The 461373-nt window shown below is 72.0% G+C and carries 383 protein-coding genes, 3 tRNA genes, 2 pseudogenes and 1 riboswitch (1 of these 389 running past the window's edge); of the genes and pseudogenes, 157 read left to right on the forward strand and 231 right to left on the reverse strand.

The window, feature by feature from the left end; genetic code table 11:
* Positions 1–25: 25 nt before the first annotated feature.
* The gene (locus tag R2B67_RS02305; protein ID WP_398869570.1) at positions 26–3295 is read right to left on the reverse strand and encodes a non-ribosomal peptide synthetase; all 3270 of its coding nucleotides are present in this window, start codon (positions 3293–3295) and stop codon (positions 26–28) included.
* 354 nt (positions 3296–3649) lie between these two features.
* Here R2B67_RS02305 and uvrA point away from each other — a divergent pair, with 354 nt between their 5' ends.
* Positions 3650–6073 (forward strand): excinuclease ABC subunit UvrA, encoded by a 2424-nt coding sequence (uvrA, locus tag R2B67_RS02310; protein ID WP_317816136.1) that lies wholly within the window; start codon positions 3650–3652, stop codon positions 6071–6073.
* Between the two features lie 46 nt (positions 6074–6119).
* On the opposite strand, the gene R2B67_RS02315 is transcribed toward uvrA, so the two are convergent.
* The 3 genes from R2B67_RS02315 to R2B67_RS02325 are packed head-to-tail and all read right to left on the reverse strand — an operon-like array spanning position 6120 to position 9518.
* Positions 6120–6866 (reverse strand): succinate dehydrogenase/fumarate reductase iron-sulfur subunit, encoded by a 747-nt coding sequence (locus R2B67_RS02315; RefSeq protein ID WP_018513070.1) that lies wholly within the window; start codon positions 6864–6866, stop codon positions 6120–6122.
* On the reverse strand, positions 6863–8812 hold the full coding sequence (locus R2B67_RS02320) for a fumarate reductase/succinate dehydrogenase flavoprotein subunit (protein ID WP_317816138.1): 1950 nt from the start codon (positions 8810–8812) through the stop codon (positions 6863–6865). Before R2B67_RS02320 ends, R2B67_RS02315 begins: the two co-directional genes overlap by 4 nt.
* Position 8813: 1 nt before the next feature.
* Complete coding sequence (locus R2B67_RS02325; protein ID WP_317816139.1) at positions 8814–9518, reverse strand: succinate dehydrogenase cytochrome b subunit; 705 nt, start codon at positions 9516–9518, stop codon at positions 8814–8816.
* Between the two features lie 95 nt (positions 9519–9613).
* Between R2B67_RS02325 and R2B67_RS02330 the strand changes: the two genes are divergently transcribed.
* Positions 9614–10507 (forward strand): LysR family transcriptional regulator, encoded by an 894-nt coding sequence (locus R2B67_RS02330; protein ID WP_317816140.1) that lies wholly within the window; start codon positions 9614–9616, stop codon positions 10505–10507.
* A gap of 15 nt (positions 10508–10522) precedes the next feature.
* Here R2B67_RS02330 and R2B67_RS02335 read toward each other — a convergent pair whose 3' ends face one another.
* The 4 genes from R2B67_RS02335 to R2B67_RS02350 form a co-directional block, all read right to left on the reverse strand.
* A complete protein-coding gene (locus tag R2B67_RS02335; RefSeq protein WP_317816141.1) occupies positions 10523–12697 on the reverse strand; it encodes a putative bifunctional diguanylate cyclase/phosphodiesterase in 2175 nt (724 codons plus the stop codon).
* Complete coding sequence (locus tag R2B67_RS02340; protein WP_317816143.1) at positions 12694–13512, reverse strand: SAM-dependent methyltransferase; 819 nt, start codon at positions 13510–13512, stop codon at positions 12694–12696. Before R2B67_RS02340 ends, R2B67_RS02335 begins: the two co-directional genes overlap by 4 nt.
* A gap of 237 nt (positions 13513–13749) precedes the next feature.
* A complete protein-coding gene (locus R2B67_RS02345; RefSeq protein WP_109980551.1) occupies positions 13750–14724 on the reverse strand; it encodes an SCO0930 family lipoprotein in 975 nt (324 codons plus the stop codon).
* A 425-nt stretch (positions 14725–15149) separates the two neighbouring features.
* Positions 15150–15416: a hypothetical protein gene (locus R2B67_RS02350; protein WP_317816145.1), complete on the reverse strand. Its 267-nt coding sequence runs from the start codon at positions 15414–15416 to the stop codon at positions 15150–15152.
* A 41-nt stretch (positions 15417–15457) separates the two neighbouring features.
* On the opposite strand from R2B67_RS02350, the gene R2B67_RS02355 reads away from it, so the two are divergent.
* The 3 genes from R2B67_RS02355 to R2B67_RS02365 all read left to right on the forward strand — a co-directional run bounded on the left by R2B67_RS02355 (position 15458) and on the right by R2B67_RS02365 (position 17118).
* The gene (locus tag R2B67_RS02355) at positions 15458–15592 is read left to right on the forward strand and encodes a hypothetical protein (RefSeq protein WP_018487417.1); all 135 of its coding nucleotides are present in this window, start codon (positions 15458–15460) and stop codon (positions 15590–15592) included.
* A gap of 13 nt (positions 15593–15605) precedes the next feature.
* Complete coding sequence (locus R2B67_RS02360) at positions 15606–16370, forward strand: bestrophin-like domain (protein ID WP_018513079.1); 765 nt, start codon at positions 15606–15608, stop codon at positions 16368–16370.
* 184 nt (positions 16371–16554) lie between these two features.
* Positions 16555–17118 (forward strand): hypothetical protein, encoded by a 564-nt coding sequence (locus tag R2B67_RS02365; RefSeq protein ID WP_018513080.1) that lies wholly within the window; start codon positions 16555–16557, stop codon positions 17116–17118.
* Positions 17119–17218: 100 nt separating this feature from the next.
* Here the strand turns inward: R2B67_RS02365 and R2B67_RS02370 are convergent, their stop codons facing one another.
* Complete coding sequence (locus R2B67_RS02370) at positions 17219–17701, reverse strand: hypothetical protein (RefSeq protein WP_317816146.1); 483 nt, start codon at positions 17699–17701, stop codon at positions 17219–17221.
* Positions 17702–18072: 371 nt separating this feature from the next.
* Between R2B67_RS02370 and R2B67_RS02375 the strand changes: the two genes are divergently transcribed.
* Entirely contained in the window at positions 18073–18738 is a 666-nt protein-coding gene (locus tag R2B67_RS02375; protein ID WP_317816147.1) for a class F sortase, read from the forward strand.
* Between the two features lie 57 nt (positions 18739–18795).
* Here R2B67_RS02375 and R2B67_RS02380 read toward each other — a convergent pair whose 3' ends face one another.
* Both R2B67_RS02380 and R2B67_RS02385 read right to left on the reverse strand, forming a co-directional pair.
* On the reverse strand, positions 18796–20178 hold the full coding sequence (locus R2B67_RS02380) for a hypothetical protein (protein ID WP_317816151.1): 1383 nt from the start codon (positions 20176–20178) through the stop codon (positions 18796–18798).
* A 102-nt stretch (positions 20179–20280) separates the two neighbouring features.
* Positions 20281–21132: a polysaccharide deacetylase family protein gene (locus R2B67_RS02385; protein ID WP_317816153.1), complete on the reverse strand. Its 852-nt coding sequence runs from the start codon at positions 21130–21132 to the stop codon at positions 20281–20283.
* 141 nt (positions 21133–21273) lie between these two features.
* Here R2B67_RS02385 and R2B67_RS02390 point away from each other — a divergent pair, with 141 nt between their 5' ends.
* Positions 21274–21735 carry a universal stress protein gene (locus R2B67_RS02390; RefSeq protein ID WP_018513085.1) on the forward strand — a complete coding sequence of 154 codons (462 nt, stop codon included), beginning with the start codon at positions 21274–21276 and terminating at the stop codon, positions 21733–21735.
* A gap of 18 nt (positions 21736–21753) precedes the next feature.
* On the opposite strand, the gene R2B67_RS02395 is transcribed toward R2B67_RS02390, so the two are convergent.
* Positions 21754–22953 carry a CapA family protein gene (locus R2B67_RS02395; RefSeq protein ID WP_317816154.1) on the reverse strand — a complete coding sequence of 400 codons (1200 nt, stop codon included), beginning with the start codon at positions 22951–22953 and terminating at the stop codon, positions 21754–21756.
* A gap of 269 nt (positions 22954–23222) precedes the next feature.
* On the opposite strand from R2B67_RS02395, the gene R2B67_RS02400 reads away from it, so the two are divergent.
* A complete protein-coding gene (locus tag R2B67_RS02400) occupies positions 23223–23795 on the forward strand; it encodes a sigma-70 family RNA polymerase sigma factor (RefSeq protein ID WP_317816155.1) in 573 nt (190 codons plus the stop codon).
* Here R2B67_RS02400 and R2B67_RS02405 read toward each other — a convergent pair.
* Positions 23729–23926: a zf-HC2 domain-containing protein gene (locus R2B67_RS02405; protein WP_317816156.1), complete on the reverse strand. Its 198-nt coding sequence runs from the start codon at positions 23924–23926 to the stop codon at positions 23729–23731. The genes R2B67_RS02400 and R2B67_RS02405 overlap by 67 nt on opposite strands.
* Before the next feature lie 112 nt (positions 23927–24038).
* Between R2B67_RS02405 and R2B67_RS02410 the strand changes: the two genes are divergently transcribed.
* Positions 24039–24560 carry a hypothetical protein gene (locus R2B67_RS02410; RefSeq protein WP_317816157.1) on the forward strand — a complete coding sequence of 174 codons (522 nt, stop codon included), beginning with the start codon at positions 24039–24041 and terminating at the stop codon, positions 24558–24560.
* A gap of 35 nt (positions 24561–24595) precedes the next feature.
* On the opposite strand, the gene R2B67_RS02415 is transcribed toward R2B67_RS02410, so the two are convergent.
* From R2B67_RS02415 to R2B67_RS02430, 4 genes are all read right to left on the reverse strand, one after another.
* Positions 24596–25813, reverse strand: coding sequence for a sensor histidine kinase (locus R2B67_RS02415; protein WP_317816159.1), 1218 nt, complete (start codon positions 25811–25813; stop codon positions 24596–24598).
* Positions 25810–27312 (reverse strand): sodium/solute symporter, encoded by a 1503-nt coding sequence (locus R2B67_RS02420; protein ID WP_317816160.1) that lies wholly within the window; start codon positions 27310–27312, stop codon positions 25810–25812. The genes R2B67_RS02415 and R2B67_RS02420 overlap by 4 nt, the downstream gene beginning before the upstream one ends.
* Positions 27309–27671 (reverse strand): hypothetical protein, encoded by a 363-nt coding sequence (locus R2B67_RS02425; protein WP_051884166.1) that lies wholly within the window; start codon positions 27669–27671, stop codon positions 27309–27311. Before R2B67_RS02425 ends, R2B67_RS02420 begins: the two co-directional genes overlap by 4 nt.
* A gap of 76 nt (positions 27672–27747) precedes the next feature.
* Positions 27748–28500 carry a LytR/AlgR family response regulator transcription factor gene (locus tag R2B67_RS02430; protein ID WP_018513093.1) on the reverse strand — a complete coding sequence of 251 codons (753 nt, stop codon included), beginning with the start codon at positions 28498–28500 and terminating at the stop codon, positions 27748–27750.
* A gap of 71 nt (positions 28501–28571) precedes the next feature.
* On the opposite strand from R2B67_RS02430, the gene R2B67_RS02435 reads away from it, so the two are divergent.
* A complete protein-coding gene (locus tag R2B67_RS02435; protein WP_381074930.1) occupies positions 28572–29216 on the forward strand; it encodes a zf-HC2 domain-containing protein in 645 nt (214 codons plus the stop codon).
* Positions 29217–29228: 12 nt separating this feature from the next.
* On the opposite strand, the gene R2B67_RS02440 is transcribed toward R2B67_RS02435, so the two are convergent.
* From R2B67_RS02440 to R2B67_RS02455, 4 genes are all read right to left on the reverse strand, one after another.
* Complete coding sequence (locus R2B67_RS02440) at positions 29229–30089, reverse strand: Fpg/Nei family DNA glycosylase (protein ID WP_317816168.1); 861 nt, start codon at positions 30087–30089, stop codon at positions 29229–29231.
* A 36-nt stretch (positions 30090–30125) separates the two neighbouring features.
* Positions 30126–31490, reverse strand: a complete 1365-nt coding sequence (locus R2B67_RS02445; RefSeq protein ID WP_317816170.1) for a wax ester/triacylglycerol synthase family O-acyltransferase — start codon at positions 31488–31490, stop codon at positions 30126–30128.
* A gap of 117 nt (positions 31491–31607) precedes the next feature.
* Positions 31608–33674: a SpoIIE family protein phosphatase gene (locus R2B67_RS02450; protein WP_317816174.1), complete on the reverse strand. Its 2067-nt coding sequence runs from the start codon at positions 33672–33674 to the stop codon at positions 31608–31610.
* Between the two features lie 98 nt (positions 33675–33772).
* Positions 33773–35011 carry a DUF6777 domain-containing protein gene (locus R2B67_RS02455; RefSeq protein ID WP_317816176.1) on the reverse strand — a complete coding sequence of 413 codons (1239 nt, stop codon included), beginning with the start codon at positions 35009–35011 and terminating at the stop codon, positions 33773–33775.
* 171 nt (positions 35012–35182) lie between these two features.
* Here R2B67_RS02455 and R2B67_RS02460 point away from each other — a divergent pair, with 171 nt between their 5' ends.
* The 3 genes from R2B67_RS02460 to R2B67_RS02470 are packed head-to-tail and all read left to right on the forward strand — an operon-like array spanning position 35183 to position 38012.
* A complete protein-coding gene (locus tag R2B67_RS02460) occupies positions 35183–36019 on the forward strand; it encodes a YndJ family protein (RefSeq protein ID WP_317816178.1) in 837 nt (278 codons plus the stop codon).
* Complete coding sequence (locus R2B67_RS02465) at positions 36016–36528, forward strand: DUF1990 domain-containing protein (protein ID WP_317816180.1); 513 nt, start codon at positions 36016–36018, stop codon at positions 36526–36528. Before R2B67_RS02460 ends, R2B67_RS02465 begins: the two co-directional genes overlap by 4 nt.
* 29 nt (positions 36529–36557) lie before the next feature.
* Positions 36558–38012, forward strand: coding sequence for a lipase maturation factor family protein (locus tag R2B67_RS02470; RefSeq protein ID WP_317816182.1), 1455 nt, complete (start codon positions 36558–36560; stop codon positions 38010–38012).
* 29 nt (positions 38013–38041) lie between these two features.
* On the opposite strand, the gene R2B67_RS02475 is transcribed toward R2B67_RS02470, so the two are convergent.
* Together R2B67_RS02475 and R2B67_RS02480 are read right to left on the reverse strand one after the other, a co-directional pair.
* A complete protein-coding gene (locus R2B67_RS02475) occupies positions 38042–38218 on the reverse strand; it encodes a hypothetical protein (protein ID WP_015612873.1) in 177 nt (58 codons plus the stop codon).
* Positions 38219–38616: 398 nt separating this feature from the next.
* On the reverse strand, positions 38617–40101 hold the full coding sequence (locus R2B67_RS02480) for an SDR family NAD(P)-dependent oxidoreductase (protein ID WP_317816184.1): 1485 nt from the start codon (positions 40099–40101) through the stop codon (positions 38617–38619).
* Positions 40102–40336: 235 nt separating this feature from the next.
* On the opposite strand from R2B67_RS02480, the gene R2B67_RS02485 reads away from it, so the two are divergent.
* The 5 genes from R2B67_RS02485 (at position 40337) to R2B67_RS02505 (ending at position 45329) form a co-directional block, all read left to right on the forward strand.
* Positions 40337–41233 (forward strand): RNA polymerase sigma factor SigF, encoded by an 897-nt coding sequence (locus R2B67_RS02485; RefSeq protein ID WP_317816185.1) that lies wholly within the window; start codon positions 40337–40339, stop codon positions 41231–41233.
* Between the two features lie 204 nt (positions 41234–41437).
* The gene (locus R2B67_RS02490) at positions 41438–42691 is read left to right on the forward strand and encodes a PP2C family protein-serine/threonine phosphatase (RefSeq protein ID WP_381074922.1); all 1254 of its coding nucleotides are present in this window, start codon (positions 41438–41440) and stop codon (positions 42689–42691) included.
* The gene (locus R2B67_RS02495) at positions 42688–44337 is read left to right on the forward strand and encodes a sensor histidine kinase (protein WP_317816187.1); all 1650 of its coding nucleotides are present in this window, start codon (positions 42688–42690) and stop codon (positions 44335–44337) included. The genes R2B67_RS02490 and R2B67_RS02495 overlap by 4 nt, the downstream gene beginning before the upstream one ends.
* Positions 44334–44777 (forward strand): response regulator, encoded by a 444-nt coding sequence (locus tag R2B67_RS02500; RefSeq protein WP_018513106.1) that lies wholly within the window; start codon positions 44334–44336, stop codon positions 44775–44777. Before R2B67_RS02495 ends, R2B67_RS02500 begins: the two co-directional genes overlap by 4 nt.
* A 96-nt stretch (positions 44778–44873) precedes the next feature.
* Positions 44874–45329, forward strand: coding sequence for an ATP-binding protein (locus R2B67_RS02505; RefSeq protein WP_109980532.1), 456 nt, complete (start codon positions 44874–44876; stop codon positions 45327–45329).
* Positions 45330–45406: 77 nt separating this feature from the next.
* On the opposite strand, the gene R2B67_RS02510 is transcribed toward R2B67_RS02505, so the two are convergent.
* Positions 45407–46579, reverse strand: coding sequence for a PP2C family protein-serine/threonine phosphatase (locus tag R2B67_RS02510; RefSeq protein WP_317816190.1), 1173 nt, complete (start codon positions 46577–46579; stop codon positions 45407–45409).
* Positions 46580–46665: 86 nt separating this feature from the next.
* Between R2B67_RS02510 and R2B67_RS02515 the strand changes: the two genes are divergently transcribed.
* Complete coding sequence (locus R2B67_RS02515) at positions 46666–47181, forward strand: MarR family winged helix-turn-helix transcriptional regulator (RefSeq protein ID WP_317816192.1); 516 nt, start codon at positions 46666–46668, stop codon at positions 47179–47181.
* Positions 47182–47402: 221 nt separating this feature from the next.
* Positions 47403–47765 carry an STAS domain-containing protein gene (locus tag R2B67_RS02520; protein ID WP_317816193.1) on the forward strand — a complete coding sequence of 121 codons (363 nt, stop codon included), beginning with the start codon at positions 47403–47405 and terminating at the stop codon, positions 47763–47765.
* A 59-nt stretch (positions 47766–47824) separates the two neighbouring features.
* Here R2B67_RS02520 and R2B67_RS02525 read toward each other — a convergent pair whose 3' ends face one another.
* Positions 47825–48529 (reverse strand): (2Fe-2S)-binding protein, encoded by a 705-nt coding sequence (locus R2B67_RS02525; protein WP_317816195.1) that lies wholly within the window; start codon positions 48527–48529, stop codon positions 47825–47827.
* A 243-nt stretch (positions 48530–48772) separates the two neighbouring features.
* Between R2B67_RS02525 and R2B67_RS02530 the strand changes: the two genes are divergently transcribed.
* On the forward strand, positions 48773–49873 hold the full coding sequence (locus R2B67_RS02530) for a DMT family transporter (protein WP_317816197.1): 1101 nt from the start codon (positions 48773–48775) through the stop codon (positions 49871–49873).
* On the opposite strand, the gene R2B67_RS02535 is transcribed toward R2B67_RS02530, so the two are convergent.
* The gene (locus R2B67_RS02535) at positions 49843–51228 is read right to left on the reverse strand and encodes a transglycosylase family protein (protein WP_317816199.1); all 1386 of its coding nucleotides are present in this window, start codon (positions 51226–51228) and stop codon (positions 49843–49845) included. The two genes, R2B67_RS02530 and R2B67_RS02535, sit on opposite strands and share 31 nt — an antisense overlap.
* Positions 51229–51457: 229 nt before the next feature.
* Here R2B67_RS02535 and R2B67_RS02540 point away from each other — a divergent pair, with 229 nt between their 5' ends.
* Positions 51458–52546 (forward strand): LacI family DNA-binding transcriptional regulator, encoded by a 1089-nt coding sequence (locus tag R2B67_RS02540; protein WP_317816201.1) that lies wholly within the window; start codon positions 51458–51460, stop codon positions 52544–52546.
* Positions 52547–52568: 22 nt separating this feature from the next.
* Here R2B67_RS02540 and R2B67_RS02545 read toward each other — a convergent pair whose 3' ends face one another.
* The gene (locus R2B67_RS02545; RefSeq protein WP_317816203.1) at positions 52569–53915 is read right to left on the reverse strand and encodes an ROK family transcriptional regulator; all 1347 of its coding nucleotides are present in this window, start codon (positions 53913–53915) and stop codon (positions 52569–52571) included.
* 142 nt (positions 53916–54057) lie between these two features.
* Here R2B67_RS02545 and R2B67_RS02550 point away from each other — a divergent pair, with 142 nt between their 5' ends.
* Genes R2B67_RS02550 through R2B67_RS02565 form a run of 4 tightly spaced genes read left to right on the forward strand, consistent with a single transcriptional unit; the run spans position 54058 to position 58679 of the window.
* Positions 54058–55371 carry an ABC transporter substrate-binding protein gene (locus R2B67_RS02550; protein WP_317816205.1) on the forward strand — a complete coding sequence of 438 codons (1314 nt, stop codon included), beginning with the start codon at positions 54058–54060 and terminating at the stop codon, positions 55369–55371.
* Between the two features lie 11 nt (positions 55372–55382).
* Positions 55383–56393: a carbohydrate ABC transporter permease gene (locus R2B67_RS02555; RefSeq protein ID WP_317816207.1), complete on the forward strand. Its 1011-nt coding sequence runs from the start codon at positions 55383–55385 to the stop codon at positions 56391–56393.
* 46 nt (positions 56394–56439) lie between these two features.
* Complete coding sequence (locus R2B67_RS02560) at positions 56440–57279, forward strand: carbohydrate ABC transporter permease (RefSeq protein WP_317824765.1); 840 nt, start codon at positions 56440–56442, stop codon at positions 57277–57279.
* A gap of 41 nt (positions 57280–57320) precedes the next feature.
* The gene (locus tag R2B67_RS02565; protein ID WP_317816209.1) at positions 57321–58679 is read left to right on the forward strand and encodes a GH1 family beta-glucosidase; all 1359 of its coding nucleotides are present in this window, start codon (positions 57321–57323) and stop codon (positions 58677–58679) included.
* Between the two features lie 64 nt (positions 58680–58743).
* On the opposite strand, the gene R2B67_RS02570 is transcribed toward R2B67_RS02565, so the two are convergent.
* The 4 genes from R2B67_RS02570 to R2B67_RS02585 form a co-directional block, all read right to left on the reverse strand.
* Positions 58744–59661: an alpha/beta fold hydrolase gene (locus R2B67_RS02570; RefSeq protein ID WP_317816211.1), complete on the reverse strand. Its 918-nt coding sequence runs from the start codon at positions 59659–59661 to the stop codon at positions 58744–58746.
* 168 nt (positions 59662–59829) lie between these two features.
* Entirely contained in the window at positions 59830–61596 is a 1767-nt protein-coding gene (locus tag R2B67_RS02575; protein WP_317816213.1) for a galactose-binding domain-containing protein, read from the reverse strand.
* A 145-nt stretch (positions 61597–61741) separates the two neighbouring features.
* Complete coding sequence (locus R2B67_RS02580) at positions 61742–62857, reverse strand: DUF1996 domain-containing protein (protein WP_317816215.1); 1116 nt, start codon at positions 62855–62857, stop codon at positions 61742–61744.
* Positions 62858–63237: 380 nt separating this feature from the next.
* Positions 63238–64383 (reverse strand): S1 family peptidase, encoded by a 1146-nt coding sequence (locus tag R2B67_RS02585; RefSeq protein WP_317816217.1) that lies wholly within the window; start codon positions 64381–64383, stop codon positions 63238–63240.
* Between the two features lie 250 nt (positions 64384–64633).
* On the opposite strand from R2B67_RS02585, the gene R2B67_RS02590 reads away from it, so the two are divergent.
* The gene (locus tag R2B67_RS02590; RefSeq protein ID WP_317816219.1) at positions 64634–65665 is read left to right on the forward strand and encodes an SCO7460 family lipoprotein; all 1032 of its coding nucleotides are present in this window, start codon (positions 64634–64636) and stop codon (positions 65663–65665) included.
* 26 nt (positions 65666–65691) lie between these two features.
* Here R2B67_RS02590 and R2B67_RS02595 read toward each other — a convergent pair whose 3' ends face one another.
* From R2B67_RS02595 to R2B67_RS02605, 3 genes are all read right to left on the reverse strand, one after another.
* The gene (locus R2B67_RS02595) at positions 65692–67272 is read right to left on the reverse strand and encodes a carboxylesterase/lipase family protein (RefSeq protein ID WP_317816222.1); all 1581 of its coding nucleotides are present in this window, start codon (positions 67270–67272) and stop codon (positions 65692–65694) included.
* Positions 67273–67409: 137 nt separating this feature from the next.
* On the reverse strand, positions 67410–68885 hold the full coding sequence (locus R2B67_RS02600) for a UDP-N-acetylmuramoyl-L-alanyl-D-glutamate--2,6-diaminopimelate ligase (RefSeq protein ID WP_317816225.1): 1476 nt from the start codon (positions 68883–68885) through the stop codon (positions 67410–67412).
* 306 nt (positions 68886–69191) lie between these two features.
* Positions 69192–69332 (reverse strand): hypothetical protein, encoded by a 141-nt coding sequence (locus R2B67_RS02605; RefSeq protein WP_157851185.1) that lies wholly within the window; start codon positions 69330–69332, stop codon positions 69192–69194.
* 151 nt (positions 69333–69483) lie between these two features.
* Here R2B67_RS02605 and R2B67_RS02610 point away from each other — a divergent pair, with 151 nt between their 5' ends.
* From R2B67_RS02610 to R2B67_RS02630, 5 genes are all read left to right on the forward strand, one after another.
* A complete protein-coding gene (locus R2B67_RS02610) occupies positions 69484–70062 on the forward strand; it encodes a DUF5709 domain-containing protein (protein WP_317816230.1) in 579 nt (192 codons plus the stop codon).
* A 65-nt stretch (positions 70063–70127) separates the two neighbouring features.
* Positions 70128–71570, forward strand: a complete 1443-nt coding sequence (gene gndA / locus R2B67_RS02615; RefSeq protein WP_317816232.1) for an NADP-dependent phosphogluconate dehydrogenase — start codon at positions 70128–70130, stop codon at positions 71568–71570.
* Between the two features lie 139 nt (positions 71571–71709).
* On the forward strand, positions 71710–72807 hold the full coding sequence (locus R2B67_RS02620; RefSeq protein ID WP_317816234.1) for a Dyp-type peroxidase: 1098 nt from the start codon (positions 71710–71712) through the stop codon (positions 72805–72807).
* Positions 72807–73604: a family 1 encapsulin nanocompartment shell protein gene (locus R2B67_RS02625; protein WP_018513129.1), complete on the forward strand. Its 798-nt coding sequence runs from the start codon at positions 72807–72809 to the stop codon at positions 73602–73604. The genes R2B67_RS02620 and R2B67_RS02625 overlap by 1 nt, the downstream gene beginning before the upstream one ends.
* 26 nt (positions 73605–73630) lie before the next feature.
* A complete protein-coding gene (locus R2B67_RS02630; protein WP_317816240.1) occupies positions 73631–75016 on the forward strand; it encodes a type III PLP-dependent enzyme domain-containing protein in 1386 nt (461 codons plus the stop codon).
* 39 nt (positions 75017–75055) lie between these two features.
* On the opposite strand, the gene R2B67_RS02635 is transcribed toward R2B67_RS02630, so the two are convergent.
* From R2B67_RS02635 to panD, 3 genes are all read right to left on the reverse strand, one after another.
* Positions 75056–75262, reverse strand: coding sequence for a hypothetical protein (locus R2B67_RS02635; RefSeq protein WP_317816242.1), 207 nt, complete (start codon positions 75260–75262; stop codon positions 75056–75058).
* Between the two features lie 166 nt (positions 75263–75428).
* Complete coding sequence (locus tag R2B67_RS02640) at positions 75429–75782, reverse strand: GNAT family N-acetyltransferase (protein WP_317816244.1); 354 nt, start codon at positions 75780–75782, stop codon at positions 75429–75431.
* A gap of 41 nt (positions 75783–75823) precedes the next feature.
* Positions 75824–76249, reverse strand: a complete 426-nt coding sequence (gene panD, locus R2B67_RS02645) for an aspartate 1-decarboxylase (RefSeq protein WP_018513132.1) — start codon at positions 76247–76249, stop codon at positions 75824–75826.
* Positions 76250–76438: 189 nt separating this feature from the next.
* Here panD and R2B67_RS02650 point away from each other — a divergent pair, with 189 nt between their 5' ends.
* Both R2B67_RS02650 and R2B67_RS02655 read left to right on the forward strand, forming a co-directional pair.
* The gene (locus R2B67_RS02650) at positions 76439–77272 is read left to right on the forward strand and encodes a hypothetical protein (protein WP_317816247.1); all 834 of its coding nucleotides are present in this window, start codon (positions 76439–76441) and stop codon (positions 77270–77272) included.
* Between the two features lie 26 nt (positions 77273–77298).
* Entirely contained in the window at positions 77299–77841 is a 543-nt protein-coding gene (locus R2B67_RS02655; protein ID WP_317816249.1) for a hypothetical protein, read from the forward strand.
* 44 nt (positions 77842–77885) lie between these two features.
* Here R2B67_RS02655 and R2B67_RS02660 read toward each other — a convergent pair whose 3' ends face one another.
* Positions 77886–78590, reverse strand: a complete 705-nt coding sequence (locus R2B67_RS02660) for a PE-PGRS family protein (RefSeq protein WP_317816251.1) — start codon at positions 78588–78590, stop codon at positions 77886–77888.
* A 643-nt stretch (positions 78591–79233) separates the two neighbouring features.
* Here R2B67_RS02660 and R2B67_RS02665 point away from each other — a divergent pair.
* Positions 79234–80127: a bile acid:sodium symporter family protein gene (locus R2B67_RS02665; protein WP_317816253.1), complete on the forward strand. Its 894-nt coding sequence runs from the start codon at positions 79234–79236 to the stop codon at positions 80125–80127.
* A 117-nt stretch (positions 80128–80244) separates the two neighbouring features.
* Here the strand turns inward: R2B67_RS02665 and R2B67_RS02670 are convergent, their stop codons facing one another.
* Positions 80245–81219: an alpha/beta hydrolase gene (locus R2B67_RS02670; RefSeq protein WP_317816254.1), complete on the reverse strand. Its 975-nt coding sequence runs from the start codon at positions 81217–81219 to the stop codon at positions 80245–80247.
* Positions 81220–81772: 553 nt separating this feature from the next.
* Here R2B67_RS02670 and R2B67_RS02675 point away from each other — a divergent pair.
* From R2B67_RS02675 to R2B67_RS02690, 4 genes are all read left to right on the forward strand, one after another.
* Positions 81773–83017 (forward strand): NADH:flavin oxidoreductase/NADH oxidase family protein, encoded by a 1245-nt coding sequence (locus R2B67_RS02675; RefSeq protein ID WP_317816255.1) that lies wholly within the window; start codon positions 81773–81775, stop codon positions 83015–83017.
* Positions 83018–83157: 140 nt separating this feature from the next.
* The gene (locus R2B67_RS02680) at positions 83158–84084 is read left to right on the forward strand and encodes an acetoacetate decarboxylase family protein (protein WP_317816256.1); all 927 of its coding nucleotides are present in this window, start codon (positions 83158–83160) and stop codon (positions 84082–84084) included.
* 15 nt (positions 84085–84099) lie between these two features.
* Positions 84100–85698 carry a succinic semialdehyde dehydrogenase gene (locus tag R2B67_RS02685; protein WP_317816257.1) on the forward strand — a complete coding sequence of 533 codons (1599 nt, stop codon included), beginning with the start codon at positions 84100–84102 and terminating at the stop codon, positions 85696–85698.
* Between the two features lie 239 nt (positions 85699–85937).
* On the forward strand, positions 85938–86555 hold the full coding sequence (locus tag R2B67_RS02690) for a TetR/AcrR family transcriptional regulator (RefSeq protein WP_317816258.1): 618 nt from the start codon (positions 85938–85940) through the stop codon (positions 86553–86555).
* Between the two features lie 129 nt (positions 86556–86684).
* Here R2B67_RS02690 and R2B67_RS02695 read toward each other — a convergent pair whose 3' ends face one another.
* Positions 86685–87698 (reverse strand): EcsC family protein, encoded by a 1014-nt coding sequence (locus tag R2B67_RS02695; RefSeq protein ID WP_317816259.1) that lies wholly within the window; start codon positions 87696–87698, stop codon positions 86685–86687.
* Between the two features lie 324 nt (positions 87699–88022).
* On the opposite strand from R2B67_RS02695, the gene R2B67_RS02700 reads away from it, so the two are divergent.
* From R2B67_RS02700 to R2B67_RS02715, 4 genes are all read left to right on the forward strand, one after another.
* Positions 88023–89843, forward strand: coding sequence for a GmrSD restriction endonuclease domain-containing protein (locus R2B67_RS02700; protein WP_317816260.1), 1821 nt, complete (start codon positions 88023–88025; stop codon positions 89841–89843).
* The gene (locus R2B67_RS02705; protein ID WP_317816261.1) at positions 89840–90883 is read left to right on the forward strand and encodes a CBS domain-containing protein; all 1044 of its coding nucleotides are present in this window, start codon (positions 89840–89842) and stop codon (positions 90881–90883) included. The genes R2B67_RS02700 and R2B67_RS02705 overlap by 4 nt, the downstream gene beginning before the upstream one ends.
* A gap of 94 nt (positions 90884–90977) precedes the next feature.
* On the forward strand, positions 90978–91382 hold the full coding sequence (locus R2B67_RS02710) for an SRPBCC family protein (protein ID WP_317816262.1): 405 nt from the start codon (positions 90978–90980) through the stop codon (positions 91380–91382).
* A 68-nt stretch (positions 91383–91450) separates the two neighbouring features.
* On the forward strand, positions 91451–91723 hold the full coding sequence (locus R2B67_RS02715; protein WP_317816263.1) for a DUF3253 domain-containing protein: 273 nt from the start codon (positions 91451–91453) through the stop codon (positions 91721–91723).
* Between the two features lie 32 nt (positions 91724–91755).
* Here R2B67_RS02715 and R2B67_RS02720 read toward each other — a convergent pair whose 3' ends face one another.
* From R2B67_RS02720 to R2B67_RS02735, 4 genes are read right to left on the reverse strand one after another with little or no spacing between them, the layout of a single operon-like run.
* Positions 91756–92886: an XdhC family protein gene (locus R2B67_RS02720; RefSeq protein WP_317816264.1), complete on the reverse strand. Its 1131-nt coding sequence runs from the start codon at positions 92884–92886 to the stop codon at positions 91756–91758.
* Complete coding sequence (locus R2B67_RS02725) at positions 92879–95032, reverse strand: xanthine dehydrogenase family protein molybdopterin-binding subunit (protein ID WP_317816265.1); 2154 nt, start codon at positions 95030–95032, stop codon at positions 92879–92881. The genes R2B67_RS02720 and R2B67_RS02725 overlap by 8 nt, the downstream gene beginning before the upstream one ends.
* The gene (locus tag R2B67_RS02730; protein ID WP_317816266.1) at positions 95029–96021 is read right to left on the reverse strand and encodes an FAD binding domain-containing protein; all 993 of its coding nucleotides are present in this window, start codon (positions 96019–96021) and stop codon (positions 95029–95031) included. Before R2B67_RS02730 ends, R2B67_RS02725 begins: the two co-directional genes overlap by 4 nt.
* Positions 96018–96596 (reverse strand): (2Fe-2S)-binding protein, encoded by a 579-nt coding sequence (locus tag R2B67_RS02735; RefSeq protein WP_317816267.1) that lies wholly within the window; start codon positions 96594–96596, stop codon positions 96018–96020. Before R2B67_RS02735 ends, R2B67_RS02730 begins: the two co-directional genes overlap by 4 nt.
* Positions 96597–96890: 294 nt before the next feature.
* On the opposite strand from R2B67_RS02735, the gene R2B67_RS02740 reads away from it, so the two are divergent.
* Positions 96891–97430 carry a TetR/AcrR family transcriptional regulator gene (locus tag R2B67_RS02740; RefSeq protein ID WP_317824766.1) on the forward strand — a complete coding sequence of 180 codons (540 nt, stop codon included), beginning with the start codon at positions 96891–96893 and terminating at the stop codon, positions 97428–97430.
* A 56-nt stretch (positions 97431–97486) separates the two neighbouring features.
* Here the strand turns inward: R2B67_RS02740 and R2B67_RS02745 are convergent, their stop codons facing one another.
* From R2B67_RS02745 to R2B67_RS02755, 3 genes are read right to left on the reverse strand one after another with little or no spacing between them, the layout of a single operon-like run.
* Positions 97487–98281 carry a phosphatase PAP2 family protein gene (locus R2B67_RS02745; RefSeq protein ID WP_317816268.1) on the reverse strand — a complete coding sequence of 265 codons (795 nt, stop codon included), beginning with the start codon at positions 98279–98281 and terminating at the stop codon, positions 97487–97489.
* 1 nt (position 98282) lies between these two features.
* Entirely contained in the window at positions 98283–99236 is a 954-nt protein-coding gene (locus tag R2B67_RS02750; protein WP_317816269.1) for a YihY/virulence factor BrkB family protein, read from the reverse strand.
* Positions 99236–100963, reverse strand: a complete 1728-nt coding sequence (locus R2B67_RS02755; protein WP_317816270.1) for a bifunctional phosphatase PAP2/diacylglycerol kinase family protein — start codon at positions 100961–100963, stop codon at positions 99236–99238. The genes R2B67_RS02750 and R2B67_RS02755 overlap by 1 nt, the downstream gene beginning before the upstream one ends.
* Positions 100964–101148: 185 nt before the next feature.
* Here R2B67_RS02755 and R2B67_RS02760 point away from each other — a divergent pair, with 185 nt between their 5' ends.
* Together R2B67_RS02760 and R2B67_RS02765 are read left to right on the forward strand one after the other, a co-directional pair.
* Entirely contained in the window at positions 101149–102288 is a 1140-nt protein-coding gene (locus R2B67_RS02760) for a hypothetical protein (RefSeq protein WP_317816271.1), read from the forward strand.
* Positions 102289–102352: 64 nt separating this feature from the next.
* On the forward strand, positions 102353–102754 hold the full coding sequence (locus R2B67_RS02765; RefSeq protein ID WP_317816272.1) for a hypothetical protein: 402 nt from the start codon (positions 102353–102355) through the stop codon (positions 102752–102754).
* Here the strand turns inward: R2B67_RS02765 and R2B67_RS02770 are convergent.
* The 10 genes from R2B67_RS02770 to R2B67_RS02815 form a co-directional block, all read right to left on the reverse strand.
* A complete protein-coding gene (locus R2B67_RS02770) occupies positions 102748–107202 on the reverse strand; it encodes a tetratricopeptide repeat protein (protein ID WP_317816273.1) in 4455 nt (1484 codons plus the stop codon). The genes R2B67_RS02765 and R2B67_RS02770 overlap by 7 nt on opposite strands.
* Complete coding sequence (locus R2B67_RS02775; RefSeq protein WP_317816274.1) at positions 107199–108227, reverse strand: hypothetical protein; 1029 nt, start codon at positions 108225–108227, stop codon at positions 107199–107201. The genes R2B67_RS02770 and R2B67_RS02775 overlap by 4 nt, the downstream gene beginning before the upstream one ends.
* A gap of 5 nt (positions 108228–108232) precedes the next feature.
* Complete coding sequence (locus tag R2B67_RS02780) at positions 108233–109240, reverse strand: AAA family ATPase (RefSeq protein WP_317816275.1); 1008 nt, start codon at positions 109238–109240, stop codon at positions 108233–108235.
* Entirely contained in the window at positions 109240–110562 is a 1323-nt protein-coding gene (locus R2B67_RS02785) for a toll/interleukin-1 receptor domain-containing protein (RefSeq protein ID WP_317816276.1), read from the reverse strand. Before R2B67_RS02785 ends, R2B67_RS02780 begins: the two co-directional genes overlap by 1 nt.
* A gap of 139 nt (positions 110563–110701) precedes the next feature.
* Positions 110702–111886 (reverse strand): cytochrome P450, encoded by a 1185-nt coding sequence (locus tag R2B67_RS02790; protein ID WP_317816277.1) that lies wholly within the window; start codon positions 111884–111886, stop codon positions 110702–110704.
* Positions 111887–111930: 44 nt separating this feature from the next.
* Positions 111931–112986, reverse strand: coding sequence for an MDR family NADP-dependent oxidoreductase (locus R2B67_RS02795; RefSeq protein WP_317816278.1), 1056 nt, complete (start codon positions 112984–112986; stop codon positions 111931–111933).
* A complete protein-coding gene (locus tag R2B67_RS02800; protein ID WP_317816279.1) occupies positions 112983–114680 on the reverse strand; it encodes a phytoene desaturase family protein in 1698 nt (565 codons plus the stop codon). Before R2B67_RS02800 ends, R2B67_RS02795 begins: the two co-directional genes overlap by 4 nt.
* Positions 114677–116377 carry a phytoene desaturase family protein gene (locus R2B67_RS02805; protein WP_317816280.1) on the reverse strand — a complete coding sequence of 567 codons (1701 nt, stop codon included), beginning with the start codon at positions 116375–116377 and terminating at the stop codon, positions 114677–114679. The genes R2B67_RS02800 and R2B67_RS02805 overlap by 4 nt, the downstream gene beginning before the upstream one ends.
* On the reverse strand, positions 116367–125747 hold the full coding sequence (locus tag R2B67_RS02810) for a non-ribosomal peptide synthetase/type I polyketide synthase (RefSeq protein WP_317816281.1): 9381 nt from the start codon (positions 125745–125747) through the stop codon (positions 116367–116369). Before R2B67_RS02810 ends, R2B67_RS02805 begins: the two co-directional genes overlap by 11 nt.
* 69 nt (positions 125748–125816) lie before the next feature.
* A complete protein-coding gene (locus R2B67_RS02815; RefSeq protein ID WP_317816282.1) occupies positions 125817–126779 on the reverse strand; it encodes a sterol desaturase family protein in 963 nt (320 codons plus the stop codon).
* Between the two features lie 610 nt (positions 126780–127389).
* Here R2B67_RS02815 and R2B67_RS02820 point away from each other — a divergent pair.
* Positions 127390–128613 (forward strand): cysteine desulfurase-like protein, encoded by a 1224-nt coding sequence (locus R2B67_RS02820; RefSeq protein WP_317816283.1) that lies wholly within the window; start codon positions 127390–127392, stop codon positions 128611–128613.
* Here the strand turns inward: R2B67_RS02820 and R2B67_RS02825 are convergent.
* Positions 128606–129706, reverse strand: a complete 1101-nt coding sequence (locus tag R2B67_RS02825; RefSeq protein WP_317816284.1) for a saccharopine dehydrogenase family protein — start codon at positions 129704–129706, stop codon at positions 128606–128608. The genes R2B67_RS02820 and R2B67_RS02825 overlap by 8 nt on opposite strands.
* Before the next feature lie 139 nt (positions 129707–129845).
* Here R2B67_RS02825 and R2B67_RS02830 point away from each other — a divergent pair, with 139 nt between their 5' ends.
* Positions 129846–130838 carry a helix-turn-helix domain-containing protein gene (locus R2B67_RS02830; RefSeq protein WP_317816285.1) on the forward strand — a complete coding sequence of 331 codons (993 nt, stop codon included), beginning with the start codon at positions 129846–129848 and terminating at the stop codon, positions 130836–130838.
* Here the strand turns inward: R2B67_RS02830 and R2B67_RS02835 are convergent.
* A complete protein-coding gene (locus tag R2B67_RS02835) occupies positions 130825–131814 on the reverse strand; it encodes a MerR family transcriptional regulator (protein WP_317816286.1) in 990 nt (329 codons plus the stop codon). The two genes, R2B67_RS02830 and R2B67_RS02835, sit on opposite strands and share 14 nt — an antisense overlap.
* A 156-nt stretch (positions 131815–131970) precedes the next feature.
* Here R2B67_RS02835 and R2B67_RS02840 point away from each other — a divergent pair, with 156 nt between their 5' ends.
* Together R2B67_RS02840 and R2B67_RS02845 are read left to right on the forward strand one after the other, a co-directional pair.
* A complete protein-coding gene (locus R2B67_RS02840; protein ID WP_317816287.1) occupies positions 131971–132699 on the forward strand; it encodes an RNA polymerase sigma factor in 729 nt (242 codons plus the stop codon).
* Positions 132700–132809: 110 nt separating this feature from the next.
* Positions 132810–133358 carry a DUF4383 domain-containing protein gene (locus R2B67_RS02845; RefSeq protein ID WP_317816288.1) on the forward strand — a complete coding sequence of 183 codons (549 nt, stop codon included), beginning with the start codon at positions 132810–132812 and terminating at the stop codon, positions 133356–133358.
* 43 nt (positions 133359–133401) lie between these two features.
* Here R2B67_RS02845 and R2B67_RS02850 read toward each other — a convergent pair whose 3' ends face one another.
* Complete coding sequence (locus tag R2B67_RS02850; protein WP_317816289.1) at positions 133402–134244, reverse strand: DUF1206 domain-containing protein; 843 nt, start codon at positions 134242–134244, stop codon at positions 133402–133404.
* 529 nt (positions 134245–134773) lie between these two features.
* On the opposite strand from R2B67_RS02850, the gene R2B67_RS02855 reads away from it, so the two are divergent.
* The 3 genes from R2B67_RS02855 to R2B67_RS02865 all read left to right on the forward strand — a co-directional run bounded on the left by R2B67_RS02855 (position 134774) and on the right by R2B67_RS02865 (position 138327).
* The gene (locus R2B67_RS02855; RefSeq protein ID WP_018513169.1) at positions 134774–135352 is read left to right on the forward strand and encodes a fasciclin domain-containing protein; all 579 of its coding nucleotides are present in this window, start codon (positions 134774–134776) and stop codon (positions 135350–135352) included.
* A gap of 107 nt (positions 135353–135459) precedes the next feature.
* Entirely contained in the window at positions 135460–135975 is a 516-nt protein-coding gene (locus R2B67_RS02860) for a MarR family winged helix-turn-helix transcriptional regulator (RefSeq protein ID WP_317816290.1), read from the forward strand.
* A 246-nt stretch (positions 135976–136221) separates the two neighbouring features.
* Complete coding sequence (locus R2B67_RS02865; protein WP_317816291.1) at positions 136222–138327, forward strand: MMPL family transporter; 2106 nt, start codon at positions 136222–136224, stop codon at positions 138325–138327.
* Between the two features lie 37 nt (positions 138328–138364).
* Here the strand turns inward: R2B67_RS02865 and R2B67_RS02870 are convergent, their stop codons facing one another.
* Both R2B67_RS02870 and R2B67_RS02875 read right to left on the reverse strand, forming a co-directional pair.
* Positions 138365–138817 (reverse strand): DUF7144 family membrane protein, encoded by a 453-nt coding sequence (locus tag R2B67_RS02870; RefSeq protein ID WP_018513172.1) that lies wholly within the window; start codon positions 138815–138817, stop codon positions 138365–138367.
* A complete protein-coding gene (locus tag R2B67_RS02875) occupies positions 138814–139344 on the reverse strand; it encodes a DoxX family protein (RefSeq protein WP_317816292.1) in 531 nt (176 codons plus the stop codon). The genes R2B67_RS02870 and R2B67_RS02875 overlap by 4 nt, the downstream gene beginning before the upstream one ends.
* Positions 139345–139601: 257 nt before the next feature.
* Between R2B67_RS02875 and R2B67_RS02880 the strand changes: the two genes are divergently transcribed.
* Complete coding sequence (locus R2B67_RS02880; protein WP_317816293.1) at positions 139602–141617, forward strand: oxidoreductase; 2016 nt, start codon at positions 139602–139604, stop codon at positions 141615–141617.
* Positions 141618–141686: 69 nt separating this feature from the next.
* Positions 141687–142220 carry a PadR family transcriptional regulator gene (locus R2B67_RS02885; protein WP_018513175.1) on the forward strand — a complete coding sequence of 178 codons (534 nt, stop codon included), beginning with the start codon at positions 141687–141689 and terminating at the stop codon, positions 142218–142220.
* 12 nt (positions 142221–142232) lie between these two features.
* Here the strand turns inward: R2B67_RS02885 and R2B67_RS02890 are convergent, their stop codons facing one another.
* Complete coding sequence (locus tag R2B67_RS02890; protein ID WP_317816294.1) at positions 142233–143198, reverse strand: DMT family protein; 966 nt, start codon at positions 143196–143198, stop codon at positions 142233–142235.
* Positions 143195–144124 carry a phosphatase PAP2 family protein gene (locus R2B67_RS02895; RefSeq protein WP_317816295.1) on the reverse strand — a complete coding sequence of 310 codons (930 nt, stop codon included), beginning with the start codon at positions 144122–144124 and terminating at the stop codon, positions 143195–143197. The genes R2B67_RS02890 and R2B67_RS02895 overlap by 4 nt, the downstream gene beginning before the upstream one ends.
* A gap of 159 nt (positions 144125–144283) precedes the next feature.
* Here R2B67_RS02895 and R2B67_RS02900 point away from each other — a divergent pair, with 159 nt between their 5' ends.
* The 11 genes from R2B67_RS02900 (at position 144284) to R2B67_RS02950 (ending at position 153806) form a co-directional block, all read left to right on the forward strand.
* Positions 144284–144913 carry a TetR/AcrR family transcriptional regulator gene (locus R2B67_RS02900; RefSeq protein ID WP_018513178.1) on the forward strand — a complete coding sequence of 210 codons (630 nt, stop codon included), beginning with the start codon at positions 144284–144286 and terminating at the stop codon, positions 144911–144913.
* Positions 144914–145196: 283 nt separating this feature from the next.
* Positions 145197–145994: an SDR family oxidoreductase gene (locus R2B67_RS02905; protein ID WP_317816296.1), complete on the forward strand. Its 798-nt coding sequence runs from the start codon at positions 145197–145199 to the stop codon at positions 145992–145994.
* 58 nt (positions 145995–146052) lie between these two features.
* Positions 146053–147066, forward strand: a complete 1014-nt coding sequence (locus R2B67_RS02910; RefSeq protein WP_317816297.1) for an SPFH domain-containing protein — start codon at positions 146053–146055, stop codon at positions 147064–147066.
* Positions 147063–147962, forward strand: coding sequence for a hypothetical protein (locus R2B67_RS02915; protein WP_317816298.1), 900 nt, complete (start codon positions 147063–147065; stop codon positions 147960–147962). The genes R2B67_RS02910 and R2B67_RS02915 overlap by 4 nt, the downstream gene beginning before the upstream one ends.
* Positions 147963–148045: 83 nt before the next feature.
* Positions 148046–148561 (forward strand): nucleotide triphosphate diphosphatase NUDT15, encoded by a 516-nt coding sequence (locus R2B67_RS02920; RefSeq protein ID WP_317816299.1) that lies wholly within the window; start codon positions 148046–148048, stop codon positions 148559–148561.
* A gap of 89 nt (positions 148562–148650) precedes the next feature.
* Positions 148651–149055 carry an SHOCT domain-containing protein gene (locus tag R2B67_RS02925; RefSeq protein ID WP_317816300.1) on the forward strand — a complete coding sequence of 135 codons (405 nt, stop codon included), beginning with the start codon at positions 148651–148653 and terminating at the stop codon, positions 149053–149055.
* A 53-nt stretch (positions 149056–149108) separates the two neighbouring features.
* Positions 149109–150464, forward strand: coding sequence for a PP2C family protein-serine/threonine phosphatase (locus R2B67_RS02930; protein WP_317816301.1), 1356 nt, complete (start codon positions 149109–149111; stop codon positions 150462–150464).
* A 183-nt stretch (positions 150465–150647) separates the two neighbouring features.
* Positions 150648–151709, forward strand: a complete 1062-nt coding sequence (locus R2B67_RS02935) for an acyl-CoA dehydrogenase family protein (RefSeq protein ID WP_317816302.1) — start codon at positions 150648–150650, stop codon at positions 151707–151709.
* Complete coding sequence (locus R2B67_RS02940; RefSeq protein ID WP_317816303.1) at positions 151706–152479, forward strand: PIG-L deacetylase family protein; 774 nt, start codon at positions 151706–151708, stop codon at positions 152477–152479. Before R2B67_RS02935 ends, R2B67_RS02940 begins: the two co-directional genes overlap by 4 nt.
* Positions 152476–153102 (forward strand): class I SAM-dependent methyltransferase, encoded by a 627-nt coding sequence (locus R2B67_RS02945; RefSeq protein ID WP_317816304.1) that lies wholly within the window; start codon positions 152476–152478, stop codon positions 153100–153102. The genes R2B67_RS02940 and R2B67_RS02945 overlap by 4 nt, the downstream gene beginning before the upstream one ends.
* Positions 153099–153806 carry a glycosyltransferase family 2 protein gene (locus R2B67_RS02950; RefSeq protein WP_317816305.1) on the forward strand — a complete coding sequence of 236 codons (708 nt, stop codon included), beginning with the start codon at positions 153099–153101 and terminating at the stop codon, positions 153804–153806. Before R2B67_RS02945 ends, R2B67_RS02950 begins: the two co-directional genes overlap by 4 nt.
* A gap of 43 nt (positions 153807–153849) precedes the next feature.
* Here the strand turns inward: R2B67_RS02950 and R2B67_RS02955 are convergent, their stop codons facing one another.
* The 4 genes from R2B67_RS02955 to R2B67_RS02970 are packed head-to-tail and all read right to left on the reverse strand — an operon-like array spanning position 153850 to position 157198.
* Positions 153850–154782, reverse strand: coding sequence for an ABC transporter substrate-binding protein (locus tag R2B67_RS02955; RefSeq protein WP_317816306.1), 933 nt, complete (start codon positions 154780–154782; stop codon positions 153850–153852).
* Between the two features lie 49 nt (positions 154783–154831).
* Positions 154832–155503, reverse strand: coding sequence for an ABC transporter permease (locus R2B67_RS02960; RefSeq protein WP_317816307.1), 672 nt, complete (start codon positions 155501–155503; stop codon positions 154832–154834).
* 4 nt (positions 155504–155507) lie between these two features.
* Positions 155508–156158, reverse strand: coding sequence for an ABC transporter permease (locus R2B67_RS02965; RefSeq protein ID WP_030572982.1), 651 nt, complete (start codon positions 156156–156158; stop codon positions 155508–155510).
* Entirely contained in the window at positions 156155–157198 is a 1044-nt protein-coding gene (locus tag R2B67_RS02970) for an ABC transporter ATP-binding protein (RefSeq protein ID WP_317816308.1), read from the reverse strand. Before R2B67_RS02970 ends, R2B67_RS02965 begins: the two co-directional genes overlap by 4 nt.
* 151 nt (positions 157199–157349) lie before the next feature.
* Between R2B67_RS02970 and R2B67_RS02975 the strand changes: the two genes are divergently transcribed.
* The gene (locus R2B67_RS02975; RefSeq protein ID WP_317816309.1) at positions 157350–158855 is read left to right on the forward strand and encodes an aromatic amino acid ammonia-lyase; all 1506 of its coding nucleotides are present in this window, start codon (positions 157350–157352) and stop codon (positions 158853–158855) included.
* Between the two features lie 56 nt (positions 158856–158911).
* On the opposite strand, the gene R2B67_RS02980 is transcribed toward R2B67_RS02975, so the two are convergent.
* Positions 158912–158985, reverse strand: a tRNA-Pro gene (locus R2B67_RS02980).
* 50 nt (positions 158986–159035) lie between these two features.
* On the reverse strand, positions 159036–161690 hold the full coding sequence (locus R2B67_RS02985; RefSeq protein WP_237328971.1) for an ATP-binding protein: 2655 nt from the start codon (positions 161688–161690) through the stop codon (positions 159036–159038).
* A gap of 111 nt (positions 161691–161801) precedes the next feature.
* Between R2B67_RS02985 and R2B67_RS02990 the strand changes: the two genes are divergently transcribed.
* The 3 genes from R2B67_RS02990 to R2B67_RS03000 all read left to right on the forward strand — a co-directional run bounded on the left by R2B67_RS02990 (position 161802) and on the right by R2B67_RS03000 (position 165006).
* Positions 161802–162281 (forward strand): DUF309 domain-containing protein, encoded by a 480-nt coding sequence (locus tag R2B67_RS02990; RefSeq protein ID WP_317816310.1) that lies wholly within the window; start codon positions 161802–161804, stop codon positions 162279–162281.
* Between the two features lie 130 nt (positions 162282–162411).
* The gene (locus R2B67_RS02995; RefSeq protein WP_317816311.1) at positions 162412–162909 is read left to right on the forward strand and encodes a hypothetical protein; all 498 of its coding nucleotides are present in this window, start codon (positions 162412–162414) and stop codon (positions 162907–162909) included.
* A gap of 150 nt (positions 162910–163059) precedes the next feature.
* Positions 163060–165006, forward strand: a complete 1947-nt coding sequence (locus R2B67_RS03000) for a DUF2264 domain-containing protein (RefSeq protein ID WP_317816312.1) — start codon at positions 163060–163062, stop codon at positions 165004–165006.
* 65 nt (positions 165007–165071) lie between these two features.
* Here the strand turns inward: R2B67_RS03000 and R2B67_RS03005 are convergent, their stop codons facing one another.
* From R2B67_RS03005 to R2B67_RS03025, 5 genes are all read right to left on the reverse strand, one after another.
* Positions 165072–165704 carry a LutC/YkgG family protein gene (locus R2B67_RS03005; protein ID WP_317816313.1) on the reverse strand — a complete coding sequence of 211 codons (633 nt, stop codon included), beginning with the start codon at positions 165702–165704 and terminating at the stop codon, positions 165072–165074.
* Positions 165701–167281 (reverse strand): lactate utilization protein B, encoded by a 1581-nt coding sequence (locus R2B67_RS03010; protein WP_317816314.1) that lies wholly within the window; start codon positions 167279–167281, stop codon positions 165701–165703. Before R2B67_RS03010 ends, R2B67_RS03005 begins: the two co-directional genes overlap by 4 nt.
* Positions 167278–168048, reverse strand: coding sequence for a (Fe-S)-binding protein (locus tag R2B67_RS03015; RefSeq protein ID WP_109980465.1), 771 nt, complete (start codon positions 168046–168048; stop codon positions 167278–167280). Before R2B67_RS03015 ends, R2B67_RS03010 begins: the two co-directional genes overlap by 4 nt.
* A gap of 129 nt (positions 168049–168177) precedes the next feature.
* A complete protein-coding gene (locus R2B67_RS03020) occupies positions 168178–168909 on the reverse strand; it encodes a FadR/GntR family transcriptional regulator (protein WP_317816315.1) in 732 nt (243 codons plus the stop codon).
* A gap of 230 nt (positions 168910–169139) precedes the next feature.
* A complete protein-coding gene (locus tag R2B67_RS03025) occupies positions 169140–169463 on the reverse strand; it encodes a DUF3040 domain-containing protein (protein WP_317816316.1) in 324 nt (107 codons plus the stop codon).
* 359 nt (positions 169464–169822) lie between these two features.
* Between R2B67_RS03025 and R2B67_RS03030 the strand changes: the two genes are divergently transcribed.
* From R2B67_RS03030 to R2B67_RS03040, 3 genes are all read left to right on the forward strand, one after another.
* Positions 169823–170797, forward strand: a complete 975-nt coding sequence (locus tag R2B67_RS03030) for a HAMP domain-containing sensor histidine kinase (protein WP_317816317.1) — start codon at positions 169823–169825, stop codon at positions 170795–170797.
* Between the two features lie 2 nt (positions 170798–170799).
* Positions 170800–171486 carry a response regulator gene (locus R2B67_RS03035; protein ID WP_317816318.1) on the forward strand — a complete coding sequence of 229 codons (687 nt, stop codon included), beginning with the start codon at positions 170800–170802 and terminating at the stop codon, positions 171484–171486.
* 83 nt (positions 171487–171569) lie between these two features.
* Complete coding sequence (locus R2B67_RS03040; RefSeq protein WP_317824767.1) at positions 171570–172478, forward strand: DUF2510 domain-containing protein; 909 nt, start codon at positions 171570–171572, stop codon at positions 172476–172478.
* A 99-nt stretch (positions 172479–172577) separates the two neighbouring features.
* Here R2B67_RS03040 and R2B67_RS03045 read toward each other — a convergent pair whose 3' ends face one another.
* From R2B67_RS03045 to R2B67_RS03085, 9 genes are all read right to left on the reverse strand, one after another.
* Positions 172578–174638 (reverse strand): phosphocholine-specific phospholipase C, encoded by a 2061-nt coding sequence (locus R2B67_RS03045; RefSeq protein WP_317816319.1) that lies wholly within the window; start codon positions 174636–174638, stop codon positions 172578–172580.
* 238 nt (positions 174639–174876) lie between these two features.
* Entirely contained in the window at positions 174877–176001 is a 1125-nt protein-coding gene (locus R2B67_RS03050; protein ID WP_317816320.1) for a serine hydrolase domain-containing protein, read from the reverse strand.
* Positions 176002–176272: 271 nt separating this feature from the next.
* Positions 176273–177391 carry an NADH:flavin oxidoreductase gene (locus tag R2B67_RS03055; protein ID WP_317816321.1) on the reverse strand — a complete coding sequence of 373 codons (1119 nt, stop codon included), beginning with the start codon at positions 177389–177391 and terminating at the stop codon, positions 176273–176275.
* A 109-nt stretch (positions 177392–177500) separates the two neighbouring features.
* On the reverse strand, positions 177501–178478 hold the full coding sequence (locus R2B67_RS03060) for a hypothetical protein (RefSeq protein WP_317816322.1): 978 nt from the start codon (positions 178476–178478) through the stop codon (positions 177501–177503).
* Entirely contained in the window at positions 178475–180415 is a 1941-nt protein-coding gene (locus R2B67_RS03065) for a hypothetical protein (RefSeq protein WP_317816323.1), read from the reverse strand. The genes R2B67_RS03060 and R2B67_RS03065 overlap by 4 nt, the downstream gene beginning before the upstream one ends.
* On the reverse strand, positions 180412–184431 hold the full coding sequence (locus tag R2B67_RS03070; RefSeq protein WP_317816324.1) for a DUF5682 family protein: 4020 nt from the start codon (positions 184429–184431) through the stop codon (positions 180412–180414). The genes R2B67_RS03065 and R2B67_RS03070 overlap by 4 nt, the downstream gene beginning before the upstream one ends.
* 3 nt (positions 184432–184434) lie before the next feature.
* A complete protein-coding gene (locus R2B67_RS03075) occupies positions 184435–185658 on the reverse strand; it encodes an ATP-binding protein (RefSeq protein WP_317816325.1) in 1224 nt (407 codons plus the stop codon).
* Positions 185655–190973 carry a hypothetical protein gene (locus tag R2B67_RS03080; RefSeq protein ID WP_317816326.1) on the reverse strand — a complete coding sequence of 1773 codons (5319 nt, stop codon included), beginning with the start codon at positions 190971–190973 and terminating at the stop codon, positions 185655–185657. The genes R2B67_RS03075 and R2B67_RS03080 overlap by 4 nt, the downstream gene beginning before the upstream one ends.
* Positions 190970–191830: a DUF4132 domain-containing protein gene (locus R2B67_RS03085; RefSeq protein ID WP_317816327.1), complete on the reverse strand. Its 861-nt coding sequence runs from the start codon at positions 191828–191830 to the stop codon at positions 190970–190972. Before R2B67_RS03085 ends, R2B67_RS03080 begins: the two co-directional genes overlap by 4 nt.
* Before the next feature lie 321 nt (positions 191831–192151).
* Here R2B67_RS03085 and R2B67_RS03090 point away from each other — a divergent pair, with 321 nt between their 5' ends.
* Positions 192152–194740 carry a SpoIIE family protein phosphatase gene (locus R2B67_RS03090; RefSeq protein WP_317816328.1) on the forward strand — a complete coding sequence of 863 codons (2589 nt, stop codon included), beginning with the start codon at positions 192152–192154 and terminating at the stop codon, positions 194738–194740.
* A gap of 95 nt (positions 194741–194835) precedes the next feature.
* Here the strand turns inward: R2B67_RS03090 and R2B67_RS03095 are convergent.
* Positions 194836–194909: transfer RNA gene (locus R2B67_RS03095), tRNA-Pro, on the reverse strand.
* A 126-nt stretch (positions 194910–195035) separates the two neighbouring features.
* Between R2B67_RS03095 and R2B67_RS03100 the strand changes: the two genes are divergently transcribed.
* Both R2B67_RS03100 and R2B67_RS03105 read left to right on the forward strand, forming a co-directional pair.
* Complete coding sequence (locus tag R2B67_RS03100) at positions 195036–195800, forward strand: thiamine pyrophosphate-binding protein (RefSeq protein ID WP_317816329.1); 765 nt, start codon at positions 195036–195038, stop codon at positions 195798–195800.
* Positions 195801–195870: 70 nt separating this feature from the next.
* Positions 195871–196800: a transketolase family protein gene (locus R2B67_RS03105; RefSeq protein ID WP_317816330.1), complete on the forward strand. Its 930-nt coding sequence runs from the start codon at positions 195871–195873 to the stop codon at positions 196798–196800.
* A gap of 40 nt (positions 196801–196840) precedes the next feature.
* Here R2B67_RS03105 and R2B67_RS03110 read toward each other — a convergent pair whose 3' ends face one another.
* Complete coding sequence (locus R2B67_RS03110) at positions 196841–197260, reverse strand: MmcQ/YjbR family DNA-binding protein (RefSeq protein ID WP_317816331.1); 420 nt, start codon at positions 197258–197260, stop codon at positions 196841–196843.
* A gap of 221 nt (positions 197261–197481) precedes the next feature.
* On the opposite strand from R2B67_RS03110, the gene R2B67_RS03115 reads away from it, so the two are divergent.
* On the forward strand, positions 197482–200982 hold the full coding sequence (locus tag R2B67_RS03115; RefSeq protein WP_317816332.1) for a ThuA domain-containing protein: 3501 nt from the start codon (positions 197482–197484) through the stop codon (positions 200980–200982).
* Positions 200983–201158: 176 nt separating this feature from the next.
* Complete coding sequence (locus tag R2B67_RS03120; RefSeq protein WP_381075102.1) at positions 201159–201887, forward strand: sugar phosphate isomerase/epimerase family protein; 729 nt, start codon at positions 201159–201161, stop codon at positions 201885–201887.
* A 150-nt stretch (positions 201888–202037) separates the two neighbouring features.
* Here R2B67_RS03120 and R2B67_RS03125 read toward each other — a convergent pair whose 3' ends face one another.
* On the reverse strand, positions 202038–202991 hold the full coding sequence (locus tag R2B67_RS03125; protein ID WP_317816334.1) for an NAD-dependent epimerase/dehydratase family protein: 954 nt from the start codon (positions 202989–202991) through the stop codon (positions 202038–202040).
* A gap of 139 nt (positions 202992–203130) precedes the next feature.
* Between R2B67_RS03125 and R2B67_RS03130 the strand changes: the two genes are divergently transcribed.
* Entirely contained in the window at positions 203131–203886 is a 756-nt protein-coding gene (locus R2B67_RS03130; protein ID WP_317816335.1) for a TetR/AcrR family transcriptional regulator, read from the forward strand.
* 34 nt (positions 203887–203920) lie between these two features.
* On the opposite strand, the gene R2B67_RS03135 is transcribed toward R2B67_RS03130, so the two are convergent.
* The 3 genes from R2B67_RS03135 to R2B67_RS03145 are packed head-to-tail and all read right to left on the reverse strand — an operon-like array spanning position 203921 to position 206672.
* Positions 203921–204742 carry an ABC transporter ATP-binding protein gene (locus R2B67_RS03135; protein ID WP_317816336.1) on the reverse strand — a complete coding sequence of 274 codons (822 nt, stop codon included), beginning with the start codon at positions 204740–204742 and terminating at the stop codon, positions 203921–203923.
* Between the two features lie 5 nt (positions 204743–204747).
* A complete protein-coding gene (locus tag R2B67_RS03140; RefSeq protein WP_317816337.1) occupies positions 204748–205767 on the reverse strand; it encodes an ABC transporter substrate-binding protein in 1020 nt (339 codons plus the stop codon).
* Between the two features lie 41 nt (positions 205768–205808).
* Complete coding sequence (locus R2B67_RS03145; protein ID WP_317816338.1) at positions 205809–206672, reverse strand: ABC transporter permease; 864 nt, start codon at positions 206670–206672, stop codon at positions 205809–205811.
* Between the two features lie 255 nt (positions 206673–206927).
* Here R2B67_RS03145 and R2B67_RS03150 point away from each other — a divergent pair, with 255 nt between their 5' ends.
* Entirely contained in the window at positions 206928–207953 is a 1026-nt protein-coding gene (locus tag R2B67_RS03150; protein ID WP_317824768.1) for a LacI family DNA-binding transcriptional regulator, read from the forward strand.
* Positions 207954–207973: 20 nt separating this feature from the next.
* Here the strand turns inward: R2B67_RS03150 and R2B67_RS03155 are convergent, their stop codons facing one another.
* Genes R2B67_RS03155 through R2B67_RS03175 form a run of 5 tightly spaced genes read right to left on the reverse strand, consistent with a single transcriptional unit; the run spans position 207974 to position 212045 of the window.
* A complete protein-coding gene (locus R2B67_RS03155; RefSeq protein ID WP_317816339.1) occupies positions 207974–208558 on the reverse strand; it encodes a GAF domain-containing protein in 585 nt (194 codons plus the stop codon).
* The gene (locus R2B67_RS03160) at positions 208555–209178 is read right to left on the reverse strand and encodes a GTP-binding protein (protein ID WP_018513232.1); all 624 of its coding nucleotides are present in this window, start codon (positions 209176–209178) and stop codon (positions 208555–208557) included. Before R2B67_RS03160 ends, R2B67_RS03155 begins: the two co-directional genes overlap by 4 nt.
* Positions 209156–209527 (reverse strand): DUF742 domain-containing protein, encoded by a 372-nt coding sequence (locus R2B67_RS03165; RefSeq protein ID WP_317816341.1) that lies wholly within the window; start codon positions 209525–209527, stop codon positions 209156–209158. Before R2B67_RS03165 ends, R2B67_RS03160 begins: the two co-directional genes overlap by 23 nt.
* 2 nt (positions 209528–209529) lie before the next feature.
* Complete coding sequence (locus R2B67_RS03170) at positions 209530–209964, reverse strand: roadblock/LC7 domain-containing protein (RefSeq protein ID WP_018513234.1); 435 nt, start codon at positions 209962–209964, stop codon at positions 209530–209532.
* Between the two features lie 5 nt (positions 209965–209969).
* Positions 209970–212045 (reverse strand): ATP-binding protein, encoded by a 2076-nt coding sequence (locus R2B67_RS03175; protein ID WP_317816342.1) that lies wholly within the window; start codon positions 212043–212045, stop codon positions 209970–209972.
* A 362-nt stretch (positions 212046–212407) separates the two neighbouring features.
* Between R2B67_RS03175 and R2B67_RS03180 the strand changes: the two genes are divergently transcribed.
* Positions 212408–213853, forward strand: a complete 1446-nt coding sequence (locus R2B67_RS03180) for a glyceraldehyde-3-phosphate dehydrogenase (protein WP_018513236.1) — start codon at positions 212408–212410, stop codon at positions 213851–213853.
* 142 nt (positions 213854–213995) lie between these two features.
* Here the strand turns inward: R2B67_RS03180 and R2B67_RS03185 are convergent, their stop codons facing one another.
* Positions 213996–218942, reverse strand: a complete 4947-nt coding sequence (locus R2B67_RS03185; protein ID WP_317816343.1) for a hypothetical protein — start codon at positions 218940–218942, stop codon at positions 213996–213998.
* A gap of 131 nt (positions 218943–219073) precedes the next feature.
* Here R2B67_RS03185 and R2B67_RS03190 point away from each other — a divergent pair, with 131 nt between their 5' ends.
* Positions 219074–219520, forward strand: coding sequence for a hypothetical protein (locus R2B67_RS03190; RefSeq protein ID WP_317816344.1), 447 nt, complete (start codon positions 219074–219076; stop codon positions 219518–219520).
* 209 nt (positions 219521–219729) lie between these two features.
* Positions 219730–222882, forward strand: coding sequence for a CHAT domain-containing protein (locus R2B67_RS03195; RefSeq protein ID WP_317816345.1), 3153 nt, complete (start codon positions 219730–219732; stop codon positions 222880–222882).
* 16 nt (positions 222883–222898) lie between these two features.
* Here the strand turns inward: R2B67_RS03195 and R2B67_RS03200 are convergent, their stop codons facing one another.
* A complete protein-coding gene (locus R2B67_RS03200) occupies positions 222899–223660 on the reverse strand; it encodes an SMODS-associated NUDIX domain-containing protein (protein ID WP_317816346.1) in 762 nt (253 codons plus the stop codon).
* Between the two features lie 189 nt (positions 223661–223849).
* On the opposite strand from R2B67_RS03200, the gene R2B67_RS03205 reads away from it, so the two are divergent.
* Positions 223850–227620, forward strand: coding sequence for a CHAT domain-containing protein (locus R2B67_RS03205; RefSeq protein ID WP_317816347.1), 3771 nt, complete (start codon positions 223850–223852; stop codon positions 227618–227620).
* Positions 227621–227740: 120 nt separating this feature from the next.
* On the opposite strand, the gene R2B67_RS03210 is transcribed toward R2B67_RS03205, so the two are convergent.
* Both R2B67_RS03210 and R2B67_RS03215 read right to left on the reverse strand, forming a co-directional pair.
* A complete protein-coding gene (locus tag R2B67_RS03210) occupies positions 227741–228940 on the reverse strand; it encodes an MBL fold metallo-hydrolase (RefSeq protein ID WP_317816348.1) in 1200 nt (399 codons plus the stop codon).
* Between the two features lie 96 nt (positions 228941–229036).
* The gene (locus R2B67_RS03215) at positions 229037–229480 is read right to left on the reverse strand and encodes a PPOX class F420-dependent oxidoreductase (RefSeq protein ID WP_317816349.1); all 444 of its coding nucleotides are present in this window, start codon (positions 229478–229480) and stop codon (positions 229037–229039) included.
* Positions 229481–229797: 317 nt separating this feature from the next.
* On the opposite strand from R2B67_RS03215, the gene R2B67_RS03220 reads away from it, so the two are divergent.
* The 3 genes from R2B67_RS03220 to R2B67_RS03230 are packed head-to-tail and all read left to right on the forward strand — an operon-like array spanning position 229798 to position 232465.
* A complete protein-coding gene (locus tag R2B67_RS03220) occupies positions 229798–230454 on the forward strand; it encodes a hypothetical protein (protein ID WP_317816350.1) in 657 nt (218 codons plus the stop codon).
* 5 nt (positions 230455–230459) lie between these two features.
* Positions 230460–231800 (forward strand): hypothetical protein, encoded by a 1341-nt coding sequence (locus tag R2B67_RS03225; RefSeq protein ID WP_317816351.1) that lies wholly within the window; start codon positions 230460–230462, stop codon positions 231798–231800.
* A gap of 53 nt (positions 231801–231853) precedes the next feature.
* Positions 231854–232465, forward strand: a complete 612-nt coding sequence (locus R2B67_RS03230; RefSeq protein WP_078533171.1) for a TetR/AcrR family transcriptional regulator — start codon at positions 231854–231856, stop codon at positions 232463–232465.
* An 80-nt stretch (positions 232466–232545) separates the two neighbouring features.
* Here R2B67_RS03230 and R2B67_RS03235 read toward each other — a convergent pair whose 3' ends face one another.
* Complete coding sequence (locus R2B67_RS03235; protein ID WP_317816352.1) at positions 232546–233547, reverse strand: DUF6745 domain-containing protein; 1002 nt, start codon at positions 233545–233547, stop codon at positions 232546–232548.
* 138 nt (positions 233548–233685) lie between these two features.
* On the reverse strand, positions 233686–234012 hold the full coding sequence (locus tag R2B67_RS03240; RefSeq protein WP_018513243.1) for a DUF8820 family protein: 327 nt from the start codon (positions 234010–234012) through the stop codon (positions 233686–233688).
* 198 nt (positions 234013–234210) lie between these two features.
* Between R2B67_RS03240 and R2B67_RS03245 the strand changes: the two genes are divergently transcribed.
* Genes R2B67_RS03245 through R2B67_RS03270 form a run of 6 tightly spaced genes read left to right on the forward strand, consistent with a single transcriptional unit; the run spans position 234211 to position 240421 of the window.
* Positions 234211–235170 carry an STM4015 family protein gene (locus R2B67_RS03245; RefSeq protein WP_109980442.1) on the forward strand — a complete coding sequence of 320 codons (960 nt, stop codon included), beginning with the start codon at positions 234211–234213 and terminating at the stop codon, positions 235168–235170.
* A gap of 5 nt (positions 235171–235175) precedes the next feature.
* Positions 235176–236126 carry an STM4015 family protein gene (locus R2B67_RS03250; RefSeq protein WP_317816354.1) on the forward strand — a complete coding sequence of 317 codons (951 nt, stop codon included), beginning with the start codon at positions 235176–235178 and terminating at the stop codon, positions 236124–236126.
* Positions 236107–237264 (forward strand): STM4014 family protein, encoded by a 1158-nt coding sequence (locus tag R2B67_RS03255; RefSeq protein WP_317816355.1) that lies wholly within the window; start codon positions 236107–236109, stop codon positions 237262–237264. The genes R2B67_RS03250 and R2B67_RS03255 overlap by 20 nt, the downstream gene beginning before the upstream one ends.
* A gap of 16 nt (positions 237265–237280) precedes the next feature.
* Positions 237281–238090, forward strand: coding sequence for an STM4013/SEN3800 family hydrolase (locus tag R2B67_RS03260; protein ID WP_317824769.1), 810 nt, complete (start codon positions 237281–237283; stop codon positions 238088–238090).
* A complete protein-coding gene (locus tag R2B67_RS03265) occupies positions 238090–239484 on the forward strand; it encodes an STM4012 family radical SAM protein (RefSeq protein WP_317816356.1) in 1395 nt (464 codons plus the stop codon). The genes R2B67_RS03260 and R2B67_RS03265 overlap by 1 nt, the downstream gene beginning before the upstream one ends.
* 7 nt (positions 239485–239491) lie before the next feature.
* The gene (locus R2B67_RS03270; RefSeq protein WP_317816357.1) at positions 239492–240421 is read left to right on the forward strand and encodes an STM4011 family radical SAM protein; all 930 of its coding nucleotides are present in this window, start codon (positions 239492–239494) and stop codon (positions 240419–240421) included.
* Between the two features lie 3 nt (positions 240422–240424).
* Here the strand turns inward: R2B67_RS03270 and R2B67_RS03275 are convergent, their stop codons facing one another.
* Together R2B67_RS03275 and R2B67_RS03280 are read right to left on the reverse strand one after the other, a co-directional pair.
* Positions 240425–241252, reverse strand: a complete 828-nt coding sequence (locus R2B67_RS03275) for an SGNH/GDSL hydrolase family protein (RefSeq protein ID WP_018513250.1) — start codon at positions 241250–241252, stop codon at positions 240425–240427.
* A gap of 162 nt (positions 241253–241414) precedes the next feature.
* Positions 241415–242392, reverse strand: a complete 978-nt coding sequence (locus R2B67_RS03280; protein WP_317816358.1) for a LysM peptidoglycan-binding domain-containing M23 family metallopeptidase — start codon at positions 242390–242392, stop codon at positions 241415–241417.
* 3 nt (positions 242393–242395) lie between these two features.
* Positions 242396–242556, reverse strand: a riboswitch (cyclic di-AMP (ydaO/yuaA leader).
* A 411-nt stretch (positions 242557–242967) separates the two neighbouring features.
* Here R2B67_RS03280 and R2B67_RS03285 point away from each other — a divergent pair.
* Entirely contained in the window at positions 242968–243780 is an 813-nt protein-coding gene (locus tag R2B67_RS03285; protein WP_317816359.1) for a tyrosine-protein phosphatase, read from the forward strand.
* Positions 243781–243784: 4 nt separating this feature from the next.
* Here the strand turns inward: R2B67_RS03285 and R2B67_RS03290 are convergent, their stop codons facing one another.
* From R2B67_RS03290 to R2B67_RS03370, 17 genes are all read right to left on the reverse strand, one after another.
* A complete protein-coding gene (locus R2B67_RS03290; protein ID WP_317816360.1) occupies positions 243785–243961 on the reverse strand; it encodes a DUF6126 family protein in 177 nt (58 codons plus the stop codon).
* A 43-nt stretch (positions 243962–244004) separates the two neighbouring features.
* Complete coding sequence (locus R2B67_RS03295; RefSeq protein WP_128852192.1) at positions 244005–244613, reverse strand: helix-turn-helix domain-containing protein; 609 nt, start codon at positions 244611–244613, stop codon at positions 244005–244007.
* 59 nt (positions 244614–244672) lie between these two features.
* A complete protein-coding gene (locus R2B67_RS03300) occupies positions 244673–246070 on the reverse strand; it encodes an aspartate aminotransferase family protein (protein ID WP_317816361.1) in 1398 nt (465 codons plus the stop codon).
* Positions 246071–246138: 68 nt separating this feature from the next.
* Positions 246139–247158: an adenosyl-hopene transferase HpnH gene (gene hpnH / locus R2B67_RS03305; RefSeq protein ID WP_018513256.1), complete on the reverse strand. Its 1020-nt coding sequence runs from the start codon at positions 247156–247158 to the stop codon at positions 246139–246141.
* A 5-nt stretch (positions 247159–247163) separates the two neighbouring features.
* Positions 247164–247811, reverse strand: coding sequence for a phosphorylase family protein (locus tag R2B67_RS03310; protein WP_317816362.1), 648 nt, complete (start codon positions 247809–247811; stop codon positions 247164–247166).
* A complete protein-coding gene (shc, locus tag R2B67_RS03315; RefSeq protein ID WP_317816363.1) occupies positions 247811–249811 on the reverse strand; it encodes a squalene--hopene cyclase in 2001 nt (666 codons plus the stop codon). Before shc ends, R2B67_RS03310 begins: the two co-directional genes overlap by 1 nt.
* A gap of 109 nt (positions 249812–249920) precedes the next feature.
* A complete protein-coding gene (locus tag R2B67_RS03320; protein ID WP_051104658.1) occupies positions 249921–251024 on the reverse strand; it encodes a polyprenyl synthetase family protein in 1104 nt (367 codons plus the stop codon).
* Positions 251021–252406, reverse strand: coding sequence for a hydroxysqualene dehydroxylase HpnE (gene hpnE, locus R2B67_RS03325; RefSeq protein WP_317816364.1), 1386 nt, complete (start codon positions 252404–252406; stop codon positions 251021–251023). Before hpnE ends, R2B67_RS03320 begins: the two co-directional genes overlap by 4 nt.
* Positions 252407–252560: 154 nt before the next feature.
* Positions 252561–253481: a presqualene diphosphate synthase HpnD gene (gene hpnD / locus R2B67_RS03330; protein ID WP_381075104.1), complete on the reverse strand. Its 921-nt coding sequence runs from the start codon at positions 253479–253481 to the stop codon at positions 252561–252563.
* Between the two features lie 29 nt (positions 253482–253510).
* Positions 253511–254422 (reverse strand): squalene synthase HpnC, encoded by a 912-nt coding sequence (gene hpnC, locus R2B67_RS03335; protein ID WP_317816366.1) that lies wholly within the window; start codon positions 254420–254422, stop codon positions 253511–253513.
* 416 nt (positions 254423–254838) lie between these two features.
* On the reverse strand, positions 254839–255624 hold the full coding sequence (locus R2B67_RS03340; RefSeq protein WP_018513263.1) for an ABC transporter ATP-binding protein: 786 nt from the start codon (positions 255622–255624) through the stop codon (positions 254839–254841).
* Complete coding sequence (locus tag R2B67_RS03345) at positions 255617–256546, reverse strand: ABC transporter permease (protein ID WP_018513264.1); 930 nt, start codon at positions 256544–256546, stop codon at positions 255617–255619. Before R2B67_RS03345 ends, R2B67_RS03340 begins: the two co-directional genes overlap by 8 nt.
* Positions 256547–256647: 101 nt before the next feature.
* Positions 256648–257520, reverse strand: a complete 873-nt coding sequence (locus R2B67_RS03350; RefSeq protein ID WP_317824770.1) for a glycosyltransferase family 2 protein — start codon at positions 257518–257520, stop codon at positions 256648–256650.
* Between the two features lie 8 nt (positions 257521–257528).
* Complete coding sequence (locus tag R2B67_RS03355) at positions 257529–258308, reverse strand: CDP-alcohol phosphatidyltransferase family protein (protein WP_317816367.1); 780 nt, start codon at positions 258306–258308, stop codon at positions 257529–257531.
* The gene (locus R2B67_RS03360; protein WP_018513267.1) at positions 258286–259347 is read right to left on the reverse strand and encodes an iron-containing alcohol dehydrogenase family protein; all 1062 of its coding nucleotides are present in this window, start codon (positions 259345–259347) and stop codon (positions 258286–258288) included. Before R2B67_RS03360 ends, R2B67_RS03355 begins: the two co-directional genes overlap by 23 nt.
* Entirely contained in the window at positions 259335–260072 is a 738-nt protein-coding gene (locus tag R2B67_RS03365) for a phosphocholine cytidylyltransferase family protein (protein ID WP_317816368.1), read from the reverse strand. The genes R2B67_RS03360 and R2B67_RS03365 overlap by 13 nt, the downstream gene beginning before the upstream one ends.
* Complete coding sequence (locus R2B67_RS03370; protein ID WP_317816369.1) at positions 260069–261823, reverse strand: DUF5941 domain-containing protein; 1755 nt, start codon at positions 261821–261823, stop codon at positions 260069–260071. The genes R2B67_RS03365 and R2B67_RS03370 overlap by 4 nt, the downstream gene beginning before the upstream one ends.
* Positions 261824–262140: 317 nt before the next feature.
* On the opposite strand from R2B67_RS03370, the gene galE reads away from it, so the two are divergent.
* The 4 genes from galE to idi all read left to right on the forward strand — a co-directional run bounded on the left by galE (position 262141) and on the right by idi (position 266562).
* Positions 262141–263193, forward strand: a complete 1053-nt coding sequence (galE, locus tag R2B67_RS03375; RefSeq protein ID WP_317816370.1) for a UDP-glucose 4-epimerase GalE — start codon at positions 262141–262143, stop codon at positions 263191–263193.
* A gap of 161 nt (positions 263194–263354) precedes the next feature.
* A complete protein-coding gene (locus R2B67_RS03380) occupies positions 263355–264296 on the forward strand; it encodes a cation diffusion facilitator family transporter (protein ID WP_317816371.1) in 942 nt (313 codons plus the stop codon).
* Between the two features lie 243 nt (positions 264297–264539).
* A complete protein-coding gene (locus R2B67_RS03385; protein ID WP_317816372.1) occupies positions 264540–265820 on the forward strand; it encodes a GNAT family N-acetyltransferase in 1281 nt (426 codons plus the stop codon).
* A gap of 148 nt (positions 265821–265968) precedes the next feature.
* On the forward strand, positions 265969–266562 hold the full coding sequence (idi, locus tag R2B67_RS03390) for an isopentenyl-diphosphate Delta-isomerase (RefSeq protein WP_026241701.1): 594 nt from the start codon (positions 265969–265971) through the stop codon (positions 266560–266562).
* A 27-nt stretch (positions 266563–266589) separates the two neighbouring features.
* On the opposite strand, the gene R2B67_RS03395 is transcribed toward idi, so the two are convergent.
* The gene (locus tag R2B67_RS03395) at positions 266590–267045 is read right to left on the reverse strand and encodes an ATP-binding protein (RefSeq protein WP_026241702.1); all 456 of its coding nucleotides are present in this window, start codon (positions 267043–267045) and stop codon (positions 266590–266592) included.
* A 146-nt stretch (positions 267046–267191) separates the two neighbouring features.
* Positions 267192–267881, reverse strand: a complete 690-nt coding sequence (locus tag R2B67_RS03400) for an HdeD family acid-resistance protein (RefSeq protein ID WP_317816373.1) — start codon at positions 267879–267881, stop codon at positions 267192–267194.
* An 80-nt stretch (positions 267882–267961) separates the two neighbouring features.
* Between R2B67_RS03400 and R2B67_RS03405 the strand changes: the two genes are divergently transcribed.
* A complete protein-coding gene (locus tag R2B67_RS03405) occupies positions 267962–268726 on the forward strand; it encodes an enoyl-CoA hydratase/isomerase family protein (protein ID WP_317816374.1) in 765 nt (254 codons plus the stop codon).
* Here R2B67_RS03405 and R2B67_RS03410 read toward each other — a convergent pair.
* Both R2B67_RS03410 and R2B67_RS03415 read right to left on the reverse strand, forming a co-directional pair.
* The gene (locus R2B67_RS03410) at positions 268716–269351 is read right to left on the reverse strand and encodes a DJ-1/PfpI family protein (protein WP_317816376.1); all 636 of its coding nucleotides are present in this window, start codon (positions 269349–269351) and stop codon (positions 268716–268718) included. The two genes, R2B67_RS03405 and R2B67_RS03410, sit on opposite strands and share 11 nt — an antisense overlap.
* Before the next feature lie 81 nt (positions 269352–269432).
* Positions 269433–270395 carry a GlxA family transcriptional regulator gene (locus tag R2B67_RS03415; protein WP_455679971.1) on the reverse strand — a complete coding sequence of 321 codons (963 nt, stop codon included), beginning with the start codon at positions 270393–270395 and terminating at the stop codon, positions 269433–269435.
* Between the two features lie 133 nt (positions 270396–270528).
* On the opposite strand from R2B67_RS03415, the gene R2B67_RS03420 reads away from it, so the two are divergent.
* Together R2B67_RS03420 and R2B67_RS03425 are read left to right on the forward strand one after the other, a co-directional pair.
* On the forward strand, positions 270529–271395 hold the full coding sequence (locus R2B67_RS03420; RefSeq protein ID WP_317816378.1) for an SCO6745 family protein: 867 nt from the start codon (positions 270529–270531) through the stop codon (positions 271393–271395).
* Positions 271396–271570: 175 nt separating this feature from the next.
* On the forward strand, positions 271571–274027 hold the full coding sequence (locus R2B67_RS03425) for a Tex family protein (protein ID WP_317816379.1): 2457 nt from the start codon (positions 271571–271573) through the stop codon (positions 274025–274027).
* Between the two features lie 61 nt (positions 274028–274088).
* Here the strand turns inward: R2B67_RS03425 and R2B67_RS03430 are convergent, their stop codons facing one another.
* On the reverse strand, positions 274089–275726 hold the full coding sequence (locus R2B67_RS03430) for an ABC-F family ATP-binding cassette domain-containing protein (protein ID WP_317816380.1): 1638 nt from the start codon (positions 275724–275726) through the stop codon (positions 274089–274091).
* A 118-nt stretch (positions 275727–275844) separates the two neighbouring features.
* Here R2B67_RS03430 and R2B67_RS03435 point away from each other — a divergent pair, with 118 nt between their 5' ends.
* A complete protein-coding gene (locus tag R2B67_RS03435; RefSeq protein WP_381075106.1) occupies positions 275845–276795 on the forward strand; it encodes an NAD(P)/FAD-dependent oxidoreductase in 951 nt (316 codons plus the stop codon).
* A gap of 75 nt (positions 276796–276870) precedes the next feature.
* On the opposite strand, the gene R2B67_RS03440 is transcribed toward R2B67_RS03435, so the two are convergent.
* A complete protein-coding gene (locus R2B67_RS03440; protein ID WP_317816381.1) occupies positions 276871–278631 on the reverse strand; it encodes a BCCT family transporter in 1761 nt (586 codons plus the stop codon).
* Positions 278632–278704: 73 nt separating this feature from the next.
* A complete protein-coding gene (locus R2B67_RS03445) occupies positions 278705–280093 on the reverse strand; it encodes a M14 family metallopeptidase (protein WP_317816382.1) in 1389 nt (462 codons plus the stop codon).
* A gap of 358 nt (positions 280094–280451) precedes the next feature.
* Between R2B67_RS03445 and R2B67_RS03450 the strand changes: the two genes are divergently transcribed.
* On the forward strand, positions 280452–281996 hold the full coding sequence (locus tag R2B67_RS03450) for a M1 family metallopeptidase (protein ID WP_317816383.1): 1545 nt from the start codon (positions 280452–280454) through the stop codon (positions 281994–281996).
* A 44-nt stretch (positions 281997–282040) separates the two neighbouring features.
* Here the strand turns inward: R2B67_RS03450 and R2B67_RS03455 are convergent, their stop codons facing one another.
* A complete protein-coding gene (locus R2B67_RS03455) occupies positions 282041–282916 on the reverse strand; it encodes an oxygenase MpaB family protein (RefSeq protein ID WP_317816384.1) in 876 nt (291 codons plus the stop codon).
* A gap of 190 nt (positions 282917–283106) precedes the next feature.
* Here R2B67_RS03455 and R2B67_RS03460 point away from each other — a divergent pair, with 190 nt between their 5' ends.
* Entirely contained in the window at positions 283107–283838 is a 732-nt protein-coding gene (locus R2B67_RS03460) for a MerR family transcriptional regulator (RefSeq protein ID WP_317816385.1), read from the forward strand.
* 30 nt (positions 283839–283868) lie between these two features.
* Here R2B67_RS03460 and R2B67_RS03465 read toward each other — a convergent pair whose 3' ends face one another.
* From R2B67_RS03465 to R2B67_RS03480, 4 genes are read right to left on the reverse strand one after another with little or no spacing between them, the layout of a single operon-like run.
* Positions 283869–286046: a 3-hydroxyacyl-CoA dehydrogenase NAD-binding domain-containing protein gene (locus tag R2B67_RS03465; protein WP_317816386.1), complete on the reverse strand. Its 2178-nt coding sequence runs from the start codon at positions 286044–286046 to the stop codon at positions 283869–283871.
* 46 nt (positions 286047–286092) lie between these two features.
* Positions 286093–287307, reverse strand: coding sequence for an acetyl-CoA C-acetyltransferase (locus R2B67_RS03470; RefSeq protein ID WP_317816387.1), 1215 nt, complete (start codon positions 287305–287307; stop codon positions 286093–286095).
* A gap of 44 nt (positions 287308–287351) precedes the next feature.
* Positions 287352–288494 (reverse strand): acyl-CoA dehydrogenase family protein, encoded by a 1143-nt coding sequence (locus tag R2B67_RS03475; RefSeq protein ID WP_317816388.1) that lies wholly within the window; start codon positions 288492–288494, stop codon positions 287352–287354.
* A gap of 8 nt (positions 288495–288502) precedes the next feature.
* Entirely contained in the window at positions 288503–289636 is a 1134-nt protein-coding gene (locus tag R2B67_RS03480; RefSeq protein ID WP_317816389.1) for a CaiB/BaiF CoA transferase family protein, read from the reverse strand.
* A gap of 231 nt (positions 289637–289867) precedes the next feature.
* Here R2B67_RS03480 and R2B67_RS03485 point away from each other — a divergent pair, with 231 nt between their 5' ends.
* The gene (locus tag R2B67_RS03485; RefSeq protein WP_317816390.1) at positions 289868–291058 is read left to right on the forward strand and encodes a saccharopine dehydrogenase family protein; all 1191 of its coding nucleotides are present in this window, start codon (positions 289868–289870) and stop codon (positions 291056–291058) included.
* A gap of 10 nt (positions 291059–291068) precedes the next feature.
* On the opposite strand, the gene mmpA is transcribed toward R2B67_RS03485, so the two are convergent.
* Both mmpA and R2B67_RS03495 read right to left on the reverse strand, forming a co-directional pair.
* Positions 291069–291224 carry a morphogenic membrane protein MmpA gene (gene mmpA / locus R2B67_RS03490; RefSeq protein WP_317816391.1) on the reverse strand — a complete coding sequence of 52 codons (156 nt, stop codon included), beginning with the start codon at positions 291222–291224 and terminating at the stop codon, positions 291069–291071.
* Positions 291225–291308: 84 nt separating this feature from the next.
* Entirely contained in the window at positions 291309–292001 is a 693-nt protein-coding gene (locus R2B67_RS03495) for an endonuclease V (RefSeq protein WP_237328894.1), read from the reverse strand.
* A gap of 53 nt (positions 292002–292054) precedes the next feature.
* Here R2B67_RS03495 and R2B67_RS03500 point away from each other — a divergent pair, with 53 nt between their 5' ends.
* From R2B67_RS03500 to R2B67_RS03530, 7 genes are all read left to right on the forward strand, one after another.
* Complete coding sequence (locus tag R2B67_RS03500) at positions 292055–292357, forward strand: YciI family protein (RefSeq protein WP_018513297.1); 303 nt, start codon at positions 292055–292057, stop codon at positions 292355–292357.
* A gap of 227 nt (positions 292358–292584) precedes the next feature.
* Positions 292585–293001, forward strand: coding sequence for a spore wall synthesis regulator SsgD (gene ssgD, locus R2B67_RS03505; protein WP_026241704.1), 417 nt, complete (start codon positions 292585–292587; stop codon positions 292999–293001).
* Between the two features lie 256 nt (positions 293002–293257).
* Complete coding sequence (locus R2B67_RS03510) at positions 293258–294889, forward strand: ABC-F family ATP-binding cassette domain-containing protein (protein ID WP_317816392.1); 1632 nt, start codon at positions 293258–293260, stop codon at positions 294887–294889.
* Positions 294890–294956: 67 nt separating this feature from the next.
* Positions 294957–297242 (forward strand): ATP-binding cassette domain-containing protein, encoded by a 2286-nt coding sequence (locus R2B67_RS03515; RefSeq protein ID WP_317816393.1) that lies wholly within the window; start codon positions 294957–294959, stop codon positions 297240–297242.
* 181 nt (positions 297243–297423) lie between these two features.
* Complete coding sequence (locus tag R2B67_RS03520; RefSeq protein WP_237328891.1) at positions 297424–298398, forward strand: acyl-ACP desaturase; 975 nt, start codon at positions 297424–297426, stop codon at positions 298396–298398.
* Between the two features lie 640 nt (positions 298399–299038).
* A complete protein-coding gene (locus tag R2B67_RS03525; protein ID WP_317816394.1) occupies positions 299039–299932 on the forward strand; it encodes a S1 family peptidase in 894 nt (297 codons plus the stop codon).
* A 209-nt stretch (positions 299933–300141) separates the two neighbouring features.
* The gene (locus tag R2B67_RS03530) at positions 300142–301368 is read left to right on the forward strand and encodes a phospholipase D-like domain-containing protein (protein ID WP_317816395.1); all 1227 of its coding nucleotides are present in this window, start codon (positions 300142–300144) and stop codon (positions 301366–301368) included.
* A gap of 59 nt (positions 301369–301427) precedes the next feature.
* Here R2B67_RS03530 and R2B67_RS03535 read toward each other — a convergent pair whose 3' ends face one another.
* The 10 genes from R2B67_RS03535 to R2B67_RS03580 all read right to left on the reverse strand — a co-directional run bounded on the left by R2B67_RS03535 (position 301428) and on the right by R2B67_RS03580 (position 309454).
* A complete protein-coding gene (locus R2B67_RS03535; RefSeq protein WP_317816396.1) occupies positions 301428–301913 on the reverse strand; it encodes a hypothetical protein in 486 nt (161 codons plus the stop codon).
* Positions 301914–302136: 223 nt separating this feature from the next.
* Positions 302137–302391 (reverse strand): WhiB family transcriptional regulator, encoded by a 255-nt coding sequence (locus R2B67_RS03540; protein WP_026241705.1) that lies wholly within the window; start codon positions 302389–302391, stop codon positions 302137–302139.
* 105 nt (positions 302392–302496) lie between these two features.
* Entirely contained in the window at positions 302497–303291 is a 795-nt protein-coding gene (locus tag R2B67_RS03545) for a VOC family protein (RefSeq protein WP_018513306.1), read from the reverse strand.
* 144 nt (positions 303292–303435) lie between these two features.
* Positions 303436–304509, reverse strand: coding sequence for an LLM class flavin-dependent oxidoreductase (locus R2B67_RS03550; RefSeq protein WP_076966521.1), 1074 nt, complete (start codon positions 304507–304509; stop codon positions 303436–303438).
* 6 nt (positions 304510–304515) lie between these two features.
* Positions 304516–305421, reverse strand: coding sequence for an ABC transporter substrate-binding protein (locus R2B67_RS03555; protein WP_317816398.1), 906 nt, complete (start codon positions 305419–305421; stop codon positions 304516–304518).
* Positions 305422–306180 (reverse strand): ABC transporter ATP-binding protein, encoded by a 759-nt coding sequence (locus tag R2B67_RS03560; RefSeq protein ID WP_317816399.1) that lies wholly within the window; start codon positions 306178–306180, stop codon positions 305422–305424.
* Entirely contained in the window at positions 306177–307031 is an 855-nt protein-coding gene (locus R2B67_RS03565) for an ABC transporter permease (protein WP_317816400.1), read from the reverse strand. Before R2B67_RS03565 ends, R2B67_RS03560 begins: the two co-directional genes overlap by 4 nt.
* Positions 307028–308056 (reverse strand): NrtA/SsuA/CpmA family ABC transporter substrate-binding protein, encoded by a 1029-nt coding sequence (locus R2B67_RS03570; RefSeq protein WP_317816401.1) that lies wholly within the window; start codon positions 308054–308056, stop codon positions 307028–307030. The genes R2B67_RS03565 and R2B67_RS03570 overlap by 4 nt, the downstream gene beginning before the upstream one ends.
* Positions 308057–308073: 17 nt before the next feature.
* Positions 308074–309099, reverse strand: coding sequence for an ABC transporter substrate-binding protein (locus R2B67_RS03575; RefSeq protein WP_317816402.1), 1026 nt, complete (start codon positions 309097–309099; stop codon positions 308074–308076).
* A gap of 238 nt (positions 309100–309337) precedes the next feature.
* Positions 309338–309454, reverse strand: a complete 117-nt coding sequence (locus R2B67_RS03580; RefSeq protein ID WP_309544405.1) for a putative leader peptide — start codon at positions 309452–309454, stop codon at positions 309338–309340.
* Between the two features lie 203 nt (positions 309455–309657).
* On the opposite strand from R2B67_RS03580, the gene R2B67_RS03585 reads away from it, so the two are divergent.
* A complete protein-coding gene (locus R2B67_RS03585; RefSeq protein WP_317816403.1) occupies positions 309658–310440 on the forward strand; it encodes an IclR family transcriptional regulator in 783 nt (260 codons plus the stop codon).
* Between the two features lie 166 nt (positions 310441–310606).
* Positions 310607–312787 carry a DEAD/DEAH box helicase gene (locus tag R2B67_RS03590; RefSeq protein WP_317816404.1) on the forward strand — a complete coding sequence of 727 codons (2181 nt, stop codon included), beginning with the start codon at positions 310607–310609 and terminating at the stop codon, positions 312785–312787.
* A gap of 7 nt (positions 312788–312794) precedes the next feature.
* Here the strand turns inward: R2B67_RS03590 and R2B67_RS03595 are convergent, their stop codons facing one another.
* The gene (locus R2B67_RS03595; protein WP_317816405.1) at positions 312795–313826 is read right to left on the reverse strand and encodes a multicopper oxidase domain-containing protein; all 1032 of its coding nucleotides are present in this window, start codon (positions 313824–313826) and stop codon (positions 312795–312797) included.
* 218 nt (positions 313827–314044) lie between these two features.
* Here R2B67_RS03595 and R2B67_RS03600 point away from each other — a divergent pair, with 218 nt between their 5' ends.
* A complete protein-coding gene (locus tag R2B67_RS03600; protein WP_317816406.1) occupies positions 314045–316555 on the forward strand; it encodes a ThuA domain-containing protein in 2511 nt (836 codons plus the stop codon).
* The gene (locus R2B67_RS03605) at positions 316552–318792 is read left to right on the forward strand and encodes an OmpL47-type beta-barrel domain-containing protein (protein ID WP_317816407.1); all 2241 of its coding nucleotides are present in this window, start codon (positions 316552–316554) and stop codon (positions 318790–318792) included. Before R2B67_RS03600 ends, R2B67_RS03605 begins: the two co-directional genes overlap by 4 nt.
* 34 nt (positions 318793–318826) lie before the next feature.
* On the opposite strand, the gene R2B67_RS03610 is transcribed toward R2B67_RS03605, so the two are convergent.
* Together R2B67_RS03610 and ligD are read right to left on the reverse strand one after the other, a co-directional pair.
* A complete protein-coding gene (locus R2B67_RS03610; RefSeq protein WP_317816408.1) occupies positions 318827–319894 on the reverse strand; it encodes an ABC-2 transporter permease in 1068 nt (355 codons plus the stop codon).
* Positions 319891–320913 (reverse strand): non-homologous end-joining DNA ligase, encoded by a 1023-nt coding sequence (gene ligD, locus R2B67_RS03615; RefSeq protein ID WP_317816409.1) that lies wholly within the window; start codon positions 320911–320913, stop codon positions 319891–319893. The genes R2B67_RS03610 and ligD overlap by 4 nt, the downstream gene beginning before the upstream one ends.
* 76 nt (positions 320914–320989) lie before the next feature.
* Here ligD and R2B67_RS03620 point away from each other — a divergent pair, with 76 nt between their 5' ends.
* The 3 genes from R2B67_RS03620 to R2B67_RS03630 all read left to right on the forward strand — a co-directional run bounded on the left by R2B67_RS03620 (position 320990) and on the right by R2B67_RS03630 (position 323657).
* Positions 320990–322051, forward strand: coding sequence for an ATP-dependent DNA ligase (locus R2B67_RS03620; RefSeq protein ID WP_317816410.1), 1062 nt, complete (start codon positions 320990–320992; stop codon positions 322049–322051).
* A gap of 89 nt (positions 322052–322140) precedes the next feature.
* The gene (ppk2, locus tag R2B67_RS03625; protein ID WP_317816411.1) at positions 322141–323106 is read left to right on the forward strand and encodes a polyphosphate kinase 2; all 966 of its coding nucleotides are present in this window, start codon (positions 322141–322143) and stop codon (positions 323104–323106) included.
* 128 nt (positions 323107–323234) lie between these two features.
* Positions 323235–323657: an ATP-binding protein gene (locus R2B67_RS03630; protein WP_237328873.1), complete on the forward strand. Its 423-nt coding sequence runs from the start codon at positions 323235–323237 to the stop codon at positions 323655–323657.
* Between the two features lie 59 nt (positions 323658–323716).
* On the opposite strand, the gene R2B67_RS03635 is transcribed toward R2B67_RS03630, so the two are convergent.
* From R2B67_RS03635 to R2B67_RS03730, 20 genes are all read right to left on the reverse strand, one after another.
* Entirely contained in the window at positions 323717–324124 is a 408-nt protein-coding gene (locus R2B67_RS03635; protein ID WP_018513323.1) for an STAS domain-containing protein, read from the reverse strand.
* Complete coding sequence (locus tag R2B67_RS03640; RefSeq protein ID WP_317816412.1) at positions 324121–325212, reverse strand: cobalamin B12-binding domain-containing protein; 1092 nt, start codon at positions 325210–325212, stop codon at positions 324121–324123. Before R2B67_RS03640 ends, R2B67_RS03635 begins: the two co-directional genes overlap by 4 nt.
* The gene (locus R2B67_RS03645) at positions 325209–326870 is read right to left on the reverse strand and encodes a PP2C family protein-serine/threonine phosphatase (protein WP_317816413.1); all 1662 of its coding nucleotides are present in this window, start codon (positions 326868–326870) and stop codon (positions 325209–325211) included. Before R2B67_RS03645 ends, R2B67_RS03640 begins: the two co-directional genes overlap by 4 nt.
* A gap of 181 nt (positions 326871–327051) precedes the next feature.
* The gene (locus R2B67_RS03650) at positions 327052–328386 is read right to left on the reverse strand and encodes a lytic transglycosylase domain-containing protein (protein ID WP_317816414.1); all 1335 of its coding nucleotides are present in this window, start codon (positions 328384–328386) and stop codon (positions 327052–327054) included.
* A 38-nt stretch (positions 328387–328424) separates the two neighbouring features.
* On the reverse strand, positions 328425–329147 hold the full coding sequence (locus tag R2B67_RS03655; RefSeq protein ID WP_317816415.1) for a hypothetical protein: 723 nt from the start codon (positions 329145–329147) through the stop codon (positions 328425–328427).
* 66 nt (positions 329148–329213) lie between these two features.
* Positions 329214–329711, reverse strand: coding sequence for an Rv1363c family protein (locus tag R2B67_RS03660; protein WP_317816416.1), 498 nt, complete (start codon positions 329709–329711; stop codon positions 329214–329216).
* 50 nt (positions 329712–329761) lie between these two features.
* Entirely contained in the window at positions 329762–330355 is a 594-nt protein-coding gene (locus R2B67_RS03665) for a hypothetical protein (protein WP_317816417.1), read from the reverse strand.
* Entirely contained in the window at positions 330352–330873 is a 522-nt protein-coding gene (locus tag R2B67_RS03670) for a hypothetical protein (RefSeq protein WP_317816418.1), read from the reverse strand. Before R2B67_RS03670 ends, R2B67_RS03665 begins: the two co-directional genes overlap by 4 nt.
* Positions 330870–332150, reverse strand: a complete 1281-nt coding sequence (locus tag R2B67_RS03675) for an MCE family protein (RefSeq protein WP_317816419.1) — start codon at positions 332148–332150, stop codon at positions 330870–330872. Before R2B67_RS03675 ends, R2B67_RS03670 begins: the two co-directional genes overlap by 4 nt.
* On the reverse strand, positions 332147–333364 hold the full coding sequence (locus R2B67_RS03680) for an MCE family protein (RefSeq protein ID WP_317816420.1): 1218 nt from the start codon (positions 333362–333364) through the stop codon (positions 332147–332149). The genes R2B67_RS03675 and R2B67_RS03680 overlap by 4 nt, the downstream gene beginning before the upstream one ends.
* Entirely contained in the window at positions 333361–334500 is a 1140-nt protein-coding gene (locus R2B67_RS03685) for an MCE family protein (RefSeq protein ID WP_317816421.1), read from the reverse strand. Before R2B67_RS03685 ends, R2B67_RS03680 begins: the two co-directional genes overlap by 4 nt.
* Before the next feature lies 1 nt (position 334501).
* Positions 334502–335518, reverse strand: coding sequence for an MCE family protein (locus R2B67_RS03690; RefSeq protein WP_317816422.1), 1017 nt, complete (start codon positions 335516–335518; stop codon positions 334502–334504).
* Entirely contained in the window at positions 335515–336546 is a 1032-nt protein-coding gene (locus tag R2B67_RS03695) for an MCE family protein (protein ID WP_317816423.1), read from the reverse strand. Before R2B67_RS03695 ends, R2B67_RS03690 begins: the two co-directional genes overlap by 4 nt.
* Positions 336543–337826 carry an MCE family protein gene (locus R2B67_RS03700; protein ID WP_317816424.1) on the reverse strand — a complete coding sequence of 428 codons (1284 nt, stop codon included), beginning with the start codon at positions 337824–337826 and terminating at the stop codon, positions 336543–336545. The genes R2B67_RS03695 and R2B67_RS03700 overlap by 4 nt, the downstream gene beginning before the upstream one ends.
* Positions 337826–338629 (reverse strand): MlaE family ABC transporter permease, encoded by an 804-nt coding sequence (locus tag R2B67_RS03705; RefSeq protein WP_026241708.1) that lies wholly within the window; start codon positions 338627–338629, stop codon positions 337826–337828. Before R2B67_RS03705 ends, R2B67_RS03700 begins: the two co-directional genes overlap by 1 nt.
* A 5-nt stretch (positions 338630–338634) precedes the next feature.
* Positions 338635–339501, reverse strand: a complete 867-nt coding sequence (locus R2B67_RS03710) for an MlaE family ABC transporter permease (RefSeq protein WP_317816425.1) — start codon at positions 339499–339501, stop codon at positions 338635–338637.
* Positions 339498–340496, reverse strand: coding sequence for an ABC transporter ATP-binding protein (locus tag R2B67_RS03715; protein ID WP_161265968.1), 999 nt, complete (start codon positions 340494–340496; stop codon positions 339498–339500). The genes R2B67_RS03710 and R2B67_RS03715 overlap by 4 nt, the downstream gene beginning before the upstream one ends.
* A gap of 164 nt (positions 340497–340660) precedes the next feature.
* Positions 340661–342190: a DUF6801 domain-containing protein gene (locus R2B67_RS03720; RefSeq protein ID WP_317816426.1), complete on the reverse strand. Its 1530-nt coding sequence runs from the start codon at positions 342188–342190 to the stop codon at positions 340661–340663.
* A 311-nt stretch (positions 342191–342501) separates the two neighbouring features.
* On the reverse strand, positions 342502–343158 hold the full coding sequence (locus tag R2B67_RS03725; protein WP_018513341.1) for a hypothetical protein: 657 nt from the start codon (positions 343156–343158) through the stop codon (positions 342502–342504).
* 199 nt (positions 343159–343357) lie between these two features.
* Entirely contained in the window at positions 343358–344290 is a 933-nt protein-coding gene (locus R2B67_RS03730; protein WP_317816427.1) for a hypothetical protein, read from the reverse strand.
* A 642-nt stretch (positions 344291–344932) separates the two neighbouring features.
* Between R2B67_RS03730 and R2B67_RS03735 the strand changes: the two genes are divergently transcribed.
* From R2B67_RS03735 to R2B67_RS03750, 4 genes are all read left to right on the forward strand, one after another.
* Positions 344933–346147, forward strand: coding sequence for a PucR family transcriptional regulator (locus tag R2B67_RS03735; protein WP_317816428.1), 1215 nt, complete (start codon positions 344933–344935; stop codon positions 346145–346147).
* Between the two features lie 201 nt (positions 346148–346348).
* Positions 346349–346612, forward strand: coding sequence for a hypothetical protein (locus tag R2B67_RS03740; protein WP_030574021.1), 264 nt, complete (start codon positions 346349–346351; stop codon positions 346610–346612).
* 71 nt (positions 346613–346683) lie between these two features.
* The gene (locus tag R2B67_RS03745; protein ID WP_317816429.1) at positions 346684–347529 is read left to right on the forward strand and encodes an ATP-grasp domain-containing protein; all 846 of its coding nucleotides are present in this window, start codon (positions 346684–346686) and stop codon (positions 347527–347529) included.
* Between the two features lie 57 nt (positions 347530–347586).
* Positions 347587–349680, forward strand: coding sequence for an MDR family MFS transporter (locus R2B67_RS03750; protein ID WP_317816430.1), 2094 nt, complete (start codon positions 347587–347589; stop codon positions 349678–349680).
* A gap of 214 nt (positions 349681–349894) precedes the next feature.
* On the opposite strand, the pseudogene R2B67_RS03755 reads toward R2B67_RS03750, so the two are convergent.
* The 3 genes and pseudogenes from R2B67_RS03755 to R2B67_RS03765 form a co-directional block, all read right to left on the reverse strand.
* Positions 349895–350269 (reverse strand): annotated as a pseudogene (locus R2B67_RS03755) (GNAT family N-acetyltransferase); the annotation flags it as partial.
* A 68-nt stretch (positions 350270–350337) separates the two neighbouring features.
* The gene (locus tag R2B67_RS03760) at positions 350338–350781 is read right to left on the reverse strand and encodes a YchJ family protein (protein ID WP_317816431.1); all 444 of its coding nucleotides are present in this window, start codon (positions 350779–350781) and stop codon (positions 350338–350340) included.
* A 68-nt stretch (positions 350782–350849) separates the two neighbouring features.
* The gene (locus R2B67_RS03765) at positions 350850–351815 is read right to left on the reverse strand and encodes a helix-turn-helix domain-containing protein (protein ID WP_317816432.1); all 966 of its coding nucleotides are present in this window, start codon (positions 351813–351815) and stop codon (positions 350850–350852) included.
* A gap of 52 nt (positions 351816–351867) precedes the next feature.
* On the opposite strand from R2B67_RS03765, the gene R2B67_RS03770 reads away from it, so the two are divergent.
* Entirely contained in the window at positions 351868–352323 is a 456-nt protein-coding gene (locus R2B67_RS03770; RefSeq protein WP_151511120.1) for a cupin domain-containing protein, read from the forward strand.
* Here the strand turns inward: R2B67_RS03770 and R2B67_RS03775 are convergent.
* The 3 genes from R2B67_RS03775 to R2B67_RS03785 are packed head-to-tail and all read right to left on the reverse strand — an operon-like array spanning position 352296 to position 354247.
* Entirely contained in the window at positions 352296–353105 is an 810-nt protein-coding gene (locus R2B67_RS03775; RefSeq protein WP_317816433.1) for an SAM-dependent methyltransferase, read from the reverse strand. The two genes, R2B67_RS03770 and R2B67_RS03775, sit on opposite strands and share 28 nt — an antisense overlap.
* A gap of 45 nt (positions 353106–353150) precedes the next feature.
* Positions 353151–353387 carry a DUF397 domain-containing protein gene (locus tag R2B67_RS03780; protein WP_018513352.1) on the reverse strand — a complete coding sequence of 79 codons (237 nt, stop codon included), beginning with the start codon at positions 353385–353387 and terminating at the stop codon, positions 353151–353153.
* Complete coding sequence (locus R2B67_RS03785; protein ID WP_317816434.1) at positions 353387–354247, reverse strand: Sco1979 family transcriptional regulator; 861 nt, start codon at positions 354245–354247, stop codon at positions 353387–353389. Before R2B67_RS03785 ends, R2B67_RS03780 begins: the two co-directional genes overlap by 1 nt.
* 207 nt (positions 354248–354454) lie before the next feature.
* Between R2B67_RS03785 and R2B67_RS03790 the strand changes: the two genes are divergently transcribed.
* The 5 genes from R2B67_RS03790 (at position 354455) to R2B67_RS03810 (ending at position 360449) form a co-directional block, all read left to right on the forward strand.
* Positions 354455–354913: an ATP-binding protein gene (locus tag R2B67_RS03790; RefSeq protein ID WP_018513354.1), complete on the forward strand. Its 459-nt coding sequence runs from the start codon at positions 354455–354457 to the stop codon at positions 354911–354913.
* The gene (locus R2B67_RS03795) at positions 354907–355344 is read left to right on the forward strand and encodes a hypothetical protein (RefSeq protein ID WP_109980361.1); all 438 of its coding nucleotides are present in this window, start codon (positions 354907–354909) and stop codon (positions 355342–355344) included. Before R2B67_RS03790 ends, R2B67_RS03795 begins: the two co-directional genes overlap by 7 nt.
* Positions 355345–355707: 363 nt before the next feature.
* Positions 355708–355863 carry an SCO0268 family class II lanthipeptide gene (gene lanA / locus R2B67_RS03800; protein ID WP_018513356.1) on the forward strand — a complete coding sequence of 52 codons (156 nt, stop codon included), beginning with the start codon at positions 355708–355710 and terminating at the stop codon, positions 355861–355863.
* Positions 355864–356031: 168 nt separating this feature from the next.
* The gene (locus R2B67_RS03805) at positions 356032–359124 is read left to right on the forward strand and encodes a lantibiotic dehydratase (RefSeq protein WP_317824772.1); all 3093 of its coding nucleotides are present in this window, start codon (positions 356032–356034) and stop codon (positions 359122–359124) included.
* A complete protein-coding gene (locus R2B67_RS03810; protein WP_317816435.1) occupies positions 359121–360449 on the forward strand; it encodes a lanthionine synthetase C family protein in 1329 nt (442 codons plus the stop codon). The genes R2B67_RS03805 and R2B67_RS03810 overlap by 4 nt, the downstream gene beginning before the upstream one ends.
* An 83-nt stretch (positions 360450–360532) precedes the next feature.
* Here R2B67_RS03810 and R2B67_RS03815 read toward each other — a convergent pair whose 3' ends face one another.
* The 6 genes from R2B67_RS03815 to R2B67_RS03840 all read right to left on the reverse strand — a co-directional run bounded on the left by R2B67_RS03815 (position 360533) and on the right by R2B67_RS03840 (position 366779).
* Positions 360533–361879, reverse strand: a complete 1347-nt coding sequence (locus tag R2B67_RS03815) for a 6-phospho-beta-glucosidase (protein ID WP_317816436.1) — start codon at positions 361877–361879, stop codon at positions 360533–360535.
* Positions 361880–361962: 83 nt separating this feature from the next.
* Positions 361963–363522: a cytochrome P450 gene (locus R2B67_RS03820; protein WP_317816437.1), complete on the reverse strand. Its 1560-nt coding sequence runs from the start codon at positions 363520–363522 to the stop codon at positions 361963–361965.
* Positions 363523–363732: 210 nt separating this feature from the next.
* Complete coding sequence (locus tag R2B67_RS03825; protein WP_010058144.1) at positions 363733–364347, reverse strand: GTP-binding protein; 615 nt, start codon at positions 364345–364347, stop codon at positions 363733–363735.
* On the reverse strand, positions 364328–364699 hold the full coding sequence (locus R2B67_RS03830) for a DUF742 domain-containing protein (RefSeq protein ID WP_026241710.1): 372 nt from the start codon (positions 364697–364699) through the stop codon (positions 364328–364330). Before R2B67_RS03830 ends, R2B67_RS03825 begins: the two co-directional genes overlap by 20 nt.
* The gene (locus tag R2B67_RS03835; protein WP_006128841.1) at positions 364696–365103 is read right to left on the reverse strand and encodes a roadblock/LC7 domain-containing protein; all 408 of its coding nucleotides are present in this window, start codon (positions 365101–365103) and stop codon (positions 364696–364698) included. The genes R2B67_RS03830 and R2B67_RS03835 overlap by 4 nt, the downstream gene beginning before the upstream one ends.
* Positions 365100–366779 carry a sensor histidine kinase gene (locus tag R2B67_RS03840; RefSeq protein ID WP_317816438.1) on the reverse strand — a complete coding sequence of 560 codons (1680 nt, stop codon included), beginning with the start codon at positions 366777–366779 and terminating at the stop codon, positions 365100–365102. The genes R2B67_RS03835 and R2B67_RS03840 overlap by 4 nt, the downstream gene beginning before the upstream one ends.
* Positions 366780–367348: 569 nt before the next feature.
* Here R2B67_RS03840 and R2B67_RS03845 point away from each other — a divergent pair.
* The gene (locus R2B67_RS03845; RefSeq protein WP_317816439.1) at positions 367349–368113 is read left to right on the forward strand and encodes an IclR family transcriptional regulator; all 765 of its coding nucleotides are present in this window, start codon (positions 367349–367351) and stop codon (positions 368111–368113) included.
* Between the two features lie 29 nt (positions 368114–368142).
* Here R2B67_RS03845 and R2B67_RS03850 read toward each other — a convergent pair whose 3' ends face one another.
* Both R2B67_RS03850 and R2B67_RS03855 read right to left on the reverse strand, forming a co-directional pair.
* Positions 368143–368649 (reverse strand): MarR family winged helix-turn-helix transcriptional regulator, encoded by a 507-nt coding sequence (locus tag R2B67_RS03850; protein WP_317816441.1) that lies wholly within the window; start codon positions 368647–368649, stop codon positions 368143–368145.
* Entirely contained in the window at positions 368646–370382 is a 1737-nt protein-coding gene (locus tag R2B67_RS03855; RefSeq protein WP_317816442.1) for an FUSC family protein, read from the reverse strand. Before R2B67_RS03855 ends, R2B67_RS03850 begins: the two co-directional genes overlap by 4 nt.
* Positions 370383–370517: 135 nt before the next feature.
* Here R2B67_RS03855 and R2B67_RS03860 point away from each other — a divergent pair, with 135 nt between their 5' ends.
* The 4 genes from R2B67_RS03860 to R2B67_RS03875 all read left to right on the forward strand — a co-directional run bounded on the left by R2B67_RS03860 (position 370518) and on the right by R2B67_RS03875 (position 373715).
* A complete protein-coding gene (locus R2B67_RS03860; protein ID WP_317816443.1) occupies positions 370518–370952 on the forward strand; it encodes a hypothetical protein in 435 nt (144 codons plus the stop codon).
* A 112-nt stretch (positions 370953–371064) separates the two neighbouring features.
* The gene (locus R2B67_RS03865) at positions 371065–371715 is read left to right on the forward strand and encodes a thioredoxin-like domain-containing protein (RefSeq protein WP_317816444.1); all 651 of its coding nucleotides are present in this window, start codon (positions 371065–371067) and stop codon (positions 371713–371715) included.
* Between the two features lie 35 nt (positions 371716–371750).
* A complete protein-coding gene (locus tag R2B67_RS03870) occupies positions 371751–372368 on the forward strand; it encodes a DUF305 domain-containing protein (RefSeq protein WP_109981178.1) in 618 nt (205 codons plus the stop codon).
* A gap of 93 nt (positions 372369–372461) precedes the next feature.
* The gene (locus tag R2B67_RS03875) at positions 372462–373715 is read left to right on the forward strand and encodes an ROK family protein (RefSeq protein ID WP_317816445.1); all 1254 of its coding nucleotides are present in this window, start codon (positions 372462–372464) and stop codon (positions 373713–373715) included.
* Between the two features lie 27 nt (positions 373716–373742).
* Here R2B67_RS03875 and xylA read toward each other — a convergent pair whose 3' ends face one another.
* Positions 373743–374933, reverse strand: coding sequence for a xylose isomerase (gene xylA / locus R2B67_RS03880; RefSeq protein WP_317816446.1), 1191 nt, complete (start codon positions 374931–374933; stop codon positions 373743–373745).
* A 218-nt stretch (positions 374934–375151) separates the two neighbouring features.
* Between xylA and xylB the strand changes: the two genes are divergently transcribed.
* The 4 genes from xylB (at position 375152) to R2B67_RS03900 (ending at position 380481) form a co-directional block, all read left to right on the forward strand.
* Complete coding sequence (gene xylB / locus R2B67_RS03885) at positions 375152–376633, forward strand: xylulokinase (RefSeq protein WP_317816447.1); 1482 nt, start codon at positions 375152–375154, stop codon at positions 376631–376633.
* A 70-nt stretch (positions 376634–376703) separates the two neighbouring features.
* Positions 376704–377984 (forward strand): VWA domain-containing protein, encoded by a 1281-nt coding sequence (locus tag R2B67_RS03890; protein WP_317816448.1) that lies wholly within the window; start codon positions 376704–376706, stop codon positions 377982–377984.
* Positions 377984–378820, forward strand: coding sequence for a hypothetical protein (locus tag R2B67_RS03895; RefSeq protein ID WP_317816449.1), 837 nt, complete (start codon positions 377984–377986; stop codon positions 378818–378820). Before R2B67_RS03890 ends, R2B67_RS03895 begins: the two co-directional genes overlap by 1 nt.
* 80 nt (positions 378821–378900) lie before the next feature.
* Complete coding sequence (locus R2B67_RS03900) at positions 378901–380481, forward strand: aspartate:alanine exchanger family transporter (protein ID WP_317816450.1); 1581 nt, start codon at positions 378901–378903, stop codon at positions 380479–380481.
* Positions 380482–380508: 27 nt separating this feature from the next.
* Here R2B67_RS03900 and R2B67_RS03905 read toward each other — a convergent pair whose 3' ends face one another.
* Positions 380509–380724 carry a DUF6243 family protein gene (locus R2B67_RS03905; RefSeq protein ID WP_317816451.1) on the reverse strand — a complete coding sequence of 72 codons (216 nt, stop codon included), beginning with the start codon at positions 380722–380724 and terminating at the stop codon, positions 380509–380511.
* Positions 380725–380873: 149 nt separating this feature from the next.
* Positions 380874–381376 (reverse strand): annotated as a pseudogene (locus R2B67_RS03910) (GNAT family N-acetyltransferase).
* A 221-nt stretch (positions 381377–381597) separates the two neighbouring features.
* Here R2B67_RS03910 and R2B67_RS03915 point away from each other — a divergent pair.
* Positions 381598–382965 carry a cytochrome P450 gene (locus R2B67_RS03915; protein ID WP_317816452.1) on the forward strand — a complete coding sequence of 456 codons (1368 nt, stop codon included), beginning with the start codon at positions 381598–381600 and terminating at the stop codon, positions 382963–382965.
* A gap of 48 nt (positions 382966–383013) precedes the next feature.
* Here R2B67_RS03915 and R2B67_RS03920 read toward each other — a convergent pair whose 3' ends face one another.
* The 9 genes from R2B67_RS03920 to R2B67_RS03960 form a co-directional block, all read right to left on the reverse strand.
* Positions 383014–383988 (reverse strand): ABC transporter substrate-binding protein, encoded by a 975-nt coding sequence (locus R2B67_RS03920; RefSeq protein ID WP_317816453.1) that lies wholly within the window; start codon positions 383986–383988, stop codon positions 383014–383016.
* 1 nt (position 383989) lies between these two features.
* On the reverse strand, positions 383990–385975 hold the full coding sequence (locus R2B67_RS03925; protein ID WP_317816454.1) for an ABC transporter permease: 1986 nt from the start codon (positions 385973–385975) through the stop codon (positions 383990–383992).
* Positions 385975–387117: a quaternary amine ABC transporter ATP-binding protein gene (locus R2B67_RS03930; protein WP_317816455.1), complete on the reverse strand. Its 1143-nt coding sequence runs from the start codon at positions 387115–387117 to the stop codon at positions 385975–385977. The genes R2B67_RS03925 and R2B67_RS03930 overlap by 1 nt, the downstream gene beginning before the upstream one ends.
* On the reverse strand, positions 387114–388727 hold the full coding sequence (locus tag R2B67_RS03935) for a GMC family oxidoreductase (RefSeq protein ID WP_317816456.1): 1614 nt from the start codon (positions 388725–388727) through the stop codon (positions 387114–387116). Before R2B67_RS03935 ends, R2B67_RS03930 begins: the two co-directional genes overlap by 4 nt.
* Positions 388728–388828: 101 nt before the next feature.
* On the reverse strand, positions 388829–390331 hold the full coding sequence (locus R2B67_RS03940; RefSeq protein ID WP_317816457.1) for an aldehyde dehydrogenase family protein: 1503 nt from the start codon (positions 390329–390331) through the stop codon (positions 388829–388831).
* A gap of 225 nt (positions 390332–390556) precedes the next feature.
* Positions 390557–391810, reverse strand: coding sequence for a cytochrome P450 family protein (locus tag R2B67_RS03945; RefSeq protein ID WP_381074457.1), 1254 nt, complete (start codon positions 391808–391810; stop codon positions 390557–390559).
* A complete protein-coding gene (locus R2B67_RS03950; RefSeq protein WP_317816459.1) occupies positions 391807–393108 on the reverse strand; it encodes a cytochrome P450 in 1302 nt (433 codons plus the stop codon). Before R2B67_RS03950 ends, R2B67_RS03945 begins: the two co-directional genes overlap by 4 nt.
* Positions 393109–393323: 215 nt before the next feature.
* A complete protein-coding gene (locus R2B67_RS03955; RefSeq protein ID WP_317816460.1) occupies positions 393324–395072 on the reverse strand; it encodes a hypothetical protein in 1749 nt (582 codons plus the stop codon).
* Positions 395073–395123: 51 nt separating this feature from the next.
* Positions 395124–397316: a regulator gene (locus tag R2B67_RS03960; protein ID WP_317816461.1), complete on the reverse strand. Its 2193-nt coding sequence runs from the start codon at positions 397314–397316 to the stop codon at positions 395124–395126.
* Between the two features lie 120 nt (positions 397317–397436).
* Between R2B67_RS03960 and R2B67_RS03965 the strand changes: the two genes are divergently transcribed.
* The 6 genes from R2B67_RS03965 (at position 397437) to R2B67_RS03990 (ending at position 403377) form a co-directional block, all read left to right on the forward strand.
* Complete coding sequence (locus R2B67_RS03965; RefSeq protein ID WP_317816462.1) at positions 397437–398150, forward strand: response regulator transcription factor; 714 nt, start codon at positions 397437–397439, stop codon at positions 398148–398150.
* Positions 398143–400098, forward strand: coding sequence for a sensor histidine kinase (locus R2B67_RS03970; protein ID WP_317816463.1), 1956 nt, complete (start codon positions 398143–398145; stop codon positions 400096–400098). Before R2B67_RS03965 ends, R2B67_RS03970 begins: the two co-directional genes overlap by 8 nt.
* Before the next feature lie 103 nt (positions 400099–400201).
* The gene (locus tag R2B67_RS03975; RefSeq protein WP_317816464.1) at positions 400202–400633 is read left to right on the forward strand and encodes a hypothetical protein; all 432 of its coding nucleotides are present in this window, start codon (positions 400202–400204) and stop codon (positions 400631–400633) included.
* Between the two features lie 90 nt (positions 400634–400723).
* Positions 400724–401374 carry a class F sortase gene (locus tag R2B67_RS03980; protein WP_317816465.1) on the forward strand — a complete coding sequence of 217 codons (651 nt, stop codon included), beginning with the start codon at positions 400724–400726 and terminating at the stop codon, positions 401372–401374.
* A gap of 152 nt (positions 401375–401526) precedes the next feature.
* Positions 401527–402516 (forward strand): sphingomyelin phosphodiesterase, encoded by a 990-nt coding sequence (gene sph / locus R2B67_RS03985; RefSeq protein WP_018513388.1) that lies wholly within the window; start codon positions 401527–401529, stop codon positions 402514–402516.
* 66 nt (positions 402517–402582) lie between these two features.
* Positions 402583–403377 (forward strand): N-formylglutamate amidohydrolase, encoded by a 795-nt coding sequence (locus tag R2B67_RS03990; protein ID WP_317816466.1) that lies wholly within the window; start codon positions 402583–402585, stop codon positions 403375–403377.
* Between the two features lie 28 nt (positions 403378–403405).
* On the opposite strand, the gene R2B67_RS03995 is transcribed toward R2B67_RS03990, so the two are convergent.
* From R2B67_RS03995 to R2B67_RS04050, 12 genes are all read right to left on the reverse strand, one after another.
* A complete protein-coding gene (locus tag R2B67_RS03995; protein ID WP_317816467.1) occupies positions 403406–404650 on the reverse strand; it encodes a vWA domain-containing protein in 1245 nt (414 codons plus the stop codon).
* Positions 404647–405891: an AAA family ATPase gene (locus R2B67_RS04000; RefSeq protein ID WP_317816468.1), complete on the reverse strand. Its 1245-nt coding sequence runs from the start codon at positions 405889–405891 to the stop codon at positions 404647–404649. The genes R2B67_RS03995 and R2B67_RS04000 overlap by 4 nt, the downstream gene beginning before the upstream one ends.
* A 61-nt stretch (positions 405892–405952) precedes the next feature.
* Positions 405953–407455, reverse strand: coding sequence for a hypothetical protein (locus tag R2B67_RS04005; protein WP_317816469.1), 1503 nt, complete (start codon positions 407453–407455; stop codon positions 405953–405955).
* 159 nt (positions 407456–407614) lie between these two features.
* Positions 407615–408004: a D-ribose pyranase gene (gene rbsD / locus R2B67_RS04010; RefSeq protein ID WP_317816470.1), complete on the reverse strand. Its 390-nt coding sequence runs from the start codon at positions 408002–408004 to the stop codon at positions 407615–407617.
* Entirely contained in the window at positions 408001–408951 is a 951-nt protein-coding gene (locus R2B67_RS04015; RefSeq protein ID WP_317816471.1) for a ribokinase, read from the reverse strand. The genes rbsD and R2B67_RS04015 overlap by 4 nt, the downstream gene beginning before the upstream one ends.
* A gap of 46 nt (positions 408952–408997) precedes the next feature.
* Entirely contained in the window at positions 408998–410953 is a 1956-nt protein-coding gene (locus R2B67_RS04020) for an ABC transporter permease/substrate-binding protein (protein ID WP_317816472.1), read from the reverse strand.
* Positions 410943–412547, reverse strand: a complete 1605-nt coding sequence (locus R2B67_RS04025; protein ID WP_317816473.1) for a sugar ABC transporter ATP-binding protein — start codon at positions 412545–412547, stop codon at positions 410943–410945. Before R2B67_RS04025 ends, R2B67_RS04020 begins: the two co-directional genes overlap by 11 nt.
* Positions 412544–413560: a LacI family DNA-binding transcriptional regulator gene (locus R2B67_RS04030; RefSeq protein ID WP_317816474.1), complete on the reverse strand. Its 1017-nt coding sequence runs from the start codon at positions 413558–413560 to the stop codon at positions 412544–412546. The genes R2B67_RS04025 and R2B67_RS04030 overlap by 4 nt, the downstream gene beginning before the upstream one ends.
* A gap of 210 nt (positions 413561–413770) precedes the next feature.
* The gene (locus R2B67_RS04035) at positions 413771–414490 is read right to left on the reverse strand and encodes an SGNH/GDSL hydrolase family protein (protein WP_317816475.1); all 720 of its coding nucleotides are present in this window, start codon (positions 414488–414490) and stop codon (positions 413771–413773) included.
* Positions 414487–414954: a cupin domain-containing protein gene (locus R2B67_RS04040; protein ID WP_317816476.1), complete on the reverse strand. Its 468-nt coding sequence runs from the start codon at positions 414952–414954 to the stop codon at positions 414487–414489. Before R2B67_RS04040 ends, R2B67_RS04035 begins: the two co-directional genes overlap by 4 nt.
* Before the next feature lie 108 nt (positions 414955–415062).
* Positions 415063–415920, reverse strand: coding sequence for an AraC family transcriptional regulator (locus R2B67_RS04045; RefSeq protein WP_317816477.1), 858 nt, complete (start codon positions 415918–415920; stop codon positions 415063–415065).
* A gap of 118 nt (positions 415921–416038) precedes the next feature.
* A tRNA-Leu gene (locus R2B67_RS04050) sits at positions 416039–416126 on the reverse strand.
* Between the two features lie 163 nt (positions 416127–416289).
* On the opposite strand from R2B67_RS04050, the gene R2B67_RS04055 reads away from it, so the two are divergent.
* On the forward strand, positions 416290–417597 hold the full coding sequence (locus tag R2B67_RS04055) for a DUF2254 domain-containing protein (protein WP_317816478.1): 1308 nt from the start codon (positions 416290–416292) through the stop codon (positions 417595–417597).
* A 29-nt stretch (positions 417598–417626) separates the two neighbouring features.
* Here the strand turns inward: R2B67_RS04055 and R2B67_RS04060 are convergent, their stop codons facing one another.
* The 16 genes from R2B67_RS04060 to R2B67_RS04135 form a co-directional block, all read right to left on the reverse strand.
* Positions 417627–418721 carry a sugar phosphate isomerase/epimerase family protein gene (locus tag R2B67_RS04060; protein ID WP_317816479.1) on the reverse strand — a complete coding sequence of 365 codons (1095 nt, stop codon included), beginning with the start codon at positions 418719–418721 and terminating at the stop codon, positions 417627–417629.
* A gap of 89 nt (positions 418722–418810) precedes the next feature.
* Positions 418811–420235 carry an alkaline phosphatase family protein gene (locus R2B67_RS04065; RefSeq protein ID WP_317816480.1) on the reverse strand — a complete coding sequence of 475 codons (1425 nt, stop codon included), beginning with the start codon at positions 420233–420235 and terminating at the stop codon, positions 418811–418813.
* Positions 420232–421407: a metabolite traffic protein EboE gene (gene eboE / locus R2B67_RS04070; protein ID WP_317816481.1), complete on the reverse strand. Its 1176-nt coding sequence runs from the start codon at positions 421405–421407 to the stop codon at positions 420232–420234. Before eboE ends, R2B67_RS04065 begins: the two co-directional genes overlap by 4 nt.
* 4 nt (positions 421408–421411) lie before the next feature.
* Entirely contained in the window at positions 421412–422260 is an 849-nt protein-coding gene (locus R2B67_RS04075; protein WP_161268795.1) for a TatD family hydrolase, read from the reverse strand.
* Positions 422260–422898: an EboA domain-containing protein gene (locus R2B67_RS04080; RefSeq protein WP_317816482.1), complete on the reverse strand. Its 639-nt coding sequence runs from the start codon at positions 422896–422898 to the stop codon at positions 422260–422262. Before R2B67_RS04080 ends, R2B67_RS04075 begins: the two co-directional genes overlap by 1 nt.
* Entirely contained in the window at positions 422892–423767 is an 876-nt protein-coding gene (locus R2B67_RS04085; protein ID WP_317816483.1) for a sugar phosphate isomerase/epimerase family protein, read from the reverse strand. The genes R2B67_RS04080 and R2B67_RS04085 overlap by 7 nt, the downstream gene beginning before the upstream one ends.
* Positions 423764–424960: an SCO3242 family prenyltransferase gene (locus R2B67_RS04090; RefSeq protein WP_317816484.1), complete on the reverse strand. Its 1197-nt coding sequence runs from the start codon at positions 424958–424960 to the stop codon at positions 423764–423766. Before R2B67_RS04090 ends, R2B67_RS04085 begins: the two co-directional genes overlap by 4 nt.
* Positions 424957–426129, reverse strand: coding sequence for an inositol-3-phosphate synthase (locus tag R2B67_RS04095; RefSeq protein ID WP_317816485.1), 1173 nt, complete (start codon positions 426127–426129; stop codon positions 424957–424959). The genes R2B67_RS04090 and R2B67_RS04095 overlap by 4 nt, the downstream gene beginning before the upstream one ends.
* A gap of 93 nt (positions 426130–426222) precedes the next feature.
* Positions 426223–429951 (reverse strand): ThuA domain-containing protein, encoded by a 3729-nt coding sequence (locus R2B67_RS04100; protein ID WP_317816486.1) that lies wholly within the window; start codon positions 429949–429951, stop codon positions 426223–426225.
* A 278-nt stretch (positions 429952–430229) separates the two neighbouring features.
* A complete protein-coding gene (locus R2B67_RS04105; protein WP_317816487.1) occupies positions 430230–431234 on the reverse strand; it encodes a sugar phosphate isomerase/epimerase family protein in 1005 nt (334 codons plus the stop codon).
* Between the two features lie 15 nt (positions 431235–431249).
* Positions 431250–432500 (reverse strand): Gfo/Idh/MocA family protein, encoded by a 1251-nt coding sequence (locus R2B67_RS04110; protein WP_381074470.1) that lies wholly within the window; start codon positions 432498–432500, stop codon positions 431250–431252.
* A 71-nt stretch (positions 432501–432571) separates the two neighbouring features.
* Positions 432572–433609: a substrate-binding domain-containing protein gene (locus tag R2B67_RS04115; protein ID WP_026241719.1), complete on the reverse strand. Its 1038-nt coding sequence runs from the start codon at positions 433607–433609 to the stop codon at positions 432572–432574.
* A gap of 70 nt (positions 433610–433679) precedes the next feature.
* Entirely contained in the window at positions 433680–434732 is a 1053-nt protein-coding gene (locus R2B67_RS04120; RefSeq protein ID WP_109980315.1) for an ABC transporter permease, read from the reverse strand.
* Positions 434729–436252: a sugar ABC transporter ATP-binding protein gene (locus R2B67_RS04125; protein ID WP_317816488.1), complete on the reverse strand. Its 1524-nt coding sequence runs from the start codon at positions 436250–436252 to the stop codon at positions 434729–434731. The genes R2B67_RS04120 and R2B67_RS04125 overlap by 4 nt, the downstream gene beginning before the upstream one ends.
* Positions 436253–436496: 244 nt before the next feature.
* The gene (locus R2B67_RS04130) at positions 436497–437678 is read right to left on the reverse strand and encodes an ROK family transcriptional regulator (protein WP_317816489.1); all 1182 of its coding nucleotides are present in this window, start codon (positions 437676–437678) and stop codon (positions 436497–436499) included.
* A 187-nt stretch (positions 437679–437865) separates the two neighbouring features.
* Positions 437866–438843 carry a beta-ketoacyl-ACP synthase III gene (locus R2B67_RS04135; protein ID WP_109980313.1) on the reverse strand — a complete coding sequence of 326 codons (978 nt, stop codon included), beginning with the start codon at positions 438841–438843 and terminating at the stop codon, positions 437866–437868.
* A 267-nt stretch (positions 438844–439110) separates the two neighbouring features.
* On the opposite strand from R2B67_RS04135, the gene fdhD reads away from it, so the two are divergent.
* A complete protein-coding gene (gene fdhD, locus R2B67_RS04140; RefSeq protein ID WP_317816490.1) occupies positions 439111–439953 on the forward strand; it encodes a formate dehydrogenase accessory sulfurtransferase FdhD in 843 nt (280 codons plus the stop codon).
* Positions 439954–439996: 43 nt separating this feature from the next.
* On the opposite strand, the gene R2B67_RS04145 is transcribed toward fdhD, so the two are convergent.
* The 3 genes from R2B67_RS04145 to R2B67_RS04155 form a co-directional block, all read right to left on the reverse strand.
* Positions 439997–440212, reverse strand: coding sequence for a helix-hairpin-helix domain-containing protein (locus R2B67_RS04145; RefSeq protein WP_317816491.1), 216 nt, complete (start codon positions 440210–440212; stop codon positions 439997–439999).
* A 31-nt stretch (positions 440213–440243) separates the two neighbouring features.
* Positions 440244–441293, reverse strand: coding sequence for a bile acid:sodium symporter family protein (locus R2B67_RS04150; RefSeq protein WP_317816492.1), 1050 nt, complete (start codon positions 441291–441293; stop codon positions 440244–440246).
* 134 nt (positions 441294–441427) lie between these two features.
* Positions 441428–442519, reverse strand: a complete 1092-nt coding sequence (locus R2B67_RS04155; protein ID WP_317816493.1) for a hypothetical protein — start codon at positions 442517–442519, stop codon at positions 441428–441430.
* Between the two features lie 276 nt (positions 442520–442795).
* On the opposite strand from R2B67_RS04155, the gene R2B67_RS04160 reads away from it, so the two are divergent.
* The 4 genes from R2B67_RS04160 to R2B67_RS04175 all read left to right on the forward strand — a co-directional run bounded on the left by R2B67_RS04160 (position 442796) and on the right by R2B67_RS04175 (position 447358).
* Positions 442796–443677, forward strand: coding sequence for a LysR substrate-binding domain-containing protein (locus R2B67_RS04160; RefSeq protein ID WP_317816494.1), 882 nt, complete (start codon positions 442796–442798; stop codon positions 443675–443677).
* A gap of 355 nt (positions 443678–444032) precedes the next feature.
* Complete coding sequence (locus R2B67_RS04165; RefSeq protein ID WP_317816495.1) at positions 444033–445832, forward strand: AMP-dependent synthetase/ligase; 1800 nt, start codon at positions 444033–444035, stop codon at positions 445830–445832.
* 122 nt (positions 445833–445954) lie between these two features.
* Entirely contained in the window at positions 445955–446791 is an 837-nt protein-coding gene (locus R2B67_RS04170) for an aldo/keto reductase (protein WP_317816496.1), read from the forward strand.
* A 96-nt stretch (positions 446792–446887) separates the two neighbouring features.
* Positions 446888–447358, forward strand: coding sequence for an RICIN domain-containing protein (locus R2B67_RS04175; RefSeq protein ID WP_317816497.1), 471 nt, complete (start codon positions 446888–446890; stop codon positions 447356–447358).
* A gap of 15 nt (positions 447359–447373) precedes the next feature.
* Here the strand turns inward: R2B67_RS04175 and R2B67_RS04180 are convergent, their stop codons facing one another.
* Together R2B67_RS04180 and R2B67_RS04185 are read right to left on the reverse strand one after the other, a co-directional pair.
* On the reverse strand, positions 447374–448309 hold the full coding sequence (locus R2B67_RS04180; RefSeq protein ID WP_317816498.1) for a class I SAM-dependent methyltransferase: 936 nt from the start codon (positions 448307–448309) through the stop codon (positions 447374–447376).
* A 20-nt stretch (positions 448310–448329) separates the two neighbouring features.
* Positions 448330–449295 (reverse strand): AraC family transcriptional regulator, encoded by a 966-nt coding sequence (locus tag R2B67_RS04185; RefSeq protein WP_317816499.1) that lies wholly within the window; start codon positions 449293–449295, stop codon positions 448330–448332.
* 81 nt (positions 449296–449376) lie between these two features.
* Between R2B67_RS04185 and R2B67_RS04190 the strand changes: the two genes are divergently transcribed.
* Positions 449377–450303: a Rossmann-fold NAD(P)-binding domain-containing protein gene (locus R2B67_RS04190; protein ID WP_317816500.1), complete on the forward strand. Its 927-nt coding sequence runs from the start codon at positions 449377–449379 to the stop codon at positions 450301–450303.
* Between the two features lie 137 nt (positions 450304–450440).
* Complete coding sequence (locus R2B67_RS04195) at positions 450441–451403, forward strand: LysR family transcriptional regulator (protein WP_026241721.1); 963 nt, start codon at positions 450441–450443, stop codon at positions 451401–451403.
* A gap of 20 nt (positions 451404–451423) precedes the next feature.
* Here R2B67_RS04195 and R2B67_RS04200 read toward each other — a convergent pair whose 3' ends face one another.
* Complete coding sequence (locus tag R2B67_RS04200) at positions 451424–451729, reverse strand: 4a-hydroxytetrahydrobiopterin dehydratase (RefSeq protein ID WP_317816501.1); 306 nt, start codon at positions 451727–451729, stop codon at positions 451424–451426.
* 64 nt (positions 451730–451793) lie between these two features.
* Here R2B67_RS04200 and R2B67_RS04205 point away from each other — a divergent pair, with 64 nt between their 5' ends.
* Positions 451794–452624: a helix-turn-helix domain-containing protein gene (locus R2B67_RS04205; RefSeq protein WP_317816502.1), complete on the forward strand. Its 831-nt coding sequence runs from the start codon at positions 451794–451796 to the stop codon at positions 452622–452624.
* A gap of 88 nt (positions 452625–452712) precedes the next feature.
* On the opposite strand, the gene secD is transcribed toward R2B67_RS04205, so the two are convergent.
* The 4 genes from secD to ligA all read right to left on the reverse strand — a co-directional run bounded on the left by secD (position 452713) and on the right by ligA (position 459229).
* A complete protein-coding gene (gene secD, locus R2B67_RS04210) occupies positions 452713–455019 on the reverse strand; it encodes a protein translocase subunit SecD (RefSeq protein ID WP_317816503.1) in 2307 nt (768 codons plus the stop codon).
* A 35-nt stretch (positions 455020–455054) separates the two neighbouring features.
* Positions 455055–455780 (reverse strand): hypothetical protein, encoded by a 726-nt coding sequence (locus R2B67_RS04215; protein ID WP_317816504.1) that lies wholly within the window; start codon positions 455778–455780, stop codon positions 455055–455057.
* Positions 455781–455818: 38 nt separating this feature from the next.
* On the reverse strand, positions 455819–456526 hold the full coding sequence (locus R2B67_RS04220; protein ID WP_317824773.1) for a rod shape-determining protein: 708 nt from the start codon (positions 456524–456526) through the stop codon (positions 455819–455821).
* Positions 456527–456955: 429 nt separating this feature from the next.
* Positions 456956–459229: an NAD-dependent DNA ligase LigA gene (ligA, locus tag R2B67_RS04225; protein WP_317816505.1), complete on the reverse strand. Its 2274-nt coding sequence runs from the start codon at positions 459227–459229 to the stop codon at positions 456956–456958.
* A gap of 256 nt (positions 459230–459485) precedes the next feature.
* Between ligA and R2B67_RS04230 the strand changes: the two genes are divergently transcribed.
* The 3 genes from R2B67_RS04230 to R2B67_RS04240 all read left to right on the forward strand — a co-directional run.
* Complete coding sequence (locus tag R2B67_RS04230) at positions 459486–460424, forward strand: DUF1996 domain-containing protein (RefSeq protein ID WP_317816506.1); 939 nt, start codon at positions 459486–459488, stop codon at positions 460422–460424.
* Between the two features lie 84 nt (positions 460425–460508).
* Entirely contained in the window at positions 460509–461135 is a 627-nt protein-coding gene (locus R2B67_RS04235) for a DUF305 domain-containing protein (RefSeq protein WP_317816507.1), read from the forward strand.
* 33 nt (positions 461136–461168) lie between these two features.
* Positions 461169–461373, forward strand: the start of a protein-coding gene (locus R2B67_RS04240; RefSeq protein ID WP_109980294.1) for a LacI family DNA-binding transcriptional regulator. Its footprint extends 845 nt past the window's final position; the window shows 205 of its 1050 coding nt (coding positions 1–205); its start codon is at positions 461169–461171; the stop codon falls past the right edge of the window.

Raw genomic sequence — 461373 nt, forward strand, 5'->3', positions numbered from 1 at the left:
CCGGAGGGCGGTCGGGCGGGAGCCCTCAGGGGCGGGCGTCCGCCACCGGGCGGCGTGTGCGCCGCCGGGCTCCCAGCACCGGCGCGGACGCCGCGGTGGCGACGGTGGGATAGCCGGGCAGAGCCGCGGCCAGCGCGGCCACGGTGGGATGCTCGAAGAGTGCCCGGACCGGTACGTCGATCCCGAGCGCGGACCTGAGCCGCACCGAGACACGGGTGGCGAGCAGGGAGTGCCCGCCGAGCTGGAAGAAGTCGTGGTCGATACCGATCTCCCGGATGCCGAGCACGTCCTCCCAGACCGCGGCCACCGCGCGTTCGCGGTCGGTGCGGGGTGGCGCGCCCATGGGGCCGCCCACGGCGCCCCAGTCGGCCACCGGCGGCAGTGCCCGGCGGTCGACCTTGCCGTTCGGGGTCCGGGGCAGCTCCTCCAGGGTCACGAAGGCCTCGGGCACCATGTAGTCGGGCAGGGTGGCCAGCAGGGCCGTCCTCAGCTCGTCATGGGCGGCTGCCGCGGCCGGCTCCTTCAGCACGAGATAGGCGGCCAGCCGCTGATCACCGTCCGGGTGCGGCACCGCACGGACCACCACGGCCCGGATGTGGCCGAGGGCCAGGAGCGCGGACTCGATCTCCCCCGGCTCGATCCGGTGCCCCCGGATCTTCACCTGGTGGTCGGCCCGGCCCAGGATCTCCAAGGACCCGTCGGAACGCCGGCGCGCGAGATCGCCCGTGCGGTACAGCCGGGCGCCGGGACGGTCGGCGAAGGGGTCGGGGACGAAGGCCGCGGCGCTCTGGGCCGGCCTTCCGTGGTAACCCCAGCCCAGGCCGCTGCCGCCGATGCAGATCTCCCCGACGGCCCCTTCGGCAACGGGTTCCCCACGGGCGTCGAGCAGCACGAGGCGTGTGTTGCCCCGTAGGTGCCAGTCCTCGGGGCGCCCCCGGGGGTCGAGGCGGGAGGTGGTGGACCAGACGGTGGTCTCGGTCGGGCCGTAGAGGTCCCACACCCGCGCACCGCCGTCCGCCAGCCGTACCGCGAGTTCGGTGTGCAGCTTCTCGCCACCGCTGAGGATGTCGAGTCCGGCGCCCGGCCGCCATCCGCAGTCCAGCAGCATCCGCAAGGTCACCGGGGTGGCCTGGACCAGGGCGGTGCCGGCGCTGTCGATCAGGGCCGCCATCCGCTGCGGGTCGCGGGCCTGTTCGCGGTCGGCCAGCAGCAGCCGCGCCCCGGTGGTCAGCGGGAGGCACAGTTCCATGAGGGACGGGTCGAACGAGACCGTGGTGATGCCCAGGAACGTGGCACCGGGGCCGATCGGCAGCCGGTCGGCCATGGAGGCCAGGAAGTGCGTGAGCGACCGGTGCTCGACGAGCACGCCCTTCGGCTGCCCGGTGGAGCCGGAGGTGTAGAAGATGTAGGCGAGTTCGTCCGGGCGCGGACGGTGCGGTGGCCTCGGGCCCGAGGCCCCGGTCGCCCGTGAGCCCTCGTCGGAGTCGTCGGCATCGGCATCGGCGTCGGCGTCGGCGTCGGCGGCGTCGTCGAGGAGCAGGGTGCGCGGCTCGGGCTGACGGCCGCCGCCGCCCGTGTCCGCCAGCCGGCGGGTGAGGGACCCTTCGCTGACGATGATCGCGGCGCCGGAGTCCTGGAGGAGATGGCCGATCCGGGCGGGCGGGTAGTCCGGGTCGAGCGGAAGGTAGACGGCACCGGCCCGGTGGACCGCCAGCAGGGCTGTCACCAGATCAGGGCTCCGCTCCAGGAAGACCCCGACCGGAACGCCAGGACCGGCACCGAGGGCGGCGAGACGGTGTGCCAGCCGGTCGGCCCGGGCGTCCAGTTCGCCGTACGTGAGGGAGCTGCCGGAGCCGCTGACCGCCACCGCGCCGGGGGTGCGGGACACCTGCCGGGCGAACAGCTCCGTCCAGGGCACGTCGGGCACGTCCAGCGCCGTGTCGTTGCCCTGGGCCAGCAGTCTGCGCCGCTCGCGACCGGGCAGTCCCTCGATCTGCCCGGTGAGCCGGGCGAGCGGGGCGTCCGGTTCGGCCACGGCGGCCGTCAGCAGGGTGACGAAGGCGGCGCCGATCCGCTCGGCGGTGTCGGGGTCGAAGAGCGCGGTGGCGTACTGCATCCGGCCGGAGATCCGGCCGTCGGGCTGGGAGAGGAGGTCGAGTGCCAGGTCGAAGGCGGTGCCCGACGCCGGGGTGGAGACCATCCTGGTGTCCAGGCCGGGCAGATGGTCGGGCTCCTCAGGGAGGGGAAGCAGCTGGAAGGAGACCTGGAAGAGGGGGTTGCGGGACAGGTCACGCTGCTGGGCGAGCTCGGTGACGACCCGCTCGAAGGGCAGCTCGGCATGGCTGAGCGCGGCCAGGGTGTCCGTGCGTACCCGGCCGAGCAGTCCGGCGAAGGACGGGGAACCGGCCAGGCTGGTGCGCAGCACCACCGAGTTGACGAACAGCCCGATCAGCTCACCGAGAGGGCGCCGCCCCCGGCCACTGACCGGGGTGCCGACGGCCACGTCGTCGCGGTCGGCCAGGCGCCCCAGTGTGGCCTGGAAGGCGGCGAGCAGCACCATGAAGCGCGTGGCCCGGTGTGCTCTGGCCAGCCGGTCCACCTCGGCGGCGAGTCCGGCCGGAACGGTGAAGCGGGCGATGTCGGCGGCGCCGTCCCAGATGGCTGGCCGCGGCCGGTCGGCGGGCAGTCCCAGGGGTTCGAGTCCGGCCAGCCGCTCACGCCAGTAGGCGAGTTGACGCTCGCCCCGGGGGCCGGCGAGGCGCACGGCCTGCTCAACGGCGGTGTCGGCGTACTGGAGGGGCAGCGGCTCGGGCTCCGCTCCCGCACCTCCCGTACGGGCCTGGTACCCGGCCGCCAGTTCCCGGGTGAGGACGGGCCAGGAGAAGAAGTCGAAGGCGATGTGGTGGACCACGATCAGGAGCAGGTGCTCCTGATCGCCGAGCCGCACCAGCGTCAGCCGCAGCGGCGGCGCGGTGTCCAGCGGCAGCGGCCTGACCAGTTCGGCGGCGATCAGCTCGGTGAGCCGTGACTCGCGCTCCTGGGAAGGCAGGCTCCGCAGGTCCCGGTGGTCCCACGGCACCTCCACGACAGGCTCCACCACCGCGACCGGCTCGCCGTCCACGGACGGGTACCGGGTCCGGAGCACGTCGTGCCGGGCGAGTACGGCCTCGAATGCCCCGGTGAGGGCCTTCTCGTCGAGGTCCCCTCGAACGCGCAGTGCCAGCGGCAGCAGATCACCCGGCGTCCCGGGACGCAGGCTGTCCAGAAACCACAGCCGTCGCTGTGCGAACGACATCGGCCGTCCGGAATCCGCCGTCCGGGCATCTGCGCTGTCCACCGGTCGCCTCCATGGATGCGGTCACGTCCGGGCCTGGGACCGGCTCCGGCACCTGCGAGTCTCCGCGTCCGCCCGGTTCGCGCCCAGAGAACTTCCGGCAGCCGCGTCGGCGGCCCACTCCTGCCCGGCACTCCCTTGCTGCTCCCGGCGGCCGTCACGCCTTCGCCCTGCCGTGCTGCTCACCGCACAGGAGACAGGGGGTGGACCGGACGGCCGACCGGGCCGCCGCCTCGCCCCGGCCCTCCCCGCCCCCCGGCCCCGTCCGCGCCTAGAATCGAACCGTTTGTCCCCTCACGTACGGAGCCCCGCCCCATGCACTCCCCCCACGATCCGTACGTCCGGGTGCGCGGCGCGCGCGAGCACAACCTCCAGGACGTGAACGTCGACATCCCGCGCGACACCCTCACGGTCTTCACCGGGGTCTCCGGCTCCGGCAAGTCCTCGCTGGCGTTCGGCACGATCTACGCCGAGGCCCAGCGCCGCTACTTCGAGTCGGTCGCCCCGTACGCGCGCCGGCTCATCCACCAGGTGGGCGCACCCGCCGTCGGGGAGATCACCGGGCTGCCGCCCGCCGTCTCCCTGGAGCAGCGCCGCTCGGCGCCCGGGGCCCGGTCGTCTGTGGGGACGGTGACCACGCTCTCCAACTCACTCCGGATGCTGTTCTCCCGGGCCGGGGAGTACCCGGCGGGCGCCGATCGGCTGGACTCCGACGCCTTCTCCCCCAACACGGCGGCCGGGGCCTGCCCCGAGTGCCATGGTCTCGGGCGGATCCACCGGACGGACGAGGAACTGCTCGTCCCCGACCCCTCACTCTCCATCCGGGAGGGGGCGATCGCCGCGTGGCCGGGGGCCTGGCAGGGGAAGAACCTGCGGGATGTGCTGGACACCCTGGGGTACGACGTCGACCGGCCGTGGCGTGAGCTGGCGGCGAAGGACCGGGAGTGGATCCTGTTCACCGACGAGCAGCCGGTGGTCACGGTGCATCCGGTGCGGGACGCGGGCCGGATCCAACGCCCGTACCAGGGAACGTACATGAGCGCCCGGCGCTATGTGCTGCACACCTTCGCCGACACCAAGAGCCGCACGCTGCGGGCGAAGGCCGAGCGCTTCCTGACGAGTGTGCCGTGTCCGGTGTGCGGCGGGAGCAGGCTGCGGCCGGAGGCGATGGCGGTGACCTTCGCCGGGCGGACCGTCGCGGAGCTGGCCGCGCTGCCCCTCTCCGCGCTGGCCGAGGTGCTCACGGGGGCCGGGGCGGGCGGTGAGGAGACGGCCCGGGTGCTGACCGGTGACCTGCTGGCCCGGATCGGGACGGTCACGGAGCTGGGGCTCGGCTATCTGAGCCTGGACCGGACGGCCCCCACCCTCTCCTCCGGCGAGTTGCAGCGGCTGCGGCTGGCAACGCAGTTGCGCTCCGGGCTCTTCGGCGTCGTCTACGTACTGGACGAGCCGTCGGCCGGGCTGCACCCCGCCGATACGGAGTCCCTGCTCGGGGTGCTCGGCCGGCTCAAGGAGGCCGGGAACTCGGTCTTCGTGGTGGAGCACCAGATGGATGTGGTGCGGCGGGCGGACTGGCTGGTGGATGTGGGCCCGCTGGCCGGGGAGCACGGTGGGCGGGTGCTGCACAGCGGGCCGCCGGAGGGACTGGCCGAGGTGCCGGAGTCGGCGACGCGGCGGTTCCTGTTCCCGTCGGAGGACGAGCCGGAGCCGGTACGGGAGACGCGCACCCCTTCCGGGTGGATCCGGCTCTCCGGGGTGGAGCGGCACAATGTGCGCGGCGTCGACGCGGCGTTCCCGCTCGGGGTGTTCACGGCGGTGACCGGCGTGTCCGGGTCGGGCAAGTCGACCCTGGTGGGGCAGGTGCTCGCCGGGGTGCTGGCGGACCGGGAGGCGGGCGAGGAGGCTGTTGGGGCGGGCGAGCAGTTCTGCGCTTCGGCGAGCGGTCTTGAGGCGGTGGACCGGCTCGTCCAGGTGGACCAGAAGCCGATCGGGCGGACGCCCCGGTCCAACCTGGCCACGTACACCGGGCTCTTCGACACCGTACGGAAGCTGTTCGCGCGGACGGAGACGGCGCGGGAGCGGGGCTACACGGCGGGGCGGTTCTCGTTCAACGTGAGCGGCGGGCGGTGCGAGACGTGCCAGGGCGAGGGGTTCGTCTCGGTGGAGCTGCTCTTCCTGCCCAGCACCTACGCGCCCTGCCCGGACTGCCACGGCGCGCGTTACAACCCGGAGACGCTGGAGGTCACGCTGGGCGGGTTGACGGTCGCTCAGGTCCTCGATCTCACCGTGGAGTCGGCGGCGGACTTCTTCTCCGGGACCCCGGCGGCCGAGCGAGCGCTGACCACTCTGCTGGACGTGGGGCTCGGCTATCTGCGGCTCGGGCAGCCTGCCACCGAGCTGTCCGGCGGCGAGGCCCAGCGGATCAAGCTCGCCTCGGAGCTCCAGCGCACCCGGCGCGGCCACACCCTGTATCTGCTGGACGAGCCGACGACCGGCCTGCATCCGGCCGATGTCGAGGTGCTGATGCGGCAGTTGCACGGTCTGGTGGACGCGCACAACACGGTGGTGGTCGTGGAGCACGACATGACCGTGGTGGCGGGCGCGGACCATGTCATCGACCTGGGGCCGGGCGGCGGCGACCGGGGCGGGCGGATCGTGGCGACCGGCACCCCGCAGGAGGTGGCGCGGTCGGCGGAGAGCCGTACGGCGCCGTATCTGGCTAAGACGCTGGGGAGTTGACCCCGCACGGTCCTCAAGAAGGCACCGTACGGGATCAACTCGCCTCTCAGCGGCGGACTTTGCGCGTCGCCCGCAGCCACTCCTTGTTCATCGCCGCGATCGACGGCAGCGGAATGCCCTTCGGACAGGCGGTCGCGCACTCGCCGGTCAGGGTGCAGCCGCCGAACCCCTCCTCGTCCATCTGGGCCACCATGTCCAGGACCCGGGTCTCACGCTCCGGGGCGCCCTGCGGCAGGACGTTGAGGTGGTTGACCTTGGCGGCCGTGAAGAGCATCGCCGAGCCGTTCGGGCAGGCCGCGACGCAGGCGCCGCAGCCGATGCATTCGGCGTTCTCGAAGGCGAGTTCGGCGTCCGGCTTGGGCACCGGGGTGGCGTGGGCGTCGGGCGCGGTGCCGGTGGGGGCGGAGATGTAGCCGCCGGACTGGATGATGCGGTCGAAGGAGGAGCGGTCCACGACCAGGTCCTTGACGACCGGGAAGGCGGAGGCCCGCCACGGCTCGATGTCGATCGTGTCGCCGTCGTCGAAGGACCGCATGTGGAGCTGGCAGGTGGTGGTGCGCTCCGGGCCGTGGGCGTCGCCGTTGATGACGAGGCTGCACGCGCCGCAGATGCCCTCGCGGCAGTCGTGGTCGAAGGCGACGGGCTCGTCCCCGGCGAGGATGAGCTCCTCGTTGAGGGTGTCGAGCATCTCCAGGAACGACATGTCCTGGGAGATCCCGTCGACTTCGTAGGTGGCCATGGCGCCGGGCGTCTCGGCATTCTGCTGGCGCCAGACGCGCAGGGTGAGCTTCATGCGTAGCTCCGCTGAGTGGGGTGGACGTACTCGAAGACGAGGTCTTCCTTGTGCAGGACGGGGGCCCCGCCGGTGACGGTGAACTCCCAGGCGGCGGCGTACGAGAACTCCTCGTCGCGCCGCTCGGCCTCGCCCTCGGGGGTCTGGGACTCCTCGCGGAAGTGGCCGCCGCAGGACTCGGCGCGGTGCAGCGCGTCGAGGCACATCAGCTCGGCCAGCTCCAGGTAGTCGACGATGCGATTCGCCTTCTCCAGCGACTGGTTGAACTGTCCGCCGGTGCCGGGCACCTTGATGCGGCGCCAGAACTCCCCCCGGATCTCCGGGATCTTGGCGAGCGCTTTGCGCAGTCCGTCCTCGGTGCGGGCCATCCCGCAGTACTCCCACATGAGTTCACCGATCTCGCGGTGGAAGGAGTCGGGGGTGCGGTCGCCGTCGACGGAGAGCAGCAGGTTGATCCGGTCCTCGGTCTCCGCCACCACCTCGGCCACGGCCGGGTGTTCGGCGTCGACCTTCTCGGTGTGCGGGTTGCGGGCGAGGTAGTCGTTGATGGTGGAGGGCAGGACGAAATAGCCGTCGGCGAGGCCCTGCATCAGCGCGGAGGCGCCGAGCCGGTTGGCCCCGTGGTCGGAGAAGTTCGCCTCGCCGATGGCGAAGAGGCCGGGGATGGTGGTCGAGAGATCGTAGTCGACCCAGAGGCCGCCCATCGTGTAGTGCACGGCGGGGTAGATCCGCATCGGGACCGTGTAGGGGTCCTCGTCGGTGATCCGCTGGTACATGTCGAAGAGGTTGCCGTACTTCGCCTCGACCGCCTTGCGGCCCATCCGGCCGATGGCCTCGGCGAAGTCCAGGTAGACCCCCTGCCCGCCGGGGCCGACGCCGCGCCCCTCGTCGCAGACGTTCTTGGCGGCGCGGGAGGCGATGTCGCGGGGCACCAGGTTGCCGAAGGCCGGGTAGATGCGCTCCAGGTAGTAGTCGCGCTCGTCCTCGGGGATCTGGTCGGCCGGTCGGTCGTCGCCCTTGGCCTTGGGGACCCAGATGCGGCCGTCGTTGCGGAGCGACTCGCTCATCAGGGTGAGCTTGGACTGGTGGTCACCGGTGCGCGGGATGCAGGTGGGGTGGATCTGGGTGAAGCAGGGGTTGGCCATGTAGGCGCCGCGCCGGTGGGCCCGCCAGATGGCGGTGGCGTTGGAGTTCATGGCGTTGGTCGACAGGTAGAAGACGTTGCCGTAGCCGCCGGTGGCCAGAACGACCGCGTCGGCGAAGTAGGTGTCGATCTTCCCGGTGACGAGGTCGCGGGCGACGATGCCACGCGCCTTCCCGTCGACCACGATCAGGTCCAGCATCTCGGTACGGGCGTGGAGTTCGACGCCGCCCGTGGCGATCTGCCGGGAGAGCGCCTGGTAGGCGCCGAGGAGGAGCTGCTGCCCGGTCTGGCCGCGCGCGTAGAACGTACGGGAGACCTGTACGCCGCCGAAGGAGCGGTTGTCGAGGAGGCCGCCGTACTCGCGGGCGAAGGGGACGCCCTGGGCGACGCACTGGTCGATGATCTCCACCGAGATCTGCGCCAGCCGGTGGACGTTGGACTCCCGGGCGCGGAAGTCGCCGCCCTTGACGGTGTCGTAGAAGAGCCGGTGGATGGAGTCGCCGTCGTTGCGGTAGTTCTTCGCCGCGTTGATACCGCCCTGCGCGGCGACCGAGTGGGCGCGCCGGGGCGAGTCCTGGAAGCAGAACTGGACGACGTGGTACCCCTGTTCGGCCAGCGTGGCACCGGCCGATCCGCCGGCCAGTCCGGTGCCGACGACGATGACCGTATGTTTACGCCGGTTGGCCGGGTTCACGAGCTTGGCTTGGAAGCGGCGGGTGTCCCAGCGCTCGGCGACCGGTCCCTCGGGGGCCTTGGTGTCGACGACGGGCTCGCCCGTGGCGTAGTGCGTGTAGTCGGGCATGTCAGCTCACCACTCCGGTCATGACGGCGACGGGTACGGAGATGAAGCCCAGCGTCAGCACCGCCGCGAGGATGTTGGCGAGGGTCTTCAGGACGCGGTCGCGGGTCGCGTTGCCGACGCCGAGGGTCTGCGCGGCGCTCCAGAATCCATGCTGGACATGGAGGCCCATGGCGAGCACGGCGACGATGTAGATGACGTTTCCGTACCAGGTGGAGAAGGTGTCGATGACGTTCTGGTACGGGTGTCCGGCCTCGAAGCTGGTGTGGACGGTGCCGGTCGTCAGGTCGAGGATGTGCCAGACGATGAAGAGCGCGAGGATGATCCCGCCCCAGCGCATGGTCCGGGTGGCGTAGCTGGCGCGGGGCCTCTTGTGGACGTACTTCGCCGGGCGCGCTCTGATGTCGCGGCGGCTCAGCTGGTACGCGGAGATGCCGTGCAGCACGACGGCGGCGACCAGCCCCACGCGGACGATCCACAGCGCCCACTCGTAGTGCAGGATCGGTTCGCCCATGGTGCGCAGCCAGTGGGCGTAGCCGTCGAACTCACCGGGTCCGAAGAAGATCTTCAGGTTTCCGACCATGTGGGCGACGAGGTACCCGAGCATGATCAGACCGGAGACGGCCATGATGGTTTTCTTGCCGACGGTCGAGTCCCAGAGCGTACGCGTCATCGACGGCCGTCGGTCCGTCCGCGTTGCCAATGCCATGGACCTGACGGTAGGGGCCCCGGGCCGATCAGTCCAAGACATGGCGTGGCTGATCTTCATAGGTGTTGCCTATCGAACGACGGTAGCCTCGGTGTATGCACTTCCAGCAGCTCACCTATTTCGTGGCCGTCGCCGAGACCCTGCACTTCACCCGGGCCGCCGAGGCCGTGCATGTCTCGCAGCCCTCGCTCTCCCAGCAGATCCGGGCCCTGGAGAGCGAGCTGGGGGCCGAGCTGTTCAGCCGGGCCCGGGGCAACATCGCCCTGACCGACGCGGGCGAGGCGCTGCTGCCACTGGCCCGGCGGATCCTCGCGGACGCGGAGACCGCACGCCACGAGGTGCAGGAGCTGGTGCAGCTGCGGAGCGGCCGGGTGCGGCTCGGGGCGACGCCGAGCCTCTGTACGGGGCTGCTGCCCGATGTGCTGCGCGCCTTCCACGACCGGCATCCGGGGGTGCGGCTGCTGCTGGAGGAGGGCGGCTCGCACGACCTCGTACGGCAGCTGGCGCGCGGGGCGCTCGACCTGGCGCTGGTGGTGCTGCCGCTGCCGGCCGCCTCCCCCGCGCTGACCACGGTGGAGCTGCTGCGGGAGGACCTGGTGGTGGTGTCGTCCGCCGCGGAGCCGGCCCCGGGGCGCGGCGGCCGGGTCCGGATCGCGGATCTCGAAGGGGCGCCGCTGGTGATGTTCCGGCACGGCTACAACCTGCGGGAACTGACGCTCGCCGCCTGCCGCGCGGAGGGGTTCGAGCCATCGTTCACGGTGGAGGGCGGCGAGATGGACGCGGTGCTCGGTTTCGTACGGGCGGGGCTCGGGATCGCGGTGGTGCCGAGCATGGCCGCGGGGCGGGCGGGCCACGACCTGCGGAAGACCCCGCTGGCCGGGCCCGGGCTGCGGCGCACGATCGCTCTCGCGCACCGCAGCGACGTGGCCCCGCCCCGCGCGGCCCGGGAGCTCCAGCGGATGCTGCTGGAGCACGGGCAGGTCGACTGAAGGCCCTCGTACAGCTCAGACCGCGTCGGCCAGCAGCAGCGAGTGGATGCGGTCCGGGGCGCCGGGACGGGCGTAATACCAGCCCTGCGCGGTGTCGCAGCCGATCTTGCGCAGCTGCTCGGCCTGCGCCCCCGTCTCCACGCCCTCCACCGTGACGGCCAGCTCCAGGCTGTGGGCCAGCGAGACGATCCCCTCGACGATCTTCAGGTCGACCGGGTCGGCCGGGTGCTGCTGCATGCCCCGGGTGAAGGAGCGGTCCAGCTTGAGGACGCTCACCGGCAGCCGCCGCAGGTTCGCGAGGTTGGAGTAGCCGGTGCCGAAGTCGTCGAGCGCGATGTCGACGCCCATCTCCGCGAGCTGCCGCAGCGGCTTGAGGAGATCGTCGTCGGCGCCGATCAGGGCGGACTCGGTGACCTCCAGGCAGAGCGCGCCCGGCTCCAGGCCGGAGCGTTCCAGTACGTCGACGGTCTCGGCGACCAGCCGGGGGTGGTGCAACTGGGTCGGCGAGAGGTTGACGTTGATCCGCAGAGGGCCGCCGTCGCTGTGCCGCTCCTTCCAGAAGTTGGCCTGCCGGACGGACTCCTCCAGCACCCAGCGCCCCAGCGGCACGATCAGCCCGGTGTGCTCGGCGAGCGGGATGAACCGGTCGGGGCCGAGGACCCCGTGCTGCGGGTGGCACCACCGTACGAGCGCCTCGGCGCCGTGCACGGTGCCGTCGCCGAGGTGGACGAGCGGCTGGTACTCGATGAAGAACTCGCCCCGGTCCAGCGCGGCGGGCAGCGCGGTGGTCAGCCCGTGGCGCGTGATGGCGCGGGCGTCGGCCTCGGCGTCGGCGAGCTCGAAGCGGTTGCCGCCCGCCGCCTTGGCGCGGTACATGGTGATGTCCGCGCTGCGCAGCACCTCGGCGGCGCTGCGCTCCCCGGCCGGGCCCTCGACGACGCCGATGGAGCCGCGGACGCTCAGCTCGCGGCCGTCCAGCCGGATCGGGGTGGCCAGCACGTTGAGGATGCGTCCGGCCAGCTCGTCCACCGCGTCGGCGGTGGACGAGCCGGTGGTCAGGGCCACGAACTCGTCGCCGCCTAGCCGGGCCACCATCTCGCCGGGTGCGGTGGCGCAGCTCTGGAGCCGGTCGGCGACCTCCACCAGGAGCCGGTCGCCGGCCGCATGGCCGAGGCTGTCGTTGATGGCCTTGAAGCCGTCGAGGTCCAGGTAGCAGAGGCCGAAACGGGCCCCGTCCTTGGCCGCGAGCACCTTCTCCAGACGCTCGAAGAACAGCGTCCGGTTGGGCAGTCCGGTGAGCGCGTCATGGGTGGCCTCGTACCGCAGCCGCAGGTTGAGCAGGCGCCGCTCGGTGGTGTCCTCCATCAACGCCAGCTGGTACTGCGGGCGGCCCTCGGGGTCGCGCAGCAGCGAGACGGTGAGGTTGGTCCACAGGACGGTGCCGTCGTTGCGGTAGTACGCCTTCTCGACCCGGTAGTGGTCGCGCTCCCCCCGTACGAGCTCGTTGTAGAACTTCCACACCTGCGGCGAGTCCTCGGGGTGGACCCACTCGTTCACCTTGTGGCTGCGGACGTGGTGCTCCAGGCCGCCGAACATCTTGGTGAGGGTGTCGTTGATCTCCAGGATGTTGCCGTCGAGGTCGGCGATGCCGATGCCGACGGCGGCGTCCTTGAAGACCGCGCGGAAGCGGGCCTCGGTGGCGTGGAGGGCCTGCTCGGCGTTGGAGCGGGCGGTGAGCGCGGAGCGGGCGATGGCCTCCTGCTCGGCCAGGGTCCGCTCGCGCAGGGCCTGGGAGAAGCCGGAGGCGAGGGTGTGCTGGATCCGGGCGCAGCGGGCGCGGGCGTCCTCGGTGGACAGCTCACCCGGACCGTTGCCGCCGCAGTACAGCACGAGGTAGGAGTCGACGACCCCGAGCGTGGAGCTCAGGGCGTCCGGGTCGGTGCAGTGCGCGTCGACCAGCGCCGCGCCGATCCGGGCGGCGGGCGAGGCGTCGAACGGGTGAGCGTGCAGGGTCAGGCTCAACTCCCGTGCCAGCGGCAGGAGATGCCGCTCGAACTCCGGGCGGGTCAGGGAGGTGGCCGTCAGCGGGAAGATGGCCCGGCTCCAGATCGTGGCGAATCTCCGGAGCCGGCCTTCCGGTCCGTCCGGTTCCGCGTCCTGCTCACCGGAGGCCTGGGCGGGAATACTCACGCCTTACGCCCGACCCCGCCGAAGCCCGAGAAGGCGTACGGGTCTTCCTGCTCCGGGGACTGCGGGGTGTCCGGCCGCCACTCGGGCATCGACACGAGACCGGGCTCCACCATCTCGTACCCCTCGAAGAACGCGCCGATCTCCTCGTGCGTCCGCATGATGAGCGGGTTGCGGATGTTCCGGTAGACGCCGACCGTGCCGTCCGCCTCCTCCTTGGAGAGCGGGATGCCCTCGTACGAGGCGTGGGTCAGGATGACGAGGCTGCCGGGGGCCAGTGCCTCACGCAGTTCGGCGACCGCCGCGCGCGGGTCGTCGGCGTCCTCGATGAAGTGGAGCACCGCGACGAGCAGCAGGGCCACCGGGCGGTCCAGGTCGAGGAGTCCGGTGATCGCCGGGTCGGCCAGGACCTCCTTGGGCCGGCGCAGGTCGGCGGCGGCGATGACGGCCAGGTCGTTGCCCTCCAGCACCGCCTGGCTGTGCGCGACGGCGACCGGGTCGTGGTCGACGTACGCCACCCTGGCCCGCGGGTCGGCGGCCTGGGCCACCTCGTGGACGTTGCCGAAGGTCGGGATGCCGGAGCCGATGTCGAGGAACTGATCGATCCCCTCGGCAACCGCGTACCGCACGGCCCGGCGCATAAAGGCCCGATTCGCCTGCATGATCTTGGGAAGGCCCGGGAGGAACTCCATGGCCTTCCGCGCGGCTTCCCGGTCCACCTCGAAATTGTGCGATCCGCCCAGATAGAAGTCGTACATGCGGGACACGCTCGGCACCGAGATATCTATGCCTTGCGGTGCCCAGGCGGGACGCTCCATCGATGTCTCCAACAAGTTCGCCACGGCGATCCGGCCATGTTCATGGTCAGTGTTGACCAGAGGCTACTGATCGACCGCCAAGAGAGCGAGTGGAAACGGAAATTAGGGATCCGTTATTGGTCACACTCCGGTGGCAACAACGGCCGGTCCGTCGCTGCGCGTACACATGCAGCGACGGACCGGCACTTCACTCACCGATTCCCGGTGGTTCGGGGCCACTTGCGGGCTACTGGGCGGTTACTTCGTGGTCTTGACGAGCTTGGAGTCGGGCGAGACCGCGAACCACGTACCGCCGACTCCCTGGCCGTTGACGTCACCCGGCTTCTCGTCCCCGGCGAACGTATAGATCGGCCAGCAGTCGATGGTCTGCTGCTTGATCCCGTCGGGGCGGTCGAAAGTGACGAATCCCTTCTTCGTCACGCCTTCCACCGAGTTTTTGGACACGGGGGCGACTACCGGCCACTTCTTGAGGCAGTCGCCGGTGCAGGCCGTCTTCATCGGCCAGGCGGAGTCCTGCGTGAACCGGTAAACCGTCATACCGCGCTTGTCCACCACGATGTCACCGAGTTCCGGGTCCTTGCGGACGGAAAGCCCCGCCGCGTCGGCCGGTTCGGCGCCGGCCGGATCGGTGACGGCCGCACCGTCGGCGTTGGCCGCCGCCTTCTTCCCGTCGGGGGCGGAGGCGAACCAGGTACCGCCGACACCCTGGCCGTTGGTCTGTCCCGGCGCGGTGTCCTTCGCGTACCGGTACATCGGCCAGCCGTCGACCGTGAGCTGCTTGGAGCCGTCGGTCCGGACGACCTCGCCGAGCAGTGAGGCATCGGTTCCGGCGGCGGCCTTGACGTCGCCCGCGGGCACCACGGGCCACGCCGTCGCGCAGTCTCCGTCGCAGTTCGACTTCGGCGGCTTCGCGGTGTCCTTGTCGAACCGGTAGAGGGTGAACCCCTCGCTGTCGGTGAGCACCTTCCCGAGCTTCTTGCTGTCCTGGACGGCGAGTTGACCCGCCGCCTTCGGGGCCGCGACGTCCGCGCCGGAGCCGTAACCACCGCCGGAGGAGCCGTAGCCGCTCTCGGCCGGCTGCTGCGCCGGGGCCGCGTTTCCGACCGCCTGGCCGTTGGGCGATGCCGTGCCCTGCTCCTGACCGCACGCCGTCGTCAGCGTCAAAAGGGCCGCGGCGGTGACCGCGAGCGAGGCGTTGCGCCAGGTGTTCATATCGACTCCCGTAGTACGTCGTCGTATCGCTGCGATGGAGACGCGAGGCCGCGCCGTCCATGGCCCTAGGTACGCGGCGTGACGGGGCCCGCGTTCAACGCGGGCCGAGAAGAATTCGGCGGCACGCCCATCGGGGCGGTGGGCGGGGGCGCCTGTCGGGCCGTCAACCGTGCGCAAACATGAACGGCTTCTTGTCCCACCATCAGGCGAATCCCCGCGGAGTCCTGTGTGTCGCCGGACGACGTGGATCATGCTCCCGGTCGTGTACGGATCCCGCATCGGGCGGCTCTCGACAGCCGCCGCACTCGTCTGGCTGATAGCCGTACCGCAGCCCGCGACCGCCGACGCCTGCGCGGTGGCCGTCATCGGGCAGGACGACGGCACCACCGCGGTCGCCGTGGCGGGCAGCGGAAACTGCGGGGCGGTCACCCCACCGGAACCGCCGCCTCCTCCCCCGCCACCGCCGCCGCCCCCTCCACCGCCTCCACCGCCTCCGCCCCCGGAGCCACCACCACCGCCGCCACCGCCACCGGAGCCACCACCGCCACCTCCTCCCCCGGCGCCGGAACCACCGCCCCCACCACCTGCGCCGGAGCCGCCACCGCCCCCTCCTCCACCACCACCACCACCACCGCCACCGCCGCCCGTTCAGAGGGCCGCGCCCGCACCCAGGCCGGCGCCGAAGCCGTCACCGACCCCCTCGGTGCGGCCGAAGCCGCCGGAGCCCCGGCCCGTGGCGCTTCCGACGTACCGCAAAGCGACCCGCAAGGAGCCGCGGAGCGGGCCGTCCCTGGTGTCCACGACCCTGCTGATCACCGCCCCGGCGGTGTTCGCCGTCGCCGTACTGCGGCCGCGATCGTCCCGCTGACGAGGAGATATCCATGTCCGAATGGCTCGTCCTGAGCATTGCCATGGCGTCGGCCTGTGCGGTCGTGCTCACCATCGCGGTCCTCAACAACCGCCGGATCGCCGATGACGACGATCCGTCCGAGACACCCGACGTCATCGAGTACATGACGATGATGATCGGCGTGGTCTACGCGATCGTGCTGGGTCTGGCCATCGCCGGGGTCTGGGAGGGCCGCAGCGCCGCCCAGGAGTCCGTACGGCTTGAGGCGCAGGCACTGCACGAGGTGCAGGCCCGGTCCTCCGTCTACCCGGCGGAGGTCCGCGACCGCATCCGCGCGGACGTCGACGCGTACGTCGCCCATGTCATCGACACCGAGTGGAAGGTGATGTCGGACCAGGGCACCCTCACCGAACGCGGCACGGAGCTGCTGGACCGGGTGCGGGCGGACGTCACCGAGTACGAGCCGCAGACGGACCACGAGGGGCAGGCCTACCAGCCGCTGGTGGACCAGGTGGCGGCGGCGGACGACGCCCGTACCTCGCGGGGGCAGAACGCGGGCGAGACGATGCCCGGGGTGGTGTGGTTCGGCCTGATCATCGGGGCGCTGGTGACGGTCGGGCTGATCTTCACCCTCCAGATCCGCAGAACCTTCCGGGAACTGCTGCTGGCGGGGCTCTTCAGCGCGCTGATCGCGTTCCTGCTCTTCCTGATCTGGGACTTCGACGCGCCCTTCGGCCGGGGCATCTCGGCCACCGCCGAGCCCTTCCTCGACCTGTTCCCGGAGGCCACCCGCTGATACCCCGTCGCCCCGGCCGGTGAGCCGCCGAGTAGGCCGGCCGGGGGACGGCATGACCCGTTCGCCCGACCCCGATAGCGGTCGGTCGGCACCCCTCCTAGCGTGTCGCGCATCGAGGTGCATTTTTCCTGCTATGTGGAAATTCATTCCGCAGCTGCCCCTCGGGGAACCCGGAGGATCCACCATGCGCGCGATACGTGTCGCACCCCTCGCACTCCTGGGCGCCACCGCCCTCACCCTGCTGGCCCCGTCCGCCGCCCATGCCGCGCCGGACGGGGCCATCAACACGTTCAACCCGACGATCTCCCCCTCGGTGATCGCTCCGGGCGGCCGGGTGACCCTCGGCGGCGGCGGGTGCACCGGCGAGACGACCGTCACCTCGGGCATCTTCGACACGACCGTGATCCCGAGCGGCTCCACCACGGCCACCGCCACCGTCGACGCGGACGCCCGGCGGGGCGCGGTCTACGCGGTGACGTTCGCCTGCGGCTCCACCGGTACCACCCGCAACGTCAACCTGACCATCACCGGGGGCGCCACCAGCACCCCGACGCCCACGACCGCTCCGACCACGGCACCGACCGTCAGCTCCACGGCCATCGCGCCGAGCGGCGTGCGCGGCGGACTCGGCGGCAGCGCCGGCACCATGAACACGGTGGAGGTCGCGGCGGGCGCGGCCCTCGTGCTCGCGGCCGCCACCGGCACGCTCTGGTTCGCTCGTCGCCGCGGCGCCGGCCGCCGGCACTGACGGCGCGAGGATCGAGGTGGAACGCACGACAGTCGCCCCGGGTCCTGACCGCAGGACTCGGGGCGACGGGCGTATCGGGCCGGGCGGGAGGTCCGGCGTCCTAGAAGGCCGCATGGCTGGTCCGCCGGCGCCGGACGAGGAAGACCGCGCCACCGACGGCCGCCGCGGCCACCAGTCCGCCGCCGACCTGCATCTCCGTGGAGTTCGGCCCCATCGAGCCGCCGAGCCCGCCCTGCGCGCCGTTGCCGGCGAGCACGGTGAACTTGTGCGTCGCGATCCGGTCGTTGTCACTGCACTTCACCGAGAGGTGGTAGTGACCCGGGGTGGTGTTGTTGCGGATGCGGGCGTGGGCGTAGTTGGTGCCGTCACCTGCCGAGAGGCTGGTCGTCGGGAACGCGTTCGACCAGACCGTGCCGCCGTGACCGCAGCCCCGGGCGGTGATCTTCAGCGTGCCGCCCTGGTGGACCGACTGCGGGTTGACGGCGACGTTGACCGGACCGTTGGTGGCGGCGGCCATGGGGGCAGCGAGCCCGACGGCTGCGAAAGCGGTCACCGTGACCGCGAGAACGCGTGAAGCACGCATCGTGTGGACCTCCAGCGGGAAACGCCCCGGAGTCCTGTCCTCCGGGAATCGATCGACGTGGACGCCTCCCATGACGAACACTCACCAGCCGATCACCGGCTCGCACTTCGGCACTGCTCCACCCCGGTGACGCGACACGCCGTACGAAAACCCCTGGATCTGACGGAGCCGCAGGTCACAGGCCATCAGAAGTTTTATCTGCTCATTACTCCGAAGGGCAGTAACCCCGGGGCCCGTACGCCGCCACACCGAGGGCCCGCACGCCGTCACCGCGGAGGTCCGGGTCGCGCCCGCCACCCGTTCGCCTCTCCCTGATCGCCGCCCGGCCGTACCGCCCTTAACGTTCCAAGCGTCGCGACGAAGGGAGCACCATGGGCCAGCAGCACTACGCCGGCGCCGAGCGGACCAGACGCGTGCCGTGGGGTGCTGTCGCCCTGGTCATGCTCACGGGCCTCGCCCTCCTGCGCAACGGGGCGGAGTTCGGGGAGGAGGGCCCGCCGCAGCCCGCGGCCGCCGCCTCACTGGACCTGAGCAGCGACGCCGCGGGGCCGCCGTTGGAGGGCGAGCCGGTGCAGCCGCTGCCGTACGCCCCCGCCTCCCGGGTGAAGATCCCGAACATCAACGTGGACGCCCCGATCGTCGACGTCAATCTGGACGCCAACGGCTGGATCGACGCCCCGCCGGCCGAGGACCCCAACCTCGCCGGCTGGTACCAGAACGGCATCGCGCCCGGGCAGCGCGGCACCTCGGTGGTCGTCGGCCATGTCGACAACAACTCCGGGCCCGCGGTCTTCTACGGCCTCGGCTCGCTCCAGAAGGGCCACCGCGTCGAGGTGGAGCGCTACGACGGGCGGGTCGGCGTCTTCGAGGTCTACGGGGTGGAGGTCTTCTCCAAGAACGACTTCCCCGGCGCCCGGGTCTACGGCGACACCGGCCATGCGGAGCTCCGGGTGATCACCTGCGGCGGGGGCTACTCGAAGGCGGGCGGCTACGACGGGAACGTGGTGGTCTTCGCCCGGCTCGTCGAGACCCGCTGACCCACCGGCCGGTCGAGACCCGCTGACGGTACGTCACCGAACGCCCCGCCGCACAGTTCAGCGCGGGATGCCCTCCCGGTCCAGGAGCGCGTACATCTCCGCGGGTGGCAGCGCCGGGTTGGCGGCGGCGCCCGACAACGTATCGGGCTCCGCAAGCAGTTCCAGCAGCCTGGGCACGGGGAGCCGTGGATCGCGGGCGGCCGCCCGCCGCACTCCCGCGTCCGGGTCCCGGCTCAGCCGTTCGACGAGCTCGGGGGTGGCCGCCGGATCCCGCAGGGCCAGGGCGCGCGCCCGGGGGTCCGGCGCATCGGCGAACCGCCGGGCAAGGCCCTCCGCCGGAAACCGCGGCCGGGGGATCAGCGACCCCACCGCCCGGTGGGTGCCGTGCAGATACAGGTCGAGCAGCAGTTCCTCCGGAGCCTCGGGGTGACCTTCGGCGAGCAGCAGCCGTACGGCGAAGTCCGCGTCCCCGGCGAGGAGTTCGACGCAGTCCTGCGGCAGCTGGGGGCAGCTCGCGGCGGTGCGCCGCAGCCAGGTGTGCGCGGAGGTCGCGCACCGCCGCAGGGTCTCCGGATCGTGTCGCGCGTTCCACACCCACCACAGGCCGGGGAGCCGGTCCTCGGGGTCGATCCGCCAGTCGATGGCCGCCCGCTCGTCCTCCGAGAGCTCCGGGCGGGCCGAGACGGCCAGCCGGACGGCCGGGTTCTCGTGGTCCGCGAGCCCTGCGGCCAGGTCGGCGGGGAGGGCCGGGTTGAGGGCGAGCCGCGCGAGGAGCACCTCTTCGGCCACCAGGCGTTCCGCGAGGGCCCGCCCCAGCCTGCCGCGCTCCGCGACCTCCCCCAGGCGCCAGTCGCCGGCCAGCGTCCCGATGAGCTCCTCGGTGCGCTCCTCGTCCTCGTCCATGACCTGGAGCGAGGCGGCGGTGCGTACGTCGGGGTCGGGGTCCGCGAGGAGTGCCGAGCGCGCGTCGGCGTCGAGCAGGTGCCAGACGCGCCGGGAGGCCGCCCGCCGGAAGTGCGGATCCGCGTGGCCGGCGAGCGGCACCAGGACGTGGTCCGGCGTGGACGGCGCGCCGACCGTCTCGTACCGGACGTTGCCCCGCTCGTGGTTCAGGAGGCGCTCGTACGCATGGTCCGGCAGCGGAGGTACCCGGATGCGGTAGGGGTGGGGGCCCATCGCGACCGCCATCGCGTCGGACGCCGGTCCGTCCAGGAGGCGGGCCCGCAGTTCGGGAGCGGCGGTGAAGCTCTCGGCCAGCAGGTGCCGTACCCAGCGCTCGGGGTGGGTGAGCATGGCCTCGGCGACCTCGCCGGTCAGCGCGGGGTGATACGAGAGGCGATGGGTGATCGACCGGTCGTTCAGTGCCAGCAGCCTCAGCAGCACTCCGGCCGGAGCCGCCGGATTGCCCGCCAGGGCGTACGCCCCGTACCGCTCGGTCATGGTTCCCCCCACAGGTGGTACGTCGGCGCGCCCGGGGCTCCACCCCGGGCGCGTATCGGAGGAACCGTATCTTCGGCAGGCCGCGTCGGGCGGACCGGCCTCTCAGACCCGCTGCGGCACCGTGATGCGGTAGCCCTCGTCGAGCAGCCGGGGGAGGTAGCGCCGCAGGGCGGCCACGCTCTGGGACCGGTTGCCGCCCGCGTCGTGCGAGAGGACGACGACACCGGGCGCCGCCCCGTCCATGACCCGGCGGACGATCGTGCCGGTCCCCGGAGTGGTCCAGTCGAGCGTGTCGACGGTCCAGGCCATCGGCTCCATGCCGAGGTCGGCGCCGATCTCGAAGGAGTTGCGGTTCCACGCGCCGTACGGGGCCCGGTACCAGAGCGGCGCGGCGCCGAGCACCCGCTCGACCACATCGCTGGTGCGGCCGAGCTCGTCGCGGATCGCGGCGCGGGAGAGCCCCGGGATCAGCGGGTGCGACCAGGAGTGGTTGCCCACGACATGACCGTCGTCCGCCATCTCGCGCAGCAGGTCCGGGTGGGCGTCGGCCATCTCGCCGCAGACGAAGAACATCGCGCGGACCCGGTGCTTGCGCAGGGTGGCCAGGATGTCCGGGGTGTAGCGGGCGTCGGGGCCGTCGTCGAAGCTGAGCACCATCGAGTGCCCGAGGTCGGGGAGCTCCTCGAAGGGCCGGGTCCGCACCGGGGGGCTGGCCGGCCGGAAGCGGGGCGGGGAGCCCGCCGTCATGGGTTGCAGGCGGTACGCGGGCGGCCTGGCCGGCAGTCCGGCGGGCGGCCCGGCGGCCGCCGCGGGCGGGGTGCCCGCGGCCCGTGCGGGGCGGGTGGGCGTCGAGGCCGGATCGGCGGCGATCAGATGCAGGGTCGTGGCGGTTCCGAGGCCGAGGGCGACCTTCAGCAGGGTGCGGCGGTCGGGCCGGATGTGATCACTTCTCATGGCCAACTGCTCGCACGGCCGGGCTCCCGCTTCGGCCGACGACACCGAGGGCCGACCGTTTTGTACCCATTCGACGCAGCGGCCTGCCGGGGTCGCCGGCCCTCCTCCGCGGCTTCCGGGCGAGCCGATAGCCTCGGAGCCGTGACAGAGCAGCAGCCCCATCAGTTCGAACGCGGTACGGACGGGCCCAAGGTGATCGTCGCCGGGCTCGACGGCTCCGACTCGTCCATGCGCGCGGCCGCCTACGCCGCCGGTCTCGCCCGGCGGCAGAACGCCACGCTGGCCCTCGTCTACGTCCAGCCCGTGATCCCCTCGGGCGCCGCCCTGGGCGTGCCTGTCGGCGACACCACGGGCGAGGTCGCCCAGGAGCTGGCCGACGAGATCCGCGAGTCGGCGGAGCGGCTGAAGGACACGTGGGACGTGCGCTGGGAGTTCCACACCTTCCGCGGCGACCCGTACAACGGGCTGGTGACGGCGGCCGACGAACTCACCGCCGACGCCGTGGTGGTGGGGGCGTCGGAGTCGGCGGGGCACCGGTTCATCGGCTCGGTAGCGGTGCGGCTGGTGAAGGCGGGCCGCTGGCCGGTCACCGTGGTGCCGTAACCCCTCGTACGACGGGCTCTACTCCCCCATCACGAGGCCGTCGGCCGCCGCGCCCCGGCCCAGCACCACGTCCCGGATCCGGTCGCGGACCTGGCGGTGGTGGTCGGCCCCGGCCTTGATGGAGGTGTTGAGGTCGACGACGCGCCCGGTGTCCGTGTCGTACCACTGCGGCACGAACTCGGCCTTTTGCACCGTCCAGCGCCCGCCCGGCTCGGCGGGCGGCGCGAAGGTGAAGCGACCCATCGAACTCTGGTTGCCGCGCGGGTCCTGGACACCCTGGTAGTTGATCATCGCGCCGGCGATCTGGTCGCCCATGCCGTAGACGACCCAGGTTCCGTTGACCTTCTCGTACGCCTGCGGGACATGGGCGTGGGTGCCGATGATCAGGTCGAGGTCGGGACGGCCGCGGTCCTGGGATGCGGTGAGGCGGTCGGCCAGTTCCAGCTGCCTGGCGTCCGGTTCGTCCTGCCATTCGGTACCCCAGTGCGCGGAGAGCACCACGACGTCGGCGCCCGCCCGCCGGGCCTTCCTCGCCTCCGCCACGATCTTCCGCTCGTCGGTCACGTTGACCGCCCACGGCTTCCCGGCGGGCAGCGGGATGTCGTTGGTGCCGTAGGTGTACGCGAGGTGGGCGACCTTCGCCGCCTTCTTCCCCGGTCCCGTCGGCAGGATCGTGGGGCGGGCGGCCTCGGCGGCGGAGCGGGCGGATCCGGCGTGGCGGATGCCTGCCTTGTCCAGGGCTCCGAGCGTGCGGGCGATGCCTTCGGCCCCGTCGTCCAGGGTGTGGTTGGAGGCGGTGGAGCAGGAGTCGTAGCCGGTGGCGCGCAGCGCGGTGGCGACCTCGGGCGGTGACTTGAAGCTCGGGTAGCCGGTGTAGGGGCCGCCGTCCTTCCCGTACACCGTCTCCATGTGGCAGATGGCCAGGTCGGCTCGGGAGACGACGGGTGCCGCGGCCTTGAGCATCGGGGTGAAGTCGTAGCCCTGCCCGCCCGCGTCGGCCGCCGCCCGGTCGATGACGGAGGAGTGCGGCAGGACATCTCCCGAGGCGAGGAGGGTGAAGGGGCGGGGCACGTCGGCGTCCTGGCCGCCCGCGCCCCCGGCGGCGGTGGGGGGTGCGCTCGGGACGGGCGCCTGGGGCTGCTGGCCGGTGCAGCCGGTGGCCGCGGCGAGCAGGAGGGCGAGGGCGGCCACGGCGCCCGGTCGGATGCGCTGCGTCATCTGCTCGACTCCATGTTCGGATGATTACGACCATCCGACTACACATATCGTCATACTGCTGAGGCAAGGAGCATTGCCGCATACCTAGCTGAACTGGTCGTACCGTCCGACCCCGACGGCCCCTTGACCGTTCGCCGCACCATTCGCCGCACTGAGCGACCGCTCGTCGCACGCCTCGGTGCACCGCCTGTTCCTGCGCCGCCGAATGCGTTCGTATACGCCAGGCGGCAGCGAGGCCGTCCGGGGGCCTCCCGCGGGAAAGGACGTTCATGAAGACCACGACGACGACCGATGAGCGGGCCATCGCGGAGTTGCAGCGGGAACACGGCCCCGCCCTCTTCCACTTCCTGCTGGGCCTGACCTTCGGTGACCGGCAGCGGGCCGAGGATCTGGTGCAGGAGACCCTGGTGCGCGCCTGGCAGCACCCGGAGGCCTTCGACGCGCCCTACGAGTCGATGCGGCCCTGGCTCTTCACCGTCGGCCGCCGCCTCGCCATCGACGCCCGGCGCTCCCGCCAGGCGCGCCCCACCGAGGTCAGTGATCTGGTGCTGGAGAGCACCCCGGCCGACCAGGACACCGCGGACTCCGCCGTCCGCGCCCTGGACGTCCGTGAGGCGGTCCGCACGCTCAGCCCCGAACACCGTGCGGTGCTGGTGCAGATCTACTTCCGCGGGCTGAGCGTCGGCGAGACCGCCGAGGCGCTCGGCATCCCCGCCGGGACCGTCAAGTCCCGTTCGTACTACGCCCTGCGGCTGCTCTCACGTAATCTGCCCGGCTACTCGCTGAGGTCCTCCGCCCGCAACAGGGCGAGCAGGGCCGAGGCCTCCGTCACCTCCACATAGTCCCGGGCGCAGGCGTCGCAGAGCTGGAGGTGGCGGGCGACCCGGCAGGTCTCCTCCGCGTCCAGCGCGTCCAGGACGTACGCACCCAGCAGCAGGCGCACATGCGGGTCGTCGCCGGGGTCGGCACTCATTCACAGCCTCGCATCTCCTGGGCGATCCTCCGCTTCTGCCCACGCGGGGCGCCCGCCCCCGGTTCAATGCTGCGTGAAGCCCGGTACCGAGCAAGGAAAGAGGCGAGACGGGATGCGTCCCGAGGATACGCGTGGGACCGGTGGGGGCGGGCTGCCGGTACCGATGGCCTGGCTGTACACCGAGTACGTCGCGGACGAGCTGTTACGCACCGGCGACCTGATGGAGCCGACGACCCTGGAGTTCCGGGCCGGGCGCGACGCGCTCGCGCTCACGATGTTCCTCTCCGGCCTCCTGGGCGAGGCCCCGGTCTCCGGCACGCTGTCCGAGGCGCGCGCCGACGAGCTGCGGGTGCTCACGGCGTACGGGGCCACCTGGCGGAGCTGGGTCTGCGAGCGGCTCACGGAGTCCGAGCGCCGGGCCGGGCCCGGCGACCCCGATGTGGCGCTGGCCCGGGCGGCCTGGCGGTGGCTGGAGGAGACCGAGCTGCTCGCCGCCGACCTCGATGCGATCGTGCCCGCGCCCTGGGAGCCGGTGGCCGGGGGCGGGCACGAGGAGGAGGGCGAGGTCCAGGTGTGGACTCCGGCATGGCAACTGGGTCTGCCGCTGGGGCACTTGGCCGTCCACCTCTGCTGAGGCGGCCGGGCACGGACCGGGACGGGGCCCGGGCCTCATGAACCGTGCACGCCCGCACGGTACTTGGGCAGCCGGAGTGTGATCTTCATGCCCGCGCCGATCCCGGTCTCGATGACAAGCCCGTACCCGTCCCCGTACACCTGGCGCAGCCGCTCCTCCACGTTGAGCAGGCCGATACCGGTGGAGGTGGTGGCCTCGCCGCGCAGGATGCGGCGCAGCCGTTCGGGGTCCATGCCGCCGCCGTTGTCCTCGATGACGACCTCGGCCTCGGATCCGGCGTCCAGCGCGCTGATGGTGATGCGGAACGGAGTGTCCGCAGGTCGTTCGCGGGGCGGGGTGGAGGCTCCCTCCAGGCCGTGCTTCACCGCGTTCTCCACCAGCGGCTGGAGACAGAGGAACGGCAGGGCGACCGGGAGCACCTCGGGGGCCACCTGGAGGGTGACCGAGAGGCGTTTGCCGAAGCGGGCCCGGACCAGGGCCAAGTACTGGTCGATGGAGTGGAGTTCGTCGGCCAGCGTGGTGAACTCGCCGTGCCGGCGGAAGGAGTAGCGGGTGAAGTCGGCGAACTCCAGGAGCAGTTCGCGTGCCTGCTCGGGGTCGGTGCGGACGAACGAGGCGATGGCGGCGAGGGAGTTGAAGATGAAGTGCGGGGAGATCTGCGCCCGTAGCGCCTTGATCTCGGCCTCGATCAGCTGCGTACGGGAGCGGTCCAGCTCGGCCAGCTCCAGCTGTACGCAGACCCAGCGCGCGACCTCGCCCGCCGCCCGGGCCAGCACCGCCGACTCGCGCGGGGCGTAGGCGACGAGCGCCCCCAGGACCCGGTTCTCGACGGTGAGCGGTACGGCGACCGCCCAGCGCAGCGGGCAGTCGAGGTCGGCGCAGCCGCTGTCGAAGGCCGTGCCGCGCCCGCCCTCCAGCAGCTCCTCGATGTGGCCCATCACGTCCTTGCCGTGATGGTGTCCGGCGCCGTCCCAGACCAGGACACGTTCCCGGTCGGTGAGGCAGAGGGCGTCGGTGCCGAGCAGCGAGCGCAGCCGGCGGGCCGAGCGCCGGGCGCTCTCCTCGGTGAGACCGGCGCGCAGCGGGGGCGCGGCGAGGGACGCGGTGTGCAGGGTCTCGAACGTGGCGTGCTCGACGGGGGTGCCGACATCGCTCGGGCGGAGCGGGCGGGCGGTGCGGCGGCCCAGCAGGAACCCCGTACCGAGCAGCAGCGCCACCAGGACGGTGAGGACGGCGATCCCGGCCCCCGTCATCGTTCCCTCCCGGCGCCGCGCGCCGAGGTGAGCGCCTCGGGGAGGTGGAAGCGGGTCATGGCCGCGTTGGTGCCCGGCGGGATCCGCCCCGGGGTCGCGAGCGAGACGAGGATCATCGCGAGGAAGCCAACCGGGACGGACCAGACGGCGGGCCAGGCGAGCAGGGCGTGCGGCCAGCCGGGCGGGCGTACGGCACCGCTCACGGTGATCGCGACGGCGAGCAGAGCTGAGCCGCCGCCGAGGACGAGCCCGGCTATCGCGCCGGGCGGGGTGAGGCGGCGCCACCAGATGCCGAGGACGAGCAACGGACAGAAGGAGGACGCGGAGACGGCGAAGGCCATGCCCACCGCGTCGGCCACCGGCACCCGGCTGACCAGCAGCGAGATGATCAGCGGCACGGCGATGGCGAGGACGGTGGCGAGCCGGAAGTGGCGCACCCCGCGCGAGGGCAGCACGTCCTGGGTGATGACCCCGGCGACGGCCATGGTGAGCCCGGACGCGGTGGAGAGGAACGCGGCGAACGCCCCGCCCGCGATCAGCGCCCCCAGCAGATCGCCGCCGAGCCCGCCGATGACCCGGGCGGGCAGCAGCAGGACGGCCGCGTCCGCGTCTCCCCCGTGCCGCAGCTCAGGGGCGTACAGCCGGCCCAGCGCCCCGTAGATGGGCGGCAGCAGATAGAAGAGGCCGACCAGGGCGAGGACGGCGACGGTGGTGCGCCGGGCGTCGCGGCCGTTGGGGCTGGTGTAGAAGCGGACGACGACATGCGGCAGGCCCATGGTGCCGAGGAAGGTCGCCACGATGAGTCCGTACGTCGCGTAGAGCGGGTGGTCGGCGCGGAAGACGGCGAACTGGTCGTCGAAGCTGACCCGGGGGCGGCCGTCGCCCTGCCAGGCGAGGACGAGGAAGAGGGCGGGGACCAGGAGCGCGGTGAGCTTCAGCCAGTACTGGAAGACCTGGACGAAGGTGATGGACCGCATCCCGCCCGCCGCCACGGCCACCATCACCACGGTCGCCACGAGGACGTCGCCGAGCCAGCCGGGCGCCCCCGTGAGGATCTTCAGCGTCAGCCCGGCGCCCTGGAGCTGCGGCACGAGGTAGAGCCATCCGGCGCCGACCACGAGGATGCTGACCAGGCGCCGCACGTGGAGCGATTCGAGCCGCCCCTCGGCGAAGTCCGGCAGGGTGTACGCCCCCGAGCGGCGCAGCGGGGCCGCGACGAAGACCAGCAGCACCAGATATCCGGCGGTGTAGCCGACCGGGTACCAGAGCATGTCCGGGCCGTGCAGCAGGACGAGCCCCGCGACGCCGAGGAAGGAGGCGGCCGAGAGGTACTCCCCGCTGATGGCGGCGGCGTTGAGCCGGGGGCGCACGGTACGGGACGCCACGTAGAAGTCGGAGGTCGTACGGGAGATGCGCAGGCCGAAGCCGCCGACGAGGACGGTGGCGAGGACGACGAGGGCGACCGCCACCCAGGACGCCGTGTGGTCGGGGGCGCTCACGGCGTCGGGCGGCCCTCCACCAGCCGGGCGAAGTCGCGTTCGTTGCGTTCGGCCCGGCGCACGTACCACCAGGCGGCCAGGGTGAGCGGCGGGTAGGTGGCGAAGCCGAGCACCGCCCAGACCAGGGCGGCGCTGTTCAGGGCGGCGAACAGGAGCGGCAGGGTGCCCGCGACGAGGGCGAGCACGGCGAAGACGGTGAGTCCGGCGCGGAGCTGGCTCCGCATGAGCGAGCGGACGTAGGCGCCGCCGAGGGCGGTCTGCTCCTCGATCTCCGCCTGGGTGCGGTAACGGGGCAGCGGACGCACCCGGCGGGGCTCTCCCGTGACGACTTCGCGCCGGGGTGCGGTCTCCGGTGACATGGGCTCGGAGTGTAGGCGGCGGGGGGTGGTGCTGGGAAGGCTTCACCGGAGCGGCTTCGGCGGAGGTCGCCCCAGGTCAGCGGCCGCCCTGGCGCATCAGCAGGTCGCGCAGGGCCCGGGTGTGGCGGCGGCTGACGGCCAGCTCGGCCTCCCCGATCCGTACGCTCATGCTCCCCGCGTCCAGCCGCAGCTCGTCGATCCGGCTGAGCGCCACGAGGTGGCGGCGGTGGATCCGGACGAAGCCGCGCGAGCGCCAGCGCTCCTCCAGGGTGGTGAGCGGGATGCGGACGAGGTGGCTGCCGGCCGCGGTGTGCAGCCGGGCGTAGTCGCCCTGCGCCTCGGCGTACGCGATCTCGTCGATCGGGATGAAGCGGATGACGCCGCCCAGCTCGACCGGGATCTGGTCGGTGGCGGTGTCGTTGACGGGGGCGGACCGCTCCCCCACCTGCTCGGCGACCCGGCGTACGGCCTCGGCGAGGCGTTCGCGGCGGACCGGTTTGAGGACGTAGTCGACGGCCTTGAGGTCGAAGGCGTGCACGGCGAAGCCCTCGTGCGCGGTGACGAAGACGATGAGCGGGGGCGAGGCGAATCCGGCGAGGAGCTGGGCGACGTCGAGGCCGGTGAGCCCCGCCATGTGGATGTCGAGGAAGACGACGTCGATCGCGGACGGGTCGTCGGGGCCCGCGTCCACCGCGTTGCCGATGCGGCGAAGCGCCTCGGTCGCCCCGGTGGCACCTTCGGCGCTGCGGATGCGGGGGTCGGCGCGCAGGAGGTAGAGCAGCTCCTCCAGGGCGGGTGGTTCGTCGTCGACGGCGAGTACGCGCAGCATGAGCCCGGAGTTTAGGTGCTCCGGGGCCTCCTGGCTTGAGTGAATCCCGGCTTGTTCCCGTACCGCAGTACATGCAGCTGACCGAGCCCCACATCCGGGTGGGGGCCTACGCCCTGGGCGTCCTCGGGAGGGCCGACGCCTTCCGGTTCGAGGAGCATCTGGAGGAGTGTCCGCCGTGCCGTGTCCGGGCCCGCGAGCTGGCGCCGGTCGCGGCCCGGCTGGCGGTGGCCCGGCCGGTGGTGCGGCCCTCCCACGGCCTCGCGGACCGGCTGGTCGAGGCGGTGGCGGCGGGGCGGCGCAGGGCGGACAGGCGACGGCTCGCGCTGGTGGCGGCCGCGGTAGTGCTGGCGGTGGGCGGGCCGTTGGCGGTGGCCGGTTCCTCGGGCGGCCCCGGCGGTCCGGCGGGCGGGGCGGTGGTCCAGCGCTGGGTGGGGGCCGATCAGGCGTCGGGGGCGGCCGCGGTGGTGACGGCGGCGGGGCACGAGTGGGGTACGTCGGTGGCGCTGGAGGTCGTCCGGGTGCCCGTCGTCGGGGTCTGCGCGCTGATCGCGGTGGGCCGGGACGGCAGCGAGGAGACGGTGAGCAGCTGGTCGGCCGGGGGTGCGGGGGACGGCCTGGTGGAGGTGTCCGGCGGGGCGGCGCTGCGGCCGGAGGGCATCGACCACTTCGAGGTGCGGACGGCGGACGGGCGGCGGCTGATGACGGTGGAGCGGTGAGCGGCCGCCCTCCTACTTGAGGAACTTGGACAGGCGCCGGTCGGCCAGCGGCTTGCCGCCGGTCTGGCAGGTCGGGCAGTACTGGAGCGAGGAGTCGCTGAAGGAGACCTCCAGGATGGTGTCTCCGCAGACCGGACAGGCCTCCCCCGTACGCCCGTGGACCCGCATCCCGCTCTTCTTCTCGGACTTGAGCTTTCCGGCCTCCACCCCGCTGGAGCGTGCCACGGCGTCCTTGAGCGTGGTGCGCAGCGCGGTGTACAGGCGGGTGATGTCGTCCTCGTCGAGGTCGGCGGTCCGCTTGAACGGGGACATCTTCGCCACGTGCAGGATCTCGTCGCTGTAGGCGTTGCCGATGCCCGCGATGAGCGTCTGGTCGCGCAGGGCGCCCTTGATCTGGCGGCGCGCCGCGCCGACGATGCCCGCGAAGGTGTCCCGGTCGAAGGCGTCGGCGAGCGGGTCGGGGCCGAGGCGGGCGATGCCGGGGACGTCCACCGGGTCGCGGACTAGGTGGACGGAGAGGCTCTTCTTGGTCCCCATCTCGGTGAGGTCGAAGCCGTCACCGTCCACGGTCACCAGGCGCAGGGCGAGCGGACCCTTGCCGGGGCGCGGCGGGGCGGCCGGGAAGGAGTCCTTCCAGCGGAGCCAGCCCGCCCGTGCCAGGTGGGTGCAGAGGTGCAGCCCGCCCGCCTCGATGTCGAGGAACTTGCCGTGGCGGGCCACCGAGGTGACGGTGGTTCCGTCGAGGGCGCTCAGCGGCGGGTCGTACGTCTTCAGGACGCTGATCGCCAGCGGGAGGACACGGGCGATCTCCTTGCCGACCAGGTGGTCGTCGAGGAAGACCCGCAGGGCTTCGACTTCGGGCAGCTCGGGCATGGCACCAGCCTGCCGCAGGCCGCGTACGGCTGCCTGTCAGGACACCGGTGCCGCCACCCGCCCGCCGGTGACCAGCTCCCGGAGCTCGTCGAACTCCTCCTGGACCGCACCGGCCAGCCGGTCCAGGTCCGGCAGCGCCTTGCCGTCCGCCACCAGACCCACGTGCACGCGGCCGCCGTACGTCGACAGGGCGACGGCCAGCGACTGGCCCCGGGCCAGCGGTGCCATCGGGTAGAGGGCGCTCAGGGGGCAGCCGCCGAGCGAGAGCGCGGAGCGCGGGAGCGGGACGCTGGTGACGAGCAGGTCGAAGAGCATCCGGGCGGCGTTGGCGGCGAGCGGTGCGCCGAACCGGTGGGCCAGCGGGTGCAGTTGGTCGGCGAGTACGGCGACGGCACCGGCGCCCTTCAGCGGTCCGGCCGCCTTGTTACGGTCCATCGCTCCCCGGACCGCCCGGAGCCGTTCCCGGGGGTCGGCCGCACCGACGGGCAGGTCGAGGAGGTAGGCGGAGAGCCGGTTCCCGCTCACCGCGCCGCCGGGCCTGCGCCGCGAGACCGGCACCAGGGCGCGCGGGTCGGTGGCGGCGGGCCCCTCGCCGCGCTCGGCCATCCAGCGGCGCAGGGCCCCGGCGACCACAGCGAGCAGGATGTCGTTGGCGGTGCCGCCCTCGGCCCGCCGGATCCGCTGGAGGGCCGTGGCGTCCAGGTCGGCGGTGGCCAGGCGCCGGGTGCCGCTGGAGGGTGCGGTGAAGGCGGTGGAGCGCAGATCGAGGCGGCCCGCGCGGACCACGGAGGCGCCCACGCCCAGCGCCCGGCCGACCTCACCGATCCGCCCGAGCGCCATGCCGGCCACCTCGCGGGGGTCGGGGAGCCAGGAGCGGGGCGGGACGGCGGGGCGGCCACGGGCGGCGGACCGGGCCGTGGTGGCGGCGGCGATCTCGTCGAAGATCCCGGCGCCGATGGCGACCGCCCGCATCCCGTCGGCCAGCGCGTGGTGCAGCTTGACCAGCACGGCGAACGGCCCGTCGTCGGCGCCGCCGATGAGGTACATCTGCCAGGGCGGCAGCCCGCGGCCCAGCGGCTGTTCCATCAGCTCCCCGGCCAGCCGGGTGGCCCCAGCCATGAAGTCGCCCTCGTCCACGGCGACGCGGCGCACATGCCGGTGCACGTCGAAGTCCTTGTCGACCGTCCAGGCCGCACCGCCGACCGGCAGCAGGACGTCCCGTACGCACATCCGCAGCCGGGGGATCGCGGCGGCCCGGGTGCGGAGCAGTTCCAGAACGTGCGGCGGGGTGACGCCGGGCGCCGGGGCGAAGACGGCGAGCGCGCCCAGGTGCATCGGGTGGGCGTCGGATTCGAGATGCCAGAAGGCCAGATCGAGCGGGGCCAGGAGTTCGGTACCCAACAGGTGCCTCATGTCGTCGGGGGCGGAACGGCCGTACCCCCGCAGTCAATCGCTTGCGGTCGGTTACGGTCAAGCACGGACATGTTACGTACTGTTACAGAACAGGTCGCCCGCTCATCACGACCGCTCGGGGATCAGGAACTCGCACCACACGCACTTGCCACTGCCCCGGGACTCCACGCCCCAGACGTCGGCCAGCCGGTCGACGAGCATCAGACCGCGGCCGGAGACCCCGTCGGAACCCGCGTCCCGGCGGCGGGGCAGAGCACTGGAGCGGTCCTCCACATCGACCCGGAGCCGCCGCTCGGAGCCGGCCATCACCCGGATCGTGACGACGGCCCCGCCGTCGGTGTGCATCAGGGCGTTGGTGGTCAGCTCGTCGGCGGCCAGTTCGATCTCGTCGGCCCGCTCCTTCGCCCCCCAGGCGCGTACCGCCGCCCGGATCATGTGCCGGGCCGAGCTGAGCGCCTCGGGATCGTTCTGGGCGACGTGCTGCCGGAGCCGGCCGCCGGACTGGGGCGCCTGGGCGGCCCGGCGGCGGAGCAGCAGGAGCGCCACGTCGTCCTGGCCGCCGCGCACGTCGACGGCGTCGCACAAATCGTCGGCGAGCTTCTGGAGGTTCTGGGGGCCGTTGGAGACCAGTGTGGTCAGCAGCTGCATCCCCTCGTCGAGATCGGATCCGGGCAGCTCGACCAGGCCGTCGGTGAACAGGATCATCGTCTGGCCCGGGTCCAGCTCCGCCGTACCGACCGGGTACTCCAGCCGCCCGAACTCCGCGGAGAGCCCCAGCGGCAGCCCGCCCTCGGCCGGCATCCGGCGGCAGCTCCCGTCCACATCGCGTACCAGCGGGTCGACATGTCCCGCGCGGACCACCTGGACGACCCCGGTGGTCAGGTCGACCTCGGCGTACGTGCAGGTGGCGAAGCGATCGGTGTCCAGCTCGTGCAGGAAGACGGAGGCACGCGCCATGACGGTGGCGGGGCTGTGACCCTCGGCCGCGTAGGCGCGCAGCACGATGCGGAGCTGCCCCATGACGGCGGCGGCGTGCGTGTCGTGCCCCTGGACGTCCCCGATGACGGCGCCGACCCGCCCGCCGGGCAGCGGGATCAGGTCGTACCAGTCGCCGCCGATGTCCCGGCCGAGCCGGGCCGAGCGGTAGCGGACGGCGACCTGCGCCCCGGGGACGGCGGGGATCCGGCGCGGCAGCATCGCCTGCTGGAGCCCTTCGGCGAGGTCGTGCTCCTGCTCGTAGAGCATCGCCCGCTGGAGGCTCTGGGCGATCGAGGTGCCGAGCGCCATGAGGAGGTTGCGCTCGTCGGGGGTGAAGCCCGCCTTGTCGCGGTAGAGCAGCCCGAGTGCGCCGATCGGGCGGGCCTGCGCGATCAGCGGCATATAGGCGGCCGCGGTGATCCCCAGGTGGCTGATGTTGGGCCAGAGGACCGGATAGGAGGTGGCGAAGTCCTCCGCGGACTCGATGAAGCGCGGGGCGAGGGTGCGGACGACCTCACTCATCGGGTACTGCTCGTCCACCCGGGTGAACCGGGTGCCGGGAACGTAGGCGCCCTCGGGTCCGTCGGCCACGAGGTGGATACGGCCGGACTCCAGCAGGCCCATGACGAGGCTGGTGGCGCCCAGGTGGGCCAGGCCCTGGGAGTTCTTGAGGACCGCGATGACGTCCTTGACGGTACGGGCGTGGGCCAGGGCGGCCGTCGTGCCCTCCACCAGGCTGGTGCGGCGGCGCCGCTCCAGGTCCAGGTCCTGGCGGGCGGAGGAGTCGGCCAGCTCCTGGGTCGCGTCGCGGACGATCCCGATGATGCGGTGGGGCCGGCCGGTCCCGTCCCGGCGGACGAAGCCCTGGGTGTGGGTCCAGCGCAGGGTGCCGTCGCGGCGCTGGATGCGGAAATAGGCGCCGTAGTTGGTGAGGCCGCTCTTGAGGGCCTGCGAGACCATCCCGTCCAGGCGCTGCGCCTCGTCGGTCGGTACGCGGTGGGCGAGGGAGGCCGGGCGGCCGTCGTACTCCTCGGGGGTCAGGTCGAACACGTCGAGGGCGGCCTGGTCCATGTGCATGAGGCCGGTGCCCAGATCCCAGTCGAAGCTGCCCATACGGTTCAGGGCGAGGCTGAGGTCCGGGTGGGCGGGCCAGTCGTCCGGGAGTGACAGGGCACCCGCTACCCGATCATCCATGTGGGCCACTCTGCCACCATTTGTCCGATTCTTCGAGCGATCCGTACGGCGGCCGGAGCGGCCGCCGTACGGGCTGAGGAAGACCTGGTCCCGGCCGGTCAGCCGGCGAACGGCTCAGGGACGCCGGAGTCCGCCGGCTCGCCGAACTCATCGAGTTCGCCGGACCCATCCGGTTCTTCGAGTCCATCCGGCTCTTCGAGTCCATCGAGTTCGCCGAGTTCGTCGAGTTCGCCGGGTTCGCGGGGTTCGCGGGGTTCGCGGGGAGAGACCTGGGTCGGCTCCGGCACCACGCCGAGCTCGCCCTCCTCCATCTCCCAGGGCTCGTCGCTCGGCATGCCGTCGAAGTCGTCCGGCGCCTCGGTGCCGGGGTCGGGCTCCATGGGCGGCGGGCAGCCGGGGGGCAGTTCGGCGGGGTCGCCCGGGGAGTCCGGGCACTCCGTCCCCTCCGGTTCGGCGGGGGACGGGGCCGACGGGGCGGATTCCGTCGGTGCGGGCTCGGAGGGGCGGGCCGGGGACGGGAAGAGCAGGTCCACACTCGGCTCGAAGGGCGGCGGGTCGTCCGGGGTCCGGTCGCGCCCGACGTCGTCGCCGACGGCCCGTTCGATCCAGGTGTTGTCGGCGGTGTCCACGATGATCAGGCTGCTCAGCGGCTTCACGCCCGGGTCGACCGCCAGGATCCGCGCGGGGTCGTATCCGGCCCAGCGCTCGCCCCGGTGGGTGACCTGCCCCTTCGCGATCACCGGCCGCTCCAGCGGGTTGCCGCAGGCGCAGCGGACCCTCGGCAGGCCCTTGCTGTCGACCAGGACGGCGGTGCCCGCCTGGAGCACGGCCTGGAAGGCGGTGACGGAGTTGGCGCTGTAGCCGTGGTTGGTGACCTGCGTGTCGGCGCGCAGGGTCACCGGGGTGAGCGAGCGCAGATAGCCCGGGATCTGGACGGCCTCGATGCCCGCCTTCTCCGCGAAGGCCCGCGCCTTGTCCTGGTCGGCGGTGAGCAGGCGGGCCTGCTGCTCGACGTCGCAGGACGCCTCGGAGCGGACGCCTCCGTAGAGCCCGGGAACGACGCCCGAGACACGATGGACCGTCCGGGTGGCGGACCCGTCACCCTCCTGCGGCGAGGGGGTGGCCGTCGGCGAAGGCGTCTGCCGCGCGGTCGACTTCGTGAAAGGCCCGGGGCCCGGCTCGGCGAGCGGCTGGAGGAGGACGTCCTCGGCCTCCGCGGTGCCCGTGGTGCCCTTCGTCGTGCGGTCGGCGGCACTGTCGCAGCCGGCCACGGCGAACAGGGCCCCGGCGGTCAGCGCGGCGAGCGCGGCACACCGGAAACGTCTGGGTGAGCGCACAGAGCTCTCCTGCCTGTCCATGGCGAACGGATGGATCCGTCACCATCTGTGCCGCACCGGTCGGCAGCCCGCAAGCGGAGACGGAGCCGGACACAGCCACCTTGAACGCGTTCAAGAAAGCCTCTACTCTCATCCCAGGAGTTGAACACGTTCAAAGACGGGGGTGGGGCCGTGACCGTGCTGGTCAACGGGATCGTGATGCTGGGCATGCTCCTGGTCGTCCCGGCAGGGCTGCGACTGACCGGGCTGCGGGAGCTGGACGGGATCCGCCGGCTCTGGCCCCTCTTCGCGGCGCCCGGCGCGGTGGCCCTGTGGCTGCCGCGTGGTCCTACCGCCACCGCGCTGGCCTCGTGCTACGCACTGGGCACCGTCCTTCTCGCCCTGCTCGGCGCGCGCCGGGCGGTCCGCGGCCGGGACCTCTCCCCCGCCCAGATCGCCCTCCTCACCGCTCTCGTCACCCCGGCCGTCGCCGCGCTCGCCCTGGTCGCGGAGCGGTGGGGCCACGAGCTGTTCGGCTTCGAGCTGGGCATCCTCGCCCTGACCGTGCCGCACTTCCACTTCGCCGGTTTCGCCGCGGCCCTGGTCGCCGGGCTCGTCTGCCGGGTCACCGAGGGCCCCGCGGGCCGGTTCGCCGCGCTCAGCGTGCCGCTGGGCACCCTGCTCGTCCTCGTCGGCTACTTCATCGGCGACTGGGCCGAACTGGCCGGGGCCGTGGCCCTGACGGCCGGCATGTGGACCGTCGGCCTGCTCACCTGGCGCCTGGGGCACGAGGAGGGCCGGGACAGGACGACCCGGCTGCTGCTCCTCACCTCCGCCGCCGTCCTGGTCGCCACCATGCTGCTCGCCCTCAGCTGGGCGGTCGGCGAGGCGACCGGGCTGCCCCACCCCACCCTGACCTGGATGGCCGCCACCCATGGCCTGGGCAACGCGCTGGGCTTCGCCCTCTGCTCGCTCCTGGCCTGGCAGCGCATCCGCACCACCACCCATTCGGAAAGCAGGACAGCATGAGCACGCTCACCTACCCCGAGGTCGGCGCCACCCGGCTCGGCCCGCTCCCCAAGGGCTACAACCATCTGCACCACAGCACCCCGGTCGGCCGCGGCGCGGACGACTTCGCGGTGGCGGGAGCGGCGGTGACCGAGTGGCGCATGCACCGGGCCTCGGGAGCCCGGGTCGACGCCTCGGCCCGGCGGGCGGAGCCCGGTGGCACCGTCACGGTGACGCTCGGAGTGGGACCGGTACGCCTCACCGCACCGTGCGAGGTGATCTGGACGGCGTACGCGGAGGAGGGCCGTACCGGATTCGGTTACGGCACCCTGACCGGGCACCCGGAGAACGGCGAGGAGTGCTTCGTGGTCGACCTGGCGGACGACGGCACCGTCTGGTTCACGGTCATGGCGTTCTCCCGCCCCGCCGCCTGGTACGCCCGGCTCGCGGGACCGCTCGTACCGCCCGTGCAGCTCTGGTACGCGCGCCGGCTGGGCCGGACGCTGCGCCGGCTCGTCGCGGCGGGCTGAACGCCACCGCCGGGCCGATACTGGCGGGGATGGAGTGGTTCTCCGCCGACGGCTACTGGCTGAGCAGGCTGATCTTCCAGCGGACGCTGGCCGTGATCTACCTGGTCGCCTTCCTCTCCGCTGCCCTCCAGTTCCGCGCGCTGTTCGGCGAGCGCGGCATCCTGCCCGTACCGGAGCTGCTCCGGCGTACTCCCTGGAAGGCGGCGCCGGGGCTGTTCCGGCTGCACTACTCCGACCGCTTCTTCGCCGCCGTCGCCTGGGGCGGCTGCGCGGTGTCGGTGGCCCTGATCGCCGGTCTTGACGGTTTCCTTCCGCTCTGGGGCGGGATGCTGCTGTGGGCGCTGCCCTGGGTGCTGTACCTGTCGATCGTGCAGGTCGGGCAGGTCTGGTACGGGTTCGGCTGGGAGTCGCTGCTCCTGGAGACGGGGTTCCTCGCCGTCTTTCTCGGTACGGGGGACACCGCGCCGCCCGTGCTGGTGCTCTGGCTGCTGCGGTGGCTGCTGTTCCGGCTGGAGTTCGGCGCCGGGCTCATCAAGATGCGCGGCGACGCGTGCTGGCGGAAGCTGACCTGCCTCGACTTCCACCATGAGACCCAGCCGATGCCGGGGCCGCTCAGCTGGTTCTTCCACCATCTGCCGCGGCCCGTGCACCGGGTCGAGGTGGCCGCCAACCACGTCACCCAGCTGCTGGTCCCCTTCCTGCTGTTCACCCCGCAGCCGGTGGCGAGCGCGGCCGCCGCCCTGATGGTGCTCACCCAGCTATGGCTGGTCCTGTCGGGCAACTTCGCCTGGCTGAACTGGCTGACCATCGCGCTGGCGCTCTCCGTGATCGACTGGACCCCGTTCGCCGGCCGGCCGCCCGCCCTGGCCGCGCCACCGCTCTGGTACGAGGTGGTCGTCATCGCGGTGACGGGCCTGGTCCTGGTCCTCAGCTACCGCCCCGCGCGCAATCTGCTCTCGCGCCGGCAGGTGATGAACCGGTCGTTCGACCCCCTGCACCTCGTCAACACCTACGGGGCGTTCGGCTCCATCAGCAGAATGCGGCTGGAAGTCGTGGTGGAGGGCACGGCGGATCCGGTCGCGGACGAGGGCGCCGAGTGGCGGGAGTACGGTTTCCGCGGCAAACCGGGCGATGTGCGGCGGCTGCCGCGCCTCTTCGCCCCGTACCACCTGCGGCTCGACTGGATGATGTGGTTCGCGGCGCTCTCCCCCGCTTACGCGCGCTCCTGGTTCGGCCCGTTCACCGAACGGCTGCTGCTCGGGGACCGGGACACGCTCCGGCTGCTGGCGCACAACCCGTTCCCGGACGCCCCTCCCGCGCATGTGCGTGCCCGGGTGTTCCACTACCGGTTCACCGGGCCGAGCGAGCTGTGGGCCACGGGGTGCTGGTGGGACCGCACCTACGTGCGGGAATTCATGCGGCCCGTGTCCCGGCCGCTCCCGCCGGAGCGGGAGAGCCGGGACACGGGCCGTGGGACGCGCTGAAGAGGCCTGCTCAAGAGGCCTGCGAGCGGTCAGTCGATGCCGGGCAGAATGTGCGGCTCGGCGAGGTCGTCCTCGTAGCCGGCCAGCCGGATCGGTGCGGACCGGGCCCACACCTCGATGTTCCGGAGCTTCTCGGGCCGTGCGGTCCGCTCCCCGTACCGTTCGGCGGGTCGCTTCTCGCGCATCGTCAGTTCTGGTGTCGTCACCGCGCACTCCTCTGTGTCGCGTCACCCGGGGCGGGGCCTACGCTCCGGCTGCGGCGCCGGAGATCGACCGCCCCGGAGTGGGGCAGGGGCTTGAGATATGTCGGTCGCGGTGGCGCCGTGTCGGGGCGGGACGGCGGTCGGGTTGCAGACCTGTCCCGGGACGGTCGGGGAACCTTCGTGGGCTCCTCGATGGCGTCCGTTCGCCTCAGAGTAACCAAATGAGCGGCTCCGCGCTCGATAGAACGTGTGCAGTGGGTCACTTTCGGCCACTTCGCACAGCGAAAACCCGGCCCAGGATCCATCCTGGGCCGGGTCTGCGGCCGCCGCACGGAAGGTGCGGTTCCGCTTGAGCCGGTCGGGTTACGCCGACGGAGGCCGGGCCTACCAGTTCGCGGGGGCTACCAGTTCGCGGGGGCGTAGTCCTTGAGGAAGCAGCCGTAGAGCGCCTCGCCGCCCTCACCGCGCACGATCGGGTCGTAGACCCTGGCCGCGCCGTCGACGAGGTCCAGCGGGGCGTGGAAACCCTCCTCGGCCAGCCGCATCTTGTCCGGGTGCGGCCGCTCGTCGGTGATCCAGCCGGTGTCCACGGCCGTCATCAGGATGTTGTCCTTCTCGAACATCTCCTGGGCGCTGGTGCGCGTGAGCATGTTGAGCGCGGCCTTGGCCATGTTGGTGTGCGGGTGGCCCGCGCCCTTGTAGCCCCGGCTGAAGACGCCCTCCATGGCGGAGACGTTGACGACGTACGCGTGCCGGGCGGCGGTGGCGGCCATCGCCGGGCGGAGTCGGCTGATCAGGATGAACGGCGCGGTGGAGTTGCAGAGCTGGACTTCGAGGAGCTCGATCGGCTCGACGTCCTCGACCGTCTGGACCCAGCTGTTGGTGTCGTGCAGGTCAGGGACGAGCCCGCCCGCGTCGATCGCGGTGCCCGCGGCGATCCGGGCCGGGGAGGCGGAGCCGGTGACCAGGGCGAGGTCGGTGACCTCCTGGGCGCTGAGGCCCTCCTTGCGGGCGGCGGGCAGGGCGGCCACCCGGTCGACCGTGCCGCTGCCGAAGGTGCCGATGACCTCGGCGGCGGGCAGCGCGCCCGCGGGCAGCGGAGCGGACTCGGCGTTGACGAGCTCGCTGTACGCCCCCGGGGAGCGGCGTACCGTCTGGGCCGCGTTGTTGATGAGGATGTCGAGCGGGCCCTCGGCGGCGACGGAGTCGGCCAGCGCGACGACCTGGGCCGGGTCGCGGAGGTCGATGCCGACGATCTTCAGCCGGTGGATCCACTCGTCGCTGTCCTCCATCGCCTTGAAGCGGCGGATCGCGTCGTTGGGGAAGCGGGTGGTGATGGTGGTGTGCGCCCCGTCGCGCAGCAGCCGCAGCGCGATGTACATGCCGATCTTCGCCCGGCCGCCGGTGAGGAGCGCCCGGCGCCCGGTGAGGTCGGTGCGGGCGTCGCGGCGGGCGCGGTTCTCCTTGGCGCAGGGCTGGCACAGCTGGTGGTAGAACGCGTCCACCTCGACGTACCGGGTCTTGCAGATGTAGCAGGAGCGGGGGCGCTGGAGTATGCCCGCGATCTCCGACTGGGCGGAGGAGGACGGCAGGACGCCCTGCGTCTCGTCGTCGATGCGCTCGGCCGAGCCGGTCGCGGTCGCCTCGGTGACGGCCCGGTCGTGGGCGGTCTTGGCGGCCCGGCGCTCCTGGCGGCGGCGCTGCTTCACGGTGCGGTAGATCCCGGCGGTGGCCCGGCGGACGGCGATGGCGTCCGGGTGGTCGACCTCGATGCGGTCGAGCTCGTCGAGCACGCTCAGGCAGACGGCCAGCCGCTCCGGGTCGATGCCGGGACCGAACTCGTCGATTCCGGGAGCGAGCTCCGGGCTGTCCTCTGTCACCGTCATTGCCGTTCCTCTGTCATCTTCATCGCCGCGGGTCAGGGATCACCGCAGGCCGAAACACCCCGCTCAAGTTTGCCATGCGCGTGAGGCTGCTCCGTTCGGGCGGGCTGCGCGGGCGACGGCCCGGACAGGGACCCGAAAACAGGGGCCGGAAAACTTTCTCGAAAAGGCAGGCATGACTTCGGAACGACCGGGAAGGCGACCGTCCGACACATTGGGTGACAGGGAGGGTGACACCATGACGGCGATGTCTGTGCGAGCCACCGGAGCGACGGCGCCGCTGAGCGACGACCTGGCCGGCGCGCGGACCGATGTCGGCGCCGAGGAACTGCCCTGGGTGGAGGACGCCGGAAAGGTCGCTCCCAAGGACGCGCGAGCCCTGTCCAAGGTGTTCTTCGACCGCCTCCAGGTTCTGGAGGAGGGCACCCACGAGTACCAGTACGCCCGTAACACCCTGATCGAGATGAACCTCTCCCTGGTGCGCTTCGCGGCGTCCCGCTTCCGCAACCGCGGCGGCGACGACACCGAGGACATCATCCAGGTCGGCACGATCGGGCTGATCAAGGCGATCGACCGCTTCGACCTCTCCCGCGAGGTCGAGTTCGCCACCTTCGCCGTCCCCTACATCGTGGGCGAGATCAAGCGGTTCTTCCGGGACACCACCTGGTCCGTGCACGTGCCGCGCCGCCTCCAGGAGCTGCGGGTCGACCTGGCCAAGGCGAAGGAGCAGCTCTCCGCGGAGCTGGACCGCGACCCCACGGTCAAGGAGCTCGCCGCCCACCTCGACCTGCCCGAGGAGGAGATCATCGAGGGGCTCGTGGCCGCCAACGGCTACTCCGCCGGTTCCCTCGACACCCCTTCGGCGGACAGCGACTCCGGGCAGGAGCAGCGCGCGTACGCCGATGTGCTCGGCGAGGCCGACCCGGGCATGGAGACCGTCGAGAACCTGCACACCCTGGCGCCGCTGCTGGAGCAGCTGGACGACCGGGAGCGCCGGATCGTGCAGATGCGGTTCGGGGCCGAGATGACCCAGGCGCAGATCGGCGCGGAGCTGGGCGTCTCCCAGATGCATGTGTCGCGGCTGCTGACCCGGATCGTCAAGCAACTGCGTAAGGGAATGAGCGTCGAGGCGTGAGTCCGCTCACTTCCTGACCTGTCCGGATCTCCCCGGCACCCGCCGTTCGACCGGTCGGGCACCCTCCTGGGTGCCCGACCGCTTCCTGTCAGACCGGCGGCCCGTGGCATCTGCCGGGGCCGCCGATCACATATGCTTCCCGACGATCGGCCGGATGGGCTGAGCCGTTCGTGTGTGGGGGTGGAGGGGTTGGCCGAGTCACCCATGGGCATGTCTCTGAAACCTGTGGGCACCGCCGGCATCCCCTCCCAGCAGGAGATCACCGGCGACTCCTCTCCCAGCACCCTCCTGTGGAACGTCGACGCGACCATCCTCCTGGTGGAGGACGACGCGGGCGACGCGCTGCTGGTCGAGGAGATGCTCACCGACAGCGAGCTGGACTCCGCCCTCACCTGGCGCAAGACGCTCGCCGAGGCCCGCGCCTTCCTGCGCACCTGTGCCACCCCCGTCTGCGTCCTTCTCGACCTGCACCTCCCGGACGTCCACGGTCTGGACGCCGTACGCCAGATCCTGGAGTCCGACAGCGAGGCCGCGATCGTCGTCCTCACCGGTCTCGACGAGTCGGGCACGGGGCTGCGCGCGGTGGCCGGAGGCGCCCAGGACTACCTGGTCAAGGGGCGGCTGGACCCCGAGATGCTGTCGCGGGCGATCCGCTACGCCCTCCAGCGCAAGGAAGTGGAACGGGCCGCGGCGGCGCTGAGGTCCAATCAGCTGATCGCCCAGGAGAACGCCCGGCTGGAGCGCGGGCTGCTGCCCGTCCCGCTGCTGCGGGACGACCGGTTCCAGGCGCGCGCCCGGTACGAGCCGGGGCGCGTCCACGGGCTGCTGAGCGGTGACTTCTACGACGTCGTGCAGACCGCCGACGGCGCGGTCCACGCGGTGATCGGTGATGTCTCGGGGCACGGTGCGGCGGAGGCCGCGCTGGGGGTCTGCCTCCGGGTGGCGTGGCGTACGGCCGTGCTGTGCGGGACCTCCCACCTGGAGCAGATCGAGCTGCTGGAGGAGATCCTGGTCGCCGAGCGCTCGGACTCGCACGTCTTCGCCACGATGACCTCCCTGACCTTCGCGCCCGACGGGCGGAGCGTGCAGATCGTGCGGGCGGGACACCCGGGGCTGCTGCTGCGCCGGGGCGAGGAGGTCCGCTGGGTGGAGCCGGAGGGCGGCATGGCACTCGGGCTGCTCCCCGGGATGGGCCGGTGGCCCACGGTCGACCTGCCGCTGGTCCCCGGTGACGGTCTCGTACTCTTCACCGACGGACTCTTCGAAGGACGCAACGGTCCGGACAGCCGCCTCGGTGAGGAAGGGCTGCTGGAGATGGCCCGGGCCTACGGGCCGTTGCCGGGCCGGAGATTCGTCGACGCGCTGGTGGCCGGAGCCGCCGAGGGAGCCGCCCCCTACGGCGGACTTGCGGATGATGTGGCAGTCCTGCATCTGGGCTGGGGATCGGAACTTTCATGAGCACGGAACAGTCCACACGTCACGACACGGGGAAGGACCCGGCGGGCTCCGGCGTGGCCGCCCGGTTCTCGGTGCAGAACTGGGTGCACCTGATCCTCGGCGGCTTCATCGTGGTCGTCTGCGGCTGCCTGGTGGCCGGCGGGCTGGTGCTGGCCCGGATGTCGGACCACACCACCGATCTGGTCGACCGAATACAGCCCGCGCGGTCGGTCTCCTTCCAGTTGCAGAACGCCCTGCTGGACCAGGAGACCGGGGTCCGCGGTTTCGCCCTGACGGGCGACGACTCGTTCCTCGAACCGTACGAGGCGGGCAAGGCCGCCGAGCGGGACCGGCTGACCCGGGCCCGGCAGCTGGTCGGCGGGCAGAAGCAGTTCGCCGAGGATCTCGACGCGATCGAGACCGTCGCACGGCAGTGGCGCGAGAACAAGGCCGAGCCGCTGCTGAAGATGGTCCGCGAGCAGGGGCCGAGCGTGGACGGCGCCTCGGCGCAGCTGCAGAGCAGCAAGACGGACTTCGACGCGCTGCGGCGAGCCTACGGTGCCCAGCAGACACACCTCTCCGAGGCCCGCGACACCGTACGGGCCGAGCTGAACGACGCCCGCACCACCCGCGACCAGGTGCTGTTCGCCCTGGTGGCCGTCTTCGTCCTGACCGTGGTGGCGCTCAGCGTGCTGCTCCACCGGGTGGTGGGCGTTCCGCTGAACCGGCTGCGCGCCGCCTCGGAGCGCGTACAGTCGGGCGCCTTCGACCAGCGGATCGAGGTCAAGGGGCCCTCCGACGTCCGGGCCATGGCCGGGGCCGTGGAGGACATGCGGCGGCGGCTGGTCGACGAGCTGGACGGGGCGCAGGGCCGCGAGACGCTGCTCGCCGAGCAGACGCAGGAGCTGCGCCGCTCCAACTCCGAGCTGGAGCAGTTCGCGTACGTCGCCTCGCACGACCTCCAGGAGCCGCTGCGCAAGGTCGCCTCCTTCTGCCAGCTGCTGGAGAAGCGGTACGGCAAGGAGCTGGACGACCGGGGCAAGCAGTACATCGCCTTCGCGGTGGACGGCGCCAAGCGGATGCAGGTGCTCATCAACGATCTGCTGACCTTCTCGCGGGTGGGCCGGCTCAACGACGGCCGGCAGCCGGTCGATCTGGACCGGGCCCTGGACCGTGCGCTGGGCAACCTGACGCTGGCCGTCGAGGAGTCCGGGGCCGTGATCGAGCGGCCGCGGGAGCTGCCCGAGCTGCTCGGTGACGGCACGGCGCTCACGATGGTCTGGCAGAACCTCATCGGCAACGCGGTCAAGTTCCGCCGGGAGGACGTGGAGTGCCGGATCACCGTCGACTGCGTACGCGAGGACGACGACTGGCACCTGAGCGTCTCGGACAACGGGATCGGGATCGCGCCCGAGTTCGCGGACAAGGTGTTCGTGATCTTCCAGCGGCTGCACGCGCGCGACGAGTACGAGGGAACGGGCATCGGCCTCGCGCTCTGCCGGAAGATCATCGAGTTCCACGGTGGCCGGATCTGGCTGGACGGCGAACCCGGCGAAGGCACCCGCATACACTTCACCCTGCCTGCCGCGCCCGAGGCGCCCCAGCAGACCACGGCCGAGCCCCTCGCTCCGGCCCTGACCATCAGCCAGCCGGGAGACCCTTCGTGAACACCCCCGTACAACCCATCGAGGTCCTCCTGGTCGAGGACGATCCCGGCGACGAGCTCATGACCCGTGAGGCGTTCGAGGACAACAAGATCCGCAACACCCTGCACGTCGTGCGCGACGGCCAGGAGGCGCTGGACTTCCTCTACCGGCGCGGCGAGTACACCGACGCCCCCCGCCCCGACCTGGTGCTCCTCGACCTGAACCTGCCCAAGTACGACGGGCGGCAGGTCCTGGAGCAGATCAAGGGCGACCCCGAGCTGTCGCTCATCCCCGTGGTCGTCCTCACCACCTCCTCGGCCGAGGAGGACATCCTGCGCAGCTACAAGCTGCACGCCAACGCGTACGTGACCAAGCCGGTGGACCTGGATCAGTTCATCGCGGCGGTACGTCAGATCGATGAATTCTTCGTGACCGTGGTGCGGCTGCCCGGACGTGCGTAGGATCGGTCCGGATCGCCTGGAGTGGGATCCTTTGACGCGGGTAGACGAATGGCGGAATAGGGTCTCCGACCTCACTGCGGCGCCTGGCTGGAGCACATGAACACAGAGGTCACCTCGCCACCGGACGACCCCGGCCAGGGTCTTCGGTCCCCGGAGGTACTGCTGAGCGCCGAGGTCTTCGACGGCGAGCCGGGCTGCATCGCGCTCGCGCGCGCCCTGGCGGACCGTTTCCTCACCCGGCTCGCGGTGGAGTGCCTGGCGCCGATCGGCGAGCACACCCGCAGCGATCTGATGCTGGCCGTGAGCGAGCTGGTCACCAACGCCGACCGCTACAGCCACGGCCCGTACCTCCTGGAGCTGGAGGGGAACGCCGAGGTCATGAGCGTCACGGTGTACGACAGCAGTACGGCGATGCCCGTGCTGTACGGCCCCGACCCCTCCCGGCTGGGCGGGCACGGCATGGAGATCGTCGTGGCCCTGTGCGACCGGCTCACGGCGGAGCGGGTGCCGGTCGGCAAGCGGATCCGTGCGGAGTTCCAGCTCTCCACCTGACCCGGAGACCTGACCCGGACACGACGATGCCCCCGAAGGACGCGTGACGCGTCCTTCGGGGGCATCGTGTTGCGGCCTCAGCTGTCGTGCTGCCGGCCGAACCAGTCCAGGCAGACCACCAGCGCATCGTCGAGTGTCTCCGTGACGCGGTACTCGGCCAGTTCGCCGAGCATCGCGCGCGGGACGGTCGCCGCCGGCAGCAGCCGCGTCGACTGGATGGCGCGGGCCAGCGCCCGTTCGCCGTACGCCTCCCCCGCCGGGGACACCGCCTCGTAGACGCCGTCGCTGAGCAGCAGCAGCCGGTCGCCGGGCTCCACGTGGAACTCCTGGACCGTGTAGTGCGACTCCTCGAACATGCCGAGCGGGAGCTGGGCCTCCAGCTCCATGCGCCGGACCGTGCGGCCGCGCTGGATCCACAGCTGCGGCGATCCGGCGTCCACGACGCCTACCCGGCCGGTCGCCAGCTCGAAGCGGAGCAGCAGCGTGGAGACGTGGGAGGCCCCGCGGTGCTGGTCGTAGATCGCCTGGTCGGCCAGGGCCGCCTGGTCGGCGATGCCGATGCCGGCCCGACGCGCGTTGCGCAGGGCGTTCACCGCGAGGTTGGTGAGCAGCGAGGCCTGTATGCCCTCGCCCATACCGTTGGTCACCGCGAGGGTCAGCTCCTCGGCGTCGGCCGCCCAGTCGAAGTTGTCGCCGTGTATCGAGTACGCCGGCTCCAGCTGGGCGCCGATGGCGAACTCGGCGGCGGTGCAGGCCCGGGCGGGCAGCAGCTGCCACTGCATCTCGGCGGCCAGAGTGAGCCGGGTGGTGCGCCGGGCGCGCTGGTAGATGTCGGTGTCCCGTTCGGCGACCAGCATCTCGTGGCCCAGCAGATCGGCCACATAGGTCAGCTCACCCACCACCTCCGGCACCGACCGCTCGGCGGGCAGCCGAACGGTGAGAATGCCGAGGCGTTCGCCGCGCACCGTCACCGGGAGGAAGTGATCGACCGCGTCGCCCTGCCTGACCTGCTGTTCGCGGGGCTTCTGGCTGCCGAAGGCCCGCCCCTCCGCACTGTTGTGCAGGGAGAGCGGCTCCTCCTCGCCGTCGGCCCCGTCCAGGCGCTTGAGGACCCTCAGACCGTAGTCGGCCAGATGCAGCTCCACCGCCAGAGCCCCGTAGGCGTCGGTCAGCAGGGGGCGCAGCGTCGACAGCAGCGCGTGCGGAGCGGCGGCCCTCACAGCCGTCTCGATGTCCGGTCTTCTGTTCACGGTCTCTCGTACATTCTTCGTCCTGCGACGTCGTAGGGGCTGGGTCCGGGCTGACAAGCGGGGCCGACGGATGACAGAGTGGATGAATGCCCCACTCCGCACGCCGCCCGCGCACCCGCGCAGAGGTGTCCGCCGACGCCTCCGCGGCCTCGGAGCTGCTGGAAGTGCTCTGGGGCCGCGGCCAGGAAGCGGCCGCTTCGGGCACCGTATCGCCCTCCCAGCTCCGGGCCCTGCTCGTGATCGAGAAGCAGGAGGGCACCAATCTGCGCTCGTTGGGCGAGGCGTTGGGCTCGCGCGCGCCGTCGGTCAGCCGGCTCTGCGACCGGATGGAGGCGATGGGGCTCGTACAGCGGGCACCCAGCCCGACGAGTCGGCGCGAGGTGGTGCTGCGGCTGAGTCTGCGCGGCCGGGCCCTCCTCGAAGAGTACCGGGCCCTGCGCGCCCGCGAGCTGAGCGCCGTGCTGGAACGTATGGAACCGGCCGCCGTGGCCGCGCTCGCGGAGGGCCTGGCGGCCTTCCACGCGGCGGCCGCGGACAGGCTCTCGCCGGAAACGGGTGCGGCGGGCCCCCTGCTCCGCGATGATGTCGCCGACAGCGCCTAGCCTCATCCAGCTCCTGCTTCCGCTTCTCTCGGTGCGTCACCGCCGACGGCTGATCCTTCAACCGTTGCGGATCAGATTGTTACCCAATGGCAAATGTTGTCAAATGGCAACCGTTCCTTCTATCGTTGTCCCGTACCCCGCCGTGAGCAGGGACGGAACGAGGCCGACCCGTCCGGCGCACCGGCATCCGTCATCCACCCGAACCGCCCGAGGTGCCTTCCGTGCAACCATCGCCCAACGAAGACAGAGCCGTCAGAATCAATGCCCGTCGAGAACGGGGTGCTCTGGTCCTCACCGTGTCGGGTGACCTCGATATCGACAGCGTTCCGCCGCTCGGCCGAGCACTGGAAGCGGCGGCCGAAGAGGGTTCCGGACCGGTCGTCGTGGATCTCTCGGGGGTGGGCTTCGCCGACTCCACCACGGTCAACGTGCTGCTCCAGGGGCAGACCGCGCTCGGCGGCCGGCTGCGGCTCGCCGCGCCCTCCCCGTTCGTACGGCGGCTGATCGGGATGATCGGGCTCGACAGCGCGATCCCCGTCCTGCAGGACGTCGACGAGGCCATAGACGCGGCCCTGCCCTCCTGACCGACATCTCCGGGCCCGGCGGCCGTGGGCGGCGGGCCGTTACGGCCCTGGACCCGCGTCTACCGGGCCGCGTCCGTCCGGCCCGGCGCACGGTCGAAGACGCAGTCGCCGCAGAGCCCGCCGCCCGGACAACGCCAGTACAGACAGCAGCTCCGCCGCCGGAACGCCGGACCGTGCGGGGAGCCGGTGGAACGCAGGTCGGGGTGGTCGAACAGCTCGGCCGCCAGCGCCCGGGCCCGCTGCGCCACGTCCGGGCGGTCCTGCCCGCGCGCCCAGGTGACCAGCTCGCGTACGGCCCCGGCGAGCGCGGACCCGGCGTTGCCCCACAGCAGCTGCGGGGAGATGTTCCCGTCGCGCCGGACGGCCTCGGCCAGCGGCACCAGATGCCCGTACTGGACCTGCTCGCGGATCCGGTCGGCCGTGCCGGGCAGCTCCTCGGGGTCCGCGAGCCACAGGTCCTCCGGCGAGGTGCGCTGCGGGTCCCAGTGCAGGGTGTCCGGTACGAGGGCGGGGATGCGGCCGAAGAGCGCCGCCGGGCCCAGCGCGATGGACCAGAGCCGGGCGGCGAGGCCGAGATGGGCGATGGAGGCGGCGACCCGGCGTTCGGGGGTGACCAGCCGCGCCGCGACCTTGTCGACCCGCGCCGTCAGGGGCGCCGTCCCGCCCGCGTACAGCTCCGCCAGCGGCCGGTGGGAGCCGCCGGGGACCGGCGCGGTCCGCAGCGTGAAGAAGCCGCCCACCGAGGCCGTCCGCTCCAGGTCCATGCCCCGCTCCTCACTCGCCACGATCCCCGGGTCGGCGCCGGAGCGCGGCCCGCGTCCGGCGACGCCGTGTGCCGTCCGCGCCGCTCACCGTATCCGCCGGTGCACAACTTCTGACGGCCGGGCCCGGCAGGACTACCGTCGAGGGGAGGACCTCGGTCCTCCGTCCGTACTACTGGGGCAGTACGCGGAAGTGACGTCTCAAGGACGACGACGTGGCGCCCCGGACAGGACATCGTGGTGTACATGAGCCCCCTCGCGCTGTCTGTGCTGCTGTCACTGGTCTCCGCGGTCGCCTACGCGGCCGGGGCGATCGTTCAGGAGCGGGTGGCCGCGCGCGGCGGCAACTCCCCGCACGCCCTGGTGCGCAACGCGGTCTGGTGGGTGGCGGTGCTCCTCAACGGCGTCGGCGCGGTCCTGCACGTGGTCGCCCTCGCCTACGGGCCTCTCAGCCTGGTCCAGCCGCTCGGCGCGCTGACGATCGTCTTCGCCCTGCCCATGGCGGCCCTCTTCGTCGGCCGCCGGGCCGGGGCGCGAGCCTGGCGCGGTGCGCTCATGGCGACGGCCGGTCTCGTCGGGCTGCTGGCCCTCACGGGCGACGCCGAGCCGCACACCCTGGGCGGGCCCGAGCAGCTGGCACTGGCCACGGTGACCTTCGGGGCGGTGGGCGCACTCATGCTGCTCGCCCGGACGCTGCACCGGCCGGTGCTGCGGAGCGCGGTGCTGGCCACGGCGGCCGGCGGGGCGTTCGGTATGGCCTCGGTCTTCACCAAGACCGTGGCCATGGAGTGGACGTCCGGCTCGGTGCGCTCAGGGCTCCCGACGCTGCTGGTGATCGCCGGGCTCGCGGCGGCGGGCCTGCTGCTCTCCCAGGCCGCCTACCGGGGTGCGGGGCTCGCCGCCCCGCTGGCGACGGTGACGGTGGTCAACCCCGTGGTGGCCGCCGCGATCGGGATCACGCTGTTCGGCGAGCACTTCCGCCAGGGCGCCGCCGGCACGGTCCTCGCGCTCTTCTGCGGGGCGCTGGCGGCGGGCGGCCTGGTCCTGCTCACGAAGGAGCGACTGAGCGCGGAGCAGGCCGGGCAGGGGCGCCTGAGGCCGCACGGCGCTCAGGGCGCGGAGCAGGAAGGCAGCGGTGCGCAGGGCGCGCAGGTGTGGCCCGAGGAGGCGCCGGCCGCAGTCGGGTCGACGTACGTTCCGCCGCTGCCGCTGCGGCCCGGCGGTGCGGTTCCGCGGGTGGAGTTCGGTGGTACGCGCCGGGCGGGGCACGACCGGCGCGGTGAGCCGGCCGCCGCCCCGCACTCGGAGCGGACGGTTCAGACGCTGACGCCGCCCGCCCTGAGGTAGGCCAGCGGGTCGATGTCCGACCCGTAGCCGGGGCCGAGGCGGACCTCGAAGTGCAGGTGCGGGCCGGTGCTGTTGCCGGTGGAGCCGGAGCGGGCGATCCGCTGCCCTCCGGAGACCGACTGCCCCTCCCGCACATGGAGGGCGGAGAGGTGGGCGTACTGGCTGTACCTGCCGTCCTCGTGGCGGATGACCACCTCGTAGCCGTACGCCCCCGCCCAGCCGGAGGAGACGACCCGGCCCGAGGCCACGGCCTTCACCGAGGTCCCGGTGGGTACGGGGAAGTCGACGCCCGTGTGATAGCCGCTGGACCAGGAGCCGGCCTGGCGGTAGGCGGTTCCGGTGGAGGCGGCGACGGGGGCGCTCATGCCGGAGCGCTTCACGGCGCGTTCCGCTGGCGCCTGCTTCTGCGGCTTGGGCGAGGCCTGCCTCTGCTCGGCCTTCTTCCGCTCGGCCCGCTTCTGCTCCGCCCGCTCCCGCTCGGCCTTCTGCTGCTCGGCCCGCTTCTCTTCGGCCCGCTTCTGTTCGGCCTGCTTCTGTTCGGCCGCCCGCTGCTCGGCCTTCTTCGCCTCGTCGGCCCGGGCCCCTGCCGCCTGCTGCTCCGAAGACCTGGGCTTGGGCGCCGCCTGCCGCTTCTGCGGCTCGGGCGGCGGTGCGGGCTTCCGGACGTCCGCCCCCTCCCCGCCGCGCGGGATGAGGCTCAGCCGCTGGCCGGGGAAGATCAGGTCGGGGTCGTCACCGACGACCGTGCGGTTGGCCGCGTAGAGCTGCTGCCAGCCGCCGCTGACCCGCTGGGCGTCGGCGATCCCGGAGAGCGAGTCGCCGCTCGCGACGGTGTACGCGTCGCGCTTGCCCGGTACGTGGGTCGGTGTCGCCGCGGCGGGCGTCGTCCTCGGTTTCCGGGGCGGGGCGCTCTGCGGCGCCGCGGCCTGGACGGGCCGGGTGCCCGCGCTCTGCGGGGTGGTGTCGGGTGCGTCCCCGCCCCGGGTGAGCCCGGCCTTCACGGAGCAGGCCGGCCAGGCTCCGGGCCCCTGGCCGTCGAGCACCCGCTCGGCGATGTCGATCTGCTGGTCCCGGGTGGCGAGGTCGGCGCGCGGCGCGTACTGCGTACCGCCGAAGGCAGCCCAGGTCGGACCGCTGAACTGCAGCCCGCCGTAATAGCCGTTGCCCGTGTTGATGGCCCAGTTGCCGCTCGACTCACAGGCGGCGACCTTCTCCCAGACCTCCCCCGAGGCGGCTCCCGCCGAGGTCGCGGTGATGAGCGGGAGTGCTAGGCCCGCACCGCCCGCGGTGACCGTGAGCGAGGCACGGTTGATCCGGCTGGGCTGGTATCTGCGGTGCCGACCGTTTGCGGCCATGACGGGTCTCCCCCACTGGCGTTGAGATGTCGCAAGCGGGGCAAACGTAGGGCGGCGCGAAGGCTGATCACAAGCGAAACGTGATAGTCGGCCGCCGTGGTCGAGTCTGTGGCCGGATTTCGCCCCTGGGCCCAACGGACCATCCCCGCCCGCCCGCTGCGCAAGGGGCGGGAAAGGGGCGGGCGGTTGCGGATGGAGAGCGCTCTCCGCAGGTGCTATAAAGGCGCTCATGACGGATGATCTGCGGTCGGCCGGAGCACCAACCCTGGAGGACGTGGCGCGGGCCGCCGGTGTCTCGCGCGCCACCGTCTCCCGGGTCATCAACGGTGTGCGCAACGTCGATCCGGCGATCCAGGAGGTCGTACGGCAGGCGGTCTCCGTCACGGGCTACGCGCCGAACCGGGCGGCCCGCTCCCTGGTCACCCGGCGGGCGGACGCCGTGGCGCTGGTGGTGTCGGGGGCGGGCGTCGAACCGGGACCGGGCCCGGAGGGCGCCGGTTCACGGGCGGCCGGGGACGACGGGTCCTTCACCGCGCAGGTCTTCGCCGACCCCTTCTTCGGCCGGGTGGTCACCGGAGTGGTCAACTACCTGCGGCCGCGCGGGATGCATCCGGTGCTGATGTTCGCGGAGACCTCGCGGGCCCGCGACGAGGTGGTGGCGTATCTGCGGCAGGGCAGCGCGGACGGGGCGCTCATCGTCTCCACGCACGCCGAGGACCCGTTGCCCGGCCTGCTCGCGGAGGCGGGGCTCGCGGCGGTCCTCTACGCGCGCCCCGCCCGGCCCGTCCCCATCAGCTACGTCGACCTCGCCCACCAGGACGGCGCCCGGCTGGCGGCCGAGCACCTGCTGGCCAGGGACTGCCGCCGGATCGCGACGATCAGCGGCCCGCTGGACGTGCCGGCGGGCCAGGCCCGGCTGGCCGGCTTCCGGGACACCATGGCGCGGCACGGGCACCCGTACACCCCCATCGCGGAGGGTCAGTTCACCCAGGAGAGCGGTGAGGCGGCGATGGAGCGGCTGCTCGCGGAGCATCCGGATCTGGACGGGGTCTTTGCCGCCAACGACCTGATGGCGATGGGGGCCTGCCATGTCCTGCGGGAACACGGCCGCCGGGTGCCCGAGGACGTGGCGGTGGTCGGCTTCGACGACAGCAGCGCCGCCCTGGCGTGCCGGCCGCCGCTGACCACGGTCCGCCAGCCGGTGGAGGAGATGGCCGCCGAGATGACCCGCCTGCTCCTGGACCGGATGGCCCGCCCGGCCGCCCCGGCCACCTCGGTCATCTTCGAACCGGAGCTGGTGGTGCGGGGGTCGGCGTAGCGGCCTCGCCCGCTCCCCGCCGTCAACTCGCCTTCGTACGGCTCCGGTTGCGTACGGTCTCCGTCGCCGTGCGCGATGGTGCGCCGGTGCCGTCCGGCCGGGCGCCGGGGGCCGGGCGGCTGCCGCCGCGGGTCAGGAAGTCGGCCAGCGGGAGCGTGGCGGCGCCGACGGTGACCGCGTCCGGGCCGAGCCGGCCCATCTCGATGGTGGTGCGGGCCGCCGCGTGGCGCAGGGCGTACTCGTTCGCGTACCGGCGGATGTCGGGGAGCAGGTGGGGGCCGAGCAGCAGGCCCGCCCAGCCGCCGAGCAGGATGCGTTCGGGCAGGAAGAGGTTGACCAGGTCCGCGAGGGCCGCGCCGAGGCATTCGGCGGTCTCGTCGAGGAGCGAGAGGGCGACCGCGTCGGGGGCGGGGCCGCCCGGCGGGGGGTAGGCGGCGGCGAGGAGTGCGGCGAGGGCGGTCTCGTCGTCGGCGTCCTCGGGGAGCGGGCCGCCCGCCTCGCGCCAGCGTTCGCGCAGCGCCTCCGCGCCGGCGTACGCCTCCAGGCAGCCGATGGAGCCGCAGCGGCACCGGCGGCCGCGCAGCTGGACGGTGGTGTGGCCCCATTCTAGGGCGAGGCTCGTGCGGTCCTCGGCGAGGATGTCGCCGTGGTCGACGCAGGCGCCGACCCCGGAGCCGATGAGGGCGATGGCGGCGGCGCCCGCGCCCCGCCCGCCGCCGAACCACATCTCGGCCCGGCCGAGCGTCTTGGCGCCGTTGTCGATGAAGAGGGGAACCTCGGGCGGTACGTCGACGGCCTCGCGGAGCAGCTGCTCGAAGGGGACCGCCTGCCAGCCGATCGTCTGGCCGTGCACCACGGCGGTGCGCCTGCCGTCGGGGCCCTGAGGCCCTTCGCGCTCGATGATGCCGGGGACCCCGACGCCGATGCCGAGCAGCCGGTGCGGGTCGGCGCCCGCGTCGCGCAGGACGTCGGCGACGCCCGTACGGACATGGGCGACGATGCGCTCGACGTCGTATCCGTGCTGGGCCAGCAGCCTTTCGGTGCGGGCCAGTTCGGTGAGGGAGAGGTCGAAGAGCTCGACGCGCACCCGGGTCTCCCCGATGTCGATGCCGACCAGCAGCCCGCCGTCCGGGGCGACCTTCAGCAGCGTACGGGGGCGGCCGCCGTCGGAGTCGACGATGCCGGCCTCCTGGAGGAGCCCCTCGGCGGCCAGTTCGGCAACAACGTTGCTGATGGATCCCGAGCTCAGCCCGGTGGCCGGTCCGAGCTCCTGGCGGCTCAGCGGACCGTCGAAATACAACCGTTGCAATACCCTCGCCCGGTTGCCCCGCCGCAGGTCACGCACGGTTCGTCTGTTGCGCTCGGCCATGTTGCTCCTTCCCGTCCAGGAACATACCTGGTCCCAGATCTTGACGCGACCTTCTCTCACCTCTTAAATCACGGCATAAATTAAGTCATGGAGGCCGTTCGGTCCGCCGGACGCAGCCATCCCCGGAAAGGGGCCACCTCACATGCGTCACCTCAGAGCCGCAAGCGCCGTCACCCTAGCGATCGCCATCACCGTCGCCGCCACCGGCTGCGGCGGCGGGTCGACCGGCAGCACGGGGAGCAACGAGTCCCCGAAGACCCTCACGTACTGGGCGTCCAACCAGGGCCCCAGCATCGAGGCCGACAAGAAGATCCTCACTCCCGAGCTGAAGAAGTTCGAGAAGGAGACCGGGATCAAGGTGAAGCTGGAGGTCGTGCCGTGGGCCGACCTGCTGAACCGGATCCTCGCCGCCACCGCGTCCGGTCAGGGCCCGGACGTGCTGAACATCGGCAACACCTGGTCGGCGTCGCTCCAGGCGACCGGCGCGCTCCTGCCGTGGGACGAGAAGAACTTCGAGGCGATCGGCGGTCGGGACCGCTTCGTCGACTCGGCGGTCGCCTCGGCCGGCAAGGAGGGCGAGCCGCCCGCCGCCGTCCCGCTGTACTCGCTGGCGTACGCGCTCTACTACAACAAGAAGATGTTCGCCGAGGCGGGCATCGAGAAGCCCCCGACGACCTGGGACGAGCTCGTCGCGGCGGGCAAGAAGATATCCAAGGGCGACAAGTGGGGCCTGGGCGCCGAGGGCGGCAACCTCTCCAACAACATCCACCAGACCTTCGTCCTGGGCCAGCAGCACGGCGCCGACTTCTTCGACAAGGACGGCAAGGCGACCTTCACCTCGGACGGTGCCGTCGCCGCCGTGAAGCAGTACATCGACTTCATGGCCAAGGACAAGATCATCGCTCCGGGCAACGCGGAGTACGCCCAGAACCAGTCGCTGACCGACTTCGCCAAGGGCAAGACCGCGATGGTGCTGTGGCAGGCGGCCGCCTCCACCTTCGCCGCCCAGGGCATGAAGCCCGAGGACTGGGGCGCGGCCCCGGTGCCGGTCCCGGCAGGCGCTCCGGGCACGGGCAAGCAGGTCAACTCGATGGTCGCCGGCATCAACATCGCGGTGTTCAAGAACACCAAGAACATCGACGGCGCCAAGAAGTTCGTGAAGTTCATGACCAGCGACGAGGAGCAGAAGCACCTCAACAAGACCTACGGGTCGATCCCGCCGGTCAAGGAGGCCCAGGCCGACGCGGCCTTCGGCGCCCCCGACCTCAAGGTCCTGCGCGACACCCTCTCCACCAGCGCCGCCCCGCTCCCCCAGGTCCCCAACGAGTCGCAGTTCGAGACGGCGGTCGGCACCGCGGTCAAGGAGCTGTGGGCGGACGCCGCCGCCGGACGTCCGGTGACGGAGGCGTCCGTCAAGGCACGCCTCGAAAAGGCCCAGCAGTCGATGCAGCAGTGAGGCCCTGATCCATGACCGCCACCGTCACCAACCCCGAGGCCGTCAAGTCGGCCACCGGGGGTACGAGCCGGGGCACCGGGGGTGCGCGCAGGAGACTGCCGCGCATCCCCGACCGGATCCGCCAAGGCGGACTGCCCTATCTCCTGCTCCTGCCCGCCGTCCTGCTGGAACTGCTCATCCACATCGTCCCGATGATCATCGGGATCGTGATGAGCTTCCGTCAGCTCACCCAGTTCTTCATCAACAACTGGGGTGCGGCGCCCTGGACCGGCCTCGACAACTACCGCATCGCCGTCGACTTCGACGCGCCGATCGGTGAGGCCCTGCTCCACTCGTTCTTCGTCACGTGCGTCTTCACGTTCTTCTCGGTCGGCTTCGCCTGGCTGCTCGGCACGGCGGCGGCGATCCTCCTCCAGGAGAGCTTCCGCGGCCGGGGCGTCCTGCGGGCCATCTTCCTCGTCCCGTACGCCCTGCCGGTCTACGCCGCCGTCATCACCTGGGCGTTCATGTTCCAGCGGGACAACGGCCTGATCAACCACGTGCTGCACGACCAGCTCGGGATCACCGATGAGCCGTCCTTCTGGCTGATCGGTGACAACAGCATCTACACGCTGATCATCGTCTCGGTGTGGAAGGGCTGGCCGTTCGCCTTCCTCATGCTGATGGCGGGCCTTCAGAACATCCCGCGTGAGCTGTACGAGGCCGCCTCGATCGACGGCGCCGGCATCTGGCAGCAGATCCGCAGGATCACCCTGCCCTCGCTGCGCCCGGTCAACCAGGTGCTGGTCCTCGTGCTCTTCCTCTGGACGTTCAACGACTTCAACACGCCGTACGTCCTGTTCGGCAAATCGGCGCCGGAGAGCGCGGACCTCATCTCGATCCACATCTACCAGTCCTCGTTCGTCACGTGGAACTTCGGGACCGGTTCCGCGATGTCCGTCCTCCTGCTGCTCTTCCTGCTGGTCGTGACGGCCGTCTACCTGATCCTCACCTCACGCGGAAGGAAGGGCGCCGATGTCTAGCCTCACGCGGACCCCGGGCGCCTCCCGGTCGCGTACCCGCTCCCCGATGGCCGCCCCGCAGTCCTTCCTGTGGACGCGGCGCATCGTCCTCACGCTGCTCGCCGGCTTCGTCCTGCTGCCGGTCTACGTGATGGTCAGCAGCTCGCTGAAGCCGCTCCAGGACGTGTCGGGGAAGTTCCAGTGGATCCCCTCCACGCTGACGGTCCAGCCCTACTTCGACATCTGGAAGACCGTTCCGCTCGCCAAGTACTTCGTCAACTCGCTGATCGTGGCGGGTTCGGCGACGGTGCTGTCGGTGACCATCGCGGTGTTCGCCGCCTACGCGGTGAGCCGCTACACGTTCCGGGGCAAGCGGGTCTTCACCGTCACGGTGCTCTCCACGCAGATGTTCCCGGGCATCCTCTTCCTGCTGCCGCTGTTCCTCATCTTCGTCAACATCGGCAGCTCCACCGGCGTCGCCCTCTACGGTTCACGCGGCGGCCTGATACTCACCTATCTGACGTTCTCGCTGCCGTTCTCCATATGGATGCTGATCGGGTACTTCGACTCCATCCCGAAGGACCTCGACGAGGCCGCCCTCGTGGACGGCTGCGGACCGGTCGGCGCCCTCTTCCGGGTCGTCGTGCCGGCCGCCGTGCCGGGCATCGTCGCCGTCTCCGTCTACTCGTTCATGACGGCCTGGGGCGAAGTCCTCTTCGCCTCCGTCATGACCAACGACGCGACCCGGACCCTCTCCGTCGGCCTCCAGGGGTACGCCACGCAGAACGACGTCTACTGGAACCAGGTCATGGCCGCCTCGCTCGTGGTGAGCGTGCCGATCGTCGCCGGGTTCCTGTTGTTGCAGCGCTACCTGGTCGCCGGACTCACCGCGGGAGCCGTCAAGTGACCTCCGCAGAAAGGCAGCACGTGACCGAAGAAGGGCAGCACGTGAGAGACCTCAACGCCTTCCCGGCCGACTTCACCTGGGGCGTCGCCACCGCCGCGTACCAGATCGAGGGAGCCGTCACCGAGGACGGCCGCTCCCCCTCCATCTGGGACACGTTCTCGCACACGCCCGGCAAGGTCGACGGCGGTGACACGGGGGACATCGCCTGTGACCACTACCACCGGGTCCCCGAGGACATCGGCCTGATCAAGCAGGTCGGCGCGGACGCCTACCGGTTCTCGATCGCCTGGCCGCGCGTCGTACCGGGCGGCGACGGGCCGGTCAACAAGGCGGGCCTGGACTTCTACGACCGGCTGGTGGACGGCCTCCTGGAGGCCGGGGTCACCCCGTTCGCCACGCTCTACCACTGGGACCTGCCGCAGGTGCTCCAGGACCGGGGCGGCTGGACCGTGCGGGAGACCTCCGAGCACTTCGCCGCGTACGCCTCCCACGTCGTCGAGCGGATCGGCGACCGGGTCAAGGACTGGGCGACGCTCAACGAGCCGCTCTGCTCGGCGTGGATCGGGCACCTGGAGGGCCGGATGGCCCCGGGCCTCACCGACCTGACGGCCGCCGTACGGGCCTCGTACCACCTGCACCTGGGCCACGGCCTGGCCGTGCAGGCGATCCGCGCGGCCTCCTCGGACGCCCGGGTCGGCATCGTGAACAACCTCAGCCCGATCGTGCCGGCGAGCACGAGCGAGGCCGACCTGGCCGCCGCCCGCCGCGCGGACGGCCACATCAACCGCTGGTGGCTGGACCCGGTCCTCGGGCGCGGCTACCCGCAGGACATGGTCGAGACGTACGGAGTCGAGCTCCCGGTGCGGCCGGGCGACCTGGAGACCATCGCGGCGCCGCTGGACTGGCTGGGCTTGAACTACTACTTCCGCCAGATCGTCACCGCCGACCCGTCCGGCCCGGCGCCCGGGTTCACGCAGGTCCCGGTGGCCGACGCGCGCCACACGTACATGGACTGGGAGGTGTACGCGGACGGGCTGGAGCAGTTGCTGCTGCGGCTCACCGAGGAGTACGGCGTGGAGCGCATCTACGTCACCGAGAACGGCTCGGCCTACCAGGACACCGTCGCGGCGGACGGCTCGGTCCACGACCCGGAGCGCGTGGCGTACCTGGAGGAGCACCTCGCCGCCTGCGCCCGCGCCGTCGCCAAGGGCGCGCCGCTGGCCGGGTACTTCGCCTGGTCGCTGCTGGACAACTTCGAGTGGGCGTACGGCTACGACAAGCGGTTCGGCCTGGTGCACGTGGACTACGCGACCCAGCGCCGTACGGTCAAGAGCAGCGGCCGCCGGTACGCGGAGCTGATCCGGGAACACGCGGGGCGCCACGCGGGGCTGCCCGCCTGAGCTCCTCCGCCTTGCCTGCGGGCTCCCGGCCGTGGTGGTACGCCCGCCACGGCCGGGAGCCTTTTCACGGGGCGGCGAGCACGTCCCGCAGGCGGGCGGCGAAGGCCCTGGGGTGCTCGGTGAGGCCGATGTGCCCGCCGGGGAACTCCGCCACCTCGGCCCCCACGCGCCGGGCCAGCCCTTCGGCGGCGACGGCGGGCAGGAGGGCGCGGGAGTCCCGGCCGACGCCCACGACCAGGTGCGCGGCGGCGGCCTTGAGGGCCACCAGGTCGGGGACGTAACCGCTGAAGGGGCAGAGCACGTGCTCCAGGAAGACGGGCAGGTTGGCGTGCATCCGGCGAAAGGTGGCGGCCTGTTCCGGGTCAGGGGCCTGCTCCTGGCTGGCGGCCTGGTCCGCGGTCTGCTCCGGGGTGGGGGCCTCACCCCTCTCGGCCGCCCGCTCCGGGCCCGGGGCGGCCTCACCCTCCTCCGGCGCGAGCCCCGCCGCCATTGTCGTCATCGCCGCCGCCACCCCGTCCCGCCGGAAGGCCTCCCGTACGGCCGCGAAGAGCGCGCGCCCCGCCTCCGGGTCGGGCAACAACGCGACCACGGGCGGTTCGTGGGCGACGACCCGGCTCAGCCGGCCGGGGTGGCGGGCCAGAGCGGCCAGCGCGACGACGGCGCTCGAACTGGAGCCGAAGAGCGCGGCGGGAGCCCCGTCCGGCGACAGCGACTCGATCAGCCGGACGATGTCATCGGCGTGCGTCGCGGGCGACTGGTCCGCCACCGGCCCGGCCGGCGCGCTGCGCGAGTAGCCCCGCGGGTCGAAGGTGGCCACCGTCCAGCGGTCCGCCAGATCCGCCGCGATCGCATCGTAGATCCCCGCGTCGGCGCTCCCGCCCGGCATCATCACCAGCAACGGCCCCCCGCCGCGCACCTCGTGGTGGAGGGTGGCGCCGTCCACCGTGAGCAGGCCTGTCCGTACGGCCGTCCTGTCGGTCATCGTGGTCTCCGTCCGGCGGAAGGCAGTGATCTTGTCGGTGCCGGAAGGGGCCACCGTACAAAGGGGAAGGCCGTGGCGGCCACGGATTTCCGTGGCCGCCACGGCCTGTCCCACCGCACCGGCAGCGGGGAGAAACGGTGCGGCAGGTCGTCGTGGAGTCCGGCGGGATCAGCTGCGGTAGACGCCGAACTCGTAGAGCGAGTTGCCCCACGGGGTGCCGCGCTCCGAGGTGCTCACACGGACGTAGCGGCCGCTCCCGGCGACCTCGATGTCGTCGATGCCGCCGTTGCCCGCGGTCTCGGTGTGGACGGTGGTCCAGTCCTCGCCGTTGTCCGATGTCTGGACGGTGTAGCCCTTGGCGTAGGCGGCCTCCCAGGCCAGCTGTACGTGGTCGAAGGAGGTGGTGGAGCCCAGGTCGACCTGGATCCACTGCCGGTCGGCCCACTCACTGGCCCAGCGGGTGTCGAAGGACCCGTCGACGGCGTTGGCCGCCGGGCAGGGGCAGCCGGTGCTGTCCGCCTGGAAGGTCGAGGCCGTGGCGGTCCTGCCGAGCGCCAGGTTGTCCCCGTCGACCTGTGGCGGCACCACCTTGAAGGACGTGGTCTCGATGCCGGCGTTGCCCTGGCCGTCGGTGGACTTGAGGTAGACCTTCCAGACGCCGAGCCGGTCCGGGGCGGTCACGTCGAAGGTGCCGTCGCCGCGGTCGGTGAACTCCGCCTCCGTCAGGCTGCCGTTGTCGTCGACGTACTTGGAACTGAACAGCACCTGGTGGCTGAGGGCGTCGCCGTCCGGGTCGGTGACGGAGGCGCTCACCCGGAAGGTCCGCCCGGCCGGCACGGCGGTGGCGTTGTCGACGGTGAACCCGCTGATGACGGGCGGGGTGTTGTCACCGGAGGTGGAGGCGCCGTACGCCTCCTTCACCGCGTGGTACGAGAGCCGCTTCTGGCCGGCGGGCAGCAGGTTGAACCAGACGCCCCCGAAGTCGTACTCGGTGCCGTAATGGAAGAGTGTCGCTCCGAGCGAGACGCCCGGGTGGTCCTGGACGCAGTCCCAGGCGCTCTTGTACCCGGCCGCCTTCTCCACGTCGGTGGGCTCCTGCGGTACGCCGTTGGCGTCGTCCGGCACCTCCCACTCGCCGGCCGGCCCGCCCTCGGTGACGATGTAGGGCTTGTCGTACCCGCCCTGCTCCCAGGTGGAGCGGATGTCGCAGACGGCGTCGTAGGAGTTCACGGCGTAGAGGTCGAGGTCGGGCGCGTTCTTCTTGTAGTACGGCCAGGCCCCGGTCCAGGCGTCGGTGGAGGTGACCGGGTGGTTCGGGTCGACGTCGTGGATCTTCTTGGCGATCTCGTTGACGAACGAGGTGTACGCGTCGCGCTGCTGCTCCAGGGCCTCGCCGCTGTAGCAGTTCTGCAGGCCGAGTACGGACTCGTTGCCGACGTTCCACATGAGGACGCCCTCATGGTCCTTGTAGGTCTCCACCCACTTCGGGAACTCGGCGAGCATGTCGTTCTTGTACGCGGTGTCCGTCAGGTAGTTCACACAGCCGCCGCTGCCGGGGCCGCCGCCGGGCTGGAGCCAGAAGCCGGCGATCACCTTGATGCCGTTGGCCGCCGCGGTGTCCAGGAGGGGCTTCGTGGTGGCGTCGGTGCCCCAGGTGCGGATCGTGTTGACACCCATCGACTTCACATCGGGCATGTACCGCTCGGCGTCCGCGACGGATGGGCCCCAGGTCAGGCCCTTGACGGTGTACGGCGAACCGTCCACGGTCAACTGCCAGTCGCCCTGCGAGCCGGTCACCTCGACCACGCTGCCCGCCGCGTGGGCGGCGGGCGCCGGAAGGGCGGCCACGGCCCCGGCCAGGAGAGCGGCTGCGGCGAGGCGTGCGGTGGCCCGGCGCCGTGCGCGGGGTGACCGTCGGAGAGGGGGGAGGTTCATGGGGGGAGTGCTCCTCAGTGGGGAAGGGGCTGGGGGGAGGGGCTGAGGGAAGGGAGAGAGAGGGATGGGAGAGCGCTCTCCCTCGTAGGCAGGGTGCGCCCACGGGGAAGAGCGCTCAAGGTTCGGTCCGGCGGTCGATCAGCGGTCAGGGCAGCTCGTAGTTCTCGTCCAGAGCGGCACCCCGGCCGGGGTTGTTCTCGTCGTAGCCGCGCGCGTTGCACTGGAGGCCGCCGACGACACAGTGGTCGACCAGGGCCTTCAGCGTGGCGTCGTCCCACGCGTTGAAGAAGTCGTAGTGGAAGGAATGGCCGGTCCCGCTGGCCAGTCTCACCTGCGACATGTCTCCGTTGACCGGCCACGCCATCTTGAACTCGATCATCGGCAGAGCGACCGGGTGGCTCGCCGGGCAGACGTCCTGGTTGGCCCCCGTCACGATCGGATAGGCCATGTGGGCCTTGTGGTCGGGGGTGTCCAGGTACTTCCCGTCCCAGCAACTGGGCGCCTGCATACGCAGGTTCAGCTGGGTGTCCGGGCTGGTGGGGCAGGCCGCCGGGAAGTCGTAGTTGTGGTAGCTCTCACCGCACTCGTACCCCTCGACCATGCCGGGGTGGTCGCGGAACTGCTCCTTGGTCTGGGTCGGGCTGCCGACGACGAACCGCAGCCCCTTGGGGAAGGGCCGGACCGTGCGATAGTCGGTGACCCCGGCCTTGTAGTAGATGACCTGCGGTCCGATCGGGCGGATCTCCTGGTTCCCCTTGTAGAGGGTCGGCATCCAGTACGCGGAGAGGTCACCCGGCGCCACGCAGGCCGTGCCGCCCGCACCGAGCGAGGCGGTGGTGCTGCTGGCGTTCGTGGTGTCGTTCCCCATGAACGTGTGGTCGTGCGACGCGCCGGCCTGGCCCGGGTAGACGATCGGGTCGTCCGGGGCGGTGTGGGTGACCGAACAGTTCGCCTGGAACTCGTGGAAGTAGCGGTGCGGGGGTATCTCCCGGGACGGTTCCACCCCGGTGACCGGCGGATTCGCCGGAATGTACCCGTCGCCGTCGGGGTCGTCGCCGAAGGCCACCGGCTTGGCGGGCGCCATCTTGTGACCCTGCATCACGTGGGACGCCGCAGCGGGCGGATCGGCCGCGGGCCGGGCGGCCGCGGCCGTGGTGGCTCCGGCGTTCGTGATCACGGACAGCCCCAGGGCCACCAGGGCCAGGGCGGTCGCCACGATCAGCGTGGACACCAGGGTCGTTCTGTTGAGTCTTGTCGCCATGCGGACCTCCATGCCGCTCTGCATCCATGCACATCGGGTGCACGGTGGGGGGAGAGTTGAGCTGGTGGTACAGCCGGGAAGGGCCACCGCCCCAGGGCGTCCACGAGACCGGCAAGCGGCCGGAGACTATCTGGGAGAGCGCTCTCCAAGGCGCTGTCAGTGTTGCGTCGAGGCTCAGAGAGTGTCAATAGCTTGTGAACGACGCTCTACGCAAAGGGCGTTGAGGTAACGGGCCAATGCGACGGCGGGTGCCGAATCGCCCGGGGGGCGCGGGGAAGGACGGACACACGGAAGCGGCCCCACCCGTGGGCGGGGCCGCTCAGGCACCTGTCGTACGCATTCACCTCACCGACGGGAGCCGGGCGTGCGGCTCCCCCGGATCAGGCGGTGTGCAGCCTCAGCCCGTAGCGGTTGAGGATCTCGTTGATCGGCTGGTACCAGGTCTCACCGCCGCTGGAGCAGTTGCCCCAGCCGCCGGAGGTGACGCCCTGGGCCTGGTCGCCGCTGATGAACGACCCACCGGAGTCGCCGCCCTGGGCGCAGACGCTGGTCTTGGTCATCTGGTGCACGGCGCCCTGGCTGTAGTTGACGGTCTCGTTCTTGGCGAGGACCCGGCCGCAGTGCCAGCGGGTGGTGGAGCCGGAGCGGCAGATCGAGGCGCCGATCGGGGCCTCGTTCGAGCCGCGCACCAGCTGGTCCGGGACGGTACCCCAGCCGAGGACGACGGGGACGGTCCACCAGCCGCTGCCGACGTTCACCCAGGCGTAGTCGTCGCCGGGGAAGGACGAGCCCTGGAAGTTGCCGATGTAGGAGTTGTCCCAGCCGCGGACCTGCTGCCCGGTGCCCCCGCAGTGCCCGGCGGTGACGAAGCCGCCGTGGACCGAGAAGCCGATCGAGCAGCGGACGTTGCCGGTGTAGTACGGGTCGCCGCCGACGGTCCCGGCGGCGAAGGTCTGCGGGGCCTCGGCCGTCCGCTCCACCGTGACGGGCCCGGCCTTGCGGGCCTTGGCGACAAAGGCGCGGACATCGTTGTCACCCTGTGCGGATCCGACGACGTTCACGACGACGCGGCTGGTGGCGGGGTCGACGCGCCAACTTGCCACGCCGTCGGGCGCGCTCAGGGCGTCGATGCGCTTCATCGTGGCGTCGAGCTGGGCGGCCGAGTGCTCGACGATCCGGGTCTGCGCGCCGGCGGCCCGTACGGCACCGGCCTTGCCGGCGTCGGCGACCGCCACGGTGAGCTTGCCGGTCGCGGAGTCGAACCACGACCCGCCGTAGGCCGAGCCCGCGGCGCGCTGCGCCTTCGGCTCCAGGGCCGTCGCCGCCTTCTCCTGCGCCAGCCGCGTACGGGCCTGGCCCTCGGTCAGGCCGAGGTCACGCTGCATGGCGGAGAGCAGGGCGGCGGAGGCGGGGAGCTCCGCGGAGCCGGTGGGGGCGGCGGAGGCGGCCGACGGGCCGACGGCGGTCCAGGCACCGAGGACCAGGAGCGCGGACAGACCGGTCCGCAGGGCGGTTGCGTGTCTCAAGGGAGTGACCCTTCCTGTTGTTCCAGCGACGTGGGGGTGGAACGGGATCCATCCGGGAGCACATCGGATCGAGCTTTTGAGAGCGCTCTCAGATGCGTCGTCCCGGACTGTAGCGGAGTTCGATAGTCAGGTCCATGCCAATGACAGGAGGTGGTGCGGAGGGGTTTGAGTAGGCGTACTCATCCGGCCTCACGGCTTCCGGTCCTACTGTCACAGGAACACACGGCGGCACCACCCCGAGGAGCAGACCATGGCTGGATCACGCCGCAGGCAGTGGAGAGCCGCCGCCATCTGCGTACTGGCAGGTTCGCTGGTGACCCTGGTCGGGGCCTGCGGGGTGGTCACCACCAAGGAGGACCGCCGGGCGGCGGAGGAACTGGCCGACAAGCACTTCCCCGGCCAGATCAAGGCGATCGGGGCACGCACGCTCTTCCCGGGCACCGGAGGCTCGGAGGTCACCTTCGCCGTGGCCGACGACCGGGACGCCGTGGTCCGGCTGCGCATCAACGCGGACAAGGGCACCTGCGACAGCAAGGAGTGCGCCGGGGTCCTCGCGGAAGCGGTGGCGCGCGGGCGGGCGGACGCGGCCGCGTACCGCACCCTGCGGGACGCGTTCGACGCGTGCGGCTACGAGGTCATCGCCCTCGGCCCCACCGGGACGCCGCCGTACGTGGTGGCCGAACTGACCAACGCCACCGTGCAGCGGGTGCTCGCCGACATCGGAGGCTGCGTCCAGCGCTGGGTCACGGCGAGCGGAGCCGACACCCCGCTCGCGAAGGCAAAGGCCTCGTACGTGAACGTGGTCTCCCCCGCCGTTGCCGAGAAGCGCAACCGGGGCAAGGATTCCTGGCCCACCCTGCTGCGCCTGACCCGTAGCAACCTGGTCGCCTCGCTCACCAAGCACACCTATTACTCGGCCAGTTACGACATCGTGGACGGGCGGGTGGACACGGTGGGCAGCGCCCGGGTGGTGCGGCCGTTCAAGGAGCGGCAGGCGTTCGGGAAGACGGTCCAGGACGCCGTACGGGAGGAGCTGCGCGCCACCTACCCGAACGTGGTCATGAGCGACTATCAGTGGGTGTGGCGCCTGGAGCCGGGCCGGATCGACCGGCAGACCGGCTATCTGCTCTTCTGCCCCGAGCCGGGCGAGCGGGGACGCTGCGTCAACAGCGACGACGCGGTCCTGGTCACGGCGGACGAGCGCGGCAACCCGGTGGGGAAGATCCGCATCGTGCACGACGTACGCGAGGGTACGGGGGCGCTGCGGCTGCCGCCGTACTGAGCCGTGTCAGGCCGCACTGAGCCGTGTCAGGGTGCCAGCAGGGGCAGTCCCGCCGCTTCCCACGGATCACGGAACGCGCCGGTCTCCCGGGCTTCCTCCCCGGCCGTACGCCACACCCGCACCGCATTCCCTTCTCCGCCGCCGTCCAGCGGGGCCCAGCCCGGGTCCCCGTGGGCGGCGAAGGCGGCCCAGGCGCCGGTCATGCGGTGCGCCAGCTCGTGGTCGGCCGGGCCGGGCGGGCCGCCCATCAGGAAGTGGAGGTTCTCGTCGTGGAGGTTCCCGAAGGCGAAGGGGATGTCCGCGCAGTGCCAGGCCCGGACCCGCCTGCCGTCCCCGCCGCTGTCCCTGCCGCTGTCCCTGCCGCTGTCCCTGCCGCTGTCCCCAGCGTCCCCGCCGCTCCGGCGGTCGAAGCGGGAGAGGTAGGTCCGTCCGCCGGCCCGGGCGTGGGCCTCGGCGAGCCGGCTGCTGTATTCGGCGAAGAGGAGGTCTCCGTACAGGGCAAGATAGACGTCGAGGACGGGAGCGGCGTCCGGCAGACGGTCGCGGTAGGCGTCGACGAGCTGCGGTGGCAGGCCGAAGTCTGCGGCGAACGTGCGGAGTTGCTGTTCCGTGGTCACCTTGGCGCTGCTGCCCACGGCGTCGAGGAGCCAGTACTCCTCCGTCGTGTGGCAGACCAGCAGCTCCACGTCCGCGCCGGCTCCGGCCCCGGCGGCCCACGCCTCCAGCGGGTCGCAGGGCAGCAGGTCCCCGTCGGCGACGGGCCCGTAGATCGCCGGATCGTAGTGGCGCTGCCCGGAGCCGGGGTCCTGCCGGTACCGCTCGACGACCCGGTCGGATGCGCTCACCAGCGCCTGCGGTGAGGCGGCGAGCAGCCCCGCGCGGGTGGCGGGCACCCCGGCCGCCGCCGCGACCTCGGCGGTGGTGCGGGCCGCCTGTCCGACCGTGGCGCAGGCGTTGACGGCGCTGTGCAGGATGGCCCGGTGGAACAGGCCGCGCGCCCGGTCGGCTGCCATCAGGCAGGCCACGGAGGTGGCCCCCGAGGACTGTCCGGCCAGGGTGACGCGCCCGGGTGAGCCACCGAAGGCGGCGATGGTGTCCCGGACCCATTCCAGGGCGGCGATCTGGTCGAGCAGCCCCCGGTTGTCGGGGCAGGCGGGCCCCTCGCCGTCGGCGGGAACGTGGCCGAACCCCTCGAAGCCGAGGCGGTGGTTGAGCGTGACGACGACGAGCCCCCGGGCGGCGAGGGCGGTGCCGTCGAAGTCGGGCTGGGCGGAGGAGCCGAAGACGTACGCGCCGCCGTGGATCCAGACGAGCACGGGCAGGTCTCCGGGCCCGTCGGCCGGTGCCCAGATGTTCAGTGTGAGGATGTCCTCGTCCCCGGGCGACCAGGCCGGGGAGCCGGGCAGTTCGGCGGACTGGGGCGCCACGGGCCCGTACGCGGTGCACTCCCGTACGCCGTCCCAGGGCTGCGCCGGACGGGGCGCCCGGAACCGGTCGGCGCCGAACGGCGGTGCGGCGTAAGGGAGTCCGCGTACGGTCACGATCCCCGGGTCCCGCTCGGAGCGCCGCCCTCGTACGCGTCCCGCCCGCGTGGTGAACACATCCACGGCTGCCGCTCCCCCGCCCTGCTCCGCCCGACCACCCGCCCGGCGTTCGGGCGTGCGGTGGGCAGGATGTCAGCCGGGAGGCCTCTCGCGCCAACGCCTTTTCGCAGGTGGGCGGGGTGGGCCCGGGAATCGGTCGCCTACTGGCCGATCAGTTCGCGCACCGTCGCCATGTCGCTGAAGGGCAGCAGTTCGTCACCGACGATCTGGTGCGGCTCGCTGCCCTTGCCCGCGATGAGCACGATGTCGGCCGGTCCCGCCGAGGCGAGGGCGGAGGCGATGGCCGCACGGCGGTCCGTGAACCGTTCGAACGGCGTTCCGGTCGCCGCGATGCCGGGCGCGATCTGGTCGAGGATCGCCTCGGGGTCCTCGTACCGGGGATTGTCCGAGGTGAGCACGCACAGGTCCGAGTGGGTGCCGGCGATGGTGCCCATCTCGGCGCGCTTGGTGGTGTCGCGGTCGCCGCCGCAGCCGAAGACGGTGATGACCCGGCCCTCGGCGAAGCCGCGGATCGTGGTCAGGACCTTGTTGAGGGAGTCCGGCGAGTGGGCGTAGTCCACGATCACCGAGGTGCCCTCGGAGGTGTGGAGGCGCTCGAAGCGGCCCGGGATCTGCGGCATGCGCTCCAGCGCGTCGACGAGCCCGGCCAGGCCGTGGCCGAGCAGGTGGCAGGCGGCCACCGTCGCTAGGGCGTTGGAGACCGAGAACCGCCCCGGGGACGGGATCGCCGCCGGGTACTTCCGGCCGTCGTGGTGCAGGGTGAACCGGGTCCCCGAGGCGTCCACCGCCAGGTCGGTGGCGCGGTAGTCCGCCGGGCCGTCCAGGGCGTACGTGGTCACCGCGTCGGGCATCAGCTCCCGGATGCCGGCGCCGACCGGGTCGTCCGCGTTGATGACCGCGCGCCGGCACAGCCCCTGGAAGAGGCGGAGTTTGGCATCGCGGTAGTGCTCCATGGTGCCGTGGTCGTCGAGGTGGTCCTGCGACAGGTTGGTGAAGACGCCCACGTCGATGAAGGTCCGGTCCAGACGGTGCGTCAGCAGGCCCATCGAGGTGGCCTCCAGGACGACGCTGCCGGCCGCGCTGTCGCGCATACGGCTCAGCAGGTACTGGAGGTCGGGCGATTCGGGGGTGGAGAGCGCGGAGGGCGGCATCGGGATCGGTTCGTCCCCGATCCGGCTCCCCGCCGTGCCGATCACCCCGACCCGGGCGCCCTCGGCGAGCCGTAGCACCGACTCGGCCATGTACGAGACGGAGGTCTTGCCGTTGGTCCCGGTGATCGCGATCAGGTCCATCGCACGGCCCGGCTCACCGAAGTAGCGCGAGGCGATGACGGCGGCGGCCTTGCGGGCGTCCGGCACCCGGATCGCGCACACGTCGCCCGCCGCCGCGGGAAGAGGTGGTGCCTGGGCGTCGACGACGACGGCTGCCGCGCCACGGGCGACGGCCGGCGCGACGGCGTCCGGACCGCCGGCCGCGTGGTCGGGTACCGCGACGAAGACGGAGCCGGGCGTGACCCGGTCCGCGTCGTACGTCGTGCCGGCGGTGATCCTGGTGCGCTCGGGGCTTCCCTGCAGCACGTGGTGGTCCTGCCCGGCCAGTAGGTCGCTCAGCTTCACGATGGTCCCTTCGAGTGCGGCTCGGCCCGTCTCTGCGGCCGTCGCCGGGCAGCGGCACGGGCGGGTGCGCCTGTGCCGCGTGATGCGTGATGCGTGATGCGTGATGCGTAACGTGTCGGATGTTGCGTTACGTGGTGGGTGTTGCGTGACGTGATGGGTGCCGCGTGATGCGTGATGGGTGTTGCGTTACGTATGCGAGCGCCGGGGGCGGCGGCTCCCTCCGGCGCGGAGAGGCCGGAGTCGTTCGTGGGAGGGGCGGCGGACCGGGGCGTCCCCTTGGCCCGGATCCGCGGACGCCGAAGACCGCTAGCCGTGGCCGTGCAGTGCGGTACGGCCCGTTCCGGGCGCCGCGTCGGCGGGTGCCGGTGCGGCGGCGGGGACCGCGACCGGGGGCAGCGCGGAGGGGGCCCGGTGCGGGCACTTCCCCAGTTCGGCGCTACGACCCATGAGCCGAGTGTACGTCCGCTCCGGCCTGTCCCGGCCCGCCCGGAGCAGGCGGGGACATGTCAGGGCCCGATCTTCCCTTTGCGGGCGGAGCGGGACCGGAGTGGAATTGCGTACAGGGGACAGTGGTTCTCCCGAGGAAAGGATGCGCGCCATGAGCGACACCGACTGGGGGGACGACGTCTACCAGCCTCAGGAGCAGGAGGCCGCCGACCCCGATGAACAGCTCGGCTCCGAGGACACGCTGCTGGACCCCTCCGGCACCGGCGATCCGCTCGACGAGGGCTATTCACCGCCGGACCGCCCCTGGGTGGTGGAAGGCCTCGGCACCACGGCTGCCGAGAGCCTCACGGGTGAGTCGCTCGAAACCCGGCTGACCAGGGAGGTTCCCGAGACTCCCGGTTTCACCGGCGACGGTGTGGGAGACCTGGCGGGCGGGGATGGCGAGCTCTGGGACGGCAAGGTCGGCGTCGCCCGTGCCGGGCGGCTGACCCAGCAGGCGGACGGCACTGTCCCGGCCACGCTCACCGCCAGCGATGTGGGCATCGACGGCGCGGCGGCGTCGGCCGAGGAAGCCGCGATGCACGTGATCCCCGAGGAGGGGGACGACGAGAGCCTTCTGGACGGTTCGCTGCCCGACGGCGCGCTCGTCGACGGTGCCGCCGAGGACGGCGCTCCTGTTGACAGCTCCCCCGTAGAGGGCTCCATCAAGGGCTCCGCCGAAGGCGCGTGAACGCCGCCGTCCCCCGTCCCGTACTCCCCTGACCGAACGCCCCCCGGAATCGCAGGAGCACACAGATGAGCGGCACTGCCCAGATCGGCGTCACCGGACTCGCGGTGATGGGCCGCAACCTGGCCCGGAACTTCGCCCGCAACGGCTTCACCGTCGCGGTGCACAACCGCACGGCCTCCCGGACCGACGCCCTCGTGAAGGAGTTCGGTGACGAGGGCACGTTCGTCGCCGCGCACACCCCCGAGGAGTTCGTCGCGGCGCTGGAACGCCCCCGCCGACTGGTGATCATGGTGAAGGCCGGGGATCCGACGGACGCGGTGATCCAGGAGTTCGCGCCGCTGCTGGAGGACGGCGACGTCATCATCGACGGTGGCAACGCCCACTTCGAGGACACCCGCCGCCGGGAGAAGGAGTTGCGGGAACGCGGGATCCACTTCGTCGGGGCGGGCGTCTCCGGCGGGGAGGAGGGCGCGCTCCACGGCCCGAGCATCATGCCGGGCGGATCGGCCGAGTCGTACGCGTCGCTGGGCCCGATGCTGGAGAAGATCGCCGCGAAGGCGAAGGACGGCACCCCGTGCACCGCGCACATCGGCCCCGACGGGGCCGGGCACTTCGTGAAGATGGTGCACAACGGCATCGAGTACGCGGACATGCAGCTGATCGCCGAGGCGTACGACCTGCTGCGCCGGATCGCCGGGTACTCCCCCGCGCAGATCGCCGACACCTTCCGGAGCTGGAACACCGGACGGCTGGACTCGTACCTCATCGAGATCACCGCCGAGGTCCTCGCCCATACGGACGCGGCCACCGGCAAGCCGTTCGTCGACGTCGTGCAGGACCGCGCGGAGCAGAAGGGCACCGGGCGGTGGACGGTGCAGATCGCGCTCGACCTGGGTGTTCCCGTCTCCGGGATCGCCGAGGCGGTCTTCGCGCGTTCCCTCTCCGGCCACGCGGACCTGCGCGAGGCGTCGCGGGAGCTGCCGGGGCCGGTGGCGAAACCGCTGGAGGGGGCGGACGCGTCGGCGTTCGCGGACCGGGTCGAGCAGGCCCTCTACGCCTCGAAGGTCGTCTCGTACACGCAGGGCTTCCACCAGATCCGGGCCGGCAGCGAGGCGTACGACTGGGACATCGACCTCGGTTCGGTGGCGGCGATCTGGCGGGCGGGCTGCATCATCCGGGCGGCGTTCCTTGACCGTATCCGGGCCGCCTACGACTCCCGGCCGGAGCTGGTGAGCCTGCTGTCGGACGAGGAGTTCGGGCGGGAGATCGGGGCCGCGCAGGAGGACTGGCGGGCGGTGGTGGCGGAGGCCGCGCGCCAGGGCGTGCCGACGCCCGGTTTCGCCGCCGCGCTGTCCTACTACGACGGGTTGCGCGCGGACCGGCTGCCGGCGGCGCTCACGCAGGGGCAGCGGGACTTCTTCGGGGCGCACACCTACCGGCGTCCGGACCGGGAGGGGTCGTTCCACACGCTGTGGGGCGGGGACCGGTCCGAGGTCGAGGCGGGCTGAGGCGTACGCACCCGGGGTGGGGCGGCCGGGTCACCGGGTGGCTCGGCCGGGTCACCCCGGGTGCGGCTGTCCGCGGGGCATGGCTTAGTGGGCTGCGAGCCCTGTTGTACCCGGTCCCCCGATGCCTGGAGTGCCGCGCATGTCCGCAGCCGTCCCCGACCCCGTCTCCGTCCAGCCCGTCGTGGCGCCGCTGACCAATGCGGCGCTGTTCCTGGTCGGGACGGTCGAGCCGGGCGGTGAGGACGCCGTACGGGAGGTGCTGCCGGACCTGGCGGCCGTCGCCCGGTCCCTCGGCTTCCGCTACCCGGACGCCGGTCTCGCCTGTGTGACGGGGTTCGGCTCCGCCGTCTGGGACCGTCTGTTCGGCGGGGGGCGCCCCGCGCACCTCCACCCGTTCCAGGAGTTGCGGGGCCGGCTCCACCACGCCCCGGCGACCCCGGGCGATGTGCTGCTGCACATCCGGGCGGAGCGGATGGACGTCTGCTTCGAGTGGGCGGCGCAGCTGCTCACCAAGCTCGGCGGGGCGCTGCGGATCGTGGACGAGACGCACGGTTTCCGCTATCTCGACCACCGGGATCTGCTGGGCTTCGTGGACGGTACGGAGAATCCGGTGGGCGACGACGCCCGCTCGGCGGCGCTGGTCGGCGCGGACGACGATCCGGAGTTCGAGGGCGGCAGTTATGTCGTCGTACAGAAGTATCTGCACGACCTGACGTCCTGGAACGCGCTCTCCGTGGAGGAGCAGGAGCGCGTCATCGGGCGCACGAAACTCGACGACGTGGAGTTTCCCGACGACGAGAAGCCCGCCGACTCCCATCTCGCGCTCAACACGATCACCGACCCGGACGGCACCGAACGCGACATCCTGCGGGCGAACATGCCGTTCGGGAACTTCGGTCAGGGCGAGTTCGGCACGTACTTCATCGGGTACGCGGCCGACCCCGACGTCACCGAACGCATGCTCCGCAACATGTTCCTCGGCGATCCGCCCGGCACGCACGACCGCATCCTCGACTTCTCCACGGCGGTCACCGGAGGCCTCTTCTTCGCCCCGCGCGCCGAGTTCCTCGACGACCCGCCGCCCCCGCCCTCCCTGGTCCGCGCCGAGGACCGGCCGGAACCGGTGCCCGTCGCGGCCGCACCGGACGGACCGGACGGACCGGAAGGATCGGCCGGGTCGGCCGGGTCGGACCACGGTTCGCTGCGCATCGGCAGCCTGCAAGAAAGCGCCCAGTGATGAACAATCTGCATCGCGAGCTCGCACCGGTCACCCCCGCCGCCTGGGACGAGATCGAGGAGGAGGCGCGGCGTACGTTCCGCCGCCATGTCGCGGGCCGCCGCGTCGTCGACGTCTCCGATCCGGACGGCCCGACGCTGGCTGCGGTCGGTGACGGCCATCTGCGCGACATCGACCCGCCGACGCCGGATGTGGTGGCCCGGGCGCGTACGTCGATGCCGGTCATCGAGTGGCGGGTGCCGTTCACGGTGAGCAGGCAGGCGGTGGACGACGTGGAGCGCGGCTCCGCCGACAGCGACTGGCAGCCCGTCAAGGACGCGGCGCGCACCTGTGCGTTCGCGGAGGACATGGCGGTCATCGACGGGTACGCGGCGGCCGGGATCACCGGTCTGCGGGACGGCTCCTCGCACGACCCGCTGCCGCTGCCCGCCGACGCACGGGACTATCCGGTGGCGGTCAGCCAGGCGGTGACGCGGCTGCGGCTGGCCGGTGTCGAGGGGCCGTATCGGCTGCTGCTCGGCGCGGACGCGTTCACGGAGGCCGCCGAGATGTCGGACCACGGCTTTCCGGTCAAGACCCATCTGGCCCGTATCGTGGACGACGAGATCCTGTGGGCGCCCGCCGTGAAGGGCGGGGTGCTGCTGTCGACCCGGGGCGGCGACTTCGAACTCTGCCTGGGCCAGGACCTGTCGATCGGGTACGCGGACCATGACGCCACCAGCGTCCACCTCTACTTCCAGCAGGCGTTCACGTTCCGGATGCTGACGCCGGAGGCGGTGGTGGGGCTCATCGCCTGAGGTCCAGCCGCTTTCGTCGAAGACATGTGGGGGCAGCCATCACCGACTCCGGCCGTACGACACAGACACCTACGCCACCTACACCGCCTTTCGCGCGCCCCGCCGTCCGCTTCGACGCGGCCGTCCGGGCGGCCGTCGGGCAGGGGCTGCTGAGCGAGTCCCGCCCGGTGGCCGGGTTCGTCGACACGGAGGGGGTGCGCTCGTCCGTCGCCGAGCTGCGGGAGGCGTTCGCGCACAGCCCCGGGGTGCTGCACACCTTCGCGGCCAAGGCCTCCTCCCTCATCCCGGTCCTGCGGCTGCTCGCCGACTGCGGGATGGGGTGCGAGGTGGCGAGCCCGGGTGAGCTGCGGCTCGCCGTCGAGGCCGGTTTCGCTCCGGGGACGATCGTCCTGGACTCCCCCGCCAAGACCCGCGAGGAGATCCGGCTGGCGCTCGCCCTCGGGGTGGCCGTCAACGCCGACAGCATCGACGAACTCCGCCGTATCGACACACTGCGGCACCGCGACGCCCCCTCCGTCCTCGGACTGCGGGTCAACCCGCAGGTGGGCGGCGGGGCGATCGGCCCGATGTCCACGGCGACGGACACCTCGAAGTTCGGGGTGGCGCTCCGTGATCCGGGCGCGCGCGAGGCGGTCGTACGGGCCTTCGAGGCGCGCCCGTGGCTGACCCGCCTGCACGCCCATGTCGGCTCCCAGGGCTGCCCGTTGGAGCTGATCGCGGCGGGCGTGGCGCAGACGTACGAGCTGGCCGAGGAGATCAACGAACGCCTCGGCACCCGGCAGGTGACCAGCCTGGACATCGGCGGCGGGCTGCCGGTCAACTTCACGGACGACACCACGCACCCGACGTACGCGGCGTACGTGGACGCGCTGACGGCGGCGGCCCCGGGCCTGTTCTCCGGCCGGTACGCGCTGGTCACCGAGTTCGGCCGGTCGCTGCTCGCGAAGAACGGCTTCATCGGGGCGCGGGTGGAGTACACGAAGGACGCCGGCGGCCGCCGGATCGCGCTCACCCACGCGGGGGCGCAGACCGCCACCCGTACCGTCTTCATGCCCGACTCCTGGCCGCTGCGGGTCGGGGCGTTCACAGAGGACGGCTCGCCGAAAAGCGGACGGCCGCTGGCACAGGACATCGGGGGGCCGTGCTGCTTCGCGGGCGATGTGGTGGCGCACGGCCGGGAGTTGCCGGAGCTGGCCGAGGGCGATTTCGTCGTCCTGTACGACACGGGGGCGTACTACTTCTCCACCCCGTGGGCGTACAACAGCCTGCCGCGCCCGGCGGTGTACGGCTTCCGCTCGACGGCGCCGGAGGGCGAGGTGGTGTTCGCGACGGTGCGGGAGGCCCAGACGATGGACGCGATCGCCGCGGAGAGCGGCCTGGCACACGCGGACGCGCTGACGGGGCTGGGCTGAGTGGGGGCTCCGTACGAACGGAGCCCCCAGGCCACTCCTCTACGACCCGGCGGGCTGCGGCTCCGGGTCCGGTACGGGGTCGGGGCCGGGCGCCGGAGGCTGCGGAATCGGGTCCGGGGCCGGGCCGGGCGGCACCGGGGCGGGCCCCGGCGGCACGGGCGGCGGGCTCGGCACCGGGGTGGGCGGACCCGGCACGGGCGGAGGCGTCGGCGACGGCGGTACGGGGTCGGGGTACGGGTGGGTCATTTCGATCCTCCACAACGACACGAAACGGACAGATGGAGCTTTCCTCCACCGTCTCCCGGTGCGGCTGCCCGCGCCTGCCGAGTCCACACGTACGACGCAGGGCGGAGTGCGGGTTCGCGGAACAAGCGCCCGCCACCCCTCCCTCTCCTTCTCCTCCTGCTCCCCCTCAGAACAGCTCGGGATGGTCCTTGAGCTGCCGCTCCGCCTCCCGTACGAGCTCCTCCGGAGCCGCGGGTGCCTCGTCAGGGTGGCGCTGCGCCCACTTCGCCGCGTACGGGCACAGGGGCACGACGGGGACTCCCTCCTCCGCGGCGATGGCGTAGAACCTCCGGACGAGGGCTCCGGCGATGCCCTTGCCCTCGTGCTCGGGGCGGACCACCGTATGGACGGCCACGAGCGCGCCCGGGGCGGGCTCCATGACGAAGTACGCGATCGTTCCGGCGACCTTCCCGTCCGCCCGGGCCGTGAGCATGCCGCGCTCACGGTCGTCGCTGATCTCTACAGCAGCGTCCTCCGCCATGGGCTTCCGCTCTCCTCGTTCCGTGGGCACGGACGGCCGATTCAGCCGCCCGCGACGACCGCCTGCGGGCTCCGCTCCGTACGGGTCCCGGGCACCGGGGCCGACGCGTCGGTGCCGAGCGCCACGATCCGGTTGTCCGCGTCGACATGGACGACCTTCGGGGTGAACGCGCGGGCCTCGGCGTCCTCGACCTGTGCGTAGCTGATCAGGATGACCAGGTCACCGGGGTGCACGAGGTGTGCGGCGGCGCCGTTGATCCCGATGACACCGGAGCCGCGCACGCCCTCGATGACGTACGTCTCCAGGCGGGCGCCGTTGTCGATGTCAACGATATGGACCAGCTCGCCGGGCAGCAGGTCGGCGGCGTCCATCAGGTCGGCGTCGATCGTCACGGAGCCGACGTAGTGCAGGTCAGCCTGGGTGACGGTGGCCCGGTGGATCTTGGACTTGAACAGAGTGCGCAGCACTGTGGACTCCTCTGAGACGGCTCCCTGCCTGCTTTATGCAGGTCAAGGGCGATCTCGACTGTACACCGGCACACGCCGACCGAGCCAAGGTCCATGTCACGCGCCCCTGCACACTTGCGTGCGCCGCTCCCCCCTTCCGTACGGTCCGACCGATGGCGAACCGCCCTCGCACACCGTGAAGGAGAGCTGTTGAAGCCGACCGAGGAAGTGCTCCAGGACCTGACCCAGCCGTCGAACATCTCCGTCCACTCCGACGTGGCGCTCATCGGGAACGTGAAGTCCGCCATCGCGGCGGACGACAAGAAGCGGAAGGAGAACGAGGACGAGCCGCTCCGCCGGAAGCGTGATCTCGCCCCGATCCCGCAGACGGAGCTACCCCGGCAGTTCGAAGTGACTCTGTGGGACGTCCTCCATACCCTCGCCCGGGCAACCGCGCTGTCGTGGCGTGGTGCGGGCCGAGGACTGGCGGAACACTGGGGCGCTCTCAAATACACCCAGGCCCTGGCCGGCGGTCGCGACTCCTTCCTCGGCCTCACCGACGAAGGCCACCGCATCGCGGACCACTACAAGTCGCTGCAGTCCGGCGAGCTCGGCATCGGCTTCGCACTCACCCTCGCCGAACACCTGCTGCGCAGCCGCTTCCCCGACCACACGGTGACGATCGTCCCCGCCGACACGGCGTTACGCGCGGGCTGGGCTCTCACCAGCAGAGACAAGGGCGAGAAGGTGAAGTACCGCTACCGCCCTCAGTACTTCGCAGAGGTCTGGCGGCCGGGCGAGCCGTCCCTCACCATCCCCCTCGCCTGCAAGGGCAACCACGGCGACACCGCCATCTCCGCCGAACAGCTGGCCTCCGCCTCCGCCCACGCCGAGCGGTCCATATCGGCCCGTGGAACGAGACCCCCAGCCTGTTGTTCAGCACGCAGCTCCCGACGGACGGCGGCACGATGGCCGTCCACGCCCTTCAGGCACCCGGCAGCGGCGGCCGGCTGTTCCCGGCCGAGGTCCGTGAGCCGAACCTGAACGACCCGCCGTGCCAGGCGAACGTGATGCCGGGCATCCACCCGCCGACCGAGGGCCTGGTGGCACCGGAGCCCGTACGGGGTTGCCACGTGCAGGCGAAGGACTACGCCTGGTTCCAGGAGTCCCTGGCCCACACCACGGCGGCCGGCCTCATGGCCTTCACCGGCTCCGGCCACGCCACCGCCCGCCACCTGACCGACCGGCAGGGCCGCAAACGCTTCACCGGCCTTGAGCACGCGGCCAGCATGAGCATCCAGGACGCCACCCACGCCCTCTCCGGCACCAAGTACGTCGGCACCGACCACGTCTTCCGCCTCAACGGCCCCCGCGTCGAAGCGTTCTCCGGCGTGGACGAGGAGGTCTTCCGACTCCTCGTCAGGGGCGACGTCGAGGAGTACCGCGCCCTCTTCCACGCGAGCCGCCACGTCCGCCCCCGCCTCACCTTCGACAAGGACTGGGGCGGCCCCGTCTCCGTGCAAGCCGACGGATCGGTCCTCGCCCTGCGTCTGCTGCCGGGACAGGACGAGGCGCCTCGTCCTGTCCGTGGACAATCCGGGTGCGCCGGTTGATCACGTCGGGCAACACTTCGCGGTTGAACTCCGCAGCCTGCGTATCACTGCAAAAGGGCTGCGACGGGCGCGGGAAGAAGATCCCGCAGATCGGTGATCTGAACGTGGGCGGCATGGGTCGCGGTGAACTGGGCGACGGACATGCTCGGTGGGCCGAAGACGGTGGTGAAGGTCCGCAGCGCCCCTGGGGTGCGGTCCAGGGCCCAGGCCGCGGTTGAAGTGCTGGTCGTCAGGAAGCTGCTGGGCTCGGAACCGATCACGAACAGCTCTGCCCGGCGGCCGGAAGTGTCGGCGGCGAGCATCACGAGGTCCTTGAAGGTCTGGCGCTTGCGTATGGCGTCCGCGCCGCGCCAACGAGCGAGCTTGAACTCCGCGATGCGCTGGTCTGTCTCCAGGTCGTACGGACGGCTCGGGTCGTTGCCGGCGCCGAGGGAGGGGCGGACGGTGATGCGTTCCTCATCCCCGAGGATGTGGGGCAGGGCGAGGAGGATGCCGCAGGCGTGGATCAAGTCGTTGATCCGGCCCAGGCTTTCGCGGGCCGTGAACGCTGAGGCAAGCAGCTCCGGCATGACGTGGCTGTCCTCCGCTATCCGCAGGACGGCCATCCCGTCGGCGCCCTCCAATCGGTGCTCCAGCGAGGCCAGGGCCTGGGTGAGCGGCTGGCGGCTCAGGAAGGCGGCGAGCACCCCCACAGCGGTGCTCAGCCGCTCTGCTTCTTCACGGTCCTGGTGGGCTGAGGAGGTGTCCATGGGGACAGTCTGGCTCTTCTTCGGTGCGGTGAAGCCGGAGGAGACGTGCCCGGCCGGCGACAAACAGGCTCCTGAGGCGGCAGGCGGGCGGATGCCGGACCCGGTTGAGGAGTCCGTGAAGGCGTTCACGCCGGAGCATGAGGGGGATTGCTCGGAATGCCCGCATCGCAGCCGGTGCGTCATGTGCGGAGCAGCACCCGCCACCGGAAGGGACGTGACAGAGTGTTGACGGTGCATACATAGCGACGTTACATTCATGCAGGCGCCGCCGACACAGCCGTGAGGGGGTTACCAGGAAAGCCACCGCCCCGAGCACCCCAGCAGCCGAGCAGGTGCCCGAACGGATACGGCCGGGCTCGCTTCCCTTCCCCTCGCCCTCCTTTCCACCGGTTCCCGAGGCACGATCTGCCTTCTCGCGGCCCGGTCCTGGGCGTCGAAATGTGCCGCGGGGCTGACGCTCGGCAGGCGTTCACGCTGATCGTGGCTGCTCGGTCCGAGCTGATGGCCGTGGCGTCGCGGCTCACGAACGGCCCGATCGGGTTCTCGCACGTGCGCTCTCAGCGGTTACGCGGTCGACTGCCCGGCCCTCCCCAGCACAGCCCTTCCCCGCCACCACTTGCCCCGCCCAGGAGCGAACCCGCACATGGACTCTCCCATCGCCACCGTCATGCTCCCGCTCGCCCTCGCCGTCATCATGTTCGGGCTGGGCCTGTCCCTGACCGCCGATGACTTCCGGCGGGTTCGCCGGCATCCGCGTGCCGTCGTCATAGCGCTGGTCTGCCAGGCGTTGCTGCTGCCCGCCGTCTGTTTCGGCCTGGTCATCGCCTTCGGCCTCTCCCCCGAGCTCGCCGTCGGCATGATGCTGCTGGCCGCTTCGCCCGGCGGGACGACGGCCAACCTCTTCAGCCACCTCTTCGGCGGTGACGTGGCGCTGAACGTCACGCTCACCGCGATAAACGCGGTGGTGGCCGTCGTCACGCTGCCGATCATCGCCAACCTCGCCCTGCTCCACTTCGAACCGGGGATCGGGGAGGACGGGCTGGGGCTGCAGTTCGGCAAGGTGCTCCAGGTCTTCGCCCTGGTGCTGGTGCCGGTGGTGATCGGCCTGATCGCGCGCCGGCGGTCGGAGGCGTTCGCGCGGCGCATGGACCGTCCGGTGCGCAACCTGTCGGTCGTCGTCCTTGTCGCGGTGATCGTCGGGGCCGTACTCGCCGAGCGGGAGAACATCGTCGACTATCTCGTGGACGCGGGGCCTGTGGCGCTTCTCTTCTGCGTACTGAGCCTCGCCACGGGGTACTTCGTGCCGCGCTGGGCACGCGTCGGCAAGCGGCAGGCGATCGCCTGCTCCATGGAGATCGGCGTGCACAACAGCGCGGTCGCCATGACGTTGGCGATCAGCGTGCTCGGCAGCGTCAGCCTGGCTGTGCCCGCTGCCGTCTACGGGGTGCTCGCCTACCCCGTCGCGGCGCTCGCCGGGCTGATGATGACCCGTCTCGGCAACCGACTCCCCGTCGAGGAGGCCGTGCGGGCGGGCTGAACCGGCGAAGAGGGGCGGGCCACGACCCGCCCCTTCGTCCCCGGCGGGGCGCCCGGACCACATCGTGCCGGTCACACAGAGCGAGGTGACCGGCCAGCCTGGGCAACCGGGCGGGTCTCAGCTGTCGTGCAGGGCCGTTTTGAGGGCGTCTACGGCGAGGGTGCGGGCGACGTTGGCGGCGCGGGTGTCGCGGAGGCTGTCCAGGAGCAGGAAGTCGTGGACCATGCCCGCCACCCGGACCGAGGTCACGTCGACGCCGGCCTCGCGCAGCCTGTTGGCGTAGCTCTCGCCCTCATCACGCAGGACGTCGGCCTCGTCGGTGATGACGAGGGTGGTGGGCAGCCCCCGGAGCTGGTCCAGGGATGCCTGGAGCGGGGCGGCGTACACCTCGGTGCGCTGGGCGGGGTCGCTGGTGTAGGCGTCCCAGAACCACTTCATGCCGTCACGGGTGAGGTAGTAGCCCTCGGCGAACTGGAGGTAGGACGGGGTGTCGAAGTCGGCGTCGGACACCGGGTACAGCAGGACCTGCGCCTTGAGGTCGATCCCGCCGCGCTCCTTGTTCATCAGCGCGAAGACGGCCGACATGCAGCCGCCGACCGACTCGCCGGTGACGGCGATCCGCGAGGTGTCCAGGCCGTGCTCCGCACCGTGTTCCAGGACCCACCGGCCCACGGCGTAGTTCTGCTCCACCTGCGTGGGGTACTTGGCCTCGGGTGCGCGGTCGTAGACGGGGAAGACACCCGCCGCACCGGCGCCGACGGCGAGTTCACGGAAGAGGCGGTCATGGGTCTTGTCGTCGCCGAAGACCCAGCCGGCGCCGTGGATGTAGAACACCACCGGCAGCTGCCCGGTCGCTCCCTTGGGCCGGATGATCCGGGTGCGGACCGTGCCCCACCGGCCCGCGTCCACCTCGACCCACTCCTCGTCGACCTCGGGGCGGGGCACGCTCTCGTCACTCTGCAGGCCGAGCAGGATGTCACGGCCCTTCTCCGGCGGGACCTCGTAGATCCGCGGATGCGGGTCCGTCGCCTCACACAACTCCCTCGCCGCAGGCTCGAGATACGGGGTGATCGGAGGAGGTAGATCAGTCATGTCGACTCCCTTTCATGGGCACACCCGTGTGCCCCGTCCGTGGCACACATGCGTGCCCCTGTTCACGCGACCCCATCGGCTGCCGAAGCGGTGGACGCCCCAGAGGACAATGAGCGATTCCATCCTTTGTGCCCTATTCGTCCACCGCAACCCGCACAGAAGTCCGCAAGCCGTTCATGCCGCAGCGGGCTGCGCTGGGCCGTATAGACGAGGTGGTCCGGGGTGCACCGCATCAGGCTGCCGCGCCCGGTCAAGGGGATCGCGTGCGACCTCATGCGGGAGACCAGGGGGATCGACCTGAAGGACACCTGACGCCGGGCGCCGCGGAGGGAAGGGTGAAGCAGAACGCGCCTACCCCACCACCGAGTTGGAGCCAGAGGTACGCGGGCCGGGTGGCGAACCGCAGGATGACGGCCGCAGCCCGGACAGCGGCACCTTCCCCCCGCCCGGTGCGACGCAGTCCACACCTCCCAATGTTTACGCTGATTACATTCCTGGGCTAATGTGAGTGCTGTACACATCGTAGGCGATCAAGAGGAAAGAGAGAATCGATATGACCGGCGAGCTGTTCTCACCGCTGCACCTGCGCTCGGGGCGGGCACTGAAGAACCGGATCGCGAAGGCTGCGATGGAGGAGAACATGGCCGGTGACGGCCAGTTGCCCGACGAGCAGCTCTTCACGCTGTACCGGCGATGGGCGGCCGGCGGCACGGGTCTGCTGATCACCGGCAACGTCATGGTCCACGCCGAGGCGCTGACCGGCCCCGCCGGTGTCGTGCTCGACGAGAACGCGCCGCTCGAGCCGTTCACCGAGTGGGCGAAGGCGGGCAAGTCCGGCGGCGGCTCTATATGGATGCAGATCAACCACCCCGGCCGCCAGATCGCCTCCGACATGCCCGGCGTCGTCTGGGGTCCGTCCGACATCGGCGTCAGCCTGGGCAAGCACAGCAGCCGGTTCGGCCGCCCCAGCGCCATGACCGCGCAGCAGATCGAGGAGACCGTGACCCGGTACGCGGTGACCGCGCACCGCGCCGAGAAGGCCGGCTTCGACGGTGTCGAGATCCACGCCGCGCACGGCTACCTGCTGTCGCAGTTCCTCTCCCCCCTGGTCAACAAGCGCACCGACCACTGGGGCGGACCCCTGGAGAACCGCGCCCGGATGCTGCTCGACATCGTCAAGGCCGTACGGGCCGCCGTGTCACCGTCCTTCGCGGTCGCGGTCAAGCTGAACTCCGCCGACTTCCAGCGCGGCGGATTCGACGCCGAGGACGCCCGCCAGGTCATCGAGATGCTCGAACCTCTCGGCGTCGACCTGGTCGAACTCTCCGGCGGCAGTTACGAGAGCCCGGCCATGACCGGCCGGGCCGCCGACACCCGGACCCAGGCCCGTGAGGCGTACTTCCTGGATCTGGCCAAGGACCTGGTGAAGTCCAGTCCGGTCCCCCTCATGCTCACCGGCGGCATCACCCGGCGCAGGACCGCGGAGCGGGTCCTCGACAGCGGCGTCGCGGTCATCGGCATGGGCACCGCACTCGCCGTCACGCCCGATCTGCCCGACCGCTGGCGCGGCGGCCGCGAGGCTGACCGCCGGATGCGCCCGGTGAAGTGGTCCGACAAGGCCCTCGCATCCGCCGCGAGCATGGCCCAGGTCCGCCACCAGATGCGCCGCCTCGCCCGGGGCAGCAGGCCCAAGCCCGGCACCCACCCCGCGATCGCCCTGATCTCCGAACAGCGCAAGCAGCGAACCGCCCTGCGTCGCTACCGCACCTGGCTGGCCGAGCCCCGGAACGCGGCCTGAGCGGCGGCACCCGGACCAGGGACGACGAACAGCCGGGCACCGCCGGGCCGGCGGATGCCACGGGCCCCGACCAGGCCGCCCGAGGGCTGGAGCACCCATACCGTCATGTATACGCCGTTAACATGAGAGGAAATCACACCATGCCTTCCCCGCAGAAGGACAAGGACACCGTCAAGGTCGACCTGCGAGGCCGCGAGGTCACGGTCCCCAAGGGCGGTCTGTACGACCGGTACCGGATGAACCCCGACCTCGACGCGATCGCCCGGGACCCGCGCGTCAGCGGCGTGGACTTCTTCCGCCGACTGCCCAAGATCAAGGTCGACTCCCCGATCGGCCCGACGCTCACCCCGAACTTCTACTACACGATGTCCACCGCCCGGCTGACGATGCTCGCCCCGTCCAAGGCGATCCGCACCCGCCTGCCCGAGGAGCTCTCGCCGCTGGAGATCGTGCCCGGACTCGGGCTGATCTCGGTGATGTTCTTCCGCTACGACGTGTGCGACATCGACTTCTACACCGAAGCCACGGTCGGCATCGCGGTGAAGCCCGCCCGCCACGGGAAGCTCGGCTTCTTCGACCTCGTCACCGGCCTCAAGAACGAACACCTCGACGCCTACGTGCTGTCCCTGCCCGTGAATTCGGACATCGCGCAGGTCCGCGGCCACGACGGCTACGGCTTCCCCAAGTGGGTCACCGACCTCGACGTCGACATCAACGACGTCCGGACGACCGCCCGCGTGGCCAACGACGCCGGCGGAGTCGATCTGGCGTTCTCGGCGGCCACCCCGACCCAGAGGGCGTACGTGAGCGGGGAGCGCGTCGGCTCGCTCACCTCGTACACGTCGATCAACGGCGGGTGGCACTCCACCCTGAACCAGACCAACGTGCTGAACGCCGGCACGACGCGCAGCACGCGCGGCGTCACGCTCCAGCTCGGCGAGGGCCGTATGTCCGACGATCTGCGGTCGCTCAAGCCGAAGCGGACCATCCAGTTCGACGTGATGACCGAAGGCCAGGCCGCCCTGCACATGCCGGTCCCCACCTCGGTCCCGCCCCGGAACAAGTGAGCAAGGAGCCCCGCCATGACCACCGAACACGCAACCCGCCCCACGACCACCCGCGTCGCGGCCCTGCCGGGGTCCATCGCCCCGACGCTGCTCCGACGGCTGACCGCACGGGTATCCGCCGCGCCGGACGCCGTACGGGTCACCACCACCGCCCCCTACACCGGCGTCCCCCTGGCCGACCTCCCGGTCTCGACGCCGGATGACGTCGAGGCCGCCTTCGCCCGCGCCCGGGTCGCGCAGAAGGTGTGGGCCGCCACCCCCCTGAGCGAGCGCAAGAGGATCCTGCTGCGCTACCACGACCTCGTCCTGGCCCGTCAGGACGAGGCCCTGGACCTGATGCAGGCCGAGAACGGCAAGACCCGCCGGGACGCGTTCCTGGAGGTCGTCGACATCGGGATCGTCTCCCGGTACTACGCCCGCAACGCCGCCAAGTACCTCAGCCCCAAGCGCCGTCGCGGCGCGATCCCGCTGCTCACGCATACCACCGAACTGCACCACCCCAAGGGCGTCGTCACTGTCATCTCGCCCTGGAACTACCCCCTCAGCATGGCCGCCAGCGACACCATCGCGGCGCTGATGGCCGGCAACGCCGTCGTCCAGAAGCCCGACACCCAGACCGCGCTGACCGCGCTGTGGTCCATGGACCTGATGTACGAGGCCGGGCTCCCCCGGGACGTGTGGCAGATGGTCATCGGCCGCGGCAGCTCCATCGGCGACCCGCTGATGGACAACGCGGACTACATGATGTTCACCGGCTCCACCGCCACCGGCCGCCAGATCGCCGCCGACGCGGGCCGACGCCTCATCGGCGCCTCCCTCGAACTCGGCGGCAAGAACCCCATGATCGTCCTCGACGACGCCGACATCGAGAAGGCGGCGGAAGGCGCCGTCGCCGCCTGCTTCCCCTCCGCCGGTCAGCTGTGCGTCTCCATCGAGCGCCTGTACGTCGCCGAGTCCATCCGCGACGAGTTCGTCGCCGCGTTCACCGCCCGGACGCGGAAGCTCACGATCGGCGCCGCGTACGACTACAGCATGGACGTGGGCAGCCTCACCACCCCCGCCCAGCTCAAGACCGTCACGGAGCACGTGGACGACGCCGTCGCCAAGGGCGCCACCGTCCTCGCCGGCGGCACGGCGCGCCCCGACCTCGGCCCGCTCTTCTACGAGCCGACCATCCTCACCGACGTCACCCCGGACATGACCCTGTACGACCACGAGACCTTCGGCCCGGTCGTCTCGATCTACACCTACCGCGACGTCGAGGAAGCCGTCACCCTCGCCAACGCCACCTCCTACGGCCTCAACGCCAGCGTGTGGTCCCGCAACGGAGCCCGCGGCCGCGCCGTCGCCGCCCGCGTGCACGCCGGAACCGTCAACGTCAACGAGGCCTTCGCCGCCGCGTGGGGAAGCGTCGACGCCCCGATGGGCGGCATGGGCGACTCCGGTCTCGGCCGCCGCCACGGCGCCGACGGCATCCTCAAGTACACCGAGCCCCAGACCATCGCCCACCAGCGCATCCAGGGCTTCACCCCGCCCGCCCGGATCAGCCCCGAAACCTGGGCCGTCCTCCTGACCGGAGCACTCAGACTCCTCAAGTCGGCAGGCGTCCGCTGAACCGCGGAGGACCGGACAGCCCCAGCCCATGAGGAGCACGAGCCATGAAGAGGGCGGGGCCGAAGAGGGCGGGGCCCGCCGTGTGGGCGGGCCCCGCCCTCTTCCGCTCCGGGAGAAGCGGTGACGGAAACCGCTCGCGGACAGGCCCGGTTTCCTCTCCCCTCCCCATCACCTAAGATGTATACATCGTTCACATCAGGGAGGAGATGTGGACATGACAAACATAAGGAGCACGGCTCATGCCTCGGAGCAGCACGTACCACCACGGCGATCTGCGCGCCGCCTGCCTTCGTGCCGCGCGCGAGCTCCTGGAGGAGGACGGCAGCGCCGGCCTCTCGCTGCGCGCGGTGGCCCGCCGTGCCGGGGTGTCGGCGACGGCCCCCTACCGCCACTACGCCGACCGCGAGGCCCTGGTCTCCGCCGTGGCCGCCGAGGGGTACCGCGAGCTCGCCGGATCCCTGGCACAAGCCCACCCCGCGCCTTCGACCCCCGACGAACTCGCCGCGGTCGCCGTCGCCTACGTACAGTTCGCACTGGAGCACCCGGCCCTCTTCCGGGCGATGTTCGCGGAGCCCTGCGACCCCACCAGCGCGGAGCGCGTCGCCGCGACCGAGGCCATCTCGCAGTACGTCCGCACCATCGTCGGCGCCACCTTCCCCGACGTGGACGCGGACGCCCTCTCGACCACGGTCTGGGCCCTCGTCCACGGCCTCGCCTTCCTGCACCTCGACGGCAAACTCGACACCTCCACCCCCGAAGCCGTCGCCGCCCAGGTCAACTCCGCCGTCCACGCCCTGTTCAACGCCTCCCCGGCGATGTCCCGCACGGCCGCAGCCGCCGCCCAGCCTGCGGCCTAGGCCCCCCAGAAGCGCAGGAAGAGGTTGGGACCGTCTCTGCCTTCACGGTGAGAACGAGCCACTGGTCCCCTCGCTCATGGTTCGAATGGGCACACGCAGGGGCTGCGTCGGGAGCCCGGCGACAGTCACTCACGTGGCGTCGGTCTGAGGGTCCTCGTCCGGGTCGGCCGTCAGTGCTGTCGGCAGCGGCAGCCCGTACTTTTCGCACAGGAATCGGGTCTGGCAGTAGCGCTGGGCGTCGGCGGCCACCCTGCCGAGAATCGCGGAATTCATGCCGGCGCCTATGAGGACACCTACGATCGGCACGACCTTGGCGACGTTCTTGACCGGCACTCTGGAGCCGGCAGGGCCCAGCTGCTGCATCAGCTTCTCGAGGGCCTCCAGGAGCCGGTGGTCCTGGCGGAGCTTCTGCGACCAGTTGATGCGTCCCTTGACCGCGTTCGCCGCCCGCGCGGTCTCGCGCAGCGGCTTGGCTTTGGTCGCCTGTGCCAAGAAGGAGCGCTGTACCAGGCGTTGGATGAAGTCTTGCTCTTCGGGGTCTTTGGCGTCGTAGCCGTAGGAGTACGCGACACGCGCCGCGATCGACGTGCTCAGGACCTGGACGACGAGGATGTCCGCTGTCATCGCGACGGGTATTCCGGCGACCGGGACCATGGCCAGCAGCCCCATGGCACCGCCTTCGACAGCACCGGTGGTCCGCCACTTGAGGGTGTTGCGGGTCAGCAAACGGTCACAGACCTTCAGGTCCTGCTGCCGTAGTTCGGTGAAACTGTCGAGTTCGAGCCCTCGTTTGCGGGCGAGCTTCTCCACGTTCTTGGGGTCGTTGAGCTCCATGGCCCAGTCGTTGACCAGTTCGAGCACCGCTGCCGCCCCTGCGAGCGCCGGTCGCACGGCCTTGTCGGTGACCGCGTCGCCTGCGCGACGGATCGGCTCGGTGACCGCCTCCGGCACAGCATCCGTAACCCTTCTCGCGGCGTTTCCGGCGACCTCACCAGTGCGACCGAGCGCGGCGCTCGCCCAGTTGGGCAGACCACGGCGATTGTTGCGGCGCTGCCAGTGCTCACTGAGCGTCTCCCATACCTGCGCCTCGTACGTGCTCATCGGGGCTACGACGTCGACGAGCGGGTCGGCGTAGGTGCTCATTGAGTTCTCCATTCGACTGTGAACGCCGGGTCCACACGCTTACCGGCCGACCCGTGCGTGAAACCGCAGCGCGGAGAAGCCGGTCACCACACACTGATGCCATGTTCTAGGAGCTCGGACGCATCGCGCAGCAAAACGGCCACACGCGCCAGGAGTATGTCCATTCGGACGATGAAGCAGGGCAGAACGAGCGGGCCGAAGCTGTCACGACGGCAGTGGGACGCGTTCGTGGAGATCCCCTTCATCGGAGAACCGGTTGACGGTCACCCGAGATGGCTGCTGGAATCACTCTCCGTACATGCGGCAGGGTGAGAAGAGAGACACATGGCGGCACTGGACAATCTCAAGCTCCGGGACGTACTCGCGGATGTCGCCTCAGGGGCGTTACAACTGCCCGACTTCCAGCGGAACTGGAAGTGGGACGACGACCGAATCAGGGCAATTATCGCGACAGTAACGCTGGACTACCCGCTCGGCGTGGTGATGACGCTGCAGACAGGTGGTGCGACCCGCTTCCGTTCCCGTACGCTCACCGGCGCCCGACCCGACGGGGACCCGAAGGCGGACCTCCTGCTGCTGGACGGACAGCAGCGCCTTACCTCCCTCTTCCAGGCACTGTGGCTGGACGCCCCGGTGGAGACGTCGGACTCCCGAGGCAAGCCCATCGAGCGCTGGTACTACGTCGACATCGAGAAGTCCGTCGGGCCCGCCGCCGACCGCGACGAGGCGATCCTGTCCGTCCCGGCGGACAAGGTCCTCCGCACCGACTTCAACCGCACGGTGGTCCTGGATCTGAGAACCGAGGAGGCCGAGTGCGCGGCCGACCTCTTCCCCCTGCACCTGGTCTTCGACGCCCAGCGCGTCAACCAGTGGAAGAGGGGATACATCAAGGCGGACGAAGAGCGGAACTGGGACCGCTGGGGCCAGTTCGACGACTTGGTCCTCCAGCAGGTACGCGCCTTCCAGGTGCCGATGATCCGGCTGGCCGCCTCCACCTCCATGGACGCCGTATGCGCCGTGTTCGAGCGCGTCAACACCGGCGGCGTGCCCCTGAACGTCTTCGAACTGCTCACTGCCACGTACGCCGGCGACCCGGAGTACGTCGAACAGACCGGTGACTATTACCAGCTTCCCGAGGTGTGGCGGGAGATCAAGCAGACGGTGGCGTCGCAGTATCCCGTCTTCGGCCGACTGGACAGCGGCCTGGAGAACGGCCTGAGCAGCATCGACTTTCTGCAGGCCATCGCTCTGGTGCGCACCTGGGAGCGCAAGGAAGCGGGGGCCGGAGCCGCGGTGTCATGCAAGCGGCGCGACCTGCTCGACCTCCCGCTGGCCGACTTCGTCCGGCTGGCGCCCGCACTGGCCGAGGCCTTCGCATGGGTGGGCGATTTCCTGGAACGACAGTGCATCGTCCGGCCCAACGACCTTCCGTACAAGACGCAACTCGTCCCGCTCGCGGCCGTCCGCGCCATTCTCGGCGCGACCGAGTTGGAAGGCCCGGTCCCGCAGGAGAAGATCGAGCAGTGGTACTGGTGCGGAGTTCTGGGTGAAATGTACGGCGGCTCGACCGAAACGCGATTCACCCGGGACGTCGAGCAGCTCGTCGACTGGATCCGCAAGGAGGACCGCGCGCCCGACACGGTCGCGGACGCCTTCTTCTTCACCGAGCGGCTCGACACCCTCACCACCCGCAACAGCGCCGCCTACAAGGGGATCTACGCTCTGCTGATCAAGCAGGGCGCGGTCGACTGGCACTACACGGACTCCCCTCTCAGCGCGGGGCGGCTCGACGAGTACAGCGTCGACGTCCGGCAGATCTTCCCCAAGGCCTGGTTCCGCCGGGGCAACAGCCAGGGTCTGCCGACGAACTCGATCGTGAACAAGACCCCGCTGTCCTACCGTGCCACGATGGACATGATGGGGGCTCCGTCGTCCTACCTCTCCACCCTCATCGCCGCCTCCGACACGCGCCCGGAGTGGTTCGACGACATTGTGGCCACCCACCTGATCGATCCGGAGTCGCTCCGCGAGAGCGACTACAAGCGCTTCTACACCGACCGGTCCCGGCAGTTGCAGGATCTGGTGCAGTCCGCCATGGGCAAGCGCACGATGCTCCGTGACCTGTCCGAGGGCGACGCACGATGACCACCAGGCCGAGCGAGAAGGATCTCGCAGCGCTCAAGGGCCAGACCGTGCCCGTGCAAAAGATCCTCGACCTGTTCCAGGTACGGGTCCGCGATCACCGCACGGTGCACCTGATCTCGCAGGCGCTGGCGGACTCGGGACTGACGACGCTCCCGGACTTCGCGATCTGCGGACTGCGGAGCAGTGTTGACGTGGTCCCCATCACCTCCGTCCCGGCTCAAGCCAGGCCCGTCGAGAGCGACGCGGGGGCGGAGATGGACGAGGCACTCCCCTCGCTTCCCCAACGACTGCTGCTTGGTGACATCCCGTCGGCGAAGCGGGGCGTGCGCGGAGTGACCCTGGGCAACTCCCTGGCTCACGCGACCTTCCTGATGCGTACCGAGAGTTTCTCCCAGGTGCCGGTGACCACCGGGATGGCACAGATCCACGGCGTGGTCACCTGGGGTTCCGTCGCCAGAATGTATGAGGCGGGCAAGTCCGCCACGCTGGAGAACGCCATGGAGAAGGATTCCCTGCCGGTCGCGGACGCGCGCCAGGAGCTCTTCGCCGCTCTCCCGGTGGTCAGGGAGCACGGTTACCTGCTTGTACGTGGCGACGACGGCTGCCTGTCGGGCATTGTCACCGCCGCGGATGTCACAGAGCGCTTCGCAGGGTCGGCGCGGCCCTTCTTCATCGTCGGGGAGATCGAGTCCCTGCTGCGCCGTTGTCTGGGGACGGTCCTGGACGAGGAGTCCGTCAAAGCCGTCCAGACGAACAAGAAGCCCGAACACCGCACTGGCCAAGTGTCGGACCTGATGTTCGGCGACTACTTGAAGCTCCTTGACGGCGACCAGATGAAGCAGTCGCTCGCCGAGCGCGCAGATCTCAACTGGGAGGCTTTGAAGTGGCCGACCATGCCCCGGGAGCAGTTCATCGGCCGTTTGAAGCGAGTGAAGGACATCCGCAACAGGATCGCCCACTTCGACGAGAAGCCACTCCCCACGCAGATGATCGAAGAGCTGACCGCCTTCGCCACCCTGCTGCGGGCGTTCATCTCCTGATCGCGCCCCTCCTGCTGGACGGCTCTGTGCAAGCTGCTGCGCCAGATGGCGGGACCAGTTTGCCGGCGATGGTCATCACGAGCAGCGTGAAGGCGTGAGGCGAACGGTACGGGCCGTGGGCGCGGCGAGGGCGGAGACGGTCTGGCAGCGGTACATCCGGACGGATCGCTGGCCGACGTGGGCTCCGCAGATCCGGGCCGTGGAGGCGGAGGCCGAGCTGCGGGCGGGGATGCGTGGGCGGGTGGTGCCGGTGGTGGGGCCGGGGGTCGGGTTTCTCGTCGAGGCCGTCGACCATGAGGCTCGCACCTGGAGTTGGCGGGTCCGGATCGGGCCGGTGCGGATGCGTCTGTGGCACGCCGTGCGGGAGCGTGCGCCGTCCGGAGCGGAGACCGAGCTGCGCATCGAGGGACCGGCGCCTGTTGTCGTGGTGTACGCGCCCCTGGCTCGTCTCGCCCTGCGTCGACTGGTGTCCCCGGGAGACGGCGGGCGGGCCCGCTGAGTGGGTTCCGCGGAAGCCGGCCGGGCGTTCTGCGCGCAGGGTTCCGGGACCGATGGGACACTCGCCGCATGAACGAACCCGGGCAGCAGCAGGACCAGCGGCTTGAACAGGCCATCCTGGAGCTGCTCGACGGGCGCGCGCCCACCGCGACCATCTGCCCTTCCGACGCGGCGCGTGCGGTCTACGACGGGGACGACGACGGCTGGCGCGCGCTCATGGAGCCGGTCCGCCGGGCGGCGCGGCGGCTGGTGGCGGCCGGGGAGGTGGAGATCACCCAGGGTGGCCGGCCCGTCGATCCGGACGAGGCGCACGGGCCGATCCGCATTCGGCGCCTGCGCTGAGACCGGCCGGGCCAGGCCGGGCCGGGCAGACCTCAGGCCGCCGACCGCGCCAGGTCCCGGTGGATGGGCTCCGCCCCGCCGGTCAGCGGCAGGCCCGTCCCGCCGCGCCGGGCCGCCACGATCTCGGCGGCGATGGACAGGGCCGTCTCCTCAGGCGTACGGGCCCCGAGGTCCAGGCCGATGGGTGACCGCAGGCGCGCCAGCTCCTCCTCGTCCAGCCCCGCCTCGCGCAGCCTCCGCAGCCGGTCCTCGTGGGTCCGGCGCGAGCCCATCGCACCGACGAACGCGGCCGGCCGCCGCAGGGCCTCCGTGAGCAGCGGCACGTCGAACCGGGCCTCGTGGGTGAGGACGCACACCGCCGTGCGCCCGTCGGTCCGGGTGCCGCGCAGATAGCGGTGCGGCCAGTCGACGACGACCTCGTCCGCCTCGGGGAAGCGGGCCCGGGTGGCGAAGACGGGCCGGGCGTCGCACACCGTGACGTGGTGGCCCAGGAACTTGCCGGCCCGCACCAGGGCCGCTGCGAAGTCGACGGCCCCGAACACGATCATGCGGGGCGGTTCCACGCTGCACTCGACGAGCAGGGTGAGCCCGCCGGGGCAGTGCGAACCGTCCTCGGAGAGGATGACGGTGCCCGTCCGCCCGGTGTCCAGGAGCGCCCGGGCCTCGGCCGCCGCCGTACGGTCCAGGTCGGCGGGGCCGCCGAGCCCGCCTTCGTGGGTGCCGTCGGGGCGGACCAGCAGGGCCCGCCCGAGCAGTTCCGCCGGGCCGCGTACGACCCGGGCGAGGGCCGCCGTCCCGCCGGAGGTGGCGGCGGAGAGGGCGGCCTGGAGCACCGCCCGTTCCGGAGTCTCGTCACGGACCGGTGTGACCAGGATGTCCAGGACCCCGCCGCAGGTCAGGCCCACCGCGAAGGCGTCCTCGTCGCTGTAGCCGAAGCTCTCGCGGACGGACCGGCCGTCCTGGAGTGCCTGGGCGCACAGCTCGTAGACCGCGCCCTCCACGCAGCCGCCGGAGACCGAGCCGATCGCCGTGCCCTCGCTGTCGACGGCCAGCGCGGCGCCGGGACCGCGCGGGGCGCTGCCGTCGACGGAGACGACGGTGGCGACCGCGAACTCCCGGCCCTCGGCCGTCCAGCGGTGGAGTGCGTCGGCGATGTCAAGCATCCGCCGCTCCGTCACGGGGCTGCGGTGCCGAGGCTGCGAGGATGCGGTCCGGGCGGATCGGGAGGTTCCGGTGCCGTACGCCGGTGGCGTGCCAGACCGCGTTGGCGACGGCCGCCGCCGCGCCCACGATGCCGATCTCCCCGACGCCCTTGATGCCGACCGGGTCGTCCGGGTCGTGGTCCTCCACCCAGTCCGCCTCGATGTCCGGGACGTCGGCGTGGGTGGCCACGTGGTAGCCGGCGAGGTCGGGAGCGTAGTGGCGGCCGGTGTTCCGGTCGCGGACCGCCTCCTCGTGCAGGGCCATGGAGATGCCCCACGTCATCCCGCCGACCAGCTGGTTGCGGGCGGTGAGCGGGTTGACGATCCGGCCTGCCGCGAAGATGCCCAGCATCCGGCGGACCCGGACCTCTCCGGTGGCGGTGTCCACGGCGACCTCCGCGAACTGGGCGCCGAAGGAGTGCCGTTCCTTCTGGGCGAGGGCGCCGAGGGCCGCTGTCGTGTCGGAGCGCACGGTGATCCCCTCCGGCGGGATGTCCGGGGTCCCCGCGAGCCGCTCCCGGAGTTCGGCGGCGGCCACCGTGATCGCCCAGGCCCAGGAGCGGGTGCCCATGGAACCGCCGGCGATCATCGCGGGGCCGAAGTCGCTGTCGCCGATGCGGACCCGGACCCGTTCGGGCGTGGTCTCCAGGGCGTCGGCGGCGATCAGGGTGAGCGCGGTACGGGCGCCGGTGCCGATGTCGGCGGCGGCGATCCGTACGGTGTACGAGCCGTCCGCCGCCGCCGTGACCAGGGCCGTGGAGGGCATGGCTCCGGCACCGAAGGAGGCCGCCGCCGTCCCCGTGCCGAGCAGCCATCGGCCGTCGCGGCGGATCCCGGGGCGGGGGTCGCGGTCCGCCCAGCCGAACCTGCGGGCGCCCTCGCGGAGGCAGGCGGCCAGGTTGTGGGTGCTGAAGGGGAGGCCGGATACGGGACCCACCTCGGGCTCGTTGCGCAGCCGGAGCTCGACCGGGTCGAGGCCGGCGCGTACGGCGAGTTCGTCGAGGGCCGACTCGATCGCGAACGACCCCGGCGCCTCCCCCGGCGCCCGCATCCAGGACGGGGACGGCACGTCGAGCCGTACGACGTGGTTGGCCGTGCGGTGGGCGTCGGCGTCGTACATGACCCGGGCGACGCCCGCACTCGGCTCCACGAACTCGTACACGGTCGAGGTCTGGTTGAGCGAGCGGTGCTCCAGGGCGCGGAGCCTGCCGTCGGGGTCCGCGCCGAGCCTGACCCGTTGGGTGGTGGGGCTGCGGTAGCCGGCCAGCGAGAACAACTGACGCCTCGTCATGACGACGCGTACAGGCCGCTGCAAGGCGGTGGCGGCCATCACGGCGGACACCTGGTGGGCCCGGAGGCCCTTGCTGCCGAAGCCGCCGCCGATGTGTTCGGAGCGCACCCGCACCGAGGACGCGTCGAGGGAGAACAGCTTGGCCAGCTCGGACTGGACCCAGCCGGCGCCCTGGTTGGAGTCGACCACCTCCAGCCGGCCGCCGTCCCACATCGCGGTCGCCGCGTGCGGCTCCATCATGCTGTGCTGTTCCTCGGGGGTGGTGTACTCCTCGTCCAGCACGACGGCGGAGGAGGCGAGTTGGGCTTCCAGGTCGCCCTTCTCCGTCTCGGCGGGCATGTGACCCGCGGCAGCGTAGGCGGCGGGGTCGTCGGCGATCAACACGGTGGCGTGCGGCTCCTCGTCGTACGTCACCACCAGCGCCTCGGCCGCCTCCCGGGCCTGTTCGGGGGTCTCGGCGACGACCAGCGCGACCGGCCAGCCGGCGAACGGCACCCGGTCGTTCTGGAAGACGACGGCGGCCGGGTCCGGCGGGGTGCCGAGCATGCCGACGTAATCGGTGTGCAGGCGTGGGGCGTTGGCGTGGTGCAGGACGGTGAGGACGCCCGGCATGGAGAGGACCGGGGCGGTGTCGATCGTGCGGATGCGGGCGCGGGTGGCCGTGGAGAGCACCAGCCAGCCGTGAGCCAGGTCGGCGAAGGGGATCTCGCCCGCGTAGCGCGCGGCGCCGGTGACCTTGTCGCGGCCCTCGACGCGGGTGCGGGCGGTGCCGACGGCGGCGCGCAGCGCCCGGGAGCCCGGTGTGGTGGTGGTCATCGGGCGTTCCCTTCCGCCAGTTCGGTCAGGACAGAGACCATGAGGTTGCGCATGAGGGTCACCTTGTATCCGTTGTCGGGCAGCGGCCTGGCGGCGGCGAGTTCGGCGTCCGCGGCGGCGGCGAAGGTCGCGCCGGTGGCCGGCGCGCCGGTCAGGACGGCTTCGGCCGCGCTGGCGCGCCATGGCCGGGAGGCGACGGCCCCGAGGGCGATCCGGGCCGCGCGTACGCGTCCGTCCTCGATGTCGAGCGCGGCGGCGACGGAGCCGATGGCGAAGGCGTACGAGGCGCGCTCGCGCACCTTGCGGTAGCGGGAGTTGGCGGCGACGGGCGCCCGAGGGAGGGTGACGTGGGTGATCAACGCACCTGGCGGCAGGGCGGTTTCGCGGTGCGGGGTGTCGCCGACGGGGAGGTAGAGGCCGGTGAGCGGCATCTCGCCCGGCCCGTCGAGGCTCTCGTACGCGACCTGGGCGTCGAACGCCGTCAGGGCCACGCCCATGTCGGAGGGGTGCACGGCCACACAGTGGTCGGAGGCGCCGAGCACCGCGTGGTTGTGGTGCTCACCGGTGACGGCCGGACAACCACTGCCCGGGACACGCTTGTTGCAGGGCCCGCTCACGTCGGAGAAGTAGCCGCAGCGGGTGCGCTGGAGCAGGTTGCCGCCGACGGTGGCCATGTTGCGCAGCTGCCCGGAGGCCCCGGCCAGGACGGCCTGGGTCAACGCCGGGTAGCGGCGGCGGACTTCGGGGTGGGCGGCGAGGTCGCTGTTGGTGACGGTGGCTCCGATGCGCAGACCGCCGTCCGTCGTGGACTCGACGCGGTCCAGCGGCAGTTCGGTCACGTCGACGAGAAGTGCGGGCCGTTCGACGCCGGTCTTCATCAGGTCGACGAGGTTGGTGCCGCCGCCGAGGAACCGTGCGTCCGGGTCGGCCGCGAGCAGGGCGACCGCACCGGTGACGTCGTGGGCACGCCGGTAGTCGAACTCCTTCATGCGGCGGCCTCCTCGGCTGCTGCCGTACGGGACTCCGCGTGAGCCTGGGCGCCACGGGAGACGGCCTGGACGATCGAGACGTACGCGCCGCAGCGGCACAGGTTGCCGCTCATCCGTTCGCGGATCTCGTCGGGCGTCAGCGGTGGTGGTGTCGCCTCGAGGCGTACGTCGTCGGTGGCGGCGCTCGGCCAGCCGGCCGCGTGCTCCTCGATGACGGCGATGGCCGAGCAGATCTGGCCGGGGGTGCAGTAGCCGCACTGGTAGCCGTCGAGTTCGAGGAAGGCCTGCTGGACGGGGTGCAGGTCGTCGCCGTCGGCGATGCCTTCGATGGTGGTGATCTCGCGCCCCTCGGCCGCGACGGCGAGGGTGAGGCAGGCGACGGCGCGGCGTCCGCCGAGCAGGACGGTGCAGGCCCCGCACTGCCCTTGGTCGCAGCCCTTCTTGGTGCCGGTGAGGTCGAGGCGCTCGCGCAGGGCGTCGAGGAGCGTGGTGCGGTGGTCGACGGACAGGTGGTGCTTCTCGCCGTTGATGTTCAGGGTGATCGCGCTACTGGTCGACGAGGGTGCTGGGGCCATGATCAGCCTTCTTCGGTGTCCGGTGACAGGAGATCGGCGCTGCGGCAGCGGTCCGGCAGCCGCCACCGGGTGCCCACAGGTGGCGGGCCGCGCTAAGGTGCCCTAACCGGACCACTGTCCGCTTCGCCATTCAACGTAACGGACAGCTGTCCGCTTAACAAGGACGGGATTCGGCCACGAACCCGTGAAGGAGGACGCGTGTCCCAGCCGAGGAAGGACGCGGCCGCGCGTTCGGACACGCCGGCGCGTTCGGACACGCCGGCACGCTCGGACGCTCCCGCACGTTCGGACGCGGTGCGCAACCGCGAGCGCATCCTGCGTGTCGCCATGGCCGAACTGACGGTGCGCCCGGACGTCCCGCTGAGCACGATCGCCAGGAAGGCGGGCGTCGGGCAGGGCACCTTCTACCGCAACTTCCCGCACCGTGAAGCGCTCGTCCTGGAGATCTACCGCTACGAGATGCAGCAAGTGGCCGACGCCGCAGGCGAGTTGCTGGACACCCGGGAACCTGAGGCGGCCCTGCGTGAGTGGATGGACCGGCTCGCCGGGTTCGCCATGACCAAGGCGGGCCTGGCGGACGCGATTCGGCTGGTCACCAGCGCCCCGGGCGGCCCGGCCAAGCCCGGCCCCGCCCCGGTGCTGGAGGCCGCCGGAACGCTGCTCCGCGCCAACGAGGAGGCAGGAACCATACGCCCGGGGGTGACCCCGGATGACTTCTTCCTGGCCATCGCGGGCCTCTGGCAGCTGGATCCGCAGGAGGAGTGGGAGCCGCGGGCCGCCCGGCTGCTGGACTTCGTGATGGACGGGCTGCGCGCGGGGGCGCCCGGCCGCTGAGCGGTACGGTGCCGGCTCAACCGTGGCGGGCCTCAACCGTGGCGGAGCTCCGGGGCTCAACCGTGGCGGGACGCCGGGTCCGACGGCTCCGGGTCCTCGTCGGTGAGCTCGGGTTCCAGCCCTTCGGCCACGCTCGTGGGGCGGCGGCCGGAATCCGCCCGCCACGCCTCGAAGGCCCAGCCGGTCAGGACCACCACGGCGGCGCCCAGCAGCCAGCCGCCGATGACATCGCTGAACCAGTGCACGCCCAGCGCGATCCGGGTGAAGCCCACACCCAGGACCGACACCCCCGCCGCACCCCAGCAGAGCGCACGCCAGGCGCGCGGCACCATCGGCAGCAGCACCAGGAGCAGCACGGCGAACGAGGTGGTCGCCGTCATCGCGTGCCCGGAAGGGAAGGAGTAGCCGGGTGCCTGCGCGACCGGATCCTCCAGCGACGGCCGCGCCCGCTCCACGACCACCTTCACGAGCACGCCGGTCAGCGCTCCGCCGGTCGCCGTCACCGCCGCCCAGGCCGCGAGGCGCCAGGCCCGCCGGTACAGGAGCCAGAGCGTGAGCAGCGCGACGGCGATGCGCAGGGTCGCCGGGTCCCACACCCAGTCGGACAGGATCCGCAACGTACCGGTCCACGCCGGGTGTTCGAGGGCGACCTCGTGCAGTCGGCGGGCCGCCCCCGCGTCGACGCGGCGCAGCGGGGGCCAGTTCGCCTCGACGAGGACGAGCAGCAGGGCGAAGGGGATCGCGGCGGCGGCAGCGGCGGCCACGGCTCCCAGCAGGCGGACGCCGAACCGGCGGTCGGCGCGGCGGGTGCGCTGCTCCTGGGTGTGCGGGGTGGTGGTGCGTGTCGGCATGTCAGGTTCCTGGGTCGGCGGTGATCGGGCCGGGTTTCCCCGCGCGTACGGCTTCCAGCTGGGCGGCGAAGGACAGTCCGAGGAAGAGGGACAGGGAGGTCAGGTAGGACCACAGGAGGAGGGCCATGAAGAGGCTGAGCGGTCCGTAGACCGTGTCGAAGGAGCCGCTGAGCTGGAGGTAGAGGCTGAGCAGCCAGGTCAGCAGGGTCCAGAGCACCAGGTACACGGCGGCGCCGAAGGCGAGCCAGGTGTAGCCGGGCTGCCGGCGGCGCGGCGAGCGCCGGAAGATCGCGCTGGCGGAGATCAGGGCGAGCAGCAGGCCGAGCGGGATGCGCAGGAGGTCCCAGGCCGTCCGGGCGCCGTCGCCGAGTCCGTAGACAGTGGTGGCGGCTCTCACGAAGTCCCCGCCGGCCACGATCATGATCGAGGCGATGCCGAGCGGTATCCCGGCGCTCAACGACATGACCAGGCCCCGCAGGTACTTGCGGTGGAAGACCCGGTCCCGCTCCACCCCGTAGATCCGGTTGGCGCCGCGCTCGATCTGGCACATCGCCGTCGTGACGTTGGCCACGGAGAAGAGAAGTCCGAACCAGAGGGCGATCTCGGCACCGTCGCCGTCGCCCCGCCGGTTGCGGTCCAGCGCCTCGTCCACCACGGAGGCGCTCGGCCCTTCGCTCATGCTGCGGATCGTCAGCTCGGCGAGTCGTCCGATGTTCTCGGTGTGCAGTGCGGTGGAGAGGCCCACGAACGCGATCACCAGCGGGATGACCGCCAGGATCGTCTGGAGGGCCAGCGCGCGGGAGTGGCTGAAGCCGTCGGCGTAACGGAAGCGTACGAAGGCGTCGCGCAGCAGGGGCCAGCGGCCGTACCGGCGGAGCGCCACGAGGGCTTCGTCGGCGGAGAGTTCGTCGCCGGTCATGTCGTGGGTGACCGGCACCCGGGTCGCGGTTCCCATCACTTCTCCCCGGCGGGCAGCAGCACGGTGAGGGCGCCGGGCCTGACCTCGGCGATGATCCGGCGGCCGGGGGCCGCCGGGTCGCCGTCCACTTCGCGGGGCTGGGGCCGGGTGAAGGTCAGTTCGGCGCGGCGGAAGGTGAAGAACTCGACCGGGCCCCCGTGCGCACCGGCGGCGGTGCCGCCCCCGGTGGGCCGCGATCCGCGCAGCAGCACGCCCACCGCCCGCAGCCAGCCGCCCGCACCTCGGGGGTCGAAGAGCGCGAGGTCCAGCAGCCCGTCGTCGGGCCGGGCGCCGGGGACGAGGGCCGTACCGCCCTGGACGGTGCCGATGTTGGCGATGAGGACCATGCGGGCGGTGCGGTGCAGCGCCGGTGCGCCGTCGAGGGTGACGGCCAGCCGCATCCGGGGGCCCCGCAGTTCGCCGAGCCCGGCCAGGACGTAGGCGGGCCAGCCGAGCGCCGACTTGGCGCGGTCGGAGGTGGAGCCCATCACCGCCGCGTCGAGTCCGGCCCCCGACATGGCCGTGAAGTGCGTGCGGGCGATCCCGTCGCCGCTGATGGTGCCGAGGTCCAGCGCCCGGGGCTCGCCGGTGAGCGCGGCGGCCAGGGCGTCGGCGGGGTCGAGGGGCAGCCCCAGGTTCCGGGCCAGCAGGTTGCCCGTACCGCAGGGCACGACGGCCAGCGTGACTCCGGTTCCGGCCAGGACGTCGGCGACCGCGCGGATGGTGCCGTCGCCGCCGCACGCGACGATGAGGCCCGCTCCGCCGCGTACCGCGTCCGCCGCCTGGCCGCCCCCGGTGTCGTGCTCGGTGGTCTCCACGAACGTCATGTCGGTATGCCCCCGTTGCGCGAGGACGAGCCGCAGCCGGTCGCGGGTGGCGGTGTCGGTGACGGTCGGATTGACGATCACCACGGCGGGCTCGCGCGACGGGCCGGGCCGGCGCTCGGCGGCCGCGACGGCGATGTCCACCGCGTCGGCCGGTGGCCGGGCGGCCCAGGCGTCGTCGGCCAGCACGGCACGCCCGACGACGAACAGCGAGAGCGCGCCGTTGAGCAGCCCGCCCACGACGTCGCTGGGGTGGTGCATGCCGCGGTAGAGCCGGGCCAGCCCGACCAGGAGCGGGATCAGCAGCAGGAGGACGGCGACCACCCTGCCCCAGCGGCCACGGACCCGGGACAGCACCAGGACGGCGAGGCCGGCGTAGAGCGCGGTGGCCGCCCCGGTGTGCCCGGAGGTGTAGCTCGACGTCGGAGGCGAGGCGTCCAGGCGCTCCACGTCCGGACGCGTCCGGTCCACGGCCTCCGTGATGAGCAGGAAGACCAGGGACTGGAGCCACACGGCCAGGGCCAGGAAGAGCGCCGCGCGCCACCGGGGAAGCGGCGGCACCACGAGGAGCGCCAGGCAGCACAGGACGGTGACGCCGACGACGGTGTGGGTGTCCCCCGCCCCCGAGGCGATCGCCGATGCGGTGGTCAGTGCGTCGTTGCGTACGCGTTCGAAGGCGTCGTTCAGCGCGTCCTCGGCGGAGAGCGGCCACAGGTTCCGCGCCGGACCGGTGATCAGCAGGCCGAGGCCCGCGATCATCGCCGCCTGGCAGACCGCGAACGCCGCGATCCGCGCCACCGCGCGGCCGGCGCCGCTGCTCAGCGCCGGCGAGTGGCCCAGGCGTGGCGGAGCCGGAACTCCGGACGGGTCGGCCGCTCTCGCGGGCGTGGTGGTCTCCATCGGGTCCCCCGGGTCCTCCGCCGGACGGCGGGCCGGGGAAGCCTGTTCTTCCCCGGCGTTACGCCGTGTGCCCTGACGGCGGCCGGTCAGACCTGCGGAATGGCGGCCGGGGCCGGTCAGTCTCCGAATCGGTCCTGGTCTTCTACGGGGCAGTGGTGATCTTGATCTGTGGGATAGAGTCACGCATGCTCTTGTCGCAGCGCGAACGCCCCTTAATAGCAGTCGTCGGCAGTGTGGACCCGGCACGCACCTTCGCGCCTCCGCTCCGGGCGGCCGACCAGGCCCCGAGAGCCTGCCGAGATCTCGGCCGCGAGCTGGCCCGGGCGGGGTGCGATCTCGCCGTCTTCTCCAGCAAACCCACCTACATCGAGCACGAGGTCGTCCACGGATACGCCGAAGGGACCGACGCGCAGAACCCTGGCCGAGTGGCCGCGTATCCCCCGCGCCACCGCGAGGTCGCCTTCGCTCTGCCCGACGGCAGTTCGGTCACCCTGGACACGTACCGGGATACCAGCGGTGAGTGGGAAGTCGCCTACTATCGGACCTTGTTGAGCTGCGACGGGGTGCTCCTGGTGGGCGGCGGACAGTCCACCCGGGTGGCGGGCATCGTCGCGATGGCGCAGGGTATTCCGGTGCTGCCCGTCGCCGCGTTCGGGGGCGGGGCGGGTCAGGTCTGGGTGAACCTCGACAAGGTGCGCAACCATGCCGACGACGAGGACATCGCTCTGCTCGGCCGTGACTGGTCCCCGGATGCCGCGCCGCGGTTGATCGCCTGCCTGCTGCGGATGCGGACCCGGCGCGTGGAGAGCGCCCGGGTCCAGGAGCGGGCCGCCCGGTCGCTGGCCCGCCGGACCGGTGGCGGGCTGACCGCCGCCGCCGTGAGCGTGGTCGGATCCCTCGCGGCTCTCGTCCTGGCCGGTGAGCCCGGCCCGGCCGACGCCCGCGCCTTGGCGGCCCTGACCGCGGCCCCGCTGCTCGCATCGATCGCGGGGGCTATGACCCGTAACTCCTTCGAGACGGAGGCCGCCTGGGTACGTGCCGGGATCAGGGGGCTGGGAGCGGGCCTGGTCACCGTGCTCCTCTACTTCGCCTCCCAACTCCTCGCGGTTCCAGCTCTTTTCGACCAGCTGGACGTACGCAGGCTGCTCTTCTTCGCGATCCCCCTGGGCTTCAGCGCGGGTTTCACCTTCGACCTCGTCTACGAGCGGTTGCGCGCCGGAGCCGTGCCCGCACCCGCTCTGGGGCCGGAGCTGACGTCACCGGGCGCCGCCGATCCGGCGGCAGCCGGTGGTGCACCGCCCCGCACGCCTTCGGCGACGGCATAGCCGCCGGTACGGTGTACGGCAGGGCCCATGACGGAATCGAAGCGAGAGGGAGGCGGATACAAGGATGGAGCCGACGCTCCTGCAGGCGGCGCTGTTGATCCGCGTCGCCACCGGTGCCTCACGCAGCACGCTCTGGCGGAGATTGCGGCGCCTTGTCCTGCGGCCCGCCGCAGGGGAGTCCGCAGAGGAGGAATTCGCCGCCTTCGAGGCGTCGCCGACCGACCCGGAGCTGGCCCACGCGCTGATCAGAGCGTTGGTCCGGCGGTCCGTCCAAGACGACGAATTCCGCTCGGACCTCGAGGAATGGAGCGATGAGGCCGAGGACAGGATCGGAGGCCCCGGCAACGTCACCAACATGATCTCGGGTGGGACGTACCACGGTTCGGTGATCCAGGTGGGGAACATGGGCAACATCAACTTCTTGCACTCCTCGCCCGGTGCCCGTGCGGAGGAGGAGGATCAGTAGGTTCCCGTCCGGGGAGTGAGCCGCGCCGCCTCGCGCAGGACCTCCTCGGACTCCCTCCGCCGGCCCGCCCGTCTCAAGGCGCTGCCCAGGTTGTAGAGGGCGTGAAAGCGGCCGTCGCTGTCACCCAGTGCGGCAAAGGCTTCCGCGCTCCGTCGGAGAAGCAGGATGGCCTCGGCGCGGCTGCCCATGCTCTCCAGAGCAAGGCCCAGATTGCCGACCGTCTGGGCCCATGCCCCCCGGTCACCGGTACGCGCCAGCAGTCCTTCGGCAGCGCGCAGCACGTCCGCGGCCTTCCCGTAGTCGCCCTCCGCCATCAGTGCGCTGCCCAGGTTGTTGAGGGCCTGGGCATGGCCTCGGTCGTCGCCCGCCGCCTCGTACTGCCGGGCGTTGAACAAGAAGGCGGCGGTGGCGGCGGTCGCTTGTCCGCCTTCCAGTCGCGCGAGTCCCAGGTTGTCCCGGGCACGCAGTACCCCGCCCGCGTCGCCCGCCTGCTGCGACAGCTCGATTGCCAGGGACAGCTGCTCGGCGGCTTCGTCATGACGGCCGAGTCGACGCAGTGCGTTGCCCGCGTTGTTGAGCGCCTGGGCCTCGCTGAAACGGTCTCCCACGAGCGCGTACATGTCCCGGGCGGCCAGCAGACTGGGCAAGGCGTCCTCGAACCGGGCGTCCTCGAACAGCCCGAGACCGAGATTGTTCAGCGCCTGGGCCTCGCCGCGCCTGTCCCCCAGCTCTCCGTGGAGCTCGCCGGACCGCCGCAGGGCCTCAATGGCCTCCTGTACCCGGCCCGCCTCCAGAAGGGCCGCCCCCAGATTGTTCAGCGCCTGGGCCTGGCCGTGGCGGTCCTCCAGTTCGTCGAAGACCGCGACGGCCTCCGTGAGACAGTCGACCGCCTCCGCCGTGCGGTGCGCCTGCCGCAAAGCGTTGCCGAGGTTGTTCCGTGCCTGCGCCTGGCCGTGGCGTGCTCCGGCGCTCCCGTACAGGTCCACAGCGCGCTCCAGCGCGCCGATGGCATCGTCCGGCCGGCCGGCCGACCGCAGCGCCGCGGCGAGATTGCCGAGCTGCCGGGCCTTACGTCGGGGCTGGTCGGCGGCGGAGAGGGCGAGCGCACTCTCGAAGGCATCGAGGGCTTCGATGGTCCGGTCGGACCTCAACAGCGCCGTACCAAGGTTGTCGAGGACATCCGCGTGCTCAGGGCCGAATCCGAGAGCGGCGTATGCCTCGACGGCGGACTCGAGCACCGTGGTCGCGTCCTCGGTCCGGCCGGACCCCAGCAGAGCAGCCCCGAGGTTGTTGAGCGCACGGGCCTCCGCCGGAGCGTCTCCCAGCTCCCGGTACGCCGACTGGGCCTGTTCGAAGCACACGACCGCCTCGTCGAACCGTCGCACGTGTGCCAGTGCCGCTCCCCGGTTGTTGAGTGCGGTCGCCAGCAGGGCCTCGTCGGAACGTGACGAGGCCACCTCGTACACACGGTCGTTGATCCAGAGCAGATCCCCGAAGAAGCGTTCCTCGGTGAGGAATTCGACCAGCTGGAGAGCCAGTTCGACGGCGATGCCCTCCGGTCCCTTGTCTACCATCGCCAGCAGGTTGAGCCGTTCCTCCGTGAGCCACCGCAGGGCACGCCGTCGTTCCGCGAGGTTCATGGTCTCCTCGCCCAGTGCGGCGGTCGCGCGCCGGGTGCCCTGGAGGTAGCCGACGGCGAGCCGTGCGATCGCCTCCGCCTGTTCGTCCTGCTCGCCGTGGGAGGCGCGCTCGGTGGCGTACAGCGCGACCAGGTCGTGCATGCTCCAGCGCTGGGAGGCCACCGACGTCAGCAGATGGGCGTCGGTCAGCGCGGCGAGAAGCCCGTTGGTCTCGTCCTCGGAAACGCCCAGCAGCAGCACCGCCGCCTCGGCGGAGATCTCGGTTCCCGGAGCGATCGCCAGGTACCGCAGCGCCCGCGCCTCGGGCTCGGTGAGGAGCCGGTAGGAGGAATCCAGCGCGGCTCGTACGGAGACCTCCTCCTCGTCGCGTCCAAGGCGGAGCCGGGCGGAGGCCAGTTCCGCCACCAAACCGGCCAGGTCCGTCGTCGGATTCCGGGCCAGCCGGGCGGCCACCACACTGAGCGCGAGCGGGAGAAAGCCGCACAGCTGGGCCAGCCGGAGTGCTTCGGCTCTCTCCGGCGGAGGTGCTCCGTCACGTTGCGCGGCCGCCTCCAGCATGGCCACGGCATCGTCCGGGCGGAGCACCCCCAGCTCGACGTGGTAGGTCGCGCCCGCGGCGGAGCTGCGGGACCGTGCGGTGACCAGGGTCGCGATACCCGGAATCCTGGGGAGCAGCAGCTGGAGCCGGGTCCACGACTCCACGTTGTCCAGCACGAGGAGCAGGGGGGCACCCTCCCGGGCCAGACCGGCCAGGCGGCGCCGATACATCGCCGTCTGGCCCGCCTCATGGGCCGGAATGTCCGCCGCCGGGACGCCCAGGGTGCGCAACAGCAGATTCAAGGCCGCGCCGACGTCCGTCCGTGCCTCTCCGGATGTGTCTCCGTTCAGGTGGGCGAAGACGACTCCGCCTGGAAAGAGCCCGCGGTCCTGGGCCTGCTGTGCCACTTCCACGGCGAGCGCGGTCTTGCCGACACCCGGCAGGCCCGTCACGGCGACCACCGGTGGCTGCCGTCGGTTGGCCGCGGGGTCCAGGGCCGCCCGCAGCCTGTCGGTCTCCGCGTGGCGCCCGGTGAGCGGGCCCGGCCTCGGCAGGGTCTCGTGCAGCGGACCGGGCGGACGGGCGGGGAGCGCGATCCCTCCCACGGGGTCGGCCAGTAAGGTGTTCAGACCGGAGAGGTACTGGGCGATCCTGCCCTGACGATGATGGCGAACGGCGTTCAAGAGCCGGGGATCGGCGGGTGGCCGGCGCTTCGCCAGGGCCGCTAGCTCGCTCTCGGAGAAGGCGGCGGGCAACCGTAGGGTGATCGCTTGTGCGAGAAGGTCACGACCGGCCTCCCCCAGGCCTTTCGGGGACGGCCCGGCGGTGGCAAGCAGCAGCACGTCGCCGGTGGCGGGGTCTTTGAGGAAGTCGGTGACGGACCGGGCCAGTTCCTCGCCGGAGTCTCCCGACAGCCGGATGTCCAGGTCGTCGAGCCACAGCACGACGGGTGATGCGAGCGGGTCCTCGCGCAGAGCAGCCGCGAGGTCTGCCGGGGAGATCACGTCGGGTGGGCGGAGTGCCCAGCGCGGGCCCAGACTGCGGCGCATTCCCTCCCACAGGGTGCGGGTGCGGCCGCTCCCCGGCTCGCCGGTGAGCACGACGAAGCGGCGGTTCCTGCGCTCGGGGGCCCTGTGCAGGGCCTCGGCCAGTTCCTCGTCCACCTGTCGGGGAAGGTACGGGGGGAGGGCGGGCAGCTCACCGCTCGGGGGGGCGCCCAGGAGGAAGGGGCCTGCAGCGGGATGCACGCCGTACCGAAGAGCGTGATCATCTGCCAGCTGCGACACCCGCTCACGGAGCAGGATGCCCACTGTGGTGTCGGGCTCCGCCTGCCCGTACTCCCGCCCGGAGACGTGGGGCGCGCCGAGCGCGTACACCACGCCGGTCTCCGTACGGAGATAGACGGGCACCCCCTCGGCTCGCACCGATACCGTTACCCCCTTGCGCAGGGCCACGCGTTCGGCCCGTTCCCACCGGGTCGGGCTGTCCGAGACGTCGAGCACCAGGACCGGCCCTTCGGGGACCTGGATCGCGGTGGCGGGCCAAGACGGATCCCCGATCGTGATGTAGCCCCCGTCGTGACGGACCGCCAGGATGAATTCGTCGGCTGCCGGTGCCCGCCGGTCGGCCGCCGTGAAGGGGTGGCCGCTCCCGTCCTGGCCGGGTCCGGTCTCAAGGTCGACCTCCAGGGTGCGGGCCAGCCGCATCGCGTTGCGGCTGGCCCTGGCCCGTTCGGGCAACCGCTGCGCCGCGCCGGTGAACCACCGGCGCAGCCCCTCGTGCCGCGACGGATTCTCCACTGCGGCGCGCAGAGCCGGTTCCATAAGTTCGTCCACGGTGTGTTCGGCGAGATGTCCGAGCCCGGCGTCGGCGAGCACCGAGGCCCACGTCACCCGCTCCTCCAGCGCGAGGACCGGGGACAGGCTCCGGTGTGCTTCTGCCACCAAGCCGCCGATGGCCAGCAGCGGGTCCTCGGGCCCGCTGCTGGCAAGCTCGGCCACGAGCCGTTCGCGCAGCGGGGTCAGCAGGGGCTGCCGCAGGGCCATGTACGCACCGCCATTACGGGCGGCCCACGGCCCGTACCACAGGTCGGATTCCGCCGCCACGGTGAGGGTCGGTTCCACCCTCACCCGGACGAGGCGCAGGAGTTCGGGTTCGATCCGGACCGCGGTGCTCAAAGCGACAGCCAGCCGCAGCGCCTGGGGCGGAAGGTCGTCCGGCCGTGGTGTGGCGGCCGGCAGACCGGGCAGCCGGGGTCCGGTCGTCGTCACGGGACCCTCGATTCGGCCTGGACAGTGGTGGTGGAACGGTCCCAGCTCACGACAGGCATGAGGGAGGTGAGCGGGGCCGGGAAGCGATCCGGGGGCAGCGGGACGAGCGCCGCGGGCCGGCAACCGCTGCGCCGGAGCAGCGCGGTGACCTCCTGCCACTCCTGCCAGAGCATGGGCGGAGGCCCGGATCCCGGGAGGTTGCAGCCGAACCCGCTCAGGATCAGAACCCGGGTTCCGGCGGCCGGCGGCCGGTAAGGCCGCCAGGTCCAGCCCGCTCCCGGGCCGACGTGGTTGAGGGGTGACACGGCGAAGTACAGGACGTTCGTGGTGTGCCTCCCGACGATCACAGTGATGCGGTTGACCAGCTCCTCCTGGTCCCGGGCGAACATCTCCATGCCGGGGCCCAGGTCTACCAACACCTGAGTCCCGAAGCGCAGGGTGCGCACCGGCAGCCGGGGCAGGTCCTGGAGCGGGCGGCCGGTGGCGAACTCCTCGAGCAGCCGGTGGGTGTCGATCTCGCCCTCGGGTACGGTCCGCGACAGCACGGTCTGCAGGGTGGCCGTCTCCGAGTTGGGGGGCAGCAGGCTGTGGTGGGCCGGTTCGGCTTCGGCGGGCCCGTCGCCCCGTTCGGCGAGCGCGGGGAATCTCCACGCGGGCCGGGTGCCCGAGGCTCCTGCCAGCGGAGTGAGGAGGGGAAGGGGCCCGGCGGCCCCCTCCGTCGTCGACGGCGGTGACTCGGCGTTGTCCGGTAGGGCGGCGGCATCCTCCGCCCGGAGGGGAGGCGGTGGAGCGGATCTGCGCTCCTCCTCCGCCTCCGGTGCGGAGGGGGCCTGCCACCGCGGGGCAGGCCCCGGGCCCGGGACCGGACCGCGCAGGCCCAGCAGCACGGCAATGCGCCGCACCGTCTCCCCGTCGCCATGGTCGACGCCCAACCGGGTGAGCGCCCGGGCCAGGTCACCGACCCAGATACCGGCCGGCCCGTCCGTGATCGACGCCTGTGCTCCTGCGGTCCGGCCCTCCCGCATCTGCCTCAGTCCCTCAACTGCTGCGGCTTGACCAGCGTGAGACCCCTCAGGGCTTGCCAGCGCGGGTCGTCCACAGTGACGCCCAGGGAACGGCAGGCCCACAGAGCGTCCAGGTACTCCGCCGTACTGGGGCGCCGCACACCGTCCCGGGCTGCGACTCGCCGGACCTCCCGCAACTCCTCTGCCAGGGCGGCGGCAAGCTCCAAATCGGCTGGGGAGACCTCCGGCAGCCGGGCCGTCAGGTGCTGGTGGGCGATCCTGACCAGTTCCTTCACGTCCTCCGGCGGCTGGAGGCGGGCGATGACACAGCGGCGCAGGAACGCCTGGGGCAGCTCCCGCTCCTCGTTGGTGGTGATGACGATCAGATGCCGGGAGAAAGGGGTGTCGGTGGGCTGCTCCGGGGGTTCGACGGAGACCTCCGTTCCGGTCTCGGCCACCACGAATCCGTTCGACGACAAGGGTACGAGGAGGCCGTTCGGCACGTCGGGGTCAGCCTTGTCGATCTCGTCGATCAGGACGACCGCGTGGTCCGTGGAGCGCCCTTTCTCCGCCCTGAACTCTTTACGGCTTCCCCCGGAGGGCCGGTGCTGAGGGCCAGTGCCGTGCCGGCCGGAGGACCGGCTGACGAACCCCTCGGCCGACCGGGGGGCGAAGGCCCACCACAGCGGGCCCGGTTGGACGTACCTGCCCTCGAAGTGCCGTGATGTCCGGCCGTGGCTGGTACGGCGTTCCGCCTGGGCGTCCGCGAGCCGTCGCACGGCGTCGAAGGACCACAGCAGGTCACGTGCCCGGGTCTGGGAGGTCACCACGTGCTCGTAGTAGCGCCAGCCGCGCTCCCTGGCCACCCAGGGAGCCAGCGAGGACTTACCCGAGCCCGGCTCTCCCCGCAGAAGCAGTGGGCGGCCGGTCGCCAGTGCCACCTCGACCGCGAGCGACAGATCCGAGGGCATGACGTAGATCAGCCCGTCGCGGCGGTCCGGCATGTCGGTCGATTCGAGTACCTGGGGGAACATCAGCTCACCTCGGAGAGGGGAAAGGTGCCGGAATCCTGGACAACCGCGTCCAGACGTTGCTTGAGGTGGTACGCGGCCAGCTCGGTCTCCACGGTGATCGGCGGCACGACGACGACCGTGTCCGCGATCCTGGCCACCGGCCCAGGCTCGGCGCCGCCGGTGAGAACCACCACGATCAGCCAGGGGAAGTCGTCTCGCAGGGAGCGAGTCACCTGAGCCAGGTCCTCGACGGCATGATCGGCGGCGCTCAGCACAAGGTAGCTGAAGGTCCCGTCCTTGGGCTGGACGGTCCGGGAGTTCAGCGGCATCCGCGGCGGGACGCGGAAGACCTGGCGCAGTGCGGTGCGGCAGGCCGCTTCGAGGGCCTCCGACGACGATGCGTCGTCGTCGGGCAGTCCGCGCTCCAGGGCGCCGAAACTGTAGGTGTCGGGGGCGTTGCACACGGCTCGGCGTACGTACTGCTCCACCGTCCATTCCTCGTAGGCGTTGAACACGAGCACGGGTGAGCCGTCATAGGGCTGGGGGGCGGCGGCCGCTGCGGGCAGGAAGCGGCGGGCCGACTCCTGGTCGACCCAACTCGGCAGGACCTCCGCGGACAGCTGACGGAGCTGGTCCGCCCCGAGTGCGGGCTTCAGCCATTCCACCGCTGTCGGGAGTTCCTCCCTGATGCCACCGCTCAACATGCGGTGGGAAAGGAAGAGTTCAGCGCCGATCCGGGCGCTGACATGTACCAGTTCCTCATCGGTGAGGCCAAGGCGGCGGGCTGCGTCCAGGAGGCTGCTGGGGCTGCGGCGACGGGCGGATTCGAGGTAGCGAGCCACTCGCAGGGCCCAGTCGCGGGCGCCGGGGTTCGCCGTGCGCAGATCCTGGGGAGAGAACTCCGCCATGATCCGGTCGGCGACGGTGAGCGTGTCCGCCCCTGCGGGCCGCTCGCCGTCCGGGGACTGCCAGGTCGCGGCCTGGATCGACAGCAGCGCGTCGAACCCCTGTTTGCGTGCCTCGGCCGTGCTTACCGCGCCCACGATCCCCGGGAGCACGGCAGCTAGTCCGCCCACCTTGAAGCGGCCGACCAGGACTTCGGCCTCACGCCGCACCCACCGGGGCGCCGCCACTGTCTCAGGACCGAGCAGGACGATCGCCGCATCGCACTGGTACATCTCGCGGTAGAGCACCTCGTGCCACTCGTCGCCGGCACGCAGCTTCTCGACGTCGACGAAGACATCGTAGCCGCTCGCGGTCAAGCGCGGCACGATGTTGTCCAGCACCGCCCGCACGCCCGCGTCCCGGCCGGCCCCGTGGCTGATGAAGATTCGTAAGCTCATGCCGCCCCGCGAGCGCCCTGCGGTATCGCGCCGGCTCTGCCCCTGAGAGTCACAGAAGTGATTGTGCTTCAGCTCCTCGACAGCCGGGAGCCCTTTGCACAATTCGGCAGGCGAGCACCTCCGCCGAGGCCGGCGCGTCCTACCAGCGCACCCCCAGCCGCTGCGGACTGCGGGACGTCGTCCCCGTGCGCCAGAGCACCGCGTCCGCCGGCTCCGTCAGGCGCAGGCCCGGGAAGCGGGCGGAGAGGCGGTGCAGGGCGATCTGGAGTTCCGTACGGGCCAGCCAGGCGCCCAGGCAGTAGTGGGCCCCGGCCCCGAAGGAGAGGGTGGGGGCCTCCAGCGGGGCGAACAGGTCGTCGCGGGTGTGGCGGGGGAAGACGGCGGGGTCGCGGTTGGCGGCGCCGCAGTCCGCGAGGACGACCGCACCGGCCGGGATCACCACCCCGCCGACCTCGGTGTCCTCGGCCGCGTGGCGTGCCGTTCCCCGGTCGTCGCCCAGCGGGACGAGGTGGATGAGCCGGTCCGCCACCCTTCCGGCCGCCTCCTCGTCCGCGCCGATGCGGGGCCAGCTCTCCGGGCGTTCGCCGAGGAGGTAGAGCAGCGCGTTGCCCAGCATGGTCATCGTGCTGTCGTGGCCCCCGACGACGAGCCCGCAGACCAGGCTCACCAACTGCGCCTCGGGGAGCCCGCCTTCGTCGTCGGCGGCCCGCACCAGGCTGCTGATCAGGTCGTCGCCGGGGGCGCGCCGCCGTTCCGTGAGCAGCTCCCCGCCGAACGCGCTGAACTCCTTGAGTACGGACTCCACCTCCTCCCCCGAGTGGGAGCCGTCGGAGAAGGCGTGTTCGCTCCAGTGGCGCAGCCGGCCGTGGGCGGACGCGTCCAGGCCCATCAGCCGGCTGATCACCGCCACGGGGAGGGGGAGGGTGAACTCCTCGATGATGTCGGCCGGTTGCGGCCGGTCCTCCAGCCGGTCGAGGAGCTGTTCCACGATGGCGGCTATCCACGGCCGCCAGCGGGCGACGGCCCTCGGGGTGAAGGCGCGGCGCAGGGTCCGGCGCAGCCGCAGGTGGTCGGGGCCGTCCTGGTTGAACATCAGGTCGGGGTTGTTCACGAGGTCCGGTACGTCGGAGAGGGCCGGGGCGTCCGCCGCGTACAGCCGGGACCGGCCGAAGCGCGGGTCGGAGAGCACCTGGCGGACATCCGCGTACCGGCTGACCAGCCAGGCGGGTGCTCCGCCCGGCAGTTCACCGAGGCGGGGCGGGCCCGGTTCCTCGAAGTGCAGGCGGTGCAGGGGGACCAGGGACGACGGGTCGGTGGTGGTCATCGTGAACTCCTTCGGCGGGGAGGGGGTTTGGGCCCCGGCGGTCCTCACAGAGCGACCAGTACCTTGCCCCGGTGGTCCGGCCGGTCGCGGTAGAGGCTTGCGTACGCGGCGGGGATGGCGTCGAAGCCGTGGTGGAGGGTGTGGTCGCAGACGACCTCCCCGCGCCGGACCCGGCCGCCCAGCTCCGCGTGGAGGTCCTTCCAGTTCTGCTCGGTGAACCACTCCAGGGAGAAGATCCCCCGGACCGTCGCGCGCGGGAACATCAGGTACGGCAGCAGGCGCGGTCCGGTGCCCTCGTTGCCGACCTGGGTCGCCCACTGCCAGCACACCGCCACCTGACTGCCGACGTTGAGCATGGAGAACACCACGTCGGTGATCGTGCCGCCGAGGTTGTCGAAGTAGCGGTCGACCCCGTCGGGGGCCGCCCGGGTCAGCGCCTCGCGGACGGTGCCGGCGCTGTCGGTGTGCCGGTAGACGACGACCGTGTCGAAGCCGAGGCCGAGGAGGTACTCCGCCTTCTGCGGGGACGAGGTGGTCCCGATGACCCGGGCACCGGCGAGCGCGGCGAGCTGGCCGACGAGCGCGCCGACCGCACCGGAGGCCCCGCTGATGACGAAGGTGTCCCCCGGGGTCACGGTCATGTACTTGGCGAGGGTCCCCCAGGCCGTCATCCCCGGTCCGCCCATCACGCTCAGCGCGGTCGGGAGCGGCAGGGCGTCGTCGTACCACTGCGGGTCCAGCCTGCGGTAGGCCGGGAAGACCATGGGGAACGTACCGGTCTGCCAGAGCTCGGCCTCCCCGGTGGAGACGACATGGGACCGCCAGCCGCCGAAGCCCTGCACGAGGTCACCGACGCCGTGGGCGGCGCGCGGTCCGGCCTCGACGACCTCCATGATCGAGTCGGCGCCCATGTGGGTCCCGATCGGGGTGTCCAGGGCGATGCCCTGGAGGTAGGGGTCGACGGAGACGTACAGCGTGCGCAGGAGCATCTCGTCGGGGGCCAGGGTCACGTCGACGTTCTCGACGACCTTGGCGTAGACACGGTCCACGTCGGGCACGCCCTCGACGTGTTCGCGGACCACCCATTTCTCGATCTTCATGTGCTCTTCCCTGACGTCGGTACGGGGATGACGCGGTGGGTCGGCGGGGGCGCGGTGCGGTCGACCGACGCGGTGAAGGGCCTGCCGTCGTCGCGGCAGATGAACTGCGTGACGTGGCGTCCGGCGGCGGCCGCCCGGATCAGCCCGCCGGTGGTGGCCCAGACGCCGGACTGGTAGAAGTTCGCCAGGCCGGGCAGCCCCGGACCGTACTTCTTGACCAGCTCTTCGAGCCTCTCGCCGCTCTCCACGAACGGCTGCCAGCCCAGCACCGTGCCGTCGTAGTTGCCGGTGTAGCGGACCTGGGTGAGCGGGCTGGAGACGTCACGTACGACAATGGCGTCGCGGATGCCCGGGAAGCGCTGCTCCAGGAAGTCCACGAGCGTCTCGCGTGCGCGCCGTTTGGCCGCGTAGTAGCCGCGGCCGTGGCGGACGGGCAGGGTGTGCAGCTCCTGTCCGCCGCGGGAGCGGGTGACCTGTTCGGGGCCTTCGTCCAGGGCCCGCCAGGGGGCGATGTCGCAGAAGTAGGTGGCGTAGACGACGGTGGTGCCGTCCGGGGAGAGTTCGGGGTAATGGCGGTTGCGGAACTGGACGTTGATGCTGGCGTGCCGGATGCCGGTGAGTTTCGCCGCCGTGGCCGCGTCGAGCAGGTAGGTCGTGCAGGGGTCCCCTTCCGGGAAGGGGCGGGAGAGGCCGAGGAAGAGGGTGAAGTAGCCGGGGAAGACCATGCCCGGCTCGTGGATGGTCCGGGTGTAGAGCTTGCGGTACTCCTCGCCCAGGTACTTGCCCTCAAGGAACTTCATGGTGGTGGTGTAGCCGTCGCAGGCCGACACCACGATGTCCGCGCGGAGTTCCTGCCCGTCGCTGAGCCGGACACCCACCGCGCGGTCGTCCTCGACGATGACCGTCTCGACCTTGGTGTTGTACGAGATCTCCCCGCCGAGCCGCCGGTAGCGGGCCTCGATGGACCGGGCGAGGCCGAGCGAGCCGCCTTCGGGGACGCCGGCGGACAGGTTGGCATGGGAGGCGAGCTGGAAGTGGAAGGGCAGGACGGGGAAGTTCGGGTGCTTCTCGTACAGGATGAAGTTGAAGGCCTCCCGCAGGAGCGGGTCCTTGAACTTCGCCGAGTAGTCGGCCATCAGGACCGTGATCGTGGTGCGGACGGCGTTGACGTACGGGAGGAACGAGGCGAGCATCCGCCAGCGCTCCACGCGGCCCATCAGCCCGACGGGCTTGAGGAACGGGTAGACGGCAAGGGCTTTGCGGAAGCTGCGCAGTTGGGCGCAGAACTTGCGTACGGTACGGGCGTCGGCCGGCGAGATACCGATCAGGTGGGCCTCCAGCCGGTCCGGGTCGGAGTAGAAGTGGACGGCCCGCCCTTCCTGTCCGCGCACGATGTTGAACACGTCGAAGTGGCGGATCTCCTTGCCCTGCAACGCGCCCAGCTCCAGCCAGATCTGGTGCATCTCGTTGCCGGGGCCACTGCCGAGGAGCCAGCTGACGCAGGCGTCCAGGGTGAAGCCGCCGCGCTCCCAGGCGGTGCAGCAGCCGCCGGGCAGTTCGTGCATCTCCAGGATGTGGGTGCGGTAGCCGTTCATCCGGGCGTAGCAGCCGGTGGAGAGGCCGCCGAGGCCGCCGCCGATGATGATCATCGACTCGCGGGGCCGGCGGGTGCTGTCGGTCGTGGACGGGGTCATGAACTGGTGTCCTCCCGTGCTGACCACCGGTCGAGCTGGGGCAGCTTTCCCAGCTTCCCGGTGTGCCAGGGCTCGGTGGCCTCGCTCTCCCACGCCCGGAATTCCAGGCCGAGTTCGCGGCAGAGGTACTGGACGGCGAAGCGGCCGGTGGAGGCGGCCCGGATCAGGCCACCCATGCCGACCCACTGCCCGGCCATGGAGAAGCCGGTGAGGCCGGGGAGCCGCATCCGGTCCTTCCCGACCAGGCGGGCTGCGACGTCGTCGGCGTCGGAGAAGGCCTTCCAGGCGAGGATGGAGCCGTTGTGGTTGCCGGTGTACCGGTGGGTGGTGGCGGGCGAGGCGACGTCGATGAGGTCGATGCGGTCGGTGATGCCCGGGGAGCGGCGTTCCAGGAAGGTGCGGACGAAGTCGGCGACTTCGTGCTTGCGTTGCCGGTACTCCTTGCGGTCGCGGGTGCGCAGCTCCTTCCAATAGGCGTAGTCGCTGAAGTAGGTGCAGTGCAGGACGGAGCGGCCGGGGGGTGCGAAGCCGTCGCAGTAGCGGGAGCGGACCTGGACGACCAGGCTGTTCTGGAGGGCGCCGGGGAGCTGTTTCCCGTCCTCGTCGGTCAGGAGGTGGGTGGTGCTGTGGGCCTCGCCGGGGTCGAAGTCGCCGCGCAGGCCCACGAAGGCGGAGACGACGGCGGGGAAGAGAGTGCCGGGGCGTTGGAGGAGGTCGGTGTAGAGCTTGTCGATCCTGGGTCCGGTGTACCGGCCGCCGAGCAGCCCGTACACGGTGGTATGACCGTCGGCCGCGGAGACCACGTGCTCGGCGAAGTACCGCTTCCCGTTGCGGAGTTCGACACCGATCGCCCGGTCGTTCTCGACCAGGACCTTCTCCGTACGGGCCCGGTAGGTGACGTGGCCGCCGAGCTTCAGGTAGCGCTCCTCGATCGAGCGCGAGAGGCCGAGCGAACCGCCTTGCGGGAAACCGGCGTTGAGGTGGTACGCCGCCGCCATGTTGAACAGGTACGGCAGGAGCGGGAAGCCCTCCGGGTCCTGGAAGAAGATGTTGCGGAAGGCCCGGCGCAGCAGCGGGTCCTGGAACCTGTCGGCGAAGACGTGCATCGGCGTCGCCGCTGTCCGCCAGAACAGCCGGAAGGCCGGCAGCACCGTGCGCAGGGTCGCCGCCCGCTCCCGTACGGTCCGCAGGGCCGGTGCCGTCAGGAACGGGTACAGCTCGATGGCGATGAACCGCTTCAGATCGCGGGTGAAGGCCCGGATCAGGGGGGCGTCGGCGGGTGAGATCGCCAGCAGATGGGCCTCCAGGCGGTCCGGGTCGTTGTAGAACGTGACCGAACGGCCCCTCTCGTCCTCCACCTTGTTGAACAGCTCGAAGTTGGTGACGGTCTTCCCGTCCAGCGCGCCCAGCTCCCGCCAGACCTGGTGGGCGTCGTTGCCGGGCGCGGTGCCGATCAGCCACTCGATGCAGTAGTCGAAGAGGTACCCGTCGCGCGACCAGGCGGTGCAGCAGCCGCCGGGAAGGACGTGCTTCTCGAAGATCCGGGTCCTGGCGCCGCTCATCTGGGCGTAGCAGCCGGTGGAGAGGCCGGCCACTCCCGCGCCGATGATGATCACGCGGGGTGGGGTGCCGGGGGTGCGCTCGCGGCTGCTCCAGTCGTCAGCCGTGTCCCGGGGCGTGCTCGGGTCATCCGCCATGGGCCGCGTCTCCCGTCAGTACGGTGCGGACCAGGGCGGCGTTGCGGGCGAGGTGCTTGGGGTCGAGCATGTCGGCGTGGACGCCGGAGCCGCGCAGGACGACGGTGGTGGCGGTGGAGCTGCCGTGCCAGGTGCCGTGCTCGCCGGCCGCGTACAGGGCGGTCTTCTCCTCGTCGGTGATCACGCTGACCGGCGCGTTCACCGTTCCGGTGTTGGGGGTGCGGCCGCAGAAGGTGAGGTACTCAGCGGCGTGCGCGAGGGTTTCCTCGGCGACGGCGTCCGACCCGGTGTGTTTGCGCAGGTGGTCGGCGAGTTCGGCCTCGAAGACGCGGATCCCCTCGTCCCCGGGCTCGTAACGCTCCATGATCCGGCGGGAGTCGAGGATGACGACATGGCCCACCCGCCGCCCGCGCCGCTCCAGCTCCTTCGCCGTCTCGAAGGCGAGATTGCCACCGAGGGAGTAGCCGAGGAGCAGGCAGGACCCCTCGGGCCGGGCGGCCTCGATCAGGTCGGCGTACCGCGCCACCTTGTCGTCGCCCGGGAGGTAGTTGAAGCCGATGACGGCGTACTCCGGGAGCTGGGCGGCCAGGCCCCGGTAGACGAGTCCGTGGCCGCCGGCGGGCGGGAAGCAGAAGAGGTGCGGCGCCTGACCGGAGTTGAAGGTCAGGTAGGGCAGTTCGTCGGTGCTGGTGCTGTGCAGGACCTCCTGGACGGTGGCGGCCATGCCGTGGAGGGTGGTGACCTGGTAGAGGCGGCTGACGGGGACGGTGACGCCGAACTCGGTGCGCAGGTGGTGGAGAAGCTCGATGAGCTTGATGGAGGAGCCGCCGACTTCGAAGAAGTCGTCCTCCAGGCCCACCCGTTCGAGCCCCAGCAGCGCCTTCCAGTGCCGGGCCACGCCCATCTCGTAGAGCGTCACCGGCTCCTCGTGGGGGCGTTCGCCGGTCTCGGCGCGGGGTGCGGGCAGGGCGGCGGTGTCGATCTTGCCGTTGGCGGTGAGCGGGAGGGCGGGCAGCTCGACGATGTACGACGGGATCATGTACGAGGGCAGTGAGCCGGCCAGATGGCGGCGCAGGGCCCGCCGGTCGAGTGCGGTGCCCGGTGTCGCCGGTACGCAGTAGGCGCAGAGCGCGGGCTCTCCCCCGGTGTCCGTGGTGACGGTGACGACGGCCCGGGCGAGCGGGGGCCACTGGGCGAGGTGGGCCTCGATCTCGCCGATCTCGATGCGGTGGCCGCGCAGTTTGACCTGACTGTCCGTCCGGCCGAGCAGATGGACGCGGCCGTGGGCGTCCCAGCGGGCGATGTCGCCGGTCCGGTAGAGCCGCTCGGGGCGGGCGCCCGGCGCCTTGCCGAGCGTACGGGTGACGAAGCGGTCCGCCGTCTGCCCGGGGTCTCCGGCATAGCCGAGCGCGACACCGTCACCGCCGATCCAGAGCTCGCCGGGGACGCCGGGCGGGACGGGTTCGCCGTGGGCGTCCAGGACGTGGAGGGTGCTGTTGGGCAGGGGCCGGCCGATCGGGACCATCAGGCCCGGCTCCAGGTCGTCGACGGGCCCCTCGAAGAAGGCGCTGTCGATGGTCGCCTCGGTGAGGCCGTAGGAGTTGACGAGCCGCGTCGCCGGACCGCACAGCTCGCTCAGCCTCTCGTACTCCGCCACCTTCCAGGCGTCCGAACCGACCACCAGCAGCCTCAGGAAGTCCAGCCGCAGCCGCTCCCGCACGCAGTGGTCCATCAGTCCCCGCACCACCGCCGGTACGAATTCGGCGCCGTCGACGCGCTCCTGACGCATCGTCCGGTACAGCCGCGGGGTGTCGAAGAGCAGGTCGCGGTCGGCCAGGACGAGGTTGCCGCCCGAGCAGAGCGCGCGGACCAGGTCGCCGGTGAACACGTCGAACGACGGCTCGGCCATCTGGAGGTGCACCCGGACGTCGCTCTCCAGCCGGTACGCCTGACGCCACGCCCCGTACGCGGAAGCGAGGTTGCGATGGCTGACGCGGACGGCCTTCGGGCGGCCGGTGGAGCCGGAGGTGGTGATGACGTACGCGGTCGAGTCCGGGACCGTGTTCTGCCGGGGGCCGTCCGGGTGCGGCTCGGTGGCGTGGAGGGCGTCGAGGGTCAGGGTGATGACCGGCAGGGCGGCGGTCCCCTCGCGTGCGGGCTCGCCGGAGACGATGACGAGGCCCGCTCCGGTGGCCCGGACGAGGTGGGCGATGCGGTCGGCGGGCTGGCCGGTCCGCAGCGGCAGGTAGGCACCGCCGGCCTTGAGAACGGCGAGCAGGGTGACGATCAGCTCGGGCGACTTGTCCAGGCAGACGACGACCACCGAGCCGGCGGTGACGCCCAGGGTGCGCAGCCGGGCGGCCGCGTCGGCAGCCCGCCGCTCCAGCTCCCCGTAGGTCAGCCGACGGGCGCCACCGCCCGGGAGCGGCATGGTGACGGCGACCGACCCGGGACGGGCGGCCGCGACCTCGCCGACCAGCTCATGGACCGGGGTGAAGGGCGAGTCCGCGAGGGCCGTGGGCAGGGCGGGGCGGCTCCACTCCCCCACCAGCTGTTCCCGCTCCTCCTCGTCCAGCATCTCCAGCCGCGAGGCGGGGTGTTCGCCGGGCGTCCGGGTCATGTGGTCGAGCAGACGGGTGTAGTGGGCGGCCATGCGGCGCATGGTCTGCGGGAGGAAGAGGTCGGTGTTGTACTTGAAGACGCAGTGGAAGCGGTGGTCCGCCTCGTCCTCGTAGGCGGAGAGGGTGATGTCGAACTGGCCCTCCTCCTCCGGCAGTTCGATGTATTCCAGCCGGTAGCCGTACTGCTCGGTGGCGACCTTGTGGGTGAGGAGGATGAACATCGCCTGGAAGACGGCCGAGCGGCTGGGGTCGTGCTGGAGGCCGAGCTCGTCGACGAGCAGGACGAACGGGTACTCCTGGTTGTCCAGACCGCCGAGGACGGTCCGGCGGACCTGTTCCAGGAGTTCTGCCACGCTCGGGTCGCCGGTGAGGTCGGCGTGGAGCGGGAGCGGGTTGACGAAGTAGCCGTAGACGGAGGCGAAGTCCTGCCGCGTCCGGCCGGTCACCGGGGAGCCGACGACGATGTGGTCCTGGCCGGAGTAGCGGTGGAGCAGCAGGTAGTAGGCGCTCAGCAGCACCATGAACGGCGTGACGTTGTGCGCACGGGCCAAGGCGTGCACCCGGGAGCTGAGTTCGGCGTCCAGCACGAAGAACTCGGAAGCACCGTTGTGGGTTTGGACTGCCGGGCGCGGCTTGTCGGTGGGGAGGTCGAGGAGCGGGACCTCGGCGGGGAGGTGGGAGCGCCAGTAGTCCAGCATTCCGGCGGCCTCACGCCCGGCGAGGAAGGCGTTCTGCTGGTTGAGGAAGTCGAGATAGCGGGCTTCCACGGGCGGGAGCTGGGGTTCGAGGCCCTGCCGCAGAGCCTCGTAGACCTGGAAGAGCTCCTCGATGAAGGTGAACGTGGAGATGGCGTCGGAGACGATGTGGTGGACGGCCTTCATGATGACCCAGCGGTCGTGCCCGCGCTTGAAGAGGCGGAAGCGGACGAGCGGGTCGTGGGCGAGGTCGTACGGCTTGCGGTACTCGGCGACGATGGTGGCGTGGATGGTCTCCCACTCCTCGCCCTGGACGTCGAAGAGGGCGAGGTCGGGTTCGGTGTCCTCGGCGACCCGCTGCACGGCCTGCCCGTCCTCCAGGAGGAAGTTGGTGCGCAGGGCGGGGTGGCGGGCGATGAGCCGGCGGACGGCCTCGAACATCAGGTCCGGTTCGAGGGCGACGTCCACCTCGACGGCTCCGCCGATGTTGTAGGCGTACCCGTCGGGGTTGAGGTGCTTGAGGAACCAGAGCGCCTTCTGGTTCTGGGTCAGCGGGTAGCGCGCGGGGTCGTCGTGGAGCTCGACGGCCCGGCCGGTGGTGTCCGTCCCGTCGGCCGAGGCCAGTTCCGCCAGGCCGTCGTGGAGCTGCGCGGCCAGCTCTCCGGCCGGGGTCCCGCTGAGCAGGGCGACCACGGGGAGGGCGACGCCGAGCTCGGCGTGGATGCGGGCGCGCAGCTCCATGGCCAGCAGGGAGTCGAGCCCCAGGTGGCCGAGGCCTTCGGTGGGGTCGATGCGGTCGGCGCCGGTGCGCAGGACGGCGGCGGCGAGGGCGGCGAAGCGTGTCGCCACCAGGGAGCGGCGGGTCTGCTCATCAGCGGTACGGAAGGTGTCGAGGAAGCCGTTGCCCTGGGTGGCGGCCGGGGGCGGGGCGGCCGCCGCGGCCAGGGCGGTGACGAGCGGGGGTGGAGCCGGGTACCAGGCCAGGAAGGTGGGCCAGTCGACGACGGTGGCGACGACCAGTTGGGCGTGGTCCTGGCCGATGACGCGTTCCAGGACGGCCATGCCGGCGTCGGGGGCCAGGGAGTTCATGCCGCGGCTGTGCAGGTAGTGGTCGACCAGGCCGAGTTCCTCGATCATGCCGGTGGCCCAGGGGCCCCAGTCGAGGCTGAGCGCGGGCAGTCCCTGGGCGCGGCGGTGGTGGGCCAGGGCGTCCAGGAAGGCGTTGCCCGCCGCGTAGTTGGTCTGCCCGGCGGTGGTGAGCAGGGAGGCGATGGAGGCGAAGAGGACGAAGTGGTCGAGGGGTTCGTCCCGCAGGTGCCGGTGGAGGAGGTAGGCGCCGACGGTTTTGGGATCGTGGACGGCGTCGAAGGCGGGCCGGTCCAGGTCGGTGACCAGGGTGTCGCGGACCTGTCCGGCGAGATGGAACACGCCGCGCACGGGCGGGGAGCCGGTGCGCCGGTAGGCGTCGAGCCAGCCGGTCAGGGCGTCCTCGTCGGTGATGTCGAGGGGGGCCAGCACGGCCTGGGCGCCGAGCGCCTCCAGCTCACGGAGGAGACCCACGGCCCGGCCCTCGGCGGTGGCGGGGTCGGTGGTGCCCCACTTCTCGCGGGCGGGCACCGGCGTACGCCCCACCAGGATGAGCCTGCGGGCCCCTCGCCGGACGAGGGTGCGGCAGAGCAGCCGGCCGAGTGCGCCGAAGGCCCCGGTCACCAGGTAGCTGCCGTCGGCCCGCAGCCGTAGCGGCAACGGCCGGGTGAGGCCCTCGGCCGGGCGGAGGCGGCTGGTGCGGCGTACGCCGTCGCGCAGGGCGATCTCCTCCTCGTCGTCGGCCAGCGCCTCGCGCAGGAGCGCCTCCGCCTCGGCAAGGGCTCCCTCCGGGCCGGGGCGCCGCTCAGGATCGAGGTCGATCAACTTGCCCGGGTGGTCGCTGAGTTCCTGGTGGCGCAGGACGCGGCCGACGCCCCAGGCGGGAGCTCCGAGCGGTTCGACGGGCTCGTCGGGCAGGACGGGCTGGGCGCCCCGGGTGACCACGTGCAGCCTGCCTCCGGAGCCTCGGGCGAGGAGGGTCCGGGCCAGGGCGATCAGGGAGTACGAGCCCGGGCCGGCGTGGTCGCGTACGGCCTGCCGGTCGCAGGCGGCCAGCGAGGGCCGGTCCAGGTTCCACAGGTGCAGGACGGCCCCGTGGAACGGCTCGCCGTCCCGGTCCAGCTCGGCGAGGAGGCGCTCCAGGTCGGCGGTGGACCCGGGGTCGACTGTGTACGAGCCGTCCGGGCCCGCTCCGGCGTACGCCTCACCGCGGCGCACCAGGTGGCAGCGTTCGCCCCGGGCGGCGGCGAGGGTGGCGAAGGCGTCGGCGATGCCCTGGGTATCGGCGAGGACCAGCCAGCCGTGGTCCCGGGCCGCTATGACGGCGGGCGCGAGCGGGTCCGCCTCCGCCAGGTCCGGGCACTCCGTCCAGACGGTCTCCGCGAGCCAGGAGTCGATGGTGGTCCGGGCGACTGCGGTGGCCGCCTTCTCCACATCGGCGGCCCGGAACCCCTCGATCCGGCCCAGCGGCGCGCCGTCGTCGGCATAGAGTGCGATGTCCCCGAGCGTGGTGTCGGCGTCCGAAGGCCGCACGGTGGCGTGCACCCAGAGCGGCTGGTCACCGACCGGTTCGCAGGCGACCTCGGCCAGCGAGAGCGGCAGCCTGATGCCGGATGCCGGTGCCGGGTCCTGAAGGAGCTGCGGGGTCAGCAGCGCCTGGAAGCAGGCGTCGAGCAGGACGGGGTGGAGGTGGTGGCCCGCGGCGTCGACGCCGGCGGGCGGGCGGATCCGGGCGAGGACCTCCCCAACGCCGATCCACACCTCCTCGATGGCCCGGAAGGCGGGGCCGTAGTGGTAGCCGAGCCCGGCCAGCGCGGCGTAGCAGTCGGGGCCGTCCAGACGGCGGGCGGTACGGGCCCGGATCGCGGCGGCGTCGAGCGGGGCGCCGGTCCTGCGGCGCTGCCCGGTGCGGACGATCCCGCTCGCGTGGACGGTCCGCTCCCCGTCGTCCCCGGTGGCGGGCGAGGCGATCGTGAAGGCCGCGTCCTCCAGGGAGAGCGACACCTCCACGGTCCGGTCCTCGCCGTCCGGGAGGAAGAGCGCTTTGCGGAGGTCGATGTCCGCGAGGACGGCGGTGGTGGAGCCGGTGAGCCGCACGGCGGCCTGGGTCGCCATCTCGATGTAGCCGGCGGCGGGGAACACCACGGTGTCCTGGATGCGGTGGTCGGCCAGGTAGGGCAGGGACTCGGCGTCCAGGCGGGCCTGCCAGGCCGGTTCGGTGCGGTCGGTGCGGCGGCCGAGGAGCGGGTGGTCGACCTGGCCCAGGCGGACCTGGGCGACGGCCGGGGGCTCGGTCCAGTGCCGGTCGCGCCGGAAGGGGTGAGGGGGCAGCGTGACCGGCCGGCCGGTGGGCTGGAGGACGTCCCAGTCGATATCGGCGCCCAGGTTGTGGAGGGAGGCGAGGGAGAGCGCGAACCGCTCGCTCTCGTCCTCCTGGCGGCGGATCGAGGGCAGCGTCAGCCCGGTCGCCCCGGCGGCCTCCAGGCACTCGCGGATCGCGTGGCCGAGGACCGGGTGCGGGCCGATCTCCAGGAACACCTGGTGCCCGTCACCGGCGAGGCGGTCGACGGCGGCCCGGAACCGTACCCGGTCGCGTACGTTCCGCCACCAGTAGGCGGCGTTCAACTCGCTTCCCTGGGCGACCCCGTCGGAGCCCGTGAGGTGGAGCGGAAGGCGAGCCGGGCGCGGCTCCAAGGGGGCCAGCGCCGTGAGCAGTTCGTCCTTGATCCGATCCATGCCGACGCTGTGGTACGGCACTTGCACGGTGAGGAACTTGGCGAACTGCTGCTCGGCCCGCAACTCCTCGGCCAGCAGGCCCAGGGCCTCCCTCTCCCCGGCCAGCGTGAGGGAGGTGGGGCTGTTGACGGCGGCGATGGAGACCCGGTCCTGGTAGGGGCGCACCCGGCGTTCCGCCTCGTCCTCCGTCAGGCTCACCGCGAGCATGGTGCCCGTCCCGGCGAGGGTCTGCTGGAGGCGGCTGCGGTGCACCGCGATCCGGGCCGCGTCCTGGAGGGAGTAGACGCCCGCCTCGTAGAAGGCGGCGATCTCCCCGGTGCTGTGGCCGACGATGGCGTCCGGGCGCACGCCGTACGACCTCCACAGGGCCGCGAGGCCGACCTGGAGGGCGAAGTTCGCGGGCTGCGCGAGCCAGGTCTCGTCCATGCGGGAGGCGGATTCCTCGGCGGTCAGCTCCTCGATCAGGGACCAGTCGGCGAACTCCCGCAGGGCCCGGTCGCATCGGGTGACCGCCTCACGGAACACCGGCTCGTGGTCGAGGAGTTGGCGGCCCATCCCCCACCACTGGGGCCCCATGCCGGTGAAGACCCAGACCAGGCGGCGCGCTTCGGCGTCCCGCGCGCGGTCCTGGACGATCCGGGGGTGGCTCTCGCCGCGCAGGTGGGCGGCGAGCGCCTCGTCGAGGGAGGCGCGGGAGGTGTGGACGACGGAGAGCCGGTGCGGGAGGTGCTGGCGGCGGTGGGCCAGGGTGTGGCCGAGGTCGGACAGGGCCACGGCCGGGCCGTTCTCGCCGGCCAGTTCGGCGCGGATGCCGGCGGCCAGCTCCGGGAGCGCGTCCGGGTGCCGGGCGCTCAGCGGCAGGATGGTCCAGGCCCGTTCGGCGGGGGTGGTCTCGGGGACGGGCGGCGGGGCCTCCTCCAGGACGACGTGGGCGTTGGTGCCGCCGAATCCGAACGAGTTCACGCCCGCCCGGGCGGGCCCGTCGTGCTCGGGCCAGGGGGTCGGCCGGGTGGGGATCTCGTACGGCAGCGCGGCCTGGTCGATGGCGGGGTTGAGGCGCTCCAGGTTGATGTGGGGCGGGATGTGGCGGTGCTGGAGGCTGAGGACGGTCTTGATCAGTCCGGCGATCCCGGCGGCGGCCTCGGTGTGCCCGATGTTGGTCTTCACGGAGCCGACGTACGCGCGAGCGCCCGGCTTGCGCCCGACGGCCAGGGCGCGGGCCAGGGCCCCCGCCTCGATCGGGTCGCCGACCGGGGTGGAGGTGCCGTGCGCCTCCATGTACTGGAGCTCGCCGGGGGTGATGCCGGCCTCGGCGCAGACGCGGTGGATGAGGGAGACCTGGGCGTCGGGGTTGGGCACGGTGATGCCGTTGGTGTGGCCGTCCTGGTTGACCCCGCTGCCGAGGATCACCGCGTGGATCCGGTCCCCGTCCCGCACGGCGTCCTCCAGCCGCTTCAGCGCGACCAGGCCGACGCCCTCGGCCCGTACATAGCCGTCGGCGGCGGCGTCGAACGTACGGGAGCGGCCCTCGGGCGACAGGAAGCCGCCCTTCGTCTCGGCGATCGTGTACTGCGGGGCCAGGTGCAGCAGGGTGCCGCCGGCGAGCGCGAGATCAGTCTCGCCGCGGCTCAGGGCCTGGCAGGCGAGGTGGACCGCGACCAGGGAGGAGCTGCACGCGGTGTCGATGGAGAGGCTGGGGCCGCGGAAGTCGAAGCAGTACGAGATCCGGTTCGACACCATCGTCATCATGGTGCCGGTCGCGGTGTGCGCGGCCAGCGAGGTGAAGCCCAGGTCGGCGAACTGGAGGATCTTGTAGTCCAGGGTGAACGCGCCGACGTAGACGGCGACGTTCTCCCCGGCCAGGTCGGCGGGGCGCTGGCCGCCGTCCTCCAGGGTCTCCCAGGCCACCTCCAGGAGTTTTCGCTGCTGGGGGTCCATGTGGTCGGCCTCGCGGGGGCTGATGCCGAAGAACGCGGGGTCGAACTCGTCGAATCCGTCGATGTATCCGCCGCGGCCGCCGACGAGGCGCCCGGGTTTGTCGCGGAACCGGCTGCCGAGTGTGGTGACGTCGTACCGGTCGGGCGGGGTGGGCGTGATGCAGTCCTTGCCCGCCATCAGGTTCCGCCAGAAGGTCCGGTGGTCCGAGGCGCCGCCGGGGAGGCGGCACCCCATGCCGATGATCGCCACCTTCTGACGTAACGCGTGGGTGTGCGCGTCGTTCGCGTCGGCCATGTCGAACTCCTCAAGTCGTCTTGATGCGGCGGGAGATGGCTGGGGTGAGGTGGGTGAGGTGCGGTGCGGTCAGTCCGTGCCCGGAGCGGGTCCCGGCCGTCGCCGCCAGGGGTGCAGGAGGCCGGCGAGGATCTCTCCGGTGCCGGGGAAGGAGGCCGGGTCGTGGAGGCCGACGGCCGCGGGTTCGCGGCCGGGGCGCCAGGTGAAGCTGCCGAAGAGGTGGTCCCAGCAGGAGAGGTCGGAGCCGTAGTGGCCGGCTTCGGACAGGTCGGTGCTGTGGTGCAGGCGGTGCTGCTCGGGGCTGGCCAGCAGATGGTTGAACCGGCCGATGCGGACATCGATGTTGGCGTGGACGAAATAGCCCTGGGCGACGACGAAGAGCCCCGTCACCAGCACGGCCGAGCGGGAGAATCCGGCCAGGGCCAGGGTCAGCTGGACGAGGCTCTGGGCGAGCACGATGTCCAGCACGTGGTTGACGCCGTTGTTGGCGACGTTGACCTTCTGCGGTACGTGGTGCACCCCGTGCAGGCGCCACAGGAGGGCGCTGGTGTGGCCGAGGCGGTGCACCAGGTAGCTGACGAGCGATCCGGCGAGCAGGGCGCCCGGGATCTCGGCCCAGAGGTGGTGGCCGCGCTCGTCGGCCGAGATCCACCCCACGGCTGCCGTGACGAGAAGTTGCGCCAGTCCGCTTCCGGCCATGGTGAGCAGAAAATAGATGCCGTACCAGCGCCACTCCTCCTTTCCGGGATGCCAGGTCCGGTCATAGGGAATCAGCTGTTCGAGAATGGCCAGATACGTGAGGGTCCCGACGAGGAAAAGAGGGCTCACGATGGCCGGATCCCAGCGCAGAACCAATGCGGACGCGCCGACCAGAACGACGGCAAGCAAGAGGAACGGATAGGCGGTCGCACGGAGGACGGAAGCCGGGGAGACACCGACCGCACTTTTCCCGACGCCCGCATATCCGACCGAATCGATTTCGCCATCGAAGGAATCGGGCTCGCCATCGGCGGACCGTTCGCACTCGTCCATCCGTGACCCTCCGCAGGAGATGTGATCTAGGAGAGAACATCGCATCGGCGCAGTTCAAGGGCGCCCGAGGGGTTGATGGGCACCCCGGGGCGTGAGCAGCGGCTCATGTACCGATCGATTCCGGACACCCGGCTCCGCCGCAACGGACCGTGGCGTGAACCGATGCCCCCCAGCTCCATCGGCCCAGATCATTCATTTCCGATTCCCACGGCTTTAACCACCGCCTCGTCACCGAATTGCCGAAGGCAATCTGCGGGGCCAGGGAATGCGGGAAATCTTTCACGGCACTTAGGCGAGTAAATTTGTATGAGGAATTCCCTCGTAAGATGATCTCTGTGCCATGTGACGGGCGCATGAACGCGCGCCGCGACGTGCGTGCGTACGCGGCGGCGCACTCCCGGCCGCGGGCGGTGCGCCCGCGCACCGGTCGGCGCGAGACGTCCTTTGACGGGTGGGGACACCCTGCGATGATCGGCCTTTCACGGGTGGGGACAGCCTGCGATGATCGGCGCCGAACCGCGCACCCGCCACAGGGCGGAGCCGCGGCGACGGACTGTCGGCGCACCACGACCGTGATCCGGTCCGGGCGTCCCCGAGCGAGGGAGTCTCCTTGAGTTACGACGTCAGCACATTGCGCGCGCAGTTCCCCGCCCTCCGGGCCGGTACGGCGCACTTCGACGGGCCCGGCGGTACGCAGACCCCGGCGCCCGTCATCGCGGCCCTCACCGAGGCGCTGAGCCGGCCGCTGTCGATCCGGGGCGCCACCCTGCCCGGGGAGATACACGCCGAGACGATCGTCGGCGACTTCAGACAGGCGCTGGCGGATCTGCTGGGCGCGGACCCGGGCGGCATCGTCCATGGGCGCAGCTCGACCCAGCTCACGTACGACATCTCCCGGACCCTGTCGCGGAGTTGGGCTCCGGGGGACGAGGTGGTCGTCAGCCGGCTGGACCACGACGCCAACATCCGTCCCTGGGTGCAGGCTGCCGAGCGGGTTGGTGCGGTGGTGCGGTGGGCGGAGTTCGACCCGGCCACCGGGGAACTGCCCACGGAGGCCGTCGGGGCGCTGCTGACCGAGCGGACCCGGCTGGTCGCGGTGACCGGGGCCTCCAACCTGATCGGAACCCGGCCCGATGTCGCCGCGATCGGGGAGCTGGTCCACCGGGCCGGTGCGCTGTTCCACGTCGACGGGGTGCACCTGACGGCGCACGGCTTCGTGGATGTGGAGCGGATCGGCGCCGACTTCTTCGTCTGCTCGCCGTACAAGTTCTTCGGCCCCCACCACGGCGTGCTCGCCGCCCGCCCGGAGCTGCTGGAGACCCTGCGGCCCGACAAGCTGGTGCCGTCCAGCGACGCCGTGCCCGAGCGCTTCGAGCTCGGCACCCTTCCGTACGAGTCACTGGCGGCCACCCGCGCCGCCGTCGACTTCATCGCGGACCTGGGTGACGGCGGTACGGCGGGCGGGCGGCGGGACCGGCTGCGGACCGCCTACGCGGCGATCGAGGCCCACGAGAACGCCCTGCTGGAGGTGGTCGAAAAGGGGCTGGGCGAGCTCGGCGGGGTGACGGTGCACTCCCGGGCGGCGGAGCGGACACCCACACTGCTGGTCACCTTCGAGGGCCGGGACGCCTCGGACGCGTACCGCTTCCTCGCCCGCTCCGGTGTCCACGCCCCGGCGGGTTCCTTCTACGCCCTGGAGGCCTCCCGCCACCTGGGTCTCGGCGACGCCGGCGGCCTGCGCGTGGGGCTGTCCCCGTACAACGACACGGACGACGTGGAGCGGCTGCTGACGGGGCTGGCGGAGTTCCTGAGCCAAACGAGAGGCTCTAGGTGAACAGTTCCACGCTGATGTGCGGGGACAGCGCCCGGAGGAAGTCGGGCGCGTCGAACATCCTGCCCGCCGAGGCGACGCCGACCGCGCGGGTGCGTCCCGTCAGCACGCGCTCGGCCGCTTCCACCACCAGAGGCGCGGTGACGGCATAGATGTCCTGCCCCCGGGCGACGGCCCGCCGTTCGGCTCCGCCCGAGCGGACCACCACATCGACGAGAAACGTCTGGTCGGAGCGCCCCCGCTCGTCGACCGCCGCCGGTGCCGGTGTGTCCGGGGAGGAGAGGTCGCGGGCCGCCTCGGCCGTCATGTAGGTGCGGACCTCGGGGACGGTCAGATGGCTCGGTACGGTCACGACGTCGGCCATCGTGAACTCCCCGATCACCGTGCGCGGGCCCAGTGGTTCGGGGAAGGGCCACTCCAGGGTGGGCGGTGCGTCGTCGCGGTGCTCCAACCGCCCTGCGGTGTAGCGGATGCGCCGGCCGGCGCCCCGCCGCTCCCGGGAGACCGCGCCCGCCGTACGGGTCCCGGCGGTGGGGTGCCAGCTGCTCAGCCCGTACGCGATGTGCACCTCGTCGGCGGCTGTCCAGTCGCCCATCGCCGCAGTGGCCAGCAGATCCCCGAAGCCGCCGAAGAAGGCCATCGCCGGGACGATCAACGCCTGTGTTGCACGGGCCCGTTCGGCGTAGTGCGCGAAGGTGTCGAGGTTGGCCTCGATCTCGGCCGCCACGTCCAGATAGGGGATACCCGCTCGCAGGGCCGCCTCGATCACCGGGGCCGCCGTGGTGGCGAAGGGGCCGGCGCAGTTGATGACGGCCGCCGCGCCGGTGAGGGCCCGGTCGACCGAGGCGGGGTCGTCGGCCGACGCCGTACGGATGTCCGGCGCGGTTCCGTACGTTGCGGCCGCGCGGTGCTCGACTCCGTGGACGCCGGACACACCGGTCCCGTGTGCCTCCGTGCCGTACGCCAGTGCATTCAGCTTGTCGGGGTCGCGGCCGACGAGAACGGGGCGGAATCCGCGCGCCCTCAGCTCCGCCACCACGAACCGCCCGGTGTGTCCGTAGGCGCCGAAGACCGCCACCGCCCGTTCCGATCCCATGAGTTGTCCCCTTGCCGTCGTTCGTGGATGATCCGCAGCCGCGGCTCTGCCGCCCCGGCTTTCCTGTCACCGGCATCCTGGCCGGAGGCGGTCGTCCACCGCGACGGTCCGGAACGTCATGACCCGTACACTTTCGGACATGACCGCTGTCGCGCTCGCCGTCACCGACGGCATGCTCCACTTCGAACTGGCCCTGGCCTGCGAGGTCTTCGGGTCCCACGCACCCGACGGGGCCGATTCGTGGTACCGGCTCTCGCTCTGCGGGCCGGACGCCGTACGGGCCGGACGGTTCCGGCTGGAGCCCGACCTGGGGCTCGACGGGCTCGTGGGCGCCCACACCGTGATCGTCCCCGGCTGGGCCGACGTCGACCAGGCCCCGTCGGCCGACCTGGTCGACGCCGTCCGCGCGGCCCACGAGGCGGGAGCCCGGGTGGCCTCCCTCTGCACGGGCGCCTTCGTGCTGGCCGCGGCCGGCCTGCTGGACGGCAGGCGGGCGACCACACACTGGGCGCACACCCAGGTGCTGGCCGAGCGGCACCCCCGGGTGACGGTCGACCCGGATGTCCTCTACGTGGACGACGACACCGTCCTCACCTCCGCGGGCAAGGCCGCCGCCATGGACCTGTGCCTGCACCTCGTCCGGCTCGACCACGGCTCGGCGGTGGCCAACGCCCTCGCCCGCCGCCTGGTCGTGCCGCCCCACCGGGACGGCGGTCAGGCGCAGTTCGTCACGACCCCGGTGCCCGCACCGGGCGGCCATCCACTCGCCGATCTCTTCCCCTGGGCGATGCGCCGACTGGACCGGCCGCTCACCGTGGAGGACCTGGCGCGGCAGGCGCGGATGAGTTCACGGCACCTGGGCCGTCACTTCAAGTCGGCCACCGGCACGACTCCCTTGCAGTGGCTGCTCGTCCAACGGATCCGCCGGGCACAGGAGTTGCTGGAGACCACCGACGACACCGTGGACGCCGTCGCGGCGGCCACGGGCATGGGCACCGCCGCCACTCTGCGCCGCCACTTCCACCGGACGGTCGGTGTCCCGCCGGACGCCTACCGCCGCACCTTCCGCACCCGGCTCCGCACCCGGCCGGAGGCCCGACTCGGAGCGGCACAAGGGCTCAGCGGCGGCTGATCGCCGCGAGCGCGTCCAACGCCTCGGCCAGCCCGGACGGATGGCGGGCACCGGGCGGCAACTGCCCGGCCCAGCCAGGTCCGGCGACCAGCACGACCGGCCGCCGCCGGGCGCCCCGTACGCCCCACTCGATGGACTCCACCCGCGCCACCAGCGCACGGCTCGCGGTGGACCGGGACTGGGCCCAGAGCACGACGGCGGCGGGCCCGGTGCGCCGCACCGCCTCCTCCATCGCCTCAACCGGCAGGGCGGCGCCGAACATCCTGACGGGCAGGCCCTGTTGGGCCAGTCCGGCGGTGAGCGCCTCCAGGGCCAGCGTATGACTCTCGCCCGGGGTACAGGCCAGCAGGGACACCCCGGAGCCGGCCACGGGCGGGCGCTGCGACGCCGCCCGGCGCAGAGCGCTGGAGACGTGCCAGGAGAGCAGGTGCTCGACCTCGATGTACCGCTCCCCCGCGGTCTCCCACTTACGGCCGACGGCGTGCAGCGTCGGCATGATGACCGACTCCCAGGCGGCGAGCAGCCCGTACCGCTCGATCGCCGCGGCCAGCAGTTCGTCCATGGCGTGGGCGTCGAGCCGGACCGCCGCCCTGGCCAGCCCGCGGCACTCCCGGCGGGCGCGGCCGATCGGGAGCGCTCCGGGGGCATGGGAGGCGGGCCTGTCGGCGCGGCCCTCGTCCTCGTGATCGTCCGGCCCGGGAAGGGACTCCGGGGAGGCCGCCGCCAGAGCGGCCCGGGCGGCTTCGGCCGGGGGCATGCCCGCGTTGGTCAGGCCGCACATGCACTCCAGCAGCCGAATGTCGGCCGCCGTCCACCGCCGGTGCCGCCCGCCCTCACGGGAGGCCGGGCCGATCCCGTAACGGCGGTCCCACGAACGCAGCGTCGTCGGCGCCACCCCCAGCAGCCGGGCCACCGCCCCGGTGGTCAGGCCACCGACGGCGGGGTCTCGGGTGAGCGTGGAGACCGCATCGTCCATACAGCCCACCATACGACGCAGAAACGATGCATGTTGCCCGGCGCTCCGCCGCCCGGTTGCCTGGTGATCAGCGGGGCGACGGGTGTGCCCGGAGGGCGGCCCGGTCCGCGCGGCACGAGCAGTGGACCTGCGGCGGAGCGGAGAGGACGGACGGACATGACGGCACTCCTGAGCCCGGTCGGCACAGTGCCCGCGATGCCTGCCCTGGCCGAGAAACGGCCTGAGAGTCGGTCTGAGGGCCGGCTTGTGGACCGGCCCGAGAGCCGGACCGAGGAGCGGGGCGAGGACCGACCCGAGGACCGGGTCGAGTCGGAACGGCTGGCCGCCGGATTCGTGCGCGGCGACGAGGACAGCTTCGCCCTCGTCTACCGCCGGTGGGGCGCCCTCGTCCACTCACTCGCCGCCCGGTCCCTGGGGGATGCCCGGGAGGCCGAGGACGTGGCGCAGCAGACGTTCCTCGCCGCGTGGCGGGGCCGCCACGGCTACCACGCGGTGCGCGGACCCCTTCCGGGCTGGCTGGTCGGCATCGCCCGCCGCAAGATCGCGGACGCCCATGCGGCCCGGTCCCGGCGTACGGAGCTGGCCGCCGCCCACGCGGCGCGCGAGGGGGCCGGCGTCCCCGGAACGGCCGAGCGGCCGGAGGCCGCGCTGGACCGCGTGCTGGTGACGCAGGAGCTGCGCAAGCTACCCCCGGTCCAGCGGCAGATTCTCCGCCTGGCGTACTTCGACGACCTCACCCATGTCCAGATCGCCGAGCGGACCGGCCTGCCGCTCGGCACAGTGAAGAGTCACGCCCGGCGCGCGATATTGCGCATCCGGCGTTCCGTCGCGGAAGGTGCCGTCGCGGAAGGTGCCGTCGCGGAGGGCTCCGCCTCGGTGGCGTAAGCGGGGCGGGAGACGTGACGGGAGGGGACGGCCGCAGGAAGGGGCACGAAGGGGGCGGACCGATCGGGACCCGCCCGGGCTCCCGCAGCAGGCAGCGACAGGAGACGGCAATGAAACTGAGCGACGAACTCCCCGTGGACCACCGGCTCGCGACCGTGTACCGGATCGGAGCGGGGCTGTGCGGAGTCATCCTTCTGGTCTTCGGCATCCTCGGCTTCGCCGACCAGCTGAGCTTCTTCGACACGAGCGGCTCTCAGGTGGCCGGGCTCTCCACCAACGGCGTGCTGAGCCTGATCTCCGTCGCCGTCGGCCTGGTGCTGATCGCCGGGGCGGTGATCGGCGGGAACGTCGCGTCGATGGTGAACATGACGGTCGGCACGCTCTTCCTGCTCAGCGGGTTCGTCCACATCTTCATCCTGGACAAGGGCGCGAACATCCTGGACTTCGGCATGCCCAACGTGATCTTCAGCTTCGTGATGGGGCTGCTGATCCTGACGTTCGGTATGTACGGCCGGGTCACCGGCGGGCTCCCGCACGACAACCCCTACTGGCGCAGCCGGCACCCCGAGGAGGCCGCCCGTGAGGACGCGGCCCGCCGGGGTGCGAAGGCCGGGCCGCCCCGGGTGACCGGGGGCGGCGTCGGCCAGACCTTGCGGTAGCCCGTCGGACTTCGCGGTAGCCATCAGGCTACGCGGCAGCCCGTCAGACCTTTCGGTAGCGGGCGTTGAACCAGGAGAAGATCCCGAAGGCGACCAGGCCGAGGGCGATGACGACCAGGAGCCACGGACCGACGGGGGTCTCCGTGAACGAGCGCAGGGTGTCGTCCATCCCCTTGGACTGGTCGGGGTTGTGCTTGACCGCCGCGGCGACGGCGAAGCCGCCCGCGGTGGCGAAGACGGCGCCGCGCGCCGAGCCGCCGAACACTCCGGTGAAGTCGACCGCACGGCGCACCTTCTGGGACATCTCCGCCATCTTGAGGTGCTTGTGGTACTTCCGCATGATGGCCCGGACCGCGATCCAGATACCGGCACAGGCGATCGCCACGCCTCCGATGCCGACGATCCACTGGCCGCCGGGCCAGCCCAGCACCTTGGCGGTGACGTCCTGGGACTGCTGGTCGGAGGAGCCGCCACCACTGCCGGAGTCGCCCGCGGCGAAGGACAGGACGGAGTAGGCGACGAAGCTGTAGAAGACGAACCGTCCCGCGGCCATGGCCCGCTTCGAGGCCTTGCCGCCGTCGGGTCCTGCCGAGCCGAAGAGGGCCTCGGACAGCCGCCAGAGCGCCATGCCCACCAGGGCTATGCCCAGCAGCCACAACACGATCTTGCCGAACGGCTTCTCGGCTATCTCCGCGATCACTCCGCCCCGGTCCGCCTGCTTGCCGCCGCCTCCGGAGAGCGCGATCTGCAGGGCGAGGGCGCCCACGAGCACGTAGATGACGCCGCGGGCGCCGAACCCGGCACGGGCTCCGACCTCCACCGCCTTGCTGTTTGCGGCGCGTCTTGCCTGGCCGCGCCCCTGAGCTGCTACTGAACGGGTATTCATGTCATGCCGGTTGCCCCGGTCCGGCGGATCAACTCCTGCCGGGATGTGGCGGGGCCGCGGGATCAGCTCCGTGGATGCCGCTTCGAGTCCCGATCACGGAATGCGCTTCGGGCAGAGAAATACATCCGCACACTTTCCGGTAAATGCACGAATAATTTCCCTCACGGTCGGCTTACGGTCGACCGATCAGCAGCTTTCGGTAGCGGACGGTGAATTCCTTCTCCTTACGGCAGACACTATTCCCATAACTACCGTGCAGCATGTCTCCCCGCTGGTCCTGTCGCGTCGCTTCTGCATCGAAACTGACCATAACCGCACGTGGGACGGGGTAATGGGCGCCAGGGCAACACCAGTCGACCTTCCCCTCGACGGTTTCTCGCAGCGCTTTCCCGGCCTCACTGAATCGCTCGCCCATTTCCCTCTCGGGGCTCTGCATTTGACCCGGAACTTCTTCTATGGGCTACTGGTTCTACGGCCCACTATGGCCGTACGGCGTGAATATCTCACCCCACCCGCCGGAGGAGACATCATGACCATCACCCGTCTGCAGCGCACCGCCGCGGCCGCCGCCGCTCTCGCCTTCCCCGCCTCCATGGCGTTCTTCGCGCCGCAGGCGCAAGCAGAGGCTCCGGCGGAACCGTTCGGTCCGGCTTGTGCCTCCGTCCCGAAGGAAGGCGCGGGCAGCCTCGAAGGCATGGCGAAGGATCCGGTCGCCACCGCCGCCTCCAACAACCCCGAACTCTCCACGCTGGTCAGCGCCATCCAGAAGGCCGGCCTGGTGGACACGCTCAACAACGCCGAGAACATCACGGTGTTCGCACCGACGAACGCCGCCTTCGAGAAGATCCCGCAGGCCGACCTCAACGCGCTCCTGAACGACAAGGAGGAGCTCACCAAGGTGCTGACGTACCACGTGGTGGGCGAGAAGCTGACGACGAAGCAGCTGGAGGACGGCACCTACAAGACTCTGCAGGGCACCGATCTCACGGTGAAGGGGTCCGGTACCGACTTCACGGTGAACGACTCCTCGAAGATCGTCTGCGGCAATGTGCCGACGGCGAACGCCACGGTCAACCTGGTCGACACGGTGCTCATGCCGACGTCGTGACCGAGGCCGGGCAGCCGTCGTGACGGCGCCCGCGCACCGTGGCCGGTGCCCGGACCGAGTGACGGTCCGGGCACCGGCCACGGCCGCCCGTTCTATACGCTGAGTACGTGACCAGCGCCGACAGCCGACAGAACCGGAGCAGCGCCTCGGACTCCGCCGCGGCCCCGGAACCCGGAGCCGCCGCCGGTCTCCAGGCGTTCGCGGTCGAGCTCCGCCGGATGAACGGCGAGATCAACCGGATGACCCACGGCTTCGCCGCGCACCAGCAGCTTCACCCCACGGACGTGACCGCCCTGGCGGCGATCCTCGACGCCCCCGCTCCTCTCACACCGGGCGCGCTGCGCGAGCACCTGGGGCTCACCTCGGGCGCGGTGACCGCCTGCCTCGACCGCCTGGAGCGGGCCGGCCACATCCGGCGGGCCCGGGAGAGCAGCGACCGGCGGGTGGTGCACGTCCACTACGAGGCGAGCGCCCGGATGGCCGCCCGTGACTACTTCATGCCGCTCGCCGAGGCCACCGAGCGCGCGAGGTCACGCTTCAGCGAGGCGGAGCTCACGACCGTCCTGCGCTTCCTCGCGGCGATGAACGAGGAGCTGTCCGAGGCTCCCGCACCGCGCCGCTGAGGCCTTCAGGTGCGCCGCCCGGGCCCCCTTCGGCGCGTCGCTGAGATTTTCGGCCGCCGGGTGCATCCATGAGGGGATGGCCCGCCGAAGCTCTCCCCGTAACTCCTCGTACGCTCCCCGACCGGCCCATCGGGCCCTCGGGCCCTCGGAGGAACCCGGACGACTCTCCCCACGAGCACTCCGCTAATGTATTTCAACGATTGAGATTGTTCATCGTTGAGATACTCCTCGCACCCCGGGAGAGGCATGTTCACCCCTGCACGGTCGGCCCGCTGGCTGATCCCTGTCGTCCTGCTGATCGCCTGGCTCGGTATCGGCGGCGGGCTCGGTCCGTACGCCGGCAAGCTCGGCGAGGTCGCTACCAACGACCAGGCGTCCTTCCTGCCCCAGAACGCCGAATCCACTCAAGTCATCGACGCGCAGAAGGCCTTTCAGCAGAACGAGACCCTCCCGGCCATCCTCGTATGGACGTCGAAGGACGCGGGAACCCCGGTGAGCGATGCCCAGCGGGAAGCCGCCACCGGCGCTCTCGCCTCGCTCGCGGGCACCGAGGGCGTCGTCGGACAGGCCTCCCCCGCGCTGCCCTCCGAGGACGGACTCGCGCTCCAGGGCATCGTGCAGCTGAGCCCCGACCTCGGGGACGAGCTGCCGACGGTGCTGGAGGAGGTCAAGAAGGCCGGGGCCGAAGTGCCGGACGCGACGGTGCAGCTGGCGGGACCGGCCGCGAGCCAGGCCGACCTCTCCGACGCCTTCGCGGGCATCGACGGGCTGCTCCTCGGGGTGGCGCTGATCACCGTGCTGGTGATCCTGCTGCTCGTGTACCGCAGCGTGCTGCTCCCCTTCCTCATCATCCTGGGTTCGGTGTTCGCCCTGGGGCTGGCCTGCGCGATCGTCTATGTGCTCGCCGACCACGACATCGTGCGGGTGGACGGCCAGGTGCAGGGCATCCTGTCGATCCTGGTGATCGGCGCCGCGACGGACTACGCGCTGCTGCTCACCGCCCGGTTCCGGGAGGAACTCGCGGTCCAGGGCGACCGGTTCGCCGCGATGAGGGTCGCGCTGCGTGAGTCGTTCGGGCCGATCACGGCCAGCGCCGCGACGGTGGCCGTGGGCCTGCTCGCCCTGCTGCTCAGCGACCTCACCAACAACCGGGCGCTCGGTCCGGTGGGCGCGATCGGCATCGTCTGCTCGGTCCTGAGCGCCCTCACCTTCCTCCCCGCCGTCCTGGTGCTGCTGGGCCGCAAGGCGTACTGGCCCGCGAAGCCCAAGCCTGCCCAGGACGGGACCGGCGGCCACGGCATCTGGAGCAAGGTCGCAGACCTGGTCGACCGGGCTCCCCGCAAGGTCTGGGCGATCACCCTCGCCGTCCTGATCGCCTGTGCCGCCTTCGCCCCCACGCTCACCTCCAAGGGCGTGCCGCTCGACGAGATCTTCGTCAACGACGCCCCGTCCGTGGCCGCGCAGGAGACGCTGGGCGAGCACTTCCCCGGCGGTTCCGGCAACCCGGCGGTGATCATCGCGGCGGCCGACAAGCTGCCCGAGGTGAGCGAGGCCGCGACCCGTACGGACGGGGTGGCCTCGGTCGCGCCGGTGAGCGAGGGCGGCCGGCCCGGCGGTGAACCGCTGGTCGTCGACGGCAAGGTCCGGATCGACGCGACCCTGAAGGCCGCGGCCGACAGCGACGCCGCCAAGGAGACGGTCGCCGCCCTGCGCGAGGCGGTGCACGCGGTGCCGGGTTCGGACGCCCTGGTCGGCGGCTACACGGCCCAGCAGTACGACACCCAGCGCACGGCCGAGGACGACCGCATGCTGATCGTGCCGGTGGTGCTGGCGATCATCCTGGTGATCCTGGTCTTCCTGCTGCGGTCGCTGCTGATGCCGGTGCTGCTGGTGACCACGGTGGCGCTGAACTTCCTGGCCACGCTGGGGATCTCGTCGCTGGTCTTCACCCATGTGTTCGGCTTCAGCGGTACGGATTCCTCGGTGCCGCTGTACGGGTTCGTGTTTCTGGTCGCCCTCGGCGTCGACTACAACATCTTCCTGATGTCCCGGGTCCGCGAGGAGTCCCTGCGGCACGGCACCCGGGAGGGCATCCTGCGCGGGCTGACCACGACCGGTGGGGTCATCACATCGGCCGGTGTCGTCCTGGCGGCCACGTTCGCCGCCCTGGGCGTCATCCCGCTGGCGTTCCTCGTCCAGATCGCCTTCATCGTCGCCTTCGGTGTCCTGCTGGACACCCTGGTCGTCCGCTCGCTCCTCGTCCCGGCGCTGGTGCGGGACATCGGGCCGAAGGCCTGGTGGCCGGGTGCGCTGAGCCGCGAGGGCGCGGACGGCGGGAGGAGCAACGCCTGACGCGGACGGCGGGAGCGGGAACGCCTGACGCGGACGGTCAGCGCGGGACGACTTCGGCGGCCGGGGGCCGGTAGGCGCTCAGCGCCCAGATCACGAAGATGTCCACCCCGATCATGAGCACCGACCAGACCGGCGCGTACGGCAGGAAGAGGAACTGCGCGAACAGGGCGAGGGAGGCGAACAGGATGCCGGCCACCCGGGCCCACCCGGCGCCCTTGAGGAGCCCGGCTCCGGTGATCGCCGCACAGACGCCGAGCACCAGGTGGATCCAGCCCCAGCTGGTGAGGCTGAACCGGTAGAGGTAGTCGCCGACGGTGCCGTAGACGTCGCTGTCGCCGAGGGCCGCGATGCCCTGCAGGGCCGCGACGACGCCCTGGCAGAGCATCAGCACCCCGGCGAACAGCACGCCTCCGGTGACCCAGGCGCTGTCCGGGTCGGGCGCGGGAGGCGGGCCGGCGGAACCGTCGTAGAGGCGCGGGTCCGCGCTCATCGGCCCGCCTCCTGCGGCTCGTCGGACTGGCCCTTGGCCCGTTTGCCGACCACCGCGACGGCCGCGGCCGCGCTGCCCGCGAAGGCGAGGGCGACCATCCAGGGCCGGTCGAAGATATGGCAGGTGACGTGGTCAACGGAGTAGCGGCCGGGGCCGGCCAGCCCGATGGCGGCGGCGGTGAAGCCGAGGAACGCCGGGTACTCGTAGCCGCCGCCCTGGGCGAAGAATCCCGCCGGGGCGTGCACGGCCACCGCGCCGGCCATCGCCCCGGCGGCCGCGGCCCCGGCGGCGGGGGTGGCGAGCCCGAGGGCCAGCAGCACACCGCCGCCCGCCTCACCGAGCCCGGCGGCCACGGCGCTGTGCTTGGGCGGATGGAAGCCCATCGCCTCCATCGCGGCCGTGGTGCCCTGGATGCCTCCGCCGCCGAACCAGCCGGCCAGCTTCTGGCTGCCGTGGGCGGCGAGCACCGCGCCGGTGCCGACGCGCAGGGCGAGCAGGCCGAGATCACGCCGGTTGACGCAGACCATGGGAACTCCCGGGGTGAGGGTTTCGCTGTGGATCCCACTCTCGTCGGCCGGTGCCGGACGGGCCCGGCCGAATACGCCGTACGGGTCACGGGTCAGGCGCCGCAAGGCCTGGCGGAGGTCGGGCGGGGGTCCAGCAGGGTTCCAGCGGAGGTCGCTCGGCTGCCGGGCATGCGACGCAGATCATTGTGCAACTTGTTGCAAAAGAAGCTCGCGGTGGTCTACAACTGACGCGACGACCCTGTGCGGAGGAGACCCGGATGAGCCTGTACCCGACCTTGCTGAGCCCGCTGGACCTCGGGTTCACCACCCTCCCCAACCGGGTGCTCATGGGCTCGATGCACATCGGCCTGGAGGAGGCCGAGCGCGGCTTCGAGCGGATGGCGGCCTTCTACGCGGAGCGCGCCCGGGGCGGCGTCGGCCTGATGGTCACCGGCGGCATCGCCCCCAGCGAGCGGGCCTGCTCCTTCCCCGGCGGCGCCAAGATGACGACCGAGGCGGAGGCGGAGCAGCACCGCGAGATCACCTCGGCGGTGCACGCGGCGGGCGGCCGGATCGCGATGCAGATCCTGCACTTCGGCCGGTACGCACACCACCCGGACCTGGTCGCACCGAGCGCCCTCAAGGCCCTCATCAGCGGGTTCACCCCGAACGCCCTGACGGACGCCGAGGTCGAGGAGACCATAGAGGAGTTCGTCCGGGCGGCGGAGCTGGCTCAGCTCGCCGGGTACGACGGCGTCGAGATCATGGGCTCCGAGGGCTACCTGATCAACGAGTTCATCGTCTCCGCCACCAACCACCGCACCGACCGCTGGGGTGGCAGTTACGAGAACCGCATCCGGTTCCCCGTCGAGATCGTGCGCCGGGTCCGCGAGCGGGTCGGCACCGACTTCATCCTGATCTACCGGCTCTCCATGCTGGACCTGGTGCCGGGCGGCTCGACGCTGGAGGAGGTCGTGACGCTGGCGAAGGAGATCGAGGCGGCGGGCGCGACGATCATCAACACCGGCATCGGCTGGCACGAGGCGCGCATCCCCACCATCGCCACCTCCGTGCCGCGCGCCGCCTTCACCTGGGTGACCGAGCGGGTGCGCGGGGCCGTCTCCGTACCGCTGGTGACGAGCAACCGCATCAACACCCCCGAGGTCGCCGAGGAGGTCCTCGCCTCGGGCCGGGCGGACATGGTCTCGATGGCGCGGCCCTTCCTCGCCGACCCGGAGTTCGTCGCCAAGGCGGCGGCCGGCCGCGCGGACGCCATCAACACCTGCATCGGCTGCAACCAGGCCTGCCTGGACCACATCTTCAGCCTCCAGATCACCTCCTGCCTGGTCAATCCGCGCGCCTGCCACGAGACCGAGCTGGTCCTGAGCCCGACCCGGACCCGTAAACGCGTCGCCGTGGTGGGTGCCGGTCCGGCGGGTCTCGCGTGCTCGGTCACGGCGGCCGAGCGGGGCCACGCGGTGACGCTGTTCGACTCGGCGGACGAGATCGGCGGCCAGCTGAACGTGGCCCGCCGGGTGCCGGGCAAGGAAGAGTTCAACGAGACGCTGCGCTACTTCCGTACGCGGCTGGCGGAGCTGGATGTCGAGCTGCGCCTGTCCACCCGGGCGGACGCCGGGACGCTGGACGGCTTCGACGAGATCGTGCTCGCCACGGGCGTGGAGCCGCGTACCCCGGCGATCCCCGGCACGGACCACCCGAACGTCGTCAGCTACCTGGACGTCCTGCGCGACGGCGCACCGGTCGGCGACCGGGTCGCGATCGTGGGCGCGGGCGGCATCGGCTTCGACGTCGCGGAGTTCCTCACGGACGGCGGCGACGCGGCGAGCCTGGACGCGGAGACGTTCTTCCGGCAGTGGGGCGTGGACACGGCCTACGAGGAGCGCGGCGGCCTGCGCGCCCCCGAGCGCCCCAAGACGCCCCGTACCGTCCACCTCGTCCAGCGCAAGACCACCAAGGTCGGCGCGGCTCTCGGCAAGACGACCGGCTGGATCCACCGCACCGAACTGCGCCACCGGGGCGTCGAGATGATCGCGGGCGCGTCCTACGACCTGATCGACGACGAGGGCCTCCACCTCACGGTCGACGGCGAGCGGCGGGTGCTGCCGGTGGACACCGTGGTGCTCTGCGCAGGCCAGGAGCCGCGCCGGGAGCTGTACGAGGAGTTGCGCGCGGCGGGCGGCCCGGTCCACCTGATCGGCGGCGCGGACGTGGCGGCCGAACTGGACGCGAAGCGGGCGATCCGCCAGGGCACGGAGCTGGCGGCGGCGCTGTAGGCCCGTGGGCCGTCGCCCCTTCGGCCGTCGCCGTGAACACCCGTCCGGCCCGTCCTTAGGATGCACGTCATGTCACTGCCGCACGCGATTCTCACCGCTCTGCTGGAGAAGCCGTCCTCGGGTCTGGAACTGACCCGCAGGTTCGACCGGTCGATCGGCTACTTCTGGTCCTCCACGCACCAGCAGATCTACCGCGAGCTGGGAAAACTGGAGCAGGCAGGAAGGATCAGGGCGCTGCCGACGGCGGCTCCCGCCCGGGGACAGAAGAAGGAGTACGAGGTGCTGCCCGCCGGCCGCGAGGAGCTGGCGGCCTGGGTGGCACTCCCCGAGGACCCGCGCCCGGTCCGCGATCCGCTGCTCCTGCGGATGCGGGCGGCGGCGGTCGTCGGGGTGAACGGGATGGGGACGGAGCTCCGCCGCCATCTCGCGCTGCACGAGCGGCAGTTGGCGGAGTACCGGGAGATCGAGGAGCGGGACTTCACCCCCGCGCCCGAGGGCGATGCGGACCGGCTGCGCCATCTGGTGCTGCGCGGCGGCATCGACCTGGAGACGTTCTGGATCGGCTGGTTGACCCGCGCCATCGGCGACCTGGGAGACGACTGACGTGGACCGACGTCACGGGTGGTGGCGTGCGCCCGCCCGTACGGTCACGGGTTCCGGTGCGGCGGCGCGCCGGGGGCTCCCGATGACGACCCGGGAGGGCGCCGGCTTCAGAGGCCCGGGCCCCACGGCCGCCTCGCCCGGATCCGTACCGCCGTGCGCCTGGGCCCGGCTCAGCAGGATCACCCCGCGTACGGCGGCCGCCGTACCGAGCAGCGCCAGGACCAGGCTCACCGGCCCGCCCTGGAGGCGTTCGCCGAGGAGGGCCAGGCCGATCGCGGCGGCGGCGACCGGGTTGGCCAGGGTGACGACGGCGAGCGGTGCGCCGAGGCCGCCCCGGTAGGCGGTCTGGGACAGCAGCAGGCCGCCCATCGCGAAGGCGGAGACGAGCAGCGCCACCGTCAGCAGCCGCCAGCTGAACAGCGGGCCGCCGGAGTGGTCGGTGACGGCGACCGTGAGGGTCTGGGTGAGCGCGGAGGCGACGCCCGAGGTGATGCCGGAGGCCGCCGCGTGCCGCAGGCCCGGACGGGCCCCCGGCCTGCTGAGCCCGGCGACGACCGCCATGGTGGCGGCGCCGACGCCGAGGGCCTCGGGCAGGGTGAGGGTCTCGTGCGGGGCGGAGCCGCCCGCCGTGAGAAGCAGGGCGCCGAGGCCGAGCAGGGTGAGGACCGTGCCCCGCCACTCGGTGCGCCCGACCCGGCGTCCGGCGGCGCGCGCCCCGAGCGGGACGGCGGCGACGAGCGTGAGCGCGCCGAGCGGCTGGACCAGGGTGAGCGGGCCGTAGTTGAGCGCCGCGACATGGAGCAGCGCGCCCCCGGCGTTGAGGCCGACCGCCGACCACCAGGCGCCCCGGCCGAGCAGGCGCAGCACCCCGGTGGAGGGCTCGGTACGCCCGGCCAGCCGGGACTGGGCGACGGCGGCGGCCGCGTAGGCGCCGGCGGAGACGAGGGAGAGCGCGACGGCGATCAGGGTGGCGTTCACCGGCCGGCTCCGGCCCCGGCAGGGGTGCGTGCGGGGTGCGCCGGGCTGGCGGGGGTACGCGCGGGGTGCGCGGCGCCGACGGTGTACGAGTCCGCTGCCGCCTCCGCACCCGGGACGGCGTACGCCGGTACGTGCGCACCCCCGCCGGACACCGCCCCGTCACCGGCCGCCCACGGCAGGTGCGCCGGTACGTTCCTGGCCGCGCGCGGCAGGCGCAGCGCGGCGAGCGCCACCGCCAGCAGCGCCACGACGACGACCGCGTCCAGCCAGTAGTGGTTGGCGGTGCCCACGACGACGAGCAGGGTGATCGCCGGGTGCAGCAGCCAGAGCCAGCGCCATCGGGAGCGGGTGGCGAGGATCAGCCCGACGGCCACCATCACGGCCCAGCCGACGTGCAGCGAGGGCATCGCGGCGAACTGGTTCGCCATCGTGTCGGTCGCGGGCGTCGCCCCGTACACCGTCGGCCCGTAGACCTGGCCGGTGTCGACCAGTCCGGCGGCCGGGAGCATCCGGGGCGGGGCGAGCGGGAAGAGGAGGTGGAGCACCAGGGCTCCCCCGGTGAGCACGGCGAGGATGCGCCGTGACCAGAGGTAGTGGAGCGGGCGGCGCCAGTAGAGCCAGACCAGGAAGAGGACCGTGGCGGGGAAGTGCACGGTGGCGTAGTAGGTGTTCGCCGCGTGGATCAGCGGCTGGCTGTGCAGCAGTACGCCCTGGACGGCGCCCTCACCCGGGAGGTGCAGGGCACGTTCGAGGTCCCAGACGTTCCCGGCGTTGCGGAACGCCTCCTCGACATGGCCGTTGGCTGCTCGGCGGCCGAACTTGTAGGCCAGGAAGAGTCCGGCCACGAGAAGGAACTCGCGGACGAGGGGCGGTCGGGCACGTATGTCCGGCTCCTGGTCCGTGGGCTCGGTGCGGGCGTACGTCACCCGGTGCCCCCTTGGATGCGAAGCGGTGTCAGGACGGCATGGCGAACCCGTGCCGAATCGATACGCCAGTGTACCGATACGTTGGCGTATCGGTACACGCACGTATCGGTACACTGGCGTATCGAGAGCCTCGCCGCACCGCCGCAGGAGGGACCGTCCATGCCGTCGCCCGATTCCGTACCGGAGTCAGCCCTCGCTTCCCGCCGGTCGAAGATCACACCGGAGCGGGCGCAGGAGCTCTACACGGCGGTGCTGGATTTGGTGCGGGAGGGCGGCTACGAGTCGCTGACCATGGAGGGCGTCGCCGCCCGTACCCGCTGCGGCAAGTCGACGCTGTACCGGCAGTGGGGCTCGAAGCCGGAGCTGGTCGTCGCCGCGCTGCACGGCACCCGGCGGATGCGGCTTCCGGACATCGACACCGGAACGCTCGCCGGGGACCTCCTGGAGGCGGCCCGGGCGATCGGCGAGGCCTCGGGGCGCGACACCCCGCTGATGCACGCGCTCAGCCACGCGGCGCTCCAGACCCCCGAGCTGCTGTGCGCCCTGCGCGAGGCGCTGATCCTGCCGGAGATCGCGGCGATCGACGCGATGGTCCGGCGGGCCCAGGCGCGCGGCGAGATCGCGGCGGACCTGCCGGGGGCGGAGTACGTGGCGGCACAACTGCTCGGCGTGATGCGAGCGCGGCCGCTGCTGGAGGGACGGTACGCGGACGCGGCGTACCTCACCAGGTTCGTCGAGAAGGCGATCCTGCCCGGACTCGGACTCACGGCGGGTGCGCCGGAGTCCTGACAGACGTGGACTCGGGTGCGCCCGGTCCTGACAGACATGGGACGCGGGTACGCCCGGGTCCTGACGGACGTGGACCGTCCGTCCCAGCGGATGGGGACGGTCCACCCGGCGCCGCACCGTGGGGACGGGGGCGGCGCAACGCCCGGCCGGCCGGTGAACTCTTCGGAGCTCACCGGCCGCCCGTGTTTCCAGGCACCCCCGCAGCCCCCTACCGCACCTAACAAGCGATTGGTAGATTCCGCGTCCACGCGCACGGGAGGTCCACGCACACGGGAGGCGGACCATGGAGCTGGGCAATCCGATCGACTTCACCGGACGGGTGGCCATCGTCACCGGCGGCACCCAGGGCATCGGCACCGTCATCGCGGAGGCCTTCCTCGCCGCGGGCGCGGAGGTCATGGTCTGCGCCCGCACCACCCCTCCCACTCTGCCGTCCTCCGACGGCCGGGACGCCGCCTTCCGCTCCACGGACGTCCGGGACCCGGCAGCGGCAGCCCACCTGGTGGCCGCGACAGCCGAACAATTCGGGCGACTCGACATCCTCGTCAACAACGCGGGCGGCTCCCCCGACGCCGACGCGGCCACCGTCTCCCCCCGCTTCGTCGAGAAGGTCGTCGCCCTCAATCTCCTCGCGCCCTTCTACGTGGCCCAGGCAGCCAACCTGGTCATGCGGGAGCAGCCGGAGGGCGGGGCCGTGATCAACATCGGCAGCGTCTCCGCCCGCGACCCGCAGCCGGGCACCGCCGCCTACTCGGCGGCCAAGGCGGGCCTGCTCGGCCTCACCCGGGCCCTGGCCCTGGAGTGGGCACCGAAGGTCCGGGTGAACCACATCACCGCCGGGCCCATCCGCACCGCGAGCGCCACCGAGCTGTACGGGGAGGACGACGGGGCGGCGGTGGCGGGCATCGTCCCCATGGGGCGGCTGGCGGTTCCGGCCGATGTGGCCCACGCCTGCCTCTGGCTGGCCGGCCCGCACGCCTCGTACGTCAACGGAGCCGACCTGGCCGTGCACGGTGGCGGCGAGATCCCCGCCAGAGACCTGGCCCGCCGAGCCCCCCGACCCCCCTTCTCGTCACCTTGACCATTTACCCCATCCCCCTTATCGTCTTCATGACGACATCAAGTTCGAGGGGGACCCCATGGCCGACATCACGCGGCGCTTCGGCTGGCGCCATCTGCGCTCCGCACCCACCGCCCACATCCGCCACCACAAGCGCGGCAAGCTCGCCCACGACGGCCGGGGGCTCAGCTTCTGGTACCGGTCGCTGTCGGCCGCGCTCTCTGAGGTACCGGTCGACGACCGGGAGCTGGCCATGGCGTTCCACGCCCGTACGGCCGACTTCCAGGACGTCACCGTGCAGGCCACCGTCACCTACCGGGTCAGCGACCCGGCGCTGGCGGCCGACCGGCTGGACTTCTCCGTGGACCCCGACACCGGGAGCTGGCGCAGCGCACCGCTGGAGCAGATCGCCACCCTGCTCACCGAGACCGCGCAGCAGCACACGTTGGACGTCCTGGCCCGCACCCCGCTCGCACAGGCTTTGGTGGACGGGGTCGCCTCCGTACGCGAACGGGTCGCCACGGGTCTCGCCGCCGAGCCGAGGCTCCCCGCCACCGGGATCGACGTGGTCGCCGTACGCGTCGTCGCGATCCGCCCCGAGGCCGAGGTCGAGCGCGCCCTGCGCACACCGGCGCGCGAGCAGATCCAGCAGGAGGCGGACCGGGCGACCTATGAACGCCGCGCGGTGGCCGTCGAGCGCGAGCGCACCATCGCCGAGAACGAGCTGGCCAGCCAGATCGAGCTGGCCCGACGCGAGGAGCAGCTGGTCGACCAGCGCGGCACCAACGCCCGCCGCGAGGCCGAGGAGAAGGCCGCGGCCGACGGCGTACGGACGGAGGCGGAGGCCTCCCGCAAGGTGCGCCTGGCCCGGGCGGACGCCGAGGCGGCGCGCGAGACGGGCTCGGCGCGCGCCGAGGCCCAGGCCGCCTGGCTGCGGGTGCACGGCGAGGTCGATCCGGCCACCCTGCACGCCCTGGCGGCGACCCGGCTCGCGGAGAACGTGCCGCGCATCGAGAGCCTCACCCTCTCCCCCGACGTGCTCACGGGCCTGCTCACCAAGCTCGGCCGCGCGGACGGCGGGGCGGGAGCGTGAGCCTGGCGCCCCGGGCCGTCCTCGTACACCGCAGGACCGAGTACGAGGAGCTGCTGGCCCGGCACGGAACGCACGGGCAGGCCGCGTTCTTCCTCTCCAGCCGGGGCCGCTCGATCGACGAGGTGGCCCGGCGCCACGAACGTACGCAACAGGCCCTGCGGGACGTGGCGGCCGCCGTGCCGCTCACCTGGCGCTCCACCCGGGTGGAGCGGGCGGACCTGGACCGGTTCCTGTTCGCGTCGGAGGACGTGGTGGTCGTGGTCGGCCAGGACGGGCTGGTCGCCAACGCCGCGAAGTACCTGTCCGGGCAGCCGGTGGTGGGCATCGACACCGATCCCGGCCGCAACCCCGGGGTCCTGGTCCGCCACCGCCGTACCGACGCGGCCGCCCTGCTGCGCGCGGCGACGGCCACCGGATCCACGGTCGACGCGCTGACCATGGTCGAGGCGGTCGCCGACGACACCCAACGGCTGGTCGCGCTCAACGAGATCTACCTGGGCCCGCCCGGCCACCAGACGGCCCGCTACCGCCTGGGCCCCGACGGCGATCCGGCCCCCGGCGAGGCCCAGGCCTCCTCCGGGGTCCTGGTCGGCACGGGCACGGGCGCCACCGGCTGGCTGCGCTCGCTCTGGCTGGAGCGCGGAAGCACCACCCCGCTGCCCGCGCCGAGCGACCCCCGGCTCCTCTGGTTCGTCCGCGAGGCCTGGCCCTCCCCCGCCACGGGCACGTCCCTGGTCTCCGGCGAACTGAACCGGGGCCAAGGCCTGCGGCTCACCGTCGAGTCGGACCGGATCGTGGTCTTCGGGGACGGGATGGAGTCGGACGCCCTGCAGCTGACCTGGGGGCAGAGCGTACGGCTGGGCATCTCGGCGACGGCTCTGCGGCTGGTGGTCTGAGCGGGACCGGGGCCCCGATGTCGTTACGGTGTTCCGTACCCACCGGCCCGTAAGAGGCCCCCGGAGAGCGGAGATGCAGCACCATGGCCACCGAGACCACCGACCCCCGCTCCGGCACCGGCCCCTCCCGCAACAGCCGCCCGCCCAAGGCGCAGGCGGCCCTAGGAGTCGGCGTGATCGTCGAGGACGGACAGGGATGTGTGCTCCTGGGCCGGCACCACAGCGGTACGTGGGAGCTGCCCGGCGGCAAGGTCGACCCGACGCACGAGTCGGTCGCGGCGGCGGCCGCCCGTGAGCTGCGCGAGGAGACCGGTCTCACCGTGGACGAGAGCGCGGTGGACGTCTTCGCGATGCTCCACGACGTGATCGGCGGCATCAACCGGATCAGCATGGCGGCCCTCGTACGCCTGCACTCCGGCATCCCCGAGGTCACCGAGCCGCACCTGATCAGCGCATGGCGGTGGACCGCCCCCGAGGAGCTGCCGACGCCGCTGTTCGACCCGTCGGCCCAGATCCTCGCGGCCTGGCGCCCGGACCTCGGCCTCACCCATCCGCCCGCCCACCTCCTGCGGATCACGGGGGCCCGAGAGCAGCGCTGATCAGGGGCCCTGATGCTCCGACTACAGATGCGGGCAAAAGGGACCAGGCGTATGAATGAGGGACCATCCGCGCGAACGGAGTTGGCCCCATGGACGATTACCCGCTCCTGAACCTCTTCCTGACCATGCTGTACCTGTTCCTCTGGGTCATGTGGTTCTTCCTGCTGTTCAAAGTGATCACGGACCTCTTCCGCGACCACACGCTGAACGGCTGGGCCAAGGCGGGCTGGCTGATCTTCGTCATCCTGCTGCCCTACCTGGGCGTCCTGATCTACCTGATCGTCCGCGGCCGCAGCATGCACGAGCGCGACGCCAAGGCGGTCAAGGACTCGGAAGCGGCCTTCCGGAGTTACGTGAGGGAGGCCGCGAGCAGCGAGGGCTCCTCCGGCTCCACCAGCCATGTGAGCGATCTGGCGAAGCTCGCCGAGCTCAAGGACAAGGGCGCGCTCAACGCGGAGGAGTACGAGCGGGCGAAGGCGAAGCTCCTGGCCTGAGGAGCACCCGGGTCATCCCTTCCGGGGGCGTGGTTTCCTTGTGGAGCAGGAGCATGAGGAAAGTGGGCGGTCCGGTGGCGGCAGGTCTGGATTTCGGCGCGGGTATCCGCGCGGACGGCCTTCCGGCTGCCCTGTCGGACCCGGCCCGGCTGGCGGCGGTGGCCGCCACGGGGCTGCTGGACACCGGTCCCGAGGAGGTCTTCGAGGACCTCGCCTCACTGGCGGCGCGGGTGACCGGATCCGGCCGGGCCTTCGTGACCCTGGTCGACGAGGACCGCTCCTTCTGGAAGTCCTGCGTGGGCGTGGACGCCACCGACATCGGCGCCCGCCAGAACCCTGTACGAGAGAGCTTCTGCTACTTCCTGGTCGGGCTGGCCGGTGATCCCTTCATCGTGGACGACGCGGCGAGCGACCCCCGGACCCGCGACCACCCGTCGGTCGGGCCGATGAACATCGGCGCCTGGGCCGGCTTTCCGCTGCTGGCGCCCGGCGGCGAGGTGCTGGGGAGCTTCTGCGTCATCGACGACTCCCCCCGCACCTGGTCGGCCGCCGACCTGACGACGCTGGAGACCCTGGCCCGCTCGGTCTCCGCCGAGATCCACCTGCGCCAGTCGCTGGAGGCGGCCCGGCAGGCCCACCGGCTCTCCGCCGATCTCGCGCACTCCCTCCAGCAGGGGCTCCTCCCGCCGTCCCTCCACCCGGTCCCCGGCCTGGAGGTGGCCGCCTCCTACCATCCGGCCTCCGCCAGCGGCAGCTCCGGGGTCGAGGTGGGCGGCGACTTCTACGACCTCTTCGCCACCCGGGGGTCCTCGTACGCCGCCGTACTCGGCGATGTGTGCGGCAAGGGCGTGGAAGCCGCCAAGGTCACCGCCATGGCGCGCTACACCGTGCGGGCCGACGCCTCGCGGGTCCTCTCGCCCGCCGCCCTGCTGGGCGGGCTGAACACCGCGATGCTCGCCCAGCGCGCGCCCCGGTTCCTGACTGCCGTCTACACCGCCTTCCGCCTCACCCCGGGCGGACTCGCGGGCCGTGTCAGCCTCGCCGGGCACCCGCCCGCCCTCATCCGCCGGGCCGACGGACGCGTGCACCGGGTCGGTACCCCCGGGACCCTCCTCGGGGTCGTGGAACACGTCAGCCTCGTCGATGTCCGCTTCCGTCTTGCCCCCGGCGATCTGCTGCTCCTCTACACCGACGGCGCGTGCGAGGCACGTCCCCGCCCCGGCACACCGCCCGGCGAGCGGCAGCAGGTGTTCGGCGACGCCGAGCTCGCCGCCGCGCTGTCCGGCACGCGCGGTCTGGACGCGGAGGCGACCGTGAAAGGCATCGGTGCGGCTCTGGCCGACCACCACGACGGCTGGGCCAGCGACGACACCGCCCTGCTCGCCCTGCGCGTGCCCGCGTCCTCCTGACTCCCGGGTTCCGGGCGGTCCACCACCGCCATCAGGTGTGGCGCCGCGATCCAGGGGCACCCAGAAGCGCGGGCCGCCGGAAAAGGTGATCGTGGAAGCGCACCCCCGGCCCCCGACTTCTCCAGGGGCGGTGGGTCCCTGGCGGCCGATGGCCGGTGAGCGATGGAGCAAGGAGTGCCGCCGATGCATGATGCGATCCCCCTGCCGGCAGGCGTCGAGACCTCCGACGGCGGAGGTTCGGCCGCCCTCGCGGTCCGCCGTGCGGCGGACCGGTTCACCCGCTTCGTCGACGCCGTGACGGCGGGCACCGTCGAGGCGCCGTTGCCGGGCGGTGGCCGGACCTCCGCCCGGTTCGATGTGCTGTCCGCGGTGGCGGAGGACGACCTGTGCGCCGCCCGGCTGGCGGAGGGCCACCTCGACGCCGTGGCGATCCTGGCCGAACTGGACGGCGATCCGGTGGCACCCGGCCAGTACTGGGGGGTGTGGGCCGCCGAACCGCCGGGCTCCGGGCTGACCGCGACCCGCGGCCCGGACGGCTGGGTGCTCAACGGTCTCAAGCAGTACTGCTCCGGAGCGCACAGCTGCACCCACGCCCTGGTCACCGCCACGGCCGAGGACGGCCGGCGGCTCTTCGCCGTCCGCACCGGGATCCCGGAAAGCCTCCCGGAAGCGGAGGCGGGCCCGGGATGCGCGCCGGTCCCCGGCACCTGGCGGGCCATCGGCATGGCCGGCAGCGACAGCCCCGACATCCGCTTCACCGACGTCCCGGCCACCCCGGTCGGCGGGGTGGAGGCGTACCTGCGCCGCCCCGGCTTCCACCACGGCGGGGTCGGCGTGGCCGCGTGCTGGTACGGCGGGGCGCGGGCGGTCGCCCGCGTGCTGTTCACCCGGGCGGAGCAGCGCGCCGACCCGTTCACCGATAGCCACGCCGGCGCGGTGGACCTGCGGCTGTACACGGCCGGAACGGTGCTGCGCCGGGCGGCCGAGGAGATCGACCTCGACCCGCTCGACAAGGCGGGGACGGCCGGGCTGCGTGCGCTGCGGGTGCGGGCCCTGGTGGCGGAGGTGTGCTCCGAGGTCCTGGACCACGTGGGCCGGGCGACCGGCGCGGGCCCGCTGTGCCATGACGGGCGGCATGCGCGGGCCGTGACCGACCTCGGCGTCTACGTGCGCCAGCACCACGCGGAACGGGACCTGGCGGCTCTGGGCGGGCTGGCCGCACGCGGACCGGAGGAGAGCCGATGAGTACGGTGGAGGACCGGAGCCCCGAGGGCCATGCCGACGCGATCCAGGCACCCGGCACCGACGAGGCGCTCTGGCGCGCGTGGCACGGCTGGGACCGGCTGCCGGACTACGTACTGCCGGAGGAGGGGCGGGTGGTGGTGGTCGCCGCCCATCCCGACGACGAGGTGCTGGGCGTGGGCGGCACCATCGCCCGGCTGGTGGCGGCCGGTCTCGCCGTGACCGTGGTGTCGGTCACCGACGGCGAGGGCTCCCACCCGGGCTCGCTCGTCCTCTCCCCCGCCGAGCTCGCCGAGCTGCGGGCCCGGGAGCTGGAGGAGGCGCTGGCCGAGCTGGGTGCGGCCGGGGCCGAGATCGTACGGCTGAGGCTGCCGGACACGGGAGTGGGCGATCATGAGGACGCACTGGCCCGCGAACTGGCCGCCCTGATGTCCGGTGCGGCACTCTGCCTGGCGCCGTGGACCGAGGACGTGCACAGCGACCACGAGGCGGCCGGCCGCGCTGCCTTGGCCGCCGCTCGGGCCACGGCCGTGCCGTGCGCGCTGTATCCGGTCTGGATGTGGCACTGGGCCGAACCGGGCGACAGCAGGGTCCCGTGGGAGCGGGCCGCCCGGATCGTCCTGCCGTCGGCGGCGCAGGCCCTCAAGCGGGCCGCCGTCAGCCGGTTCGCCACGCAGATCCGGCCGCTCGGCCCCGCGCCGCAGGACGCGGCCGTACTGCCTCCGGAGGAGCTGACGCACCATCTGCGCGGCTGGGAGGTGGTCTTCGTATGAGCCGCCCCTCCACGCCGGCCACGTACTTCGACGCCATGTACGGCTCCGCGGAGGACCCGTGGAGCCTGACCGAGCGGTGGTACGAGCGCCGCAAGTACGACCTGACCGTCGCGGCCCTGCCGCTGCCCCGCTACCGCCGGGCGTTCGAACCCGGCTGCTCCGTCGGGGAACTCACCCGCCGGCTGGCGGACCGCTGCGGCACCGTGCTCGCCTGCGACCGGGTGGAGTCAGCCGTCGGGACCGCACGGCGGCGCACCGCTGCTCTCCCCAACGTGTCGGTGCACCGCATGCTGCTGCCCGAGGAGTGGCCAGGGGGCTCCTTCGACCTGATCGTGCTCTCCGAACTCCTCTACTACCTGGACGAGATGACGCTCGACACGGTGCTGGAGCGGACGGTGTCGTCCCTGGAGCCGGAGGGCACCCTGGTCACCGTCCACTGGAACCATCCGGTGGAGGAGCATCTGACCACCGGCGCCGGGATCGCGCGACGCGTCGCGGACCAGCCCGGCCTCGTCCTCCTCGCCGACCACCGGGAGGAGGACTTCGTCCTCCAGGTCCACCGGCGGACCTCCGCGGACGGCGGACGGCCCTCCGGGGTCGCCGCCCGCGAGGGGCTGGTGTGAGCGCGCGAACCGTCGCCGTGGTCGTTCCTGCCCACGACGAGGAGGCGTTGCTGCCGGCGGCGCTCGCCGCGATCGGCAGGGCGGCCCGCCACCCCGCTCTCGCCGTGACACGAGTCCTGACGGTCGTGGTGGCGGACGACTGCCGGGACCGTACACCGGCGGTGGCCCGCGACGCCGGAGCGCTCGTGGTCGACGCCGCCTTCCGTAACCCGGGCCGGGCCAGAGCCGCCGGTGTCCGCCACGCCCTGGCCCGGGCGGAGGCTGCGGCGCCCGTCACCTGGATCGCGACGACCGACGCCGACAGCGTGGTCCCGCACGACTGGCTGGCCCACCAGCTGGCCAGGGCCCGCGAAGGCTGGCAGGCGGTCGTCGGGACCGTCGCCCTGCCGTCCACCTCACCGCTGGCCGTGCCCCACCGGATCCGGTACGAGGCCACCCGGCCGCCGACCGGAACCCCCTGGGCACACCCGCACGTCCACGGCGCCAACCTAGGCGTCGCCACCGCCGCCTATCTGGACGTGGGCGGCTTCCCCTCCCTGGCCACCGGCGAGGACCGTGCCCTGGTCGAGGCCCTCGAACGCCGGGGCCACCGGGTGTTGCGCACCGCCCACTGTCCCGTCCTGACCTCGCCCCGGCTCCAGGCCCGCGCCCACGGTGGCTTCGGCGACTATCTGGCCGCGATGCCCCGCCCCGCGGAGGCGTGAGGGGCGGGGCGGCACGGGTGCCCGGGCCCTCCGGGCCTCCGGGCTACTTCTTGATCCCGTGCTCCGCCGCCCAGTCGTACGCGACGTCCTCGGGGTCCTTCCTGTCCTTGTCCACCAGACGGTTGAGCTCGGTGAGGTCCTCGGTGGTCAGCACACTGCCGAGGCGGGCGAGCGCCTTGCGGACCGTCGAGTCGGCCTTGCGGTCGGCGATGAGCGGGACGACGTGCTGGCCGGGGATGAGGTTTTTGGGGTCGGTGAGCACGACCCAGCCCTCGGCGGTGATGTCGGTGTCGGTGGTGAAGAGGTTGGCCACGTCCACGTCGCCCTTCTTGAGGGCGCCCTTGACCAGCGGTCCTGAGGAGTCGAGGGACTTGAACTCCTTGAACTCCACCCCGTACACGTCCTTGAGGCCCACCGAGCCCACCGTGCGCTTCTTCACCTCGGGGGCCGCGCCGATGATGAGCTTGCCGTTGTGCTTCGCGAGGTCGGCCAGGGATTTCAGGCCGTACTTCTCGGCGGTCTCCTGGGTGACGGCGAAGGCGTCGGCGTTCTCCGCCTCGCCGTACGGGAGGATCTGGAGACCGCGTGGCAGCGCGATGGCGAGGGCGTTCTGCATCGTGCCCTCCTCCGTGGCCTCGGCCTTCGCGTCGAGGTAGTGGAGCAGCGCGCCCTGGTACTCGGGCAGCAGATCGATGTCGCCGCCCTTGAGCGCGGGGATGAGAATCTCGCGGGTGCCCAGGTTGGGGCGGACCCTGGTCGTCACCCCGGCCGCTTCGAGGGCGGCCGCGTAGAGGTATCCGAGGACCTGGTTCTCGGTGAAGTTGGCGGTGCCGATGGTGACGCCGCCCTCGCTGGAGCCGCCGCCCCCGCCGCCGGATCCTTCTCCGTCGAGGGAGGTGATGCCGCTGCTGCAGGAGGCGAGGGCGGGGACGGTGGCGGCGGCGAAGAGTCCGCCGAGGAGAGTTCTGCGGTTCATGGGGTTCACGCGGCTTTCACGGTTCGTACGGGTCATGAGGGGCCGACTCCTAGGCCTGCGGGGCGGGACGGTGGCGGAACAGGACGCGCTGGAGGGCGGAGAGGGCGAGGTCGAGGACGACGGCGACGACGGCCACGAGCACGGCGCCGCCGAGCACCTGCACGAGGTCGCGCTGGGCGAGCCCGTCGAAGACGTACCGGCCGAGTCCGCCGAAGGAGACGTACGCCGCGATCGTGGCGGTCGCGACGACCTGGATGAGCGCGAGCCGCAGCCCGGTCATGATCAGCGGCAGCGCGAGGGGCAGCTCGACCTGGAGGAGCACCTGGTGCCGGCGCATGCCCTGGCCGCGCGCCGCGTCCCGTACCTCGGGGTCGACCGCCGTCATCCCGGCGTACGTGTTGGTGACGATGGAGGGCACGGCGAGGGCCACCAGCGCGATGTAGACGGGCCACATGGACAGGCCGCTGGCGAGGAAGACCAGCACGACGAGCCCGACCGTGGGCAGGGCCCGCCCGAAGCTCGACAGGTTGATGGCGATGAACGCGCCGCGCCCGGTGTGCCCGATCAGCAGGCCGACGGGCAGGGCGATGGCGGCGGCGATGAGGGTGGCGAGCAGCGAGTACTGGAGGTGCTCGGCGAGGCGGTGTCCGATGCCGTCGGAACCGGCCCACTGTTCGCTGCCGGCCAGCCAGGCACCGAGGCCCTTGAGGAGTTCGTACATGAGGTCAGGCCCCCTGCTTCTGCCGGCGGGTCCACGGCGTCAGGACGTACTGGAGGGTGACGAGCAGGGCGTCCGCGACGAGCGCGAGGAGCAGGGTCAGGACGACGCCGACGATGACCGGCGTGGGGAAGTTGCGCTGGAACCCGTCGGTGAACAGCTGCCCGAGTCCACCGTCGCCGATGTACGTGGCCACGGAGACCAGGGAGATCGCCATCACCGTCGCGATCCGCACGCCCGCCATGATGACGGGGAGGGCGAGGGGCAGTTCGACGGTGAGCAGGGTGCGCAGCGGCCGGGTGCCCATGGCCTTCGCGGCTTCCTTCGTCTTCGCGGGGACGGAGTCGAGGCCCTCGACGGTGTTCCGCAGGAGCACGACGAGTGTGTAGATCGTCAGACCGATGACGGTGGTGGTGCGGGTGAGTCCGCTGACCGGCAGGAGGAGCACGAAGACGGCGATGGACGGGATGGTGAACAGGACGTTCGACAGCCCGAGGAGCAGTCCGCGCAGCCTGCGTACCCGGTGGGCCACCACGGCGAGGGGAAGCGAGACGAGCAGGCCGAGGAGTACGGCGGTGAGGGCGGCCTGCAGGTGGGAGAGGGTCAGGGCGGTGAGGTCGTCGGTGTGGTCGGCTATCCACGACCAGTCGACGCTCACGCGGCCACCGTGCTTGCCTCGCTGTGCACGTGGCCCGCGCGGTCGTGGATGTCCTCGCGGGAGGTGACGCCGGTGAGGACACCGTCCGCGTCGACCCGGGCGACCAGGCCGCTCGGCGCCGCGATGGACTCGTTGAGCGCCGAGAGGAGCGAGTCGGTGTCCCGCAGCGGCCGGACCGGTATCTCCGTGCCGCTCTCCCCGTCGCGCCAGACCAGCGGCTTACGGGCGGGGTCGAGGGTCAGCTGCCAGCGGTCGCCCTTGGGGGCGGGCCCTTGGGCGACCCCGGCCAACGTTGTCAGGGACAGCAGTTTCAGACCGCGCTCCGCGCCCAGGAAGTCGGCCACGAACGCGTCCGCGGGACGGGCCAGGAGTTCGGCGGGCGCGGCGCACTGGACGAGATGGCCGCCGGTACGGAAGACGGCTATGCGGTCACCGAGCCGTACGGCCTCGTCGATGTCGTGGGTGACGAAGACGATGGTCTTGTTCAGCTCTCTCTGGAGTCGCAGCAGTTCGTCCTGGAGCTGGGTGCGGACCACGGGGTCGACGGCGCCGAACGGCTCGTCCATGAGGAGGACCGGCGGGTCGGCGGCGAGTGCGCGGGCCACGCCGACGCGCTGCTGCTGGCCGCCGGAGAGCTGGTGCGGGTAGCGCTTGCCGGTGTCGGCGGAGAGGCCGACCGTCTCCAGGAGCTCCGCCGCCCGCGCCCGGGCCTTCCTGCGGCCCCAGCCGAGCAGCAGCGGTACGGTCGCGATGTTGTCCACGACGGTGCGGTGCGGGAAGAGCCCGGCCTGCTGGATGACATAGCCGATGGAGCGGCGCAGTTCGGCGGCGTCCTGCTCCAGGACGTCCTTGCCGCCCACCCTGATCGTCCCGGAGGTCGGATCGACCATCCGGTTGATCATGCGGAGCGTCGTCGTCTTACCGCAACCGGAAGATCCGACGAGGACGGTCACGCCCCCTTCCGGCATCTCAAGGGTGAGGTCGTGCACCGCGGTTGTGCCGTTCGGGAAGCGCTTGTGGACCGTATCGAACTGGATCATGAGGAGTCCCTTGCCCGGCTGCATATCATCATGCAGAGTTCTCCGTGCCTGAATAGATTGTCAATAGGTTGTCGCCGCGCAGGCGCAAATCCCTGGCGATCAGTGGCCGCAAGGCAAGACGGAGCGCCCGATGGAGGATGAATTGCCGCCTATGTCGTCTCATATTGCGGACGAAGTGGCCCATGACCACAACGCGGTCATCGTCCTCGACGGCCGCCGACTCATGGTCCCAGATGTCGTACGCATGGCCGAATCCCTCGCCCGGCCCGTTCCGGCGACCGAGGGCATGAAGCGCGTGGAGGACTCCTGGAACGCCGCGCGGGAAATCGCTTCATGGGGCCGCGTCTACGGCCGTTCCACCGGAGTGGGCGCCAACCGGAATGAGTACGTGCCCACCGAGGCGGCCGCCGACCACGGACTGCGGCTGCTGCGCAGCCATGCCGGAGCGATCGGCGAGGAACTCCCCGCCCGCGAGGTCCGCGCCATGCTGGCCGTCCGCGCCAACCAGCTCCTCGCCGGGGGCGCCGGACTGCGCCCGACCGTCGTCACCGCCCTGTGCGAAGCCCTGGAGACGGGCGCCTACCCTCGGGTCAACGCATTCGGCTCGGTCGGCACCGGAGACATCGCCGCGCTCGCGCAGATGGGCCTCGCGCTGGCGGGGGAACACCCCTGGCAGGGAAAGGGAACCGCGCCCGAACCGCAGCCGCTCGACAACAACGACGCCCTGGCCCTGATCAGCAGCAACGCCCTGACCCTCGGCCAGTCCGCGCTCGCCCTGCACGAGCTGCGCGGCCTGATCGCGGCCACGCAGGTGGTGGCGGCGCTGTCGCTGATGGCGATCGACGGTTCGTACGAGGCGTACGCGCTCCCCGTGCACGAGGCGCGGCCCCACGCCGGCTCGAAGGCGGTCGCGGAACAGATGCGGCGGCTGCTCGGCGCCCCCGACCGCCCCACACCGCCCCTCGGGCGGATCCAGGACCCGTACGGCTTCCGCTGCGTCCCGCAGATCCACGGGCCCGCCCACGACGCGGCGAACGCGCTCGACGAGGTCCTCGCGGTCGAGATCAACGCGGCCGCCGAGAACCCGCTGATCTCGGCCGACGACATGGCGGCCTACCACCACGGCGGCTTCTACCTGGCCCAACTCGCACTGGCCCTGGACCACTTCAGGCTGTCGGTGACGCAGGTGGCCCGCCTGTCGACCTCCCGCCTCTCGACACTGAACGAACCGGGCTTCACCCGCCTGCGCCCCTTCCTCGCGGACGGCGAGCCGGCGTCGTCGGGCGTGATGATCCTGGAGTACGCGGCCGGGGCGGCCCTCGGCGACCTGCGGGCCTTCTCCGCGCCCGCCTCCCTCGGCCACGCGGTGCTCTCCCGGGGCGTGGAGGAACAGGCCAGCTTCGCGTCCCTGGGGGCGCGGCAGACCCTGCGGGCGTGTGCGGCGTACCGGCTCGTCGTGGGCTGCGAACTCGTCGCCGCCGTCAGGGCGTTGCGCCAGCGCGACCTGCGGCTCGATCCCGGTCTGCCGGTCGGCCGCGCCTTCCAGCTGGCGGAATCGGTCCTCGACGCGGAGCTGGCCGACCGGCCGCTGACGGACGACGTGACGGCGGCGGCGGGACTGCTCGACCGGTTCACCGAGCTGTGGTCCCCGGAATGATCGAGGGCCGGTTTCGGATTTCTCCGAAACCGGCCCTGACCTGCGACTGTTTCCAGTCGGGACGACAGGATTTGAACCTGCGACCCCTTGACCCCCAGTCAAGTGCGCTACCAAGCTGCGCCACGTCCCGATGCGATTCCGCCCGGTTTCCCGGGGCGGCCGCGCAGGACAAACATTACCTCACTCCGAGGACCGGATCGACGTCCGTGCCTTCTGGGCGCGGGCCGCCAGTCCCTCGGCTCCGCAGGCCATGGCCTGCTTCTGGGCCCGGGCCAGTTCTCGGTGCGAGCCGATCGCGATGCCGTAGTCGACGCGGGCGAGCGCGTGCTCGTAGGCGGAGGAGGACCTCTCCAGGTGACGGACGGCGTCGGCGAGGAGCTGCTCCGCCTCCTCGGGCGGGGCGAAGAGTGAGACGCAGCGCAGGGCTTCGCCGATGGCGGTGTCCGTGCCGAACCGTTCGGCGTGCACCCGGGCGCGGGCCGCGAGGTGGGCCGCACGGGCCGGGTCGTCCTCGGCCAGGGCGCGGGCGAGGTCGCCGGCCCAGGGTGCCCAGATGCCGTTGAACCGTTCGCGCGGCTCCAGGGCGGCACCCGCCGCTTCGAGTTCGGCGATCGCTTCCTCCTTACGGCCTTCGGCCAGCAGCAGGCGGCCCAGGATGCACGGGCCGTCCGGCAGCACCATGGCGCTGGGGTAGGGCGGTCCGAAGTGGTAGCGGTCGGCGATCTTGCGGGCCTCGGCGGTACGTCCCCGGGCCAGCAGCGTGTCGATGAGCAGGCACGCGGCGTCCCAGTGGACGGGCAGGCCGGAGCCGACACGGTCGGCGAGCCGGAGTCCCTCGCGCAGGAAGCCCTCGGCCTCCGCGAGACGGCCGCGACGGCGGTGGACCATGCCGAGCAGGGTGTGTGCGAATGCCAGGTGGGCCCCGCTCCAGCCGGAGATCTCGAAGGCCCGCACCGCTTCGCCGAAGAGACTCTCGGCCCGGTCCAGCTGGTCGGTGAAGGTGTAGGTGATGCCGACCATGGTGGGCAGTTCGAAGCCCCACTCGGAGTCGGTCCAGCCGAGGCCGCGGGCGGGGCTGCCGTCGATCAGGGCGCGTTCGCAGAGGTCGACGATGAGCTGGGCGTTCTCGCCGCGCAGCATGGCGTCGAAGGCCCGCAGGGTGAGCAGTGCCCGCTCGGAGTTGTCGCGGCCCTTGAGGTGGTCGGCGTTGCGGGTGAGGCGGCGGGAGCGGGCCGGGCCGTCGTCCTCGCTGGCCTGCATGCCCTCCCACATGAAGTGCGCGGCCTGCAGCCGCATCAGGCCGGGGCCCGGTGCCGTACGGGCCGCCTCGGCGGCCAGCGAGAGCGCCGCGTCCTTCAACTGGTTGTTGTGGGCGAGCGCGGCCGCGAGCCGGAACGTGGCGTCGACCCGCAGGCCGTCGTCGAGGCCCGGCATGTCGAGGGCCGCCCGCAGGTGCTGCACGGTGGTGGGCGGGGAGCTGAGCAGGGTGGCACAGCCGAGCTCGTACAGCAGGACCGCGCGGTCCTTGGGGCGGGGCGGCTCCTCCAGGGCACGTTCCAGACAGCGCCTGGCCGCTTCCGGGGCGCCGACCGCGAGGTGCTGGCCCGCGGCTTCGCGGAGCTGGGCGACCAGCTCCTGGTCGTCGTCCGGGTGGACCTCCAGCAGGTGCCGGGAGGCGGCCGCCGCACCAAGGCCGGCCCGGGTGATGGCCCAGGCGGCGCGGCCGTGCATCGCGGTGCGGGTGGCCGGCGGGATGGAGCGGTAGACGGCGGTCGCGATCAGCGGGTGGACGAACTCCAGCGGGTCGAACCCGCTGACGATACGGGCGTCCCGCAGCCGCGCCGTGCAGTCGGCGGCCTCCGCCGAACTCATCCCGGCGAGGGTGGCGGCCAGCTCCTGGGAGATGTCGGTGCCGAGCACGGCGGCGGCCCAGGCGAACCGGTTGGCGTTGGTGCCGAGCCGCTCCAGACGGGCGACGAGCCCGCTGCCCCGGGCGGAGGCGCCGAGCTCCCGCAGCTGCCCGGCCGACTCCTCGACCGGGGCCAGCTCCTGGTCCTGGACCTTGGCGACCAGCTCGACGGCCTCGTACGGGTTCCCACCGGTGACGGCCCAGACCTCGCGGCAGAACGGGTCGTCCGCATGTTCGCCGAGCGCCGCGCGGGCCAGTTCGGCGGTGGCGTCCGGGGTCAGCGCGCGCAGGGCGACCCGGGTGACCGCGCTCTGGCCGTCGGAGCCGCGTTCGGCCTCGCGGTCGGCGACGTAGCTCGCGTTGCGTTCGGCCATCTCCTGCGGCCGGTACGCCTGGACGACGAGCAGCGGGAGTTCGCCGAGGCGGGCGGTGAACGAGGAGAGCCAGGTCAGGGATTCGCCGTCCGCCCAGTGGGCGTCGTCGACCAGCAGCAGTAACGGCCGGTGGCTGAGGCGCGAGGCGAGCCGGGAGACGACATAGTCCAGGCCGTCCCGGACACCTTGCGGGTCGGGCTGCGGACCGCTGGGCTCGGCGAGTCCGAGCGCCGGCGCCGTGGTGTCGTACCAGTCGTCGAACAGGGCCCGCTTCTCGTCGGGCGGGAACTGGTCGAGGGCGGGCTGCAGCAACTGCCGTACGACGTGGAACGGTACGGAGGTGACGGTCTCGCCGCCCCGGGCGGACCAGATCGTGCAGCGGTCGGCGGCCATCGCCCGGATCTCGGCGAGCAGGGCGGTCTTCCCGAGCCCCGCCTCCCCGCTGAAGACCAGGAGCCCGCCGACGGCCTGCGCTCCGCACAGATCGTCCACCGCCTTGGCAGCGGCGGCGAGTTCCGGTTCACGCTCGTACAACGGCCGGGACGGCTTCATGCCCACCCTTCCCCAAATGGCATGCAGTGACGACGGACGAGCCTAGTCGTGCGCGGGTGCTCACCGACAGGGTTCGGCCGATTCCTTGCAGGTGCGAGGCACAATCGAGTAGTGAACGAGACACACAGGGACCGCGACACCGAAGGCCGGGCGCGCAACGCGCGCCCCCGGGACGGGCTGGGCCGTCCGCTGCCCTACGGCACGCCCGGGGTCGAGCGTCAGCCCGAGGGCGTCGTCCGCACACCGCACGAGACACTGCGGGAGGCACAGCGGCTGCTGGACGCGGGGATGCCGTTCCACGCGCACGAGGTGTTCGAGGACGCCTGGAAGTCGGGGCCTTCGAGCGAGCGCGAGCTGTGGCGGGGGCTCGCGCAGATGGCCGTGGGGCTGACCCATGCCGCGCGCGGCAACACGGCGGGCGGGGCGCGACTGCTGCGCCGGGGCGCGGGCGCGCTCGCCCCGTACGGCGAGGCCCGGCCTCACGGGATCGGGATCGGCGAGCTGATCGACTGGGCCCAGGGGTTGGCCGTTCGGGTGGAGAGCGGCCCGACGGTGGACGCGGCGGCCGAGGCGCCCCGGCTGCTGGGGTAGCCGATGCAGCCCCGCGGTCCGGGGCGGTCAGGGCAGGCGAGGTCCGGGCGGGTCCGGGTCGGTCCAGGCCGGTGGCGGAACGCCCGGCTCCGGTAACGGGGCTGCCGCGCAGCCATTACGATCCGGCTCCATGAGCACTTCTGACCAGGACCAGGACCGGGACCAGCGCAAGGGCCAGGACCGGGAGACCGACACCTCGATAGCCGGGACGGCGGTGGCGGATCCGGCCGAGGACGCGCACGACACCGCGGACAGCGAGGACACACAGACCGCGGCAGCCTCCCGTACCGACGTCGAGACCGACGTCGAGACCGAGCCGGCGCCCGAATCGGAGCCTGAATCGGAGTCGGAGGGCCAGCCTGAGCTCGCGAAGAGACTGACGCCACGTCAGGCTCGGCGGCTGCGGATCGTTCTCTCCTCCGTGGGCATGGTCGCGATGGGTGTGGTCCTCGCCCTGCGGATCGCGAGCCGGTCGTCGGTGCTGGTGGTGGGTGTCTACGGGCTCGCGCTCATCCTGTGCGGCCTGGTGATCGAACTCAGCAGGAACGGCCGTACCAGGCTCGGCAGCTGGCTGCTCGGGGCCGGTCTGGTGGCCGCCGTCGGTGCGGACTGGCTGCTGCTTCCCTGAGCGCGGCGCCGGCTGAGGCTCCGGCGTCGCCTCCTCCTGATCGTTTGATCGCTTCGGCGGGCTTCTGGTCGACCTCTTGACCGTTTCCGATCACCCGATCAGGATTTCCGGTGCTGACCGTGTCCCCCACGAAGGGCCTGGCCTCCCCGTATGACGACCTTCCGCTCCCCCTCGTTCGAACTTCCCCCGGAGGAGCGGGCGTCGAGCCCGTACACCGGGTACACCCGGGCGCACTGGGAGGCCGCCGCCGACGGGCTGCTGCACGCCGCCTGGCGGTGGGCCACCCCCGGCGGGGCGCTGCTCGACCTGCCGGGCCCTCCCTCGCACTCCGGCGTGCGCTCCGACGGGCTGGAAGGGTACGCGCGGACCTTCCTGGCAGCCGCCTTCCGGGTCGCCGGGGCCGAGGGGAAGGACCCGCACGAATGGCTGGATCGGTACGCGCGGGGGCTCGCGTCCGGGACACGTACGCCGGGGCGGGACGACGCGGAGTCCTGGCCGGTCATCCTGGACCACCATGTGCAGGGGCAGCCCATGGTGGAGTCCGCGTCCGTCGCGCTCGGGCTGCGCCTCACCCGGCCCTGGCTCTGGGACCGGCTGTCGGCCGAGGTGCAGGACCGGGCGGAGCTGTGGCTGCGGGGTGCGCTGCGGCATCTTCCGGCGGGCAACAACTGGTACCTCTTCCCGTACACGGTCGCCGGCTTCCTGGAGTCGGTGGGGCGCGGGGACGCGGAGACCGCCCGGGCACGGGAGCGGGCGCTGGAGCTGCTGGAGGGCTGGTACCGGGGCGACGGCTGGTACGCCGACGGGGACGGGCGCGCCTTCGACCACTACAACGGGTGGGCGCTGCATCTGTATCCGGTGCTGGACGCCCATCTGGCGGGCGACGGCAGCGCGTCGGCGCACCACGGGGCGCGGCTGCGCGAACATCTGGAGAGCTTCTCGCTGATGTTCGGCGGCGACGGGGCCCCGCTGCACTTCGGGCGCTCGCTCACCTACCGCTTCGCCGCGAGCGCGGCCGTGGGTCTCGGCGCGGTCTCCGGGCACACCCCGCTCTCCCCCGGGGTGTCGCGGCGGCTGGTCAACGGGTCGCTGCGGTACTTCCTGGAGCGGGGCGCGAGCGGCGGTGACGGGCTGCTGAGCCTCGGCTGGCACGGCCCCCACCCGGCGACCCTGCAGTCCTATTCCGGTCCCGCGTCGCCCTACTGGGCGTCGAAGGCGTTCGTCGCGCTGCTGGCTCCCGCCGGGCACCCGCTGTGGACGTCGGTGGAGGAGGCGGCTCCGAGCGAGGGCGCGGACCGGGTGCTGTCCGTACCGGCACCAGGGTTCCTGATGCAGTCGACCCGGGCGGACGGCGTGGTGCGGCTCCACAACCACGGCAGCGACCATGTCCGCTCGGACGAGGGCGAGCCGGGTGCCGGCACGGACCCGCACTACGCCCGGCTCGCCTACTCCACCGTGACCGGACCGACCTCGGCGGCGAACCCGGCGGACAACCACCTCTCCGTGACGGTCGGCGGGGTACGCAGCACCCGGCGCCGGATCCACCCGCTCGGGGCCGGACACGGCGACGGCTGGGGCTGGGCCGGGTCCTGGCACACACCCGTGTTCCCGGCGGGCCCCTCCACCGCCCCCGGCCTCCGGGTGGAGAGCGTGACGGTGGCACGGGGCCGGTACGAGCTGCGGGTGCACCGGGTGCTCGGTGCGCCGGACGGGGCACGGGCCGAACTGACCGGCTGGGCGACGGAGCCCGGCGGGCCGGTGCGCTCCCAGCTGTACGGGCTCCACGGCTGGGCGGCACCGGAGGAGGTACGGGCCCCGCAGGGCACGGCGTTCACCCGCTGGGCGGTGCTGCCCCGGCTGGCCGCCGACGTGGCGGGGGACGTGGTGCTGGTGGCCCTCGCGTCGCTCACGGCGGAACCGGAGGCCGGGCCGTTGGAGCCGGTCGTGGACACGACGCACGTACGACCCGGTCCGGACGAGGACGGTTACTCGAGCGGTGACTCGGGCGGTGTCGGGGTCGAGGTCTGCTGGGCGGAGGATGGAGTGAGGACGCGGATCGTCTTCGGTCGGGGGGCTGTCACGGTGGATCATTCATAGGTCGGACCATAGATCGCTCACCTGTCGATACGGTCGCCTATCAGTGCGGTCGCCTATCAGTCCGGTCACCTGTCGGTACGGATCACCACCACCAGGGTGCGGGGGCCGTGCACGCCCTCCACCCGCTCCAGTTCGATGTCCGAGGTGGCCGAAGGGCCGCTGATCAGGGTCGTCGGCCGCTCGGGCACCAGCCGGGCCACCGCCTCGGGCACCCCGGCCTCGACGGAGGAGAGGTCCACGACGCAGAGGTGCAGATCGGGGACGAGCGACAGCGCCCGGCGTCCCTGGTCGGGCGAACCGTCCAGAAAGATCGTGCCGGTCTCGGCGCAGCCGGCGGCGGATGCGGTCACCACCGCGTCCAGGGAGTCCAGTCGGGGCGCGGGGATGTCCGCCGCGTCCTGGCACACCTCACCGTCGTACGCGTCGAGCCAGCGCGGATCCAGTCCGGCGGGCACCCCGGTCCGGCGGGCGCCGTGGTCGCGCAGCACCTCGGCGACGACCTGCGCCGTGCGGTCGTCGGTGCAGGGGTGGACCTCGGCCCGGTAGTCGAGGAGCCGGTCGGTGAAGAGGGCGAGGCGTTCGGGGTCAGGGAGGGCCCGGCCGGTGCGGTAGGCGCGGGGGACGACGGTGGCGGGCGCCGGGGCCAGGGCCAGGGCGTCGCGGACCCGGCCGAGCACGGTCTCGCGGGCACTCGTCACCGGGTCCCGTCCTCTCCCTGGTTCCGGTCAGGTTCTCCTGGCCCCTGGTCGGATCCTGCCTGGCCCCGGTCGTGTTCGTCGGCGGCTGCCCGGAGCGCGGCGCGGCCCTCGTGGGAGGCGAACCAGGCGCGGAAGGTCTGCCGGGGCGGGGCCGCCGTGTCACGGCTGTCGCTCCAGCCGTTGAACGGCGGGGGCAGGCGGGAGATCGTCCCGTCGCGTCCCGCGACCGCGCGGCCGAGGCCGGCCGCCTTCTGCGCGCCCGTGTACAGCGCGGGCCTCTTCATCACCGCGGCGGCCGCCTTCATCGCCAGCTTCTCCGGTGTGGTGCCGGTCTGTTCGGTGTGCTGGTGGCGCAGCTCCACCAGCAGCGACGGGATGTCGATCTTCACGGGGCAGGCGTCGAAACAGGCCCCGCAGAGGCTGGAGGCGTACGGCAGCGAGCTGTTGGGGTCGTCGTCGGCCGCGTGCATCCCGGCGAGCTGCGGGGTGAGGACGGCGCCGATCGGGCCGGGGTAGGTCGAGCCGTAGGCGTGGCCGCCGGTCCGTTCGTAGACCGGGCAGACGTTGAGACAGGCCGAGCAGCGGATGCAGTTGAGCGCCGCGCGCCCGATCGCGTCGGCGAGCGCGGCTGTACGCCCGTTGTCGAGCAGCACCAGATGGAAGTCCTGGGGGCCGTCGCCGGGGGTCACCCCGGTCCACAACGAGGTGTAGGGGTTCATGCGTTCACCGGTTGAGGAACGCGGCAGCAGTTGGAGAAACACCTCCAGATCCTGGTAGCGCGGCAACACCTTTTCAACGCCCATCACGGTGATCAGCGTCTCGGGAAGGGTGAGACACATACGGCCGTTGCCCTCGGACTCGACGACGGAGAGGGTGCCGGTCTCGGCGATGCCGAAGTTGGCGCCGGAGACGGCGACCTTCGTCGTCATGAACTTCTGCCGCAGATAGGCACGGGCGGCGGCCGCGAGGTTGGCCGGGACGTTGTCCAGCTCCGGGTCGACACCGGGGATGCGGTCCAGGAAGATCTGCCGGATCTCGTCCCGGTTGCGGTGGATCGCGGGCACCAGGATGTGGGACGGCTTGTCGTGGGCGAGCTGCACGATGAGTTCGGCGAGGTCGGTTTCGTACGGGGTGATGCCGGCCGACTCCAGGTGCTCGTTGAGCCCGGTCTCCTGGGTGGCCATCGACTTGACCTTGATGACCTCGCTGCTGCCGGTGGCCCGCACCAGCCGGGCGACGATCTCGTTCGCCTCGGCGGCGTCGCGCGCCCAGTGGACCGTGCCACCGTGCTCGGTGACCTTGCGCTCCAGCTGTTCCAGGAGTTCGGGCAGCCGGTTCATCGCATCGGTCTTGATGGCGGAGCCGGCGTCGCGAAGGGCCTCCCAGTCGGGGAGCTCGCCGGTGACGTTCAGGCGTTTGGCGCGGATCGTGGTGGTGGCCTTGTGGAGATTGCGACGCAGCTGTCCGTTGCCCAGTTCCTGGTGGGCGGCGCGGGGGAAGGGCTCGTCGCCGCGCAGGTTGCCGGTGCCGTACGGGGAGCGGGGCGGCCGGGCGGGCATGCCGAGGAACGTGCTCATACGGCGGCGGCCTCCGTCAGGACGTCGGGCGTGGCGCGGGTGGCGGCGAGGATCCGGGCGAGGTGGACGGTACGGGTGCCGGAGCGGATGCGGGAGAGGCCTCCGCCGATGTGCATCAGGCAGGAGGAGTCGCCGGCGGTGCAGACTTCAGCCCCGGTGGTGGCGATGCCGGCCAGCTTGTCGTGGAGCATCGCGGTGGAGGTCTCGGCGTTCTTGAGGGCGAAGGTCCCGCCGAACCCGCAGCAGGAATCGGCGCCGGGCAGCTCGACGAGGTCGATGGCGTCGACGGCACGCAGCAGCCGGAGCGGTCTGTCGCCGACGCGGAGCATCCTCAGCGAGTGGCAGGTCGGGTGGTACGTCACCCGGTGCGGGAAGTACGCGCCGACCCCGGTCACCCCGAGGACGTCGACGAGGAGCTCGGAGAGCTCGTACGTCTTCGCCGCGACGACGGCCACCCCGGCGCGCAGGGCGGCGTCCCCGTAGCGGTCGGCGACGATCGCGTGCTGGTGGCGGACCGAACCGGCGCACGAACCCGACGGCATCACGACCGCGTCGATGGAGGCGTCGCCGAACTGCTCGGCGAAGTTCCGGACCAGGGGGACGGGTTCACGCTGGTAGCCGGTGTTGATGTGCATCTGCCCGCAGCACGTCTGCTCCGGCGGGAACACCACCTCGTGGCCCAGGCGCGTGAGCAGGACGGCGGTGGAGCGCACCGCGTCGGGGAAGAGCGTGTCGCCCAGGCAGGTGGCGAAGAGTCCGATGCGCATAGGGCCTCCCCGGCGGATTCCGATTTCACTACGACGTTTTTATGGTCGGACCATACTAGGCTCGGTCCGTTGAAGGAACGGGCCACGCCGGACCGGTCGGAGCGGCGCGCACCCGCCCCTCCCCCGCCGCTACGGCCCGAACGGATCGTCCACGAGCGTTCCGTGCAGCCCCCGGATGTGCTGCTCCACCAGGTCGGCGGCCTCAGCACCCCGCCCCTCGCGCACCAGCGCCAGGAGGGCTCGGTGCTGTGCGTTGAGAGCGCGGGCGGTGGCGGGCCAGTCCTCGACCCCCTCCAGGGCACGCAGGATCAGCGGGCGCACCGACTCCCGTACGGCGGAGGTGAGGGTGGAGGTCAGGGCATTGCCGGAGCTGCGGGCGATCAGGACGTGGAAGCGGGTGTCCAGGTCATTGAACGCGCCCACTCCCACGCCCGGCTCCGCCATCCCCCGTACCAGTTCCTCCGCCTCGTCGAGATCCTCGGACGACGCGTGGCCGGCGGCGGCCTCGAAGCTGGACCGCTCCAGGACGATCCGGGCCTCCAGGACGTCCTGGAGGCTGTAGCTGCCGAGGGCGAAGTGGAGCCGCAGCAGCCGGCCCAGGGCGTCGTCCGGGTTGCGCACGATCCGGGCCCCGGCGTCCGGGCCCCGGCCGGGCTGAGCAGCCAGGACGCCGATGGTCTCCAGCACCCGCAGCGCCTCACGCAGGGCGGACCGACTGACGCCGAGCACGGGGGCCAGTTCCCGCTCGGGCGGGAGGCGGTCGCCCGCCTTGAGCTCACCGGCGAAGACCCGCTCCTCGATGGAGCTGAGCACGAGTTCGTGCGTGCGGGACTGCCGCACGGGCTGCCATTCGACGGACATCCGCCACTCCCTGCCTCGGCCGGTTCCAGGGCGTTCAGCGTATGTCACACATGCGGTGTGGTCGGACCTTTCACCCTTCAGAGGTAGGACCAAACAGAGGTCCCATTCTCCGAGCGCACGAAGGCCCCGACCGGTTCGGCGGTCGGGGCCTCGGCCGGCCCGTGCGGAGGGGCCGGGGGAAGCGGCGGTGCGGGCGCCGCGCGTCAGTGAGTTCGCGGGTTTCCCAGGTTTCAGGGGGCTCCCGGGTTCCCGGGGGTGCTCGGGTTCCCGGGGGTGCTCGGGATGTCCTTGCCGTGCAGACGGCCGCGCTGCGGGTCGAAGAGGTGGGCGGCCGCTCCCGCCACCACCAGCCCGGTGGCGATCAGGAGTCCGTGGCCGATGGCGATGCCCATGCCCAGGGCAGTGAGCCCGAAGGCCATCGCCAGCCAGGCGTTGCGGCGGCGGTACTCGCGGGGGCTGCGCGGGGTGCCGTCGGCCATCGCCGCCGCGAAACCGGGGTCGTCGCGATGCAGCTGCTCCTCAAGGGCGCGCAGCCGTTCGTCGTACGTGGGCATGGTGTCTCCCTCCCGGTACGGAGACCTCTCGGCCCCTCCGGCGCCGGCCCGGTGGTGCGGCACGGGCAGGGCCCCCCGGGCCCTGAGTTCATGATCGGCGGGGGCGTCCGGAAGGACTATCGGGGGCAGCACCCATATCCGGGGGTGCGCACCATGCAGACGCACGGTGGGCCGTACGCCCCTCCCACCGCCGGGGCGGGCGCATCCGGGCGACGGCGTGTTTCCCGCGCGCAGCGACGATAGTGGAGGCTGTCGACACCCACGTCAACGCCCGCGAACGCCTACGAACGCGCGCGTCGCCCGTGTCGACGCCCGCAATGCCCGCGACCGCTGCGACGTCCGATGGAGGCCGTGCTCCCTTGTCCCTGTTCTGGCGGATTTTTCTGCTCAACGCCGCTGTGCTCGTCGCCGCGGGCGCCCTGCTGCTGCTCGGCCCGATCACCATCTCCACGCCGGTCCTGCTGACGGAGGCGATGATCCTGACCGGGGGGATCGCTTTCATGCTCGCCGCCAACGCGGCCCTGCTCCGGCTCGGCCTCTTCCCGCTCCAGCGGGTGACCCGCGCGATGACCACGACCGACCTGCTGCGCCCGAGCCCGCGCCCCGAGGTGGCCGGGCACGGCGAGATCGCCGCCCTGATCGAGACGTTCAACACCATGCTCGACCGGCTGGAGGCCGAACGCGCCACCAGCAGCGCCCGCGCGCTTTCCGCCCAGGAGGCCGAGCGCCGCCGGGTGGCCCAGGAGCTCCACGACGAGGTCGGGCAGACCCTCACCGCGGTCCTCCTCGAACTCAAGCGCGTCGCCGACCACGCCCCCGAGCCGCTCCGCGGCGAGCTGCGGCAGGTCCAGGAGATCACCCGCGGCTCCCTGGACGAGATCCGCCGGATCGCCCGCCGGCTGCGCCCCGGGGTGCTGGAGGAACTGGGTCTGGTCAGCGCCCTCACGGCGCTCATCACCGAGACGCCGACGCCCGACGGGCTGACGATCCGCCGGCAGATGGGCAAGGACCTGCCCGAACTGGACGCCGAGGCCGAGCTGGTCATCTACCGGATCGCGCAGGAGGCGCTCACCAACACGGTCCGCCACGCCCGCGCGTCACGGCTCGAGCTCTCCCTGCGCAGCAGCCCCTGCGGGGTGGAGCTGCGCATCCGCGACGACGGCCGGGGCCTCGGGGACACCCCCGAGGGCGCGGGGCTGCGCGGTATGCGGGAGCGCGCCCTGCTGATCGGCGCCGAACTGTTCCTCGGTGCGGGGCCGCAGGGCGGTACCGAAGTACGGCTCGATGTACCCGTAGTACGTCACGATGTGCCCGTCCGGAACGGAAGCCGGTGACCATGCCCCTCTCCTCCCCGTCCCCCTCCCGGGGCCCCGCCGCGCCGACCCGGATCCTGCTGGCCGACGACCATGCCCTGGTACGCCGGGGGGTCCGGCTGATCCTGGACGGCGAGCCGGACCTCACGGTCGTGGCCGAGGCCGGCGACGGCGCCGAGGCCATCGAGATGGCCCGCGCCGAACGGCCGGATCTGGCCATCCTGGACATCGCGATGCCCCGGCTGACGGGCCTGCAGGCGGCGCGCGAGCTGTCCCGGGTGCTGCCCGGGCTGCGCATCCTGATGCTCACGATGTACGACAACGAGCAGTACTTCTTCGAGGCGTTGAAGACGGGGGCGGCCGGGTACGTCCTCAAGTCGGTGGCCGACCGGGACCTGGTGGAGGCCTGCCGGGCGGCGATGCGCGACGAGCCGTTCCTCTACCCTGGCGCGGTCACGGCGCTCATCCGGAACTTCCTCGACCGGGCCAAGGACGGCGAGGACCTGCCGGCCCGGGCGATCACCGAACGCGAGGAGGAGATCCTCAAGCTGGTCGCCGAGGGCCACTCCTCCAAGGAGATCGCCGAGCTGCTCGTCATCAGCGTCAAGACCGTGGAGCGGCACCGCGCCAATCTGCTCCAGAAGCTCGGGCTGCGCGACCGCCTGGAGCTCACCCGGTACGCGATCCGCGCGGGCCTGATCGAACCGTGACCGCCGGCCCGGGTCAGCCCTTCGCGCGGCAGGCAGTTCATGTGATTCTCACTCTGCCCGCATAAAGTGCACCCGTGACCCAGATGACCCCGCCCGGCTGGCATCCAGACCCCGGGCATTCAGGTAAAGGCCCCGATCAGGAACGCTGGTGGGACGGAGCGCAGTGGACGGGCCACGTCCGCCCGTCACCCGCCGCCGTGCGCCGCCGTGGCATCCGTATCGGCGTCGGCGCGATCGTCGGCGCCGTGGTGCTCGCCGCGATCGGGGGCGGGATGTACCTGCTGCGCGAGGACGACGGGGGCCGGCCGGGCATCGCGGTCGCCTCACCGTCCACGCCCCCGCCCGCCCCCGAGGGGTCCGGCGCACCGGACGGCGGGAACGGGAGCGAAGGTGACAAGGACGGCGAGGACGGCGGCGGCTCCCAGGGCCCCGGCGAGCAGCTCCCGCCGACGGAGCCGGGCTACGCCACGGACCTGGCGGCCGGGATCAGCCTGCCGGTGCCCAAGGGGTGGACGGGCAAGTCGGCCGCGGTCGGCGCCGGTCTGACGACGGGTGAGCACCCCTGCCCCGGCGGCGCCGGCAAGACGTGTGTGCGGGGAGGGGTCTTCTCGGCGCCCGCGGTGGCCCTGAAGCTCACGGCCGGGACGGCGGAGGATGCGGCGAAGAAGGACATCGCCGTCAACGCCGAGGAGTCCTACGGCGGGGACTCCTACGGGAAGATCACCTCGCACGAGGAGATCAGGTCCGGCGCGGTCACCGTGGCGGGGCAGAAGGGCTACGCGGTGCGGTGGAAGGTGGTGACGGAGAAGGGCGACGACGGGTACGTGGAATCGCTGGTGTTCCCCTCCCCCGCCTCCAAGGACATGCTCGTGGTGGTCCGGTCCGGCTTCGACATCAACAAGGACGCGCCGAAGCTGTCCGTCCTGGACGAGATCGTCAAGGGCATCAAGGCCGCGTCGGGCGCGGGAGCGGGCAACGGCGGAGCCGCCTGACCCCCACCGCGTACGGGAGCCGGACCGTGTACGGGAGCCGGGCGGGACCACGGGGTCCGGCCCGGCTCCCACCGCGTTCAGCCGGTCTCCCGACGCACCTCAGCCGGTGACGGTCGCCGGGTCGCTGACTCCGGCGGCCCCCGTCTCCACATGGCCCGCGAACCGGCGGAGGAAGCCCGGTTCGGCGTCAGCGGTGACGGACACGTCGTACCAGCGCTTGCCCGCCCGCAGGTCGACCGTGCGGGAAACCGTGGCGCCCGGCCGTACGGTCACCGTCTGTTCCGCTCCCCCGTAGGCGTTGGCGATCGTCAGTACGGCGTCCGCGGCGCCGTAGTTGGTGAGCGTGAGGTCCAGGTTGCCGCTGGTGGCGTTGTGGCGGGCGGTGGCCTCGGGTCCTGCGGTGGCGCCCGGGCTCCGGAACGTACGCAGGAAGCCGTTCGGGCCGTGCACCGTGAGGTCGTGGCTGCCGCCGGAGTAGGCGGAGTTCCAGCGGTCGGTGAGGGTCCGGCCCGCGCCGGCGGTGTACGTCCACGGGGCGTCGGTGCGGTTGGCGGAGGTGACGTAGAACTGCGCGCCGGCCGCCGTCCCCGGGCTGAACGTGAGCGCGATCTTTCCGCTGTCCGGTTCCACGGCCGCGTCGACGTAAGGCTCGTAGGGGAGCGGCCGGGTGGGGCGGCTGCCCGGTTCCTGAGCGGGCATGGCGCCGACGGCCGGCGGGACGGGCCGGTAGTCGGGGTGGCGCTCGCGGTCCGGGGGCTCGTACGCGGAGGTGTCCGGCAGGTCGTCGGGGGCGGGTTCGGTGCGGCCGAAGTCGAACGCGGAGGTGAGGTCGCCGCAGACCGCCCGCCGCCAGGGCGAGATGTTCGGCTCGTGCACGCCGAAGCGCTGTTCCATGAAGCGCAGTACGGAAGTGTGGTCGAAGACCTCGGAGCAGACGTAACCGCCGGTGCTCCAGGGCGAGATGACGAACATCGGCACACGCGGGCCCAGCCCGTAGAGGCCGGGCCCGTAGGAGGGTCCGCCCGGGTAGACCTCCGTGGTGGTGTCGGCCGTGGAGAGGCCCTGGGCGGCGGAGGCCGGCGGGTAGGGCGGGACGACGTGGTCGAAGAAGCCGTCGTTCTCGTCGTACGTGATGAACAGGGCGGTCCTGCTCCAGACCTCGGGGTCGGAGGCGAGGGCGTCGAGCAGCCCCGCGATGTACCAGGCACCGTAGTTGGAGGGGAAGTTGGAGTGCTCGCTGAAGGCCTCGGGGGCGGCGACCCAGGAGATCTGCGGCAGCTTCCCGGCCTGTACGTCGGCGGCGATCGCGTCGAAGTAGCCACCGCCGGCCTTCACGTCGGTGCCGGTGCGCGCCTTCTCGTACAGCGGGTCGCCGGGCCGGGCATTGCGGTATTTGTGGAAGTAGAGCAGTGAGTTGCAGCCGTAGTTGCCCCGGTAGGCGTCATCGATCCAGCCCCAGCGCCCCGCCGCGTCCAGCCCGTCCCCGATGTCCTGGTAGACCTTCCAGGAGACCCCGGCCTCCTCCAGCCGCTCGGGATAGGTCTGCCACCCGTACCCCTGCTCCTCGTTGCCGAGCACCGGGCCGCCGCCCGCGCCGTCGTTGCCGGTGTAACCCGACCAGAGGTAGTAGCGGTTGGGGTCGGTGGCTCCGATGAAGGAGCAGTGGTAGGCGTCGCAGACGGTGAAGCGGTCGGCGAGCGCGTAGTGGAAGGGGATGTCCTCGCGGGTGAGGTAGGCCATGGTCGTGGGGGTCTTGGCCGGTACCCACCGGTCGTAACGGCCCCCGTTGTAAGCCCGTTGGCCGCCCGGCCAGTCATGGTTGAGGCCCTGGAGGAACTGCATGCCCAGGTCGTCGGCGGTCGGGTGGAACGGCAGCGTCACCTTGCCCGCGGCGTCCGCCTGGTGCCACACGGACTTTCCGCTCGGCAGAGTCACGGGCCGCGGGTCGCCGAACCCGCGGACCCCTTTCATCGCCCCGAAGTAGTGATCGAAGGAACGGTTCTCCTGCATCAGGACGACGATGTGCTCGACATCCTGGATCGTCCCGCTGGCCCGGTGGGCGGGTATGGCCGCGGCCCGGTCGATGCTGCCCGACAGAGCGGCGAATCCCGCCGTCGCACCGGCGATCTGCAGAAACCGGCGCCGATTCATCTCAGTCATGCGTGGGGGCCTCTTGGAGTGGGGGAACAGAAGCGAACAGAATGCTCCAAGAGAACCGAACAGAAGGGAAGGGGTCGTGACGGGCCGGTAAATGCGGGCGGTACGGCCGGACACGGGACACCGGGCTCGGCCGTTCGCCGGGGGTGCGTGGGTCGGGGGTGCGTGGGTTGGGTGCGCGTCAGCCGTGTGCGCGTCAGCCGTGTGCGCGTCAGCCGTGTGCGCGTCAGCCGTGTGCGCGTCAGTCGCGGGGCTCGCACAGGGCGGTGTCCAGGACCTTCATCATCTGCGCGTTGGGCACATTGGTCACCAGGTGGGCATTGGTCACCACTGAGGCGTGCCGGCCGTCCTTCGTGACCAGTGTCTGGGTGAAGTAGCCCGGCACGGCACCGTTGTGGCCCCAGGCCTTGCCACCGCAGGACAGGGCGTACGCGGTGATGCCGAGCCCGTACTCCACACCCGGCGCTCCGGGTTGGACCGTCCTCTCCAGCTCCGCCAGGGAAGCCGGCGTGAGCACCTCACCGCCGATCAGCGCCCGGTAGAAGGCGGTGAGGTCCTTCAGGGTGGAGATGACGGCGCCGGAGGCGTAGAAGTTGCTGGGCTCGTAGACCGTTCCGTCCAGCCAGAAGAAGAAGCCGCCGATCCGGGCGCCTCGGTAGCCGTGCACGGCGGGTTCGGGTACGGCGCGGTCACCGGCCGCCGGGAAGCTGGTCCGGGGCAGGCCGAGGGGACGGATGACCGTGGTGGTGACCGCCTCGTACACCGGCAGCCCGGTCACCTTCTCGATGAGCAGGCCGAGGATCTCGTAGTTGGTGTTGGAGTAGTGGAACGCGGCTCCCGGAGCCGCGGCCGGGGCGAAGCGGAGCCCGTCCTTCACCAGGGCGGCCAGCGTGTACGTACCGTCCGGACCGGCCTGCGGGAGGGGCAGCCCGTTGGTGGGGATACCGCTGGTGTGCTGGAGGAGGTGGCGCACGGTGATGGCGGTGTCGTCGTACCCGTTGCCGGTGACCACGCCGGGCAGCAGGCCGCCGATCGGCTCGTCCAGCGAGAAGGCACCCTGCTCGACCAGTTTCAGGACCGTGACGGCGACGAAGGTCTTGGTCTGGCTCCCGGCACGGAAGCGCTCGTCCGGCTGGATCGGCCGGTTCTGGTTGACGGTGCCCGTGCCGGTGGAGAGGGTCCAGGACGTGGATCCGTCACCGGCGTGGACGCCCGCTCCGGGGCCCGCGTTCGCCTGGAGCGCCTTGAGGGCCGCCAGGGTCGGGGCGTGGTCCTCGGCCGGCTTCGCGTGCGCGGCCGTCGGGAAGGCCAGCAGCGCGGAGGCGAGGCCGAGCGCGAGCGGAAGGCGTAACGTCTGCGACTTCACGGCGTGTGTTCCTCTTCGGTCCGGAAACAGGGCGTTCGCCGGCGCACGGGCAAGGGGCGGGCCACCGACAGCCGATCGCCATGCACCTGCCACAATGAACGGCCGGGGCACCCGCAGGCCCGAGTATGAACCGGACCCGGCGGCCGACGGACCGGCCTTCAGGAATTCGCTCCGATAAACATCGCATTCGGCCAAGTACGCGACGCTTCCCGCCGAGCCCGGCCCGACCTCGGCCTCGTTCCCGCTCCGGTCCGCCCCGCCAACTGCGCTTTCAGCGAAGGGCCTTCAGCATCTCCGCACCGAACGGGGTGATGTCCCCGGTCCGCCCGCTCAGGGTCTTGGCCGCCCACTCCGGGTCGGCGATCAGGGCGCGGCCGACGGCGACCATGTCGAACTCGTCGCTCTCCATCCGGTCCAGCAGTCGGTCGACGCCGGTGACCGCGGAGCCGTTGCCCGCGAAGGCGCCGAAGAAGTCACCGTCCAGGCCGACCGAACCGACCGTGACCGTCGGCCTGCCGCTGATCTTCTTCACCCAGCCGGCCAGGTTCAGGTCGGAGTCGTCGAACTCGGGGAGCCAGTAGCGGCGGGTGGAGGCGTGGAAGACATCGACCCCCGCCTCGGCCAACGGCGTGATCAGGAAGTCCAGTTCGGTGGGGGTCTGCGCGAGCTTGGCCTCGTAGGCGTGCATCTTCCACTGGGACATACGGAAGAAGAGGGGGAAGGAGTCGGAGACCGCCGCCCGGCAGGCGGCGACGATCTCGGCCGCGAACCGGGTACGGGCGACGAGGTCGCCACCGTAGGCGTCGGTACGGCGGTTGCTGCCGGACCACAAAAACTGGTCGATCAAGTAGCCGTGGGCTCCGTGGAGTTCGATGCCGTCGAAGCCGAGGCGCTCGGCGGCGGCGGCTGCGTCGGCGAACGCGGCGATGACGTCATCGAGGTCCTGCTGCGTCATGGCGCGCCCCTTGGGCTCGCCGGTCAGGGAGACTCCCGAGGGGCCCACCGGTTCGGCGTCCGCCACCGGGGGCGCGCCCTCGGTGCGCGTGACACCCACGTGCCACAGCTGCGGGATGACCGTACCGCCCGCCCCGTGTACGGAGTCGACGACGCCGGCCCAGCCCGCGAAGGCGTCCTCGCCGTGGAAGCGCGGGACCCGGTCGCTGGTCCCGGCGGAGTCGTGGTCGATGTAGGTGCCCTCGGTGATGATCAGGCCCACCCCACCGGCGGCCCGTCGGGCGTAGTAGTCCGCCACGTCCCGGCCGGGGACCCCGTCGGGGGAGAACTGCCGGGTCATGGGAGCCATGGCGATCCGGTTGCGCGACGTGAGTCCGCGGACCGTGAAGGGGCGGGAGAGAGACGCGGCCGCGCGGCCGGATTCGAGGTCGGTCACGTCAAGTCCTGTTCATCTTCGTCGGCTGGGAAATGCTCCACTCGACGCCAACGCCCGGACGGAGCGAGGGCATACCGGCCGCGCGCACATGTGGCCCACGTCTCCTCGGTCACTCCCGCTCGCACCCGGCCTGGCCGGCGACGGCGTCGGCCAGGCCGGCCAGCAGGTCGGCATCCGGGCGGAGGTCGTCGCGGGCGGGCTTCTCCTTCAGCCCGTGGAAGTGCCCGACCTGGACCAGGGTCGGCCTGCCCGCGCAGGTCAGCAGGGCGGACCGGTCCTTGTCGTCGGCGCCGTGCCGTTCGACCAGGGCGGGTTCCTGGGTGACGGTGAAGTGGACGAGGTTGTCGCTGTCGTCGTCGCCGACGCCGATGGCGCAGCTCCACAGGCGGAAGTCGCCCCCGGTCGCAGCCTGGGAGAATCCGGCGACGGCCGATGGCTTCAGCGGGGCGAACCCCTCGATGCCGCACGCCCGGGCGGGGTCCAGCTCCTCGCGTTCGAGTACGGGCGGGGCGGCCCCCGGCGGGGTCGCGGGTGCGGGTCCGGAGCAGCCCAGTTTCCCGGTCAGCCGGTCGGCGGCGGTGGTCAGGACGGTGGCCATCCGCTTCTGCAGAGCGCCGTCCCTCCAGGTCTCCTCCTGGTCGTTCGTCGCCTGAATCTGAAGATAGGGCGCGGCTTTTGCCAGGGCGTCGGCGCAGTCGGTGGGCAGCAGGACCCCGGCGTACGTCCTGTTGACCCACCCGGGCGCGCCGGGGATCGGGGCGCGGACCGGGGACGCGGCGGCGACCTCGTCGGCGGTCCCCCAGACGCTCTCGGCGGAGTGCAGGGATTCGAGGCTCAGCGTGAACTCGTCGTCCACATCGCAGTAGGAGAGCCGGGAGGCTGCCACTGCGGTCTCCCTGGACGTGTACCGCTCGCGCGGTTCGACGGTGAGCGCGGACACGTCCGCGCGGGTGAGGCTGCCCCAGCAGAAGGAGGTCTGCGGGGTGGGTTCGTCGCCTCCGCGCAGGGACAGGGCGAGCGCGCCGCCGCCCGCGAGGAGGGCGACGGCCGCCGCGGCGGCGAGGATTTTCGTGCGGGGGGTGTTCATCGGTGGCTTCCGGCCGGTCGGGGGGCGGTGGCTTCCGTGGGGCCGTGGGTGAGGGCAGCCGGTCCCGGCTCCCAGGCCGCCGCGCACAAGGACTCGGCGACGGCGGCCGTGTACCGGGCGGCGGCCAGCCAGTGGGCGGCGAAGCCGTCGGTGTCGGCGGGGAGGAGGCGGCCGAAGAGGTCGCGTTCGCGGCGGGCCGCCGAGGCGCGGAGGGTGGTGAGCAGGCCGGCGGCCGTGGGGAGGCCCGCGCGGCGCAGGCGGCGGGCCTCGGCGGTGACGTCCCCGACCATGCCGAGGGCGGCGCGGCCCGCCGGGACGGTCTGTTCGACGCGGCGCTCCAGGAGATGGAGGGGTGACTCCGCGCCGGGGCCGCCGGGCCGGTCCGGGGCGGAGTGCACGGGGGCGACCGGGTCGGGGAGGTCGGCGCGGCTCAGACGGTCGAAGCCGAGGTCGACCGTGGACTCCCCGGTGGGGTGCGAGCAGGCCAGGAGGGTGAGCCGGGGGTGCGGGGCGGGCACCAGGCGGCCGATGATCCGCAGCCGTTTCCCCGGTGCCGTGGCCAGGAGCATCAGGTTGTCGCGGTGGGCCAGCGCGGGGTCGTCGTCGGCGACGGCGAGCCGGACGGGGACCCCGCCGTCGCACCGCGCGAGCAGGCACGTACCGCCCGACTCCCCTACCGCGCCCAGGAGTTCAACGTCCAGGAAGACGAGGTCGCTGCCACCGCCGTCCGGTTCCGCGTAGCGGGAGACGGATCGCAGGGCGCGAGCGGCCTGTTCGGCGGGCGGGGTCTCCCACAGGGCGGCGAGAGGCGGTTCCGTCCAGGCCGCGCCCCGGGCGGTGACGGCCTTGACACCCTTCCCGGCGCCCAGTCTGCCGTCCGGCGAGACCGTCGCCCCGGAGACCGCGAGGCCGGCCCGGCCCAGCTCCCGGTGGGTGAGCGCGGTGTCCCCGAGCCGCACGGTGCGGTCGGCCACGCCCAGGGCGCGTCCCACCCCGCCGGGCGCCACGTCGCCGACCGTGCAGAGCCGGCCGTCGGCGGTGACGACCCAGGTGCGGGCGCCGCCGTGCCCCGAGTCGGTGACCACGGGTTCGGTGAACAGGCCGTACAGGCGCAGGGACCCGTCCGGGCTGTACGGGCGGCGGGCACGGCCCCGTACGGCTGCCAGCTCCGCGCCGGAGGCCGTCCCCACACGGTGCGCGGTGCCCAGGAGTTCGGCCAGGGCGGTGACGAGGTCGGCGGTGCGGTACGAGGGGTCGCCGGCGCGGGCCGCGCGCAGCAGGGTGACGACGGACAGTGCGGCGGACGCGCCGCGCGGCAGGTGCCGGAGCCGGGCGGTGTGCGCGGCGCGCAGCAGTGCCGCCTGGGCGACGGCCCCGGCCCCGGCCACGCCCGCCTCCAGCACGGCCGCGCCCGCCGACCAGAGAGCGGCGGCCGCCTCGCGCTGGGCGGGGGTTGCCTCGTCGGGGGTGGGGGTGGGCGCGGTGATTGCCGGGGCGGGGGCGGTCGGCGGGGTGGTGTCGCCGGGGGACGGGGTGGAGGTGGGGGGCGGGGTGGGGTCGGGGACCGTAGGGGCGGCCGGTTGTGCGGCGGGGTCGGGAGCCACGTCGGGGGTGGATTCGGCGGCGGGTTCGGGCTCGGGGGCCGGGTCCGCCGCGGGGGCGGCGCAGGCGGCAGCCGCGCGGTGGACGCAGGCCGGGGCGAGGAGGCAGCCGCAGGTGATGGCGTCCACCGTGGCCACCACGCCGCCCGGGGCGTGGAGGCGCAGTTCGGTGTCGTCGTCGACCGCGATCGTCACCGTCTCCCCGTCGCGGTGCGTGGGGCGGCTGCCGAGCTTGGTGACCGCCGCGTCCAGCCGCTTGCGCAGCCGGGGCGAGAGGTCCTCCACCAGTGTGGCCGTGACCTCCGGCGCGACGGGTGGCAACGAGGCGGCGGTCATGCGGTCTTCTCCCCTATCCAGCGGGCGAGTTCGAGTGGGCTGAGGGCCGCCACAGGCATGCCGGCGGCCACGAGCTGCCCGGCGACGCCCGTCGAGTAGCGCGGCCGGCCGGCGTCGTCGAGGCTGGCGCACCCCAGGACATGGCAGCCGGTGGCGACCAGGGCCCGGACCTCGGACAGCAGTCCGCCGAGCGGAGCGCCCTCCTCGAAGTCGCTGATCACGACGACAAGGGTGCGGCTGGGCACCGTGATCAGGCTGCGCGCGTGCCGCAGCCCGGCGGCAATGTGCGTGCCGCCGCCCACGCTCACCTCCAGAAGGAGGGAGAGGGGGTCGTGCACATGGCCGGTGAGGTCGACGACCTCCGTGGAGAAGGCCAGGAAGTGGGTGCTCAGGGTCGGCACCCCGGCCAGGACGGAGGCGGTCAGCGCGGACCAGATCGTCGACGCCTCCATGGACCCGGAGACGTCGGTGACCAGGATCAGGCGCCAGTCGGCCGACCGGCGGGCGCGGCTGCGGAACACCGGCTTCTCGGGGACGACTTGGACCGTGCCGTCCTCCGTACGGCGGGCGGCGGCCAGATTGGCGCGCAGCGTACGCGGCAGGTCGAGCCGTCCGCCCGGGCGGCGGGTGGGCCGGGCCAGCATGGTGCCGGTGAGGGCCGGCCGCAGCCGGGTGGCCAGCTGCCGGGTCAGTTCGTCGACCAGGCGGCGGACCAGTGGCCGGAGGGCCGCGAGGCGCGCCTCGGGGAGACCGCCCGCGTAGCGCAGGACCGTGCGGAGCAGCTCTACGGAGGGGGTGGCGGCGGCCGGGTCGAGCTCGGTGAGGACGTCCTGCCGGCCGGTCGCGGCAGCGGCGGCGAGGACCTCCTCGCGGACGCCGGGGCCGAAGAGCGCGGCGAGTTCCTCGGACCACTCGCGGACTCCGGGGAACGGTGCCTCGCGGCCGCCGCGACTCCCGCCGGGGGTGGGCAGGCCGCCACGGGAGCCCTCGCCGCGCCCCGCGCCGTACAGCTCGTCCAGGGCGGTGGCCAGGCGGGCGGCCCCGGAAGGCAGTTGGTCGGGACGCCGGCCGAGGACGAGCCGCCACCGGTCGGCGGGTGCGAGGGTGCGTACGGGGGTGGGTTCGGGGCCGGCGGCGGATTCCGGACCAGGGCCGGGGGCGGATTCCGGACCAGGGCCGGGGGCGGATTCCGGACCAGGGCCGGGGGCGGATTCCGGGCCGGGGGCGGAGGCGGTAGCGGGGCCGGTCGCCGGGGAGGTCCCGGTGGTGCCGGGGTACGCCGGGTCGGCGTGAGGCCGGGTGGTGGCGGCTGGAGCCGAGGGCGGGTGCCGGTCCGTGTCCCCCGGGGACGGGACCGGCAGGCCGAGAGCGGTCAGGAGGTCGCGGGCGGCGAGGTCGGCGACCGCGCGGCGCGCCAGCTCCGCCGGGTCGTCCGCGTCGGCGAGGTCCACCCGCTCGCCCAGGCGCTCCTCGACCGTGCCCAGCAGCCGGTCCCGGGCGGCCGGGCTCAGGGTGTCGAAGCCGCCGCGCAGAGCGGGCAGCCGGGTCAGGAACGCGGCGTCGTCCAGCTCGACGACCCGGCGCAGCAAGGGGTCCAGGGCCGCGACGCCGACGGTCAGGAGCGGGCCCGCCGCCGTCAGGACGCCGGTGAGGCGGGCGGTGAGGGCGGCCCGGGAGGGGCTGTCCACCGCCGCGTCCACCCAGGAGGCGACGCGCACCCCGAAGGTCTCGGCCTGCTCGTGGCCCGTGAGCACCCGGACGGCTCCGGCCGCCGCCGCGATCAGCGGGGTGCCGTCGGCGGCCAGCCGGGCGAGGGCGTCGGCGAGCCGGATGCCGCCCAGCCGGTCGGCGCGCTGAGCCAGTTCGAGCAGCGCCCGGGCGTCCTCGGGCTCCTCGGAGCCGGTGAGGCCGTCGACCTGGCGCACCGCCGCCGAGGTCAGGAGCTCCGCCGCGTGCGCGACGCGGGCCGAGAGAGGGGCGACGGCGTTCGCGGCCTTGGGGCGCGACGGGTCGCGGGGCGATCCCAGGCCGGGCAGGTGGCCCGCGGCGACGCGGTCCAGGAGGTCGAGCCCGGCGAGAAGTTCGGGAAGGGTCCCGCTCGCGGGGAGCACGGCCGCCAGCTCCGTCAGGCGCTCATCGGCCAGAACGGGGAGCCCGCACTCCGCGGCTTCCGTGAGGCCGCGTACCACCTGCGCGGCCGTCGGGCCGCCCTCCGCGCTTTCGGTGGCGTGCCGTCCGCGCAGCACCCCCTCGGCCGCCTGTGCGGGGGTGACGCCCCGGACTCCGGCCGCGGTGACCATCGCGGCCGTGGCCGGGGTCCATCGCACGTGCCAGCGCGTGGTGAGCCCTTCCGAACCCGCCGCGCCGGTCACCCCCTGCTCCTGCGCGTAGGGGATGCCGCACGCCGTCAGCCGGCGCAGCAGCAGTTCACGGCGCCCGTCCAGGGCGGAGCGGGCCGGGTCGAGCCGGAGGTCGCGCGGCGTCTTCTCGTGCGTGTCCGCCGGGCCGGGCAGGGACAGCGCCTCGGTCTCGGCCTCCACGGCGGGGCCGAGGCCGCTGCGCGGGGCGGCGGGCGCGGGGCGTCCGGTACGGGTGCCGACGAGGACGCGTTCGAGCGCGTGGGCGACGGCGCGGCCCGTGCCGTAGGTCTCGCCCCGGCCGAGCACCGTCTGCACGGCCTCCAGGAGTTCGCCCCGCCCGGGGGCGGGCAGGTCGCGCAGCCGGGCCAGGTCCCCGGCGACCCGGACGACCTCCCTGCCGTCCGCCGGGCCGTAGGGATGGCCCTGTTCACGCAGGGCGACGCAGACGCGGACCGCGGTGCGGACCAGCGCCTCGTGCAGGGCGGCCGGGTCCCCGGCGGCGTCCAGGACGGTGTGCTGCCACTCCGGGTCCCGGATGCCGGCCGGGTAGCCGGAGCGGGAGTCGAGCAGGGGGTAGGTATACGGGATCAGGGAGACGGTGCAGGCCGCCTCCGCGCCCGCACCGGGCTCGCTCGCGGGTGCCGCACGGGGTGAGTTTGCCGCACCGGGCACGTCGGCCGCGTCCGGTGCGGCAGACACGTCCGGCGCGGGGGCCGTCGCCGCCCCCTCGGCGTACGGCAGCAGCGCCGGGGTGTGGAAGGCGCCCACCACCACGGCGGGCCGCCGCCCGTTCGCCAGGGCCTCGGCGATGTGCTCGCGCATGCACGCCTCGCGCACCAGGTCGGTGCCGTCCACGCCGCGCCGCGCCTCGGCCTCGTACCGCAGCGCCCAGCCGGTGAGCAGGGCGGCGCGGCGGAGCGCCTCGGGTGGGGAGCCGGGGGCGGGGGCCTCCACCAGGCGGTCCCACAGGTCGTCGCCTTCGCGGCCGGTGAGCCGCGACCTGAGTGCGGCGGACAGCCCGTGGCCCTCCCCCGGTACGGGTGCGGAATCCACGCCCGGTACAGGTGCGGGCGCGTCCGGACCGCCCCGCGCCCAGGCCCGGTCGGCGAGCGGGAGATCGCAGGCCACGGCCGGGACCCCGTTCCGGGCTGCCCAGCGCAGGGCGGCCAGTTCAGGCGAGAAGTCGGCGAACGGGTAGAAGGCGGGCCCCTGTCCGCCGCCTACACCCGGGCCCTCGGCGGGCACGGCGGCCAGCGCCACCGGGGCCCGGGTCTCCTCGTGGGCGAGCCAGCCCAGCCAGGGCTGGAACTCGGCGGGCAGCTCGACGAGGAGGACATCCGGGGCCGCCGCGTCCAGCAGGGCCGGGACGGCGGCCGCGAGGGAGGGCGCGTGGTGGCGCACCCCGATCAGGAAGGGCAGCCCGGGCCCGTCCGCCGCGAGCGCCGCCACCGCGGCCTCCGGGGTGGCGGGCCCGGCCTCCGGTGCCTGCGACGGCAGCGCGGTCGGCGCCTCGGCGACCGGGCGCGCCGCCCCGGCGGCGACCGGGCGCTTCTTGGTGGTGGCCGCCGCCTCGGCGATCGGCCGCGTCGTCCCGGCGGTGGCCTCCCGGCCCTCCGGGGTGGCCGTCCGCTTCTCGGGGGTGGTCGACTGGCTCATCCGTCAGTTCTCCAGCACCGCGCGCAGGTCCCACAGGGCACGCCAGGTGGCGGACCCCTGCTCGGCGCGCCTGCGCACCGGGCCGTCCCAGTACCCCAGCAGCCGTGCCGCGTCGGCCGGGTCGTCCTTCCGGACGACGCCGAGCAGATGGCCGGGCAGGAGGGAGAGCACGTCCCGGTCGCCCGGGAAGTAGGCGGCGGCCAGACCGAGGGAGCCCGCGACGGAGACCGCCTCCGCCGTGCTCATCACCGTGGAGGGGCGCTCGACCTCCCACCCCTCCGTCGAGCGGCCCTCCCGCAGGTCCCGGAAGGCGGTAACCAGCGCTTCGAGGACCGCGTCATCCACCTGGTAGGCGGCTCCCGCCCGTTCCACCGCGGCGCGCGACTGGCTGCGGACGAGCGCGGTCTCGGCGTCCACGTCCCCGATCGGGCCGACCGTCTCGAAGTTGAAGCGCCGCTTCAGCGCGGCCGACATCTCGGAGACGCCCCTGTCCCGCAGGTTGGCGGTGGCGATGAGGGCGAAGCCGGGGGCCGCGTGCACCTGGGCGCCCTCGCTGCCCGCGAGTTCGGGGACCGCGATCCGGCGCTCGGACAGCAGGGACACCAGGGCGTCCTGGACCTCGGGCAGACAGCGGGTGACCTCCTCGACGCGGGCGACCGCGCCCCGGGTCATGGCGGTGAGCACCGGGGAGGGCACCAGGGCCTGCTCGGTGGGGCCCTGGGCGAGCAGCAGCGCGTAATTCCAGCCGTACTTGAGCTGGTCCTCGGTGGTGCCCGCGGTGCCCTGCACGGTGAGTGCGCTGGTGCCGCAGACGGCCGCCGACAGCAGCTCGGAGAGCATTGATTTGGCGGTGCCGGGCTCGCCCACGAGGAGGAGGCCGCGCTCGCCGGCGAGGGTGACCACGCACCGTTCGACCAGGGCGCGTTCACCGACGAACTTCTGCTCGATCACCAGGCGGGGCGGCACCCCGGCACCGGGCCGGGCGCCCTTCGGCAGGCCCAGTGCCTCCCCCGCGCTGCCCGTCACGAAGGTGACGACGGCGCGCGGGGTGAGCCGCCAGCCGGGCGGGCGGGGGCCGGTGTCGTGGGCGGCGAGGAAGGCCAGTTCGGTGGCGTACCGGTCCTCGGGCGGGGTCACCTGGCGGTGCTCGCGGCCGGGCGCCGCCGGCTGGTCCGGGACGCCGGGCGCGGTGGTGCTGTCCATGGCGCTGGTGGTGGAGTTCGTCATCGGCGGCGGCCCTTCCGGGGTGCGCGGGTCTGCAGTTCTTCGAAGGCGGGGGCGTCGCCGCCGCGGACCCGCGCCCAGGCGGCTGCGAACAGCGCGGGCACGGGGAGGTGGGGCACGGTGCGGATGCCGCCGGCCACCGGGTACAGGCCTTCCTTCCAGGTCTCCAGCGGCAGCGCGGGGGCGTTGCGCTCCAGCCAGCCGCAGGGCAGGAACAGGGTGCGGCCGGCGCGGGAGCGCTTCGCCTCCAGGACGAGGTCGGTGGCGGCGAGTTCCGCCCGGGCCTTCTTGACGCGGGCCGGCTTCCACTCCGTCCAGCGGACGCAGTTGCGGTCCGTCGGGTCGGGCAGGGTGAGCAGCATCAGATACAGGGCGGCGGCGTCCGCGCTGAGGCCGAGGGTCTCGGCGGCCTCAGCCACCAGCTCCGGCACCGCGCGGGTCGGGTCCTGCGCCGGGTGGTGCGGGGAGCTTTCGGAGCCCGTGGAGCCGCCAGAGCCCGAAGAGCCCGCAGCCGCCTCGGGCAGCCCCGCCGTGACCAGTTCCCCGGTCTCCTCGCCGAGCAGGGCGTGCAGGGCGAGAAGGTCGCCGGTGGCGTGCGCGGCGACCGTGCCCTCGATGAGACCGAAGGCAGGATCGTCGGGGCCCGTCAGACCGGCCGGGCGGATCAGCAGCGTCTCGTGGTTGTTGTGGCCGGGCGCGAGGAGCAGCGCCGTGCCGGCCCGGACCAGTCCGTCGGCGTCCGCCCCGCCGGACTCGGGGAGCCCGAGTGCGGCGCGGATCGGGGCGCCGACCGGCTGGCCCGACTCCGTCCAGTTCAGGCCGAGGTCCAGCACCAGGCCCGGGTCGGTCAGGCGGTCGCGCAGGGCCGTGAACCCGGTGGGCAGGTGGGCCCGCAGGGGATGCCCGTACGGCAGGGTGTAGGCGAGGGTGCGCAGCGCGGTCAGGGCGGAGGTGACCGCACCGCGTGCGACGACCCGGCGCAGGCTCGGCCGACCGGTCCCGTCGGGGACGTCGACGCCGTGGCTGAGCCAGCTCCGGGAGCCCGCGTTGAGGACCAGGTCCACGGCACCGGCGTTGGTGCCCGACAGGTCGAGGTCCAGCTCCTCGGGGACGCGGACGAGGGAGGCCAGACGCTCCCGCCAGACCTCGGTGGCGGCCTGGACGTCCGGGCCCGTGGTCCACAGCTCGGCCGGGTCCGTGGGCAGCAGCGCGCGGACCAGTGCGTGGCGGTCGTCGTCGGGCAGGGCGTCCAGCCTGGCCTGGGCCGCCTCGAAGGCCCGGGTCTTGGCGCCGAGCAGGGTGAGAGCATCGGCTCCCGGTTCGGCGACGGCGGCCGACAGCAGGGCGACGGCCTGGAGCGGCCCGATCCCGGTGGCCGTGTGGAACGCCTCGGCGGCCTCCGGACGCCAGGGCGCGGGGCCCTGTTCCCGCACCAGCGCGGTGAGCCGGGTCAGCCGGTCGCGGGCGATGCCCGGTCGGTGGACGTACTCGCGGTCCAGGGTGAAGCCGGGTACGGGTCCGAAGGCGCCGGTCGGGTCGTGGTCCACGGCCAGCCAGTGGGCCGCGTCGTTCCGGGTGTTCCGGCCACGCTCGGCGATGACCACCACCGTACGGGCGCCCTTGCGCAGCACCTGGCCCATGCGGTGCACGGCCTCGGGGCGTCCCAGCCGGCCGGGCGTGCTGCTGTGCGGCTCGATGAGCTCCACCTGCCGGACGGTGCCCGCCGGGTCGGCCAGCGGGCCTGCGGCGAGGGTCTCCAGCAGCACCAGGAGCCCGGCGCGGTGCTCGGGAGAAGTGGCCGGCGAGGCGGCCCGGTAGGCGAGTTCGGGCAGCTTGTCGAGGAGGGAGGTCCAGGACATGGAGCCGCCGGGCACGGTGAACTCGTCGCGCTGCCAGCCGTCGACGGGCGGGAAGGGGACCTTGGACGGCACGGGCGGGCCGAACGCCGGTTCACCGCCGAGGACATGGTTGACGGCGAGGATCTGGTGGAGGGTGGTCCATCGGCCGCCGCCTCCCCACCAGCCGCCGTAGATGCGGTCGGAGCCGAAGGCGGTGGCGTCCCGCAGGGTCGCGTCGTCGGCGTGCTCGGGGGTGTGGTCGAAGAACATGCCCTGGGTACGCGCGGTGTTCCTGGGGGTGGCCGGCTGGGCGGGCTCGGGCGGATCCAGGAACCGGACGGCCGCGACGGCCCGGTCCACCGCGTTGCGGACGAGGCCGGTCACACCGGCGAGGAGGCGTACGTCGGACACCTCGGGCAGAACCCGGGCGACGGCCTCCTGGCTCAGTTCGTGCGACGAGGGGCCGGTGTACTCCTCGACGGCCCGGAACGCCTCCAGGTGCCGGGTGACCGCGGCGGCGACCTCCTTGATCAGCTCCTCCGCCCGGGAGTCGGTCATGGCCCGCAGGGCCGCGGAGCCGCGCTCGTCCCTCGGGCGCAGGGCGTGCCAGTAGGAGACGGGCGGCACGTAGGGGGTGCCCGCCGCGTCGTTGCCGCCGGAGGAGTCGGGGGTGACGGACCACAGGGTCCCGCCGGTGCCGTCGGTGTCCGCCGGGTGGGCTTCCACGGAGCGGTGGTGCAGGGCCACGACCGGCAGCGATCCGCCGGGCAGGGCGAGCGCGCCGAGGGGCACCGGGGCGCAGTCGGCGTCGCACAGAGGGTACGGCAGGGTCGCGGTGCGGCCGTCGGGGGTGCCGGCCACGATCCGGTGGCCGTCGGCGGGGGCGGCGGTGCCGGGTTCGATGACCGTACGGCGGACCCAGCGGCCGAGAACCGTACCGTCCGTGCCGAACGGGGTGGTCTCCAGGCCGGGTTGGAGGGGCAGCACCTGGCAGTGCTCGGTGAGCAGCCGGGTGCCGTCCTGGACGCCCGAGCGGAGGAAGGCGGGCAGGGAGGCGCGGCCGTGCGTGCCGGTGGCGGGGTCGTACTCCAGCCATACGCGCTGCCGGCCCTGGTGTCCGTCGCGCCAGAGGCCCGTGCCGTCGGAGATGACGGCGCGCTGCGGCGGGAGGGAGGTGTCGCCCGCGTGCAGGGCCTTGCCGCCGGTGGCGCGGCCGCCGCCGGGCAGCGGCACGCAGACCTCGTCGGAGGCGCCGGAGCCGCCCCAGCGCGGGATCTGCTCGCCGCCGACGGTGAACACCTCGGCGGGGCGGTGCGACCAGTAGCCGCGCTGCTTGCCGTCCTCCCACCAGATGACCAGCAACTCGCCGTCGACGTAACGGAAGGCGGTGGTCCGCCAGTGGTCGACGGTGGCGGGCAGCCGCAGGCTGTGGCGCAGCAGGACGCCCTCGGGGCCGACGACGACGGCGCGGTCGAGGGTGTTCAGGATCAGCGCGGGCCAGGCGCCGGTGACGCCGACGCGCTCCGAGCGGTGGTGGCGGTTGCGGTTGGCGGCCGCGGCCGCTTCCGCGGCGAGTTCGGCGTACGTCTCGTCCAGCGCGGGCCAGCCCAGCTCGTCGAGGACGCCGGTACGCAGGGTGGCGGCGAGCAGGGGGACCACGTCGTGGGCCTCGAGGAGCCGCACCGCCTCGGGGGCGACCTCGGCGGCCACGGCGCGGAATCCCGAGAGCTTGTTGAGGGCGGTCTGCATTCCGGGGAGTCCCCGGGCGGCCGTGTACTCCTCGGCGCGGGCGGTCAGCCACTCGCGCAGGACGCCCGAGAGGACCGGGTGTGCGGCGAGCTTCGCCATGCCGGCGTCGCTCAGCCGCTGGCCGCGTCCGCTGCCGAGCTCGCCGACGGTGCGGTTCAGCAGGGCGCGGAAGACGGGGTGTGCGGCGAGGGCGGCGAGGTCCCGCGCGCCGGGCGCGGTGTCGGTCAGCCAGCGGCTGAGGGCGAAGCCCGGGGACTGCCGGGTGCCCCGGTCCCCGTCGTCCGGCTCGGCGACGGGGATGCCGGAGGCCAGGCAGAGATCGAGGACGTCCAGGTCGGCGGTGCGCTGCCAGCGGCCCTGGAACAGCTCGACCGGTCGTCCGTCGGCGCGCAGCCGGTCCGCCGCGCGGGCGACCACGGCGAGGGTCTCGGGGCTGCGGCCCACGGTGGCCGAGGAGCGTCGACGGTGCGCCTCCCAGCGGGCGAGCCAGTCCGCCGGGGAGACGGACGGGGCGTCCTCACCGGAGGCACCGAACACACCAACAGCGCCGGAGGAACCGGGAGTACCGGGGTTGTCGGGGAGGGTGGTGAGCAGCTCCTCGGCGCCGGACTCCGCCAGCAGCGTGAGCCAGCCCCGCTCGCCGTCCCGGTCCCGGCCGCCGTTCTCGGTGAAGGTCTCCGGGAAAAACCCGAGGAGGCGGGCGCGCACGACCGGGTCCCGGTGGGCGAGGGCGACGACGGCATCGCGGTAGGCCGTCCAGAACGAGGCGGGGGCGCGGACCACGCCCGGAGAACCGATCAGGTCGGCCACCAGGTCGCGTTCGGCGCTCTCGCGGTCCAGCCCGGCGGCCTTGACCAGGGCCCGCACGTCCTGGGGCAGCGCCGCGTAGGGCGGCATGCCCGCGGCGCAGCGCTCGACCAGCAGGCGGCGGAACTGCGCCCAGGCGTCCGCCGGGGCGAGCCGGGCCACCAGGTCCCGCACATACTGCCGCAGCGCCTTGACGGTCAGGGCGCCGGCGAAGGCGAACTCCAGGAAGACGGCCCGCTGCCGGTCCTCGTCCACGACGAGGCCGTGGACCCGCTCTGCCTCGCGGGCCTTGCCGAAGAAGGAGGCCGCGTAGGTGGTGTTCTCCGCCTGGAGGAAGAGGCGGGCGACCTGCTCGTAGTAGGTGGGGAGGAAGTGCGGGACGGCCCGGCCGAGCCGGGTGCCGAGGTCGTCGAAGCCCTCCTTCGCGGCACCGGCGCGGGTCCTGGCCTGCCGGCCCAGCCGCTCGATGTCCTTGACCAGGGCCAGGGCGTGGTGCCCGTTGGCCGGGTCGTTGACCAGCGCCCAGGCGGGGAAGCCCAGCGTCTCGCGGCGGACCTGGCCCACGACGGGGGCATCGGCGGTCCGGGCCAGCCCGAGGAACTCCAGGGCCAGGTCCTCGGCTTCGCCGAGGGTGCCGGGCACGAGGCGCACCACGGGGCGGTCGCCGAGGGCGGTGTGCGTGTAGGTGCGGGCGGTGAGCGCGTCGGCGTCGTCCCGGTCGGTGGTGCCGGCGGGGAGGATGGCGCCCGCGTCCAGCAGGGCCGCGGCGCGGGCCTCGGCGGCGGGGTTTCCGGTGGCCCGGCCGCGCGCCTGGGCGGGGAGCGCCGCCGTGCCGGTACCGGTCTCGGTGTCGGTGTTCACGTCACTGCTCGCTTCGGTGTTCGCTTCGACGTTCGCTTCGGTGTTCGTCGTCGTGGTGCTCATGCCGCCCGCTCCTCGTCCTCCACGTCGCGACCGGCGTAGAGCGCCGCCGCCATGCGCATGCCCTCGGACCACGCGACGGGGCCGACCTCGGCGGCCGTCAGCGCGCGCCCCGAGGGGTCGGTCCAGCCCAGGGGACCCGTCTCGGTGCCGTACTGGTCGTAGCCGTCGTGCTCGCCGATCCAGATACGGGCCTCGACGGTGGCGCCGTCCTCGACGACCGGGCAGACCGCGTATCCGCCGCGCGACCGGTAGCCGAGCTGGGTGACGCGGCCGTGCAGGAAGCGCAGTTCCTTGAAGACGCCGCCGGCGTAGGTGTCCACGGAGACGGTGTCCGGGGCGAGGCCCGGCGGGCGGCGCCACACCTCGCGGAACAGCTGCTCCACCCGCTGGCTCACCCCCAGTTCGACCGCGAACTCCCGCAGGTCGTCCAGGTCGTCGAGGAGGACGGGGTGCGGCAGGCTCACGACGTCCGGGGTGATGCGGACCGTATCGCCGTCCAGGTCGACGAGGCCGAGGCCGCGGTCGGGGTCGACATCGCGCAGGAACCCGGCGACGCCGCCGTCCGCGCCGGTGACCACCACGTCCCGCAGGGCCGCCTGCCACGCCGGGTCGGGCCAGACCTGGGCGAGGACGGCGGTGGGGACGGGCAGGGAGCGCACCATCCACTGCTCGACGTCGGTCAGGCACCGGCCTTCGTGCCGCTCCAGCCACTCGGTCAGCTGCCGGAGCCCGACGACCGCCGGATCCTCCTTCAGCTTGGCCGGTACGGACTTGAGCCGCCGGCCCTTCCCGTTGCGGCAGACCACCTTGCCTGCCTCCAGGGCGACTTCGTAGTCGCCCGCCGGTACCCACCCCATGCGCTGTTCTCCCCGAATTCCGTACGCCGCCGCCGAGCAGCGGCACGCTGATGAGACCCGCCGACGGCAACGCACCGTGACGAGTGGGAGAGACTCTAGGCGCCCCCACTGACAATGCGGCCAGGGCCCGTCCACCCCCTCGGGAGCGAGGACCCTGCGAGGCCACCCCGATACGTAAGGTGAGCGCCGGAAGCCCTGTGCGTGCGGAGGTGCTACAACTGGGGTTGTGAGCGCGTGCCGTCTCTCGTGTCCCGCATACCGGTGCGGTCGAGCCTAGGCAGAAGATCCGGAAGCGTCGCCGGGCAGGTATTCGTCCTCCAGGTGGCGATCGTGGTGCTGCTCGCCGCCGGGGCCTTGCTGGCCCTGGTGTTGCAGTCACGGCACGACATCGACCGGGAGGCGCGCAACCGGTCCGTCTCCGTGGCGCAGACCTTCGCGAACTCCCTGGGCCTACGGGAAGCGCTGAAGGCGCCGGACCCGTCCTTGATCCTGCAGCCTCTCGCCGAGGAGACGCGCAAGGCCGCAGGGGTGGACTTCATCGTGGTGATGGACACCCAAGGCATCCGCTACAGCCACCCTCAGCCCGATCGCATCGGCGAGCGGTTCGTCGGCACGATCGAGCCCTCGCTCGCCGGCCGGGTGCACACCGAGAGTGTGCAGGGACCGCTCGGCAAGGAGATCCAGGCGATCGTGCCGGTCACCTCGACCGAAGGCGAGGTCATCGCCCTCGTCTCGGCGGGTCTGACGGTGAAGAGCGTCTCCGACATCGCCAACCAACAGCTTCCGGTCTTCCTCCTGTCCATCGCCGGCGGCCTGGTGCTGGCCACCGTCGGCTCGGCGCTGATCAGCCGAAGACTCCGCCGCCAGACCCATGGGCTCGGCACGCAGGAGATGACCCGCATGTACGAGCACCACGACGCGGTGCTCCACGCCGTCCGCGAAGGGGTGCTGATCACCGACGGCGAAGGACGGCTGCTCCTGGCGAACGACGAGGCCGGACGACTGCTCGACCTGCCGGACGACGCCGAGGGACGCCCCGTCGACGAGGTCGGCATGGACCGCCGGATGGCGGACCTGCTGCTGTCCGGCCGGATCGCGACCGACGAGGTGCTGGAGGCCGGGGACCGGCTGCTCGTCGTCAATCAGCGGCCCACCCACCCCGGGGGCCGCCCGCAGGGCTCGGCGGTCACCATCCGCGACTCCACCGAGATGCAGCTCCTGAGCAGCCGGGCGGAAACGGCCCGGAAGCGGCTCAAGCTGCTCTACGACGCCGGGGGCGACATCGGCACCACGCTCGACGTGGTGCGGACCGCGGAGGAGCTGGCCGACGTCGCCGTCCCCCGGTTCGCGGACTTCGTGACGGTCGACCTGGCCGACCCGGTGCTGAACGGCGACGAGCCCGGTCCGGGCGCCGACATGCGGCGCACGGCGGTCAACGGCATCCGCTCGGATCACCCGCTGTACCCGCTCGGCGCGCTGATCGACTTCCTGCCGTCCACGCCACAGGCCCGCGGTTACGGCACGGGCGCCGTCGAACTCGTACCGGATCTGCGGGACGCGCCGGGCTGGCACGCCCAGGACCCGGGCCGGACGGCGGAGATCGTCGGCTACGGGATCCACTCGCTCATCGCCGCTCCGCTGAAGGCCAGGGGCGTCGTGCTGGGGGTGGCCAACTTCTGGCGGTGGCAGAAGCCGGAACCGTTCGACGAGGACGACGTGTCCTTGGCGGAGGAGCTCGTCGGCCGCGCCGCGGTCGCCATGGACAACGCCCGCCGCTACACGCGCGAACACCATCTCGCCGTGACGCTCCAGCGCAGCCTGCTGCCACGGGACCTGCCCGAGCAGAGTGCCGTGGATGTCGCGCACTTCTACCAGCCCGCGCAGTCCGGAGTGGGCGGGGACTGGTTCGACGTGATCCCGCTGCCGGGAAGCCGCGTCGGGCTCGTCGTCGGCGACGTCGTCGGACACGGCCTGCACGCCGCCGCCACCATGGGGCGGCTGCGCACGGCTGTGCACAACTTCTCCTCGCTGGACCTGCCGCCCGACGAACTGCTCGCTCGTCTCGACGACCTCGTCCAGCGTATGGACCAGGAGGGCGACGGCGCCGCCCCCGACGGCGGTGTCCTGGGCGCGACCTGCCTTTATGCCGTCTACGACCCGGTCTCCCGGAACTGCACCATGGCACGGGCCGGGCACATGCCACCGCTCGTGGTCGCCCCGGACGGCACGACGACGATCACGGAGCTGCCGGCCGGTCCCCCGCTCGGGCTGGGAGGCATGCCGTTCGAGACCGTGGAACTGCGGCTGGCAGAGGGCAGCCAGCTCGTCCTGTACACCGACGGGCTGGTCGAGGAGCGGAGCCGGGACATCGCGGAGGGTCTGGAAAAGCTGCGCACGGCACTGAGCCACCCCGGCCGGGACCCGGACGCCGGCCGCCGCGCCGTACTCGACGCCCTGCTCCCCGATCAGCCGTCCGACGACATCGCGCTGCTCATCGCCCGGACACGCACCCTGGGGGCCGACCGGGTCGCCCAGTGGGACGTTCCGTTCGACCCGAGCGAGGTCGGCGCCATGCGCAGCCGCGCGGCTGCGCAGCTCGAGGAGTGGGGTCTGGAGGAGCTCGTCTTCAGCACGGAACTCATTCTCAGCGAGCTCATCACCAACGCCATACGGTACGGCGCGGCCCCGGTCCACCTGCGACTTCTGCGTGATCGCACCTTGACCTGCGAGGTGGGGGACAGCAGCAGTACCGCCCCGCACCTGCGGTACGCGGCCGGCATGGACGAGGGAGGCCGCGGACTGTTCCTGGTGGCACAGATCAGCGAGCACTGGGGCACGCGGTACACACCGGAGGGCAAGGTCATCTGGGCCGAACAGATCCTGCCCGCCGACGGCCGGATCGTCTCCTAGGGTGCGTGGCCTCTACGGGCCGGCATCGCCGGGACGCACGAAAGGCCGCTCTCTCACGGATGAGAGAACGGCCTCCGACCTGCGTTTCCGCACAGTCGGGACGACAGGATTTGAACCTGCGACCCCTTGACCCCCAGTCAAGTGCGCTACCAAGCTGCGCCACGTCCCGGTGCCCGTCTGACCTGGGGTTTCCCCTGGCTGAACGCGCATGAGAACAATACCGCACTCGAGCAGGTGGTCACGAACGCGTTTCCCGCTTGACCTCAACCTTGGTTGAGGGTGAACGCTCGGCGTCATGACGAACACGACTGTCGCACCCGTACGCGGACTCCGCGACCTTTCCGATTCCCCCGGTTCTCCTGATTCTCCTGATTCTCCCGATTCCGCCGACTTCCCCGACGTCAACCGCCTGATCGCCCTCATGACCGGCGCCGAGAAGCACGCCCCCGCCGCCCATTCCACGACGGACGCCCTGTGGGTGCTCTACAACAAGGTGCTCCGCGTGACGCCCGCCACCGTCGACGATCCCGGGCGCGACCGCTTCCTCCTCTCCAAGGGGCACGGCCCCATGGCGTACTACGCCGTCCTGGCAGCGCACGGGTTCTTCGACGAGGAGCTGCTGCGCGGCTTCGGAACGTACGACTCGCCCCTCGGCCACCACCCGGACCGGCTGCTCGTCCCGGGTGCGGAGATCGGCAGCGGGTCGTTGGGGCACGGCCTGCCGCTGGCCGTCGGGACCGTCCTCGGGCTGCGGGCCCAGGGGCTCACCGATCCCCGGGTCTGGGTGCTGGTCGGCGACGCCGAGCTGGACGAGGGCAGCAATCACGAGGCCATCGCCCACGCAGGCCCGGCCGGACTCGACCAGCTGCACACGCTGGTGATCGACAACGCCTCCGCCACCCACGGCTGGCCCGGCGGCATCGCCTCCCGTTTCGAGGCGGCGGGATGGTCGGCGGCGACGGTGGACGGCCGCGACCACGAAGCCCTGTACGCGGCCTTCACCGCACCCCACCCCGGCCGGCCCCGGGCCGTGGTCGCCCGGGTCGAGCCCAAGGGCTGACCCCGCCACCCGTCAACGCAGTTCAGGCCGGTCCGGTCCGTGACCGGCGGATTCTCAGGAGGACCCCTTCATGGACACCATGCGTGACCGCTTCATCGCCATCACCTCGCAGCTCCTGGCCGAGGAGCCCCGGCTGGCCGTCGTGCTCGCCGACATCAGCGCCGACGGCTTCGCACCCGCCCGGCGGGCCCATCCCGACCGGGTGATCAACGTCGGAATCAGGGAGCAGCTGCTGATCGGAGCCGGGGCAGGGATGGCGCTGACCGGAATGCGGCCCATCGTGCACACCTTCGCCAGCTTCCTGGTGGAACGGCCGTTCGAGCAGGTCAAGCTGGACTTCGGACACCAGGGGGTGGGCGGGATCCTGGTCAGCGCCGGGGGCTCGTACGACTGGCCCGCCGGGGGCTTCACCCATATGGCGCCGGGCGATGTCGCGCTCCTGGACACCCTGGAGGGCTGGACGGTCCATGTGCCGGGCCACCCCGACGAGGCCGAGGCGCTGCTGCGGGAAGCGGTGGACGGCGACGACCGCGTGTACGTACGCCTCTCGCTCCAGGTGAACCGGCAGGCGCGGCCCGTGGGCCGCTCCGCCAGCTCCACCGGCTCCACGGGCGCCACCGGATTCTCCGTGGTGCGCGAGGGGCGGGGCGGGACCGTCGTCGCGGTCGGCCCGATGCTCGACAACGTCCTCGCGGCGACCGAGGGGCTGGACGTGAACGTGCTGTACGCGACCACCGTGCGGCCGTTCGACGGGGCAGGCCTGCGCCGCGCCGCGGGTGCCGGTCCGGGCGCCGATGTGGTGATCGTGGAGCCCTACCTGGCGGGCACCTCCACGGCCGCGGCGAACGAGGCGCTCGTGGAGCTGCCCCACCGGGTCCTCGGCCTGGGGGTGGGGCGCGCCGAGCTGCGCAGGTACGGGCAGATGGAGGAGCACCTGGCGGCGCACGGGCTGGACGCGCAGGGGCTGCGGAAGCGGATCACCGGGTTCCTGCCGGCCTGAGGGGCAGCCATCGGAGGGGCGGCGAAATCCGACCCTCCCCTCACCCCTCCCCCGGTCCCTCCAGCTCCGGGTGCGCCGCCAGCAGCCGGCGCGGGGCGACCTGTCGCCAGGCGTCGGCGAGGATGGCGGCGAGCTCCCCGGCGTCCTCCAGTGCGGCCAGCCGGACCCGCAGCCAGGCGTAGTTGTCGTCGTGCCCCTCCTTGAGGAAGAACTTCTCCGGCTCGGTGGCGATCAGCTCCGCACGGTCCTCCTTGGGGCACTTCACCCCCATAGCCGTGTCGTCGTCGCCCAGCGAGGCGAAGATCTTGCCCGCCACCCGGAAGGTGGGCTGCCCCCACGCGAGCTTCTCCGTGGTGTCGGGCAGGGACAGCGCGGCCGAACGGACGTCCGCGGCGGTGATGGTGGCGGCAGTGGCCCTGCTCGGGCCACTGCGTGGGCTTCTCGGACTTATTGCGGTCATCCCGGTTCTCCGATCGGGTGGACCCCGGCGGCCGTTGCCGGGATTCGACCGTAATCCCCGGGACCGACATCCACCCCCGGCCGGAACCCGCGTCGCACCCGGACCGGCGGGCCCCGCAGACCCATTGACCCCGTCGGAGCGGTGAACCTACCCTGAACGGCGTACTTCAGAAAGCGCTTTCTACACCCCACAGCCGGCATCTACCGCACAGGGAGCGCCCCATGAAACGCCGTTCGTCACGCCGGGCCGGCCGCCTCGGCCGTCCCCCCCGGGCCCCATCCCCCCTCATCGCCGTCACCTCCCTCCTGGCACTGGTCCTCGCCCTGCTGGTGGCCGCGCCGCCCGCGGCGCAGGCGGCGGCCCCGTACCGGGTGCTCGTCTACTCCGAGGTCACCAACTTCACCCATGACTCCATTCCGGCCGGGATCGAGGCGGTGAAGAAGCTTGGGGCCGAGCACGGCTTCGAGGTGGAGGCCACCGAGGACTCCGCCGTCTTCAACGACGCCGATCTCGGCCGCTTCCAGGCCGTCGTCTTCAACAACACCAACTCCACCCCGGAGAAAGGCGACTTGCTGACCTCCGACGAACGGGCCGCGCTCCAGCGGTTCATCCGCGCGGGCGGTGGCTGGGTGGGCGTGCACGCCGCGTCCGCCAGTGAGCGGGACTGGGACTGGTACGAGGGTCTGGTCGGCGCGATCTTCGACCAGCACCCCGAGGTGCAGACGGGCCGGGTCAAGGTCCTGGACCGCGCCCACCCCTCCACGGAGCATCTGCCGGACCTCTGGGAGCGGACGGAGGAGTGGTACAACTGGCGCTCCAATCCGACCTCCAAGGTGCACACCCTCGCCCAGATCAAGGTGCGCGACGGGGTCACCGGTCTCGACGAAGGCGTGGACCATCCGTTCTCCTGGTGCCAGAACTACGACGGCGGCCGCTCCTGGTTCACCGCGGGCGGGCACGACAAGGCGGCCTTCCAGGAGGAGGCCTTCGTCCGGCATCTCCTCGGCGGCATCCAGTGGGCGGCGGGCGCCGCGGAGGGCGAATGCACCGCGACCCGTACCGGCTCGTTCCAGCGTACGGCGCTCGCGACGAGCGACCTGGCCGACCCGTTCGAGCTGGCGATCGCCCCCGACCGCCGGGTCTTCTTCGCCCAGCGGACCGGGAAGCTCAAGGTGATCGACCAGGAGACGATGAAGGTGTCGACCGCGCTGGACTTCGCCTACACGCCGGAGATGACCAGTCAGTCCGACGGGCTGCTGGGGCTGACCCTGGACCCCGGGTTCGCGGAGAACAACTGGCTCTATCTGCTGTACTCCGACAAGGTCGAGAAGCGGCTGAACCTCTCGCGCTTCACCGTGGACGGAAACACCGTCGATCCGGCTTCCGAGAAACGGCTGCTGACCGTTCCGACGCTGCGCGGTGAGGGCCGGGCCAACTCCCACATGGCCGGTTCGCTCGCCTTCGACAAGGACGGCAACCTGTACGCGGCGACCGGCGACAACACCGACCCGTTCGCCTCGGACGGCTTCACACCCATCGACGAGGGCGAGGGCCGGCGCGCCTGGGACGCGCAGATGACCGCGGGCAACACCAACGACCTGCGCGGCAAGATCCTGCGGATCACACCGCAGGACGACGGGACGTACACCGTCCCGGAGGGGAACCTCTTCGCGCCCGGCACCGCGAAGACGCGCGCGGAGATCTACGCGATGGGCATGCGCAACCCGTTCCGGATCACCACCGATCCGCTCAGCGGGGCGCTGATGGTCGCGGACTACGGTCCCGACGCGCGGCAGGCGGTGGCGGACCGGGGGCCCGAGGGGACCGTCGAGTACACCCGTATCACCGAGGCGGGGAACTTCGGGTGGCCGTACTGCATCGGGAACAACACCCCTTTCAACGACTACGACTTCGCGGCGAAGAAGTCCGGTCCGGAGTTCGACTGTGCGGCACCGGTCAACGACTCGCCGAACAACACCGGGTTGCGTGAGCTGCCGCCCGCCCAGCCCGCCACGGTCTGGTACGCGTACTCCGCGTCGGCCGAGTTCCCGGAGCTGGGCACCGGGGGCGGTGGCCCGATGGGCGGTCCGGTCTACGACTACGACCCGGACAACACCTATCGGACGAAGTTCCCCGCGTACTTCGAAGGCAAGGCGTTCAACTACGAGTTGACCCGGCGGTGGTTCAAGACCTTCTCCTTCCAGAGCGAGGACCAGACCTTCACCGACCCGCGCTTCGACCCGGTGAAGGAGGGTGACCTGCACTCCATCAACGGCATCTTCGAGGACATGGAGTGGAACCAGCCCTTCGACGCGGACTTCGGTCCGGACGGGGCGCTGTACGTCATCGACTTCGGGCTCGGCAGCGGTACCGGCCGGGGCGGCAGCAACGAGGGCGCGGGCATCTACCGGATCGACCACGTCGGTGACGGCCGGCTGCCCGACGCCAAGCTCTCCGTCGACCGGGACAGCGGACCGGCCCCGCTCACGGTGAAGTTCTCCAGCGAGGGATCAGGGCTGCCCGGCGACCAACCGGTCACCTATGCCTGGGACTTCGACGGGGACGGCACCACGGACTCGACCGAGGCCGCCCCCTCGCACACGTACACCGCCAAGGGGCTCCACACGGCCCGGCTGACCGTCACCGGGCCCGACGAGCTGACGGCGCTGGCGGTGCAGGACATCACCGTGGGCAACACCCGGCCCGAGGTGACCATCCAACAGCCGCCGGACGGCGGGATGTTCAGCTTCGGTGACACCATCCCCTTCACGGTCGAGGTGACCGACGAGGAGGACGGGCAGAGCGGTCCGATCGACTGCTCGCGGGTCGTGGTGCAGTCGCAGCTCGGCCATGACACCCATCTGCATCCGCTGGACAACTACACCGGCTGCACAGGTGAGATCGTGACGGACGCGGGAGACAGCCACGGCCCGGGACAGAACCTCTACTACGGGATCACCGCCCAGTACGAGGACAAGGGCGCACCGGACGCCCCCGCACTGACCGGCTCCACCTCACTGACCCTGCGCACCTCTCACCGCGAGGCCGAGCACTTCATCTCGACCGGTGGCCGTAACGGCGGTGCGGAGGTGGGGAGTCGGGCGGACGCGTCCGGCGGGAAGCGGCTCATCGAGATCGAGGACGGCGACTGGGTCACCTTCGATCCGGTGAACCTGAAGGGTGTCGACTCGGTGACGGTCGGCGCCTCGTCGGGCGGGCTCGGCGGCACGGTGGAGTTCCGGGCCGGGTCCCCGACCGGCGAGCTGCTCGGTTCGGTGACCGTTCCGAGCACCGGCGGCTGGGAGAAGCTCATCTCGCCGACGCCGGACCTCAAGGACCCGGGCGGTACGACGAAGCTGTACGCGGTCTTCACCAACCCGGAGTGGAGCGACGGCAAGGCCGACCTGCTCTCGGTCGACTGGCTGCACTTCAACGGGCCGGGCGTGGAGAAGGCGGGCGGTACGGAGGTGACGGTACAGGCCGAACCGGCCTCCGGGACAGCGCCGTTGACCGTCGCGCTGAGCAGCACGGTCGAGCCGGCGGAGGGCCGGACGATCGCCTCGTACCACTGGGACTTCGGCGACAACGTGAAGCCGACCGGGCCCGAGGGTGCGACGGCGACGCACCGGTACGACCGCAAGGGCGCCTACACCGCGCATCTGACAGTCACCGACAACAAGGGCGACACGACCACCGGTGCCGTGCGCATCGACGTCAAGTGAGAGGCGGGGAACGCGTGAACAGCACACGAAGAGCCTTTCTCGGTAAGGCAGTCGGTACGGCCGTCGGCGCGGCATTCGGTACCGCCGCCGTCACCGCCGTCGGCACCGGCGGCGCGGCACCGGCCTCGGCGGCCGGGCGTCGGGGCTGCCGGCGCATCCCGCCGTCCGGGATCGGCATGCACCTCTACACGATGCGGACGCCGCTCGCGGCGGACTTCGCGGGGACGCTGGAGCAGCTCGCCAGGATCGGTTACGCCACGGTCGGCGTCAGCGGCCGGCACGGCAACTCCTCTGCCGCGATACGGAAGATGCTGGACCGGGTCCGACTGAAGGCGGTCCTGGAGCACGTCGGCTACGACACCGTGACCGGCCCCGGGCTGCCGCAGGCCCTGGAGGACGTCCACACCCTCGGCGGCAGGTGGATCGTGGTGCCGAGCCTGCCGGGGTCACTGCACTCCCCGGCCGGATACCGGGAAGTGGCACGGCAGTTCAACCGGGCGGGGCTCGCCGCCCGGGAATCAGGACTGAAACTGCTGTACCACAACCACGGTGGCGACCATGAGGTGGTGGACGGGGTCAGCCTGTACGACATCCTGCTCGACGAGACCGATCCGGAGCTGGTCGGGTTCGAGCTGGATGTGTACTGGGCGGCCAAGGGAGGCTCCTCCGCGCCCGGCGAGCTGTTCGTCCGGCATCTCGGGCGGTTCCCGGCCCTCCATGTGAAGGACATGGCGCCGAACGGGGACTTCGCGGATGTCGGGTCGGGGGTGCTGGACTTCCCGGGGATGTTCGACACCGCGCGGCAGGGCGGGGTGCGGCAGTGGCTGGTGGAGCATGACGCGCCGGCCGACCCGTTCGCCTCGGCACGGGCCAGCTACCGGTATCTGTCGAGGCTGCGCTACTGACGGCGGCCACGGAGCGGTGGTGCGTTGAGCGGCGGTACGTGCTGAGCAGTGGTGCGTTGAGCGGCGGTACGTGCTGAGCAGTGGTGTGCTGAGCGGTGACGCGTCGGTCCGGTCCCGGGTGTGCGGTTCCGCACCCGGGGCCGGGCTCGTTCAGCGCTGCGGGGCGGCGAGGAGCTCCCCGTACCACCCGAGGGTCGCGTCGATGGCCGTCTCCAGCGGGGTGGGGGTGAGGCCGAAGGCCTTCTCGATGGCCGAGGAGTCGACGATCTGCGCCTCGGTGTGCTGGTAGAACATCTCCGCGTACTCCGCCATGAAGGCCTCGTCGAAGGGGCCGAAGGGGCGGGGCTCGGGGATCACGGTCAGCTCCAGCGGGCGGCCGGTGCGCTCCTCGACGAGGGCGAGGATCTGGCGGGTGGTGCGCGCCGGTGCGGTGGGCAGGTGCCAGACCCGGCCGTCGCCCTCCGGGCGCTCGCCGAGGGTGGCGAGCCCGGCGGCGACGTCCTCGATGTACGTGTAGCTGTGCGGCAGATCGATGTCGCCGAGGGCGGGCACCGGCTGCCCGGTGAGGGCGGCGGGGAAGACGGCGCCGCCGAGCGTGGAGTTGAGGACCCCGGGGCCGACGAAGTCGGCGGAGCGCCCGAGGACGACGGACAGCCTGCCCTCGCGGTGGGCGGCGAGATAGCGGGCGTCGAGCTCGGCGCGCATCCGGCCCTTGCGGGTGGTGGCGTTCCACGGGGAGTCCTCGGTCATGACCGCGCCGTGCGTCTCGCCGTACGGGTAGAGCGTGTCCAGGACGACGAGCCGGGCGCCCTCCTGCTCGGCCGCGCCGAGCACCGCCTCCTGGATCTTCGGCATGACCTCCGCCTGGAGGTGGTAGCCGACGTTGACGCAGTGGTACACGACGGCGGCCCCGGCCACGGCCGCGCGGGCCCCCTCGGGGGTCGCGACATCGGCGGCGTACCGCTCGACGCCCTCGATCGCCGGGCCGTCGCCCGACCGGTCGACGAGCCGGACCGGGTGGCCCCGGCGGACCAGCTCCGTGGCCAGAGCCGTACCGGCGGGTCCGGAACCGAGGACGGTGTGCAGAGCGAGTGCGGTGGTCATGGCGTGCCCCTTCGAGGTGGATCGGTCCGTCACTTCTGTTAGATACCTTAACTCTCGCGATAGCCCATAGCAATAGCGCTTGTTAGACTCTGTAACCGAAGTGAGCTCGGCAGGTGAGAGCAGGCGAGAGGGGACCGTGATGGAACGGGCCCAGCAAGGACCGCGCGCCCGGTACCGGGAACAGACCCGTGCGGAGATCAAGGACCTGGCGCTGCGGCAGCTCGCGGAGGGCGGCGGCACCGCTCTCGCGCTGACGCGGATCGCCAAGGAGATGGGCCTCTCCGGCCCCGCCCTCTACCGCTACTTCGCCGGCCGGGACGATCTGCTCAACGCCCTGATCAGGGACGCGTACGACGACGCTGCCGCCGCGATGGCACGGGCGGCGGCCCGCTCGGCGAAGGGGTCCCGGGGCGTCCGCGCACGGCTGCACGATCTGGCCGAGGCGTACCGCACCTGGGCGATCGCCGAGCCGCACCGCTATCTGCTGATCCAGGGCGCCCCGGTCCCCGGCTATGTGGCCCCGGCCGACACCCTGGAGCGAGCGCGTGCGGTGCTGGGCCCCTTCCTGCCGCTCTTCGCCACCGGGAGCCCCGGACCGGCGGTGGCCGCCACGGTGGACGAGATGACCGCCTGGCTCGCGGCGGACGGGACGGTGGGGGCCTGGGTGGCCCGGTACGCCCCGGAGGCGGCCGGCGCTCCTGATGCCCCGGCCGGGGAGGCCCGGGCGGCCTCGGCGCTGGCGGGGGCGGTGCTGGCCTGGACCCAGCTGCACGGCTCGGTGAGCCTGGAGGTGGCCGGCCAGTTCGCCGGGATGGCACACCGGGGCGGCACGCTGCTGGGCGCCCACATGGAGATGCTGGCGGACGCGTTCGGGCTGGATCAGGAACCGGCATGAGGGAGGCCCCAGCCCCGATCCTGCTCTACGCCCCTCAGTCCTGCGCCGACACCGCCCCCAGCAGGTCGCGGATGTGCGCCGCGGCGGCGCGGAACTCCGGGCGCCCCAGCGTCTCGCTGTAGTCGCGCTCGGCCGGCAGCCCCACCTCGATGATCTCCGTGATGGTGCCCGGGCGCGGGCTCATGACCACCACCCGGTCGGCCAGATAGACGGCTTCCGAGATCGAGTGGGTGACCAGCAGCACCGTCGTACCGGTGGACCGCCAGATCCGGTTCAGCTCGGTGTTCATCTGCTCGCGGGTCAGGGCGTCCAGCGCGCCGAACGGCTCGTCCATCAGCAGGACCGGCGGTTCGTGGAGCAACGCCCGGCAGAGCGCGACCCGTTGCTGCATTCCGCCGGAGAGCTCGTGCGGGTAGGCGTCCTCGAATCCGGTCAGGCCGGTCATCCGGATCAGCTCGTCGGCCCGTCCGCGCGCCTGGGCCGCCGGCATCCGGCGGATCTCGGCCTGGAGCAGGATGTTGCGCAGCGCGGAGCGCCACTCCAGCAGGGCCGCGCGCTGGAAGACGTAACCGATGTCGTGGCGTGGCCCGGTGACCCGCTCGCCGCCGAGCAGGACCTCGCCGGAGGAGGCCGTGAGCAGCCCGGCGACCAGCTTCAGCAGCGTGGACTTGCCGCACCCCGACGGTCCGACGATGGCGACGAACTCCCCCGGCGCCACATCCAGCGAGACATCGCTCAGCGCCGTGACATCGCGCTTCTTGCTGCGGAACCGCACGGCTACATCGGCCAGTTGGACCGCCGCCGCCCCAACACCACCGGACGGCACGGGCACTGTCGTCGTCTGCTCCTTCGGCATCGTTGTCATCCCTTCAGCGCCGTCTTCGTGTCCCAGTAGTCGGCCACGGCCTTCGGCGAGGCCACGATGCCCGCCTCGGCGAACACGTCGATGGTCTGCTGCCAGTCGGCCTCGGTGTTGACGCCGGGCGCCTTGCCCTCGGTCGCCTCGGTGTGCAGCAGGGTGAGTGTCGTGGCGAACTGCTCCGACAGGACGGATTTCGGAGGCAGTTGCTCGGACGCGCCCTCCATCGCCTCGACCGCCGGCCCCGGCTCCTTCGCCGCTGCCGCCCACGACTCGCTCACCGCCTTCACCATGCGCTGGGCCAACTCCGGCTTGGCGGTGAGGATCTTCTGTCCGGCGAGGAGCCCGTTGGAGTAGAAGTTCAGCCCGTGCTCGGAGAACCGGAGGTACGAGACCGGCTTCTTGGCCTTGTCCTGCATGGTGGGCCCCTGGTCGCTCGCGTAACCGAGCAGCCCGTCGGTCTTCCCGGAGATGACGGCGGCGATCTTGCCCGCCGGGTCGGTGTTCTGGACCTTGACGTCCGACTCGCCGATGCCGTTCTTCTTCAGGAAGATCGGGAAGGTCTTGGAGAGCGCGTCCCCGGCGGTCCCGGCGATCGTGCGGCCCTTGAGATCACCGGGCGCGGCGATGCCCTTCGCGTCGAAGGACTGCACGGAGGCGGGCGTGGTCTGGAGGAAGACACCGAGGCTCTTCACCTTGACGCCCTGGTCCACACCCGCGAGCAGCGCCGGGGTGTCCGCCCAGCCGAAGTCGCTCTGCCCGGCGGCGGTTGCCTGGACGGTCTTCTGCGAGCCCTGGCCCGACCGGACGTCCAGGTCGATGCCGTGCTTCTCGAAGATCTTCTGCTGTTTTCCGTAGTAGAACGGCGCGTGTTCGCCGTACGGATACCAGTTGAGCGTCAGCGTGACCCGGTCCAGCTTCTTGCCGGAGTCGCTGGTGGTGGTCGACGCGTCGTTGCCGCCGCAGGCGGTCGCCACCAGGACGAGGGGTACGGCACCGATCAGGAGTCTGCGCGCGTGCATGAGCTGGCCCTTCTCGCAACGGGACGGTGGCTTCCGGGAGTTCAGTACGTGGTGGTCGCCGAGGTCTCCCGGCGGCTCGCGTGCCACGGCAGCAGCAGCTTCTCGGCGATCTCGACGACGACGAAGAGCACGACGCCGATCAGCGACATCACGAGCAGCCCGGCGAAGAGCATCGGGGTGTCCAGGTTGCCGTTGGCCTGGAGGATCACATAGCCGAGGCCCTCGTTCGCCCCGACGAACTCGCCCACCACCGCACCGGTCACCGCGAGGGTGACGGCGACCTTGAGGCCCGAGAACAGGTGCGGGAGCGAGGCCGGGAAGCGGATCTTCAGGAAGGTCTGCCAGGGCTTCGCCCCCATCGTGGCGGAGAGTTGGAGCATCTCCGGGTCGACGGCCTTGAGACCGGTGACCATCGAGATCACCACCGGGAAGAAGGCGATGAGGACGGCGATGAGGATCTTGGGTGCGATACCGAAGCCGAGCCACACCACGAAGAGCGGGGCGATGGCGATCTTCGGGACGACCTGGGCGAAGAGGAGGATGGGGTAGAGCGTCCGCTCGACGGTGGAGGAGTACACCATCACCACCGCCGCGAACACCCCGACGACGACAGCGATGACGAAGCCGAGGAGCGTCTCGTACGTCGTCACCCAGCTGTGCTGCCAGAGGTAACCCGCCTTGCCCGTCAGGACATCGAGGGTCGCGCCGGGCGACGGCACGAGATACGGCTCGACGAGCTCGGCCGCCGCGATCATCCACCAGAGCGCGAAGCAGGCGAGCAGCAGCGCCACGGGCCGCCAGCTCCGCTCCGCGGCGCGGGCCAGCCGCTCCCCCGCCGTGGGGCCCGCCCGGCGGGCGACCCCCGCCACCTCGGCGGGCCTCTTGGCCAACGCGGTCTCACTCACGGTGAACTCCCTGTAAGGCGGGGTCGGTTGTGACGAGCTGTGCGATCCTGCGATGCGAGTGGTGGTGATCTGAAGGCGCTTTCAGAAAGCGCTTTCTGGTAAGGTGACGCCACGCTAATGACTGTTCGCGCACACGGTCAATAGGTCGTCCCGAAGTTTCGGGGCCCTGCCACCACCGCACCCCTGGGGGTCGAGTTGAGTGAACGGGAAACACCTCTCCACCCCGATGCGCGCCGCCGCGTCCCGGCCCCCCACGTGACGCTGGACGCGGTGGCCCGCGAGGCGGGCGTATCGCTGGCCACCGCCTCCCGGGCGCTGAACGGCACCACCCGGGTCCGCGACGATCTGCGCAGCCGGGTGCGCGCCGCGGCCGACCTCCTCGGCTACATCCCCAACGCCCATGCCCAGGCCCTCGCCAGCTCCGACGGCAACCGTACGGTGGGGCTGATCTGCCACGACGTCAGCGACCCGTACTTCGCCGGCATCGCGAGTGGGGTGATGCGGGCGGCGGCGGAGCAGGACCTGCTGGTGATGCTCGCCTCCACCTTCCGTGAACCGGCCCGGGAGATCGCGTACGTCTCGATGCTGCGGGCCCAGCGGGCGAGGGCCATCCTGCTGATCGGCTCCGGGTTCCAGGACCGGGCCTGGGAGCGGGCGATGGACGCGGAGCTGGATCCGTACGTGCGCGCGGGCGGCCGGGTCGCGGTGGTCAGCCGGCACCGGTCGCTGCGGGTGGACACCGTGCAGCCGGAGAACCGGGCCGGGGCGGCGGAGCTGGCGAAGGCGCTGGTGGCGCTCGGGCACCGGGAGTTCGCCGTGCTCACCGGGCCGTCCGAACTGACCACGGTGGCCGACCGGTTGGCGGGATTCCGGGAGGGGCTGGCCCAGGCGGGCATCGGTCTCGACCAGGTGGTGCGGGGGGCGTTCACCCGGGAGGGCGGCCATCTGGCGGCGCGGCGGTTACTGGCATCCGGCGGCCCCCGGCCGACCTGCGTCTTCGCGGTGACCGATGTGATGGCGGTCGGTGCGCTGGCCGCGCTGCGCGAGGCGGGGGTGCGGGTGCCGGAGGACATGTCGCTGGCGGGGTTCGACGACATCCCCGTCGTACGGGAGCTGTCGCCGCCGCTGACCACGGTGGCGCTGCCGCTCACCGAGATGGGCGAGCGCGTGATCGCGCTGGCCCTGCGCACACCGTCGGGGGCGGGGCGCTCGCGGGTGGTCCGGATCGACGGGGAGGTGGTGCTGCGGGGCAGCACGGGCCCACCGCCGCACGGGAGTTGAAACCACCGGTCACCGTTTCATCAGGGGTGGCGGTAGCCCTCCCGGTGGTCGATCTGGCGGACGAGCTCCTGGGCGAGGGACTTGATGGTGTCCAGGCCCGCACGGCCCCAGGGGCGCGGCACGGTGTCGACGGCGCAGACGGTGCCCAGCGCGATGCCCGTACGGTCGATGAGCGGGGCACCGAGGTAGGAGCGGACGCCTATGTCGTCGACGACCGGATTGCCGGCGAACCGCGGGTAGTCGCAGACGTCGTCCAGGACGAGCGCCTTGCGCCGGACGACGACATGCGGGCAGTAGCCGTGGTCGCGGGCCATGTGGCGGGCGCCGCGGTGGCCGCCCGCCGCGACGGCCCCGATGTCCTGACCGCCCCGATTGCCCGTCGGCGTGTGCAGCCCCGCGAAGAACTGCCGGTTCTCGTCGATGAAGTTGACCATCGAGAAGGGTGACGCGGTCACTTCGGCCACCTTGTCGGCGAAGGCGTCGAAGCTGTCGAACGAGGCGTCGGGGCGTTCACCGAGATCCAGCCTCCGCAGCCGCTCCGCGCGGGCCGGGCCGTCCCGGTCGGCGGGGGTCAGCAGCATCCGGCCGGTGGCGAAGGACGTCACTGGTGGGCTCCGAAGGCCTGGAGCGGGGCGGGCGCCGAGGTCGCGTTGATCAGATGCTGTACGAGGGTGACCAGCGCCCCCGTACCGGAGCTGGCGATCCGCGCGTCGCACAGGACGACCGGCACCGCGGGTCCAAGGTCGAGCGCGGCCCGGATCTCGTCGGGCTCATAGCGGTAAGCGCCGTCGAACTCGTTGACCGCCACGATGAATCCGATGCCGCGCCGCTCGAAGAAGTCCACGGCGGCGAAGCACTCCGCGAGCCGCCGGGTGTCGGCGAGCACCACGGCGCCGAGCGCGCCGTTGGAGAGCTCGTCCCACATGAACCAGAAGCGCTCCTGGCCCGGCGTCCCGAACAGGTACAGGACGTGCTGTTCGGAGAGGGTGATGCGGCCGAAGTCCATGGCGACGGTGGTGGCCGTCTTGGACTCGACGCCGTCCAGGTTGTCGGTGCCCACGCTGGACTGGGTGAGCAGCTCCTCGGTGGACAGCGGGGCGATCTCGCTGACCGCGCCGACGAAGGTCGTCTTGCCGACGCCGAATCCGCCCGCGACCAGGACCTTGAGGGCCACGGGGAAGAACTCGGTGGTTCCGGTGCGGTCAGAGCTGTCGTCGTAAACCATCGAGCACTGCCTCCAGCAGGGATCGGTCGGTGGGTGTGTCATGGAATGCGGGGGCGTGCGCGGTGACCGCTCCGCAGCCGACCAGGTCGGAGAGGAGGACCTTGGTGACGACCGCGGGCAGCCGGAGGTGTGCGGCGATCTCGGCGACGGACATGGGGCCCTCGCACAGTCCGAGGGCCATGGTGTGTTCGGGGCCGAGGGGGATGTCGGGTTCGATGCCCGTGGCCATGACCAGGGAGAGCAGATCGAATCCGGTGGACGGCCGGGTGCGGCCGTTGCTGACGGTGTACGGGCGGATCAGCCGGCCGGCCGCGTCGTCGAGCAGGGGCCCGTCCTGCGGGGCCGGCATCCTCACAGCCCCGGGGTGAACGGTGCCCCGGCCGGCTGCCGCAGCGGGGTCATCAGATAGGGGCGGACGCTCTTGACCAGCATCGCCATCTCGTAGCCGAGCACCGCCGCGTCCGCCTCGCGTCCGGCGAGGACGGCGAGACAGGTGCCGGACCCGGCGGTGGAGACGAACAGGAGCGTGGAGTCGAGTTCGACGACCACCTGCCGGACGTCGCCGTTGTCCCCGAAGCGGGCGCCGGCGCTGCGGCCCAGGGAGTACAGCCCGGCGGCCAGGGCGGCCATGTGGTCGGCGCTGTCGGGGTCCATGCCGTGGACGGATTTCACCAGTCCGTCGGCCGAGAGCAGCACCGCGCTGCGCGTGTAGGGCACGCGTTGGACCAGTCCGCTCAGCAGCCAGTCCAGGTCCGAGACCTGACCGGCCTGCATGTCGCTCGGCATCGTGTCTACTCCTTGAAAGTCGTGTCTTTACGGGGTTCCGGCACGGCGTGGCCCGGCAGGAAGGTCTCGTGCCCGGCCTGCGGGCGGCCGAGGGGCGTGGGCGCTTGGGGCGCTCCGCGTACGGATTCGGTGGCTCCGCGTACGGGGAGGGGGGCGAGGGCCTCCAGGGGCGCGTCGAGCGCGGTCGGCGCACCGGTGGCATCGCCGTATCCGCCGCCGGTCCCCTCCTCCTGCGCCGTCTGGGCCGTCTGGGCCTCGGCGAGGTCGACGCCGCGCCGGAAAGCGGCCATCAGGCCCGGGTCGTGCAGGGCGTGCTCGTCCTCGACGCGGGGCACGGGCGCCTCGCGCAGCTGCGGGACGAGGTGTTCCTGGTTGGCCCGCTTGGGGAGTTCGGGGCGGGCGGCGGGCGGCGCGGGCCGGTCGACCCGCTCGGGGACGAAGGCGGCCGGGGCGGGGCGGTCGGCGTGCTCCGGTGCGAAGGCGGCCGGCGCGGGCCGGTCGGGGGCGGACGCGGCCGGTGCGGGCCGGTCGACCCGCTCGGCGCGCAGCGGGAGGGGCGGGGCCTCGCCCCGGGGCCCCGGCGTGCGGCTCTCCGGTGCGGCGTGGGCGTGCGAGCCCGGCGCCTGGGCGTCGCGCGGGTGACCGGAGGGCGCCTGGCCGACGGGCGTTCGGCCGGGAGGCGCCTGGCCGGGGAGTGCCTGCCCAGGCGGTGCGGGGACGGCCTGCGGCTGGGCGGCCCGCACCTGCGGCGGTGCGGCCGGGGCCGTGCGTCCGTCGTCGGCGGGCGGCCGGTGCACGGCTCCGGGCGGCGGCACGGGGGCGGCGCCGGGAGCTGTCGCGGCGTCCGGGTCGGCCCCGAGGAGGGTCTGCGGCAGGACGAGGACCGCCTGCGTGCCGCCGTAGATGTTGCTCTGGAGACGGACCGCGATGCCGTGGCGACGGGCCAGGGCCGAGACGACGAACAGGCCGATCCGGCCGTCCTGGAGCAGATGGGCGACGTTGACCTGGTCGGGGTCGGAGAGCAGGGCGTTCATCCGGTTCTGCTCGTGGTCCGGCATCCCGAGGCCGCGGTCCTCCACCTCCAGCGCGAGTCCGGCAGTGACGCGCTGGACGCGCAGCAGGACCTGGGTGTGCGGGGCGGAGAACACCGTGGCGTTCTCGACCAGTTCGGCCAGCAGGTGGATCACGTCGGCGACGGCGTGGCCGCGCAGGGTGCCCTCCATCGGCGGGACCAGCTTGACCCGGGGGTACTGCTCCACCTCGGCGATGGCCGAGCGCAGCACCTCGGTCATGGTGACCGGGTTGCTCCACTGGCGCCGGGAGACGGCCCCGCCGAGGACGGCGAGGTTCTCCGCGTGGCGGCGGATCCGGGTGGCCAGGTGGTCGACGTGGAAGAGGCCCTTGAGCAGGTCGGGGTCCTCGACCTCGTGCTCCAGCTCGTCGAGGATCTGGATCTCGCGGTGGACCAGGGACTGGAGCCGCCGGGCGAGGTTGACGAAGACCTCGACCTTCTGTTCGTTGCCGGTGGAGCTGAAGAGCTGCGAGGCCTGGACGACGGCGGTGACCGCGGCGTCCTGGGCCCGCCCCATCTCCTGGGCGAGCAGGTCGAAGGCGTCGCCGTCGGGGGCGGGCGGCGGCGAGGGGCGCCTGGGGCCGACGGGCTCCCCGGCCCGGAGCTGCTCCACCACCCGCTGGAGCTCGGCCTGGCCCTGGGCGCTGGCGCGGCGGAGCGTCAGCGCCCGGTCGAGCACGGCACCGGCCACGCGGTGGGCACCGAGGTAGGCGGCCGCGACGGCGGCGACGGCCAGGGCGGCCGATCCGCCGAGTGCGGCCCAGAGGCCCGGGGACGGGTCGACACCACCGTCCCGGACGGTGAAGATGACGGCTGCCGCGCCGCTGAGCAGGGCGGCGATGGTGGGGAGCAGCGCGGTACGCAGCAACTGGGGCCGTATGCGCCCCTCAGGGACGGGCTGGGTGGCGCGCGGCCTGCTTGTGGCCGAGTGGGCGCGTGCGCCGGGGCGGCCGTGCCGCCCGCCCTCGCGGCGGTCCGGTCGCGCGGCGGGTGCGCGAAGTTGAGACATCAGCGTCCTCGGTACGGGGGCACCAGGAATCGGCGTTCCTGTCGCCCCTGTCGGCGTTCCTGCGGTGGCACCTGCGGTGGGTCGGTCCAGCTCGGGTCAGCGGTCGGGCCGGCCCTTGGGTCCAGGAGCCCGCCGTTGATCACCGAGCACACACGGTAGTCGCCACCGACCTGTGTGCGACGAGCAGTTGTGGAACTTGCCCGCCATCCGTCCCGCTCTGGTATGACCTCTCGCACGGGCGCCCGATTACGCCGCAATGACAGCGGCACGGCCCGCCCCGGACCCCCGGACGGGACCACCTTGAGGATGAACACACCGGGGCGGCTACCATATGAGCGCCGCCTAGCTCGAAAGATAAACACGTGACTGTCAATGACGACTCGTTCACCAACTGGATGCACCGCGAGGAGATCGCGGAGTCGATGATCCCGATCATCGGGAAGCTGCACCGTGAGCAGGACGTGAACGTCCTGCTGCACAGCCGCTCCCTGGTGAACAAGTCGGTGGTCAGCATCCTCAAGACCCACCGCTTCGCCCGGCAGATCGCCGGTGAGGAACTCTCGGTCACCGAGACGATGCCGTTCCTGCGGGCGCTGACGACACTCGACCTCGGCCCCTCCCAGATCGACATAGGCATGCTGGCCGCGACGTTCCGGGCCGACGACCGCGGTCTGAGCGTGGAGGAGTTCACCGCCGAGGCCGTCGCCGGGGCGACCGGGGCCAACAAGATCGAACGCCGCGACTCGCGCGATGTCGTCCTCTACGGCTTCGGCCGTATCGGCCGCCTCATCGCCCGCCTCCTCATCGAGAAGGCCGGTTCCGGCAACGGACTGCGGCTGCGCGCCATCGTCGTACGCAAGGGCTCCGGCCAGGACATCGTCAAGCGCGCCTCACTGCTGCGGCGCGACTCGATCCACGGCCAGTTCTCCGGGACGATCACCGTCGACGAGGCGAACAGCAAGATCATCGCCAACGGCAACGAGATCAAGGTGATCTACTCGGACGACCCGACGGCGGTGGACTACACCGAGTACGGGATCAAGGACGCCATCCTGATCGACAACACCGGCAGGTGGCGCGACCGCGAGGGACTCTCGAACCACCTGCGCCCCGGCATCGCCAAGGTCGTCCTGACCGCGCCGGGCAAGGGCGACGTCCCCAACATCGTCCACGGGGTCAACCACGACACGATCAAGGACGACGAGCAGATCCTGTCCTGCGCGTCCTGCACCACCAACGCGATCGTCCCGCCGCTCAAGGCGATGGCGGACGAGTACGGCGTCCTGCGCGGCCACGTGGAGACCGTCCACTCGTACACCAACGACCAGAACCTGCTGGACAACTACCACAGCTCCGACCGGCGGGGCCGCTCGGCGGCGCTCAACATGGTCATCACCGAGACCGGCGCCGCCTCCGCCGTGGCCAAGGCCCTGCCTGATCTGGACGCGCCGATCACCGGCAGCTCCATCCGCGTCCCGGTGCCGGACGTCTCGATCGCGATCCTGAGCCTGCGCCTGGGCCGGGAGACCGACCGCGAGGAGGTCCTCGACTACCTCCGCAACGTCTCGCTGGCCTCGCCGCTCAAGCGCCAGATCGACTTCATCAGCGCCCCCGACGCGGTCTCCAGCGACTTCATCGGCTCGCGCCACGCCTCGATCGTCGACGCGGGCGCCACCAAGGTCGACGGCGACAACGCGATCCTCTACCTCTGGTACGACAACGAGTTCGGCTACTCGTGCCAGGTCATCCGGGTCGTCCAGCACGTCTCCGGCGTGGAGTACCCGACGTACCCGGCCCCGGCGGCCTGATCTCCGCTTCGGGGGAGGGCCCGGACGCTTGGGCCCTCCCCCAGTGGTCACCGCTCTCCGGCCATGTCCCGGTCCCGCCGGGCGACCGGCCGGAAAGCGGCGACGATGTTCTTCGACAGCGTCGGCGGCCTGCGCCGTCCGTTCAGGTATGCGGGGGCCGATGGATGGTGGCCGTACCGGTGTGCCGTTCCAGTGCGGTCCGCAGGCCGTACATCTGCGAACGGGCCTCCGGCGTCAGCCCGTGACCTTCGGCCAGACGTGCGGTGAGCTGACGGGCGGCCGCGGAGGCGTCGGCGTCGGCGTCGGCCGGGGTGAACGGGCCGGGCAGCCAGTGGACGAGTGCGTTTCGTGCGATGAGAGGCAGTCTCGGGTCCTCGTCCGGGAGGGCATCCAGCACGGGCGCCCAGTTCCCCGACACGGCCAGCGCGGTCAACCGGGCAACCCGCACACTGGGATGGGCGCCGGACGTGTCGAGCTCACTCACCGCCTGGTACGCGCGAACGGCGTCCACGGACCCGGCACCCGCCAGGGCTGCGAGGTATCCCGTCGCCACGAGCAGCTCCGCGAAGGGCGAAACCTCGCGTACCCCGAACGCTCCCAGCGAGACCGGCACGGCCGTGCCGGCTCCGTCCCGCTGCGTGATCGCCTCACACAGCACGGGCAGGGCGTCCACCAGGCCGAGAACCACCGCCGCCCGAGCGAGACGCGGCAGGGCGTCCGGTCCGGAGCTCCGCAGCCGTCGCAGGACGGCGTCGGGGAACCGTGATCCCGCGCCATGGGCCTGGAAGTCCGGAACCGGTGCCGCCAGCAGGAGGAAGCCATGGTCGGCCAAGGCGTCGAGGACGGCGTCCTGGCTGTCGTCGCCACGGTCCGGGCCGGAGGAAGGAAGCAGCACCGAGGCACTGGCCAGGTAGGCCGAACAGCGGGTCAGCGTGGCGTTCCAGGCGCCCTGCAAGCGGGCCGGCAGGCCGGCGGCGGTGAAGATGCGATGGATCCGGCGCGCGAGCCGGGCTCCGGCCGGTCGGTCACGGGCGAACAGGGCGTCGACGAGTGCTGCGATGCCATCCAGGGAAGAAGCCGGAACGCACGCCTCCGCCGCTGTCAGGGCGAACTGCTCGGCCTGTGCGAGGAGCTCGGTGGGCAGCCACCGCACGGTGGCCGCGACGGGACCGGCACGTTCGGGCCCCCCGGGCCCGGCCGACGACTCCGGGCCGGACAGCAGGACGAAGGCGTCGGCAGCACGCGCGGGAGCGTCGTACAACAAGCGGTGCACCGCGGCGGCGAGGCACAGCGCGTCGGTCGCTGTCCGGAGTGCGGCGTAGGCGGTCTCGGGCTCCCCCCTCCTCCAGAGCGTGACCTCGGCGGGCGTCGCCCCGTCGGGCAGCGGCGCGCCGTGGACGTGCTCCTCCAGCAGTTCACCGGCCAGTTCCCCGAACCCGGGCGCGAAGCGCCGCTCCAGCAGCGCGCAGATCCGCTCAGGGCCGGGCAGCCGCTGTATGAGCTGTTCCCGCTCCGCGGCGAGTGCGCCGGCCTCACGGCTGGAGAGCGGAGCGTCCATGGCCCGTTCGACGTGCGACAGCCCCTCGCGTTCCACCGACAGCCGGATCTCCGACAGGGCCGCGGTCCGGGACGTGTCCAGGGCGTCCAAGGCGGCCAGCGCGGCCCGTACCAGGGGCCACGGCGCGCCCGGCCGCACGAGGTCGGCCGTGTGCAGCACCAGTCGGTTCAGGCCGAGTGTCCCGACGGCATCCAGGGCGGACAGCGTCAGCTGTCGCGGGCCGTCCGGTGTGATCAAAGGGGCCAGGCGGTGCGCCAGTTCCCCGGCCAGGCGACGGCTCTGCGCGGCATGATGTGTGGTGCGAGCCGCTGTGACCAGGGCACGCAGCGCCGCGGTCCGAGCGGTTTCCGGGCCGTCCGCGTCGGACAGCGCGGTGAGCAGGTGGCGGTAGGCCACCGGTGCGTCGAACGCGGCCAGAGAGTCGGCTGCCGCGATGTGCTCCAGCTCTCCGGCCTGCCGGTCGGCGAGGGCCGCCGCCTGACGGTGCAGGAAAGGCTCCACCAGCCTGCGGCAGGGATGGGCCGGGGCTCCCAGGAGTCTGGCGGTCTGCACCGGATCCGCCCCCGCCAATTCCTCCACAAGCCGTGGTAGCCACTTCTGGGACGATGGCGCCAGCGCGGAGAGCAACCGGAATGCTCCGTACCAGCGGTGACGCGGCGCCAGCCGCAGAAGCAGTGCCCTGTCCTGGGTCCTTGAGCTCAGCCATCGGTAGGCGAAGTAGTCGCGCTCCTCGACGCGGTGAAAGGCCCCTTCCGGCGTGAGCACTCCCGAATCGATCAGTAAGGCCTGCTGTTCCTCCGAAAGCTTCTCGTTGCCCCGGGGTTCCTCCTGCGGATCGGTGAGATGCGCGGCTCGCGCCTTCACGTGACGACGTACCGCGTAGGGCCAGGTTGTCCTGGTCTCGGTGAAGTAGGCGTCCAGCACCTCGTATTCGTTCACCGGCCGATGCCGCGCGGGGGCGCCGACGGGCCACCGGGCCAAGCGTGAGAGCAGCAGAGGCGAACAGCGTCCCTCGCGCAACAGCTCCGCCCAGGTGCCGGACAGCACCAGGTCGATGAGCTCGGCGGCGTGCTCCGGGCCCAGCCCGCGCTGCGCCGATCGGCGGGCGAGGTAGCGGGCCGCCTGTTCCGGCCGGGGGCCGAGGAGACGCACGGCGGTGCAGCCGTCGTGAGCGGCGGAAGGTTCCCGTCCGGGCGTCGCCGCTGTGACCGGGACTGCGGGCCGACGGCACCGGAACTGCCGCAGCGCGTCGGCCATGGCCTCGGCGCCCACTCCGCCCGGCAGGTCGGCCAGGAGGTGTACCGCACCCCCCGCGAGGAGTTGCCGCCCGTCGGCACCGGGTGCCACCGTCTCCAGCGCCGCGATCACCTGCTGCTCCAGCATCTGCCCGTCCCCGCACAGGCCGACCACATCCTCCGCCAGTCGCAGGGGCAACAGTCCCGGGACAGCCGTCTCCGCTCCTTCGGTGCTTGCCGGCCCGGTCTCCAGCAGGGCGGCGAGCCTCCTGCGCTCCACCTCGTCGAGCAGCGTCGTCCGGCCCGATCCGCTTCCTCCCAGCACCAGGGCGTCAGGCTCGGCCAGCACCCGGTCGACGGCGCCGGCTGCCTCGGACCAGGTCCGTCGAACACCTCGGGCCGCCGAAACGGCCACCTCGGCGGACAGGTCGATGAACGGGGTGCGCGTCCCCCGTTCCTCGTCCAGCTCCCGGCGTCGTCGGTGTGCCGCCGGACCGGCGACCGCACGGGCCACAGCGGTGCGAGCACGCCGCAGGACGTCCGCGAGAACGGTGTCCGACTCGCGCTCCGCCGGCAGTCCTTCGACCACTGCGGCCAGGAGACCCGCCGCCCGGGGATCCGGCTCGTCCGGGAGCAAGGGCAGCAGAGCCCGTGCGGCGGCGGCGAGTTCGGCGCCGTCCCACAGTCCGAGGCCAGGGCCTCCTGCCTCCAGTGCCTCCGTCGCGACACAGCCGGATGCCACCTGGGCACGCCAGCCCGCCGCCGTCTGCAGGTCGTCCGGCCACTTGAACGTACGGTGCGCGGCGAGCAGCAGGGCGACCTGGTACTCGCTCCACCACGGCCGGCCGGTGTCCTTGCCCGCGCAGATCTGCCGCACGCGCGCCCGCAGGGTGGCGAGCAGCCGGATCGCCGTGACGGCGCCCCGGCCTCGGTGGGCGACCAGACCGGCGAGCCGTTCGCCGAGTGCGCCGATGCCGTCCGGGCCGGACGGCAGCACGTCCGCCACCAGGTCGCCGAGCAGCAGCAGGCGTTGCACGGCCACGAGGTCGCCGAAGGAGAGCCCGTCAGCCAGGGGCCGGCGCAGCATGTTGATCTCCAGCCACGCCAGGTCGTCCAGGACCGGCATGTTTCGCCGGCCCCTGGCGTAGTCGATGAGAAAGGGCCGGTTGTCGCAGAACAGGACGTTGCGGTGATTGAGGTCGCCGTGGACCACGCCGACGAGGGTGGCGGCGGTGCGCTCACGGACGACATGGTCGAGCAGCGCGAAGGGGTCCCGGGCACATGTTCCGTCCACCCGGACGACCCCCGGGGTGCCACCAGACGGCCCCAGAGCGGCGGCGATGCGGCGCCGGACGCGATGCGGCCGGGTATCGGTCACCTTGCCGTGGATGTAACGCACCTCGTCCGGGTCCAGGGAGCGCAGCGTGGCCGTGTCGCCGCCGGGTTCGAACTCCACCACCACCGTCGCGTCGTCACGGTGTACGAGGAAGCCCTCGCCGGTGGTCCGCGTTCCGTCCACGGTGAGCGTGATGAGCTCCCCCGGAGACACATTCCGCTCCTCTCCGGGGGCTGCGAGACCCGTCCGCACCAGGTCCAGGGGCGCGCGCACATGGGCATCGAGGGTCTGCCTGTCCGGCTTGCCGTACACCGGCTGGCCCTTCGGGTCGACGCCGTCGACCACCACGTGCAGATCGGGGCCGAACGACGTCTTCGCCTTCATGCGGACGTCTTGGTCGCGCAGGGGGCGCGCGCCCCGGTACATGGCCTGGGAGGCGACGCTCAGCAGCCGGTCCAGCGATGCCTTGGCGCGCTCGACCTCGTCGGGTGCGGCTTCCGGGGCCATCGCCCGCTCGACCAGCCTTTCCAGGCTCACCACTTCCTGATCGTGCTCGCATCCGGCCCAGGTGACCACGTCGACGGAGACCACGGCCTCGTCAGGCTCGAACTCCCTGGCGGTGGCCGGGTCGTCAGCGCCCGGCGTAGCCGTACGGATGGGGACGAAGAGCGTGTTGGGGAGTTGGTGAAAGATCTCCCGAAAGGCGCGGAGTTCACTGTGCACCTCTTCGGCCGGAGCCAGCTTGGCCACATGCCGCGTTTGCATCCCGTCCGTCGTCACCCGCAGTCCGATGACCAGCGCCCCGCTCAGGCCGTCGCCGAACTGCCGCTCCACGGCGATGCGGTCGGGCGACCATGAGGAGAATCCCGGCACACCCCCGGCCGTCCGGACTCTGTGCAGCGCGGCCGAGATCCGCGCCTGGGCCTCCCCGTCGAACTCCTCGGCGAAGGTGATCAGCACTCTGCCCCCTGACCATGACTGCCGCAGCCGCGGCGCCCGGTACAGCCTAACCACGTCAACATCCAGGACACGGACGAACGTTACGGCGGCTACGATTCGGCTGTGCACACTGCGCGTGGCGGGGAGGCGACGTGACCGGGACGGACGCGGTGGACCAGGCCCCGATGGGCCCATTGACCTGGGCCGAAGTATGCGACGGGTTCCACGAGATCCGGATACGCGCGCACCGGCACTCCCTTCAGGACGACTGGCGGGCACTGGTGACCGAGCCCGGCATGCCCACCCCCGCCCTGCTGCGGAGGTGGCAGCGCCTGGTCGACGAGATCCAGCGCCTCGACGCGGGCCAGGACGACTGGACCGTACGGCACGGTGACGACGCCCTCGCGGAGGCGGACGAGGGCATGGACAGCACGTGGCTCGACAGCTGGGAGCCGGCGAGCACACGGTTCGGCTGCCCCGGTGACCTGTGCCGGCGGGTCCGGACCGAAGAGCTGATGCCGCCTCAGTGCCTGCTGCTGAACCGGGACATGAAGCCGGTACCGCCGGCCGCACAGGCCGTCCCGGACGGTGAGCGCTGAGCGCGGCGGTCGGCGGGCAGGAGTCCGCGGATCGAGATCCTGGGGCGGAACTCGGTGCGCTGCTGCGCGACTTCGAGGAGACGGGCGACACCACGCCGATCCTCGCCGACGCGGCCCTGCGATCGGCCGACGAAGCACTCGCCGAAGTCGACTGGACGCCGCGGAAAGAACCGGGTGTACCGGCCGAAACGCTGCGTACCGCGATACTCGTGGCACAGTTGCACAGGCACCGGGGCGGGCACGATCCCGGTCGGCGCACCGATGAGGTCCGCGCCGCCGCGGAGGTGATGCTGACCGCCTTGGCGCTCGGACCCGGCGGTCCCGATCCGCGGCTGCTCGACCGGTACCGGGCCGCCCACGGCGGCGTACCGGACGCTCACCTCCTTGCGCTCGCCCGGCACGCCGTGGGCATGCGCGTGCTGGAGCACGCGGAGCGCGTGAACAGCACCAGCGCCGTGCGCCGTGCCCTGGTTCTGCTGTGCGGCGCACTCTCGGCGGCCACACCGGACCATCCCCATCTGGGTACTTTCCACAGCAACCGCGGCTCCGCGTACTGGGCGTTGTTCGAGCGGACCGGTGAACGGAGCACGCTGGACGCCGCGGTCGCCGATTTCGCCCGCGCGGCGGGTGCGCCGGAGGGCGGTCTGCGCCCCGCCGCCGCACCGCACGGAGGCAAGGGCCGCGCGACTCTGCTGAGCAACCTGGGCGCTGCCCTGTCCGCGCGCTTCGAGGTATCGGGCGGCCCCACGGCCGACTTGGCGGCCGCGTTGCACGTCCAGCGCCAGGCGTTGCGGGCCACGGCGCGTGACGACCCGGATCGTGCGCTGTACCAGTCGAACCTGGGCTCATCGCTCGTCACCCGCTTCGAGCACATGGGCGACGTGGGCTCGCTGGCCGAGGCGATGAGCCTCCTGGCCGACAGCTTGCGCGTGCCCTCCCTGGACGGATCCGAACAGGCGTACCGGCGGAGCAACATGGCGCGGGCATTGTTACGTCACTTCGAGCGGACGGCGGACACGGACGCGCTGAGGGCCGCGCTCGACCATGTGACGCAAGCCGTGTCGGCGACCCCGCACGGCGACCCGGCCCGGGCGTCGCGGCTGGGCAGCCTCGCCGCCGTCTGCCTGCGCGTCTTCGACCGGACCAAGGACGACGCGGTCCTCGACAGCGCCGAGGACGCGCTCCACGAGGCGCTGAGCCACCCACACCGGCTACGGCGTGCGCATCTCGACCTGCTCGGTGTTCTGCACCAGAGGCGCTACGACGTCAAGGGCGGCCCGGAGCATGTCAGAGCGGCAGTCTCCGCGTACGAGGAGGCGCTCGCTCTGACCCCTGCCGGTCACCCCGGCCGGCCTGGTGCCCTGTCGAACCTGGGCAACGCGCTCATCGGCCGCTACCGCGCGGACCGGGCCGCGTCCGACCTCGACCGCGCGGTGGGTCTGCTCCGCGAAGCCGTACGCGCCCCTGCCGAGGACCCCGATCGCTGCCGCTACCTCACCAACCTCGGCGCAGCCCACGCGGAGCGCGCCGGGCTGACCACATCACGCTCGCGGGGCTCCGCCCCTGCCGGCCGGTCGTCCCAGGTCATGGGCTCTCCCACCGTCGACCGGCCGGCCGTCGCCCGGCATCCGGCATCCACCGGACGGGCCGTTCGGGAGCGAGAGCGCGCGCTCGCCGCGTACGCGGCGGCCGCAGGGGTGGCGACCGCACCGGCGCTGGGGCGGGCACGGGCCGCCTTGTACCGGGGGCGGCTCGCGGCCTCGGTCGATCCGCGGCGCTCGGACGCGCTCGACGGCTACCGGCACGCGGTCGGCCTGTTGGAGACGCTGGCCTGGTTCGGGCTGGCGCGGACGGACCAGGAGCAGCTGCTGCGCGAGTTCTCGGGGGTGGCGGCGGAAGCGGCCGCTTGTGCCATCGCGCAGGGCCGTCACGATTCGGCGCTGGAACTGCTGGAGCAGGGACGTGGGGTCCTGCTGGCTCAAGCGGTCGGCGGACGCGGCGGACCGGAACTGCTCGACCGCACCAGGCCCCTGCTGGCCCGCCGGCTGCGCCGGCTCCAGAGCGTCCTCGAAAGGCGTACGTTCGGCCGGCGCGACCCCGCGGAGCCCTCGGCCCCGGCACTCGCCGTGCAGATGGCCCGCACGTCGGCGGCCGCAGCCGATCGTGAGGCGCTGCTGAAGCTCGTTCGGCGCCTGCCGGGACTGGAGAGGTTCCTGCTGCCTCCGGACGCCGCCGAACTGCGCGGCGCCGCCGAGCACGGCCCGGTGGTCGTCGTCAACGTCAGCGGGCTGCGCTGCGACGCGCTCGTCGTCACCACCGGTGGCGTCCGCTGCATCCCGCTGCCCGGTCTGTCCCGGGACCGGCTGCACGAGGTCGCCCGCGCCCACCTGCGGCTCGTCGCGGCTCTGCGGCGACCGGGTACACCCCGGCAGCGCGCGGCCGCGGCCGAGAACCTGCGCGAGACTCTGGCCTGGCTGTGGGGCAACGTGGCCGAGCCCGTGCTCACCGGACTCGGACTGGACCACCGCGACGACGGCTGGCCCCGCCTGTGGTGGTGCCCCACCGGCCCTCTTGCCGTGCTGCCCCTGCACGCCGCCCAACGCTACGATCCGGCCCGCCTGTGCGACACCGGAGTCACCGACCGGGTGGTCTCCTCCTACACCCCTACCCTCCGCTCCCTGATCGCCTCCCGGGAGCGGCCCGCCTCGGCGGGGCCGACCGGTGATGCCGGAAGTGCCGAAGGCGCCCGGGACACCCGCTCCCTCCTCGCGGTCTGCGTACCGCGCGTCCCGGGCAGACCGCACCTCCGGCACGCCGCACGAGAGGTCCGGGCGGTCCACGGCGCCCGGCGCCCGGGGCCCGAGAGCCGGCTGGTGGTCCTCGCCGGACGCGGCGCCACCCGCTCCCGCGTCACGGCCGAACTCCACCGGCATCGCGGGCTGCTCTTCGTCGGCCACAGCTCCCAGGACCCGGGCGATCCCGGCCGCGCCGCCCTGTATACCCAGGACGGTCCCCTGACCATGCGGGAGATCGCGGCCCTACGACTGCGCAACGCCGATCTCGCCTACCTGTCGTCCTGCGAGAGCGCGCTGGGTGATCCGACCCTGCCCGACGAGGCCCTCTCCTTGGCCGGTGCGCTCCAGATCGCCGGATTCCGGCAGGTCGTGGCGAATCTGTGGTCCGTGCTCGACATGGGCGCCCCGGAGATCACGGGCGGCTTCTTCGCCCTCCGGCCGGCGATCTCGCCGACGGCCGCGCAAGGTGACGAGAGTCCGGCAACCGCTCTGCACGCCGTCCTGCGCTCCGCACGCCTGACGAACTCGCCCCTGATGTGGGCTGGTTACTGTCACACCGGCCGCTGACCCCCGCTCCAGGCACTCACCGCATCATCGGCAGATCCGCGTTGAGTCGCCGCTCTCCGAAGAGGTACGCGGACTGCGGCTGTATGTAACACCTGTCACGGCGGCCGTACTCGATGTCGAACACCGACGCCCGGATGATCCCCTCGTCCGCCGGATCCCCCGCCAGTTCCAGCAGCAGGCGCAGCAGACCCGTGGCACCGGGCGACGCGGGGTCCAGGTCGCAGACCTCTATCAGGCGCAGTTGCCGGTACGGCTGACCGGGTACGCGGTGCGGCCCGTCCAGCACGGTGCGTACAGGCGTGAAGTCGACACCCGTGAGGTCGACACCGTGGTGCGCGTGCCCCACCTCGGCCAGTTCCTCGTCCAACTCCCGGCGCAGACACTCCGCCGCGGACTCCCGTCCGTCGCCCCTGGACCACCAGCGCGCGAATCCGGCGAGTGCTCTGGCGGGCACGAAACCCCTCAGGTCGTGCCGCATGTCGGGATGGCTGCGGGGCTCCTCATGGAAGCCGAGACGCTCCAGCTCCCGGCGGGCACCGGCCGAGTACTTGGCGACGCCGCCCGGGGGCCCGTAGGAGCCGGGGCGGCGCGGTGAGTGGAACAGGACGTACCCACCGTCGTCCTGGACCCGCAGGAGTACGGCGGCGGACACCCGCATCCGGTCGGCGGACCGCAGCACCGGCAACAGGAGTCGTAATCTGCGCCGGTGCAGCCACAGTACGGCTGCACCGGAACCGAGCAACGATACGACCAGCCCCGCCAGAATCTCCTCCAGCACTGCCCCACCCCCGGTTGACGTCGGTCGGAACGGCGTCCATGTTCGTTTCGCCCCTCCGATACTGTCCCCATGGCCCGCGACCGTGACACCCCGGACCCGTCCCGAACTCTGACAGCCTCAGTCGGCCGGGCGTGGCTGCGGCTGCGCGACCGTCTCGCGGCGCACTGGAACGATCGCGCGGCCACGTGGATGACACGCGCAGATGGGCGGACCGCAGGGCGACGGCTGCGCCGTGCCGAGCGTCTCCTGCGGCGCGCGATCAAGGTCACCTCTTCCGGACCGGCCCGTCGGGTCTTCCACCTGAACCTCAGTCTGCTGCTTCAGCAGCGCCATGAACTCTCCCTGAGTGACGCTCCGTCGGAGGCGGCTGAGGCGGTCGCCGCCGCGCGGCGTGCACTCGCCGGGCTGTCAGCGCAGGAGGAGTGGTGGTGCGCGGCCCTGTGCACTCTCGCGGACGCCCTGCTGCTGGTGCACAAGGCGGGAGGGGGAACCGGGGCCGAATACAAGGAGGCTGTGCACTGTGTGGTGCGCGCAGTTGCCGATGTCCCGCGGGAGTCCGACGAATTGCCCGCCGTCCTCGTCCGGTTCGCTGATGTGCTGGAGACATCGGTGGAGGAGGGAACAGAAGTCGAGACGCTCGAAGGGGCTTTCGCCGTCGCCCGCAGAGCTGTGGAGCGGGCTTCCCGCGAAACGCGTCCCATGGCACGGTTCGCGCTGGCCGAAGCGCTTTGTTCGGTCGCCTCGGCCGCCGACTGGACAGCAGGGCTGGATGAGGGGATCGGCATCTACCGGGACATCGTGCCCGACTTCCCCGCGGACAGAGGAGTGCTGCACGCTCTGGGTACCGCCCTGTTACTGCGCGACGAGCTCTCGACCGACCCCGAGGCGGTCGCCGAGGCGCTGCGTGTACTGCGGCAGGCGGCCGACGCCACCGCCCCGGACAGCGCGGACCGGCGCACAGTGGAACAGGATGTGGCGGCCGCCCTGCACGTCTCGTACGAGCACACGGGGAACCGCGCGTTGCTGGACGAAGCGATCACACTGCTGCGTACGACGGTCGCTGCCACGCCGGGCGGGGAGCACGGACTCACCCTGCGCGTTTTGCGCCTGGCCATAGCCCTGGAGACCCGGGCCACGCGTACCGGTGAGCCGGACGACGCGCGCGAGGCCGCAGGCTTGCTGACCCGCGCCTTGGACGACGTCACCGCCGAGGACGATGACGAGGAGTACGCCGGCATCCTGCTAGCCCTGGCAAACGCCCAGCTGACGCTGGCCGAACTCACCGGCGGAACAGCCCTGGTCGCGGAGGCTGTGAGCCATCTGCGGGCGGCCGCGCGGACAGCGAGAGGAACGCTCCTGCAGGTCCGGATCCACTCCAGCCTGAGCAGCGCGCTGCGGTCGTCCGCCGCTCAGGGCGGCCCCCCGGCTGACCTGGACGAGGCGGTGGCAGCCGGGCGCACGGCGGTGGAGCTCGCCGACGACGGCGGTGCGGACCTGCCCGACTGCCTCACCAACCTCGCCAACGCCCTGTCCGACCAGTTCGACCGAACTGGATCCGAGTCCCCCGAACTGCTCGACGAGGCCATCGCCCACGCCCGGGCCGCCGTGGCCGCTTCGGCGCCGGAACGGCCCGGCCACGGCGGTTCTCTCTCCTGTCTGGGGCTCTGTCTGGCCGACGCATACCAGGTCGACAGAGACCTCGCCGTGCTGATGGAAGCAGTGCGTCACCACCGCGAGGCGCGGCGGGTCACCGCCCTCGGTGACGCACGGCGTCCCGGATACCTGTCGAACGCCGCCATCGCGCTGAGCCTGCTGCACGAGCACACATCCGACTCCGAGGTGCTGGTCGAGGCGGTCCGTACCGCGCAGGAGGCCGTGGACACGGCCGCCGACCAGGACCCCGACCGGCATCTCTACCTCCAGACCTACGCCCGGGTCCTGCGCGAGCGCCACTTCGCGGCACGCCGCGCCGCCGAACCGTACGACGGGGACCATCTGCGGGAGGCCATCGCGGCCGGACGCCGTGCCGTCCAGGCCCTGCCCCCGGAAGTGCCGACGGGTTCCGCCTGCCGGTGCAATCTCGCCGCCGACCTGCTGTTGGGCCACCAGGAACACCTGACCGGTGACGCCGAACTGACCGAAGCGCTCGCCCTGCTGGACGACGAGACGGCCACCCTGCCGTCGGACACGGCTGAGCGCGCCCTCTTCCTCTACAACCTCGGCCTGGCCCGGGTGGCGCAGTACGAACGCACCCAGGACGACGCCGAACTGACGCGGGCCCTGGCCGCGTTCACGGACGCCGAACGTGTCACGGCGGCCTCACCCATACTGCGTGCCGAGGCGGCACTGGAACACGGCCGGGCCGCTGCGGCGGCCCAGCGCTGGCAGGCCGCGTTCCAAGCCTTCGAGCGGGCGCTCGCTCTGCTGCCACTGCTGCCGTTCGCCCATTTGGACCGCGGCGATCAGGAGTACGTCCTCACTCTCTTCGCCGGTCTGGGCCGTGATGCCGCCGCCTGTCTGCTCGCCTGCTCCGGCGCGGATCCGTTGCGCGCCGTGGAACTGGTAGAGGAGGGCCGCGGAGTGCTGCTCGACGCGTTGTTCTACCCGGAAAGCGAGATGGCCACGCTGCGTCAGACCGCTCCGGACCTGGCCGAACAGTTCGACAGGCTGCGGAAGCGGCTCGACGAGCGACGTTCGCACCAGCTGTCCCGCCGCTCCGGCAGCACGGTCCGCTATCTGGAGCCGAACGCCGCGCGAGAGTCCACCGACCGCCGGAAATCCCTGGCGACCGAGCTGAACGACGTACTGGAGCAGATCCGCGCCTTGGACGACATGAACCACTTCGCCCGGCCCGCTGCCGTCGGTGAACTCCTCAGCGGTTCCGGCTCCAGAAAGGGCCCCGTCGTTCTGATCAACGTCAGTCGCTACCGGTCCGACGCCCTCGTGCTGACCGGCGCCGGTGTTCGCGTCATCCCCTTGCCCGGGCTGACCTCCGACGGACTGGCCCGTGCCGTCGCTCTGCATCTGCACACCCTCCGCGCGATGCGCGCCGCGGACAGCCTCACCCCGGCGAACCGCCGAAGGGTCACCGAACGGCTGGCCGAGGTCTGCGCCTGGCTCTGGCACACCGTGGCAGGCCCGGTACTGGACGCACTGGAGCTGCCGCGGCGCGAGCACGGCCAACCCAGACTGTGGTTCTGCCCCACAGGACCGCTGGCCCTGCTGCCGCTCCATGCCGCCCAGCACTACGAAGCGCGCCTCGGCCGGGACGACGGCGTGCCGGACCGGGTGGTCCCCTCCTACACGTCGACCTTGCGCGCCCTGGTGACCGCGCGACGACCGCGCCCGGATGCGGCCGGTACTCGGGAGGGCGGCGGCGAACTGTTGGTTGCCTCGGTGCCGCGCTTGCCGGGGCTGCGCCCGCTCGACTTCGCCGAGGAGGAGATCGCGGCGGTGACCGACGCCTGTCCGCAGAGGCCGCAGATCCTGCGGGACGACCAGGCGACACGGGCCGCCGTCACCGAGCGACTGGTGCGGCATCGCTGCTGGCACTTCATCGGACACAGCGGACAGGACCTGTGGAATCCCGGACTGGCGGCGATCCGGCTGGCGGACGGTGAACTGACCGCGCTCGCCGTGACGAGCCTCCGGCTGCCCGCCGGAGAACTGGCCTACTTGTCGTCGTGCGAAAGCGCCGTGACGGGCACCGGCGCGCCGGACGAGCCGCTCCATCTCGCACTGAGCTGCCAGGTCGCCGGCTACCGGCACACTGTCGGCACGATGTGGTCGGTACTGGACCGCCCCGCCGTGGAGATGGCGGGCCGGTTCTACGCCAACCTGACGGTGGACGGCCGCCTGGCCCACGAGACGGCAGCCCACGCCCTGCACAGGGCCGTCCTGCACGTACGGCACACCTCGCCGATCCAGGTGTGGGCGGCGTATCTCCATGCCGGTGCGTAAGTGGCCGCCTCACGGCGGAAGTCCACACCGAAACATCACCCGGCCGGACACCGTCCCGCGCCTCAGCCGGGAGACGCTACAGCGGTGCGGCCGTCTTCCCCGGCTCGTCCACGACCGACGTCACCGCTCACCAGCAAGGTCGAGATCCCCCTTGCTCGCCTCGTCCAGACCCTCGGTACTCCGGGCAGGCCGCCAAGGGTGCGCCATCGGTGCCGAGACAGCTCGCCACCACGGGCCCACCGGAAGCGTTCCGCCGGGTTCGAAGGGTTCGCCCGGCCGGGGGAACGCCGCCGCCTGCTCGGCCTCCTCGGCGGCGTCCTTCGTCCACTCGGCGGGCTCGGCCCAGGCGTGCGGGGCGAGGTTGAAGGTGCCCCAGTGGATCGGCAGCATCACCCCGTGCGGGCGTCCGCCCTGGAGGTCCAGGTGGGCCCGCATGCCCTCGGCGGGGGTCATGTGGATGTCCGGCCAGTACTCCGAGTAGGCGCCGATCTGGATCATCGTGGCGTCGAAGGGGCCGTGCTCGGCGCCAATGTCCCGGAAGCCGGGGAAGTAGCCCGTGTCGCCGCTGTGGTAGATCCGGTGTTCCGGGCCGGAGACGGCCCAGGAGGCCCACAGGGTGTGCTGGTTGTTCCGCAGGCCCCGGCCGCAGAAGTGGCGCGCGGGAGTGGCGGTGAGGCTGATCCCGTTGACCTTCGCGGTCTCGTTCCAGTCGAGCTCGCGCAGCCGGTCGGGAGCCACCCCCCAGCGCTCCAGATGGGCGCCGACCCCGAGCGGTACGGCGAAGACGGTGTCCGTGCCCGCCAGCGATCGGATCGTCGGCAGGTCGAGATGGTCGTAGTGGTCGTGGGAGATCACCACCACATCGACGTCGCCGAGCGTGGCCAGCGGCACCGGCACCGGGTGCAGCCGCTTGGGTCCGGCGAAGGGGAACGGGGAACACCGCTCACCCCAGACCGGGTCGAACAGGACCCGGCGGCCGTCGATCTCGGCGAGGACGCTGGAGTGACCCATCCAGGTCAGCCGCAGCCCCGTGGCGGGCGGTGCGGCCAGATCGGCGAGGGTGGTGGCATGGACCGGAACGGTGCCCGCCGGCGCCCTGCGGATCCGCTGCTCCTTCTGGAAGTAGACCTTGGCGAATTCCAGCCCTGACCCGGACGGCCTGGTCCGGGCTCCCAGCGGGTTCTGGAACACCCCGTCGGCGAAGTTCGGCGAGTTCAGAATGCGCTGCATCCGCGCTCCCGCCGGATCGGCCCCGAAGGGCTCGGTGCGCATCGAACGCAGTTTCGTACGGAAGGGGACAAAGTAGTCGGCGCCGGTCACAACATCTCCTGGGGGAGTCGGTGTCGTCCCATTATCGTCGGACTGTCCGACAGGGCGAGAAGAGAGCGGTGAACGGGGCAGCGGTCCGGTGGCCGTTCACCGCTCACGCGACTGCCCGTACACGTGCTCGATATGCAGCGTGAGCACCACCCTGCGGTCCTCGACCATGGCCCGCCGGTAGTCCTCCCAGTCCGGGTGCTCACCACGGACGTCGCGGTACAGCGTGATCAGGGCCTCCACCGTGGCGTCGTCGCGTTCGGCGGCGGGCGGGGTCAGCTCGGCGGTGCCGTCCACGACGGTCCAGGCCCAGCGGTCGTCGCTGGTGACGTGGTAGCTCGCGCGGGGGTCGCGACGCAGGTTGCGCGTCTTCGCCCGGCCCTCGGTGATCGATACCCGGATCACCTGCTCGTCGGGGTAATAGGCGTGGTTGACGTTGGACAGCTGGGGCCGCCCGTCCTGTTTCAGAGTGACCAGCACTCCCCCGTCGTGCTCGCCGATGAGGCGGAGCAGCGCTTCCCGCGCCGGTTCGAATGACGTCATGAACGGTCCAACGCGCTTCTCCCCCCGAGGATTCCGCCGCGCCGCGGCATCCGTGCGGGCAGTCCGCCGCCACGCGTCGCCGGGCCGTACCCCACATGCCGATCTGCTGTTGGGATGGTTGCCCGACCGGCGCGCGCCGACTCCGCCGCGGGCGGATCCGGAGCTGGTATCGATGACGCCACGGCGCCCGGCGGGGCCCCCGCCGGGCGTCGAAGGCACCGGGATTCCGGTCTCGGTGTTCCGGTCGGGTGGCGCGGCGGCTGCCGGGCCGACCCAGATGGGAAGAGAAGACCTTGGACGCACAACGATCCACCGTCATGTCCCGCGCCGCGAACGTGCGCCGGATCGACGCACTGTTCCTGGCCATGGAGACCGACTTCCTCCTGCGGGAGCAGTTCATCACCGGCCCCTCGCAGATCCTGACGGAGTACCTCGCCGTGCCACCCGTCTCGGACGAGCAGGCGGCCCTCACCGACCGGCTCATCTACTCCGTGTTCGCCAACCCGAAGCTTCTGCGGTGGTTCCAGGAGTACGTGCACCGTCACACGGACGCGGTGCCCCCGCAGGGAGAGTTCCTCACGGAGTTCTGCCGGGCGACGGTGGAGAACGACGGTCAGGAGGTCTTCGCGGCCCTGCTGGAGGGGTGCACGTCAAAGACGCGGATCCACGGGCTCACCGACGACCTCCTCCACTACTTCATCAACCTCCATGTCTCGCACACGCTCTGCGGTGACGGGGGCGGCGAGGCGGACGAAGAGACGGCGGCGGACCAGGAGAGTGTCGGCATGCAGGCCCGCGGCAGCACCCCGTTCGTCACCAGCATCACCTGGACCACCTACGTCCATGTCCAGCAGGCGGACGACCAGCAGGCGATCGGCGCGGGCTTCGTGCCCCCGTACGCCGCGGTGACGCTCAACGCCCTCGCACGCTACGCGGTCGAGCTCCAGGCGCGCGGCGCCTTCCGGCTCGGGTGACGTGGGTGGGTACGTCATGGGAGGCCGGCCCGGTGGTCGCGCGGGTGAGGGCGGCCGCCGAGGAGGGCCGCACGCAGGAGGCCGTGGGCGTTCTCCGCGACGCCCTCCGGGCCGGACCGCGGGACCGGGCGGCCCGGCGCGAACTGGTGCTTCTGCTGGCCGTCTCGGAACAAGGGGACGAGGCGCTGCGGTGGTGCGACCCACCGGGCACGAAGGACGACGGCCAGGGGGACGACGCCACGGTGTGGTTGCCGGAGGCCGTCACGGTGGCCTTGGAACGAGGCGACTTCCCGCTGGCCCAGGGGTGTGCCCAGCTCCTCGCCCGGCTGCGCTGGGACGCCGCCGATCCGGCCAGGCGGTCGGTCGTCCCCCTGAGCGTTCCCAAACTGGGGCACGACATCGACCAGATGCGCCACCTCCAGGGCCTGGGCGTGCTGGGCACGGAGTACAGCCAGGTCATCGACTCCTACCAGGCCGCGCACGACCAGCTGGCGGCCATCAGCCCCGACGCCCGGAAGCCCCTGGACACCGAGGCCGATGCCTGCATCGCGCCCACCTACAACCGCCTGCTGCACATCCGGGACACACCGCGCGTGGCACGTGCGCTGTCCGACCGCTGGGATCCCGCCGCCGTCGAGGAGCAGTATCTGGCGAACGCACCCGGCGTCGTCTCCGTGGACGACTTCCTCACCGAGGAGGCGCTGGAGGAGCTGTACCGGTTCTGCCTGGAATCGACGGTCTGGTTCGGCAACCGCTACGCCCACGGGCGGCTGGGCGCGCTCATGCAGGACGGGTTCAGCTGCCCCCTCCTCATGCAGATCGCCGAGGAACTGCGGGACGCCCTGCCGCGGCTCATCGGCGACCGGTACCCGCTGCGCCAGATGTGGGGCTTCAAGTGCGGCCCCGAGGTCCCCGCCGATGTCACCACCCACGCGGACTTCGCCGCCGTCAACGTCAATTTCTGGATCACCCCCGACGACGCGAACACCGACGAGCGCTCGGGTGGCCTGGTGGTGCACGACGTCGACGCCCCCTTGTCCTGGGGCTTCGACACGTACAACGGCCGCCAGGATCTGATCCGGCCGTTCCTGCGACGCCGACGGGCCCGCAGCATGACCATCCCCTACCGGCAGAACCGGGCGGTGATCTTCGACTCCGACCTGTTCCACGCGTCGGACGAGGTCCGCTTCCGCCCCGGTTACGAGAATCTCCGCATCAACGTGACCCTGCTCTACGGCGACCGCGAGGAGGAGGTCCACCACCGCCACCCGCCGGATCTCGGCACGACGGGGCTCAGGCCGGCGTGGCGTTCGGCGGCCTTCGCACGCGTACGCGCGAAGCGATGACCCGGGCGCCGTCACAACCGATTGCACCGGAATGACTCGTCTAGGGTGGTCGCGTGGCAAGAGTCCGGTTGAACGTGGCGGAGCGGCGCGAGGAGATGCTGCGGGCGACGGTCGAACAGATCGAGATCCGTGGGGCCTCCTCCGTGCGGATCGCCGATGTGGCGTCCGCGCTGGGGGTGAGCAACGCGCTGGTGCTCTACCACTTCTCGACCAAGGAGAAGCTGGTCGCCGCCGCCTTCGGGTACGCGGCCGAGGCCGACCTCGCCCATCTGCGCAAGCTGCTGGCCCGGCGCACCTCGGCCGTACGGCGTCTGCGGGCAGCCGTGCGGTGGTACGCGCCGACCGGGCAGGCCAAGGGGTGGCGGCTGTGGATCGAGGGCTGGGCGGTCTCCTTGCGGGAGCCCGCCCTGCGCGAGGTCGCGGGCGACCTCGACCGGCGGTGGAAGGCGGAGCTGGCCGAGGTCATCGCGGAGGGCGCCGCCGCCGGTGAGTTCCGCTGCGAGGACCCGGAGTCGGCGGCCTGGCGGCTGACCGCCCTGCTGGACGGGCTGGCCGTGCAGATGACGTCGTACGCGGGTCCCCTCTCCCGGTCCACGATGCTCCGCTGGACCGACGACGCCCTCGCCCGCGAGCTGGGCCTCGACCACGCGACGCTGACCGGCTGACGCGGCCACGTCCGGCGCGGTCCGGCCCGGCGCGGCCACGTCCGGCGTTGTCACGTCCAGCACCGTCAGGTCTGGCGCGGTCAGGTCTGCCGCACCGGGGCGTAGGCGGCGCCGTCCAGCCCGAACGTCCAGGCGACCCCGTCCTTGGCGGTCCGTGTCGCGGGCGGCACCCGGAGCCAGTAGGTGCGATGCGTGCCGTCGGGCTCGGGGGTGGAGTTGACCACCTCGACCATCACCACGTCCTCGTCGCCATCGAGTGCGATGCGCCAGAGGATGCCCGTCTCGTCGCGGTGGACGGGCTCGGCCCCCGACTCCGTGAGATAGCGGTCGTAGCCGTAGAACTCCAGCATCACGCGGCGCAGCTCCGCGTTCTCCTCTTCCCGTATGCGCTGCGGGGTCAGCGACGCCAGCTCCGCCAGGAAGTCGGCGGGCACCGGCATGCCGCGCCAGGCGTACAGCGCGAACCCGTCCCGGTAGGCGAGGGCCGGTCCCGCCCCGTGGTCGAGTCGGCCCGCCTCGTCGCGGTGCAGGACCTCGGGCCGCTCGCTGATCACCACGGCCCTCTCGTACGGCCACCACCAGCCGGCGTTCCGGGCGACCTCGGCCAGGCCGGTGAGCCGGTCGCCGCGCCCGTCGAAGGCGGCGAGCCAGGCGGCGTCGTGCTGCCCGAGCACCGCGTCGAGCAGCACCAACCGCACCGCGCCCTCGTCCTCCGGCTTCCCCGCCAGATCGGCGACGACTCCGGACCGTATGCGCTCGGCGAGCGCGGCCGTGGTCTCCCAGAGCTGGGCCCCGGTGGCGGACCAGAGTGCGGACCAGCCGGCCGGGCCCAGTTCGTCGTACATCCGGCGACGCTCCTCGGCCCACGGCCGGGTGCGGACCTCTTCGCGCACCGACCGTCCGGCGTCGGCCAGCTTCTCGACCGCCTTGACGGCCGCCCGGGGCGATTCGGCCCAGACGATCCGCTCGGGCTCGGCGAGTCCGGCGGTGCGGTAGGCGCGCCGCACGCCCTCCTCGGCGGCCGCCGGGTCCGCCGCGCCGGTCGCCGCCGCCACGTCCCGCCAGGTATTCACGTGCTGCATCGGTTGTCCCGTCCCCTGTTGCGCTCGGTTGTCGTACTCGGTGGTCATGCTCGGTTGTCGTGCTCGGTCTGATGCCGGTCTGTGTGCCGGCCGGGTGCCGGTCTCCGCGCCCCCGCCGGTCCGTGGAGCCGGGCGCGGTCAGTCCGCGACGATGCGGATCGCGCCGGGCGCGTACTCCCGCTGGCGCACCACGCGGAACCAGCCCTGCGGCAGAGCGATCGTGGCGTGCTCCTCGTGCACCACCCGCCCGCCCTCCGGGAGATGGAGCAGCATCGGTCCGAACGGCCCCGCCTCCCGGATCAGCCGGCCGGGCCCCTGCACGGCGTGCGCGTGCCCGGTCACCTCCCCCAGCGCGAGCACCAGCCGCCCCCGCCCGTCGCGCAGTTCGCCCGATGCCTTCAGGAAGGGGGCGGGCACCGCCGACTCCTCCAGCGCCACGATCAGTACATCGCCCTGCCGGTACACAGACGTCTCCCCTCGGTCGCGGCACCCGCTGTGCCGGCCACGGGAAAAACGCTACGGGCAGGGTCTGACAACGGGCCCTCCCGGCGGCCTCCCAGACGTCCGGGAGACGGCTCGGAGCGGTCCCGGTCGCGGCGTTGTCAGTGCGGCTTGATAAACCTTGCGGACATCAGCCGTCCCCAGGACCAGGAGTTCAGTGCGATGTACGGTGCGGAGCATCTGCAAGCGTTCGGCGGTCTTCCGGCCGTCGACTTCCAGCCCAAGGACGATCCGGCCGACCGGCCCGCCGCCGATGATGTGGCCTGGCGCATCTCCGTGGAACCGTACGGCGACGACGACCGGGACCGTCCCTGGGCCGACGAGTTCGCCGACTTCCTGGGCGCGGTCGACCCGGCCGGGGTCAAGGCCCTGATCATCGGCCAGTGGGGCGAGGCGTACGAGGAGAACTCCTCGCTCCCGATCGATCTGGTGATCGCCGCCGCCGACCGGCTGACCTCGCTGGAGGCGGTGTTCGTCGGGGATCTGGAGGCGGAGCAGGCCGAGATCACCTGGATCGAGCATGCCGATGTCACGACGCTGCTGGCCGCCTTTCCCGCGCTGACCGAGTTCGGGGTGCGGGGCGGCAGCGGCCTGGTGTTCCCGCCGACGAAGCACGACCGGCTGCGGTCGCTGACGATCCAGGCAGGCGGTCTGCCCGTGCAGGTGGTCCGCGGGGTGCTGGACAGCGAACTGCCCGCGCTGGAGCGGCTGGACCTCTGGCTCGGTGTGTCGGCCTACGAGGGCGACACCGAGGTCGCGGACCTCGCGCCGCTGCTCTCGGGCACCCGGTTCCCCCGCCTGCACCACCTGGGCCTGCGCAACAGCGAGGTGGAGAACGAGATCGCGGCGGCCCTGGCGTCGGCGCCGGTCGTCGCCCGGCTCAGGACGCTCGACCTGTCGAACGGGACGCTGGGGGACGAGGGCGCGGCCGCGCTCCTCGAAGGACAGCCGCTCACCCATCTCGACGACCTCGACCTCCACCACCACTTCCTCACCGAGGCGATGGAGCAGCGGGTCCGCTCGGCCCTGGAGCCGCACGGCGTGCGCGTCGACCTGTCCGAGCGGAACGAGCCGTGGGGCGGCCGCGGCATCGAGGGCCGCTACACCGCCGTGTCGGAGTGAGTGCCGTGACCCGGATCCGTATTCAGCACTTCGACGAGTTCCACGGGCTCCCCGTCCATACGCCCGCCTCGTCGTCCGCGGCCCTGCCCGCAGCCGACGCGGTGGCCTGGCGGCTGGAGTGCGACTACGACGAGCAGACGGACTTCGCGGTCCTGTGGGAGCAGTTCCTGGAGACCGTGGACACGGCGCGGGTCAGGGCGCTCGTCATCGGCCCCTGGTGGCGTGAGGAGTACACGCCGTTCGAGCAGGTGCGCGATCTGCTGGTCGCCGGCGCGGACCGCTTCCCGGCCCTGCGGGGACTCTTCCTCGCCGATGTGGTGGGCGAGGAGTGCGAGGTGTCGTGGCTGCGCATGTGCGACATCACGCCGGTGCTCGAAGCGCTGCCGATGCTGGAGGAGTTCACGGTACGGGGCTGCGGCCAGGAGGGCCTGGCTCTGCGGCCCATCCGTCATGCGGCGCTGAAGACGCTGCGCTTCGAGTCCGGCGGGCTGCCCGGCGATCTGGTGCGGGCGGTCACCGCGAGCGAACTGCCCGCGCTGGAGCGGCTCGACCTGTGGTTCGGCAGCTCGTGGTACGGGGGCGATGCCACGCTCGCCGACCTCGGGCCGGTCCTGTCCGGCGGCACGTTCCCCCGGCTGCGCCACCTGGGCCTCCAGAACAGTGAGATCCAGGACGAGATCGCGGCGGCCGTGGCGTCCGCGCCCGTCGTCGCCCAGCTGGAGACCCTCGCGCTCTCCATGGGCACCCTCAGCGACACGGGCGGGGAGGCCCTGCTGAACGGGCAGCCGCTCAACCACCTCGCCACGCTCGACCTGCGCCACCACTACCTCACCGGCCCGGTGCTGGAGCGGATCAGGGCCGCGTGCGCCCCGGCCGTGGTCGAGGGCGGCGAGGCCGAGGAGGACTACGCGGACCCGGACGAGGAACCGGAGCGCTATGTCGCCGTCAGCGAGTAGCCCCAAGAGTGCGGGGGCCCCGCGTTTCGCGGTCGTGGGCAATCCGGAGAACCGCCGGGTCACCTTCTTCCGGGAGGCCGTACGGGGCCCCGGGCTGGAGCCCGCCCGGGTGGTGTCCTGGCTCCAGGTGCTGCGCGGCGAGGCGGAGTTCCAGCCGGGCGAGACCGTCCGGATCGACTCGCCCGGCGAGGACGCGGAGGTGGAGCGGCTGCTGCGCGGGGTCGACGACCCGACCCGGGTGGAGGGGTCCGCGCGGTGGTACGCCGGGTTCCTCTCGGCGGTCGGCGAGGTGACGCGGGCCGCCTCGGCGGCCGGTGCCGAGGTGCTCACCTCCCCCGGTGACATCGCCGCGCTCTTCGACAAGCGGCTCTGCCACGCCCTGCTGGAGGGCGCGGAGGTGCCGGTGCCCGCCTCGCCCACGTCGGGGCCGCAGGCGGCCGAGGTGCGGGGCTGGTCCGACGTACGGGCGCTGCTGCGGGAGCACCGGATGCCCCGGGCGTTCGTGAAGCTCGCCCACGGCTCGTCCGCCTCGGGGGTGCTGGCGGTGGAGACCGCGGGGCCCGGCCGGGTCAGGGCGAGCACCTCGGTGGAACGGGACGCCCAGGGGCGGCTGTTCAACTCGCTCCGGGTCCGCCGGTACACCACGGAGGCGGAGGTGGGCGCACTCGTGGACGCGCTCGCCCCGGACGGCCTGCACATCGAGCGCTGGCTGCCCAAGGCGTCGCAGCGCGGACGGGCCGCCGATCTGCGGATCGTGGTGGTCGGCGGCCGGGCCACCCACGCCGTCGTCCGCACGAGCCTCTCCCCCATGACCAACCTCCACCTCGGGGGCGCCCGCGGCGATCTCGACGAGGTCCGGGCCGCCGTGTCGGCGGTGGGCGGCTGCTGGCGCGAGGCGCTGGCGATCTGCGAGCGAGCCGCCGCCTGCTTCCCCGGGACGCTGTGCGTGGGCGTCGACCTGCTGCCCGCGGCCGGCTGGCGGCGCTTCGCCGTCGGCGAGGTCAACGCCTTCGGTGATCTGCTGCCCGGGCTGACCGGGCTGCCTGGCAGCGGTGCCGAGGGTCTTGACACCTATGCGGCGCAGGTCGCCGCCGTACTGGACCGAACGAGGAACGACCATGCCGTCACGTCTCCCTGATCCCCAGCGGCCCGATATGGCCGAGGTCGTGGGCAGCCACGATCTGCTGCTGGTCACCCTGGACACCCTGCGCCACGATGTCGCCGCCGAGCTGGCCGCCGCCGGGCGCATCCCGAACCTGGCCCGGCACCTGCCCGGCGGTGTGTGGGAGAAGCGGCACGCCCCGGGCAGCTTCACCTACGCGTCGCACCAGGCGATGTTCGCCGGGTTCCTGCCGACGCCGGCCGCCCCCGGCCCGCACCCGCGGCTGTTCGCGGCGCGCTTCGCGGGCAGTGAGACGACGGCGGACGGCACGTTCGTCTTCGACACCCCGGACCTGGTGTCGGGTCTGGCCGCCGAGGGCTACCGCACGGTGTGCGTCGGCGGGGTCGGCTTCTTCAACCGGCAGGGCGCGCTGGGATCAGTGCTGCCCGGCATGTTCCAGGAGAGCCACTGGGAGCCGGAGTTCGGTGTCGCGTCGCCGACCTCGTTCGAGGAGCAGGTGACCCGGGCCGAGAAGGTGGTGGCCGAACTCCCGTCGGAGCAGCGGCTCTTCCTCTTCGTCAACGTCTCCGCGCTGCATCAGCCGAACTGGTTCCACACCCCGGGCGCGACCCGCGAGGCCGGGGACTCCCGGGCCACGCACGCGGCCGCCCTGGAGTACGTCGACCGGCACATCGGCCGGCTCTTCGCCGCCGCGAGCAGCCGCCGCCGGTGTTTCGCCATCGTCTGCTCCGACCACGGCACCACCTACGGCGACGACGGCTACACCGGCCACCGGCTCGGCCACGAGGCCGTCTGGACCGTGCCCTATGCGCACTTCTTCCTCGAACCGGGGGCCTCCTGATGACCACCAGCACCACCACGAGCACCGCTACGGCGACAGGCATGCCCGCCGTCAGGCCGTACGAGAGTTACGTCTACGCCTATCCGCACAAGACGGCCTACCGCCCCCTGCCGGAGCGGCCCGCGCTGCGTGAGCTGTGGGCGGCGGAGCCCAAGAGCGCCCTCTCCCTCTACCTCCACATACCGTTCTGCGAGGTCCGCTGCGGCTTCTGCAACCTCTTCACCCGGATCGGCGCGCCCGAGGAGCTGACGACCCGCTATCTCGACGCCCTGGACCGGCAGGCCGTGGCCGTACGGGACGCGCTCGGCGACGACGAGCCGGTGCGGTTCGCGGCGGCGGCCTTCGGCGGCGGGACGCCGACCTTCCTCACGGCGGACGAGCTGGAGCGGCTCTGCGACATAGCGGAGAAGCGGATGGGCGCAGACCTGCTCGCGGTGCCGCTGTCGGTGGAGACCTCCCCGTCCACCGCGACCGCCGACCGCCTCGCCGTGCTGGCCGACCGGGGGACGACCCGGGTCAGCATCGGCGTACAGAGCTTCGTGGACGCGGAGGCGCGGGCCGCCGTCCGTCCACAGCGCCGGGCCGAGGTGGAAGCCGCGCTCGGCCGGATCCGGGACGCCCGGATACCGGTGCTCAACATCGACCTGATCTACGGCATCGACGGCCAGACCGAGCGCACCTGGCTCACCTCCCTGGACGCCGCGCTGGCCTGGCGGCCGGAGGAGATGTACCTCTACCCGCTGTACGTCCGCCCGCTGACCGGTCTGCACCGCCTGGGCGCCGCCGCGACCGGCCCCGAGGCGGAGGCCCTGGAGCAGGCCGCCTGGGACGAACAGCGGCTGCGGCTCTACGCGGTGGGGCGGGACCATCTGCTGGCGCACGGCTACGAGCAGGTGTCGATGCGGATGTTCCGGCGCGCCGACGCACCCCAAGAAGGTCCCGAGGACTACGCCTGCCAGACCGACGGCATGATCGGCCTGGGCTGCGGGGCCCGTTCATACACCTCCGCCCTCCACTACTCCTTCGACTACGCGGTGGACATGCGGGAGATCCGCTCCATCATCGACCGGTTCACCGCCACCGAGGACTTCTCCCGGGCCGAGGTCGGCAGGTACGTCGACGCGGCCGAGGCCCGCAGGCGCCACCTCCTCCAGTCGCTGCTCCAGGCGGCGGGCCTGCCCCTGGACGACTACCGCGCCCGCTTCGGCACGGACCCCCGTGCGGACTTCCCCGCCGAGCTGGCGCGGTTCGCGGACCGGGGCTGGCTGGACGCGCAGGCGCCCGAGGGCCTTCTCCGGCTCTCGCCGCTGGGGCTGGCGCACTCGGACGCGCTGGGTCCGGCGCTGTTCTCCCCCGGAGTGCGGGCCGCGATGGCCGCGTATGAGCGGAAGTGAGCGGGCCATGGACCTGACGATCCTCTACCGGGGCCCGCTGGCCTCGTGCGACTACGACTGTCCGTACTGCCCGTTCGCCAAGCGGCGGGACAGCAAGGCCCAGTTGACGGCGGACCGGGAGGCGCTGGAGCGGTTCACCGCGTGGGCGGCTGCGCAGACCGGCGACCGGCTCTCCGTGCTGTTCACCCCGTGGGGCGAGGGCCTGGTGCGCTCCTGGTACCGGCGTGCGCTGACCGAGCTGTCCCAGCTGCCGCACATCGGCCGGGTCGCCATCCAGACGAACCTCAGCGGCCGCACCACGTGGCTGGCGGACGCCGATCCGGAGCGGATCGCGCTCTGGTGCACGTACCACCCGGGGCAGACCCCGTACGAGCGGTTCCTCGGCCGCTGCCGGGAGCTGTCCGCGCGCGGCATCCGCTACAGCGTGGGCGTGGTGGGGTTCGACGAGCATCTGGAGGAGGCCCGGCGGCTGCGGGCCGCGCTGCCTGCCGAGGTCTACCTCTGGGTGAACGCCGCCGAGGGGCACACGTACACCGATGAGGAGGCGGAGCGGTGGACGGAGCTGGACCCGCTCTTCCCCTACAGCCGGCATCCGCACCGCTCGGCCGGGCTGCCCTGCCGGACGGGCGAGTCGGTGATCTCGGTGGACGGTGACGGCACGGTGCGGCGCTGCCACTTCGTCAAGGCGGAGCTGGGCAACCTCTACGACGGCAGCTACCGCGCGGCGCTCGGTCCCCGGGCCTGCCCGCTGGCCGTGTGCGACTGCCACATCGGCTACGTACACCTGGAGACGCTGCCGCTGTACGACGTGTTCGCGGGCGGCGTCCTGGAGCGGATACCCGCCGGGTCCGGCGTGGGCCCGGGGCCGGACCCGGCACCGGGCGGACCCGTGGTCCCCGGCCCGTCCCGGCGTACGCTCCCGCTCCTCAACCCCTGATCCCTACAGCGGCAGCAGGTCCGGCCGCTTCGCCTCGACGTGGTCGCCGGACGACTCGCCGCGCAGCCGCCGGCCGATCCACGGCACGAGGTACTCCCGCGCCCACTGGATGTTGTCGCGCCGCTCGTCGAAGGGGCGGCGCTGGGCCTGCGGCGGCCAGGGCTGGTCCGGGTCGGCCGGCACCTCGTGGCCGAGGACCTGGGCGGCGCGCAGCGCGACGCGGGTGTGGCCCTCGGGCGACAGGTGGAGCCGGTCGGCGTCCCATGCGCGCCGGTCCTGGACCGAGCGCAGCGACCACAGGTCGAGCACGGGGCACTGGTACCGGTCGGCGATGGCCCTCAGGTGCACGTTGTACGTGGCGATCTTGCCGCGCATGTGGCGCAGCACCGGAACGCCCCGGGTGTCGAACCCGGTGGTGACCATGACGGTGCCGACCGCCTCGGTCAGGTCCGCGACAGCCCGCTCGAAGCGCTCGGCCAGATCGTCGGGGTCGGTGCCGGGCCGGATGATGTCGTTGCCGCCCGCGCAGAAGGTGACCAGGTCGGGGGCCAGTTCCTTGGCGCGGGGCAGCTGCTCCTCGACGATCTGGTCGAGGAGGCGTCCGCGTACGGCGAGATTGGCGTAACGGAAATTGCCGTGCCGGGTCTCGTCCGGGTTCGTCGCCGCGTCGGGGGCGGGGAGCCGGTCGGCGAGCAGAACCGCGAACCGGTCCGCCCAGCCGACAAAGGTGCCGTCGGGGCCGGGGTCGCCGACGCCCTCCGTGAAACTGTCCCCGATCGCCGCGTACGACCCGATGATGTTCTGCTGCTGGGTTCTCGAATCGTCTGCCACAAGCACATATCCTGCACCGTTCAATGTGACCTACGCGACCGTAATACGGGGTTGACGGGTGGTGACATAGACCACCCGGTCAGATTTCGGTAAAGCCGGAATAAGTGGAGGGGCGGTGCGCCGCCGCGCACCGCCCCTCGATCACTTCTTCTCGCCCTGGGGTCAGAGGGAGACGCCGTGCTGGCGCAGGTAGGCGACCGGGTCGACGTCCGAGCCGTAGCTCGGGCCGGTGCGGACCTCGAAGTGGAGGTGCGGGCCGGTGGAGTTTCCGGTGGAGCCGGAGAGGCCGATCTGCTGGCCGCCGGTGACGGTCTGGCCGGCGGAGACGCTCAGCGAGGACTGGTGGGCGTACTGGGAGTACATGCCGTCCTCGTGCTTGATGACGACCTCGTTGCCGTACGAACCGCTCCAGCCGGCCGAGACCACGGTGCCCGGGCCGATCGCCTTGACGGGGGTGCCGGAGGCGGCCTGGAAGTCGGAGCCGGTGTGGTAGCCGCTGGACCAGCTGGAGCCGGAAGCGCGGTACTGGGTGGTGACGTTGGCGTTGTCGAGCGGCGCGGTCCAGCCGGAGCCGGTGGACTCGGAGGAGCCGGTCTGCGTGGAGGCGCCGGACTCGGCGGCGGCGTCGGACTCGTCGGCCGAGAGGGTGTCGGCCTTCGGGGCCGGCTCGGCCTTCTTCGGGGCGGCCTTCTTCGGCGCGGCGGCCTTGGGGGCCGGGGCGGACTTCTTGGCCTCCGAAGGCGCGGCGGTGCCGGTGGCCTTGGCGCCGAGGGTCAGCTTCATGCCCGGGAAGATCAGGCCGGGGTTCTCGCCGACGGTCGAGCGGTTGTCCTGGTACAGCTTCTGCCAGCCGCCCTTGACCTGGTGCTCGGTCGCGATCTTCGCGAGGTAGTCGCCGGAGACGACGGCGTACGTCTTCGGGGCGGCCTTCTTCGCCGTGGCGGGCGCGGCCTGCGGTGCGGCCTGCTGGGCGCTCTGCGCGGCGGCGGGCTGGACGGCGGGGGCCGCCTTCTCCGCGGCGTGGGCGCCGGTCGCGCCGAACAGCGGGAGGGCGAGTACGGCGCCGCCGGTGCCCGCGGCGAGGACGCCGCGGTGGATCGGGCCGGACTTGGGACGGCGGTGCTTACCCTTTGCGGGCATGGGGAAGTTCCTCTCCGGCGCCTGCGAGGTGAGCTGTCGGGTTCGGGCTGGAGATGCCCGGCCGCCGGATGGCGGCTTCACCCCTAGCCGGTCCGGATCGCTCCGGGCCGGCGGCTTACCTGGTTCCCCCGCTCCTGCCACACGTGAGTGGGTGGGTGCGAATTCCGGGCGGCGGCAGGATTAGGCGGTCCGTCCGGATTGACGGTGACCGTAAACGAGTGAGGACGACGGGAACAAGCCGTCGGTTGCGCCCCGGAATCATCGATTCAATTTCGCTCCGGATTTCCCGTCACCCTCCGTGGATTACGGATCTTGGCTTTCCGTGCGGATCCCGGGAAATAGCCAGGGCGCCGCCGCCACGGTCCGTCACGGATATGATCCCGCTCACCTACGGAATCCCATCTCCCCCATTAGCAGGGCATGTTCTACGAAATGCACCAATACGGACATGCCGTCGACGCGACCCCTGACACCCCGTCAGACTTCCGATGATTGCCCCGTGAACCGATGTCGTATCGTCACAGGAGCGCCCTCGCCGGAGAGCCGCGCCGACGCCGAAGATTCCAGGAGCCACCGTGACGCAGCAGGTGCCGCAGGTCCCGCCGACCGAGACCGAACTGACCGGAGTCCGCAACTTCCGTGACGTGGGCGGGCTTCCCACCGAGGACGGGCGGCGCACCGCCTTCGGCCGGCTCTACCGCAGCGGCCACCTGGCGCACGCCACCGCCGAGGACGCGCTCTTCCTCGGCGGACTCGGGCTGCACACCGTCTTCGACTTCCGCAATTCCGCCGACCACAAGCTCGACGGGTACGACATCGAGCTGGCCGGTGTCCGCAATGTCAGTATTCCGCTCTCCGACCCGGCCGACGGAGCAGAGTTCTGGCGGCTGGTCCGCGACGGGAACATCGAGCAGCTGCGCTCGATCCTGGCGAACGGCAAGGGCACCGAGCGCATGATCACCATGTACCGCTCGACCATCGTGGACCGCACCGCCGAGCACAGCCGCGTCCTGCACGCCCTGGCGGAGGACAGCGTGCCGGCCCTGATGCACTGCGCGGCGGGCAAGGACCGGGCCGGCCTGTCGATCGCGGTCTCGCTGCTCGCGGTCGGCGTCGAGCGCGAGGCGATCGAGGCGGACTACCTCAAGTCCAACGATCCGCACCGCCGGTACAAGGTGAAGCGCACGGACATGTCGGAGACCGGGATGTCCCCCGAGGTGATGGAGCTCCTCAATCCGCTCTTCGGGGCGCAGGCCTCCTACCTCGCGGCGGCGTTCGCGGCCATCGACGACACCTGGGGCACGACCGACCGCTACCTGTCGGAGGGGCTGGGCGTCTCCCCCGAGACCCGGGAGCGGCTGCGCGAGCGCCTCCTCGACCAGGGCTGAGCGCCTACTCGGCGCCCGCCACCACGAAGAGCAGGTAGAGGAAGGCCGCGATCACGTGGCCGACCACCAGGTAGGCGAAGAGCCGGATCACCAGACCGCGCGGCATCCGGCGCTCCTGCGTGTCCTTCGTGGCCTTCGGGCGCCTCGGGGTCAGCGGGTCGTAGTGCTCGGAATCGGACATGACGGTCCTCTCTGCCGGCCTCGCGGCCGGGGGAACGAAGGGGTCAGCGCGCGTGGAGCGCGTTGCCGAGGCAGAGCTCGGCCGCGGGGCTCTGCAGCAGGGAGTGGACGAAGAGCAGCTCCGCCCCGCCCCGGTCCAGGGCCGCGATCCGGTGCGGCGTGAGCGAGTCGAAGTGGGCGCTGTCGCCCGGGTCCAGATCGTGCACGGTCTCCCCCAGCGCGACCCGCAGCCGCCCGCCGAGGACGTACAGCCACTCCTCACCGGGGTGCACCCGCACCAGATCGCCCTGGGCGCCGTACGGGACCCGGACCCGCAGCGCCTGCATGGCGCGGCCGGAGCCGCCGGCCCTACGGTACATCCAGCCGTCCGCCTCGGCGCCCTCGAAGGCGCCGCCGCGGATGACCGCCTCCCGCTCGGGCGGCTTCTCGCCGAGAAGCTCGGAAACCGTCGTACCGTAGATACGGGCGAGGCCCAGCAGCATGGGCAGCGAAGGCTGCCTGCGGCCGGTCTCCAGCCGGGAGAGGTGGGCCGGGGAGAGTCCGGCCCGCTGGGCGGCGGTCTCCAGGGTGAGACCGCGGCCACGGCGCAGGTCGCGCAGTCGGGGGGCGACGCCGGGGAGCTCGTCGGCCGCCCCTTCGTCCGGAGGGTTCATGCGTCCATTGGGCCAGGAACTTTCCTCCCGGGCAAATAAATTGCCCCGGAGGCAAAATTTCAGCGGTTGGCCACGGCCTGCTTGACCAGGGTCCGGCCGAAGTCCCACATCAGGCCGCCGCCGCTGTGCGCGTCGTCCATGACCTCCGTGAACGCCGCCACGAAGCGGTCCACCTCCGCCTCCCCGATGATCAGCGGCGGGATCAGCTTGATCACTTCCAGGTGGTCGCCGGAGACCTGGGTGAGGATGCGGTGCTTCTGGAGCAGCGGCACCACGACCATCTGGGCGAAGAGCCCCTTGCGGGCCGCCTGGAGCATGGTCCAGCGGCTGCGGAGCTTCAGCGAGGTGGGGCGGCCGAACTCGATGCCGATCATCAGCCCGCGCCCGCGCACCTCGTGCAGCAGCTCGTAGCGGTCCACCAGGGCGGAGAGGCGCTCCCGCAGCAGATCACCCGCCCGCCGGGCGTTCGCGACGGTCTCCTCGTCCTCCATCACCGTCAGCACGGCGAGCCCCGCCGCCATGGCCTGGGCGTTGGAGCCGAAGCTGGCGGAGTGGACGAGGACCCGGTCCATCGAGGAGTAGACCTTGCGGAAGATCCAGTCCTTGCCGAGCGTCGCGCCGACCGGCACATAGCCGCCGGAGAGCGCCTTGGCGACGCAGACCAGGTCCGGCTCCACGCCGTCCTCGTGCTGGTACGCGTAGAAGTCGCCGGTCCTGCCGAGCCCGGTCTGCACCTCGTCGGCGATCAGCAGCGCCTTGTGCCGGTGCAGCAGCTCCTGCGCCTCGCGGAGGAAGCCGGGCGGTGCGGCGTGCACGCCCTTGCCCTGGATCGGCTCCACGACCAGGGCCGCCACATCCCCGCGCTTCAGCTCCCGGCGCAGCGCGTCCAGGTCGCCGAGCGCGATCGGGGTGTCGGGCAGCAGCGGGGCGAAGCCGTCCCGGAAGCCGCTCTCGCCGTTGACCGAGAGGGAGCCGGTGGTCAGCCCGTGGAAGGCGTGGGTGCAGTAGAGGACGCGGGGCTTCCCGGTGGCGTACCGGGCGAACTTCAGCGCCGTCTCGACCGCCTCCGTACCGCTGTTCCCGAAGAAGACGCGGTCCAGGTGCGGGCTGTGGCCGAGCAGCTTCTCGGCGAGGAGCCCCGGCAGCGGCTGGCAGTCGAAGCGGGTGAGGTCGGCGAGCTGGGCGTCGAGCACGTCGTGCAGGGCCCGGCGGACGACCGGGTGGTGCCGGCCGATGCCCATCACACCGAACCCGGCGAGCATGTCGAGGTAGTCGTTGCCCTCCGCGTCCCAGAAGTACGCGCCCTCGGCCCGTTCGTAGACCTTGTCGAAGCCGATGGTGTGCAGCATGCGCGGCAGCTGGTGGTTGAGGTGGCGCGCGTGCAGCTCGTACCGCTCGTGCCCGCGCTCCGCGAGGAGCCGTTTCAGGTCGAAGCCCTGGGGCCCGCCGTCCGTCATCGCCCGCTCTTCTCCTTCACTGCGTTTGCCGAGGGGGCCGGCCGCCCGGCCCCCTCACCGTCACGACGTCACCGGTTGCTGCTGATGGTCTCCCGCGCCGCGCGCAGGGACTCCTTCAGCGACCCCATGGTGGCGAGCACCGCCGTGGGTTCGTAGCCGCAGTGCGCCATGCAGTTGGCGCAGCGCGGGTCCTTGCCCCGGCCGTACTTCTCCCAGTCGGTCTCCTCGATGAGCTGACGGTACGTCGGTACGTAGCCGTCGCTCATCAGGTAGCAGGGGCGCTGCCAGCCGAAGAGCGAGTAGTTGGGGATCGCCCACGCGGTGCACGGGAAGTCCGCCTTGCCCTCCAGGAAGTCCAGGAAGAGCGGCGAGTGGTTGAGCCGCCAGCGGGCCCGGTTGCCGCCCGCGAAGGCCTTCTTGAAGAGTTCGCGGGTCTGCTCGACGCCGAGGAAGTGCTCCTGGTCGGGCGCCTTCTCGTACGCGTAGGCGGGCGAGATCATCATCTCGTCGACCTTGAGGTCGTCGTTGAGGTAGTTGAGGACCTCGACGATGGTCTGCGGGGTGTCGGTGTTGAAGAAGGTGGAGTTGGTGGTGACGCGGAAGCCGCGCGCCTTGGCCTCCTTCATCGCGGCGACGGCCTCGTCGAAGACGCCTTCCTTGGCGACCGACTCGTCGTGCCGCTGCCGCAGTCCGTCGATGTGCACGGCGAAGGCGAAGTAGGGCGACGGGGTGAACTTGTCGAGCTTCTTGCGCATGAGCATCGCGTTGGTGCAGAGGAAGACGTATTTCTTCTTCGCGACGAGCTGGCGCACGATCTCGTCGATCTGCGGATGCATCAGCGGCTCGCCGCCGGCGATGGAGACCATGGGGGCACCGGATTCGAGGACCGCGCCCACTGCCTGGGCGACCGGCATGCGCTGCTTCAGGACACCGGCCGGGTGCTGGATCTTCCCGCATCCCTCGCACGCGAGGTTGCAGGCGAACAACGGCTCCAGCTCGACGATCAGCGGGAACTTCTCACGCTTGCGGAGCTTCTGTTCGAAGAGATACGTCGCGACCTTGATGGACTGGCGGAGCGGCATGGCCATCTGGCTCACCTCCTGGGGAGCAGTAAAGATCGGTGCCATTCGTAAAAAGCCGGTAGGACGGCACGGAGAACACGGAAGGCCGATATTCCACCGCGTACCGTGCCGATTCGGACGAGCTCATGCTCTGGAGCGTCCACGACCACCCGGACGGCCGCAACCGGGCGCGGCCCGTGGCACAGGGCGGTACGCAGTGTGGCTGCGGATTCCATGTCCACCGCGACGGCCCCGGTGGCCCGCAGCGCGGCCCGCTCGGGGCCGCGTACGACGTGGTCGGAGCCGGTGAGCGGGCCGGTGTGGACGGTGGAGCCGGGGGCGGCCCGGGCCAGGGCGGCGACCAGCAGCCCGGTGCCGGTGCAGGGGGTGGCGCCGTCCGCGTCCCGGGTCTCCTCGGCGACGACCAGGTCCCCGGGGTGCATCCCGGGGGCGAGGCCGGCGCAGAAGCCGGAGGCGATGACGGCGGCGTCCGATAGGCCACCGGGGGCGAGGGCAGCCGCGACGGCCGCCTCCGCCGCCCGGGGGCCCATCCCGGTCCGCAGGACCCGTACCGGGCCGCCAGGCCGCCTGCCGCTGCGCAGGGCCAGCTGCTCGATGCCCAGCGCGCAGGCGACCAGCAGCGGCGCCTGAGGGGGCGCGGCCCCCGGTGCGCCGGCCATCAGGCCCCCTGGGCGGCGCCCGTACGGTCGGCGAACGGGTCGCCGTACACGTAGCGCCCGAGTGCCGTCAGGGGGAAGACCTGGCGGTAGAGGTGGTAGTTGATCGAGAAGTCCCAGGGGAAGCCGGTACCGGTGAAATACGGCTCGTCCCAGGAGCCGTCGGCCTGCTGGGCCTCGGTCAGCCAGGTGACCCCGCGGGCGACGGCCCGGCTGTCGCGGCGGCCCGCGGCGAGCAGGGCGAGCAGGGCCCAGGCGGTCTGGGAGGCGGTGGACTCACCGTGCCCGATCCACTTCTCCTCCGTGTACGAGCGCAGGTCCTCGCCCCAGCCCCCGTCGTCGTTCTGCACGGACTCCAGCCAGGTCACCGCCCGGCGGATCGAGGGGTGCGCGGCGGGCAGTCCGGCCGCGACCAGCGCGGGCACCACCGACCCCGTCCCGTAGACGTAGTTGACGCCCCAGCGGCCGAACCAGGCGCCGCACGCCTCCTGTTCGGCGAGCAGCCACTCGATGCCCCGCCGGGTACGGGGATGGGCGCCGAGCCCCTCGACGGCGAGCATCTCCACCACATGGCCGGTGACATCGGCCGACGGCGGGTCGATGACCTCGCCGAAGTCGCAGAACGGCAGGCGGTTGGGGAAGGGGCTGGTGTTGTCGGCGTCGAACGCCCCCCAGGCCCCGTTGCGGGACTGCATTCCGAGGTTCCAGCGCACCCCACGCTCGATGGCGGCTTCCAGCCGGGCGGGGTCGGGGTGGCGCACCCGGCGCAGCGCCAGGACGACTTCGGCGGTGTCGTCGATGTCCGGGTAGTTGTCGTTGTGGAACTCGAACGCCCAGCCTCCGGGGGCGAGTTCGGGTTTGCGTACGGACCAGTCGCCGGGCCGGGTGATCTCCTCGGCCAGCATCCAGTCGGCGGCCTTCACCAGCGCCGGGTGGTCGGGTCTGAGTCCGCCGTCGACCAGGGCGATGGTGGCCAGGCAGGTGTCCCAGACGGGCGACTGGCAGGCCTCGACCATCCGGGCGCCGTCCTCGCGGTGCACGGCGAACCGGTCCAGCGAGGCCAGGCCCGCCTTCATCACGGGGTGGTCGAGGTCGTAGCCGAGGAGGTGCAGGGCGATGATGGAGTAGACGGCAGGGGGCTGGATGCCGCCCCAGCAGCCGTCGTTCTCCTGGCGCTCCACGATCCACCGGGCGGCCACGTTCATCGCGATCCGGCGCAGCAGGCGCGGGGCGACCCTGTGGTAGAGGTGCAGCCCCTTGTCCAGCCGTTGGAAGAGGCCGTCCCAACTGGCCGCCGGAGCAAGCTTCCTGGGCGGACTGGGCTCGGCGGGATCGGTGTGCAGCTCGTCCAGGGCGAAGGGCGCGGGCCGCACCGGGCGCTTGGCGGAGACGATGGTCAGCGGCACGATGGTCTGGCGGGCCCAGCAGCCGAAGTCGTAGATGTTGAGCGGGACCCACTTGGGGAAGAACATCAGCTCGGGCGGGAGTTCGGGGAGGTCGTCCCACTTCCACCAGCCGAACAGGGCCAGCCAGATCCGGGTGAAGACGCGGGCGGCCGCGATGCCGCCCTGCTCCCTGATCCAGGCGGAGGCGCGGGCCATGTGCGGCTCTTCGGGGCGGTCCCCGGCCAGCCGCAGGGCCACATACGCCTCGATGGTGGCGGAGAGGTCGCTCGGTCCGCCGTAGAAGGTGTTCCAGGTGCCGTCACCGAGCTGTTCGCCCCGGATGAAGAGAGCGGCCGCCCGGGTGGTCTCCGGGTCCTGGATCCCGAGGAACTGGCGCAGGAGCAGGTCCTCGGCGTCCATCGTGACGTTGGTGGCCAGGTCGCCCTTCCACCAGCCCTGCTCGTCCTGTCGGCCGAGGAGGTGGGCCACGGAGCGTTCCGCGGCCTGCCGCGCGGCGGCGGTGACGTCGTCCGCGGCGGTGGTCGTGTCGGCCGGATGCCCGGCCGGGGCCGCGGAAAGGTTCGCGGCCCCGGTGGATCCGTCGGTCGTCGCTGTCATGAGCTTCCCCTTACGTGCAGTGGTTTCTCTGCTGTGCGCTGGGGTCTCCGTCGTGCGGCGCCCTGGTCAGGGCGCCGCACGGCGACTGCGAGTCATATACGGGTGCTGATCACCGCTTCCGCACCACCACGAAATCGGCGAGCGCGGTGAGCTGCGCACGTACCTGATGCGGCATGTCGACGGCGTGCAGCGCCTCGATGGCCACCGTGTGCTGACGACGGGCCTCCTGCGCGGTCCACTCGCGGCCGCCCGCCTCCTCGATGAGCGCCGCGCGGGCGGCGAACTCCTCTTCGGAGAAGCTGTCGAAGTCACTGCTCTTGGCGTCGGCGGCGAGCAGCTCGCCGAGCCGCTCGGAGGCCGGTCCGCCGGCGGCGAGCGCGGCGACGACCGGGAGGGACTTCTTGCGCTGGCGCAGGTCGCTCCAGGTCTGCTTGCCGGTGGCCTCCGGGTCGCCCCAGATGCCGAGCAGGTCGTCGACGGCCTGGAAGGCGAGGCCCAGGTGGTACCCGTACGTCTCCAGGGTGTCGGCGGTGCGGTCGTCGGCGCCGCCGAGCACCGCGCCGATGGAGACCGCGCAGGCCAGCAGGGCGCCGGTCTTGTTGCCCTCCATCTCCAGGCACTCCTCGACGGTGACCCGCTCGCGGTGCTCGTAGGAGATGTCCTGGGCCTGCCCGTCGATGAGCTTGCGGGTGGCCGAGGTCAGCCGGCGGGCCGCGCGGCCCGCCTCGACCGTGCCGAGCTCCAGCAGGACGTCGTAGGCCAGCGCGAAGAGCGCGTCGCCGACCAGGATCGCCTGGGCGGGGCCGTGCACCTTCCATACGGTGTCGCGGTGGCGGCGCTGCTCGTCGCCGTCCATCAGGTCGTCGTGCAGCAGCGAGAAGTTGTGCACAAGTTCGACGGCCACGGCGCCGGGGACGCCCGCCTCGGCGGGGGCGCCCGCCGCTTCGGCCGACAGCAGGGCGAGCGCGGGGCGCACGGCCTTGCCGCCGTCGCCGTCCGAGGGCCGTCCTTCGGCGTCGATCCAGCCGAAGTGGTAGGCCGCGACGGTGTCCATGGGCGGCGCCAGCCGGTCCACGGCAGCCCGCAGGACCGGCGCTGACAGGGCTCGTCCGCGCTCCAGAAGCGCGGTGACGTCCGTGGTCTGGTCCACGGTGTCGGAAGCCGGATTCGCCGGGGTCACTGACTCTCCTCTTGTTCCGGTGGTACTGCTCATGCCGCCTCCTGCAGCGGATGTCCATGGGGGCGGCCGAGGTCGTGGAGGGCCGCGTCGGCGGCCTGGAAGCCGCTGCGCACGGCACCCTCCATCGTCGCGGGCCAGCCGGTGGCGGTCCAGGCACCCGACAGGTGGAGTCCGGGCGCTCGCGTACGGGGGCCGGGGCGCAGCGCGCCGACGCCGGGGGCGGGCGCGAAGGTGGCGGTGCGCTCCCGGGTGACGAAGAAGTCCCGGATGCCCGCGCCGCGTGCGGCGGGCAGGAGCCGCTCCAGCTCGGGCAAATAGCGCTCGCGCAGCTCGGCGACGGGCAGGTCGATCTCGTCCTGGACGGCGGACTGGGAGACCGCCAGATACTGCCCGGGGCCCTTCAGCCCCGAGGAGTGCGTACGGTCGAAGACCCACTGGACCGGGGAGCCGATCGCGGCGAAGAACGGGCGGCGCAGCACCGGGCGGTCGTAGATCACGTGCACGTTGAGGATGGGCGCGTTGTCGATGTCGAGCAGCAGATCCGGCTCGTCCAGGGCGCCCGCGGGCAGCAGGTCGTGGGTCTCGTGCTGCGGTACGGCGAGGACGACGGTGTCGGCGGTGATCCGCTCCCCCGCGCTCTCGACGCTCCAGCGGCCGTCCTCGGTGCGGGTCAGGGACCCCACCTTGGCGCGCAGCTCGGTGCGGACGCCCGCGGTGTCCAGGGCCTTGCGGGCGAGGGTGTCGTGCAGCTCGCCGAGCGGCACGGTGGCCCAGCCGATGTCGGCGGCGCCGGGCTCGGAGAGCAGGCCGGTCTTGAAGACCTTGGCGGCGAGTGCCATGGAGGCGTTCGGCGCGGTGGCGTTGAGGGTGGCGACGCCGACGAGGTCCCAGAGCGCCTCGATGGCGCGCTCGGACTGGCCGTGCCGCTTCAGCCAGGTGGCGAAGTCGATGCGGTCCAGAGCCGGGTCGGCGGGGTCGAGGCGGCCGAGCGCGAGGGCGGCACGGCCGACGTTCGCCTTCTCCGCGAGGGAGAGGTGCGGGTAGGCCGCGAGGCCGCCGGCCAGGTGCAGCGGTACGGGCAGACCGGTGCGGCGGATGCGTCCCAGGCGGGGTCCGGCGGCGCGGCCGACGTCCAGGACGGGTACGTCCAGGCGGTCCTGGAGGGGGGCGAGGTGGGCGGCCTCGATGCGGTCGAGGAACCAGCGGTAGCCGGTGCAGCAGCGCAGGTAGACGTGCTGGCCGTTGTCGACGGTGAGGTCGCCGCGCTGGAAGGAGAAGGCGAGGCCGCCGAGGCGGGGCCGCCCCTCCAGCAGGGTCACCTCCAGCCCGGCGTCCGCGAGGCGGAGGGCCGCCGTGATGCCGGCGAGGCCCCCTCCGACGACGACCGCGACGGGGCGCGGGGTCTCGTCGCTCATGCCTGCCCCTCTCGCCGGGCCGTCTTCGATCGTCGGACCGGCGCCGACGGCCGGACCGTCGCCGATCGCCGGGTCGTCCCGGAAGGAATCGTCGCAGTCGTGGACGCGTGCGGCCACCGGAGGGTTGACCGGGCGCCGGACCCGCCGGAGCGCATCAGGCCCGCCCCCGGGAGGTCAGGCGCGAGATGTGGCGGGCGTCCAGGCCGGAGAGGCCGCGCACCGCGACGTACGCCTTCTCATGGCCGGGGAGGGAGACCCGGCCGCGCAGCACGGCCTCCGGGTCGCGCTCGATCCGGTCCAGGAGACGGCGGTAGATCCCGGCCATGGCGGCGACGCAGGCGCCGCTGCGGCGGTCGAGCATCGGCAGCAGGCGGTACCCCTCGGCGAACAGGGCCCGGGCCCGGCGCACCTCGAAGTGGATGAGGCCCGCGAAGTCGGAGCCGGGCGGCGGGGTGGTCCGGTGGAATCCGGCCGAGCAGCCGAACTTGGCCAGATCGTCGGCGGGTAGGTAGGTGCGCCCGTTGCCGGCGTCCTCGCGGACGTCGCGCAGGATGTTGGTGAGCTGGAGGGCGAGGCCGAGGGTGTCGGCGTACTCGGAGGCCCGCTCGGAACCGGATGCGCCCGGTTCCGTACCGAAGACGCCGAGGCTGAGGCGTCCGATGGCACCGGCGACACAGCGGCAGTAGGTCTTCAGGTCGTCCCAGGTCTCGTACGTGGCGCCGCGGACGTCCATCAGGACGCCGTCGATCAGCTCGTCGAGGCCCTCCAGCGGGAGCGGGAAGCGCTGGGCGGCGTCGGCGAGGGCGACGGCCACCGGGTCGGTGTCGTCCTCCTCCACCTTGCCGTGCCGGATCCGGTCGAGCAGTTCGCGGGTGCTCTCCAGCCGGGTCCGCTTGGTCCCCGGGTCCAGCTCGCCGTCGCCGATGTCGTCGACGCGACGGGAGAAGGCGTACAGCGCCGACATGGCCTGCCGCTTCTCGTACGGCAGCAGCCTGATGCCGTAGGCGAAGTTCCGGGCCTGCTGTCCGGTGACGGCCTCGCAGTAACTGTATGCGGCCTGCACCGGCGGCGACATGTACGTCGTCTGTCCCTCCACGGTCCAGCTCACCTCTCTCTACGCGCTCTTCGCAGGACGACTGCGGCTTCGCGCAGCATGCTGGGCTTGGTGGGCTTGGGTGGCCCTGGCAGTACGTCGAATCCGGCGGCCGAGATCGCGGTGAGGGCGGAGCGCCCGCCGCCGACGAATCCGGCGAGGAGGAGCCGCAGTCTGCCGTCGACGCTGCCCACCAGGGGGATGCCGTCACTCAGCAGCTCGCTCGCGCGCTGTGCTTCGTACGCGATCAGGGCGCGGACCGAGGCACCCGCGGACGGCCGGGCCAGGTCGGCCTCGGTGACCCGGAAGCGGTCCATGTCCTCGGCGGGCAGATAGATCCGGTCGCGGGCGAGGTCCTCGGCCACGTCCTGGAGGTGCTCGACGATCTGGAGCGCGGTGCAGACCGCGTCGGAGAGGCGTACGCGCTCCGGGCTCGTGGTGCCGGTGAGGGCGAGGACCAGGCGGCCGACCGGGTTGGCGGAGAGCTCGCAGTAGGCGGCGAGCTCTCCGTAGGTGGCGTAGCGGCGGACCTTCTGGTCCTGCCGGTTGGCCTCGATCAGGCCGAGGAAGGGTTCGGGGGTGAGCGCGCGGCGCCGCACGGTGGGGCGCAGGGCGCGCAGCAGGGGGTGGTGTGGCTCCTGGCCGGTGGTGGCGAAGACCCGGTGCAGGTCCGTCTCGAAGGCATCGAGCATGGCGAGCCGGTCGTCGCTCTGCTCCGGCTCCAGGCCCAGGTGGCGGGCGTCGGCTCCGCCGGGGGCGAGGTCGCCGTCGCCGATGTCGTCGACGAGCCGGGCGTAGCCGTAGACCGCCATCAGGTCGTCGCGCCAGGCGCGGGGCAGGAAGAAGGGGGCCACGGGGAAGTTCTCGTCCGCGGCCTTGCCGAGCGTGGCGTCGCCGGTGCGCGCCTCGGGGGTGGAGGTCACTGCGGACCGCCCGGCGCGGGGACGGCGGAACCACGTCGGAGCTGGAGATTTTCCGTCATTGCCGTCACATCTCCCGTTCTACACTGCTGACCCAAAACATCCCTTTTCGGACACGCCGCTCGTTCTTCCGAGTGCACTGCGGCACAGCGGGCGGAGCGCCGGGGGCGTATCGCCCCACTTGCCATGAATCAGCACCGCTACAGCTTACGTTGTACAGCTCACAGGGGTGCGCCGGGGTGAGGCGCCCCGGGCGCGGACACCGCACCACGCGTCAACCTTGCTCGTACGCAGGTGGATTGACGTCATCCGCCGGGAGGAGATCACCCCCGGCTCCCTACTGCGGGTGGCCTCCCCGGACCCGTACAGCGCTGTGGCCCCCACCGGAGCGGTCCGGCGGAGGCCACATGGCTGGGAAACTACTTGCCCGTCTCGCGTTCGTACGCCTTGAGGACTTCCTCGGTGGGGCCGTCCATCAGGAGTTCGCCCTTCTCCAGCCAGAGCGCCCGGTCGCAGGTGTCCCTGATCGACTTGTTGTTGTGGCTGACCAGGAAAACGGTGCCCGCCTCCTTGCGGAGTTCACGGATCCGCGCCTCGGAGCGGACCCGGAACTTGTGGTCACCGGTGGCCAGCGCCTCGTCGATCATGAGGACGTCGTGGTTCTTGGCGGCGGCGATGGAGAAGCGCAGGCGCGCCGCCATGCCGGAGGAGTACGTCCGCATCGGCAGGGTGATGAAGTCACCCTTCTCGTTGATGCCGGAGAAGTCCACGATCTCGTCGTAGCGCTCGCGGATCTCGGCCTGGCTCATGCCCATGGCCAGTCCGCCCAGCACCACGTTGCGCTCGCCGGTGAGGTCGCTCATCAGCGCCGCGTTGACGCCGAGCAGCGAGGGCTGGCCGTCGGTGTAGACGCGACCGGACTCGGTCGGCAGCAGGCCGGCGATGGCCCGCAGCAGCGTCGACTTCCCGGAGCCGTTGGTGCCGATGAGGCCGATGGCCTCGCCGCGGTAGGCGGTGAAGGAGACGCCGCGTACGGCGTGCACCTTCCGCATCCCGCGCGGCTCGCCCTTGCCGCGGCGCATCATGCGGCTCAGCGCGGCGGTGGCGCTGCCCCGGCCGCCGCCGGTGCCGTTGACGCGGTAGACGATGTGGACATCGTCGGCGATGACCGTGGGAATCCGTCCCTGCGTGTTGTCCTCAGCCACGGCCGTACCGTTCCTCTGCCTTCCAGAAGTACACGAATCCCACGACGCCCAGCAGGACGGCCCAGGCCAGGCCGGCGGCCCAGACGTGGTCCGGCAGGTTCTCGGAGCCGTAGCCGTCGATCAGGGCGAAGCGGACCAGGTCCATGTAGATGGCCGCCGGGTTGTACTGGAGCACGTCGGCGATCCAGGCCGGCTTGTCCTTGAGCATCACCGGGATGGAGAACATGACACCCGAGGCGTACATCCAGGTCCGGGTGATGAACGGCATCAGCTGCGCGAGATCGGGGGTCTTGGAGCCGAGCCGGGCCATGACGAGGGCGAGGCCGGTGTTGAAGAAGAACTGGAGGATCAGGGCGGGGATCACCAGGAGCCACGACAGCGACGGGTAACTGCCGAAGATGATGGCGACCGCGACCAGCACGATCATCGAGAACAACAGTTGCTGGAGCTGCTGGAGCGAGAAGGAGATGGGGAGCGAGGCCCGGGGGAAGTGGAGGGCCCGGACCAGTCCGAGGTTGCCGGAGATCGACCGGACGCCCGCCATCACCGAGCTCTGGGTGAAGGTGAAGACGAAGACGCCGGTGACCAGGAACGGCACGAAGACGTCGTGCGGGATGCCCTCCCTGGTCCCCAGGATCAGTCCGAAGATCAGGTAATAGACAGCGGCGTTCAGGAGTGGGGTGACCACCTGCCACAGCTGGCCCAGTTTGGCCTGGCTGTACTGAGCGGTCAGCTTCGCCCGGGAGAAGGCCAGGATGAAGTGGCGCCGGCCCCAGAGCTGTCGCAGGTAGGCGAGCAGCCCCGGCCGGGCGCCGCTCACGGTCAGGCCGTACTTCGCGGCCAGCTGGGCCGCGCCGAGGCCCTCGTCGGCGGACGGCGGGGCCCCGAGGGCCACCCCACCGTCGTGGGTCGTGTCACTCACAAGTTGAAACTCTCGTCTTCACGCGCAGCCAGTCGCGGGCGCGGCTCAGGCGGACAGGTCCCGGAAAGAAAATACGCCTCATGCTCTCAGAGGAAAGCTTCTCAGATGACCGGAGGTCGTCCCAGCCGCGTCAGCCGCCACACCGTACGCCACTTCATCGGGCGGCGCGGTCCGCAGGGGGTCGCCCAGCCTTCCCGGAAGCCGCCGAACCACGCCTTCAGCGCGGGCGGCGGCGGGCGCCTGACCAGGGTCAGCAGCAGCCAGACCCCGAGATAGAGGGGGACCAGCGGGGCGGGCAGGTTGCGGCGGGCCAGCCAGACCCGGTTGCGGGCCACCATGCGGTGGTGGACCGCGTGCCGGGAGGGGGCCGTGGTGGGGTGGTGGAGCACCAGGTCCGCGCGGTAGTCGATCATCCAGCCCGCGTCGAGCGCCCGCCAGGCGAGGTCCGTCTCCTCATGGGCGTAGAAGAACTGCTCCGGCAGCGGGCCGGCCTCGGCGAGGACCCGGGTGCGTACGGCGTTGGCGCCGCCGAGGAAGGTCGTCACGCGGGAGGAGCGCGTCGGGTCGGCCGCCCGGAGCCGGGGCACGTGGCGGCGCTGGGTCGCGCCCGTGTCCGGGTCGGTGATCCGGAAGGTGATGATGCCGAGTTTCGGGTCCGCCGCGAACGCCTGCCGGCAGAGTTCGGCGGTGTCCCGGCCCGGGAGCAGCCCGTCGTCGTCGAGGAAGAGCAGGGCGTCGACGTCCGCGCCGGACGGGCCGAACGCCTCGATGCCGACGTTGCGGCCGCCGGGGATGCCGATGTTCTCCGGTAGCTCCACCGTCCGTACACCGGCCGGTACGGACCCCACCGGGGCTCCGTTGCCGACCACCACGACCTCGATCCGGTCACCCTCCTGCGCGATGACCGAATCGAGGAGGGCGCGGAGCTCGTCGGGGCGATCGCCCATGGTGATGATCACCGCGCCCAGTTTCATGGGTGAGGTCACTTCAGCCTGCTGGACGCCAGGACGGAGACCAGGTGCAGCAGGGTCTGGAGGAGTGCGATGCCGGCCAGGACGGCGGTGGCCAGACGGGTGTAGAAGAGGTCGCCGCCGATCGTGTCCAGGATCGCCACCAGCAGGATCAGCAGCGAGGCCTCGATGCCGAGGATCAGCCGGTGGAACTTGAGCGCCCCGGCCGCCCGGCGGGCCAGCGCCATCCCGGAGGAGCGCGGCTCGGAGGCCGCCTCCTTCACCGGCGGCAGCCCGCCCTGGTGGCGGGCGACGCCGACCAGGTCCGTCTCGGCCTTGATCATGATCGCGCCGAGCGCGGCGAGCGTCCCCAGGAACGCCCAGAGCCAGTCGATCCGGCCCTCGCCCCAGAGGTCGGCGGCGCGCAGGCCGAGGCCGACGAGCACCGCCGCGTCGCACAGGTAGGCGGCGACCCGGTCCAGGTAGACGCCGCTGAGCGAGTACTGCTTCTTCCAGCGGGCCAGCTCCCCGTCCACGCAGTCGAAGAGCAGGTAGAGCTGGACCATCAGCACGCCGAGCAGGGCGCCGGGTATACCGGGCACCAGCAGGGCGGGGGCGGCCAGGACCCCGGCCAGCGTCATGACGTACGTGACCTGGTTCGGGGTGACCTTGGTGTTCACCAGATAGCGGTCCACCCGCAGGGAGACCTCCCGCATGTACATGCGGCCGGCCCAGTGCTCGCCGCTGCGCCGGTCCTTCACCCCCGGAGGGTGCACGACCGGGCGGAGTTCAGCTACTGATGGTCGAGGCATAGTCGGCGTACGCGTCCCTGATCTGGTCGGTGGACAGGCTGAGGTGTTCCAGGACGGTGAAGCGTCCCGGGCGGGTCTGCGGCGCGTAGTCGACGGCCCGGACGAACTCGTCGACGGTGAACCCGATCTCCTCGGGCAGCACCGGCAGACCGTGGCGGCGCAGGGTCGATGCCATCAGGAGGGCCTCCTGGCGGGCACCGCGCAGATGCATGGCGAAGCAGGCGCCGAGGCCGACCTGCTCGCCGTGGCTGGCCGCACGCTGGGGGTACAGCAGGTCGAAGGCGTGGTTGATCTCGTGGCAGGCGCCGGAGGCGGGACGGGAGTCGCCCGCGACCGACATCGAGATGCCCGTCAGCACGAGCCCCTCGGCCAGCACCTTGAGGAAGGCGTCGTCGCCGACCCCGCCGGGGTGGCGCAGCACGGCCTCGCCGGCCTGGCGGGCCATGGCGGCCGCGAGACCGTCTATCTCCTCGTCGTTGACCTCGTGGGCCAGCTCCCAGTCGGCGACGCAGGAGATGTTCGAGACCGCGTCACCGATGCCGGAACGGACGTACCGGGCGGGCGCCTCACGGATCACGTCGAGGTCGATGACCACGGCGATCGGGGTGGGGACCCCGTAGGAACCGCGTCCGTTGTCGTTGTCCAGGGTGGCGACCGGGGAGCACAGGCCGTCGTGCGAGAGGTTCGTCGCGACGGCGACCATGGGCAGCCCGACCCGCGCCGCGGCGTACTTCGCCACGTCGATGATCTTGCCGCCGCCGAGGCCGACGACCGCGTCGTACCGGGTGCCCTTGATCCCGTCGGCGAGCTTCACCGCGGAGTCGATCGTGCCGTCGGCGACGGCGTACCAGTCGGCACCCGGCAGGACCGGGGCGAGCCTCTCCCGCAGGGCGCGCCCGGAGCCGTCGCTGATCGCGATGGCGAGCTTGCCCGAGGAGGAGATCCGCTGATCGGCCAGGAGACCCGCCAGATCGTCCATGGCGCCGCGCCGGATGTCGACGACGACCGGGGACGGAATGAGCCGGGTCAGTACTGGCACGCGATCTCCCGGCCCTTCTTGAGGTCGTCGTGGTTGTCGATCTCGACCCAGGTCACGGTGCCGATGGGGGCGACGTCGACGGTGAAGCCGCGGTTGACGAGCTCCTGGTAGCCGTCCTCGTAGTAGAGGTCGGGGTCGCGCTCGAAGGTGGTCTTCAGGGCGTCCGCGAGCTCCTCGGCGGCCTCGGCCTCGATGAGGGTGACGCCGATGTACTCACCGGTGGCGGTGGCCGGGTCCATCAGCTTGGTGATGCGCTGGACGCCCTTGCCCTCCTCGGTGATGACCTTCATCTCCTCGTCGGCCAGGCTCTTCTCGGTGTCCAGGGCGAGGATGATCTTCTGACCCTTGCCCCGGGCGTCCAGGAGGGTCTTCTCGACGGAGACCGGGTGCACGGTGTCCCCGTTGGCGAGGATCACACCTCGCTTGAGGACGTCACGGGCGCACCACAGGGAGTAGGCGTTGTTCCACTCCTCGGCCTTGTCGTTGTCGATGAGCGTGAGCGTGACGCCGTACGTCGCCTCCAGCTCGGCCTTGCGGGCGTAGACGGCCTCCTTGCGGTAGCCGACGACGATCGCGACCTCGGTGAGTCCGACCTCGGCGAAGTTGGCGAGCGTGAGGTCGAGGACCGTCTTGTCGCCGTCCACCGGGACGAGCGCCTTGGGGAGCGTGTCCGTGTACGGGCGCAGACGTCGTCCAGCACCGGCTGCCAGTACGAGGCCGATCATGCGAGTTCTCCTTCGTCGTGTACGGCGGGGGCCGAGGAGGACACCCAGAAGCGGATGGACTCCACGAGCACCACCAGAGCCACGGCCACCGCGAGGGCGGTGAGAGCCGTGGTGAAACCTGAGGTGTGGGTGAGGGAGGCGGCGAGGACGGCCACCAGCGCGGTGCGGCCCTCGTGTCCCCCGATCGTCCGCACCAGCCACTGGGGCGGCGCGCCGGTGCCTCCGCGGATGCGGTACACCGTGTCGTAGTGATGGTAGGCGACGGCCGAGACGAGCCCGAAGGCCGCCGGAACGGCGTGCGGGACGTCGCTGCGGGCCGCGAGCACGAGGATCGTGACGTACTCCGCGACCCGGAAGAACGGCGGCACCAGCCAGTCGAGCGCCCGTCTGAGCGGGCGGGCCACGGCGAAGCCGGAGAGCACGACGTAGACCGCCGCGGCGACGACGGTGAGCCAGCTGCCGTACGGGAGGAAGAGCGCGGCGCCGACCATCACGAGGGTGCCGATGAGGGCGGCGGCCGGGGCCGTCAGCGCTCTCTTCGGACCGTGGACGAGCGAGGCGACGGCCTGGGCGAGGGGGCCGGAGTCGGCGAGGTCCGCCAGTGCCCGTGCCGCGCGCTCGGTACGTCGGGCCTTGCGGGTCACCGAGCGCAGGAGGCGCCCCACCAGGGTGTAGGTGGCGGCCAGGGCGCAGCCGATGAGCAGGGCGTAGAAGACGGTGCGGGGGGTGGTGAGCGCGGTGAGCACGGCGATCATGGCCCAGCGTTCGCCGATCGGCAGAACGATTATCCGCCGCACCCACACCGTCCAGCCGACGTTGTCGAGCGCGTCGGAGAGGGCGGCGGTGGGGCTGGTGTTGGCGACCGAGTCGTGGTTGGCCTCGTTGAACGAGAAGTCCACGATATGGCGGCAGGCCTGGAGGACCATCGCGCCGAGCGCCAGGACCCATACGTCGTCCCCGCCGCGGGCGGCCCCGATGGCGAGCCCGGCGTAGTAGGCGTACTCCTTGGCCCGGTCGAACGTGGCGTCCAGCCAGGCGCCCATCGTCGAGTACTGGAGCGAGTAGCGGGCGAGCTGCCCGTCGGTGCAGTCCAGGACGAAGGAGACCAGGAGCAGGATACCGGCGGCGATGTAGCCGCCCCGGGTGCCGGTCGCCGCGCTGCCCGCCGCGATGAGCGCGGTGATCAGGGAGGCGGTGGTGACCTGGTTCGGGGTGAGGCCCCGGCGGGCGCACCAGCGGGCGATGTAGCGGGAGTAGGGGCTGATGCAGAAGGTGGTGAAGAACCCGTCGCGGGACTTGACCGCGTTGCGCAGCCGTACCGCCTCGTCGTCGACCGCGACGAGCCCGGCCACGGCCGCGGCCTCCTGATCGCGGTCGGTGGGTACGGCCGCGACGAGCGAGCCGAGGGCGGGGCGCTGTACGGCGATGCCCTCGGCCTCCAGCTCGACGGCGATGCGGCCGGGGACGGTGGGGTCCCCGGGTGCCGGGCCGGTGTCCGGGTCGACGGCGGGGGCGCCCGCGCCGACCGCGGCCGTGGTGCGCTCCAGCGCGCGCACCAGGGCCGGGCGGGCCTGGGGCTGGGCGGTGAGGGCACCGGTGACGGTGGCGGCGGGGAAGCGCGGGTCGGTCAGCCCGAGCCGCAGCGCGTGGAGGTGGCCCAGGAAGCGGGGGTCGACGAGGGCGACGCGGTGGTCGGCCGGGACGTCGGCGAGGAGTGCGGCGGCGTCACCGGCGTCGGCGGCACTCACCACGTCGAAGCCCAGGGCCCTCAGATCGTCCGCGAGCGACGACCCGGGTACCGGCGTACCGGTGAGGATGGCGGTCGACAGACGAACTCACTCCTTGGCACTGACGGTGGACGACACTCGGCAGCACGGCCACGAGGCGGGCCGGCGGCGTGTCGGCTGAGGCTATCGGATGAACGGACGACCGGGTTCACCACCCGTTCGCGCGCCGTTCGGGTGCACGGGATGGTCCGGGCTCCGTCTTCGATCATCATCATCGATCGGTGGCCCGGCCCACAAACCGCCGGTCGGACCGGGTGAGCCGGGCGCCTAGGCTGACGGCCATGACATGGCTGATCACAGGCGGAGCGGGATACATCGGGGCACATGTGGCGCGGGCCATGGTGGCGGCGGGAGAGCGGGTCGTGGTGCTCGACGACCGCTCCAGCGGCATCGTGGACCGGCTGCCGGAGGCCGTCACCCTGGTGGAGGGCTCGGCCGGGGACCGGGAGCTGCTGGACCGGGTGCTCGGCGAGCAAGCGGTGAGCGGTGTGGTGCATCTCGCGGCGAAGAAGCAGGTCGGCGAGTCCGTCGAGAAGCCCCTGCTGTACTACCGGGAGAACATCGCCGGGCTGACCGTGCTGCTGGAGGCCGTGGTCGCGGCGGGCGTGCGGCGCTTCCTCTTCTCGTCCTCGGCGGCCGTCTACGGCGTACCGGACGTGGACCTCATCACCGAGGAGACGCCCTGCCTGCCGATCAACCCGTACGGGGAGACCAAGCTCGCCGGGGAGTGGCTCGTGCGGGCGACGGGCAAGGCCCACGGGATCTCCACCGCCTGCCTGCGCTACTTCAACGTGGCGGGCTCGGCCGGGCCGGAGCTGGCGGACACCGGGGTGTTCAACATCGTCCCGATGGTCTTCGACCGGCTGACGCGCGGTGAGGCGCCCCGGATCTTCGGCGACGACTACCCCACGCCCGACGGCACGTGCATCCGTGACTACATCCACGTCGCCGACCTGGCCGACGCCCACCTCGCCGTGGCGCGGAAGCTGGGGGTGCGCGAGGGCGGCGATCTGACGCTGAACGTCGGCCGGGGCGAGGGCGTGTCGGTACGGGAGCTGATCGACGTGATCCGCGAGGTGTCCGGGCACCCGGTGGAGCCGGTGGTGGAGCCGCGCCGCCCAGGAGACGCGGCGAAGGCGGTGGCCTCGGACGCCCGGATGGTGCGGGAGCTGGGGTGGACGGCCCGCCGGGACGTCCGCTCGATGGTGGAGTCGGCCTGGGAGGGGTGGTGCCTGCGCCATCCCGAGGCGCGTACCGGTGCGCGGGGCGGACGCGAGGCCCGGGGCGGACGTGAGGCCCTGGGCGGACGTGAGGCCCTGGGCGGACGTCCGTAAACGATCTCGTCAGCGCTCTGACCTGCGGAACGTTTCCGCAGGTCAGAGCATATGACAACGGTGTTCAGTGCCGTGTTGCCCGATACCCCCCACCCGTAGTTCACTGGCGTCGTCGGGCGGTTTCGCCGGGCGCTGTCGCACGGACACGGGAGGCGTTTCGCATGGGGGCTGGCCACGATCACGGGCACACACACGGCGGGCCGCCCCCGACGGGCACGGCGTCCGCCGCGTACCGGGGCAGGCTCCGGGTGGCCTTGGGGATCACCCTGAGCGTGATGGTCATGGAGATCGTCGGCGGGGTGCTCTCCGACTCGCTGGCCCTGATCGCGGACGCCGCCCACATGGCCACCGACGCCCTGGGGCTCGGGATGGCGCTGCTCGCCATCCACTTCGCCAACCGGCCCGCCGGTCCGAACCGCACCTTCGGCTTCGCCCGCGCCGAGATCCTGGCGGCGCTCGCCAACTGCCTGCTGCTGCTGGGCGTCGGCGGCTTCCTGATCTTCGAGGCGGTCGACCGGTTCATCACGCCGGCCGAGACCAAGGGCGGCCTCGCCATCGCGTTCGCCACCGTCGGCCTGGTCGCCAATGTCGTCTCCCTCTCTCTGCTGATGCGCGGGCAGAAGGAGAGCCTCAATGTGCGCGGCGCCTATCTGGAGGTGCTGGCGGACACCCTGGGCTCGCTCGCCGTGATCGTCTCGGCGGGCATCATCATGGCGACCGGCTGGCAGGCCGCCGACCCGATCGCCTCCCTGGTGATCGGCCTGATGATCGTCCCCCGGACGGTGAAGCTGCTGCGGGAGACCCTGAACGTGCTGCTGGAGGCGGCGCCCAAGGGTGTGGACATGGCGGAGGTACGGGCCCACATCACGGCCCTGCCCGGCGTCCTGGGCGTCCACGACCTGCACGCCTGGACGATCACCTCGGGGATGCCGGTGCTCTCCGCGCACGTGGTGGTGCGCCAGGAGATGCTCGACTCGATAGGGCACGAGAAGGTGCTGCACGAGTTGCAGGGCTGCCTCGGGGACCACTTCGACGTGGAGCACTGCACCTTCCAGCTGGAGCCGAGCGGGCACGCGGAGCACGAGGCACATCTGTGCCACTGAGCACCACGGGGCGGTGCGTGACGGCGGTGTAGGGTTGTCAGCGTTGTTTCGCTGAGACGTTCGAGTCTCAGCGGTGGACGGCCCGGGTGGACCGGGACCCTTTCGAGAGGAGCTGAGGTTGATGACGGTCGCGACGACGCCTTCCCGGCGTAGCAATCGTTCTTCCCTCATCTCCCGGGTTTCCGGCTAGGTCCACCTCTTCTCGGATCGGGTCGGAGCCCTGACACCCAAAGGGTTCCCACGTTGACCGACCACATCGACGACGCCTCGCGCACCGAGGCCTTCTTCACCCTGCACCACCGTCTCCCCCGGCAGAGCCCCGGCTCCGACGCCACCACGCGTCGGCTGCTGGCTCTGGCCGGCCCTCTCCCCGACCGTCCGCGCGTCCTCGACCTGGGCTGCGGCCCCGGCCGTGCCGCCCTGCTGCTCGCCGCCGAGGCGGGCGCCGAGGTGACCGCGGTCGACCTGCACCGGCCGTTCCTGGACGAGCTGGACGAGGCGGCGAAGGCGCGCGGCCTGGGCGACCGTATCCGTACGGTCCGGGCCGACATGGGCGACCTCACCGGCCCGGACTTCGCGCCGGGCTCCTTCGACCTGATCTGGGCGGAGGGGTCGGCGTACTGCATCGGCTTCGCCACCGCCGTACGGGAGTGGCAGCGGCTGCTCGCCCCGGGCGGCGCGATGGTGATCTCCGAGTGCGTCTGGACCACCGACGCGCCCTCGGCCGGGGCGCGCGACTTCTGGGACCGCAACGGCTCCCTGCGCACCCTGCCGGAGACCACCGCGGCAGCAGTCACCGCGGGCTGCACGGTCTCGGCGGTACTGCTCCAGCCCGACAGCGACTGGGACACGTACTACGTCCCGCTCGCCGAGCGCGTGGAGAGCGCCGACCCGACAGCTCCCGGTATGTCTCCCGGCATGGAGTGGGCGCTCGCGGCGACCCGTGAGGAGCTGGCGGTACGGCGTGCGTACGGCGCGGAGTACGGCTACGCCGCGTACGTGCTGCGCCCGGCCGACCCACGCTGGACCACCCGGCCGGAGACGGCGGCGGACCGGGAGGCCGTGCACGCGGTCAACTCGGCCGCCTTCCCGACCCGGGACGAGGCCGACCTCGTGGACGCCCTGCGCGCCGACGCCGAGGCCTGGCTGCCGGAGCTGTCGTACGTCGCCGAGGCACCGGACGGTTCCGTGGCGGCGTACGCCCTGCTGACCCGGTGCCGGATCGGGGACGCTCCGGCGCTCGCGCTGGCCCCGGTCGCCACCTCCCCCGCCCATCAGCGCCAGGGTGCCGGGCAGGCCGTGGTGCGGGCGGCGCTCGACGCGGCCCGGGTGCGCGGAGAAGCGCTGGTGGTGGTGCTCGGTGATCCGGACTACTACGCGCGCTTCGGTTGCGTACCCGCTTCCCGGTACGGGATCCGGCCCGGATTCGAGGTGCCGGACGAGGCGATGATGGCGCTGGTCCTGGACGATTCCGTTCCGGTTCCGGTGGGCATGATCCGCTATCCGGCGGCCTTCGGGGTCTGACACGCCCGTCCGCCCCGCCGCGCTCCCAGGGCGCGGCGGGGCGGACATGCCCGGAACCGAAGTACGGACAAGCGGCTTTTGTACGGCAGACTTGGCCGGACTCGAGGGGTCCGGCGCACGAGGCCGGGGACCACAGACAAGGATGGGTATGCCGACCACACCAGCCACCGCGACGCACAGCTCGTCGAACGGAACCGCAGAAGCGATCATGCTCGAACTGGTCGACGAGAACGGCACCACCATCGGCACCGCGGAGAAGCTGGCGGCCCACCAGGCCCCCGGGCAGCTGCACCGCGCGTTCTCCGTCTTCCTCTTCGACGAGCAGGGACGGCTGCTGCTCCAGCGCAGGGCGCTCGGCAAGTACCACTCCCCCGGCGTCTGGTCGAACACCTGCTGCGGCCACCCCTACCCGGGCGAGGCCCCCTTCGCGGCGGCCGCCCGGCGTACGTACGAGGAGCTGGGGATCGCGCCCTCGCTCCTGGCCGAGGCGGGCACGGTCCGCTACAACCACCCGGACCCGGCCTCGGGCCTGGTGGAGCAGGAGTTCAACCACCTGTTCGTGGGGATGGCGCAGGAGGCGCTGAAGCCGGACCCGGAGGAGGTCGGCGAGACCGCCTTCGTGACGGCGGCGGAGCTGGCGGAGCGGCATGCGCGGGCGCCGTTCTCGGCATGGTTCATGACGGTGCTGGACGCGGCGCGTCCGGCGATCCGTGAGCTGACGGGTCCCTCCGCGGGCTGGTGACGCTCGCGCGGATCTCGTACGGGGCGGTCAGAGCTGCGTCTTCAACGGCAGCGCCGCCCAGATGATCTTGCCGCCGCTCGCGGTGTGCTCCACGTCGCAGGTCCCGCCCGCCTCCGCGGTGACCACCTTGACCAGCAGGAGCCCTCGGCCGCCCGTCTGCGCGTAGTCCGTCTCCAGGGCGGTGGGCCGGTAGGGGTGGCTGTCCTCGACGGAGACTCTGACCCAGTCGGCACCGATGGCCACCTCGACCGCCAGCTCGGGCGAGAGCAGCGCCGCGTGCTTGACGGCGTTGGTGACCAGCTCCGAGACGATCAGCAGCAGCCCTTGGAGGATGTCGTCCTCGATCGGCACGCCCTGGCGGCCGAGGAGGTCGCGTACGGCACGCCGGGCCTGGGGCACGGACACGTCCACGGCGGGGGCGGTGAAGCGCCACACCCCCTCGTACGACACGGGTTCGGCAGGGGCACTCCCGAGGCTCTCCATCGTCCGGCACCAGCTCTCACTCGCACTGCACTGACCGTCGAGTAAAGAGTGTTGGGAATGGCTTGGTCCATACCGTGCCACTGATCGGAAGTAGCTGTGTATCGGCGCTATTTGACCGAAGGTGTGTGAAGGTGCCAGGTGGCGGACTACTTCTGCCCGTCTCCCGGGGCCTTGGGCGGACTGTCCGTAGCCGGGCCGGGTCGATCGAGCCGATCTTCCAGCTGCTCCGAGACCATGCTGACGATGCGCCGGCCGCCGACGCCGATGGCGATGAGGCCGAGGCCGTCGAAGAGCAGGGCCAGCGAGAAGAAGACCCCGAGGACGTACAGGCTGCTGTGCGGCCAGTCGAACAGCACCAGCAGGCCGAGGAGCAGCCCGAAGGCGCCTTGCAGCAGCGTCCATCCCATCTGCGGACCGCGCACGACGACGCTGCCGACCAGCCGGAACACCCCGCCCGTCAGGAAGAGCAGCGCGGCGAACATGGTCAGCGCCTCGGCGGTGCCCTCCGGGTGGCGGATCACCACGACACCTGCGGCGAGGTTCAGGGCGGCGACCACGACGCCCAGCCAGAAGTAGTTGGTGCCGCGCGACTGGATCGCGTGCGCCAGGGCGACGACACCGCCGATCAGCAGCAGCCAGCCGAAGAGCAGCATCGAGGTGAGGGTGGCGACACCGGTGTAGATCAGGCCGACGATCCCCGCGATCACCAGCAGCGTGCCGAGGAGGGCGAGCCAGCTGAAGCTGCGGCTGAGCTTTCTGCCCTCGGCGGTGGGTCCGTGCTTCCCGCCCTGGGTGCCGGGTCCGTGCTTCTTGCCCTCGGCGGTGGGTCCGTTCATCGACAGCTCCTCACGGTGCGTGTCCGCTTCGCGACCCCTTCTTGATCATAGGTTCGAACCCTGCGGATAGCATCCGGCGCATGGACCGTACGGAACCCCAGCTCCTCTGCTCCGTCGACGGCGGCATCGCCACCGTCGTGATCAGCCACCCCGCCAAGCGCAACGCCATGACCGCCGGGATGTGGCGGAGCCTGCCGGAGCTGCTGGAGCGGCTGGCCGCCGACCCGGCGGTCCGGGTGCTGGTGCTGACGGGCGCCGGTGACACCTTCTGCGCCGGGGCGGACATCTCCACGCTGCGCGAGAGCGCCGGGGACGCCCAGGCGCTGGCGGTGGCGGCCGAGGAGGCGCTGGCCGCGTTCCCCCGGCCGACGCTCGCCGCGGTGCGCGGCTACTGCGTGGGCGGCGGCAGCCAGCTCGCGGCCGCCTGCGATCTGCGGTTCGCCCAGGAGGGGGCCCTGTTCGGCGTCACCCCGGCCAAGCTCGGCATCGTCTACCCGTCCTCCTCCACCCGGCGGCTGGTCGGCCTGGTCGGCCCGGCCACGGCAAAGCATCTGCTCTTCTCCGGCGAGCTGATCGGCACGGAGAGGGCCCTGCGCACCGGGCTGGTGGACGAGGTGCTGCCGGCCGGCGGACTGGACGAGCGGGTGGCGGCGTACGCGGGGGTGCTGGCCTCGCGCTCCCAGCTGACGCAGGCGGCGGCGAAGGAGTTCGCGGCGGGGCGGCAGGACCGGGACGGGTACTGGGCCGGTCAGGCGCAGGGCAGCGGCGACACCGCGGAGGGGGTCGCCGCCTTCCTGGAGCGGCGCGCGCCGCACTTCACGTACACGACGGGCCCTAGCGCATGATGTGGCGGCTCCGGGCCCGCCACTCCTCGACCAGGGCAGCCGGGGCCTTCTCGGGGGACCCGCAGTCGTAGGGCGGCTGCGGGTCGTACTCGGTGAGCAGCTGCACCGAGCGCGCCGCGTCGTCACCCGCGATCCGACCGAGCAGGGTGAGGCCCATGTCGATGCCGGAGGAGACGCCGGCGGCGGTGACGTACTTGCCGTCGAACACCACCCGCTCCCCCGTCGGCTCGGCACCGAACTCCTTCAGCGCCTCCAGCGCCAGCCAGTGCGAGGTGGCCCGCCTGCCCTTGAGGACTCCGGCCGCCGCGAGCAGCAGGGAGCCGGTGCAGACGGAGGTCGTCCAGGTGGTGGTGGCGTCCACCGCGCGCAGCCAGCCGAGCAGGGTGGCGTTCTCCATCTGGTCGCTCTGCCCCGGACCGCCGGGCACGATCACCAGATCGGGTGACGGGACCTCGGCGAGGGTCCGGTGGGCGACGAGCTGGAGGCTGCCGCTGTCGTTGGCCACGGGGCCGGTCGCTTCGGCGACGAAGACGACCTCGGCGCCGGGGGCGCGGCTGAGGATCTCGTACGGTCCCACCGCGTCCAGGGCGGTGAAGCGGTCGAAGAGGGTGACGGCGATCTGCACGGGGCTGCCTTTCGGTGGACGGGGCGGGTCAGGTGGTTTCGGTGGAGGGCACGGGTCCGGTGGTTTCGGTGGAGGGGGGGCTCAGGTGGTGGAGATCGGTGTGCGGAAGCGGCGGCGGTACTCCGCCGGGGCGGTGGCGAGGGCTTTGACGAAGGCGCGGCGCATGGCTTCCGGCGTGCCGTAGCCGCTGGCACGGGCGACCTGTTCGACGGAGTCGGAGGTGTCCTCCAGGAGCCTGCGGGCGTGCTCCAGCCGTACGCGGTCGACGTAGCGCCCCGGTGTCGTACCGGTCTCCGCCCGGAACGCACGGGCGAAGTGCCGGGGCGAGAGTCGGGCGCGGGCCGCGAGGGCGTCCACGGCGAGATCCGCGTCCGGGTTCCGGGTGATCCAGTGCTGGACCTCGCGCAGCGGTTCGCGCCGGGCGGTCTGGGCGCTGAGCTGGGCGCTGAACTGGGCCTGGTTGCCGGGGCGGCGGAGGAAGACCACGAGGTGGCGGGCGATGGTCAGGGCGAGGTCCCGGCCGTGGTCCTCCTCGACGAGCGCGAGGGCCAGGTCGATGCCGGCGGTGACGCCCGCCGAGGTGGCCAGCCGCCCGTCCCGTACGAAGATCGGGTCGGGGTCGACGTGGACGTCGGGGAAATCGCGGGCGAGCTCGGCGCAGTAGTTCCAGTGGGTCGTCACCCGGTGGCCGTCCAGGAAGCCCGCCTCGGCCAGCAGCAGGGCGCCGGTGCACACGGAGACCAGCCGCTCCGCCTGCCCGGCGTGCGCCCGCAGCCAGGCGGTCAGCTCCGGGTGGGAGTCCCGGGTGCCGTGTCCGCCGGGGACCAGCAGGGTGTGCGGTACGGGGGCCTCGGCGAGGCTGCTGTCGGGGACCAGGGTCAGTCCGCTGCTCGTGCGGACGGGGCCGCCGTCGAGGGAGGCGGTCCGCAGGTCGTAGGAGACACCGGGTGCGCGGGAGGCCCCGGCGAAGACCTCCATCGGGCCGGTCGCGTCGAGGCTCTGGACGCCGTCGAAGAGGACGACGAGCACGGTTCGCTGGGTCACGCCTGTCATCCTGGGCGGCGGGCGGTGATGGCCACAATGACGAATACCCCACCTTTTCTGCCATCACGCCGTTCCCGGCGCTGAACCGCTCCCCGCACTTCACGGCGTACCGACCAGTCGGTAACGTGCGGGTATGAGTACTCTTCCGGCCCGCGCGGAACGCCGCTGTCACAACGCGGTCAACCCGCTGCACTCGTGCCTCTTCTTCTCCCCCGACCTGGGCGCCGAGCTGGGCAAGCTCGGCTTCGACGACCCGAGCGCCGTCTACTTCGCCACCCGGGCCGCCGCGTTCGGGCCCGTGGGGGCGGGCACCGTCTCGGCGACCTTCTACAACTTCAACCCGGCCCTGGTGGCTGAGCACGTGCCCGCGGTCTGGTCCGTGGCCTCGCCCGAGCAGGTGCTGGGGGCCCGGCTGCGGGCTGCGGACTCGACGCTGCGGCGGCTGCTCGGCGAGGAGATCATCGCCTCCGACGAGATGGCGGAGGCGGCCCGGCTGGCGCTGCGCGCCACCGAGGCCTGCACCCCGCACGCCCGCCCGCTCTACGCGGCCCACGCGGAGCTGCCGGTGCCCGACGAGCCGCACCTGGCCTTCTGGCACGCCGCGACCCTGCTGCGCGAGCACCGCGGCGACGCCCACCTCGCCGCGCTGCTGGCCGCCGGTCTGGATCCGGTGGAGTCGCTCGTCAGCCACACCGCGACCGGCAAGGGCATGGCGATCCGCTGGATCCTGTCCTCGCGCGGCTGGCGCCGCACCGACTGGGAGGCGGCGTCCGGCCGGCTGCGGGAGCGCGGGCTGCTGGCGGCGGGCGAGGAGCTGGCGCTGACCGACGCGGGGACGGCGCTGCGCGCGGAGGTGGAGGAGGCGACGGACCGGATGGACCGGGCCCCGTACGAACACCTGGGCGCCGAAGGCGTGGAGCGGCTCACCGAGCTGGGGCGCGGCTTCCTCTTCACGGCTGCCGCGAACGGCGCCTTCCCGGCCGAGGCGACCGGGCGCTGATCCACGCGGCCGGCCCGGGGCTCCCGTACGCGGTGCGGGGGCTTCCGGGCGTGTTCCCCGAGGTCATGCGACACGGCCCCCGGCCACCCGGCACAATGCAGCTCTGGGGGTCCGATCCGACCGAGAGGGCCCTGTCAACTGCACAGCCAGTACGAGAAGGCGAGTCGGGAAAACCGTGACGACGTCCATCGAAGGCAGGATCGCCGAGGAGCTCGGCGTACGTGAGCGACAGGTCAGGGCGGCCGTCGAGCTGCTCGACGGCGGTTCCACCGTGCCGTTCATCGCGCGCTACCGCAAGGAGGCGACCGAATCGCTCGACGACGCGCAGCTGCGCACGCTGGAGGAGCGGCTGCGGTATCTGCGGGAGCTGGAGGAGCGGCGTACGTCGATCCTCGAATCCGTACGCGAACAGGGCAAGCTCGACGCCGCGCTGGAGGCCGCGATCCGGGGTGCCGAGACCAAGGCGCGCTTGGAGGACATCTACCTGCCGTTCAAGCCGAAGCGGCGGACGAAGGCGCAGATCGCCCGGGAGGCGGGGCTCGAACCGCTGGCGGACGGCCTACTCGCCGACCCGTCGGCCGATCCCCTCGTCGCCGCTGCCGCGTTCGTGGACGGCGACAAGGGCGTGGCGGACGCGGCGGCCGCTCTGGAGGGCGCGCGTTCCATCCTCACCGAGCGGTTCTCCGAGGACGCCGACCTGACGGGTGAGCTGCGCGAGCGCATGTGGAGCCGGGGCCGGCTGGCGGCGAAGGTGCGTGAGGGCCAGGAGGAGGCGGGCGCCAAGTTCGCCGACTACTTCGACTTCGCGGAGCCGTTCACCGCACTGCCCTCGCACCGGGTGCTCGCGATGCTGCGCGGCGAGAAGGAGAACGTGCTCGACCTGGTCCTGGAGCCGGAGGCGCCGGAGGCGGCGGAGAAGCCGGGCCCGTCCACGTACGAGAACATGATCGCTCGCCGCTTCGAGATCGCCGACCGGGGCCGCCCGGGCGACAAGTGGCTCGCGGACACCGTGCGTTGGGCGTGGCGTACCCGGATCCAGGTGCACCTCGGCATCGATCTGCGCCTGCGGCTGCGCACGGCGGCGGAGGACGAGGCGGTACGGGTCTTCGCCTCCAACCTGCGCGATCTGCTGCTCGCCGCCCCGGCCGGGACGCGGGCCACGCTGGGCCTGGACCCCGGTTTCCGTACGGGGGTGAAGGTCGCGGTCGTCGACGCGACCGGCAAGGTGGTGGCCACCGATGTGATCCACCCGCATGTGCCCGCCAACAAGTGGGACCAGGCGCTGGCCAAGCTCGCGCACCTGGCGAAGGAGCACGCGGTCGACCTGATCGCGATCGGCAACGGCACGGCGTCCCGTGAGACGGACAAGCTCGCCGGTGAACTGATCGACAAGCACCCGGAGTTGAAGCTCACCAAGGTGATGGTCTCGGAGGCGGGCGCCTCGGTGTACTCCGCCTCCGCCTTCGCCTCGCAGGAACTCCCGGACATGGACGTGTCGTTGCGCGGCGCGGTGTCGATCGCGCGGCGGCTCCAGGACCCGCTGGCCGAGCTGGTGAAGATCGACCCGAAGTCGATCGGCGTCGGCCAGTACCAGCACGACCTGTCCGAGGTGAAGCTCTCGCGTTCGCTGGACGCGGTCGTCGAGGACTGTGTGAACGGCGTCGGTGTGGACGTCAACACCGCCTCCGCGCCGCTGCTTTCGCGGGTCTCGGGGATCAGCTCGGGGCTCGCCGAGAACATCGTGACGCACCGCGACACCAACGGCCCGTTCCGTTCCCGCAAGGCACTCAAGGACGTGGCGCGGCTCGGCCCGAAGGCGTACGAGCAGTGTGCGGGCTTCCTGCGGATCCGGGGTGGCGACGACCCGCTGGACGCCTCCAGCGTGCACCCGGAGGCGTACCCCGTGGTGCGGGCGATGGGGAAGAGCGCGGGCGGCGAGGTCGCTTCGCTGATCGGCAACGCGGAGGCGCTGCGGTCGCTGCGCGCGGCGGACTTCGTGGACGACATGTTCGGTCTGCCGACCGTGACGGACATCCTGAAGGAGCTGGAGAAGCCGGGGCGCGACCCCCGGCCCGCGTTCCGTACGGCGACCTTCAAGGAGGGCGTCGAGAAGCTCGGCGACCTGGAGCCCGGCATGGTGCTGGAGGGCGTCGTGACGAACGTCGCGGCGTTCGGCGCGTTCGTGGACATCGGTGTCCACCAGGACGGTCTGGTGCATGTGTCGGCGCTGTCGAAGACGTTCGTGAAGGACCCGCGCGATGTCGTGAAGCCCGGGGACATCGTGAAGGTCAAGGTCATGGACGTCGACGCGCAGCGCAAGCGGATCTCGCTGACGCTGCGGCTGGACGACGAGCCGGGCGCGGGCGGCGGGCAGGGGCGCGGTGAGGGCCGCGGTGAGCGGGGCGCCCGTCCGCCGAAGCAGCGGCAGGGGCAGGGCGGTCAGGGGTCCGGTGGCGGGCAGGGCGGTGGCCAGGGCCGTCAGGGCGGCGGCCGGGACCGGCGCGGCGGCTCCGGCGGCGGTGGCTCTCGGCAGGGCCAGGGCGCTCCGGCTCCGGCGAACAGCGCGATGGCCGATGCACTGCGGCGGGCCGGGCTGACATCCGACCCGAAGCAGGGCGGCCGGGGGCGCTGAGCCCCGAAGGCGGTGGGGGCGGGTCGCCGTGTGCGGCCCGTCCCCGTCTCCGTGACTCCGCTCAGACTTCCTTGACCTGGCCGTCCGCGACCTCGATGCGGCGCGTCACGCGGACCGCTTCGAGCATCCGGCGGTCGTGGGTGACCAGCAGCAGCGTGCCCGTGTAGCTCTCCAGGGCCGCCTCCAACTGCTCGATGGCGGGCAGGTCCAGGTGGTTCGTCGGCTCGTCGAGCACCAGGAGGTTGACGCCTCGGCCCTGGAGCAGGGCGAGGGCGGCGCGGGTGCGTTCGCCCGGGGAGAGGCTGGTGGCCGGGCGCATCACATGGTCGGCGCGCAGGCCGAACTTGGCGAGCAGTGTGCGGACTTCGGCCGGTTCCGTGTCGGGCACGGCGCCGCAGAACGCCTCCAGCAGCGACTGCGAGCCGAGGAAGAGCTTGCGGGCCTGGTCCACCTCGCCGACCACGACGCCCGAACCGAGCGTGGCGTGGCCGGAGTCGAGCGGGAGCCGCTCCAACAGGGCGGCGAGCAGGGTGGACTTGCCCGCGCCGTTGGCGCCGGTGATGGCGACCCGGTCGGCCCAGTCGATCTGGAGCGAGGCGGGCCCGAACGAGAAGTCGCCGCGCACCACGCGGGCTTCGCGCAGGGTCGCGACGACCGATCCGGAGCGCGGAGCGGTGGCGATCTCCATCCGCAGCTCCCACTCCTTGCGCGGCTCCTCGACGACGTCTAGGCGCTCGATCATGCGCTGGGTCTGCCGGGCCTTCGCCGCCTGCTTCTCGCTCGCCTCGCTGCGCGCGTTGCGGCCGAGCTTGTCGCCGTCGGTGGCCTTGCGGCGGGCGTTCTTGACGCCCTTGTCCATCCACGAGCGCTGCATATGGCCGCGGGCTTCGAGGGCGGCCTTCTTGTCGGCGTACTCCTCGTAGCCCTCGCGGGCGTGCCGGCGGGCGGTCTCGCGCTCCTCCAGGTAGGCCGCGTAGCCACCGCCGTACAGGTTGATCTGCTGCTGGGCGAGGTCGAGCTCCAGCACCTTGGTGACCGTGCGCATCAGGAACTCGCGGTCGTGGCTGATGACGACGGTCCCGGCCCGCAGCCCCGAGACGAAGCGCTCCAGGCGCTCCAGGCCGTCGAGGTCGAGGTCGTTGGTGGGCTCGTCCAGCAGGAAGACGTCGTAACGGGAGAGGAGCAGTGAGGCGAGCCCGGCGCGTGCTGCCTGCCCGCCGGAGAGAGCCGTCATGGGCAGGTCCAGGCTCACGGTGAGCCCCAGCTCGGCGGCGACCTGCGCGGCCCGCTCCTCCAGGTCCGCGCCGCCGAGGGCGAGCCAGCGCTCCAGGGTCTCGGAGTACGCGTCGTCCGCGCCCGGGGCCCCGGAGACCAGGCCCTCCGTCGCCTCGTCCATGGCGCGCTGGGCGTCGGCGACGCCGGTACGGCGGGCCAGGAACGCGGCCACGGTCTCGCCCTCGCGCCGCTCGGGCTCCTGCGGGAGGTGGCCGACGGTGGCGGTGGGCGGGGAGAGCCGCAGCTCGCCCTCCTCCGGGCGGTCGAGTCCGGCGAGCAGGCGGAGCAGGGACGATTTTCCGGCGCCGTTGACTCCGACGAGACCGATCACGTCTCCGGGGGCGACGACGAGGTCGAGTCCGGCGAAGAGCGTGCGGTCACCGTGTCCGGCGGCGAGGTCCTTGGCGACGAGGGTGGCAGTCATCAGGGTGCCGATCCTAGTCTCCGGTGCCCGGTGCCCCTTGCCCTGTGCCCCTGGCCTCCGGTTTCCGTTAGCGTCCGGGCAGCGACGGGCGTGTAGCGAGGTGACGGGAGTGACCGTGATGACGGATGCGGCGAAGGTGACGGATGGGGCGGACGTGATCGTGGTGGGCGGCGGGGTCATCGGCCTCACCACCGCCGTGACGCTGGCCGAGCGCGGGCTGCGGGTGCGGGTCTGGTCGCGCGATCCGGCCGGGTCGACGACGTCGGCGGTGGCGGGGGCGCTGTGGTGGCCGTACCGGATCGAGCCTGCCGAGCGGGTCGGCGCCTGGTCGCTGGAGACCCTTGCCGTGTACGAGGAGCTGGCGGCCGGGCCCGGCGGGACCGGCGTACGGCTGGTGGCGGGGGTGCACGGCGGTGAGCGGTTCGCGGCGCTGGGGCCGTGGGCGGCGGAGCTGAAGGGTGCGGTGGAGGTGGCCGAGGGGCTGCGGGTGACCCTGCCGCTGCTGGACATGCCGGTGCACCTGGCGTGGCTGGAGCGGCGGCTGGTGGCGGCGGGCGGTGCGGTGGAGCGGCGGGCGGTGGACGGGTTCGCGGAGGCGGCGGCGCGGGCCCCGGTGGTGGTGAACTGCACGGGGCTCGGGGCGCGCGAGCTGGTGCCGGACGCGGGGGTGCGGGCGGTGCGGGGGCAGCTGGTCGTGGTGGAGAACCCGGGGATCACCGAGTGGTTCGCCGAGGCGGACCCGGCGTCCGCCGCGACGACGTACTTCTTCCCGCAGCCGGCCGGCCTGGTGCTGGGCGGTACGGCCGAGGCGGACGACGAGCGCCGGGAGCCCGACGCGGCGGTGGCCCGGGAGATCGTGGCGCGGTGTGCGCGGGTCCGGCCGGAGATCGCGGGCGCCCGGGTGCTGGGGCACCGGGTGGGGCTGCGGCCGGTGCGGGAGGGCGGGGTGCGGATCGAGGCGGAGGCCCTGCCGGGCGGCGGGCTCCTGGTCCACAACTACGGCCACGGCGGCGCGGGGGTCACCGTGGCCTGGGGCTGCGCACGGGCGGCGGCCGCCCTGGTGGGCTGAGCCGCCGCCGTACACGTACGAGATGGTCGCCGGGACACGTACGAGATGGTCTCCCTGGATCCCGGGATCCACGGATCAGCCCTGGGGGCCCTTCTCGGTCGGGCCCTTCTCGGTCGGGACCTCCTTGTGGCGTTCGTCCGCGGTGACCGTCGTGCCGGGGCCGATACGGATCTCGAAGTCGCCGTCGTACTTGGCGTGCCCCTCGATCACCGCGGACTCGACCGCCTCCACGCCGAACTCCTGGCGGACGATCTGCGGGTCCTTGCGCAGGTCCCGCATCAGGGCCACGCACATGCCGATCATGACGATGACGAAGGGGGCGGCGACCAGGATCGTGAGGTTCTGGAGCCCCTCCAGGGCGTTCTCCTTGCCGTCACCGATGAGCAGCATGATCGCGGCCACGGCCCCGGTCACGACACCCCAGAAGATGACGATCCACTTGCTGGGCTCCAGGACGCCCTTCTGGGAGAGCGTGCCCATGACGATCGAGGCGGCGTCGGCGCCGGAGACGAAGAAGATGCCGACGAGGATCATCACCAGGATGCTCGTCACGGTGGCGATCGGGAACTCCTGGAGGACGCCGAAGAGCTGCGCCTCGGGGGTCTCCGCGCCGGTGAGCTTGCCCGCCTCGTCCAGCTTCATGGCCGAGCCGCCGAAGACGGCGAACCAGATCAGGCTGACCGTGCTGGGGACCAGGATGACGCCGCCGACGAACTGGCGGATCGTGCGGCCGCGGCTGATCCGGGCGATGAACATGCCGACGAAGGGCGTCCAGGAGATCCACCAGGCCCAGTAGAAGACCGTCCAGCTGCCGAGCCAGTCGGCCACCTCACCGCCGCCGGTCGCCTCGGTGCGGCCGACGAGCTGTCCGAGGTCGGTGAGGTAGGCGCCCAGCGAGGTGGGGATCAAGTCGAGCACGAAGATCGTGGGACCGGCGACGAAGACGAACAGGACCAGGAGCAGCGCCAGCACCATGTTGATGTTGGAGAGCCACTGGATGCCCTTCTCCACACCGGAGACCGCGGAGGCGACGAAGCAGACCGTCAGCACGGCGATGACGGTGACGAGGAGTCCGGTGCCGGCCTTCTCCAGCCAGTCCAGCTCCTGGATCCCGCTGCCGATCTGGAGCGCGCCGAGGCCCAGCGAGGCGGCCGAACCGAAGAGCGTCGCGAAGATGGCGAGGATGTCGATGAAGCGGCCGAATCCGCCGTACGCGTGCCGCTTGCCGATCAGCGGCTCGAAGACCGCGCTGATCGTCTGCCGCCTGCGCATCCGGTAGGCGCTGTACGCGATGGCGAGTCCGACCACCGCGTAGATGGCCCAGGGGTGCAGCGTCCAGTGGAAGAGGGTGGTGGCCATCGCCGTCTGCATGGCGTCGGCCGAGTCCGCGGGGTCGGTGCCGGGCGGCGGGGTGCGGAAGTGGGCCAGGGGCTCGCTGACACCCCAGAACATCAGGCCGATGCCCATGCCGGCGCTGAACATCATCGCGATCCAGGAGATGGTCCGGAACTCCGGCCCCTCGCCCTCCTGGCCCAGGCAGATCTTCCCGTAGCGGCTGATGGCCAGCCAGAGGGCGAAGATGACGAACCCGGAGGCGGCGAGCATGAAGGCCCAGCCACCGTTGTGGATCAGCCCGGTGAGCAGCTTGCTGGACGCCGTCTCCAGCGATGAGGTGGCGGTCGCGCCCCAGATGACGAAGGCGAGGGTGAGGACCGCTGTGACGCCGAAGACCACCCGGTCGGTGGTCGGGGCCCGGGTGCTGAGGGGTTCGGGGGGAAGGTCGGCCGTGACCGACAGTTCCTCCCGGCCTCCAGCTGACTGGTCGTCCTGGGACACAAATGGCACCTTTCACCGAGTCCGAAAAACGCTCTTCGTAGGCAGTACCACACCTGTCCACGATCTCGAAGGATCAACAAGCCGTATCAGCTTGACCAGATGTGAGCGAATATGTCGCTTGCTGGTCGAGGAGCAGCGGAATCAGGCTTCTCGCCGACTGCCGTAGGGGCACATATGCGCCAGCTCCGTCCCGGTGGGACCGGACGCCGTGCAGGGCGAGCTCGTCCTTGACCTCGGCGTACTGGGCCGCGTCCAGCCGGTAGCCGCACGGCGGGTCGGCGAGGATCTCGCCGGGCTCGGCGGGATCGTTGTCCGCGCCGCCCAGGTAGACCGGGCCGCGGTCGGCGTACCCGCTCACGCGGGAGAGCCCGGTGGCCGCCCGGATACGGGTGCGCTGCTCCTCGGTGAAGGCGAAGAGACCGCCGAGGGCCGTCCGCTGGGAGTCGGCCCTGCGCCGGTGGTTGAGGGCCCGGTCGTCCTTCTCGGCCTCGCTCAGGGCGTCGATGCGCGACTCGATGAGGAGGCCGACCGCGTGCTTGAGTCCGGACGTGTTGCGCAGGATGCGTTCCTGGCCGTCACCGGCCGTCTGCCTGACGGGGTCGCCGGTGACCGGGTCGGTCCAGATGCCGTAGTGGCCGTTGCTGTAGCCGGCGCCGGTCGCGGCGGGCCGGACGTACTGCTCGGAGAGGGTCCGCGAGACGTCGTGGACGCCGCGCGCGACGTTCAGGTTGCGGGGCCACAGGACGAAGAGGTCCTTGTCGTAGTACGGGGGTGTGGCGCCGTACTCGTGCAAGTCGTAGATGACATCCGGCCGTTCGTCACGGACGACGGCCGCGATCGCCCGGCCCTCCGCGGTCTGCAGGGCGATGTGGTCCCGGTTGATGTCGACGCCGTCGGCGTTGCCCCGGGTGTCGGCGGCGCGCCCGTCCGGGTTGGCGGTGGGCAGCACCAGGACCGTCGTACGGGAGAGGAAGGCGCGGGTCGCCCGGTCCTGGGCGAAGGCCAGGTCGCGCAGGGTGGTCAGACAGGCCTCACGCCCGGCGGGCTCGTCGCCGTGCTGACTGCAGATCAGCAGGACCGTGGTGGCGGCGGGGCGCCGCTCCCCGATGCGTACGAGCTGGAGGGGGCGGCCCTCCTTCGTGGTCCCGATCCGGTCGACGGCGGCCCGGTCGCTCGCCCGGTCGACCGCCCCCAGGAAGGCCTGTTCCTCGCCCGCCCCGGTCCAGCGCGCCCCGTCGCTCGTCTCGAACCCGGTGCGCGGCGGGTGCGGCGCGGCCTCGGCGGGTGCGATGGCGAACGGGACGGCCAGTGCGCCCAGGACCGCTGCCACCACCGCACTCCGGCGCCGGAGTGCCGGGCCCCGGCGCCGCGCGGCGGACGGCGGGCGGCCGGGGTGCGCGACCGGTCCGAGCCACGGGTGCGGGCTGAGCATGCGGAGCGCGCGGGTGATGCGAGGGGTCATCAGCGGCTGCCTCCCGGAGGACGAGCGGAGTACCGGCGGGGTGCGCGCGAGTACGCGCGGGTGCGCGCGGGGCGCGCGCAGGGTGCGAACGAGACGCGCGCGGCGGGCACCGCGCGCCCTCCCGGCCGGCCGGTGTTGCGGACGTTACCCGGGTCAACTCCTGTGCAACAGGGGGCGATCACTGCGGGTCGTGACGAGGGCATGGCGATCGTGTGACAGGGATGCCCGGATTCGACCGTCCTGCCCGGTGGGCTGCTTAGCCTTTTTCCTGACCGGTCGGAACCACCCCCCGCCCGGTTCCACGACCGGCCGGCGACACCCGCCGTCCGGTCCACGATCCCGACGACTTGGAGTATGCGTGCACCGCAGATTAATCGTCCCCGGCGCTCTGGCGGCCACCCTTCTGCTGGCGATCCCGGCATCGGCCTCCACGGGCACCGTGGGCGCCCCGGGTATCGGCGACCCCTACTACCCGGCCAGCGGAAACGGCGGCTACGACGTCTCCCACTACGACCTCCGGCTGACGTACCAGCCGGCGACCGACCTGCTGGAGGGCACGGCGACGATCCTCGCCACCACCACGCAGGACCTGACCCGGTTCAACCTCGACTTCGGGCTCGCCGTCTCCGAGGTGCGGGTCAACGGCAAGAAGGCCTCCTTCGCCAAGACCGGCACCCAGGAGCTGGAGATCACCCCGACGGGTCCCCTGGCCAAGGGCAAGGACGTCTCGGTGGTCGTCCGGTACGCCGGGAAGCCCTCCGAGCTGAAGATCAACGGCTGGACCGCCTGGGCCCGGACCCCGGACGGCGGCGTCGCCGCGCAGGAGCCGGAGTCGGCGGTCTGGTGGTACCCGAGCAACGACCACCCGCTCGACAAGGCCACGTACGACATCTCGGTCTCCGTGCCGGACGGCACGCAGGCGATCAGCAACGGGGTGCTCGTCTCGCAGAGCTCCAAGCTCGGCTGGACCCGCTTCAACTGGCGCTCCGACAAGCCGCAGGCCACGTACCTCTCGACGCTCGCGGTCGGCAAGTTCGACATCACGACCGACAAGACGGCCGACGGTCTGCCGGTGCTGAACGCGTACAGCAAGGACCTCGGCCCCAACGCGGGCGCCGCCCGGGCCAGCATCGAGCGGACCACCGAGGTCGCCGAGTGGCTGACCGAGGTCTTCGGGCCGTACCCGTTCAACGCGCTCGGCGGCTATGTGCCCAACGTGACGAGCGGCTTCGCCCTGGAGACCCAGACGCGGCCCTTCTACAGCCCGCGGCAGTTCGCGAACGGCGCCAACGTGTCGGTCGTCGTCCACGAGATCGCGCACCAGTGGTACGGCAACAGCGTGTCGGTCGACGGCTGGAAGGACATCTGGATCAACGAGGGCTTCGCCCGCTACAGCCAGTGGCTCTGGTCGGAGAAGGAGGGCGAGGGCACCGCGCAGCAGCTGGCCGACTACGTCTACGCCCAGCACCCGGCGGACGACCCGTTCTGGAAGGTGAAGCCGGGCGACCCGGGTCCGGACAAGCAGTTCGACATCGCCGTCTACGACCGGGGCGCACTGGCGCTCCAGGCGCTGCGCAACAGGGTCGGTGACGAGACCTTCTTCGCCCTGCTGAAGGGGTGGCCGACCGAGAAGGCGCACTCCAACGCGACCGTGGGTGACTTCCTGCGGTACGCGGAGCGGGTCTCGGGCAAGCCGCTGGCGACGCTCTTCGACACCTGGCTGTACCAGCCGAAGCGGCCCGCGCTGCCGGCGGCGGCCTCGGCGGGCATCGCCAAGGGCGCGGTGTCGTCCCGGGCGGGGGTCCGGCCGGAGCGGCCGGCGTCGTGGAAGAAGATCGCGGCGACGAACACGATCCACGACCACGGGGATCACGGGGACCACGACGGTCACGGTCATCGCTGATCACTGCGCGCCGGTTGAACCGGGGGCCCTCGGAGCGGTGAGGTTCAGCCGTTCCGAGGGCCCCCGGTGGCGTGCGCGGCGCGGGCCGCCCGGGCCATCGGCAGATACCGCAGCCGCTCCGGGAGGGCGGGGACGACGACCCGCAGCACCGCGCAGAGCCGCCGCAGCCGCTTCTCCTGGGCCGCCGTCCACGGCAGGCCGATCGCCGCGCGGGCGTCCGGCGGCATGAGCCCGATGGTGACGAACCGCCGGCCGCGCGCCAGCGGCGGCAGGAGCACCGGCCACAGGGCCCGCAGAACCGTCCGCACCGGCCACGGGCCACGGTCCGGCGGCGGTACGGGCTGGTCCACGTCGACCAGTTCGCGCACCACGGTCGTCGCCTCGATCTCCCCGGCGAGCATCTTCTCCCAGTACGGCCAGAACTCCTCGATCGTCTGCGGCATGTCCCGGTCGTGGATGCCGAGGATCCGGCCGACCTGGAGCCACTCCGCGTACAGGGCGCGTTCCTGCGCGGGGGTCATCGGCCGGATCAGATAGCGCGCCGCGTGCCGGTAGACGGGGAAGCCGGTGGCGTGCACCCAGGCGTAGTTGGCGGGCGTCAGCGCGTGGTACGCGCGGCCCCGGGTGTCGGTGCCCTGGATCGTACGGTGGAGCCGGCGCAGCCTGCGGCCCTCCTCGGCGGCCTCCTCTCCGCCGTACACCCAGAGCTGGAGCGAGCGCAGGGAGCGTTCGCCGCGCCCCCAGGGGTCGGTGCGGAAGACGGAGTGCTCGTCGACGCCCGCGCCGACGGCGGGGTGGGCGACCTGGAGAGTGAGGGCGGCGGGCAGCATCAGCAGGGCCCGGATGTCACCGGAGAGGCTCCACAGGACCCCGCCGGGCGGGGGTGGCAGGGGCTCCTCGACGCCGTTCGCGCTGCTCATCCGGTGCTCCCGCACTCCTGGCGGGCCTGCGGTGCGCTGCCCGTCCCTTCTCTCCATGATCCCTCGCGGGTGGGAGGAGTGTGGGGGCGGGGGCCGGGGTGGACGGCGGGGCCGTGGTGCCGGAGACTTTGGCAGAAGTGGTGAGACAGCAGCACTGTCCGATACGAGGGTTCGACTGCGGGGAGCAGAGATGGCGACGGGGACCGACGAGCCCACGCTCACGGTGGACGAGCTGGCGGCGCGTGCCGGGGTCACCGTACGTACCGTGCGGTTCTACAGCACCCGGGGCCTGCTGCCGCCCCCGGTCATCGGGCCGCGCCGGGTCGGGCGGTACGGGGCCGATCACCTCTCGCGGCTCGCGCTGATCGAGGAGCTCCAGCACCAGGGCATGACGCTCGCCGCGATCGAACGCTATCTGGAGCAGTTGCCGCCCGATCTGAGCGCCCACGATCTGGCGATCCACCGGGCGCTGGTGGCGTCCTGGGCGCCGGACACCGCGGAGGACCTGACCCGGGCCGAGCTGGAGAAGCGGGCGGGGCGGGCCCTGGCGGAGCCGGATGTGGACCGGCTGGCGGCGATGGGGGTGCTGGTGCGGCCCGAGGAGGACGGCGGGGCGTACCGGGTGGACCTCGGGCTGCTGCGGCTCGGCGTCGAGCTGCTGGACGTGCCGATCGCCCACGAGACGATCCTGGCGGCGCGGACCGTGCTGCTGGAGCACACGCGGTCGGCGGCGCAGGAGATGACCCGGCTCTTCCGGGACGAGGTGTGGAATCCGTACCGGGAGCGTGAGGGCGACCCGGAGCATGTGGCCGCGATGAAGTCGCTGTCGGCCCACATGCAACCGATCGTCGTGCAGGCCTTGGTGACGGCCTTTCAGCGGTCGCTGAAGGAGGAGCTGCGGGCCGCGTTCACCACCGAATGATCAGGGCGGTGAACGCGGCTCGGAACAGGCTCAGTCGTGGAACGTTTCGCCCTTCTCCGCCTTCTCCACGAGCAGCGCGGGCGGCAGGAACCGGTCGCCGTAGCGGTCGGCCAACTCCCGGGCGCGGGCGACGAATCCGGGCAGGCCGCCTTCGTACCCGTTGATGTACTGGAGGACGCCGCCGGTCCACGGCGGGAAGCCGATGCCCATGATGGAGCCGATGTTGGCGTCCGCGACGGAGATGAGGACGTTCTCCTCCAGGCAGCGGACGCTGTCCAGCGCCTCGGAGAAGAGCATCCGCTCCTTCATGTCCTCGAAGGGGACGTCCGCCTCGGCCTTGGTGGTGAAGTGCTCGCGCAGGCCCGGCCAGAGACCGGTGCGCCTGCCCTCCTCGTCGTAGTCGTAGAAGCCCCCTCCCCCACTGCGCCCCGTGCGGCCGAACTCGTCGACCATGCGGTCGATGACCTCGTCGGAGGGGTGGCCGGGCCAGGTGCCGCCGGCCTCCTCCACCGCCCGCTTGGTCTCGTTGCGGATCTTGCGGGGCAGGGTCAGGGTCAGCTCGTCCATCAGGGAGAGCACCTTGGCCGGGTAGCCGGACTGGGCGGCGGCCTGCTCGATCGACGCGGGCTCCACGCCCTCGCCGACCATCGCCACGCCCTCGTTGATGAACTGGCCGATGACGCGCGAAGTGAAGAAGCCGCGTGAGTCGTTGACGACGATCGGCGTCTTCTTGATGCGCCGTACGAGGTCGAAGGCGCGGGCCAGCGCCTCGTCGCCGGTCCGCTCGCCCTTGATGATCTCGACGAGCGGCATCTTGTCGACCGGTGAGAAGAAGTGCAGGCCGATGAAGTCGGCCGGGCGGGACACTCCCTCGGCGAGGACCGTGATGGGGAGGGTGGAGGTGTTGGAGCAGAGGAGGGCGTCGGGCTCGATGACGTCCTGGATCTCCTGGAACACCTTGTGCTTGAGGGCGGTGTCCTCGAAGACGGCCTCGATCACCGCGTCGCAGCCGGCGAGGTCGGCCGCGTCGCCGGTCGGCGTGATCCGGGCCAGCAGCTCGTCGCGCTTCGCCTCCGTCGTACGGCCCCGGGAGAGCGCCTTGGCGAGCAGCTTCTCGCTGTACGCCTTGCCCTTGGCGGCCGCCTCCGTGGAGACGTCCTTGAGGACGACGTCGATCCCGGCCTTGGCGCAGGAGTAGGCGATGCCCGCGCCCATCATCCCGGCGCCGAGCACGGCGACCTTGCGGACCGGGCGCTCGGGGATGTCCTTGGGGCGGTTGGCCCCGGAGTTGACGGCCTGGAGGTCGAAGAAGAACGCCTGGATCATGTTCTTGGAGACCTGGCCGGTGACCAGCTCGGTGAAGTACCGGGCCTCGATGGTCAGGGCGGTCTCGAAGTCGACCTGGGAGCCCTCGACGGCCGCCGCGAGGATGTTGCGCGGCGCGGGCATGGGCGCGCCCGCGATCTGCTTCTTCAAGTTGGCCGGGAACGCGGGCAGGTTGGCGGCGAACTTGGGGTTGGAGGGGGTGCCGCCGGGGATGCGGTAGCCCTTGACGTCCCAGGGCTGCTGGGACTCGGGGTTGGCGTCGATGAAGGCGCGGGCCTTCTCGATCATCTCCTCGCTTGTGGCGGCGACTTCGTGGACGAGGCCGTTCTCCAAGGCGCGCTGCGGGGTGTACTGGGTGCCCTGGAGAAGCACCTTGAGCAGGGCGTCGGCGATGCCCATGAGGCGTACGGTCCGGGTGACGCCGCCGCCCGCCGGGAGCAGGCCGAGGGTGACCTCGGGCAGGCCGATGCGGGAGCCGGGGGCGTCGAGGGCGACGCGGTGGTGGGAGGCGAGCGCGATCTCGTAACCGCCGCCGAGGGCCGCGCCGTTGATGGCGGCGACGACGGGCTTGCCGAGGGTCTCGATGCGGCGCAGCGAGCGCTTGATGGCGGTGCCGGTGTCGAAGGCGGCCTGGGCGTTCTCGGGGCCGACCTTGATCATGTCCTTGAGGTCGCCGCCCGCGAAGAAGGTCTTCTTCGCGGAGGTGTAGATGATGCCGCGGATGGAGTCCTTCTCGGCCTCGGCGCGGTCGGCGATGGCCGCGATGGAGTCCTTGAAGGCCTGGTTCATCGTGTTCGCGGACTGGTTCGGGTCATCGAGGACGAGGGTGACGACGCCGGTCTCGTCCTGTTCCCAGCGGATGGTGGTGCTCTCGGTCGTCATGTCGGTGTTTTCTCCGTAAGCAGGTGGGGCCGGGGCCGGGAACAGGTCAGATGCGTTCGACGATCGTGGCGACGCCCATGCCGCCGCCGACGCAGAGGGTGACCAGGCCGAACCGCTGGTCGCGGCGCTCCAGTTCGTCGATGACGGTGCCGAGGATCATCGCGCCGGTCGCGCCGAGCGGGTGGCCGAGGGCGATGGCGCCGCCGTTGACGTTGACCTTGTCCAGGCTCAGGCCCATGTCCTTGACGAAGCGCAGGACGACCCCGGCGAAGGCCTCGTTGATCTCGACCAGGTCGATGTCGTCGATGGTGAGCCCGGCCTTGGCGAGCGCCTTGCGGGTGGCGGGGGCGGGGCCGGTGAGCATGATGGTGGGTTCGGAGCCGGAGACGGCGGCGGAGACGATCCGGGCGCGCGGGGTGAGGCCGTAGCGCTCGCCGACCTCCTTCGAGCCGATGGCGACGAGGGCGGCGCCGTCGACGATGCCGGAGGAGTTGCCCGCGTGGTGGACGTGGTCGATCTTCTCGACCCAGTGGTACTTCTGCAGCGCCACCGCGTCGAAGCCGCCCATGTCACCGATGGTGGCGAAGGAGGGCTTCAGGCCGGCGAGCGAGTCGGCGGTGGTGCCGGGGCGCATGTGCTCGTCGTGGTCCAGGACGAGCAGGCCGTTGCGGTCCTTGACCGGGACGACGGAGCGGTTGAAGCGGCCGTCCTTCCAGGCCGCGGCGGCGCGCTCCTGGGAGAGGGCGGCGTACTCGTCGACGTCGCGGCGGCTGAAGCCCTCGATGGTGGCGATGAGGTCGGCGCCGATGCCCTGCGGGGCGAAGCCGGTCTCGAAGCTGGTCATCGGGTCCATGGCCCAGGCTCCGCCGTCGGAGCCCATCGGTACCCGCGACATCGACTCGACGCCACCGGCTAGCACCAGGTCCTCCCAGCCCGAACGGACCTTGGCGGCGGCCAGGTTGACCGCTTCCAGGCCCGAGGCACAGAAGCGGTTCTCCTGGACGCCGGCGACGGAGTCGGGCAGGCCGGCGGCGATGGCGGCGATGCGGGCGATGTCGGAGCCCTGGTCGCCGAGCGGGCTGACCACGCCGAGGACGATGTCGTCGATGGCGGCCGGGTCGAGGTCCGGGAAGCGGCCCTGGATCTCGTGGATGAGGCCGACGACCAGGTCGATCGGCTTGGTGCCGTGCAGGGCGCCGTTGGCCTTGCCACGGCCGCGCGGGGTGCGGATCGCGTCGTAGACGAATGCTTCGGTACTCAAGACAGCTGCCTTTCGAGGGTGGTTGAGAGAAGGCGAAGAGGTGGTCAGGCGAGCAGCGAGCGGCCGATGATCTCCTTCATGATCTCGGTCGTGCCGCCGTAGATGGTCTGGATACGGCCGTCGGTGAACGCCTTGGCGACCCGGTACTCGCTCATGTAGCCGTACCCGCCGTGGAGTTGGAGGCAGCGGTCGGCGACGCGCTTCTGCAGTTCGGTGGCCCACCACTTGGCCATCGAGGCGTGGACGGCGTCCAGCGTCCCGTCGGAGTGGTCGACGATGCACCGGTCCAGGAACGTGCGGGTGACGGCGCACTCGGTGGCCATCTCCGCGATCTCGAACCGGATGTGCTGGAGCTTGGAGAGCGGCCGCCCGAAGGCCTCGCGCTCCTTGACGTACTGCGTGGTGATCTCCAGCAGGTGTTCGGCGGCGGCGATCCCGGCGACCGCTATGCCCATGCGCTCCTGGGCCAGGTTGGTCATCAGGTGGATGAACGCGCCGTCGAGTTCACCGAGGAGGTTCTCCTTGGGGACGCGGACGTCGTTGAAGAACAACTCGGCGGTGTCCTGCGACTTCTGGCCGATCTTGTCGAGGTTGCGGCCCCGCTCGAAGCCCTCCGCGCCCCGCTCGACGACGATCAGTGAGAGCCCCTTGGCGCCGCCGTCGGGGGTGGTCTTGGCGACGACGATCACCAGGTCGGCCAGGATGCCGTTGGAGATGAAGGTCTTGGAGCCGTTGAGCAGCCAGTGGTCGCCCTTGTCCTCGGCGGTGGTGCGGATCGCCTGGAGGTCGGAGCCGGCGCCCGGCTCGGTCATGGCGATGGCGGTGATGGTCTCGCCGGAGCAGAAGCCGGGCAGCCAGCGCTGCTTCTGTTCGTCGGTGGCGAGGCCGGTGAGGTAGGGGCCGATGATGTCGTTGTGCAGGCCGATGGCGAGGCCGGGCGCCCCGGCCCGGGTGAACTCCTCGGCGAGGACGGCGCTGTAGCGGAAGTCGGTGGAGCCGCCGCCCCCGTACTCCTCGGGGACGGCGAGACCGAGCAGCCCGGCGCGCCCGGCGGCGAGCCAGGCGTCGCGGGAGACGATGCCGTCCTGCTCCCACTGCTCGTAGTACGGGAGGACCTCCTTGGCCAGGAAGGCCCGGACGGTCGCGCGGAACGCGTCGTGCTCCTCGGTGAAGATCTGGCGTTGCACGGGGTCTCCTAGTCGTGAGGGTGGGGCCGGAGCGCCGGTACGTCCCAGTCGGCGGCGACCGCGTCGGTGTCGGCGCCCGGTTGCGCGGGGCCGCTGCGGACGGAGACGGGGGTGGCGGAGAAGCGCGGGGCGGGGGCGGGCTGGGTGATGCCGCTGTGCTCGACGAAGGTGGAGCGGGCGGCGAGGTGCGGGTGGTGCGGGGCTTCGCGGAGCGTAAGGACGGGGGCCACGCAGGCGTCGGTGCCCTCGAAGACCTCGGTCCACTCCGCACGCGTACGGGTCGCGAAACGCTCGGTGACGGCGGCGCGGAGTTCGTCCCAGCGGGCCAGCTCCCACCGGTCGGGGAAGGCGTCCGCGAGGCCGAGGAGGCCGATGAACTCGTCGTAGAACTGGCCCTCCAGCGGGCCGACCGCCATGTGGCCGCCGTCGGAGGTGGCGTAGGTGCCGTAGAAGGGGCAGCCGCCGTCCAGCAGGTTGGCGCCGCGCCGGTCCTGCCAGCTCCCGGCGGCGAGCATGCCGTGGATCATCGAGGCGAGGTGGGCGGCACCGTCGACGATCGCCGCGTCCACCACCTGGCCCGCGCCACCCGGCGTACGGGCGTGCTGGAGGGCGGCGAGGACCCCGACGACGAGGTAGAGCGAGCCGCCCGCGTAGTCCCCGACCAGGTTGGCGGGGACCACGGGCGGCTCGTCCGGCTTGCCGATCATGGAGAGGGTGCCGGTGAGCGCGAGGTACACGACGTCGTGCCCGGCCCGCTGCGCCAGCGGGCCGTCCTGGCCCCAGCCGGTCATCCGCCCGTAGACCAGCTTCGGGTTGCGGGCGAGGCAGGCGTCGGGCCCGACGCCGAGCCGCTCGGCGACGCCGGGGCGGTATCCCTCGATGAGGATGTCGGCGCGTTCGGCCAGGTCCAGGACGCGGCCGGCGCCGCCCTCGTCCTTGAGGTCGACGAGGACGGAGCGCTTGTTGCGGTTGGTGATGTCGTAGGCCGGATCGATGCCGAGGGCGGCTCCGCCGGGGCGGTCGACGCGTACGACGTCGGCTCCGAGGTCCGCCAGCAGCATCGCCGCGAACGGTCCGGGGCCGATCCCCGCCAGCTCGACGACCCGGATTCCTGCCAGCGGGCCGTGCCCGGTCCTTGCCATCCGTGAGCCCCCAGGGGTGTGACACAACCGATGTAACATCAATGATGCTAAGAACGCGCCCCACTCCGCACAACCCCCCGGGCCGAGCAAGCGCTTAGTTCTTCACCGGGATCCTCTCGCATCCCCGCCGGACGTTCCACGGCCACGCCCCGCCCGGCCGCACACCCGCCGGCCCCCTCCGCTAGCCTGCCTGCCACGTCCTCACCCGTCCCCTCGCCCCCGGAGGCACTCGTGAACAGGCAGAACGGGGCCGCACGCCCCCTGGACGTCGTCCTTTTCGGTGCCACCGGTTTCGTGGGGGTGCTCACGGCGGAGTACCTGGCGGCGCATGCCCCCGAGGGTCTGCGCTGGGGGCTGGCCGGCCGTAGCCGCGCCAAGCTGGAACGGCTGCGCGAACAGCTCGCCGCGATCGAACCGGGCTGCGCCGGGCTGCCGTTGCTGGAGACCGACGCCGACGACGAGGACGCGCTGCGTGAACTCGCGGAATCCGCACGGGTGGTGGCCACGACCGTGGGCCCGTACATCCTGTACGGCGAGAAGCTCGTCGCCGCCTGCGCCGAGGCCGGGACGGACTATCTGGACCTCACCGGCGAGGCGGAGTTCATCGACCGGACCTATGTGCGCCACGACGCGCGGGCCCGGGAGACCGGCGCCCGGATCGTGCATGCCTGCGGCTTCGACTCCGTACCCCATGACCTGGGGGCGTACTTCACGGTCAAGCAGCTGCCGGAGGGTGTGCCGCTGACCGTCGACGGCTTCGTCCGCAGCAACGCCGTCTTCTCCGGCGGCACGTTCGCCTCCGCGCTCACCGCGATGGGGCGCGGCCCGCAGATGCTGCTCGCCGCCCGGGAGCGGCGCCTGCACGAGCCCCGCCAGGTGGGGCGCCGGGTCCGCACCCCGGCGGGCTCCCCGCACTTCAACGGGGCCACCGGCACCTGGGCGCTGCCGCTGCCGACCGTGGACCCGGCGGTCGTGGGCCGCTCCGCGCGGGCGCTGGAGCGGTACGGCCCCGACTTCCGCTACCGCCACTTCGCGTCGGTCAAGACCCTGCCGATGGCCCTCGGCGGGCCCGCGGCGGTCGGTGCGCTGGTCGCCGCCGCCCAGGTGGGGCCCGTACGCGACTGGCTGATGGGGCGGTACGAGGCGGGGCAGGGGCCGGACGCGGAACGCCGCAGGCGGAGCTGGTTCAGCGTCCGCTTCGTCGGGGAGGGCGGCGGGCGGCGGGTCTTCACCGAGGTGTCCGGCGGCGATCCGGGCTACGACGAGACGGCCAAGATCCTCGCCGAGTCGGCCCTCTGCCTCGCCCTGGACAAGCTCCCGGAGACCTCCGGCCAGGTCACCACGGCGACGGCGATGGGCGACGCGCTGCTGGAACGCCTGACGGCGGCGGGGCTGCGCATCCGGGTGGCGGCGGTGCGGTGAGGAAGCGCCGCTAGAAGATCCAGCCGGCCAGCGTGTAGAGCATCGCGCCCAGCCAGACGAGGCCGACAGCCCCGCCGATGGCCATACCGAGAGCCATACCGTGGGCCATGCGGTGCTGGGCGGGGCCGAAGGGGACGGGGCGGGCAGCTGCGCGAGAGTCGTTCATGTGTTCAGCCTGCCCAGCAAGATCGCTTTATGCATCCGTACAGGTACTCATTCGCATCCGTCGGCCACGCTCCGGCGGTCGCGCTCAGGCCGTCGCTTCCCGCAGGGTCTGCCGGCACAGCGCGTCCGCCCGGCGGGTGCTCTCCGGCTGGCGGAAGCGGCGGGCCAGGCGCAGGGTGTGGGCACAGGCGTTGTCGAGGCTGATCCGGTGGCCGACGGAGACGAAGACCGGGTTGGTGTTCTCCTGGGTGCGCAGCGCCCGGCCCACCACCTCGTCGCCGTCCACCAGCGGGGAGAAGTCGCCGCGCCGGGGGCCGGGGGCCTCGTAGGTGAAGGTGAAGGGGTTCTTGCCGACGCCGATCACGGGCAGCCCGGTGAGCACGCCCAGGTGGCTGGCGAGCCCGAAGCGGCGCGGGTGGGCGAGGCCGTACCCGTCGCAGATGACGACACCGGGGTCGACGGTCAGCGACTCCAGGGCCTCCAGCACGGCGGGCATCTCGCGGAAGGCCAGCAGCCCGGGGACGTACGGGAAGGTGATCGTGCCGACCGCAGTCGCCTCGTCCACGGTCTCCAGCGTCTCGGCGTCCAGCACCACGGCCGCCGCGACGACGACGTCCTTCTCCTCGTCGTACGCCACGTCGACCCCGGTCACCAGGCCGGTGCCGGGCGCCGGGCCCGGCTCGTCCAGCACCACGAGGCCGCGCAGGCGGTCCTGGATCGCCCGGCCCTCGGCTTCGTCTGCGGGGGTCTCATGGGCGGGGGTGTGCTGTTCCGTCATGACCAGCAGCTTAGGCGGTGCCGGGGCACCCCCGTTCCCGTAGCCTGACGATCATGTTCGTACTCGAATTGACCTATACGGCTCCCGTCGAGCGCGCGGACGCGCTGATGAAGGAGCACATCGCCTGGCTCGACGAGCAGTACGCGGCCGGTGTCTTCATCGCGTCCGGTCGCAAGAACCCCCGGGACGGCGGGGTGATCCTCGCCGTCGGGGACGACCGGCAGCGGATCGAGGAGATCGCCGCGGCCGACCCCTTCGCCGCGCACGGGGTCTGCGCCTACCGGATCACCGAATTCATCGCGACCAAGACGGCACCCGAACTCGCGCCGTTCAAGCAGGAGTTGCCGGGGCAGTAGGCGGGCCGGGCGGCCCCCTCCGCGGACTTTGCGCAGGCCGGAACGTATGCCGGTCAGGGTGCGGCGCCGAGAAGCGGGCAGGAGGCGGGGATGCAGGAGAGCGTGGAGGAGGGGCGGGGCGTGGGCGGTGACGCAGCTCACGCCACCCGCCGGTGCACGGATCGATGCGTTCCGTCGTCTACTCCAATGCCGGGAACCGTTCACCCAGCCGCGAGAGGGAGCAGGTCTTGTCCAGCGTTATCGAGCAGTCCGTGCAGGCCCGCATGGTCGCGTCCGCCCCGCGGATGGAAACCCTGCCGGCCACACTGAGTTACGACCGCAAGGACCCCTTCGCCGTGCGGATGGCGTTTCCGGCCCCGGCGACCCTGGAGGGGACCGAGGTGTCCTGGGAGTTCTCCCGTGAGCTGCTGACGGCGGGGGTCGACACCCCGGCCGGCGAGGGGGACGTCCGGGTCAGGCCGTTCGGGTACGAGCGGACGGTGCTGGAGTTCCACGCGGCCGAGGGCATCGCCATGGTCCACGTACGCACGGCGGAGCTGCGCCGCTTCCTGGAGCGGGCGCAGGAGCTGGTGCCGATGGGTGACGAGTACCGCTACCTGGAGCTGGACCGGAACCTGACCGATCTGCTCGGCGGCGCCTGCTGAGCGGCGGAGCCCCGCTCTCTCGCGGCCTCACCGCCTCCCCGCCTCCCCGTCGGAAAATCCGTTGCCGGGATGTGCGCTCCGGTTCTACCTTCGTGACTGTCCCTGTTGTCGTCGGATCGGAGAAGGACGTTGCTGATCTGAGGTCCCCCGCACCGTGCAGCGCCGCCACGCCCCGTCGTGGTCTCGGGCGCCCGTGTGCGACCTCAGCTCGTCAGCCGTCCTCAGCTCATTTCCCCGACGTACACGGGAGATCCGTATGTCTACGTCCGACACCCACATCAGCTGTACCTCCCTCTCCTTCTCCTGGCCCGACGGCACCGAGGTCTTCTCCGGCTTCGACCTCACCGTGGGCCCCGGCCGCACCGGGCTCATCGGCCTCAACGGATGCGGCAAATCGACCCTGTTGCGGCTGATCGCCGGTGATCTCGCCCCGTTGGAGGGCGAGATCAGGACCCGTGGCGGCCTCGGGTATCTGCCGCAGACCGTCACCCTGGACACCGCGCTACGGGTCGACCGGGTGCTGGGCATCGCGGACCGGCGGGCGGCGATCGACGCCGTCGAGGCGGGTGACGTGCGCGAGGAGCTCTTCACCGTGATCGGTGACGACTGGGACGTGGAGCAGCGCGCCCGCGCCGCCCTGGACGGGCTCGGCCTCGGCCACATCGGCCTGGACCGCACGGTCGGGGAGATGTCCGGCGGCGAGTGCGTGCTCCTGCGGCTGGCGGCCCTGCTGCTGGCCCGTCCCGGGGTGCTGCTGCTGGACGAGCCGACGAACAACCTGGACACCGTCGCCCGCAAGCGGCTGTACGACGCGGTCGACGCCTGGACCGGGGCGCTGCTCGTGGTGAGCCACGACCGGGAGCTGCTGGAGCGGGTCGACCGGATCGCGGATCTGCGCGAGGGCGCGGTCACCTGGTACGGCGGAAACCTCTCGGCGTACGAGGAGGCGCTCGCCGTCGAGCAGGAGGCGGCGCAGCGGATGGTGCGGGCCGCCGAGTCGGATGTGCAGCGGCAGAAGCGCGAACTGGCAGAAGCACACATGAAGTTGGCCCGGCGCAGGCGGTACGGGCAGAAGATGTGGGACACCAAGCGGGAGCCCAAGGTGGTGATGGGCCAGCGCAAGCGGTCCGCCCAGGAGTCCGCCGGCAAGCACCGCATCCTGCACACCGAGCGGCTGGCGGAGGCCAGGGAGCGTCTCGACGAGGCGGAGGCGGCGGTGCGTGAGGACGAGGAGATCCGGATCGAGCTGCCGACGACGCGGGTGCATCCGGGGAACGAGGTGCTGCTCCTGCGTGATCCGGTGCCGCCCTACGGGCCGCCGCTGCATGGGGAGTTGACGGTCAGCGGTCCGGAGCGGATCGCGCTGACCGGGCGCAACGGGGCGGGCAAGACGGCGTTGCTGCGGACGATCGCGGGTGAGCTCGCCCCGCTCTCCGGTGAGGCGACGACGCCGGTGCCGCTGGGCTTCCTCCCGCAGCGGCTGGACACGCTGGACGACACGCTGTCGGTGGCGGACAACGTGAAACGGTCGGCCCCCGGCCTGAGCGACAACGGCGTCCGGGCCCGGCTCGCGCGCTTCCTCTTCAAGGGGGGCGCCGCCGACCGTCCGGCCGGAACGCTGTCGGGCGGGGAGCGCTTCCGGGCGACGCTGGCGATGCTGCTGCTGGCGGACCCGGCACCCCGGCTGCTGTTGCTGGACGAGCCGACGAACAGCCTCGACCTGGCGAGCGTACGGCGGCTGACCGAGGCGCTGGAGGCGTACGAGGGGGCGCTGATCGTGGCGAGCCACGACGTGCCGTTCCTGGAGGCGATCGGGATCACCCGGTGGCTGCGCCTGGACGGGAAGCTGCGGGACACGAATCCCGAGGAGGTGCGGGCGGGGCGGTGAGCGGCCTCGGGAGATCCGCGGGAAAAGGCGACAGAAGCTGTCGGGTATCCGGCCTAGCGTCGTCGGTATGGATCTCAGCACCGAGCGCGGCATCGTCATCACCGGAGCGCACGAGAACAATCTGCGCGACGTCTCCCTCACCCTGCCCAAGGGCCGGATCACCGTCTTCACCGGGGTCTCCGGCTCGGGGAAGTCATCGGTCGTCTTCGACACGATCGCCGTGGAGTCCCAGCGGCAGCTGAACGAGACCTTCACCTCGTTCCTGCGCAACCGGCTGCCGAAGTACGAGCGGCCACGGGCGGAGTCCATGGAGGACCTGTCCGTGGCCGTCGTCATCGACCAGAAGCCGCTGGGCGGCAACATCCGCTCGACCGTGGGCACGGCGACGGACATCTGGTCGGTGATCCGGGTGCTGTTCTCCCGGTACGGGACACCGAGCGCCGGCGGGGCCACCGCGTACTCCTTCAACGACCCGACGGGGATGTGCCCGGAGTGCGACGGGGTGGGGCGTACGGTCCGGCTCGACCTGAACCGGGCGGTGGACTGGTCGAAGTCGCTGAACGAGGGAGCACTGCTGCTGCCCGGCCTCACGGTGGGCAGCTGGGAGTGGAACCTGTACGGCGGGTCGGGGCGGTTCGACAACGACCTGCCGCTCTCCGCGTACGGCGAGGAGGAGCGCCAACTCCTGCTGTACGGAACCGGGTTCACCGTCCGGCTCGATCTGCGTACGGGCTCGGCGGACATGCGGTTCGAGGGGGTGGTGACGCGGTTCGAGCGGCTCTACCTCAAGCGGGACACGGCGTCGCTGTCGGACAAGCGGCGCGCGGCGGCCGACCGGTTCACCGTCGAGCGTGTCTGCGCCTCCTGCGGCGGGGCGCGGCTGAACGCGGCGGCGCTCGCCACCCGCGTCGACGGGCTCTCGCCCGCCGACTACGGGCGGATGGAGGTCGCCGATCTCGTCGGCGTCCTGGCCAGGATCGACGATCCGGTGGGCGGCCCGATCGCGGCGGCGGCCCGCGAGCGGCTGGAGCGGCTCGTGGGGATCGGGCTCGGCTATCTCAGCCTGGACCGGGAGACGACCACCCTCTCGGGCGGCGAGGGGCAGCGGCTCAAGATGGTCCGGCACCTGGGGAGTTCACTGACCGGGCTGACCTTCGTCTTCGACGAGCCGAGCGTCGGACTGCACCCACGGGACGTCGGGCGGCTCGGCGATCTGCTGGTGCGGCTGCGCGACAAGGGCAACACCGTGCTGGTCGTCGAGCACGACCCGGATGTGATGGCGGTCGCGGACCATATCGTCGACATGGGGCCGCGAGCCGGGTCGGAGGGCGGCCATGTCGTCTTCGAGGGGCCGTTCGACCGGCTGCGGGAGGCGGACACGCTCACCGGGCGGTGTCTGCGCCGACGGACCACCGTCAAGAGCGAGTTCCGCTCCCCCACCGGGCAGCTCCCGGTCCGGGGAGCCGAACTGCACAACCTCAAGGGGCTGGACGTGTCGTTCCCCACCGGGGTGCTGACCGTGGTGACCGGTGTGGCGGGTTCGGGCAAGTCGACGCTGGTATCGGAGGTGTTCACGGCGGCCCACCCGCAGGCGGTGGTCATCGACCAGAGCGCCATCACCGCTTCCTCCCGCTCGACCCCGGCCTCGTACATCGGCGCACTGGACACCATCCGCAAGGTCTTCGCCCGCGAGAACGGCGTCGATGCCGGGCTGTTCAGCTTCAACTCGGCGGGAGCCTGTCCGGGTTGCTCGGGCCGCGGGGAGATCTCCACCGACCTGGCGTTCATGGACCCGGTCACCACCACCTGCGAGGAGTGCGAGGGCCGCCGCTTCCACGACGACGTACTGAAGCACCGGGTCGGCGGCCGGTCCATCGTCGACGTGCTGGAGATGACGGCGGCGCAGGCGGTCGGGCTGTTCGAGGACCGCGTCCTGCTGCGGAAGCTGCGCACGCTCGACGAGGTCGGCCTCACCTACCTCACGCTCGGGCAGCCCCTCAGCACCCTCTCGGGAGGTGAGCGCCAGCGGATCAAGCTCGCCACCCAGCTGCACCGCACCTCCAGCGTGTACGTCCTGGACGAGCCGACGACCGGGCTGCACCTGGCCGACACGGGGGCGCTGGTGGATCTGCTGGACCGGCTCGTCGACGCGGGGAACACGGTGATCTGCGTCGAACACAACCTGGAGGTCCTCAAGCGGGCGGACTGGGTGATCGACCTCGGCCCGGACGGCGGGAAGAAGGGCGGCGAGCTGGTCTTCGAGGGGACGCCGGAGGGGCTGCTCGCGGACCGCACCTCGGTTACCGCCCGGTATCTGCGCCGGGACCTGGGACTGCCCGAAGACCCCCGCTGACCTGCGAAGACCCGCTGAAGCTCACCGACGTCCGCCGCGAGCTGCGCGCATAACGGTACGTAATCGGATGCCCGCGGGGACGGGCTTGGCTTACCCCTTACCGCCGCCTTAACCTACGGTCACGTAACCTACGAATCCGTAGGTAACTCCCGTCCCCCACTCCCGTCCCCAGGAGCTCCCCGTGACGATCACCTCTCCCCACCTCGGCAGTTCAAAGGCGTGGACCGACGCCCAGCTGCTGTACGCGCTGGAAGAGGTGGTGGAGAAGGAACTCAACCGCCATCTCAAGGTCGCCAAGGACTGGATGCCCCACGAGTACGTCCCGTTCTCCGACGGACGGAACTTCCCCGGCATCTTCGAGGACGGCGAGGCGTGGTCCGCGGACCAGTCCAAGGTCACCGACATCGGCAAGATCGCGCTCGTGGTGAACCTCCTCACCGAGGACAACCTCCCCAGCTACCACCACGAGATCGCCTCCCTCTTCGGCCGCGACGGCGCCTGGGGCACCTGGGTGCACCGCTGGACCGCCGAGGAGGGCCGCCACGGCATCGTGATGCGCGACTACCTGCTCACCTCGCGCGCCGTCGACCCGGACAAGCTGGAGCAGTTCCGCATGGCTCACATGGCGGAGGGCTTCGAGTCGGACAACCGGCACTCGATGCTGCACTCCGTCGCCTACGTCGCCTTCCAGGAGCTGGCCACCCGCGTCTCGCACCGCAACACCGGCCACCAGTCCGGCGACCCGGTCTGCGACCGGATGCTGGCCCGGATCGCCACCGACGAGAACCTGCACATGGTCTTCTACCGCAACCTCCTGGGCGCCGCCTTCGAGCTGGCCCCGGACCTGACCATGCAGGCCGTGCGCGACGTCGTCGTCAACTTCCGGATGCCCGGCCACGGCATGCCCGGCTTCGAGCGGGCCGCCGCGCAGATGGCGATCGGCGAGATCTACAACATGCGCATCCACCACGACGACGTGATCCAGCCGGTGCTGCGCTACCTGAAGGTCATGGACATCGACGGGCTCGGCCCGGAGGGCATGAAGGCTCAGGAGGAACTCGGCCTCTACATGGGCGGGCTGGACAGCGAGGCGTCGAAGTTCGACGAGAAGCTCGCCGCCCGCAAGGCGCGGATGGCCGCGCGCGGCCGCGGCTGACGCCGCCTCACCGATCCCCCTTGCCGTCAGCGCCACGGTCAGGCAGCTGTGGCGCTGACGGACGGGCGACACCACCACGGCCGGCACGCGCATAAGGCGAACCAGTGCGCAAGAAGGCATCTCCGGACGCATTCAGGGCCGGAGACGGCAGGACACCAAGGGCGGAAGCACGTATTCAGCCAGCCCCAAAGTGCGGCAAACTGGCAATGCGGCGCCAGAGTTCCCCAGTCGCCCCATCAGGGAAAATTGCCACCTATGCACCTTCTGCGGTCGATGCACAGGGGCCATGCGAGTCCCGGGCGCGGAGCGGAGGGTACTCGGCTGTGGCATAACTATCGGTAACCCTATGTAAAGAGATGACAAATTCGCTACGCCTCACGGGATGTTGGGGTCATAGACACCAATCTCCACATCAGGAGCATTTACGCCTGACGGACCGAGCCCTCCGCCCCTTACCCCCCTCCGCCGCATTCCGGGCTCGCGGGCGCGAATCCGACCTTGCGCCGACAGCCTCCGCCGTCAACGATTCCAGCGTGCAACTTGACAGGTTCACGCCCAATGATCGTCGGGTGGGAACCTCCCGCACCAACAGCCCTACCTCACCCGACCAGGGCTGTCCCCCCATATCTCGGAGGACCTCGTGACCTTCAAGCGCTTCTCGTCGATCAGCAGCATGCCCAGACACGCGCGGCTCCTCGCCGTGGCGTCCGGCCTGGTCGCCTCCGTGGCTCTGGCGACCCCCTCAGCCGTCGCCGCTCCCGAGGCGGAGGCCAAGGCGACCGTTTCGCAGCTCGCCGACGCCAGCTCTGCCGTCCTCGCCGCCGATGTGGCGGGCACCGCCTGGTACACGGAGGCGAGCACCGGCAAGATCGTGCTCACCGCCGACAGCACCGTGTCGAAGTCCGAACTGGCCAAGATCAAGAAAGCACTGGCAACGTCCAAGGCCGAACTCACGGTCAACCGCACCGAGGGCACGTTCAGGCCGCTGATCGCCGGCGGCGAGGCCATCACCACCGGTGGCAGCCGTTGTTCGCTCGGCTTCAACGTGTCGGTCAACGGCGTCGCCCACGCGCTGACCGCCGGCCACTGCACCAACATCAGCGCCAACTGGTCCATCGGGACGCGGACCGGAACGAGCTTCCCGAACAACGACTACGGGATCATCCGCCACTCCAACCCGGCGGCAGCCGACGGCAGGGTCTACCTGTACAACGGCTCGTACCAGGACATCACGACGGCGGGCAACGCCTCCGTGGGCCAGTCCGTCCGACGCAGCGGCAGCACCACCGGGCTGCGCAGCGGCTCGGTCACCGGTCTCAACGCCACGGTCAACTACGGTTCCAGCGGGATCGTGTACGGCATGATCCAGACCAACGTCTGTGCCGAGCCCGGCGACAGTGGTGGCGCGCTCTTCGCGGGCAGCACCGCTCTGGGTCTCACCTCCGGCGGCAGCGGCAACTGCCGGACGGGCGGCACGACGTTCTACCAGCCCGTCACCGAGGCGCTGAGCGCGTACGGGGCGACCGTCCTGTAGCTCATGCCGCCGGGTCTTCGGGCGGACGGCCGGCAGAGCGCCCGAAGACCCGCGCGACGGTTTGAGGAACACCCCGCATTTTCTGCGCCGTAAACCACTCGGTCAGTTGAATCCCCGAGCTGTCAGGGGGTAGACGGTCGCTGCTTGACGCCCGTCACGTAGCGCCGGAACGCTGCCCATGCGCAGCCTCACGCACACAGAGGTGCACCATGTCCGAGGTCATCGCAACCCCCGTCGGTACGCCGCCGCACGATCCGGCCGAACTCGATCCCGAGGTGTGCGAGCGACGCTCCCTACGGCTCAGACGCAGGCTGGAGCGGCTGATCGGGATCGCGGCCACCGAGGGGAACTCGCTGGTTCCGCTCCGCAACGGCGATCAGATCTTCGGTGCGATGCTGAAGGCGATCCGCGAGGCGGAGCACACCGTCGACATGATGACCTTCGTCTACTGGCGGGGCGACATCGCGAAGGAGTTCGCCGAGGCGCTCGCCGAGCGGGCCCGGGCCGGTGTCCGGGTCCGGCTGCTGCTCGACGGGTTCGGCTCGCGGCTGATCGAGAAGGGTCAGCTGGACATGATGGACGAGGCCGGGGTGACGGTCGCCTGGTTCCGGAAGCCGCTCTACCTCTCGCCGCTGAAGCAGAACCACCGCTGTCACCGCAAGGTCCTCATCACCGACGAGTCGATCGCGTTCACCGGCGGCGTCGGGATAGCCGAGGAGTGGTGCGGCGACGCGCGCAACGAACACGAGTGGCGGGACACCCATGTGCAGGTCCGCGGCCCCGCCGTCGACGGTCTGGCCGCCGCCTTCGCGCAGAACTGGGCCGAGTGCCAGGACGAGCTGTTCGACGAGCGCGACCGGTTCGTGGCGAGCGACCACCACGGTGACGCGGTCATTCAGGTCGTCCGCGGCTCGTCGTCCTTCGGCTGGCAGGACATGCAGACCCTGATGCGGGTCGTCCTGGAATCCGCCGAGGAGCGCATCCGCCTCACCACCGCCTACTTCGCACCCGACGACTACTTCACCGGGCTGCTCTGCGCCGCCGCCCGGCGCGGGGTGGAGGTCGAGATCCTGCTGCCGGGCCCGCACACCGACAAGCGGGTCTGCCAGCTCGCCGGTCAGCGCCACTACGAGGAGCTGACGGCCTGCGGGGTGAAGATCTACCAGTACCAGCCGACGATGATGCACGCGAAAGTACTCACGATCGACCGGGTCGCCGCGCTGATCGGCTCCACCAACTTCAACCGGCGCTCCCTCGACCACGACGAGGAGGTCATGCTCGCGGTCATGGACTGCGAGTTCACGGACACGCTCGACGCCCACTTCGACGAGGACCGCGAGAAGAGCGTGCTGATCGAGCGCGGCCGGTGGAAGCGGCGCGATGTCCTCCAGCGGGTGCGGGAAGCGGCCGTCGTACCGATCCGCCGCTACCTCTGACCCGATGCCACCGGCCGATCAGGGATCGGCCCGGCAGGACCGGCCGGTCAGGTGCGGGCTCAGTACCCCTGGCCGACCAGGAAGGAGTCGAAGTCCAGCGCCAGGGACCGGGCCTCGAAGACATGGGCTCCGCTGTCATCGTCCACCAGCACGAAGGTGCAGATGCCCTGGGACGCCCGGACGACCCACATGGCGCGGTCGCCGTCCCTCAACAGAGCGAGTTCCAGCTCACTCCCGGTCACGACATCGCTGATCATCTCACGGCTCTCACGTCGCCAGAGCGTGCCCGCGATGCGGAGGCCCCGGGAGTGGACAACCTCCTCGCACACCGTGCACAGGGCCTCGACATCATCCGGGACCAGGCTTTCGGCGTCGTACGGCACAGAGCGGAAGTACGGCCGGCCGTCCTCGTCGCCGCGCCCCACGACGGCGAAGAAGCCAGCCTCGGCGGAGAACGCGGCGGCGGCCAGGACGGGCGAACCCTTCTCGTCGAGAGCCAGATGCGTGCGCAGGACCTCGCCCCACTCTTCGGTAACCGGAGACATCGGTGCGTTTCCCCTTCTCGTCGTCGCCGGGGGAGCTTCCCTGCCGGCCCAGGGTCTCCTGCCCCGCCATTTCCAGGTCAGACCGGGAGGAGGCGGCCGGCAGCGGGCCGGGGGGCAGGGGGCAGCGCACGGTGACGGCGAAGGACTGGTGGCCCTGGAGGTTTCGGCGGACGTCTGGTGTGCCCGTGTCACGGCGCGGAGTCCCGGCACCTACCGGGGAGGGTCAGCCCTGGTCGCGCTCTTCCCGGCGCAGCCGTTCGCGCTCCTTCTCGGAGAGTCCGCCCCAGACGCCGAACCGCTCGTCGTTGGCGAGTGCGTACTCCAGGCAGGCCACGCGTCCCTCGCAGGCTCCGCAGAGCTGCTTGGCCTCACGCGTCGAACTGCCCGGGGCCGGAAAGAAGAACTCGGGTCCGGCCTGCGCGCACAACGCGGTCTCCTGCCAGTCGAGCGCGTCCTCGGTCACCATATTGATCAGCATGGGACCTACGGTGCACGGGTGCGATAAACGACTGATCAACGATCCATCAATCGTCCGGCGCGCCCTCTTCCACTGCCTCGCTTCTCCTGTTCCACTGCCTCGCTTCTACTGCCTCGGCAGGGGCTTCATCACCGCGAAGACCGCTCCGAACGGATCGGTGACGTTGGCCATGGTGCCGACGCCCGGCACCTCCATCGCCGGCAGCGCCTCCGCCCCGCCGAGCCGCTTGGCGGCGTCCACCGTCGCCGCCACGTCCTCGACCGCGAAGTACGGCATCCAGTGCGGGCCGCGCGCCGCCTCGGCCGGGACGTCGCCCATCGTGACCAGACCGCCGAACGACAGCTCCGGGCCGGTGCCGGCGGGGTGGACCGTGGTGTAGACGTACTCGGTGCCCTCCACCTTCAGCGCGTCGGTCTTCCAGCCGAAGACGTCGCCGAAGAACCGGGCCGCCGCCGGGACGTCCGGGGTGTACAGCTCGGCCCAGAGGAGCGAGCCCGGCTGCTGGATGACGCCGAGACCGGGGTTCTGCCGCGGCTGCCATACGCCGAAGTAGGCTCCGCCCGGGTCCGTGAAGCCGCCCATCCGGCCGTAGTCGAGGACATCCATCGGCTCGAAGGCGGCACGGCCGCCGGCCCGGTTCACCTGCTCGGCGGTGGCGTAGATGTCGGGCGACTGGAAGTAGAGGGACCAGGCGCTGGAGGACTGCTCCTCGGGGACCGCCATGACCCCGCCGGTGGTGTGGCCGTCCAGGGTGAACATCCCGTACCCCCCGACCTCCGGGCCGCCGGGGACGTGCTCCCAGCCGAGGAGACCGCCGTAGAAGGCGGCGGCCCCGTCGACGTCGGGCGTGCCGAGATCGACCCAGTTGGGTGCTCCGTCGGGGAAGGCGGGGTTGAGCATGGCGTGCTCCTTCAGCGGATCCCGTGGCCCCGCTCGCGCACGGCGGCGGCGGGGCTGTTCCCTGTCCCGTCGAGTCTCGCACCGGCCACTGACAACCGCAGTCCGCGCGGGGCCGACCGGGGCCGCCCCGCGTCTCCGCGCAGGTCAGCGGCGTACCCCCAGGGCCGGGAGGACCGTCTCGGCGACGCGGTAGGCCTCCTCCAGGAGCGGGTTGCCGGAGAGGATGAAGGTGTCGACGCCCAGCTCCTCGTACTCCTTCAGCCGCTCGGTCACCTGGGCGGTCGAGCCGACGACGGCGGTGCCGGGCCCCGGGCGGAAGAGGCTCATGCCGGGCCACAGGTTGGGGTGGGTCTCCAGCTCGCGGGCGCGGGCCGGCACCCTGCCGCCGTGCTGGCGGAACTGGCGCTGCCAGCCGACGCCGTCCTCCCCCGCCCTGTCCCCGAGCTGGCGGGCGTAGGTCGCCTCGCTGGTGACGTCCAGCAGCCGGTCGGCCGCCGCCCACGCCTCGTCCTCGGTGTCGCGGACGATGAGGTGGAGGCGGAGCCCGATGCGCAGGGTGCGTCCGTGGGCGGCGGCCCGGGCGCGGACCTGTTCCAGCTTCTCCTTCAGCAGGTGCGGGGGCTCGCCCCAGGTGAGGAAGACGTCGACGTGCTGGGCGGCCATCTCGATGCCGGGGGCGGAGGAGCCGCCGAACCAGAGCGGGATGTGCGGGTCCTGGACGGGCTTCAGCTCGCGGAACGAAGCGCCCGCGTTCTTCAGGTCGTAGAACCGGCCCTGGTGGTCGAAGACTTCGCCCGCGGTGAGCCGTTTGACGAGGGACCAGTATTCGGCGCTCAGCTCGTACCGCTCGTCGTGCTCCACATGGAGCCCGTACTCCTGGAGGGACTTGGTGGAGCCGTTGACGACGTTGAAGCGGAGCCGTCCGCCGAAGAGGTTGTCGAAGGTGAGCGCCATCTTCGCCAGCAGGGTCGGTGAGATCAGTCCGGGGTGGACGGCGAGCAGCGGCTTGAACCGGGTGCTGGTGGCGGCGGACAGCGCGCTGCCCAGCGGCCACACGTCGTGCAGGTCGGTGGCGAGCAACGCCCCGCTGTAGCCGAGCTGTTCGACCGTTCCGGCGAGCCGGGTGAGGTAGCCGAGGTCGGTGGGGCGGCGGCCGGCCGGCTCCCACGGGTAGGCGCCCTCGCGCGGGATGATGTACCAGAGGACTTCGGTGGCCATGGCTGCTCAGACCGCCTTCAGGGCGGCGGCCGGGGTGGTCGCGGGGGCGTGGGCGACGGCGCGGGCCACGGTGACCGGGTGCTCGATGAAGCCGGTGCGGTGGAAGATGTCGGCCGCCTCCTGCTGCTCGGCGAGGAACTCCCCGCTCACCGGCTCGATCCGCCAGGGCAGGGCGGTCAGCGCACTCTCCCAGTCGTCCACGTCGCCGCCGAGGTCGGCGGCGGCCAGGTGGGCGGCCTCGCGGGGGTGGGCGGCGGCCCAGTCGTCGGCGCGTCGCAGGGCGCGGGTCAGTGCTTCGACGATCTCGGGCCGCTGCTCGGCGAGTTCGCGGCGGGTGAAGAACACCGACCGGTCGCTGATGACGTCGCCGGTGGGGATGAGGGTACGCACTCCGCCGGTACGGCGGGCGGCGGCGAGCTCGGGTCCCTGGGCGACCCAGGCGGCGATGGCCCCGGTGCGCAGGAGCTGCTCGCTCTCCTCGGTGGAGCGTACGGCGGTGATGTCGGCTGCGTAGGAGAGGCCCGCGTCGTCGAGGGCCTTGGCGACGAGGTGGGTCTGCCAGGAGCCGATCGCCAGGTGGACGGTGGTGCCCTTGAGGTCGGCGACGGTACGGACCGGGCTGTCCTCGGGAACGAGCAGGGCGCCGTGTTCGGGGCGCGGGGCGGAGACGGCGGTGTAGACGAGGTCGTGGCCGGCGGACTGGGCGGTGACGGGCGGGGTGGAGCCGGTGCCGCCGAAGTCGATGACGCCCTGGGTGAGGAGTTCGCCGGTGCGGACGCCGTTGCTGTACGGGTGGAAGGCGACGGTCTCGCCGAGGGGTTCGAGCTCCTGCTGGGCGAGGCCGAGCCGGGTCAGGTGGTAGAGGTGGAAGAGGGACGGATTGCTGGCGTGGACACCGATGGTGATGGTCATTCAGATCACTCCGACACGGTCGAGTTCGGGGGATTTCACGGGGTGGGACGCGGCCGGGACGCCGAGGTCGTCGAGGAGGCGGCGGCGCAGGGCGGCGAAGGCGGGGTCGCCGGGGTCGCGGGGGCGGGCGACGGTGACCTTCTCGTCGGTGACGAGCCGCCCGTCGCGCAGGACGGCGACCCGGTCGGCGAGACGTACGGCCTCCTCGACGTCATGGGTCACCAGCAGGACGGCGGGCCGGTGCTTGCGGCACAGCTCGTCCACGAGGTCCTGCATCTTCAGCCGGGTCAGGGCGTCGAGCGCGGCGAACGGCTCGTCCAGGAGCAGGAGTTCGGGCTCCCGTACGAGCGCCCGGGCCAGGGCCACCCGCTGGGCCTCTCCGCCGGAAAGGGTGGCGGGCCAGGCGTCGGCGTGCCGTTCCAGGCCCACTTCGGCGAGCGCCCGCAGCCCGTCGTCCCGCCGGCCGCGCGGCAGGGCGACGGTGACGTTGGCGAGCACCTTCTTGGACGGTACGAGGCGGGGTTCCTGGAAGACGATGGTGCGGACCTCGGGGACGAGCACCTCTCCCCCGTCAGCGCCGTCGAGCGCGCCGAGGATCCGCAGCAGGGTCGTCTTGCCGCTGCCGCTCGCGCCGAGCAGGGCGACGAACTCGCCGCGTGCGATGTCCAGTTCAATGCCGTCGAGGACGGCCCGGGTGCCGAAGACCCGGCGCAGGCCCCGTACCCGTACAGCTGCCTGCTGGTGGGCGTTCTCGGTCATCGGCGGGCTCCCTGCGGGGTGCGCCACGGCATCAGGAAGCGTTCCAGCAGCCGTACGAGGACGTCGGCGGTGAGGCCGAGGAGCCCGTAGACGAGGATGCAGACGGCGAGGATGTCGGTGCGGGCGTAGCTCTGGGCCTGGGACATCAAGTAGCCGATACCGGCGGTGGCGTTGATCTCCTCAGCGGCGATGAGGGCGATGACGCTGAGGGTCATCGAGAGCCTCAGTCCGGCCAGGAGCGAGGGCAGTGCGCCGGGCAGGACCACCTCCCGGACGGTGGCGAGGCGGCTCATGCCGAAGGAGCGCATGGCCTCGACGAGTTTGGGGTCGGTGTTGCGGACGCCGCTGGAGGCGGAGACGTACATGGGGAAAGTGGTGGCGACCGCGATGAGGAGGATCTTCGCGGTCTCGTTGATGCCGAACCAGACCATGAACAGCGGGACCAGGGAGAGGAACGGGATGGTGCGCAGGGTCTGGAGGGAGGAGTCGAGCAGCTCGTCGCCGAGCCGGGTGAACCCGGTGGTGATGCCGAGGGTCAGTCCGGCGGCGAGGCCGATGAGCAGCCCGAGCCCGGAGCGGGTCAGGGAGGTGGTGAGCGCGTCGGGCAGCTGCCCGTTCCCCCACAACTCCCCTACCGCCTTCAGGACTTCCGCCGGAGAGGCGAGGACGTCCGGGGTGAGCAGGCCGGTCTCGGACGCGGCCCACCACAGGCCGAGCAGGACGAACGGGCCGAGGGCGCGGACGGTCAGGGCGTAGGGGCGGCTGCGGGGTTTACGGAGCTGGGGGCGCGGGGTGACGAGCCCCGCGGGTGGTGGGTCGGCGGCCTGGGCGACCACGCGGGTGTCGCTCATGTCAGCTTCTCGACGTCGAGGAGGTGTGCGGCGACGTCCACCTTCTCCTTGGTGACCTTCTGCTCGGCGTAGAAGGCGGCGACGGACTCGAAGCGGGCGATGTCCTCGGGGCCGATCGGGTCCACGGTGCCGGACGTGGCGGTGATCTCGGTCTGGACCTCCTTGGCCTTGCCGGTGACGGCGGTCGGGCCGACGTCGGTGAAGACGTTGAGATAGGCGGCCGGGTCCTCCTTCTCCTTGACGCTGGCCGTGTGGAGGTAGTCGTAGAGGGCCTTGACGACGGCGGGGTGCTGCTCGGCGAAGCCCGTACGGACGGCGTTCAGGCTGTAGTTGTCCGAGCCGATGGCCTCTCCGTCGGCGAGGAAGTGGGCCTTGCCGTTGCCGATCTCCGCGACCGCGTAGGTGGCCCAGACGGCCCAGGCGTCGACCTGACCGGCGTTGAAGACGGCCGCGGTCTGGTCGGGGCGCAGGTAGACCCGCTCCACCTGGTCGGCCGGGATCTTCTCCTTGGCCAGCGCCTTGAGCAGCAGGTACTCACCGGTGCCGCCCTGGTTGACGGCGACCTTCTTCCCCACCAGGTCGGCGACGGATTCGATGCCGGAGCCGTCGCGGACGAGGATGCCCTCGCCCTTCGCGTCGGGGTCGACGGCGGTGAAGAACTTGAAGCCGGGTCGCTGCGAGAGCGAGGTGATACCGGAGGTGATGGAGCCGGTGGCGATGTCGAGCTGGTCGGCGTTCATCGCCTGGGCGGCCGGGGCGAACGGGCCCGCGCTGCCGGTCCACTTCACCCGGGCGCCGACCTTGCCGAGCGCCTTGTCGAGGCTGCCGTCCTTCTTGCCGAGGGCGAGGACACCGGAGTTGCCGGGGTCGGGGATGCGGACGTCGACGGTCTTGCCCGAACTGCCTGCGGGCGCGCTGCCGTTGCTGTCGTCGGAGGTGGAGCAGGCGGACAGGGCGAGGAGGGCGGCGGCCGCGAGGAGAGCGGTCGGGACGGTCGTACGGAGACGTGGTCGGGTGATGTTCATGGTGGTGGTCCTCGGGCTCAGGGGGCGGCGGGCAGGGGGGATTTCGGGTGGGCGTCGTTCAGCGCGGCGGCTCGGCGGAGCGGTTCGGGGTCGGCCCACGCGGAGACGGGGACGGGCTCGGGCAGGAAGCCGTGGGCACGCAGGGCGCTCTCCTGCTCGGCGAGCAGGGCGAGGCGCTCCGGTGAGAGGTCGGGGTGGAGGGTGAGGTGAGTGCCGGGGCGGTAGGCGCCCGCGACCCCTTCGGCCCCGGCTCCGGTCTCGGCGCCGAGGATCCGGTCGACCTCCGCCGGGCTCTTTGCCGCCCAGTCGGCGGCCCGGAGCAGGACGGCGAGGAAGCGGTCGACGAGCGCGGGGTGTTCGTCCAGGAGGTCCTGGTGGACGGTGATGGGGCGCGGGGTCCCGTTGTTGATCCGGAAGCGGCGGTCCGGCAGGTCGTCGAGCTCCACGGCGACCTCGGCCCCGGACCTGCGGGCCGCTTCGACCGCGAGGGCGCCCTTGACGTACACCGCGTCGACGTCACCCCGGCGCAGGGCGGCCAGCTCGGCGGCCCACTGCCCCGGGTGGCCGTCCGCCGGTACGTCGACGGGGACGGTGTCAGCCAGGCCGAGGCCCGCCGAGGCGAGGGCGCCCTCGAAGCCGCGCAGCGCCATGGCCCGCCAGAAGTCGATGGCGATGGGGTGCACCGGCAGGGCGATCCGCCGCCCTCGCAGATCGTGGGCGGACCGGATGCCGGAACCGGGGGCGACCAGGACGACCTGGCGCTCCTCGATCCAGGTCAGACCGATCAGCCGGGTCCGCTCACCGCGTGAACGGGCCCAGAGGGCGGGCACGTTGCCGCCTTCCCGGAAGAGTCCGGGCAGGGCGTGGGTGAAGTGGGCCTCCCGGTCCGCGTCCGGTTCGGCGTCCTGGAGGGAGCGGACCGTGATGCCGTCCGGGGCGAACTCGTCGGTGAGCCACTGCCGGTCGGCGGCGATCCCGGTGGCGGTGGGCACGGGACAGCGGGTGAACCAGAGCGTCGCGGGCAGGGCGGGGGCAGACGTCATGGGGGTGTGTCTCCATAGGGGTCGGTGGCGCGCGTGAGGTATGCGGGGTGGCGGTGGGCAGCCCAGAGGGGCCCCTGGCGCGCACGGCGGCGCACGGGGAACAGGGCCCGGCCCCCCGCGCCCCGCACGGAGTTCAGCGGTGGTGGAGCGGGTCCACGGCGGCGCGGGTTCCCGGCGGCGCGGGTCCACGGCGGCGCGAGGGGCGGCCGGAGAGGTACGGGAGGGGGTGCCGCGAGGGTCAGCGACAGGCTGCGCTGGAGACGCGCGCCAGGTCGATGTGGCGGCGCACGGTGAGGGCGAGCGGCACGGGGGCGCCCGGGGCGGAAGAGGCGTGCACGGCGGTACGTCGGGCCATGGCTCGCTGCTCCTTCCCGCTCGTCGGTGGTGATGGCCGCAGCCTGCCACGGCCGTGCCGGGTGCGACAACTCGCTTCCCATGATGTGGGATTGCATGTGAACGGAGTGTTTCTCAGCAGGGTTGGACCCCTTCTCGACTCCCGTAATGTGGCAATCGGACACACCCCTGCGCCCCCCTTCGACGAGCGGAGAGTGACCCGACATGACCGAGGCCGTGACAGCACGCGCGCCGGGCGGCGCCCAGGCCGTCCGGCGCGCGCTGGACGTCCTGCACTGCTTCCACGACAACGGGCCCGACCTCAGCGCCTCCGACCTCGCCCGGCGTCTGGAGCTCTCGGTGTCCACGGCCCACCGGCTGGCGCGCACGCTGCTCGGCGCGGGGTTCCTGGAGCAGGATCCGCGTACCGCCCGCTACCGCCTGGGCCCCGCCGTGACCGAGCTGGGCCGGCTCTCCTACCACCAGCGCGGGCTGCATCTGGCCGCGCCGGAGCTGGCGGACCTGGCCGAGCGGACGGGCGCGACGGCGGACCTGGCGCTGCGCAGCGGGCCGCACGCGGTGATCGTGGCGGGCGGTTCGGTGACGCCGAAGGTGGGGCTGCGCCGGCCGCTGCACTCCACCGCGCTGGGCAAGGTGCTCCTCGCCTGGGCCCGGCCGGGCGAGGGCGGCCCCGCGTCGCTGCCGCCGCTGCCCGCGTTCACCGACCGCACGATCGTCGAACCGGCGGCCCTGGAGGCGGAGTTGGTACGGGTACGGGCCGAGGCCTACGCGCTCAACGACGGGGAGTCCGCGCACGGGGTGCGGACGCTGGCCGTGCCGGTCCTGGACGGGGCGGGGTACGCGCGCTTCGCCCTCGCCGTACGGGCCACCCCGTCCCTGATCACCGCCGAGCGCACCGAGTGGCTGCTCACCGAGGCCCGGTCCTGCGCGCGGGCCCTGGAGGTGCTGCTGCTCTCCCCGGCGGAACGGCGGCCGCCCGCGCGGTAGCGGGGCCGGGGGCTGCCGGTACGCGGGGACTGTCGGCGGGCCGAGGGCTGCCGGTACGCGGGGAAGGTCAGCGGACCGGGGGCTGTCGGTGGGGCGTGGGACGATGGCCACGTACAGCGAACGGACCACCACCTGCCGGTCGCGGGGCACGGCGGAGAGAGCGACGATGACCGACACCGGGGCCAGGGCCGCCCGCCCGGCGACCACGGGCCGGGCCACCCGGGAGCTGCTGGTCGAGGCGGCGGCCCTGCTGAGCCGGGCCCGTGCCGTCCGCGACGATCACGCCCGCGCCGTCGACGCCGTACGGGCCGTCCTCGATCCGCTCCTGGCCTCCCTGGCCGGCCGGGAGCTGGCCGCCATCCCGGTCGCCCGGCTGAAGGACGTCACGGAGGGCCGGCTGCGTCTCGGCGCTCTCGAACAGGCCGGGTTCACGACCGTCGGGCAGGTCCACGGCACGGCCCGCTACGAGCTCCGGCTGATCCCCGGGGTCGGGGCGCACACCGCCGATCAGGCGCTGGCGGCCGCCGGGCAGATCGCCGACGCGGTGCGCGAGACCGTCTCCGTACGGATCGACATGGACGCCCCGGACGACACGACGACCGCGCTGGTCATCGCCCTGCACCGGCTGGTCGAGGCCGGTCCGGACGCACGGCGGGCGGTGGAGGCGGCCGGGCGGCTGGCCGAGCGGCTCGATCCCCTGGTGTCCGCCGCCGCACCCGCCGGGAGCCGGCTGCGGATGCTGTTCAGCGGCAGGGAGGCGCGGACCCGGGCACTGGACGCCGTGGCCGCCCTGGGTGCGGCGCTCACGGAGGCGGCGGAGCATGAGCTGCCGATGCTGTTCGGCCAGGTCTCGGTCGACCTGCTGCGGGCGCCGGAGTCGGCGCCCGGGGCGTGGGTGGACTTCGAGCTGCGGTCCGCCGAGTACTACAGCCTCCTCGCCGAGCTGTCGGGCAGCGGCCCGGACCGGGACGCCGCCGAGGGGTTCCTGCCCGCCGGGATCGCGGACCGGGTGCGGGCGCTGCGGCTCGACGACTCGCGGCTACGGGTCTCGCTGCGCGGCTACCAGTCGTTCGGGGCGCGCTTCGCGCTGGCGCAGAAGCGGGTGGTCATCGGGGACGAGATGGGGCTCGGCAAGACCGTGCAGGCCATCGCCGCCCTCGCCCATCTCGCGGCGCGGGGCGAGAGCCGCTTCCTGGTGGTGTGCCCGGCGAGCGTGCTGATCAACTGGAGCCGGGAGATCCGGGCCCGGTCCACCCTGAGCGCGGTGCCGGTGCACGGGCCGGAGCGGCTGGAGGCGTACGCGGAGTGGGTGGCGGGTGGTGGGGTCGCGCTCACCACGTTCGACGCGCTGCGCACCCTCCCCGAGGACGGCACCGCCCTGTCGATGCTCGTCGTGGACGAGGCCCACTTCGTCAAGAACCCTGCCACCCGGCGGGCTCAGGCGGTCGCCGGGTGGGCGGAGCGCGCGGACCACGTCCTGTTCCTCACGGGTACGCCGATGGAGAACCGGGTGGAGGAGTTCCGGAGTCTGGTACGCCAACTCCGCCCGGATCTCGCCGATGTGGTGTCGTCCACGCACGGCGCCGCCGGTTCGCAGGCCTTCCGCCGGGCGGTCGCCCCCGCCTATCTGCGGCGCAACCAGGTGGACGTCCTCGCCGAACTCCCGGCGCTGGTCCATGTGGACGAGTGGGAGGAGTTCAGCGCCGGGGACCTGGCGGCGTACCGGGAAGCGGTGGCGTCGGGGCAGTTCATGCGGATGCGCCGGGCCGCGTACGCCACGCCCGCCGCCTCCGCCAAGCTGGAGCGGCTGCGCGAACTCGTCGACGAGGCACGGGACAACGGGCTGAAGGTGGTCGTCTTCTCCTACTTCCGCGAGGTGCTGGCCGCGGTCGGCGAGGCGCTGGGGCCGGAGGCGTACGGACCGGTCTCAGGGAGCCTGCCCGCCGCCCGGCGCCAGGAGCTGGTCGACGCCTTCTCCGCCGGGGACGGGCACGCGGTGCTGCTGAGCCAGATCCAGGCCGGCGGCACCGGGCTGAACATGCAGGCCGCTTCGGTGGTGATCCTGTGCGAGCCGCAGATCAAGCCGACGCTGGAGCACCAGGCCGTCGCCCGCGCCCACCGGATGGGGCAGGTGCGCACGGTCCAGGTGCACCGGCTGCTGGCGGCGGACAGCGTCGACCAGCGCCTGGTGGAGCTGCTGGCCCGCAAGGACCGGCTCTTCGACGCGTACGCCCGGCGCAGCGACCTCGCGGAGGCCGCGCCGGACGCCGTCGACGTGTCCGACGGTGAGCTGGCCCGGCGGATCGTCGAGGAGGAGCAGCAGCGGCTGGCCCGCCCGTCCGAGTGACGGTCGGTCAGTGCTGGTGCTCCGCCGCGCCCTCGGCCTCTCCCTTGCCCTCGGCGGCCTTCTTCTTCTCGGCCCCGCCTGCCACATGGTGGGGTTCGTAACCCGGGATCGTACCGTCCGGCTTCTTGATCAGCAGCAGCCCGGCCATCCCCATGTCGGAGTGGCTCTGCACGTGGCAGTGGTACATCCAGGCGCCGGCGCCCACGCGTTCGCCCGCGATGATCTGGAGGCCGAAGGAGTCGGCGGGCCCGCAGATCTTGTTGTCGATGACCCGGCTGGGGTCGTCGGGACCGGTCAGGATCCCGGTCCGGTTGTCGGCCCAGCGGTGACCGTGGATGTGGAAGGTGTGGTAGTACTCGCCGTGGGTGATCATCACGAATTCGAGCCGGTCGCCCACCGTCGCCTCGAAGTTGACGCTGTTGTGAGCGGTCTTGTTGTTGATCATCATGTCGTTGAAGACGACCGTGCACGTCTGGTCGGGCAGCACGTCGCCCTTCCTGCGCACCACGAGCGGCCCGTACAGCCCCTTGCGGATTCCGCCGGTGCCGTGGTCCGTACCGACGACATGGTCGTGGTAGTGCCAGTAGCCCGCGCTGCCCGGCTCGTACGTTCCGTCCTTCCGGCGGCCCGGCTTGTGCGTGCGCCAGGTGTACGTACGGGTGCCGCCGGGCACGACGTGGCTCTTGTTCATCCGGGTGCCGTCGTTGGCGATGTCGTAGTCGACGCCGTGGACATGGAGGCTGGCGTCCACGTCGGTGAGGTTCTCGAAGTCGATGTGCAGGGTGTCGCCCTCGTTCAGTTCGATGAGCGGGCCGGGGATCGACGCCTTGCCCTTCTCGAAGCCGTAGCCCAGCTCGCCGTTCGGCAGCTTCTCGGCGTACATCTTGATCCGGCGCACCACTCCCCCGTCCGGGGCCGTGCGCGGCGGGTTCTCGGCGGAGCTTGCCTCCACCGCGCCGAGCGACAACGATGTCACGCCGGTCGCTGCCGCGGCCGCGCCGCCGACCAGCATCCGCCGGCTGAAGGTCCTTCGGTCCATGTCGAACTCCCTGCTGGGATAAGGAAACTGGCGGAGACGGAGGCCCCGGAGCTACCGGAACGGGCCACACCGTAGCCGGGGGCCGAGCGTTTATCCACACTCAGGACAAAGTTTGTGCGATTGCTGCCATAGCTATTGGCGGGCCACGAAAAGAGGTCTAGCTTCGTGCGCTGTCGCAGTCAACGCTCCAGTGACCACAGAAGGGTTGGGTGACCCACATGCAAGGCGCATCGCATCACCGGTCCAGATCACGACACCGACGCGGCCTCGCGGCGGCCGTGGCGGCCGGCGCACTGACCGTGTCCTTGCTGAGCGCGGGCGGTCCGGCCAACGCGGGTACGTCGCCGGACCGGGACCTGGTCGAGAAGATGGCGACAACGTTGTCCCTGCCGTCTCCGCCGGGCGCCAAGAACCAGGTGAAGGTGCTGGTCTTCCATGCGTCGGCGGGCGACGAGGCGCCGTACACGGACGCCGGGATCGCGGCGATCGAGAAGATCGGGCAGAGCGGCCCGGAGGCCGGGCGGTTCACCACCGTGGCCACCGCCAACCCGAACGTCTTCACCAACGGCAAGCGGCTCGGCTCCTTCCACGCGGTGGTCTTCCTGACCGGCGGCGGCGACGTCCTGGACCCGGAGCAGGAGGCGGGCCTGGAGGCGTACATGGAGGCGGGCGGCGGCTTCCTCGGCATCCATGACGCGACGCGCACCGAGCCGTACTCGGACTGGTTCACCGGTCTGGTGGGCGCCCGTCCGGCGGCCGGCAGCCCGACCGCCGTGCAGCGGGCCACCGTCGAGATCGGCGACCGGGTCCACCCGGCGACCAAGAACCTGCCGCTGGAGTGGAAGCGCCCCGACAAGTGGCTGAACTGGGCGAAGAACCCGTCCGGTGAGGTGCACACCGTGGCCCGCGTACGGGAGTTGACGTACAAGCCGGGTACGGGCGCCAACGGCTGGGACCACCCGGTCTCCTGGTGCCGCGACTACGACGGCGGCCGCTCCTTCTACACGGCGATGGGCGGTACGGCGGACAGCTTCGCCGAGACCGACTTCCGCGACCATCTGCGCGGCGCCCTCGCCTGGACGAACCGGACCTCGCAGGCCGACTGCAAGGCGACCATCACCTCCAACTACACGGCCGAGCGCCTGACCCAGCCCAATCAGCCGGGCCAGAACGACCAGATCGGTGAGCCGCACGGGCTCGTCACCGCTCCGGACGGCAAGGTCTTCTACATCGGGCGCGGCGGCGCCGCGAGCGGTGTCCCGGTCGTCACCGACTGGAACAACCCGAACATCGGCAAGGGCAAGGGCGAGATCCACGTCTACGACCCGAAGACCAAGAAGGTCACCCTGGCCGGTGCGCTGGACGTCTTCGGCAACAAGGGCGGCGGCGACGAGCTGGTGAAGGTCGAGGAGGGGCTGCTCGGCATCGAGCTGGACCCGGACTTCGCCTCCAACGGCTGGGTCTACCTCCACTACACCCCGCACGCGAAGATCGACCGCGACAAGCGCATGGCGACCCGTCAGGTCTCCCGCTTCACCTTCGACTCGGCCACCGGCAAGCTGGACCTGGCCTCGGAGAAGGTGCTGCTCGGCTGGCCGGTGCAGATCCACAGCTGCTGCCACGCGGGCGGCGGCCTGGCGTGGGACTCGAAGGGCAACCTGTACATCGCGACCGGTGACAACAACTCCTCCGGTTTCAGCAGCGGTTACTCCGGCAACAACCCGGAGCCGAACTACAAGGGCGTCTCCTTCGCCGACGCCCGGCGCACCTCGGGCAACACCAACAACCTCAACGGCAAGATCCTGCGGATCCACCCCGAGGACGACGGTACGTACACCCTCCCGTCCGGCAACCTCTTCACCGGCAAGGAGCCGGACGAGGGCGGCGGGAAGACCCGGGGCGAGATCTATGTGATGGGCGTACGCAACCCGGCCCGGATCTCCGTCGACCCCTCCACCGACACGCTGTACGCCGGCTGGGTCGGCCCCGACGCGGGCTCGGCCTCCACCACCTGGGGCCCGGCGAAGTACGACACGTTCGCCGCGATCACCAAGGCGGGCAACCACGGCTGGCCGTTCTGCATGGGCAACAACCAGCCCTACCGGGACCGCAATCTGCCCGACCCGTCCAAGCCGCTGGGCTGGTACGACTGCAACGCCCCGAAGAACGAGTCGCCGAACAACGACGGCCTGGTCAAGCTGCCGCCGGTGACCCCGAACACCATCTGGTACTCCCCGCAGGGCGGCGGGGTCGACTACCCGCGCGACGCCAACGGCGTCCCCAGCTACAAGGCCGAGGAGCAGAAGGAGCTGCTGCCCTGGCTCAAAGGCGGCGGCCAGGCGACCATGAACGGCCCGGTCTACCGCTACGACGCGCAGAGCGACTCGGCGGCGAAGTGGCCCGCGTACTGGGACGGCAAGTGGTTCGTCGGTGACTTCTACGACGACACGCAGCCGCGCCACGCTGTGATCACCGACCCGAAGACGGTTGGGAAGGGCGGACTGCCCACGCACGCCGAGTCGTTGAAGAAGATCATCCCGGTTGGCGCGGACGGTATCCGCAACCTCATGGACTGGAAGTTCGCCCCGGACGGCTCGCTCTACGTCCTGGACTACGGGCGCGGCTTCTTCACCTCCGACTCCAAGTCCGCGCTGTGGCGCGTGACCTACAAGGGCGGCGCGGCGACTCCGGCCGCCAAGGACCTCGTTGGAAAGGCGGCAGCGCAGTGAGACAACCCCTGTACCTCGCCCGGCGGCGGCATCGGCCGCCCAGCTTCTGGGTGGCCCTGATGGCCTCCCTGCTGATGGTCCTCGGGCTGACCTCGACGGCCGCGTACGGCAAGGGCGGTGACGCGCCCGGGGCGAAGGCCGCCGACCAGGTGCTGACCTGGACCGCGGGCGACCCGATCGACCGCTATCTCACCGCTCCGCAGACGGCGGTGGCCGGCAAGGCGACCATCGTCTTCGAGAACAGCACGGCCACCGGCAACACCACGAGCATGCCGCACACGCTGACGTTCAGCGTGTCGGACCCGGAGTTCAACAACGACGTCCAGCTGAACATCCTGGCCAACCCGGGTGACTCCGAGGGCGGCAAGCACAGCGTGGAGGTCACGCTGTCGCCCGGCCGGTACTTCTACCACTGCACGATCCCCGGCCACGGCCAGATGCAGGGCATCCTGACCGTCACCGAGGGCGGCGGCGAGGAGGACACCGAGGCCCCGGCGACCTCGGCGAAGGTCGACGGCGACAAGAACGGCGACGGCGCGTACATCGGCCAGGCCACCGTCACCGTCGAGGCGACCGACGAGGGCTCCGGCGTCGACACCGTCGAGTACGCGCTCGGGGCCGACGGTGCGTGGCAGCCGTACACCGCGCCCGTCGTGGTGAGCGAGGTCGGCGACCACACGGTCCGCTACCGGGCCACCGACAAGGCCGGCAACGCGGCGGCGGAGAAATCCGTCGACTTCGCGGTCGCCGCACCGCCCACGGACGACGAGACACCGCCGGAGACCTCGGCGACCGTCACGGGCGAGAAGGACGACGCGGGCGCGTACCTGGGCATGGCCACGGTCACCGTGACCGCGTCCGACACCGGGTCCGGCGTCAACACCATCGAGTACGCGCTCGGCGCGGCCGGCGAGTGGAAGCCGTACACCGCCCCGGTGATGGTCCACGAAGTGGGCGAGCACACCGTCCGCTACCGGGCCACCGACCGGTCGGGGAACGTCGCGGCCGAGAAGACCGTCACGTTCGAGGTCATCGAGCCGCCGTCGCAGGACAAGACGGCTCCGGAGACCTCGGTGAAGCTGGAGGGGAACAAGAACTCCGACGGCGCGTTCATCACCAGCGCCAAGGCCACCGTCACCGCGACCGACGACGACTCGGGCGTGGACAAGGTGGAGTACAGCCTCGACGGCGGCCCCTACCTCGCGTACACCACCCCCGTGATCGTCGACCGGGTCGGCCACCACACGGTGGCGCACCGGGCGACGGACAAGGCGGGCAACACCTCCGAGGCGAAGAAGGTGTCGTTCACCATCGCGCAGGGCGGCGGGGTCCCGGCGCCGAACTGTGCGGAGTTCGACGAGCGGCACACCGTCTTCGTCGGCACGGTCGACACGGGCGTCCCGAACCGGATCACCCGTAACCGCTGCACGATCAACGAGCTGATCGAGGACGAGAAGGACTGGTCCTCCCACGCGCTGTTCCTCAAGCACGTGACGACGGTCCTCGACAAGCTCAAGACCGACGGCGTCATCGACCAGCGCGAGCGCAAGGCGGTCAACCAGGCCGCCAAGCAGTCGGGCATCGGCAAGCCGGGCCAGTCCGAGGGGTACACCAAGCTCTTCGACGGCACGGCGGCCTCGCTCGCCAAGTGGCAGCACGTCGGCGGCGGCCAGTTCGGGCTGAACGAGGAGGAGGGCTCCATCACCAGCTCCACCACGGTGGGCGGCATGGGCATGCTCTGGTTCCCGACCCGTGCGTACGGTGACTTCTCGCTGAAGCTCCAGTGGCGCGACGACGCCCCGGGCTCCGGCAACGCCAACGGCGGGGTCTTCGTCCGCTTCCCGAAGGTCCACGACCACCCGGAGGAGTCCCGTCCGGAGTGGGTCGCCATCAAGTACGGCCATGAGATCCAGGTCAACGACCGGCCGGACGGCGACATGTACAAGACGGGTTCGGTCTACGGGTTCGACCGGGTGGGGCTCGGCGGCGCCGGGGTCACGCCCAAGGGCACCTGGAACGACTACGAGATCAAGGTGGTCGACCAGCACTACGAGATCTACCGCAACGGTGTCCTGATCAACGAGTTCGACAACGCCGGCGGCCAGCTCTTCGAGCCGCCGCGCGGCGACGACCCGGGCACCGACGGCCGGCGGTTCGCCTCCGGTTACATCGGGCTCCAGGTCCACGGGGTCACGGACGTCATCTCGTACCGCGACATCCGGATCAAGGAGCTGTAAGCCGTACGGAAAGCTGTAAGCCGTCGTAAGGGGCTCAGGAGGCCGTGGCCGCATGCTCAGGCGTGCGGGCGCGGCCTCCTGGGTGCCGGTGGCGCCACACCCAGAACACCGTGCAGGAGACCAGCGCCCAGGCGGCCAGGACCAGGTACGGGAAGAGGAACTGGTGGCCCTGGTAGTAGACGGCGGTGTGCTGGGCGTTGACGGATGCGCCCGGCGGTAGCCAGCGGCCGATGTGCCCGAGGGCGGACGGCAGCAGCGGCCAGGAGACCGCGCCGCCGGACGACGGGTTGCCGAGCAGCACCATGACCCCCCAGGTCGGGATCATCGCCCAGCGGCCCATCAGGGTGTTGAACATGGTGAAGACCATGCCCGAGGTGAACATCGTGAACGCCAGGATCAGCCAGGACTGGACGAACGGCAGGTCCACCGCCCCGAGCCACCAGTCGACGGCCGCGGCGATGGCGAACCCGCCGAGCAGGGCGTACGCGGCGGTGAACGCGATGCGTTCCGCCGGGTTGAGGCCATGGGCGTGGACGCTCAGCTGGATCGCGCCCAGGAAGCCCATGATGACGGCGGCCAGCGAGATGTAGAACAGGGCGAGCCCGCGCGGGTCGCCCCGCTGGAGCGGCTTGACGTCCCGGACGGTGACCTCGACCCCGGTGGCGTCGCCGACCTCGATCCCCGCCTTGCCGAGCAGCTCGGCCACGGACGCTCCGGACGCCCCGGCCACGTCCAGCGCCACCCCGTCGTCGGAGGCGCGCACGATCGCGAAGACCTTCTGCTCGTCCAGGGCGCGGCGGGCGTCGGCGACGTCCGGGTAGTCGCGCAGTTCGAGCGAGGCGTCGAGCGCCTTCTCCATCCCGGCCACGAACGCCTCGCCGCGCTCCACCTCCGGCTGGGTGACCAGGGCCGCCGGGATGCGGTGCGGGGTGGGGTTGGCCATCGCGTAGGTGTAGGAGCCGGCGAAGAGACCGGCCGCGGCGGCGACGATGAGGACGAGGACGGTCGCGGGGAGGAACGGGCTGTTCTTGTACGCCTCCCAGCGCTCGCGGAGGGTCAGCGGCCGGCCATGAGCGCCGTGCTTCTCACTGCTTCCGCTCACGCGGAGTCACCGTCGTCGTGCCGGGCGCGGCTGGGCTGGACCCTCTTCGGTTCGCCGGGCATCTTCGGGTACTCCGGCGGGTACGGCATGTCGCCGAGCCCGCGCTCCTTCTCGTCCCGGTCGGCCAGCTCCAGCAGCCCGTCCAGCCGGAACGCCTCCTGGTCCATGTCCGCGTGGACGTCACCGACCTCGGCGTACCGCACCGGGAGCGTGACGATGTCGAAGTCGCGCGGTTCGGCGTCGTCGATCTCCTCCCAGCGCAGCGGTGCGGAGACCGGGGCGTGCGGGAAGGGGCGTACGGAGTAGGCGGAGGCGATCGTGCGGTCGCGGGCGGTCTGATTGAAGTCGACAAAGATGCGTTCGCCGCGCTCCTCCTTCCACCACGCCGTCGTCACCCGCTCGGGCATCCGGCGCTCCAGTTCGCGCCCGGCGGCGATGGCGGCGCGCCGGACCTCGGTGAAGGTCCAGGCGGGCTCGATGGGGACGAAGACATGCATTCCTCGCCCGCCGGAGGTCTTGGGCCAGCCGCGTACGCCGTGGTCCTCCAGGACGGAGCGCAGCTCGTGGGCGGCGGTGACCGCGTCGGCGTAGTCGGTGCCGGGCTGCGGGTCCAGGTCGATACGGAGTTCGTCCGGGTGGTCGGTGTCCCCGGCCCGGACCGGCCAGGGGTGGAAGGTCAGGGTGCCGAGGTTGGCGGCCCAGATCACGGCGGCGAGCTCGGTGGGGCAGAGCTCGTCGGCGGGGCGGCCGCTGGGGAAGGCGATCCTGGCGGTGGGGATCCACTCGGGGAGGTTCTTCGGGGCGCGCTTCTGGTAGAAGAAGTCGCCCTCCACCCCGTCCACGAAGCGCTGGAGCGTGGTCGGCCGGTGGTTGAGCGCCCGGGCGATCCCGGGCCCCACGGCCAGGAAATACTCCGCCACATCCCTCTTGGTGTAGCCCTTCGCCGGGAAGTACACCTTGTCGGGGTTGGACAGCCTCACCGCTCGTCCGCCCGCGTCCAGCTCCACCGCAGCTCCCATGACGGTCACCGTAGGCCGGTCGCACATATGCCGCATATCGGGAGACACGGTCAGAGGGGCGGTCCAGAATCGGGACATGGACCTGCCGGTGATGCCGCCCGTGAAGCCGATGCTCGCCAAGTCGGTGTCCAAGATCCCGCCGGGCATGAGCTACGAGGCGAAGTGGGACGGCTTCCGGGCCATCGTCTACCGGGACGGTGACGAGGTGGAGATCGGCAGCCGTACGGGCAAGTCGCTGACCCGCTACTTCCCCGAGATGGCCGACGCCGTACGGGAGAACCTGCCGCCGCGCTGCGTCATCGACGGGGAGCTCGTCATCGCGCACGGGGGTCGGCTCGACTTCGAACGGCTCAGCGAGCGCATCCATCCGGCGGACTCCCGGGTGCGGATGCTCGCCGAGAGGACCCCGGCCAGCCTGATCGCCTTCGACATCCTCGCGGTCGACGACACCTCTCTGTTGAGCACCCCGCAGGTGGACCGGCGGGCCGTCCTGACGGCCGCCCTCTCCGGCGCCTCCGCGCCCGTACTCCTCGCTCCGTCCACCACGGACATCGAGCTGGCCCGCGAGTGGTTCGACCGGTACGAGGGCGCGGGGCTCGACGGGATCGTGGCCAAGCCGCCGGACCTGCCGTACCGGCCCGACACGCGGGTGATGTACAAGATCAAGCACGAGCGGACCGCCGACGTCGTGGTGGCCGGGTACCGCGAGCACAAGAGCGGCCCGGTCGTCGGCTCGCTCCTGCTCGGCCTGTACGACACCGGGGGCGTGCTCCAGCACGTCGGCGTCTGCGCGGCCTTCCCGATGAAGCGGCGCGCCGAGCTGGCGGAGGAGCTGGCGCCCCTGCGCTGCGAGTTCACCGACCACCCGTGGGGGGCGTGGGCCGAGGCGGCGGCGCACGAGGCTTCGCGGCTGCCGGGGACGCAGAACCGCTGGTCCGGGAAGAAGGACCAGTCGTGGGTGCCGCTGCGGCCGGAGCGGGTCTGCGAGGTGGCGTACGACCACATGGAGGGCGACCGGTTCCGCCATACGACTCAGTTCCGGCGGTGGCGCCCGGACCGGACCCCGGCCGGCTGCACCTACGCGCAGCTGGAGGAGGTCGTCTCCTACGACCTGGCCGAGGTGTTCGCCGGCGGCTGACCCGGCCGGGGGGTTCCGCGGACATGAGCGGCGGCGACGGGGGAACGAGGCTGCGGGCGGGGGCGTACCTAGGAGAACGGGGAACGAAGATGGTCGATGGCCCTACGAGCGACCCGGCGGAGCTGCTGAAGGGGCTGACCGTCGACGGACGGCGGCCCGAACAGCCGGTGCTGCTGGACGAGCGGGGCCGCCCGCTGGAGACCTGGCGGGAGAACTACCCGTACGACCGGCGGATGCGGCGCAGGGAGTACGAGAAGGAGAAGCGCATCCTCCAGATCGAGCTGCTGAAGCTCCAGCGCTGGGTCCGGGAGAGCGGGCAACGGCTGGTGGTCCTGTGCGAGGGCCGCGACGCCGCGGGCAAGGGCGGGACGATCCAGCGGTTCACGGAGCGCCTCAACCCGCGTGGGGCACGCGTGGTCGCCCTGGAGAAGCCGACCGAGCGCGAGAGCGGGCAGTGGTACTTCCAGCGGTACGTGTCCCACCTGCCGACCGCCGGCGAGATCGTCTTCTTCGACCGCTCCTGGTACAACCGGGCCGGGGTGGAGCGGGTGATGGAGTTCTGCACGCCGGAGCAGTACGCGCACTTCCTCAAGCAGGCGCCGCAGTTCGAGGAGATGCTCGTCGACGACGGCGTTCTGCTGGTGAAGTTCTGGTTCTCGGTCTCCCGCAACGAGCAGCGCACCCGGTTCGCGATCCGGCAGGTCGACCCGGTGCGCCAGTGGAAGCTGTCGCCCACCGACCTGGCCTCGCTCGACCTGTGGGACGACTACACGGCGGCGAAGGTCGACATGTTCCGGGCCACCGACACCGAACACGCGCCGTGGACCGTGGTGAAGAGCAACGACAAGAAGCGCGGCCGTCTGGAGGCGATGCGCAGTCTGCTGTGGCGGTTCGACTACGACAGCAAGGACGACAAGGCCGTCGGTACCCCGGACCCGCTGATCATCGGGCCCGCGGACACCCTGCTGGAACCGGGCGAGGAACGGACGGACCTCTCCCCCACCCCGCTGGCCACCCGGCCGCACGGGCCGGGCGACCACCCGGAGCAGGCCTGACGGCGGGGGGGCCGGGTGAGCCGTCGGGGTGAGCCAGGTATGGACGTGGCGGCAGAGGGAATGCGGTGGTTTCCACCGGAGTGGAAAAGATCGTGGGAAAGATCGACGGCACGGAAGGAGGTACGGGCGTGTACAGCACCCCTCCCGTACGTCACGCGGACGGCGGCCCGTCCGCGGACCTGCCGCGGACCGCGGGCGAGGCGCGCGATGTCGTGACCCGGCTGCTGGCGGCGGAGTTCGACGAACTGTCGGACGAGATCCTCTCGAACGTGGTCGTGGCGGACGCCCTGTTGGTCACCTCGGAGATCGTGACCAACGCACTGCGGCACGGCGGGGGCCTCACCGGCTTCTCGGCCCGGATCACCGACAGCGGGCTCCGTCTGGTCGTCGATGACGCGGACCCCCGGCATCCCGTGCTCCAGGACCCGCCGCCCGGGTCGGTCGGCGAGGGCGGTTACGGCTGGTCGCTGGTGCACCGGCTCACCCGGCAGCTGTCCGTCACCTCGCACGAGGGTGGCAAGCGCATCGTCGCCGTGGTGGCGCTGTTCTGAGCCGTCGCGCCTGCCGGTGAGTGGCGTAACGGCTTCGCGCCGGCCGGTGGCGTGACGGCTCAGGACGAGGGCGACGGGCGCTGGTCGGGGGGCGGTGCCGCCTCACCGGCGCCCCGGGCGGGCCGGCGCTCCTCCTGACGGGCGGCGAAGAGGTGGTCGATTCCGGTGATCCGCATGATCCGGTCCAGGAACGGCGGCGCGTCCTCCACATGCAGGGCCACGCCCTGGGCCGCCGCGTCGCGGTGGATCTGGAGCAGGGCGGAGACGCCCATGGAGTCGCACAGCCTCAGCTCCGCGCAGCCCAGCCGGAGGTCCCGCAGGTCCGGCCGGACGGCCAGCCAGTCCCCCGCCCGCACCACCAGCTCGTGGCTGGTGTCGTAGTCCAGGTCGCCGGTGAGGCGCAGCCGGACCCAGCCCCGGCCCTCCTCGGCGGTGACGGTGAGGAGGGGGCTGGGCAGGGCGGTCATGCGGAAGCTCCGGGGGGCTGGTCGGTGGTGGGCACGGCCTCGTCGAGGTGGAGGCGGGCACGGTCGAGCATGCGGGTGGCCCGCGGGAAGTCCTTGAGCTCGGCGCCCAGGGCGTCCAGCGCGGGGAGCAGGGACGCGGCGGGGACCTTGCGGGCGGTCAGGACGGCGGCGGTCCACCGGATGAAGTCGGTGAAGAGGTCGTCGCTGTCCGTGTAGAGGGCGACGCCGAGGAACTCCACGATGTGGGCGATGTCCTCGGCCGTGCGCTCCCGCTGCGGGGCGGAGTAGGCGGCCATCGCGGGGTAGCTCCGCTCCAGGTCCGCCAGCACCACCCGGACGAGCCGGGCCCTGGCCCGTACGACGAGGGTGTATTCCTGGTCGGTGAGATGCGCCAGGCCCTCCTCGACCGGCCGGCCCACCGCCAGGTCGGGGGGCGGGATGCCGTCGGCCAGCCGCCGGGCCGCGGCGCGCGCGTCGGGGGCCCAGGCGTCGGCGCCGAGCAGCCGGGCGTACCGGCCGTCCGGGCCGAACGCGGCACCGCCCGCCAGCACGGGCACGCCCACGGCCTGGCACGCGGTGATCGCGGTGTGGGCCGTGGGCAGCCGCGTGGCGATGGACGAGGAGAGGGCCACCGCGTCCGCCCCGGTGTTGTGCAGATGGGTCACCAGGTGCGGGGTGGGCACCTGTGCGCCGAGGAAGTCGACCCGCCAGCCCCGCAGGGTGAGGACCTCGGCGAGCAGCCGGGCCGGCAGGGCGTGCCATTCCTGGTCCACGCAGGCGACGGTGATCCGGCCGACGTAGGGGGCGGGCCGGTGGGCGGGGTGGTGGGCGAGCGCGGCGATCACCCGCTCGGCGATCGCGGTCGCGGCGTGCTCCTGGGCGACGGTCAGCCGGTCGGCCTGCCAGGCGTGGCCGACCCGGGCCTGGACGGGGGCGATCACGTCGAGAAGGACCGATTCGGCGGGTGTCCCGGCGTCCAGGGCCCGCAGCACGATGTCGGCTGCCCGGTACTCGTCCCGGCCGGTCACCGCGGTCCACAGATCGCCGCGCAGTATGTCGAGTCCGGGAGCTTCGACAGTGGTGGTCATGCGGTGTACCTGCCCCGTGTGTGGCCGTCCACCGCACTCAGATGAGTGGTCCGCGGTGCGGTGATGGCGACGACCGCCAGATCGTCGTGGCCGCCGTCGCCGAGCCACTGCGCGGTGAGCATCCGGATGTGCTCCACCACCGCGTCGCCGGGCATGCCGCCGCACTCGGCCAGGGCCCGTTTCAGCCGCTCCTCGCCGAAGAGCTCACCGCCGAGCGGGCCGCCGCGCGCCTCGGTGATCCCGTCGGTGTAGAGCAGGCAGGTGTCGCCGGGGAGCAGGGAGGTCTCGACGGTGCGGGCCGACACGTGGTCGAGGGCCCCGACCAGGCTGCCGCGGGTGGGGGCCTCCTCCACCCGGCCGTCGTCGCGCACCACGAGGGGCGCGGGGTGGCCGGCCGAGGTGAGCCGGAGGTGCACCTGGTTCTCGGTGCGCAGGACGGACGCCAGGACCAGGGTCGCGAACCGGGTGTTGTCGGCGTTCAGCAGGGCCCCGTTGAGGAGTTGCAGCACCCGCTCGTGGTCGTCGGCCATCGGCATGAGGGCCTGGAGGGTGTTGCGGATCTTGCCGGTGAGGACCGCGGCGTCCAGCCCCTTGCCGCAGACGTCCCCGAGCACCACCAGGGACGGGTCGGACGCCGTGGGGCCGGGGTGGACGTCGTAGAAGTCGCCGCCGACCCGCTCGTGGGAGCTGGAGGGCCGGTACCCCCCGGCGAACTCCACCCCGTGCACCCGGTGGAGACGGGGCGGCAGCAGATCGCGCATCAGGGTCCGGGTGATGCTGTGCTGTTCCGCGTACAGGCGGGCCGCGGACAGGGCGGCTCCGGCGCGGGCCGCGAAGAGCCGGGCGAACGTCTCCTCGGTGTCGCTGAACCCGTTGCGGGTGTCCGCCCGGAGCAGGATCAGCGCCCCGGCGGGCACACCGTGCCCGGGCAGCGGGGTGACGACGACCGAACCGACCGTCGTGCCGAAGCCGTCGGGCACCAGCCACTCGGGCAGCGACGTCGGGTCGATCCACCGCGACGGGACGGGCGGGAAGCCCCTCAGGGCCTCGGCGAGACCCGGTACGTCGGAGGGGTCGGCCGCGATCATGTCCTGCGTGACGTCCTGGCCCTGCACGGCACGGGTCACGGGCAGCCGCCGGCCCGCCGCCGGGGCCACCACGACGGCCGCATCGGCCAGGAATCCGGCGGCCAGCCGTGCGGTGGCGGCCATGCACCGATCGGAGTTCAGCGAGGACAGCAGGACGTTGGACGCCTCGGCGAGGAACCTGGTGCGCTCGCGCTCGGCGGTCAGGGCCTCCTCGGCGGCGTACCGGGCCGTGTGGTCCACCAGCCACCACACCACCTCGCCGTCCGCACGCCGGGTCGGATGGGCCTCGAAGCGGCGCCCCGCGAACTCCCCCTCGACGGCGGGCCGCGGCGAGCTGCCCTGGTGGACGGCGTCGTCGGCCACCGCGGCGGTGGCCCCGGCCAGCCAGGAGAGGCCGGCCGGCAGCGGAACGCCCTGCTCCACGCCCGGGAGGAGGGTCGTCTCCCCCTCGGCGCGTACGGCCGTTCCGGCCCGGTCGACGACGATCACGGCGTACGGCGGCCGGCCCCAGTCGGCCGGGTCGAACCGCTCCTTCGTGGACGTGCCGGTCTCTGTCTTGGGTGAACCCATGAGGGGGGACCCGCCTGTGGCGAGTCGCACCACCTTCCGGTCGGAACGAACTGTTTCCCTCGGGCAAAGATCTCGGAGGGGGCCCGAAATATCAACCCGGTCCGGCGCCTGTCCACCGTGCGGGCCCTTGAGGACACAGGACGGTCACGTCACTCTTTCGAGGCCTTCACACATCGTCGGCTCAGGTCGCGGAGGGGTCGGTGGGGGCCGGGTCGGTGGGGTCAGGGGTGGCGGTGGGGGCTGAGTCGGTGGGGTCGGAGGTGGGGGTGGGGTCGGTGGGGTCGGAGGTGGGGGTGGGGTCGGTGGGAGTGGGATCGGTCGGACCTGGGTCGGATGGGGTCGGGTCGGTGGGGGCTGGGTCCGTGGGACCGGGACCGGGATCGGTGGGGGCCGGGTCGGTGGGTGTGGGGTCGGTGGGGCCGGGGGTGGGGTCCGTCGGGCCGGGCGTGGGGTCCGTCGGGCCGGGCGTCGGGGTCGGGGCGGGGTCCGTCGGGCTCGGGGAGCCCGGCTCGGAGGGGCTCGGGGTGCCGGGCTTCGTGGGGCCGGGCGTGGGTTTGGGGCCGGGCGGGCGTGGGGGCTGCGGGCCGATGACGATGCCGCCGCCTCCCTTGCCGGGCTTCGCGGAGGGGCCGGAGCCGACGGGCGCCTTGGGCCGGTCGGTGCCGCCCGGTCCGGGACTGGTGGGGAGGACCCCCTGGCCGTCGGCCACCGGGTGGGTGCCCTGGCGGTAGAACTCCAGCCAGGACAGCACCGTACGCAGATACACGTCGGAGCGGTTGTAGCTGAGGATCGCCCGGTCCAGGTCGGCGCGGACGCCCAGGTCGCGGCCTCCGGCGCAGAGGTAGTGCCCGGCGGCGAGGGCGGCGTCGTAGATGTTGTCCGGGTCCTTGCGGCCGTCGCCGTTGCCGTCCATGGCCCAGTTCGCCCAGGTGGACGGGATGAACTGCATCGGCCCGACGGCCCGGTCGTACGTACGGTCGCCGTCGTACACCCCGTTGTCGGTGTCCCGGATCAGCGCGAAGCCCACCCCGTCGAGGGCGGGCCCCAGGATGGGGGTGAGCGTCGTGCCCCGCGCATCGACCCGGCCGCCCGCGGCCTGCCCGGACTCCACCTTGCCGATCGCCGCGAGCAGCTGCCACGGCAGCCGGCAGCCGGAGTCGCTGCGGCGTAAGGACCGCTCGGCGTTCCGGTACGCGGCCAGCACGGTCGCCGGGATGCCAGCCTCCGACCGGGCCCGGGCGAACAGCGGGAGCGACGGTTCCACCACGGCCTGCGGCGGCTTCAGCGGCGCGGGCGGCCGCGGGCTCTCCAACGGCGGCAGTTCGGTGTGGTACGCGTTGTCGCCCTCCACCTCGCTCCACACCACGTCGTCCGGGCCCGAGGCGGTCCGCTCCTCGCGCGACACCGCCACCGCATTCCCGAAGCCGGGCGCCTGGGATGCGGTGAGCGCGGCCATCGCGGCGACCGCCGTGACCGTGCCGGTGAGCTGGCGGCGTACCGTGCCGGTGAACTTCATAGCTGGTCCCCTCTCCCCGGCTGCCCGGGCCTGGCGGTTCAGCGGGTGAACGTGTCGATGGCGGCGATCCGCCAGGTGTCCCCGCTACGGACGGCGTCCACGGCGAACATGGCCGCCGCGTAGGTGGTCTCTTCGTCCCTGCCGGTACGGGTGTTGCTCTGGTCCGCGAAGATCAGCAGCCGGGCGCGGTCGCCGTCCAGATACTCCACGCCGCTCGCGGTGACGGTCGTGGTGAGGACGAGCTTCTGCTGCGGCGCCTGGGCCCGGACCTCAGCGAGCATGTCCTTGTGCTGCTGCACGGCCCGGCCGGTCAGATGGGTCCTCGCGGCCCGGTCGGAGCGGGCGGGCGAGGCGTAGTCGTACGAGAACACGGCACCGACCGCCTCACCGATCCGGCCCTTCACCTCGCTGGTGCGGGCGATGTCGGTGAGCGCGGTGTTCTGCCGCGCGGGCGTCTCGCGCAGGCTCGCGGCCGAGGTGAACGCCCAGGCGGCGAAGGCTCCGAGGAGGACGGTGAGGGCGCAGAGGAGGGCGGGGAGGCGGGGGCGGAGGCCCCGCCGGGAGGTGGTTGCCCCCTTGGGTTCCGGCTCCTGCTCGGACTCGATTACGGCCTTCGGCTCGGGCTCGGCTTCGGTGACGGCCTGCGGCTCGCGCTCGGCCTCCGTCCCGGTCTCGGGGAGCAGCTCGGTCGACGGACTCGGGCGGGAGGGTGAAGTGGCCAGTCTGCGGCGGCGGTTGACCAGGTGGCGGGTCGTCGACATGGGAGGGTCCTCTCGGGTGCGGGGCGGAACGGGGCGGGGCGGCGGCAGCGGGTACGGGGCGCGGGTTCAGCCGGCCGTGGAGCCGACGGGGGCCTGGCCGAGCGCGCTGAGCTTCCACCCCTCGGAGGTCCGGGTGAGGGTGCCGAGCATCCGGCTCTCCTTCACCGCCGGGTCGCCCTTGGGCGCGGTGACGGTGACCCGCAGCGCCACCATCACTCCTGCCCGGCCCGCCCGTTCGTCGAGTTCGGTCACCGCGCCGGAGAGCACCTTCGCCGTGCTGACGGTCTTCGCCGCCACGATCTGCTTCGCGAACGCGTCCCGGCCGTCCAGGAGTTGGCGGTGCAGATCGCCGGTGGTGGACTCCTCCCAGCTGTCGAGGCCCTTCTCGAGCGTGCGGTGGTCCAGGGTGTTCATGTTCTGGACCGCCTGCTCGCCTGCCGCCAGCGCGTCGTCCCGCGCCTGGGCGTAGGAGGCCGCGTCGTCGTGGGCTGCGGCGTAGCGCTGCCAGCCGCCCCAGCCCGCCGCCCCGGCCGCGAGGACCGCGAGCGCCGTCGCCGCGATCACCAGGGGGTTCCTCGTCGTCGCCCGTACCATGTCGTGTCTCTCCCCTGCCGTCATATGGAGCTGATCTCGACGATCCGCCAGCGTTCGCCTCGCAGTTCGGCGGTGACGGAGAGCTGGGCGGAAGCGGTCGTGGCGGGCCGGCCACGGCGTTCGTAGACCTGGTCGAGGAAGACCAGGAGGTGGGCGCCGGTACCGGTCAGCCGGGTCACCCCGGCCCGTACGACGTGGGTGGTCAGCGTCAGTTTCTGGTCGGCGGCCTGCTTCTCGACCTGGCCGAACAGTGCGGCGTACTGCTGGAGGGCCTTGCCCGCGAGGACCTCCCGCGCCGCGTCCTTGGCGAGGGCGGTGGCGGCGGGGCCGTAACTGAAGATCCTGCCGAGCGCGTTGCTGACGTCGCCGGTGACCCGGGTGGTGGCCTCGGCGTCCGTGAGGGCGAGGTTGCCGGTGGCCGGGGTGTCGCGCAGCTCGCGCCCTTCGGCGAAGAGGAGCCCGCCGGTCGCGAGCAGGACGACGGCCAGGAGGGCGCCGAGGACGCGGGGCCACCGGGGGCGGCGACCGGGCTCATCGGTGCTTTCCGGTTCGGCGTCGTCGAGGTGTTCCTCGTCCTCGACTTCCTTTCCCGCCAACGCTGTTCGTCCGCTCATCCGCCGTCTCCCGCCGCCATCGCCGTGAGCGCCTTGACCTTCCAGCCGTCGCCCGTGCGGGCGAGCGTGGCCGTGAAGCGTTTGCGCTGGGTGCCGGGGCTGCCCGTGCGCGGGGTGACCTCGACGTCCACGGTGGCGATCAGTTCCGCCGTGCCGGTGCGGTCGTCCAGGGCGGTGAGCGCCGCCGAGGTCACCTTGCCGTCGGCCGTGTCACCCGCCGTCGTGAGCGTCTTCGCATCAGCCGCCGAGGTCCGCTTCAGCTGGTCGTGGAGCGGCCCGGTCGAGGAGTCGCGCCATGCCCGCAGCCCGGCGGAGACGCTGGTGGCGTCCTTGCCGTCCAGGCTGTTCAGCGTGGCGAGGTGGCGCTTGCCCTGGGCCAGGGCCGCGTCGCGGGCCTTGGCGTAGGCGAGGGTGCGGTCGCCGCGCGCCTGGGCGTACGACCAGGTGCCGAGCCCGCAGACGAGGGCGGCGGCCAGCAGGACGGCCCAGCCGCCGAGGTGCCGGGTGCGGAGCGTCATGAGCCACCGCCTCCCAGACCCAGGAGTCCGGCCATGCCGGGGGCGGGCGGAGCCGTACGGGGCGTGGTGCCGAGCGCGCCGGGCAGCCGGTCCTTCACGTCGGCGCCAGCGCCCGCGCCACCCTCCCCCAGCAGCATCGAGCCAGGCTTGGACGGCGCCGGGACCGGGCCGCCCTTCGGGGCGTTGGCGCTGCCCCGGACGTTGATGCCCGTACCGGGTGAAGAGGCGCACCGGGCAGTGGAGTTGAGGGCAGGCGCGGGTGAGGTATCGAGTCCGTTGCGGTAGGTCGTGGCGCCGTACCCGGAGGTGCAGGGCAGCGGTTCGAAGAAGGTGACCGACATACCGAACCGGGCTCCGTCCTCGTCGACCGCGCTCGCTCCGGCCGCCACCACCGCGGGCAGCTTCACCAGCAGTTCCTCCAGGCCTCGTTGGCGGGTGACGGCGACCTCCGACGTGGTGAGCAGGTTGGCGACGACGACGCCGAAGGCCGGGTCGAGGTCGCGCAGCAGGCCGCTGATCTGTACGGCGGCGTCCGGGGTGGTCGCGATCAGCCGTCGCAGGTCACCGTCGGAGCTTTTGAGTTCGGCGGCCAGTTCCTTGGCTCCGGAGGCGAACCCCTTGAGTGCCGCGCCCTGTTCGGCCTGGGTGCGCAGCACTCTCTCGCCGTCGGCCATCAGCCGGGTGGTCGTCGGCAGGGCCCGGTCGGCCGCGTCGATGAATTCGCCGCCGCTGTCCAGCAGCACCTGGAGGTCGTCGCCGCGCCCTTCGAAGGCGGTGCCGAACTCCTCGACGACCGTGCGCAGATGCTCCAGGTCGACCGAGCTCGCGAAGTCGTTCACGCTGGTGAGGACTTCGGTGGGCGGCGCCGGGAGGGTGGTGTCGGCCGCGTCGATCACCGAACCGTTGCCCAGGTAGGGGCCGTGCGAGCGGGACGGGCGCAGGTCGACGTACTGCTCGCCGACCGCCGAGAGGTTGGCGACGACGGCTTTCAGGCCGTCCGGGATGGGCGGGGCGTCCTTCTCGATCCGCAGCTCGGCCTCCACCCCGTCGTCGGTCAGCTCGATGGGGCCGACCCTGCCCACCGAGACACCTCGGTAGGTGACGTTGGAGTGGGTGTAGAGGCCTCCCGTCTGCGGGAGTTGGACGGTGACCGTGTAGTAGCTGCGCAGCCCGACGTAGTGGCCGAGGCCGGCGTACCGCACGCCGAGGTAGCCCAGGACGAGCACGGCGATCACGAGGAAGGCGATGTTCTTGAGCCGGATGGCGGGAGTGATCACGGGGTGCTCCCCTGCTCGGGCCGCGAGGTCCCTGACACGGCAGGCAGCGGGAGCGGCAGCGTGTTCCGGGCCGCCGCCGCGCCCTCCGCGCCCTCGCCGGGCGGCTCGTGCGGCGGTGGCGGCAGGGTCGGATCGTCCGGGGTGAGCGCCGGGATGATCCGGGTGCCGGGCGCGGCCGTCACATCCAGGTAGACGTTCAGGTAGTCGCCCTTCACCCCGCGCAGCACCTCGTCCGTGAACGGGTAGGTCAGCGAGGCCTGGAGCGCGTCGGGAAGGTCCTTGCCGGAGTCGGCGAGCGCCTTCAGGGTCGGGGCGAGCGCCTTCAGGTCGGCGATCATGTCCGCCTTGCTCCTGTTGATCGTGTCGACGGCCACGGTGGAGAGGGTGTCCAGGGTGCGCAGCATGGTGAGCAGCGAGCCGCGCTGTTTCTCCAGGACCTTCAGTCCGGGGCTGAGCCCGGTGAGGACCGTTCCGACGTCCTGTTTACGGGTGGCGAGTGTGGCGGCGAGCCGGTTGACGCCGTCCAGGGCGCGGGTGATGTCCCCCTTGTTGCTGTCGAGGTTGGTGACGAGGGTGTCGACCCGGTTCAGCATCGAGCGGATCTGCGGTTCCTGGCCGGTGAGGGCTTTGTTCAGCTCGGTGGTGATGGTCTTGAGCTGGTTGATCCCGCCCCCGTTGAGCAGCATCGACAGGGCTCCGAAGACCTCTTCGACCTCCGGGTTGCGGTTCGTCCGGGTGAGCGGGATGCGGCCGCTCTCCGCCAGGGAGCCGCGCGCGGTGCCCTCGGCGGGCGGGGTGAGCTGGATGAACTTCTCGCCGAGGAGGCTGGACTGTTCGAGGCGGGCGTAGGCGTTGGCGGGGAGGTCGATGTCCCCGTTGACCCGCATGGTGACCTTGGCGCTCCAGCCGTCGGCGGCGAGGTCGATCCTGGTGACGCGTCCGACGGACACGTCGTTGACCTTCACCGAGGACTGCGGGGCCAAGCTGAGGACGTCGCCGAACTCGGCGGTGATCTCGTACGGCCGGTCGCCGAGGTCGGCGCCGCCGGGCAGCGGGATCTGCTCGATGCCGGTGAAGACCGGGCCGTCGGTACGGACCACGACCAGGGCGATCAGGGCGCCGGTGGCCAGCAGGGCCACCGCCCCGGTGGCCGCCCGGACGGCGGTACGCGTGCCGGCGGTACGCGTGCCGGTGGTGCGCGGGGAACCGCTCATCGTCCCGCCCCCTTCGTGTCGTCCGGCTTCGGCTTCGCCGGCTGTTTCTCCGGGGTCCCGAAGACCGTCCCGACCTCCGGCAGCGGCAGGACGGGCAGCTCCTTCCGGCGGTTCGCGTCCACGGGCGCCAGCCCGGGCGGCGGGCCGGAGGCAGCGTCAGGGTCGACGAGGGGGCCGCCCATGGAGAGCTCGTTCAGGTTGGCCCGGCCGTTGAGGGTCCGGTTGGCGGGGTCGTACGCGTTCAGGACGTTGCCCGCCGCCAGCGGCAGCGTGTCCATCGCCTCCGCGAGCGAGGCACGTTGGTCGACCAGGGCCTGGGTGATGGGGACCAGGGCGTCGACGTTCTTCTTCAGCGCGCCCCGGTTCCTGGCGATGAACGTCTTCACCTGGCCGAGCGCGGCGCCCAGCTCCTTCAGTGCCGCGCTGAGGTTCTTCTTGTCGTCCGCGAGGAACGAGGTGACCGAGTTCAACTGCTGCTCGGCGGTGCGGACCTCGCTGTCGTTCTCCTTGAGCATGGTGGTGAAGGACTGGAGGTAGGCGAGGGTGTCGAACAGGTCGCCACTGCTCCTGTCGAGCGTCTTGGCTGCCTTGCCGAACTGTTCGACGGAGTCCCCGATGGCCTTTCCGTTGCCGTCCATGTTCTTCGCCCCGGTCTCCAGCAGCCTGGCCAGCGCCCCGTCGGCATTGGCCCCGTTCGGGCCGAGCGCCGTGGTGATCTCGGTGATGGAGGCGTACAGCTGGTCGACCTCCACGGGGGTGGCGTTGCGGGCGGCGGGGAGCTGGGCGCCGTCCGCGAGGAGCGGTCCGCCGTCGTAGGCGGGGGCGAGCTGGATGTACCGGTCGGCGACGAGGCTGGGGGCGACGACGACCGCGTGGGCGTCCTTGGGCACCTTGACGCCCTCGTCCAGGCGGAGGACGACCTCCACCTCCCTGCCCCGGGGGGTGACGGACTCGACCGTGCCGACCGGGACCCCGAGGATGCGCAGGTCGGACCCGGCGTAGACACCCGTCGCCCGCTCGAAGTAGGCGGTGACGGTGGTCCGGGAGTCCTCCCGCACCGCGCTGACCCCGGTGGTGGCGGCGACGGCGACGACCGCGAGTCCGGCGCCGATGCCGATGATGCGTGTGCGTCTCATGTCAGCGGCCGCCTTGCTTCGGTGGCATGCATCCGGTCGCCGGGGGTGTGCCGGCGGGGAGGTAGTTCGGGGGCACGACTCCGCAGGCGTACGTGTCGAACCAGCGGCCGTTGCCCAGGGTGTTGCCGACGAGCCGGCTGTACGAGCCGGTCAGGGCGAGCACCTTGTCCAGGCTCTTGCGGTTCTTCGCGAGGACGGCGGTGACCCGGCCGAGGGAGGCCAGGGTCGGCCCGAGCTGCTTGTCGTTGTCCTCGACGAGGCCGGTGAGCTGGGTGCCGAGGCTGCGGGTGCCGGTGAGCAGCAGGTGGATGGCGTCGCGGCGGGCCTGGAGTTCGCCGAGCAGCAGGTTGCCGTCCTCCAGGAGGGTCTCGAAGCTGCTCTTCTTCCCGGCGAGGGTCTTCGTGAGGCGTTTGCTGCCCTGGAGGAGCGTGGCGAGCTGGGCGTCGCGTGTGGAGACCGTACGGGAGAGGGCGGAGAGCCCTTCCGCCGCGCTGCGGACGTGGGGCGGGGAGTCCTTGAAGGTGGCGGAGATGGTCTCGAAGCTCTTGGCGAGCTGCTCGGTGTCGATCTCCTCGATGGTCTCGCCGAGCCCGTCGAACGCCTGGGTGACGTCGTACGGGGAGGTCGTGCGGCTCGCGGCGATGCGGGAGCCGGGGTCCTGGGGGGCGTTGCCGAGGGGGTCGACGGCGAGGTACTTCTCGCCGAGGAGGGTCTTGATGGCGATGCCCACGGTGGAGGCGTTGCCGATCCAGGCGTCCTTGACCTTGAAGTCGACCTTCACGCGGGGCCCGTCGAGGGAGACCCCGGTGACCTCGCCGACCTTGACTCCGGCGATGCGCACCTCGTCGCCGTCGGAGAGCCCGGCGGATTCGGTGAAGTCCGCGCTGTACGTCGTACCGCCGCCGATGAAGGGCAGGGAGTCGGCGCGCCAGGCGGCGAGGGCCAGCAGCGTGAGGACGAGGAGTCCCACGAGGGAGACGGCGACCGGGTTGCGTTCCCGGATGGGGGTGGGGCTCATGCCAGGCACCTCGGCTGGGTGATGGCGATGCCGGTAGGGGGCGTGGAGCCGTCGTCGGTGGCCACCCCGCCGACCTTGGCCTCGCAGAGGTAGAGGTTGAGCCAGGAGCCGTAGGAGGTGAGGCGGCTGATGGCCTCCATCTTGGCCGGGGTCTTGTCGAGGAAGTTCTCGATCTGAGGCGTCCCCTTGTCCAACTGGTCGCTCAACCGCCCCAGTTGGCGGATGTTCTCCTTGAGCGGCTTCCGGCCGTCCTGGAAGAGGTCCGCGGTGACCGTGGTCAGGGCGCCCATCGCGGTGACGGCCTCACCGAGCGGTTTGCGGTCGCCGGAGAAGCCGGAGACCAGCTTCTCCAGGGTGACGACGAGGTCGTCGAATCCGGCCTCCCGGTCGTTGACCGTCTTGAGGACCGTGTTGAGGTTCTTGATCACCTCGCCGATCACCTTGTCCTTGGCCGCGACAGTGCTGGTGAGCGAGCCGACGTGGCGCAGGATGGAGTCGACGGTGCCGCCCTCGCCCTGGAGGACCTGCACGATGGAGCCGGCGAGCTGGTTGACGTCTGGAGGGGACAGGCCTTCGAAGAGGGGCTGGAAGCCGTTGAAGAGCTGGGTGAGGTCGAGGGCCGGGGTGGTGCGGGAGAGGGGGATGGTGGCCCCGGCCGCGAAGGTCCGGCCGACCGGCCCGGCGCCCCGGTCCAGGTCGACGTAGCGCTGGCCGACCATGTTGAGGTACTTGATGGAGGCCGTCACGGAGGCGGGGAGCGTACGCCCCTTCCGTACGCCGAAGGTGACCTCGGCGACCCTGCGGTCCGCGACCCGTACGGACTCGACCTGGCCGACCTTCACCCCGGCGATACGGACGCTGTCGCCGGGGATGAGCCCGGTGGCGTCGGTGAACCGCGCCTTGTAGGTCGTGGTGTCGCCGACGCCCGTGTTGGCGATGGAGAGCCCGAGGACGGTGGTGGCGAGGACGGTCACCAGGACGAAGACGAGGGACTTGGTGAGCGGTCCCGCGAGGGAGCGGCGTTTCACTTGAGCTTCACCTCCGCGCCGCGGAAGGCCGGACCGATGAGCACGCTGCTCCAGTCGGGCAAGGTCTGCGGCTGGACTTTCAGTGAGGGGGCGACCAGCTCGTTGACGAGCTGGGACTCCTGGGGCGAGTTGGGCAGGCCGAGCGAGGTGTCCGGGGCGGCGGGGGGCCGTGCGGTGACATCGGTGGCCCGGCGGTTGTCGGCGGTCGGGGCGCCGCCCTTGCCGACGTACGGCACCGAGTAACAGCGCGGCCCGCCGGTGGCGTTGTAGAGCGGGGTGTCCTTGCCGGGGACGTACTTCCCTTGGGAGGGAACGGACTTGACGCTCACGTGCAGGCCCGGTTCGTTCGTTCCCTTGCCGAGCGCCTTGTCCATGGCGGGCACGAAGCCGGCGACCGTACGCAGCGTGCAGGGGAACGAGTCGGCGTACCGGGCGAGGAGTTCGAGCGTGGGGCGGCCGGAGGAGGAGAGCCGGATGAGGTTCTCCTTGTTCTCCCGCAGGAAGGAGGTCACATCGCGCGCGGAGGCGGTGGTGGTGCCGTACAACGCGGCGAGCTGGGACTCCTGTTCGGCGAGGGTGCCGCTCGTGGTGGTGGCGTCGGTGAGGGCGTCGAGGACGTCCGGGGCCGCGTCGGCGTAGAGCGTGCTCACCTTGACGAGCTGCTTGATGTCCTCGTTGAGCGTGGGGAGTTGGGGGTTGAACTTCTTCAGGTGGGCGTCCAGCGTGGTCAGCGTCTCGCCCAGCTTCTCGCCGCGCCCTTCGAGGGCGGTGGAGACAGCGCTCAGGGTGGCGGAGAGCTTCTCCGGCTTTACGGCGGTCAGCAGCGGCAGGACGTTGTTCAGCACCTCCTCCAGCTCGATGGCGTTGCTGGAGCGGTCCTGCGGGATCACCGCACCGGCGCTCAGGGTGCGCGTGGAGGGGGTGCGGGGCGGGACGAGGGCGACGAACCGCTGGCCGAAGAGCGTGGTGGGGAGCATCTGGGCGGTGACGTCGGCAGGAATCCGGTCGAGCTGGTCCGGGTCGATGGCCAGGGTGAGGCGGGCCCCCTCACCGTCGGTGGCGATGGACCTGACCTGCCCGATGACGACGCCGCGCAGCTTCACATCGGCGTTGTCGTGCATCTCGTTGCCGACCGGGCCCGTGCGGACGGTGACGGTGGCGTCGTCGGTGAACTCCTTGTCGTACACCGAGACCGAGACCCATACCAGGACGGCGGGTACCAGCAGGAAGGCGACTCCGGCGGTTCTGCGTCGGACGGTTCGTGCGGTGCGTGGACTCATCAGCCGGCCACCTTCACCGTCGTCGTGGCGCCCCAGATGGCGAGCGAGAGGAAGAAGTCGGTGACGCTGATGAGCACGATCGCGTTGCGCACCGACCGGCCGACGGCCACCCCCACTCCGGCGGGGCCGCCGGTGGCGTGGAAGCCGTAGTAGCAGTGGGCGAGGATCACCAGCACGCTGAAGATCAGCACCTTGAGCACCGACAGCAGCACGTCGTCCGGGGAGAGGAAGAGATTGAAGTAGTGGTCGTAAGTGCCCGCCGACTGCCCGTTGAAGAGGATGGTGATGTAGCGGGAGGCGACGTACGAGGAGAGCAGCCCGATCGCGTACAGCGGGATGATCGCCACGACCCCGGCAATGATCCGGGTGGTGACGAGGTAGGGCATGGAGCGCACGCCCATCGCCTCCAGGGCGTCGACCTCCTCGTTGATGCGCATCGCGCCGAGCTGGGCGGTGAAGCCCGCGCCGACGGTGGCGGAGAGGGCGAGTCCGGCGACCAGGGGGGCGATCTCCCGGGTGTTGAAGTAGGCGGAGATGAACCCGGTGAACGCCGAGGTGCCGATCTGGTCGAGGGCCGCGTACCCCTGGAGCCCGACGACCGTGCCGGTGAAGAGGGTCATCGCGACCATCACTCCGATGGTGCCGCCGATGACACCGAGGCCGCCGCTGCCGAAGGCGACCTCGGCCAGCAGCCGCTGCACCTCCTTGAGGTAGCGGCGCAGGGTGCGCGGGATCCAGACCAGGGCCCGTACGTAGAAGGTGAGTTGGTCGCCCGATCGGTCGAGCCAGCTGAGCATCGCCATCCGTCTCAGCCGCCCTTCGCGGGGACGATCTGGAGGTAGATCGCCGTGAGGACCATGTTCACGAAGAACAGGAGCATGAAGGTGATGACGACGGACTGGTTGACCGCGTCACCGACGCCCTTGGGGCCGCCGCGCGGGTTGAGGCCGCGATGGGCGGCGACGATGCCCGCGATGAAGCCGAAGATCAGGGCCTTGAACTCGCTGACGTACAGGTCGGGCAGTTGGGCGAGGGCGGAGAAGCTGGCGAGGTAGGCGCCCGGGGTGCCGTCCTGCATGATCACGTTGAAGAAGTAGCCGCCGAGCGTGCCGACCACGGAGATCAGGCCGTTGAGCAGGACGGCGACGAGCATGGTGGCCAGGACGCGGGGGACGACGAGGCGCTGGATGGGCGAGACGCCCATGACCTCCATCGCGTCGAGCTCCTCACGGATCTTGCGGGAGCCGAGGTCGGCGCAGATCGCGGAGCCCGCGGCGCCGGAGATGAGCAGCGCCACGATGATGGGGCTGGCCTGCTGGATCACGGCGAGGACGCTGGCGCCGCCGGTGAAGGACTGGGCGCCGAGCTGCTGGGTGAGCGAGCCGACCTGGAGGGCGATGACCGCGCCGAACGGGATGGAGACGAGGGCGGCGGGCAGGATCGTGACGCTGGCGACGAACCAGAACTGCTCGATGAACTCGCGTAACTGGAAGGGCCTGCGGAAGATGGCACGGCCCACGGCGATCCCGAGCGCGAACAGCTTCCCGGTCTCCCGGAGCGGGGCGAGCAGCCGGCTGGGGCGCCGCTGTACGGGGGCCGGCTCGGGGCTCTTGGCGATGGCCGGCGGCGGTCTTTCGGGCGGCTCGGGCGGCCGCACCGGCATCGGGGCGGTCACGCTCGCGCACCCCCCGCGGCCGGGGCGTAGCTGTTGAGGATGGCCGTACGGGCGGCCTCCGGCAGCTGGCCCATCATCGCCATGACCCGTTCACGGCGGCGCAGCGCCCCCTGGCGTACGGGCATGCCGGGCGAGGGCTCCAGCTGCGGGACGACGGTCCGGGGTGCGGCGATCGTGGCCGTGGTGCCGAGGGAGTCGTGACGTTGCTGCTCGGCGGCGAGGGTGGCGGCGTCCTTCTCCTCGGACATCCCGATGGGGCCCTCGCGGCGTCCGGCGAGGAACTGCGAGACGACCGGGGTGTCACTGGTGAGGAGCACCTCGCGCGGCCCGAAGGTGACGAGGTTGCGGCAGAACAGCATCCCCATGTTGTCGGGGACGGTCGCCGCGATGTCGAGGTTGTGGGTGACGATCAGCATCGTCGCATCGATCTGCGCGTTCAGATCGATCAGGAGCTGCGAGAGGTAGGCGGTGCGCACCGGGTCGAGTCCGGAGTCCGGTTCGTCGCAGAGGATGATCTGCGGGTCCAGGACGAGGGCGCGGGCGAGGCCGGCGCGTTTGCGCATGCCACCGGATATCTCGCCGGGAAGCTTCCCCTCGGCGCCGAGCAGTCCGACGATGTCGATCCGCTCCATGACGATGCGGCGGATCTCGGATTCCTTCTTGCGGGTGTGCTCGCGCAGTGGGAAGGCGATGTTGTCGAAGAGCGACATCGAGCCGAAGAGCGCCCCGTCCTGGAACATGAGGCCGAAGAGCTTCCGCGTCTCCATGATGTCGCGCTCGGAGCTGTTCACCATGTCGACGCCGTTGATGAGGACGCGGCCCTGTTCCGGCTTCAGCAGTCCGATGATGGATTTCAGGAACACGGTCTTCCCGGTGCCGGAAGGGCCGAGCATGACACTCACTTCACCGGCGGGCAGGGTGAGGCTGACGTCCTGCCAGATGTTCTGCTTGCCGAAGGACTTCGTCAGGCCCTCGACGACTACTTCGATTCCCATCGGCCCTCCTGCGAAGTGGTGGTGACTTCTGTCATCTGTCGGCGCTCCGACTGTCGGAAGTGAGTGAGAGGAGTGGTGTGCGCTTTCTGGTCACCTGGTGACGGATTCGGTCACCGCTCGGGCCTCGGTCACCGCTCGGGCTTCGGTCACCGCCCGGGTTTCGGTCACCGCTCGGGCTTCGGCACCTTCGGCGGGCAGTCGGGCCCGTCCGGGTTCGTCGCCACGCAGAGCGGGGCCTGCGTCATCTTGGTGTAGTTGTCCGCCTTCTTGCCGACGCTGGAGATGGCCGAGGTGAAGAGCGGGTCGAGGTTCTCGCCGACGCCGCACCCCTTGAACGGCGGGATGTGCGCGTAACCGGTCAGGTTCCCCCCGGTCGCCACGAGGTACCCGGCCGGTGGATAGCTCTGGCCGTATCCCTTGAGGACCTGCTCGAAGGGCCGTTCGGTGCGGCAGTCCGGGCCCACGTCCAGCGGTACGCCGTTCACCTTCACGTCGTACAGGCGCATGGAGAGCTGGGCGGTGACCGTCGATTCCTCGGGGTAGGTCGGGGTGTTGGTGACCGTGTGGGTCTGGACGACGGCCGGTGGCCCGACCTGCTCCAGGACCATCGTGGCGGTCGTCGGCATGAACCCGTAGCTGAGGAAGGTCGCCTTCGTGGGCGGGAGCTGCCGTTTGCCCTCGTACTCGAACTCCACCTCGGAGGTGACGTCGACGGTCGAGGCGCAGGAGTCGTTGATGTACCGCTTGTTGAGGACGACCTTCATGAACGCGGGCCCGAGCGCCGCCGCTCCGTCCAGCTTGACGGCGTTGGCGTACCCGGCGGCGTACGTCTCCGCGGTGGTCATCACCCACTCGGGCGGGATCTCGATGGGGCAGCTTCCGGGGTCCGGGTCGTCGAGGGCTTCGAGCCGCGCCTCGGTGAGGTCGTCGATCCTGCGGTGGGCGTCCGGGTCGAGGCCGGGGGCCGGGCGGTCCGGCTTCGCGGGGGGTTCGGCCGCGTCGTCCTCCCCGGGGACCGGGGTGTCCGGGGCGTCCGGGGTGGGTGCGGGGGTGGTCGGGCCGACGCTGTCGCGGACGGTGATCTCGGCGAGGGGCCGCTCCTCGTCGTCGGCCCTCTCGCAGACGACGGTGAGCTCCGGGGGCGTGGTCGGGGCGCCGTCCTCGGTGAAGGAGGCCAGGGTGAGGCTGAGGGCGGCCGGGGCGATCGTCGCGCGTCCGGGGCTGCCGAACGCGACGGTGGGGACGTCGCCGGTGGCGGTGAGCACCACGCCGTCCTCGTCCTCACCCTCCGGTGGCAGCGGGACCGCGGGGGCTTCGAGCTGCTGCCAGGAGGCGTCGGCGGTGTGCTCGCCGACGGTGTTGCGTACGGTCAGCTCGGCGACGGCCGACAGGGTGGCCGCCTCCAGGGCGGTGAACTGGGCCAGCGCGGACCGTGCCAGGCTCACGTCGACGGAGACGTCACCGGGGCGGATCGTCTCCTCCGTCCGGGCGGAGACGGGCAGTACCGCCTTGACGGCGACCTCCACCTTTTCCGGGCCGGAGGGGAACGGGCAGGTATAGGGAAGGGTGACCTCGGAGGTCTGATCGGCCGCCACCGATTCGGCGCTCGGAATGAGCGCGGTGGCGACGACGAGCGCCCCGCCCAGGGCGAGATGAAGGGGTCGTCTCGCCGCGGCGCGTACATCGACGGTCATGCGGATGGTGTCCTTCCGGCGCGCGCGGGCCCATCGGTTCGATGGCCGCCACATGGGGTCCATTTCTCGGCAACGGCCTTTCGGGCGGACGCGGAATGATCCTCCTACCGACCGGTACGCTACGCACTCCTTCGGCCGCCTGGGAAGAGCCGGGAATTCCGAGTTTTCACCCGGCGCGGTTCTTTGGCAGGCAATGACAATTCCGGCCCGCGGAGTTGTCGGCGAGTGAGTGGAAAAGCGCGGAGGTGCCCGGCCGCCGAGGGCGCACGGCCGGGCACCACACTCACGTACTGCGCATCAGGGGCGGTGGATCAGCCGCTGATGACCGGGGACTTGCCGGTGGCCGTGTTCTTGATGGTGTAGAGGCCCTGGAAGCTGGCGGTGGTGCCGACGATGCCGCAGCCGCCGCCGACCTTGTTGGCGATGGCCAGCGTGAGACCGCCGCCCGCCGTGTTCAGCGTGCCGTTGCTCCCGCCGGCGCTCGGGTTGTTGTACTTGGCCGCCACCTTGCCGGTGACGTCGAAGGTGCACGGGCCCAGCAGGCTGCTCCCGGTCACCTTCGCCTTGATCGCCCTGATCTCACCGGTCACCTGGCCGGTGGAGTTGGTGCCGGCGCCCGCCGCGTAGTCGAGACCCCAGATCTGCCACGGAGGCGTGGTGGTCACGGTCCACGTCGAGCTGAACGGCCCGGTGCAGGGCGAGTTGAACGAGATCGCCGAGATGGACGCGAGCTGCGCCGGGGAGCCGGCCACCGGGGACGTGGGGGCCGAGCCCGACGCGGCGGAGGTGGCGCACTGGATCTTGTTGCCGTTGTTGTCGGTCAGGACGGTCACGCCGGCGCTGCCGGTGAAGGCTCCGGTCGGCGTGATGGTCCAGCTGGTCGGGGCGGCGATGGCCGACGGAGCGGCAAGCGCGACGGATGCCACGGCGGCACCGATCGCGGTCAGTACACCGGATCGCTTGATCATGGAATGACTCCCTTTTCTTGTCCCGTTGGGGATACGAGTGGACGCGCGCCCGGGAAATTGGGGCGGCACGCTTCGAACTGGACTGGAGAAGGCGCGGCTCCTTCTTTTCCCGCCTTCATTCAGGAGCGGTCGGGCGGCTGTCTCACCACCTCCTTCTGCCGGTTCCGCAAGGCCCTCGGGGAATGGAGGGCGTCGGCCGCTACCGCTTCGCGGAGTGCCAGAATTCCGACAGCTTCCTGCCCTCGTCGGGCGCCAGGCCGGCGGGGTCGTAGGGGCTGCCGAAGTAGGTCGAGGTGTTGTTGAGCTTCACGCTGTTCTTTCCGGCGGCCGACGGGAGACCGGTCTTGAGGTTCACCGCCCAGTCCAGGAGACCGGCTCCGCAGCCGCTCGCCCCCGGGACGGCGAACGTGGCGTCGCCCTGGTCGGCGCCGGCGAAGGTGTAGCGGCCCATCTCGCCCTCGTCGTCCGGGGTTCCGTCGGCCGCGAACCGCTGGAGGGAGAGGGTCGGCGCGTTCAGGTTCTGCGGCTTCAGGAGCACGGGGTTGGCGGTGGTGCCGATGTAGCACTTGTCGCCGAGGAACGGGTTCTTCAGGTGGATGCGGACCGGCAGGGTGAGGATGGGCTCGCCGGTGGAGAAGGCCGCCACCATGTTGAAGTCCCGCGGCGCACCGGCCGGTTCGATCGTGGCCGTGATCCGGTTGAGGTTGTTGTCCGTCAGCTGGCGGCAGATCGCGGAGACGAAGGGGATGGCGCTGGGGCACATCAGCCCGAGCAGCCCTCCGGGGACCTGGGCCGGGTCGGCGGTGAGCGCGCCCTCGGCGGGCGGCACCAGGGTGGTGGTGCCGTTGCTGTGCTGGATGACGCCGAGCTGCAGATCGCTGTTGCCGGTGGGGACCTGGCTCTTGCCGAGGGTGATGGAGCCGGTGACCGAGCTCGACGAGATACAGGTGGCGATATTCGTGATGCCGTCCGCCGCGAGCATGGCGGGCGCGTCCACCGGGCAGCGGTCGAACGGCGCCCAGTCGCCGTTGAGTTCGGTCGCCGCGGCGGCCGAGCCGGTGGAGAGCACGGCGCTGAAGGCGGTGAATGCCGCGAGCAGCCCTATGCGGGTGCGGTTGGAAACGGATCTCATGTCGTCCCCTCTTTCGGCCGCCGGGTTGCGGCCTCGTGCGCGAAGTTGACCGGTTCTCCGACGCATGCCCGCACCACGACGCATTCGTCGGCGGTGATGGAGCCGCGGGGTGGACCCGGGGGAGGAAGATCTGAGCGTCAAATTTCGGGCAGATTTCATGTCCGAATTGAACGAAGCGTGATGTTACTCGCGGGAAACACGGCCACACAATCCGTCCGGCCAAGAATTTTTGCGCGGCCCTGTTTTTGATCCGTAAATGAGTAACCGGGGGTCACTCCCTTATCAAGGAATGCGCATCCGGTGGCGGCGAAATGCCTGCCGGCCGCCGGAACCGGCCTCCCGCGCCGGGCCGGGAACGGCCCCGGCCGACGTCACGGCCCTGGTAGCGGCTCTTGTCACCGCCGGAGCATGCGGCCGAAATTCATTGTCCGAAAGCGCGCAGTACCGTCCGACCTGCGCGTAAGTCGCACCGCATGGACACGATGCGTGCCCCCTGCACCCCGATCTTGTCCAAGTGGTGTGCAGTGCCTGTTCCGTGGTCTATCTTCGTCGCGGACTTGGTACACACCTGTCGGTTCGTGGGAGCGCTTTCCCCCACCGTCTCACCCCACCACCGGGCGCCGAGAGCAGAGGGGACCTGGCATGGCACACCTCATACAGCCGTTGGACACCGATGACCCCCTGGGGCCGCTCCCCCAGGAATTCGCCGCGATCATGCGGCCCGAACTCCCCAGCCTCATCAAGGAAATCGGCGTGGAGGTCACCCGCGCCTATCCGGAATACGCCCGGCTGCTGGACGGCCCCAACGGCCAGGCCATCCGGGTGGGCGTCGAACAGAGCCTCGCCTCCTTCGTCGACCTGGTGGCCGAGCCCACCACCCCCACCACGCTCCGGGACGACATGTGCCGGCGGTTCGGGCGGTTCGAGGCGTACGAGGGGCGGACGATGGACACCCTCCAGGGCGCCTACCGGCTCGGCGCACGGGTCGCGCTGCGGCGGGCCAAGAAGGTGGGGCAGAGTTACCACCTCTCCCCCACCCTGATGCTCAGCTTCGCCGACGCGCTCTTCGCCTATGTCGACGAACTGGAATCGCTCTCCCGCGAGGGCTTCCTGGAGGTCCAGTCGCAGTCCGGGGAGCAGAGCGAGGCGCTGCGCCGGCGTCTGCTCCACCTCATCCTCGCCGGGCGCCCCGCCCCCCGCAGCGCCATCGCCGACCTCTGCGAGCAGACCGGCTGGGCGCTGCCCGACGAGGTCACCCTGGTCGCCGTCCGCGCCCCGGCCGCCCTCGACCGGCTCAGCGCCGACCGGGACCTCCTCCTCGATCTCAGCGACCCCCAGCCGCACCTACTCGTCCCCGGCCCTCTGACCGACGCGCGAAGATCCATGCTGGAGCAGGCACTCCCCGCCGGCCACGCGGCGATCGGGCTGACCGTCCCGACCGCCCTGGCCTGCGACTCGATCCGCTGGGCCCGCCGGGTGCTGGAGCTCGTCGACTCCGGCGTGATCGACGACGCCCCGCTGATCCGCTGCGAGGACCACCTCATCACCCTGTGGCTGCTCTCCGACCCCGCCCTCCTCGACCAGCTCGCCCAGCGGGAACTGGCCGCCGTGGCGGGGATCAGCAACACCCGCCGTGAGCGGCTGGTCGAGACGCTGCGGATCTGGCTCGACACCCGGGGCACGGCGGCCCAGATGGGCGAACTGCTCGATGTGCACCCGCAGACCGTGCGCTACCGCATGCGCAGCCTGGAGACCATCTTCGGTGATCAACTCGTCGACCCGGAAAGCCGTTTCGCGACTGAGGCCGTGCTCCGTGCGTTACGGCTGCGCACGCGCTCGGCCGACACACCCCCCTGATCCGGATCATGTTCGGCGCGCCGAGTCAACTTACCCGCGCGTAAGGCGAAATAGACGGTCAGTCCCAAACGGTTGCGACACGGAGACGTATCCGACGAGAAACCCGGAACCGCGTCCCGTACACAAGGAGGGGTCTGCCGCTCATCCGGCGGCAGCACCCACGTACCGCCTCCTGGCCAACCATCCGAGAGGGAACACCCCATGACCGCCTCGCACCTCCTCGTCCCCGTGCCGATCCCGGACCGGGTCGCCGCGCTGATCGGCTCGTGCATCCCGCCGCACATCCTGGAGGCGGAGTTCGAGGCCGACTGCGCGGCCCGTGAGGTCCGCAGGTTCCGGGGACCCCGGCTGGGCATCGAGGACCAGGCCGACCGCGAGCAGGCCCTCGCCGAGCTGGCACGCGCCAACAAGGTCCTGGCCGCCCACCACCCGCGGCTGGCGGTGGGGCCGGGGTCGTTCTCGTAGCCCGGCAGCGGCCCGTGGACGCACGTCAGGGATAGTGGGCGTCCGTCCCAGCCGCTCACCCCGGAGAAGCCATGACCGCCCCCGTCGGCCCCCGCCCCGCCCTCCTCCTCGTCACCGACCTCGCCTACGAGGCGCGCGGGCGGCGCTACTGCGACGAGGACATCTTCCTGGCGTCCCGGCTGCGCGAGGCGTTCGACGTCGCGCTCTGCCACCCCCGGGACGCGGCCGCGCTGCTGGACCGCTTCGACCTCGCCCTCGTACGCAACAGCGGGCCCGTCCTGCACTACCAGGAGGCGTACGACGCGTTCCGCGCGCGGGCGCTGGAGCTGGGCGTCCCGGTCTACAACCCGCTGGACGGGCGCGGCGACATGGCGGGCAAGGAGTACCTGGTGGAGCTGAGCCGGGCCGGGTTCCCGGTGATCCCCACCGTGGACCGGGCGGGCGATCTAAGGCTGCTGCCCGAGGCCGGGGCGTACGCGGTCAAGCCGAAGCTGGGGGCGGACTCGGTGGGGCTGCGGTTCGTCGGCGGGGCGGAGGTCGCGGGCGAGCTGGCACGGGAGGGCGAGGGGGTGCTGCTCGTACAGCCCCGGATCGACTTCCGCTACGAGGTGTCCTTCTACTTCGTCGACCACGACTTCCAGTACGCGCTGTACGCGCCGGACCCGAAGCGGCGGTGGGTGCTGGAGCCGTACGCGGCCGACGCGGCCGACCTGGCGTTCGCGCGGCGCTTCATCGAGTGGAACGCGCTCGGCCATGGCATCCAGCGGGTCGACGCCTGCCGTACGGAGGAGGGCGAGCTGCTCCTCGTGGAGCTGGAGGACCTCAACCCGTACCTCTCGCTCGACCGGGTCGACGAGGAGGTCCGGGAGGCGTTCGTGGCGCGGCTGAAGGCGTCGATCGCCGCGCTGATCGGCTGACGCCCATCCGGACGGTCCCCGCATGCGGGCGGCCGGAGGCGGTGTGAGGGTGCAGAGGTGACCACTGCCAGCGAGCAAGCCCCCGCCGCGCAGAGTGCCGCCGCGCCGCCGCCCGTCCTCGACCGGCGGCGGCGCAACATCGTCTTCGCCACGATCGTGCTCGGCATGCTGCTGGCGGCGCTGGACCAGACGATCGTGGGTACGGCCCTGCCGACGATCGTCTCGGACCTGGGCGGCGCCGAGCACATGTCGTGGGTGGTCACCGCGTATCTGCTCGCCGAGACGGTCGCCACCGTGCTGGTCGGCAAGTTCGGTGACCTGTTCGGGCGGAAGCTGGTCTTCCAGGTTTCGGCGATCGTCTTCATCACCGGCTCGTTCCTCTGCGGCCTCGCCTCGGACATGCTGCTGCTGATCATCTGGCGCGGGATGCAGGGCATCGGCGCCGGCGGCCTCATGGTCACGTCGATGGCGCTGATCGCGGATGTGATCCCGCTGCGCGAGCGCGGCAAGTACCAGGGCGCGATCGGGGCGGTCTTCGGCATCTCCACGGTGATCGGACCGCTGCTCGGCGGGCTCTTCACCGACCATCTGACCTGGCGCTGGGCGTTCTACGTCAATGTGCCGATCGCGATCGTGGTGGTGATCGCCGCCGCCCGCAACATCCCGTCGGTGAAGGCCGCCGGACGGCCGGTCATCGACTACATGGGCATCGCGCTGGTCGCCGTCGGCGCGAGCGCGCTGATCCTCGCGACGAGCTGGGGCGGGAACGAGTACGCCTGGGGCTCGCCCATGATCATCGGGCTGTTCATCGGCGGGATCATCGCCCTGACGCTGTTCTGCCTGGTGGAGACGCGGGCGAAGGAACCGATGCTGCCGATGCGGCTGTTCCGGAATCCGGTGTTCACCGTCTGCTCGATCCTCAGCTTCATCGTGGGTTTCGCGATGCTCGGCTCGATGATCTTCCTGCCGACCTACCTGCAGTACGTGGACGGGGACTCGGCGACGCTCTCGGGCGTGCGGACCCTGCCGCTGGTCGCCGCGCTCCTGGTCGCCTCGATCTTCAGCGGCACGGTGGTCAGCAGGACCGGGCGCTACCGCGTCTTCCCCATCGTCGGCACGCTCGTCATGGCGGCCGGGCTCTTCCTCCTCTCCCGGATGGGGCCCGACAGCGGGGTGTGGGTGGAGTCGCTCTACATGGTGGTCCTGGGGCTCGGGATCGGACTCGCCATGCAGGTGCTGACGATCGCCGTGCAGAACACCGTCGACTACGCGGACCTGGGTACGGCGACCTCGGGCGTGACGTTCTTCCGTACGCTCGGCAGCGCCTTCGGCACGGCCGTGTTCGGGACGATCTACGCCAACGCGCTGAAGCCCAACCTCACCGACGGGGTCGGCCAGGCGGTGGCGGCGGGCGGCGACCCGGCGGTCCTGGCCCGGGCCTCGGAGAGCCCGCAGGCCTTGCACGCGCTGCCCGCCGCCCAGGTGGAGCCGCTGGCCCAGGCGTACGCGCAGACGTTGCACACCGTGTTCCTGTGGACGGTGCCGGTGGCGCTGATCGGCTTCGTCGTCGCGCTGTTCCTCAAGGAGGTGAAGCTGCGGGACTCGGCCCGGCTGGCGTCGACGGACATGGGTGACGGCTTCGCCCAGCCCGGCAGCGGCGACTCGGAGAAGCTCCTGGAGATCGCGGTGGCCCAGATCCTGCACGGCGCCGGTCCGGACACGGCCCGGCGGATCACCGCCGGTTCCGACACCCGTCTGGACATGGCGGGGGCGTGGGCGGTGATGCAGGTGGACCTCTTCACCCGGCTGGTCGGCCACGCGGGCCTGCGGCTGATCGCGGCCCGGCACCGCATCCCGCCGGAGGTCCTGGTGCCCGTCTTCGACCGGATGATCGAGGAGGGCTATCTGACGGGGGACGGCCGGATCTTCTCCCATACGGCGGCGGGCCGGCGCGAGGCGAACGTGATCTCCGAGGCCTGGGGCCGCTGGCTCAACGAACGGCTCGCGGAGGACGGCGCCCGGCCCGACGACGCGCAGCTCCGCGTCGCCGTGGACATGATCGCGAAGCGGCTCCTGGCGGAGGACCTGGCCCAGGAGCTCTCCCCGGCGCCCCACCCGGGCGGCTCCACCCGGGTGGGGGCACCGGCCTGATCCCTCGGGTCAGACGTGGTCCCAGGCCCGGGGGCGGGTCTGCGCCTCCCACTCCGTACGGAGCAGGGCCAGGAGCGCGTTGTCGTGGCGGCGCCCCCGGTGCAGGCAGGAGGACCGGCGTACGCCCTCCTGTGTGAACCCCGCCTTCTTCAGGGGCGGCGTTGTCGGTGTGGGTGACGGCTTCCACGCGGTGCAGGGGCAGTTCGCCGAAGGCCAGGTCGGTGAGGGCGGCCAGCGCGTCGGCGCCGTACCCCTTGGAGCGGTGCTCGGCGGCGAGCAGCAGATAGGCCTCGGCGGTGCCGTCGACGAAGTCCTCCTCGGTGAGGGCTATGTGGCCGATGGGGGTGTCGTCCGGGAGCAGGATGAGGAAGTCGTCGCGGTCCCGGTCCTCGACGTAGGAGACGAGCCGTTCGCGGAGATCGTGGAGCGGGCCCGGCCAGACCCCGATCTCCTGGGCGGCGACCGGGTCGGCGCGCCAGTGCTGGATCAGCTCGGCGTCGTCCGGCTCCATGGGGGTGAAGGCCAGGTGCTCACCGCGCCAGAATCGTTCCCGCGTGGCGTACGGCGCTGCCTCTTCGTCGTCGTTCATGCGCGGATCGTACGAGGCCTTCCGCCCTGGTGGGAAAGGGTTTTCGGGGTCGTGCCGCCGGCCCGGTCTCAGTCGACGAAGACCGCCGTCGCGTAGACCCAGGCGCCCTCGTGGCGGACGAAGCGGCTGTGCTCGTGAAGGGAGTCGGGGCGCCCGTCGTCGGTGTAGTGGGCGCGGAAGGTGACGGTCCCCGTGGTGTGGAAGGCGCTGCCCTCGGTGGTCTCCAGGATCTCCAGCCCCGTCCAGCGCATCGCGGGGTCGAAGTCGACGCCCGGCGGGCGGGTCTCGGGGTGCCAGGTGCGCAGGAGGTACGCCGCGTCCTGGACGACGAAGGCCGCGTACCGGGAGCGCATCAGGGCCTCGCAGGTCGGGGCGGCGGCGCTGCCGGAGTGGAACCGGCCGCAGCACTCCCCGTACGTCGCGGTCAGGCCGCAGGGGCAGGGCGAGGCGGGGGTGATGCGCGGGGCCTGCGGGGCGGCGGGCTGCCGGGGGCGGGAGGTGCGTCGTGACATGGGTCCATTGTCCCCCGGTCCGGCGCGCCGGCCCTCCCCGGTGCCCCGCCCGCCGGCGCCCCTTCCGCTCAGCGTCCCGCCGCGAACCGGCTGCGGTACTCCGTGGGCGTCAGCCCCGTACGGCGGCGGAGTTGCGTACGCAGGTTGGTCGCCGTGCCGAGGCCGCAGGTGCGGGCGATCACGTCGAGGCGGTCCTCGCCGCGCTCCATGAGGCGGCAGGCCAGGGTGGTCCGCTGCTCGGTCAGCCAGGCCAGCGGGGTGGTGGAGAGCTGGGCCCGGAAGCGGCGGTGGAGGGTGGCGGGGCTGACGGCCGCGCGGGCGGCGAGCGCGGACACGTCCAGGCCCTCGGTCAGGTGCTCGGTGGCCCAGTCCAGGAGCGGGGCGAGCGAGGCGTCGGCGACCTCGGGCAGCGGGTGCTCGATGAACTGGCGCTGACCGCCGTCCCGGTGCGCCGGGTGGACCAGTCTCCGGCTGACGGCCACTGCGATCTCGGCCCCGTGGTCGGCGCGGACGAGGTGGAGGGAGGTGTCCAGGGCGGCGGCGCTGCCCGCCGCGGTGATCACCTGTCCGTCGTCGACGAAGAGCACGTCGGGCCGGAGGTCCACCTGCGGGTACCGGGCGGTGAACGCCTCCGCCCACGGCCAGTGCGTGGTGGCGCGCCGGCCGTCCAGGACGCCCGCGGCGGCGAGTGTGAACGTCCCGGTGCAGAAGCTGACCAGCCGGGCGCCGCGATCGGCGGCTCGCCGGATCGCCGCCAGGACCTCCGGTCCGGGGTCCTCCAGCGGGTCGGGCCGATTGGGGACGATGACGGTGTCGGCGCGGTCCACGGCGTCGAGCCCGCGGACACCGGAGAGCTGGAAGAAGCCCGCGTGCATCCGGACCGTGGGGGTGGGCGCGCAGAGCGCGAAGTCGTACCAGTCCACGGGCAGCTCGGGGCGGCGCAGGCCGAAGAGCTCGGTCGCCACTCCCATTTCGAAGGGATTCGAGCCGGCCGACACGATCATGACGACCCGGTGCGAGGATTCTTTCGCCATGTGCGATTCGTAGCACTCACGGGTGCGGCGGTCCAGCGCCCAAGGTGGAGGCATGACCACGGACACGGCACGACCTGCCACCGAACCGATCCTGATCGACGATGCCCTCGGCTCCTTCGACGCGCTGTGGAGCCCGCGCATCATGACCCGCGTCAACGACTACGACGTACGCGTCGCCAAGGTCCACGGCGAGCACGTCTGGCATGTGCACGAGAACACGGACGAGTTCTTCCTGGTGGTGGAGGGCGAGCTGGACATCGCCCTGCGCGACGGGGACGGGCCGGAGGACGAGCGGACCGTGACGCTCCCCCGGGGCGCGGTCTTCGTCGTGCCGCGTGGGACCTGGCACCGCCCGTACGCGGCGGACGGTGCCTCCCTGCTGCTCTTCGAGCCCTCCGGTACGTCGACGGTGGGGGACGCCCACGACCCCGTACCGGACCATGTGGACGCGACGACGGGCCATGCGCTCACGGACCGGCTTCAGGGCTTGCGCGCGACTCCCGCGTAGCCCGGGATCGGCTCGTCACCCGGTACGTCGATGACCTCGCCGAGCTCCGGCCGCCAGTCGGCGGAGAGCGAGACGCCCGGCTCGACGAGCTCCAGGCCGTCGAAGAAGGCGGTGAGCTCGGCGCGCGAGCGGGGGCGCAGGGTCATCCCGCGCTCCTTGTACATGGCCCGTGCCTGCTCGGCGCCCTCCGGGTTGAAGTCGCCGGTGGTGTGCGAGAGCACCAGATAGCTGCCGGAGGGGAGCTGGTCGACGAGCTTGTCGACCAGCTCGGCCGCGCCGTCCTCGTCGTCGATGAAGTGCAGCAGGGCCAGCAGGGAGAGCGCGATCGGCTTCTCGAAGTCCAGGACCTTGCCCGCCGCGGCCAGGATGGCCTCGGGCTTGCGGGCGTCGGCCTGGATGTACTCGGTGGCGCCCTCGGGGGTGGAGCGCAGCAGGGCGGCCGCGTGGGCGAGGACGATCGGGTCGTTGTCGCAGTACACGATCCGCGCGTCGGGCGCGGTCTGCTGGGCGACCTGGTGGAGGTTCGGCTCGGTGGGTATGCCGGTGCCGATGTCCAGGAACTGGCGTACCCCCTGCTCGGCGAGCCAGCGGGTGGCCCGGTGCATGAAGGCACGGTTCACCCGGGCCATGTCCCGGCCCCGGGCGTCCAGTTGGAGCAGCTGGCGGGCCATCTGCTCGTCGACCGGGTAGTTGTCCTTGCCGCCGAGGAACCAGTCGTACATCCGGGCGGGATGCGGCTTGCTCGTGTCGATCTCGATGGCCTGAGGGTCTTGCCCGGTCATGGCGCACTCCGTGGATAGGGGTCGGACAGAACAGGTGGTGGTGCGTCAGGTGAGAAGGAAATCCGCCTGGCCCGACTTGGCACCCTGGATGAACGCGGCGATCTCGCCGTTGGAGTAGATGAGCGCGGGGCCGTCCGGATCGGCGGACTGGCGCACCGCGACCCGGCCGTCCGCGAGCTTCATGGCCTCGATGCAGTTGCCCCCGTTGCCGCCGCTCCAGGGCTTGTACCAGCCTTCGGAGCCGAGGTCGGCGGCCGGCATGCCGTTGTATATATGGTTCATCACAGCTCCTTGCGGAAGTCCCGGAGGATTTCCTTCGTGCGTTGTGCAGTTGCGGCCTGAGCCGCCATGCGGTCCATGACTTCGAGGTACGAGGCGACCTCGGGCCGGGCGTCGAAGTAGACCGCTCCGGTGAGGTACTCGCTGAAGACCATGTCCGGGAGTTCGGGTACGGCGAACCGGAAGAGGACGAACGGCCCGTAGGTGCCCGGGTGGTGGCCGGTCGCGAACTCCGCGATCTGCAGGGTGACATGGGGCAGCTCGGTGGCTTCGAGCAGCTTGTCGATCTGGGCGCGCATCACCTGGGGGCCGCCCACCGGCCGCCGCAGGACGGTCTCGTCCATGATCACCCAGAGCCGGGGGGCGTCCTCCTTGGCGAGCAGTGACTGGCGCTCCATACGCAGGGCCACATGGCGTTCGATGTCCTCGGGCCGGGCCTGGCCGACGGCTCCGGTGCGCATCACGGAGCGCGCGTAGTCCTCGGTCTGGAGCAGCCCGGGGACGAAGTGCGGCTCGTACATGCGCAGCAGGCTCGCGGCGCCCTCCAGGCTGACGTACATGCTGAACCAGTCGGGCAGGACGTCGTGGAACCGCTGCCACCAGCCCGGCTTGTTGGCCTCCTCGGCCAGGTCGACGAAGGCCTCGGCCTCGTCGTCGGCGATGCCGTAGGCCTTCAGCAGCAGCTGGACATAGGGGATCTTGAGGCCGACCTCGGCCGTCTCCATCCTGCGTATCGTCGCGGGAGCGACCCTGAGCACCTTCGCCGCCTGGTCACGGGTCAGGCCGACGCGCTCCCGCAGATCCTGCAGGCGCTTGCCGAGCACGACCTGGCCCACGGTCGGGGCGGACCGCGGTTCGCTCACTTCAGACCTCCCCATGCGCTGTTTTGCGAGCAGTGTGCCACGCGTGCGCCCCCAACGACACAGCCACTCTGAAAATTTCAGAGTGCCCCTTGCCAAGTGTCCCCGTCAGGGGGAGAGTTGGCTGTCGTACCAGTTCGCTCAGTCATGACCGCTCCTCTCACACCGGGGAACGAAGCGTGACGCAGCCCCCACTGTGAGGAATCGGTCGTGGCACCTGGCAGTGCGCTCATCCCCCGGCTCATGGACCTCAGCCCCGGGACGGAAGCGCTCCGTTACTGCTTCGCGCTGCCCGCGCACCCCGAGTCGGTGGCCGGTGCGCGGCAGCTGACCCGGGCCCGGCTGGAGAGCTGGAAGCTGGGCGGCGATGTGTACGACGCGGCCGTTCTCATCGTGTCCGAGCTGGTCACCAACGCGGTCGTGCACACCGCGAGCACCCGCGTGGTGTGCGAGCTGCGCTGTCTCGGCAGACGGCTGCGGATAGCCGTGCAGGACCAGGGGCACCAGCCGGGTGGCCCCCGGCTGCGGCGCTGTTCCGACGACGAGCACGGGCGCGGCCTGCTGCTGGTCGACACGTTGAGCAGCTCGTGGGGCTCCCACGACGCCGGGGACGACTCCGGCCGCATCGTGTGGGCGGAGCTCCCGCACGGTGTGGAGCAGCCATGCTGAGGAACGCGCTGTCCCGGCTGCGCGGTACGCCGCGCCCGCGGGCCGCCGAGGAATCCCGGGGCGGCCGGGTCCAGTTGTCGCTGCCGCCGTCGATGTCGGCCAGCCTGGGGTGCGACGCGGTCGGCGTGCCCGCGCGGCACGGCTTCCGGCTGATGTCCCATCTCCCGCGCACCGGCTGCGTGTTCGCGGAGGCGGACCGCTGGTGGTGGATCGTCCCGGCCGGCTCCGACCTGGATCTGGACTGGCCCGAGCAGGTGACGTACGCCGCCGGAGCACTGGTGCGGGCCGTGCGGCCCCGGCTGATCCACGCCCCGGACAGCCGCACGCCCTACACTCCGCCGATTCCGCTGTATCTCATGGTGTGCCAGGTCACCGGAGCCGCACCGTCCTGGGAGCCGGACGGCGGTCCGCGGGCCGTGTCCGTCCACTGAGACGATCCACCGCCAATTCGAGCCATGCACTGTCGGACACCGGCCGCTGCTGCCGATCGGCGGAGGACGCCGCTCCTCTTCGCGCTTCCGGTTGATAACACCTCATCACAGCGGTGTGCGTACCGTCGAGAACGGGATGGGAGATTTCCCGCGCAACGGCGTGGACACCGTCATATGAAAGCGGCGGGGCCCCTTTCGACCCAGTAGCTCCGCCTGAAGCACCCCGTTCCGATGGTTCTTACACTTGGCCGAAAACCGGCTCCCCGGCGCTGATGCCACAGTGAAGAGTGGGGAACGCGGGGCCGAACAACAGCTCCGATGCATCAATCATTTGTTCGCTTCTACGCACCCTTTGGGGGACGCATGCGCACCGAGATGATTGTCGCCAACGACGCCGCTGACCTGGACCTCGACCTTCGGATCTCCGAAGTCACGGACCAGACGCAGGAGTTCGGCGCCGGAACGTACACCTCGCCGAGCAGCTACGCGATCGGCACCCGTTGTCCCGTCTGCTGCTGACACGGCGCGACGTCCTGACCGATCCGGGACGCGACTGAAATGAGGCGGGGCGGGCCGAGCCCGCCCCGCCTTCCCGCGTCCACCGCGCCATGGGGGAAAGCCGACGTGCGACCTGAGCTGGACCTGGAACTGGACCTCTTCGAAGTCCGCGAGCCGGTGCTCGTACGGATGGCGAGTACGCCGCGCGACCGCGCCGAGAGCCGCGTCGACGCCGCCGACCCGGTGCCGGGGCTGCGCCGCATGGCCGCCGACCCGCTGCTCCGCCAGGCCGTCGAGGTCGCCAGCGGCAGCCTCTCGCTCAGCCTTCAGCGCCTCGCCACCGACGAGGGCGCGGCGGCACTCGGCCGCAAGCGCACACTCAGCGCCGCCAGGACCCTCACGCGATACGCCCGCCGGGCCGGCGGGCGTCCGACCCCGTTCGGCCTGTTCGCCGGCGTCGGCAGAGCCTCCTTCGGCTCCGCCGCCGAGGCCCGGCTCACCGGCCCCGGCGAGGTGTCGGTCCGCCTCGACGGCGGCTGGCTGCACCGGCGCGTCCGCGACTGGCTCGCCGTTCCGCAGGTCCGCCGCCGCACCGACGTCGTCCTGAGTGATCTGTGCGCGCGCCGCGACGGCAGGCTCGTCCTGCACACCGGTGGACGGGAGATATCGGTCCATGACAACGCCCTCGTCGCCGTGGTCCGCGAAGCCGCCGAACGGCCCGTCGCGTACACGGACCTGCTCGACGGTCTGGCGGCCCGCTTCCCGTCCGTCGGGCCCGACCGCATCGACGGCTTCCTCGCCGGGCTCGTCCAGCACGGCTTCCTGCTCACCTCGCTCACGCCGCACCGCATCGACGCCGCTCTGCTCGGCCGTATCGAAGCCGCCGTCGACGGAGCCGTGCCGGGCGCGGCCGAGGGCCTGCGCGCGATCCGCGCCGCCGCCGCCGGCCACGAGGCGGATCCGCCCGGCCTCGGCCAGGACTCCTGGCGCGCTCTGCTCTCCGCCGTCCGCACGCTGGACGGCAGCGCGGCGGACAGCGGACAGCGGCCACCGGTCCATGTGGACCTGCGGATGCCGGCCGACATCGTGCTGCCGCGGGCGGTCGGCGACGAAGTGCGGCGTTACGCCGCCGCGATCTGGGCGATGACGCCGGAGTGGACGACGCTGGATCACATGCGGGACTACCGCGACCGCTTCATCGAGCGGTACGGAACCGCCTCCGCCGTGCCGCTCGGCGACCTCGTCGACCCGCACCGCGGCCTCGGCCTGCCACCCGAGTACGGCGCTCCCGCGGCGGCTCATCCACGCGTCGGCCCCGGCGAGGACGCCGACCGGCCGCGCCGGGCGGCCATCGCCGAACTCACGCAGCAGGCCATCCTCGACGGCGGCGACATCGAACTGACCGAGGCCGACGTGGCCCGGCTGGCGAAGGCGGTCGGACACACGCCCGGCGGACGCGTGCCGCGCACGCTCGAACTCTGCTTCCAGATCCTCGCCGACAGCCAGGAGGCTCTCGACCGGGGCGACTTCCTGCTGCTCGGCAGCCCGCACATCGGCTCCTGGACGGCCGGCGCGACCGCGGGCCGGTTCGCCGCTGTCGCCGGCCTCACCGACGAGCTGGCCGCGCTGGCCGCTGGACCCGGTGACGACGACGCCCTGATGGCGCAGGTCGACGTCATGCCGAGCGACCCGCGCTCGCTGAACATCGTGCAGGTGCCGCCACTGCTGCCGTACCGCATTCCGGTCGGCGTCGCCGACGACCGGGGCGACGCTCACTGCCTGGACTGGCGCGCTCTCCTCGTCGCCGCCGGCGAGGACGGACTGCGGCTGCTGCACGCGCCGACCGGCCGGCCGGTCGTGCCGGTCTTCCCGCACATGCTGGCCCTGGACGCGCAAGCGCCGCCGGTCGCGCGCTTCCTCTCCGACCTCGCCGCGGCCCGGCCCCGAGTGTGGTCCGGCTGGGACTGGGCCGGCCTCGACGTCCTCCCGTACCTGCCGCGCGTGCGCCACGGCCGCGTGCTGACCTCGCCGCGCCGCTGGCTCGCCGGACGCCGCCTGATGGACGCGGCGCGCTCGGCCTCCACCTCCACCTGGCAGGACGGCCTGCGCGACTGGCGTCGCCGCGGCCGCGTTCCCGACCGTATCCAGATCGCGCGCAACGACCAGATGTTCCCGATCGATCTGCGCGAGCCGTGGGACCAGAACCTGCTGCGCGCCGAACTGACGGCCAAGGAGCCCCGGTTCCAGCTGTACGAGGACCTCACCGCCGATGGAGCCGGTCTCGGCTGGAACTCCGGACACAGCACCGAGATCGTCGTTCCGCTCGTCCGCACCGCCCGCGCCACCGCCGCAGCCGGGCCGCGGGAGGACGCGCCGCCGCTCGCCAGGTCCGGCATCCGGATCTCGCCGACCACCGTCCATCTGCCCGGTGAGGACTGGCTGTCCGTCAAGCTGTACGCGCAGAAGGCCGCGCACGACGGTCTGCTCGCCGACCACCTGCCGGCGCTGCTGGCCGAGGTCGACGCGGACGTCGACCGCTGGTTCTTCCTGCGCTACCGCGATCCGGATCCGCATCTGCGGATCCGTCTGCACGGCGAACCGGCCGCACTGCGCGAGCGGGTCCTGCCGGCGCTGACCGCGTTCGTGAGGGGCCTGACCGCGTCCGGAGCCGTACGGACGATGGTGCTGGACGCCTACCGCCCGGAGACCGACCGCTATCTCGGTGCCGCCGCGCAGGAAGCCGCCGAAGGGCTCTTCCTCGCCGACAGCCGGTCCGCGCTGATCCAGCTCCAGGCCCGCCGCGCCGGTGCGGCGGCCGTACCGGACGAGGTCCTGGCGGCCGCCGGACACGCGGTCCTGCTGGACTCGCTCGGCGACTGGGACTGGTGCGCCTGGGCGGACCACATGTTCACCAAGGGGCCCGACCACGAGATCTACCAGCGCCATCGCGCGCTGGCCGACCTGCTGGTGCGGCCCGGAGACATGCCCGGCGACACCGCACGCCGCGCCGCCCGCGAGCTGCGCATCCCGGCGCTCACGGAGGTATGGACCGGCTCTCCCGAGCCACAGGCATACGGAAAGCTGGTGCTGGCGGCCTCGGAGGCCGACCGCGACGAGGCCGTGCTGTCGCTGCTGCACATGCGGCACAACCGGCTCTTCGGCATCGACCAGGCCGCCGAGTCCCGCGCCTACGCGGTCCTGCGCGGAGCCGCACGCACCTTCATCGCCGCCCGCGCGCACGCGGCCCGGACCACCGCCACAGCCGACAGGAGCGCCCGATGACCACTCTCCACGCGGCCGGTCCGCGCGAGCGCGCCGGGGAGGTCTCCGAACAGATCCTGGACCGGCTGGCCGATCCGGCGGCCACCATGGCCGCGACCCGGATCCCGGCCGAGGCATCCGGGAACGGCGAGCCGGAGAACATCTGGGCCGAGATGACGCTCGGCAGCGGCAGTCCGGGGCTGGCCATCGCGTTCAGCGGCGCGGCCCGCACCGGAACCGACCGTACGGCTCGCGCGCACGCGTATCTCTCGGCCGCGACCCGTGCCGCGTCCACCGTTGCCACCTCGGCGAGCGGCATCTTCAAAGGTCCCGGCGCGCTCGGCTTCGCCGTCCTGCTGGCGCACCGCACCACCGGCGGCTACATCTCCGCGCTCGAACGGCTCGACGGCTACCAGCGCGACCTGGTCCGCACGACGATGCCGGCCGTCCCGGACAACGCTCCGCTGTCCACCATCGGCCACTACGAGGTGGTGCGCGGCATGACCGGCGTCGGCCGCTATCTGCTGGCTCGCGCGGAGACCTGCGGCGAGGAGCTGGAGACCGTACTGACCTATCTGACCCGCCTCGCACAGGGTGAGGTGGAGCACCGTGGTCACAAGGTGCCTCGGTGGTGGGCGCTGGACGCGCCGCGGATCGGCTCGGAGGCAGACCTGCCGGACGGTCACCTCAACCTCGGTATCTCGCACGGAGTCGCCGGCCCGCTCGCTCTGCTGTCGCTCGCGTGGCGCCAGGGTGTGCGCGTGCCGGGCCAGCGCGAGGCCATCGAGTCGGCCGCCGCGCTGCTCACGCACTGGGCGGTGCGCGACGCCTACGGTCTCTACTGGCCGCCGCACCTGAGCCTGGCCGACTGGCTGGCCGGTCCGGACGCCTTCACCGCGCCGGCCGGCTGGCCCTCCTGGTGCTACGGCGCTCCTGGCGTCTCGCGCGGCCTCCAGCTGGCGGGCCTGGCGCTGGACCGCGCGGACTGGACCGGCACCGCGAACGCCTCCGTCGAACGGCTGCTGGCTCTGCCGATGGAGCGTTGGGGCATCAACGACAACGCGCTGTGCCACGGCTGGGCCGGAGCGCTGCACCAGCTCGGACGGCTGAACGAACACGTCGGCGACGACCGCGTCGAGGCCGTCCGCGACCGGATCGCGGCCGACCTGGTCGACGCCTTCGACCCGGAGCTGCCGTTCGGTTTCCGCTTCACCATGACGAAGACACCGTTCGCGACGGACGTCTCCGGCTACCTCGACGGAGCGGCCGGCCTGGCACTGGCTCTGGACTCCTACGCGAGCGGCGGCACTCCGGCGGACTGGGACATGCCACTGCTGCTGGCCTGAAGCGTGTTGCGGAGCGGGACTCCCGAACGAACCGCGGCGGCACCGGCCCTGACCCGCCAGGACGCAGCCCTCTGCGACACGCTTCAGGGAGCGTTCAGGTAGGCCAGCTCCGGATGGACCCCTGCGTACCGGTCGACCAGCCGCCGCGCCACCGCGACGGAGTCGACCAGCGGGTGCAGCGCGAAGGCTTGCACGGCAGCCGACCTGGACCCGCTCTCCGCCGCCTCCAGCACCGCCCGCTCCACGGCCTTCACCGCGGTGACGAGACCGACGGCGTGGTACGGGAGCGGCGAAACGGCCACCGGATGGGCCCCGTTGGCATCGACCAGGCAGGGCACCTCCACCACGGCATCGGCGTCCAGCACCGAAAGGGCCGTGCGGTTGCGGACGTTGAGGATCAGCGAGGTGCGTTCGTTGCGGGCGACGGCCCGCATCAGCGCGAGGGCCACCTGTTCGTAGCCGCCGGACTCCAGATCGCTCTCCTCCCGCTCCCCCGCCCCGGCGACGTCCCGGTTCTCCGCCATGTACGTGGCCTCGCGCTCGGCACGGGTACGGTCCCAGGTGGCCAGAGCCGGGGTGCCGGGCTCCCGCATCCGGGCGTAGAACCCCTCCTGCTGGTCGCGGAGGAAGGCGCCCCGGGTCTGCTCGGCCTCCTGGTAGGAGCGGACGGCCTCGCGGTTGAAGTAGTAGTAGTGCAGGTACTCGTTGGGGATCGCGTCCAGCGACCGGAGCAGTTCCGTGCCGAAGAGGCGGCCCTCCTCGAAGGAGCCCAGCAGCTCCGGATCCGCGAGCAGCCGGGGCAGTTCGTCCCGGCCGTCGACGTACAGGCCCCGCACCCAGCCGAGGTGGTTGAGCCCGGCGTAGTCGATCCAGGCCCGGTCGGGGTCGGCGCCCAGGACCCGGGCGATACGCCTCCCGAGCCCGACCGGGGAGTCGCAGATGCCGATGACGCGGTCGCCGAGATGGCGGGACATGGCCTCGGTGACCAGCCCGGCCGGGTTGGTGAAGTTGATGGTCCAGGCGTGCGGGGCGAGCCGGGCGATGCGCCGGGCCAGGTCGACGGCGACGGGGACGGTGCGCAGCCCGTAGGCGATGCCTCCGGCACCGACCGTCTCCTGGCCGAGCACACCGAGGTCGAGGGCGACCCGTTCGTCGGCGGCCCGGCCGGCGAGGCCCCCGACGCGGATCGCGGAGAAGACGAAGTCGGCGCCGCGCAACGCCTCGTCCAGCTCGGTGGTGGCGACGACGGCGGGCGCGTCGGGCACGCCCCGCGCCTGCTCCTCCAGGACCCGGGCGACGGCGGTGAGCCGGTCGGCGTCGGTGTCGTACAGGGTGACCCGGGAGACACGGCCCTCGGCGTGATCGCCGAGCAGGGCCCCGTACACAAGAGGCACCCGGAATCCGCCACCGCCAAGAATTGTCAGCTTCACGCTGCTCGATGGTACGGGGGTGCGCCCCGCGCACGTCGGCGGCGGCGCCGGACCCTCGGGCCCGGTGCCGCCGCCGGAGCGGGTCAGTAGCCGTTCCACCAGCGGGAGACCGCCTGCCAGAGCCGGGCGGGCGCGGCCGGTCGGCGCTGCTGCGGGACCACAGCGGTTTCCGGCGCCGGCTCGGCCGGCGCCGCCGCGGGAGCAGGGGCCGGGCGGGGCTGCGGCGCCGCGCCCGGGGCGTGGGCGGGCTGCGTCCCGGCGAGGGAGTGCACGGGCTCGGGGACGGGACGGGCGGGCGAGGAGATCTCCCAGTCACCCGTCGGACGGACGGCGCGGGCCATCACCGAGAGCGGGTCGGAATCCAGCTTCTGCTGCGGGCTGGGGGCGAACTTCACCGGCAGCTCCACCAGGTGGCGGGACATGATGTTGCCCACCCAGCGCAGCTCGCTCTCCTCCACCCCCAGCTCCAGGTCCGGCAGACGCATCAGCAGCGCGTCGACGCCCACGTCCGCGATCGCCCGGCCGATGTCCTGACCGGGGCACTCGTGCGGACCGCCGCTGAACGCCAGGTGGGCGCGGTTGCCCTCCATGTTGGCGGTGAGGTCGGGGCGGACCGTGGGGTCGGTGTTGGCCGGGGCGATGCCGACGAGCAGGGCGTCGCCCGCCTTGATCTGCTGGCCGCCCAGCTCGGTGTCGCCGACCGCCCAGCGGCCGAAGACGGCGGTGAAGGGCGGCTCGTCCCAGAGGGTCTGCTCCACCGCCTCGGGCACGGTCATATGGCCGCCGCTGAGCCGGGCGCGGAAGCGCGGGTCGGTGAGGACCATGCGCAGCACGTTGGCGATGAGGTTGGCGGTGGACTCGTACGCGGCGATGAGGATGAGGCGCAGGTGCTCCACGACCTCGATGTCGGTCATCGTGGCGGGGTGCTCGACCAGCCAGGAGGCGAAGTCGGGGGCCGGTTCGGCGCGGCGGCGCTCCACCAGGCGCGTCAGCACGGCGACGATGTGGGCGTTGCTGGCCACGGCGGTCTCGGTGCCGCGGGTCATGTCGCGGGCCGCCTGGACGAGCCGCTCGTCGTACTCCTCGGGCATGCCGAAGATCGCGCACATCACCATCATCGGCAGATGGTCCGCGAACTGGGTGACCAGGTCGGCGCTGCCCTTCTCGGAGAAGTCGTTGACCAGGCGGTTACTGAAGCGGTTGATGTGGCGGCGCACCCCGCGGGTGTCGATGCGCTCCATGCTGTCGGTGACCGCGCCGCGCTGCCGCTCGTGCTTGGCGCCGTCGGCGAAGACGCAGACGGGCTGCCAGGTGAAGATCGGGGCGAGCGGGTGGTCCGGGGCGACGCTGCCGTCCTGGAGGGCCCGCCAGCGCCGGGAGTCCCGGGAGAACTGGGAGGGGGTCCGGGTGAGGTGGAGGTTCTCGCTGTGGCCGAGGACGAGCCAGGCGGGTACGTCGCCGTGGAGCAGGACCGGGGCGACCGTGCCGTGTTCGGCGCGGAGCTTGTCGTAGAGGCCGGCGGGGTCGTTCTCCGCCTCGGGGCCGTACAGCCGGCGCAGGCCGCCGGGGCCGGTGCCGAGGTTGTGGGCCGGGCACTGGGGCGGCGGGGCGGCGCCGGGCTCGTGGTGGAAGGGGGTTGTCACAGTGGCTCCAGGGATCAGGACGGCCAAGGGGCGAGCGCAGGTGGGCAGGGTGTACGAGGGGGCGCGCGCCGGGGGAACGGTGCGCGCTCCCGGCCTCGGGACGGCCGGGAACCGTCCCGGGGCCGACGGGGCACCGGGCGAGCGGGAGCGGCCGGAACCGCTCCCACGGGACGGAGCGAGGCGAACGGCCGGAACCGCTCCCACGGCCCGTCAGGCGAGCGGGACGGCCAGGCTGTGCAGATAGCGCATGAGGGTCATCAGCACATCGCGGCTGGAGGCCCGCAGCCGGGCGTCGCAGTCGATCATCGGGACCTCGTCCGGCAGGTCGAGGGCTCTGCGCAGGGCCTCGACCGGGTGGTGCGGTGCGTCGGGGAAGGTGTTGACGGCCACCACGAACGGCACTCCGCGCTCCTCCAGCCGGCCGATGACGTCGAAGCTGACTTCGAGCCGCCGGGTGTCGATGAGGACGACGGCGCCGAGGGCTCCTTCGAAGAGGCCGTTCCACAGGAACCAGAAGCGTTCCTGGCCGGGGGTGCCGAAGAGGTAGAGGATCAGCTCCTCGCTGAGGCTGATCCGGCCGAAGTCCATGGCAACGGTGGTGGCGGTCTTCGTCTCCACCCCGGCGTTGTCGTCCACGCCGACGCCGGCCTGGGTCATGGTCTCTTCGGTCGTCAGGGGCCGGATCTCGCTGACCGAGCCGACCATGGTCGTCTTGCCGACGCCGAACCCGCCGACGATCACGACCTTCACCGCGGCGGTGGCCGTGGTGGGGAGGACGTCCTCGGTGCGGGGTCCGGTGATCGTGTCAGAGCTTCTGAAGTCCATGCATCACCGCTTCGAGAAGGGACCTGTCGGGGAGTGTGGCGCGGACGATCGGCGCTCGCGACTCGATGAGTTCGGTCGCGAGGAGATCGCTCAGGAGCGAGGTGACCACGCTGAACGGCAGGCTGAGGTAGGCGGAGATCTCGGCGACCGATAAAGGCGCCTGACAGAGCCGCAGGATCGCGGCCTGCTCCGGCTGGAACGTCGGCGAGGGCTCGGCCTGCGCGACGACCATCGTGACCAGGTCGAGCGCGGCGCGCTCGCTGTCGTCGAGATCGCCGGTGATCACGTACAGCCGTTCCGGATCGCTGAGCGCCGGATCGGTCTTGCGGCGTTCTCGTCGGGGTCCGCTCATCCGGACTGCCCGCCGTGGCGGGGCGGACTGGTCAGGTGGGCGCCGATCCGCACGACCATGTCCCGCATCCGGGCGCCGACCAGGCCGGCGTCCACGGTCTCGCCCGCCAGCACGGCGAGATAGGCACCGGTCCCGGCCGCCATCAGGTAGAAGAATCCGCCGGTGACCTCGATGACCACGAGCTTCATCAGGCCGTCGCTGTAAGGGATCTCGGTGGCCACGGCGGCCGCCAGGCTCTGCAGCCCGGCGCAGGCCGCCGCCAGCCGGTCGGCGACATCGGGGTCGCCGCCGTGCATGGCGATGCGCAGCCCGTCCGAGGAGAGCACCACGATCTGGTGGATGCTCGGCACGTCGTCGGCCAGTTCCTTGAGCATCCAGTCCATGTTTCCCCGCTGCTGGATCACTTCAGGTCTCCCTTGTCCCACGCGTCATCGGAGTCTTCGCCGTGCTTCGGTTCCTGCGGTACGCCGTTGACGGCCTTGGTGAAGGCCTCCAGCCAGAGGCCGGGGGGCTTCTCGCCGGAGCCGCCGGGCCCGCCGGGTCCGGCAGGCGCGCCGTACCCGCCGTCGGGGTGTCCGCCCCGGCTCGGCAGGCCCCCGTTGACAGGGGCGGGCGGCGGCGGGGGCTGCTGCGGCAGGTTGTGCGAGCCGAGCGGGGCGCGGCCCCGGCTGCGGCGCTGCGGCAGTCCGTTCTCGGTCCACTCGGTGACCACCGGGACGTCGTCCTCCATGGCCGCGGCGGGCGTGGCCGGACGGGCGGCCGCGGCGGGGGCACCGGCGGGGACCGGTGCGACCACGGAGGGCACCGGGCCGGTGGCGGCGGGCTTGGGCTTGGACTTGCGCTTTCCGGGCGGCGGCACCACGTGCTGGAGCTGCGACATGTCCAGCGAGCTGGTGGGCCGCGAGGTGGCACCGATGCCATGGGCGATGCCCGGGGCGGGTCCGGTGGTGATCATGTCGCGCGGCACGATGAGGACCGCGCGGACACCGCCGTACGCCGACTGGCGCAGCGACACCTGGAGCTGGTACATCCGCGAGAGGCGTCCGACGACGGCCATGCCGAGCCGCGGGGACTCCCCGAGGTCGTTCATGTTGATGCCGGCCTGGGCCTGGGCGAGCATGTTCTCGGCCCGGGCGCGGGCCTCCTCGCTGAGGCTGACGCCGCCGTCCTCGATCTCGATGGCGATACCCGTCTGCACCTCGACCGCGGTGACGTGCACCCGGGTCTGGGGCGGCGAGTAGCGGGTCGCGTTGTCTAGGAGCTCGGCGCAGGCGTGGATGAGCGGCTCGACCGAGGTGCCGACGATGGCGACCTTGGCGATCGAGTGCAGATCGACGCGCTGGTACTCCAGGATGCGGGACATCGCGCCGCGCAACACGCTGAACAGCGGTACGGGCTTGGGCCACTGGCGGCTGGGCCTGGCCCCGCCGAGGACGGCGATGGAGTCGGCGAGCCGGCCGATCAGCGCGGTGCCGTGGTCGATGCGGAGCAGGTCGTCGAAGACCTCGGGGTTGCGCCCGTAGTGGTCCTCCATCTCCCGCAGTTCACTGGCCTGGCGGTGCACGATGGCCTGGACGCGGCGGGCGACGCTGACGAAGGCGCGCTGCGCGGAGTCACGCCGGGCCTCCTCGTTGTCGATGACTTCGAGGACCTGGTAGATCTGCTCGCGCAGCGCCTTGGGCAGATGCCGGTTGGCGGCGTCCGCGTCGACGATGTCGCGCATGACCTCCTCGGGCGAATTGCCCACCCGTAGACGCCTGATGGCGGCGGGCATGACCTCCTTGGTGAGCCGCACGGTCTCGGAGTCATGGCTGAGGATGCGGTGTTCCAGGTAGGCGATGCGCTGTTCGTACTCCGCGCGCTGGGCGGCCATGGCGCGCCTGCGGCGGTGCAGCGCCACGGTGAGCACGGCGACCACGAGCGTGGTGATCGCGCCGCACACGGCGACTGGTATCCGCGCGGCCGGGACCACCAGGGCCACGCCGGCGGCGGTGGCGCCGGCCAGCAGGACCACGGGCGGCAGGACTACGCGGACGACGGGGACTTCTCTGTCGGTCGGCGGTGATTCAACACGGACCATCTAAAACCCTCTGGCGGTTGATTCCGGGATGTATACGCACGTGAGCGGAGACTCAGGAACAAGTGCTCGAATTCGCATCAACTCGACTTCACTGCGCGTGAGCTTAGCCAGATCAGAACAGGGGATCGGCATATTCACCCAACCCCCTGCGGGAGCCCGCGAAGAGGAATACACTCGCCAGTTTTCCCACTCACCGCTGTGGAGCGTGCGCGAGGAGTGACGATGGCGGGAAAGGGGCTACGCCTCACCCTCTACGTCCCGGCTGACGGGACGGGATCGATCCAGGAATAGGTGATACCCGGTCAATTTGCTTGACCAGTACCTTATTTCGTACCGCAGAACAGGACAAAGGCACAGGTGATCGAACCGGATCGAAAGGAGCAGATTCCTGAACACTCGGCGGGTGACCCGGAAAAACACTGTGCTGACGCGTATACGCCCGCAGATTCCACGGACCCTTGAAGCGCCCCGCGCGGGCGGCCCCGCAGCGGAGATCATGGCGGTCGGCGCCACCCCACGGGGGCGTCGGCGGGTACCCGGAGTGACGACGACAGGGAGCGGGCGGAAGCATGACGGCGACAGGTGACTACACGATCGCTTCGCTGGATACGGGGCTCCGCGCCATGCGGCTCTTCCTCACCCATGACACCCTCACCGTCACCGAGGCCGCCGGGCACCTCCGCGTCGGACGGTCCACCGCGCACCGGGTCCTGAGCACCCTGGAGAGCCGGGGGTTCGCGATCCGGGACACGTCCGGGCGCGGCTACGCGGCGGGCCCGGAGCTGGTGCGGATCGGCCGGCCCGCCGGTTTCGGCCGCGCGGCCCGCGACCGGCTGGGGCCGGTGCTGGAGGACGCGGCCGGGCGGACCGGGGAGACGGTGTGGAGCGTGGCACTCATCGGCGACCAGGTCATCGTCACGGACGGGCGCGAGTCGTCCCATCCGGTGCGGGTGGCGCTGGAGTTGGGGCGGACCGGCCCGGCCCATGCGGGCTCGGGCGGGCTGCTGCTGCTCTCCCGCATGACGGCGGACCAGGTGTGCGCGCTGTACCCGGACGAGGAGCTGGAAGCGGTCACCCCGGCCACGCTCACCTCGCGGACGGCCCTGCTGGACGAGCTAACGGTGATCCGGCGGAGGGGCCACGCCGTCAGCCGGGGCGCCTCCGTCCCGGGCATGACCACGGTCGCCGTCGCCCTGGCCGGATCCAGCTGGCGGGACCGGCTCGCCCTGGTGGCCGCGGCCCCGGCGGACCGCTCCGGCGACGCGGCGCTCGCCGAACGGGCGGAGCGGCTACGGGAGTCGGCGGCGCTGCTGGCACCCGCACCGCCGTCCTGACCCGGCGCGACCGGCGGCGTACGAAGCCCTCAGCGCCGCGCTCCGCCGATCCGCCCCTCCAGCTGCACCAGCAACTCACTGAGCCGGGAACCGAGTTCGCCACGGCTTCCGTCGTCGAGCCCCGAGAGCACCGCCCGCTCGTACGCGAGCTGTTCGGGCAGCAGCCGGTCGACCAGGGCGCGGCCCGCGTCGGTGAGGCGGACATGGGCGACCCGCCGGTCGCGCTCGTCGCCCCGGCGGTCCACCAGGCCGCGTTCCTGGAGGGCCCGCAGCCGCTTGGTGACGGCGGCGCCGGAGGAGAAGGTCTCCCGGGCGAGCTCGCCCGGTGTGAGTTCCCGGGCGGTACGGCGGACAGCACCGAGGAGGTCGAACTCGGGGCGGGTCAGTCCGGCGGAGCGCAGCGGGGCGTCTTCCGCCTGCTGGAGCAGGGCGGCGCAGCGGTTGATCCGGCCGATGATCTCCATCGGGCCGGTGTCGAGCTCGGGATCGACGGCCTGCCACTGCCGCACCACCAAGGCCACGATGTCGTCGGTCACGCCGCTCCGTTCGCCGGGGCAGGGGCCACCGCGCCGCTCCGCGTCTCCGGGGCGCGGACCGGCGGGCCCTGCCGTTGTGCTGTCGCGGCGAGCGTACGGTGTCCGGCCCGCTCAGCCGCGAGAAGCCGCTGCTCGGGCAGGGCGCGCTGCCACCACTCCCCCGCCGCGATGTCGGCGGCCTCGCGCAGTTCGACGAGGCGCGCGGTCAGCGCGCGGCGCGCCCGGTCGAGCCCGTCGGGGCCGGTGTGCGCCCGGTCCGCGTACGCCCTTTCGGCAGCGGCCCGGGCCTGTGCGGCGGCTTCGAGGGCGCGCTCGACGCGGCCCGCCGCCCTCCGGTTGGTGATGAGCACCGCCGCGAGGAACCCGGCGAGCGCGCCGAGGACGGTGTCCAGGACCCGGTCGCCGACAAGTTCCCCGGCCGGGTGGGTACCGCCGAACTCCAGGACCAGGAGGGCCATCGGGGTGACGGCGACGGAGCCGAGCCAGTAGTTCCGGGTGATCAGGGCCTCGGCGGCGAAGCTGAAGAAGAGGCAGCACAGGACGAGCGCGAGCGGGCCGGTGCGGGAGAGCGGCAGGACGGCGGCGAAGACCAGGACGCCGAGGAGGTTGCCGAGGGTGCGCTGGAGGGTCCGGTTCCAGGTGAGGGTGGTGTTGGCCTGGTAGAGGGAGGCGGCGGTGACGATGGCCCAGTAGGGGCGGCCGACGCCGAGGGCGGCGCAGAGGTAGCCGGCGAGCGCGCAGCCGATCAGCGTACGGGCGGCCACGGGCAGCAGGTGCGATCCGGGGCCGAGGCTGCGCAGCAGCGTGCGACGGGCGGCGCGGCGGCCACCGGAGACGCGCAGGGCGGCCCGCTCGGCGTCGATCCCGTACAGCTCGGCGGCCGTACCGGGTGCGGGCGGTGGTTCGGGGACGGGTCCCCGGGCGCGGGTCAGGGCGGCCCAGGCGCGCAGCCGGTCCGGGTCCTGGTCCGGATGCGCGGAGGCGCCGGCCGCCTCGGCGTGCACCACCAGCCGTTCCAGGGAGCGCCGTACGGGGGTGGGCCGGCCGGAGGCGAGCAGGCACTGCCAGGCGGCGTGCACGGCGGCGGCCGCGGTGTGGCGCGTACGGGGTCCGGGTTCGGCCACGCGGTCGGCGGCGGCTTCGAGGGCGCGGGCGACCGCGCGGCGCTCGGGCCCCTCACGGCGGATCAGCGCGGGCCCCACACAGACGAGCCAGGCCACCGCACCCGCGCCCAGGGTCAGCGCGAGGTGGGCCGGGACCTGGCCGAGGCGCTGCGGTGCGAACAGTGCGGCGGAGCTGACGAAGGTGAGGATCACGTGGCCGGGCGGGCCGATCCGGACCGCGTCGCACGCCGCCTTCTGCGTGGCGGCGAGGAGCGCGCCGACCGCGACGAGCACGGCGGTGGAGTGTGTGAGCGAGGCGGTGACCAGGGCGGCCGCGAGCCCGGCGGTCATGGAGAGCACGACGCCCGCCAGGGTGCGGGCCCGCCGGGCGTACGGCAGGCCGTGCCCGTAGAGCGCGCAGAGCGAACCGGCCATCGTGTACATCACGAGGTCGAGCCGGCCGAGGGCCAGGAGCGTCAGATGCGGTACGGCGGAGGCGGCGACAACGCTCAGCGCGGGCTTGAACCAGGTGTCCGAGGGGCGGTTGAGGCGCAGTGGGGCGGCCAGCGGGAGGCCGCGGGCGAACGGCTGCCGCGGCCGGGGGGATGCATCACTGGGTGTATCACTCACCCACATACGTTAACAGGTATTACACCTGTAAAAGATTTTCCCTCTGTCGCACCGCCCGGCCGTCCGGCACACTGTCCCGCGGAATCGGTGACCCATATTCTTTGAATCTTCATGCACCTACTACGATGACGGGCCATGACCAGGGTGAGCGCTCGGACCGACCGGCAGCGGTGCCGCTCAGGCCTGCCCGCCTCGCTGGGCTGGATGTTCGCCCTGCTGGCCCTGCTCTTCTGCTGCTCGGTCACCACCCCGGCCGCCGCTGCCGTGCCGGTGGCGATGGAGGCTCCGGGCCCGGCCCCCGTACGGACGCTGACTCCGGTGCCCGACCTGGCCGTCGAGCCGGCCGTCCTGGCCGCCCCCGCCGACCGGGGGCTCGGGACCTCGTGCCACGGCAGCTCGACCCACTCGGCGGCCATCGTGCTCCCGGTGTCGTCCGCGCCCGTGGCCCTCCCCTCCCCCGTGGCCTTCGTGCCCGCCGCCCCGCTGAGCGGGGCGGCCGCCATCCGGGGGCCCTCCCACGACGGTGCCCACTCCGTCGATCAGCTGCGTCTTCAGGTCCAACGGATCTAGAGCCGGGTCTGCTTCTCCCCTGCTCTCCGGACGACCGCTGCTTTCCGCACGACCGCTGCTTTCCCGCACGACTGTCTGCATCCCCGCATCCGCTGAACGACGAGGACCTTCCATGGCTGCCGCCAAGAACAAGAACTCCCCCGCCAACGCCCGCCGCGCCAAGCTGGAGGAGGCCCGCCGCAAGGAGCGCGCCCGTGAGCGCCGGGGCCGCCTCATCGCCATCGGCGCGTCGGTCGCCGTGGTCCTCGCGCTGGTCGCCGGAGGCGGCTACCTGGTGTACCAGGCGAACGAGAAGGAGAAGAAGGAGGAGCAGGCCAAGGCCTCCCCCGTCACCGGTGAGCGCAGCTGGGACGACCTGGGCCGGGAGCACGTGGCGACCAAGGTCGACTACCCGATGAACCCGCCCGTCGGCGGCGACCACAACCAGGTCTGGATGAACTGCAACGCGGACGTCTACACCGCCGAGATACCGAAGGAGAACGCCGTCCACTCCCTGGAGCACGGCGCCGTCTGGGTCACGTACAACGACAAGGCCCCGGAGGCGGACGTCAAGGCGCTCACGGACAAGGTCAAGTCCACCCCGTACTCCTTCATCAGCCCGGTCAAGGACCAGAAGGAGCCCCTCATGCTCAGCGCGTGGGGCAAGCAGGTGGCGGTCGATGACGCCTCCGACTCCCGCGTCGGGCAGTTCTTCTCCAAGTACGTGCAGGGACCGCAGACCCCTGAGCCGGGTGCCGCCTGCACCGGCGGACTCGACAAGTGACCTCCGCGACGGGCCCGTTCTCCTCCACCCGGCGGATGGTGCTCGCGGGCGCCGCCGTGCTGCTGCTCGCGGTGGGTCTGGTGGCGCTGATGGTGGTACGGCCGTCCGCGGCGTCCCCCTCCGCGAAGGCGGCGCTGTCCGCTCCGGCGGAGGAGTCGGCGGACGCGGGCTTCGCCCGGGACATGGCGATCCACCATCAGCAGGCGGTGGAGATGTCGTTCATCGTGCGGGACCGTACCGACGACGAGGACGTGCGGCGGCTGGCGTACGACATCATCAACACCCAGGCCAACCAGCGCGGCATGATGCTGGGCTGGCTGGAGATGTGGGGCCTGCCCAAGAGTTCGGCGAAGCCGCCGATGGCGTGGATGGGCCACACGGTCAAGCCGACGGGTGACGGTTCGCTGATGCCGGGCATGGCGACCGACGCCGAGCTGGAGGCGCTGGAGGCGGCCGAGGGCAAGGCGGCCGAGGTGCTGTTCCTGCGGCTGATGACCGTGCACCACCGCGCCGGCGTGGACATGGCGCGGGCCGGGGCCGAGGCTGCGGGGACGGACGTCATCCGGAATCTGGCGCAGGGCATGGTCAGCGGCCAGCAGTCCGAGATCGGGCTGATGGCGGACATGCTGAAGGCCCGGGGCGCGAAGCCCTGATAAGCGGGGCGGCCCCTTCCGGTGTTCACGGAAGGGGCCGCCTCTCCGCCGCGCCGCCCGCCGTGTCCGCGATCGCATAGGCTCGGCGACGATATGAAGAGCATCCTCACTCCGCTGGGGCCCAAGGCCGACAAGGACACCGTGCGACGGCACAATCTGAGCCTGGTACTGCGCGCCGTGCGGGACGAGGGCGAGAGCGGTGAGGCGACCCGCGCCGGGGTCGCCGCGCGGGTCGGCCTGACCCGGGCCGCGGTCTCCTCGCTGGTCGAGCAGCTGATGGACAGCGGGTTCCTCACCGAGTCGGGCAAGACGTTCAGCGGGCAGGCCGGGCGCCCCGGCACCGCGCTCAAGGTGGCCCGCACCGGCCCCGCCGGGCTCGGTGTGGAGATCAACATCGATTACGTCTCGGTCTGCGTGGTCGACCTCGCGGGCACCGGCCGGGTCCGGCAGACCGAACACCTCGACAACCGGGGCGCGCCCGCCGAGGACGTCCTCGCCCGAGCGGCCGCGATCGCCGCGCGGACCCTGGACTCGGCGCGCGAGCAGGAGCTGCGGCCGGTGGGCGTCGCGCTGGCGCTGCCCGGTCTGGTCTCCGGCGGCGCGGTACGCCAGGCCCCGAACCTCGGCTGGAACGAGGTCCCGGCGCAGGACCTGTTCGGCGACGCGCTCACCGCGCTGCGCCCCGGCCACCCGGTGCTCCCGGTCGCCTCGGAGAACGAGGCCAATCTCGCGGCCCTGGCCGAGCTGTGGTTCGGCGGCCTCGGTGACGTACGCAGCTTCCTGTATCTGACCGGGGAGATCGGGGTCGGCGGCGCGCTGGTGCTGAACGGCGAACTGCTGCGCGGGGCGCACGGGTTCGCGGGGGAGATCGGGCATGTCGTGGTGGACCCGGACGGGCCGGAGTGCCGGTGCGGGTCGCGGGGCTGCCTGGAGCAGTACGCCGGTCAGAGCGCCCTCCTGCGGGCCGCCGGGGTCGACGGGCCGGGGGCCGGGGGCGGCTCCGGCGTGCTGGAGCTGGAGCGGCGCGCGCGGGCCGGGGACGAGCGGGCGGTGGCGGCGGTCGCCGAGGCGGGGCGGATGCTGGGCCGGGTGGTGTCGGGTGCGGTGAACCTGGTCGACCCGGACGCGGTGGTGCTCGGCGGGATCTACCGGGGCCTGATGCCGTGGCTGTCGCCCCCGGCCGACGAGGAGCTGACCGGCCGGGTGGTGTCGGGGCTCTGGTCCCCGGGCAGCGGCCGGCTCCGCGCGTCGTCGGTGGCGGGGGACGCGGCGCGGGGCGCGGCGGCGCTGGTGGTGCAGGACGTGCTGGACGACCCGGTGGCGTACGCGGAGCCGTCGGGCGGGTGAGCCGGGGGCCCCGGCTCACCCTTGCCGTCAGCGCACCGCGAGCAGGTGGTCCATGGCCAGCTGGTCCAGGGCCTCGAAGGCCATGCCGCGTTCCGCCGCCGCGTCCACGTCGAACTCCTCGTACGCCGTGCGGTCGGCGAGCAGGGCCGCCAGGCCGTCCCCGGCGGTGGGGCGGGCCAGCTCGTCCAGGCGGGAGGCGCGCAGCGCGGCCCGGACCTCGGGGTCGGCGCGGAAGGCGGCCGCCCGCTCCTTGAGGATCAGGTAGTTGCGCATGCACCCGGCGGCCGAGGCCCAGACGCCGTCGTAGTCCTCGGTGCGCGGGGGCTTGAAGTCGAAGTGGCGGGGGCCCTCGTAGCCGCTCTCCAGCAGGTCGACGAGCCAGAACGCCTGGCGCAGGTCGCCCGCGCCGAAGCGGAGGTCCTGGTCGTACTTGATGCCGGACTGGCCGTTGAGGTCGATGTGGAAGAGCTTGCCGGCCCACATGGCCTGGGCGATGCCGTGCGGGAAGTTGAGCCCGGCCATCTGCTCGTGCCCGGTCTCGGGGTTGACGCCGACCAGCTCGGGGCGCTCCAGGCGCTCGATGAAGGCGAGGGCGTGGCCGATGGTGGGCAGCAGGATGTCGCCGCGCGGCTCGTTCGGCTTGGGCTCGATGGCGAAGCGGAGGTCGTACCCCTGCTCGGTGACGTACTCGCCGAGCAGGTCGAAGGCCTCCTTCATCCGGTGCAGGGCGAGCCGTACGTCCTTGGCCCCGCCGGACTCCGCGCCCTCGCGGCCGCCCCAGGCGACGAAGGTGGTGGCGCCGAGTTCGACGGCGAGGTCGATGTTGCGCAGGGTCTTGCGGAGCGCGTAACGGCGTACGTCGCGGTCGTTGGCGGTGAACCCGCCGTCCTTGAAGACCGGGTGGGTGAAGAGGTTCGTGGTCACCATGGGCACGACGAGGCCGCTCGCGTCCACGGCCTGGCGGAACCGCTTGACGACCGCCTCGCGGTCGGGCTCCGGCGCGCCGAAGGGGATCAGGTCGTCGTCGTGGAAGGTCACGCCCCAGGCGCCGAGCTCGGCGAGCCGCTGGACGGACTCGACGGGGTCGATGGCCGCGCGGGTGGCGTCGCCGAAGGGGTCCCGGCCCTGCCAGCCCACGGTCCACAGGCCGAAGCTGAACTTGTCCTCGGGGGTGGGGGTGAACCTGTCCCCGGAGGTGGGGGTGGTGCGTTCCGTCATCGTCGTCCGACCGCCTTCGCCTGCCGTCGGGGCTGGGCCGGAAGCCCCGAACCCCTATTTGTTCAGTGTCATGACTAATCATGCACAGGGTCCCCGCCCGGCGTAACCCCCTGGTCTACGGCGAGTCGGCGGGAGACCTGTTCGCCGGGCCGCGGATCACGTAATTTGTTCGCGGTACAGCCGAATGAGCCCGATCCACCCTGCGAAAGAGGCCGCCCATGTCGTCACGTACCGTCGTCATCGGCGTGGACAGCTCCACCCAGTCCACCAAGGCCGCCGTGATCGACGCCGTGACCGGCGAGCAGCTCGCGGTGGGACGCGCCCCCCACGTCGTGACCGGGGAGGCCGGCGCCCGGGAGAGCGATCCGGAGGTCTGGTGGCGGGCGCTGGGCGACGCGGTGGCGGCCGGGCTGAAGGAGTCGGGCCTGCCCGCCCGCGCGGTGACCGGGATCGCGGTGGCCGGGCAGCAGCACGGGCTCGTCGTGCTCGACCGCTCGGGGCGTCCGCTGCGGCCCGCGCTGCTCTGGAACGACACCCGCTCCGCACCGCAGGCCAACGCTCTCACCGCCTCGCTCGGCGGTCCGGACGCGTGGACCGCGCGGACCGGTTCCGTACCGGTCGCCTCGATCACCGCCTCCAAGTGGCAGTGGCTGCGGGAGATGGACCCGGACGCGGCGAAGGGGGCCGTAGGCGTGCGGCTGCCGCACGACTTCCTCACCGAGCGCCTCGCGGGCGTCGCGGCGACCGATCCCGGCGACGCCTCCGGCACCGGCTGGTACGCCACCGCGACCGGCGCCTACGACCCCGAACTGCTGGACCTCCTCGGCCTGGACCCGTCCCTCCTCCCCGAGGTCGCGCCCACCGGGGCCACCCGCATCGGGTCGCTCACCGACGCGGCGGCCGAGGCGCTGGGGCTGCCCGCCGGGATCGCGGTCGCGGCGGGGACCGGCGACAACATGAGCGCGGCCGTGGGCCTCGGCCTCGGCGGCGCCGGGCTGCTGGACCACCCGGTCCTCTCCCTCGGCACCTCGGGCGTGGTCTTCGCCGCCTCCCGCACCCGCTCCACCGCCCCGGCGCTCTCCGGGTTCGCCGCCGCCGACGGTACGTACCTCCCGCTGGCCTGCACCCTCAACTGCACGCTCGCCGTGGACAAGGTCGCCTCCCTCCTCGGCCTGCACCGCGAGGACACGGCCCCCGGCGGCGAAGCCGTACTCCTCCCGTACCTCGACGGCGAGCGCACCCCCGACCTGCCCACCGCCTCCGGGCTCCTCACCGGTCTGCGCCACGACACCACCCCGCAGCAACTCCTCGGCGCCGCCTACGAAGGCGCGGCCGTCACCGTCCTGCGGGCCCTGGACACGCTGCTACGGGCCTGCGGCCTGGACCCGGACGCCCCCGAGGTCGCCGCCCGCCCGCTGCGGCTGATCGGCGGCGGCGCGCAGGGGCGGAGCTGGGTGGAGACGGTGCGCCGGCTCTCCGGCCGCCCGGTCGTCATCCCGGCGGGCGGCGAACTGGTCGCCCTGGGCGCGGCCGCGCTCGCCGCGTCGGCTGCGGGCGGCGGGGACCCGGTGGCGCTGGCGACCTCCTGGGGCGCCGGTGATACGGGGAGTCAACTCGACGCGGTGGAAAGGGATTTGGAGACCTGGCAGCGGGTCACCTCGGTGCTGGACCGGGCCTCGGAGCCGCTGCTCGGCGGCTGACGGATGAGCCGGGGACGGCCGCCGACGGCCCCGGTTGGGAATACGAACTGATTTTCCATAAGATCCGGCGATGATCACAAGAAATCGGCTGACGACCGGGGTGTGCATAGCGCTCGCCACCCTGGCCGCCGGGCTCGGCTCCGTGCTCCCCGCAGCCGCCGACGGACCACCGGCCACCCCCGCCCCCAAGGTCGAACTCGTCCTCGACGTCAGCGGCTCCATGCGTACCCGCGACATCGACGGCCAGTCCCGGATGAACGCCGCCAAGCAGGCGTTCAACGACGTCCTGGACGCGGTGCCCGAAGAGGTCCACCTCGGCATCCGCACGCTCGGCGCCGACTACCCGGGCGACGACCGCAAGGTGGGCTGCAAGGACACCAAGCAGCTCTACCCGGTCGGCCCGCTGGACCGCACCGAGGCCAAGACCGCCGTCGCCACCCTCGCCCCCACCGGCTGGACCCCGATCGGCCCGGCGCTGCTCGGCGCGGCCGACGACCTCGAAGGCGGCGAGGCGACCCGCCGGATCGTCCTCATCACGGACGGCGAGGACACCTGCGGCCCGCTCGACCCGTGCGAGGTGGCCCGCGAGATCGCCGCGCGCGGCACCCATCTGGTCATCGACACCCTCGGCCTGGTGCCCAACGCCAAGATCCGCCAGCAGCTCACCTGCATCGCCGAGGCCACCGGCGGCACGTACACCGCCGTCCAGCACAAGGACGACCTCTCCCGCCGCGTGAAGCAGTTGGTGGACCGGGCGGCCGAGCCGGTCGTGACCCCGGTCGCCACCGAAGGCGCGGCCAGCTGCTCCGCCGCGCCCGCGCTGAAGCCGGGCCTCTACACCGACCGCCAGGTGATCGGCGAGCACCGCTGGTACCGCGTCGACGTGCTGCCCGGCCAGGAGCTGCGCGCCTCGGCGAGCGTGGCGGCGGACCGCGCCGTCGACAACGACTACGGCGTGCTGCTGCGCGCGGTGACGGACACCGGACGCGAGATCGTCCGGGGCGAGGCGTCCGGCACCGGACGTACGGATGTGATCTCGTCCGGCCTGCGCTACCCGAAGGCCGAGGTCGAGGACGGCGACAACGGCAGCGGCAAGCCCGCCGCCGAGACCGTCTGCCTCCAGCTCTCCCACGCCTTCTCCGCGCCCGCCTCGGTGAAGCGGACGCCCGGTCTGCCGGTCGAGCTGACCGTGGACCTGGTGGACGGACCCGACCAGGCGTCCGACGTGGCGGCCTTCGGCCTCGGCCGCGGCTGGTGGCTGCTCGGCGTCCTCGTGCTGACCGGACTGGTCGCGGGGCTGCTGTTCGGCTGGATCTCGCGCTGGCGCATCGCCGTATGGAGGACCAACTGATGGTGACGACGACTTCCCGCCGCGCCCGTGGCGTGCGGCGCGCGTTCGCCGGGGCGCTGCTCGCCGGGCTGACCCTGTTCACCTCGGCGGGCACGGCCGTGGCCGACGACCCGTCGGCGAGCGCGAGCCCCGGCGACGAGGGCCCCGGGCCCACCGAGGCCGGCACCACGTTCCGTACGGCGACCGCGCTCCAGCAGGGGCAGAGCGGCACCGCGCAGGCGTCGGCGGGCGACTACCTGTACTGGGTGTTCCCGGCCGACGCCGGACAGCGGGCCACCGTGAAGGCGACGGTGAAGCTCCCGGAGGGCGAGGTGAAGCGCTCGGGCTCCACCTGGCAGATCGACGTGTACGACGGGCTGCGCCGCCGCCAGGCGTGCCAGTACGGCCACCAGACCCGGAAGGCGGCGGCCGACGCGTCGGCGGTCGAGCTCTCCTGTGTGCTGCGCACCGTACGGTCCTGGTCCGAGCCGTGGGCGAACGACCCGCTGCCCGGCAGCTACTACGTGCGGCTGACGGTGGTGAACCTCCCGGCCGACGAGCTCGGGCTGCCGTTCGAGACCGAGGTGCGGGCCGACGTGGTGGACGCCGGCGGCGCCCACCACGTGGACGGCGCGCTCGCGGAGCCGCTGGTGCCGGGCATCTCGGTGACGGGCGCGTCGGGGGCCCCGCAGGCCCGGACAGCCGCTGAGCCGGAGGACGGCTGGGCGTCGGGCTGGTGGACGACCCGCTGGCTGTGGACGGTCGGCGGCGGTGTGCTCGCCGCGCTCGCGGCCGTGTTCGGCTACACGCTGACGCGGGGCCGGGGCCGCCCGGCGCATGTGCCGCACAACGTCTGACAGCTCTGAGATCAGGTGGCGGCCTCCCCGCACCTCGAAGATCCTGAACGGGTTCGCTTCGAGACGGGGAGGCACCGCCGGTGTGGCAGTTCTTCGCGGACAACCCGTGGGTGACCGTGTTCGCGGTGATCACGCTCGGCGCGCTGCTCGGCATGGTCCGCTTCGGCCCGGTACGGCTGGGGGCGGCCGGTGTCCTCTTCGTCGGCCTCCTCGTGGGGGCGCTGGACGAGGACATCGCCGCCGCCGTGCCCGCCGGGGTCTCGGCGCTGGGCCTCGCCCTGTACGTCTACACGGTCGGCCTGGAGTCGGGCCCCGCCTTCTTCCGTGAACTGCGCGGCCAGCTCCCGGTGATGGCCGGGGCCGTGGTGGCCCTGGCGGTCACGGCGGTGGTGGTGGGCTTCGTCGGGCACGCCTGGTTCGGCATCAGCGGCCCGTTCCTCGCGGGCGGGTACGCGGGCATCGGCACGACGACCCCGGGCCTGGCCGCCGCCCAGGACGCCTCGGCGGATCCGACGCAGCCCGCCGTCGGGTACGCCATCGGCTATCCGCTGGCCGTGGTGATCACGATCCTCTTCGTCTCGGCCATCGCGGCCCGCCGCACCTGGACCGCCCGCCGGGACCCCGACTCGGGCCTCCCCGCCACGCTCGTCACCCGTACGGTCGAGGTGGCCCGGGAAACCCGCTGGCCCGACGTCCCCGGGGTCCCCGCGCACCGGGTGCTGGCCAGTGAGTACCGCCCCCACGGCGGGGTCACCCGGGTGGCCAGGGAGCTGGACCGCCTCTCCCCCGGCGACCAGGTCGTCCTGGTGGGCGGCGAGGTGGACGTACGGGCGGCGACGGAGGCGCTCGGCTCGCTCGCCCCGCGCCACCTGCTGGACGACCGCAGCGCGGTGGACTACCGGCGGGTCCTGCTCACCAACCCCGACCTGGCCGGGCACACGGTCGCCGAACTGGGCCTCGGCGAGAAGTACGGGGCCGTGGTCAGCCGGGTCCGCCGCGGCGACTTCGACATGCTCGCCCACGACGACCTGCTGCTCCAGCTCGACGACCGGGTCCGGGTGGTGATGCCGCGCGAGCGGACGAGCGAGGTCACCACCTACCTTGGCGACACGGAGGCGAAGGTCAGCGAGGTGAGCGCTGTCAGCCTGGGCCTCGGCCTCACCCTGGGGTTCCTGATCGGCATCCCCTCCCTCACCCTGGGCTCCACCACCCTGGCCCTGGGCACGGGCGCCGGCCCGCTGGTGATGGGCATGATCCTGGGCTGGCGCCGCCGCACGGGCCCCCTCGTCTGGACCCTGCCGACCCGGGCCAACCTGACCCTGCGCCAGATCGGCCTGCTGCTCTTCCTCGCCGTGGTGGGGCTCACCTCGGGCTACTCGTTCCGCGAGAACGCCTTCTCGCTCTTCGGCCTGAAGCTGGTGGCCGTGCTGGCGATCGGCGCGGTGGTGAGCTACTCCCTGCTGGTGCTGATCACCAAGGGGCTGGGCCAGAGCCGGGAGCGGACGATGGGGCTGCTGTCGGGCTATGTGGGCAACCCGGCGATCGTCGCGTACGCCAACAGCCGGGCGAGCGACAGCCGGATCAACAACGGCTACTCGACGCTGTTCGCGCTGGCCATCCTGGTCAAGATCGTCTGCATCCAGCTGATCGTGGGGCTCTGAGCGAGCAGGCGATCACCGGCTCACGGGTCAGCTCTGCGCGGTGTCGTCGTCCGTCCGCCCGGCGCTCCCGGCCGTGCCCGCCTTCTCGCGCATCTTGCGGACCAGCTCCGCCTTGCGGTCGGCGGCGTTCTGGCGGTCGAGGTTGCGGTGCGGGCCGTTGTTCTGCCGTTCCGCGCGGGACTGCCGCTTGCGCTGGCCGCCGCCCTGGCCGACGGGGTTGTTGATGTTCTTGCTGTCGGTCATGGGTTCTCCCGGTTGATGGTGTGCGGTGACCTACGGATGCGACGCCGGAGGGCGTCAGCAGGGGCCCATCACGCTCTCACTCGTCCATCGGCGCCTGGAGGAACACGGGAAAGACGTTACCTGGTCCCCGGGGACCGCTCCGACCGCCCTCACCGCAGCCGTACGCTCAGCTGGGCGCCCAGCTCCCGGTAGCCCAGCGCCGCCGCGACCCGGCGGGAGGCGGCCGGCCGGGCCCGCCACTGCGGGAGCAGTCCGGCGGCGAGGGCGTGGGCGGTGGCCTCGGACGCCACCTGCCGGGCGAGGCCACGGCCCCGCGCGTCCGGTGCGGTCAGGACGCAGAGGTGGGCGGTGTCGCGCGGCCAGAGGGCGTAGCCGGCGGCGGCGAGGACCCGCGCGCCCCGTCCCGTACGACGAAGACCGGTGAGGTGATCTCCTGGCCGCTCAGGGCGGTCCGTACGGAATCCGCGGCCGGAGCCGTGGGCGCGGTGATCAGGGCCGCCTCGCCGATGGTCACCACGCCCACCCAGGACGGCGGCGCCAGGGTCGAGTCCGGGGCGACACACACCCCGGGAGTTCCGAAGGCCGCGTCCGGTGCGGCTGCCAGCTCCTGCCACAGCGCTCGGGCGCGGCCCGCCGTTGCATCGATCGACATGGCGGAATTGTCACATGAAGAGGAAAAACCGCAGTCATCTTCTGTTCGAATCTGGTGGCCGCTGCGACTACGCTCGACAACTCGCGTACTCCACAAGGCTGCTGACGGATTCCGGCCACGCCGGTCCGGCGCCCTGGCGGAGTGCCGGCCTCATCGCGTTCGATGAAGTGCGAACGATCGCGCGCCGCCCGTGGCGCGCCCCAGGGAGCGGAGTCCTTTCGATGTCCACGCAGACCGGCCCGGCGCTCGACACCCCGTCGCGCGGCCGTGAGTTCGTACCGGGCCCCAACGGGCTGCCGCTGCTCGGGAACCTGCCGCAGTTCGGGAAGAACCCCCTCGCCTTCTTCGAACTCCTGCGGGGCCGCGGGGACATGGTGCGGTGGAGGTTCGGGCGCAACCGGTGTGTGTTCATCTCCGATCCGGATTGCATAGGCGAGCTGCTCACCGAGACCGAGCGCACCTTCGACCAGCCCGCGCTCGGTGTCGCGTTCCGGGCGGTGCTGGGCAACGGGCTCATCGTGGCGCGGGGCCGGGACTGGCGGCGTAAACGGTCGCTGGTGCAGCCCTCGGTGCGGCCCAAGCAGGTCAAGTCGTACGCGGCCACCATGGCGTCCTCCGCGGTGGAGCTGGCCGACGCCTGGTCGGACGGTCAACGCGTCGACATCAAGCGGGAGATGGCGGCCCTGACGCAGAAGATCGCGGTGCGCACCATCTTCGGCGTGGACACCCCGGCGGACTCCGAGGCGATGGGCCGGGCGATGGATGTGGCCCAGCTGGAGATCGGCAAGGAGTTCGCCGGGATCGGGGCGCTGCTGCCCGACTGGGTGCCGACGCCCGGCCGGGCGCGGATCAAGAAGGCCGCCGCCGTCATCGACTCCGAGGTGGGGAGGGTGGTGGCCCGGCACCGCGACGGGGAGACCGAACGGCCCGACCTGCTCAGCCGGTTGCTCACCGCGGTCGACGAGAGCGGCGAGCGGCTCAGCGACGAGGAGATCCGCGACGAGACGGTCACCCTGTACATCGGCGGCCATGAGACGACCAGCTCGACTTTGGTGTGGGCCTGGTACCTGCTCTCCCGCAACCCGCGGGTGCGGGCCGCGCTCACCGAGGAGCTGGACCGGGTGCTCGGCGACCGGGAGCCGGGTTTCGAGGACTACGCCCAACTCACGTACGCCCAGGCCGTGGTGAAGGAGACTCTGCGGCTGTTCCCGACGATCTGGCTGATCACGGGGGTGGCGAAGGAGGGGGCCCGGCTCGGCGGTCAGCCGATCGAGGAGGGGACCCGGGTGTGGTCCAGCCAGTGGTCCACGCACCGGGACGCGCGGTGGTTCCCCGAGCCGGAGGAGTTCCGGCCGGAGCGCTGGGACCCGGAGGACGGTGACGAGATCCATGAGTACGCGTGGTTCCCGTTCGGCGGCGGGCCCCGGGTCTGCCTGGGGACCCGGTTCGCGATGGTCGAGTCGGTGCTCATCCTGGCCGTGCTGGCCCGGCGCTTCGAGCTGGACGTCGAGCCCGGCGTCATCGAGCCCGTACCGAGCCTGACGCTTCAGCCGGACCGGGATGTGCTGGCGACGGTGCGGGCGCGGTAGCCGGTCCGGTGGGCGCCCGGCTCCCTGACGGAGCCGGGCGCCGGGTCCTCAGCTACCGGGAAGCCACTTCTTCCAGACGTCCGGGTGGCGGTCGATCCAGCGCTTCGCCGCCTCCTCCGGGGTGAGCCGCTGGGAAGCGATCATCTCGGAGACCTCGTTCTGGTCCTTCTCCGACCACTGGAACTTCTTCAGGAACGCGGCCGCGTCGCCGCCGCGCTCCACGAAGTCCGCGTTGAGGAACTTCTGCAACGGCGTCGTCGGGTAGGCGCAGTCGATGTCCTTCGGGTCCTTGGCCGCGCACTCGTCCGTGTACTCGGGGAGCTTCACCTCGACCATCGGCACCTCGTTGAACAGCCACTGCGGCTGGTACCAGTAGCTGAGGAAGGGCTTCTTCTCCTTGGCGAACTGCTGGATCTGGGTGATCTGGGCCGCCTCGGAGCCGGCGAAGACCACCTTGTAGTCCAGGTCCAGGTTCTTCACCAGGGCCACGTCGTTGGTGACGTAGGACGGCGAGCCGTCCATGAGCTGGCCCTTGCCGCCGCTCTCGGCGGTCTGCAGTTCCTTCGCGTACTTGTTGAGGTTCTTCCAGTCCGTGACGTCCGGGTTCTTGTCGGCCCAGTACTTCGGCACGTACCAGCCGATGTGGCCGGTGACCCCGAGGTCCCCGCCACGGACGATGGTCTTCTTCTCGTCGACGTACAGCTTCTCCTGGTCCGGGTGGCCCCAGTCCTCCAGGATCGCGTCCACGCGGCCCTGGCTGAGGGCGTCCCAGGCGGGGACCTCGTCGGTCTGGACGAGGTCGACGCGGTAGCCGAGCTCGTCCTTGAGGAGCTGCTCGGCCACGGCGACGTTCGCCTGGGCGCCGACCCAGGACTGGACGGAGAGGGTGACCGTCTTGACCCCGGCGGGGGCGGCGAACGGGGAGGACTGCTCGGTCATGTCGGCGGCGCCGCAGCCCGCCGTGGTGAGCAGGGCGGTGGCCGAGGCGAGCGCCACGAGCAGGCGCGTGCGGGAGCGGTTCATCTCAGCTCTCCTGTCGCTGGCGGCGGGCGGTGGGCTGGGTGACCCGGTCGAGCATCAGGCCGAGGCAGACGATCGCGGCTCCGGCGACGAGCCCGGTGGCCAGGTCGCCCTGGGCGAGGCCGAGGACGACCTCGTAACCGAGCGCGCCCGATCCGACGAGTCCGCCGATGATGACGACGGCGAGGACCAGGACGACCGCCTGGTTGACGGCGAGCAGCAGGGAGGGCCTGGCCAGGGGTAGTTGGACCTGGCGGAGCTGCTGGCCGGTGGTGGCGCCGAGCGAGCGGGCGCACTCCATCGCCGCCGGGTCGACGCCGCGCAGGCCCTGGGTGGTGATGCGGACCACGGCGGGCAGCGCGTAGACGATGGCGGCCGCCGCTGCGGGGGCGCGGCCGACGCCGAAGAGGGCGACGACGGGGATCAGGTAGACGAACTGCGGCATGGTCTGGAAGACGTCCAGGACCGGTCGCAGCAGCCGTTCCAGGCGCTCGCTGCGGGCCGCACCGATCGCGATGCCGAAGCCCAGGACCAGGGTGACCGCCACGGCGGCGAGGACCTGGCTGAGGGTGTCCATCGACGGCTCCCACACACCGAGGACACCGATCGCGGCCATGGCGAGGACGGCGGTGGCGGCGGTGCGCCAGGTGCCGATGGTCCAGGCGAGGGCGGCGACGATGAGCAGCACCGACCACCAGGGCAGCCCGGTGAGTCCGCTGCGCAGCGGGTTGAGGACGCCGCTGGTGAAGTGGGAGGCCAGGTCGGCGGTGCCGCCGACGACCGGCACGCCGGTGTAGAGGTGGTCGACCATCCAGTCCTTGGCGGTGTTCACCGGTCCGGCGATCGCCACGGTGACGTCCTCGGGCCAGACCCGGCCGTCGGTGAGCCGTCCGACGAGGGCGACGGCGGCGGTGGCCACGGCGGCCAGGGTCCAGCCGCGCCAGCCCCGGAGGAAGGCCGGGCCGGTGGGCTCGGCGCCGATGCGGCGGCCGGCGGCCTCAGTCGTACGGTCCAGGACGACGGCCAGGAGCACGATCGGGATACCGGCGGCGAGGGCGGCACCCACGTCGACGGAGGAGAGTGCCTGGTAGACCCGGTCGCCGAGGCCGCCGGCGCCGATCACCGAGGCGATGACGGCCATGGAGAGCGCCATCATGATGGTCTGGTTGAGGCCGAGGAGCAGCTCCTTGCGGGCCAGCGGCAGCCGGGCCGTGAGGAGCCGCTGCCGTCCGGTCGCGCCGAGCGAGGCGACGGCCTCCATGACGCCGCTGTCCGCGCCGCGCAGGCCGAGCGCGGTGAGCCGCGCCATCGGCGGAGCCGCGTAGACGACGGTGGCGAGGACCGCTCCCGGGACGCCGATGCCGAAGACCAGGACGACGGGGAGCAGATAGGCGAAGGCGGGCAGCACCTGCATGGTGTCGAGCACGGGGCGCAGCACGCGGAACGTGCGGTCGGAGAGTCCGGCGGCCAGACCGAGGAGCAGGCCGAGGACGACGGAGGCGAGGACGGCCACCACCATCAGGGCGAGCGTCTGCATGGTCGGCACCCACATGCCGAGCAGCCCGCAGGCCAGGAACGACACGGCCGCGGTCAGGGCGAGCCTGATGCCGGCGACGCGCCAAGCTACGGCGGCGGCAAGCACGGTGACACCGGCCCAGCCGAGGGCCAGGAGCACCAGGTAGACGGCGCGTACGGAGAGCACGACGGCGTTGCTGATGTGGCCGAAGAAGTAGAGGAAGAGCGGGTGGTTGTCCCGGTTGGAGACGATCCAGTCGGTGACACTGCCGAGCGGCCCGGACAGGTCGGCGGTGAGCGCGTCCGGCCAGATGCCGCCGCCCCAGCGGCTGTGCGCGAGGGGGACGAGGATGACGGCGGCGAGCGCGAGGAGCAGGAGCTTCGCGGCGGCCGGGCGTTCGCGGAGGGCGGCCAGCGGTCCCCGGCGCGCGCCCGCTTGCGCGGGGCGGACCGGGGTGGCCTGGGCGGTGGCCATCAGACGGTCACCGCGCGGGGGCCGTCCGGAGCGTCGGGGGCGGTCGCCTTGCCGGGGGCGGTCGCCGTGCCGGGATCGGTCGTGCCGGCCACGACGTCCAGCAGGCACGCCTGGTCGACGACGCCGACGAGCCGGCCGCCGTCCATCACCCGGGCGGCGGGGTCGCCGGAGCGGGAGACCGCCTCGATGGCCTCGGACACCGTGGCGCCGGGGCGTACGGCCGGGCCGCGTTCGCTCTCCCCGGCGAGCGCGGGGCGCATCGCGGTGGCGACGGTGAGGACCTGCTCGCGCGGCACGTCGCGGACGAACTCGCGTACGTAGTCGTTCGCGGGCGAGCCCACGATCTCCTCGGGCGTGCCGAGCTGGACGATCCCTCCGTCGCGCATGAGCGCGATCCGGGTGCCCAGGCGCAGCGCCTCGCTGAGGTCGTGGGTGATGAAGACCATGGTGCGGCCCTCCTCGCGGTGCAGCCGGACCACCTCGTCCTGCATCTCGCGGCGGATGAGCGGGTCCAGCGCGCTGAACGGCTCGTCGAAGAGGAGGACGGAGGGGTCGACGGCGAGTGCGCGGGCCAGGCCGACGCGCTGCTGCTGGCCGCCGGAGAGCTGGGACGGGCGGCGGTCCTCCAGACCGGCCAGGCCGACCTTCTCGACCAACTCGGCCGCCTTGGCGCGGCGTTCGGTCTTGCTGAGGCCCTGGATCTCCAGGCCGTAGGCCACGTTGTCCAGCACCGTGCGGTGCGGCAGCAGTCCGAAGTGCTGGAAGACCATCGCGGCGCGGTGGCGGCGCAGTTCGCGCAGCCGGGAGCGGTCCATCGCGAGGACGTCCTCGCCGTCGATGGCGAGGGTGCCGCTGGTGGGCTCGATCAGCCGGGTCAGACAGCGTACGAGGGTCGACTTGCCGGAGCCCGACAGGCCCATGACGACGAAGACTTCACCCTTGCGGACGTCGAACGACACATCGCGTACGGCGGCGGTGCAGCCGGTGGCCTCGCGCAGTTCGGCGGGCGGGAGGGAGGCGTGCTCGCTGCCGGGGATGCGGTCGGCCTTGGGGCCGAAGACCTTCCAGAGGTTGCGTACGGAGAACACGGCGTTCTCGTCGGTGGCCTGAACTGCGGCCTCGGTGGCCTGGGTTGCGGTCATCGGACATCACCTCCGGTGCTGGTACCGGTGACCGGCACGGCGTCACGCGCCTGGTCGCCGAGGAGTTCGGCGCACTTCTCGCCGACCATCAGGACTCCGATCATCGGGTTGACGGCGGGCATGGTCGGGAAGACGGACGCGTCGGCGATCCGGATGGACTCAAGGCCACGGATGCGCAACTGCGGGTCCACGACGGCCTCGTGGTCGTCGGCGGCGCCCATCCTGCAGGTGCCCGCCGGGTGGTAGACGGTGTGGGCGACCTTGCGTGCGTACTCGCTGATCTCCTCGTCCGAGGTGATCTCGGGGCCGGGGCAGACCTCGCGCTTCAGCCAGTGGGCGAGCGGTTCGGTGGCCGCGATCCGACGGGCGAGCTTGATGCCGTCGACGAGGGTGCGGCCGTCGTGGTCGTCCTCGTCGGTGAAGTAGCGGAAGTCCAGGGCCGGCTTGACCTCGGGGTCGGCGCTCGTGAGGTAGAGGCGGCCCCGGCTGCGCGGCTTGGGGATGTTCGGCGTCATCGACACCCCGTGCTCGGGCTTCTCGTAGCCGAGCCGCTCCGGGTTGTCGGTGAACGGGATCTGGTAGAAGTGGAACATCAGGTCCGGGCCCCGCGATCCGGGGTCGCGGCGGACGAAGAGTCCCGCGTCGGAGTCCATCGCGGAGTTCTCCGGGATGGGTCCGTCGGTCTCCCAGACGATGACGGACTCGGGGTGGTCGAGCAGGTTCCCGCCGACGCCCGGCAGGTCGTGGCGCACCTCGATGCCCAGCGCCTCCAGGTCCTCGCGCGGGCCGACCCCGGAGTGCAGCAGCAGGCGCGGGGTGTCCACCGCGCCCGCGCAGACGATGACCTCACGGGCCGCTCGCAGCAGGATCTCCTCGCCGTCCGTCGTCCGGACGTGTACGCCGGTGGCGCGGGTGCCGTCGAACTCCAGGCGGTACGCCCATGTCTCCAGCAGGATGCGGAGGTTGGGGCGGTCACCGGCCTCGATGTGCGGGTGGAGGTAGGCGACCGAGGCGGAGGAGCGCTTGTTGTTCTCCGGGTGGTAGGCCAGGTCGAAGAAGCCGACGCCCTCGTGGAACGGCTTGCTGTTGAAGCTGTCCACGCGAGGGACCCCGGCCGCCGCCTGGGCGGCGTCGACGAAGTCGCGGGCGATGGCGTTGCGGTCCTTCTCGTCCACGGGCACGATGTTGTTGCGCAGCTTGGCGAAGTACGGGTCCATCGCGGCCGCGCCCCAGCCCTCGGCGCCCGCCTCGGCCCACTCGTCCCAGTCGCCGGGCAGCGGCTTGAAGCTGATGAGGGTGTTGTGCGAGGAGCAGCCGCCGAGGACCCGGGCCCGGCTGTGCCGGATGTGGGAGTTGCCGCGCGGCTGTTCGGTGGTGGGGTAGTCGTAGTCGAGGTCGCCGCCGAGCAGGCCGAGCCAGCGGCGCAGGGTCAGCACGTCGTCGCGGTCGATGTCGGTGGGGCCGCCCTCGATGACCGTGACGGTGGTGTCCGGGTCCTCGGTGAGCCGGGAGGCGATGACCGATCCGGCTGTGCCGCCGCCGACGATCACGTAGTCGGCCACGGGGCCGTCGGGGTCGGGGACTGCGGTGCTGCGGGGGGTGGGAGGCATCGGTCACTGCTCCTTCTGCAAGGTTCGTGCGTGTGCGTGGTGCTGCGAACAGCCGGGCGGGGCCGGGCGGTTACGGAGATGCGTCCCGGCCCCCGCAGGTGTCAGCCGGCGAACCAGCGCTGGGGGCGCGGGTTGAGGTTCTGGTAGATGTGCTTGGACTCGCGGTACTCGGCGAGCCCCGTCGGGCCGAGCTCGCGCCCCGTACCGGACTTGCCGAAGCCGCCCCACTCGGCCTGCGGGAGGTAGGGGTGGTAGTCGTTGATCCAGACGGTGCCGTGGCGCAGCCGTCCGGCGACCCGGCGGGCCCGGCCCGCGTCCGTGGTCCAGACGGCGCCGGCGAGGCCGTAGTCGGTGTCGTTGGCCAGCGTGATGGCTTCTTCCTCGGTACGGAAGGTCTCGACGGTGAGGATCGGGCCGAAGGTCTCCTCGCGGACCACCTTCATCTCCCGGTGGCAGCCGTCGAGGACGGTCGGCCGGTAGAAGTAGCCGCCTTCGGGGCGTACGTCGCTGGGCTTGGGCCGTTCGCCGCCGGCCCGGACGATCGCGCCCTCCTCGCGGGCGGAGGCGACGTACGCCTCGACCTTGGCGAGCTGCTGGGCGGAGACGAGGGGGCCGCACTCGACGCCGTCGAGGGTGCCCCGGCCGAGGCGGATGGCGTCGGCGCGGCGGGCCAGCTCGGTGACGAACCGCTCGCTGATGCTGTCCTGGATGATCAGGCGGGCGCCGGCGGAGCAGACCTGGCCGCTGTGGAAGAACGCGGCGTTCAGGGCCTGGTCGACGGCGGTGTCGAAGCCGTCCTCGGTGGCGCAGGCGTCGGCGAAGACCACGTTGGGGTTCTTGCCGCCGAGCTCCAGAGCCACCTTCTTCACGGTGGGGGCGGCTGCCTGCGCCACCTTCGTACCGCTGGCGAGGCCGCCGGTGAAGGAGACCAGGTCCACGTCCGGGTGCTCGGAGAGCCGGGCGCCGACCGGGTCGCCCGCACCGGTCACGAGGTTGGCGGTGCCGTCGGGCAGGCCGGCCTCGGCGAGGAGCTTGATCAGGTGGACGGTGGAGAGCGGGGTGACCTCGCTGGGCTTGAGCACGAAGGTGTTGCCTGCGGCGAGGGCCGGGGCGATCTTCCAGCTGGCCTGGAGGAGGGGGTAGTTCCAGGGGGCGATCAGGGCGCAGACGCCGACGGGCTCGTGCACGACGATGCTGTGGACGTCGGGGTCGCCCGCGTCGACGACCCGGCCGCCGCTCTCGTTCATCACGAGGTCGGCGAAGTAGCGGAAGGCGTTGGTCACGTCGTCGACGTCGACCCGGCCCTCCTCCAGGGTCTTGCCGGTGTCGCGGCTCTCGGTGATCGCGATCTCCTCGCGGTCCCGCTGGAGGAGGTCGGCGACCCGGCGCAGCAGCCCGGCCCGCTCGGCGACGGGCTTGTGCGGCCAGGGGCCGTCGTCGAAGGCGCGCCGCGCCGCCGCGATCGCCGCATCGGTGTCCTCGACGCCGCCTTCGGCGACGACGGCCAGGACGGTGGCGTCGGCGGGGTCGAGGATCTCGCGCGTCGCGCCTGATCCGGCGGCCCGCCAGCTGCCGTCGATGTGGATGGTGCTGAGCGCCGACATGTCGTGTTTCGCCTTCCGTACCCGAAATGCCCCCGCCGGTTCGGCCGAGGGCGTCCTGCGCGGTGGACCGGGGTACGGCCACACCAGCGGTCCGGGCCCCTCCCCCGTCCGCCGGAATGTATGCCAAGAATTTCACTCTGCGTGACGCAGCTCACTCAAAGGCGCTGGTCGGGGTGGTGTCGGGTGTGGGGCGGGTCACTGGCGGGAGCGCGTACAGGCGCGGCCTCAGCCCAGCAGCACCGGGAAGGCCGCCATGTCGTTCTGCGTCATCACCGGGAGCTTGGTGATCTCCGTGTCCGGGACGGCCAGCCGCAGTCCGGGGAAGCGGGCGAAGAGCGCGGGCAGGGCGACGGCCGCCTCCACGCGGGAGAGGGCGGCGCCGGGGCAGATGTGCGGACCGTGGCCGAAGGTCATGTGGCGGTTGCGGGTGGCGCGGGTGATGTCGAAGGCGTCGGCGTCCTCGCCGTGCTGCCCGGTGTCGCGGCCGATGGCGCGGTAGGAGATGACGACCCCCTCCCCCTCCTTGACCACGGTGTCGCCCACCGTGATGTCCTCGGTGGCGAACCGCATCAGGAGGTGGGTGGTGGGGGTGTCCCAGCGCAGCGTCTCCTCGATCACCGCGTCCCAGCCGGCCTCGCCGGACAGCACCTTCGCCAACTGGTCCGGGTGGGAGAGCAGTGCGCGTACGGCGTTGAGGATGAGGCCGATCGTCGTCTCGTGCCCGGCGGCGACCATCGCCTTCAGGTTGCCCACCACCTCCTCCTCGGTGAGCGGCTCGCCACCCTCCTCGGCCAGGATCAGCGCGCTGGTGAGGTCGTCCGTCGGGTGCGCGGTCTTCTCCCGTACGAGGTCGGTGTAGAAGACGTCCAACTCCGCGAGCAGGGCGAGGCGTTCGTCCTGCGGAGTGAGCATGGAGAAGAACGCCTTGTACTGCCGGGTCAGCATCGCGTGCTGGGACTCGTCGACGCCCATCAGCATGCCGACCACCCGCATCGGGAGCGGCTGGGCGAAGACGGCCTTCAGGTCGACGACCCCGTCCTCGCCCCGCGCCGCGTCGAGGTTGTCCAGCAGCTCGTCGGTGAACTTCTCGATGGCCGGGCGGATCGCTTCGAGCCGCCGGGGGGTGAGCGCCTGCGAGGTCTTGGTGCGCAGCCGCCGGTGCTCGGCCCCGTCCACGGTGAACATCGAGCGCCCGGCGTCGATCATGGCGATCAGCGGCCACGCGTGCGTGACCACCCCGCTGCGCCAGAGCCCCCAGGCGTTGATGTCCTTCACCAGCCGCGGGTCGACGAGGAGTTGGCGCGCCTCGGCGTGCCGGGTGACCGTCCAGGCGGGGACCCCGAGCAGCTCGATCCGGGCGAGCACACCGGCGTCGCGCAGCCGCGCGGTCTCACCGTCCAGGTCCTGGACCATGGGGTCGATGGTGACGGTCCCGGCGCTCGGGCCGGTTTCCGCTGCTCCGGTGTGCGGGCATTTCACAACGCGTCTCCTGTCGTGCGTACGGGGGTGAAGCGGACGGGCAGCGCGGTCATCCCGCGCAGGAAGGCGGACGGCCTGCGCACCAGCTCCGTCGCCGGTACGGCCAGTTCGAGGTCGGGCAGCCGGTCCAGCAGCACCTCGATGCCGGTACGGGCGATGATCTCGGCGATCTCCTGCGCGGGGAAGGGGCAGCGGTACTCGCCGTGGCTGAACGCCAGGTGGGAGCTGTTCCCGCCCTGCCCGGAGCGGACCACCTGGTCCGTGACCTGCTGCCGGATGTGCGGATCGGCGTTGGCGGCGCCGAGGCCGAGGAGCAGCATGTCGCCGCGGGCGATGTTCTGCCCGCCGAGCCGGGCGTCGCGCGAGGCCCACCGGCCGGCCAGGATCTGGGTCGGGCCGTCCTCCCAGAGCACCTCGTTCATGGCTTCGGCGACGCTGTGCCGGCCGCCGGAGAGGGCGTCGGCGAACTGGTCCTCGGTGAGCATCAGCCGGGTGGAGTTGCCGATCCAGTCGGCGGTGGTCAGGTGCCCGGCGGCCGTGATGGCCATGAGGTCGAGCGCGTACTCCTCGTCGGTGAACGGTTCGGGATGGGCGAGCATCCGTGAGGTCACGTCGTCCCCGGGGTGCGCCCGCTTGGCCGCGACGAGCCGGTGCATGTGCTCGCCGAAGCGCAGGTGGGCCTTCTGGGCGCCGGGCCCGCCGTCGGCGAGGTCCTTGAGCACCTGGGCGATGTCGGCGCCCTCGTCGTCGGGGAAGCCGACGAGCCGGGCGAGCACGAGGACGGGGAGCGGCTCGGCGAACTCGGCCACCAGGTCGGCGGTGCCCCGGCTGCACACGGCGTCGATGAGCCGGTCAGCCAGCTGCTCGCAGTGCTGCCGGATCTCGAACGGGTCGGCCGCTTCGAGCGCGGGGACGACCATCTCCACATGGCGCCGGTGCTCGGCTCCGGCGGTGAAGTAGATGGACGGCATGGGGGTGCCCACCATGGGGAGCAGCGGCCAGTCCGCGGGGATGTTCTCCCACTGGTTCCACAGGGAGACGTCCCGGGGGTACAACTCCCCGTCGCTGGTGACCTGGTGGAGTTCCCGGTAGCCGATCACCAGCCAGGCGGGGAATCCGCCGGGGAGCTCGACCGGGACGACGGGGCCGTGGTCGCGCCGCATCGAGCGGTAGAGCGCCTGGGGTTCGGTGTGGAAGCCGGGCCCGCTGAGCGGAACGGCTCCGTTGCCGGAGCCCATGGGGCAGCCACCGCCTCCACCGGCCGGGGGCGCGGGCGTGGCGGACGAGGGGTTCGTCATCGTACGGACTCCAGTGGCGACGGCTTCGCGCGTTGCGACCATACGATCAACGCGGCACCACTATAAGGAGGTTCCGTGAACCGACGGGGCGGAATCGCGCCCTTTTTGCCTACTCCAGCCCGCTTCCGCGCGACGCGTCGATCACTCCCGTACGACATCTGCGCAGGTTTGATCACAAGATCGACACCGGACCCGCCGCGTCCGGTTCGGCGCCGCTACGCCATCTCCCCGGGGCCGCCCGACGGCTCGGCGAACGCCACCCGGACCTCCCACCGGCCCGTGCGCAGGGTCAGTCCGTCCGTGAGGTCCTTGACCCGTTCCGCGTCGGTCATCCAGAGGTTGACGGCCGATCCCAGCAGGACCGGGTCGAGGAGGGGTCTCCGCTCACCCCAGGAGCGTTGCGTGCGGGCCTCCAACCGGCGTCCGCCGCGCAGCCGGACGAGGCAGCGGCTCCCGTCCAGCCGCGCCACGAGGACGTTGAGGTTCTCGTACCGCACGGCGGCGTCGGCGGCCCAGTCCAGGGCCGCCACCTCGGCGTCGGCGACCGTCCGGGCCAGCACCTCGGCCGCGTGGGGCCAGTGGGGATGGTTCTCCTCCGTCGTGACGGCGTAGAAGCCGAGGGCCTCGGTGTGGTGCCCGGCCACCAGGGGCCGGCGCCGGAGGTCGACGGTGCCCCCGAGGTCATGCGCCCCGGTCACGTCGTACGCCGTGGGGGAGGTACGGCGTACGGGCTCCGGAGCCGGTACGGGCAGCGGCCGCGGGGCCGCGTCCGGCACCCCGACCCCGCGCCCGGCGAGGAACGCGTACATCCTGGCCCGGGTCACCTCACCGGAGGTGTCGACCGAGGCGAGCTGGCGGTCCACGACGGGCCGCAGCCCGGCCGGGTCGTGGCCGCGGGCCGCCGCGAGCAACTGCGCGTACACATCACCGTCGGGATCCAGCCGTGGCGCCTCCTGCCCGAACGCGGCTGCGGGCGACGCCGGATCCAGCTCGTCGAGGCCCGTGGCGGCGAGCAGGGTGACGCGGTCGGCGGCGGCCGAGTAGAACGTCGTACTGCCGTGGTCGCCGACCACCCAGTCGCTGGCCACCACGGCGGCACGCCACCCCTCCTGCGGCGGGATGATCATGAGCCCGGCGTCCATCGCGGCGCCCAGCCGCTCCAGCACCCCCGGGCGGCTGTGCCGGGCCCACACGTTGGGGTGGAAGACGGCCGCCACGGCGAACTCGTCCGCCGGGAGCGAGGTGACCAGGCGCAGCGGCAGCTCCGGATGGCGGCCGAGCAGCGAGTGCCGGCTCCAGGTGGAGTGGACGACCACCAGCCGCCGCCCGTCGACCGCGCCGAGCCGCGAGCGGTAGCGGTCCCGGTGCGGCATGCTCGCGATGATCCGCTGGAAACACCAGTCGCCGACGGCCAGGGCGTACGGGGCGGCCTCGGGGCAGGTCTCGGCGAGCCGGTCGATCTGGGCCTGGTGCGAGACGCCGATCGCCTGCGGGACGACCTTCCCGCGCCACATCAGCTCCCGCCGGGACAGCCCCGCCGGGGACAGCGCGTCGCCCGTCGACTCGGTGACGAGCCGGTTGTACCCCGCGCCGTGCGGCAGCACCATCAGCGGGGCGTCGAGCCGGCGCATCGTGGGGTGCACCGAGCAGCTGACCGCCAGGTCGAAGGAGCGCCGGGTGGCCTCCTTCCAGCTCAGCACCTGGACGCCGAGCCCGGTGAGATAGGAGTCCAGCCCGTCCGCGAACGCCGACCCTGGGTTGACCGTGAAGAACTTCTCGATCCCGTCCTCGGTGCGCAGCAGGTGCATGACGTCCACCAGCCGGGTGGCGGAGGTGAGCGTCCGCGCCACCCCGAGCACCTCCGCCTTCGGCGGGTTCCAGGTGTTCCACCGGTCGTGGCCGGGCCGGGCTCCACGGCGGAACCGGGCGTACGGACGGCTGAGCAGCGACGGCACCGAGGACAACGCGGAGCTCCGGGTAGAGGTGAGGGGACAGGCCACAGGGTAGGCAGAGGATCAGGCCGGGGGTGCGGCCGGTGGCCTCAGTCCCATGGTCCGCCGCAGTGCGCCGAGCTTCTCCTCGACGGCGCTCCTCAGAGACCGGTCCTCGGCCCGGTCGGCGAGCGCGGCCAGCAGTTCGAGCGCCTGGTCCAGCTTGGCGAACTGCTTGAGCACGGCCGCCCGGTCGGCCGCCGCCACCGTCGCGGTGACCGCACGGTCCAGGGAGCCGAGCCCGACGAAGGCATGGGCCCGTACGAGGTCGATCCGGAGCAGCATGGGTTCGTCGCCGGTGGCCCGGGCGACCTCGGCCGCCTCGTCCAGCACGCCGAGCGCGTCGCTCCACCGCTCCCCCGCCAGCAGCGCCTGGGCCACGTTGTAGCTCTGGACGACGACGCCGTGCGGGTCGGGTACGGCGCGGTTGGCCGCCAGCGCCCGATCGAACAACTGCCTCGCCTCCTCGGCCCGTTCACCCACCGCGTGCGGCGACCCCGCCGACCGGCCGCGCGCCAGCGCGATCAGTCCGCGGCTCTCCCAGACGACGCCGCTCAGCCGCGGGTCGTCCGCCAGCTCCAGAAGGCCTGTCGCGGCGTCGAGTTGGGATTCCGCACGGTCCAGGTCGCCCAGCTCGTAGGCGGCCCGGGCCACCTCGTTCCGCATCCGGATCTCGACGTCGGGGCGCGCCTCGTGCTGGGCCGCCTCGATGCCCAGGAGGCCCGACTCCACGCAGTCGGCGAGGTGTTTACGGCTGTGGTAGAGCGCCCACAGCGACTCGCAGAGCCGCCACACCTCCTGGTGCCACCCCTGGCCGGCGGCGGCACGGATGGCGCCCTGGAGGTTGACGCGTTCCGCGTCCAGCCACTCCAGCGCTTCCGCGCGCCCCGTGAACAGCGGTTTTTTCAGGCCGAGTTCGGCGAGCGGGCGGAGCGGCGGCGGCTGAATCCTGAACCGGTCACCCAGCACCGAAGCATCGGCGTGGGCCGCCGCGTCGGCGTAGAACTCCACGACGAGCCGCAGGACGGCGCGGCGCCGCTCGTCGGGCAACGCCCGTGCGCGCAGCCGGGCGTGGGCCCGCACCACGTCGTGCAGCCGGTAGCGCCGGGGCCGGTCCGCGGACTCCACCAGCACCGCGAGCCGGGAGGAAAGAAGCTCACCGAGCCCCTCGTCGACCCGGGTGGCACCGGCGGCCCGCAGCAGGTCCGCCGTCGCCGTCGTGCCGGGCAGGACCCCGAAGAGGCCGTAGAGGTGGCGGGTCTCCTCGGACACCCCGGCCACCACCGAGTCCAGCACCGCCCCGACCGCCTCACCCACGCCGCCCTCGGCGGGTCCCTCGCTCGCGCCCATGGCCGCCCCCATCGCCTCACGTGCTCCGTCGTCGCCCGTTCCGTACCGCCCGGCCGTCAGATCGCGCACCACGTCCTCCAGCGTCAGGTGCGGCCGTGCCGCCAGCCACTCCACCGCGGCCCGCAGCGCCAGGGGGTGCCCCGCGCAGAGCCGGACGACATCGGCGGCGGTCTCCTCGTCCGCGTCGGCGTACCAGCGGCGTACGAGCTCGGTCCCGGCCGCCTCGTCCAGCGGGGCGACGTCGATCAGGACGGCCCCGTCCATCAGCAGCGACGGCAGGACCTTGCGGCCGGTCACCACCAGCAGCCCCTGCGGCGGCACGAGCGCCCTGGCCTCCGGGGCGTGCTGGACGTTGTCCACCATCACCAGGAGGCGGCTGCGCGCGGTGACGCTCCGGAAGAGGGCCGTGCGCTCGGCGAGTCCGCCGGGCACGTAGTCCTTGTTGACCCCGAGGGCCCGCAGGAACCCACCGAGGACCGCCGCGAGGTCGACCACCCCGTCCTGGCGCAGGTCCTCCAGGTCGACGTAGAGCTGCCCCTGCGGAAAGAGCTGCATGAGTTCGCGCCGGACGGACTGGGCGACGAGCTGCGTCTTGCCGACCCCGCCGACGCCGACCACCATCAGGACGCCCGGCTCCGGCTCGGCGGCCAGGGCCCGGGCGGCGTCCCGCAGATCGGTGAGTTCCTTCGTACGGTTGACGAACACCCGGCTGGGCGGGGGCCCCTGACTGGGCGGGGCGTCGGGCGGGGCGGGCGGCAGCTGGATGCCCTCGATGTGCTGCGCCATCAGGAGGGGCCGGACGACCACCGCGTCCCCCGACACCGTGTTGTGCGTCGTCCCGCCGCCACCCGTACCGAGGCCGTTCAACCCGTCTCCTTCCCCCGGTGCGGCCACCTCACCGAGATGAACGAGCCGGTCCCTTCCCGGCTTCCGTGTTCCGGAACCCGCCCCGGTCTCGCACTGTAGCCGCGCTCTACGATCGGAGGCGTGTGCGCAGACGTCATAGTTGCCGAGGACGACGAGAAGCAGGCCGAACTCGTACGCCGCTATCTGGAACGGGAAGGACACGCCGTACGGATCGTGGGCGACGGGCTGGCCGCGCTCGACGCCGTCCGGCACCAGGAACCCGACCTGCTCGTCCTCGACGTCATGATGCCCCGGGCGGACGGCCTGGACGTGGTGCGGGTGCTGCGGGCCGAGGCGCGGGAGCTGCCGGTGCTGATGCTGACCGCCCGCACCACCGAGGACGATCTGCTGCTCGGGCTCGACCTCGGCGCGGACGACTACATGACCAAGCCGTACAGCCCGCGCGAGCTGATGGCCCGGGTCCGTACGCTGCTGCGCCGCACCGGGCGGCCGGGCGGGGCCGTGGAGGACCGTGTTCTGCGGGTGGGCGGCCTCGTGGTCGATCCGGAGCGGCACGAGGTGACGGTGGACGGCGAGCCGGTGGAGTGCACCCGGGGCGAGTTCCGGATCCTGGCCGCACTGGCGGCCGGTCCCGACCGGGTGTTCAGCCGTCAGCGGCTGCTGGAGGAGCTGCACGGCTTCGACCGGTACATCAGCGACCGGACGGTCGACGTGCACGTCATGAACCTGCGCAAGAAGATCGAGCCCGCTCCCCGGCGGCCGGTGCGTCTGCTCACCGTCTTCGGGGTCGGCTACAAGCTGACCGACCCGGCGAAGGCGGCACGGCGTGCGTAGGGACCGGTCCTCCCGGGTGCCGTTGCGACGGAGCCTGCTGGGTCGGCTGCTCGGCGTGTCGGCGCTGGTCGCCGCGTGCTCGGTGGCGGCCACGGCCTGGCTCGCCGTGCAGACCACCTCGGGCGCGATCAGACAGGAGCAGGGCCAGAACCTCGCCGCCGACGCCCGGATCTACGACACCCTGCTCGGTTACGCGGCCCGCCACCCGACCTGGGACGGGGTGGACGCGACCGTACGGGAGCTGGCCGAGCAGTCGGGCCGGCGCGTGGCGCTGACCACGCAGAGCAGACAGCCGCTCGCCGACTCCGCCACCGCGGCGACTGTGCCCTCGCTGCCGCCGGAGGCGTCGGCGGTGGTCGACCCGTTGTCCGTGGACACCGTGCTGGCCGCCCGGTCCACCGAGGGGCAGGGCACGGCCGCGGACCGGATCGACCCGCGGGCGGTGGGGCCGTTCCTGCTGCCGGCGGCCGAGCGGTCGGCGCTGCGGCGGACCGCGGACCGGCAGGCGGTGTGCCTGAACCGGGTGGGGATCGCCGCGGACGTGGTCGTCGGGCCGAGCGGCCGGCCCCGGGTGCAGATGGTGGGCAACGACCCCGAACGGGCGGCGGGCACCCGGTGCGACCCCTCGGACCTGGACAGCCCGACCCGTACGGAGAAGAAGGCCCTCACCGCGCTCAACGGCCTGGCCGACGCCTGCCTGAAGCGCCAGGGCCGAGGCGAGGTGCGGCTGAACCAGGACCTCTCCTGGGGCGGCGGGGTCGCCGTGCCCGTGCCGGGGCCCGCTCGCCCCACTCCGCTGCCGGGCGACGCGCGTGAGGCGGCCCCCGCCCCGGCGGTCGAGCCGCCCCGGGAGTTCACCGGGGAGGACGACCGGGCCATCGCCTCGTGCGTGGGCACGGCGCGCAGCGAACAGCTCAGCTCGTACGTGGCCTCCCCCGCGCTCCTGTTCATCGGGGACGAGGGCGGCGCCACGGTGCCCGGCTTCGACCTCTCCCCCGCCAACACCGCGAAGATCGCCGGTGCGGCGGCCCTGGTCCTGGCGCTGACCGTGGGCGCCTCGGTGCTCGCGGGCGCCCGGCTGGTCCGCCCGCTGCACGCGCTGACCGGCGCCGCGCAGCGGATGCGGGACGGCCAGGAGCACGCCTCCGTACCCGTCTCGGGGGACGACGAGATCGCCCGGCTGGCCGCCGCCTTCAACGACATGTCCGCGCACCGGGCGCGCCTGGAGGAGCAGCGCAAGGCCATGGTCAGCGATGTGGCCCATGAGCTGCGCACCCCGCTGAGCAACATCCGCGGCTGGCTGGAGGCGGCCCAGGACGGCCTGGCCGACCCGGATCCGGCGTTCGTCTCCTCGCTGCTGGAGGAGGCGGTGCAGCTCCAGCACATCATCGACGACCTCCAGGACCTCGCCGCGGCCGACGCGGGGGTGCTGCGACTGCACCCCGAACCGGTGCGCGTCGGGGAGCTGTTGAGCCAGGTCGCCGCCGCGCACCAGGCGCGCGCGGAGACGGCGGGGGTCACGCTGACGGTCGAGGCGGGGGCGGGGGCGATTCTGCCTGCGGACCCGGTCAGGCTGCGGCAGGCGGTGGGGAACCTGGTCTCCAACGCCGTACGGCACACGCCGGCGGGCGGGAGGGTGACGCTGCGGGCGTACGGGGAGGAGGCCGGGCGGCTGTCGGACGGGGCCGGTGAGGTGGTGATCGAGGTGGCGGACACCGGGACCGGCATTCCGGCCGGGGACCTCCGTCACGTCTTCGACCGCTTCTGGCGTGGCGAGAAGTCCCGCAGCCGCCGTACGGGAGGCAGCGGCCTCGGCCTCGCCATCGTCCGGAAGCTGGCCGAGGCGCACGGCGGAACGGCGAGCGCGACCAGTACGGAGGGCTTGGGCTCGGCCTTCACGCTCCGGCTCCCGGCACGTGGCCCTGATGGGATGACCACAGCGTCCTGACAGCTTCCTCATAACTTCCGGTCAGCCTGGCTCCCTGCCCCGTACCCGGTGCACAACGGCACCCGGGCCCGCCACGGGGCGACGTATGAATGGAGCCATCCGTATGACAGCTTCGACCGTTCGCCTCTCCCTGCGCACCGCCGTGCTCGCCGCCGCAGCCGCCGCCGCGGTGCTGGTCCCGTCCACCGCCGCCTTCGCCGACGCGACCCCGAGGCCGTCGGCGCCCGCCGAGAGCGCTCCGGCGGTGTCGCCGGAGCGGGCGAAGGCCGCGAAGGCCGCCGAGGCCGCGCCGACGGCGGCCCGCCCCTCGGTCGCCCCCCGTGGCGGCGTCGCGGCGGGCGACCGCCCGGCACCCGCGGCACCCCGTGAGGCCAGGCCCGCCCCGGCGGTCGCGCCGCGCGGTGGTGTGGCGGCCGGTGAGCGCCCGGCCGGCACCGGCGGCGACAACAGCACCACGGCCCTCGCCGGCTCGGTGGCCGGAGCCGCGCTGCTCGCGGGTGCGGGCACGCTCGTGCTGCGCCGCCGCAACGGCTGACCTCGCACCACCCCTCACCACTGAGACCGATCGTGGCGCCGTCCCGCACCGGGGCGGCGCCACGCCCGGTGGTCACCCCCTGGAGCCCCCATGCACGTCCGCGCCTTCCCCCGCAGCACCTTCTCCCGAAGCCCCCGCCCGGCCGCCCTGCTGACCGCACTGGTCACCTGCGCGGCCCTGACGGCCTGCGCACCCCCGGCACCGTCGGCCGCCGCACCCCCGGCGGCGGCCTCCGCCCCGGCGTCCTCGGCGCCGACCCCCACCACCACGCACGGGCAACCGTCCTCCACGGACGACTCGACCGCCCCCACCCAGGTCACCATCCCCTCCCTCAAGATCAGCAGCTCCCTCATGCGCCTGGGGCTCAACGCGGACGGCACGGTCGAGGTCCCGCCCGCGGAGAAAGGCATGACGGCCGGCTGGTACACGGGCGGAGCCGTACCCGGCCGTCCGGGGCCGGCCGTCCTGATCGGCCACAACGACACCCGCTTCGGCCGGGCCGTCTTCCACGACCTCAAGGACATCCGCAAGGGCGCGGAGGTACGCGTCCGGGGCGGCGACGGCAAGTCGCTGCGCTTCACCGTCACGGGCAAGGAGACCGTCAGCAAGAACGCGTTCCCCACCGAACGGGTCTACGGCGCCACCAAGAACAGCACCTTGCGGCTGGTGACCTGCGACGGCGCGTTCGACGCGGAGGGGCACCCCGTGGACAACCTGATCGTCTACGCCGAGCTGGGCTGACCGGCGCTGCGTCGTGCCGATGTGATCTTTGGCTGAATCCTGATGGCATTCGCCCGGACAGACTCAGGGCATCCGATGTCTACCCGTGGGTAACTCCCGCTGCTTTGATGGGTGCCGCCCGGTACGCCCCCACTCATTCAGCAGGAGACCTCGTGCCGCACTCCACGTTCCGCCGCCTTTCCGGCGTGGCCCTCTCCGCCGCGCTCGCCGCCGTACCGCTGGCCGTGAACACGCCCCAGGCCGCGGCGGCGACCACCGCCGACACCCCGTCGCTGCGGGTGCTCTCGTACAACGCGTTCATCTTCAGCAAGACCCTGTACCCCAACTGGGGCCAGGACCACCGGGCGGCAGAGATCCCGAAGACCTCGTTCTTCCGGGGCAACGACGTGGTCGTGATCCAGGAGGCCTTCGACAACGGGGCCTCCGACGCCCTGCTGCGGAACTCCGCCGCCCAGTACCCGTACCAGACCCCGGTGGTCGGCCGGAGCAAGAGCGGCTGGGACGCCACGAGCGGCTCGTACTCGGCGACGACCCCGGAGGACGGCGGCGTCACGATCCTGAGCAAGTGGCCGATCATCCGCAAGGAGCAGTACGTCTTCAAGGACGCCTGCGGCGGCGACTGGTGGTCCAACAAGGGCTTCGCCTATACGGTGTTGAACGTCAACGGCACCCGTGTCCATGTCGTCGGCACCCACGCCCAGTCGACCGACCCCGGCTGTTCGGCGGGCGAGGCCGCCCGGATGCGCAGTCTCCAGTTCAAGGCGATGGACGCCTTCCTGGACGCCAAGAAGATCCCGGCCGCCGAACAGGTCATCGTGGCGGGCGACTTCAACGTGGACGGGCACTCCGCCGAGTACGCCTCCTTCCTCAAGGACGCGGACCTGACGGCGGCCGACACCAAGACGGGCCACACGTACTCCTTCGACACCCGCGACAACTCGATCGCCGCCGAGCGCTACCCGAACGACCCCCGCGAGGACCTGGACCACGTCCTGCACCGCGCCGGCCACGCGAAGCCGTCGGGCTGGAAGAACGATGTGATCAAGGAGCAGAGCGCCCCCTGGACGGTCTCCAGCTGGGGCAAGAACTACACCTACACCAACCTCTCCGACCACTACCCGGTGATCGGCTCCGCCAACTGACGCCACAGGTTTCCCCGGGTGGGACAATCGGGGCCCTCCTCGCCCCACCCGTGAAGGACCCGCTCCATGAGCACCGCCGCCCAGCCGTCGTTCCACCTCCTCCCCGGAAGCCCCGACTCCCCGGTACTGCTGCACGTACCGCACGGATCCCGGACGATCCCCGAGGAGGTACGCGACGGAATCCTGCTGGACGACGGTGCTCTGGAGCGGGAACTCGACCACATCACCGACGCCCACACAGCCGAACTGGCCACCCGCGCCGCCGAGCTCTGCTCCGTGCGGCCCTGGCGGCACATCAACGCCCTCTCCCGCCTCGTCGTCGACCCCGAACGCTTCCCCGACGACCGCGAGGAGATGCGCGCGGTCGGCATGGGCGCGGTCTACACGCACACCACCCACCGCGAACGCCTGCGCGCCCCGGACGTCGACCAACACCCGCTGCTGGCAAGCTACTTCCACCCGTACGCGCAGGCCCTGACGGAGGCGGTCGACGCCCGCATCGCCGCCACGGGCCGTGCGGTGATCGTCGACGTCCACTCGTACCCGACGGCACCACTCCCGTACGAACTCCACGGCACGGGCCCCCGCCCGCCGATCTGCCTGGGGACCGACCCGTTCCACACCCCGCCGGAGCTGCGCGCCCTGGCGGAGACGGCGTTCGCCGGCTTCGGCGGGACGGGCGTGGACAGCCCGTTCGCCGGTACGTACGTCCCGCTGAAGCACTACGGCACGGACCGCCGGGTCACGGCCCTGATGATCGAGATCCGCCGCGACACCTACATGACCGAGCCGGGCGGCCCTGCGGGCCCGGGGCTGGACGCGCTGGCGGGGGCGCTGGCGGAGCTGGTGGGGGCGTGCTGACGCGGCGCGCCGCCCTCGTCGGGGCCGGCTACCCGATCTCCACCACCCGCGCCCACGCCGGCGGCAGGCGAGGGACGTAATCGGGGTTGTCCTCGTCCCAGGAACGGCGCCTGTGCTCCCTCGGGAACAGGCCGATGACCGTCCGGCACGCCGGCTGCGTCGCGGGCCACGGGGTCTGGCCGTCAGTCAGGACCACGATGGCGTCGGGCCGGGGGTGCGACCGCAGCGCCCTGGCGAAGCCCGTACGGAGATCCGTGCCGCCACCTCCCACGAGGGGGATGCCCTCGGCCTGGCACAGCGGGTGCACGACCCGGGTCGCCGCGTCGCAGGCGAGGACGGTGACCAGGTCGCGGCGGCCGCCCACCGCACGGGAGATGGCGGCGACCTCCAGCAGGGCGCTGCCCAGTTCGGCGTCGCTGACCGAGCCGGACGTGTCGATGACGACGGATACCCGGGGCGGTCTGCGGCGCAGGCTCGGCAGGACGACGCCGGGCAGTCCGGTGGAGCGGCGCGAGGGGCGGCCGTAGGTGTAGTCCTCGCCGGCGCCGCCGCTCGAAGCCGCCGAGCGGACAGCCGCGCCCAGCAACTGGCGCCAGGGCTGCGGTGGATGGAACGCCTCCTCCGCCCACCGCTTCCACCCCTTCGAGGCGTTTCCCGGCCGGCCCGTGATGCCCTGCGCCACCCGGAAGCGGACCGCGTCCTGTTCCTGTGCACTGAGCCCGTGAGCGCCGTCGGGCCCCAACTCCCATTCCCGGTCGAGTCCGTCGGCGCCGCTGCCGCAGTCCAGCCAGGCGAGGGCCTGGGTGCGTGAGCCGAGGCGGAACTGGCGCAGGTAGTCCTCCATGAGTTCGCCGGGCTGAAGGTGCAGTGCCGACGGGTGGACAGCACCTTTCGGCCGGGCCAGGCCGTCGCCGTACACATCGTCGTTGATCTCGCAGTCGGCGGCGATGTTCATCCGCAGCCGCTCCCCCGGCCCGGTCAGCCCGCGCTGCCGGGCGACCCGGTCGCTGCGGCCGTGGTGGTCGCGCAGCAGGTGCGAGACCTCGTGGACCCAGACCCCTGCCAGCTCCTCGACCGGGGTCCGCGCCACGAAGGCGGGCGAGACGTAGCACCGCCAGTACCGGTCGACGCCCATGGTCGGGACCTGCCGTGACTCCACCGCGCGCAGGGCGAACAGCGCCGTGGCCAGATAGGGGCGGGCCCGGGCCGCCTGCAGTCGGGCGGCGAAGAGCTTGTCCAGGTCGAGTGCGCCCGGTGCGTCGGTCGCCGTCATCGGCCCGCCTTCGCCGTCGCGCTGCGCCCCGCCACGCGGTCCGCCGCCCGGTCGGCCCGTCGGGACAGGGACACCACCCCGGCGAGATCCTCGATGGCCGCCGGGACGTCCCAGTCCTCCTGCCGCAGGGCTGCGAGCGTGGTCGCCGGGACGACCACCAGGTCCGGAGCCCCGGACTCCAGCGCCCGGACGAGCAGGGCCCACGCCGCGTCCCAACGGGCCCTGTCCGGGCGGGCACGGACCGCCGCGACGACACCGTCCAGCGCGGCCTGCCGGAGGTCTCCGCGCTCGGGCAGGACGGCACCCGCCGGGTCGGCGAGCAGATCCTCGGGGTCCGGAAGGTCCATCCGGTCCAGGCTCGCCACCAGTTCCAGACCCGGGCCGTCCCCCACCGTTCCCCTGACCAGCAGGGACAGCACCTCCCTGGAGGATCCCGCGGCGGTGGCGAAGGCGATCAGGCTCAGCGTCATGTCCCAGCTGCGCGGCGACGGCCACGGACCGCCCCGGCGCGTCTCCGTGGTGGGCAGCCGGTGGACGAGCGTGGGCCGGGCGGAGAGCAGCCCGCACACCGCGCGCCGGGCGAAGTCCACGGCCTCGGGCAGCTTCTCGGGGTCGAGGTGGGGCAGCGTCGCGCGGGGCCAGGTGCCGGCGAGTCCGCGTACGACGACCTCGTGGTCGTGGGCCCACTGGAGGTGCACGAAGCGGTTGGCGAGGGGCGGGCTCAGCTCCCAGCCGTCGGCCGCCGAGGAACGCGGGTTGGCGGCGGCCACGATGCGTACTCCGGGCGGGAGTTGGAGGGCGCCGATTCGCCGTTCCAGTACGAGGCGGAGCAGCGCGGCCTGCACGGCGGGCGGCGCGGTGGACAGCTCGTCGAGGAACAGCAGCCCGCGCCCCGCTCGTACGAGGCGGACGGCCCAGTCCGGCGGGGCCATCGGGACACCCTGCTCGGCGGGGTCGTCGCCCACGATGGGCAGCCCGGAGAAGTCGGACGGCTCGTGCACGCTGGCGATGACCGTGGTGAGCGGCAGGTCCAGGGAGGCGGCGAGCTGCGTGAGGGCGGCGGTCTTGCCGATCCCCGGTTCGCCCCAGAGGAGGACGGGAAGGTCGGCGGAGACCGCCAGGGTCAGCGCCTCGAGCTGAGGGTCGGGGCGCGGTTCGGTGGTGGTGTCGCGGAGCAGGGCCATCAGGGCTCCGGCGACGGCGAGTTGGGAATCGGCGGAGGGCGAGGTGCCAGTGAGCATGGGTGATCACCTGAGGGTGTGAGAAAGCGCGAAGGGTACGAGGAAGGGGCTGACCCGCGGGTCAGCGGACGGCGGCCGTGCGGTGCGGTCGCGGGCGACGGTCGCCGGGACGCCGGCGGTCGGGACTCCGGTGGTCGGGCCGGCAACTTCCGGGACCGGGGCCGACCAGGTCCGCTCTGAACAGCCCGTAGGAGATACGCCGTTGAGCAGCGGTCTCCAGTTCGTCCCGCAGGGGCCCGCTGCGCAGCACCGCGTCGGGTCCCAGCAGACCTTCGACGACGGCCAGCGCGCCGGAGATGTCTCCATGGTCGAGGCGTTCGCGGACGCCGGTCAGGCAGTCGGGGCGGCGGTGCGCAGCGTCGATGGCCTGAAGACAAGGGAGCGGCGTACCGGTCAGGGCGACCAGCAGTTCCTCGCGGCGGACCTCGGCCGGCTCGTGGTCCAGCGGGGCGAGGACCCCGTCGACCAGGCCGATCCGGTGCCGCTCTCCCCGGCATTCCACGAGGCGCCAGGCCTCCGCCCGGTCGCCGGAACGGGAGCGCGCAGACGCCGGAACCGGCTGAGGAAGATCCGGTACGAGGGCCCGCGCGACCAGCGGGTGCAGCTGACCGGCGTCGATGGCCCCGGTGCGGATCAGCTCCAGGTCGGGCAGTACCCAGGTCGCCGCGTCCGGCAGCACGGGGGGTGCGGGCGAACCGGGTCCGGGGGCCGCTGCGGCAATCCGTACGAGGGGTGCCCTGGCCCGGTCCGTTCCCGGGCCCCCGAAATCCTCGGTGGTGCCCGGCCCCACCCCGCCCCCGATCACGTCGAGGAGCAGCCGGCGTCGGCCTCCCAGCCGTACGCTCACCGCGCCGTACGCGCCCTGCCCCTCGGCGTGGAGCAGGATCGCCGCCTCGGCCCCCCACCGGCCGACGGCGTACGGCCGGTGCGGTGGCAACGCCCTCAGGACCTCCGGGTCGATCTCCGAAGGGCCGTCGGCAGCCGACGCGGGCGAGCCGTCGGCGGCCCACCGGTCGGCCCCTGCGCGGCTCCGCAGCTCGTCGGTCCTGCGGGCATCCCACAGATGCCGGTGCAGATCCAGGCGGAAGCGCCGGTTCGGACGGAGGTGGGGATGGTGGCGGGCCCCGGGCCCGGTGGGCGACCCGTCCCACAGCGCGAGGCTGATCCGCTGCCCGGCATCCGCCCAGCCGGGCGGGGTCCGGACAACGAGGTGCAGCGGGTTCGGCCCGTCGCGCCCCGGGACGCGGTAACGCGCCAACGCCATGGTCAGCCCCGGGCGCAGCAGCCCGTGCGGGGCGGTCCTCGGCATGTGCCAGCGCAACAGGTCAGGGACCAGGTGGCGAAGGTCGGTCCGGATACGGGCGGCGAGTTCCCGGCCGTGGGTACGGGCGACGGAACGCAGCTGGAGATCGACGTCGATGCCTGCTGCGGCGCAGGCACCTGCCCAGTCCCCGGCCTGGCGGCGGGCGGTCGCGGTCTCGATCATCGGGGCCGGCACGGCGTACTCGCGCACGCGCGGCCAGAAGGAGGGGTGGGAATCCCGGTTCGCGGCTTGAGTGAGCATCAGCACTCACCTTGCGCGGACGGGTCCCCCGATCTGTTCTCGGAGTGATTCATCGCGGGAAGCGTAACTGCGCCCACCGCGATCGGCCAGACCATTTTCCGCGGACGGGCCGCACCCCTCAACGGAGTGCGGCCCGTCCGCGAGGCGTCGGCCGGCCCGTCAGAAGAACACCCCGCACCGCAGCAGCACATTCGCGTACGGCCGGGCCTCCCCCGTCCGTACGACCAGGCGGGCCGACGCCGTGCGGGCCTTCAGGTCGTCGTGCGGGATCAGTTCCAGGTCGGGGAAGCGGTCGTCCAGGAGGCGAGTGGCCTCCGGGTTGGCGTCGCGTACCTCCAGGGCCGCCGTCGCCCCCTCCACCATCAGCTCGTCGAGCAGGCCGTCCAGGACCTCGGCGAACGACGGGGTTCCGGCGCGGAAGGCGAGGTCGACCACGCGGGGGCCTGGAGGGATCGGCATGCCCGCGTCGCAGATCAACACGGTGTCGCCGTGGCCGAGTTCGGCGATGGCTCCGGTCAGGTGGCGGTTGAGGATGCCGGACTTCTTCACAGCGCGTCGACCTTCTCCAGCGTCGGGAAGGACGCCTGGGCGCCCCTGGACGTGACGGCCGCCGCCCCCACCCGTACCGCGAAGGCCGCCGCCTCCCGCAGGTCGTCGCCCCGGCCCAGGCGCCAGGCCAGGGCGGCGGTGAACGCGTCCCCGGCCCCCGTCGTGTCGACCGCCTCCACCTTCGGGCCGACCAGGTGGTCCAGGGAGTCCGTACGGCTGTCGGCCACCAGCGCCCCCGCCGCGCCCAGGGTGATGACGACCGAACGCGGGCCCAGCGCGAGCAGGGCCGGGGCCCAGTCGTGCGGGGCCTCGCCCGCGGTCTCGCCGAGGATGTACCGCGCCTCGTGCTCGTTCACCACCAGCGGGTCGCAGGCGGCCAGCACCTCGTCGGGCAGCGGGGCGGGCGGGGACGGGTTGAGGACGAGGCGGGCCCCGGGAGCCAGGCCGCGCGCCGTCTCCGCGACCGTGTCCAGGGGGATCTCCAGTTGTACGGAGACCACCCGGGCGGCTGCCAGCAGCGGGGCCGCCGCCGTCACGTCCTCCGGAGTCAGGCGGCCGTTGGCGCCCGGGGACACCACGATGCTGTTGTCGCCCGAGGGGTCCACGGTGATCAGCGCGACGCCGGTCGGGGCCCCGCCGACCAGGACGCCGTCCGTGTCCACGCCCGCCGCACGCTGGCTCTCCAGCAGCAGCCGCCCGTGGTCGTCGTCGCCGACCCGGGCGAGCAGCGCCGTACGGGCTCCCAACCGGGCTGCCGCTACTGCCTGGTTGGCGCCCTTGCCGCCCGGGTGGACGGCCAGGTCGGAGCCGAGCACCGTCTCCCCGGGGGCGGGGCGGCGTTCGACGCCGATCACCAGGTCGGCGTTGGCCGAGCCAACGACGACGAGGTCGTAACGGTCGTCGCCAGGGGCGGCGCCGGGGGCCTTGTCGGAGGCGTTGTCGTGCATTTTCTGCTTCCTGCTTTCGTCGGTGGGGCCGGGGCGGTGCTCGGCGTCAGGAGAAGTCGGCGACGTTCTCGCGGGTGACCACCTTGACCGGCACCTTCACCGTCTTCTCGACCTTCTCGCCCTTCGCCGCCTTTACCGCGTTCTGGACCGCGATCCTGCCCAGCTCGCTGGGCTGCTGGGCCACCGACGCGTACAGCGTCCCGGCCTCGACCGCCTTCAGGCCGTCCGGGGTGCCGTCGAAGCCCACGACCGACACGGACGTGCCGGCCTTGCTGCCCAGCGCCTTGACCGCGCCGAGCGCCATCTCGTCGTTCTCCGCGAAGACGCCGGTGATGCCCGGGTGGGACTGGACCAGGTTGGTCATGACGTCCAGGCCCTTGGTGCGGTCGAAGTCCGCGGGCTGCTTGGCGACCACCTTGATGTCCGGGTACGCCTTGAGCCCTTCGGCGAAGCCCGCACCGCGCTCGCGGCTGGCGGAGGTGCCCGCCGTGCCCTGGAGGATGACGATGCTGCCCTTGCCGCCGAGCTTGTCGGCGAGCGCGTCGGCGGCGAGCTTTCCGCCCGCCACGTTGTCGGAGGCGACGAGGGTGGCGGCGTCGGCCTTGTTCACGCCGCGGTCGGCGGCGATCACCGGGATGTCGGCCTTGTTGGCGCTGCGGACGCCCGGGCCGACGGCGTCGGAGTCCACCGGGTTGACGATGATGGACGAGACGCCCGAACTGGTGAAGTTCTGGAGCTGGTTGGCCTGCTGGGAGGCGTCGTTCTGGGCATCGGTGACGGTGAGGTCGATACCCGCCTTCTTGGCCTCCGCCTGTGCGCCGTCCTTCATCTGGACGAAGAAGGGGTTGTTGAGTGTCGAGAGGGACATGCCGACCTTCGTCGTGCCCCCGGACGAACCGGAGTTGAAGTAGGACACCCCGCCGACGACGACCGCCACGGCGAGCGCCGCTCCGGCGAACTTGAACGCTCCCCTGCGCCCGGAACCCGGTGCGCCGGGCGCCGTTCCGGCCGAGGAGGCCGCACCCGAACCGGCCTTGCGGCGCAGGGTATCAAGGAGGACGGCGAGCGCGATGACGACGCCGATGACGACCTGCTGCCAGAACGCGGAGACGGAGAGGAGGTTGAGGCCGTTGCGGAGGACGGCGAGGATCAGCGCGCCGATCAGCGTGCCGGATGCCTTGCCGACGCCGCCCGCCAGGCTGGCGCCGCCGATGACGACCGCGGCGATGGCGTCGAGTTCGTACCCCTGGGCGGCCTGCGGCTGCGCGGAGACGAGGCGCGAGGCCAGAACGATGCCCGCGACAGCGGCGAAGAGGCCGGAGAGCGCGTAGATGACGATCTTCTGACGCTTGACGCGGAGACCGGAGAGCCGGGCCGCCTCCTCGTTGCCGCCGATGGCGTACATCGAACGGCCGATGAAGGTACGTCCGAGGATCAGCGCGGTGATCAGGCCCATCGCGATCATCACGAGGACCGGCACGGGGAGCCAGCCGCCGAGCGTGTCGCCGAGCCGGGACACGGAGTCGGGGAAGGCGATCGGGCTGCCCTGCGAGATGACGAGCGAGAGGCCTCGGGCGATCGACAGCATGGCCAACGTCGCGATGAACGGCGGGAGTTTTCCGTACGAGACGAGGGCGCCGTTCACGAAGCCGCAGGCGATACCCGTGACGATCGCGAGCACGACCGCGAGGACGACCGGGACGCCGGCGGACGTCGCCGACCAGGCCAGGACCGTCGCGGAGAGGGCGGCCACCGAACCGACGGACAGGTCGATACCCGCCGAGACGATGACGAAGGTGACACCGAACGCGAGGATCGCGGTGACGGCCGCCTGCACGCCGACGTTCAGCAGGTTCTGGGTGGTGAGGAAGTCGCCGGAGAGCAGCGACATCGCCACCACCAGGACGACCAGGGCGCTGAGGGCGCCGTTGTCGAGCAGGACGCGGCGTATCACGGAGGTGCCACCCGCGCCCGTGTCACTCTTGAGTGTCTCAGTGGCCACGGGGGCCCTCCTCTGCGTTCTTCGGTGCGGGGTCGTTCATCGGTGCGGGGTGGTTCTTCGGTGCGGGGTGTTCGTGGGTGCCGACGGTGGTGACCGCGAGGGCCATGACGGCGTCCTGGGTGGCCTCGGCGGCGGGGAGTTCGCCGGCGATCCGGCCCTGGGCCATGACCAGCACCCGGTCGCTCATGCCGAGGACCTCGGGCAGGTCGCTGGAGATCATCAGGACGGCGTGGCCGGATGCGGTGAGCTCGTTGATGAGCTGGTAGATCTCGACCTTGGCGCCGACGTCGATGCCCCGGGTGGGCTCGTCCAGGATGAGCACCCGGGTGTCGGCAAGCAGCCACTTGCCGATGACGACCTTCTGCTGGTTGCCGCCGGAGAGGGTGCGGACGTGCTGGCCGAGGCCGGACATGCGGACGCCGAGCTGCTGGGCGATGCGGGCGGCCGCCGTACGCTGCCCCTTCAGGTCCACGAGCCCGGAGCGGGTCGCGGAACGCAGGGTGACCAGGCCGAGGTTCTCCTGCACGGAGGCGTCCAGGACGAGGCCCTGGCCCTTGCGGTCCTCCGGTACGAGGCCTATCCCGGCGCCCATCGCGGCGGGCACGTCGTGCCGGGTGAGGCGTTCGCCGCGTACGTCGACGGTGCCCGCGTCGTACGGGTCGGCGCCGAAGACCGCGCGCGCCACCTCCGTACGACCGGCGCCGACGAGTCCGGCGAGGCCGACGACCTCACCGGCGTGCACGTCGAAGCTGATGTCGTGGAAGACCCCGTCCCGGGTGAGCCCCTGGACGGACAGCAACACCTCACCCGTGTCGGGCCGTTCGCGCGGGTACTGCTGCTCGATGCTGCGGCCGACCATGAGCTGGACGAGCTCGTCCTCGGGGGTGGAGGCTGGCACCTGGTCGACGCTGCGGCCGTCGCGGAGAACGGTGACGCGGTCGCCGAGCGCGGCGATCTCCTCCAAGTGATGGGTGATGAAGACGATTCCGACGCCGTCCGTGCGCAACTGCCGGACGATCGCGAAGAGTTTGTCGACCTCTTCGGAGGTCAGTACGGCGGTCGGCTCGTCCATGATCAGGACGCGTGCGTCCAGGCTGAGCGCCTTGGCGATCTCGACCATCTGCAGCCGGGCGATGCCCAGTTCGCGGACCTTGGCGTCCGGGCGCACGTCGACGCCGACGCGGCGCAGCAGCTTCTCCGCCTCCGCCCGCATGCGCCGGTGGTCGATGAGACCGAAGCGGCGCGGCTGGCGGCCGAGGAAGATGTTCTCGGCCACCGTCAGATCGGGTACGAGGTTGAACTCCTGGTAGATGGTGGCGATGCCGAGCCGCTCGGCGTCCTGCGCGCCTGTGATGCGCACCTCGCGGCCCTCGGCGAGGATCCGGCCGCGGTCGGGGCGGTAGGCGCCGGAGAGCATCTTGATGAGGGTGCTCTTCCCGGCGCCGTTCTCGCCGAGCAGGACATGGACCTCGCCTCTGCGCAGGTCGAAGTCGACGTTGTCGAGAGCCACGACGCCGGGGAAGGTCTTGCGCAGACCCTCGATGCGCAGCAACTCGCCTGATGATTCCACCAGTTGCTTCTCCGGTGCGGTCACCGGTCGCTCCTCTGGTCGGTCGCGTCCTGTCCGCACGAGCGGCGCACGACGAGACGGGCGGGCAGGGTGACGGACTGCGGGGTCCGTCCTTCGATCAGGTCGGCCAGCGCGCGTACGGCGGCGCGGGCCAGGTCCGCGGTCGGCTGGGCGATGGCGGTGATCGGCGGGGCCGTGTGGACGAACCACGGGATGTCGTCGAAGGCGGCGAGCGCGATGTCGTCGGGGACCCGCAGCCCCCGGGCCCGGATCGCGTCCAGCGCGCCGAGCGCCATCAGGTTGTCGGCGGCGAACACGACCTCGGGCGGCTCGTCCAGGGCGAGGAACCCCTCGGTGGCCCGGCGTCCGCTGGCGGCCTGGAAGTCGCCCTGCCCGATGTAGGCGTCGGGCAGCGCGAGGCCGAGCTCACGCATCGCGTCCCGGAAGGCCTCGACGCGCTCGTTGCCGGTGGTGGTGGCCGCGGGCCCGGCGATGATCGCGAGCCTGCGGTGGCCGAGGCCGTGCAGGTGGGCCACCAGGTCCTTGACCGCCCCCGTACCGTCGGCCCGGATGACGGGCACCTCGATGCCGGGGATCCAGCGGTCCACGAAGACCATCGGCGTACCGCTCAGGGCGACCTCCCGCATCAGCGGGGAGCCACCGTCGGCGGGCGAGACGAGCAGCCCGTCGATCCTGCGGTCGATGAGCGTGCGGATGTGGTGGTCCTGGAGGTCGGGCCGCTCGTCGGCGTTGCCGATGATGACGCTGTAGCCGAGCGCGCGCGCCTCCTCCTCGACGAAGCGGGCCAGCTCGGTGAAGTACGGATTGAGTACGTCACTGATGACCAGGCCGAGGGTGCGGGTCTGCGCGGTGCGCAGCGAGCGGGCCACGGCGTTGGGCCGGTAGCCGAGGGCGTCGACGGCGGCGAGGACGCGGGTACGCGCCTCTTCGCTGACGGACGGATGGCTGTTCAGCACCCGCGAGACCGTGGCGACGGAGACCCCCGCCTGGGCCGCGACATCTTTGATGCTCGCCATGTCCGGACCACCTCCTTGTGGTTTCCGTACACCTCGAAACCAGGGGGCGGACCGCTCGCACGACGCCGTGGAATCGATTACAAGGATGATTGGAATCGATTACATGGCTGAAAACAAGCCCCTCCTCCGTGTCCGAGACCGGATCGTGACAGGGAGGAGGGCAGAGGAGGGCGGGAGAGAGCGGAGCAGGGCACACGCTGCCGGGACCGGCTACGCGCTCCGGGTCGGCAGCCAGGCGTCGATGACCTCGGCGACCAGCGCGGCCCCGCGGCTGTTCTGGTGGATGTGGTCGGTGGTGAGCACGAGACCTCGGCGCCGCGAGATCGTGTCGAGGCTGTGGCGCAGCACAGCGGTCCGGAGGACGACGCCGAGGCCGGCCGCGGGCGTCGGCTCCCGGTACGGGATGGGCGGCGGGTCCGCCAGGCGGACCTCCTCGACCTGGCGTTCATGGAGCGGGAGATAGGCCACGTCGTTGGCGGCGGCGACCTCGGCGATCATCCGGCTGTACGCCTCCGATGCCTGCGCCGGCGCTCCGTCGAGTTGTTGGCCGAGGACCGGGAGCGACAGCAGACCGATCCTCGCGTCGGTCTCCTTTCGCAGCCGTTCGACAACGGCTCCCAGGCACTGCTGGAACCAGCCGGCCGAGGGGCGCTCGGGGAGGTGCTTGCGCTTCATGGTCCGCTCGACGGGGTGCCCGGGGAGGCTCGCTCGGGCGTCATTGGTCCCGATCAGCACGGTGATCACGTCGGGCGGGTCCGCGACGACGGGATCGAGGCGCCGCAGGAGGTTGTAGGCGAAGTCGCCGTTGAAGCCGAAGCGGGCGAGCCGCACGTCGCCCGGAGGGCGGCGCCGTTCGAGAAGGTCCAGGTAGTCGACGCTGAGCTGCGCGCGGGTGAGGCTGTCGCCGAGGCACGCGACGCGTGTCGTCATGAGGCTTGCGGGCCGGGCGTGCCGACGTGCTCGGTGGGAAGGGCGTCGGTCCGGGGACGGTGGTCCGTGCCGAGACCGGCGGTGATGGTCAGGATGGACGCCGGTCCCGCCATGTCGACCGCATGCCATGCCCCGGCCGGGTTCACGGTGGCCTCGCCCGGCCCGAGGGCGACGCGCTCGGGAACTCCCTCCACGTCGCGGGTGACCGTCACCGCCCCGGTGAGGCAGACGACCAGTTCGTCGCCGGCGGGGTGGCGCTCCCAGTGGTCGCCGGGGCCGTCGCCGTCGAAGATGGCCACCATCCGGCCCTCGGCGCCGTCCGCCGCGACGGCGGCGCTGTAGGCCTGGAGCACCTCCGGGTCCCAGGCGAAGCCCTCGACGGGTTTCGCTCGTGACCCCAGCCCGAGGTGCACGGGGGTGGTCCGCAGGTCGATGGCGTTGCGTTCGTCGTTGATGAGTCTCATGCCGACGATCGTCACAGGACGGCGTCCGGGCGGTCTTGAACGAAAGGGAAGGAGGAGCGGGGAAGGAAGAGCAAAGGGAAGCGGGCGCGACGGGCGGCCGGTCGGTGACTACCCGGCCCCGGCTCCGGCTCCGGCTCCGGTCCCGAGGAGGACTTCGCCGTGACGCCAGGCCGTCGGCGACCGGCCGGTGAACTCGCGCCAGTCGCGTACGAGATGGGCCTGGTCGGCGTAGCCGGAGACGGTCGCGACATCGGCCCACGGGAGCGGGTCGTGCGCCGTCGCCAGCTCGTGCGCGTGCTCGAAGCGCAGAACGCGGGCGAAGGTCTTCGGTGTCAGGCCCACCTCATCGCGGAACCGCTCGGTGAGGTACCGGCGGCTCCAGCCCAGTTCCGTGGCGACGGCCCCGACCTGGACACGGCCCTGCGCCGCGACGAGCCGGCGCCATGCCTCGGCCACCTCGGGGCGCACCCGGGACAGGGGGTCTCCGTCGCCACGGCCGACGGCGCGCAGGAACACCTCGTCCAGCAGGGCGAACCGCGCGGCCCATGTCGGCGCCGCCCTGAGCCGGTCGACCAGCTCGGCGCCGAGCGCTCCGAGAAACTCGTCGAGCGGGACCAGCCGGTGGGCGAGCGCGGCGGCGGGCATCCCGTAGACGGCGCGGGCACCGAGCGGTGTCAGCGACACCTGCACGCCGTGCTGGCGTCCGTCGTGGTGGATCGCGACGGACCGGCACATCAGACCGCCGGCCACGCTGCCGAACGGGGTGACCGGTGACCCGTCGTCGACGCCCGTCCCGATCCCCAGGGGGTCGGACAGGCTGATCACCGCGGTGAGTACACGGCCCGGCGGACCGCAGTGCACCCCCACCGGGAATCCGCGCAGGTCGAACCCGACGTACGAGCGGACGTACCGCCGCAGGGCGGGCGCCGGACGTGCATCGATCCTGGTTGCCGTGTGGTCCCGCACACTCGCCAGTGTACAAACCGGCGAACCCGGCAAGATCAACTCCGCGGAACACACAACAACGAAGCCGGTCAGAGCGACGATGTCTCGCTCTGACCGGCTTCGTTCGGTCGGTTGACCATGGTGTCCGAGGGGGGACTTGAACCCCCACGCCCGATAAAGGGCACTAGCACCTCAAGCTAGCGCGTCTGCCATTCCGCCACCCGGACAAGGTGTCTGTCGTTCGCGGTGTGTTCCCCGCGGCGACATGGAAAACAATACCAGGGGTTCGACGCGCCCTTCACCTGCATATCCGGTGGTCAGTGCGGTGCGGCGGGCCGGTCGGCCGCGGCCTCCACGGTCCGTGGAGGCCGCGGGGCTACCTTCGCGTCCATGAGTGATCGCGGCTACCGCCGTCCCCGTCCGCTGTCTCCCCTGCGCGAGCATCTGCGGGACACGTTCTGGTTCGCCCCGACCATGGGGTTCGTCTGTGTGTTCGCGCTGTGGCTGGCCGCGTCCGCCGTGGACGAGGAGATCGTCACGGTTCTCCAGCGGGAGGAGGCCTACGACGAGCTCAGCGGCCTGATCTCCTTCGTCCAGGACGCGAAGACGATCGTCACCACGATCAGCTCGGCGATGATGACCTTCATCGGTGTGGTGTTCAGCATCTCGCTGGTCGCGGTGCAGATGGCCAGCGGACAGCTCACGCCCCGGGTGGTGCGGATCTTCGTGCGGAGCCGGATCAGCAAGGTCACGCTGACGGTGTTCCTCGCGACGTTCCTGTTCTCGCTGCTGGTGCTGACCTCGTACGAGAGCGAGGCGGACCCGCGCCTGGTGGTCTCGGTCCCGCTGCTGCAGAGCATGCTCACGCTGGTGCTCGTCGGGCTGAGTCTGCTGCTGTTCGTCGTCTACGTGAGCGCCACGCTGCGGCTCATGCAGGTCGGGCCGGTCGTGGACAAGATCGCGCGGGACTCGTTCCGGGTACTCGGCAGGATGCCCCGGGGGCCGGGCGGGCCCGAGGGGCTGGGGCCGGAGACCGGGCGGGTGGTGCACGAGGGGCGGGCCGGGGTGTTGCGGGACGTGAATACGGCGCGGCTCGTCCGGGCCGCGCGGCGGCAGGACGTGGTGCTGCGGCTGATCCCCCGGATCGGGGACTTCGTGGTGCCGGGGACTCCGGTGCTCGCCGTCCACGGCGGCGCCGCCGTACCACCGCGCCGCCTGCTCCGGTACACGGTCTCCGTGGGCGTGGAGCGCACCCTGCACCAGGATCTGGCTTTCGGGTTGCGTCAGCTTGTCGACATCGCGCTGCGGGCCCTGTCGACGTCCGTGAACGATCCGACCACCGCCGTCCAGTGCCTGGACCGGATCGTGCAGTTCCTCGCGGCCGTGGCGCGCCTGCCGCTCGGGACCGTGCACCACCGGGACCGGTCGGGGCGGGTGCGGCTGGTCCAGGAGGGGCCGGCCTGGGAGGACCTGGTGGATCTCGCCTTCGAGGAGATCCGGTGGTGTGTGGCCGGAAGCCCCCAGGTGTCGCGCCGGCTGCTGGCGGGGCTGGACGATCTGTTGCTGCTGGCGCCCGAGGAGCGGAAGCACCCGCTGGTACGGCACCGGGCCCTGCTCGTCCAGGCCGTGGAGCGGGCCGTTCCGGTGGCCGCCGACCGGGAGTTCGCCCTGTTGCCGGACCGGCAGGGCATCGGGTAGCCCTACCGGTCCGGCATACGCGGCGCGCGTCAGTCGGCGCAGCGGCCCTCGCGCAGGGAGTGCAGGTGCTCGCTCGACTTCCGGGCGAAGGCGAGCGACTCCACCGGGTTGTCGTGCTCCGCCTGCCAGTGGTGGTAGCTCCGGCCGTGGTGGGTCCGGTTGGTCACCTTGGACAGGAACGTCTTGTAGTCGATGTCCCCGTCGCCGACGTCCGACATGCGGTAGCCGTCGCGCGTCGTGTCGTCGCGGACGCCGTCCTTGACGTGAAAGAGGGGGTAGCGGTTCGGGTGCTTGAGGACGTACTTCAGCGGGTCGAGCGGGGCCTTGGTGCCGTCCACGCGCTTGCTGAAGCGGAACTGGGCGCAGTACGCCCAGTAGATGTCCATCTCCAGGTAGACCAGGTCGGGATCGGTCTCGGCGAGCAGGACGTCGTAGAGGCGCACCTTCGGCTTGTCGGTGGCGAAGGAGAACTCCTCGGCATGGTTGTGCTGGTAGAACTTCATGCCGCGCTTACGGGCGGCGGCCCCGTACGTGTTGAAGTCGTCGGCCGCCCGCTTCCAGCCGTCGACCGTGGAGCCGTAGCGGAAGGGGCCCGAGGCCGTGCCGATGTGCTTGAGGCCGAGGGCCTGGGCGTCGTCGAGGACCTTCTCCAGGTTCTGGGCGAAGGTGTAGGCGCCGGGGTTGTTGTCGTCGTAGTAGCCGACGTGGCTGCCGATCGGGTTGAGGCCGTGGTCCTTGGCCAGCCGCTTGAGCTGGGCCAGGGTGATGGGTCCTGCGGAGCCCTGGGTGTAGCCCGCGAGCTCGATCTCGTCGTAGCCGTACTTCTCCAGTTCGGCGAAGACGGGGGCGAAGCCGAGCGTGGAGATCTTGTCGCGGAGGCTGTAGAGCTGGATGCCGAGGCGGCCGGGGGGCAGGACGGGCTTGCCCTTTCCGTGGCCGTGACCGTGGCCGTGGTCATGCCCGTGGCCGTGGCCCTTGCCGGGGCCCTGGGCCTGGTCCCGGCCGGCGGCCTGGGCGGTCGCCGTGCCGATGATCGTGGCGGCGGTGGCTCCGGCGGCGACACCGAGGATGTTGCGGCGGCTCAGTCTGCGGGCGAGTTCGGTGTCCTTGGAGGTGCGGCTCATGTTCGCGTGACTCCCTTGGATGACGTGACGGGACGTGGGGTGTGTGGTGCGGTGCCGGGTGCGTGACGGGGAATGCGTGACGCGGATTGTCAGTGCAGTCCGGCAAGCTGGAGGAGCAGGGACTTCACCTCGGTGGCCCTGACCCGGTCGGTGAACGCGTGGGGGGTGGAGCAGAGGATGAGCGGACCTTCGTCGTCGCTCTCGGGGAGGCGGCCGTGGCTGCCGCGAATAGGTGAGGGGTCCAGGGGGACGACCGCCATGCGGTAGCGCATCCCGAGCTTCTTGCGGGCGACCGCCGAGACGGCCTTGAGCCGTACGTAGGGGTCTTCGGGGTCCATGAAGAGCTCGACGGGGTCGTAGCCGGGCTTGCGGTGGATCTCGACGAGCTGCGCGAAGTCGGGGGCGCGGGCGTCGTCGAGCCAGTAGTAGTACGTGAACCAGGCGTCCTTCTCCGCCACGGCCACCAGCTCCCCGGAGCGGGGGTGGTCCAGGTGGTGCGCCTTCTTGCCCTCGTCGTCCAGGAGCTGGTCGATGCCGGGCAGGTCCGCGAGCGCCGCCCGGACCACCTCCAGGTCCTCGGGACGGCGTACGTAGATGTGGGCGAGCTGGTGGTCCGCGACGACGAAGGCGCGCGAGGCCATCGTGTCCAGGTACTCCATACCGTCCTGCGTGTGCACCTCCAGCAGGCCCGCCCGGCGCAGCGCCCGGTTGATGTCGACGGGGCGGCTGACGCGGGTGATGCCGTATTCGGAGAGCGCGACGACGGTACGGCCTTCGGCGCGGGCGTCGGCCAGCAGCGGGGCGATGGCCCGGTCCAGGTCGGCGGCGGCCTGGTGGGAGCGGGGGTCGTCGGGGCCGTAGCGCTGGAGGTCGTAGTCGAGGTGGGGCAGATAGCAGAGGGCCAGGTCGGGGGTGCGGGTGGCGATGATGTGGCGGGTGGCGTCGATGATCCACTGGGAGGAGACCAGGTCGGCGCCGGGGCCCCAGAAGTGGAAGAGGGGGAACGTGCCGAGCTTGTCGGTCAGTTCGTCGTGCAGGGCGGGCGGCCGGGTGTAACAGTCGGGTTCCTTGCGGCCGTCGGCGTAGTAGACGGGGCGCGGGGTGACGGTCCAGTCGGTGTCGGCGCCCATCGCGTACCACCAGCAGATGTTGGCGACGGTGTAGCCGGGGTGGGCGCGGCGGGCCGCGTCCCAGAGCTTGTCGCCCTCGACGAGCCCGTTGTGCTGGCGCCAGAGCAGGACGTCGCCGAGGTCGCGGAAGTACCAGCCGTTGGCGACGATGCCGTGCTCGGCGGGCATCGTGCCGGTGAGGAAGGTGGACTGGGCGGCGCAGGTGACGGCGGGCAGGACGGTGGAGAGGGGGGCCCGCGCGCCCTGCTTCCCGAGCGCCGTGAGGTTCGGCATGTGGGCAAGGAGCTGCGGGGTGAGGCCGACGACGTCGAGGACGAGGAGGGGGGTGGGGCCCCCGCGGTCCGTCGTGCCCGTGGTCGGTCCGGGGGCGGCTTCGTCGGTCATGGCAGCTCCTTGAGGCCGAGGTCGACCAGGAGGTCGCGGGCGAGGGTGAGTTCGGCGGCGATGCCGTCCGCGAGTTGAGTACGGGTGCGGGGCCGCAGTTCGGCGGGCAGCGCCTGCCAGGTGTACGTCTCCACCTCCAGGTGCCGGGTCAGCGGGACCGGTCCCCCGACGAGCCGGGCGAGCGCGGTGCGGAGCACGGGGAGCGTGGAGGTGAGCGGGGGCGCGGGCGGCGCGTGCAGGGGGACGTGGAAGTGGGCCCGCCAGGGGGTGGAGTCCGGGAGCGCCCCGCCGGCGACGGCCTCGTCCAGGTCGTCGGTGCCGCGCAGCCCGGCGGCCGTGCTGGTGCGGGTCTGGTGCAGGAAGCGCGGCTCGGCGAAGGCGGCGAGCGCGGTGCGGACCTCGGGGAGGTGGGGGTGTTCGGCGTGCAGGGCGGCGGAGAGCTGGGACTTGACGACGGGGATGCCCGCCGCGGCCAGGGCGTCGAGCGCGGTGTCCGGGTCCTCGAAGGAGGTGGCGAGGTGGCAGGTGTCGACGCAGATGCCGATGCGTTCGTGGCCGACGTCGGTGAGCGGGGCGATGGCGTCGGTGGTGGTCTCCACCGTGCAGCCCGGCTCGGGTTCGAGGCCGATCCGGATCGACTTGCCGGTGAGTTCGGCCAGGGCGTCCAGGCGCTGGGCGAGCGTGGTGAGGGCGGCGCGTGCGGTGCGGGCCGCCCCGGGGTCGGTGGCGTACGGGGTGCGCCACGCCAGCGGGAGCGTGGAGATGGTGCCTTCGGTGACGTCGTCGGGGAGCAGGGCGGCCAGGAGGCGGGCGAGGTCGGTGGTGTGGGCGAGGCGTTCGGGTTCGGTCCAGTCCGGGCGGTAGACCCGGTACTTGACCTCGTCGGCGCCGAACCCCTCGTACGGGAAGCCGTTGAGGGTGACCACTTCCAGGCCCCGGCTGTCGAGCTCGGCACGGAGCGCGCGGAGTTCGGCGGGGTCGTTGATCAGGACGCGGGCGGCTTCCCGGGCGAGCCAGAGGCCGATGCCGAGCCGGTCCCGGCCGAGGCGGCGGCGTACGGGTTCGCAGTGGTCGCGGAGCTGCGCGCGGACCCCGTCCAGCGTTTCGGCGGGGTGGACGTTGGTGCAGTAGGAGAGGTGGACGATGGAGCCGTCCGGGTGGCGGAAGCGCATGGCTTCACTCCCCTCCGCGCAGGATGGAGTTGCCCTCGTGGAGTGCGTCGGGGGCGGGGGTGTCCAGGTGGAGGCGGCCGCTCTGGCCGTAGAACGCGACCGGGTTGCGCCACAGGACCTGGTCGACGTCGTCCTCGGTGAATCCGGCCTTCAGCATCGCGTCGGCGACCTTGCGGGTCTTCAGCGGGTCGCTCTTGCCCCAGTCTGCGGCGGAGTTGACGAGCATCTTCTCGGTGCCGTGGTTCTGGAGGATCGTGACCATCCGGTCCTCGTCCATCTTGGTGTCCGGGTAGATGGAGAACCCGGCCCAGCAGCCACTGTCAGTGGCGGCCTTTACGGTGGTCTCGTTGAGGTGGTCGAGCAGGACGAACTCCGGGGGGAGGTCCGATTCGCGGATGACGTCGATGGTGCGGTGGAGACCGGCGAGCTTGTCGCGGTGCGGGGTGTGGACGAGGGCGGGGAGCCCGTGGTCGGCGGCGAGCTGGAGCTGGGCGGCCAGCGCGTGGTCCTCGGCCGGGGTCATGGAGTCGTAGCCGATCTCACCGACGGCGACGACGGAGTCCTTCACCAGATAGCGGGGCAGCGCGTCCAGGACGGGGGTGCAGCGGGGGTCGTTCGCCTCCTTGGGGTTGAGGGCGAGCGTGCAGTGGTGCGCGATGCCGTACTGAGAGGCGCGGAAGGGCTCCCAGCCGAGGAGCGCGTCGAAGTAGTCGAAGAAGCTGGCGGGCGAGGTGCGGGGCTGGCCGAGCCAGAAGGAGGGTTCGACGAGGGCGCGGACGCCCGCGTCGTACATCGCCTGATAGTCGTCCGTGGTCCGGGACGTCATGTGGATGTGGGGGTCGAAGATGCGCATCAGGACTCCTCCGTGGGGGCGGCAGGGGTGATCTCGGCGAGAGTGAGCGCGCCGCTCAGGTCGGCCGGGACGTCACGGCCGGCGGCGGTCCGCTCGGCGGCGAAGTCGCGCAGCATCCGGGCGAGTTCGGCGTCGCCGCGGGCCCGCTCGTCGAGCCGGGCGACGGCGGTCAGCGGTACGCCGGTGAAGAGGCATTTCAGTACGGCGTGGCGCCAGGCGTGCGGATCGAGGTGGGCCGCGGCGTACGGGCCGACGGCGGCGGCCACCAGCCGGGTGTCGTTGGTGCGCAGGGCGTCCTCGACGAGCGGGAGGGCGGTGGGGCCGAGGTCGAGGCGGTGCAGGGTGAGCAGGACGGCGCGGCGTTCGGCGGCGGTGCCCTGTTCGTAGAGCCGGGTGACGGAGGGCAGCGGGGCGCGGGCCTCGATGAGCAGGAGGAAGCGTACGGAGTCGGCGTGGGCCGGTCCGCAGTGACGGCCGGCGGCGGCGTAGCGGAGTTCCCAGGGAGGGGAGGCGTACGGCGATTCCTCGGCCGTGACGTCCTCTGTTGCCGCGTGTGCGGCCTCGGTCAGGGCCGCGTCGAGCCAGGCGCGGGCGGTGGCGTCGAGTTCGGCGTCGAGTTCCTTGCGGGACTTCAGCACGGTGCGCCGCCCTTCTTGTTGACCGGGCCCTTGGTCATCGCGTCGCGCAGGAAGGCGATGGAGGTGCGGGCGAGTTCGGGGCCCGCGTGGGAGTGGCGGGGCAGCTCGACGACGGTGAGGCCCTGGTAGTCGGCGGCGGTGAGGGCGGCGAGCACGGGCGGGAAGTCGATCTCGCCGTCGCCGAACGGGAGGTGCTCGTGGACGCCGCGCCGCATGTCCTCGATCTGGACGTGCCGGAGCCAGGGGGCGGAGTCCTGGACGCACTGCACGGGGGATGCCTCCTCCAGGCACTGGCAGTGGCCGATGTCGAGCGTGAGGCCGAGGGGGGCCGGGTCGCCGAGGAGGGCGCGGAGGTGGTGGAAGTCGGCGAGGGTGGCGAGGAGGTGACCGGGTTCGGGCTCGATGGCGAGGGGGATGCCCGACCGGTCGGCGGCGTCGAGTACGGGGGTGATCGCTTCGGTCAAGCGCTTCCAGGCGGTGTCCGTCGAGGTGTCCGGCAGGGTGATGCCGCTGAAGCAGTGGACGGCGTGCGCGCCGAGTTCGGCGGCCACGTCCACGGCACGGACGAGCAGCGCGGTGCGCGCGGCCCGGGCGCCGGGGTCCGGGTCGAGGAGGGAGGGGCCGTGCTTGCGGCGCGGGTCCAGGACATAGCGGGCGCCGGTCTCGACGGTGACCCGGAGCCCGAGGGAGGTGAGCCGGCGGGCGACCTGGCGGGTGCGTTCGGCGAGGTCCGGGGCCAGGGGGTCCAGGTGCATATGGTCGAGCGTCAGGCCGACGCCGTCGTAGCCGAGGTCGGCGAGGAGCCCGAGGGCGTCGTCGAGGCGGACGTCGGTGAGCCCGTTGGTGCCGTAGCCGAGGTGGAGGGTCATGTGGGGCTCACCTTCCGGGCGAGGGAGCGGGCCAGGGGGACGAGTGCCATGACGGCGAGGCCGGAGCCGGGTGCTCCGGCGCGGGTGGCGAGCGCCGCCTGGAGCGGGATCATGGCCCGGATCCCGCCGCCGACCGCCCGCTGGGTCAGGGGCGGGGACGGGTTGAGGGCGGCGTGCAGGAGGGGCGGCCCGGCGGTACGGAGGTAGGCGCCGGTGAAGGCGGTGAGCAGGAGGTCGGCGGGGGTGAGGCGGTGGGGGCGGGTCGCCCGGCGCTCCCCCGGCCCCATCGCGCCGAGGCCGCCTGCGCCGGGCTCCGGTCCCCTGGTCCGGGCTGCTCGGCCTACGGTGAGCACGGCCGCGCCCAGCCCCGCCGTCGTGGCCAGGACCGCCAGCGGTACGGCGGTCGATCCGCCCTGCGCCTCGTGGCGGGACACGGCGGTGACGCCGTAGGTGTGCGCGCCGAGCACCAGGGCTGCGGGGAGAGCGGTCAGGGCACCACGCGCGGGGTGCGTCGGCGCGGCAACGTTGTCGGCCGCCCGTGGGACCACCGGAGCGGACCCTCGCGCAACCGCCCCGCCCCTGGCCCCCGCCGCAACCGAAGCCGTCGCTCCCAGCAGCAGGTCCAGGGTGCGGGCCGCCGCCATCGCCGCCGGGCCCGCCTTCGTGTGCTTGAGGTGGAGGTCGTAGGCCCAGACCGTGGCGGCCAGGCCCGTGGCGACCGCCAGGGCCGGGCGGCCGGCCCGCGCCGCGAGGGCCAGGCCCGCCGCCGTCAGGACCCCGGCCGCGCCCAGGGCGGCCGGGGGGCTGATGCGGCCCGAAGGGATCGGGCGGTGCGGGCGGTCCACCGCGTCCTCCTCGCGGTCCGCCCAGTCGTTGAGGGCCATCCCGGCCTCGTACAGGCAGAGGGAGGCGCCGATCGCGAGTGCGGTACCCCGGCCGGGGCTGCGGCCCACCGCCGCGGCCCCGGCCAGTGCGTCACCCGGCACGGAGAACAGTGCGGAGACCCGGAACAGTTCGGTCCAGGCCCGCACCGTGTCCCCTCTCCCGCGACCGGGGGACGGCCGGTGCCTGTCCGGTGCGGGTGCAGTCCCACCCGTACCGGACAGGCCGTCTTGGAGTGCGCGGCCCCGGGCCCCCGAGGGCATGCGCAAGCCGGCCCCGAGCACCGACAGGGCCCGCAGCCGCCACCTCATGCCCGGCCCCGCAGCCGCTCGGCGAAGCCCAGCAGGGTGGCGTACTGCTCGGCCAGCGCGGCCGAGGTGCCGCCGTCCGGGTCCTTGAAGTAGAAGCCCAGCTCCGGCCGGGGGCCGCTCAGCCCCAGCTCGTGCGAGCGGGCCAGCAGGCGGGCCAGGTCCAGGACGAGCGGGGCCGCGAGGGCCGAGTCGCAGCCCTGCCAGATGGTCTGGAGGACCATCCGGGAGCCGAGGAAGCCGTCGAAGGCGATGTGGTCCCAAGCCGTCTTCCAGTCCCCCATCGCCGGTACGTCGTCGATGTGGACCTCACCCTCGGGGGCCGTGCCGAACGTGTCGGCGAGGACGCGTTCCTTGCCGGCGTTCTTGGCGGCGGCCGCCGCCGGATCGGCCAGCGCCGCCCCGTCCCCGCCGCCCAGCAGGTTCGACCCGGACCAGGCCCGTACGGGCAGGGCACGCTGGAGGAACATCGGGGCGAGCACGGAGCGGAGCAGCGTCTGGCCGGTCTTGCCGTCGCGTCCCGCGTGGGGAAGTCCGCTGTCGGCGACGGTGTCGGCCAGGGCCGGAGCACGCAGGCCGGTCGAAGGGGTGAAGTTGGCGTAGGAGCAGCCGGCCCGGAGGGCGGCGGCCGCGTAGAGGGAGCTGGCGGGGAGCCGGGGGTCGTCGGGGGCGGGGGCCGGTTCCGTGGAGGAGACGTTGATGACGACCGTACGGGCCAGCTCGTTGCGGTGGGCGAAGTCGGTGAGGTCCGCGGCGAACGCGGCGATGAGTTCCTGGTCGGTGCGGGTGTCGCCGGGGAGCGGTCCGCCGGGGCGTATCTCAGCGTCGGCCGCGTCGAGTTCGGCGCGGACGGCGGTGGGGAGGCGGTACGGCAGCACGCCGCCTTCGGCCAGCGCCTCGGCCCGTTTGGCGAGCGGGCAGTCCAGGGTGTCGTGGCCGCCGAAGACCAGCGAGGTCAGGGGCGGCAGGCCGCTGTCGGCGAAGGGGGGCGTCTCGGTGACCATGCCGGTGGGCGGGTGGAGGCCTGCCGCGATGGCCGCGCACCCCGCGGTCGCGGTGGTGGCGACGGAGCCGCGTGCTCCGATGAACCAGACGCCGGTCCGGCGGCCTGGGCTGTCGGCGGTACGGCGTGGACGCTCGTCACGGCCTTCACGTTCGGCATGTGCGGTCACGGGCTGCCTCCCTGGGGGGATGAAGAGGTGGAGGACGACGGGCGGGGAAGGGGTCGGTGCCTCCCCCGCCCGTCGTCGGCAGAGGTGGCCGCCCTACGTCGAGGGCAGCTCCTTCAGCTGGATGTTGCGGAAGGACACCTGGTCGTCGGCTCCGTGGTTCTGGAGGCCGATGTAGCCGTCCTTCAGGCTGCGGGCCGGGTCGGTGTTGGTGAAGTCGTTGATCTTCGCTCCGTTGAGGAAGATCTGCAGACGTTCGCCCTGGACCTTGATCTCGTAGCTGTTCCACTGGCCCGGCGGCCGCAGGACGCGGTCACGGGCCTTGATGTTGGCCGACTTGAAGCCGTAGACGGCACCGGTGGTGCGGTCGGCGGCGTCGGTGGCGTCGATCTGGATCTCGTAGCCGTTGTTCACGGCCGACCAGGGGTCGTCGGACTCCGGGAAGCCCACGAAGACACCGGAGTTGTCGTCGCCGGCCATCTTCCAGTCGAGCTTGAGCGAGTACGCCTTCAGCTCCTTGGCCTGGTAGGTGAGCAGGCCCATGCCGCCCTCGGAGTGCAGGGCACCGTCGCTGACGGAGAACTTGCCCGGACCCGCCTGCTTCCAGCCTTCCAGCGTCTTGCCGTTGAAGATCGGACGGTAGTCCTTGTTCGGCTTGCAGTCGGCCTTGACCTGGCCGGTGGCGTAGCGCAGGCCGCCGGAAAGGTGCTGGCGGAAGGCCGTCTCGGCGTAGGACTCCTTGGTGTGGCCGAGCCCGGTGTAGAAGGAGCGGCCGCCCTGGTAGGTCTGGCACCAGGAGATCGGGTGGTCGCCCTTCATGTTGCCGCCGGTGTAGGTGGTCTCGTCGAGGGTGGCCAACACCTTTGCCTTGTCACGGGGGTTGGTGCGGTAGTTGTACCACTCGTCGGTGCGCTCCCACTCCTCGTCCAGGTGCGCGGTGGCCGGATGGTCGTGGTCCTCGACGCGGACGGTGGCGGGCTGGATCTGCGGGTGCGAGTCGAAGTAGGCGCCGACGAGTCCGCCGTAGAACTCCCAGTCGTACTCGGTGTCGGCGGCCGCGTGGATGCCGACGTAACCGCCGCCGGTGGCCACGTAGTTCTCGAACGCCTTCTGTTGTTCGGCGTTGAGGACGTCACCGGTGGTGGAGAGGAAGGCGACGGCGTCGTAGCGGGCGAGGTTGCTGGTGGTGAACTGGGCGGCGGACTCGGTGGAGTCGACCGTGATGTTGGTGTCCTTGCCGATCTCCTTCAGTGCGGCGATGCCGGCCGGGATGGAGTCGTGGCGGAATCCTGCGGTCTTGGAGAAGACCAGGACGCGCTTGGCGGTCTTGTCGACCGGGCTGTTCGACAGTTCGAAGTCGTCGATGTCGTAGAGCGCGCCGTCGCCGCCCTTGAAGACGAGGAAGAGTTCGGTCTGCTTCTTGGGCGCTCCGCGCAGCGGGATGTCGATGTCCTGGAAGGTGTCCCAGCTGCCGGTCACCGGGACCGGGCCCGAGCCGAGGATCTTGCCGGTGGGCGATCCCGTACGGACTTCGAGGAAGCCACCGGATCCGGCCGACGAGATACGGGCGGTGAGCTTGGTGGTGCCACCGAGGACGTAGGTCTTGAAGGAGATCCAGTCGTCGTTGTGGATGTCCCCGACGGTCTTTCCGCCGTGCGCGCTCGACTTGCTCGGCGTGCTGACGCCGGAGGAGTCGTCGTAGTGCTCGGCTTGGCGGTGCCTGGGCTGGAGGCGCGCGGCGTCCTTGCCGGTCAGCTTGGCCTGGCCGCCACCGCCGTTGTCGGTGTAGGAGGCCGAAATGCCGCCGTAGATGTTGGCGTTGGGGTCGTGACCGCCTTCCATCGCGGTCTTGATGGTGCCTTCGCAGCCGTGCTCGGTGGTGATGTCGTGGCCGTGGCTGTCGTGGCCCAGGGTGAACTTGACCTCGACCTTGGTGCAGTCGATGGTCCCGTCCTCCGGGTCGCTGACGTTCACCTTGAACGGCACGGAGTCACCGAACTCGAAGAGCTGCCCGTCCACGGGGAGCACCAGCTCCACGGTCGGGGCGGTGTTGCCGACGGTGACGTGGACGCTGGCGGAGCCGGTGCGCCCGGACGGGTCCTCGGCGGTGAGCGTCGCGACGTACGTACCGTTCTTCTTGTACGTGTACGTGGGGTTGGGGGCCGTGGAGGTGCCGCCGTCACCGAAGTCCCAGGCGTACGTGAGCGGGTCGCCGTCGCCGTCCGCCGTGCCGGCCGAGGAGAACTTGACCTTCAGGGGTGCGGTGCCGGAGGTCTTGTTCGCTGAGGCCTCCGCGATGGGTGAGCGGCCTCCGGTGGCGTTCTCGATGCGGTAGAGCGCGGAGTTCTCGTCGCCGCCGAACCAGGCGAGGCCGTAGTCCAGGACGTAGAGCGCCCCGTCCGGGCCGAAGGCCATGTCCATGATCTGCGTACCGGACCACGGCACGTCGTTGATGGACTGGACGGCGCCGTCCGCGTCCTGCTCGATGCGCTTGATCCAGCGGCGGCCGAACTCACCGGCGAAGAAGTCGCCGTCGTAGGCCTCGGGGAACTTGACCGGGGAGTCGAGGTCCGCGTCGTAGCGGTAGACCGGTCCGCCCATCGGGGACTCGGAGCCGGTGCCGAACTCGGGCAGCGAGCCGCCGTCGTACGGGATCCAGGCGGCCTCGGCCGGCGGCAGGTCGACCAGGCCGGTGTTGTGCGGCGACTCGTTCTTCAGGTTGGCGCAGTCGAAGGCGGCGCCGGAGGCCTTGGTGGCGAAGTCGTAGTCGATGTACGGCTCGTTCTCGCCGACGCAGTACGGCCAGCCGAAGTTGCCCGCCTTCGTCACCCGGGCGAACTCCACCTTGCCGGACGGCCCGCGCTTCGGGTCGGCCGCACCGGCGTCGGGTCCGTAGTCACCGACGTACACGATGCCGGTGGCCTGGTCGACGGAGAAGCGGAACGGGTTGCGGAAGCCCATCGCGTAGATCTCGGGACGCGTCTTGTCCGTCCCGGGCTCGAAGAGGTTGCCCTCGGGGACGGTGTACGAGCCGTCCTCGGCGACCTTGATGCGCAGGATCTTGCCGCGGAGGTCGTTGGTGTTGCCGGAGGTCCGCTGGGCGTCGAACGCCGGGTTGCGGTCGCTGCGTTCGTCGATCGGCGTGTAGCCGTCGGAGGCGAAGGGGTTGGTGTCGTCGCCGGTGGAGAGGTAGAGGTTGCCGTCCTTGTCGAAGTCGATGTCACCGCCGACGTGGCAGCAGATGCCGCGCGAGGTGGGGACGTCCAGGACCTTCTTCTCACTGGCGGTGTCGAGCGTGCCGTCCTCGTTGAGGACGAAGCGGGAGAGCCGGTTGACGCCGTCGAACTTCGCGAAGTCGGCCGCCGTCCCGGTCTCGGGTGCGTCGCCTGCCGGGGTGTCCAACGGGGGTGCGTAGAACAGGTAGATGGCCCGGTTCTCGGCGAAGTCCGGGTCGACGCCGACGCCTTGGAGGCCTTCCTCGTCGTGCGTGTACACGGGAAGGGTGCCGGAGATCCGGGTGTTGCCGGCGCTGTCGGTGATCCGCAGCTCGCCGCCGCGCGAGGTGTGCAGCACGCTGCGGTCGGGGAGGACGGCGAGCGACATGGGCTCGCCGGTCTCCTCCGCGCCCTTGGCGAGGGTGACCTGCTGGAAGTCCTCAGCCACGGGCTCCTCGTGGCCCGGGTGGCCGGGGTGGGCGGTGGCGCCGGGGGCGGAGCCGAGGGTCAGGGTGGCGGCGGCGAGGAGGCCGCCGGTGAACAGCGCGAGCGATTTACGGATGCGGGTCCGGGCCAGGAGCCGCTTTCTGGTTCGGTGCGGTCGGTGCACGTAGGTCCTCCGGAGGTGCCGGTTGTACGGGCGGGTGTAGCCGTGCCGTGCCGCGCGGGGACTGCCGCGCGTGCGTCACCGGAGACGGGAGTGACCCCGGTGACGCGAGTCATGTCGTGTACACGTGGTGGACGGTAGACCTGTTCGTCCGGGACGGAAAGCCCTTGTGCAAGGGTTGGGCCGAACTTCTGCTTCCGCCAGGACAAAGGGAGATTCCGGGCAGGGCGAGGCAGCCCCGGGCACCTCAGGGAGCACCCGGGACCGCTCTGCCGCAGGCCTTACTCGCCGCCGCCGAAGGCCGCGTCGAAGGAGGCCGACGGCGGGTCGAAGTCGAACCGCTTGAGGCTGGCAAGCGCTTCCGGAGCGCCGTGCAGCCGGTCCATGCCCGCGTCCTCCCACTCCACGGAGACCGGGCCCTCGTAGCCGATGGACCGGAGCATCCGGAACACGTCCTCCCAGGGCACGTCACCGTGTCCGGCGGAGACGAAGTCCCAGCCGCGCCGGGGGTCGCCCCACGGCAGGTGCGAGCCGAGGCGGCCGTTGCGGCCGTCGAGGCGCTTGCGGGCCTCCTTGCAGTCCACGTGGTAGATCCGGTCCCGGAAGTCGTAGAGGAAGCCCACCGGGTCGAGGTCCTGCCAGACGAAGTGGCTCGGGTCGAAGTTCAGCCCGAACGCGGGCCGGTGGTCGACGGCTTCCAGGGCGCGCTTGGTGGTCCAGTAGTCGTACGCGATCTCGCTCGGGTGCACCTCGTGGGCGAAGCGCACCCCCTCCGCGTCGAAGACGTCCAGGATCGGGTTCCAGCGCTCGGCGAAGTCCTCGTAGCCCCGCTCGATCATGTGCGGCGGGACCGGCGGGAACATCGCGACCAGGTGCCAGATCGAGGAGCCGGTGAACCCGATGACCGTGTCGACACCGAAGGCGGCGGCCGCGCGTGCGGTGTCCGCGATCTCGGCGGCGGCCCGCTGCCGTACACCTTCGGGCTCGCCGTCGCCCCAGATGCGGGCGGGCAGGATGCCCTGGTGGCGCTCGTCGATCGGGTTGTCACAGACGGCCTGGCCGACCAGGTGGTTGGAGATGGCGAAGCACTTCAGCCCGTACCTGTCGAGCAGTTGGTGCCTGCTGTCCAGATAGCCGGGGTTGGCGAGCGCCTTGTCGACCTCGAAGTGGTCTCCCCAGCAGGCGAGTTCGAGACCGTCGTAACCGAAGTCCCGGGCGTGCTTGCACACCTCCTCCAGCGGGAGGTCGGCCCACTGGCCGGTGAACAGGGTGAAGGGGCGGGGCATGGGGGCGACTGCCTCCTAGGACGACGGGACAGAGGTGTGTACGGAGTTCTTGGCGGCGCTCTCCTCGACGGCGGCGAGCACCCGCTGGACCTGGAGGCCGTCCGCGAACGAGGGCCGGGGCGGGAGGCCTTCGGCGATCGTGCGGACCACGTCACGGGCCTGGTGGACGAAGGTGTGCTCGTACCCGAGGGCGTGGCCCGGCGGCCACCAGGCCTCCAGGTAGGGGTGTTCGGGTTCGGTGACCAGGATGCGGCGGAAGCCGGCGGTGGCGGCGGGCTCGGTGTGGTCGTGGAAGGACAGCTCGTTGAGCCGCTCCAGGTCGAACGCGAGCGAGCCCAGCTCCCCGTTGATCTCCAGCCGCAGCGCGTTCTTGCGTCCGGCCGCCATCCGGGTCGCCTCGAAGGAGGCCAGCGCCCCGGAGGCGAGGCGGCCGGTGAAGATCGCCGCGTCGTCCACCGTCACCTCACCCCGCGCCACCGCGTCGGCGCCGCCGGAGAGCCCGGCCGACGCTCCGGAGAGCAGGGGCCGCTCCCGTACGAAGGTCTCACTCACCGCCGACACCCCGGTCAGCAGCTCCCCCGCCAGGTACTGGGCGAGGTCGACGATGTGCGCCCCCAGGTCGCCCAGCGCACCCGATCCGGCGTGTTCGCGCTTGAGGCGCCAGGTGAGCGGGGAGGCCGGGTCGACCAGCCAGTCCTGGAGGTAGCTGGCGCGTACGTGGCGCAGGGCGCCGAGGCGGCCGTCCGCGATCAGCTGCCGCGCGTACGTGATGGCGGGCACCTTGCGGTAGTTGAAGCCCACCATCGCCACCTGGCCCCGGGCCTGGGCCGCCTCGGCGGCGCGGACCATCGCCTCCGCCTCGGCGACCGTGTTGGCGAGCGGCTTCTCGCACAGCACGTGCTTGCCCGCCTCCAGGGCGGCGATGGCGATCTCCGCATGGCTGTCGCCGGGCGTGCAGATGTCGATCAGCTGCACGTCGTCCCGGGCGATCAACGCCCGCCAGTCGGTCTCCGCGGCCGCCCAGCCGTGCCGGGCGGCGGCGGCGTCGACCGCCGCACGGTCGCGTCCGCAGATCGCGGCGAGAGCCGGCCGCACCGGCAGGTCGAAGACGTGTCCCGCGGTGCGCCACCCCTGGGAGTGGGCGGCGCCCATGAACGCGTACCCGACCATGCCGACCCCGAGCGTCCCTCGCCCCGGCTGCGGGGGCGGTGTCGCGGTCACGGTCGCGGTCTGCGGTTCCGTCTCCTGCTCTTGACTACGGGCCATGCGGACTTCCTCCTCGTCGGTGTGCGGTAACGGGCCGGGGGACGCGCTCGCCGCGCCCCCCGGAGACCCGGTCAGTTGAAGCCCGTCGGCAGGTACTGGTCGATGTTGTCCTTGGTCACGACCGCGGAGTACAGGGTCAGGGAGGTCGGGATCTCCATCTCGGAGAGGCCGCTGATGCCCTTGGACTGGCCGAGCGCGCGCGCCAGGTCGATCGCGGAGGCGGCCATCGTCGGCGGGTAGAGGACGGTCGCCTTGATGACCGAGTTGTCGGCCTTGATGGCGTCCATCGCGGACTTGGCGCCGGCGCCGCCGACCATGATGAACTCGTCGCGGCCCGCCTGCTGGATGGCGCGGAGCGCACCCACACCCTGGTCGTCGTCGTGGTTCCACAGGGCGTCGAACTGCTTCTGCGCCTGGAGGAGTTGGGCCATCTTCGCCTGGCCCGACTCGACGGTGAACTCGGCGGCCTGACGGGCCACCAACTTGATGTTGGGGTAGTTCTTGAGCGCGTCGGCGAAGCCCTGGCTGCGCTGCTTGGTCAGCTCCAGGTTGTCGATGCCGGCGAGCTCGACGACCTTGGCGTTCGCCTTGCCCTTGAGCTGTTCGCCGATGTAGTGACCGGCGTTGAGGCCCATGCCGTAGTTGTCGCCGCCGACCCAGCAGCGGTACGCCTGCGGGGAGGCGAAGATGCGGTCCAGGTTGACGACGGGGATGCCCGCCTTCATCGCCTCCAGGCCGACCTGGGTGAGCGCCTTGCCGTCGGCGGGGAGGATGACGAGGACGTCGACCTTCTTGTTGATCAGGGTCTTGACCTGCCCGATCTGGGCGGCGGTGTCGTTGGAGCCCTCGGTGATCTCCAGCGTCACCTCGCTGTACTTCTCCGCCCGCGACTTGGCGTTCACGTTGATGGCGTTGAGCCAGCCGTGGTCGGCCTGCGGTCCGGCGAAGCCGATGGTGACGGGCTTGCCGGGCTTGTCGTCGGCGGCGGGCTGGCTGTTGCCGGCCGGCTGCGCGCTCTTCGGCTCGTTGCTGGTGCAGGCGGTGAGGAGGGCGCCCGTGGAGACGGCGGCGGCTCCGAACAGCAGCCCTCTGCGGCTGGTTTCTGGCATGGCGGTCTGACCCTTCATCCGGTGGGTGGCGTGCGAAGTGCGGCTCTCGGTAAGGCGGTAAGGCGGTTGGTCAGGTGTCGGCCCCGCGCAGGGTGCGGCGCTGGACGAGGACGGCGGCGACGATGATGGCGCCCTTGGCGATCTGCTGGACGTCGCTCTGGAGGTTGTTGAGCGCGAAGATGTTGGTGATGGTGGTGAAGATCAGGACGCCGAGGACGGAGCCGACGATGGTGCCGCGGCCGCCGCTGAGCAGGGTGCCGCCGATGATCGCGGCGGCGATGGCGTCGAGCTCGTACAGGTTGCCGTTGGTGTTCTGGCCGGAGCCGGAGAGCACGATCAGCATGAAGGCGGCGATGCCGCAGCAGAGCCCGGAGAGCAGGTAGAGGTAGAGGCGCTGGCGGCGGACGTCGATCCCGGCGAGCCGGGCCGCCTCCGCGTTGCCGCCGACGGCGACCGTGCGGCGGCCGAAGGTGGTCCGGTTGAGGATCAGCCAGCCGATGACCGTGACGGCGGCGAACATCATGACCAGGGGCGGGATGCCGAGGAAGTAGGAGTCCGGCAGGCCGAGACTGAGCACCGAGTCGACGGTGACGATCTGCGTCTTGCCGTCGGTGATCATGAGGGCGAGGCCGCGCGCCGAGGCGAGCATGGCGAGTGTCGCGATGAACGGGACCATCCCGCCGTACGCGATGAGGACGCCGTTCACCAGTCCGGCGGCGAGGCCGACGACCACGGCGGTGAAGGCGATGCCCGCGAAGCCGTACTCCTGGGTGGCGAGCGTCGTCGCCCAGACGGAGGCGAGGGCGACCATCGCCCCGACGGAGAGGTCGATACCGCCGCTGGTGATGACGAAGGTCATGCCGACGGTGACGACCCCGATGACGGAGGCCTGCGTCAGGATCAGCTGGAGGTTCCCGGTGTCCAGGAACGCGTCCGGTTCGGTGATGCCGCCGACCAGGACGAGCGCGGCGAGGACACCGAGCAGGGACAGGATCCGGACGTCGAGCCGCAGCCCGAGGCCGGGCTTCCGGCCGCCGGTCTTCACCGGGGGCGTGTCGGCGGGGCCGGTGAGGGCCCCCTTGTCCGGCCCGTTGTGCTGCGCCGACGGGGCGGGCTGTGTCATGGCGTCGGGCTCCCTTCCATCACGAGGTCGAGTACGCGGTGCTCGTCGAGCTCCTGGGCGGGGGCCGTGTGGACGACCTGTCCCTCCCGGAGCACCAGCACCCGGTCGGCGAGGCCCAGGACTTCGGGCACTTCGCTGGAGACGAGCAGGACGGCGAGGCCTTCGTCGGCCAGCCGGCGGATCACGGCGTAGAGCTCGGCGCGGGCGCCGACGTCGACGCCGCGGGTGGGTTCGTCGAGCAGCAGGACCCGGCAGCCGCGCAGCAGCCAGCGGGCGAGGACGGCCTTCTGCTGGTTGCCGCCGGAGAGGGTGCGGATCGGTGTGTCCGGGTTGTCCGGCCGCAGGGAGAGTTCGCGGGTGGCCTTCTGTGCGGACCGCCGCTCGCCGCCCCGGTCGATCCAGCCCACCCGGGCGAACCGGGAAAGGGAGGAGACGGAGACGTTACGGGTCACGGACTCGGTCATCAGCAGGGCCTGGGCCTTGCGCTCCTCGGGGGCGAGGCCGATCCCGGCGGCGACGGCGGCGCGGACGCTGCCGGGCCTGAGCTGCTTGCCGCCGACGGTGACGGTCCCGGTGCTCGCCTTGCGGGCGCCGTAGATCGTCTCCAGGATCTCCGAGCGGCCGGAGCCGACGAGACCGGCGAGGCCGACGATCTCGCCGGGCCGCAGTTCGAGGTCCACAGGTGCGAACTCGCCCTCGCGGGAAAGGTTTTGGACCCTCAGGACGGGCTCGGTGGTGTTGGCGGAGGGATCATCCGGGCGCGGCGGGAAGACGTACTCGACATCGCGGCCGGTCATCATGGCAACGATGTCGCGTGTCGGGGTGTCGGCGGCGGGGAGCCCGACCGCGACCGCCCGGCCGTCCTTCAGCACGGTGACCCGGTCGCCGATGCGGCGGATCTCCTCCAGCCGGTGCGAGATGTAGACGACGGCGACCCCGTCGGCGGTCAGGCTGTCGACGATCCGGAAGAGGTTGTCGACCTCGTCGGGGTCGAGCGCGGCGGAGGGCTCGTCCATCACGATGAGCCGTACGTCGTGGGAGAGCGCCCGCGCCATGGAGACGATCTGCTGCTGGGCGGCGGAGAGGGAGCCGACCGGCCGGGCGGGGTCGATCTCCGGGTGGCCGAGCCGGGCCAGCAGCGCTTTCGCCGCGAGACGCCCCTCCCCTGTACGGACGATGAAGCCCGCACTGGTCGGCTCATGGCCGAGAAAGACGTTCTCGGCGACCGACAGCCCCTCCACCAGGTCGAGTTCCTGGTAGATCGTGGCAATTCCCAGGCGCATGGCGGCGATCGGGGACTTGAGGCGCACGGGCTCGCCGCGCCAGGTGATCTCGCCGTCGTCGGGCTGGTGGGCCCCGGCGAGCACTTTGATGAGGGTGGACTTGCCCGCGCCGTTCTGGCCGAGGAGGCAGTGGACCTCGCCAGCCTGGACCTCCAGGTCGACGCCGTCCAGGGCGCGTACGCCGGGGAAGGACTTGGTGATGCCGGACATGGTGAGCAGGGGTGGTTCTGGTGCCATGACGAATTCCCCTCGGCGAATGGGGTCTCCCCCGGCCCCGGCGGGTGCCGGGCGTGCGGGGAGGGCCGGTGAGCGGGCAGGGCGCAGGGCTGGAGGTGCCGTGGAGCCGGCGGCATCGCGAGCGGCTGCTGACAGGGGGTACGTACGTGAGGCGTACCTGACCAGTGCGGTGGTGCGTACGGAACGGGCGAGGTCGTGCGTACGGGGCCGGCTGCGGCGCGGGCGCCGCTCACCGGTCCCGTGGTCAGGCCGGTGAGAAGAGGTGGTCGCTGATGAGGCGGGCCGCGCCGATCACTCCGGCGGTGGGGCCCAGCTCGCCCAGCACGATGGGGAGGTTGCCGGTGGCCAGGGGAAGGGACTGGCGGTAGACCTGGGTGCGGACACTGGCGAGGAGGTTGTGACCGAGGCCGGTGACCCCGCCGCCGATCACCACCAGACCGGGATTGAAGAAGCTGACCAGGCTCGCGATGACCTGGCCGAGCCGGTTGCCGCCTTCGCGGATCAGGTCGAGCGCCGCCGCGTCCCCGGCCGCCGCGGCGGCGGCCACATCGGCGGCGGTGAGGCGTCCGGCCGCCTCCAGCCGGACCGCGAGCTCGGGTGAGCGGCCCTCACGGGCGGCGTCCTCCGCGTCGCGGGCCAGGGCGGCCCCGCTGAAGTGGGCTTCCAGGCAGCCCTTGTTGCCGCAGGCGCAGGCCCGGCCGTCCGGCTCCACCTGGATGTGCCCGATGTCCCCGGCGCTGCCCGTCGTCCCCCGATAGACCTCACCGCCGACGACGATGCCGCAGCCGATACCCGTACCGATCTTGACGCACAGGAAGTCGCCCACGGAGCGGGCGACGCCCGCGTGCTGCTCCCCCATCGCCATGAGGTTCACGTCGTTGTCGACCATGACGGGGCAGCCCAGATCCTGACTGAGCGCCTCGCGGACCGGGAACCCGTCCCAGCCGGGCATGATCGGCGGCGCGACCGGCACGCCGTCGGGGAAGCGGACAGGGCCGGGGACCCCGATGCCCGCGCCGTCGAAGCCCTCGGCGAGGCCGGAGGCCCGGAGCTTGGCCGCCATCGCCAGAACCTGCTCGAAGACCGCGACCGGACCCTCGCGCACGTCCATCGGCTGGTTCAGGTGGCCCAGGACCTCCAACTCCGCGTTGGTGACGGCCACATCGATGGAGGTGGCGCCGATGTCGACCCCGAGGAAGCGCAGTTCGGGGGCGAGCCGGATGTTGTGCGAGCGGCGCCCGCCACGGGATGCGGCGAGCCCGTCGGCCACGACCAGGCCGGTCTCCAGCAGCCGGTCCACCTCGACGGCGAGCTTGGAGCGCGAGAGGTCGACCTGGTCACCCAGCTGGGCACGGGAGTTGGGGCCCCCGTCGCGCAGCAGCCGGAGCAACCGCGCCTGATGCGCGTTCGCGGGTCGTGCCGTCATACGTCTCACGCGTCCCTCCCCGCCACATCCGGCCAGTCCGTCGGGCTTTCGAGGGGAACGTAGCAGCGCTTTCCCGGAGTGGGAAGAAGTTGCGCAGGAATCGGCCCCAACTTTCTCCACACTCAGGACAAAGCTTGCGTGGCCGTGTTCCGGGGCCGTGTTCAGGGCCCGTGTTCAGGGGCTGTGTTCAGGGGCAGCGGATGACCTGTCCGGCGTACGAGAGGTTCCCGCCGAAGCCGAAGAGCAGCACGGGCGCACCGGAGGCGATCTCGCCGCGCTCCACGAGCTTGGAGAGCGCCATCGGGATGGAGGCGGCGGAGGTGTTGCCGGAGTCGACCACGTCCCGCGCGATGACCGCGTTGACGGCGCCGATCTTCCGGGCCACCGGCTCGATGATCCGCAGGTTGGCCTGGTGCAGGACGACGGCGGCCAGGTCCTCCGGGGCGATGCCCGCCTTCTCGCAGACCTTGCGGGCGATGGGGGGCAGCTGGGTGGTGGCCCAGCGGTAGACGGACTGGCCCTCCTGCGCGAAGCGCGGCGGCGTCCCCTCGATCCGTACGGCGTTGCCCATCTCAGGCACCGATCCCCACAGCACCGGACCGATCCCGGGGCCGCCCGGGGTGCCGGGGGCGGACGGGCTGTCGGAGGCGGACGGGTCGGCGGTGACGACGGCGGCGCCCGCGCCGTCACCGAGCAGGACGCAGGTGGTGCGGTCGGTCCAGTCGGCGATGTCACCCATCTTGTCGGCGCCGATGACCAGCGCCCGGGTCGCCGCACCGGCCCTGATCGTGTGGTCGGCGACGGCCAGGGCGTGCGTGAAGCCCGAGCAGACCACGTTGATGTCCATCACGGCGGGTGACCCCATGGAGAGCCGCGCCGCGACCCGCGCCGCCATGCTCGGGGAGCGGTCGATGGCGGTGGAGGTGGCCACCAGGACCAGGTCGATGTCGGAGGGCTGGAGGCCGGCGGCGGCCAGCGCCTTGGCACCGGCGTGTGCGGCCAGCTCGTCGACCGGCTCGTCGGGGCCGCCCACGTGCCGGGTCTTGATGCCGACCCGGCTCGTGATCCACTCGTCGCTCGTGTCGACCATGGCCGCCAGGTCGTCGTTGGTGAGCACCTTGGCGGGCTGATAGTGGCCGAGCGCCACGACACGTGAGCCGGTCATACGGGTTCCCATCGTTACGTAGGGCAGGAAACACCCAGTCTTGGTGGCTACCGTCCGGTACGGGGGCACGTGATCCCACAGGAAACCGGCCCACACGTTGGAGCATTGACAACAGCCTCACCTGCATGCTCCCCCCGACCGTCCGTTCGGGTGCCCGGCCCACGCGGCGGAGACGCCGTACCGCGTGTGCAGGACAATGACAGGGCCAGGCTCCGGCCCGACCCACGGCCGGCAGCTCCGCACACCGACAGAATCGGGTTCAGCCACATGGGACGGGTCACCGAGCGCCGCCGCACCCTCCGTATCCGGGACGGGGCCGTCTCCTCCCGCGCCGACACGCTCGTCGCGGAGGAGCCCCTGGAGATCCGGCTGAACGGAAAGCCGCTGGCCATCACGATGCGCACGCCCGGTGACGACTTCGCGCTCGCCGCCGGGTTCCTGGTGAGCGAGGGCGTGATCGCCGAGGGCGATGAGGTGCAGTCGATCGTCTACTGCGCCGGGGCGACCGCCGACGGCGTGAACACGTACAACGTGGTGGACGTGAAGCTCGCGCCCGGTGTCGTGGTCCCCGACATCACGCTGGAGCGGAACGTCTACACCACCTCCTCGTGCGGCCTGTGCGGCAAGGCCAGCCTGGACGCCGTACGCACCACCACCCGCCACCCCGTCGGTGACACTCCCCCGGTCCGCGTCACGCCCGAGTTGCTCTCCGCCCTCCCGGACCGGCTGCGCGCCGCACAGAAGGTGTTCGACCGGACCGGAGGCCTGCACGCGGCGGCGCTCTTCTCGGAGGAGGGCGAGCTGCTGGACGTACGGGAGGACGTGGGCCGGCACAACGCGGTGGACAAGCTGGTGGGCCGGGCGCTGACGGACGGGCGGCTGCCGCTGTCACGGTCGGTGCTGCTGGTCTCGGGGCGGGCCTCGTTCGAGCTGGCGCAGAAGGCGGTGATGGCCGGGATCCCGGTGCTCGCGGCGGTCTCGGCGCCGTCCTCGCTGGCGGTGGACCTGGCGGCGGAGAGCGGACTGACCCTGGTGGGGTTCCTGCGGGGGCCTTCGATGAACGTGTACGCGGGTGAGCACCGGATCGCGCTGGAGGCGGGGGTCCACTGAGCGGCGGGCGCGGCGGGGGTCGCCCGTCGGCTCACTCGCTCACTCACTCACCGGCGAAGGACAGCCCCTCGGCCGCCAGCGCCTCGCGCAGCACCCTGATGGCTTTCGGGCCGACCCCGTGCAGCGCCAGCACCTCCGCCGCCGTCACGTCCGCGAGCTGGGCGAGCCGGGTGTAGCCCGCGTGCCGCAGAGCGCTGCGGGCCGGGTTGCCCGCGCCGTGCGGGAAGTCGTCCTCGGGTTCGGCGGGCCGGTCGGCCATGGCGGTCCTCCAGGTCAGCGGCGGTCAGCGGCTATGACGTCACCGTAGCCGCCGGGTGTGACAACGGCCCGGCATCGGTCCCGGCCGGGTCCCGCACCGGCTCCGGGTCCCGCGAGCGCCGCTTGGCGATGACCGCGCAGACCATCAGCTGCATCTGGTGGAAGAGCATCAGCGGCAGCACGGCGAGGCTGGCGTGCGCCCCGAACAGCACGCTCGCCATCGGCAGCCCCGCCGCCAGGCTCTTCTTCGACCCGGCGAACTGGATGGCGATCCGGTCCTCCCGGCCGAAGCCGAGCCGCCGTGCCCCGTACCAGGTCAGCGCGAGCATCACGGCCAGCAGGACCGCCTCGGCCGCGAGCAGGGCGCCGAGCCGGGCCGGGGTGACCTGGCTCCAGATACCGGCGACCATCCCCTCGCTGAACGCGGTGTAGACGACCAGCAGGATCGAGCCGCGGTCCACCAGGCCGAGCACCTTCTTGTGCCGGGTCAGGAACCCGCCGACCCAGCGGCGCAGGAGCTGTCCGGCGAGGAACGGCACGAGCAGCTGGAGCACGATCTTCAGCAGCGAGTCCGCCGAGAACCCGCCGCCGGCCGAGCCGAGCAGGAGCGCGGCCAGCAGCGGCGTGAGGAAGATCCCGGTGAGGCTGGAGAAGGAGCCGGCACAGATCGCGGCGGGCACGTTGCCCCGGGCGATCGACGTGAACGCGATGGAGGACTGGATCGTCGACGGCACCAGGCACAGGAAGAGGAAGCCCGCCTGGAGCTCCGGCGTCAGGACGAACGGCACCAGCCCCTTGCTCGCCAGCCCCAGCAGCGGGAACACGAGGAACGTGCAGGCCAGGACGGTGAGGTGGAGCCGCCAGTGCTTCAGCCCGTCGAGCGCCTCGGCGGTGGAGAGCCGGGCCCCGTAGAGGAAGAAGAGCAGGGCGACCGCCCCGGTGGAGGCGCCGCCCGCCACGTCGGCGGCCATCCCGCGCGCGGGCAGCAGCGCGGCGAGGACGACCGTGCCGACCAGCGCCAGGATGTACGCGTCGACCGGCAGCCAGGACGGCAGGGTGAGGGTGCGGCGGCGGCTGCTCATGGGCTCCACGTGGTTCTTCGGCTCGCTGGTGGACCCCACCATCCTGCCCGCCGCCCGGCGATCGGGAATCCCTCACACCGCTCTGACTGCCATCACGGAACGCGATAAACCTCCGGGACCTGCTACGGCCACCCTCAGGAGCGGCTGGCGGTCGCGCAATCGTCGTCCTCGACCGTCGTGCCGTCACCCGTGTCGAGCGGCTTGCTGCGGTCGTACGGGTCGATCCGGCGGTCCTGGTCGGCGTGCTGGTCCTCGGCGGTGCCGAACGGCGGCTCGAAGTAGCCGGTCGGGGCGGAGCAGCCACCGTTGGTCATGTCGAGCGTGTAGGAGACGAGCGACATCGTGCCCGGTTCCGTGATGACCTCGGCCGGATCGTCCCAGCTCATCACCGTCTCGCGCCGCACGATCGTGCGGACGACCTCGCCGTCCTCTCCGCTGTCGGCAGCCGGGGTCACCGGGTACACGAAAGTGACGTCCGCCGTCACCTCGACCGCCCCGCGCTTCCCCTCGCGGTACGTGAGCCGGCCGCGCGTCTTGACCACGTCACCGACCGGCCGGGCCTGCTCCGGCCGGAAGCGGCTGAACAGGAGCAGGGGATCGGTCGTGTCCGTGGGCGTCTTCGACGAAAGGGCGGTACGGACGTACTCCTGGACATCCTTCTGGTGCGGGTTCAGCAACTCGATCGCCTCCGAGGGCCGATCGCCGCGCAGCACTCCCGGGTCGAGCCCCGCGGCCACCAGGAAGTCCCGGCTCTGCCGCAGCGCTCGCTCGACCTCAGCGGCCTTCATCCAGCCGGTCGCCCGGGCCGGCGGCACCGTGATCCCCGCCGCTCCGTCCGCCCAGCGCGCGGCGGGCGAGCCCCGGAAGGGTTCGGCGAGGGTGGGGCGTCGATCCGGCTCCGCGCCGGGCGCTTCCCCCGGGCGTTCCGACTCGGCCGCCAGCGGCGTTCCGTCCTGGGCGCTGTCATCGCCGACGAACCAACCGACCACCTGCTGCGGGAAGAGCGCCACGACCAGGAGGGCAACGGCCGCCACCATGCCGGTCACGTACCGCCCGGTCCTGCGCCGGGGCCGGGCCGGTGTGTACGTACGCCAGCCCTCGGCCGGTCCGGGATTCTCCCGCAGCCGCCGTTCCACCTCACGGGCACGCGCCGACGGCTCAACCGGGGCCCCGGCCGCACTCGTCACCGATTCCTGGAGGAACCGCTCCCACTCCTCGTCGGACACGGACGACCCGTCCTGCCCGCCCTGTCCCCCGGCCCCGTTCACTCCGCACTCCCGTTTCCCGCGTATGCATGTATGCGCGTAGGTGTGTCTTCGCCGACGTCCGACGGCCCGATCCCCCCGGCCGTCCCGTCAGTTGACTGACATCAGCTCACCAAGAGCCGCCCGCATGATCGCATATGCATACCCCCGTCCCGCCGGCCGGTGGGCCGGCTGCCGGGCCGCGCGCCGACCGCCGACGCGGGCGTGACAGGTGGCGGCAGAACCTAACGTGGGACCGTGGACACCTCCTACGACCCCGCCCAGCTCCGTACCTTCCTCGCCGTGGCCCAGACGTTGAGCTTCACCCAGGCCGCCCGCCGCCTCGGGATCCGGCAGTCCACCGTCAGCCAGCACGTCCGGCGGCTGGAGGAGGCGACCGGGCGGCAGCTGTTCGCCCGGGACACCCACCGGGTCGACCTGACCGAGGACGGCGAGGCCATGCTCGGCTTCGCCCGGACCATCCTCACGGCGCACGAACGGGCGGCTGCATTCTTCGCGGGCACCCGGCTGCGCGGCCGGCTCCGCTTCGGGGCCTGTGAGGACTTCGTGTTGACCCGGCTGCCGGAGATCCTGGAGTCCTTCCGGCGCGACCACCCGGAGGTCGAACTGGAACTCACCGTGGAGCTGTCCGGGACCCTGCACCGGCAGCTGGAGGCGGGAAGGCTCGATCTGGTTCTGGCCAAGCGGAGGACGGGCGACACGCACGGCGAGCTGGTGTGGCAGGACGCGCTGGACTGGATCGGCGCCCCGCAGCTGCGGATCGATCCGGAACGCCCGGTGCCGCTCATCGTCTTCCCGCCGCCGGGCATCACCCGGGCCCGCGCCCTGGAGGTGCTGGAGGAGCACGGGCGGGCCTGGCGGATCGCCTGTACGAGTACGAGCCTGAGCGCCCTGGTCGCGGCGGCGCGGGCGGGGCTGGGCGTGATGGTGCACTCGCGGGGACTGATCCCGCCGGGGCTCGTGCCGGTTCCGGCGCGGGCGGGGCTGCCGGAGCCGGGCGGCGTCGACTTCGTCCTGCTGCACGGGGACCGGCGGGGCGCGGTGCGGGAGGCGGCCGACGCGCTGGCGGCGGCCATCCTGGCGGGCGGAGACCGGCTGCACCGGGGTGGCGGAGGATGACCCGCACCGGCCGGCAGCGGCGCGTCACCCGGTGACCCGCACCGGCCGTAGCGGTGCGTGACCCGATGCCCCGCACCAACCGGCAGCGGCGCGCATATGCCCTCGTACCGCCAGAGACCGGGAGTGATCGCCTCGGTCGGATTCGGTGGAGATTTGGCCGCGAGCCGCTTACGCCTCCGTCAGAAGTACGCCCGAGCCTTGCCCATCTGGCCGGATTTCGACGGTTGACCTCGGTGGATGCCCTGCTTTACGCGGGGTTCGGACCCTCCCGCCGGGCCCCCGGTTGGGGTAGCGTCGCGGCGCTGTGCGGAGCGCCACGAGGAGCAGGTCATTGCGTGAATTCACTGTCCCACCCATGGCTGCGCCGCCTCAAGTCGGCGGTCTGGCCGACGCGGTCTTCGACTACGCGGAGGACGATCCGCAGCGGGTCGCGCTCGGCCGCAAGGACGCGGGCGGACAGTGGCGGGATGTGACCTCGGAGGCGTTCCGCGACGAGGTGCTGGCCCTGGCGAAAGGGCTGATCGCGCACGGGATCCGGTTCGGGGACCGGGTCGCCCTGATGTCCCGTACGCGGTACGAGTGGACGCTCTTCGACTTCGCGATCTGGTCGGTCGGGGCCCAGTCGGTGCCCATCTACCCGACGTCCTCCGCCGAGCAGGTCCACTGGATGCTGCACGACGCCGAGGTGGTGGCGGTGATGGTCGAGCACGAGGACCACGCGATGACCGTCGGCTCGGTGATCGACCGGCTGCCGCACCTCAAGCGGCTCTGGCAGCTGGACGCCGGTGCGGTGGACGAACTGGTCGGCGCGGGCGGGATGGTCGACGACGAGGTGGTGCACCGGCACCGGCGCGCGGTGACGCCCGAGTCCGTGGCGACGGTGATCTACACCTCGGGCACGACGGGCCGCCCCAAGGGCTGTGTGATCACGCACGCGAGCTTCATGTTCGAGAGCGACACGATGGTCGCCCGCTGGGAGCCGGTGTTCCACTCCAAGCCCGGCGACGAGGCGGCCACCCTGCTCTTCCTCCCGCTGGCGCACGTCTTCGGCCGGATGGTGGAGATCGCGGCGGTACGGGGACGGGTCAAACTCGGCCATCAGCCCGAGCTGTCGGCGAACGCCCTGATGCCGGACCTGGTGACGTTCCGGCCCACCTTCATCCTGGCGGTGCCGTACATCTTCGAGAAGGTCTTCAACGGCGCTCGGCGCAAGGCCGAGGCGGAGGGCAGGGCCGGGCCGTTCGACAAGGCCGTGGACATCGCGGTCAAGTACGCCGAGGCGCTGGAGCAGAAGGCCTTCGGCCTCGGCCCCGGGCCGTCGGCCGGACTGCGGGTGCAGCACCAGTTCTTCGACAAGGTCGTCTACAAGAAGGTCCGCGACGCGATGGGCGGCCGGGTGCGCCACGCGATGTCGGGCGGCTCGGGCATGAACCGCCGGCTCGGCCTGTTCTTCGCGGGCGCCGGGGTGACCGTCTTCGAGGGGTACGGGCTGACCGAGTCCACCGCGGCGGCGACCGCCAACCCGCCCGAGCGCACCCGGTACGGCACGGTCGGGCTGCCCATCCCCGGGACGTCCGTGCACATCGCGGACGACGGCGAGGTGTGGGTGCACGGCCCCAACGTCTTCTCCGGCTATCTGAACAATCCGGCGGCGACCCGGGCCACGCTTGAGGACGGCTGGCTGGCCACCGGGGACCTCGGTTCGCTGGACGAGGACGGCTATCTGACGATCACCGGGCGGAAGAAGGAGATCCTGGTGACGTCCGGCGGCAAGAGCGTCTCGCCGGCCGGCCTGGAGGAGCGGGTGCGGGCCCATCCGCTGGTCGCCCAGTGCATCGTCGTCGGCAACGACCGCCCGTACATCGCGGCCCTGGTCACCGTCGACCAGGAGTCCGTCGACCACTGGCTCACCATGCAGGGCCGTACGCCGCTCGCCCCCGCCGAGCTGGTGCGCGACCCGGACCTGGAGATGGAGGTCCGGCGGGCGGTGGTGGCCGCCAACACGGCGGTGTCGCAGGCCGAGTCGATCCGTACGTTCCGGATCCTGGCCCACCCGTTCACCGAGGAGCACGGACTGCTGACGCCCTCGCTGAAGCTGAAGCGCAAGGCGATCGAGACGGCGTACGGGATCGAGGTCGACGCGCTCTACCACTGACCGCGCCCGCCTCTCTGCCCCTGACCGCGCCCGCCGATTCTGGATCATGGGGCGGGAATGCCTGGGCGCGCCCGTTCGTTGTCCCCGGGAGTACCAACCGACAACGTTAGGATCGACCGCTCGTGAGCCAGGTCCCCTCCATCACCCTCAACAACGGCCTCGAAATGCCGCAGCTCGGTTTCGGTGTCTGGCAGGTGCCGGACGACGAGGCGGCGAAGGCGGTCGCGAAGGCCATCGAGTCCGGGTACCGGTCCATCGACACCGCCGCGATCTACAAGAACGAGAAGGGCACCGGCCGGGCCATCGCCGCCTCCGGTGTCCCCCGTGACGAGCTCTTCGTCACCACGAAGCTGTGGAACAGCGAGCAGGGGTACGACAGCACGCTGCGCGCCTTCGACGCCTCGCTGGACCAGCTCGGCCTGGACTACGTCGACCTGTATCTCATCCACTGGCCGGTCCCGGCCAAGGACGCGTACGCCGACACCTACCGGGCGTTCGAGAAGATCTACGCCGACGGCCGCGCCAAGGCGATCGGTGTGTCGAACTTCCACCCCGAGCACCTGAAGCGGCTGCTGGCCGAGACCTCCGTGGTCCCCGTCCTCAACCAGATCGAGCTGCACCCCCAGCTCCAGCAGGCCGAGGCCCGCGCCTTCCACGCCGAGCACTCCATCGCCACCGAGGCCTGGTCGCCGCTGGGCCAGGGCAAGGGCCTGCTTGAGGTGCCCACGGTCGTGGCCATCGCCCAGAAGCACGGCCGCACCCCCGCCCAGGCCGTCCTGCGCTGGCACCTGCAGACCGGCAACATCGTGATCCCGAAGTCCGTGACCCCGTCGCGGATCGAGGAGAATCTCGATGTCTTCGGCTTCGAGCTGGACGCCGACGACCTCGCCGCGTTCGCGGCGCTGGACGAGGGCAAGCGGCTCGGCCCGGACCCGGCGGAGTTCAACCTCGGCGCCTGAGCCTCAGGTGCGTCCGGCGCCCCCACCGTCACGTCGGTGGGGGCGCCGTCGGTCGTCGACAGCCCGACGTTCGGGCGTTCGGGGGGAGAGAGCACGATGAGCAGCGAAGCGGCGCCCGTCGTCGAGGCGGGCACGTACCGCCTGCGCAATGTGGGCAGCGGCCTGGTGCTGGAGGTGTACGGCGCGGCCAAGGGCAGTGGCGCCCGGGTGCAGCAGGGCAAGGACGACGGGACGGCCGCCCAGCAGTGGCAGCTGTCCCCGGTGCACGAGGGCGCGGCCCTCTACCACCTGGTCAACGCGCACAGCGGGAAGCGGCTGGACGTGGCGAACGCCCACACGGAGAACGGCGTCCGCATCCAGCAGTGGAAGGCCAACAACTTCGGCGCCCAGGAGTGGCTGATCGAGCAGCATCTGGAGGCGCCGGGGACGGTGACGCTGGTGAGCTTCATCAGCGGACTCGCCATGGAGGTCGCCGACCGTTCGACCGAGGAGGGCGGGACGGTCCAGCAGTGGGAGGACACCGACTCCCCCTTCCAGTGGTGGCAGTTGGAGCCGGTGTCGTCCTGACCAAAGCCGAAAGTGTCAGTCGCGGCGGCCGAGGTGGACCGTGCGGGCGGTGAGCAGGTAGACGTCGGACCGGTGGTGGACCGCTGCCGGGTCCTCGGGGTCCAGCAGCCGTTCCAGTACGGCGCGGTCATCGGCGTCGAGCAGTTCACCGAGGACCTCGTGCTCCCGGGTCAGCTTGGCGATCACATGGTCGCGGGCGGGCGCGGAGAGCGGGGCGGGCAGGTCCAGCAGGAAGCTGCGCGTGCCCTGCGGGGTCAGTCCGACCGCCGCGATCAGGGCGCTCCAGTCCTCGGTCTCCCGCCTGGCGTCCGGGAGTTCGGCCCGCATCCGGTCGAACCGGGCGGCGAAGGCCGCGTCCAGCCGGGACTCCAGACCGGGTCGCCCGATGCCGAGGTCCCGGGGCAGCCGCCGGGTGGGGAGCCCGCCCTCCAGGAGCGCCACGGTCCCCCCGGGGCGCAGAAGACCGGCGAAGCCGGCGAGGGCGGCGCGCTGGTCGCCCATGTGGTGCAGGGAGTTGCCGGCCCAGATGAGGTCGGCCTCTCCCAATCGGTCGGCATCCTTGGGGAGTTCGGCTTCCAGGGTCCGTACGCGGTCGCTCAGGCCGAGGCGCCGGGCGCGGGCTTCCGTCCGCTCCAGGAGGGCGGGCGTGGGGTCCACGGCGACGACCTCCGCCTCGGGGAAGACCTCGGCCAGCAGGCAGGTGACGACGCCGGGGCCGCTGCCGATGTCCAGCACCCGGCGCACCTTCGGGGCGGTCGGCAGGGCGGCGATCCAGCGGGCCGCCTCCTCGTACGGGCCGCTGTTGAGTTCGGCCTCCTGCTCCAGCATCGGGCCCATGACGTCCCAGTCGAACTCGGTACCGGCGCCCGCGGCGCCTGATCCGTGGGTATGGCCGTGGAAGTGAGCGGGGGTGTGCGCGTCGTGGTGGCCGTGTCCGGCGTGGCTGCTCATGGCGCCACCCTCACCGGAGCTCAGCGTTCGGGCAAGTTCTGTTGCCGCTCCGGCAAGTTGCCGCGGTACTCCTGCGGGCTCACTCCCCGGACGCGCTTGAACGCCGTACTGAACGCGAAAGGGGCGCTGTAGCCGACCTTCCGGCCCACCGCCTCCACCGTGGCGTCGCTCTCCCGGAGCAGGTCGGCGGCGAGCGCGAGCCGCCAGCCGGTGAGGTACGCCATCGGGGGCTCGCCGACGAGTTCGGTGAAGCGGCGGGCGAGCCCGGCCCGCGACACCCCGGCGCGGGCGGCGAGCGAGGCGACGGTCCAGGGGTGCGCCGGGTCGTCCTGGAGGAACCGGAGCGCCGGCCCGACGACGGGGTCGCTCATGGCCCGGTACCAGGCGGGGGCCTCGGCGCCCGGCCGGGAGAACCAGCCGCGCAGCACGGCGATGAGCAGCAGGTCGAGCAGCCGGTCCAGGACGACGTGCTGCCCCGGCTCGTCCTGGGCGATCTCCGCGTCGAGCAGCCGCAGCAGCGGCCCGGTCCGCGCGTCGGCGGGGAGCCGGAGCAGCGGGGGCAGGGCGTCCAGCAGCCGGCGGCTGATCTCGCCGTCCATCAGGTAGGTGCCGACGAGGACCGCCGTGGCGCCGTGGGCGGCGTTGCCCCAGGTCCGTACCCCCAGCACCATCTCCTGGGAGAGCGGCTGCCCGTGCAAGGTGGTGCAGAGGCCGCCGGGGCCGACCAGGGCGTGCGGGCCGGTGCCGGGCGCGTCGGCGACGGTGTAGGGGTGGGGGCCGCGGACCACCGCGATGTCGCCGGGCACCAGGCGGACCGGCTCGGCCCCCTCCGGCGGGACGATCCAGGCCGCGCCCCGGGTCACCGACATCAGGCAGATCGGGGCGCGGTCGGCGACCCGTACCGCCCAGGGCGGCTCCATCACCATGCGCAGGAGGAAGGCGCCCCGAGCCCGCGGCCCGTCCAGGAGTCCGGCGAGAGCGTCCATGCCCGACAGCGTAGACGCAGGCGGAGGGAGCTGAGCTTCTCGACGATGTTCCCGGCGACCGGGTCCCGGGAGCCTGGAGCCATGACGAAGAACACGGCGGACGAGACGAAGAAGACGTATACGAAGCAGACGTATACGAAGCAGGGCGCGGCCGGCTCCGCCGCGCGGGAAGGGGCGCGGGTCATGGGCACGGTTCTGGTGACGAGTGGCACCGGGAAGACCGGCCGCCGGGTCGCGGAGCGGCTGGCGGCGCTGGGGGTGCCGGTACGGGCCGGGTCACGGGCCGGCGGGGTGCCGTTCGACTGGCAGGACGAGTCGGGGTGGGCGGCCGCGCTGGACGGTGCGGAGGCCGCCTATGTGGCCTACTACCCGGATCTGGCGGTGCCCGGCGCCGCCGGGGCGATGACGGCGTTCGGGCGGGTCGCGGCGGCGAGCGGGCTCCGCCGGGTGGTGCTGCTGTCGGGACGCGGCGAACCGCAGGCGGCCGTGGCCGAGGAGGCGCTGCGCGGTGCCTGCGGGGAGGTCGAACTCACCGTCGTACGGTCGGCGTTCTTCGCGCAGAACTTCAGCGAGGGAGCCCTGCTGGACAGCGTTCTCGGCGGTGAGCTGGTCTTCCCGGCCGGGTCGGCGGCGGAGCCCTTCCTGGACATCGACGACCTGGCCGATGTGGTGGTGGCGGCGCTGACCGGGGACGGGCACGCGGGCGCGGTGTACGAGCTGACGGGGCCCCGGAGCCTGACGTTCGAGGAGGCGGCGGAGGAGCTCGGCCGGGCGGCGGGGCGGCCGGTGCGGTACGTGCCCGTGAGCGGTCCGGCGTACGCGGAGGTGCTGGAGGGGTTCGGGGTGTCCGGGCCCGAGGCGGGGTTCCTGGCCGAGCTGTTCGCGACGCTGCTCGACGGCCACAACTCCGCCACCACGGACGATGTGAAGCGGGTGCTGGGCCGGGAGGCGAAGGAGTTCACGGCTTTCACCCGCGAGGCGGCCCGGGACGGCGCCTGGCACGGCTGAGGCCGAACCTGGACCGGCTGAACTGGAGCGGGATCCTCCGGCGCCGCACGCGCCGGAGGTACAGCCCGGAAACATCGCCTGAACCGAAGAGTGACCGACGTATTGCCCGTGCGGGCCGGGGGCCATAACTTGCTTTTATGGAGCTGGAGTTGCGCCATCTGAGAACCGTCCGTGCCATCGCCGACACCGGCAGCCTCACCAAGGCCGCCGCCACGCTGGGCCTCGCCCAGCCCGCTCTCAGCGCCCAGCTGCGGCGGATCGAGAAGGCCCTGGGCGGCACGCTCTTCGAGCGTGACCACACGGGTGCCCGCGCCACTCCGCTCGGCGAGCTGGTGCTGGAGCGGGCCCGGGTGGTGCTGCCCGCGGTGAGCGAACTCCAGGCGGAGGCGGTGCGGTTCGCCAACGCCACCGGGCCGCTGGAGCGGTTCCGGCTCGGCGGTACGCACGGCCCGCTGCTCGGCGGTCTGGTCGACCGGATCGCCACGGCGCACCCGGCGGCCCCGGTCTCCACGTACACCGCGTGGTCCGTGGACGAGATCGCCGCCCTGACGATCGACGGGCGCCTGGACTTCGCGCTGATCGGCACGTGCGGCGAGAGCCCGCCGCCGCTGGCCGAGCGGCTGGTCTGGGAGGTGGTGGGGGTGGACCCCGTCTTCGTGATGCTGCCCGAGGACCACCCGCTGGCCGCCGAGGAGGAGCTGGACCTCGCCTCGCTGGCGGACCAGTGCTGGGCCGACGTTCCGGGGGACGGCTGTTTCGCCGACTGTTTCGCCACGGCCTGCGCGCGCGCCGGTTTCACCCCGGTGTCGGTGTACGAGACGGACACCTCGTCCGTCGTCCATCTGGTGCAGGTCGGGCGGGCGATCGGGCTGTGCCGGGCGACGTTCCCGCCGGTCCCCGGCGTGGTGACCCGGCCGCTCGCCGGTGCGCCGCTCAGCTGGCGGCACCTGCTGGGCTGGCACCCGCACTCCCCCGCGGCGGACGCCGCGGCGGTGGCGGTGGCCGGGCAGACCCGCGCGGCGTACGCGGAGGCCGTGTCACGCAGCCCCGTCTACGCCCGGTGGCTCGCCGGGAACCCGCGGTTCGGGCTGGTGAGCTGAGGCGGGCCTGCCCTGGGGGCCTACTCCGCGCCGTGGCCCGGTGCGGCGGCCGTGACCCGGGTGGCCAGCTCCAGGTCCTTCTCCGTGACCTTGCCGCCCGCGTCGTGCGTATGGACGGACAGGGCCACGGTGTTGTAGCCGAGCGTCAGGTCGGAGTGGTGGTTGAGCTCGTCCTGGATCTGCGCGATGTGCACGGTCAGCGCGGCGGCGGCGAAGTGCGACGGCAGCCGGTAGGTCCGGGTGATCCGGTCCCCTTCCAGCGCCCAGCCGGGCAGGGACTCCAGCCGGTGTTCGGTCTCGGTCTTCGACAGCGGTTCGGCGGACATGGAACGGCTCCCCTGGGTCTCGGATGTCGGCGTGCGAACGGACACTCGACGTTACGGTCTTCCCATGACGACTGTCTTCCCCGACACGGGGGTGGGGCCACTGCTGCGCGACTGGCGGGAGCGGCGACGGATCAGCCAGCTGGATCTGGCGCTGCGCGCCGACTCCTCGGCCCGCCACATCTCCTTCATCGAGACCGGCCGCTCGCGCCCCAGCGAGGACATGGTCCTGCGCCTGGCCGAGCAGCTGGACATCCCCGTCCGGGAACGCAACGCCCTGCTCGTGATGGCCGGTTACGCGCCCCGCTACGCGCAGACCCCGCTCGACGACCCCGCGATGGCCTCGGTGCGCGACGGCCTGGACCGGCTGCTCGCCGGGTACGAGCCGTATCCGGCGCTCGTCGTCGACGGCCGGTACGACGTGGTGGCGGTCAACCGGGGCATCGCCCTGCTCATGGAGGGGGTCGCCGAGGAGCTCCTCACCCCGCCGCTCAACGCCATGCGGATCACGCTCCACCCGGCGGGGCTCGCGCCGCGCATCCGGAACCTGGCGGAGTGGCGGGCGGATCTGCTGACGCAGATGGAGCGCCAGATCGCGCTCGTACGGTCGCCGGAGCTGCGGACGCTGTACGAGGAGGTGGCCGCCTACCCCGTGCCGGACCGGGCGGACCGGGCGGACCGGGATGCCGACGGCAGGGGCGCCGACCGGGCCCGGGAGCGTACGCCCTCCTTCGCGCTGCCTCTGGTGATCGAACACGGGGGCCAGGTGCTGTCGTTCATCGCCTCGATCGCCACGTTCAACACGCCGATGGACGTGACCGTGGCGGAGCTGGCCATCGAGACGTTCCTGCCCGCCGACCGCGAGACCGCGGCCTATCTGCGCGAGCGCCTTCCGTAACCGCCCAACCTGACCGTCCGTCCTGCCCGTCCGCCCCATGCCCCGGTCTCCGGGCAAGGGGCGGACGGGCGTTTCCTCGCGTACGGGGTCAGACGCGGGCCCCGTTGTCGAGCGGGTCACGCCGGGGTGCGCGGGCGCGCCGGGAGCTCTTGCCCGGTACCGGCGGGGGTGCGGTGGTGGTGCGTTCCAGGACCAGTGCGCCCGGTACGGCGGTGAACACCGACGACCAGGTGCCCACGACGATGCCGATGAGCAGGGCGAGCGCGAAGTCGGCCAGCGAGTCGCCGCCCAGGACCGCGAGGGCGACCAGGATGAACAGGGCCCCCATCCCGGTGTTCACCGTACGGGGAACGGTCTGGAGCACCGCCCGGCGGGCGACGGTGGCCAGAGGTGTCTTCCGGTTCCCGGCCCACAGCTCACGTACCCGGTCGAAGACCACCACCGAGTCGTTGACCGAGTAGCCGATGACGGTGAGCAGGGCGGCCAGGAAGATGCCGTCCACGGGCCGCCCCAGCCAGGCGAAGGCGCCCACGACGATGATCACGTCGTGCACCATGGCGATCACCGACCCCACGGCGAACGTCCAGCGGAACCGGACCGCCAGATAGGCCAGTTGCACCAGGACCGCGACGCCCAGGGCGATCAGCGCGTTGCGCCGCAGTTCGTCGCCGAGGCTCGGGCCGATCAGCTCGTCCCGTACCTTCGTGGTCTCGCCGCCCTCGGTGGCCAGGGCGGTCCGCAGGGCGTACTCCCCGTCGTTGTCGAGCTTTCCGGTGCGTACGGAGATGTCGCCGTCGCCCGCCGTGGTGATCTCGGCGTCACCGAACCCGGCGTCGGCGAGCGTGGAGCGGGCGGTCTCGACGTCGACGGGCCGGCTGGTGGAGTACTCGACCAGCCGTCCCCCGGTGAACTCCACCCCGAGGTCGACCCCGCGCACCACGATCCCCGCCACGGCGACGGCGACCAGGGCGGTGGAGATGACGAGCCACTGGACCGGCTTCCGGAACAGCTGGGGGTCCTTGCGGGTCAGCCAGGTCCTTACGCTGCCGGGGCGCGCGATGCCGTTGACGCCCCGGTAGTCGCTGACGAAGCGGGAGCCCGCCGCGATCTCGGTGAGCGCGCGGGCGATGACCAGCGCGGAGAACATCGAGGCGATGACGCCGATGGCGAGGGTGACACCGAAGCCCTTGACCGGGCCCGACCCCAGGAAGAACAGCAGCCCGGCCGCGAGGAGCGTGGTGATGTTCGAGTCGGCGACGGCGCTGAACGCCTTCTGGAACCCGGTGGTCAGCGCCGAGCGGAGAGAACGTGTCGGCCGGTCCTGGCACTCCTCTCTGGCCCGTTCGAAGACCAGGACGTTCGCGTCGACCGCCATCCCGATCGCCAGGACGAACCCGGCGAGTCCGGGGAGCGTGAGGGTGACGCCGAGGCCGACGAGTGCGGCGTACGAGATCACGCCGTACGCGGCGAGGGCAACGGCGGCCAAGGCGCCGAAGAGGCGGTAGACGAAGGTGATGAAGAGCGCGGTGGCGGCGGCGCCGATCAGGGCCGCCTGGGCGCTGGCGTCGATGGCGGCGGCACCGAGCGTCGGGCCGACGGTCCGCTGCTCGACGATCTCGACGGGGACGGGCAGGGCGCCGCCCTTGATGAGCAGGGCCAGGTCGCGGGCCTCCTTCGCGGTGAAGGAACCGGTGATCTGGGTACCGCCGGAGGGCAGTCCGGCCTGGCAGCCGACTGAGGGGTCGACCTGGGGTGAGGAGATGACCTTCTCGTCCAGGACGATGGCGACGCGCCGCCGCTCGTCCCCGGCGGGGTGGCAGGCCGCCTCGCCGGTCAGCTTCGTCCAGTCCTTGCCGGCGTCCTTGTGGAAGTCCAGCTTCACGGTCCAGCCGGCCGCCTGCTGGGCCTCGAAGAAGGCGGTGGCGTCCTTGACGCCCGCGCCGGAGAGGCGGACGGGTCCGAGGTCGAGCCGCGTCCCCTGCTCGTCGGGGAGGATCAGCCGCTTCTCTCCCGTCTCGGGGGCGGTATCCGTGCCGGGGGGCGCGGCGCCGAGGACCTCGTGGAAGCTGAGCTGGGCCGTGCGGCCGATGACGGCGGCGGCCTGGCGCGGGTCCTGGACGTCGGGCAGTTCGACGATGATGCGGTCCTCGCCGGAGCGGGTGAGGACGGGTTCGGCGACCCCGAGGGAGTCGACGCGCTGGCGCAGGACCTCCAGGGTGCGGTCGGTGGTCTCCCGGTCCGCCTCGACGGTGGCGGAGTCCTTGGCCTGGAGCACCATACGGGTGCCGCCCTGGAGGTCGAGGCCGAGTCTGGGTGACATGGTCAGCGTGATGTAGACGGAGACGAGCAGCACGGCGACAGCCAGAACCGCTCGCACCGTGGTGGCGCGAGTCATGGAAATCCTCCGGTGGGGCGTCGGCCGCCCTCACCTCAGTGAGGACGCGACGCCGGATCGGCAGAACAGCGGGGCCGGTGGCCGGTCGGGGGACCGGCACTCGTGCCCGGAGGACCGCGGACACCGGGCAGGGCGCCCCGGCGTCCGGAGGGCGGGGCGAAGGAGGCCGCGGTGACCCGCACGGCCTGGCCGCGCGGCACGACCGGTCCGGGCGGGCAGGGCAGCAGCCCCTCGTAGGAGGGCGGGGGCGCGTGGCCGGTGAGGTGGGCGCGGCTGATGCCTGCCCGGGGGGCCGGGGTCGTCGGATCGCCGGCTCGTGACCGCTCGTGGAGGGTGTGGGGCGTGTGGGTGTGCGGCGTATGGGTGCGGGGTGTATGGGTGCGGGGCGTGTGGGTGCGGGGCGTGTGGGTGTGCGGCCCGGTGGGTCGGGTCCGGGCGGTGGGGCGGTGGGGGCCGGGCTGCTGGTCGCGGGCGTGACGGCCGTCGGCCCCGGGACCGGCGGGGCTCGGGGCCGTGCGGGTGCGCCGCAGGTCGTGGTGGGGGCCGCCGCCGGGGTGGGCGGTGCGGTCGGTCTGCGGGGCGGGGGCCGGGGCCTTCGGCGTGTACGCGACGGTCGACGCGAGGCTGTTGAGGGCGCCGGCGGACAGCGCGGCCCCGGCGGGGGCGCCGCCGAGCAGGGTGAGGACGGCGAGCACCAGCGCGGCCAGCACGCTCCGGGTCCGGCGGTGCGCCGGTACCGGCCGGACCGGTCCCGGCCGCACCGTGGGCGCGTTCCCCCGGGGCGGCCCCGGGTGCGGGGTCACCTGGCTCGGCCGGGCAGGGCGGAGGCTGACGCCCCGTGTCGGAGCACGGAGCTGAGGATCTGTCCGGCACCGCGGACGACGGTGGTCGACGGGTCCTCGGCCAGCCGCACGGGCGCGCCGAGGCACCGGGCGAGGCGGTCGGTGACGTCGGAACGCAGCGCACCGCCGCCGGCGAGCACCGGGCCCTTGCGCAGGGCGCCGCGGATCGCGCCGTGCCGGTCCTGCCGCCACATGGACTTCACCATGTCGAGGACCGTACCGACCAGGGTCACGGGCAGCGTCGCCGGGTCCAGGTCGCTGAGCCCGGTCTCGGCCTGCCGGGCGTCGGCGATCCGGCCGCCGACGAGGAGGGTGACCTCGGTGAGCTCGGCGCCCATGTCGACGACGAGCAGCGGCCCCGCGTCGCGCGGCCCGGCGTACGCGGCGGCGGCCCGGGCGCTGCTGAGGACGAGGACGCGCGTCGGCCCCAGCCCGGCGAGGAGCTCCCGCGCGGCGTTGCGGTGGACGGCGCCGGCGAGGACGGGGTGGCTGAGGACGATGACGCTGTCCGTGCGGTCGGGGCCGAGGGCGGCGTCGGCGATGCGGCCGAGGAGCCGCCCGCAGGACTCGGGGTCGACGATGCGCCCGCGCCGGACGGGCCGCTCGGCTTCCCCGTCGAGGGCGCGGCCGAGGAGCGGGCCGGTGACCAGGCCGTGGCCGGTCACCCAGGCCCGGGTGCGGGAGCTGCCGAGGTCGAGGGCGAGTCCCCGGGCGGCCACGGTCCTGCCGCCGAGCCGGCGGTATCCGTGGCGCACCCGGAGCGCCCCGGGCCCACGCCCGGTCCCGGTCCCCTCGGCCCCGCTTCCGTCACGAAGCGGTCCGGCACCCTCGCCGGAGGGGCGGGGTACCTCGCCGAGCAGCCCGCGCTCTTCGCCGAGCCGGCCCGGAGGCGGGACGGCACGACCGCGTCGCTGTCCGTCGTACGGAGAACGCATCGCCCCTCACCCCCGGCCGGCCGTCCACAGCCGTCCACGCACCCATCGGCCCGCTGATAGCGAGGCTTGGCCAAGCCCTCACTATGCAATACCGGGTGAGGGAAAGCCACTTCCCTCCCGATTCAAAGGCACCCCGATGGAAAGGCGCCCCGACCGGACTCAGACCTTGACGGCCTCGACCACCTCCACCGCCTCCGCGACCTCCACCGCCTCCACGGCGTCAGCGGCTTCCGCTGCGGGCCCGGCCGCCGCCGGCTCCTCCTCCCCCGCCAGGACAGCCACGGCCGCCGTCTCCGCACCGGTCACCGCAACGATCTCCCCAGCCGCGCCGGCCTCCGGAACCTCTCCCGTCTCCCCCGTCAGGAAGCCGGCGATCAGCTCCGCGAACTCCTCCGGCGCCGCGATCCTGATCCCCAGCTCCTCCGCCTTGGTCCGCTTCGATCCGGCCTTCTCCCCCGCGACCAGCAGGCTGGTGCGCGCGGAGACGCTGGAGGAGGACTTCCCGCCCGCCCGCTCGATCAGCTCGTTCATCTGATTGCGCGACAGCTTCTCCAGCGCCCCGGTCATGGCCCCCGTGACCACCACCTTCATCCCCGCCAGCGGCAGCTCCGCTCCGGTCCCGCTGCCGCTCTCCTCCTCCGTACCGGGCTCGGGCGGCGGGGTGGCCCCCGGCTCCGTCATCGTCACCCCGGCCCGGACGAGCTTCTCGATCAGCGGGGCCAGCTCCACCAGCTCGGCGACGACCGCCGCGGCCTTCTCCTTGCCGATGCCGTCGACGCGCTGGAGCGACTCGGTGTCGGCGGCGACGATGTGGTCCATGGTCGCGAAGTACCGCGCGATCCTGCGGGACATGGAGCGCCCCGTTCCCCGTACGCCCAGGGCGCAGAAGACCCGGGACAGCGGGCGCGAGCGGGCGGTCCCGATGGCGGCGAGGAGATTGTCGGTGGAGGTCTCGCCCATCCGGTCCAGGGCGAGCAGCTGCTCCCGCTCCAGGGTGAACAGGTCGGCGAAGTCCGTGACGAGGCCCGCGTCGACGAGCTGGACGACCCGGGTGGTTCCGAGTCCCTCGATGTCGAGCTGGTCGCGGCCGGCGGCGTACGACACGGAGGCGACCAGGCGGCAGTTGCGGCCGCGGGTGCAGCGCCAGCGCTGCTCGCTCGTGTCGATCTCGGAACCGCACTGCGGGCAGCTCGCCGGGAACTCGATCGGTGTCTCGTCCCCGGTGCGCAGGTGGGCGACGGGCGCCTCGATGCGCGGGATGATGTCGCCCGCCTTGTAGACCATGACCTGGTCGCCCAGGCGCAGATCGCGGCGGGTGATGTCGGCCGGGTTGTGCAGGGTGGCGTAGCCGACGGTGGATCCGTCGATCTCGACGGGTTCCAGGACGGCGCGAGGCGCGATGATCCCGGTGCGCCCCACGTTCCACTCGACGGAGAGCAGGCGGGTGATCTTCTCGACGGCGGGGAGCTTGTGGGCGATGGCCCAGCGCGGCGCCCGGCTGCCGGAACCGGCCTCACGCTGGTCGGCCGCGAGGTCAGCCTTGATCACGATGCCGTCGATGCCGAACGGCAACTCGGGGCGCAGGGCGGCTATCTCGGCCACGCGCGCCTGCACCTCCTCCACGGTGGTCACCCGGACCGGCGCCACCTCCGTGGCTGCGGCCGTGTGCACGCCGAGCCCGGCGACGTACGCGAGGAGCTCGCTGTGGGGCAGCTCGGTGAGGATCTCGGCGAGCTCCCCGGAGCCGGCGAGCGGCAGGCCTCCGTAGGCGAAGAAGGTCGTCTCCACGCGGTACGCCCGGTCCTTGGCGCGCAGGGTGCCCGCCGCCCCGTTGCGCGGGTTGGCGAAGGGGGCGCCGCCGTGCTCCGTGCGGGTCGCGTTGCCCTGGTCGAACTGCTCGTTCGTCATGAGTATTTCGCCGCGCACCTCGATGGTGACCGGGGCGGCCAGCCGCTCGGGCAGCCCGGTGACGGCGGGGGCCGCGTGCGAGACGTCCTCGCCCGCCGAGCCGTCGCCCCGGGTGATCAGCCGCTCCAGGCGGCCCTCCCGGTAGCGGGCGGCGACCGCGAGGCCGTCGAGCTTCGGCTCCACGCTCCAGGCGGCGACCGGTCTGCCGATCCGCCGCTCCAGCGAGGCGGTCCAGGTGGCGAACTGCTCGGCGGAGAACACATTGTCCAGCGAGAGCATCGGCACCGTGTGCGGAACGTCCCCGACGGCGGCTCCGCCCGCCACCTTTCCGGTCGGTGATGACTCGTGTATCTCGTCGGGATGATCCGCCTCGTACGCGGCGATCCCCCGCGCCAGCCGGTCGTACGCGTCGTCGTCGAGCGTGCTCTCACCCGTGGCGTAATACGCGGCGGCGGCCTGGGAGGCCTCTTCGACCGCGGCGGCGTAGGCGGCGGCGTCGGCGAGCACAGCGGCTGAGTTCGTCATGGTGACCATCCTGCCGCCCACCACTGACAACGCCCTTGGCTGCGCCTCCCCGTGACGGCGCGAGCGGCAGGTTCCGAGGGGCCCGAGGGAGAGCGCTCTCCCATTTAAAATCCTTCAAGTAGCCTCGCCTCAGCGCTTGTTGCAGTGCTTGCGCACTCTCTTGACATGCACAGGCGGCACTCCTACGTTCCCCCATGAGAGAGCGCTCTCTAGCTCATGATCAAGGAATCTCCCCCCACTTCCGAACAGGAGTGCCGTGCTCTTCCGTAATCGACACAGCAGCGAACACCGCCGCCGACGGTCCCCCCGGTCCTGGCGCTACCGAGTCGCCGGGCTGGCCGCCGCGGCCCTCGCCGTCTCCCTCGTCCAGGCCAACGTGGGCAACGCCTCGGTCGACCGGGCCGCCGCCGAGGTCGCTCCCAAGGCCGCCGCCGATGTGGTGCGGGTGGCCGAGTTCCTGGCCGAGTGCCCCTACACCCACCGGGCCCCCGACGACCCGATCGTCTTTCCGGGTCTGCCGGGCGCCTCCCACATGCACAGCTTCTTCGGCAACGTCACCACCAACGGCAATTCCGACCTGGCGTCGCTGGAGAAGGGCCGCACCACCTGCTCGCCCGACACCGACCTCTCCTCGTACTGGGTGCCCACCCTGTACGACGGCGACCGGGAGGTGGAGCCCACCGGGACCACCTTCTACTACCTGGGAGAAGGGGTACGCGACGACGTCATCCGGCAGATCCAGCCCTTCCCCAAGGGCCTGCGCATCGTGGCGGGCAACGCGAAGGCGACCGGACCGCAGGACAACACCATCGCCCGCTGGTCCTGCCTGCACGCCGGTCACGTCAACCCCTCGCAGGACTTCGTGAACTGTCCGGCCGACACGATGCTGGAGTCCTACCTGGACTTCCCGCAGTGCTGGAACGGCAAGGACCTGGACTCCGCCGACCACAAGAGCCACATGTCCTACCCGGTGGCCGGAGCGTGCCCCTCCACCCACCCGGTGCCGGTGCCCAAGCTCCGCCAGGTGCTGCGCTATCCGGTCAGCGGCGACCCGGCCCGCTTCCGGCTGGCGTCGGGCCCCGGCTACACGATGCACGGCGACTTCTTCAACGTATGGCCGGAGGAGGAGCTGGCGCAGCGCGTACGTGACTGCATCAACGCCATCGTGAAGTGCGGCTTCGACGGCACCCCCTGATCCGACGTCACCCAACCCCCCACCGGTGTCCGCCCCGGGGCCCAGGCTCCGGGGCGGCGCCCTTCGCCCGGTCCAGGACACCCCATGACACGTTCCACCCCCTCCAAGCCCCCCGCCGCGCCAGCCCTGTTCGCCCTGCTGATCCTGCTCGCCCTGACCGCAGCGGCCGGCTGTTCCACCGCGGCGGAGCCCACGCCCCGCCCCGCCGCCGTACGGAGCACCGCGCCCGCCCCCTCCGCCTCGGCCTCCGGCACCCCCACCGACGCCGCCTGGGTCCAGCTGATGACCCCGATGAACGAGAAGGCGGTGGCCCTGCTCACCCTCGCCGCCGACCGGGCCACCGAATCCCGGGTGCGGGCCTTCGCGACCCGGCTGCGCGGTGACCAGGAAGCCGAACTCGGCCGCCTGCGGCCCCTGCTGGCCCGGATGGGGCTCCCCGACACCGATGTGCACGCGGGCCACGCCATGCCCGGCATGGTGACGGAGCGGGACCTCGAAGCGGCGAAGGCGGCCGAGGGAGCCGCGTTCGACCGGCTCTTCCTGACGCAGATCCGCGACCATCTGCGCCACTCCGCCCAGGTGTCGCGGTCCGAGATCACCGCGGGTGCCAGAGCCGACGCCAAGCGGCTGGCTGCCGCCCTCGTCACCGCGCGCGAGGCCGCGCTCACCGAGCTGGAAGCGCTTCCAGGGGCTACCCGGGCCCTCGGCTGACCGGCGCCCTGGGCTGCGGGTATAAAGGGCTGCATGACAGCCGAAGTGGAGCCGCCCGTACGCCCGACCTTGGAGGACGTGGCGGCCGTGGCCGGTGTCTCACGGGCCACCGTGTCGCGGGTGATCAACGGAGCCACCACGGTGGACCCCGCCCTGCGCACCGTGGTCGAGGAGGCGGTGGCGACGACCGGGTACGTGCCCAACCGGGCGGCGCGCTCGCTGGTGACCCGGCGCACCG

It is taken from the genome of Streptomyces cyaneofuscatus (assembly GCF_033109485.1).
Taxonomy (GTDB): Bacteria; Actinomycetota; Actinomycetes; order Streptomycetales; family Streptomycetaceae; genus Streptomyces; species Streptomyces cyaneofuscatus.

Bases quoted from the DNA above. Each gene is read 5' to 3' on its own strand.
- R2B67_RS02305 (WP_398869570.1), bottom strand. From the start codon at position 3,295: ATGTCGTTCGCACAGCGACGGCTGTGGTTTCTGGACAGCCTGCGTCCC.
- uvrA (WP_317816136.1), top strand. From the start codon at position 3,650: ATGCACTCCCCCCACGATCCGTACGTCCGGGTGCGCGGCGCGCGCGAG.
- R2B67_RS02315 (WP_018513070.1), bottom strand. From the start codon at position 6,866: ATGAAGCTCACCCTGCGCGTCTGGCGCCAGCAGAATGCCGAGACGCCC.
- R2B67_RS02320 (WP_317816138.1), bottom strand. From the start codon at position 8,812: ATGCCCGACTACACGCACTACGCCACGGGCGAGCCCGTCGTCGACACC.
- R2B67_RS02325 (WP_317816139.1), bottom strand. From the start codon at position 9,518: ATGGCATTGGCAACGCGGACGGACCGACGGCCGTCGATGACGCGTACG.
- R2B67_RS02330 (WP_317816140.1), top strand. From the start codon at position 9,614: ATGCACTTCCAGCAGCTCACCTATTTCGTGGCCGTCGCCGAGACCCTG.
- R2B67_RS02340 (WP_317816143.1), bottom strand. From the start codon at position 13,512: ATGGAGCGTCCCGCCTGGGCACCGCAAGGCATAGATATCTCGGTGCCG.
- R2B67_RS02345 (WP_109980551.1), bottom strand. From the start codon at position 14,724: ATGAACACCTGGCGCAACGCCTCGCTCGCGGTCACCGCCGCGGCCCTT.
- R2B67_RS02360 (WP_018513079.1), top strand. From the start codon at position 15,606: ATGTCCGAATGGCTCGTCCTGAGCATTGCCATGGCGTCGGCCTGTGCG.
- R2B67_RS02365 (WP_018513080.1), top strand. From the start codon at position 16,555: ATGCGCGCGATACGTGTCGCACCCCTCGCACTCCTGGGCGCCACCGCC.
- R2B67_RS02370 (WP_317816146.1), bottom strand. From the start codon at position 17,701: ATGCGTGCTTCACGCGTTCTCGCGGTCACGGTGACCGCTTTCGCAGCC.
- R2B67_RS02375 (WP_317816147.1), top strand. From the start codon at position 18,073: ATGGGCCAGCAGCACTACGCCGGCGCCGAGCGGACCAGACGCGTGCCG.
- R2B67_RS02380 (WP_317816151.1), bottom strand. From the start codon at position 20,178: ATGACCGAGCGGTACGGGGCGTACGCCCTGGCGGGCAATCCGGCGGCT.
- R2B67_RS02385 (WP_317816153.1), bottom strand. From the start codon at position 21,132: ATGAGAAGTGATCACATCCGGCCCGACCGCCGCACCCTGCTGAAGGTC.
- R2B67_RS02395 (WP_317816154.1), bottom strand. From the start codon at position 22,953: ATGACGCAGCGCATCCGACCGGGCGCCGTGGCCGCCCTCGCCCTCCTG.
- R2B67_RS02400 (WP_317816155.1), top strand. From the start codon at position 23,223: ATGAAGACCACGACGACGACCGATGAGCGGGCCATCGCGGAGTTGCAG.
- R2B67_RS02405 (WP_317816156.1), bottom strand. From the start codon at position 23,926: ATGAGTGCCGACCCCGGCGACGACCCGCATGTGCGCCTGCTGCTGGGT.
- R2B67_RS02410 (WP_317816157.1), top strand. From the start codon at position 24,039: ATGCGTCCCGAGGATACGCGTGGGACCGGTGGGGGCGGGCTGCCGGTA.
- R2B67_RS02415 (WP_317816159.1), bottom strand. From the start codon at position 25,813: ATGACGGGGGCCGGGATCGCCGTCCTCACCGTCCTGGTGGCGCTGCTG.
- R2B67_RS02425 (WP_051884166.1), bottom strand. From the start codon at position 27,671: ATGTCACCGGAGACCGCACCCCGGCGCGAAGTCGTCACGGGAGAGCCC.
- R2B67_RS02430 (WP_018513093.1), bottom strand. From the start codon at position 28,500: ATGCTGCGCGTACTCGCCGTCGACGACGAACCACCCGCCCTGGAGGAG.
- R2B67_RS02435 (WP_381074930.1), top strand. From the start codon at position 28,572: ATGCAGCTGACCGAGCCCCACATCCGGGTGGGGGCCTACGCCCTGGGC.
- R2B67_RS02440 (WP_317816168.1), bottom strand. From the start codon at position 30,089: ATGCCCGAGCTGCCCGAAGTCGAAGCCCTGCGGGTCTTCCTCGACGAC.
- R2B67_RS02450 (WP_317816174.1), bottom strand. From the start codon at position 33,674: ATGGATGATCGGGTAGCGGGTGCCCTGTCACTCCCGGACGACTGGCCC.
- R2B67_RS02465 (WP_317816180.1), top strand. From the start codon at position 36,016: ATGAGCACGCTCACCTACCCCGAGGTCGGCGCCACCCGGCTCGGCCCG.
- R2B67_RS02470 (WP_317816182.1), top strand. From the start codon at position 36,558: ATGGAGTGGTTCTCCGCCGACGGCTACTGGCTGAGCAGGCTGATCTTC.
- R2B67_RS02480 (WP_317816184.1), bottom strand. From the start codon at position 40,101: ATGACGGTGACAGAGGACAGCCCGGAGCTCGCTCCCGGAATCGACGAG.
- R2B67_RS02485 (WP_317816185.1), top strand. From the start codon at position 40,337: ATGACGGCGATGTCTGTGCGAGCCACCGGAGCGACGGCGCCGCTGAGC.
- R2B67_RS02490 (WP_381074922.1), top strand. From the start codon at position 41,438: ATGGGCATGTCTCTGAAACCTGTGGGCACCGCCGGCATCCCCTCCCAG.
- R2B67_RS02495 (WP_317816187.1), top strand. From the start codon at position 42,688: ATGAGCACGGAACAGTCCACACGTCACGACACGGGGAAGGACCCGGCG.
- R2B67_RS02505 (WP_109980532.1), top strand. From the start codon at position 44,874: ATGAACACAGAGGTCACCTCGCCACCGGACGACCCCGGCCAGGGTCTT.
- R2B67_RS02515 (WP_317816192.1), top strand. From the start codon at position 46,666: ATGCCCCACTCCGCACGCCGCCCGCGCACCCGCGCAGAGGTGTCCGCC.
- R2B67_RS02525 (WP_317816195.1), bottom strand. From the start codon at position 48,529: ATGGACCTGGAGCGGACGGCCTCGGTGGGCGGCTTCTTCACGCTGCGG.
- R2B67_RS02530 (WP_317816197.1), top strand. From the start codon at position 48,773: ATGAGCCCCCTCGCGCTGTCTGTGCTGCTGTCACTGGTCTCCGCGGTC.
- R2B67_RS02535 (WP_317816199.1), bottom strand. From the start codon at position 51,228: ATGGCCGCAAACGGTCGGCACCGCAGATACCAGCCCAGCCGGATCAAC.
- R2B67_RS02540 (WP_317816201.1), top strand. From the start codon at position 51,458: ATGACGGATGATCTGCGGTCGGCCGGAGCACCAACCCTGGAGGACGTG.
- R2B67_RS02545 (WP_317816203.1), bottom strand. From the start codon at position 53,915: ATGGCCGAGCGCAACAGACGAACCGTGCGTGACCTGCGGCGGGGCAAC.
- R2B67_RS02550 (WP_317816205.1), top strand. From the start codon at position 54,058: ATGCGTCACCTCAGAGCCGCAAGCGCCGTCACCCTAGCGATCGCCATC.
- R2B67_RS02555 (WP_317816207.1), top strand. From the start codon at position 55,383: ATGACCGCCACCGTCACCAACCCCGAGGCCGTCAAGTCGGCCACCGGG.
- R2B67_RS02560 (WP_317824765.1), top strand. From the start codon at position 56,440: ATGGCCGCCCCGCAGTCCTTCCTGTGGACGCGGCGCATCGTCCTCACG.
- R2B67_RS02570 (WP_317816211.1), bottom strand. From the start codon at position 59,661: ATGACCGACAGGACGGCCGTACGGACAGGCCTGCTCACGGTGGACGGC.
- R2B67_RS02575 (WP_317816213.1), bottom strand. From the start codon at position 61,596: ATGAACCTCCCCCCTCTCCGACGGTCACCCCGCGCACGGCGCCGGGCC.
- R2B67_RS02580 (WP_317816215.1), bottom strand. From the start codon at position 62,857: ATGGCGACAAGACTCAACAGAACGACCCTGGTGTCCACGCTGATCGTG.
- R2B67_RS02590 (WP_317816219.1), top strand. From the start codon at position 64,634: ATGGCTGGATCACGCCGCAGGCAGTGGAGAGCCGCCGCCATCTGCGTA.
- R2B67_RS02605 (WP_157851185.1), bottom strand. From the start codon at position 69,332: ATGGGTCGTAGCGCCGAACTGGGGAAGTGCCCGCACCGGGCCCCCTCC.
- R2B67_RS02610 (WP_317816230.1), top strand. From the start codon at position 69,484: ATGAGCGACACCGACTGGGGGGACGACGTCTACCAGCCTCAGGAGCAG.
- gndA (WP_317816232.1), top strand. From the start codon at position 70,128: ATGAGCGGCACTGCCCAGATCGGCGTCACCGGACTCGCGGTGATGGGC.
- R2B67_RS02620 (WP_317816234.1), top strand. From the start codon at position 71,710: ATGTCCGCAGCCGTCCCCGACCCCGTCTCCGTCCAGCCCGTCGTGGCG.
- R2B67_RS02625 (WP_018513129.1), top strand. From the start codon at position 72,807: ATGAACAATCTGCATCGCGAGCTCGCACCGGTCACCCCCGCCGCCTGG.
- R2B67_RS02635 (WP_317816242.1), bottom strand. From the start codon at position 75,262: ATGACCCACCCGTACCCCGACCCCGTACCGCCGTCGCCGACGCCTCCG.
- R2B67_RS02640 (WP_317816244.1), bottom strand. From the start codon at position 75,782: ATGGCGGAGGACGCTGCTGTAGAGATCAGCGACGACCGTGAGCGCGGC.
- R2B67_RS02655 (WP_317816249.1), top strand. From the start codon at position 77,299: ATGCCGGGCATCCACCCGCCGACCGAGGGCCTGGTGGCACCGGAGCCC.
- R2B67_RS02660 (WP_317816251.1), bottom strand. From the start codon at position 78,590: ATGGACACCTCCTCAGCCCACCAGGACCGTGAAGAAGCAGAGCGGCTG.
- R2B67_RS02665 (WP_317816253.1), top strand. From the start codon at position 79,234: ATGGACTCTCCCATCGCCACCGTCATGCTCCCGCTCGCCCTCGCCGTC.
- R2B67_RS02670 (WP_317816254.1), bottom strand. From the start codon at position 81,219: ATGACTGATCTACCTCCTCCGATCACCCCGTATCTCGAGCCTGCGGCG.
- R2B67_RS02675 (WP_317816255.1), top strand. From the start codon at position 81,773: ATGACCGGCGAGCTGTTCTCACCGCTGCACCTGCGCTCGGGGCGGGCA.
- R2B67_RS02680 (WP_317816256.1), top strand. From the start codon at position 83,158: ATGCCTTCCCCGCAGAAGGACAAGGACACCGTCAAGGTCGACCTGCGA.
- R2B67_RS02685 (WP_317816257.1), top strand. From the start codon at position 84,100: ATGACCACCGAACACGCAACCCGCCCCACGACCACCCGCGTCGCGGCC.
- R2B67_RS02690 (WP_317816258.1), top strand. From the start codon at position 85,938: ATGCCTCGGAGCAGCACGTACCACCACGGCGATCTGCGCGCCGCCTGC.
- R2B67_RS02695 (WP_317816259.1), bottom strand. From the start codon at position 87,698: ATGAGCACCTACGCCGACCCGCTCGTCGACGTCGTAGCCCCGATGAGC.
- R2B67_RS02700 (WP_317816260.1), top strand. From the start codon at position 88,023: ATGGCGGCACTGGACAATCTCAAGCTCCGGGACGTACTCGCGGATGTC.
- R2B67_RS02705 (WP_317816261.1), top strand. From the start codon at position 89,840: ATGACCACCAGGCCGAGCGAGAAGGATCTCGCAGCGCTCAAGGGCCAG.
- R2B67_RS02715 (WP_317816263.1), top strand. From the start codon at position 91,451: ATGAACGAACCCGGGCAGCAGCAGGACCAGCGGCTTGAACAGGCCATC.
- R2B67_RS02720 (WP_317816264.1), bottom strand. From the start codon at position 92,886: ATGCTTGACATCGCCGACGCACTCCACCGCTGGACGGCCGAGGGCCGG.
- R2B67_RS02725 (WP_317816265.1), bottom strand. From the start codon at position 95,032: ATGACCACCACCACACCGGGCTCCCGGGCGCTGCGCGCCGCCGTCGGC.
- R2B67_RS02730 (WP_317816266.1), bottom strand. From the start codon at position 96,021: ATGAAGGAGTTCGACTACCGGCGTGCCCACGACGTCACCGGTGCGGTC.
- R2B67_RS02735 (WP_317816267.1), bottom strand. From the start codon at position 96,596: ATGGCCCCAGCACCCTCGTCGACCAGTAGCGCGATCACCCTGAACATC.
- R2B67_RS02745 (WP_317816268.1), bottom strand. From the start codon at position 98,281: ATGCCGACACGCACCACCACCCCGCACACCCAGGAGCAGCGCACCCGC.
- R2B67_RS02750 (WP_317816269.1), bottom strand. From the start codon at position 99,236: ATGGGAACCGCGACCCGGGTGCCGGTCACCCACGACATGACCGGCGAC.
- R2B67_RS02755 (WP_317816270.1), bottom strand. From the start codon at position 100,963: ATGGAGACCACCACGCCCGCGAGAGCGGCCGACCCGTCCGGAGTTCCG.
- R2B67_RS02760 (WP_317816271.1), top strand. From the start codon at position 101,149: ATGCTCTTGTCGCAGCGCGAACGCCCCTTAATAGCAGTCGTCGGCAGT.
- R2B67_RS02765 (WP_317816272.1), top strand. From the start codon at position 102,353: ATGGAGCCGACGCTCCTGCAGGCGGCGCTGTTGATCCGCGTCGCCACC.
- R2B67_RS02775 (WP_317816274.1), bottom strand. From the start codon at position 108,227: ATGCGGGAGGGCCGGACCGCAGGAGCACAGGCGTCGATCACGGACGGG.
- R2B67_RS02780 (WP_317816275.1), bottom strand. From the start codon at position 109,240: ATGTTCCCCCAGGTACTCGAATCGACCGACATGCCGGACCGCCGCGAC.
- R2B67_RS02785 (WP_317816276.1), bottom strand. From the start codon at position 110,562: ATGAGCTTACGAATCTTCATCAGCCACGGGGCCGGCCGGGACGCGGGC.
- R2B67_RS02790 (WP_317816277.1), bottom strand. From the start codon at position 111,886: ATGACCACCACCGACCCGTCGTCCCTGGTCCCCCTGCACCGCCTGCAC.
- R2B67_RS02795 (WP_317816278.1), bottom strand. From the start codon at position 112,986: ATGAAGATCGAGAAATGGGTGGTCCGCGAACACGTCGAGGGCGTGCCC.
- R2B67_RS02800 (WP_317816279.1), bottom strand. From the start codon at position 114,680: ATGACCCCGTCCACGACCGACAGCACCCGCCGGCCCCGCGAGTCGATG.
- R2B67_RS02805 (WP_317816280.1), bottom strand. From the start codon at position 116,377: ATGGCGGATGACCCGAGCACGCCCCGGGACACGGCTGACGACTGGAGC.
- R2B67_RS02810 (WP_317816281.1), bottom strand. From the start codon at position 125,747: ATGGCCGACGCGAACGACGCGCACACCCACGCGTTACGTCAGAAGGTG.
- R2B67_RS02815 (WP_317816282.1), bottom strand. From the start codon at position 126,779: ATGGACGAGTGCGAACGGTCCGCCGATGGCGAGCCCGATTCCTTCGAT.
- R2B67_RS02825 (WP_317816284.1), bottom strand. From the start codon at position 129,706: ATGGGATCGGAACGGGCGGTGGCGGTCTTCGGCGCCTACGGACACACC.
- R2B67_RS02830 (WP_317816285.1), top strand. From the start codon at position 129,846: ATGACCGCTGTCGCGCTCGCCGTCACCGACGGCATGCTCCACTTCGAA.
- R2B67_RS02835 (WP_317816286.1), bottom strand. From the start codon at position 131,814: ATGGACGATGCGGTCTCCACGCTCACCCGAGACCCCGCCGTCGGTGGC.
- R2B67_RS02840 (WP_317816287.1), top strand. From the start codon at position 131,971: ATGACGGCACTCCTGAGCCCGGTCGGCACAGTGCCCGCGATGCCTGCC.
- R2B67_RS02845 (WP_317816288.1), top strand. From the start codon at position 132,810: ATGAAACTGAGCGACGAACTCCCCGTGGACCACCGGCTCGCGACCGTG.
- R2B67_RS02850 (WP_317816289.1), bottom strand. From the start codon at position 134,244: ATGAATACCCGTTCAGTAGCAGCTCAGGGGCGCGGCCAGGCAAGACGC.
- R2B67_RS02855 (WP_018513169.1), top strand. From the start codon at position 134,774: ATGACCATCACCCGTCTGCAGCGCACCGCCGCGGCCGCCGCCGCTCTC.
- R2B67_RS02865 (WP_317816291.1), top strand. From the start codon at position 136,222: ATGTTCACCCCTGCACGGTCGGCCCGCTGGCTGATCCCTGTCGTCCTG.
- R2B67_RS02870 (WP_018513172.1), bottom strand. From the start codon at position 138,817: ATGAGCGCGGACCCGCGCCTCTACGACGGTTCCGCCGGCCCGCCTCCC.
- R2B67_RS02875 (WP_317816292.1), bottom strand. From the start codon at position 139,344: ATGGTCTGCGTCAACCGGCGTGATCTCGGCCTGCTCGCCCTGCGCGTC.
- R2B67_RS02880 (WP_317816293.1), top strand. From the start codon at position 139,602: ATGAGCCTGTACCCGACCTTGCTGAGCCCGCTGGACCTCGGGTTCACC.
- R2B67_RS02885 (WP_018513175.1), top strand. From the start codon at position 141,687: ATGTCACTGCCGCACGCGATTCTCACCGCTCTGCTGGAGAAGCCGTCC.
- R2B67_RS02900 (WP_018513178.1), top strand. From the start codon at position 144,284: ATGCCGTCGCCCGATTCCGTACCGGAGTCAGCCCTCGCTTCCCGCCGG.
- R2B67_RS02905 (WP_317816296.1), top strand. From the start codon at position 145,197: ATGGAGCTGGGCAATCCGATCGACTTCACCGGACGGGTGGCCATCGTC.
- R2B67_RS02910 (WP_317816297.1), top strand. From the start codon at position 146,053: ATGGCCGACATCACGCGGCGCTTCGGCTGGCGCCATCTGCGCTCCGCA.
- R2B67_RS02920 (WP_317816299.1), top strand. From the start codon at position 148,046: ATGGCCACCGAGACCACCGACCCCCGCTCCGGCACCGGCCCCTCCCGC.
- R2B67_RS02925 (WP_317816300.1), top strand. From the start codon at position 148,651: ATGGACGATTACCCGCTCCTGAACCTCTTCCTGACCATGCTGTACCTG.
- R2B67_RS02930 (WP_317816301.1), top strand. From the start codon at position 149,109: ATGAGGAAAGTGGGCGGTCCGGTGGCGGCAGGTCTGGATTTCGGCGCG.
- R2B67_RS02935 (WP_317816302.1), top strand. From the start codon at position 150,648: ATGCATGATGCGATCCCCCTGCCGGCAGGCGTCGAGACCTCCGACGGC.
- R2B67_RS02940 (WP_317816303.1), top strand. From the start codon at position 151,706: ATGAGTACGGTGGAGGACCGGAGCCCCGAGGGCCATGCCGACGCGATC.
- R2B67_RS02945 (WP_317816304.1), top strand. From the start codon at position 152,476: ATGAGCCGCCCCTCCACGCCGGCCACGTACTTCGACGCCATGTACGGC.
- R2B67_RS02955 (WP_317816306.1), bottom strand. From the start codon at position 154,782: ATGAACCGCAGAACTCTCCTCGGCGGACTCTTCGCCGCCGCCACCGTC.
- R2B67_RS02960 (WP_317816307.1), bottom strand. From the start codon at position 155,503: ATGTACGAACTCCTCAAGGGCCTCGGTGCCTGGCTGGCCGGCAGCGAA.
- R2B67_RS02970 (WP_317816308.1), bottom strand. From the start codon at position 157,198: ATGATCCAGTTCGATACGGTCCACAAGCGCTTCCCGAACGGCACAACC.
- R2B67_RS02975 (WP_317816309.1), top strand. From the start codon at position 157,350: ATGTCGTCTCATATTGCGGACGAAGTGGCCCATGACCACAACGCGGTC.
- R2B67_RS02985 (WP_237328971.1), bottom strand. From the start codon at position 161,690: ATGAAGCCGTCCCGGCCGTTGTACGAGCGTGAACCGGAACTCGCCGCC.
- R2B67_RS02995 (WP_317816311.1), top strand. From the start codon at position 162,412: ATGAGCACTTCTGACCAGGACCAGGACCGGGACCAGCGCAAGGGCCAG.
- R2B67_RS03000 (WP_317816312.1), top strand. From the start codon at position 163,060: ATGACGACCTTCCGCTCCCCCTCGTTCGAACTTCCCCCGGAGGAGCGG.
- R2B67_RS03010 (WP_317816314.1), bottom strand. From the start codon at position 167,281: ATGAGCACGTTCCTCGGCATGCCCGCCCGGCCGCCCCGCTCCCCGTAC.
- R2B67_RS03015 (WP_109980465.1), bottom strand. From the start codon at position 168,048: ATGCGCATCGGACTCTTCGCCACCTGCCTGGGCGACACGCTCTTCCCC.
- R2B67_RS03020 (WP_317816315.1), bottom strand. From the start codon at position 168,909: ATGTCCGTCGAATGGCAGCCCGTGCGGCAGTCCCGCACGCACGAACTC.
- R2B67_RS03025 (WP_317816316.1), bottom strand. From the start codon at position 169,463: ATGCCCACGTACGACGAACGGCTGCGCGCCCTTGAGGAGCAGCTGCAT.
- R2B67_RS03035 (WP_317816318.1), top strand. From the start codon at position 170,800: ATGCCCCTCTCCTCCCCGTCCCCCTCCCGGGGCCCCGCCGCGCCGACC.
- R2B67_RS03040 (WP_317824767.1), top strand. From the start codon at position 171,570: ATGACCCCGCCCGGCTGGCATCCAGACCCCGGGCATTCAGGTAAAGGC.
- R2B67_RS03045 (WP_317816319.1), bottom strand. From the start codon at position 174,638: ATGACTGAGATGAATCGGCGCCGGTTTCTGCAGATCGCCGGTGCGACG.
- R2B67_RS03060 (WP_317816322.1), bottom strand. From the start codon at position 178,478: ATGAACACCCCCCGCACGAAAATCCTCGCCGCCGCGGCGGCCGTCGCC.
- R2B67_RS03065 (WP_317816323.1), bottom strand. From the start codon at position 180,415: ATGACCGCCGCCTCGTTGCCACCCGTCGCGCCGGAGGTCACGGCCACA.
- R2B67_RS03070 (WP_317816324.1), bottom strand. From the start codon at position 184,431: ATGAGCCAGTCGACCACCCCCGAGAAGCGGACGGCCACCCCGGAGGGC.
- R2B67_RS03075 (WP_317816325.1), bottom strand. From the start codon at position 185,658: ATGACGAACTCCACCACCAGCGCCATGGACAGCACCACCGCGCCCGGC.
- R2B67_RS03080 (WP_317816326.1), bottom strand. From the start codon at position 190,973: ATGAGCACCACGACGACGAACACCGAAGCGAACGTCGAAGCGAACACC.
- R2B67_RS03085 (WP_317816327.1), bottom strand. From the start codon at position 191,830: ATGGGGTGGGTACCGGCGGGCGACTACGAAGTCGCCCTGGAGGCAGGC.
- R2B67_RS03100 (WP_317816329.1), top strand. From the start codon at position 195,036: ATGACGAACACGACTGTCGCACCCGTACGCGGACTCCGCGACCTTTCC.
- R2B67_RS03105 (WP_317816330.1), top strand. From the start codon at position 195,871: ATGGACACCATGCGTGACCGCTTCATCGCCATCACCTCGCAGCTCCTG.
- R2B67_RS03110 (WP_317816331.1), bottom strand. From the start codon at position 197,260: ATGACCGCAATAAGTCCGAGAAGCCCACGCAGTGGCCCGAGCAGGGCC.
- R2B67_RS03115 (WP_317816332.1), top strand. From the start codon at position 197,482: ATGAAACGCCGTTCGTCACGCCGGGCCGGCCGCCTCGGCCGTCCCCCC.
- R2B67_RS03120 (WP_381075102.1), top strand. From the start codon at position 201,159: ATGCACCTCTACACGATGCGGACGCCGCTCGCGGCGGACTTCGCGGGG.
- R2B67_RS03125 (WP_317816334.1), bottom strand. From the start codon at position 202,991: ATGACCACCGCACTCGCTCTGCACACCGTCCTCGGTTCCGGACCCGCC.
- R2B67_RS03130 (WP_317816335.1), top strand. From the start codon at position 203,131: ATGGAACGGGCCCAGCAAGGACCGCGCGCCCGGTACCGGGAACAGACC.
- R2B67_RS03135 (WP_317816336.1), bottom strand. From the start codon at position 204,742: ATGCCGAAGGAGCAGACGACGACAGTGCCCGTGCCGTCCGGTGGTGTT.
- R2B67_RS03140 (WP_317816337.1), bottom strand. From the start codon at position 205,767: ATGCACGCGCGCAGACTCCTGATCGGTGCCGTACCCCTCGTCCTGGTG.
- R2B67_RS03160 (WP_018513232.1), bottom strand. From the start codon at position 209,178: ATGGTTTACGACGACAGCTCTGACCGCACCGGAACCACCGAGTTCTTC.
- R2B67_RS03165 (WP_317816341.1), bottom strand. From the start codon at position 209,527: ATGCCGGCCCCGCAGGACGGGCCCCTGCTCGACGACGCGGCCGGCCGG.
- R2B67_RS03170 (WP_018513234.1), bottom strand. From the start codon at position 209,964: ATGCCGAGCGACATGCAGGCCGGTCAGGTCTCGGACCTGGACTGGCTG.
- R2B67_RS03175 (WP_317816342.1), bottom strand. From the start codon at position 212,045: ATGTCTCAACTTCGCGCACCCGCCGCGCGACCGGACCGCCGCGAGGGC.
- R2B67_RS03205 (WP_317816347.1), top strand. From the start codon at position 223,850: ATGACACGCGCAGATGGGCGGACCGCAGGGCGACGGCTGCGCCGTGCC.
- R2B67_RS03215 (WP_317816349.1), bottom strand. From the start codon at position 229,480: ATGACGTCATTCGAACCGGCGCGGGAAGCGCTGCTCCGCCTCATCGGC.
- R2B67_RS03220 (WP_317816350.1), top strand. From the start codon at position 229,798: ATGTCCCGCGCCGCGAACGTGCGCCGGATCGACGCACTGTTCCTGGCC.
- R2B67_RS03235 (WP_317816352.1), bottom strand. From the start codon at position 233,547: ATGCAGCACGTGAATACCTGGCGGGACGTGGCGGCGGCGACCGGCGCG.
- R2B67_RS03245 (WP_109980442.1), top strand. From the start codon at position 234,211: ATGTACGGTGCGGAGCATCTGCAAGCGTTCGGCGGTCTTCCGGCCGTC.
- R2B67_RS03255 (WP_317816355.1), top strand. From the start codon at position 236,107: ATGTCGCCGTCAGCGAGTAGCCCCAAGAGTGCGGGGGCCCCGCGTTTC.
- R2B67_RS03260 (WP_317824769.1), top strand. From the start codon at position 237,281: ATGGCCGAGGTCGTGGGCAGCCACGATCTGCTGCTGGTCACCCTGGAC.
- R2B67_RS03265 (WP_317816356.1), top strand. From the start codon at position 238,090: ATGACCACCAGCACCACCACGAGCACCGCTACGGCGACAGGCATGCCC.
- R2B67_RS03270 (WP_317816357.1), top strand. From the start codon at position 239,492: ATGGACCTGACGATCCTCTACCGGGGCCCGCTGGCCTCGTGCGACTAC.
- R2B67_RS03280 (WP_317816358.1), bottom strand. From the start codon at position 242,392: ATGCCCGCAAAGGGTAAGCACCGCCGTCCCAAGTCCGGCCCGATCCAC.
- R2B67_RS03290 (WP_317816360.1), bottom strand. From the start codon at position 243,961: ATGTCCGATTCCGAGCACTACGACCCGCTGACCCCGAGGCGCCCGAAG.
- R2B67_RS03295 (WP_128852192.1), bottom strand. From the start codon at position 244,613: ATGAACCCTCCGGACGAAGGGGCGGCCGACGAGCTCCCCGGCGTCGCC.
- R2B67_RS03300 (WP_317816361.1), bottom strand. From the start codon at position 246,070: ATGACGGACGGCGGGCCCCAGGGCTTCGACCTGAAACGGCTCCTCGCG.
- hpnH (WP_018513256.1), bottom strand. From the start codon at position 247,158: ATGGCCATGCCGCTCCGCCAGTCCATCAAGGTCGCGACGTATCTCTTC.
- R2B67_RS03310 (WP_317816362.1), bottom strand. From the start codon at position 247,811: ATGGCCGGCGCACCGGGGGCCGCGCCCCCTCAGGCGCCGCTGCTGGTC.
- shc (WP_317816363.1), bottom strand. From the start codon at position 249,811: ATGACAGCGACGACCGACGGATCCACCGGGGCCGCGAACCTTTCCGCG.
- R2B67_RS03320 (WP_051104658.1), bottom strand. From the start codon at position 251,024: ATGAGCAGTACCACCGGAACAAGAGGAGAGTCAGTGACCCCGGCGAAT.
- hpnE (WP_317816364.1), bottom strand. From the start codon at position 252,406: ATGAGCGACGAGACCCCGCGCCCCGTCGCGGTCGTCGTCGGAGGGGGC.
- hpnD (WP_381075104.1), bottom strand. From the start codon at position 253,481: ATGTCGCCGCCGGTGCAGGCCGCATACAGTTACTGCGAGGCCGTCACC.
- R2B67_RS03350 (WP_317824770.1), bottom strand. From the start codon at position 257,520: ATGAAACTGGGCGCGGTGATCATCACCATGGGCGATCGCCCCGACGAG.
- R2B67_RS03355 (WP_317816367.1), bottom strand. From the start codon at position 258,308: ATGCCTCGACCATCAGTAGCTGAACTCCGCCCGGTCGTGCACCCTCCG.
- R2B67_RS03365 (WP_317816368.1), bottom strand. From the start codon at position 260,072: ATGATCGGCCTCGTACTGGCAGCCGGTGCTGGACGACGTCTGCGCCCG.
- galE (WP_317816370.1), top strand. From the start codon at position 262,141: ATGACATGGCTGATCACAGGCGGAGCGGGATACATCGGGGCACATGTG.
- R2B67_RS03380 (WP_317816371.1), top strand. From the start codon at position 263,355: ATGGGGGCTGGCCACGATCACGGGCACACACACGGCGGGCCGCCCCCG.
- idi (WP_026241701.1), top strand. From the start codon at position 265,969: ATGCCGACCACACCAGCCACCGCGACGCACAGCTCGTCGAACGGAACC.
- R2B67_RS03395 (WP_026241702.1), bottom strand. From the start codon at position 267,045: ATGGAGAGCCTCGGGAGTGCCCCTGCCGAACCCGTGTCGTACGAGGGG.
- R2B67_RS03400 (WP_317816373.1), bottom strand. From the start codon at position 267,881: ATGAACGGACCCACCGCCGAGGGCAAGAAGCACGGACCCGGCACCCAG.
- R2B67_RS03405 (WP_317816374.1), top strand. From the start codon at position 267,962: ATGGACCGTACGGAACCCCAGCTCCTCTGCTCCGTCGACGGCGGCATC.
- R2B67_RS03420 (WP_317816378.1), top strand. From the start codon at position 270,529: ATGAGTACTCTTCCGGCCCGCGCGGAACGCCGCTGTCACAACGCGGTC.
- R2B67_RS03430 (WP_317816380.1), bottom strand. From the start codon at position 275,726: ATGACTGCCACCCTCGTCGCCAAGGACCTCGCCGCCGGACACGGTGAC.
- R2B67_RS03435 (WP_381075106.1), top strand. From the start codon at position 275,845: ATGACGGATGCGGCGAAGGTGACGGATGGGGCGGACGTGATCGTGGTG.
- R2B67_RS03445 (WP_317816382.1), bottom strand. From the start codon at position 280,093: ATGACCCCTCGCATCACCCGCGCGCTCCGCATGCTCAGCCCGCACCCG.
- R2B67_RS03455 (WP_317816384.1), bottom strand. From the start codon at position 282,916: ATGAGCAGCGCGAACGGCGTCGAGGAGCCCCTGCCACCCCCGCCCGGC.
- R2B67_RS03460 (WP_317816385.1), top strand. From the start codon at position 283,107: ATGGCGACGGGGACCGACGAGCCCACGCTCACGGTGGACGAGCTGGCG.
- R2B67_RS03465 (WP_317816386.1), bottom strand. From the start codon at position 286,046: ATGACGACCGAGAGCACCACCATCCGCTGGGAACAGGACGAGACCGGC.
- R2B67_RS03480 (WP_317816389.1), bottom strand. From the start codon at position 289,636: ATGGCAAGGACCGGGCACGGCCCGCTGGCAGGAATCCGGGTCGTCGAG.
- mmpA (WP_317816391.1), bottom strand. From the start codon at position 291,224: ATGAACGACTCTCGCGCAGCTGCCCGCCCCGTCCCCTTCGGCCCCGCC.
- R2B67_RS03495 (WP_237328894.1), bottom strand. From the start codon at position 292,001: ATGACGGAACAGCACACCCCCGCCCATGAGACCCCCGCAGACGAAGCC.
- R2B67_RS03500 (WP_018513297.1), top strand. From the start codon at position 292,055: ATGTTCGTACTCGAATTGACCTATACGGCTCCCGTCGAGCGCGCGGAC.
- R2B67_RS03510 (WP_317816392.1), top strand. From the start codon at position 293,258: ATGTCTACGTCCGACACCCACATCAGCTGTACCTCCCTCTCCTTCTCC.
- R2B67_RS03515 (WP_317816393.1), top strand. From the start codon at position 294,957: ATGGATCTCAGCACCGAGCGCGGCATCGTCATCACCGGAGCGCACGAG.
- R2B67_RS03530 (WP_317816395.1), top strand. From the start codon at position 300,142: ATGTCCGAGGTCATCGCAACCCCCGTCGGTACGCCGCCGCACGATCCG.
- R2B67_RS03535 (WP_317816396.1), bottom strand. From the start codon at position 301,913: ATGTCTCCGGTTACCGAAGAGTGGGGCGAGGTCCTGCGCACGCATCTG.
- R2B67_RS03540 (WP_026241705.1), bottom strand. From the start codon at position 302,391: ATGCTGATCAATATGGTGACCGAGGACGCGCTCGACTGGCAGGAGACC.
- R2B67_RS03545 (WP_018513306.1), bottom strand. From the start codon at position 303,291: ATGCTCAACCCCGCCTTCCCCGACGGAGCACCCAACTGGGTCGATCTC.
- R2B67_RS03550 (WP_076966521.1), bottom strand. From the start codon at position 304,509: ATGGCCACCGAAGTCCTCTGGTACATCATCCCGCGCGAGGGCGCCTAC.
- R2B67_RS03555 (WP_317816398.1), bottom strand. From the start codon at position 305,421: ATGACCATCACCATCGGTGTCCACGCCAGCAATCCGTCCCTCTTCCAC.
- R2B67_RS03560 (WP_317816399.1), bottom strand. From the start codon at position 306,180: ATGACCGAGAACGCCCACCAGCAGGCAGCTGTACGGGTACGGGGCCTG.
- R2B67_RS03565 (WP_317816400.1), bottom strand. From the start codon at position 307,031: ATGAGCGACACCCGCGTGGTCGCCCAGGCCGCCGACCCACCACCCGCG.
- R2B67_RS03570 (WP_317816401.1), bottom strand. From the start codon at position 308,056: ATGAACATCACCCGACCACGTCTCCGTACGACCGTCCCGACCGCTCTC.
- R2B67_RS03575 (WP_317816402.1), bottom strand. From the start codon at position 309,099: ATGACGTCTGCCCCCGCCCTGCCCGCGACGCTCTGGTTCACCCGCTGT.
- R2B67_RS03580 (WP_309544405.1), bottom strand. From the start codon at position 309,454: ATGGCCCGACGTACCGCCGTGCACGCCTCTTCCGCCCCGGGCGCCCCC.
- R2B67_RS03585 (WP_317816403.1), top strand. From the start codon at position 309,658: ATGACCGAGGCCGTGACAGCACGCGCGCCGGGCGGCGCCCAGGCCGTC.
- R2B67_RS03590 (WP_317816404.1), top strand. From the start codon at position 310,607: ATGACCGACACCGGGGCCAGGGCCGCCCGCCCGGCGACCACGGGCCGG.
- R2B67_RS03595 (WP_317816405.1), bottom strand. From the start codon at position 313,826: ATGGACCGAAGGACCTTCAGCCGGCGGATGCTGGTCGGCGGCGCGGCC.
- R2B67_RS03600 (WP_317816406.1), top strand. From the start codon at position 314,045: ATGCAAGGCGCATCGCATCACCGGTCCAGATCACGACACCGACGCGGC.
- ligD (WP_317816409.1), bottom strand. From the start codon at position 320,913: ATGGGAGCTGCGGTGGAGCTGGACGCGGGCGGACGAGCGGTGAGGCTG.
- R2B67_RS03620 (WP_317816410.1), top strand. From the start codon at position 320,990: ATGGACCTGCCGGTGATGCCGCCCGTGAAGCCGATGCTCGCCAAGTCG.
- ppk2 (WP_317816411.1), top strand. From the start codon at position 322,141: ATGGTCGATGGCCCTACGAGCGACCCGGCGGAGCTGCTGAAGGGGCTG.
- R2B67_RS03635 (WP_018513323.1), bottom strand. From the start codon at position 324,124: ATGACCGCCCTGCCCAGCCCCCTCCTCACCGTCACCGCCGAGGAGGGC.
- R2B67_RS03640 (WP_317816412.1), bottom strand. From the start codon at position 325,212: ATGACCACCACTGTCGAAGCTCCCGGACTCGACATACTGCGCGGCGAT.
- R2B67_RS03645 (WP_317816413.1), bottom strand. From the start codon at position 326,870: ATGGGTTCACCCAAGACAGAGACCGGCACGTCCACGAAGGAGCGGTTC.
- R2B67_RS03650 (WP_317816414.1), bottom strand. From the start codon at position 328,386: ATGAAGTTCACCGGCACGGTACGCCGCCAGCTCACCGGCACGGTCACG.
- R2B67_RS03655 (WP_317816415.1), bottom strand. From the start codon at position 329,147: ATGTCGACGACCCGCCACCTGGTCAACCGCCGCCGCAGACTGGCCACT.
- R2B67_RS03665 (WP_317816417.1), bottom strand. From the start codon at position 330,355: ATGAGCGGACGAACAGCGTTGGCGGGAAAGGAAGTCGAGGACGAGGAA.
- R2B67_RS03670 (WP_317816418.1), bottom strand. From the start codon at position 330,873: ATGACGCTCCGCACCCGGCACCTCGGCGGCTGGGCCGTCCTGCTGGCC.
- R2B67_RS03680 (WP_317816420.1), bottom strand. From the start codon at position 333,364: ATGAGCGGTTCCCCGCGCACCACCGGCACGCGTACCGCCGGCACGCGT.
- R2B67_RS03685 (WP_317816421.1), bottom strand. From the start codon at position 334,500: ATGAGACGCACACGCATCATCGGCATCGGCGCCGGACTCGCGGTCGTC.
- R2B67_RS03690 (WP_317816422.1), bottom strand. From the start codon at position 335,518: ATGAGCCCCACCCCCATCCGGGAACGCAACCCGGTCGCCGTCTCCCTC.
- R2B67_RS03700 (WP_317816424.1), bottom strand. From the start codon at position 337,826: ATGAGTCCACGCACCGCACGAACCGTCCGACGCAGAACCGCCGGAGTC.
- R2B67_RS03705 (WP_026241708.1), bottom strand. From the start codon at position 338,629: ATGGCGATGCTCAGCTGGCTCGACCGATCGGGCGACCAACTCACCTTC.
- R2B67_RS03715 (WP_161265968.1), bottom strand. From the start codon at position 340,496: ATGGGAATCGAAGTAGTCGTCGAGGGCCTGACGAAGTCCTTCGGCAAG.
- R2B67_RS03720 (WP_317816426.1), bottom strand. From the start codon at position 342,190: ATGACCGTCGATGTACGCGCCGCGGCGAGACGACCCCTTCATCTCGCC.
- R2B67_RS03725 (WP_018513341.1), bottom strand. From the start codon at position 343,158: ATGATCAAGCGATCCGGTGTACTGACCGCGATCGGTGCCGCCGTGGCA.
- R2B67_RS03730 (WP_317816427.1), bottom strand. From the start codon at position 344,290: ATGAGATCCGTTTCCAACCGCACCCGCATAGGGCTGCTCGCGGCATTC.
- R2B67_RS03735 (WP_317816428.1), top strand. From the start codon at position 344,933: ATGGCACACCTCATACAGCCGTTGGACACCGATGACCCCCTGGGGCCG.
- R2B67_RS03740 (WP_030574021.1), top strand. From the start codon at position 346,349: ATGACCGCCTCGCACCTCCTCGTCCCCGTGCCGATCCCGGACCGGGTC.
- R2B67_RS03745 (WP_317816429.1), top strand. From the start codon at position 346,684: ATGACCGCCCCCGTCGGCCCCCGCCCCGCCCTCCTCCTCGTCACCGAC.
- R2B67_RS03760 (WP_317816431.1), bottom strand. From the start codon at position 350,781: ATGTCACGACGCACCTCCCGCCCCCGGCAGCCCGCCGCCCCGCAGGCC.
- R2B67_RS03765 (WP_317816432.1), bottom strand. From the start codon at position 351,815: ATGGCGAAAGAATCCTCGCACCGGGTCGTCATGATCGTGTCGGCCGGC.
- R2B67_RS03770 (WP_151511120.1), top strand. From the start codon at position 351,868: ATGACCACGGACACGGCACGACCTGCCACCGAACCGATCCTGATCGAC.
- R2B67_RS03775 (WP_317816433.1), bottom strand. From the start codon at position 353,105: ATGACCGGGCAAGACCCTCAGGCCATCGAGATCGACACGAGCAAGCCG.
- R2B67_RS03780 (WP_018513352.1), bottom strand. From the start codon at position 353,387: ATGAACCATATATACAACGGCATGCCGGCCGCCGACCTCGGCTCCGAA.
- R2B67_RS03795 (WP_109980361.1), top strand. From the start codon at position 354,907: ATGCTGAGGAACGCGCTGTCCCGGCTGCGCGGTACGCCGCGCCCGCGG.
- lanA (WP_018513356.1), top strand. From the start codon at position 355,708: ATGCGCACCGAGATGATTGTCGCCAACGACGCCGCTGACCTGGACCTC.
- R2B67_RS03805 (WP_317824772.1), top strand. From the start codon at position 356,032: ATGGCGAGTACGCCGCGCGACCGCGCCGAGAGCCGCGTCGACGCCGCC.
- R2B67_RS03810 (WP_317816435.1), top strand. From the start codon at position 359,121: ATGACCACTCTCCACGCGGCCGGTCCGCGCGAGCGCGCCGGGGAGGTC.
- R2B67_RS03825 (WP_010058144.1), bottom strand. From the start codon at position 364,347: ATGGACTTCAGAAGCTCTGACACGATCACCGGACCCCGCACCGAGGAC.
- R2B67_RS03830 (WP_026241710.1), bottom strand. From the start codon at position 364,699: ATGAGCGGACCCCGACGAGAACGCCGCAAGACCGATCCGGCGCTCAGC.
- R2B67_RS03840 (WP_317816438.1), bottom strand. From the start codon at position 366,779: ATGGTCCGTGTTGAATCACCGCCGACCGACAGAGAAGTCCCCGTCGTC.
- R2B67_RS03845 (WP_317816439.1), top strand. From the start codon at position 367,349: ATGACGGCGACAGGTGACTACACGATCGCTTCGCTGGATACGGGGCTC.
- R2B67_RS03860 (WP_317816443.1), top strand. From the start codon at position 370,518: ATGACCAGGGTGAGCGCTCGGACCGACCGGCAGCGGTGCCGCTCAGGC.
- R2B67_RS03865 (WP_317816444.1), top strand. From the start codon at position 371,065: ATGGCTGCCGCCAAGAACAAGAACTCCCCCGCCAACGCCCGCCGCGCC.
- R2B67_RS03870 (WP_109981178.1), top strand. From the start codon at position 371,751: ATGGTGCTCGCGGGCGCCGCCGTGCTGCTGCTCGCGGTGGGTCTGGTG.
- R2B67_RS03875 (WP_317816445.1), top strand. From the start codon at position 372,462: ATGAAGAGCATCCTCACTCCGCTGGGGCCCAAGGCCGACAAGGACACC.
- xylA (WP_317816446.1), bottom strand. From the start codon at position 374,933: ATGACGGAACGCACCACCCCCACCTCCGGGGACAGGTTCACCCCCACC.
- xylB (WP_317816447.1), top strand. From the start codon at position 375,152: ATGTCGTCACGTACCGTCGTCATCGGCGTGGACAGCTCCACCCAGTCC.
- R2B67_RS03890 (WP_317816448.1), top strand. From the start codon at position 376,704: ATGATCACAAGAAATCGGCTGACGACCGGGGTGTGCATAGCGCTCGCC.
- R2B67_RS03895 (WP_317816449.1), top strand. From the start codon at position 377,984: ATGGTGACGACGACTTCCCGCCGCGCCCGTGGCGTGCGGCGCGCGTTC.
- R2B67_RS03905 (WP_317816451.1), bottom strand. From the start codon at position 380,724: ATGACCGACAGCAAGAACATCAACAACCCCGTCGGCCAGGGCGGCGGC.
- R2B67_RS03915 (WP_317816452.1), top strand. From the start codon at position 381,598: ATGTCCACGCAGACCGGCCCGGCGCTCGACACCCCGTCGCGCGGCCGT.
- R2B67_RS03920 (WP_317816453.1), bottom strand. From the start codon at position 383,988: ATGAACCGCTCCCGCACGCGCCTGCTCGTGGCGCTCGCCTCGGCCACC.
- R2B67_RS03925 (WP_317816454.1), bottom strand. From the start codon at position 385,975: ATGGCCACCGCCCAGGCCACCCCGGTCCGCCCCGCGCAAGCGGGCGCG.
- R2B67_RS03930 (WP_317816455.1), bottom strand. From the start codon at position 387,117: ATGACCGCAACCCAGGCCACCGAGGCCGCAGTTCAGGCCACCGACGAG.
- R2B67_RS03935 (WP_317816456.1), bottom strand. From the start codon at position 388,727: ATGCCTCCCACCCCCCGCAGCACCGCAGTCCCCGACCCCGACGGCCCC.
- R2B67_RS03940 (WP_317816457.1), bottom strand. From the start codon at position 390,331: ATGTCGGCGCTCAGCACCATCCACATCGACGGCAGCTGGCGGGCCGCC.
- R2B67_RS03950 (WP_317816459.1), bottom strand. From the start codon at position 393,108: ATGACGAACCCCTCGTCCGCCACGCCCGCGCCCCCGGCCGGTGGAGGC.
- R2B67_RS03975 (WP_317816464.1), top strand. From the start codon at position 400,202: ATGACAGCTTCGACCGTTCGCCTCTCCCTGCGCACCGCCGTGCTCGCC.
- R2B67_RS03980 (WP_317816465.1), top strand. From the start codon at position 400,724: ATGCACGTCCGCGCCTTCCCCCGCAGCACCTTCTCCCGAAGCCCCCGC.
- R2B67_RS03990 (WP_317816466.1), top strand. From the start codon at position 402,583: ATGAGCACCGCCGCCCAGCCGTCGTTCCACCTCCTCCCCGGAAGCCCC.
- R2B67_RS03995 (WP_317816467.1), bottom strand. From the start codon at position 404,650: ATGACGGCGACCGACGCACCGGGCGCACTCGACCTGGACAAGCTCTTC.
- R2B67_RS04000 (WP_317816468.1), bottom strand. From the start codon at position 405,891: ATGCTCACTGGCACCTCGCCCTCCGCCGATTCCCAACTCGCCGTCGCC.
- R2B67_RS04005 (WP_317816469.1), bottom strand. From the start codon at position 407,455: ATGCTCACTCAAGCCGCGAACCGGGATTCCCACCCCTCCTTCTGGCCG.
- R2B67_RS04015 (WP_317816471.1), bottom strand. From the start codon at position 408,951: ATGCACGACAACGCCTCCGACAAGGCCCCCGGCGCCGCCCCTGGCGAC.
- R2B67_RS04030 (WP_317816474.1), bottom strand. From the start codon at position 413,560: ATGGCGAGCATCAAAGATGTCGCGGCCCAGGCGGGGGTCTCCGTCGCC.
- R2B67_RS04035 (WP_317816475.1), bottom strand. From the start codon at position 414,490: ATGACGACACGCGTCGCGTGCCTCGGCGACAGCCTCACCCGCGCGCAG.
- R2B67_RS04040 (WP_317816476.1), bottom strand. From the start codon at position 414,954: ATGAGACTCATCAACGACGAACGCAACGCCATCGACCTGCGGACCACC.
- R2B67_RS04055 (WP_317816478.1), top strand. From the start codon at position 416,290: ATGAGTGATCGCGGCTACCGCCGTCCCCGTCCGCTGTCTCCCCTGCGC.
- R2B67_RS04060 (WP_317816479.1), bottom strand. From the start codon at position 418,721: ATGAGCCGCACCTCCAAGGACACCGAACTCGCCCGCAGACTGAGCCGC.
- R2B67_RS04065 (WP_317816480.1), bottom strand. From the start codon at position 420,235: ATGACCGACGAAGCCGCCCCCGGACCGACCACGGGCACGACGGACCGC.
- eboE (WP_317816481.1), bottom strand. From the start codon at position 421,407: ATGCGCTTCCGCCACCCGGACGGCTCCATCGTCCACCTCTCCTACTGC.
- R2B67_RS04075 (WP_161268795.1), bottom strand. From the start codon at position 422,260: ATGCGCATCTTCGACCCCCACATCCACATGACGTCCCGGACCACGGAC.
- R2B67_RS04085 (WP_317816483.1), bottom strand. From the start codon at position 423,767: ATGACCCTCCACCTCGGCTACGGCACCAACGGGCTCACCGACGTCCGC.
- R2B67_RS04090 (WP_317816484.1), bottom strand. From the start codon at position 424,960: ATGAGGTGGCGGCTGCGGGCCCTGTCGGTGCTCGGGGCCGGCTTGCGC.
- R2B67_RS04105 (WP_317816487.1), bottom strand. From the start codon at position 431,234: ATGCCCCGCCCCTTCACCCTGTTCACCGGCCAGTGGGCCGACCTCCCG.
- R2B67_RS04110 (WP_381074470.1), bottom strand. From the start codon at position 432,500: ATGGCCCGTAGTCAAGAGCAGGAGACGGAACCGCAGACCGCGACCGTG.
- R2B67_RS04115 (WP_026241719.1), bottom strand. From the start codon at position 433,609: ATGCCAGAAACCAGCCGCAGAGGGCTGCTGTTCGGAGCCGCCGCCGTC.
- R2B67_RS04120 (WP_109980315.1), bottom strand. From the start codon at position 434,732: ATGACACAGCCCGCCCCGTCGGCGCAGCACAACGGGCCGGACAAGGGG.
- R2B67_RS04125 (WP_317816488.1), bottom strand. From the start codon at position 436,252: ATGGCACCAGAACCACCCCTGCTCACCATGTCCGGCATCACCAAGTCC.
- R2B67_RS04130 (WP_317816489.1), bottom strand. From the start codon at position 437,678: ATGACGGCACGACCCGCGAACGCGCATCAGGCGCGGTTGCTCCGGCTG.
- R2B67_RS04135 (WP_109980313.1), bottom strand. From the start codon at position 438,843: ATGACCGGCTCACGTGTCGTGGCGCTCGGCCACTATCAGCCCGCCAAG.
- fdhD (WP_317816490.1), top strand. From the start codon at position 439,111: ATGGGACGGGTCACCGAGCGCCGCCGCACCCTCCGTATCCGGGACGGG.
- R2B67_RS04145 (WP_317816491.1), bottom strand. From the start codon at position 440,212: ATGGCCGACCGGCCCGCCGAACCCGAGGACGACTTCCCGCACGGCGCG.
- R2B67_RS04150 (WP_317816492.1), bottom strand. From the start codon at position 441,293: ATGAGCAGCCGCCGCCGCACCCTCACCCTGCCGTCCTGGCTGCCGGTC.
- R2B67_RS04165 (WP_317816495.1), top strand. From the start codon at position 444,033: ATGGCTGCGCCGCCTCAAGTCGGCGGTCTGGCCGACGCGGTCTTCGAC.
- R2B67_RS04175 (WP_317816497.1), top strand. From the start codon at position 446,888: ATGAGCAGCGAAGCGGCGCCCGTCGTCGAGGCGGGCACGTACCGCCTG.
- R2B67_RS04180 (WP_317816498.1), bottom strand. From the start codon at position 448,309: ATGAGCAGCCACGCCGGACACGGCCACCACGACGCGCACACCCCCGCT.
- R2B67_RS04185 (WP_317816499.1), bottom strand. From the start codon at position 449,295: ATGGACGCTCTCGCCGGACTCCTGGACGGGCCGCGGGCTCGGGGCGCC.
- R2B67_RS04190 (WP_317816500.1), top strand. From the start codon at position 449,377: ATGACGAAGAACACGGCGGACGAGACGAAGAAGACGTATACGAAGCAG.
- R2B67_RS04195 (WP_026241721.1), top strand. From the start codon at position 450,441: ATGGAGCTGGAGTTGCGCCATCTGAGAACCGTCCGTGCCATCGCCGAC.
- R2B67_RS04200 (WP_317816501.1), bottom strand. From the start codon at position 451,729: ATGTCCGCCGAACCGCTGTCGAAGACCGAGACCGAACACCGGCTGGAG.
- R2B67_RS04205 (WP_317816502.1), top strand. From the start codon at position 451,794: ATGACGACTGTCTTCCCCGACACGGGGGTGGGGCCACTGCTGCGCGAC.
- secD (WP_317816503.1), bottom strand. From the start codon at position 455,019: ATGACTCGCGCCACCACGGTGCGAGCGGTTCTGGCTGTCGCCGTGCTG.
- ligA (WP_317816505.1), bottom strand. From the start codon at position 459,229: ATGACGAACTCAGCCGCTGTGCTCGCCGACGCCGCCGCCTACGCCGCC.
- R2B67_RS04235 (WP_317816507.1), top strand. From the start codon at position 460,509: ATGACACGTTCCACCCCCTCCAAGCCCCCCGCCGCGCCAGCCCTGTTC.